This window comes from Nonomuraea sp. NPDC050556 (genome assembly GCF_044457355.1).
Taxonomy (GTDB): Bacteria; Actinomycetota; Actinomycetes; order Streptosporangiales; family Streptosporangiaceae; genus Nonomuraea.
The window spans coordinates 1814040-2263793 of record NZ_JBITGU010000002.1; the positions used below are offsets into that span (position 1 = coordinate 1814040).

Annotated in this window: 442 protein-coding genes, 7 tRNA genes and 4 pseudogenes (2 of these 453 running past the window's edge); 187 read left to right on the plus strand and 266 right to left on the minus strand. The window is 68.6% G+C overall.

What is annotated here, in order from left to right; translation table 11 throughout:
- The 4 genes from ACIBG8_RS26640 to ACIBG8_RS26655 all read right to left on the minus strand — a co-directional run.
- On the minus strand, positions 1-696 hold the 5' portion of the coding sequence (locus tag ACIBG8_RS26640; protein ID WP_397345657.1) for a hypothetical protein. It extends 396 nt beyond the left edge of the window; only the first 696 of its 1092 coding nucleotides appear in the window; it begins with the start codon at positions 694-696; the stop codon falls past the left edge of the window.
- On the minus strand, positions 693-4085 hold the full coding sequence (locus tag ACIBG8_RS26645; RefSeq protein ID WP_397346191.1) for a PQQ-binding-like beta-propeller repeat protein: 3393 nt from the start codon (positions 4083-4085) through the stop codon (positions 693-695). The genes ACIBG8_RS26640 and ACIBG8_RS26645 overlap by 4 nt, the downstream gene beginning before the upstream one ends.
- Before the next feature lie 202 nt (positions 4086-4287).
- The gene (locus ACIBG8_RS26650) at positions 4288-5463 is read right to left on the minus strand and encodes an RNA polymerase sigma factor (protein ID WP_397345658.1); all 1176 of its coding nucleotides are present in this window, start codon (positions 5461-5463) and stop codon (positions 4288-4290) included.
- Between the two features lie 45 nt (positions 5464-5508).
- On the minus strand, positions 5509-5856 hold the full coding sequence (locus tag ACIBG8_RS26655) for a YciI family protein (RefSeq protein WP_397345659.1): 348 nt from the start codon (positions 5854-5856) through the stop codon (positions 5509-5511).
- A 102-nt stretch (positions 5857-5958) separates the two neighbouring features.
- On the opposite strand from ACIBG8_RS26655, the gene ACIBG8_RS26660 reads away from it, so the two are divergent.
- Positions 5959-6561, plus strand: a complete 603-nt coding sequence (locus tag ACIBG8_RS26660; RefSeq protein WP_397345660.1) for a Pr6Pr family membrane protein — start codon at positions 5959-5961, stop codon at positions 6559-6561.
- Between the two features lie 55 nt (positions 6562-6616).
- On the opposite strand, the gene ACIBG8_RS26665 is transcribed toward ACIBG8_RS26660, so the two are convergent.
- Positions 6617-7747 carry an acyl-CoA dehydrogenase family protein gene (locus tag ACIBG8_RS26665; RefSeq protein ID WP_397345661.1) on the minus strand — a complete coding sequence of 377 codons (1131 nt, stop codon included), beginning with the start codon at positions 7745-7747 and terminating at the stop codon, positions 6617-6619.
- Between the two features lie 209 nt (positions 7748-7956).
- Positions 7957-11319, minus strand: coding sequence for an indolepyruvate ferredoxin oxidoreductase family protein (locus ACIBG8_RS26670; protein ID WP_397345663.1), 3363 nt, complete (start codon positions 11317-11319; stop codon positions 7957-7959).
- Between the two features lie 122 nt (positions 11320-11441).
- Between ACIBG8_RS26670 and ACIBG8_RS26675 the strand changes: the two genes are divergently transcribed.
- Complete coding sequence (locus ACIBG8_RS26675) at positions 11442-11909, plus strand: Lrp/AsnC family transcriptional regulator (RefSeq protein WP_397345665.1); 468 nt, start codon at positions 11442-11444, stop codon at positions 11907-11909.
- On the opposite strand, the gene ACIBG8_RS26680 is transcribed toward ACIBG8_RS26675, so the two are convergent.
- Genes ACIBG8_RS26680 through ACIBG8_RS26690 form a run of 3 tightly spaced genes read right to left on the minus strand, consistent with a single transcriptional unit; the run spans position 11896 to position 13596 of the window.
- Positions 11896-12183, minus strand: a complete 288-nt coding sequence (locus tag ACIBG8_RS26680) for a hypothetical protein (RefSeq protein WP_397345666.1) — start codon at positions 12181-12183, stop codon at positions 11896-11898. The two genes, ACIBG8_RS26675 and ACIBG8_RS26680, sit on opposite strands and share 14 nt — an antisense overlap.
- On the minus strand, positions 12184-12996 hold the full coding sequence (locus ACIBG8_RS26685; protein ID WP_397345667.1) for a PIG-L family deacetylase: 813 nt from the start codon (positions 12994-12996) through the stop codon (positions 12184-12186).
- Positions 12997-13005: 9 nt separating this feature from the next.
- On the minus strand, positions 13006-13596 hold the full coding sequence (locus ACIBG8_RS26690) for an MBL fold metallo-hydrolase (protein ID WP_397345668.1): 591 nt from the start codon (positions 13594-13596) through the stop codon (positions 13006-13008).
- A gap of 65 nt (positions 13597-13661) precedes the next feature.
- Between ACIBG8_RS26690 and ACIBG8_RS26695 the strand changes: the two genes are divergently transcribed.
- From ACIBG8_RS26695 to ACIBG8_RS26710, 4 genes are all read left to right on the plus strand, one after another.
- Positions 13662-14606, plus strand: a complete 945-nt coding sequence (locus tag ACIBG8_RS26695; RefSeq protein WP_397345669.1) for a GlxA family transcriptional regulator — start codon at positions 13662-13664, stop codon at positions 14604-14606.
- A 177-nt stretch (positions 14607-14783) separates the two neighbouring features.
- Entirely contained in the window at positions 14784-15518 is a 735-nt protein-coding gene (locus ACIBG8_RS26700; protein WP_397345670.1) for a nucleotidyltransferase domain-containing protein, read from the plus strand.
- A complete protein-coding gene (locus ACIBG8_RS26705; protein WP_397345671.1) occupies positions 15515-16156 on the plus strand; it encodes a phosphotransferase in 642 nt (213 codons plus the stop codon). Before ACIBG8_RS26700 ends, ACIBG8_RS26705 begins: the two co-directional genes overlap by 4 nt.
- A gap of 20 nt (positions 16157-16176) precedes the next feature.
- Positions 16177-17112, plus strand: a complete 936-nt coding sequence (locus ACIBG8_RS26710) for a ribose-phosphate diphosphokinase (protein ID WP_397345672.1) — start codon at positions 16177-16179, stop codon at positions 17110-17112.
- Here the strand turns inward: ACIBG8_RS26710 and ACIBG8_RS26715 are convergent.
- A complete protein-coding gene (locus ACIBG8_RS26715; protein ID WP_397345673.1) occupies positions 17102-17644 on the minus strand; it encodes a TetR/AcrR family transcriptional regulator in 543 nt (180 codons plus the stop codon). The two genes, ACIBG8_RS26710 and ACIBG8_RS26715, sit on opposite strands and share 11 nt — an antisense overlap.
- An 87-nt stretch (positions 17645-17731) precedes the next feature.
- Here ACIBG8_RS26715 and ACIBG8_RS26720 point away from each other — a divergent pair, with 87 nt between their 5' ends.
- From ACIBG8_RS26720 to ACIBG8_RS26730, 3 genes are read left to right on the plus strand one after another with little or no spacing between them, the layout of a single operon-like run.
- Positions 17732-18361 carry an FMN-dependent NADH-azoreductase gene (locus tag ACIBG8_RS26720; protein WP_397345674.1) on the plus strand — a complete coding sequence of 210 codons (630 nt, stop codon included), beginning with the start codon at positions 17732-17734 and terminating at the stop codon, positions 18359-18361.
- Positions 18358-18672 carry a DMT family transporter gene (locus ACIBG8_RS26725; protein WP_397345675.1) on the plus strand — a complete coding sequence of 105 codons (315 nt, stop codon included), beginning with the start codon at positions 18358-18360 and terminating at the stop codon, positions 18670-18672. Before ACIBG8_RS26720 ends, ACIBG8_RS26725 begins: the two co-directional genes overlap by 4 nt.
- A gap of 20 nt (positions 18673-18692) precedes the next feature.
- Complete coding sequence (locus tag ACIBG8_RS26730; RefSeq protein WP_397345676.1) at positions 18693-19334, plus strand: maleylpyruvate isomerase N-terminal domain-containing protein; 642 nt, start codon at positions 18693-18695, stop codon at positions 19332-19334.
- A 4-nt stretch (positions 19335-19338) separates the two neighbouring features.
- On the opposite strand, the gene ACIBG8_RS26735 is transcribed toward ACIBG8_RS26730, so the two are convergent.
- Positions 19339-19899, minus strand: coding sequence for a TetR/AcrR family transcriptional regulator (locus ACIBG8_RS26735; protein ID WP_397345677.1), 561 nt, complete (start codon positions 19897-19899; stop codon positions 19339-19341).
- Positions 19900-19972: 73 nt separating this feature from the next.
- Here ACIBG8_RS26735 and ACIBG8_RS26740 point away from each other — a divergent pair, with 73 nt between their 5' ends.
- From ACIBG8_RS26740 to ACIBG8_RS26760, 5 genes are all read left to right on the plus strand, one after another.
- Complete coding sequence (locus ACIBG8_RS26740) at positions 19973-21172, plus strand: FAD-dependent monooxygenase (RefSeq protein ID WP_397345678.1); 1200 nt, start codon at positions 19973-19975, stop codon at positions 21170-21172.
- Positions 21173-21234: 62 nt separating this feature from the next.
- Positions 21235-22050, plus strand: coding sequence for an NmrA family NAD(P)-binding protein (locus ACIBG8_RS26745; RefSeq protein WP_397345679.1), 816 nt, complete (start codon positions 21235-21237; stop codon positions 22048-22050).
- An 80-nt stretch (positions 22051-22130) separates the two neighbouring features.
- Positions 22131-22946, plus strand: coding sequence for an ABC transporter substrate-binding protein (locus tag ACIBG8_RS26750; RefSeq protein ID WP_397345680.1), 816 nt, complete (start codon positions 22131-22133; stop codon positions 22944-22946).
- Positions 22943-23629 carry an amino acid ABC transporter permease gene (locus ACIBG8_RS26755; protein ID WP_397345681.1) on the plus strand — a complete coding sequence of 229 codons (687 nt, stop codon included), beginning with the start codon at positions 22943-22945 and terminating at the stop codon, positions 23627-23629. Before ACIBG8_RS26750 ends, ACIBG8_RS26755 begins: the two co-directional genes overlap by 4 nt.
- Positions 23626-24348, plus strand: a complete 723-nt coding sequence (locus tag ACIBG8_RS26760) for an amino acid ABC transporter ATP-binding protein (protein ID WP_397345682.1) — start codon at positions 23626-23628, stop codon at positions 24346-24348. Before ACIBG8_RS26755 ends, ACIBG8_RS26760 begins: the two co-directional genes overlap by 4 nt.
- Before the next feature lie 82 nt (positions 24349-24430).
- Here ACIBG8_RS26760 and ACIBG8_RS26765 read toward each other — a convergent pair whose 3' ends face one another.
- The 6 genes from ACIBG8_RS26765 to ACIBG8_RS26790 form a co-directional block, all read right to left on the minus strand.
- Positions 24431-25417, minus strand: a complete 987-nt coding sequence (locus ACIBG8_RS26765; RefSeq protein ID WP_397345683.1) for an ABC transporter ATP-binding protein — start codon at positions 25415-25417, stop codon at positions 24431-24433.
- Positions 25414-26394, minus strand: coding sequence for an ABC transporter ATP-binding protein (locus ACIBG8_RS26770; protein WP_397345684.1), 981 nt, complete (start codon positions 26392-26394; stop codon positions 25414-25416). Before ACIBG8_RS26770 ends, ACIBG8_RS26765 begins: the two co-directional genes overlap by 4 nt.
- Positions 26391-27278, minus strand: a complete 888-nt coding sequence (locus tag ACIBG8_RS26775) for an ABC transporter permease (protein ID WP_397345685.1) — start codon at positions 27276-27278, stop codon at positions 26391-26393. Before ACIBG8_RS26775 ends, ACIBG8_RS26770 begins: the two co-directional genes overlap by 4 nt.
- Positions 27275-28306, minus strand: a complete 1032-nt coding sequence (locus ACIBG8_RS26780) for an ABC transporter permease (protein ID WP_397345686.1) — start codon at positions 28304-28306, stop codon at positions 27275-27277. The genes ACIBG8_RS26775 and ACIBG8_RS26780 overlap by 4 nt, the downstream gene beginning before the upstream one ends.
- On the minus strand, positions 28306-30069 hold the full coding sequence (locus tag ACIBG8_RS26785) for an ABC transporter substrate-binding protein (protein WP_397345687.1): 1764 nt from the start codon (positions 30067-30069) through the stop codon (positions 28306-28308). The genes ACIBG8_RS26780 and ACIBG8_RS26785 overlap by 1 nt, the downstream gene beginning before the upstream one ends.
- A 182-nt stretch (positions 30070-30251) precedes the next feature.
- Positions 30252-31889 carry an ABC-F family ATP-binding cassette domain-containing protein gene (locus ACIBG8_RS26790; RefSeq protein ID WP_397345688.1) on the minus strand — a complete coding sequence of 546 codons (1638 nt, stop codon included), beginning with the start codon at positions 31887-31889 and terminating at the stop codon, positions 30252-30254.
- 14 nt (positions 31890-31903) lie between these two features.
- Between ACIBG8_RS26790 and ACIBG8_RS26795 the strand changes: the two genes are divergently transcribed.
- The 4 genes from ACIBG8_RS26795 to ACIBG8_RS26810 are packed head-to-tail and all read left to right on the plus strand — an operon-like array spanning position 31904 to position 34599.
- On the plus strand, positions 31904-32290 hold the full coding sequence (locus ACIBG8_RS26795; protein WP_397345689.1) for a DUF2809 domain-containing protein: 387 nt from the start codon (positions 31904-31906) through the stop codon (positions 32288-32290).
- On the plus strand, positions 32256-33395 hold the full coding sequence (locus ACIBG8_RS26800; protein ID WP_397345690.1) for a mandelate racemase/muconate lactonizing enzyme family protein: 1140 nt from the start codon (positions 32256-32258) through the stop codon (positions 33393-33395). Before ACIBG8_RS26795 ends, ACIBG8_RS26800 begins: the two co-directional genes overlap by 35 nt.
- Positions 33382-34017: an RraA family protein gene (locus tag ACIBG8_RS26805; protein ID WP_397345691.1), complete on the plus strand. Its 636-nt coding sequence runs from the start codon at positions 33382-33384 to the stop codon at positions 34015-34017. The genes ACIBG8_RS26800 and ACIBG8_RS26805 overlap by 14 nt, the downstream gene beginning before the upstream one ends.
- 12 nt (positions 34018-34029) lie before the next feature.
- Positions 34030-34599: a Pr6Pr family membrane protein gene (locus ACIBG8_RS26810; protein WP_397345692.1), complete on the plus strand. Its 570-nt coding sequence runs from the start codon at positions 34030-34032 to the stop codon at positions 34597-34599.
- Here ACIBG8_RS26810 and ACIBG8_RS26815 read toward each other — a convergent pair.
- Complete coding sequence (locus ACIBG8_RS26815) at positions 34596-34874, minus strand: heavy-metal-associated domain-containing protein (protein ID WP_397345693.1); 279 nt, start codon at positions 34872-34874, stop codon at positions 34596-34598. The genes ACIBG8_RS26810 and ACIBG8_RS26815 overlap by 4 nt on opposite strands.
- A gap of 199 nt (positions 34875-35073) precedes the next feature.
- Positions 35074-35631, minus strand: a complete 558-nt coding sequence (locus tag ACIBG8_RS26820) for a TetR/AcrR family transcriptional regulator (protein WP_397345694.1) — start codon at positions 35629-35631, stop codon at positions 35074-35076.
- Positions 35632-35701: 70 nt separating this feature from the next.
- Between ACIBG8_RS26820 and ACIBG8_RS26825 the strand changes: the two genes are divergently transcribed.
- The 3 genes from ACIBG8_RS26825 to ACIBG8_RS26835 all read left to right on the plus strand — a co-directional run bounded on the left by ACIBG8_RS26825 (position 35702) and on the right by ACIBG8_RS26835 (position 39073).
- A complete protein-coding gene (locus tag ACIBG8_RS26825; RefSeq protein ID WP_397345695.1) occupies positions 35702-36568 on the plus strand; it encodes a zinc-binding dehydrogenase in 867 nt (288 codons plus the stop codon).
- Between the two features lie 80 nt (positions 36569-36648).
- Entirely contained in the window at positions 36649-37527 is an 879-nt protein-coding gene (locus ACIBG8_RS26830) for a hypothetical protein (RefSeq protein ID WP_397345696.1), read from the plus strand.
- Positions 37528-37549: 22 nt separating this feature from the next.
- The gene (locus tag ACIBG8_RS26835; protein ID WP_397345697.1) at positions 37550-39073 is read left to right on the plus strand and encodes an amino acid permease; all 1524 of its coding nucleotides are present in this window, start codon (positions 37550-37552) and stop codon (positions 39071-39073) included.
- Here ACIBG8_RS26835 and lipB read toward each other — a convergent pair.
- From lipB to ACIBG8_RS26860, 5 genes are all read right to left on the minus strand, one after another.
- Positions 39070-39705, minus strand: a complete 636-nt coding sequence (lipB, locus tag ACIBG8_RS26840; RefSeq protein ID WP_397345698.1) for a lipoyl(octanoyl) transferase LipB — start codon at positions 39703-39705, stop codon at positions 39070-39072. The genes ACIBG8_RS26835 and lipB overlap by 4 nt on opposite strands.
- A 1-nt stretch (position 39706) precedes the next feature.
- Positions 39707-39895, minus strand: a complete 189-nt coding sequence (locus ACIBG8_RS26845; protein ID WP_397345699.1) for a PspC domain-containing protein — start codon at positions 39893-39895, stop codon at positions 39707-39709.
- A gap of 63 nt (positions 39896-39958) precedes the next feature.
- Positions 39959-40471: an HAD domain-containing protein gene (locus ACIBG8_RS26850; protein ID WP_397345700.1), complete on the minus strand. Its 513-nt coding sequence runs from the start codon at positions 40469-40471 to the stop codon at positions 39959-39961.
- Positions 40472-40495: 24 nt separating this feature from the next.
- Positions 40496-41203 carry a hypothetical protein gene (locus ACIBG8_RS26855; RefSeq protein WP_397345701.1) on the minus strand — a complete coding sequence of 236 codons (708 nt, stop codon included), beginning with the start codon at positions 41201-41203 and terminating at the stop codon, positions 40496-40498.
- Complete coding sequence (locus ACIBG8_RS26860) at positions 41200-41688, minus strand: SigE family RNA polymerase sigma factor (protein WP_397345702.1); 489 nt, start codon at positions 41686-41688, stop codon at positions 41200-41202. Before ACIBG8_RS26860 ends, ACIBG8_RS26855 begins: the two co-directional genes overlap by 4 nt.
- 104 nt (positions 41689-41792) lie before the next feature.
- Here ACIBG8_RS26860 and ACIBG8_RS26865 point away from each other — a divergent pair, with 104 nt between their 5' ends.
- Both ACIBG8_RS26865 and ACIBG8_RS26870 read left to right on the plus strand, forming a co-directional pair.
- The gene (locus ACIBG8_RS26865; RefSeq protein ID WP_397345703.1) at positions 41793-42626 is read left to right on the plus strand and encodes an undecaprenyl-diphosphate phosphatase; all 834 of its coding nucleotides are present in this window, start codon (positions 41793-41795) and stop codon (positions 42624-42626) included.
- The gene (locus ACIBG8_RS26870) at positions 42623-44305 is read left to right on the plus strand and encodes a serine/threonine-protein kinase (RefSeq protein ID WP_397345704.1); all 1683 of its coding nucleotides are present in this window, start codon (positions 42623-42625) and stop codon (positions 44303-44305) included. Before ACIBG8_RS26865 ends, ACIBG8_RS26870 begins: the two co-directional genes overlap by 4 nt.
- Here ACIBG8_RS26870 and ACIBG8_RS26875 read toward each other — a convergent pair.
- Positions 44302-44661 carry a hypothetical protein gene (locus tag ACIBG8_RS26875; protein ID WP_397345705.1) on the minus strand — a complete coding sequence of 120 codons (360 nt, stop codon included), beginning with the start codon at positions 44659-44661 and terminating at the stop codon, positions 44302-44304. The genes ACIBG8_RS26870 and ACIBG8_RS26875 overlap by 4 nt on opposite strands.
- 50 nt (positions 44662-44711) lie before the next feature.
- A complete protein-coding gene (locus ACIBG8_RS26880; protein ID WP_397345706.1) occupies positions 44712-45638 on the minus strand; it encodes a hypothetical protein in 927 nt (308 codons plus the stop codon).
- A gap of 72 nt (positions 45639-45710) precedes the next feature.
- On the opposite strand from ACIBG8_RS26880, the gene ACIBG8_RS26885 reads away from it, so the two are divergent.
- Positions 45711-46319, plus strand: a complete 609-nt coding sequence (locus tag ACIBG8_RS26885) for a TetR family transcriptional regulator (RefSeq protein WP_397345707.1) — start codon at positions 45711-45713, stop codon at positions 46317-46319.
- Here ACIBG8_RS26885 and ACIBG8_RS26890 read toward each other — a convergent pair.
- On the minus strand, positions 46277-47494 hold the full coding sequence (locus ACIBG8_RS26890; RefSeq protein ID WP_397345708.1) for an MFS transporter: 1218 nt from the start codon (positions 47492-47494) through the stop codon (positions 46277-46279). The two genes, ACIBG8_RS26885 and ACIBG8_RS26890, sit on opposite strands and share 43 nt — an antisense overlap.
- Between ACIBG8_RS26890 and ACIBG8_RS26895 the strand changes: the two genes are divergently transcribed.
- Genes ACIBG8_RS26895 through ACIBG8_RS26905 form a run of 3 tightly spaced genes read left to right on the plus strand, consistent with a single transcriptional unit; the run spans position 47479 to position 50707 of the window.
- Positions 47479-47796 carry an ArsR/SmtB family transcription factor gene (locus ACIBG8_RS26895; protein WP_397345709.1) on the plus strand — a complete coding sequence of 106 codons (318 nt, stop codon included), beginning with the start codon at positions 47479-47481 and terminating at the stop codon, positions 47794-47796. The two genes, ACIBG8_RS26890 and ACIBG8_RS26895, sit on opposite strands and share 16 nt — an antisense overlap.
- On the plus strand, positions 47793-50156 hold the full coding sequence (gene hrpB, locus ACIBG8_RS26900; RefSeq protein ID WP_397345710.1) for an ATP-dependent helicase HrpB: 2364 nt from the start codon (positions 47793-47795) through the stop codon (positions 50154-50156). Before ACIBG8_RS26895 ends, hrpB begins: the two co-directional genes overlap by 4 nt.
- Before the next feature lie 2 nt (positions 50157-50158).
- Complete coding sequence (locus ACIBG8_RS26905) at positions 50159-50707, plus strand: hypothetical protein (protein ID WP_397345711.1); 549 nt, start codon at positions 50159-50161, stop codon at positions 50705-50707.
- Here ACIBG8_RS26905 and ACIBG8_RS26910 read toward each other — a convergent pair.
- The gene (locus ACIBG8_RS26910) at positions 50641-51849 is read right to left on the minus strand and encodes a pyridoxal-phosphate dependent enzyme (protein ID WP_397345712.1); all 1209 of its coding nucleotides are present in this window, start codon (positions 51847-51849) and stop codon (positions 50641-50643) included. The two genes, ACIBG8_RS26905 and ACIBG8_RS26910, sit on opposite strands and share 67 nt — an antisense overlap.
- A gap of 43 nt (positions 51850-51892) precedes the next feature.
- On the opposite strand from ACIBG8_RS26910, the gene ACIBG8_RS26915 reads away from it, so the two are divergent.
- Genes ACIBG8_RS26915 through ACIBG8_RS26925 form a run of 3 tightly spaced genes read left to right on the plus strand, consistent with a single transcriptional unit; the run spans position 51893 to position 54426 of the window.
- A complete protein-coding gene (locus tag ACIBG8_RS26915; protein WP_397345713.1) occupies positions 51893-52744 on the plus strand; it encodes an SPFH domain-containing protein in 852 nt (283 codons plus the stop codon).
- Complete coding sequence (locus ACIBG8_RS26920; RefSeq protein WP_397346210.1) at positions 52737-52994, plus strand: hypothetical protein; 258 nt, start codon at positions 52737-52739, stop codon at positions 52992-52994. The genes ACIBG8_RS26915 and ACIBG8_RS26920 overlap by 8 nt, the downstream gene beginning before the upstream one ends.
- Before the next feature lies 1 nt (position 52995).
- A complete protein-coding gene (locus tag ACIBG8_RS26925) occupies positions 52996-54426 on the plus strand; it encodes an amidase (RefSeq protein WP_397345714.1) in 1431 nt (476 codons plus the stop codon).
- Here ACIBG8_RS26925 and ACIBG8_RS26930 read toward each other — a convergent pair.
- The 5 genes from ACIBG8_RS26930 to ACIBG8_RS26950 form a co-directional block, all read right to left on the minus strand.
- Positions 54423-55253 (minus strand): aldehyde dehydrogenase family protein, encoded by an 831-nt coding sequence (locus tag ACIBG8_RS26930; RefSeq protein ID WP_397345715.1) that lies wholly within the window; start codon positions 55251-55253, stop codon positions 54423-54425. The two genes, ACIBG8_RS26925 and ACIBG8_RS26930, sit on opposite strands and share 4 nt — an antisense overlap.
- Positions 55246-55410, minus strand: a complete 165-nt coding sequence (locus tag ACIBG8_RS26935; protein ID WP_397345716.1) for a hypothetical protein — start codon at positions 55408-55410, stop codon at positions 55246-55248. The genes ACIBG8_RS26930 and ACIBG8_RS26935 overlap by 8 nt, the downstream gene beginning before the upstream one ends.
- On the minus strand, positions 55400-56821 hold the full coding sequence (locus ACIBG8_RS26940) for an aldehyde dehydrogenase family protein (protein WP_397345717.1): 1422 nt from the start codon (positions 56819-56821) through the stop codon (positions 55400-55402). Before ACIBG8_RS26940 ends, ACIBG8_RS26935 begins: the two co-directional genes overlap by 11 nt.
- A complete protein-coding gene (gene deoC / locus ACIBG8_RS26945) occupies positions 56818-57750 on the minus strand; it encodes a deoxyribose-phosphate aldolase (RefSeq protein ID WP_397345718.1) in 933 nt (310 codons plus the stop codon). Before deoC ends, ACIBG8_RS26940 begins: the two co-directional genes overlap by 4 nt.
- Positions 57751-57845: 95 nt before the next feature.
- A complete protein-coding gene (locus ACIBG8_RS26950) occupies positions 57846-58898 on the minus strand; it encodes a hypothetical protein (protein ID WP_397345719.1) in 1053 nt (350 codons plus the stop codon).
- Positions 58899-59063: 165 nt separating this feature from the next.
- Here ACIBG8_RS26950 and ACIBG8_RS26955 point away from each other — a divergent pair, with 165 nt between their 5' ends.
- On the plus strand, positions 59064-59210 hold the full coding sequence (locus tag ACIBG8_RS26955; protein WP_397345720.1) for a hypothetical protein: 147 nt from the start codon (positions 59064-59066) through the stop codon (positions 59208-59210).
- 89 nt (positions 59211-59299) lie between these two features.
- Positions 59300-62167 carry an ATP-binding protein gene (locus tag ACIBG8_RS26960; protein WP_397345721.1) on the plus strand — a complete coding sequence of 956 codons (2868 nt, stop codon included), beginning with the start codon at positions 59300-59302 and terminating at the stop codon, positions 62165-62167.
- A 234-nt stretch (positions 62168-62401) separates the two neighbouring features.
- On the opposite strand, the gene ACIBG8_RS26965 is transcribed toward ACIBG8_RS26960, so the two are convergent.
- The 15 genes from ACIBG8_RS26965 to ACIBG8_RS27035 all read right to left on the minus strand — a co-directional run bounded on the left by ACIBG8_RS26965 (position 62402) and on the right by ACIBG8_RS27035 (position 73307).
- Entirely contained in the window at positions 62402-62968 is a 567-nt protein-coding gene (locus ACIBG8_RS26965; protein ID WP_397345722.1) for a TMEM165/GDT1 family protein, read from the minus strand.
- Positions 62969-63680: 712 nt separating this feature from the next.
- Positions 63681-64724 (minus strand): UDP-N-acetylmuramate dehydrogenase, encoded by a 1044-nt coding sequence (locus tag ACIBG8_RS26970; RefSeq protein ID WP_397345723.1) that lies wholly within the window; start codon positions 64722-64724, stop codon positions 63681-63683.
- Between the two features lie 500 nt (positions 64725-65224).
- Positions 65225-65653 carry a MaoC family dehydratase gene (locus ACIBG8_RS26975; RefSeq protein WP_397345724.1) on the minus strand — a complete coding sequence of 143 codons (429 nt, stop codon included), beginning with the start codon at positions 65651-65653 and terminating at the stop codon, positions 65225-65227.
- The gene (locus ACIBG8_RS26980) at positions 65650-66102 is read right to left on the minus strand and encodes a MaoC family dehydratase N-terminal domain-containing protein (RefSeq protein ID WP_397345725.1); all 453 of its coding nucleotides are present in this window, start codon (positions 66100-66102) and stop codon (positions 65650-65652) included. Before ACIBG8_RS26980 ends, ACIBG8_RS26975 begins: the two co-directional genes overlap by 4 nt.
- 737 nt (positions 66103-66839) lie before the next feature.
- Complete coding sequence (rpmG, locus tag ACIBG8_RS26985) at positions 66840-67004, minus strand: 50S ribosomal protein L33 (RefSeq protein ID WP_181616146.1); 165 nt, start codon at positions 67002-67004, stop codon at positions 66840-66842.
- Between the two features lie 70 nt (positions 67005-67074).
- Positions 67075-67148: transfer RNA gene (locus tag ACIBG8_RS26990), tRNA-Met, on the minus strand.
- Positions 67149-67369: 221 nt separating this feature from the next.
- A tRNA-Thr gene (locus tag ACIBG8_RS26995) sits at positions 67370-67442 on the minus strand.
- Positions 67443-67513: 71 nt separating this feature from the next.
- Positions 67514-68950, minus strand: a complete 1437-nt coding sequence (locus ACIBG8_RS27000) for a sensor histidine kinase (protein WP_397345726.1) — start codon at positions 68948-68950, stop codon at positions 67514-67516.
- Positions 68950-69609 (minus strand): two-component system response regulator CseB, encoded by a 660-nt coding sequence (cseB, locus tag ACIBG8_RS27005; protein WP_397345728.1) that lies wholly within the window; start codon positions 69607-69609, stop codon positions 68950-68952. Before cseB ends, ACIBG8_RS27000 begins: the two co-directional genes overlap by 1 nt.
- Complete coding sequence (locus ACIBG8_RS27010; protein ID WP_397345729.1) at positions 69606-70016, minus strand: hypothetical protein; 411 nt, start codon at positions 70014-70016, stop codon at positions 69606-69608. The genes cseB and ACIBG8_RS27010 overlap by 4 nt, the downstream gene beginning before the upstream one ends.
- An 18-nt stretch (positions 70017-70034) precedes the next feature.
- Positions 70035-70238, minus strand: coding sequence for a transposase (locus ACIBG8_RS27015; RefSeq protein WP_397345730.1), 204 nt, complete (start codon positions 70236-70238; stop codon positions 70035-70037).
- A gap of 67 nt (positions 70239-70305) precedes the next feature.
- A complete protein-coding gene (locus ACIBG8_RS27020) occupies positions 70306-70815 on the minus strand; it encodes a C40 family peptidase (protein WP_397345731.1) in 510 nt (169 codons plus the stop codon).
- A gap of 69 nt (positions 70816-70884) precedes the next feature.
- On the minus strand, positions 70885-71850 hold the full coding sequence (locus tag ACIBG8_RS27025) for a GH25 family lysozyme (protein WP_397345732.1): 966 nt from the start codon (positions 71848-71850) through the stop codon (positions 70885-70887).
- A gap of 112 nt (positions 71851-71962) precedes the next feature.
- Complete coding sequence (locus tag ACIBG8_RS27030) at positions 71963-72541, minus strand: AAA family ATPase (RefSeq protein ID WP_397345733.1); 579 nt, start codon at positions 72539-72541, stop codon at positions 71963-71965.
- Positions 72525-73307 carry a M23 family metallopeptidase gene (locus tag ACIBG8_RS27035; protein WP_397345734.1) on the minus strand — a complete coding sequence of 261 codons (783 nt, stop codon included), beginning with the start codon at positions 73305-73307 and terminating at the stop codon, positions 72525-72527. The genes ACIBG8_RS27030 and ACIBG8_RS27035 overlap by 17 nt, the downstream gene beginning before the upstream one ends.
- A 313-nt stretch (positions 73308-73620) precedes the next feature.
- On the opposite strand from ACIBG8_RS27035, the gene ACIBG8_RS27040 reads away from it, so the two are divergent.
- Positions 73621-74115: a hypothetical protein gene (locus ACIBG8_RS27040; protein WP_397345735.1), complete on the plus strand. Its 495-nt coding sequence runs from the start codon at positions 73621-73623 to the stop codon at positions 74113-74115.
- A 230-nt stretch (positions 74116-74345) separates the two neighbouring features.
- Here ACIBG8_RS27040 and ACIBG8_RS27045 read toward each other — a convergent pair whose 3' ends face one another.
- Both ACIBG8_RS27045 and ACIBG8_RS27050 read right to left on the minus strand, forming a co-directional pair.
- Complete coding sequence (locus ACIBG8_RS27045; RefSeq protein WP_397345736.1) at positions 74346-74483, minus strand: hypothetical protein; 138 nt, start codon at positions 74481-74483, stop codon at positions 74346-74348.
- Between the two features lie 157 nt (positions 74484-74640).
- Positions 74641-74725, minus strand: a tRNA-Tyr gene (locus ACIBG8_RS27050).
- Between the two features lie 209 nt (positions 74726-74934).
- Here ACIBG8_RS27050 and ACIBG8_RS27055 point away from each other — a divergent pair.
- A complete protein-coding gene (locus ACIBG8_RS27055; protein WP_397345737.1) occupies positions 74935-75426 on the plus strand; it encodes a YajQ family cyclic di-GMP-binding protein in 492 nt (163 codons plus the stop codon).
- A 54-nt stretch (positions 75427-75480) separates the two neighbouring features.
- Here the strand turns inward: ACIBG8_RS27055 and ACIBG8_RS27060 are convergent, their stop codons facing one another.
- Positions 75481-76854 carry a hypothetical protein gene (locus tag ACIBG8_RS27060; RefSeq protein WP_397345738.1) on the minus strand — a complete coding sequence of 458 codons (1374 nt, stop codon included), beginning with the start codon at positions 76852-76854 and terminating at the stop codon, positions 75481-75483.
- Between the two features lie 168 nt (positions 76855-77022).
- Between ACIBG8_RS27060 and ACIBG8_RS27065 the strand changes: the two genes are divergently transcribed.
- From ACIBG8_RS27065 to ACIBG8_RS27080, 4 genes are all read left to right on the plus strand, one after another.
- The gene (locus ACIBG8_RS27065) at positions 77023-78015 is read left to right on the plus strand and encodes a hypothetical protein (RefSeq protein WP_397345739.1); all 993 of its coding nucleotides are present in this window, start codon (positions 77023-77025) and stop codon (positions 78013-78015) included.
- A gap of 20 nt (positions 78016-78035) precedes the next feature.
- Entirely contained in the window at positions 78036-78611 is a 576-nt protein-coding gene (locus ACIBG8_RS27070; protein ID WP_397345740.1) for a pyridoxamine 5'-phosphate oxidase family protein, read from the plus strand.
- A 23-nt stretch (positions 78612-78634) separates the two neighbouring features.
- Complete coding sequence (locus tag ACIBG8_RS27075) at positions 78635-79528, plus strand: hypothetical protein (RefSeq protein ID WP_397345741.1); 894 nt, start codon at positions 78635-78637, stop codon at positions 79526-79528.
- 74 nt (positions 79529-79602) lie between these two features.
- A complete protein-coding gene (locus tag ACIBG8_RS27080; RefSeq protein ID WP_397345742.1) occupies positions 79603-80751 on the plus strand; it encodes a serine hydrolase domain-containing protein in 1149 nt (382 codons plus the stop codon).
- Positions 80752-81114: 363 nt separating this feature from the next.
- Here ACIBG8_RS27080 and htpX read toward each other — a convergent pair whose 3' ends face one another.
- The 7 genes and pseudogenes from htpX to ACIBG8_RS27115 all read right to left on the minus strand — a co-directional run bounded on the left by htpX (position 81115) and on the right by ACIBG8_RS27115 (position 90441).
- Complete coding sequence (gene htpX / locus ACIBG8_RS27085) at positions 81115-81966, minus strand: zinc metalloprotease HtpX (protein WP_397345743.1); 852 nt, start codon at positions 81964-81966, stop codon at positions 81115-81117.
- Between the two features lie 674 nt (positions 81967-82640).
- Positions 82641-84236 (minus strand): NADH-quinone oxidoreductase subunit N, encoded by a 1596-nt coding sequence (locus ACIBG8_RS27090; RefSeq protein WP_397345744.1) that lies wholly within the window; start codon positions 84234-84236, stop codon positions 82641-82643.
- Positions 84233-85966, minus strand: a complete 1734-nt coding sequence (locus ACIBG8_RS27095; RefSeq protein WP_397345745.1) for a NuoM family protein — start codon at positions 85964-85966, stop codon at positions 84233-84235. Before ACIBG8_RS27095 ends, ACIBG8_RS27090 begins: the two co-directional genes overlap by 4 nt.
- Entirely contained in the window at positions 85963-87918 is a 1956-nt protein-coding gene (locus tag ACIBG8_RS27100) for an NADH-quinone oxidoreductase subunit L (protein ID WP_397345746.1), read from the minus strand. Before ACIBG8_RS27100 ends, ACIBG8_RS27095 begins: the two co-directional genes overlap by 4 nt.
- Before the next feature lie 254 nt (positions 87919-88172).
- A pseudogene (gene nuoK / locus ACIBG8_RS27105) lies at positions 88173-88469 on the minus strand (NADH-quinone oxidoreductase subunit NuoK); the annotation flags it as partial.
- Positions 88469-89365, minus strand: coding sequence for an NADH-quinone oxidoreductase subunit J (locus tag ACIBG8_RS27110; RefSeq protein WP_397345747.1), 897 nt, complete (start codon positions 89363-89365; stop codon positions 88469-88471). The pseudogene nuoK (ACIBG8_RS27105) and the gene ACIBG8_RS27110, both read right to left, overlap by 1 nt.
- Positions 89362-90441, minus strand: coding sequence for a 4Fe-4S binding protein (locus tag ACIBG8_RS27115; RefSeq protein ID WP_397345748.1), 1080 nt, complete (start codon positions 90439-90441; stop codon positions 89362-89364). The genes ACIBG8_RS27110 and ACIBG8_RS27115 overlap by 4 nt, the downstream gene beginning before the upstream one ends.
- A 210-nt stretch (positions 90442-90651) precedes the next feature.
- Here ACIBG8_RS27115 and ACIBG8_RS27120 point away from each other — a divergent pair, with 210 nt between their 5' ends.
- The gene (locus ACIBG8_RS27120) at positions 90652-91827 is read left to right on the plus strand and encodes a serine/threonine-protein kinase (RefSeq protein ID WP_397345749.1); all 1176 of its coding nucleotides are present in this window, start codon (positions 90652-90654) and stop codon (positions 91825-91827) included.
- A gap of 269 nt (positions 91828-92096) precedes the next feature.
- Here ACIBG8_RS27120 and ACIBG8_RS27125 read toward each other — a convergent pair whose 3' ends face one another.
- The 6 genes from ACIBG8_RS27125 to ACIBG8_RS27150 all read right to left on the minus strand — a co-directional run bounded on the left by ACIBG8_RS27125 (position 92097) and on the right by ACIBG8_RS27150 (position 96904).
- Positions 92097-93077 carry a hypothetical protein gene (locus ACIBG8_RS27125; RefSeq protein WP_397345750.1) on the minus strand — a complete coding sequence of 327 codons (981 nt, stop codon included), beginning with the start codon at positions 93075-93077 and terminating at the stop codon, positions 92097-92099.
- Positions 93078-93157: 80 nt separating this feature from the next.
- The gene (nuoH, locus tag ACIBG8_RS27130) at positions 93158-94108 is read right to left on the minus strand and encodes an NADH-quinone oxidoreductase subunit NuoH (protein ID WP_397345751.1); all 951 of its coding nucleotides are present in this window, start codon (positions 94106-94108) and stop codon (positions 93158-93160) included.
- Positions 94101-94718 (minus strand): NADH-quinone oxidoreductase subunit C, encoded by a 618-nt coding sequence (locus ACIBG8_RS27135; RefSeq protein ID WP_397345752.1) that lies wholly within the window; start codon positions 94716-94718, stop codon positions 94101-94103. Before ACIBG8_RS27135 ends, nuoH (ACIBG8_RS27130) begins: the two co-directional genes overlap by 8 nt.
- On the minus strand, positions 94715-95224 hold the full coding sequence (locus ACIBG8_RS27140; RefSeq protein WP_397346192.1) for an NADH-quinone oxidoreductase subunit B: 510 nt from the start codon (positions 95222-95224) through the stop codon (positions 94715-94717). The genes ACIBG8_RS27135 and ACIBG8_RS27140 overlap by 4 nt, the downstream gene beginning before the upstream one ends.
- Positions 95225-95386: 162 nt before the next feature.
- Positions 95387-96514 carry a M48 family metallopeptidase gene (locus tag ACIBG8_RS27145; RefSeq protein WP_397345753.1) on the minus strand — a complete coding sequence of 376 codons (1128 nt, stop codon included), beginning with the start codon at positions 96512-96514 and terminating at the stop codon, positions 95387-95389.
- Positions 96515-96532: 18 nt separating this feature from the next.
- Positions 96533-96904 (minus strand): NADH-quinone oxidoreductase subunit A, encoded by a 372-nt coding sequence (locus ACIBG8_RS27150; protein WP_397345754.1) that lies wholly within the window; start codon positions 96902-96904, stop codon positions 96533-96535.
- A 95-nt stretch (positions 96905-96999) separates the two neighbouring features.
- Here ACIBG8_RS27150 and ACIBG8_RS27155 point away from each other — a divergent pair, with 95 nt between their 5' ends.
- From ACIBG8_RS27155 to ACIBG8_RS27180, 6 genes are all read left to right on the plus strand, one after another.
- A complete protein-coding gene (locus tag ACIBG8_RS27155; RefSeq protein WP_397345755.1) occupies positions 97000-98433 on the plus strand; it encodes a polysaccharide deacetylase family protein in 1434 nt (477 codons plus the stop codon).
- 71 nt (positions 98434-98504) lie between these two features.
- The gene (locus tag ACIBG8_RS27160) at positions 98505-98600 is read left to right on the plus strand and encodes a putative leader peptide (RefSeq protein WP_397345756.1); all 96 of its coding nucleotides are present in this window, start codon (positions 98505-98507) and stop codon (positions 98598-98600) included.
- Between the two features lie 105 nt (positions 98601-98705).
- Complete coding sequence (locus ACIBG8_RS27165) at positions 98706-100544, plus strand: 2-oxoacid:acceptor oxidoreductase subunit alpha (RefSeq protein WP_397345757.1); 1839 nt, start codon at positions 98706-98708, stop codon at positions 100542-100544.
- Positions 100537-101583: a 2-oxoacid:ferredoxin oxidoreductase subunit beta gene (locus tag ACIBG8_RS27170; RefSeq protein ID WP_397345758.1), complete on the plus strand. Its 1047-nt coding sequence runs from the start codon at positions 100537-100539 to the stop codon at positions 101581-101583. Before ACIBG8_RS27165 ends, ACIBG8_RS27170 begins: the two co-directional genes overlap by 8 nt.
- A 71-nt stretch (positions 101584-101654) precedes the next feature.
- Complete coding sequence (locus ACIBG8_RS27175) at positions 101655-102578, plus strand: NAD-dependent epimerase/dehydratase family protein (protein ID WP_397345759.1); 924 nt, start codon at positions 101655-101657, stop codon at positions 102576-102578.
- A 32-nt stretch (positions 102579-102610) separates the two neighbouring features.
- Positions 102611-103267 (plus strand): hypothetical protein, encoded by a 657-nt coding sequence (locus tag ACIBG8_RS27180; RefSeq protein ID WP_397345760.1) that lies wholly within the window; start codon positions 102611-102613, stop codon positions 103265-103267.
- A gap of 253 nt (positions 103268-103520) precedes the next feature.
- Here ACIBG8_RS27180 and ACIBG8_RS27185 read toward each other — a convergent pair whose 3' ends face one another.
- The 3 genes from ACIBG8_RS27185 to ACIBG8_RS27195 all read right to left on the minus strand — a co-directional run bounded on the left by ACIBG8_RS27185 (position 103521) and on the right by ACIBG8_RS27195 (position 106833).
- Complete coding sequence (locus ACIBG8_RS27185; RefSeq protein WP_397345761.1) at positions 103521-104891, minus strand: hypothetical protein; 1371 nt, start codon at positions 104889-104891, stop codon at positions 103521-103523.
- 236 nt (positions 104892-105127) lie between these two features.
- Positions 105128-105952, minus strand: a complete 825-nt coding sequence (locus ACIBG8_RS27190) for a hypothetical protein (protein WP_397345762.1) — start codon at positions 105950-105952, stop codon at positions 105128-105130.
- 77 nt (positions 105953-106029) lie between these two features.
- On the minus strand, positions 106030-106833 hold the full coding sequence (locus ACIBG8_RS27195; protein WP_397345763.1) for a 2OG-Fe(II) oxygenase: 804 nt from the start codon (positions 106831-106833) through the stop codon (positions 106030-106032).
- 108 nt (positions 106834-106941) lie between these two features.
- On the opposite strand from ACIBG8_RS27195, the gene ACIBG8_RS27200 reads away from it, so the two are divergent.
- Together ACIBG8_RS27200 and ACIBG8_RS27205 are read left to right on the plus strand one after the other, a co-directional pair.
- Positions 106942-107856, plus strand: a complete 915-nt coding sequence (locus ACIBG8_RS27200) for a glycosyltransferase family 2 protein (protein WP_397345764.1) — start codon at positions 106942-106944, stop codon at positions 107854-107856.
- Positions 107853-108401: a dTDP-4-dehydrorhamnose 3,5-epimerase family protein gene (locus ACIBG8_RS27205; RefSeq protein WP_397345765.1), complete on the plus strand. Its 549-nt coding sequence runs from the start codon at positions 107853-107855 to the stop codon at positions 108399-108401. The genes ACIBG8_RS27200 and ACIBG8_RS27205 overlap by 4 nt, the downstream gene beginning before the upstream one ends.
- Here ACIBG8_RS27205 and ACIBG8_RS27210 read toward each other — a convergent pair.
- From ACIBG8_RS27210 to ACIBG8_RS27220, 3 genes are read right to left on the minus strand one after another with little or no spacing between them, the layout of a single operon-like run.
- Positions 108290-109690 carry an O-antigen ligase family protein gene (locus ACIBG8_RS27210; RefSeq protein WP_397345766.1) on the minus strand — a complete coding sequence of 467 codons (1401 nt, stop codon included), beginning with the start codon at positions 109688-109690 and terminating at the stop codon, positions 108290-108292. The genes ACIBG8_RS27205 and ACIBG8_RS27210 overlap by 112 nt on opposite strands.
- Positions 109687-110409 carry a hypothetical protein gene (locus tag ACIBG8_RS27215; RefSeq protein WP_397345767.1) on the minus strand — a complete coding sequence of 241 codons (723 nt, stop codon included), beginning with the start codon at positions 110407-110409 and terminating at the stop codon, positions 109687-109689. Before ACIBG8_RS27215 ends, ACIBG8_RS27210 begins: the two co-directional genes overlap by 4 nt.
- An 8-nt stretch (positions 110410-110417) precedes the next feature.
- Positions 110418-111368 carry a hypothetical protein gene (locus ACIBG8_RS27220; protein ID WP_397345768.1) on the minus strand — a complete coding sequence of 317 codons (951 nt, stop codon included), beginning with the start codon at positions 111366-111368 and terminating at the stop codon, positions 110418-110420.
- A 292-nt stretch (positions 111369-111660) separates the two neighbouring features.
- On the opposite strand from ACIBG8_RS27220, the gene ACIBG8_RS27225 reads away from it, so the two are divergent.
- Entirely contained in the window at positions 111661-112755 is a 1095-nt protein-coding gene (locus ACIBG8_RS27225) for an acyltransferase family protein (RefSeq protein WP_397345769.1), read from the plus strand.
- On the opposite strand, the gene ACIBG8_RS27230 is transcribed toward ACIBG8_RS27225, so the two are convergent.
- The 10 genes from ACIBG8_RS27230 to ACIBG8_RS27275 form a co-directional block, all read right to left on the minus strand.
- Complete coding sequence (locus tag ACIBG8_RS27230; protein ID WP_397345770.1) at positions 112748-113647, minus strand: hypothetical protein; 900 nt, start codon at positions 113645-113647, stop codon at positions 112748-112750. The genes ACIBG8_RS27225 and ACIBG8_RS27230 overlap by 8 nt on opposite strands.
- A gap of 61 nt (positions 113648-113708) precedes the next feature.
- Positions 113709-114530 (minus strand): hypothetical protein, encoded by an 822-nt coding sequence (locus ACIBG8_RS27235; RefSeq protein ID WP_397345771.1) that lies wholly within the window; start codon positions 114528-114530, stop codon positions 113709-113711.
- Positions 114531-114537: 7 nt separating this feature from the next.
- Positions 114538-115404 (minus strand): glycosyltransferase family 2 protein, encoded by an 867-nt coding sequence (locus ACIBG8_RS27240; RefSeq protein WP_397345772.1) that lies wholly within the window; start codon positions 115402-115404, stop codon positions 114538-114540.
- A 15-nt stretch (positions 115405-115419) separates the two neighbouring features.
- Positions 115420-116895 carry an oligosaccharide flippase family protein gene (locus tag ACIBG8_RS27245; RefSeq protein ID WP_397345773.1) on the minus strand — a complete coding sequence of 492 codons (1476 nt, stop codon included), beginning with the start codon at positions 116893-116895 and terminating at the stop codon, positions 115420-115422.
- A 12-nt stretch (positions 116896-116907) separates the two neighbouring features.
- Positions 116908-117885: a hypothetical protein gene (locus ACIBG8_RS27250; RefSeq protein WP_397345774.1), complete on the minus strand. Its 978-nt coding sequence runs from the start codon at positions 117883-117885 to the stop codon at positions 116908-116910.
- Positions 117882-119114, minus strand: a complete 1233-nt coding sequence (locus ACIBG8_RS27255; protein WP_397345775.1) for a DUF4910 domain-containing protein — start codon at positions 119112-119114, stop codon at positions 117882-117884. The genes ACIBG8_RS27250 and ACIBG8_RS27255 overlap by 4 nt, the downstream gene beginning before the upstream one ends.
- Complete coding sequence (locus ACIBG8_RS27260; protein ID WP_397345776.1) at positions 119111-120130, minus strand: NAD-dependent epimerase/dehydratase family protein; 1020 nt, start codon at positions 120128-120130, stop codon at positions 119111-119113. Before ACIBG8_RS27260 ends, ACIBG8_RS27255 begins: the two co-directional genes overlap by 4 nt.
- Entirely contained in the window at positions 120130-120777 is a 648-nt protein-coding gene (locus ACIBG8_RS27265) for a PIG-L deacetylase family protein (RefSeq protein WP_397345777.1), read from the minus strand. Before ACIBG8_RS27265 ends, ACIBG8_RS27260 begins: the two co-directional genes overlap by 1 nt.
- Entirely contained in the window at positions 120774-121553 is a 780-nt protein-coding gene (locus ACIBG8_RS27270; protein WP_397345778.1) for a glucose-1-phosphate cytidylyltransferase, read from the minus strand. The genes ACIBG8_RS27265 and ACIBG8_RS27270 overlap by 4 nt, the downstream gene beginning before the upstream one ends.
- Complete coding sequence (locus tag ACIBG8_RS27275) at positions 121550-122758, minus strand: class I SAM-dependent methyltransferase (RefSeq protein WP_397345779.1); 1209 nt, start codon at positions 122756-122758, stop codon at positions 121550-121552. Before ACIBG8_RS27275 ends, ACIBG8_RS27270 begins: the two co-directional genes overlap by 4 nt.
- A gap of 82 nt (positions 122759-122840) precedes the next feature.
- Here ACIBG8_RS27275 and rfbC point away from each other — a divergent pair, with 82 nt between their 5' ends.
- Together rfbC and ACIBG8_RS27285 are read left to right on the plus strand one after the other, a co-directional pair.
- Positions 122841-123386: a dTDP-4-dehydrorhamnose 3,5-epimerase gene (gene rfbC, locus ACIBG8_RS27280; RefSeq protein ID WP_397345780.1), complete on the plus strand. Its 546-nt coding sequence runs from the start codon at positions 122841-122843 to the stop codon at positions 123384-123386.
- Complete coding sequence (locus ACIBG8_RS27285) at positions 123380-124198, plus strand: glycosyltransferase (protein ID WP_397345781.1); 819 nt, start codon at positions 123380-123382, stop codon at positions 124196-124198. Before rfbC ends, ACIBG8_RS27285 begins: the two co-directional genes overlap by 7 nt.
- Here ACIBG8_RS27285 and ACIBG8_RS27290 read toward each other — a convergent pair.
- The 11 genes from ACIBG8_RS27290 to ACIBG8_RS27340 all read right to left on the minus strand — a co-directional run bounded on the left by ACIBG8_RS27290 (position 124195) and on the right by ACIBG8_RS27340 (position 137245).
- Positions 124195-127998: a LamG-like jellyroll fold domain-containing protein gene (locus ACIBG8_RS27290; RefSeq protein WP_397345782.1), complete on the minus strand. Its 3804-nt coding sequence runs from the start codon at positions 127996-127998 to the stop codon at positions 124195-124197. The genes ACIBG8_RS27285 and ACIBG8_RS27290 overlap by 4 nt on opposite strands.
- 67 nt (positions 127999-128065) lie before the next feature.
- Positions 128066-129172 (minus strand): hypothetical protein, encoded by a 1107-nt coding sequence (locus ACIBG8_RS27295; protein ID WP_397345783.1) that lies wholly within the window; start codon positions 129170-129172, stop codon positions 128066-128068.
- A complete protein-coding gene (locus ACIBG8_RS27300) occupies positions 129169-129927 on the minus strand; it encodes a WecB/TagA/CpsF family glycosyltransferase (protein WP_397345784.1) in 759 nt (252 codons plus the stop codon). The genes ACIBG8_RS27295 and ACIBG8_RS27300 overlap by 4 nt, the downstream gene beginning before the upstream one ends.
- 35 nt (positions 129928-129962) lie before the next feature.
- Positions 129963-130898: an endonuclease/exonuclease/phosphatase family protein gene (locus ACIBG8_RS27305; protein WP_397345785.1), complete on the minus strand. Its 936-nt coding sequence runs from the start codon at positions 130896-130898 to the stop codon at positions 129963-129965.
- An 8-nt stretch (positions 130899-130906) separates the two neighbouring features.
- Positions 130907-131758 (minus strand): dTDP-4-dehydrorhamnose reductase, encoded by an 852-nt coding sequence (gene rfbD, locus ACIBG8_RS27310; protein ID WP_397345786.1) that lies wholly within the window; start codon positions 131756-131758, stop codon positions 130907-130909.
- A complete protein-coding gene (rfbB, locus tag ACIBG8_RS27315) occupies positions 131746-132681 on the minus strand; it encodes a dTDP-glucose 4,6-dehydratase (protein WP_397345787.1) in 936 nt (311 codons plus the stop codon). Before rfbB ends, rfbD begins: the two co-directional genes overlap by 13 nt.
- Positions 132678-133724 (minus strand): glucose-1-phosphate thymidylyltransferase, encoded by a 1047-nt coding sequence (locus tag ACIBG8_RS27320; protein ID WP_397345788.1) that lies wholly within the window; start codon positions 133722-133724, stop codon positions 132678-132680. Before ACIBG8_RS27320 ends, rfbB begins: the two co-directional genes overlap by 4 nt.
- 2 nt (positions 133725-133726) lie before the next feature.
- Positions 133727-135181: a sugar transferase gene (locus ACIBG8_RS27325; protein WP_397345789.1), complete on the minus strand. Its 1455-nt coding sequence runs from the start codon at positions 135179-135181 to the stop codon at positions 133727-133729.
- A gap of 232 nt (positions 135182-135413) precedes the next feature.
- Positions 135414-135764, minus strand: a complete 351-nt coding sequence (locus tag ACIBG8_RS27330) for a hypothetical protein (protein WP_397345790.1) — start codon at positions 135762-135764, stop codon at positions 135414-135416.
- A gap of 19 nt (positions 135765-135783) precedes the next feature.
- Entirely contained in the window at positions 135784-136422 is a 639-nt protein-coding gene (locus ACIBG8_RS27335) for a GntR family transcriptional regulator (protein WP_397345791.1), read from the minus strand.
- Positions 136391-137245, minus strand: coding sequence for a DMT family transporter (locus ACIBG8_RS27340; RefSeq protein ID WP_397345792.1), 855 nt, complete (start codon positions 137243-137245; stop codon positions 136391-136393). The genes ACIBG8_RS27335 and ACIBG8_RS27340 overlap by 32 nt, the downstream gene beginning before the upstream one ends.
- A gap of 61 nt (positions 137246-137306) precedes the next feature.
- Here ACIBG8_RS27340 and ACIBG8_RS27345 point away from each other — a divergent pair, with 61 nt between their 5' ends.
- The 4 genes from ACIBG8_RS27345 to ACIBG8_RS27360 all read left to right on the plus strand — a co-directional run bounded on the left by ACIBG8_RS27345 (position 137307) and on the right by ACIBG8_RS27360 (position 140212).
- Positions 137307-137654, plus strand: a complete 348-nt coding sequence (locus ACIBG8_RS27345) for a ribonuclease domain-containing protein (protein WP_397345793.1) — start codon at positions 137307-137309, stop codon at positions 137652-137654.
- Entirely contained in the window at positions 137651-137920 is a 270-nt protein-coding gene (locus tag ACIBG8_RS27350; protein WP_397345794.1) for a barstar family protein, read from the plus strand. Before ACIBG8_RS27345 ends, ACIBG8_RS27350 begins: the two co-directional genes overlap by 4 nt.
- 73 nt (positions 137921-137993) lie before the next feature.
- Positions 137994-139868 carry a nitrate- and nitrite sensing domain-containing protein gene (locus tag ACIBG8_RS27355; protein WP_397345795.1) on the plus strand — a complete coding sequence of 625 codons (1875 nt, stop codon included), beginning with the start codon at positions 137994-137996 and terminating at the stop codon, positions 139866-139868.
- Positions 139865-140212: a DUF742 domain-containing protein gene (locus ACIBG8_RS27360; protein ID WP_397345796.1), complete on the plus strand. Its 348-nt coding sequence runs from the start codon at positions 139865-139867 to the stop codon at positions 140210-140212. Before ACIBG8_RS27355 ends, ACIBG8_RS27360 begins: the two co-directional genes overlap by 4 nt.
- Here the strand turns inward: ACIBG8_RS27360 and ACIBG8_RS27365 are convergent.
- The 7 genes from ACIBG8_RS27365 to ACIBG8_RS27395 are packed head-to-tail and all read right to left on the minus strand — an operon-like array spanning position 140199 to position 144873.
- A complete protein-coding gene (locus ACIBG8_RS27365) occupies positions 140199-140582 on the minus strand; it encodes a hypothetical protein (protein WP_397345797.1) in 384 nt (127 codons plus the stop codon). The genes ACIBG8_RS27360 and ACIBG8_RS27365 overlap by 14 nt on opposite strands.
- A gap of 28 nt (positions 140583-140610) precedes the next feature.
- Positions 140611-141093 carry a GNAT family N-acetyltransferase gene (locus ACIBG8_RS27370; RefSeq protein ID WP_397345798.1) on the minus strand — a complete coding sequence of 161 codons (483 nt, stop codon included), beginning with the start codon at positions 141091-141093 and terminating at the stop codon, positions 140611-140613.
- A complete protein-coding gene (locus tag ACIBG8_RS27375) occupies positions 141090-141926 on the minus strand; it encodes a hypothetical protein (protein ID WP_397345799.1) in 837 nt (278 codons plus the stop codon). Before ACIBG8_RS27375 ends, ACIBG8_RS27370 begins: the two co-directional genes overlap by 4 nt.
- 9 nt (positions 141927-141935) lie before the next feature.
- Positions 141936-142991 carry an NAD(P)/FAD-dependent oxidoreductase gene (locus tag ACIBG8_RS27380; RefSeq protein WP_397345800.1) on the minus strand — a complete coding sequence of 352 codons (1056 nt, stop codon included), beginning with the start codon at positions 142989-142991 and terminating at the stop codon, positions 141936-141938.
- A 40-nt stretch (positions 142992-143031) separates the two neighbouring features.
- The gene (sigJ, locus tag ACIBG8_RS27385; protein WP_397345801.1) at positions 143032-143868 is read right to left on the minus strand and encodes an RNA polymerase sigma factor SigJ; all 837 of its coding nucleotides are present in this window, start codon (positions 143866-143868) and stop codon (positions 143032-143034) included.
- Positions 143865-144224 (minus strand): MmcQ/YjbR family DNA-binding protein, encoded by a 360-nt coding sequence (locus ACIBG8_RS27390; protein WP_397345802.1) that lies wholly within the window; start codon positions 144222-144224, stop codon positions 143865-143867. Before ACIBG8_RS27390 ends, sigJ begins: the two co-directional genes overlap by 4 nt.
- A gap of 10 nt (positions 144225-144234) precedes the next feature.
- Positions 144235-144873: a TetR/AcrR family transcriptional regulator gene (locus ACIBG8_RS27395; protein ID WP_397345803.1), complete on the minus strand. Its 639-nt coding sequence runs from the start codon at positions 144871-144873 to the stop codon at positions 144235-144237.
- 47 nt (positions 144874-144920) lie between these two features.
- On the opposite strand from ACIBG8_RS27395, the gene ACIBG8_RS27400 reads away from it, so the two are divergent.
- From ACIBG8_RS27400 to ACIBG8_RS27420, 5 genes are all read left to right on the plus strand, one after another.
- The gene (locus ACIBG8_RS27400; RefSeq protein ID WP_397345804.1) at positions 144921-145388 is read left to right on the plus strand and encodes a cupin domain-containing protein; all 468 of its coding nucleotides are present in this window, start codon (positions 144921-144923) and stop codon (positions 145386-145388) included.
- A 63-nt stretch (positions 145389-145451) separates the two neighbouring features.
- Entirely contained in the window at positions 145452-146075 is a 624-nt protein-coding gene (locus tag ACIBG8_RS27405) for a TetR/AcrR family transcriptional regulator (RefSeq protein ID WP_397345805.1), read from the plus strand.
- 18 nt (positions 146076-146093) lie between these two features.
- A complete protein-coding gene (locus ACIBG8_RS27410; protein ID WP_397345806.1) occupies positions 146094-146456 on the plus strand; it encodes a hypothetical protein in 363 nt (120 codons plus the stop codon).
- Positions 146446-147543, plus strand: a complete 1098-nt coding sequence (locus tag ACIBG8_RS27415; protein WP_397345807.1) for a histidine kinase — start codon at positions 146446-146448, stop codon at positions 147541-147543. The genes ACIBG8_RS27410 and ACIBG8_RS27415 overlap by 11 nt, the downstream gene beginning before the upstream one ends.
- Positions 147540-148190: a response regulator gene (locus ACIBG8_RS27420; RefSeq protein WP_397345808.1), complete on the plus strand. Its 651-nt coding sequence runs from the start codon at positions 147540-147542 to the stop codon at positions 148188-148190. Before ACIBG8_RS27415 ends, ACIBG8_RS27420 begins: the two co-directional genes overlap by 4 nt.
- On the opposite strand, the gene ACIBG8_RS27425 is transcribed toward ACIBG8_RS27420, so the two are convergent.
- The gene (locus ACIBG8_RS27425) at positions 148131-148778 is read right to left on the minus strand and encodes a DUF2306 domain-containing protein (protein ID WP_397345809.1); all 648 of its coding nucleotides are present in this window, start codon (positions 148776-148778) and stop codon (positions 148131-148133) included. The genes ACIBG8_RS27420 and ACIBG8_RS27425 overlap by 60 nt on opposite strands.
- A gap of 108 nt (positions 148779-148886) precedes the next feature.
- On the opposite strand from ACIBG8_RS27425, the gene ACIBG8_RS27430 reads away from it, so the two are divergent.
- The 5 genes from ACIBG8_RS27430 (at position 148887) to ACIBG8_RS27450 (ending at position 154265) form a co-directional block, all read left to right on the plus strand.
- Complete coding sequence (locus ACIBG8_RS27430) at positions 148887-149864, plus strand: NAD(P)-dependent alcohol dehydrogenase (protein ID WP_397345810.1); 978 nt, start codon at positions 148887-148889, stop codon at positions 149862-149864.
- Between the two features lie 79 nt (positions 149865-149943).
- Positions 149944-151035: a hypothetical protein gene (locus ACIBG8_RS27435; RefSeq protein ID WP_397345811.1), complete on the plus strand. Its 1092-nt coding sequence runs from the start codon at positions 149944-149946 to the stop codon at positions 151033-151035.
- Entirely contained in the window at positions 151032-152165 is a 1134-nt protein-coding gene (locus tag ACIBG8_RS27440; protein WP_397345812.1) for a toxic anion resistance protein, read from the plus strand. The genes ACIBG8_RS27435 and ACIBG8_RS27440 overlap by 4 nt, the downstream gene beginning before the upstream one ends.
- Positions 152162-153658 carry an extracellular solute-binding protein gene (locus ACIBG8_RS27445; protein WP_397345813.1) on the plus strand — a complete coding sequence of 499 codons (1497 nt, stop codon included), beginning with the start codon at positions 152162-152164 and terminating at the stop codon, positions 153656-153658. The genes ACIBG8_RS27440 and ACIBG8_RS27445 overlap by 4 nt, the downstream gene beginning before the upstream one ends.
- Complete coding sequence (locus ACIBG8_RS27450) at positions 153645-154265, plus strand: hypothetical protein (protein WP_397345814.1); 621 nt, start codon at positions 153645-153647, stop codon at positions 154263-154265. Before ACIBG8_RS27445 ends, ACIBG8_RS27450 begins: the two co-directional genes overlap by 14 nt.
- A gap of 142 nt (positions 154266-154407) precedes the next feature.
- On the opposite strand, the gene ACIBG8_RS27455 is transcribed toward ACIBG8_RS27450, so the two are convergent.
- Positions 154408-154869, minus strand: a complete 462-nt coding sequence (locus tag ACIBG8_RS27455; RefSeq protein WP_397345815.1) for a hypothetical protein — start codon at positions 154867-154869, stop codon at positions 154408-154410.
- 30 nt (positions 154870-154899) lie between these two features.
- On the opposite strand from ACIBG8_RS27455, the gene ACIBG8_RS27460 reads away from it, so the two are divergent.
- Complete coding sequence (locus ACIBG8_RS27460) at positions 154900-155394, plus strand: recombinase family protein (protein WP_397345816.1); 495 nt, start codon at positions 154900-154902, stop codon at positions 155392-155394.
- Here ACIBG8_RS27460 and ACIBG8_RS27465 read toward each other — a convergent pair.
- From ACIBG8_RS27465 to msrA, 5 genes are all read right to left on the minus strand, one after another.
- The gene (locus ACIBG8_RS27465; RefSeq protein ID WP_397345817.1) at positions 155378-156022 is read right to left on the minus strand and encodes a hypothetical protein; all 645 of its coding nucleotides are present in this window, start codon (positions 156020-156022) and stop codon (positions 155378-155380) included. The genes ACIBG8_RS27460 and ACIBG8_RS27465 overlap by 17 nt on opposite strands.
- Positions 156019-157446 carry an AAA family ATPase gene (locus tag ACIBG8_RS27470; protein WP_397345818.1) on the minus strand — a complete coding sequence of 476 codons (1428 nt, stop codon included), beginning with the start codon at positions 157444-157446 and terminating at the stop codon, positions 156019-156021. Before ACIBG8_RS27470 ends, ACIBG8_RS27465 begins: the two co-directional genes overlap by 4 nt.
- Before the next feature lie 250 nt (positions 157447-157696).
- The gene (locus ACIBG8_RS27475) at positions 157697-158026 is read right to left on the minus strand and encodes a DNA-binding protein (protein ID WP_397345819.1); all 330 of its coding nucleotides are present in this window, start codon (positions 158024-158026) and stop codon (positions 157697-157699) included.
- Between the two features lie 62 nt (positions 158027-158088).
- Positions 158089-158400, minus strand: a complete 312-nt coding sequence (locus ACIBG8_RS27480) for a hypothetical protein (protein WP_397345820.1) — start codon at positions 158398-158400, stop codon at positions 158089-158091.
- Between the two features lie 46 nt (positions 158401-158446).
- Positions 158447-159133, minus strand: a complete 687-nt coding sequence (msrA, locus tag ACIBG8_RS27485; protein WP_397345821.1) for a peptide-methionine (S)-S-oxide reductase MsrA — start codon at positions 159131-159133, stop codon at positions 158447-158449.
- Positions 159134-159266: 133 nt separating this feature from the next.
- Here msrA and rarD point away from each other — a divergent pair, with 133 nt between their 5' ends.
- The gene (gene rarD / locus ACIBG8_RS27490; RefSeq protein WP_397345822.1) at positions 159267-160181 is read left to right on the plus strand and encodes an EamA family transporter RarD; all 915 of its coding nucleotides are present in this window, start codon (positions 159267-159269) and stop codon (positions 160179-160181) included.
- Here rarD and ACIBG8_RS27495 read toward each other — a convergent pair.
- The 19 genes from ACIBG8_RS27495 to ACIBG8_RS27585 all read right to left on the minus strand — a co-directional run bounded on the left by ACIBG8_RS27495 (position 160157) and on the right by ACIBG8_RS27585 (position 179303).
- Positions 160157-161146 (minus strand): polyprenyl synthetase family protein, encoded by a 990-nt coding sequence (locus ACIBG8_RS27495; RefSeq protein ID WP_397345823.1) that lies wholly within the window; start codon positions 161144-161146, stop codon positions 160157-160159. The genes rarD and ACIBG8_RS27495 overlap by 25 nt on opposite strands.
- Before the next feature lie 11 nt (positions 161147-161157).
- Complete coding sequence (gene nuoN / locus ACIBG8_RS27500) at positions 161158-162744, minus strand: NADH-quinone oxidoreductase subunit NuoN (protein ID WP_397345824.1); 1587 nt, start codon at positions 162742-162744, stop codon at positions 161158-161160.
- Positions 162741-164297, minus strand: coding sequence for an NADH-quinone oxidoreductase subunit M (locus ACIBG8_RS27505; protein WP_397345825.1), 1557 nt, complete (start codon positions 164295-164297; stop codon positions 162741-162743). The genes nuoN and ACIBG8_RS27505 overlap by 4 nt, the downstream gene beginning before the upstream one ends.
- On the minus strand, positions 164297-166198 hold the full coding sequence (gene nuoL / locus ACIBG8_RS27510; protein ID WP_397346193.1) for an NADH-quinone oxidoreductase subunit L: 1902 nt from the start codon (positions 166196-166198) through the stop codon (positions 164297-164299). The genes ACIBG8_RS27505 and nuoL overlap by 1 nt, the downstream gene beginning before the upstream one ends.
- A 7-nt stretch (positions 166199-166205) precedes the next feature.
- Positions 166206-166502 carry an NADH-quinone oxidoreductase subunit NuoK gene (gene nuoK / locus ACIBG8_RS27515; protein ID WP_397345826.1) on the minus strand — a complete coding sequence of 99 codons (297 nt, stop codon included), beginning with the start codon at positions 166500-166502 and terminating at the stop codon, positions 166206-166208.
- A complete protein-coding gene (locus ACIBG8_RS27520; protein WP_397345827.1) occupies positions 166499-167260 on the minus strand; it encodes an NADH-quinone oxidoreductase subunit J in 762 nt (253 codons plus the stop codon). Before ACIBG8_RS27520 ends, nuoK (ACIBG8_RS27515) begins: the two co-directional genes overlap by 4 nt.
- Positions 167253-167768 (minus strand): NADH-quinone oxidoreductase subunit NuoI, encoded by a 516-nt coding sequence (nuoI, locus tag ACIBG8_RS27525; protein ID WP_397345828.1) that lies wholly within the window; start codon positions 167766-167768, stop codon positions 167253-167255. The genes ACIBG8_RS27520 and nuoI overlap by 8 nt, the downstream gene beginning before the upstream one ends.
- On the minus strand, positions 167755-169098 hold the full coding sequence (nuoH, locus tag ACIBG8_RS27530; protein ID WP_397345829.1) for an NADH-quinone oxidoreductase subunit NuoH: 1344 nt from the start codon (positions 169096-169098) through the stop codon (positions 167755-167757). Before nuoH (ACIBG8_RS27530) ends, nuoI begins: the two co-directional genes overlap by 14 nt.
- Positions 169095-171452, minus strand: coding sequence for an NADH-quinone oxidoreductase subunit G (locus ACIBG8_RS27535; protein ID WP_397345830.1), 2358 nt, complete (start codon positions 171450-171452; stop codon positions 169095-169097). Before ACIBG8_RS27535 ends, nuoH (ACIBG8_RS27530) begins: the two co-directional genes overlap by 4 nt.
- Entirely contained in the window at positions 171449-172735 is a 1287-nt protein-coding gene (gene nuoF, locus ACIBG8_RS27540) for an NADH-quinone oxidoreductase subunit NuoF (protein ID WP_397345831.1), read from the minus strand. Before nuoF ends, ACIBG8_RS27535 begins: the two co-directional genes overlap by 4 nt.
- Positions 172732-173388: an NADH-quinone oxidoreductase subunit NuoE gene (gene nuoE, locus ACIBG8_RS27545; protein ID WP_397345832.1), complete on the minus strand. Its 657-nt coding sequence runs from the start codon at positions 173386-173388 to the stop codon at positions 172732-172734. Before nuoE ends, nuoF begins: the two co-directional genes overlap by 4 nt.
- Entirely contained in the window at positions 173385-174695 is a 1311-nt protein-coding gene (locus ACIBG8_RS27550; RefSeq protein WP_397345833.1) for an NADH-quinone oxidoreductase subunit D, read from the minus strand. The genes nuoE and ACIBG8_RS27550 overlap by 4 nt, the downstream gene beginning before the upstream one ends.
- Positions 174692-175297, minus strand: a complete 606-nt coding sequence (locus ACIBG8_RS27555) for an NADH-quinone oxidoreductase subunit C (protein WP_397346194.1) — start codon at positions 175295-175297, stop codon at positions 174692-174694. Before ACIBG8_RS27555 ends, ACIBG8_RS27550 begins: the two co-directional genes overlap by 4 nt.
- A gap of 47 nt (positions 175298-175344) precedes the next feature.
- The gene (locus ACIBG8_RS27560; RefSeq protein WP_397345834.1) at positions 175345-175896 is read right to left on the minus strand and encodes a NuoB/complex I 20 kDa subunit family protein; all 552 of its coding nucleotides are present in this window, start codon (positions 175894-175896) and stop codon (positions 175345-175347) included.
- Positions 175897-175898: 2 nt separating this feature from the next.
- Complete coding sequence (locus ACIBG8_RS27565; protein ID WP_397345835.1) at positions 175899-176294, minus strand: NADH-quinone oxidoreductase subunit A; 396 nt, start codon at positions 176292-176294, stop codon at positions 175899-175901.
- A 58-nt stretch (positions 176295-176352) separates the two neighbouring features.
- Entirely contained in the window at positions 176353-177606 is a 1254-nt protein-coding gene (locus ACIBG8_RS27570; RefSeq protein WP_397345836.1) for a geranylgeranyl reductase family protein, read from the minus strand.
- Between the two features lie 181 nt (positions 177607-177787).
- A complete protein-coding gene (locus ACIBG8_RS27575; RefSeq protein WP_397345837.1) occupies positions 177788-178177 on the minus strand; it encodes a DUF397 domain-containing protein in 390 nt (129 codons plus the stop codon).
- On the minus strand, positions 178161-178364 hold the full coding sequence (locus ACIBG8_RS27580) for a DUF397 domain-containing protein (RefSeq protein ID WP_397345838.1): 204 nt from the start codon (positions 178362-178364) through the stop codon (positions 178161-178163). Before ACIBG8_RS27580 ends, ACIBG8_RS27575 begins: the two co-directional genes overlap by 17 nt.
- 72 nt (positions 178365-178436) lie before the next feature.
- On the minus strand, positions 178437-179303 hold the full coding sequence (locus ACIBG8_RS27585) for a helix-turn-helix domain-containing protein (protein WP_397345839.1): 867 nt from the start codon (positions 179301-179303) through the stop codon (positions 178437-178439).
- Between the two features lie 316 nt (positions 179304-179619).
- Between ACIBG8_RS27585 and ACIBG8_RS27590 the strand changes: the two genes are divergently transcribed.
- Complete coding sequence (locus ACIBG8_RS27590) at positions 179620-180288, plus strand: hypothetical protein (protein WP_397345840.1); 669 nt, start codon at positions 179620-179622, stop codon at positions 180286-180288.
- Here the strand turns inward: ACIBG8_RS27590 and ACIBG8_RS27595 are convergent.
- Positions 180275-180991 carry a demethylmenaquinone methyltransferase gene (locus ACIBG8_RS27595; protein WP_397345841.1) on the minus strand — a complete coding sequence of 239 codons (717 nt, stop codon included), beginning with the start codon at positions 180989-180991 and terminating at the stop codon, positions 180275-180277. The two genes, ACIBG8_RS27590 and ACIBG8_RS27595, sit on opposite strands and share 14 nt — an antisense overlap.
- A 78-nt stretch (positions 180992-181069) precedes the next feature.
- Here ACIBG8_RS27595 and ACIBG8_RS27600 point away from each other — a divergent pair, with 78 nt between their 5' ends.
- Entirely contained in the window at positions 181070-182290 is a 1221-nt protein-coding gene (locus ACIBG8_RS27600) for a hypothetical protein (RefSeq protein WP_397345842.1), read from the plus strand.
- On the opposite strand, the gene ACIBG8_RS27605 is transcribed toward ACIBG8_RS27600, so the two are convergent.
- Positions 182287-182502, minus strand: a complete 216-nt coding sequence (locus ACIBG8_RS27605; RefSeq protein WP_397345843.1) for a DUF4229 domain-containing protein — start codon at positions 182500-182502, stop codon at positions 182287-182289. The genes ACIBG8_RS27600 and ACIBG8_RS27605 overlap by 4 nt on opposite strands.
- Before the next feature lie 256 nt (positions 182503-182758).
- Between ACIBG8_RS27605 and ACIBG8_RS27610 the strand changes: the two genes are divergently transcribed.
- Positions 182759-182980 (plus strand): BldC family transcriptional regulator, encoded by a 222-nt coding sequence (locus ACIBG8_RS27610; protein ID WP_026214226.1) that lies wholly within the window; start codon positions 182759-182761, stop codon positions 182978-182980.
- Positions 182981-183041: 61 nt separating this feature from the next.
- Here ACIBG8_RS27610 and ACIBG8_RS27615 read toward each other — a convergent pair whose 3' ends face one another.
- Together ACIBG8_RS27615 and ACIBG8_RS27620 are read right to left on the minus strand one after the other, a co-directional pair.
- Positions 183042-183284: a hypothetical protein gene (locus ACIBG8_RS27615; RefSeq protein WP_397345844.1), complete on the minus strand. Its 243-nt coding sequence runs from the start codon at positions 183282-183284 to the stop codon at positions 183042-183044.
- 10 nt (positions 183285-183294) lie between these two features.
- Positions 183295-184200, minus strand: a complete 906-nt coding sequence (locus ACIBG8_RS27620; protein WP_397345845.1) for a hypothetical protein — start codon at positions 184198-184200, stop codon at positions 183295-183297.
- Positions 184201-184278: 78 nt separating this feature from the next.
- Here ACIBG8_RS27620 and ACIBG8_RS27625 point away from each other — a divergent pair, with 78 nt between their 5' ends.
- Positions 184279-184572, plus strand: a complete 294-nt coding sequence (locus tag ACIBG8_RS27625; protein ID WP_397345846.1) for a PLDc N-terminal domain-containing protein — start codon at positions 184279-184281, stop codon at positions 184570-184572.
- A 6-nt stretch (positions 184573-184578) separates the two neighbouring features.
- Here ACIBG8_RS27625 and ccsB read toward each other — a convergent pair whose 3' ends face one another.
- Genes ccsB through ACIBG8_RS27650 form a run of 5 tightly spaced genes read right to left on the minus strand, consistent with a single transcriptional unit; the run spans position 184579 to position 188952 of the window.
- Positions 184579-185490 carry a c-type cytochrome biogenesis protein CcsB gene (gene ccsB / locus ACIBG8_RS27630; protein ID WP_397345847.1) on the minus strand — a complete coding sequence of 304 codons (912 nt, stop codon included), beginning with the start codon at positions 185488-185490 and terminating at the stop codon, positions 184579-184581.
- Complete coding sequence (locus ACIBG8_RS27635) at positions 185480-186976, minus strand: cytochrome c biogenesis protein ResB (RefSeq protein WP_397345848.1); 1497 nt, start codon at positions 186974-186976, stop codon at positions 185480-185482. The genes ccsB and ACIBG8_RS27635 overlap by 11 nt, the downstream gene beginning before the upstream one ends.
- On the minus strand, positions 186976-187698 hold the full coding sequence (locus tag ACIBG8_RS27640; protein WP_397345849.1) for a cytochrome c biogenesis CcdA family protein: 723 nt from the start codon (positions 187696-187698) through the stop codon (positions 186976-186978). Before ACIBG8_RS27640 ends, ACIBG8_RS27635 begins: the two co-directional genes overlap by 1 nt.
- Positions 187691-188257 (minus strand): TlpA family protein disulfide reductase, encoded by a 567-nt coding sequence (locus ACIBG8_RS27645; RefSeq protein ID WP_397345850.1) that lies wholly within the window; start codon positions 188255-188257, stop codon positions 187691-187693. Before ACIBG8_RS27645 ends, ACIBG8_RS27640 begins: the two co-directional genes overlap by 8 nt.
- A gap of 56 nt (positions 188258-188313) precedes the next feature.
- Entirely contained in the window at positions 188314-188952 is a 639-nt protein-coding gene (locus tag ACIBG8_RS27650; protein WP_397345851.1) for a histidine phosphatase family protein, read from the minus strand.
- A 241-nt stretch (positions 188953-189193) separates the two neighbouring features.
- Here ACIBG8_RS27650 and ACIBG8_RS27655 point away from each other — a divergent pair, with 241 nt between their 5' ends.
- Positions 189194-190045 (plus strand): EamA family transporter, encoded by an 852-nt coding sequence (locus ACIBG8_RS27655; protein ID WP_397345852.1) that lies wholly within the window; start codon positions 189194-189196, stop codon positions 190043-190045.
- Here ACIBG8_RS27655 and ACIBG8_RS27660 read toward each other — a convergent pair.
- The gene (locus tag ACIBG8_RS27660; protein WP_397345853.1) at positions 190038-190961 is read right to left on the minus strand and encodes a LysR family transcriptional regulator; all 924 of its coding nucleotides are present in this window, start codon (positions 190959-190961) and stop codon (positions 190038-190040) included. The genes ACIBG8_RS27655 and ACIBG8_RS27660 overlap by 8 nt on opposite strands.
- 168 nt (positions 190962-191129) lie before the next feature.
- Here ACIBG8_RS27660 and ACIBG8_RS27665 point away from each other — a divergent pair, with 168 nt between their 5' ends.
- Positions 191130-192002 (plus strand): EamA family transporter, encoded by an 873-nt coding sequence (locus ACIBG8_RS27665; protein WP_397345854.1) that lies wholly within the window; start codon positions 191130-191132, stop codon positions 192000-192002.
- 22 nt (positions 192003-192024) lie between these two features.
- Positions 192025-192708 (plus strand): hypothetical protein, encoded by a 684-nt coding sequence (locus ACIBG8_RS27670; protein ID WP_397345855.1) that lies wholly within the window; start codon positions 192025-192027, stop codon positions 192706-192708.
- On the opposite strand, the gene hemL is transcribed toward ACIBG8_RS27670, so the two are convergent.
- The 7 genes from hemL to ACIBG8_RS27705 all read right to left on the minus strand — a co-directional run bounded on the left by hemL (position 192705) and on the right by ACIBG8_RS27705 (position 200167).
- Positions 192705-193988: a glutamate-1-semialdehyde 2,1-aminomutase gene (hemL, locus tag ACIBG8_RS27675; protein WP_397345856.1), complete on the minus strand. Its 1284-nt coding sequence runs from the start codon at positions 193986-193988 to the stop codon at positions 192705-192707. The genes ACIBG8_RS27670 and hemL overlap by 4 nt on opposite strands.
- A 33-nt stretch (positions 193989-194021) precedes the next feature.
- Positions 194022-194651 (minus strand): bifunctional DNA primase/polymerase, encoded by a 630-nt coding sequence (locus tag ACIBG8_RS27680; RefSeq protein WP_397345857.1) that lies wholly within the window; start codon positions 194649-194651, stop codon positions 194022-194024.
- Positions 194652-194790: 139 nt separating this feature from the next.
- The gene (gene hemB / locus ACIBG8_RS27685) at positions 194791-195774 is read right to left on the minus strand and encodes a porphobilinogen synthase (protein WP_397345858.1); all 984 of its coding nucleotides are present in this window, start codon (positions 195772-195774) and stop codon (positions 194791-194793) included.
- Between the two features lie 13 nt (positions 195775-195787).
- Positions 195788-197290 (minus strand): uroporphyrinogen-III synthase, encoded by a 1503-nt coding sequence (locus ACIBG8_RS27690; protein ID WP_397346195.1) that lies wholly within the window; start codon positions 197288-197290, stop codon positions 195788-195790.
- Positions 197291-197325: 35 nt separating this feature from the next.
- Positions 197326-198225 carry a hydroxymethylbilane synthase gene (gene hemC, locus ACIBG8_RS27695; protein ID WP_397345859.1) on the minus strand — a complete coding sequence of 300 codons (900 nt, stop codon included), beginning with the start codon at positions 198223-198225 and terminating at the stop codon, positions 197326-197328.
- Positions 198222-199478: a glutamyl-tRNA reductase gene (locus ACIBG8_RS27700; RefSeq protein WP_397345860.1), complete on the minus strand. Its 1257-nt coding sequence runs from the start codon at positions 199476-199478 to the stop codon at positions 198222-198224. The genes hemC and ACIBG8_RS27700 overlap by 4 nt, the downstream gene beginning before the upstream one ends.
- Positions 199475-200167, minus strand: a complete 693-nt coding sequence (locus ACIBG8_RS27705) for a redox-sensing transcriptional repressor Rex (protein WP_397345861.1) — start codon at positions 200165-200167, stop codon at positions 199475-199477. Before ACIBG8_RS27705 ends, ACIBG8_RS27700 begins: the two co-directional genes overlap by 4 nt.
- 93 nt (positions 200168-200260) lie before the next feature.
- Between ACIBG8_RS27705 and ACIBG8_RS27710 the strand changes: the two genes are divergently transcribed.
- Complete coding sequence (locus tag ACIBG8_RS27710; protein ID WP_397345862.1) at positions 200261-200524, plus strand: glutaredoxin family protein; 264 nt, start codon at positions 200261-200263, stop codon at positions 200522-200524.
- On the opposite strand, the gene ACIBG8_RS27715 is transcribed toward ACIBG8_RS27710, so the two are convergent.
- Positions 200475-201899, minus strand: a complete 1425-nt coding sequence (locus tag ACIBG8_RS27715) for an antibiotic biosynthesis monooxygenase (protein WP_397345863.1) — start codon at positions 201897-201899, stop codon at positions 200475-200477. The genes ACIBG8_RS27710 and ACIBG8_RS27715 overlap by 50 nt on opposite strands.
- A gap of 179 nt (positions 201900-202078) precedes the next feature.
- Between ACIBG8_RS27715 and ACIBG8_RS27720 the strand changes: the two genes are divergently transcribed.
- The 3 genes from ACIBG8_RS27720 to ACIBG8_RS27730 all read left to right on the plus strand — a co-directional run bounded on the left by ACIBG8_RS27720 (position 202079) and on the right by ACIBG8_RS27730 (position 204458).
- Positions 202079-202738 carry a sigma-70 family RNA polymerase sigma factor gene (locus ACIBG8_RS27720; protein WP_397345864.1) on the plus strand — a complete coding sequence of 220 codons (660 nt, stop codon included), beginning with the start codon at positions 202079-202081 and terminating at the stop codon, positions 202736-202738.
- Positions 202739-202797: 59 nt separating this feature from the next.
- Positions 202798-203463, plus strand: coding sequence for a DUF5667 domain-containing protein (locus tag ACIBG8_RS27725; RefSeq protein ID WP_397345865.1), 666 nt, complete (start codon positions 202798-202800; stop codon positions 203461-203463).
- A 113-nt stretch (positions 203464-203576) separates the two neighbouring features.
- Entirely contained in the window at positions 203577-204458 is an 882-nt protein-coding gene (locus ACIBG8_RS27730; RefSeq protein WP_397345866.1) for an HAD family hydrolase, read from the plus strand.
- Here ACIBG8_RS27730 and ACIBG8_RS27735 read toward each other — a convergent pair.
- The 9 genes from ACIBG8_RS27735 to ACIBG8_RS27775 all read right to left on the minus strand — a co-directional run bounded on the left by ACIBG8_RS27735 (position 204423) and on the right by ACIBG8_RS27775 (position 211792).
- Entirely contained in the window at positions 204423-205412 is a 990-nt protein-coding gene (locus ACIBG8_RS27735) for an alpha/beta fold hydrolase (protein ID WP_397345867.1), read from the minus strand. The two genes, ACIBG8_RS27730 and ACIBG8_RS27735, sit on opposite strands and share 36 nt — an antisense overlap.
- Before the next feature lie 43 nt (positions 205413-205455).
- Positions 205456-206436 carry an LCP family protein gene (locus ACIBG8_RS27740; RefSeq protein WP_397345868.1) on the minus strand — a complete coding sequence of 327 codons (981 nt, stop codon included), beginning with the start codon at positions 206434-206436 and terminating at the stop codon, positions 205456-205458.
- Between the two features lie 2 nt (positions 206437-206438).
- Positions 206439-207020 (minus strand): RNA polymerase sigma factor, encoded by a 582-nt coding sequence (locus tag ACIBG8_RS27745; protein ID WP_397345869.1) that lies wholly within the window; start codon positions 207018-207020, stop codon positions 206439-206441.
- A 158-nt stretch (positions 207021-207178) separates the two neighbouring features.
- Positions 207179-208072: a lysophospholipid acyltransferase family protein gene (locus ACIBG8_RS27750; RefSeq protein ID WP_397345870.1), complete on the minus strand. Its 894-nt coding sequence runs from the start codon at positions 208070-208072 to the stop codon at positions 207179-207181.
- A complete protein-coding gene (locus tag ACIBG8_RS27755) occupies positions 208069-209049 on the minus strand; it encodes an NAD-dependent epimerase/dehydratase family protein (protein ID WP_397345871.1) in 981 nt (326 codons plus the stop codon). Before ACIBG8_RS27755 ends, ACIBG8_RS27750 begins: the two co-directional genes overlap by 4 nt.
- 22 nt (positions 209050-209071) lie before the next feature.
- Positions 209072-209170, minus strand: coding sequence for a 30S ribosomal protein bS22 (locus ACIBG8_RS27760; RefSeq protein ID WP_018654693.1), 99 nt, complete (start codon positions 209168-209170; stop codon positions 209072-209074).
- 153 nt (positions 209171-209323) lie between these two features.
- The gene (locus tag ACIBG8_RS27765) at positions 209324-209527 is read right to left on the minus strand and encodes a helix-turn-helix domain-containing protein (RefSeq protein WP_026214222.1); all 204 of its coding nucleotides are present in this window, start codon (positions 209525-209527) and stop codon (positions 209324-209326) included.
- A gap of 312 nt (positions 209528-209839) precedes the next feature.
- Positions 209840-210619, minus strand: a complete 780-nt coding sequence (locus ACIBG8_RS27770) for a phosphatase (RefSeq protein ID WP_397345872.1) — start codon at positions 210617-210619, stop codon at positions 209840-209842.
- A gap of 9 nt (positions 210620-210628) precedes the next feature.
- On the minus strand, positions 210629-211792 hold the full coding sequence (locus ACIBG8_RS27775; RefSeq protein ID WP_397345873.1) for an acetoin utilization protein AcuC: 1164 nt from the start codon (positions 211790-211792) through the stop codon (positions 210629-210631).
- Between the two features lie 35 nt (positions 211793-211827).
- Here ACIBG8_RS27775 and ACIBG8_RS27780 point away from each other — a divergent pair, with 35 nt between their 5' ends.
- From ACIBG8_RS27780 to ACIBG8_RS27795, 4 genes are all read left to right on the plus strand, one after another.
- The gene (locus ACIBG8_RS27780) at positions 211828-212955 is read left to right on the plus strand and encodes a sensor histidine kinase (RefSeq protein WP_397345874.1); all 1128 of its coding nucleotides are present in this window, start codon (positions 211828-211830) and stop codon (positions 212953-212955) included.
- Positions 212952-213605 (plus strand): response regulator, encoded by a 654-nt coding sequence (locus ACIBG8_RS27785; protein WP_397345875.1) that lies wholly within the window; start codon positions 212952-212954, stop codon positions 213603-213605. The genes ACIBG8_RS27780 and ACIBG8_RS27785 overlap by 4 nt, the downstream gene beginning before the upstream one ends.
- A 72-nt stretch (positions 213606-213677) precedes the next feature.
- Positions 213678-214568, plus strand: a complete 891-nt coding sequence (locus ACIBG8_RS27790; protein WP_397345876.1) for an ABC transporter ATP-binding protein — start codon at positions 213678-213680, stop codon at positions 214566-214568.
- A complete protein-coding gene (locus ACIBG8_RS27795) occupies positions 214565-215320 on the plus strand; it encodes an ABC transporter permease subunit (protein WP_397345877.1) in 756 nt (251 codons plus the stop codon). The genes ACIBG8_RS27790 and ACIBG8_RS27795 overlap by 4 nt, the downstream gene beginning before the upstream one ends.
- Positions 215321-215405: 85 nt before the next feature.
- Here ACIBG8_RS27795 and ACIBG8_RS27800 read toward each other — a convergent pair whose 3' ends face one another.
- The 6 genes from ACIBG8_RS27800 to ACIBG8_RS27825 form a co-directional block, all read right to left on the minus strand.
- Positions 215406-216590, minus strand: a complete 1185-nt coding sequence (locus tag ACIBG8_RS27800) for an ABC transporter permease (protein WP_397345878.1) — start codon at positions 216588-216590, stop codon at positions 215406-215408.
- Positions 216587-217306 (minus strand): ABC transporter ATP-binding protein, encoded by a 720-nt coding sequence (locus tag ACIBG8_RS27805; protein WP_397345879.1) that lies wholly within the window; start codon positions 217304-217306, stop codon positions 216587-216589. The genes ACIBG8_RS27800 and ACIBG8_RS27805 overlap by 4 nt, the downstream gene beginning before the upstream one ends.
- Positions 217303-218655 (minus strand): efflux RND transporter periplasmic adaptor subunit, encoded by a 1353-nt coding sequence (locus ACIBG8_RS27810; RefSeq protein ID WP_397345880.1) that lies wholly within the window; start codon positions 218653-218655, stop codon positions 217303-217305. The genes ACIBG8_RS27805 and ACIBG8_RS27810 overlap by 4 nt, the downstream gene beginning before the upstream one ends.
- A 22-nt stretch (positions 218656-218677) precedes the next feature.
- Positions 218678-219856 (minus strand): MFS transporter, encoded by a 1179-nt coding sequence (locus tag ACIBG8_RS27815; RefSeq protein ID WP_397345881.1) that lies wholly within the window; start codon positions 219854-219856, stop codon positions 218678-218680.
- 204 nt (positions 219857-220060) lie between these two features.
- Positions 220061-220855 carry a pyrroline-5-carboxylate reductase gene (proC, locus tag ACIBG8_RS27820; RefSeq protein WP_397346196.1) on the minus strand — a complete coding sequence of 265 codons (795 nt, stop codon included), beginning with the start codon at positions 220853-220855 and terminating at the stop codon, positions 220061-220063.
- A gap of 554 nt (positions 220856-221409) precedes the next feature.
- Positions 221410-222297 (minus strand): proline dehydrogenase family protein, encoded by an 888-nt coding sequence (locus tag ACIBG8_RS27825; protein WP_397345882.1) that lies wholly within the window; start codon positions 222295-222297, stop codon positions 221410-221412.
- A 100-nt stretch (positions 222298-222397) separates the two neighbouring features.
- Between ACIBG8_RS27825 and ACIBG8_RS27830 the strand changes: the two genes are divergently transcribed.
- From ACIBG8_RS27830 to ACIBG8_RS27860, 7 genes are all read left to right on the plus strand, one after another.
- The gene (locus ACIBG8_RS27830) at positions 222398-222802 is read left to right on the plus strand and encodes a hypothetical protein (protein ID WP_397345883.1); all 405 of its coding nucleotides are present in this window, start codon (positions 222398-222400) and stop codon (positions 222800-222802) included.
- A gap of 945 nt (positions 222803-223747) precedes the next feature.
- A complete protein-coding gene (dnaK, locus tag ACIBG8_RS27835; protein WP_397345884.1) occupies positions 223748-225619 on the plus strand; it encodes a molecular chaperone DnaK in 1872 nt (623 codons plus the stop codon).
- A 1-nt stretch (position 225620) separates the two neighbouring features.
- Positions 225621-226175: a nucleotide exchange factor GrpE gene (grpE, locus tag ACIBG8_RS27840; RefSeq protein WP_397345885.1), complete on the plus strand. Its 555-nt coding sequence runs from the start codon at positions 225621-225623 to the stop codon at positions 226173-226175.
- A gap of 17 nt (positions 226176-226192) precedes the next feature.
- Positions 226193-227359: a molecular chaperone DnaJ gene (gene dnaJ / locus ACIBG8_RS27845; protein ID WP_397345886.1), complete on the plus strand. Its 1167-nt coding sequence runs from the start codon at positions 226193-226195 to the stop codon at positions 227357-227359.
- Positions 227360-227363: 4 nt separating this feature from the next.
- Entirely contained in the window at positions 227364-227714 is a 351-nt protein-coding gene (locus ACIBG8_RS27850) for a heat shock protein transcriptional repressor HspR (RefSeq protein WP_397345887.1), read from the plus strand.
- Between the two features lie 113 nt (positions 227715-227827).
- Complete coding sequence (clpB, locus tag ACIBG8_RS27855; protein ID WP_397345888.1) at positions 227828-230398, plus strand: ATP-dependent chaperone ClpB; 2571 nt, start codon at positions 227828-227830, stop codon at positions 230396-230398.
- Positions 230399-230479: 81 nt separating this feature from the next.
- Entirely contained in the window at positions 230480-231076 is a 597-nt protein-coding gene (locus ACIBG8_RS27860; protein WP_397345889.1) for a hypothetical protein, read from the plus strand.
- 84 nt (positions 231077-231160) lie between these two features.
- Here the strand turns inward: ACIBG8_RS27860 and ACIBG8_RS27865 are convergent, their stop codons facing one another.
- Positions 231161-231691 carry a hypothetical protein gene (locus ACIBG8_RS27865; protein WP_397345890.1) on the minus strand — a complete coding sequence of 177 codons (531 nt, stop codon included), beginning with the start codon at positions 231689-231691 and terminating at the stop codon, positions 231161-231163.
- Between the two features lie 168 nt (positions 231692-231859).
- On the opposite strand from ACIBG8_RS27865, the gene ACIBG8_RS27870 reads away from it, so the two are divergent.
- Positions 231860-232147 carry a hypothetical protein gene (locus ACIBG8_RS27870; RefSeq protein ID WP_397345891.1) on the plus strand — a complete coding sequence of 96 codons (288 nt, stop codon included), beginning with the start codon at positions 231860-231862 and terminating at the stop codon, positions 232145-232147.
- Here ACIBG8_RS27870 and ACIBG8_RS27875 read toward each other — a convergent pair.
- The 4 genes from ACIBG8_RS27875 to ACIBG8_RS27890 are packed head-to-tail and all read right to left on the minus strand — an operon-like array spanning position 232116 to position 236401.
- A complete protein-coding gene (locus ACIBG8_RS27875) occupies positions 232116-232790 on the minus strand; it encodes a TetR family transcriptional regulator (protein ID WP_397346197.1) in 675 nt (224 codons plus the stop codon). The two genes, ACIBG8_RS27870 and ACIBG8_RS27875, sit on opposite strands and share 32 nt — an antisense overlap.
- Positions 232791-232815: 25 nt before the next feature.
- On the minus strand, positions 232816-234426 hold the full coding sequence (locus ACIBG8_RS27880; protein ID WP_397345892.1) for an SDR family oxidoreductase: 1611 nt from the start codon (positions 234424-234426) through the stop codon (positions 232816-232818).
- A gap of 20 nt (positions 234427-234446) precedes the next feature.
- Positions 234447-235517, minus strand: a complete 1071-nt coding sequence (locus ACIBG8_RS27885; protein ID WP_397345893.1) for a CapA family protein — start codon at positions 235515-235517, stop codon at positions 234447-234449.
- Positions 235518-235546: 29 nt separating this feature from the next.
- Positions 235547-236401, minus strand: a complete 855-nt coding sequence (locus ACIBG8_RS27890; protein ID WP_397345894.1) for a helix-turn-helix transcriptional regulator — start codon at positions 236399-236401, stop codon at positions 235547-235549.
- Between the two features lie 70 nt (positions 236402-236471).
- On the opposite strand from ACIBG8_RS27890, the gene ACIBG8_RS27895 reads away from it, so the two are divergent.
- Complete coding sequence (locus tag ACIBG8_RS27895; protein ID WP_397345895.1) at positions 236472-237857, plus strand: MFS transporter; 1386 nt, start codon at positions 236472-236474, stop codon at positions 237855-237857.
- 30 nt (positions 237858-237887) lie between these two features.
- Positions 237888-239315, plus strand: coding sequence for a catalase (locus ACIBG8_RS27900; protein ID WP_397345896.1), 1428 nt, complete (start codon positions 237888-237890; stop codon positions 239313-239315).
- A 625-nt stretch (positions 239316-239940) separates the two neighbouring features.
- Here the strand turns inward: ACIBG8_RS27900 and ACIBG8_RS27905 are convergent.
- Both ACIBG8_RS27905 and ACIBG8_RS27910 read right to left on the minus strand, forming a co-directional pair.
- Positions 239941-240165 carry a DUF397 domain-containing protein gene (locus tag ACIBG8_RS27905; protein ID WP_397346198.1) on the minus strand — a complete coding sequence of 75 codons (225 nt, stop codon included), beginning with the start codon at positions 240163-240165 and terminating at the stop codon, positions 239941-239943.
- Positions 240166-240223: 58 nt separating this feature from the next.
- Positions 240224-241084, minus strand: coding sequence for a helix-turn-helix domain-containing protein (locus ACIBG8_RS27910; RefSeq protein WP_397345897.1), 861 nt, complete (start codon positions 241082-241084; stop codon positions 240224-240226).
- 746 nt (positions 241085-241830) lie between these two features.
- Here ACIBG8_RS27910 and ACIBG8_RS27915 point away from each other — a divergent pair.
- The 5 genes from ACIBG8_RS27915 to ACIBG8_RS27935 all read left to right on the plus strand — a co-directional run bounded on the left by ACIBG8_RS27915 (position 241831) and on the right by ACIBG8_RS27935 (position 247339).
- Entirely contained in the window at positions 241831-242472 is a 642-nt protein-coding gene (locus ACIBG8_RS27915; RefSeq protein WP_397345898.1) for a hypothetical protein, read from the plus strand.
- A 350-nt stretch (positions 242473-242822) separates the two neighbouring features.
- Positions 242823-244952 carry a molybdopterin-dependent oxidoreductase gene (locus ACIBG8_RS27920; protein WP_397346200.1) on the plus strand — a complete coding sequence of 710 codons (2130 nt, stop codon included), beginning with the start codon at positions 242823-242825 and terminating at the stop codon, positions 244950-244952.
- A gap of 1 nt (position 244953) precedes the next feature.
- Positions 244954-245565 (plus strand): HD family hydrolase, encoded by a 612-nt coding sequence (locus ACIBG8_RS27925; protein ID WP_397345899.1) that lies wholly within the window; start codon positions 244954-244956, stop codon positions 245563-245565.
- Positions 245566-245595: 30 nt separating this feature from the next.
- Positions 245596-246495, plus strand: coding sequence for a Rieske 2Fe-2S domain-containing protein (locus ACIBG8_RS27930; protein ID WP_397345900.1), 900 nt, complete (start codon positions 245596-245598; stop codon positions 246493-246495).
- A gap of 34 nt (positions 246496-246529) precedes the next feature.
- Positions 246530-247339 carry an NAD(P)H-binding protein gene (locus ACIBG8_RS27935; protein ID WP_397345901.1) on the plus strand — a complete coding sequence of 270 codons (810 nt, stop codon included), beginning with the start codon at positions 246530-246532 and terminating at the stop codon, positions 247337-247339.
- 15 nt (positions 247340-247354) lie between these two features.
- Here the strand turns inward: ACIBG8_RS27935 and ACIBG8_RS27940 are convergent, their stop codons facing one another.
- The 4 genes from ACIBG8_RS27940 to ACIBG8_RS27955 form a co-directional block, all read right to left on the minus strand.
- Positions 247355-247573: a hypothetical protein gene (locus ACIBG8_RS27940; protein WP_397345902.1), complete on the minus strand. Its 219-nt coding sequence runs from the start codon at positions 247571-247573 to the stop codon at positions 247355-247357.
- Positions 247574-247583: 10 nt separating this feature from the next.
- Positions 247584-248339 carry a sulfite exporter TauE/SafE family protein gene (locus ACIBG8_RS27945; RefSeq protein WP_397345903.1) on the minus strand — a complete coding sequence of 252 codons (756 nt, stop codon included), beginning with the start codon at positions 248337-248339 and terminating at the stop codon, positions 247584-247586.
- 73 nt (positions 248340-248412) lie between these two features.
- Positions 248413-249327 carry an SPFH domain-containing protein gene (locus ACIBG8_RS27950; protein ID WP_397345904.1) on the minus strand — a complete coding sequence of 305 codons (915 nt, stop codon included), beginning with the start codon at positions 249325-249327 and terminating at the stop codon, positions 248413-248415.
- An 82-nt stretch (positions 249328-249409) separates the two neighbouring features.
- Positions 249410-250198 carry an ABC transporter ATP-binding protein gene (locus tag ACIBG8_RS27955; protein WP_397345905.1) on the minus strand — a complete coding sequence of 263 codons (789 nt, stop codon included), beginning with the start codon at positions 250196-250198 and terminating at the stop codon, positions 249410-249412.
- A 68-nt stretch (positions 250199-250266) separates the two neighbouring features.
- Between ACIBG8_RS27955 and ACIBG8_RS27960 the strand changes: the two genes are divergently transcribed.
- Positions 250267-250983, plus strand: coding sequence for a hypothetical protein (locus ACIBG8_RS27960; RefSeq protein WP_397345906.1), 717 nt, complete (start codon positions 250267-250269; stop codon positions 250981-250983).
- Here ACIBG8_RS27960 and ACIBG8_RS27965 read toward each other — a convergent pair.
- Entirely contained in the window at positions 250970-253249 is a 2280-nt protein-coding gene (locus tag ACIBG8_RS27965) for a protein kinase (RefSeq protein ID WP_397345907.1), read from the minus strand. The genes ACIBG8_RS27960 and ACIBG8_RS27965 overlap by 14 nt on opposite strands.
- Before the next feature lie 170 nt (positions 253250-253419).
- Here ACIBG8_RS27965 and ACIBG8_RS27970 point away from each other — a divergent pair, with 170 nt between their 5' ends.
- Entirely contained in the window at positions 253420-254070 is a 651-nt protein-coding gene (locus ACIBG8_RS27970; protein WP_397345908.1) for a hypothetical protein, read from the plus strand.
- Positions 254071-254238: 168 nt separating this feature from the next.
- Here ACIBG8_RS27970 and ACIBG8_RS27975 read toward each other — a convergent pair whose 3' ends face one another.
- Positions 254239-254886 carry a response regulator gene (locus tag ACIBG8_RS27975; RefSeq protein WP_397345909.1) on the minus strand — a complete coding sequence of 216 codons (648 nt, stop codon included), beginning with the start codon at positions 254884-254886 and terminating at the stop codon, positions 254239-254241.
- On the minus strand, positions 254883-256073 hold the full coding sequence (locus ACIBG8_RS27980) for a GAF domain-containing protein (protein WP_397345910.1): 1191 nt from the start codon (positions 256071-256073) through the stop codon (positions 254883-254885). Before ACIBG8_RS27980 ends, ACIBG8_RS27975 begins: the two co-directional genes overlap by 4 nt.
- 79 nt (positions 256074-256152) lie before the next feature.
- Here ACIBG8_RS27980 and ACIBG8_RS27985 point away from each other — a divergent pair, with 79 nt between their 5' ends.
- From ACIBG8_RS27985 to ACIBG8_RS28000, 4 genes are all read left to right on the plus strand, one after another.
- On the plus strand, positions 256153-256809 hold the full coding sequence (locus ACIBG8_RS27985; protein ID WP_397345911.1) for an SDR family NAD(P)-dependent oxidoreductase: 657 nt from the start codon (positions 256153-256155) through the stop codon (positions 256807-256809).
- Positions 256806-257807, plus strand: a complete 1002-nt coding sequence (locus ACIBG8_RS27990; protein ID WP_397345912.1) for an S-adenosylmethionine:tRNA ribosyltransferase-isomerase — start codon at positions 256806-256808, stop codon at positions 257805-257807. The genes ACIBG8_RS27985 and ACIBG8_RS27990 overlap by 4 nt, the downstream gene beginning before the upstream one ends.
- Positions 257808-257958: 151 nt before the next feature.
- Positions 257959-258468 carry a hypothetical protein gene (locus ACIBG8_RS27995; RefSeq protein WP_397345913.1) on the plus strand — a complete coding sequence of 170 codons (510 nt, stop codon included), beginning with the start codon at positions 257959-257961 and terminating at the stop codon, positions 258466-258468.
- 10 nt (positions 258469-258478) lie between these two features.
- Positions 258479-259045 (plus strand): hypothetical protein, encoded by a 567-nt coding sequence (locus tag ACIBG8_RS28000; protein WP_397345914.1) that lies wholly within the window; start codon positions 258479-258481, stop codon positions 259043-259045.
- Here ACIBG8_RS28000 and ACIBG8_RS28005 read toward each other — a convergent pair whose 3' ends face one another.
- On the minus strand, positions 259046-259906 hold the full coding sequence (locus ACIBG8_RS28005; protein ID WP_397345915.1) for a lysophospholipid acyltransferase family protein: 861 nt from the start codon (positions 259904-259906) through the stop codon (positions 259046-259048).
- Complete coding sequence (locus ACIBG8_RS28010; RefSeq protein ID WP_397345916.1) at positions 259903-260589, minus strand: GNAT family N-acetyltransferase; 687 nt, start codon at positions 260587-260589, stop codon at positions 259903-259905. Before ACIBG8_RS28010 ends, ACIBG8_RS28005 begins: the two co-directional genes overlap by 4 nt.
- 103 nt (positions 260590-260692) lie before the next feature.
- On the opposite strand from ACIBG8_RS28010, the gene serB reads away from it, so the two are divergent.
- Positions 260693-261916 carry a phosphoserine phosphatase SerB gene (serB, locus tag ACIBG8_RS28015; protein WP_397345917.1) on the plus strand — a complete coding sequence of 408 codons (1224 nt, stop codon included), beginning with the start codon at positions 260693-260695 and terminating at the stop codon, positions 261914-261916.
- Here the strand turns inward: serB and ACIBG8_RS28020 are convergent.
- The 5 genes from ACIBG8_RS28020 to ACIBG8_RS28040 all read right to left on the minus strand — a co-directional run bounded on the left by ACIBG8_RS28020 (position 261841) and on the right by ACIBG8_RS28040 (position 268213).
- A complete protein-coding gene (locus ACIBG8_RS28020; RefSeq protein WP_397345918.1) occupies positions 261841-263835 on the minus strand; it encodes an FUSC family protein in 1995 nt (664 codons plus the stop codon). The two genes, serB and ACIBG8_RS28020, sit on opposite strands and share 76 nt — an antisense overlap.
- Before the next feature lie 17 nt (positions 263836-263852).
- Complete coding sequence (locus ACIBG8_RS28025) at positions 263853-264314, minus strand: SixA phosphatase family protein (RefSeq protein WP_397345919.1); 462 nt, start codon at positions 264312-264314, stop codon at positions 263853-263855.
- Positions 264315-264541: 227 nt separating this feature from the next.
- Positions 264542-266863, minus strand: coding sequence for a sodium-translocating pyrophosphatase (locus ACIBG8_RS28030; protein WP_397345920.1), 2322 nt, complete (start codon positions 266861-266863; stop codon positions 264542-264544).
- Positions 266864-267434: 571 nt separating this feature from the next.
- The gene (locus tag ACIBG8_RS28035) at positions 267435-267860 is read right to left on the minus strand and encodes an ATP-binding protein (protein WP_397345921.1); all 426 of its coding nucleotides are present in this window, start codon (positions 267858-267860) and stop codon (positions 267435-267437) included.
- Between the two features lie 2 nt (positions 267861-267862).
- On the minus strand, positions 267863-268213 hold the full coding sequence (locus ACIBG8_RS28040) for an STAS domain-containing protein (protein WP_084955907.1): 351 nt from the start codon (positions 268211-268213) through the stop codon (positions 267863-267865).
- 412 nt (positions 268214-268625) lie between these two features.
- Here ACIBG8_RS28040 and ACIBG8_RS28045 point away from each other — a divergent pair, with 412 nt between their 5' ends.
- On the plus strand, positions 268626-270875 hold the full coding sequence (locus tag ACIBG8_RS28045) for a DEAD/DEAH box helicase (protein ID WP_397345922.1): 2250 nt from the start codon (positions 268626-268628) through the stop codon (positions 270873-270875).
- Between the two features lie 272 nt (positions 270876-271147).
- On the opposite strand, the gene ACIBG8_RS28050 is transcribed toward ACIBG8_RS28045, so the two are convergent.
- Positions 271148-272920 carry a hypothetical protein gene (locus ACIBG8_RS28050; RefSeq protein WP_397345923.1) on the minus strand — a complete coding sequence of 591 codons (1773 nt, stop codon included), beginning with the start codon at positions 272918-272920 and terminating at the stop codon, positions 271148-271150.
- 709 nt (positions 272921-273629) lie between these two features.
- Here ACIBG8_RS28050 and ACIBG8_RS28055 point away from each other — a divergent pair.
- Positions 273630-274556 (plus strand): SAM-dependent methyltransferase, encoded by a 927-nt coding sequence (locus ACIBG8_RS28055; RefSeq protein WP_397345924.1) that lies wholly within the window; start codon positions 273630-273632, stop codon positions 274554-274556.
- A 327-nt stretch (positions 274557-274883) separates the two neighbouring features.
- On the opposite strand, the gene ACIBG8_RS28060 is transcribed toward ACIBG8_RS28055, so the two are convergent.
- The 10 genes and pseudogenes from ACIBG8_RS28060 to ACIBG8_RS28105 all read right to left on the minus strand — a co-directional run bounded on the left by ACIBG8_RS28060 (position 274884) and on the right by ACIBG8_RS28105 (position 285578).
- A complete protein-coding gene (locus ACIBG8_RS28060) occupies positions 274884-276455 on the minus strand; it encodes a LuxR C-terminal-related transcriptional regulator (RefSeq protein ID WP_397346201.1) in 1572 nt (523 codons plus the stop codon).
- A gap of 1065 nt (positions 276456-277520) precedes the next feature.
- A pseudogene (locus ACIBG8_RS28065) lies at positions 277521-278102 on the minus strand (ATP-binding protein); the annotation flags it as partial.
- Positions 278103-278257: 155 nt separating this feature from the next.
- Positions 278258-278596, minus strand: a complete 339-nt coding sequence (locus ACIBG8_RS28070) for an Rv3654c family TadE-like protein (protein WP_397345925.1) — start codon at positions 278594-278596, stop codon at positions 278258-278260.
- Positions 278597-278939: 343 nt separating this feature from the next.
- Complete coding sequence (locus tag ACIBG8_RS28075; RefSeq protein ID WP_397345926.1) at positions 278940-279323, minus strand: TadE family type IV pilus minor pilin; 384 nt, start codon at positions 279321-279323, stop codon at positions 278940-278942.
- A 28-nt stretch (positions 279324-279351) separates the two neighbouring features.
- Complete coding sequence (locus ACIBG8_RS28080) at positions 279352-279612, minus strand: DUF4244 domain-containing protein (RefSeq protein ID WP_397345927.1); 261 nt, start codon at positions 279610-279612, stop codon at positions 279352-279354.
- A 276-nt stretch (positions 279613-279888) separates the two neighbouring features.
- On the minus strand, positions 279889-280671 hold the full coding sequence (locus ACIBG8_RS28085; protein ID WP_397345928.1) for a type II secretion system F family protein: 783 nt from the start codon (positions 280669-280671) through the stop codon (positions 279889-279891).
- Positions 280672-280688: 17 nt separating this feature from the next.
- Positions 280689-281393, minus strand: coding sequence for a type II secretion system F family protein (locus tag ACIBG8_RS28090; RefSeq protein ID WP_397345929.1), 705 nt, complete (start codon positions 281391-281393; stop codon positions 280689-280691).
- Positions 281390-282544, minus strand: a complete 1155-nt coding sequence (locus ACIBG8_RS28095; RefSeq protein ID WP_397345930.1) for a TadA family conjugal transfer-associated ATPase — start codon at positions 282542-282544, stop codon at positions 281390-281392. The genes ACIBG8_RS28090 and ACIBG8_RS28095 overlap by 4 nt, the downstream gene beginning before the upstream one ends.
- Positions 282541-283581 carry a septum site-determining protein Ssd gene (gene ssd / locus ACIBG8_RS28100; RefSeq protein ID WP_397345931.1) on the minus strand — a complete coding sequence of 347 codons (1041 nt, stop codon included), beginning with the start codon at positions 283579-283581 and terminating at the stop codon, positions 282541-282543. The genes ACIBG8_RS28095 and ssd overlap by 4 nt, the downstream gene beginning before the upstream one ends.
- Before the next feature lie 1265 nt (positions 283582-284846).
- Positions 284847-285578: an oxidoreductase gene (locus ACIBG8_RS28105; protein WP_397345932.1), complete on the minus strand. Its 732-nt coding sequence runs from the start codon at positions 285576-285578 to the stop codon at positions 284847-284849.
- Between the two features lie 799 nt (positions 285579-286377).
- On the opposite strand from ACIBG8_RS28105, the gene acs reads away from it, so the two are divergent.
- The 5 genes from acs to ACIBG8_RS28130 all read left to right on the plus strand — a co-directional run bounded on the left by acs (position 286378) and on the right by ACIBG8_RS28130 (position 291677).
- The gene (gene acs / locus ACIBG8_RS28110; RefSeq protein WP_397345933.1) at positions 286378-288366 is read left to right on the plus strand and encodes an acetate--CoA ligase; all 1989 of its coding nucleotides are present in this window, start codon (positions 286378-286380) and stop codon (positions 288364-288366) included.
- A 360-nt stretch (positions 288367-288726) separates the two neighbouring features.
- Positions 288727-289941 (plus strand): Na+/H+ antiporter NhaA, encoded by a 1215-nt coding sequence (nhaA, locus tag ACIBG8_RS28115; RefSeq protein WP_397345934.1) that lies wholly within the window; start codon positions 288727-288729, stop codon positions 289939-289941.
- A gap of 12 nt (positions 289942-289953) precedes the next feature.
- On the plus strand, positions 289954-290349 hold the full coding sequence (locus ACIBG8_RS28120; protein WP_397345935.1) for a phage holin family protein: 396 nt from the start codon (positions 289954-289956) through the stop codon (positions 290347-290349).
- Positions 290333-291226 carry an alpha/beta fold hydrolase gene (locus ACIBG8_RS28125; RefSeq protein WP_397345936.1) on the plus strand — a complete coding sequence of 298 codons (894 nt, stop codon included), beginning with the start codon at positions 290333-290335 and terminating at the stop codon, positions 291224-291226. The genes ACIBG8_RS28120 and ACIBG8_RS28125 overlap by 17 nt, the downstream gene beginning before the upstream one ends.
- A complete protein-coding gene (locus ACIBG8_RS28130) occupies positions 291216-291677 on the plus strand; it encodes a DUF309 domain-containing protein (RefSeq protein ID WP_397345937.1) in 462 nt (153 codons plus the stop codon). Before ACIBG8_RS28125 ends, ACIBG8_RS28130 begins: the two co-directional genes overlap by 11 nt.
- Here ACIBG8_RS28130 and ACIBG8_RS28135 read toward each other — a convergent pair.
- Complete coding sequence (locus ACIBG8_RS28135; protein WP_397345938.1) at positions 291648-292838, minus strand: MarP family serine protease; 1191 nt, start codon at positions 292836-292838, stop codon at positions 291648-291650. The genes ACIBG8_RS28130 and ACIBG8_RS28135 overlap by 30 nt on opposite strands.
- An 82-nt stretch (positions 292839-292920) precedes the next feature.
- Between ACIBG8_RS28135 and ACIBG8_RS28140 the strand changes: the two genes are divergently transcribed.
- Positions 292921-293439, plus strand: a complete 519-nt coding sequence (locus tag ACIBG8_RS28140) for a HEAT repeat domain-containing protein (protein WP_397345939.1) — start codon at positions 292921-292923, stop codon at positions 293437-293439.
- Here the strand turns inward: ACIBG8_RS28140 and ACIBG8_RS28145 are convergent.
- The 3 genes from ACIBG8_RS28145 to ACIBG8_RS28155 are packed head-to-tail and all read right to left on the minus strand — an operon-like array spanning position 293401 to position 296082.
- Positions 293401-294048 carry an NUDIX hydrolase gene (locus ACIBG8_RS28145; protein WP_397345940.1) on the minus strand — a complete coding sequence of 216 codons (648 nt, stop codon included), beginning with the start codon at positions 294046-294048 and terminating at the stop codon, positions 293401-293403. The genes ACIBG8_RS28140 and ACIBG8_RS28145 overlap by 39 nt on opposite strands.
- A gap of 38 nt (positions 294049-294086) precedes the next feature.
- Positions 294087-294782 (minus strand): endonuclease III, encoded by a 696-nt coding sequence (gene nth, locus ACIBG8_RS28150; RefSeq protein ID WP_397345941.1) that lies wholly within the window; start codon positions 294780-294782, stop codon positions 294087-294089.
- Positions 294783-294792: 10 nt separating this feature from the next.
- Positions 294793-296082 carry an MFS transporter gene (locus ACIBG8_RS28155; protein WP_397345942.1) on the minus strand — a complete coding sequence of 430 codons (1290 nt, stop codon included), beginning with the start codon at positions 296080-296082 and terminating at the stop codon, positions 294793-294795.
- Between the two features lie 52 nt (positions 296083-296134).
- On the opposite strand from ACIBG8_RS28155, the gene ACIBG8_RS28160 reads away from it, so the two are divergent.
- Both ACIBG8_RS28160 and ACIBG8_RS28165 read left to right on the plus strand, forming a co-directional pair.
- Positions 296135-297013: an RNA polymerase subunit sigma-70 gene (locus ACIBG8_RS28160; RefSeq protein WP_397345943.1), complete on the plus strand. Its 879-nt coding sequence runs from the start codon at positions 296135-296137 to the stop codon at positions 297011-297013.
- Positions 297014-297080: 67 nt separating this feature from the next.
- Positions 297081-297761 (plus strand): Crp/Fnr family transcriptional regulator, encoded by a 681-nt coding sequence (locus ACIBG8_RS28165; protein WP_397345944.1) that lies wholly within the window; start codon positions 297081-297083, stop codon positions 297759-297761.
- Here the strand turns inward: ACIBG8_RS28165 and ACIBG8_RS28170 are convergent.
- The 4 genes from ACIBG8_RS28170 to ACIBG8_RS28185 are packed head-to-tail and all read right to left on the minus strand — an operon-like array spanning position 297743 to position 299962.
- Complete coding sequence (locus ACIBG8_RS28170; protein WP_397345945.1) at positions 297743-298531, minus strand: MBL fold metallo-hydrolase; 789 nt, start codon at positions 298529-298531, stop codon at positions 297743-297745. The genes ACIBG8_RS28165 and ACIBG8_RS28170 overlap by 19 nt on opposite strands.
- A complete protein-coding gene (locus tag ACIBG8_RS28175) occupies positions 298528-299319 on the minus strand; it encodes an NUDIX hydrolase (RefSeq protein ID WP_397346202.1) in 792 nt (263 codons plus the stop codon). Before ACIBG8_RS28175 ends, ACIBG8_RS28170 begins: the two co-directional genes overlap by 4 nt.
- A gap of 29 nt (positions 299320-299348) precedes the next feature.
- Complete coding sequence (locus ACIBG8_RS28180) at positions 299349-299810, minus strand: RidA family protein (RefSeq protein ID WP_397345946.1); 462 nt, start codon at positions 299808-299810, stop codon at positions 299349-299351.
- The gene (locus ACIBG8_RS28185) at positions 299807-299962 is read right to left on the minus strand and encodes a hypothetical protein (protein ID WP_397345947.1); all 156 of its coding nucleotides are present in this window, start codon (positions 299960-299962) and stop codon (positions 299807-299809) included. The genes ACIBG8_RS28180 and ACIBG8_RS28185 overlap by 4 nt, the downstream gene beginning before the upstream one ends.
- 64 nt (positions 299963-300026) lie before the next feature.
- On the opposite strand from ACIBG8_RS28185, the gene ACIBG8_RS28190 reads away from it, so the two are divergent.
- Complete coding sequence (locus tag ACIBG8_RS28190; protein ID WP_397345948.1) at positions 300027-301019, plus strand: ArsA-related P-loop ATPase; 993 nt, start codon at positions 300027-300029, stop codon at positions 301017-301019.
- Positions 301016-302128: an ArsA family ATPase gene (locus ACIBG8_RS28195; protein WP_397345949.1), complete on the plus strand. Its 1113-nt coding sequence runs from the start codon at positions 301016-301018 to the stop codon at positions 302126-302128. Before ACIBG8_RS28190 ends, ACIBG8_RS28195 begins: the two co-directional genes overlap by 4 nt.
- Positions 302129-302179: 51 nt before the next feature.
- Here the strand turns inward: ACIBG8_RS28195 and ACIBG8_RS28200 are convergent, their stop codons facing one another.
- A complete protein-coding gene (locus ACIBG8_RS28200) occupies positions 302180-302476 on the minus strand; it encodes a WhiB family transcriptional regulator (protein ID WP_148036282.1) in 297 nt (98 codons plus the stop codon).
- A 278-nt stretch (positions 302477-302754) separates the two neighbouring features.
- Here ACIBG8_RS28200 and ACIBG8_RS28205 point away from each other — a divergent pair, with 278 nt between their 5' ends.
- Positions 302755-304956: a transglycosylase domain-containing protein gene (locus tag ACIBG8_RS28205; protein ID WP_397345950.1), complete on the plus strand. Its 2202-nt coding sequence runs from the start codon at positions 302755-302757 to the stop codon at positions 304954-304956.
- A gap of 215 nt (positions 304957-305171) precedes the next feature.
- Here ACIBG8_RS28205 and ACIBG8_RS28210 read toward each other — a convergent pair whose 3' ends face one another.
- Positions 305172-305627 (minus strand): GatB/YqeY domain-containing protein, encoded by a 456-nt coding sequence (locus ACIBG8_RS28210; RefSeq protein WP_397345951.1) that lies wholly within the window; start codon positions 305625-305627, stop codon positions 305172-305174.
- 39 nt (positions 305628-305666) lie between these two features.
- Here ACIBG8_RS28210 and ACIBG8_RS28215 point away from each other — a divergent pair, with 39 nt between their 5' ends.
- Entirely contained in the window at positions 305667-306560 is an 894-nt protein-coding gene (locus tag ACIBG8_RS28215; protein ID WP_397345952.1) for a metallophosphoesterase, read from the plus strand.
- Between the two features lie 65 nt (positions 306561-306625).
- A tRNA-Pro gene (locus tag ACIBG8_RS28220) sits at positions 306626-306699 on the plus strand.
- 461 nt (positions 306700-307160) lie between these two features.
- Here ACIBG8_RS28220 and ACIBG8_RS28225 read toward each other — a convergent pair.
- From ACIBG8_RS28225 to ACIBG8_RS28245, 5 genes are all read right to left on the minus strand, one after another.
- A complete protein-coding gene (locus tag ACIBG8_RS28225; RefSeq protein ID WP_397345953.1) occupies positions 307161-307523 on the minus strand; it encodes a hypothetical protein in 363 nt (120 codons plus the stop codon).
- A 456-nt stretch (positions 307524-307979) separates the two neighbouring features.
- Entirely contained in the window at positions 307980-308438 is a 459-nt protein-coding gene (locus ACIBG8_RS28230; RefSeq protein WP_397345954.1) for a hypothetical protein, read from the minus strand.
- A gap of 99 nt (positions 308439-308537) precedes the next feature.
- The gene (locus ACIBG8_RS28235; RefSeq protein WP_397345955.1) at positions 308538-308834 is read right to left on the minus strand and encodes a hypothetical protein; all 297 of its coding nucleotides are present in this window, start codon (positions 308832-308834) and stop codon (positions 308538-308540) included.
- A gap of 123 nt (positions 308835-308957) precedes the next feature.
- Positions 308958-309179 carry a hypothetical protein gene (locus ACIBG8_RS28240; RefSeq protein WP_397345956.1) on the minus strand — a complete coding sequence of 74 codons (222 nt, stop codon included), beginning with the start codon at positions 309177-309179 and terminating at the stop codon, positions 308958-308960.
- A 777-nt stretch (positions 309180-309956) separates the two neighbouring features.
- A complete protein-coding gene (locus tag ACIBG8_RS28245) occupies positions 309957-310202 on the minus strand; it encodes a hypothetical protein (protein ID WP_397345957.1) in 246 nt (81 codons plus the stop codon).
- A 54-nt stretch (positions 310203-310256) separates the two neighbouring features.
- Here ACIBG8_RS28245 and ACIBG8_RS28250 point away from each other — a divergent pair, with 54 nt between their 5' ends.
- Positions 310257-310988, plus strand: a complete 732-nt coding sequence (locus ACIBG8_RS28250; protein ID WP_397345958.1) for a MerR family transcriptional regulator — start codon at positions 310257-310259, stop codon at positions 310986-310988.
- Here the strand turns inward: ACIBG8_RS28250 and ACIBG8_RS28255 are convergent.
- Complete coding sequence (locus ACIBG8_RS28255) at positions 310985-312286, minus strand: carboxylesterase/lipase family protein (RefSeq protein WP_397345959.1); 1302 nt, start codon at positions 312284-312286, stop codon at positions 310985-310987. The genes ACIBG8_RS28250 and ACIBG8_RS28255 overlap by 4 nt on opposite strands.
- A gap of 81 nt (positions 312287-312367) precedes the next feature.
- Between ACIBG8_RS28255 and ACIBG8_RS28260 the strand changes: the two genes are divergently transcribed.
- Positions 312368-313309 (plus strand): Lrp/AsnC family transcriptional regulator, encoded by a 942-nt coding sequence (locus tag ACIBG8_RS28260; RefSeq protein ID WP_397345960.1) that lies wholly within the window; start codon positions 312368-312370, stop codon positions 313307-313309.
- Here the strand turns inward: ACIBG8_RS28260 and ACIBG8_RS28265 are convergent.
- Complete coding sequence (locus tag ACIBG8_RS28265) at positions 313281-314438, minus strand: ROK family protein (RefSeq protein WP_397345961.1); 1158 nt, start codon at positions 314436-314438, stop codon at positions 313281-313283. The genes ACIBG8_RS28260 and ACIBG8_RS28265 overlap by 29 nt on opposite strands.
- Before the next feature lie 81 nt (positions 314439-314519).
- Between ACIBG8_RS28265 and ACIBG8_RS28270 the strand changes: the two genes are divergently transcribed.
- Positions 314520-315200: an alpha/beta fold hydrolase gene (locus ACIBG8_RS28270; protein ID WP_397345962.1), complete on the plus strand. Its 681-nt coding sequence runs from the start codon at positions 314520-314522 to the stop codon at positions 315198-315200.
- Entirely contained in the window at positions 315191-316423 is a 1233-nt protein-coding gene (locus ACIBG8_RS28275; protein ID WP_397345963.1) for an MFS transporter, read from the plus strand. The genes ACIBG8_RS28270 and ACIBG8_RS28275 overlap by 10 nt, the downstream gene beginning before the upstream one ends.
- Here ACIBG8_RS28275 and ACIBG8_RS28280 read toward each other — a convergent pair.
- The gene (locus tag ACIBG8_RS28280) at positions 316407-317267 is read right to left on the minus strand and encodes an alpha/beta hydrolase fold domain-containing protein (RefSeq protein ID WP_397345964.1); all 861 of its coding nucleotides are present in this window, start codon (positions 317265-317267) and stop codon (positions 316407-316409) included. The genes ACIBG8_RS28275 and ACIBG8_RS28280 overlap by 17 nt on opposite strands.
- 60 nt (positions 317268-317327) lie before the next feature.
- On the opposite strand from ACIBG8_RS28280, the gene ACIBG8_RS28285 reads away from it, so the two are divergent.
- From ACIBG8_RS28285 to ACIBG8_RS28325, 9 genes are read left to right on the plus strand one after another with little or no spacing between them, the layout of a single operon-like run.
- Entirely contained in the window at positions 317328-318860 is a 1533-nt protein-coding gene (locus tag ACIBG8_RS28285; RefSeq protein WP_397345965.1) for an AMP-binding protein, read from the plus strand.
- The gene (locus tag ACIBG8_RS28290; RefSeq protein ID WP_397345966.1) at positions 318848-319234 is read left to right on the plus strand and encodes an acyl-CoA thioesterase; all 387 of its coding nucleotides are present in this window, start codon (positions 318848-318850) and stop codon (positions 319232-319234) included. The genes ACIBG8_RS28285 and ACIBG8_RS28290 overlap by 13 nt, the downstream gene beginning before the upstream one ends.
- Complete coding sequence (locus ACIBG8_RS28295; RefSeq protein ID WP_397345967.1) at positions 319225-321348, plus strand: FAD-dependent monooxygenase; 2124 nt, start codon at positions 319225-319227, stop codon at positions 321346-321348. The genes ACIBG8_RS28290 and ACIBG8_RS28295 overlap by 10 nt, the downstream gene beginning before the upstream one ends.
- Positions 321345-322322, plus strand: a complete 978-nt coding sequence (locus ACIBG8_RS28300) for a carbon-nitrogen hydrolase family protein (protein ID WP_397345968.1) — start codon at positions 321345-321347, stop codon at positions 322320-322322. The genes ACIBG8_RS28295 and ACIBG8_RS28300 overlap by 4 nt, the downstream gene beginning before the upstream one ends.
- A complete protein-coding gene (locus ACIBG8_RS28305; RefSeq protein WP_397345969.1) occupies positions 322271-323320 on the plus strand; it encodes a cupin domain-containing protein in 1050 nt (349 codons plus the stop codon). The genes ACIBG8_RS28300 and ACIBG8_RS28305 overlap by 52 nt, the downstream gene beginning before the upstream one ends.
- A complete protein-coding gene (locus ACIBG8_RS28310) occupies positions 323311-324075 on the plus strand; it encodes a fumarylacetoacetate hydrolase family protein (RefSeq protein ID WP_397345970.1) in 765 nt (254 codons plus the stop codon). The genes ACIBG8_RS28305 and ACIBG8_RS28310 overlap by 10 nt, the downstream gene beginning before the upstream one ends.
- Positions 324072-324812 carry an Asp/Glu racemase gene (locus ACIBG8_RS28315; protein WP_397345971.1) on the plus strand — a complete coding sequence of 247 codons (741 nt, stop codon included), beginning with the start codon at positions 324072-324074 and terminating at the stop codon, positions 324810-324812. Before ACIBG8_RS28310 ends, ACIBG8_RS28315 begins: the two co-directional genes overlap by 4 nt.
- A gap of 11 nt (positions 324813-324823) precedes the next feature.
- The gene (locus tag ACIBG8_RS28320; RefSeq protein WP_397345972.1) at positions 324824-325618 is read left to right on the plus strand and encodes a PaaX family transcriptional regulator C-terminal domain-containing protein; all 795 of its coding nucleotides are present in this window, start codon (positions 324824-324826) and stop codon (positions 325616-325618) included.
- A 41-nt stretch (positions 325619-325659) separates the two neighbouring features.
- Positions 325660-326079: a DUF1579 family protein gene (locus ACIBG8_RS28325; RefSeq protein WP_397345973.1), complete on the plus strand. Its 420-nt coding sequence runs from the start codon at positions 325660-325662 to the stop codon at positions 326077-326079.
- On the opposite strand, the gene ACIBG8_RS28330 is transcribed toward ACIBG8_RS28325, so the two are convergent.
- From ACIBG8_RS28330 to trpD, 5 genes are all read right to left on the minus strand, one after another.
- Entirely contained in the window at positions 326080-326346 is a 267-nt protein-coding gene (locus ACIBG8_RS28330) for a hypothetical protein (protein WP_397345974.1), read from the minus strand.
- A gap of 212 nt (positions 326347-326558) precedes the next feature.
- Entirely contained in the window at positions 326559-327344 is a 786-nt protein-coding gene (locus tag ACIBG8_RS28335) for an ABC transporter permease (protein WP_397345975.1), read from the minus strand.
- Positions 327337-328098, minus strand: coding sequence for an ABC transporter permease (locus ACIBG8_RS28340; RefSeq protein ID WP_397345976.1), 762 nt, complete (start codon positions 328096-328098; stop codon positions 327337-327339). Before ACIBG8_RS28340 ends, ACIBG8_RS28335 begins: the two co-directional genes overlap by 8 nt.
- Entirely contained in the window at positions 328098-329003 is a 906-nt protein-coding gene (locus ACIBG8_RS28345) for an ATP-binding cassette domain-containing protein (protein ID WP_397345977.1), read from the minus strand. The genes ACIBG8_RS28340 and ACIBG8_RS28345 overlap by 1 nt, the downstream gene beginning before the upstream one ends.
- Before the next feature lie 36 nt (positions 329004-329039).
- Positions 329040-330041 (minus strand): anthranilate phosphoribosyltransferase, encoded by a 1002-nt coding sequence (trpD, locus tag ACIBG8_RS28350; protein WP_397345978.1) that lies wholly within the window; start codon positions 330039-330041, stop codon positions 329040-329042.
- Between the two features lie 152 nt (positions 330042-330193).
- On the opposite strand from trpD, the gene lysS reads away from it, so the two are divergent.
- From lysS to ACIBG8_RS28370, 4 genes are all read left to right on the plus strand, one after another.
- Positions 330194-331882, plus strand: coding sequence for a lysine--tRNA ligase (gene lysS / locus ACIBG8_RS28355; protein ID WP_397345979.1), 1689 nt, complete (start codon positions 330194-330196; stop codon positions 331880-331882).
- A 314-nt stretch (positions 331883-332196) separates the two neighbouring features.
- Positions 332197-332718: an AAA family ATPase gene (locus tag ACIBG8_RS28360; RefSeq protein ID WP_397345980.1), complete on the plus strand. Its 522-nt coding sequence runs from the start codon at positions 332197-332199 to the stop codon at positions 332716-332718.
- Positions 332697-333233 (plus strand): AAA family ATPase, encoded by a 537-nt coding sequence (locus ACIBG8_RS28365; protein WP_397345981.1) that lies wholly within the window; start codon positions 332697-332699, stop codon positions 333231-333233. The genes ACIBG8_RS28360 and ACIBG8_RS28365 overlap by 22 nt, the downstream gene beginning before the upstream one ends.
- The gene (locus ACIBG8_RS28370) at positions 333230-334075 is read left to right on the plus strand and encodes an alpha/beta fold hydrolase (protein ID WP_397345982.1); all 846 of its coding nucleotides are present in this window, start codon (positions 333230-333232) and stop codon (positions 334073-334075) included. Before ACIBG8_RS28365 ends, ACIBG8_RS28370 begins: the two co-directional genes overlap by 4 nt.
- On the opposite strand, the gene ACIBG8_RS28375 is transcribed toward ACIBG8_RS28370, so the two are convergent.
- Positions 334052-334411, minus strand: coding sequence for a YybH family protein (locus ACIBG8_RS28375; RefSeq protein WP_397345983.1), 360 nt, complete (start codon positions 334409-334411; stop codon positions 334052-334054). The two genes, ACIBG8_RS28370 and ACIBG8_RS28375, sit on opposite strands and share 24 nt — an antisense overlap.
- 65 nt (positions 334412-334476) lie before the next feature.
- Here ACIBG8_RS28375 and ACIBG8_RS28380 point away from each other — a divergent pair, with 65 nt between their 5' ends.
- Both ACIBG8_RS28380 and ACIBG8_RS28385 read left to right on the plus strand, forming a co-directional pair.
- Positions 334477-335196 carry a glycosyltransferase family 2 protein gene (locus ACIBG8_RS28380; protein ID WP_397345984.1) on the plus strand — a complete coding sequence of 240 codons (720 nt, stop codon included), beginning with the start codon at positions 334477-334479 and terminating at the stop codon, positions 335194-335196.
- A 9-nt stretch (positions 335197-335205) separates the two neighbouring features.
- Positions 335206-336159, plus strand: coding sequence for a ketopantoate reductase family protein (locus ACIBG8_RS28385; RefSeq protein ID WP_397345985.1), 954 nt, complete (start codon positions 335206-335208; stop codon positions 336157-336159).
- On the opposite strand, the gene ACIBG8_RS28390 is transcribed toward ACIBG8_RS28385, so the two are convergent.
- A complete protein-coding gene (locus tag ACIBG8_RS28390; protein WP_397345986.1) occupies positions 336125-336652 on the minus strand; it encodes a DUF6886 family protein in 528 nt (175 codons plus the stop codon). The genes ACIBG8_RS28385 and ACIBG8_RS28390 overlap by 35 nt on opposite strands.
- A gap of 129 nt (positions 336653-336781) precedes the next feature.
- Between ACIBG8_RS28390 and ACIBG8_RS28395 the strand changes: the two genes are divergently transcribed.
- Complete coding sequence (locus tag ACIBG8_RS28395) at positions 336782-339079, plus strand: ATP-binding protein (RefSeq protein ID WP_397345987.1); 2298 nt, start codon at positions 336782-336784, stop codon at positions 339077-339079.
- Between the two features lie 19 nt (positions 339080-339098).
- Positions 339099-339500 carry a hypothetical protein gene (locus ACIBG8_RS28400; protein ID WP_397345988.1) on the plus strand — a complete coding sequence of 134 codons (402 nt, stop codon included), beginning with the start codon at positions 339099-339101 and terminating at the stop codon, positions 339498-339500.
- Positions 339501-339509: 9 nt separating this feature from the next.
- Here the strand turns inward: ACIBG8_RS28400 and ACIBG8_RS28405 are convergent, their stop codons facing one another.
- Positions 339510-339944 (minus strand): hypothetical protein, encoded by a 435-nt coding sequence (locus tag ACIBG8_RS28405; protein WP_397345989.1) that lies wholly within the window; start codon positions 339942-339944, stop codon positions 339510-339512.
- A gap of 72 nt (positions 339945-340016) precedes the next feature.
- On the opposite strand from ACIBG8_RS28405, the gene ACIBG8_RS28410 reads away from it, so the two are divergent.
- Positions 340017-341915, plus strand: coding sequence for a nitrate- and nitrite sensing domain-containing protein (locus ACIBG8_RS28410; RefSeq protein WP_397345990.1), 1899 nt, complete (start codon positions 340017-340019; stop codon positions 341913-341915).
- On the opposite strand, the gene ACIBG8_RS28415 is transcribed toward ACIBG8_RS28410, so the two are convergent.
- From ACIBG8_RS28415 to ACIBG8_RS28425, 3 genes are read right to left on the minus strand one after another with little or no spacing between them, the layout of a single operon-like run.
- The gene (locus ACIBG8_RS28415) at positions 341885-342349 is read right to left on the minus strand and encodes an NUDIX domain-containing protein (protein ID WP_397345991.1); all 465 of its coding nucleotides are present in this window, start codon (positions 342347-342349) and stop codon (positions 341885-341887) included. The two genes, ACIBG8_RS28410 and ACIBG8_RS28415, sit on opposite strands and share 31 nt — an antisense overlap.
- Positions 342346-343068 carry an MBL fold metallo-hydrolase gene (locus ACIBG8_RS28420; RefSeq protein ID WP_397345992.1) on the minus strand — a complete coding sequence of 241 codons (723 nt, stop codon included), beginning with the start codon at positions 343066-343068 and terminating at the stop codon, positions 342346-342348. Before ACIBG8_RS28420 ends, ACIBG8_RS28415 begins: the two co-directional genes overlap by 4 nt.
- Positions 343069-343077: 9 nt before the next feature.
- Positions 343078-343221, minus strand: a complete 144-nt coding sequence (locus ACIBG8_RS28425) for a hypothetical protein (RefSeq protein WP_397345993.1) — start codon at positions 343219-343221, stop codon at positions 343078-343080.
- A 357-nt stretch (positions 343222-343578) separates the two neighbouring features.
- Here ACIBG8_RS28425 and rho point away from each other — a divergent pair, with 357 nt between their 5' ends.
- The 4 genes from rho (at position 343579) to ACIBG8_RS28445 (ending at position 349047) form a co-directional block, all read left to right on the plus strand.
- A complete protein-coding gene (gene rho, locus ACIBG8_RS28430) occupies positions 343579-344682 on the plus strand; it encodes a transcription termination factor Rho (protein WP_397345994.1) in 1104 nt (367 codons plus the stop codon).
- 20 nt (positions 344683-344702) lie between these two features.
- Entirely contained in the window at positions 344703-345530 is an 828-nt protein-coding gene (locus ACIBG8_RS28435) for a putative RNA methyltransferase (RefSeq protein ID WP_397345995.1), read from the plus strand.
- A 168-nt stretch (positions 345531-345698) separates the two neighbouring features.
- Positions 345699-347447: a prolyl oligopeptidase family serine peptidase gene (locus ACIBG8_RS28440; RefSeq protein WP_397345996.1), complete on the plus strand. Its 1749-nt coding sequence runs from the start codon at positions 345699-345701 to the stop codon at positions 347445-347447.
- Positions 347448-347535: 88 nt separating this feature from the next.
- Entirely contained in the window at positions 347536-349047 is a 1512-nt protein-coding gene (locus tag ACIBG8_RS28445) for an APC family permease (protein WP_397345997.1), read from the plus strand.
- 130 nt (positions 349048-349177) lie between these two features.
- On the opposite strand, the gene ACIBG8_RS28450 is transcribed toward ACIBG8_RS28445, so the two are convergent.
- On the minus strand, positions 349178-350707 hold the full coding sequence (locus ACIBG8_RS28450) for a PP2C family protein-serine/threonine phosphatase (protein WP_397345998.1): 1530 nt from the start codon (positions 350705-350707) through the stop codon (positions 349178-349180).
- Positions 350708-350827: 120 nt separating this feature from the next.
- On the opposite strand from ACIBG8_RS28450, the gene ACIBG8_RS28455 reads away from it, so the two are divergent.
- Both ACIBG8_RS28455 and ACIBG8_RS28460 read left to right on the plus strand, forming a co-directional pair.
- The gene (locus ACIBG8_RS28455; protein WP_397345999.1) at positions 350828-354985 is read left to right on the plus strand and encodes a HAMP domain-containing protein; all 4158 of its coding nucleotides are present in this window, start codon (positions 350828-350830) and stop codon (positions 354983-354985) included.
- A 2-nt stretch (positions 354986-354987) separates the two neighbouring features.
- Positions 354988-355617: a two-component system response regulator gene (locus ACIBG8_RS28460; RefSeq protein ID WP_397346000.1), complete on the plus strand. Its 630-nt coding sequence runs from the start codon at positions 354988-354990 to the stop codon at positions 355615-355617.
- Here the strand turns inward: ACIBG8_RS28460 and ACIBG8_RS28465 are convergent.
- Positions 355614-356873: an NYN domain-containing protein gene (locus ACIBG8_RS28465; protein WP_397346001.1), complete on the minus strand. Its 1260-nt coding sequence runs from the start codon at positions 356871-356873 to the stop codon at positions 355614-355616. The genes ACIBG8_RS28460 and ACIBG8_RS28465 overlap by 4 nt on opposite strands.
- A 184-nt stretch (positions 356874-357057) precedes the next feature.
- On the minus strand, positions 357058-359415 hold the full coding sequence (locus ACIBG8_RS28470) for a sigma-70 family RNA polymerase sigma factor (RefSeq protein ID WP_397346002.1): 2358 nt from the start codon (positions 359413-359415) through the stop codon (positions 357058-357060).
- Positions 359416-359559: 144 nt separating this feature from the next.
- Here ACIBG8_RS28470 and ACIBG8_RS28475 point away from each other — a divergent pair, with 144 nt between their 5' ends.
- On the plus strand, positions 359560-360282 hold the full coding sequence (locus ACIBG8_RS28475) for a hypothetical protein (protein ID WP_397346003.1): 723 nt from the start codon (positions 359560-359562) through the stop codon (positions 360280-360282).
- Entirely contained in the window at positions 360279-360812 is a 534-nt protein-coding gene (gene pyrE / locus ACIBG8_RS28480) for an orotate phosphoribosyltransferase (protein ID WP_397346004.1), read from the plus strand. Before ACIBG8_RS28475 ends, pyrE begins: the two co-directional genes overlap by 4 nt.
- Here the strand turns inward: pyrE and ACIBG8_RS28485 are convergent.
- Positions 360787-361200 carry a hypothetical protein gene (locus ACIBG8_RS28485; RefSeq protein WP_397346005.1) on the minus strand — a complete coding sequence of 138 codons (414 nt, stop codon included), beginning with the start codon at positions 361198-361200 and terminating at the stop codon, positions 360787-360789. The two genes, pyrE and ACIBG8_RS28485, sit on opposite strands and share 26 nt — an antisense overlap.
- Before the next feature lie 37 nt (positions 361201-361237).
- Complete coding sequence (locus ACIBG8_RS28490; protein WP_397346006.1) at positions 361238-361960, minus strand: DedA family protein; 723 nt, start codon at positions 361958-361960, stop codon at positions 361238-361240.
- A 94-nt stretch (positions 361961-362054) separates the two neighbouring features.
- Here ACIBG8_RS28490 and fbaA point away from each other — a divergent pair, with 94 nt between their 5' ends.
- The 4 genes from fbaA (at position 362055) to ACIBG8_RS28510 (ending at position 366009) form a co-directional block, all read left to right on the plus strand.
- Entirely contained in the window at positions 362055-363059 is a 1005-nt protein-coding gene (gene fbaA, locus ACIBG8_RS28495) for a class II fructose-bisphosphate aldolase (protein WP_397346007.1), read from the plus strand.
- 34 nt (positions 363060-363093) lie between these two features.
- A complete protein-coding gene (locus ACIBG8_RS28500; protein ID WP_397346008.1) occupies positions 363094-363504 on the plus strand; it encodes a DUF3151 domain-containing protein in 411 nt (136 codons plus the stop codon).
- 78 nt (positions 363505-363582) lie between these two features.
- The gene (locus ACIBG8_RS28505; protein ID WP_397346009.1) at positions 363583-364866 is read left to right on the plus strand and encodes an adenylosuccinate synthase; all 1284 of its coding nucleotides are present in this window, start codon (positions 363583-363585) and stop codon (positions 364864-364866) included.
- Between the two features lie 237 nt (positions 364867-365103).
- Positions 365104-366009 (plus strand): glycerophosphodiester phosphodiesterase family protein, encoded by a 906-nt coding sequence (locus tag ACIBG8_RS28510; protein ID WP_397346010.1) that lies wholly within the window; start codon positions 365104-365106, stop codon positions 366007-366009.
- Here the strand turns inward: ACIBG8_RS28510 and ACIBG8_RS28515 are convergent.
- Entirely contained in the window at positions 365981-366319 is a 339-nt protein-coding gene (locus ACIBG8_RS28515) for a winged helix-turn-helix transcriptional regulator (RefSeq protein WP_397346011.1), read from the minus strand. The genes ACIBG8_RS28510 and ACIBG8_RS28515 overlap by 29 nt on opposite strands.
- A 60-nt stretch (positions 366320-366379) precedes the next feature.
- Here ACIBG8_RS28515 and ACIBG8_RS28520 point away from each other — a divergent pair, with 60 nt between their 5' ends.
- Positions 366380-366919 carry an NADPH-dependent F420 reductase gene (locus ACIBG8_RS28520; RefSeq protein WP_397346012.1) on the plus strand — a complete coding sequence of 180 codons (540 nt, stop codon included), beginning with the start codon at positions 366380-366382 and terminating at the stop codon, positions 366917-366919.
- Here the strand turns inward: ACIBG8_RS28520 and ACIBG8_RS28525 are convergent.
- Positions 366916-368025, minus strand: coding sequence for a magnesium and cobalt transport protein CorA (locus ACIBG8_RS28525; protein WP_397346013.1), 1110 nt, complete (start codon positions 368023-368025; stop codon positions 366916-366918). The genes ACIBG8_RS28520 and ACIBG8_RS28525 overlap by 4 nt on opposite strands.
- Before the next feature lie 633 nt (positions 368026-368658).
- On the opposite strand from ACIBG8_RS28525, the gene purD reads away from it, so the two are divergent.
- The 5 genes from purD (at position 368659) to ACIBG8_RS28550 (ending at position 374749) form a co-directional block, all read left to right on the plus strand.
- On the plus strand, positions 368659-369876 hold the full coding sequence (gene purD, locus ACIBG8_RS28530; protein WP_397346014.1) for a phosphoribosylamine--glycine ligase: 1218 nt from the start codon (positions 368659-368661) through the stop codon (positions 369874-369876).
- Positions 369873-370700 carry a phosphoribosylaminoimidazolesuccinocarboxamide synthase gene (locus tag ACIBG8_RS28535; protein ID WP_397346015.1) on the plus strand — a complete coding sequence of 276 codons (828 nt, stop codon included), beginning with the start codon at positions 369873-369875 and terminating at the stop codon, positions 370698-370700. Before purD ends, ACIBG8_RS28535 begins: the two co-directional genes overlap by 4 nt.
- A 91-nt stretch (positions 370701-370791) precedes the next feature.
- Positions 370792-372069, plus strand: coding sequence for a UDP-N-acetylglucosamine 1-carboxyvinyltransferase (murA, locus tag ACIBG8_RS28540; protein ID WP_397346016.1), 1278 nt, complete (start codon positions 370792-370794; stop codon positions 372067-372069).
- Positions 372070-372247: 178 nt separating this feature from the next.
- Positions 372248-373537: a transcriptional regulator gene (locus tag ACIBG8_RS28545; protein ID WP_397346017.1), complete on the plus strand. Its 1290-nt coding sequence runs from the start codon at positions 372248-372250 to the stop codon at positions 373535-373537.
- Positions 373538-373798: 261 nt separating this feature from the next.
- Entirely contained in the window at positions 373799-374749 is a 951-nt protein-coding gene (locus ACIBG8_RS28550; protein ID WP_397346018.1) for an EamA family transporter, read from the plus strand.
- 108 nt (positions 374750-374857) lie between these two features.
- Here the strand turns inward: ACIBG8_RS28550 and ACIBG8_RS28555 are convergent, their stop codons facing one another.
- From ACIBG8_RS28555 to ACIBG8_RS28565, 3 genes and pseudogenes are all read right to left on the minus strand, one after another.
- Positions 374858-376606, minus strand: coding sequence for a dipeptide ABC transporter ATP-binding protein (locus ACIBG8_RS28555; RefSeq protein ID WP_397346203.1), 1749 nt, complete (start codon positions 376604-376606; stop codon positions 374858-374860).
- A gap of 54 nt (positions 376607-376660) precedes the next feature.
- Positions 376661-377428: pseudogene (locus tag ACIBG8_RS28560) on the minus strand (ABC transporter permease); the annotation flags it as partial.
- Positions 377425-378405, minus strand: coding sequence for an ABC transporter permease (locus ACIBG8_RS28565; protein ID WP_397346019.1), 981 nt, complete (start codon positions 378403-378405; stop codon positions 377425-377427). The gene ACIBG8_RS28565 and the pseudogene ACIBG8_RS28560, both read right to left, overlap by 4 nt.
- 79 nt (positions 378406-378484) lie before the next feature.
- On the opposite strand from ACIBG8_RS28565, the gene ACIBG8_RS28570 reads away from it, so the two are divergent.
- A complete protein-coding gene (locus ACIBG8_RS28570) occupies positions 378485-380122 on the plus strand; it encodes an ABC transporter family substrate-binding protein (RefSeq protein ID WP_397346020.1) in 1638 nt (545 codons plus the stop codon).
- Here ACIBG8_RS28570 and hisC read toward each other — a convergent pair.
- From hisC to ACIBG8_RS28615, 9 genes are all read right to left on the minus strand, one after another.
- A complete protein-coding gene (gene hisC, locus ACIBG8_RS28575; RefSeq protein WP_397346021.1) occupies positions 380095-381168 on the minus strand; it encodes a histidinol-phosphate transaminase in 1074 nt (357 codons plus the stop codon). The two genes, ACIBG8_RS28570 and hisC, sit on opposite strands and share 28 nt — an antisense overlap.
- Before the next feature lie 9 nt (positions 381169-381177).
- On the minus strand, positions 381178-382038 hold the full coding sequence (locus ACIBG8_RS28580; RefSeq protein WP_397346022.1) for a hypothetical protein: 861 nt from the start codon (positions 382036-382038) through the stop codon (positions 381178-381180).
- Positions 382035-383012 carry a hypothetical protein gene (locus ACIBG8_RS28585; protein ID WP_397346023.1) on the minus strand — a complete coding sequence of 326 codons (978 nt, stop codon included), beginning with the start codon at positions 383010-383012 and terminating at the stop codon, positions 382035-382037. Before ACIBG8_RS28585 ends, ACIBG8_RS28580 begins: the two co-directional genes overlap by 4 nt.
- A complete protein-coding gene (locus tag ACIBG8_RS28590) occupies positions 383005-383529 on the minus strand; it encodes an RNA polymerase sigma factor (RefSeq protein WP_397346024.1) in 525 nt (174 codons plus the stop codon). Before ACIBG8_RS28590 ends, ACIBG8_RS28585 begins: the two co-directional genes overlap by 8 nt.
- A gap of 31 nt (positions 383530-383560) precedes the next feature.
- A complete protein-coding gene (locus ACIBG8_RS28595; protein ID WP_397346025.1) occupies positions 383561-384226 on the minus strand; it encodes an NrtR DNA-binding winged helix domain-containing protein in 666 nt (221 codons plus the stop codon).
- Positions 384227-384236: 10 nt separating this feature from the next.
- A complete protein-coding gene (locus ACIBG8_RS28600) occupies positions 384237-386018 on the minus strand; it encodes a DUF4434 domain-containing protein (protein ID WP_397346026.1) in 1782 nt (593 codons plus the stop codon).
- A complete protein-coding gene (locus tag ACIBG8_RS28605) occupies positions 386019-387107 on the minus strand; it encodes a glycosyltransferase (protein ID WP_397346027.1) in 1089 nt (362 codons plus the stop codon).
- 19 nt (positions 387108-387126) lie between these two features.
- Positions 387127-388389, minus strand: coding sequence for a nucleotide sugar dehydrogenase (locus tag ACIBG8_RS28610; protein WP_397346028.1), 1263 nt, complete (start codon positions 388387-388389; stop codon positions 387127-387129).
- A 115-nt stretch (positions 388390-388504) separates the two neighbouring features.
- The gene (locus tag ACIBG8_RS28615) at positions 388505-390172 is read right to left on the minus strand and encodes a glycosyltransferase family 4 protein (RefSeq protein ID WP_397346029.1); all 1668 of its coding nucleotides are present in this window, start codon (positions 390170-390172) and stop codon (positions 388505-388507) included.
- Between the two features lie 55 nt (positions 390173-390227).
- Here ACIBG8_RS28615 and wecB point away from each other — a divergent pair, with 55 nt between their 5' ends.
- From wecB to ACIBG8_RS28635, 4 genes are read left to right on the plus strand one after another with little or no spacing between them, the layout of a single operon-like run.
- Positions 390228-391355, plus strand: coding sequence for a non-hydrolyzing UDP-N-acetylglucosamine 2-epimerase (gene wecB, locus ACIBG8_RS28620; RefSeq protein WP_397346030.1), 1128 nt, complete (start codon positions 390228-390230; stop codon positions 391353-391355).
- Positions 391356-391379: 24 nt separating this feature from the next.
- Positions 391380-393410 (plus strand): glycosyltransferase, encoded by a 2031-nt coding sequence (locus ACIBG8_RS28625; RefSeq protein WP_397346031.1) that lies wholly within the window; start codon positions 391380-391382, stop codon positions 393408-393410.
- A gap of 28 nt (positions 393411-393438) precedes the next feature.
- Positions 393439-393870, plus strand: coding sequence for a MarR family winged helix-turn-helix transcriptional regulator (locus ACIBG8_RS28630; protein ID WP_397346032.1), 432 nt, complete (start codon positions 393439-393441; stop codon positions 393868-393870).
- A 15-nt stretch (positions 393871-393885) separates the two neighbouring features.
- On the plus strand, positions 393886-394824 hold the full coding sequence (locus ACIBG8_RS28635) for a zinc-binding alcohol dehydrogenase family protein (RefSeq protein WP_397346033.1): 939 nt from the start codon (positions 393886-393888) through the stop codon (positions 394822-394824).
- Positions 394825-395038: 214 nt separating this feature from the next.
- Here ACIBG8_RS28635 and ACIBG8_RS28640 read toward each other — a convergent pair whose 3' ends face one another.
- On the minus strand, positions 395039-395536 hold the full coding sequence (locus ACIBG8_RS28640; RefSeq protein WP_397346034.1) for a hypothetical protein: 498 nt from the start codon (positions 395534-395536) through the stop codon (positions 395039-395041).
- Positions 395537-395648: 112 nt separating this feature from the next.
- Here ACIBG8_RS28640 and ACIBG8_RS28645 point away from each other — a divergent pair, with 112 nt between their 5' ends.
- Genes ACIBG8_RS28645 through ACIBG8_RS28655 form a run of 3 tightly spaced genes read left to right on the plus strand, consistent with a single transcriptional unit; the run spans position 395649 to position 398166 of the window.
- Entirely contained in the window at positions 395649-396326 is a 678-nt protein-coding gene (locus tag ACIBG8_RS28645; RefSeq protein ID WP_397346035.1) for a response regulator, read from the plus strand.
- On the plus strand, positions 396323-397687 hold the full coding sequence (locus ACIBG8_RS28650) for an ATP-binding protein (RefSeq protein WP_397346036.1): 1365 nt from the start codon (positions 396323-396325) through the stop codon (positions 397685-397687). Before ACIBG8_RS28645 ends, ACIBG8_RS28650 begins: the two co-directional genes overlap by 4 nt.
- A gap of 11 nt (positions 397688-397698) precedes the next feature.
- Positions 397699-398166, plus strand: coding sequence for a hypothetical protein (locus ACIBG8_RS28655; protein WP_397346037.1), 468 nt, complete (start codon positions 397699-397701; stop codon positions 398164-398166).
- Here the strand turns inward: ACIBG8_RS28655 and ACIBG8_RS28660 are convergent.
- Entirely contained in the window at positions 398157-398516 is a 360-nt protein-coding gene (locus ACIBG8_RS28660) for a hypothetical protein (RefSeq protein ID WP_397346038.1), read from the minus strand. The two genes, ACIBG8_RS28655 and ACIBG8_RS28660, sit on opposite strands and share 10 nt — an antisense overlap.
- A 74-nt stretch (positions 398517-398590) precedes the next feature.
- Between ACIBG8_RS28660 and ACIBG8_RS28665 the strand changes: the two genes are divergently transcribed.
- Complete coding sequence (locus ACIBG8_RS28665) at positions 398591-399568, plus strand: RNA polymerase subunit sigma-70 (protein WP_397346039.1); 978 nt, start codon at positions 398591-398593, stop codon at positions 399566-399568.
- 4 nt (positions 399569-399572) lie between these two features.
- Here ACIBG8_RS28665 and ACIBG8_RS28670 read toward each other — a convergent pair whose 3' ends face one another.
- From ACIBG8_RS28670 to ACIBG8_RS28705, 8 genes are all read right to left on the minus strand, one after another.
- On the minus strand, positions 399573-400157 hold the full coding sequence (locus ACIBG8_RS28670) for a dihydrofolate reductase family protein (RefSeq protein WP_397346040.1): 585 nt from the start codon (positions 400155-400157) through the stop codon (positions 399573-399575).
- A gap of 142 nt (positions 400158-400299) precedes the next feature.
- Positions 400300-400371: transfer RNA gene (locus ACIBG8_RS28675), tRNA-Ser, on the minus strand.
- A 528-nt stretch (positions 400372-400899) separates the two neighbouring features.
- Entirely contained in the window at positions 400900-401919 is a 1020-nt protein-coding gene (locus tag ACIBG8_RS28680; protein WP_397346041.1) for a glycosyltransferase, read from the minus strand.
- 30 nt (positions 401920-401949) lie between these two features.
- Positions 401950-403152, minus strand: coding sequence for an MFS transporter (locus ACIBG8_RS28685; RefSeq protein ID WP_397346042.1), 1203 nt, complete (start codon positions 403150-403152; stop codon positions 401950-401952).
- Entirely contained in the window at positions 403149-403970 is an 822-nt protein-coding gene (locus ACIBG8_RS28690) for a DUF6065 family protein (RefSeq protein WP_397346204.1), read from the minus strand. Before ACIBG8_RS28690 ends, ACIBG8_RS28685 begins: the two co-directional genes overlap by 4 nt.
- A 47-nt stretch (positions 403971-404017) precedes the next feature.
- Positions 404018-405283 carry a YcaO-like family protein gene (locus ACIBG8_RS28695; RefSeq protein WP_397346043.1) on the minus strand — a complete coding sequence of 422 codons (1266 nt, stop codon included), beginning with the start codon at positions 405281-405283 and terminating at the stop codon, positions 404018-404020.
- A 148-nt stretch (positions 405284-405431) separates the two neighbouring features.
- On the minus strand, positions 405432-405563 hold the full coding sequence (locus ACIBG8_RS28700) for a hypothetical protein (RefSeq protein ID WP_397346044.1): 132 nt from the start codon (positions 405561-405563) through the stop codon (positions 405432-405434).
- 591 nt (positions 405564-406154) lie between these two features.
- Positions 406155-406883 (minus strand): XRE family transcriptional regulator, encoded by a 729-nt coding sequence (locus tag ACIBG8_RS28705; RefSeq protein ID WP_397346045.1) that lies wholly within the window; start codon positions 406881-406883, stop codon positions 406155-406157.
- 138 nt (positions 406884-407021) lie between these two features.
- Here ACIBG8_RS28705 and ACIBG8_RS28710 point away from each other — a divergent pair, with 138 nt between their 5' ends.
- From ACIBG8_RS28710 to ACIBG8_RS28720, 3 genes are all read left to right on the plus strand, one after another.
- Entirely contained in the window at positions 407022-407366 is a 345-nt protein-coding gene (locus ACIBG8_RS28710) for a hypothetical protein (RefSeq protein WP_397346046.1), read from the plus strand.
- Positions 407350-407805, plus strand: coding sequence for a GntR family transcriptional regulator (locus ACIBG8_RS28715; RefSeq protein WP_397346047.1), 456 nt, complete (start codon positions 407350-407352; stop codon positions 407803-407805). The genes ACIBG8_RS28710 and ACIBG8_RS28715 overlap by 17 nt, the downstream gene beginning before the upstream one ends.
- Before the next feature lie 74 nt (positions 407806-407879).
- Complete coding sequence (locus ACIBG8_RS28720; protein WP_397346048.1) at positions 407880-408434, plus strand: HD domain-containing protein; 555 nt, start codon at positions 407880-407882, stop codon at positions 408432-408434.
- 29 nt (positions 408435-408463) lie between these two features.
- On the opposite strand, the gene ACIBG8_RS28725 is transcribed toward ACIBG8_RS28720, so the two are convergent.
- The 4 genes from ACIBG8_RS28725 to ACIBG8_RS28740 all read right to left on the minus strand — a co-directional run bounded on the left by ACIBG8_RS28725 (position 408464) and on the right by ACIBG8_RS28740 (position 410984).
- On the minus strand, positions 408464-408895 hold the full coding sequence (locus tag ACIBG8_RS28725) for a hypothetical protein (protein ID WP_397346049.1): 432 nt from the start codon (positions 408893-408895) through the stop codon (positions 408464-408466).
- A 227-nt stretch (positions 408896-409122) separates the two neighbouring features.
- Positions 409123-409674 carry a hypothetical protein gene (locus ACIBG8_RS28730; protein WP_397346050.1) on the minus strand — a complete coding sequence of 184 codons (552 nt, stop codon included), beginning with the start codon at positions 409672-409674 and terminating at the stop codon, positions 409123-409125.
- Between the two features lie 98 nt (positions 409675-409772).
- The gene (locus ACIBG8_RS28735) at positions 409773-410249 is read right to left on the minus strand and encodes an NUDIX hydrolase (RefSeq protein ID WP_397346051.1); all 477 of its coding nucleotides are present in this window, start codon (positions 410247-410249) and stop codon (positions 409773-409775) included.
- A 3-nt stretch (positions 410250-410252) separates the two neighbouring features.
- Entirely contained in the window at positions 410253-410984 is a 732-nt protein-coding gene (locus ACIBG8_RS28740; RefSeq protein WP_397346052.1) for an XRE family transcriptional regulator, read from the minus strand.
- A 151-nt stretch (positions 410985-411135) separates the two neighbouring features.
- Here ACIBG8_RS28740 and ACIBG8_RS28745 point away from each other — a divergent pair, with 151 nt between their 5' ends.
- Positions 411136-411357 carry a hypothetical protein gene (locus ACIBG8_RS28745; protein WP_397346053.1) on the plus strand — a complete coding sequence of 74 codons (222 nt, stop codon included), beginning with the start codon at positions 411136-411138 and terminating at the stop codon, positions 411355-411357.
- Positions 411358-411480: 123 nt separating this feature from the next.
- On the opposite strand, the gene ACIBG8_RS28750 is transcribed toward ACIBG8_RS28745, so the two are convergent.
- Positions 411481-411813: a winged helix-turn-helix domain-containing protein gene (locus tag ACIBG8_RS28750; RefSeq protein WP_397346054.1), complete on the minus strand. Its 333-nt coding sequence runs from the start codon at positions 411811-411813 to the stop codon at positions 411481-411483.
- Between the two features lie 100 nt (positions 411814-411913).
- On the opposite strand from ACIBG8_RS28750, the gene ACIBG8_RS28755 reads away from it, so the two are divergent.
- The 7 genes from ACIBG8_RS28755 to xerC all read left to right on the plus strand — a co-directional run bounded on the left by ACIBG8_RS28755 (position 411914) and on the right by xerC (position 417560).
- Complete coding sequence (locus ACIBG8_RS28755) at positions 411914-412255, plus strand: hypothetical protein (protein ID WP_397346055.1); 342 nt, start codon at positions 411914-411916, stop codon at positions 412253-412255.
- Entirely contained in the window at positions 412248-413570 is a 1323-nt protein-coding gene (locus tag ACIBG8_RS28760) for an FtsK/SpoIIIE domain-containing protein (protein WP_397346056.1), read from the plus strand. The genes ACIBG8_RS28755 and ACIBG8_RS28760 overlap by 8 nt, the downstream gene beginning before the upstream one ends.
- Before the next feature lie 15 nt (positions 413571-413585).
- Positions 413586-414236 carry a DUF2637 domain-containing protein gene (locus tag ACIBG8_RS28765; protein WP_397346057.1) on the plus strand — a complete coding sequence of 217 codons (651 nt, stop codon included), beginning with the start codon at positions 413586-413588 and terminating at the stop codon, positions 414234-414236.
- 16 nt (positions 414237-414252) lie between these two features.
- Complete coding sequence (locus ACIBG8_RS28770) at positions 414253-414582, plus strand: hypothetical protein (RefSeq protein ID WP_397346058.1); 330 nt, start codon at positions 414253-414255, stop codon at positions 414580-414582.
- 199 nt (positions 414583-414781) lie between these two features.
- Positions 414782-416089: a replication initiator gene (locus ACIBG8_RS28775; RefSeq protein ID WP_397346059.1), complete on the plus strand. Its 1308-nt coding sequence runs from the start codon at positions 414782-414784 to the stop codon at positions 416087-416089.
- Positions 416086-416271: a helix-turn-helix domain-containing protein gene (locus ACIBG8_RS28780; RefSeq protein WP_397346060.1), complete on the plus strand. Its 186-nt coding sequence runs from the start codon at positions 416086-416088 to the stop codon at positions 416269-416271. The genes ACIBG8_RS28775 and ACIBG8_RS28780 overlap by 4 nt, the downstream gene beginning before the upstream one ends.
- Positions 416271-417560: a tyrosine recombinase XerC gene (gene xerC / locus ACIBG8_RS28785; RefSeq protein WP_397346061.1), complete on the plus strand. Its 1290-nt coding sequence runs from the start codon at positions 416271-416273 to the stop codon at positions 417558-417560. The genes ACIBG8_RS28780 and xerC overlap by 1 nt, the downstream gene beginning before the upstream one ends.
- A 70-nt stretch (positions 417561-417630) precedes the next feature.
- On the opposite strand, the gene ACIBG8_RS28790 is transcribed toward xerC, so the two are convergent.
- The 7 genes from ACIBG8_RS28790 to topA form a co-directional block, all read right to left on the minus strand.
- Positions 417631-417704 (minus strand) — tRNA-Thr (locus ACIBG8_RS28790).
- Between the two features lie 56 nt (positions 417705-417760).
- The gene (locus ACIBG8_RS28795) at positions 417761-419110 is read right to left on the minus strand and encodes an alpha/beta hydrolase (RefSeq protein ID WP_397346062.1); all 1350 of its coding nucleotides are present in this window, start codon (positions 419108-419110) and stop codon (positions 417761-417763) included.
- On the minus strand, positions 419094-419912 hold the full coding sequence (locus ACIBG8_RS28800) for a stage 0 sporulation family protein (protein WP_397346063.1): 819 nt from the start codon (positions 419910-419912) through the stop codon (positions 419094-419096). Before ACIBG8_RS28800 ends, ACIBG8_RS28795 begins: the two co-directional genes overlap by 17 nt.
- Before the next feature lie 40 nt (positions 419913-419952).
- Positions 419953-421131, minus strand: coding sequence for a DNA polymerase III subunit delta' (locus tag ACIBG8_RS28805; protein WP_397346064.1), 1179 nt, complete (start codon positions 421129-421131; stop codon positions 419953-419955).
- 9 nt (positions 421132-421140) lie between these two features.
- A complete protein-coding gene (gene tmk, locus ACIBG8_RS28810) occupies positions 421141-423162 on the minus strand; it encodes a dTMP kinase (protein ID WP_397346065.1) in 2022 nt (673 codons plus the stop codon).
- Between the two features lie 76 nt (positions 423163-423238).
- Complete coding sequence (locus ACIBG8_RS28815) at positions 423239-424666, minus strand: metallophosphoesterase (protein ID WP_397346066.1); 1428 nt, start codon at positions 424664-424666, stop codon at positions 423239-423241.
- Between the two features lie 37 nt (positions 424667-424703).
- Entirely contained in the window at positions 424704-427397 is a 2694-nt protein-coding gene (topA, locus tag ACIBG8_RS28820) for a type I DNA topoisomerase (protein ID WP_397346067.1), read from the minus strand.
- 199 nt (positions 427398-427596) lie between these two features.
- Between topA and ACIBG8_RS28825 the strand changes: the two genes are divergently transcribed.
- A complete protein-coding gene (locus tag ACIBG8_RS28825) occupies positions 427597-427764 on the plus strand; it encodes a DUF5703 family protein (RefSeq protein WP_397346205.1) in 168 nt (55 codons plus the stop codon).
- A 169-nt stretch (positions 427765-427933) separates the two neighbouring features.
- Here ACIBG8_RS28825 and ACIBG8_RS28830 read toward each other — a convergent pair whose 3' ends face one another.
- From ACIBG8_RS28830 to ACIBG8_RS28840, 3 genes are all read right to left on the minus strand, one after another.
- Positions 427934-429841 carry a chaplin family protein gene (locus ACIBG8_RS28830; RefSeq protein WP_397346068.1) on the minus strand — a complete coding sequence of 636 codons (1908 nt, stop codon included), beginning with the start codon at positions 429839-429841 and terminating at the stop codon, positions 427934-427936.
- Positions 429842-430148: 307 nt separating this feature from the next.
- On the minus strand, positions 430149-430628 hold the full coding sequence (locus tag ACIBG8_RS28835; RefSeq protein WP_397346069.1) for a hypothetical protein: 480 nt from the start codon (positions 430626-430628) through the stop codon (positions 430149-430151).
- 203 nt (positions 430629-430831) lie between these two features.
- Complete coding sequence (locus ACIBG8_RS28840) at positions 430832-432106, minus strand: M20/M25/M40 family metallo-hydrolase (RefSeq protein ID WP_397346070.1); 1275 nt, start codon at positions 432104-432106, stop codon at positions 430832-430834.
- A gap of 110 nt (positions 432107-432216) precedes the next feature.
- Between ACIBG8_RS28840 and ACIBG8_RS28845 the strand changes: the two genes are divergently transcribed.
- A tRNA-Leu gene (locus tag ACIBG8_RS28845) sits at positions 432217-432302 on the plus strand.
- A 526-nt stretch (positions 432303-432828) separates the two neighbouring features.
- Here ACIBG8_RS28845 and ACIBG8_RS28850 read toward each other — a convergent pair.
- Positions 432829-433938 (minus strand): annotated as a pseudogene (locus tag ACIBG8_RS28850) (recombinase family protein); the annotation flags it as partial.
- Between the two features lie 467 nt (positions 433939-434405).
- Here ACIBG8_RS28850 and ACIBG8_RS28855 point away from each other — a divergent pair.
- A complete protein-coding gene (locus ACIBG8_RS28855) occupies positions 434406-438395 on the plus strand; it encodes a hypothetical protein (protein WP_397346071.1) in 3990 nt (1329 codons plus the stop codon).
- Between the two features lie 364 nt (positions 438396-438759).
- On the opposite strand, the gene dcm is transcribed toward ACIBG8_RS28855, so the two are convergent.
- From dcm to ACIBG8_RS28870, 3 genes are read right to left on the minus strand one after another with little or no spacing between them, the layout of a single operon-like run.
- The gene (gene dcm / locus ACIBG8_RS28860) at positions 438760-439977 is read right to left on the minus strand and encodes a DNA (cytosine-5-)-methyltransferase (RefSeq protein WP_397346072.1); all 1218 of its coding nucleotides are present in this window, start codon (positions 439975-439977) and stop codon (positions 438760-438762) included.
- Positions 439977-440789, minus strand: coding sequence for a hypothetical protein (locus ACIBG8_RS28865; protein ID WP_397346073.1), 813 nt, complete (start codon positions 440787-440789; stop codon positions 439977-439979). The genes dcm and ACIBG8_RS28865 overlap by 1 nt, the downstream gene beginning before the upstream one ends.
- The gene (locus ACIBG8_RS28870; protein ID WP_397346074.1) at positions 440786-441184 is read right to left on the minus strand and encodes an XF1762 family protein; all 399 of its coding nucleotides are present in this window, start codon (positions 441182-441184) and stop codon (positions 440786-440788) included. The genes ACIBG8_RS28865 and ACIBG8_RS28870 overlap by 4 nt, the downstream gene beginning before the upstream one ends.
- A 186-nt stretch (positions 441185-441370) precedes the next feature.
- Between ACIBG8_RS28870 and ACIBG8_RS28875 the strand changes: the two genes are divergently transcribed.
- The 6 genes in view from ACIBG8_RS28875 to ACIBG8_RS28900 are tightly spaced (at most 17 nt apart) and all read left to right on the plus strand, a layout consistent with a single transcriptional unit that may run on beyond the window.
- Positions 441371-442594 carry an RNA polymerase sigma factor gene (locus ACIBG8_RS28875; RefSeq protein ID WP_397346075.1) on the plus strand — a complete coding sequence of 408 codons (1224 nt, stop codon included), beginning with the start codon at positions 441371-441373 and terminating at the stop codon, positions 442592-442594.
- A gap of 5 nt (positions 442595-442599) precedes the next feature.
- A complete protein-coding gene (locus tag ACIBG8_RS28880; protein WP_397346076.1) occupies positions 442600-444108 on the plus strand; it encodes a conjugal transfer protein TrbL family protein in 1509 nt (502 codons plus the stop codon).
- On the plus strand, positions 444105-445043 hold the full coding sequence (locus ACIBG8_RS28885; protein WP_397346077.1) for a PrgI family protein: 939 nt from the start codon (positions 444105-444107) through the stop codon (positions 445041-445043). Before ACIBG8_RS28880 ends, ACIBG8_RS28885 begins: the two co-directional genes overlap by 4 nt.
- Positions 445040-446803, plus strand: a complete 1764-nt coding sequence (locus tag ACIBG8_RS28890) for a VirB4 family type IV secretion system protein (protein ID WP_397346078.1) — start codon at positions 445040-445042, stop codon at positions 446801-446803. The genes ACIBG8_RS28885 and ACIBG8_RS28890 overlap by 4 nt, the downstream gene beginning before the upstream one ends.
- The gene (locus ACIBG8_RS28895; RefSeq protein WP_397346079.1) at positions 446803-449109 is read left to right on the plus strand and encodes a type IV secretory system conjugative DNA transfer family protein; all 2307 of its coding nucleotides are present in this window, start codon (positions 446803-446805) and stop codon (positions 449107-449109) included. Before ACIBG8_RS28890 ends, ACIBG8_RS28895 begins: the two co-directional genes overlap by 1 nt.
- Before the next feature lie 17 nt (positions 449110-449126).
- On the plus strand, positions 449127-449754 hold the 5' portion of the coding sequence (locus tag ACIBG8_RS28900; protein WP_397346080.1) for a replication-relaxation family protein. The gene runs 224 nt beyond the window's last position; the window shows 628 of its 852 coding nt (coding positions 1-628); it begins with the start codon at positions 449127-449129; its stop codon lies off the right edge, out of view.

The window sequence follows — 449754 nt, forward strand, 5'->3', positions numbered from 1 at the left end:
GGCCAGCACGGTCAAGGCGGCGGCCAGTTGCAACCACCGCGTCACCACCCCCAGGTCGGGCGCGTTGTCGACGAGCAACCACCACCCGACGGCCAGCACGCCCACGGACACCGTGTGCATTACGGCGACGACCACCCCGAGCCACAGGGCGTCACGAGCCCGCCCTTCGCCCCCGACCAGGTACCCGGCCGTCAGCGTCTTGCCGTGCCCGGGGGCGCACGCGTGGAACGCCCCGGCGACCAGCGCCACCAGCAACGCGAGCGGAAACACCGTGTCCGACCCCACCAGGGCGGCGAGCTGCCCGTCGAAGCGCAGCTCGTGGGTCGGCTCCTGGTTCGTGTGCAACGCCCCGGAACCACCGGGCGTCGTGGAGACCGTCCGGTAGTTCGGGTTCACGTCGGTCAGCACGGTGACCGTCAACGCGATCACGCTGACGGGGGCCGGGCAGCGGAACCGTACCCGCTGATCGACCACCGAGACCAGCGCGCACGCGCGCCCGTCCTGCGCGACCCCCATGTGCTCGCCGAGGTAGGCGTCGACCGGCCCGGGGACGGCAGCGAGGTCGTCCTTGGCCGCGGACCACGTGACATCCACGAAGGAGCCCGACACCGAGACCTTCGCCACGGGCGGCGGCCCGAAAGGGTGAGCCGCCGCCCCCAGCAAATACACCAGCAGTGCGATGAGCCGCACGGTCACCGGCCCGCCAGCGCGTGGATGCTGCCGTCGTCGGTCAGCGCGTACAGCACGTTGCCGCTCACCGACAGCGCGGAGGCCACGCCGCCGCCCAGGTTGTAGGAGGCCAGCAGCCGCCCGGTGGCCCGGTCGAGGGCGACCACGCGCCCGTCCCAGGTCGTGGCGTAGACCGTAGTCTCGGTGGCCAGCGTGTGCATCGCGGGCGAACCGGCACCGGCGGCCGCGCACCCGGCGGCGACCCGCCACGGGTCGTCCATCGGGCTCTCCCCCGGCAGGTAGCCGAGCGGCGTCTCCCACACCGGCGTCGCGGAACCGGCCGTGTACGCCCTGACCACGCCGTCCACGCTGCCCACGTAGACCGCGTCGCCGCGGGTCGCCGGGCTGGTGACCGGCGGCGGGCCGGGCTCGCAGCTGCTCGCCGTACCGAGCTTGGCCTGCCAGAGCACCTTGCCGGTCAGGTCGTGGGCGCGTACGCCGGAGGAGGTCGCGGTGACCAGCCCGGAGTCGGTGAACGCCGGCGACGACTGGGTGAAGAGGTCGCCACCGGTGTCCACGGACGACTTCTGCGTACACGTGGTCAGGTCCATCGCGATCAGCGACTGGCTGGACCCCGAGTGCAGGTAGGCCGTCGTGGCGCCCGGCCTGCGTACGGCGGCGCTGTGGAACTCGCCCCAGCCGACCGGCGCGCCGAACCCGCCGGGCAGCTTCGCGCCCGTCTTCGCGTCGCGGCAGCGCACGCCGTCGTACTCCTGGTAGACGGCCACACCGCGGCCGTCGGGCAGGTCGAACACGCTGACCGGCCCACCCGCGCGGCCGTAGCGGCGCACGGTCTTGCCGACGACCTGCTCGCCGTCGATCGTCTCCCAGGCGACCTTGCCCGTCGCGGCGTCGAGCGCGTAGACGCGGCCGACGCCGGTGGTCAGGTAGACCTTGCCGCCGTGCACGGTCGGGTACGACTCGGCGTCGCCGTCCAGGTAGGTGCGCCAGAGCTCGGCGCCACTGCGCGCGTCGTAGGCCAGCATCATGCTGTACGGCGAGTCGAACGCCTGCGAGGCGACGATCACCCTGCCCTGGGACACGGCGGCGCCGTTGAGGTGGAACTGCTCGCCGGTGTTGGCGGCCCAGCGCAGGTCGAGCGCGGATCCCGGGTCGTCCTTCGACGACGAGCGGCCCTCCTCGTCACCGCCCTGCCTGGTCCAGTCCTGGCCGGTGCGCGGCTGCGCGGCCTGCGCCTTCACGGTGAAGGTGGAGGTCACGGTCGGCCAGGCCCTGCCCGCGGTGTCCACGGCCGTGTACGACGCGGTGTAGGTGCCCGGGTGCAGCCCGGTGATCCTGGTGCTGACCCTGGTCCACGACACGTGCGCCTGGGGGCACGGCTCCGCCGTACCGCCAGGGGGCGTGTAGCAGTTGACCTGGCCGGACGGGGTGGTCGTGGCGCCGAACTCCAGCGCCCGCTCGCGCCAGACGACCTTGCCGTTCTTGAAGCGCACGGTCAGGTCGGCCGTGGCCGGGGTGCGGCCGTCGTCCTCGGCGTACAGCTCGACGGGGATCGCCGACTTGTGCCCGTGGACGCTGCCCTGGGCCGGGCTGACCAGCGCGACGTCGTCGTCGACCTCGAACTGGCGGTGCGTGCCCTTCACGTAGCCGGTGTCGAGGTCGCTGAAGTCGAGGATCTTGTAGTCGGGCCTGGCCGAGTCGATGCCGTAGGTGCCCATGTTGTTGATCTCGACGGACCTGGCGAACGCGCCGCGCCGGTACTCGGCCTGCTGGTTGTGCCCGGCGGCGAACATGCGCACGTCGTACTTGGCCAGCTCGTCCACGATCGGCTGCATCCCCGCGCCTGGCCCCCAGCGGGTGAACAGCGAGCGGTGCGCGAACACCATCACCTGCTTGCCCACGGCGTGCCGCTTCAGGTCCTCGCGCAGCCACGCGAGCTGCGGTGCGAGCCCGGCGGCGTCGTAGTTGTCCTCCAGGACCACCACGTGGCGGCCGTTGCGGTCGAAGCTGTACCACTCGGGGCCGAGGTTCCTGCGCCAGTACTCCAGGCTGCCGCCGTACCCCTGCGAGGTGGCGGTGCCGCCGACGTCGTGGTTGCCCATGACCGGGTAGTACGGCATGCCGAGCCGTCCCTTGCGCAGCCCTTCGCGCAGGATGTCGTATCCGCCCTGCCTGCGCGGCTCCGCCGCGTAGTCGGTGACCGTCAGGTCGCCCGTGGTGATCGTCATCGTGGCGCCGTGCACCTCGGACATCGCCTCGACGTGGCCCTGCCACTGCGGCAGCGAGCTCTTGGCCTCGGCGTCGGTGCGGTTGCCCACCTCGACGTCGGAGACCATCAGCCACTTCTCCGTCGGGTTGGCGGCGTTGGTGTCGGGCACGAGCGCGAAGTCGGCGCGCTGGCCCTGCTTGACCTCGCGGAAGTACGTCGGGACGTAGTCGTCGCGGAGCACCGGGGTGTAGCCGTTGGGCGAGACGACGGTGATGAGGTCGGTCTCGCGCCTGGCCCGGTCGACGGCGATGGTGTAGCCGCCGTCCGCGTTGGTGGTGGCCCAGGCGACGCCGTCGGTGAGGTCGACGCCTGGCATGCCCTTCTCGCCCGCGTCCCTGGTGCCGTTGCCGTTCGCGTCGGCGAACACGGTGCCCTCGACGGTCACCAGGTCGGCGCCGGGGCCGGTCAGGGTGAAGGTGACGGGTGCGCTGAGCGGCTCGTAGCCGTCATTGGCCATGAAGTGGGCGGTCCAGGTGCCCGCGCCCAGCGCGTTGGTGCTCAGCGTGGCGGTGCCCTCCGCCTGTGGTGCTCGGACCCAGGTCCTGGAGGCCACGTCGCCGGGCTTGTCGGCTTCGCCGTACAGGCCGATCCAGTTGAGCGCGCCGGGTTTGTCGGTGCGGTAGCTGAAGGTGATCGGCTGTCCTGCCTTGGGGTTCTGGGTGACGACCGCGAGCGTGCCGGTCTCGGCTGCGGCCATGGCCGTCCCAGGCGCGAGTACGGCCAGCGCCAGCGCTCCTGCCACGAGCCCGGCCAGGCCCTTACGGCGGCGCAGCCAGACGAGAGCCGTCACGGCGAGCACGAGTGTCAGCAGCACCGCGGCCACGACCGGCCACACGGGTGCGGTGGGCGCGTGCGCGCCGGTCGCGTCGATCACGGGCGTCGCCGCGGTCACGTTCGCCGTGAGGCCGTCGAACTCGGCGATGACCTCCGTCAGCCCACCGGCCGCGAGCAGGCCGCCGAGGTCGAGGCCCGTGACGTCACACGACCATCCCAGCTCGATCACGACGCCGCCGGGAATGCCGCCCGTGTCCCCTGCCACCCCGTGCGCGCTGACGGGACAGCCGCCGCCCAGCAGCCCGGTCGCCCAGGCCCCGGCCTTCTCGGCGCTGACCACGTCGCGGTGCACAACCAAGCGACCGCTTGTTATCCCGCCGCTCGTCTTGACGACGAGCTCAGCGTGCTGCCTGGTCAGGTGAGCCGAAGCTGGACCAGCGGTTATACCTAGACAAACAAGAACCAACGTAACAAGACTCAGTAAGCGCTGCATGGCCACAAAACTAGACAAGTTGGGTGTGGGCCCACGAGAGCGTCGCGGCGATGTTCACCCATCAACCCCGAGAGTTCATCCTCTGACGGAGATGCTGCTTCTGGAGGTCTCTGGGCTCGCGCGCTATGGCCTGCTCGAAGGCCACCCTGGCGTCCTCCGCCCGGTCCATGCGGTGCAGCAGCTCGCCGCGCGTCGCGTGCCACCAGGGGTAGCAGTCCAGGCCGTCGATCGCGTCCACCAGGGCGAGCGCCGCGGCCGGGCCGTCCAGCTCGGCGACGGCCGCCGCCCGGTTGAGCCTGACCACCGGGGTGTCCTGGACCGTCAGCAGGACGTCGTACCACGCCACGATCGCCGCCCAGTCGGTGTCGTCGTAGTGGCTCGCCAGGGCGTGGCACCCGGCGATCGCCGCCTGCACCACGTACGGGTCCGGCCTGCTCCCGCTGCGCGGCAACGCCGTCGCCACCAGCCTGACGCCCTCAGCCGCCTTCGCCGCGTCCCATCGGGTACGGTCCTGGTCCTTCAGCAGGACCTGGCGGCCGTCCACCGTCCGCGCCGCGCGCCTGGAGTCGTGCAGCAGCATCAGCGCCAGCAGGCCGAGCGCGGTCGGATCGTCGGGCATCAGCTCGGCCAGCATCCTGGCGAGCCGGATCGCCTCCTCGCTCAGCCGTTCCCTGCCCAGGTCGGTGTAGCCCTCGTTGAAGATCAGGTAGAGGGTGGCCGCGACCGCTCTCAGCCGCTCGGGCAGCTCCTCGGGCGGCGGGACCCGGTACGGGATGCCCGCCACCGCGATCTTCCGCTTGGCCCTGGTGAGGCGCTTGGCCATGCTCGCCTCCGTGACCAGCATGGCCGTGGCCACCTCGGCGGTCGACAGGCCGCCGAGCGTCCTGAGCGCCAGGGCCACCTGGGCGTCCATCGCCAGGGTGGGGTGGCAGCAGGTGAAGATCAGGCTGAGCAGGTCGTCCCTGGCCTGCTCCGGGGTGGGCTGCGCGTACATGGATTCCTTCCCTGTACGGCTGGCCTCGCGGCGCATGATGTCGATCGCACGCCGTTTGGCGGCGACGATCAGCCAGGCGCGCGGGTTGTCGGGGATGCCGTCGCGCGGCCAGGTCTCCAGGGCGCGCACGACGGCGTCCTGGGTGGCGTCCTCGGCCAGGTCCACGCTGCCGGTCACGCGGATGAGGGTCGCCAGCACCCTGGCGCCCTCCTCCCGCACCACCTGCCCGACAACCTCGAGCAACCCGCGCCCCCTTCTGCCCTTGCTGTGCGTGCTGTGCGTCCTCCGTCAGACGAACGTGATCACCGGGCGGACCTCGACCGCGCCCGACCACGCGGCCGGGATCGTGGCCGCCACCTTCACGGCCTCGTCGAGATCGGCGCACTCCAGCAGGTAGAACCCGGTGAGGGCCTCCTTGGTCTCGGCGTAGGGCCCGTCGCTGGTCAGGACGTCCCCGCCCTTGCCGCCTGAGACCTTGACGGTGGTCGCGGTGGAGGTCGGGTACAGGGCGTGCCCGCCCTTGATGATCTCCGCGGCCGCCTCGCCGAAGGCGAGGTACTCCTTCATGTCGCCGGCCTGCTCGGGCTGCGTCCAGTCCACGTCGGCGGTGTAGGTGAGGGCAACGTACAAAGGCATGAGTTCACTCCCGCGCTCTGGCCCGACGCTTCTCGTCGGCCTCCACTGTAAGGACGAACGGCGACGGCTCCCAAGGACACTTTCCCCCGGTAAAGTGCAGCGGTGACTCTGCGCAACGTTGTTCGCCTGCTTCTCATCCTCGCCGGAGCCGTCGGACTCGTCTGCACCTGGATCCCCGCGACCTCACCGCTGAACCCGCTGGTCTACTTCACCGTGCAGAGCAACATCCTGCTCCTGACCTACAACCTGTGGGCCTTCAACGGCAGATCCTCGACCCTGAAAGGCGCCGTAACCCTCTACATCTCCATCACCGGCTTGGTCGCGCACTTCATCCTCATGGACGGCGCCAACCCCTTCCCCCTGCTCACCTCGGGGGACGTCGGCGACGTAGGAGAGTTCTTCCTGCATTACGTGACACCGGTGCTGGCGCTGGTGGACTGGCTGGCCTTCGACCACGACCTGCGGCCGAGGTGGATCGAACCGCTGAAGTGGCTGGCGTTCCCCGCGGCGTATTTCGTCTTCGCCCTGGTCAGAGGCCTGTTCGTCCACCGCTACCCGTACCCGTTCCTGGACGTCAACCGCCTGGGTTATGGCGGCGTAGCCGTACAGGCCGTGTTCCTGGCCCTTTTCTTCGCCGCCCTCGGCTACACCCTCGTCGCCCTCCACCGCCTCGCCTCCCGCAAGCCCGCCCTTGCCATGAGATAAGGCAGGCACCTCACCCACGAAGGGCCGTCCACGCGGAGCTCCTGCTCGGCGTTTCTCAGCGGGAGAGGCTTCTGGCGATGACCAGGCGCTGGATCTGGTTGGTGCCCTCGAAGATCTGCATGATCTTGGCTTCGCGCATGTAGCGCTCTACCGGGAATTCTCGGGTGTAGCCGTAACCACCGAAGACCTGCACGGCGTCCGTTGTCACCTTCATGGCTGCGTCCGTTGCGATGAGCTTCGCCACGCTTGCCTGCCGCGAGTACGAGATCCCCGCGTCCCTGCGTCTGGCGGCGTCCAGGTAGGTGGCGCGGGCGGAGTCCACGGCGGCGGCCATGTCAGCCAGCAGGAAGCCCAAGCCCTGGTGGTCGATGATCTTGCGGCCGAAGGTGGTGCGCTCCTTCGCGTACGCCACTGCTGCGTCCAACGCCGCCTGGGCCAAGCCTGTGGCGCACGCGGCTATACCCAGCCTGCCGGAGTCCAGGGCGCTGAAGGCTATCTGCAAACCCTGGCCCTCCTCGCCGATCAGGCGGTCGGCGGGGAGGAAGGCGTTGTCCCAGTGGGCGCTGGTGGTGGGGATGGCGTGCAGGCCCATCTTCTCCTCCGGCTTGCCGAAGGTCAGGCCGTCTGCCGTGCCTGGGGCCAGGAAGCAGGAGACGCCTGCCGGGGTGCGGGCGAAGAGGGCGTAGAAGTCGGCTATGCCGCCGTGGGTGATCCAGGCCTTGTTGCCGGAGATCTGGTAGCCGCCCTCCACGGGGGTGGCCTTGCAGGTCAGGGCGGCCGCGTCGGATCCTGCCTGGGGTTCCGACAAGCTGTAGCCGCCCACTATGCGGCCGGAGAGCATGTCGGGGAGCCACCGGTCGATCTGCTCCTGCGTGCCGTACGCCAGCAACGGGTGGCAGGCGAGGGTGTGCACGCTGGTCGCCACGGCCACCGCTGCCCACCTGGCGGCCAGCTCCTCCAGGACCTGGAGGTAGATCTCGTACGGCTGGGCGCCGCCGCCGTATTCCTCGGGGTACGGCAGGCCGAGCAGCCCCGCTTCGCCGAGCACCTTGAACAGGCCCGCGGGGTAGGTCTCGGCGCGCTCGTGCTCCTCGACGCGGGGGGCTAGCTCCTTGTCCGCCAGGTCGCGGGTGAGGGCGAGGAGGTCGCGGGCCTCCTCGGTGGGCAGCAGGCGATCGACGGCCACGATGTCTCCCTGGCGACTCAAACGGACGAAGGAACTGGCGGTGCGGGCGGGGTTCAGGACAGCGTAGGCGCGAACCCCTCAGAGCTGGTGTACCCCACGGACGAGGCCCCCAGGAGCGAGGGCCCCCTCGGGGGACCGATGGACGCCCCGGAGTGGCCGGGTACTCGGGGTGGGCGGGTGCCTGGGGTGGTCGGGGTGGGGGGCTTGGGTCAGGGGGTTTGGAGGGTCAGCTTTTCGAGGGCGGTCCGAGCTTCCTCGCGGAACTCGGCGACCCTGGCGAGCTTGATGTCCTCGTACCCACGGATCAGGTCCGGCAGCGCGGCGATGTCCACGATGTCGGAAACGGTGGTCACCGACAGGTGCTTCAGAGCGTCGCGTACCAGCGCACGGTACTCGTGTACCAGCGCACGCTCGACCTTGCGCACTTCCGCGTAGCCGAACACGTCGAGCGAGGTCCCGCGCAAGGCTCGGGCAGCTCGGAGCGTGCGGAAGACCGCGCCCGCTGAGCGGCGGAGCCGGATTTTGCGCTTCATGCCCATCGCCCGCAGGATCGGCGGGTGCAGCAGCACGGAGACGGTGGCGTCTGCCCCGTATTCCTCCTCCCTGCGCGCCTGCTCGGCCGGGTCGAGGTGGAGCCTGGCCACCTCGTACTCGTCCTTGTAGGCCATCAGCTTGTGCAGCCCCTTGGCGTAGGCCACAGCGATGTCATCACCATATTCGCTCGTGAGTTCAAGAACTCGCCTTACGTCGTTGGCGTAACGGGTCGCATAGGACGAGTTCTGGAACCCCGTCAGGTCGGCCACCCGGACGGCGAGCACCTCGTCGAAGGAGGTGGCCGTCACCGAGACCGGCGCGGCGGCCACCGTGGGGTCGATCGCCAGCGCCCTGCCCCAGCGGAACGCCGCCAGGTTCTTCTCCACCGAGGCCCCGTTGAGCCTGATCGCCTGCTCGAAGGCGTCGGCGCTGATCGGCAGGCACCCGTGCTGGAAAGCCGCCCCGACCAGCAGCATGTTGGCCGGCATGTGATCGTCGAACAGCTCCTCGGAGAGCGCCTGCGCGTCGAGGTACAGGTTCTCCGAGGACCGCGTCACCGACTCGATGCGCACGATCGCGTCGGCAGGAGTCCCCGGTACGGTCACCCGCCCGGTCACCATCGCGGCGGTCGGCACGATCGCGGTGTTCACCACGGCGATCGTCCGCGTGGGCGAGGCGACGGCCAGGTTCCCGTCGGCCCCGGCGCCGAGCACGTCGAACCCGATCAGCACGTCGGCCGTGCCCCGCGACGCCTTCGGCGCACCGACGACGGGTGTGCGCGAGATGCGCACGTCACTGACGACGGGGCCGCCCTTCTGCGCGAGCCCGGTCTGCTCCAGACCGGCCGCGTAGAGGCCGTCGAGGTGCGCCGCCATCTGGATGATCGCCGAGACGGTGACCACGCCGGTGCCGCCGATCCCCGGCATACGCACCAAAACCGAATCAAATCGAGAAACCGGTTCAGGCAGGTCGAAGGGCACCTCCCGCGACGAGCGGACCCGCCGAGTTCCCGGCGTGACCAGCAGGAACGACGGGCAGTCGCCCTTGAGGCAGGTGAAGTCGGAGTTGCACGAAGGCTGGTGAATGCGGGTCTTGCGCCCGAACTCGGTATCCACCGGCAGCACCGACAGGCAGGTGGACTTGTCCCCGCAGTCGCCGCATCCCTCGCAGACCCGCTCGTTGACGACGACCTTCTCCGCAGGCGTGGGCAGCTTGCCGCGCTTGCGCAGCCGCCGCTCCTCGGCGGCACACCGGTCGTCGTGGATGAGAACGGTCACCCCGTCGAGCGCCGCGAGCTCAGCCTCAACCTCGGTGAAGTCATCCCGATGCCGGACAGAAGCGATCGGGTCCAGAGAAATCCCGCGGTAGTCGGAGGGGGTCGGCGTCGTGATCACGACCCTGCGCACCCCCTCCAGCGCCAGCCACCTGGTCAGCGTCGGGATGTCCATCCTGCCCTCGGCGCGCTGCCCGCCGGTCATGGCGACCGCGTCGTTGTAGAGCAGCTTGTACGTCATCGTCACCCCGGCCGCGACAGCGGCACGGACCGCCAGCGACCCGGAGTGATGGAAGGTGCCATCGCCCAGGTTCTGCACGAAATGCCGGTCATCGGTGAACGGCGCCAGCCCGATCCACTGCGCGCCCTCGCCACCCATCTGGGTGAGCCCGAGCTGCTTGCCGCGCCCCTCGCCGTCCAGCGCGATCATCGCGTGGCAGCCGATCCCCACGCCGACCAGCGTGTCGTCGGAGGCGCGCGTGGAGGTGTTGTGCGGACAGCCGGAGCAGAAGTACGGGGTGCGCGTCGCGAGCATGGGCAGCCCACGACTCTTGCGAACCGGAGCCTCAGCCGACGGAGAAAGACCGAGCAGCTTGGCCAGCACGCCCGAAACGTCCTCAGCGCCCAACGTGCCCCGCGCGGTCAGCAGGTCCCGCCCGTGCACCACGGGCACCCGGGCGCCGCCGTACAACGCCTGCTTGAGATGCCCCTCCAGGAACGCGACCTTGTCCTCGACGACCAGCACGGTCTCCAGGTCGCCCGTCATCTCGGCCAGCTCGGCATAGTCGAGGGGGTACGGCATGGCCAGCCTGATCAGCCGCACGCCGTACGCGTCCAGGTCGTCGAGCCCCAGGTCGGCCAGCGCCCGCAGCACCACCGCATAGGACGTGCCCGACGCCAGGATGCCGAGCTTGGTGTTGGCAGCGCCGGACATGATCCGGTTGAGGCCGTTCGCCCTGGCGTAGGCGCGGGCGGCGTCGAGCCGCTGGGTGAGCATGTCGTGCTCGGCGTCCAGCGAGGCAGGGCCGACGAGCGCGGGAGCGGGCGGCCGCTCGGCGCGCGAGGGCACCGGGATCCCCTGCGAGAACAGCGCGGGCTCGACGGTCGCCGAGGCGTCCGCGATGTCGGCGACGATCTTCAGGCCGGTCCAGAGGCCGGTCGCGCGGGACATCGCCACCGCGTGCAGCCCGAGCTCGATCATCTCGGCCACCGAGCCCGGCGCCAGCAGCGGCATCGACAGGCTCTGGCACATCGGCTCGCACGAGCTGGGCACGGTCGAGGACTTGCTGCCCGGGTCGTCGCCGATCCAGGCGACTGCTCCGCCCAGCGCGGCCGTACCCGCCAGGTTGGCGTGCCTGATCGCGTCGGCGGCCCGGTCGAGACCGGGGTTCTTGCCGTACCAGAAGCCGGTCACGCCGTCGTGGCGGCGGCGGGGCGCCTGTCCGAGGAGCTGGGTTCCGGCGACGGCGGTCGCGGCGAGCTCCTCGTTGAGCCCGGCCTGGAACACCACCCCGGCCGGTTCGAGGAACTTCCTGGCACGAGCCATCTCCAGGTCGACGCCGCCGAGCGGCGAACCCTGGTAGCCGGTGACGAACACGCGCGTGTTGAGTCCGCGCTCCTCGTCGAGGCGACGCTGTTCGAGCGTCAGCCGTACCAGCGCCTGGATGCCCGAGATGAGCACGCGGCCTTCGTGGGCCGTGTACTTGTCGTCGAGATGGACGCTCACGCGAGCCTCCTGGGCCTTCGTTCGTGGGGTGTGGTGCACAGCACAGCAATTCGCCCAGCACCTGCGCAAGCATCGCGCGATAATTCTCGACAAAGACGCAAATTGTTTGCGAGGTATCCTGGGTTTTGTCGCTTTGCTTTGCGTGGGTGAAGGGTTGTCTCATGGCTGAGATCGACGACATCGATCACCACATCCTGCGGATGTTGCGCGAGGACGGCCGGAGGTCGTTCTCCGACATGGCGCCCGAGGTCGGGCTGTCGGTGGCGGCGGTGAAGCGGCGGGTGGACCGGCTGCGCGAGGTCGGGGTGATCACCGGGTTCACGGCGGAGATCGACTACTCGAAGCTGGGGTGGGGGATCGAGGCGTTCACGGAGCTGCGGTACGCGGGGGCCACGCCGGTGAGCGAGATCATCCGGACGTCCACCGGGGTGCCCGAGGTGCAGGCGGTGTTCACGATCGCCGGGGATCCCGATGCGTTGATCCAGTTGCGGGTGCGCGACCTGGATCACCTACAGCAGGTCATCGACGGGCTGCGGCGGGCGGGCAACGTGACCGGCACCAAGACGCTGATGGTCCTCGGCTCCTGGACCCGCAGCGCCCCGGGCACCTCCACGTTCACCCACCGCTGAACGGCGAAGCCGGACGGACGGCCCAGAGCTCCACCAGCGCCCCCGCGAGGACCCCCAGGCCACCGGACGCCATCAGCAGAGACGAGTCGCTGCTCTGAGCCGCCGCCATGAGCAGCGCGGACAGGCCGATGATCACCCGGGACCAGCCGTGGAGCGCCACGTTGACCTCGTGCGACCCAACGCGCCCGAACACCAGGACCGCCTTACCGGTCGTCAACGAGTAACCGCCGAGGGCGAGGCTGAAGCAGCCCAGCAGAGCGAGGACCACGCCCATCTAGCGCAGGCCCGCGAAGAGGTCGTCCTCGTGCTCGGGCGCGTCGATGCGGCACTCCTTGCGTACGAAGGCCTCCGTCGCGAACGCCCGGTGCTGCGCGTCCTCCGGCATCTGGAGCAGGAAGATGTTCTCCCCCTGACTCTCGTGCGCCTCCAAAGCCTTGATCTTCTTCTCCACGTACGCCGACACGTCCACGTAAGCGGTGATCAACTCGTCAGGCGTCCCGAAGTCCTCAGGCAGCTCGAAGTCCCCCATGTCCACCCCGGTGGACTTCATGAACTCGAACATCTCCTTGATCCGCCCCCGCGGCATGGCCGTGTGGTAGAACTTCGACGCCGAAGACCCGGGAAACGCCGCCGTGGTGATCCGGTGCGCCTGGATGTGGTCCGGGTGACCGTACCCGCCGATCTCGTCATAGGTCACGACCACCTGCGGCTGGTACTTCTCCATCAACGCGGCCAGCCGAGCCGTCGACTCCTCGATCGGCACGTTGCAGAACGAGTGCGCGTCGCTGTTGGCCGCCCACCCGTCCATCCCCGAGTCGCGGTAGCCCAGCAGCTCCATGTGCTGGATCCCCAGCAACGAGACCGACTCGCGCAGCTCGGCGAGCCGCCGCTCGGCCACCTCGTCGTCGGAATGCCCCTCCTCGCCGGGTTTCACCCCGCCGGGCCCGTCGCCCTGCTCGCCGTTGGTACACGTCACGAGGACCGTCCTGATGCCCTCTTCCGCATAGCGCGCCAGGATGCCGCCGGTGCTGATCACCTCGTCGTCGGGGTGGGCGTGCACGGCCATGATCGTCAACTCTCGGTCCATACAGCCAAACTAGCGCGGGGTACCGACAGTCGGAGCGAATGGTGCCCCATGTCCGGGAACGATCACATCTGCGATGGAAAGCACCCGCTCCCGGCTGGCCCGCAGCAACGACCGGGACACGGTCACCGGGTCGTCCGCCGGCCCGTCCGCGCGCCACCACAGATCCCCCGCGATCGCGACGATCCCGTCGGCCGTACCCACCAGCAGCGTGATGTCCTCAGCGCTGTGCCCAGGCGTGGCCATCAGCCGCAACGAGTCGGAGAAGGCATAACCCTCGGCCTCCCTATCCGTCCAGGAATGCCCGAAGTAGATGGCCTTGTGGTCGTGAATGCGCGCCGAGGTGAAGAGCCCCACGTTGAGGATGTTGTCCGGGTGGTGATGGCTGAGCACCACATCGGTGATGTCACCGGCAACCAGGCCATGCGAGGCAAGCGCGGCGTGAATCACTGAAATGTCGGACACCATCCCGGGGTCCACAACGATCCGCAGGTCCCCGTCGATGACCAGCGAGATCGTGGCGGCCACACCGGGCCCGGTGGAGCTGGTGTAACCGGTGGCAAGGACGTGAAAGGCGGCCGAGCGGCCAAGAGTGAAGGTCATAGGGCAACCCTGGCCCTGACCGACAAAGACCAACAGTGGCAGGATTGCCAACTATCGTGGGTTTCATGCCAATGCGCGTGGTCGCCTACGCTCCCCCGAACGTCACCGCCCTCTCCCTGGGCATCGTCAACGAGATCTTCAACCGCCCCGACCGACATTTCGCGATCTGTACGGATCACCCGGGCGCCCTACGCACCGACCTCGGCATGAACCTCCCCATCGACCACGGCCTGGACACCTTCAAAGCCGCCGACCTGATCCTCTGCCTGCCAGGCACCACGAACCCCACAGAAGAAGCACAAAACGCCCTGAAGGAGGCCCACCACCGCGGCACGCTGATCGCCGCCCACTGCATAGGCGTCTTCCTCCCCGCGGCCGCGGGCCTCCTCGACGGCCTCGAAGCCACCACCCACTGGCGCTTCGCCGACCAACTCGCCCAACGCCACCCCGAGGTCCGCGTAAAACCCGAATCCCTCTACATCGACCAGGGCCAGATCGTCACCGGCGCCGGCGCCGCAGCGGGCATCGACCTCTGCCTCCACCTGCTCAGACGCGAGTACGGCTCAGCCGCGGCCAACGCCATAGCCCGCGACCTCGTCACCCCGCCGCACCGTGAGGGCGGCCAGCGCCAGTTCGTCACCGCCCCCGTCCCGGGAGACGGCGACGACGCGAGGCTGACCGGCGTGATCGCCTGGGCCAGGGACAACCTGGCAGAACGGATCTCCGTCGAGGAACTGGCCGCGATCGCGCTGATGAGCCCGAGGTCGTTCGCCCGCCGCTTCAAGGCAGCGACCGGCGCCACCCCGCACGCGTGGCTGCTCGCCCAGCGGCTCAACCTGGCCGAGGAGCTTCTGGAGACCACGGAGCTGCCGGTCGAGGAGGTGGCCAGGCGGGTGGGGTACGGCAGCGCAGCCGTACTGCGGGAACAGTTCGTCCTGCGCCGTGGCGTGCCGCCGCGCGACTACCGCCGCGCCTTCCACAGGAACGGCGAAGCGCCCGCCCCCTCGTGAGGGGCGGGCGCTTCGTCGTGTCCGGTGTGCGTGTCGCCTCTCGGCGAAAGGCGCAACGCGGCTCCAGCCGAACGGTAATCCGCGAAGGCAATAGGTGAGGCCCGGGGACACTGGGCACACCGGCCACGAAGTATCTAACTACGCACCCCTGGACGATATTCCGTACCCTCGAAGGTCATGGAGAAGCAGCTGATCGAGGTTCCCGGTGTCGTTGCTGTGGCCCTGGGCGGCAGCAGGGCGCGCGGCACCCACCGGCCGGACTCCGACGTGGACCTGGGCATCTACTACCGCGGCACGCTGGACACCGACGCCCTGCGCGAGCTGGCCGGCGACGGCGTCGAGGTGACCGAGCCCGGCGGGTGGGGCCCGTGGGTGAACGGCGGCGCCTGGCTGACCGTCGACGGCACCCGCGTCGACTGGATCTTCCGCGACCTCGACCGGGTGGAGCGGGTCTGGGCCGACTGCCAGGAGGGGCGCTACGAGGTCGCCGTGCAGGCGGGCCACCCGCTGGGCTTCTACTCCCACGCCTACGCGGGCGAGGTGGCGTTCTGCAAGATCCTGGAGGACCCGTCGGGCGAGCTGACGGCGCTGCGCGAGGAGACCCGCGCGTATCCGCCCGCCCTCGGCGAGGCGCTGGTGCGGGGGTTGTGGGAGGCGGACTTCTGCCTGCGGATCGCCGCCAAGGGCGACGACCCCGCGTACCGGGCCGGGTGCCTCTTCAAGGCGGTGGGCGTGATGTGCCACGCCCTGCACGGGCGCGACGGGGCCTGGCTGATCAACGAGAAGGGCATGGTGGCCTCCGCAGGGCGCCTGCCGAGCGCTCCCGACGGCTTCGCCGTACGCGCCCAGGCCCTGTTCAGCGGTACGGCAAGCCTCGAAGACGCCGCGGACCTCCTGGAAGACTGCCGGTGAAGGTCGTCAGGGTCGGCGACACCGTCCACAGGACGTGGGACAGCCCCTACGGCGACATGGCCTTCGTCCACGAGCTGCTGGACCACCTCGAAGGCTGGCCCGGCGCGCCGCGGTTCCTCGGTTTCGACGAGGAGGGCCGCGAGGTGCTCACGTACCTTCCCGGCACGCACGGGCCGGTGACGGACGCGAGCCTGGTCAGGGCGACGACGCTGGTACGCGAGCTGCACGACCTGACGGCGGGCACGCCACTGGCGGGCGATCAGGAGGTGGTCTGCCACAACGACCTGTCCCCGGCCAACACGGTGTTCGACGGCGCGCTGCCGTACGGGTTCATCGACTGGGACCTGGCGGCCCCTGGACGGCGCGTGCACGATGTGGCGCATCTGTGCTGGCAGTGGCTCGATCTGGGGCCGAACATCAAAGATCTGGCCAAGACTGCCGAGCGGGTCAGACTCATCGCGGACACCTATGGGATCACCAGCAGGACGGAACTGCTGGAAACCGTCCTTTGGTGGCAGGAACGCTGTGCGGACGGGATAGAGCGGGCCGGGATCGACAAGCTCATCGAAGCGGGCGTCCCCGCCCAGGTAAGAGCGGCGCGCGAATGGACGGGGGCGCACCTACGGCAGCTCACCTGAGCCCGGTATCCTGCGGATTCGTGCGCGATATCACGGTTTTCAGCGGAAGTGCCCACCCTGAGCTGGCTGAGGAGATCTGTGCTCACCTCGGCACGCCGCTCCACCCCGTGCGAGTGAGCCGCTTCGCCAACGACTGCCTCGAAGTGCAGCTGCAGGCCAACTGCCGCGAGCGCGACGTCTTCCTCATCCAGCCGCTCGTCCCGCCCGTGCAGGAGCACCTGGTCGAGCTGCTGCTCATGCTCGACGCAGCGCGCGGCGCCTCGGCGGCCAGGACCACCGTCGTGATGCCCCACTACGCCTACGCGCGCAGCGACAAGAAGGACGCGCCGCGCATCTCCATCGGCGGGCGGCTCGTGGCCGACCTGCTGGTGTCTGCGGGCGCCAACCGCGTGCTGACCATGACCCTGCACTCACCGCAGGTGCACGGCTTCTTCAGCGTGCCCGTCGACAACCTGCACGCGCTGCGCGAGCTGGCCGCGCACTTCCGCCAGTACGACCTGTCGAACTCCGTCGTCGTCTCCCCCGACCTGGGCAACGCCAAGGAGGCCGCGGCGTTCGCCCGGCTGCTCGGCTCCGAGGTCGCGGTGGGCGCCAAGCAGCGCTTCAGCGACGACCGCGTGGTGATCAGCACGATCATCGGTGAGGTGGCGGGCAAGGACGTCATCATCCTGGACGACGAGATCGCCAAGGGCTCGACCGTGGTGCAGTTGCTGGAGCGGCTCAGGGAGCGCGGCGCCAGGTCGGTGCGGATCGCGTGCACGCACGGCCTGTTCGCCGACGGCGCGGTCGACCGCCTCGCCGACCACCCCGAGGTGGTCGAGATCGTCTGCACGAACACCGTGCCCGTGCCGAAGCCGAGCGACAAGCTGACCATCCTGTCCGTCGCCCCCGCGCTGGCCGAGGCCATGCGCCGCATCCACGACGGCGAGTCGGTGAGCTCCCTGTTCACCACCTGACCAGCCTGGCCAGCCCATTGGTGATCTGCGCGGGCGTCAGCCCCCTGTCCTGCCGCATGTAGACGTAGAGGTCGGGGGCCAGGGGCGCCAGCAGGAGGTCGACGAGCACGTCAGGGTCCTCGACGGCGGCCTCGATGAGCAGCGACCGCACGTGCAGGCGCCAGAAGCCGTACGCCCCCGTCTCGTACCGCGACCGCCCCACCTCCGTGCCCAGCACCAGGTGCGCGTGGTTCTCCAGCAACTCCACCATCGCCGCGTAGAACGCGGCCAGCCGCTCAGCGGGCGGCGCGCCCGGCCCCAGCGGGGGCTCGCCGCGCATCAGCTTCTCCTGCAGCGCCCGCTCGTGCTCGTCCAGCAGCGCGACCGCGATCGACGCCCGGTCCGGATAGCGGCGATACAGCGTGCCCCTCCCCACCCCCGCCGCCTTGGCGATGTCGTCCATCGTCACGTCCTGTGGCGGCCTCGATGCGAACAGCGAGGCGGCGGCCTCCAGAATCCTGGCCCGGTTGCGTGCTGCGTCGGCTCGTTCCATGACCCCAAGCATATATGGACATCGTGTCCGCTTATAGGCTAGCCTCCAACAAGTGGACACGACGTCCGCTTATGTCAGGAGGAAAGAATGAACCTGCTGCACCTCGACGCCAGCGCCAGGACCAAGTCGTTCTCCCGCGAGCTGTCCGCCCGCTACGCCCATACCTGGCGCACGGCCAACCCGGACGGCGGATACACCTACCGCGACCTGGCGGCCGACCCGATCCCGCACATCAGGGAGGCCTGGACCGAGCTGTGCGACTACGTGCTGGCCCACGAGATCACCGACATCTCCCGGTACGGCGAAGCCGTACGGACGCCCGAGCAGCGCGAGGCGTGGCAGATCCTCGAACCGCTGCTGGACGAGGTGGTCGCCGCCGACGTGATCCTCATCGGCACCCCGATGTACAACTTCTCGATCCCCTCCTCGCTCAAGGCGTGGATCGACCAGATCACCTTCCCGAAGATGTCGCTGGAGGGCCGCTCCTTCGTCGTGACCGGCGCCCGCGGCGGCGCCTACGGCCCCGGCACCCCTCGCGAGCCCGTCGACCACGAGGAGCGCTACCTGCGCGACTTCTTCAAGGGCCACTTCGCCGTCGAGGACGTCACCTTCATCCACACCGAGCTGGTCAACGCGCTGATCGACCCCAGGCTCGCCGAGTTCCGCGACAAGCACGAGGCCTCCCGCGAGGCCGCACTCAAGGAGGTCTCCCGATGAACTGGCTCATTCTCGGCCTTGCCGGACTGGTCGAGGTCGCGTGGTCGCAGAGCATCAAGCCCACGCAGAACTTCACCAAGCCGATCCCGACCGCGATCTCCCTGGTCCTGATGGCCGCCGCCGTGTGGTTGCTCTCCTACGCGATGAACACCCTCCCGGTCGGTACGGCTTACGCCGTCTTCACCGGCATCGGCGCGGTGGGCGCGATCGCCCTCGGCATCTGGCTCAACGACGACCCGATCAGCGTTGGCCGGATGGCGGCGCTGGCGCTCATTGTCGGGGGGATAGTCTTGGCCCGGGTTACCACCTGAACCAGGAGAAAGGCTCGCATATGGGTGAGGTCAGGGACTCCTATCTGGTCGCCGCTTCCTCTGCTGTGGCATTGCTGCAGGACCCAGCGGTCGCCGCCGCCTGGTCGAAGCCGAGCGCGCTGACCGAGTTCAGCGTCGGCGGCCTGGCGATCCACCTCTCCCACCAGCTGGTCAGGGTCCACGGCGTCCTCGCGGACGGCGTGGCCGACGGCGAGCCGATCCAGCTCCTGGACCACTACACCAGGTCGACCTGGGTGACCGCCGGGCTCGACCACGAGAGCAACATCAGCGTCAGGCGCGCGGGCGACGCGGCCGCGGCCACGGAAGGCCCGGCCGCCCTCGCCACCCACATCCGGTCCGTGTACGGCGGGCTCGCGTCAGCGCTCCCCGCCGAGCCGGCCGACCGCATCGTGCACCTGCCCTGGGCCGGCTGGTCGCTGACCCTGGACGACTTCCTGCTCACCAGGATGATGGAGATCGTCGTCCACTCCGACGACCTGGCCGCCAGCGTGGGCGTGCCGACCCCCGAGCTCCCCGCCGACGTCGTCGACCCGGTCGTGGACCTGCTGGCCCGCCTGGCCGTCTACCGCCACGGGCCGACCGCCGTGATCAGGGCCCTGAGCAGGGCCGAGCGCGCTCCGGCGACCATAAGTGCCTTCTGAGTTATCACGCCGTCGCCAGCCGTACGGCTTCGACGATCTCCGCCCCGGAGAGCGCGCTCTCCGGGTCGATGAGCAACTGGCTCAGGAACCCCGTCAACATCGCCTGGTAGAAGCCGCCCACCAACCGGGCGCGCACCGGGTCCTCCGCGGTGCCCTCCAGCAGGTCGGCAAGGCCCGTACGCGCGTTGCGCACCCCCATGACCAGCATCTCGTGCAGCTCGGGCAGGTGGTCGATCTGCCCAATGAGCTCGAACTGCGTGGTCCACAGATGCCTGACCTTGCCCAGCTCGGCCGCGAGCCGGTCCCACGCGGCCGCGAAGCGCTCGATCGGTGACGCGTCAGGCTTCGTCTCCGCGGTCAGGATGGCCGCCATCTCGTCGCCCCACTCCCTCATGGAGTCGAACAGCGCCTCGTTCATCAGCGCTTCCTTCGACTTGAAGTGGTAGCCGATGCCCGCGAGGCTCACGCCCGACGACTGGGCGATGTCGCGCGCCGTCGTCCGCGAGTAGCCCTTCTCCACCAGGCACCGCTTCGCTCCCGCGAGCAGATCTTCCCGATTTCCCATGCTCAGAGGCTAGCACGATCGTCTCACAAATTAGTCCTAGACAACTGTCTCAGACGTCTGTACAGTTCTGGGCATGACGAAGAACGCGAACATCCTGATCAGCGGCGCGAGCATCGCCGGCACCTCGATGGCCTACTGGCTGCGCCGCTACGGCTTCACCCCGACCGTGGTCGAGCGCGCCCCGGCGATCCGCGAGGGCGGCTACAAGGTCGACATCCGCGGCGCGGCCCTGGAGGTCGTCGAGCGCATGGGCGTCATGGACGCCGTCCTCGCCGGAAGCACCGAGATGACCGTCGCGACCCACTACGACGCCAAGGGCAGGAAGGTCGCCACGATGGACGCGGCCCTGTTCGGCGGGCGCGAGGGCGCGGACGCCGAGATCATGCGCGGCGACCTCAACGAGATCTTCTACGACCTGACCAAGGACAGCGTCGAGTACCTCTTCGACGACTCGATCGCGACGATCTCCGACGACGGCGTGGTGACGTTCGAAAGCGGGCTCACCAGGAAGTTCGACCTGGTCATCGGCGCGGACGGCGCGCACTCCAACACCCGCAGGATCGTCTTCGGCGACGAGAGGCAGTTCGCCCACGACCTCGGCTACTACGTCTCGATCTGCTCGGTCCCCAACCACCTGGGCCTGGACCGCGAGGAGGCCGTGCACGTGGCCCCCGGCAGGACCGCCAACGTCTACAGCACCAAGCAGACGAGCGGCGCCAAGGCGCTGTTCCTGTGGGCGTCCGAGCCGCTCGACTACAACTACAGCGACGTCGAGCAGCAGAAGAAGCTGCTGGCCGACGCGATGGCCGGGGTCCGGTGGGAGGTGCCGAAGCTGCTGGAGTCCGTGCGCGACTCGCGTGACTTCTACTTCGACTCGCTGACCCAGATCAAGATGGACCGCTGGTCGAAGGGCCGGGTGGCGCTGGTCGGCGACGCCGCCTACTGCGCCTCCCCCGCCTCGGGCCAGGGCACCAGCCTGGCGATCGTCGGCGCCTACGTGCTGGCCGGCGAGCTGGCAGCGGCCGCCGGTGACCACGAGATCGCCTTCGACGCCTACCAGCGCGAGATGGCGGAGTTCGTCGAGGCCAACCAGAAGCTCGGCCCGGCCAACGTCAAGGGCATGGTCATCCCGTCGAAGTTCATGGTCTGGTTCACCATCAGGATGCTCAAGCTCATGCCGCACATGCCCGGCAAGGACGGGATGATCGAGCGCATCACCGGCCCGATCCGCGTCGCGGCCAACTCCATCACGCTCAAGAATTATGTGGAATAAATGATTCCGTTCTGCTAGAGTGGAACCAATCGTTCCGTTCCGAAGCATGAAGGAGTCCTGACATGACGATCCTCGTCACCGGCGCCACAGGTACCGTCGGCCGCCAGATCGTGAACGAGCTCATCCGGGCGGGCGCCTCCGTCAGCGCGCTGACCCGCGACCCCGCCAAGGCCGCGCTCCCCGAGGGCGTGAACGTGGTCGCCGGCGACCTCTCCCAGATCGGCACCCTCGACTTCACCGGGGTCGAGGCGCTGCACCTCATCAACTTCGCGGGTGACGACTACTCCCCGCTGAAGAACGGCCAGGCGATCGTGGACCTGGCCGTCGAGGCGGGCGTGAAGCGGGTCACCGTACTCGGTGGGCGGGCCGACGGCGAGCTGGAGCAGGCCCTGGCCGCGAGCACGCTGGAGTGGACGCTGGTGAACCCGGTGGAGTTCATGTCCAACACGCTGATGTGGTGGGCGCAGTCGATCAAGACCGAGGGCGTGATCAGGGAGCCGTTCGGCGGCAGGCTGAGCGCCATGGTCCACGAGGGGGACATCGGCGCGGTGATCGCGACGGTCCTCACCCAGAGCGGGCACGGCGGCAAGGACTACACGGTGACCGGGCCCGAGGCGCTGACCACGGCGGAGAAGGTCGCCGTCCTCGCCGGGGCGATCGGCAGGGAGATCGAGTTCGTGGAGCTCACCCCCGAGCAGGCCGTGGAGAAGTGGAAGAACGACGGAATGGGCGAGGAGACGATCGGGTTCCTCCTCCAGGCGCTCGGCAACACCCCGGAGATCGGTTACACGGTCACCTCGACCGTCGAGGACATCACCGGACGCCCGGCGCGCAGCTTCGCGCAGTGGGCCGCCGAGAACGCCTCCTCATTCCACTAAACCCTATCGGAATTGCATAAAAGCGGCATGACGTGTAGGAATGTGTCCCACACACATCCTTTTTGCGCAGGAGTTCCGTCATGCCCCGCTTCCGTACACTCGCCAGCCTCGCCGTCGCCGCGACCGCCACGGTCGCCCTGGCGGCGTGCGGGGGCGGCGAGACGGCCAAGACAGCCGACAACCCGTACAAGCTGCTCCAGGCGGGTGTGCTGCGCACCGGCACGCTGACCGACGCGCCGCCGAACGTCTTCCTCAAGGACGGCAAGTTCACCGGCTTCGACAACGACCTGCTGACGGCAGTCGCCGCCAAGGCCGGGCTCAAGGTCGAGTTCGTCGGCACCGACTTCTCCGCGCTGCTCTCCCAGGTGGCGACCAAGAAGTTCGACGTCGGCAGCTCCTCGATCACCGTCACCGAGGCGCGCAAGCAGACCGTGCAGTTCACCAACGGCTACGACTTCGGCTACTTCGGCCTCGACGTCCCCGCCGGATCCACGGTGAAGGGCTTCAACGACCTGAGCGGCAAGCGGGTCGTCGTCGTCCAGGGCACCGTCCAGGACGACTACGCCACCAAGCAGGGGCTCAACCCGGTGCGCGTGCCCGACTACAACGGCGCGGTCAACCAGCTCAAGGCCAAGACCGCCGACGCGTGGATCGCCCCGGCCGAGATCGGTGAGAAGAGCGCCGCCGACAGCGGCGGCAAGATCACCGTGGTGGAGAAGCAGCTCAGCTCCTCGCCGACCGCCTTCGCCGTGGCCAAGGACAACCCCGCGCTGCTCGCCGTACTCAACAAGGGCCTGGACGAGGTCATCAAGGACGGCACCTGGAAGAAGCTGCAGGACCAGTACTACCCGGGCCGCCCGATCCCCGACGGTTTCACGCCGGGCAGCGGCCGGTGAACAACCTCTGGGACACCTTCTTCGACGGCGAGTCGATGCTGGCGGCCCTGCCTGACCTGTTCCTCGTCGGGTTGCCGAACACGCTGCTGCTCTCGCTGGTCTCCGGCCTGATCGGCACCGTGCTCGGCATGCTGCTGGCGGTGGCGGGGATCTCCAGGCACCGGTGGCTGCGGTGGCCGGCCCGCGTCTACACCGACGTGTTCCGCGGGCTGCCCGCCGTGGTGACGATCCTGCTCATCGGGGTCGGGCTGGCGCCGCTGGGCATGCAGGTCTGGGGTCCCAACCCGTACCCGCTGGGGATCCTCGCGCTGTCGCTCATCGCGGCCGCCTACATCGGGGAGATCTTCAGGTCGGGGATCCAGAGCGTGGAGGCGGGCCAGTTCGAGGCCTCGCGCGCGCTCGGTTTCCGGTACGGCGCGGCCATGCGGCTGGTGATCATCCCGCAGGGGGTGCGGCGGGTGCTGCCCGCCCTGGTCAACCAGTTCATCTCGCTGATCAAGGAGTCGTCGCTGGTGTACTTCCTCGGCCTCCTGGCCAGCCAGCGCGAGCTGTTCAGGATCGGCCAGGACGCGGCGGCCAACACCGGCAACGAGTCGGCGCTGGTGCTGGCGGGGCTGTTCTACCTGGCGCTGACCGTGCCGCTGACCCACCTGGTGAACCACATCGACCGGCGGTTGCGATGAGCACTCTGATCACCAAGGACGTACGGCTGTCGCTGGGCGGGAACCCGGTGTTGAACGGGGTGGACCTGGAGCTGCCCAGCGGCCGGACGGCATGCGTCATCGGGCCTTCCGGGTCGGGCAAGTCGTCGTTCCTCCGCACGATCAACCGGCTGCTGGAGCCGTCGGGCGGTTCCATCCAGCTGGACGGTGTCGACCTCCTCGCCCGGGATCCCGATCTGGTGCGGCGGGAGATCGGGATGGTGTTCCAGCAGTTCAACCTGTTCCCGCACATGACCGTGCTGCGCAACCTCGTGCTGCCGCTACGCAAGATCAGGAAGCTCTCGGCGGAAGAGGCGGAGCAGGTCGCGCTGCGCCAGCTCGACCTCGTGGGTCTGTCGGGCAAGGCGTCCGTACGGCCGGGCAGGCTGTCCGGTGGGCAGCAGCAGCGGGTCGCGATCGCCAGGGCGCTGGCGATGGAGCCCAAGCTGATGCTCTTCGACGAGGCCACGTCGGCGTTGGACCCTGAGCTGGTGAAGGGCGTCCTCGGCTTGATGGCCGACCTGTCCGGCGAGGGCATGACGATGGTCGTGGTGACCCACGAGATGGGCTTCGCCCGCTCGGCAGCTGACCAGGTGGTCTTCCTCGACCAGGGCGTTTCCGTGGAGGCGGGCCCTCCCGAGCGGCTCTTCGAGGCGCCGGAAAGCCCGCGGCTCCGCCAGTTCCTCTCCGACGTCCTTTGAAGAACGGTCGGCCCGCCCCCACGGGCGGGCCTGTTCTCAAAAAGGAGGGCAACCACTGAGGAGGGTCAGCCTGAGCGACGGATCACCCCGGCAGAGGGGTGGCGTAGTGGCAGGCGACCTGGGGGTCGGCCGTGGACGGCAGGACCGGCAGGAGCTCTCCTCTGCACTTGCCGTCCACCCCGGCCTCGGCCGCCAGCCCCGAGGCCAGCACCTGGCAGCGGGCGTGGAACCGGCAACCCCCAGGGATGCGCGTCGGGTCCGGGGGCTCGCCGGACAGCACCACGCGCTCCGGCGACTCGGGCAACACGGACAGCAATGCCTGGGTGTACGGGTGCTGCGGCGCCGTGAGGATCTGCTCCACAGGGCCGGACTCCACGATGCGGCCCAAGTACATCACCGCCACCCGGTCGGCGATGTTCCACGCCAACCCCAGGTCATGCGTCACCACCAGCGCCGACAACCCCAGCTCGTCCCGCAGCCGCAACATCAGTGCCAGGATCTCCCCCCGCACCGACGCGTCCAGCGAAGCCACAGGCTCGTCCGCCACCAGCAGCCGCGGCTCCAGCGCCAGAGCCCCCGCGATCACCACCCGCTGCCGCTGCCCCCCGGACAGCTCGTGCGGATACCGCATGAAGAACCGCTCCGGCGGCCGCAACCCCGCCTGGGCCAGCGCCTGGGCGACGATCTTCTCCTCGTCCGCCAGCCCGTGGATGCGCGGCCCCTCGGCCACCGCCTCGTACACGGTGTGCCTGGGGTTGAGCGACCCCGTCGGGTCCTGCAGCACGAGCTGCACCTCCCGCCGGTACGCCTTCAGCGCCTTCCCGGCGTAGCTGAGCGGGGCTCCGCCGTACAGGACCTGGCCGGACGTGGGCCGCTCCAGGCCGAGCAGCGTGCGCGCCAGCGTGGTCTTCCCGCACCCCGACTCGCCCACCAGCGCGACGATCTCGCCCTGCCCGATCGCCAGGTTCACCCCGTCGACCGCGCGGGCCTTCCTGCCCCGCGAGGTGAACTCCACGTGCAGGTCACGCGCCTCCAGCAGCGTCTCGCGCGCGGTCTCCACGACGGTCACTGGGTCGCCTCCTTCACCGAAACACGGACGTGCACGCAGGCAGCGGTATGCCCCTCACCAGCGGGCCAGAGCGAGACCTCGGTGGTGGAACAGCCGTCGATCGCCACCGGGCAGCGCGGGTGGAACGAGCATCCGCCCGGCAGGTCCATCGGGTCGGGCGGGTCGCCGCCGAGCCCCTTGGGCGCCAGGCGCGAGACCGGGTCACCCACGGTCGGGAACGCGGCCGCCAGCGCCCGGCTGTAGGGGTGCTTGGCGTCGTGGAACACCTCGTGCGAGGGCCCCACCTCGACCAGCCGCCCCGCGTACATGACCGCGAGCCTGTCGCACATGTCGGCCAGCACGGACAGGTCGTGCGAGATCATCAGCAGGCTGATCCCGTGCTCGGCGATCAGCTGCTTGATCAGCGTGAGCACCTGCGCCTGGACCATCACGTCGAGCGCGGTAGTGGGCTCGTCGGCGATGATCAGCTGGGGCTCGCAGGCGAGCGCCATCGCGATCATCACCCGCTGCCGCTGCCCGCCGGACAGCTCGTGCGGGTAGCTGCGCGCCCGCCAGGCGGGCAGCCCGACCTGGCCGAGCAGCTCGGCGACGCGCGCGGAGGCCTGCGCTGGTTTCGCCAGGTTGTGCACGAGCAGGGGCTCGGCGATCTGCTCGCCGATCCTGCGCACGGGGTTGAGTCCGTGCTGCGCGCCCTGGAAGACGATCGAGGCCTCGGCCCAGCGCACCGCGCGCAGCCGTCCCCACTTCATGGCGAGGACGTCCTCGCCGCCGAGCAGGATCCGGCCGTCGACGCGGGCGTCGCGCGGCAGGAGCCGCAGCAGCGCCATGGCCAGCGTCGACTTGCCGGACCCCGACTCGCCGGCGACCCCGAGCGCCTGCCCGGCCGCGAGCGTCAGCGACACCCCGCGTACGGCGGGCACGTCGCCTGCGGCGATCTTGTAGGTCACCGAGAGACCGTCGAGCTCGAGAATGTTCATCGGGTGACCCCCCGCAGACGTGGGTTGAGCACGACCTCGAGCGCCCTGCCGCACAGCGTGAAGGCGAGCACGACGGCGACGATGCACAGGCCGGGGGTCAGGATGTACCACCAGGCGCCCTGGTTGACCGCCCCCCAGTCGTACGAGCCGCGCAGCAGGCTGCCCCACGAGACGGAGCCTGAGGACGCGCCGAGGAAGGCCAGCGTCGACTCGGTGACGATGGCGCTGGCCACCGCGAGGGTGGTGTTGGCCAGCACCAGCGGCGCGACGTTCGGCAGGATGTGCTTGGTCATCACGTGCCAGTGGCCCGCGCCGAGCGCCTTGGACCGCTCGATGTACGGCCGGGCCTCCACGGCCAGCGTCTGCGACCTGATCAGCCGGGCCGTCGACGCCCACGAGGTGACCCCGATCGCCACGACGATCGTCATCGTGCTGCCGCCCAGGATGGAGGAGAGCACCAGGGCCAGCACGAGCGAGGGCAGCACGAGGAACCAGTCGGTGATCCGCATGAGCACCGCGGACGCCCAGCCGCGGAAGTGCCCTGCCGCGATGCCGACCACGGTGCCGATCACCATGCTGAGCAGCGCCGACAGGAACCCGACGAGCAGCGAGATGCGCGATCCCCACATGACCATCGACAGGATCGACCGGCCGGACTCGTCGGTGCCGAGCGGGTACGTGGCGCTCGGCGGGTGGAACTGGTCGGAGGTGACCGCCTTGGTGACGTCCATGATCGACGCGTCGACCACGAACGGGGTGACCAGCGCGATCACCACGGCCACCAGGAGGATCAGCGCGCCGACGACCCCGGCGCGGTGCCTGCGGTACTCCTGCCAGAAACGTGCGAACGCCGTCCGCCGCCTGGTCCAGGCGATCGACGTCATGCCGACCTCACCCTCGGGTCAAGGAAGTGGTAGGCCACGTCGGCCAGGGCGTTCATGATGATGACCGCGACGCAGACCACCATGAAGGCGCCCTGCAGCACGGCGAAGTCAGGCCCCTTGATCGCCTCGTAGAACAGCAGGCCCAAGCCCGGCCACGAGTACACGGTCTCGACCGAGACCGCGCCGCCGACCACGAAGCCGATGTGGATGAAGACCAGCGTGACCGTGGGGAGAAGCGCGTTGGGCACCGCGTGGCGCCGCCGTACCTGGTCGTCCTTGAGGCCCTTGGCCCGCGCGGTCGTCACGTAGTCCTGGCCGATCTCGTCGAGCAGGGACGACCGCATGACCAGCAGATACTGCGCGTAGACCACGGCCACCAGCGTCAGGCACGGCAACACCATGTGGTGCGCCACGTCGAGGATGTAGGCGAACCCGTCGGGCGCGTCCACGCTGTCCATGCCGCGCGTCGGGAACATGCCGGGGATCGGGCCGATGCCCGCGGCGAACACCATGAGCAGCAGCAGGCCGAGCCAGAACGTCGGCACCGACCACAACACCAGCGAGATGCCGGTGGAGTAGCGGTCGAACCGGCCGCCGTGCTTCCAGGCCGCGCGGGTGCCCTGCCACAGGCCCAGGCCGACCGCGAGGATCAGGCCGACGCCGGTCAGCAGGATGGTCGGCCCCGCCCGCTCGGCGATGAGGTCGATCACCGGGCGCTTGTACTCGTAGGAGGTGCCCAGGTCGAACCTGAGCGTCCTGCCGACGAAGTCGAGGAACTGCTGGAAGACCGGCTGGTCGAGCCCCATCTTGTGGCGCAGCAGGGCGATCTGGTCGGGGCTGAGCGGGACATCGCGGTAGTAGGCGATGACCGGGTCGCCGGGGATGAGGCGGAACACCCAGAACGTCGCCACGATCACCATGACGATGCTGAGCACCGCCCCGCCCAGCTTGTTCAGCGCGTAACGAAGGGTCCCGCCGGAGCCCGCCGCCTCGAAGGCGGCGGGCTCGGTGTCGAGCTGAATCGCCATTACTCGCGCTCGTCTGCGACCGTCTTGCGTCGCCTGGCCAGGAAGAACCCGCCGCCGCCGACCACGACCACCGCGGCAACGATGCCGATGATCAGGCCGGTGTTGGAGGAGCCGCCGCCGGAGGCGCTGCCGCCACCGGTGACCACGGCGTCCATGGTGTAGACGGGCCAGTAGCCGCTGCCGCCGTACAGCAGGCCCTTGTCCTCGGGCATCGAGGTGACGCTGGTGATGCGGTCCTTGCGGTACGCCTCGAGGTTGTTCGGGTAGTACATCGCGATGACCGGCGCGTCGGTGTAGAGGCGCTGCTGCATCTGCTTGATGAAGTCGATCCGCTTGGCGCGGTCGAGCTCCTTCTGCTGGTCGGTGTAGAGCTTCTCGTAGGCCGGGTCGCAGTAGAACGACTCGGTGCCGCCGCCCTCACCGCTGGCCGTGGGCCTGCGGCTGCACAGGTGCGTGGCGAGAACCTCTTCGGGGTCTGGGTTGACCGACCAGCCGCTGATCGCGATGTCGAACAGCGCCGTGGACCCGGTCTCCTCGGTGAACTTGCTGGAGTCGAGCTTCTTGGTCGTCAGCGTGATGCCGATTTCCTTGAACCACCCGGTCAGGTACTGGGCGATCTTGTCCTCGACGGGCTCGTCGGTGTGGATGCTGAAGCGCATCTCGAGCTTCTGCTTGCCGTCGGGCATCGTGCGGACGCCGTCGGCGCCCTTCTTGTACCCGGCGTCGTCGAGGATCTTGTTGGCCTTGGCGAGGTCGAAGCTGACCTTCTCGTCGCCGGTGGCCTCCCAGAAGAAGTCCTTGTACATCGGCGGGATGATCGACCCGTTGGCGGGTACGGCCAGGCCGCCCTGGACGTCGTCGACGAGCTTCTGCTTGTCGATGGCGTAGTGGATCGCGGTGCGGACCTTCGGGTCCTTCAGCGCCGGGTGCCCGTCGCCGACCGGCTTGTCGTCGCCGGTCGTGGCGCCGTGGTTGATCTGCAGGTAGGCGGCGCGACGGCCCTGGGTGTTCCACTGGACGATGTTCGGGTCACCCTTGGTGGCGTTGAACTGCGGCGCCTGGAGGCGGCCGATCCAGTCGATCTCACCCTTCTTGAGCGCGGCGATCGCGGCTTCCGGGTTCTCGTAGGAGATGACCTGGATCTCGTCGATCTTCGGCTTGCCCTGCCAGTAGTTCGGGTTCGCCTTCAGCTTGAGGTAGGCGTCCTTCTTGTACTCCGACGGGATGAACGGGCCGTCGGTCGCGGGCAGGTCGGTGGCCTCGTACTTGCCGACGTCCTGCTTCTCCCAGATGTGCTTGGGCACGATCGGCACCGGGTTGTCGAGCATCGACGCCTGCGGCGCCTTCAGCTTGATGACCAGCGTGCGCGGGTCGGACGCGGTGACCGATTCGAAGTTCTCCACCGCCGGGCCGTTGCCCTCCTTGGCGGCGTCGTTCGTCATGATCGTGTTGAACGTCCACGCGGCGTCGTCCGCCGTGACGGGCTGGCCGTCGGACCACTTGGCGTCACGGATCTTGAAGGTCCAGGTGAGGCCGTCGGGCGAGGTCGTCCACGACTCGGCCAGGTCGGGGCTGGGCGCGAGGGTCTTGTGGTCGGGGACGGTGAGGAACATGTACGTCCACCGCTGGATCTGACCGGCGATGAGCCGCACGGCCAGGAACGGGTTGAGCGAGTCGACAGCCTGGATCGCGCCCATGCGGACGATCTTCTTCCCCGCCGCAGGTTCCTGGGCGAGGGCGGCCTGCGCTGGGGCGGTCAACATAAGAGCTACGCTCAGCGCCGCCAAGCGCCCGAGCCATTTTTTCATGAGTGCCTCACCTTCAGGCGGGGGGTCCTGTTGTTCGGCCTTTGGCCGAGCTCTGGCTAAGAGAAAGGCACACCATACGGACACCGTGTGTCAACGAGTGGCGGAAAATTGTTTCACTCTCGTTTCCTTGAGCGGTGTTAATTTTCACCCACTTGGCCGTCCGACACCACCAATCGGCGATCTACCTGCACGGCTTCCAGCATCCGCCGATCGTGGGTCACGAGCAGCAGCGTGCCCGGATAATTGGCCAGCGCCGACTCAAGCTGCTCGATGGCCGCCAGGTCGAGGTGGTTGGTCGGCTCGTCGAGCACGAGCAGGTTCACGCCTCTGGCCTGCAGCAACGCCAGGGCCGCCCGGGTGCGCTCGCCGGGCGAGAGGGTCGCAGCCCCGCGTGTCACGTGGTCGGCCTTGAGCCCGAACTTCGCCAGCAGCGTCCTGACGTCAGCGGGCGACAGGTCGGGTGTCTCCGCCCTGAAGGCGTCGAACAGCGTCTCCTCGCCGAGGAAGAGCCCGCGCGCCTGGTCGACCTCGCCCACCACGACGCCCGGACCCAGCGCGGCGTTGCCCTCGTCGAGCGGCACCCGGCCGAGCATCGCGCCGAGCAGGGTGGTCTTGCCCGACCCGTTGGCCCCGGTGATGGCCACCCGCTCCGCCCAGCCGATCTCCAGGTCGACCGGGCCGAGGGTGAAGCCGCCCCGCCTGACCACCGCGTTCCTGACCGTCGCCACCACCGCTCCGGCGCGCGGAGCAGCGGCGATCTCCATGCGCAGCTCCCACTCCTTGCGCGGCTCCTCGACGGCGTCGAGCCGGTCGATCATCTTCTCGGTCTGCTTGGCCTTGGCGGCCTGCTTCTCCGTGGTCTCGATGCGGGCGTTGCGCCCGATCTTGTCGTTGTCGGGCATCTTGCGCCGGGCGTTCTTGACGCCCTTCTCCATCCAGGCGCGCTGCGTGCGGGCCCGCGCCTCCAGCCCGGCGCGGGTCTCGGCGTACTCCTCGTACTGCTCGCGGGCGTGCCTGCGGGCCACCTCGCGCTCGTCGAGGTAGGCCTGGTAGCCGCCGCCGAACAGGCTGACCTGCTGCTGGGCGAGGTCGAGCTCCAGGACCTTGGTCACCGTACGGGCCAGGAACTCGCGGTCGTGGCTGACCAGGACCGTGCCCGCCTTGAGCCCGACGACGAACCGCTCCAGGCGGTCGAGCCCGTCCAGGTCGAGGTCGTTGGTCGGCTCGTCCAGCAGGAACAGGTCGTAGCGGCTGAGCAGCAGCGACGCAAGACCGGCCCGCGCCGCCTGCCCGCCGGACAGCGAGGTCATCGGCTGGTCGAGGTCGACGGCCAGCCCCAGCTCGGCGGCCGTCTCGGCGGCCCGCTCGGTCAGGTCGGCAGCGCCGAGCGCCAGCCAGCGCTCCAGCGCCAGGCTGTAGGCGTCGTCAGCGCCCTTGACCTCCTCGACCAGCGCCTGCGTCGAGGCGTCGAGGTCGGCCTGGGCCTGGGCCACGCCGGTGCGCCTGGCCAGGAAGTCGCGCACGCTCTCGCCCTGGCGCCGCTCCGGCTCCTGGGGCAGGTGGCCGACGACCGCCGACGACGGGTTCAGCGTGATCGCGCCCTCCTCTGGCGCGTCGAGCCCGGCGAGCATGCGCAGCAGCGTCGACTTGCCCGCGCCGTTGACGCCGACGAGGCCGATGACGTCGCCAGGTGCCACGACGAGGTCGAGCCCGGAGAACAGCACCTTGTCCCCGTGACCGGCGGCCAACCCTTTTGCGATCATCGTTGCGCTCATACGACCATCATCCCGTGCCCCGCCTGATCACCGCCCTCGCAGCCCTCCTGACCGTGGGGGCGGGCCTCGGCGTCCGCGCCCTCCTCGACGGGCCGTTCGCCAAATACGCGGGCGACGCCCTCTACACGGTGCTCATCTACCTGATCATCGTGTTCGTCGGACCAAAGCTCAGGCCGCTGACCGCGGCCCTGCTCGCGACCGCGGTCAGCTGGGCGGTCGAGTTCGCCCAGCTCGCCGACCTCCCCGAGGTCGTGCGGCCGGTGCTGGGCAGCACGTTCAACCCTCCCGACCTCTTCTGGTACGCCGTGGGCGCTGCGTGCATCGCCGTATTGCACACATTGGTCGGACCAATTAGGTTGGGCTCTCATGAAAATCACCGGGATCCGTCCGGTCCTGCTTAGCCACTCCTCCGGAGGGCTCGAATGGGTGGGCGGTCGGATCGACACGTGGGACGGCGCGCTCGTCGAGCTCACCACCGACGCTGGCGTGACCGGGCTGGGCGAGGTGGCGCAGGGCATCATGGCGGCGCAGGCCGTGCCCGGACTCGTCGAGACGCTCCGCCCTTACCTGATTGGCCGGACCATTGACCCGCCTGGCGAGGTGGGTGACGCCTTACGCGACAGGACCGCCTTCTGGGCGCGCGGCGGAGTCGCCTCCGGCGTCATCGCGGCCGTCGAGGTGGCGGCCTTCGACGCGGTCGGCAAGGCGTACGGCGTCCCCGCGCACGAGTTGCTCGGCGGCCTGCGGCACGAGCGCGTCGAGGCGTACGCGAGCGGCGGCCTCGGCACCGACGAGGAGCAGGTGATCGCCTGGGTCAAGGCGATGGAGGCGCAGGGCTTCCAAACAGTGAAATTTCGTGCCATGACCGGGCCTTCCCGGACGATCGGGCTCGTCGACCGCGTCGCCGCCGCACTCCAGCCGGGCACCCGGTTCGTGCTCGACGCCGTCCAGGGGTGCGCGGCCTCGCCGTGGGCGCTCGACGACGTCATCAGGGTCGGCAGGCACCTGGAGCAGTACGAGCCGCGCTGGTTCGAGGAGCCGTGCAGGGCCGAGGACGTCGCGGGCTACGCGGCCGTGCGCGCCGCCGTCGGCGTCCCGATCTCCGGAGTGGAGAGCTACTCCACCCGCCAGGAGTTCGAGCGGCTCCTGGAGCGCGGCGGCGTGGACGTCGCCCAGCCTGACGTCGGCATGGTCGGCGGGCCGGTCGAGTTCCAGCGGGTCGCGGCCGCCGCGTTCGCCGCCGGGCTCGACTGCGTGCCGCACGTCTGGTCGACCGGGGTGAACCTCATGGCGAGCGTGCACACCGCCTTCGCCACGCCGTCCATGGACCTCGTCGAGCTCTGCACGCTGCCCAACCCGCTGCGCGCCTCGTTGCTCGTGGAGCCGCTGCGGATCGTGGGCTCGCACGTCCTGCCACCCACCGCCCCAGGCCTCGGCGTACGGCTGACGCCCGCCGTCGAGCAGCGGTTCGCCTTCCAGCCGGGGAGAGGCCATGTCATTCGATGAGACCGTGACAGCGGCCCAGGTCTCCGACTCGCTGGACGCCCTGGGGCGGCGGCACCAGGTGCTCGACGCCGCGATCCGGCCGCTGCGCGCCGGGATGCGGGCCGTGGGGCTGGCCAGGACCGTGCAGTTCGCGCCCGCGGAGGAGGCCGGTGGTGATCCGTACGACGACATGATCGCCTTCATCGACTCGATCAGGGCGGGTGACGTCGTCGTCATCGCCACGGGCGGGTCGGGGCGGAGCGCCTACTGGGGCGAGCTGTTCTCGGCCGCGGCCAAGGGGCGAGGGGCGGTCGGCGTGCTGGTCGACTCGTTCGCCCGCGACCGGGGCAAGGTGCTCGACCTGGACTTCCCGGTGTTCTGCACGGGGACGCTGCCGGTCGACTACCGGGCCAGGATGCGGGTGGTGGCCACGCAGCGGCCGGTGAGCTGCGGCGGCGTGGTGATCCACCCTGGCGACCTGGTCATCGCCGAGGACGACGGCGTCGTGGCGGTGCCGCAGGACGTGGAGGCGAAGGTGGTGTCGCTGGCGAACGCGCGGGCGGCCACGGAGAACGACGTCCTGGCCGACCTGCTGGCGGGGGCGAGCCTGCGCGAGGTGTGGACGCGGTATCGGGTGCTTTGAGATCTTTGCGCTATGCGACTGGTGTGGCGGCTTCTCCTGGTTGGCGCTGCCATAACCGGCATCGTGTTCGCGATCCTGCGACTGAAGAACCCCTGGGTGGCCTTCACCGTGCAGAGCAACGCCGTGCTGTCGCTCTACTACGGGTGGCGGCTGCTCGGCGGGCGGGGGTCCGCCGCGCTCAAGGGTGCCGTGACGCTCTACCTGGTGATCACGGGGGTGGTGGCGTTCTTCGCGCTCCCGCTGGCCAGCTGGGAGCGGCCGGACAACATCCTGCTGCACGGCGTGACGCCGATGATGGCGCTGGCCGACTGGCTGGCGTTCGACCGGGACCTGCGGCCCGGCTGGGCGGACCCGGTCAAGTGGCTGGGGTTTCCGCTGGCCTATGCGGCGGTCGTGCTGGTCTTCGCGCCTGGCCTGCCGATCAGGATGGCTCATCTGTATCTGCGCGTGAACAGGCTGGGCTGGACGGACTACCTGGTGGCCGGGCTGGCGTTCAGCGTGGTTTTCCTGGTGGCCGGGTACGTGCTGGTCGGCCTCCACCGGATGTCCTCGGGCCGGGTGGAGGCCGACGCACGGGTCTAGTTGCAGCCGCCCGAGCCGCAGCACGAGCCGCCGGCCTCGGTCAGGGTGATCAGCTGCTTGTCCACGCGGCCGGCGAACTGGTAGCCCGCCTCCACCACCGCCGCGTCGATCAGCGTGTCGTCCAGCGGGGTGGCGCTGGTGACGGTCACCGCCTGGGCGGACAGGTCCACCTTGACGGCGCTCACACCGGGAACCCGCTCGACCTCGGCGGTCACCGAGCTCACGCAGTGGCCGCAGGTCATGCCTTCAACTTGGTACGTCATCGTGGTCGTCATGAGACGAGCATATACCCCCCAGGGGTAAAACGCTGATAAATGCCGACATGGCCCCCAACGAAACACCCCTCGCAGATCTCCCCTCACGAAGAGAGACCAGAGAGTGGGAGGGTCTCCTCTCTGGGAGTTCGAGCGCTCGGGAGCGTCCAAAATCCCCAACGGGAGGGGCCTTCCCCCGGGAGCTCTAAATGACGTTGGGTCAGGGCCGAAATGTCAGGGCGGCCGCCAGGCTCCGCACCGACGCCCTGAGCCGCTCCACCCCACCGACGGCGATCACGTGCCGCACCAGGTCGCCGTCGAAGGAGGCGAGCAGCGTGTGCCCCAGGAACTCGGCGTCCAGGTCCGGCCGGGCCTCGGCGATCAACGCGCGCACGTGCCCGTGCCAGCGCAGATAGGTGGGATCGGCGTACTTGTCCTCGGCACAGGCCCGCTCGTGCGCCGAGAACAGCGCCACGTTGCGCCCCGCCAGGTCGGCGAGCGCGTCCAGGAACAAGGCCAGCCGTTCGGACGGGGGCGAGCCGGGACCGAGCGGCGACTCGGCCGAGTCGATGGCCTGCGACAACGCCGCCGCCCTGTCGGCCAGCAGCTCCTGGAACAACCCCGTCCTGCTGCCGAACCGGCGGAACACCGTCCCCTTGCCCACCCCGGCGGCGGCGGCCACCCGGTCCAGCGAGACGTGCTCGGCGCCGTGCGACTCCAGCAGGTCCTCGGCCGCACGCAGGATCGCCCGGTGGTTCCTGGCCGCGTCTGAACGCATCTCCACCCCCTTGCAAGCGGACCGACAGTCCGATTAGCTTAACGGACTAACAGTCCGATTGGAGTATGCCATGCACGCCCTCGTCGTCTCCCCCCATGCCACCATCGAGCTCTCCGAGGTGCCCGAGCCCGTTCCCGGCCCAGGTCAGGTGCTGGTGGAGGTGCATCACGCCGGTGCGAACTTCGGCGAGCTCCGGCACACGGGACACTTCCCCGCAGGCACGATCATGGGGTTCGACGGCGCGGGCGTGCTGGCCGACGGGACGCGGGTGGTCGGGCTCGGCCTCGGGTCATGGGCCGAGCTGGCCGTCTACCCGGCGGACGCGGTCGCGGAGGTGCCTGAACGGGTCTCGCTGGCCGACGCGGCCGCGCTGCCGACCGCCGGGCTCACCGCGCTGCGCACCCTACGCGCCGCCGGGCCGCTCGACGGGCGCCGCGTGCTCGTCACCGGCGCGTCAGGGGGCGTGGGACGGCTGGCCGTACAGCTCGCCCGGCGGGAGGGCGCACAGGTGGTCGCGGCCGCCAAGCGCGGCGAGGGGTTGCGCGAGCTGGGTGCCGCCGAGGTCGTCTCAGAGATCCACGGCGCGGAACCCGTCGACGTCGTCCTCGAACTGATCGGCGGCTCGACGCTGGTCACCGCGTGGGGCCTGCTCAAGCCGGGCGGCACGCTGATCAGCATCGGCAACGCCTCGGGCGAGCCGGCCGTCTTCCCCGCCTACTCCACGATCCTCATGGGGCCGCCCAGGACGCTGCGGACGTTCGGCGACGTCGACGACCCCGCCCCCGACCTGGCCTTCCTGCTCGACCTGGTGGCGCGCGGCGAGCTGTCGCCGCAGGTTGGCTGGCGCGGATCCTGGGAAAGGATCAGGGAGGCTTCTGACGCACTTCTGGGCCGGGCTGTAGCCGGAAAAGTCGTGCTCGACGTCAGACATCGCTGATTTCGCCTGATCGAAATAGCGATGTAACACCTTGCTTGCAGGATCGGAATGGTCTAAATGTAGGCCAAAAGGAGTCCTGCATGATCGAACTCGTCACGGCGTGGGCCGGTCGCCCGGTCAACCTGGTGCCGATCAAGGGTGGGCTGAGCCACCACGTCGCCCGCGTCGAGGCGGCCGACGGCGAACGCTGGCTGCTGCGAGTCCTCGATCCCCAGGTCTCGGCCGCAGGGCTGGGCATCCCGCTGGAGCTGGAGCTCGCCAACACCGCGCTGGCCGCCGACAGCGGCGTCGGACCGCGCGTGGTGCACCTGTGGCCCGAGCACCACGCGCTCCTGCTGGAGTACATCGACGGCGTCACGCTCGACGCGGGCGCCGTCCCCGGCCACCTCGACGGGATCGCCGACGCCTGCCGCCGCCTGCACGGCGGGCCCAGGTTCGCCAACGACTTCTCCATCTTCGACAAGCTGCGCGAGTTCCTCGGCCTCTGCGGCACGCACGGGCTGCCGATGCCCGCCGGGTTCACCGACGTGCTGCCCGCCGTCGCCCGGATCGAGCGGTCGCTGCCGCGGGTGAAGACCGTCCCCTGCCACAACGACCTGCTCGCCGAGAACTTCATCGCGACCGGAGACGGCGTGCGGATCGTCGACTACCAGCTCTCCGGCAACAACGACCCGGCCTTCGAGCTGGGCGACATCGCCGCTGAGGCGGACCTCGACGCCGACCAGATCGCCCAGCTGGCCAGGGCGTACTTCGGCGACGACGCGCACACCGCCCGCGTGCGGCTCTTCCTGATCATGTCCAACGTCACCTGGACGTTGTGGTTCGCCGTCCACCACGGCCTTATGACGAAACAAGCGGACTTCGATTACGAGGCAGAAGCCGCTGACAAGTTCGCGCAAGCCGTACGAGATCTGGATGACCCAGGGTTCGGCCGGTTGCTCGACGACGCTCGGTCGTAAAACCCCCCACCGAGGAGACCCCATGTCCGTCGACGAGGATTCGCAACGCCTAGCCGAGCTCGGCTACAAGCAGGAGCTGAACCGCACCTGGAGCGGCTTCTCCAACTTCGCCATCTCCTTCTCCATCATCTCGATCCTGGCCGGCTGCTTCACCACCTTCTACCAGGCCTGGAACAACGGCGGGCCGATCGCCATCGCCTGGGGCTGGCCGCTGATCTCGATCTTCATTCTGATCATCGGGTTCTGCATGTCGGAGCTGGTGTCCGCCTACCCGACGGCGGGCGGCATCTACTGGTGGGCCGCCAAGCTCGGCAAGCCCATCCACGGCTGGTTCACCGGCTGGCTCAACCTGGTCGGGCTGATCGCGGTCACCGCGTCGGTCGACTACGGCTGCGCCACGTTCCTCGACCTCACGCTGACCCAGTTCTTCCCCACATGGACGCCCGACCTGACCAGGGTGTTCCTGTTCTTCGCGGTGATCCTGGTCCTGCACGCGCTGATCAACATCTTCAGCCACCGGCTCATCTCGCTGCTGCAGAACGTCTCGGTCTGGTGGCACGTGGCGGGCGCAGCCGTCGTGGTCGCGATCCTGGTGTTCCTTCCCGAGAAGCACCAGTCGTTCTCGTTCGTCTTCACCGAGCGCATCAACAACTCGGGGTTCGGCGACGCCACCAGCGGGCTGCCGTTCTGGTTCTACGTGCTGCCGCTCGGCTTCCTGTTGACGCAGTACACGATCACCGGGTTCGACGCGTGCGCGCACGTGTCCGAGGAGACGCACGGCGCCTCGACCTCGGCGGCCAAGGGGCTGTGGCGGTCGATCTTCTACTCGGCGATCGGCGGCTGGGTCCTGCTGCTCGCGTTCCTGTTCGCCGCCACCGACGTGGCCGCGGTCAACAAGGGCGGCGGCCAGGTGTCGGCCATCTTCCTCAGCGCGCTGGACTGGGCGCCCGCGACGCTGATCCTGGCCATCTCCACCATCGGGCAGTTCTTCTGCGGGATGAGCTGCGTGACCTCGATGTCCCGCATGACCTACGCGTTCTCGCGTGACGGCGCCGTGCCCGGCTGGCGGCTCTGGTCGCGCGTGGACAAGAACCGCACGCCGGTCAACGCCATCCTGGCCGGTTGCGGCATGGCCCTGCTGATCACGCTGCCCGCGCTCTACGCCCCTCCGGGAAGCGTGGTGCCCGTCGCGTTCCTGGCCGTCGTCTCGATCGCGGTGATCGGTCTCTACCTGGCGTTCCTCATCCCGATCTGGCTACGGCTGCGCATGGGCGCCGCCTTCCAGCCCGGTCCGTGGACGCTGGGCTCGAAGTACAAGGTGCTCTGCTGGATCGCGGTGATCGAGATCGTGGTCATCTCGCTGTACTTCATCATGCCGGTCTCACCCAAGGGCGTGCCGTTCGCCAGCGACTTCGACTGGACGGCGGTCAACTACTCGCCGATCGCGGTCGGCGTCGTGCTCGGCGGCATCGCCCTCTGGTGGACGCTGTCGGCCAAGAAGTGGTTCACCGGGCCTCGCCGTACGGTGGACAACATCGACGCCTAGACGACCTCAAAGGCAACGCGTACGGCGGCGCGGACCTCGTCCATGGAGCCCGCGCCGCTCTCGCGCAGCAGGGAGGTCATGTCGACGTCGGGCATGCCGCACGGCGTGGCCCAGTGCCACGGCTCGAGGTCGCCGTCGACGTTGAGTGCGAACCCGTGGCTGGTCACGCCGCGGCTCTGCCGCATGCCGATCGAGACGATCTTGCGATCGGTCTCGGTCGTCCACACCCCCGTGAGCAGCTCCGACCCCGGCGGGGTGTCGCGCCGCTCGGCCTTCAGGCCGAGCGCGCCGAGCGCCTCCACCAGGCGCAGCTCCACCTCGCGCACGTAGTCGACGATGTGCTCGTCGGCCGCCAGCTTGACGATGAGGTAACCGACCAGCTGCCCCGGCCCGTGATAGGTGAGCTGGCCACCCCTGCCCGTCTCGATCACGGGGATGCCGTGCGCCGGGTCGGGCAGGTGGGTCATCGGCGTGCGCCGGCCGATCGTGTAGACGGGCGGGTGGCTGAGCAGCCAGAGCGTGTCCGGCCGCTCCTCCCGCTGGCGCTCACCGACCAGGTCGGTCATGCGCTCCATCGCCTTCTCGTAGTCGACGAGCTCGTCCTGGATGAGGGTCAGCGGGCGGCGCTTCATGCTATTCAGCGTACCGCCGCGGCCCCTCCGGGATGAAAAGCCACAGGACGATGTAGAGCACCCACATCGGGCCAGGCAGCAGCGACAGCAGCAGCCAGATCGCCCGGACGAGGGTCGGTGACCATCCCAGGCGGTCGGCGATGCCTCCGCAGACGCCGGCCAGCATTCTGTGCTCTCTTGAGCGGTACATCGGTCTCCTCCGTGTGGTTGTGACTCACCTAGGAAAACGGACTCCGAGGCGATTCACGTTCCACTACGGACCCTGGGAAAACCCTGACAGGGTGAGCCACTGGCGGGCGGCCTCCAGGTGTTCCCAGGCCAGGCCACGTTTCGGCGGCACCTGGATGAGGAGGAATTCTCCGACACCCTGATGGCCCCTGAGGTAGTCCTCGTCCTCCTGGAAGACATAGTCGTCGAACCAGACGAACGGCCGGCCCTGCACGTAGTCGGCGACGGCCGGGGTCTTGAACATCTCGCCGACCTCGCTGGGCCGGTCGGGGCCCAGGTGGATCACCGGCAGCCTGGGCAGGCCGAGCCTGGGGGCGATCCAGTCGTTGGCGTTGTCCTCCCAGGTGGTGGCCCAGACCAGCTCGGAGCGGGTTTGGAGGGCGAGGTCGAGCAGCCTGGCGCCGTGCCACGGGTTGAGGTGGACGGTGTAGGTGCGGCCGTCGACCGGGCAGGAGTAGCGGCGGAAGGCGGGGGACGGGCGGCCGAACGGGTTCAGCACACCGTCCACGTCGACGAGGAGGAGGGGCCGCACGGACATGGGCACCCCTCCTCGTATGACGGTTTATGGGGAATCGTAGACCCCCACGCTCCAAGGTCCCGGTCGTGCGCTGAGAGTCGCTGCCAGGTCCAGTGCCACCTCGTACCTGAGGAGCTCCTGCGCCGCGTACCGCCCGTCGCACATCCCCTTCTCCTCATCGGGTACGGCACAGCCGTCCAGGGAGCCCTCCTCGATGGGAGACTCGCTGGGGAAGACCCAGATGTGCAGCTTCTGCTCCTTCCGCGTCCAGGTGGCGGGCAGATCGGCCGCCTTGAGAGTGATGGTGGCCTTGCCGTCCGCGCAGCGGGTCACCTCGCCGCCCCTGTCCCCGACGTCGGCCACCACCCACGCCGTCAGGTCCCTGCAGAGGATCATCAGCCGGGTCAACGTGCTCCTCGGGCGGAACACCAGGTCCTCGCCCACACCCATGGCGCTGACGGTCATGCGGGTCACCTGCGGCAGGCCGTCCAGTGTCCTCGGCACCTCGAGCGAGGGGAAACCGCTCGCCGTGACGGTGGGTCTGGCGACGTTCGCCGCCGGAGACTCGCTCGGGATCCCCAGGTAGACCGCGACCGCCGCCGCCCCCGCGAGGGCGGCGGTCGCCGTCCACCTGGTCGCCTTGATCCGCCTGCCCCGCCGTACGATGCCCGCCATGTCAGGTCCCCGCCCTGACGGTCCCGCCTCCGTGCGCTCGGTGAGCAGCACGCGCAGGTCGTCCTCGGTGTACGTCATAGCCCCGCCTCCGTCAGCCGCATCTCCGGATGGACACGCAGCCGCCTGAGCGCCCTGGTCAGCTGCGTCTTCACCGTGCCCAGCGAGCACCCCAGCACCCCCGCGCACTGCGCGAGCGTGAGCTCCTCGAAGTAATGAAGGACGACCACCGCGCGCTGCCGCTCGGACAGCGCCCCGATCGCCGCCCACAACGCGTCCCGCTCCCCGACCTCCCCCGCGAAGTCGCCCTGCGCCGTCTCCGGCAACTCCCCCGTCGGTACCTCGCCCCGCCACCGCCTGCGCCACCAGGACGCGTGCGTGTTGGTGAGGATGCGGTAGACGTACGGGTCCGGGTCGCCCTCGATGCGCCGCCAGGCGGCCCACGCCTTGGCCAGCGCGGTCTGCACGAGGTCCTCAGCCGTCCCCCAGTCCCCCGTCAGCAGGTATCCGACGCGGCGTAACCGCCCGTGCCGCTCCCTGACGTACTCGGCGAATCCGTCGTCCACGTTCGACCTCCTTCACCGATCACTACTGGCTGGACATAGCGATCGGATGACACCTTTCTCCGCTAGCCTCATCTCGGCTGTTGTCCTCGTGGAAGGTGTGACTCGTGATCGGCTGGTTCGAAGCGGTGGTCCTGGGTCTGATCCAGGGGCTGACAGAGTTCCTGCCGATCTCGTCGAGCGCGCACATCCGGGTGGTGTCCGCCTTCTTCGGCTGGGACGATCCGGGCGCCGCGTTCACCGCGGTCATCCAGCTCGGCACCGAGGCCGCCGTGGTCATCTACTTCCGCAAGGAGATCTGGGAGATCATCTCCACCTGGACCCGTTCCCTGTGGACACCCGCCCTGCGCGCCCACCACGCGGCCCGCATGGGCTGGTACGTCATCGTCGGCACGCTGCCGATCGTGATCCTCGGGCTGGCGTTCAAGGACCAGATCGAGACCGTCTTCCGCGACCTCCGGCTGATCGGCACCACGCTGATCGTGTTCGGCGTCATCCTGTGGTTCGCCGACCGTACGGCGCGCAACAAGCTCACGCTCGACAAGCACCTCAGCTTCACCCACGCCATCGTGTACGGCCTGGCCCAGTCGCTCGCGCTGATCCCCGGCGTCTCCCGCTCCGGCGGCACGATCACCGCGGGTCTGCTGCTCGACTACCGGCGCGAGGAGGCGGCACGCTACTCGTTCCTGCTGGCCATCCCGGCGGTGCTCGGGTCGGGCTTCTTCGAGCTGCGCAAGATCGGTGACGGCGCCTCCCCCGACTGGGGTCCGACCATCCTGGCCACGGTGATCTCGTTCGTCGTCGGCTACGCGGCGGTGGCCTGGTTCCTGAAGTACATCAGCACGCACAGGTTCACCGGATTCGTGATCTACCGGATCCTGCTCGGCCTCTTCGTGATCGGGGCCGTGAGCCTGGGCTGGATCCCCGCGACCAGCCCGTGATCGTCGCCGGCCGCTACCACCTGCTCGACGAGCTCGGGCGGGGCGGCATGGGCGTGGTCTGGAGGGCGCACGACACCCTCCTCGACCGTACGGTGGCCATCAAGCAGCTGCTCACCCGCGAGGAGCAGATGGTCGAGCGCATGCTCGCCGAGGCCCGCGCGGCGGCCAAGATCCGGCACCCCAACGTGGTCACGATCTACGACGTGGTCGAGGCGGACGGCGGGCCGTGGATCGTCATGGACCTCCTGCCCGCGCGTTCCCTGGAGGACGTGCTGCGCCAGTACGGCCCGATGGGCGAGGAGCAGGCCGCCAGGATCGGCCGCGACGTGCTCGCCGCGCTCGGGGCGGCGCACGCGCTCGGCATCACGCACCGGGACGTCAAACCGGCCAACATCCTGCTCCTGGCGGACGGCACCGCCGTGCTCACCGACTTCGGCATCGCCCAGATCTCCGGCGACCCGACGATGACCGCGACCGGCATGCTGGTGGGGTCGCCGTCGTACATGGCGCCGGAGCGGGCCAACGGACACCGCGCCGGGCCCGCCTCCGACCTGTGGTCGCTCGGGGTGGTGCTGTACGCGTGCGTCGAGGGGCGCTCGCCGTTCGCGGGCGACACGCTGGCCGCGCTGTTCGCGGCGGTGCTCACCCGCGCTCCCGACCCGATGACCAGGGCGAACGGCCTGCGCCCGCTGATCACCGGGCTCCTGGAGAAGGACCCCGACCGGCGACTGACCGGCCATCAGGCCCACGCGCTGCTCAACGGCGGCGGCCCGGCCACGCGTTCCTTACCCGCGCCGATCGTCTCCCCGCCGGTCCAGCAGGCGCTCTCCGTGGTGAGCGCGCTGGCGGCGCTGGTCGCGATCGGGCTGGGGCTGTGGCGCGCCAGGGTGCACCAGTCGGCCGGATTACTGCTGATCGAGCACGACACCACGCAACGGGTCGACTGGATCTGGCCCAACCTGACCTTCCCCGTTCTGGGCGTGGCCGTTCTCACCGCCGCCCTCCCCGGCCTGTACGGCAGAGCCGCCCGCATCGTGGCCGCCGCCGGGATCGTGGTGTCGGTGGCGGTCGTGCCTCCGGTGGCATTTCTCATGCGCGAGTCGATCCTGGGCAGCGTGCAGGCGCTCACCGGCGGGTTGATCAGCCTCGCCGTACTGCTGGGCGCGCTGGCGACCCGGCGACTGACCCTGTCCTCCTACGCCGGGCTGCTGTCCGCCCTCCTGGGGCTGGCGGCGTTCCTGCTGTGGCCGCTGGACGACGCCGCGCTGGCCGCCGAGGCGTTGCGGCTGGTGAGCTGGGCGGTCCTGCCGGTGTGGTTGTTGTGGCTCGTCAGGCCGCGGTCCTCGATGGTGAGCCGGATCGCGATGGGCGCCGTGGGCGGGGTGGCGGTGGCGGCGCTGGTGGCGGCGGGATTGCAGGCGTCGGCGACCCTGAGGGTTGTGGAGAGCGACGCCATGCTGGTGACCCTGGGGTCGTCGGCCACCCAGTCGCAGAAGCAGACCATCCTGATGAACCTGCAGGCGTATCCGGGGGTGAAGAACGTGACCTACGACGAGGGGCCGCCGGCGCGCCTCCTCGTGGCCTTCCTCGAACCCGCGGGCCCGGCCGACAAGGCCTTCATCCGCGCCAAGGCCCAACAACTCCCCGGCGTCACCACTGTCGAACCCGTCTACCGCTAAGGCTTGGGGAAGACGTAGCGGCTGCAGAGGGTGAAGATCCCCGCGAAGAGCGCCCAGGCAGCAACGTAGGCGACGGGTTCCGCCCACCGGTCCCCGAGAAGGCCCTCCAGCGCGTCCCGCCCTTCGAAGTACGCGGTCGGGCCCACGATCGCGCCCGGCACCGCGCCCCACCAGCGGCGCCACCACAGCTCGTGGACCACCACCTCGTAGGCGACCAGCGCGATCGGCCCCACCAGCAGCAGCTTCACCCCGATCGGGTTCGACAGCAGCTGCGCGAGCACGGCAAGGGCCAGCGCCGACAGCACTGTCAACGCCACGAAGGCCATGGGTGCGGGTTCCTCACGTGGATCAGACACGAAAGGCATTGTCCCCGAAGCACCCATGACCCTGACATCGGACTTAAGTATCAGACCGCCACCGGAATCCTCGCCGGCGTCGGCGCGGGAGCGCGACCGGGCAGCGCCAGGAGCACCAGCCCGAACAGCGCCCAGGCCCCCAGCACCCCCAAAGGCCACCCGAGCGCCGCCCCCTCGAAGGACACGATGTTCCGCACCGCGTCCGCCCCGGCCCCCACCGGCAGGAACCGGCCGAGAGCCGCGTACCACTCGGGGATGAACCGCGCCCCCAGCGGCCCGCCGCTCGCGGGCAACCCGACCGCGATGAACAGCAGCGCCGCGACCCCCACCCCAGGCGTGCCGACGAGCCTCACCAGCCCGGCGCCGACCAGCGCGATGACGAGCACGATGCCCGACGAGATCGCCAGGAGCCAGCCGTACGAGCCGGGAAGGGCGCCGAAGACGACGTCGGCCAGCCACGCGTTCGCCGCCCCCGCCACCAGGGAGCCCGCCACGAGCGCGCCCACCCGCGCCAGGAACCCGAGCGTGAGCTGCGCGAGCAGGACGGCGAGCGCGATGCCGGGCAGCACGAGGCTGAGCGTGTAGAACATGCCGGAGATGCCGCCCGCGTCACCGGGCGGCAGCGGCACCGCGTCCTCGACGGCCAGCTTGCCCTGGGCGAACGCCGCGGTGATCACGGTCGCGGCCGTGCGCCCGCCCGCGCTGGCCACGATGAGCTTGCCCTCCTGGGGCACGAGGACCCCGTCCACCTCCCGGTCGAGGAGCGCCTGCCTGCCGGACTCGGCAGAAGCGTAGGAGCTGAGCGTGAAGGCGCCCGGCTTCCTCTGGTCGATCGCCGCCTGCATCTGCTCGACGGGCCCGACGACGGCCACGGGGACGCCGTGCGGCTCCGGCTGGTGCAGCGCGCCGAGGAACGACCCGGCGAAGAGCATGCCCAGCAGCGAGACACCGATCACGATGCCGATGATCTTGCGCATCTTTTCACCACCTGTTGACTTCATCACTGTTGAATTGAACGGTAGACGAATTCAACGTGGTTGAATAGCCCCGTGAGCGAGGAACGTGGAAGGCGACCGGGAAACCCGCAGACCAAGGACGAGATCCTGGAGGCGGCGATCGCCGCCTTCACCACCCAGGGCTACGCGAAGACCACGATCAGGGGCGTCGCCCGCGCGGCAGCCGTCGATCCTGCCCTGGTGATGCACTTCTACGGCAACAAGGACGGGCTCTTCGACGCCGCGATGCGCGGCGGCGGCATGCCGGTCAACCTGCTGCTCGACGTCATCCAGGGCGACCCGGCCACCTTGGGCGAGCGGCTGAGCTCCCGCTACCTGTCGCTCTGGGAGCACCCGCTGATCGGACGGCGGATGTCGGTCGTCATGCAGGCGGCCACGTCGAGCCCGGCTGCCGCCGACATGCTGCGCGAGTTCATGACCGAGGTGGTGCTCAAGCCGGTCACCGAACAGATCCAGGCCGACCATCCGGAGACCAGGGCGTTGCTGGCGGCCTCGCAGATGATCGGCCTGGCGATGATCCGTTACATCCTGCGGATCGAACCTCTGGCCTCGCTGCCGATGGAGCAGGTCGCCGCCGCCGTGGCGCCGAACCTGCAGCGCTACCTGACCGGCACGCTCACGCTGGACGAGCTGCCCCGGTAGGTGGCGAGGGTGAACAGGACGGTCACCAGCCCGAGCCCGGCGGAGAGCACGACGACCCCGGCCCTGCCGTACCACTCCAGGGCAAGGCCGCCGGTGATGCCCGCCACGAACAGGCCCACGTACTGCGCCGAGGACAGCAGGCCGAGACCCACGGGCACGTTGTCAGGCACGGCCGCGACGGTCCTGTACTGCTGTGCGGGGGCGATCATCCAGCCGATCGAGCCCCACACGAAGGCCCAGACCAGCGCGATGGGCAGGGACAGGTTCGCCACGGGGATCAGCGCCATGAGGACGGTCGCGCCGACGAGTCCGGTGAAGACCATCACGCGCGGGCCGTACTTGTCGGTGAACCGGCCGCCCACCTGGTTGCCGACGATCCCGCCGATCCCCCACGCCCACAACACGGCGGGCAGCGGCAGGTCGAGCAGGGAGCCGAGGTAGGTGTAGGCGGTGAAAGCCGCGGCGAACATGAGCAACTGCGTCGCCAGGACGGAGAGCACGCGCGGGTCGCCAAGCGGGGCGAACCGGTCGCGCAGCCCGCCCGCCGACGGCAGCCGCAGGTCGGGGACGGCGGCGAGCACGCCGATGAAACCGATCACGCCGAGCCCGACGACCAGCCAGATCGTCGCACGCCAGCTCGACGCGCCGAGCCAGGTCCCGAGCGGGACGCCGATGGCGGAGGAAACGGTGAGGCCGCCCATCACCAGCGCGAGCGCCCGCCCGCGCCGCGCCGGTTCCGCCAGCGCGTTGGCTACGGCCGAGGCGGTCGGGGTGAACATGGCGGCTCCGGCCGCGGCGAGCACCCGGGTGGCCAGGACAAGGGGGTAGGTGGGGGCAAGTGCGGTCAAGGTGTTGCCCACGACGAACACGCCGAGCGCGAGCATCAACAGCCATCTGCGCGACATGCGCGCGGTCAGCGCGGCGAGCAAGGGCGACAACACCGCGTACGCCAGGGCGAACACCGTCATCAGCTGACCGGCGGCAGCGGGAGAGATCGCCAGGTCGCGGGAGATCGGTATGACAAGTCCTGCGGTGACGAACATGCCGGTGCCTACGGCAAAGTTTCCGAGAGCAAGGGGATACAACCGACTAATCACACCTCTCAACCTGGCTGATAGTTGGATGGTTGTCAAACGATAAAACGGAGTAAGCTGGGGACATGCGTGCACTCCCACATCCGGCAACGGAGGACCTGCAGCTCACCGAGGTGCTCCGAGCGCTGTCCGACCCGGTCAGGCTCGACCTCGTGACGCGCCTCGCCGGTGGGGAGGAGATGCCGTGCATGGCGATGGCCAGCGACATCGACGTGCACAAGTCGACGCTGTCGCACCACTACAAGACGCTGCGCGAGGCCGGGGTCACCCACACCACCGTGGACGGCAGGCAGCGCTTCATCCGCCTGCGCAGGGCCGACCTCGACGCGCGCTTTCCCGGGCTGCTCGACTCGGTGCTGCTCGCCGCCGCGGCGGTGACGTGAACGAGCTGCCGATCCACTCGGCGCTCCCCGCGCTGCTGGCGGCGCTCGGCACCGGCTCCGCCGTACTGACCGCTCCTCCCGGGACGGGCAAGACGACCGTGGTGCCGCTGGCGCTGGCCGACCAGGGGCTGCGGGTGCTCGTGGCGGAGCCGCGACGGCTGGCGGTGCGGGCCGCGTGGCGGCGAATGTCGTCGTTCGCGGGTGAGCGCGTGGGTTACACGATCAGGGGCGAGCGGCGGGTGGGGCCACGCACCGAGGTCGAGGTCGTCACCACCGGCGTCCTGCTGCAGCGTCTCCAGCGGGACCAGGAACTGCCGGGCGCGGACGTCGTGTTGCTCGACGAGTGCCACGAACGCCACCTCGACGCGGACACCGCGCTCGCCTTCCTCCTCGACGTCAGGGACAACCTCCGCCCCGACCTGCGCATCCTCGCCACCTCGGCGACCGCGGACGCGACCCCGTGGGCGCGACTGCTCGGCGACGCTCCGATCGTGCACGCGTCCGGGACCATGCATCCCGTGGAGACCGTGTGGGCTCCGCCGTCCCGGCCGGTCGCTCCACCGCACGGGTTGCGCGTGGATCCCGCGCTGCTGTCGCACGTGGCCGACGTCGTACGGCGAGCGCTCGCGGAACGCACCGGGGACGTGTTGTGCTTCCTCCCCGGGGTCGGCGAGATCGGGCGGGTCGCCGGGATGCTCGGGGGCGACGTCGAGGTGCTCCAGGTACACGGCCAGGCCCCCGCGCACGTGCAGGACGCCGTGCTCAACCCCGGGTCAGCGCGCCGGGTGGTGCTGGCGACGTCGGTGGCGGAGTCGAGCCTGACCGTGCCCGGGGTGCGGGTGGTGGTGGACTCCGGGCTGGCCCGCGAGCCGCGCACCGACCACGCGCGCGGGCTCGGGTCATTGACGACCGTGCGGGTCTCCAAGGCGGCGGCCGACCAGCGGGCCGGTCGTGCGGGCCGTGAGGCGCCCGGGGCGGTTTACCGGTGTTGGTCCTCGGTCGAGCATGAGCGGCTGGCGGAGTATCCGCGGCCGGAGATCCTGCTGGCGGACCTGACCGGGTTCGCGCTGCAGACGGCGGCTTGGGGGGCGTCGGAGCTGGGGTTGCTGGACCAGCCACCAGCCGCCGCACTGGCCGCGGCACACAAGACCCTCACCGCCCTGGGTGCGCTCGATGGTCAGGTGACTCCGCTGGGCCGGCGTATGTCGGAGATCGGGCTGCATCCTCGTCTGGCACGGGCGCTGCTCGACGTCGGGCCGCAGTCCGCGGGCGTGGTGGCGCTGCTGTCGGAGCAACTGCCCAGAGACGTGAGTGACGACCTGTCCGAGGTCTGGCGTCAGGCGAACCGCGGCAACGACGGCTTCTCCGCACGATGGCGGCAGGAAGTGAAACGCCTGGGCAAGACGGGTGCACCCGATGAGGCGCTCGCCGGGCTCACCGTCGCCCTGGCGTTCCCCGAGCGGGTGGCGCGCAGGCGGGGTGGCGGGTACCTCATGGCCTCAGGCACCCAGGCGCAGCTCGCAGAAGGCTCCCGCCTCGCCACCGCCGAGTGGCTCGCCGTGGCCGTCGCCGACCGCCAGACGGGCAACGCCTCGGCCCGCATCCGCCAGGCCGTCGTGATCGACGAGGCCGTCGCCAGGCGCGCGTTCCCGGTGACCGTCGAGGAGGAGGTCACCTGGCGGGTCCCGCCCGGCGAGCGGCGCGGCGACGTCTCCGCCAGGCGGGTCGAACGGCTCGGCGCGATCGAGCTCGGCGAGAAACCGCTCAGGGACGCCGACGTCAGACCCGCCCTCCTGGACGGCCTGCGCACGGAGGACGTGCTGACCTGGACCCCTGAGGCGATCGCCCTGCGCGAAAGGCTGGCCTTCTGCCACCGCGTGCTCGGCGACCCCTGGCTCCCCATGGACGACCTCGTCGCGCTCGCCGACCAGTGGCTGGAGCCCGAGCTGTCCAGGGCGCGCCGCCGTAAAGACCTGGAGCGCATCGACGTGGCGCAGGCGCTGAAACGCCTCGTCCCCTGGAGCAGGCGCCTGGACGACGTGGCCCCCGAACGCATCGAGGTGCCCAGCGGCTCGCGCATCAGGGTCGACTACTCCGGCGAGCAGCCGGTGCTCTCGGTGAAGCTGCAGGAGCTGTTCGGCTGGGACGAGACGCCGCGCATCGCGGGCGTCCCCGTGCTGGTCCACCTGCTGTCACCGGCGGGACGCGCGGCGGCGGTGACCGCCGACCTGCGATCCTTCTGGCGGGACGGCTACCGCGCGGTCCGCGCCGAGCTGCGCGGCCGCTACCCCAAGCACCCCTGGCCCGAAGACCCCACCCAGGCCGTCGCCACCCGCAGGACCAACCAGCGCAGGAGCTGACCATGCACCCACGACTCCTCGAAGCGGTACGCAACAACGCGGCCTGGTGCGAGCTGGTGTGCGCCGAGCACGGCGTGCCCGGCCGGTACGGCGAGCGCGCCTGGACCAACCCACGCAGGACCCCGGAGTTCTACCCGGACGCCATCTCGCTGACCCCGGACGCCACGGCCGGCGACGTGCTCGACGGCATCGACGAAAGCCCAGGGGCGTCGGTGAAGGACAGCTTCGCCTCGCTCGACCTGCCGGGCTTCCGCGTGCTGTTCGAGGCCACCTGGATCCACCGCCCGCCGGGCACCCCGGGCGGGGACTGGAAGGTCGACCGGCGGAGCGAGACGGTCTGGCACGTGCACGACGGCCACAGCAACGAAGCGACGCTCAACACCAGCGACGCCGTGCTCGGCGTCTCCAACGTGGACGGCGACGACCCCTGGCCGGGGATCGTCGCCACGGCTGCACGGCTGCACCCAGGCCGCGACCTCGTGGGTTACGAGGGCGAGGCGCCCGAGGGCTTCGCGGCGATCGGCCCGCTGAGGATCTGGCTCAAGGACTGACCCTCAGGGATCGGCTCGCCGACCCCGATGTCCTTGAACCCGCTCGACGTCGTCACGCACACCACGGGACCGTCGAAGGCGCGGGCCAGCTTGCGGTACCCGGCCAGCCCCGCCGCGCTGGACAGCTCCACCCACAGCCCCTGGCGGGACAGCGCGGTCTGCGCGGCGCGCAGCTCCTCGTCGGTGAGGAGGAGCGCTTCGCCTCCGCTGTCCCGCACCGCCCTCAGGCCGCGGTACCCGCCCGCGGCGCAGTCGATGCCGTAGGCGTCGGTGGGGCCCAGCTCCACGACGGTGGCGGGCACGCCGGTGGCCAGAGCGCGCGCGTGCGGCCCCGCCGCCGCCGTCTCGCAGGAGAACACGCGGGGCGTGCTCGCCGTGATCCCCAGCGCGTGCAGCTCGGTGAAGCCCTTCCACACGCCGAAGAGCAGCTCCGCGTAGCCCGTCGGGCAGAACACGGCGGCGGGAGCCGTACCGAGCTGGGTGAACAGCTCGTAGGCGATCGTCTTGTAGCCCTCGGCGCCGAACGGGTGGCCGGTGTGGGTGACGGTCGTGTTGCTGACCGGGTGGTAACCGAGCCGCTCGACGATCTGCCGCAGTGCGGGCCACCTGTCCTCGACCGGCAGCGTCAGGACCTGCGCGCCGTACGAGCGCACGAAGCTCTGGACGGCGGGCGGCGCCTCGTCGGAGGTCAGCACGATCGCGCCCAGACCCGCCCTGGCCGCGTAGGCGGCCGCCGAGGCGCCGTGGTTGCCCGAGGACGCCACGACCACCCCAGGGGCCCCCACGTGTACGGCCGCGCTGACCGCGACCCGGTTGAGCCGGTCCTTGTGCGACCAGGTCGGGTTGCGCGACTCGTCCTTGACGAAGACGCCGTCGAACTCCAGCAGCGGCGTGCCGCCCTCGCCCAGCGTCGGCGCGTCCAGGGGCGGCAGCAGCGGGGCCCAGCGCGCGAGGTCGGGCCCGGCCTGCTGGTCGAAGAGGGACTTGTCCACCCGCGCGTAGTCGTAGGTGACCTCGAGCGGATAGGCGAGCTCCGGCGTGCTCGTCCGCGGGCACCCCGAGGTCAGCGGCGGCCAGAGCGGATAGGTGATCGAGGGGTCGCCGAGCGATCGCTGGCCGGTGGCTAGGGATTCTCCGTTCACATGAAGTATCATAGTGATATCACTTCGATAGCAGGGGGTCGGGATGGAACGAGAGGCTTACCGGATCAACGGCTTCGTCATGCTGTTCGTCCTCGTCGGGCTGGCCGTGGCCGCGTTCATCGCCGCCGGCGGCGCCAATGGCGACATGGCCGCGGTCTTCCTCGCGGTCTACGTCGTGATATTTGCGATCATCGTCACCGGATTCACCGTGATCAACCCCAACGAGGCCAAGGTGGTGCAGTTCTTCGGCCGCTATGTCGGCTCCTCGACCGCTCCCGGCCTGCAGTGGGTGCTGCCGTTCACCAGCAAGCGCAAGGTGTCGCTGCGCGTGCGCAACTTCGAGACCGCCAAGCTCAAGGTCAACGACGCCGACGGCAACCCGGTCGAGATCGCCGCCGTGGTCGTCTACAAGATCGTCGACACCGCCAAGGCGACGTTCTCCGTCGACGACTACGAGGAGTACGTGGCCATCCAGTCCGAGGCGGCCGTGCGCCACCTGGCCACCACACACCCCTACGACTCGCACGAGGCCGACCGCACCAGCCTGCGCGACGGCGCCGAGGTGGCCTCCGAGCTCACCACCGAGCTGCGCGAGCGCACCGACCTGGCCGGGGTCGAGGTGATCGAGGCGCGCATCACGCACCTGGCCTACGCGCCGGAGATCGCCCAGGCGATGCTGGTGCGGCAGCAGGCCGCCCAGGTCGTCGCAGCGCGCACGCGCATCGTCGAGGGCGCGGTGGGCATGGTCCAGCTCGCGCTCGACCGGCTGACCGCCGAGGGCGTCGTGGAGCTCGACGAGGAGCGGAAGGCGCAGATGGTGTCCAACCTGCTGGTCGTGCTCTGCGGCGACCGCGCGACCCAGCCGGTGATCAACACCGGCAGCCTGTATGGCTGACCGGAGCGGCGAGCAGGACCCGCGAGCGGCAGCTTCCGGCGTAACCAGCGCGGGACCGTCGGGAGCGCGACCATCAGCACGCAAGAAGCTCCTGCTGCGGCTCGATCCTGCCGTCCACGACGCCATCGCCAAGTGGGCGGCGGACGATCTGCGCAGCGTGAACGCGCAGATCGAGTACGCCCTGCGGATGGCGCTCAAGCAGGCGGGCAGGAATCCTGGCGCTGCCACCGACAAGGGGCCAAAATCATGACATGTCATGGGCTGGTAGGTCCGCGGGTGAGATAGCAGCAGCCGTACGCCAGGGCACCATCTCCGCCGCCGCCGTCGTCGAGGAGCACCTCGACCGCATAGCGGAGCGCGACGGGGCGGTCGGCGCCTTCCGCGTCGTCAGGCGGCAGGCGGTGGACGAGGCGCGTGCCGTACAGGAGCGTCATGACCTGTCCACGCTGCCGCTGGCCGGGGTGCCCGTCGCGGTGAAGGACAACCTCGAGGTCGCCGGCGAGGCCACCAGGAACGGCTCGGCCGCCACGTCCAAGGACCCGGCGGCCGAGGACCACCCGGCCGTGGCCAGGCTGCGCGCGGCGGGCGCCGTGGTCGTCGGCATCACCAACGTGCCCGAGCTCTGCCTGGTCGGCTTCAGCGACAGCGTGTACGGCACAGCCAGGAACCCCTGGGACCTCACCCGCACGGCAGGCGGCTCGTCCGGCGGCAGCGCGGCGGCCGTTTCCGCGGGGATGGTCCCGATTGCGCTGGGCAACGACGGGATGGGCTCGCTGCGCATCCCCGGCGCCTGCTGCGGCGTCCTGACCCTCAAGCCGGGCCCCGACGTGATCCCGCCGCCCGCCCACGACTGGCACGGCCTGTCGGAGAACGGCCCGCTGGCCACCACCGCTGCCGACCTGGCGCTGATGCTCTCCGTGCTCTCGGCCGACCCGTCGCTGGAGCAATCCTGGGAGACCGGCAGGCGCGTCGACCCCCCGCCGCCGATGTTGCGCTCGGTCTGGGACGACGCCGACATCGTCGAGCCGGTCGCGATCAGGTCCAGCGCCGACCCCTTCGACCTGCGCATCGCCTACGCGCCCCAGCCCCTGCCGCCTGGCCTGCGCGTGGACGCGGAGTTCAAGGCGGCGGTGTCCGCGGCCGCCGAGCGGCTGCGGGTGGCCGGGCACACGATCGTCGAGCACGGGCGGCTGCCGAACTGGCTCGGCTGGTCCACGATCTCCGCGTGGCTGGCCTGCGCGGCCGAGGACGCGGCCGGGCTGGACCCCAAGCTGCTGGAGCGCCGGACCCGCTCGCTGGCGAGGGCGGGGCGGGCGCTCAGGCGGCTGGGCCTGGACGGGGTGAAGGGGCGGGAGCGGTGGCAGGGCTACGGCGCCGACCAGTGGTTCGGCGACGCCGACGTGCTCATCACGCCCACCCTCGCCGCGCTGCCGCCCAAGGCTGACCGGTGGGGCTCACGAGGCTTCCTCCGCAACACCCTGGTCAACGTGGGCTACGCGCCCGCGACCGGCCCGTGGAACATGGCGGGGTGGCCGGCGCTCAGCGTGCCGTTCGCCACCCACACCACGGGGTTGCCGATCAGCGTGCAGCTGATCGGCCCACCGGGCGCCGAGCCCCAGCTGCTGCGCCTCGCCGCCCAACTGGAGCCCTACCGCCCGCCGTACCACCCACCGGGCTTCTAGATCCCGACCGGGTGCCAGACCGTTTTGGTCTCCATGAACCTGGTCATCCTGGTGATGCCCGGGTCGGCGGACCAGTCCTCGCGCGCGGGCCTGAGCACGCGCTTGAGGTTCTCCGCCGCGTCCTGCTCGCAGCGCAGCGCCAGGTCCTGGTCGTCGACGCCGGTCAGGTCGAGCCCGTTGACGTCCATGTGCGCGGCCAGCCACGGCGCCAGCTCCGCCCGCCGCCCGGTCAGGATGTTGACCACCCCACCAGGCAGGTCCGACGTCGCCAGCACCTCCGCCAGCGTGATCGACGGCAGCGGCGTGCGCTCCGAAGCCACGACCACGCACGTGTTGCCGGTGACGATCACCGGCGCGACCACCGAGACCAGCCCGAGCAGCGGGTCGTCCGGCGCGACGACCGCGACGACCCCCGACGGCTCGGGCGAGGACAGGTTGAAGTACGGCCCAGCCACCGGGTTGGACGACCCGTGCACCGAGGCGATCTTGTCCGACCACCCCGCGTACCAGACCAGCCGGTCGATGGCCGCGTCGATGGACGGCTTCTTGCACCCCTCGTCGGCGAACTGCGCCCGCCGCCCCTCCAGCATCTCGGCGATGCGGTAGAGGATCTGCCCGCGGTTGTAGGCCGTGGCCCCCGACCAGCCGGGGAACGCCTTGCGCGCGGCAGAAACCGCGTCGCGGGCGTCCTTGCGCGAGGCCTGCGAGGCGTTGGCCAGGAAGTCACCCTTGGGGGAGGTCACGGCGTAGGACCTTCCACTCTCGGAACGCGGGAACGCACCGCCGATGAACAGCTTGTAGGTCTTGCGGACGGACAACCTACTCATCACGGGTCTCCTGCGTCAGCCGTACCGGAACGAAGATGTGGCCGCAGCGGCTGACTCCGCAGCGGTGCGCGAAGGACCCGCTCCTGACCGGGCGTCCCGCCCTGGTGAGGTGGTGGGCCGGGGTCTTCCTGCGCCTGCGCCGATGCTCACACGTCAAGGTAGGCCTCCAGCCCGAGCAGCCCGCCTTCTCGGCCGTACCCCGACTCCTTGTAACCGCCGAACGGCGAGGCGGGGTCGAACCTGTTGAAGGTGTTGGACCAGACGACCCCGGCGCGCAGCCGGTCGGCCATCCACAGGATGCGCGACCCCTTCTCGGTCCAGACGCCGGCCGACAGGCCGTAGGGCGAGTGGTTGGCCTTCTCCACGGCCTCCTCCGGTGTACGGAAGGTCAGCACGGAGAGCACCGGGCCGAAGATCTCCTCGCGGGCGATCCGGTGCGACGGCGCGACCTCGGTGAAGATCGTCGGTGGGAACCAGAAGCCCTTCTCGGGGAGCTCGCAGGCGGGCGACCAGCGCTCGGCGCCTTCCTGGGTGCCCACTTCCGAGAGCTCCCTGATCTTCGCGAGCTGCTCAGCCGAGTTGATCGCGCCGATGTCGGTGTTCTTGTCGAGCGGGTCGCCGAGCCTGAGCGTGCCCAGCCTGCGCTTGAGCGCGTCGAGCACCTCGTCCTGGACGGACTCCTGGACGAGCAGCCTGGACCCGGCGCAGCAGACGTGGCCCTGGTTGAAGAAGATGCCGTTGACGATGCCCTCGACGGCCTGGTCGAGCGCGGCGTCCTCGAACACGATGTTCGCGGCCTTGCCGCCGAGCTCCAGCGTCAGCTTCTTGTCGGTGCCCGCGACCGTGCGGGCGATGATGCGGCCGACCTCGGTGGAGCCGGTGAAGGCCACCTTGTTGACGTCCGGGTGCGCCACGACGGCCGCGCCGGTCTCGCCGGCGCCGGTCACGATGTTGACCACGCCGGGCGGGAGGTCGGCCTGCTGGCAGATCTCCGCGAACAGCAGGGCGGTCAGCGGGGTGGTCTCGGCGGGCTTGAGCACGACGGTGTTGCCGCAGGCCAGCGCCGGGGCGATCTTCCAGGCCAGCATGAGCAGCGGGAAGTTCCACGGGATGACCTGACCGGCCACACCCAGAGGCTTGCTGCCGAACCCGGCGTACTCCAGCTTGTCCGCCCAGCCCGCGTAGTAGAAGAAGTGCGCGGCGACCAGCGGCACGTCCACGTCGCGCGACTCGCGGATGGGCTTGCCGTTGTCGAGCGACTCCAGGACGGCCAGCTCGCGGGCGCGCTCCTGGATGATGCGGGCGATGCGGAACAGGTACTTGGCCCGCTCGGCGCCCGGGAGCCCCGACCACACCCCGAAGGCCTTGCGTGCGGCCTGGACCGCCCGGTCGACGTCATCCGAGGTCGCCGTCGCGATTTCCGCGAGTTTTTCCTCGGATGCCGGATTGATCGTCTTGAAGGGCTTGCCGCCGCCCTCGGTGAACTCGCCGTTGATGAACAGGCCGTAGGACGACTTGATGTCGACGACGTCGCGCGACTCGGGCGCTGGTGCGTATTCGAACATCATTTGTCCAAGGTGAAGTAGTCGGGGCCCGCGTAGCGGCCGGTGGTGAGCTTCTGCCGCTGCATGAGCAGGTCGTTGAGCAGGGAGGACGCGCCGAGCCTGAACCAGTCGGGCGACAGCCAGTCGTCACCCGCTGTCTCGTTGACGAGCACCAGGTTCTTGATCGCGTCCTTGGTCGTGCGGATGCCACCGGCGGGCTTCACGCCGACCTGGCGACCGGTCCTGTCCCTGAAGTCGCGGACCGCCTCAAGCATGATCATCGTCACTGGGAGCGTCGCGGCCGGGGCGACCTTGCCGGTGGAGGTCTTGATGAAGTCTCCCCCGGCGATCATCGCCAGCCAGGAGGCCCGTCGTACGTTGTCGTAGGTAGACAGCTCGCCGGTCTCCAGGATCACCTTCAGGTGCGCGTCGCCGCACGCCGCCTTGATCGCGACGATCTCCTCGAACACCTTGAGGTAGTCGCCGGACAGGAAGGCGCCGCGGTCGATCACCATGTCGATCTCGTCCGCGCCCGCCGCCACGGCCAGCGCGGTGTCGGTCACCTTCACCTCGAGCGAGGAACGGCCGCTCGGGAACGCGGTGGCGACGCTCGCCACCTTCACCCCCGACCCGTGCAGGGCCTGTACGGCTGTCGCCACCAGGTCGGGGTAGACGCAGACGGCCGCCACCCTGGGCGCGCCCTCACCGGGATACATGGCCTTGGTGCACATCGCCCTGACCTTGCCAGGGGTGTCCGCACCCTCCAGGGTGGTGAGGTCGACCATGGAAATAGCCAGGTCGATGGCCTGGGCCTTGGCCGTGGTCTTGATGGATCGGGTGCCGAGCATCGCAGCCCGCTGGTCGGCGCCGACCCGGTCGACACCGGGCAGGCCGTGCAGGAAGGCTCGCAGCGTGGTGTTCGAGGACGCCACGTCCGCGAGCGAGGTAGTCACAGTTGACACCCTCACAGCATCGCCGACCGGGATGCCTAGTTCCAAACCGGACGTGGCCGAGGCTCAGCCCGGCATTTCATCAATTTTCGCTCGTGTCACTGGTGTGACAGGACAAGTTGCCGCGCAGCGCCTGGACCTCGGGCTTCGGCCGTCGCCCACATCTGCGTGGTTCCCGGCACATTCGTCAGCCCGGTGATCTCCAGGCGCGCGGTCCCGACCGTCACCTGGGCCCACTTCCCGGGCCCCGTGTAGTGCGTGAGGACGTCCGATCGGCCCTGACGCTCCGTGACCAGCCAGAGCCCGCCGGCCCCGTCGCTCGCGACCCGCTTGTACCCCGTCTCCAGCGGCCGGTGCGGCAGCCTGCGCCAGGTCTGGCCGTCCCAGTGCATGACGATGGCCTCCCTGACGGAGCGGTTCTCACCCTCGATCGTGGTGATCGCCCCTACGGCGAACACGTCGTCCCTGCTGAGCGCCACGATGTCGGAGAGCTCCGCATAGGCGTCGCCGAGCCGCGAGCGCTGCGCCAGGACGGGCGTCGCCTCCTTACGCCAGGCTCCGCCGTTCCATCGCATGATCGAGGCGACCCGCTCGCCGCCGTACCCCATGCTGCTCAGCGCCCACACGTCCTTGCGTGAGGCGGCGGCGAAGTCGCTGATCGGCAGTGGCGTGGGAACGGTGTGCCAGCCGTTGCCCTGCCAGTGCCAGAGCACGTCCGTCATGCCGCGCTCGCCGAACTGGATCCCCGCCGCCCAGCACTCCCCGCGCCCGGGGACGACCGCGGCCGTGGCATGCGCCCCCTCGGCCGCGATGGGGAGGCGGCTCCACTCCTTGCCGTTCCAGCGCACCACGTCGACCTTCTCGGTGCTCTCGTGGAACCGCCACAGCTCACCGGGGCTGTAGGAGCTCACGAGGTACGGCACGGCCGTCCCCTTGACCGGTCGCCACGCGGAGCCGTTCCAGCGCAGCAGCGGGAGCCCCGTACGCACCACCCAGGCATCCCTAGGGCCGCTCGCACCCACGTCCTGGAAGCCACCTAGGGAGTCGGCCCCACCCGCGACCGAGACCCGCCAATCTACCTCCTGAGCTGCGGCGGGAGCGCTCTGCACGAGCACCAGAGCGGCCACAGCCGTGATCATGAATCGCCTCACGGAGGACCATCGTGGCCTGCCTAAGGCCCCTCTACGCCGTGTCCTAGGTAGTCCTAAGCCGATGGTTCGGCAAGAGATAAGGCATCCGCCCGATGTAGGGGGGTGGGCCTTAGGAGGAGTGTTAAGGGTGTCAGAAAGAACGAAGAACAAAACACAGGAGTCACCATGAACGCCGAGCTCGACTTCCAGCTGATGAAGAGCCACGTTTCCGAGCTTCACCAGGCCGCCGCTGAGCACCGCCGCGTACGCGAGGCCAGGAAGGCCAACAAGTCCGAGCGCCGCTCGGTCTTCGCCCGCCTTCGCTCCGCATGACCACGCCAAAAGAGCCCGGCCGCATCCTCCCTCGCGGCCGGGCCTCACAGCCCCCCTAAACCCGTCGAAAGCTCACCAAAGGGCATGACATGCTGGACACCATGCTGGGTCGGTCGGTGAGCCCCGTTTTCGTGGGGCGTGGGGTGGAGCTCTCCACCCTTGCCGAGGCTTTCGAGGAAGCCCGCGCGGGGACGGCGACAGCCGTGCTCCTCGGCGGCGAGGCCGGCGTGGGCAAGACCCGTCTGCTCCAGGCCTTCGCCGAGCAGGCCGCGCTCTCGGGGGCGCACACGCTGTTCGGCGGGTGCGTGGAGCTGTCCAGCGAAGGTTTGGCCTACGCGCCGTTCACGGCGGCGCTGAGGCAGCTCGTCAGGGAACGAGGAACCGGCCAGGTCGCCGCGTTGCTGCCGGAAGGCGCCGCACGTGATCTGGCCAGACTGCTGCCCGAGTTCGGCGAGCCGAGCGTCGACGGCGACACCGACACCGGGCGGGCGCGGCTCTTCGAGCAGTTCCTGACCCTCCTCGAACGGCTGGCCGAGACGAAGCCGACGATCCTCTTCATCGAGGACATCCACTGGGCCGACAGGTCCAGCCGCGACCTGATCGCCTTCCTCAGCCGCAACCTGCGCACCTCCCAGGTCCTGATCGTGATGACCTACCGATCGGACGACCTGCACAGGCAACACCCGCTCCGCCCGGTGCTCGCCGAGCTCGGCAGGGTCGCCGGCGTGCTCAGGCTCGACCTGCCCAGGCTCTCCAAGGACGAGGTCGCCGGGCAGATGGCCGGCATCCTCGGCAGGACCCCCGACTACCCCAAGATCCAGACCGTCTACGAGCGCAGCCAGGGCATCCCGCTGTTCGTCGAGGCGCTGCTGGAGAACGACGTCTGCGACGGCTTCCCCGAGTCGATGCAGGACCTCATCCTGCACTCCGTCGAGCGGCTGCCCGAGGAGACGCAGCGCGTCCTGCGCATCGCGGCGGCGGGCGGCATCCGGGTGGGCCACGCGCTGCTGTCGGCCGTCAGCGGGCTGTCCGACGTCGAGCTCGAAACAGCGCTGCGCCCCGCCATCGCCGGCAACGTGCTGCTCATCGCCGACAACCGGGCCTACGTGTTCCGCCACGCGCTGATCCGCGAAGCCGTACACGACGAGCTGCTGCCGGGCGAGCACCAGCGCCTGCACGCCCGCTACGCGGAGGCCATCTCGGCCAACAAGCACCTCGTGCCGCCGGGCAGGGCCGCCGTCGAGCTCGCCCACCACTGGCACAGCGCGCGCGACGACCTGTGGGCGCTGATCTCGGCGTGGGAAGCGGCCGTCAAGTCGTTCGGGGCCTTCGCCTACACCGAGGCCATCCCGCTGCTCGAACGTGTGCTGATGTTGTGGGACAAGGTCCCCGACGCCGCCGAGCGCATCGGCAGCGACCACACCCACGTCCTGGAGAAGGCGGCCGCCGCCGCCCACGCCGGTGGCGAGGTCGACCGCGGGATGAAGTTCGTCAAGGCCGCGCTCTCCGAACTCGACGAGGAGAAGGAGCCCGAGCGCGTCGCGCACCTCATGGTACGGCGAGCCATCCTGCAGATCGCCAAGGCCAAGATGGGCGTCATCGACGACTTCCGCCACGCGCTGAAACTCGTCCCCTCGCCCAGCCTCGCCCGCGCTGAAGTGCTCCAGCCCATGGCGCAGCACCTCATGCTCCAGGGCGAGATCGCCGAGGGCACCGCGGCGGCCCAGGAAGGGCTGCTGCTGGCCAGGGAGCTCGGCGACAAGTGCCTCGAAGGCGACTGTCTGCTCGACCTGGCGCTCGGCCAGTCCATCACCGGCGACCTCGAAGCCACCATCATCGGCAACGAGCGGGCCAGGCAGCTCGGCGAGGAGATGGGCTCTGGCCGCCTCATGCTGCGCGCCATCGGCAACACCGTCGACGCGCTCAGCGACCTCGGGCGCACCCACGAGGCGCTCGAACTGTCCTACGAGGGCGAACGGCTGGCCAAGAAGTACGGCAGGATCCGCACCAGCGGCACGTTCATCCTCAACAACCGCGCAGAGGCCCTCGAAGCGCTCGGCCGCTGGGACGAGGCGATCGAGACCGTCGAGCGGGCGCTCAGCTTCAGCCCCAGCCTGCGCAGCCGCTACCACCTGCTCCGGGTGCGCGCCGAGATCGCGCTGGCCCGAGGGGAGCTGACGCTGGTCGAGGGCATCCTGGGCGAGCTGGGCGTGCTCAAGGAACGGCCTGAGGACTTCGTCCAGGACATCACCAACAGCGCGCGGCTGCACATCGGGTGGCACCTGCTGCGCGGCGAGCCCGACGAGGCGCTCGCGGTCACCGAGCGGGTGCTGTCGCGGCCGGCGCAGTCGAGCAAGGCGATGCTGGGGTGGCGGCTGCTCGCCCTGATCCGCCTCGTCTGCGACGCCGCGCACGCCGCCGAGCCCGCTCGGGCGGACGCGGTGCGCGTCCACGCCGCCAACATCGCGCAGACGCTCCGGGCCACGGGGGCGGTCGCCGAGGCTTACCGGGTCACGTACTCGGGCGACTTCGACGCGGCTGCGGCGGCTTGGGAGCAGTTGAAGCGGCCGCATCCGCAGTCCAAGGCGCTCCTGCGGGCGGCGAACGCCGCTGCGCTGGCTGGGGACCGGGAGGGGGCGTCGGCGCGGTTGCGGTTGGCGCTGCCGCTGGCTGCGGGGCTGCGTGCGGTGCCGTTGGTGGAGGAGATCGAGGTGCTGTCGCGGCGGGTGGGCGGGGTGCCTGCGGACGGGGAGTCCACGGACCTGCTCACGCCTCGGGAGCTTGAGGTGTTGCGGTTGGTGGCGTTGGGGCGTACCAACCGGGACATTGCTGGGGAGCTGTTCATCTCGGCGAAGACGGTGAGCGTGCACGTGTCCAACATCCTGGGCAAACTCGCCGTCTCCAGCCGCGGCGAGGCAGCGGCGGCAGCCCACCGGCTGTCTCTGCTCACCCTCTAACGCGCCCTCCGCGCCCTCCGCGCCCTCCGCGCCCTCCGCGCCCTCCGCGCCCTCCGCGCCCTCCGCGCCCACGATGTTCGGGCCTTTTGTCCTTAACGACCCTCTGGCCACTGAGGGTCTTCACTTTTACGGCGTAGCGGCGGGGTGTTGTGCGCTCGTCGTCGCGTGTCCCTGGACGGAGCCCAGCCACCTACGGCGACTGGGTGTCCCACGGCCCCGCCGTACCCCTCGCTCTTAAAGCAGCACCCCAAGCAGCAGAACCACCCCAAAGACGGCAAAAGCAGCCGCAGCCCCATAACGGATGACCTTCTCGGGAAGATGCTTCCCCAAAAGCCGCCCCACCACGATCGCCAGCGCATCCGCAGCGACCATCCCGACTGTGGACCCGATCCACGTCCCCAGCCACCCGTGCTGCGTGGCCAGCGTGATCGTCGCCAGCATCGTCTTGTCACCCAGCTCGCTCAGAAAGAACGCCACCGTCACAGCGATGATGGCGTTCCTGGTCGTCCGCTGGGCCTTCCGAGACTCTTCCTCAGTCAGCTCATCCCCACGCAACGTCCAGACCGCGAACCCCAGAAACGCGATACCCGCCACGATGGAGATCGCCGTAGTAGGCAGCGCATCCCCGATCAACCCACCGACAGCGACGCTGACGAGATGCACGGCAGTGGTGGCGATGGTGATCCCGGCAAGCACAGGCCAGGTTTTGAACCGAGTGGCGAACGTCATCGCCATCAACTGGCTCTTGTCACCCAGCTCCGCCACGAAGATGACAACGAGACTGATCCAGAACGCTTCCACCGGTCCTCTTCCGCGCGACCGAACCGGAAGCAGGCACCCGGGGAGATTTCTACGGGCACGACACTTCGGCCCGGCAGCGACTTGTATCCATGTCTGCCAGGCCGAAGGTCTCGTCCGCCCGCGATGGGCCGTGTGACCGGGCTCACGCCAGTATGTCGATCACACAGTTGAGGACTACTCCCCTTCGGTATTACCACCCAACCATAACAGCCCAACCCCCACCCCCATTCCCCCCAGCCCCACCCCAACGCTTGGGTGGGCTTGGGTGGCTTGGCTTGGGTGGCTTGGCTTGGATGGGCTTGGCTTGGATGGCAGGTGCGTTCCCGGGGGTGCGTTCCCGGGGGGCGGGTGCGTTGCCCGGGGGGCGTTGCCCGGGGGGCGTTGCCCGGGGGGCGTTGCCCGGGGGGCGTTGCCCGGGGGGCGTTGCCCGGGGGGGCGTTGCCCGGGGGGGCGTTGCCCGGGGGGGCGACGTCATGGGCGGGTGTGGGGGCGGCTGAGGTGGCTGACTGTGTGGGGTTTGCCACACGCGAACCGATCCACTACCCGGACCTGCCCACGGCCCTCCGCCCAGGAGCCCGCCGCCTCACGCGCAGATGCCCACCACCCGGGCCCGCCACTGGGCACCTCCGCGTCCCCGCCATACCCCACAGGCCTCCGCCTTTCGCGGGACCGCCACAGCCACCCCAGCGCCCCGATGAGCAGCAGGTCAGCGTCAGCCGTCGAGAGTCACACCAAGAAGCACAGGTTCGTTGACAAGCGTGACGCCGAACTTCTCCCGCACCCCGTCCCGAACCTCACGAGCCAACGCCAGCAGATCAGCCGTAGTCCCACCCCCAGGATGCGTGAGCGCCAACGTGTGCTTGGTCGAGATCCGCACAGCCCCCCGCGCATACCCCTTGGGAAACCCAGCCTGCTCGATCAACCAGGCAGCAGGCACCTTGACCATCCCCCCCGGCATGTCCCACCGAGGATGCCCAGCCGCACGCAACTCGAGCTCCCCCGCCTCCCCAGCCGAAAGCACCGGATTGGTGAAGAACGACCCAGCACTACGAGTGTCAGGATCGTCCGGATCAAGAACCATCCCCTTGCCCCGCCGCAGCTCGATCACCGCAGCCCGAGCCTCAGCCAGCGGCACCCGCTCATCCAGCGCCACCCCCAGCCGCCCAGCAAGCTCCTTGTAAGCGATAGCTCCAGACAGATCCACCCTGTCCAACGCATAGGTAACCCCGAGCACCACATACCGCCCAAGGTCACGCTTGAAAACGCTGTCCCGGTAAGCGAACGCACACTGCCGAGCCTCAAGATCAAGCACCTGCCGCGTACGACGGTCAAAGACCCGCACACACCTGATCGTGTCCGCCACGACCTGCCCGTAGGCCCCGACATTCTGGATAGGCGTAGACCCCACCACACCAGGAATCCCCGACAAACACTCGATCCCCGACCAGCCCTCAGCGACAGCCATGGCGACCAGCGGGTCCCAGTCCTGCCCGGCCTCCACGGTGACCAGCACCTGGTCCCCATCGCTGGACACCGCCACGCCCTGGCTGGTCACCCTGATGACCAGCCCGTCGAACCCGTCGTCCGACACGACCAGGTTGCTCCCGCCGCCGAGCACCAGCAGCGGCTCCTTGCGCCGGTCAGCGTCGGCGACCAGCTCGACCAGTTCCTCGGCCGTGGCCGCCTCCGTGAAGGCACGGGCAGGCCCGCCCAACCCCAGCGTGGTGTACGGCGCGAGCCGGATGTGATCTGCCATAGGCGTCCTAGCCTACGAGCCCCACACCCCCAACAGCACCCACCAACCGCCCACCCAACCCCCACACCCCAACATTTCCACCCCACCACGCGGCAGCCCGGCCGACATGCCCACCCACAAACGCCGCCATCCGACGACCACCACGCATCACAAGGTGCGCCCCTCGACGACACCCTCCCCACAGGAGGCACCACCCGCGACGTCCGCCTTACCCCGCAGGAGCGAGACGCCGCGGCAACCTCTTCTCGCCAAGGGCCCGCACCGCCCAACGACCGCCTTGCCCCACGAGAGAGACCGCCCGACGACCGCCCTGCCCCACGAGGGACCGCCCCACGCCCGCCTTGCCCCACGAGAGGCCACACCACCGACGACAACCTTCCATCACGAGTGGCAAACCCCGACACCCCGAGGGGGGCCGGTGACCCCCTGCCGCACGGGGGAGGGCCCATCACGACCGCGCGGCGCCGCAAGAAGCCCTGGCGCCGCCCCGCCGTACAACGTCAGGTGAGCTGCACCACCGCGCGCGCCTTCGACAGCACCTTGGCGTCCCCCGACCGCGCCGTGAGCCCCAGCACCACGCGCTTGTCCTCGAGCTTCTCCTCCACAACCCCGCTCACCGAGATCACCGCCCCCTGATCGTCGTCAGGCACGACCACCATCGACGAGAACCGCACCCCGTAGTCCACGACCGCCCCAGGATCCCCCGCCCAATCCGTGACGAACCGCCCAGCCTGCGCCATCGTGAACATCCCATGCGCGATCACATCAGGCAGCCCGACCGTCTTCGCGAACCGCTCGTTCCAGTGGATCTGGTTGAAATCCCCCGAAGCCCCGGCGTACATCACCAGGTTCAACCGCCGCACCGGATAGTCGACCGCCGGAATCTCCTGCCCGACCTCGACCTCGTCGTACTTCACCGTCGCAGTCATGATCCGGCCCCTCCACGCTCGACGATCGTGTTGTAACTCGTGCAGACGTGCTCACCGGCGAGCGTCCTGACCTCGCTGCGGAAGGTGAGCAGCTCGTTGCGCCCCGCACTGCGGATGTCGGTGATCGTCGAGGAGGTGACGAGCTCGTCCCCGGCATAGATCGGACGGACGTACTCGAACCGCTGCTCGCCGTGGACCACCATGGCGAAGTTCAGCCCCAGCCCGGGGTCGGCGAGCGCCTCGCCACCGCCCGACAGGGTGAACACGATGGGAAAGGTCGGGGGTGCGACCACATCGGGATGCCCGGCGGCCCTGGCCGCCTCCTTGTCGCGGTAGATCGGGTTGTTGTCGCCGATCGCCGCGGCGAACTCCCTGATCTTCACCCGACTGACCTCGTACGAGGTGGACGACGCGTAGGTACGTCCCACGAAATCACGGTTCAACGCCATGCCCCAGACGCTAACAGAACAAGGTTCGGGAACCCAGATCCCTGTTCGGACCCTTTTTACGACCATGCTGTACGGCTGGCGCCAGGAGACAGCCACCCACCGACGTCCCTTGCGGCCCGTCCATCATGGAACTCCAGCGGCTCCCCTACTCGCCGCAACCACTCATATCCCGCACTTCCCAGGTATCGCAGGGAGTTGCAGAGCCTTTGGCCAGCACTTTCACGCCCCAGGCGTATCCGGGTCGGTCGCTGTAACGACGAGCGGCTGCGTAGCGTGAAGCCCAACGCCCACCCACCTCGGCAGCAGCGCATCCCTCGGCTCCGCCGTACAGGATGGGGCCTTCCACCACGAACCCCTGCCACCCAGGCGCGAGAGCCCCTCAAGCGCCCAGCCAGGTGGGCGGGCGGGCAGACAACCGGGCCCACAAACCAGACCTCCAGCAAACACGCACGACCGGATCCCAACATCGCCTAGACCCGCCAAATCCGGACCTACGGAACCCGTCGCGTCAGGGCGAGCACGCCCCGTTCCCCCTCATCCGGGGCTCAGGAAACGATCCTCCCAGGATCGCCCTCGACGCGTCCCGCCACGCCCTGGCAGACGCGTTCCTCAGGCCTTGCGTTAAGGCCCTACAAAGGGTCTGGAAACGCGACAAACCGGCGCTCCTGGGTGAGGAGGCCGGTTGTGCGGTATGTAAGTCAGGAGTGCTGAAGAACTGCGCTCAGGACGCGGAGAGCCTAGCGGGTCTCGCGGTGCGCCTGGTGGGTGCGGCAGTTGGGGCAGTACTTCTTCAGCTCAAGCCGATCCGGGTCATTGCGCCGGTTCTTCCGCGTGATGTAGTTGCGGTGCTTGCACTCCTGGCAGGCCAGCGTGATCTTCGGCCTAACGTCGGTGGCAGCCACGTGGGAGTGCCTTTCTACGTTCGGGACTGGGACACACCCATGCCCGAGCTAGGGGCTCGGGACTGGGTTGTAGCGGAGGCCGGACTTGAACCGGCGACACAACGATTATGAGCCGTTTGCTCTGCCTGACTGAGCTACTCCGCCTTGGCGGACGATTCCGACCGCCACATGAGGATACCCGACACTGGGAGCACCTTTGTACTTCCCCTGATCGGGTGGGGTGCTACCAGTATGCCTTATCCCGCAAACACTCCGCTCCTGCGAACTCTGCGCTCCCCAACCACGGTCCACAACGAGAAACGCCCGTCCTCGCAACCTTGCGAGCCGGGCGTTCACCTGCTTATAGATCGAGCCTTCGGAATGCGAGCCCCCAAACGGAATCGAACCGTTGACCTTCTCCTTACCATGGAGACGCTCTGCCGACTGAGCTATAGGGGCTTGCCCGTCATCGCTACTGCGCTGCGGACAGGTGTAACCATACACGGCACTCAACGATGATGCGAACTCGTTCATGGCAGTCGGAGGGTCGCGATCGCGCCGTCCTCGGAGTTGGCGAACTCCAGGTCGGCACCGAGCACCCGGGCCTGCCCAGCCGCGATCGTGAGCCCCAGCCCGACGCCCACACCACGGGCCGCGGCGCCGCTGGCGAACCGGCGCGGACCCCACGCGAGCAGCCCCTCGGGAAACCCCGAACCATGATCGGCCACGGTCACCACAGCCCCGTCGACAGTGACCGTGACAGGCTCGGCACCGTGCAGGAGCGCGTTGGCGACAAGGTTCACGAGGACGCGTTCCAGCCGTCGCGGATCGGTCCGCACGACGACGTCCCGCTCGACGACCAGCAGCGCGCCGGTGTCACGGATCGCCCGCCTGGCCAGCGCGCTCAGCTCCCGCTCCTCGAACGCCGCCTCCTCGCCCTGGGTGTCGAGGCGGGCCACTTCGAGGACGTCCTCGACCAGCTTGCGGAGTACGGCGGCGCGGTCCCTGACCAGCTCGGCAGGCCTGCCGGGCGGCAGCAGCGAGGCCGCCGTGACCAGCCCGGCGACCGGCGTGCGCAGCTCGTGGGCGATGTCCGCGGTGACCCGCTGCTCGGCCTCCAGCCGCGCCTGCAGCACGTCTGCCATCCGGTCCAGCGCGATCCCGACGGCCATGACCTCATCGCCCCGCTTTGACCTGGGAGGCGCGTTGCCGGGGTGGTTACGGCGGGGAGGGGAGCCGCTGGAGTTCCATGATGGACGGTCGCCGGCCGACGTCGGCGGGTGGCTGTCCCCCGGCTCCGCCGTACCCCCAAGCCTTTTCCGGGGAAACCCCCGCACACCGGGATCCCCCACGACTCCCTCCGCATCGGAGTCCCTCGCACGCCGCGACGGCTGCGCACCCTGAGTGCTCGGACTTCGCGAGAGGGGGCCGGAACTGCCCCCATCGCCCTTCGCGGGCGTTTCCCGCGGGAAGACGCGGGCCGTGAGGTCGCCCCCCGCGATGGCGCTCGCCGTGGACGCCAGCGTGCGGATGCGGCGGGTCAGCCGCACCGCCACCGCCACCCCCGCCACCGACGCCACCAATGCCGCCACAACCCCCGAGCCCACGAGCACCCGGTCCAGCGACGCCAGCGCCTCCCGCTCGGCCGCGTACGGCCGCGAGAGCCCCACCACCTCGTCCCCCACCGAGGACGCCGCCCACAACGTCCCCCCATCCAGGTACGTCGCGCGCACCCGCGCCGACGAGACCGCCTTGACCAGCGGCCCTGGCACCCCCTCGGTCACCAGCCCCGCGTCCTGCCCCTCCACGTGCTGCGCCAGCAACGACACGAACCGCTCGTCCAGCGCCGTCCGCGCCGCGTCGAGCTGCACGGCCGACGTCCTGACGTGCACGAGCACCCCGACAACCGCCGCCACGAGCACAGCGGTGCCGGCCAGCGCCAACGCGATCTTCCCTCGCAGCCCCATCAGCGCCTCAGCTTGTAGCCGAACCCGCGAACGGTCTCGAGCCGCTCGGTGCCGATCTTCAACCGCAACCGCTGCACGTGCACGTCGACGACGCGCGTGTCGCCGTCCCACGCGTAGTCCCAGACGTTGTTCAGCAGCGTGTCGCGCGACAGCACGATCCCCGGCTGCGCCGCGAACTCCAGCAGCAGCTTGAGCTCCGTAGGCGTCAGCGCCACGAGCGAACCGCCCAGCCGTACCTCCATCGACTGCGTGTCGACCGTCAGATCCCCGAAGGTCAGCTCCTGCGCCTGGTCAGCCGCCTCCGCGCGGCGCAACACCGCCCGGATCCGCGCATGCAGCACCCCCAGATCGAACGGTTTCGTCACGTAGTCGTCCGCCCCGGCCTCCAGCGCGTTGATCACGTCGATCGCGTCCGACCTGGCCGAGATCATGATCACCGGTACGGTCCCCGCCTGCCTGATCCTGCGCGCCAGGCTCACCCCGTCGAGGTGCGGCAGCATGACGTCGAGCAGCGCCACCTCGGGCGCCTCCCGTTCGAAAGCCGCGAGCCCGGCCAGCCCGTCGGAGGCCGTCCGCACCCGCATGCCGTGCATCTCCAGCGCGAGCTGGGTCGCCTCGCGGATCACCGCGTCGTCTTCGACCAGTAGTACGTCGGTCATCGAGGGGGCACCTCCAGAGGCTGATCCGTCAGGTCTTCGCCGAGTTTGTGCGTCGACGACACGCTGATGCGGCTGTAGTAGCCGCTGCGTTCGAGCCAATGAATCTTGCTGAGCGTGATCGTCGCTGGATAGCCCTTGGATTCGCACCCTGGAATGCACCACATGCCAGACACCTCGCCGGTGCCCGTCGCTGTCTCGCCACCCCATGATGTCCAGCGCACCTTCGAGGCGCTGCTGAATTCGCTCAGCGCGAAGGCGGCCGGACGCTGCAACGCGTCACCCATGTAGACCACCGCGTAGACCGGGTGTTTCGGCGACGCGGGAGCCGTACCCTCGACGCGGACACCGCCGTCGGTGCCGCACCCTGCCACGGTGGCCAGCGCCAACAGCGCAACTGCCCATCTCATGGCGTCACGTTATGCGGCCTACCCTGCGGCTTTGTAACAACGGTCCATCGGTAGTGTGATCACTTCGCATAAATCCGCCAGGTCGACGAGCCTGGCGACCTCCGCGACCGAGGTGCAGTCGGCGACGAGCCAGCCGTTCCTGCGCACCCTCAGCACCTGCCGCCCCGCACGCAGAGCGGGCAGCACCTCATAGCCCCCCGGGCCAACCCACCGCCTGTCCATAGCGGCACACAGTAGCCCTCGGGTCTCTCATTTTTTCGGGGGCCACACCCGACGCACCCATACCAACTCAGTAGCGATAGAAACCGGCAAAGTCCTTGACTCGGTCGATCGAGTCAATCCTCACCACAGCCCCCGTCTCCGGAGCATTCATCATCTTCCCCCCGCCGAGATAGATCCCGACGTGGTGGGTTTTGATCTTCTTCTTGGTGATGCTCCCGAAGAAGACCAGATCGCCGGGCGTGGGGTCCTTGACCCTGAACATCTTGCGCACGTGATCGTCCGTGGTCCCCGGACCGAGCACGTCATGCCTGTGCGCGAGCGCGTACACCCAGCGTACGAAGCCTGAGCAGTCGAGCCCGCGCGTCTTCGTCGCCGGACATGGCCTGATCCGTCCCTTGTAACCGGCACAGGTGCCCTTGGACGGTCCCGGGCGATCTGCGTGGCCGCCGCCCCACGAGTAGGCGATGTTCTTGCCCTCGATGTCGTACGCCAGGGCGACGATTTTGGGCAGCGTGTAATACCTGAACGGCACGGACGCCGTAGCCACCAGCAGGAGCGCGACCACGGCGAACGCCAAGCGCGCCTTCCTCGGCACAGCGGTCCCCTTCCGTAGGTGCCGAGTTATATCCTGCTTTATCGCGCCAAACTATGCGGCGGTCAGCTTGAGCTTGACGGTGCCGACCGTGAAGTCGATCCCGACCTTCCCCGTGGCGCGCGGCTTCGTGTAGAAGGTCAGCCGGACCTTCTGACCCCGGTCGAGCTGGGCTATCGAGCACCGTACTGCGGTGCCGCTGAAGCTGCACCCGGGCCCCGCCTTGATCACCTTCTGGCCGCCGAACGTGCGCCCGGACACCTTGATGTTGTTCACCGGGTGCGGCCCCGTGTTGGCGATGGTCACCGTGTAGAGCTTCCTGCTGCGCGACTGGCCCGTCACCGTCACCTCGGCCGGAGGGTTGGCCAGCGCTTTGAGCTGGCTCTCCGACCCGTTGAACGAGTCCTGGCTGCCCGCCAGCGGCCCCTTGTCGGCCGACTGCCAGAAGGTGTGCTTGGTCCAGCTCTTGGGCAGCTCGCCCGGATCGCTCCCCCAGCGCGCCAGCCAGAGCGGATTCCCCTTGAACTGGCTGGAATCGCCGGTGCACGTCCGCCACCAGCTCGTCGTGGTGTAGATGATCGCCGGGCGCCCGGTGCTCGCCTTGTACTTCTTCGTGAAGTCCTTGATCCAGGTGACCATGTCCTCGGGGGAAAGGTCGTAACAGCTGTTCTTGCCGTTCTTGTCCTTGTACGGATTGTCCTCGACGTCCAGAACGCCGGGCAGCGTGATGCCGTCAGTGGACCAGCGCCCGCCGTTGTCGAGGAAGAACTGCGCCTGGGTCGCGCCGTCCGACTCGTGCGGCTGGGCGAAATGGTAGGAACCCCGCAGCAGCCCCGCCCCCGCGGCTCCGCCGTACTGCGCCTCGAAGCGAGGATTGCGGTAGTCCACGCCCTCTGTCGCCTGGACAAAGGCGAACTTCCCGCCGCCGTCGGCCACCTCGACCCAGTCGACGTCCCCGGTCCAGTTGCTCACGTCAACCCCGGGAACCCCGTCCACCGCCTCAGCGGTCGTAGGCGCCATACCGATTGCACCGATTACAGCAAGTAGTAACAAACGTCGCACGGGATCCCCTTCGCCCAGCCCCTTTGGCGTGGAAGATCCTGACGGAATACCTCATATCACCGCAAGCCACTCAGTTAAATGCATCCAACAATGCAATCAAGTCGACAGCTTTCGAGGTGTCCACCCGATGCAACGTGCCGATCCCGAGCGGCTCAGCACGAGCCACCCATTTCTGCCAGATTTCATCATCGACCCGCTCATCCAGGTGGATGGCATGCCGTACCCGGCCCTCATAGCGTTCCCGCGCGAGCCGTACAGGCACGTCACACCAGACCTCGTGCACATGATCGACCCCGGCCCGCTCCAGCCCAGCCGCGACGACCGGCCGCAGATCGGACAGCCAAGGACTTTCGAGTACGGCTCCGCGCCCGGCGTGCGCGAGCAGCGTCCACAGGCTCTCACCTGCGGCTGCGCCGAGCATCGCGCTCCATTGCCTCGGTGCGATGCCGTACGGCGGCGCCGTACCGAGAACATCGGCCAGGGTCTCCTTGAGATGGTCCTTGCTGAAGAGCGGCAGCTCCAGAGCACCCGCCAGGGCGGCGGCCAACGTGCTCTTCCCCGCCCCCGGTAGCCCGTTGACCAGCACGACCACCCGCCTGCGAACGGTGTCCCCGTCCACAGGCGGGCGGTGCTCAGCCGCAGTGCTCAAACGGACTGGTGTACGAGCTGCTCCCGACCGAGCCGCCCCACTTGACGCACTGATCAGGCGCCGAGCGCTTGACCGGGCCCGCGTAGTAGTCGAAGTTGCCCGAATCGGTGGTTCTGGTGCTTCCCTGCGGCTCCAGGAAGGCCGAGACCGCGGACGGCGAGCCGAGGTTGGTCGACTTGAGCGTCACCACGCAGTTGGACCCGTTGCTGGCGTTGTAAAGCAGGTAGGTAGTGCCGCCCGTGAGCGCCGCCGAGTCGACGACACCGTAACCACTGCCGCAGACCTCGCCCGGAGTGTACGGATTGCTGCTACCACAACCGTTGCTGCTACTGATGGCCTTCTTCTCCCCGAGCGACACGGTAATGCCCTCGACCGTCGGGCTGGTGTCCATAGCCCCGGTAGAGGTCCGCTGCTCGTAGTGAAGGTGCGGCGCGGTGGCCCCGCCCGTCGACCCGACCGTCCCGATCGTCGTCCCCTGACCGACACTCAGCGACCCGCCGGCTCCCCGCACCATGCTCGAGAGGTGGGCGTAGCGAGTCTTGGTCCCATCGCTGTGCCGGACTTCCACCCATTTGCCGTAGCTCGTGCTGCCCGCGTCGTAGAAGTACGCCGTACCCGCAGCGGTGGCCCGAACCGTTTCACCGTCGATGGCGTCACCGCCGTAGTTCTGCCAGTCGATGGACCCGGAGGGGTTGTGGGTGGGAGTCCAGTTGTTGGCGTAGAAGGTCTTGCCACAGTTGAACGGACTCTTGTGCGAGACGGCCATGACTCTCGCGTTCGCGGGCTGAGAAAGCGTAGCCGCGAGCAGAGCCCCTAAGACAGCGAGAACAACAACCCTGAGGGTCCTCGACCAGGACATGCGCACCTCTCTGAGGGGGGTGAAGGAGCGACACCCAGCCCCATGAGGCCCACAAGCCCCAAAGGGACAGGTCGATCATGAAGATAGCCCCGAAAGTTCTCTTCATCAATCGCCATCACATGAAAGTTTGCTGCTCCCCCAACTCCCCGTCAGACACCTCCTCCCCACCCCTTGGACCCCTCCGCACCTTGACCTGCGAGACGGCCTCGACAATGGCCCCATGGAACTCCCGGCAGAGCTACGCGACAACCTGGCCAACATTCGAGGCGACCTGCTCCGGGGCCAGCTCGTTGGCGTTGTCGCAGATGCGGGATGGCTCGCCTGCGACCTGATCGGCGTCGGAGTTGACACGCCGACCACGCTTGAGCTCGCTGGACACGCTCTTTCCATCGGATCCATGGCGGAGATCGAGCCACTGATCCGCCAAGTATTGACCGAGTGCGACATGCCCCCCATCGACACCCAGCAAGAGCCGTGGATAGTCGCCCGGGATATCTCGCTGGCCATGCAGGACGGCATAATCCCCATCTCCCACGGCGCCGACTTCCTGATCACTCAGCTCATGACCAAATGCGACTACCCGCCAGAGATCACCGAGCTCATGCTCCTCATCGACGACTGGGAAGCCATACGCGACACACCCCCAACCAATGAGGAGCTCCACACTCTCGCCGGAAGGATCGCAAAGGCTGCGAAGATGCACACATCCACCTGAGTACGGCAGGGCCACGGTCACATGGCGGCCGATCTGCGCATCTATCCCCTACTCTGCCTCGACCCCTGGTGAGCCCGCGGTCACAGGACAGTCAGCATGAAGCCAGCCACCGCAGGGACCCCTGTGAAGAGGCAGAACGAGAGCTTCTCGTCGGACACCCAGAAGTCATAATCCGGCTGGATGAACGCGACCACCAGCATGACGGGGGGTGCCGCCATCCCGACGACCGGCTAGAGAGGCAGGCGGGCCAGTAGAGCGGCCACCGCACTGAGCGGGAAGGGCGCCAGCACGAACGCCGTCAGCAGCTTCAACTCGGAGTCCGAGTCACGGGTCGGCCACCGGAGCAGGAGCAGCAGTAAGAACGCCACCGCAGATCCCACCGACGCACAGCGTGATTGTCACGGATCGAGAGCGGACGCGTCGATGCCCAGGAGCCGTGGACCGCTGACATACGGCTGCTCCAGACGGTATCTGGCTGCGTACCCCGGAAATGCAAAAGAGGCCCCGAAGGGCCTCTGGAACTGCTGGTGGCAGGTGCAGGACTTGAACCTGCGTAGGCTGAGCCGACGGTTTTACAGACCGCTCCCTTTGACCACTCGGGCAACCTGCCGCATCCACCGCTCTCGCGGCGACAGACAGAAGAATAGCGGACTTCAGAAGTACACGTGACACCGGTTTGTCCCGCCGCACCTCCCGAGGAACCCCAACCCCCTTCGAGCCGGGCACCGGCGCGGCATGATGCTGGTTAGGCTTGTCAAACCACAGCAAGCATCTAGGAGTCGGCGCAGGCTGAGTCCGCCGTCAGAGAGGATTTGCGCTTTGGCAGACTCGTCATTCGACATCGTCAGCAAGATCGACCACCAGGAGGTCGACAACGCGCTGAACCAGACGGTCAAGGAGATCGGACACCGCTTCGACTTCAAGGGCACCGGTGCCTCGATCAGCTGGTCGGGGCAGACCGCCATCGAGATCAAGGCGAACAGCGAGGAGCGCGCCAACGCGGCCCTCGACGTGCTCAAGGAGAAGGTGATCAAGCGAGGCCTCTCGCTGAAGATCCTCGACGCCGACGAGCCGCGGCTGTCCGGCAAGGAATACCGCCTGCTGGTCAGCCTCAAGGAAGGCATCGACCAGGAGCACGCGAAGAAGATCTCGAAGATCATCCGCGACGAGGGTCCCAAGGGCATCAAGGCCCAGATCCAGGGCGAGGAGCTTCGAGTCAGCTCCAAGAAGAAGGACGACCTGCAGGAGGTCATGGCCCTGCTCAAGGGCAAGGACCTCGACGTCGCCCTCCAGTTCGTCAACTACCGCTGAGCCACCCGCGCGGTCCTGCGCCTCCACCAGAGGCGCAGGACGCGGCTAAAGGTCTCAGGATGGGCGCAATACGCGGGTCGCGCCGGCGATCAAGGCGGTCGCGAGTAGCCAGCCGGACACGATGAGCGCGTAGGCGAGCCACTGCGTCCACCCTCCCGGGTCGAAAAGGTCCCTCTGCCCGAAGGCCGGGATCGGCAGCAGCAGGTCGAACGAGTAGGCGAAGGCGTCGAAACCAGGGCTTTCCGCCGGTTTCAGGGCCCGCGGCGGCACCGCGGTGAACGCCGCCGTCCCCGCCGCCAGCAGCAGCGCGAACCAGATCGACGCGAGCCACGGCCGGTAACCGTACCCGACGGTCACGTCCAGGAAACCGCCGAGCGCGCGCCCGCCGACGCTCTGCGAGCGCCGCCTAGCGCGGAGTTTGGCGAGCTGGGTACGGCGGGCCAGGGCGTCGTTGCCGTCGCGCATGTACCAAGCGGCCAGTTGCTCGTACGGCTGGGGCAGGAAGCCGAACGGGTCGCGCGCCACCCATTCGATCCTGCGCGCGAAGCCGCTCCCGCGGAGTCTGTCGTAGGTCAGGCCGTTCAGGTGGAGTTTGTCCGGCCAGGTCGAAGGGTCGTCGTGCAGCGTGTTCACGTGGGCGTGGGCGAAGCTGACGGCGCCGGCGATGGGTTCTGCCGGCTTGAGGTAGACCTCGCGCGCCTCCATATGGCTGCAATGCAGTGCGTATTTGGTGTCTTCGCTGCGGATGACGCCTTCCATGGAGAAGGTGCCGTTGATCCTGGCGCCGCGCAGCCGTACGCAGCCCTGGGACGTGAAGCCTTCGGTGCAGGACAGGACGTCCTCGACGACCATGCTCTCGCCGTTAAGGGCGACCTTGCCTGGATTGCGTAGGGTCGCGCCGTCAAGGAAGAGACCGCCGTTAAGGCGGGCGCCGACCAGGCGTACGCCGCCGGTGAAATCCGCGTTGCGCAGAAAGGTGCCCGAGTCGACGACGAGCGAGGCGGTGTAGAGCGCCCATTCGTCGTCCGCGACGACCTTCGTGCCGCCCATCCACAGGCCGCTGTCGAACTGCGCCCGCGCCAGCCGTACCGTGCCATGGATTGACGAACCGGACAGGCTGAGGTGGCCGCTGACCCGCATGCCGCCGCCGTTGAATCCGGGCATGCTGCAGTCCGTCAGCCGGATCGTCCTGGTGACGCCGCTGTTGAAATCGACGGGTTCGTCCAGGTGGCAGCCGCTCAGCACGAGCTCGAAACCCACGTTTCCCGCACGTAAGACCAGCGGCCCGGTGATCCTGGCCCCCCGCAGCCGTACGGCAGGCACGGTGCCCGCCTCGGTCTCGCGCGCGCCGAGCAGCAGCTTCGCGATCACCTCTGCCCTGACCGTCCGCTCCGACCCCCACGACGCGCCGTCGGTCGGCGCGTTCACCCCTGCGACGCTGCTCGTATCCCCTGAAACCGGGCCGAAATCCACCCAGGATCCTGACGGAAAGGCGCGCCAGACCCGGCGTTCTGCCTGGCTCATTCTCGTGGCCAATCTGTGACGCAACCTTTCCGCTGGGTGGTGCATCTATCCAGGTGACGAAAGGACCCTGCCATGATCCGGGCCTTGGCGGCAGTTGCCGCAGCCTCGACGATGATGCTCATGCCGGCACCGGCTACCGCGCAAGCCGCAAAGGACGTCAGATACGCCTGGGTCGGCAGTTGTCCGAAGAAGGACTACACCGTCCCGTGCGGTTCGTGGACGCTCGCCCTGCGCGGCGGCGGCAGCCTCGCGCTGAAGGACGCCGTGGTCCATCCCACGACATCGGCCGGAACGACGGACAAAGAGGCGAGTGCACCGATCGCGATCAGCGGCGACGGCAGGCTCGTCAGCTATTTCCGGAAAAATGATGGCAAGTTGGTCGTGCGCGACGTCGCCAAGGGCACCGTGAAGGCGCTCCCCGGCAAGACCGCGACCCTGCCGCGCGGCCTGGGCATGGGCGACCTCGACACCGCCTTCTCCAACGACGGCAGCAGGTTCTTCATCGACTACTTCGATCCGGACGCCAAGCTCAAGTCGGTGATCGTCAACCTCAGGACCGGTACGGTCACCCGCATCCCCGGCGCTGAGATCGTCCAGGGCTTCAGCCCCAACGGCGAATACGTGCTGACCGCCAGGACGACCAACGACAACACCACCGAATTCGCCGTCTACGACGGATCGGGCGACGAGGTGCAGAGCCGGGTCGTCCCGCAGATCGTCTCGAACAACGCGCCCATCGCGCTGTCGGACGACGGCACGACGGTCGGCATCGTGATCACCGGACCGCAGGTGACCAGCAAGGCGCGGCTGCGCACGTACGACCTGTCGACGGACGCCGTCTCCGAGGCCGTCACGCTCAGCTACCCGCCGTCCAAGGAGTTCCCGAGCCGCCTGGTCTGGGACTCCTCGGACGGCCTCACCTTGTGGACCTACCGCGCCACACCCGACGGATCCCCCAATGCCGCGGTCAAGCGCCACATCAACCCCGACACCGGCACGGCCACCAAGCTCGACTCGTTCGCCATCAAGTCCGGCATCTGGACCTGGTGGTTGCCAGGCGACTAATCACGTCTATCGTCCTTTTCATGGCGAAAATTCATGAAAAGCTGACAGACCGGCTGCGCGCGTTCATCTCCGCTCAGCCGGTCTATTTCATCGCCACCGCCCCAGAGCACGGCGGCCATGTGAACGTCTCGCCGAAGGGCTACGCGGACACCTTCTCCATCCTCGACGACCTGACCGTCGCCTACCTCGACCTCGACGGCAGCGGCGTCGAGACGATCTCCCACCTGCGCGACAACGGCCGCATCACGGTGATGTTCTGCGCATTTCAGGGGCCGCCCAACATCGTCAGGCTGTACGGCACGGGCCGGGTCGTCGTGCCTGGCGACGCCGATTTCGACGGGTTGAAGCAGCGTTTCGGCCCGCATCCCGGGGTGCGCTCGGTCATCGTCGTCAGCATCGACCGGATCCAGGACTCGTGCGGCTACGCCGTACCCTTCATGGCTTTTGAGAATGATCGCGGGCTTCTCGACCAGTGGGCGGGGCGCAAGGATGTGCAGCAGAAGCGGGCATATCGCGCCAAGAACAACCGGGAAAGCATCGACGGCCTGCCCGGACTGAGCGCCGAGGAGACCGATCCGGTCGCCCAGCATTCCTGATCGCTCTTGGTACGGTGGCCTCCATGTTCGCGGCACTCGCACTGGTCGGAGCGCTCCTCGTCAACGGTGTGCACGCGGAGGCGACGGCGCCGGTGCGTTACGCGGGCCTGACCTCGTGCCCCGGCAAGGACGGCAAACGCCACATCTGCGGGCCGTGGAGGTTGTGGCTGCGCGACGGCAGGACGATCACTCTGCCCGACGCGCAGCTGCGCTCGCTCGGCACCGACGGCCGCGAGGAGCGCCTGCGCGCGCCCATCTCCGTGGACGCTTATGGCCGCTTCGCCACCTACTTCAGCAAATCCACCCACAAGCTGGTCGTCCGCGACATATCCACCGGGAAGACGACGAACGTCGCCGAACGGCCCTCGGTCGCGATGTCGAGTCTCGAGCTCCTGGTGTCGCCTGGTGGTCGCTATGTCGTCATAGATCCCGACACTGGCAGCAGCCCCACCACGGTCGTCGAGTCGGCGACCGGCAAGCGGTGGTCGTTGCCCGACTATGCCAGGGTTCAGGGCTTCAGTCCGGACGGCAAGCTGCTGCGGGTGATCCTCGACTACGAGGAAACCGCTGTATATCGGCCGGGCGGCGCTGAACCGTCGGGTGGCGTCACGCTGGTGGGGTGGGGTGCGCTCACCAACGACGGCAGGACCCTGGCGGGAGCCTCGCGTACACATATCCGCTTCTATTCCACCGCGAACGCCATGGAGTCGCGGCGCGCCCTCCGCATCGCCCTCCCGGCCAAGCAGTCGCCGCGCCGCCTCGACTGGACCTCCGCGACCGGCCTGACCATGCTCACCCTGCAGGAACCTCGCCGTTTCGTCGCTCGGTCGATCAACACCAGAACCGGCGCGGTACGGATCACGGACGCGTTCACGATCAGCGATCACACGTGGGATGTCCATCTCGCGGGGGAATAGGTAGGGACAGCCCCCCTGTGAGAGCAGTGCGGGCGTGACTGATTCGCGGCGACAAAGCCGACAGAGTCGGACACATGACTTCCACTACCTCCCGCCGCCTGCTTGCCGCCGCTGCCATAGGCGTGCTGGTCCTCGCCCCCGTCGCTCCTGCCGTGGCCTCGACGTCGACCTCGGCTTCGGCCTCGCCTTCGCGGGACCTGGATCGTTCGCTGCAGGCGCAGCTGGACCGGCTCACCAAGGAGGACAAAGCGCCCGGAGCCTTGGCGTACGTCACCGAAGCTGACGGCACGAGCACGACCGTCGTCTCCGGTACGGCGGAGCGCGGAACCGGGCGGCCCATGGTCGGCGCGGACGCCAAGTTCAGGATCGGGAGCATCACCAAGCCGGTCCTGGCGGTGACCGTGTTGCGTCTGGTCGAGCAGGGCAAGATCGCGCTGGACGCGCCGGTTGAACGGTATCTGCCCGGTGTGCTGCGCGGCACGGGTGCGGGTGCGGCGATCGACGGGCGGAAGATCACGGTGCGCGGCTTGCTGCAGCAGACGAGCGGGTTGCCGGACTTCATGGGGGCGGTCGACTGGTCCAAGCCGTCGCAGGACTATCTGAAGATCGCACTCGGGATGAAGCCGACGCCCGCCGGGCGGTTCGCGTACGCCAACACGAACTACCTGGTGGCGGGGATGGTGGTGAAGGCGGTCACCGGGCGTGACTTCCGAGCGGTCAGCCGCGACCTGGTGCTGGAGCCGTTGGGGATGCTGGGCACGTACTGGCCGGCGAGGGGGGACACGGGGTTGCGCAAGCCGTACGCGCACACTTATGGGGTGAATCCCGTGGATCCTCAGGGTGGGGTGGTGGATGTGACGCGGCTGCCTGGGTACGAGCTGGGGGCCAGTGGGGGGTTGGTGTCCACGCCGGAGGACCTGAACCGGTTCTGGGACGGGGTGTTCACGGGGAAGGTGCTGTCTGACCGTGCGTTTCTGAAGCGGACGGTGGCCATGAAGGGTGGGGAGTGGCCGGTTGGGTCGCGGTACGGGTTTGGGATGGCTCGGGTGCAGATGTCCTGTGGGACTGTCTGGTTCCATGGCGGGGATGTGCCTGGGGTCTTCGCGTTGAGCGGACGGGCCTCGTCGGGACGGCAGGCGACGGTGTACACGACGGGTTCGATGAACGGCGACAAGCAGTTTCCCCACATGATCGCCACCTTGACCACCGCCCTCTGCCCCTAACCCACCCTCATCGGGAGGTTCGACCCCGCCCCCGTGTGTCTCTATCCCACCAAGAGGTCTCGCCCGCCGCGCGGCTCCGACCCACCGAGAGATTTGGTCCCCCGCACGACCCGACCCACCCGACGGCCCCGACCCACCGGGCGGGCCGACCCACCGGGCGGGCCGACCCACAGTCCCGCTGCACCAAGAGGTTTTCACTCTGCTGAGGCGGCTGCCCTGCCGGAAAAGCGTCGATCCGCGTGCCGTGCGGTCACCCTAGGGGGCAGCGCCAGAGAGTCGCTGCTGGAGGACGGCCAGCGTTGCATGGCGGTTGGCAGCTGGACGGCCAAAAGGGGACGGCATGGTTATCGACAGGCCTGGCCGTCAGCGGCGGTAGCCCGCCATGCGTTCCAGGCGGGCGACGCGTTCCGAGGTTGGCGGGTGGGTGGAGAACATGCGCCCCAACGCCGCCCCGCTGAACGGGTTGGCGATCATCAGGTGCGACGCCGAGGTGAGGCGGCTGTTCTCGGGAAGCGGCAGCTTGCGCGCCCCCATCTCGATCTTCCGCAACGCCGAAGCCAGCGCCAGCGGATCCCCCGTCAACCTCGCCCCGGCCTCGTCCGCCTGGAACTCGCGTGACCTGGAGATCGCCAGCTGCACCATCGTCGCCGCCACCGGCCCGAGCACCATCATCAGCAACGCCCCGAGGAACCCCGGCCCCTCGTCGTCGTCCGATCCGCCGAAGAACACCGCCACATAGCTCAGCCACGTGATCATGGTCGCCAAGGCTCCGGCGACCGAGGAGATGAGGATGTCCCGGTTGTACACGTGGGACAGCTCGTGCCCGATCACTCCCCTGAGCTCACGCTCGTTGAGCATCTGGGTCAGCCCGTACGTCACGCAGACCGCAGCCTGCCGGGGGCTCCTGCCGGTGGCGAACGCGTTCGGCTGGGCGGTGGGTGAGATGTACAGGCGTGGCATCGGCTGGCGGGCCTGGGTGGAGAGCTCGCGGACGATGCGGAAGAGCGTGGGCTGCTCCACCTCGCTCACCGGGCGGGCGCGCATGGCGGACAGGGCGATGCGGTCGGAGAAGAAGTAGGCGACGCCGTTGGTCACGAGGGCGATCACGAACGCGATCTGCAGGCCCGTACCGCCACCCAACCACGCACCGATTGCCAGAATCAGCGCGGACAGGGCACCGAGCAGGACCGCGGTACGCAGACCGTTGTGGTGCAAGGTTCCCCCTTTCGTGGCGTGGGTTCACCCCATCCAACGTCAATCCCCCACCCCATCGTTCCCCGCAAGCCCACACCCGGAAGCCCCGAGCCCGCTTTCCCCCGATATGACCCAAAAGCCATCACCACGCCCCACCCCTGGGCTCTACGGCCCACACCCCTTCCCCTGCCCCACACCCATCGCCACACAACTGACGAGCGACGAGCGACCAGCGACCAGCGACCAGCGACGTCGCACGCTCGCCTCACCACGCCCCTAGGCGCGGCACGATCTCCCTCCTGTCCTCCCCTCACCCGACGCCGCGGCCCTGGAGCTGCCCGCCCCTGCCCGCCCCTGCCCGCCCCTGGCCGACACCGCCCCCAGAAGCTGCCCGGCACCGCGCCCAGGGAGTTGCCCGCCCCGCCCTGCACCGCCCCAGAAGCTGCCCGCCACGCGCCCGGGGAGTCGCCCAACGTGGGGTGAGGCCGCGAGACCTCGTGGTTGTTAGGCCCAGAAGCTGCCCGACACGCGCCCGGGGAGTCGCCCCCCGGCCGGGAACCACCCGCTGGTCGTAACACCGCGCCCGCCAAGCGGTCGTGCACAACGGGCGCTATGGATGAGGACATGTGGCCGGACACCATGAGCGCCTCGTTGCGGCGGCCGCGCCTCCAACCCGCGCGCAGGCGGGTGGGGGTTCAGCCGAGGGCGGAGAGGGTTGTCGCGTCGAACACCACCTGGGGTGCGACCGAGAACACCACCGCCACCACCACGGCGAGGCCGACGGCGACCCACGTTGCGGGGAAGCGCATCCGTACGCCCACTCCGGGCTCCGGGGTGAACAGGCGGGCGGTCCAGACGATGTAGTAGTAAAGCCCGATCACGGTGTTGACCGCCATGACGACCGCCAGCCACCCCATCCCCCCACCGACGATCTCCCGGAACACCACGACCTTCGCGAAAAGCCCTGCCAACCCGGGCGGCAACCCGGCCAGGCAGATCAGGCAGAACCCCAGCGCCACCGCCGCCACCGGGCTGCGGAACGCCAGCCCGCGATAGTCATCCAGCTCGTTGCGTTCATTGACCCGCGAAACCAGCATCACGACCGCGAACGCGCCCAGGTTCATCGCCGCGTAGATGATGAGATACGCCACGGACGCGCTCGCCCCGCTCATCGCACTCACACCGCCGGGTGCCGCCACCCCTCCCGCTGTGATCACCGCGAGCGGCGCGAGGATGTAGCCGGACTGCGCGACCGACGACCAGGCCAGCAGGCGTACGGCGGAGCGTTGGCGCATGGCCAGCAGGTTGCCAACGCTCATGGTGAGCGCCGAGAGCACCGCCACGATCGGCGCCCACGTGTCCGCCCTGCCGCTCAGCGCCCCGACCAGGACCAGGATGAGCCCGGCGAAACCGGACGCCTTGGAGATCACCGACAGCAGCGCCGCGACCGGCACAGGAGCGCCCTGGTACACATCCGCCGCCCAGGCGTGGAACGGCACAGCCGCGATCTTGAAGCCGAACCCCGCCACGACCAGCACCACCCCGACCGCCACCACACCCGACAGCCCGGACGCCCCGTCGAGCGCGACCATCCCGGTGGCGCCGTCACTCAGCGCCCTGACACCGGGACCAGCCACACCAGTCGCGCTCGGTTCCGGGCCGAGGACTGCGGCGATCCTGGTCAGGTGCACGCTGCCGGTCGCGCCGTACAGCAGCGAGATGCCGAAGAGCATCACCGCCGTCGACACGACGGACACCAGGAAGAGCTTGACCGCCGCCTCTGAGGACCTGCCGTCGTAACGTCTCAGCGCGGTGAGCGCGAACACCGGCAACGACACCAGCTCCAGCGCCACCACCAGCATGATCAGATCGCGCGACGCCGGCAGCGTGACCGCGCCGACGAGCGTGCAGAGCAGCAGGAAGTACCACTCGCCGACCGGGATGCCGCCCCCGGCCAGCTCTGTCATCGACAGCAACACGACCACGACGCCCGCGACCAGCGCGAGCCCGGCGAAGATCAGCGTGAAGTGGTCGACCACGAACGAGCAGGGCGCCTTGGACGGCGAGGCGAGCTGGTCGGGTACGCAGAAGGTCGAGAGGGTACGGCCACGCAGCGCCTGAGCCGCGACGAGCCCCAGCGCGACCACCAAACCGGCGATCGTCACCAGCCCGAGCGTCGTCCTGACCCGTGCGGAGGCAGGCAGGAAGGCGTCCAGCAGGAGTACCAGCCCGGCAACCAGCGCGAGCGTCAGCGGAGCCGCGATCGCGAAGTAGTCGATCGACTGGATCATGAGGCGGCTCCCAGCAGCACCTGTACGGCAGGCGTCGTCAGCGACAGCAGCAGCTTGGGCCACAGGCCGAAGAGCAGGATGAGCACGATCAGCGGCACCCAGGCGACCCACTCGTAGCGCTGCACGTCTGGCAGGGCTTCGCGCTCCTCGACGAGGGTGCCTGCGCGCGAGGGCGTCTCCTCATGGGCGGCTGCCCACTCGGCGTCCTCGGGATACCCCCCTGCCCACGGATCGACCGAACCGGACAAACCGGAGGCGCTGGAAGCTGCCAACGAAGCAGGACTCCCGGGCGAAGTGGCGGCGGCGGGAGCGTGGGGCGGGGGTGTGGCTGCGAGCGGGAGCGGTGTTCCGTCCGCTGCTCGCGTCGGGCGGCCGTGGGTGACGCGCGAGAGCATCACCAGGAAGTACGCGGCGGTCAGCACCGCGCCGAGCCCGCCCACCGCCATGAACGTCAGGAACAGCCCGCGCGGCAGCCCGTCCGCGGGTTGGTAGGCGCCGAACAGCGCCAGCATCTCCCCCCAGAACCCGGCGAGCCCCGGGATCCCCAGCGACGCGATGCAGGCGAAGGTGAGCACGGAGCCCAGATGCGGCAGCCGCGCCAGCATCCCGCCGCCGAGCTTGGGCATGTCGGCCGTGCCGTACCGCGTCTTGATCGCACCGGCCAGGAAGAACAGCAGGCCGGTGATGAGGCCGTGGGCGATGTTGCCGAACAGGGCCGCGTTGATGCCCACCGTCGTCAGGGTGGCCATGCCGAGCAGGACGAACCCCATGTGGCCGACGGAGGAGTAGGCGATCATGCGCTTGAGGTCGTTCTGGGCGAGGCAGGCGAGCGCGCCGTACACGATGCCGACCACAGCGAAGGCGCCCAGCCACGGCGCGATCGCGGCGGCTCCCTCGGGGAGGATGGGGATCGCGATCCTGGCGAAGCCGTACGTGCCCATCTTGAGCAGCACCCCCGCCAGCAGCACCGAGCCGACCGTCGGCGCCTCGGTGTGCGCGGCGGGCAGCCAGGTGTGCAGCGGCCACATCGGCGTCTTCACCGCGAGGCCGAGACCGACCGCCAGGAAGGCGATGATCTGCACCGTTCTGGGGATCGCGGCGCCGTGCGCGTGTGCCAGCGCGACGATGTCGAGCGTGCCGGTGTGCGCCCAGATGACCAGCAGGCCGAGCAGCAGGACGACCGAGCCGAGCAGCGTGTAGAGGATGAACTTGATCGCCGCGCTCCGGCGGCCTGGACCGCCCCAGATCGCGATGACGAAGTACATGGGGATGAGCACGATTTCGAAGAACACGAAAAACAGCAGCAGGTCGAGCGCCAGGAAAGTGCCGATCATGCCGACTTCGAGGATGAGCAGCGTGAACACCAGCGCCCGCGGCCTGCCGCCCTGGAGCAGTTGTCCTGGAGCGCGGCCGCCGCCCCAGGACAGGTAGGCGAAGCAGAGGAAGGTGAGCAGTGCGGTGAGCACGACCAGGGGCAGCGAGATGCCGTCGACGCCCAGGTGGAAGCGCAGATTCCAGGCGGGGATCCAGCTCCAGTCGACGCTGAACTGGATGCTCGCGGCCCTGCCGTAGTCGAACGTCGCCGCGATCGCCACTGCCAGGGCGAGCGCGAGCCCCGAGACGGCCATGCCGTACAGGGCAAGTCTCTGGCGCGGCATCGAGTCGGCGGCCAGCAGTAGCGCGGCGCCCAGCAGGGGGACGCCGAGTAGCGCGACGGGCAACCAGGTCATCCGAGCATCACCGCCCCGACCGCGATCAGCAGGACACCGGCGAGCAGGCCGCTCACGTAGAGCTGGACGTTGCCGTTCTGCGCCAGGCGCAGCAGCCCGGAGACGCCGCGCACCGACCGCCCCGAGCCGCGCACCGCGCCGTCGACCAGGCCGTCGTCGGCCCTGCCCACCAACCTGGCGAGCGCGCCGATCGGCCGGACGAACAGCGCCGCGTAGACGGCGTCCACGTAGAACGCCTGCTCGCACGGGGCTCGGAACGGGCCGAGCATGCGGGCGGGGTCGCTCAGAGGGTCGCTTCGCCAGACCGCGTAGACGATGCCCGCGCCGAGCAGGGCCAGCGCCACGCTGGTGAGCGCGGCCCCGAGTTCGAGGTGGCCGAGGCCGACGAAGCCCAGGAGCAGCGCGGGGACCGCGAGGAGGATCAGCGGCACCAGCATCGACAGCGGCGCCTCGCGCGTGTCGATCACGTGCGCGGTGCCGGGCTCCGGCTCGGGGAGCGCGACGGTGCCCGTCTGGCCGAAGAAGGTGCGCAGCCAGGCGCGCATCGCGTACGCCCCGGTGACCGCGACCGTCGCCAGCGCGCAGCCGTACAGCAGGAGGGCGGCCGCGTCCGTCAGGCCACTCCCGCGCACCGCTTCGTCGACGGCGGCCAGGACGCCGTCCTTGCTGAAGAAACCGCTGGTCGGCGGCAGGCCCATGAGGGCTGCGAACCCGATGGTCATGGTGGCGAAGGTGACCGGCAGCGTACGTCTGAGCCCGCCCATCTGGCTCATCAGGTTGGAGCCCACGTGGTGGATCACCGCGCCTGCGCAAAGGAAGAGCAGCGCCTTGAACGCGCCGTGGGTAACCAGGTGGAAGATCGCCGCGGTGTCCGAGCCTGCGGCCAGGGCCCCGGCCATGTAGGCGAGCTGACTGATCGTCGAATAGGCGAGGACCCGTTTGAGGTCGTCCTGGGCGAGCGCGGCCAGCGCGGCGCCGAGCATGCCCAGGGCGGCCAGTACGGCGAGCAGGTCGAGAGTCGGCTTGGCGGCCAGGAAGACGGGGAAGAGCCTGGCGACGATGAAGATGCCCGCCGCGACCATCGTGGCCGCGTGGATCAACGCGCTGATCGGTGTGGGACCGGCCATCGCGTCGGGCAGCCAGGTGTGCAGCGGGACCTGGGCGCTCTTCCCCGCGACGCCTGCGAGCAGCAACATCGTGGCGGTCACCAGCGCGCCTCGGGACATCTGGGGCACATGGGCGATCACTGCGTCTATGCGGAAGCTGCCCGCGTTGATGCCGAGGACGAAGATGCCGAACAGGAAGCCGACGTCACCCAGGCGGGTGACCAGGAACGCCTTGACCGCGGCTCTGGAGTTGGCGCGGTCTTCCCACCAGTGGCCGATGAGCAGGTAGGAGCACAGACCCATGACCTCCCAGCCGACGTAGAGGACGAGAAGGTCACCGGCGTAGACGACCAGGAGCATGGCGCTGGTGAAGAGGCTGATGAAGGCGCTGTAGGACGGGTAGCGGGGGTCGTCGTGGAGGTAGCCGGTCGAATAGACCTGTACGGCCAGCGCGACGATCGTGACGAGGACGCCGAGGATCGCTGAGAGATCGCCTGCCTGGAGGGTCAGGGAGATGGGGATCGCGCCGGTCTCGATGGTGCCGTAGGTGTGGGTGACGAGGGTTGAGGGTGTTTCTGGGGTGAAGAAGGCGAAGCCCTGGTCGGCGGCCAGCCAGAGGGCCAGGGCTGCTGAGGCTCCGGTGGGGATGATCGCCAGCCACGCGGCACGCTTGTTGGCCCCTGGTCCGGTTGCTCCGGGGCGTGGTGATGCTGCGGCGTGGGTTTTCGTGCCCGGGGCGGCTGTTGTGGCGGGCGCGAGGGTGCGGTGCGGCCAGCGGGACAGCAGGAGACCGGCGAAGGCCGCGACGAACGGCAGCAGTATGGCGATCAGGGGGATCGAGGTCACGAGCCACCACCTCGCTTGGCGGGCAGATCGTCCGAGCGTGGGGTCACTGGGCCGTTGTGCGTGGCCGGGCGGGCGGTCTTCGTGCCTCCGCGCGGGTCCGTGCTTTGGGTGTCGCCGTTCGCGTCGGACGTGGAGGTGGTGCTTTCAGGCGTCTGGGCTGGGTGCGCACCGGCTGAAGCCGTACCGGCATGGGTCAGGTCCGCGGGTGGACCTTCTGCCAGTGACGCTACTGCCAGGTCTTCTGTCGGTTCTGCGAGCGCTCTGAGGCGGTCGATGTCGACGGTGCTGCGGTTGCGGTACAGGGCGAGGACGATGGCCAGGCCGAGCCCGAGCTCGGCGGCTGCGATCACGATGACGAACAGGGTCAGGACCTGGCCGCCGTGCAACCGGTCGGCGAGCCATACGTCGAAGGCGACGAGGTTGAGGTTGACGGCGTTGAGCATGAGCTCGACGGACATGAGGACGAGGATCGTGTTGCGGCGCGCCAGCACGCCGTAGACGCCGATGGAGAAGAGCACCGCGGAGACGACCGCAGGGTAGACGATGTGCACTAATTCCCCCCGCCTTGGCCTGATGCAGACTCCCCGTCGGTGGGCTCACGCTTGTCCCCCGTCGCAGGTCCGGTCCCACCACTGCCGTCGTGACCTCGCGATGCGCGCCTGTCTCCACTCGCCGCTCCGGACTGGCGGGTGTCGGCTCTCTGAACGCCGGGTTCCTGGACGCGGTCTGTGGGCTCAGGTTGCTGAGCCTCTTCGTCGAGGGTGCCCGGCGCGTTGTCGTTCGTGGGCTCAGCACGGTCGGGCGTCGAGCTCGAGACCTTTACGCTCGGGGATGCCGGGCTCGCGACCGTTGGGCTCACGACCGCCGAGTTGGGGGTCTTTGGGCTTGGGGTGCGGTTGCTGGGGGGTCGGGAGGTGGGAGCGATGTCGGTTCTGGAGAGGACGATGGCGCCGATCAGGGCGGCCAGGAGGAGGACCGACAGCGCTTCGAACGGCAGGACCCACGTGCGGAACACGCTGGCGCCCAGCGCGCCCGCTGCGCCATGGCCCGCGTTGAGCGGCGTGTACGCGGTGCGGAAGCCGTCCACCACGACCGTGATCAGGACGGCGGCCGTGGCCAGCGACACCAGGGCGGCGATCGCGCGGTTGCCGCTGTTGAGGTCGGCCGAGCGGCCGATGGGCGCGCGGGTGAGCATGATGCCGAACAGCAGCAGCACCACCACGGCGCCCACGTAGATGAGCACCTGGACCCAGGCCACGAACTCCGCGGTGAGCACGAGATAACCACCGGCCAGGGCGCCGAAGCAGACGACGAGCCACAGGGCCGCGTGCACGAGCTGCCTGGTGAGGACGACGAGCAGCGCCGATCCGACCATCACCACGCTCAGCAGCAAGAAGACGACTTCCTGGCCGCTGGGTGACAGATAGGAGGGCACTGCCTGTGTCACGTCTCCTCCTCGGACTCCCGTGTCTCGTCAGGCTGCAACCGGCCTGGCGGACGGATGGACCTGGGGTCGGCCATCCTTCGCCTGCGCGGCTCCGCGGCAGAAGTCTGCTCCTCCGGGTCGGATTCCGGGGACGGCGCGCCCGAGCCTGTGGACAACTCTTCGCCAGATTGGCGGCCTGTGGACAACGTCTCCCCAGACGCGTCCGGCGGTGGAGAGACCTCCGTGCTGGGCGATGCCGGTTCGGGTGACTCCGGCTGACTGCTCGGTGGCGCGGGAGGCGGCGTCCCCGGCGTGGGTGGCAGGGCGCCTGGGGGGCGGATGCCACGCACGTTCGCGAGTCGCCGCACAGGACGCTCCCGTCCAGTGCCACTGTCAGCGGAAGGCGAAGTGGCGGCGTTGCCGGTGGAAGGGGACGTCGCGGCGTTGTCGGCGGGACGCGATGTCGCGGTGTCGTCCACAGCAGAAGAAGGCCCCGTGGTGCTGTCCGCGGGGGATTCCGCACCGGCGGTGGCTGGGGTGCTGGCAGGGCCTTCCGGCGTACGGCGCGGCCGGGCCTCGGGCGCCGGGGAGCCGGGCGATCCGGGCGGCCCAGCCGTACGAGCGCCTGCCGCACGTCCCCCAGGTGTGCGCGGACCAAGGCCGGTAGGTGCGGCCAGTTCCTTGGGAGGCTCGGCGCCGACCTCGTGCGCCGGAGGCGGGGGCACTGTCTCCGCCCACCCCGCCAGTTGCTCCTTCTCGTGCAGAAGGTTGCGGATGTCCCCGTCCGCGTACTCGAACTCAGGAGACCAGAACAGCGCGTCGAACGGGCACACCTCGATGCAGATCCCGCAATACATGCACAGCGAGAAGTCGATGGCGAACCGGTCCAGGACGTTGCGCTGCCTGGCGCGGCCGCCCTCAGGAGCGGGCAGCGTCTCCTTGTGCGAGTCGATGTAGATGCACCAGTCGGGGCATTCGCGCGCGCAGAGCATGCAGGAGGTGCAGTTCTCCGCCACGAGCGCGATCACGCCGCGACTCCTGGGCGGGAGGTCGGGATGGACCTCCGGGTACTGCTGGGTCACGGATCTGCGCAGCATGTGGCGAAGGGTGACGGACAGCCCCTTTGCCAGCCCTACTCCCGGTATCCGCGCCATGATTCAACATCATGACGCACTAAGCCTCGCAGGTGAATGAGCCAGACTGTTGTCCCGACTTTTTCCACAGCCATCCACAGGACATCCCAGGGTTATCCACAAGTCTCTCCACCGAGCCGATATGCGGCGTTTGCGAGCGATAGTGTTCCCGCCATGCCGTACACCCAGCCCAGCCGACCGAGCGGCGGAGCGTGGGCGGCCGCCGTCGCGTGGGCCGTTCTCCCCCTGCTCACCTGCGGCCTGGCGACCCCGTTCTCGATCGGGTTCGCCGCGTTCTGGATGCGCAGCGTGCTGCAAGGGGTCCTGGCGGGCATCTACCTCGTGCTCATCGGCACGTTCGTGGTGGTGGCGGGGAGCTATGAGGAGTTCGAGGCGATTCCCGATCCCCAGGCCACGCTGATCTCCTTCGGCCTGGTGATCAGCTGGATCGGCGGACTGATCCATTCCGGCATCCTCGTCCCGTTCATGGTCAAGGCGCGGCTTCCCCAGGTGACGCACGCACCGCCGCCCCACGAGGTCCACCAGCGCACGACCACGCCGTCCGCGCATCGCATGCCGGGCGAACCCGAATGGATCGGGCACTACCGAATCCTGCATTCCCTGGGCAAAGGCGGGCAGGGCGCGGTCTACCTGGCCCTCGCTCCGAACGGCGTGCGCGTCGCCGTCAAGGTCCTCCACGACCTGGGCGACGAGACGGCGCGGCAGCGTTTCATGCGCGAGGTCGACGCGGCGCGCAGGGTGGCGACGTTTTCCACAGCCAGGCTTCTCGACGTCAACATCAGCGGGGCGAACGCCTACACGGTGAGCGAGTACGTCGAGGGGCCGTCGCTCGAACAGCTCGTTCGTCAGTACGGCCCGCGCGACGCGGACAGCCTCATGCGGCTCGCGTTATCCACAGCCGGTGCGCTGGCGGCTATCCACAAGGCGGGGATCGTGCACCGCGACTTCAAGCCGAGCAACGTGCTGATCGGTCCTGACGGGCCGCGGGTGATCGACTTCGGTATCGCCCGGGCGCTCGACCAGGTGACGATGACGGCGGGCAAGATGGTCGGCACGCCGCCTTACATGTCGCCTGAGCAGCTGTCCGGCGAGCAGGTCGGGCCGCCGTCGGACGTGTTCAGCTGGGCTGTGACGATGCTGTTCGCAGCCACCGGACGGCCGGCGTTCGGTGAGGACACCGTTCCGGCGGTCTTCAACCGCGTGCTCACCTTTCATCCTGACTTATCGCCGTTACCACCCTCGATGCGCCCGATCGTGGGGTCGTGTCTGAGCAAGTCCGCCCAGAACCGCCCCACCGCCTCCGACGTCATGCTCGCGATCGTCCACTAGTCGCTGACACAACCCCGCGAACCTTGCGGGCGACGCGCTGCTGGGGTGGCCCTCTCGGGCTCGCGCATTGGCGTGCGTCGCTTTGGTGGAGTGTGGGTCGCTTGGGGTGTGGTTGTGCGTCGTGAGGGGCGTGGACGTGCATCGTGGGGGACATGCGTCATAGGGGGTGTGGACGTGCGTCGCGGGTGGTGTGGAAGTCCGACGCGGGTGGTGGACATGCGTCGCGAGGGGGTGGACGCGCGTCGCGAGAGGTGTGGATGCGGGGAGGGCTAGGGAGTGGCTTCCGGGGTGTGGTGGAGGAGGGTCAGGTACTCCTCTTGGGTCAGGCGGAGCACCTGGAGGCTCAGGCCGTGGCGGGTGGCGAAGGTGTTGATCTCCTCTGGGGACCATCGGCCCGGGGCGTGGTGCAGGATCTGGCCTGCTGCGTCCAGGAAGAAGAGGCCTCCGCCACCCTCGGCGAGCTGGTACGTCAACAGGCTGGCCACAGCTCCCGGGGCGTCGCCGATGAAGAGTGTGCGCATCGCGTCCCTACCCCGCATCACGCGGAGGGTGCGCACGCCCTTGGTGTCCAGGTGGAGGGGGCCGGACTGGGTGGCTACCGCGCCGGAGCGTACGCGGCGGCGGGTTCGCCACCTCGACAGCGGCGCGGCCAACGGGCGCAGCACCAGGAGCAACGGGCTGAACAGGACGGCCAACCAATGGGACTCGCCGCTCAGCAATCGGCCCAGCCCTGCGAACGCCCGCCACATCCCCCACGCACCCGAATATGCGCAGAACGCCATCAGGGCCAGGCCCGCCGTTCCCGCGCCAATAACCAAAGGCTTCTGCCATCTCGGGCGCGGGATTCCGTGGAGGCGGCGCCAGCCTGGGGCGCGACCGGCGAGGATCGCGCGGACTCGCCCATGGGCGTCGTTCCTGCCGTCGACGATGGGGAGCCCGGCGCGGACCATCAGGTCGTGGACCACGGGTGGGTGCCAGTGGCCCGGCAGGTCGAGCATGATCAGGCCGTCCGGGTCCAGGGCGGCCAGGCCGGTGACTGTGCGGGTTTGCCACCGTTCTCTGGCGTCGAGGAAGTGGATCTCGTGGCGGTAGTGGTACAGGGCGGACGGCGTGAGCCGTACCACCTGGCCGGACACGGGATCGGTGGCGATCAGGGCCTGGCCGTCGCAGGTCAGGGTGGTCGTCGGGTCGGGGCCGCCCAGGGAGGCGCTGGCGTACGGGCTGATGACCGGGGACATCGCGGCGGTCATGGCCCTGTGTCCGTCCTCGAGGGGTGGCGGGATTGGGACATTCTTCCCAATAGTGGGCGCACGAGCAAGGCGGGGAGGGGTCAGAGCAGGACCTTCAGGACGCCGGTCAGGGCCAGTTGGACCAGCGCCAGAGGGACCAGGCCTGCCCAGGCGAGCTTCTGGAGTTGGTCCTCGCGGAGCCTGGGGAAGCTGACGCGTAGCCAGATCACGACGAAGGCCAGGAGGAAGACCTTCACCAGGGTCCACAGCCAGCCCGGGAGTAGGGGGCCGTGCCAGCCGCCCAGGAACAGCACGGTGGTCAGCAGGGAGAGGACCACGATGCCCACGTACTCGGCCAGCATGAACAGGGCGAAGCGCATGCCGGTGTATTCGGTCATCGGGCCCATGATGATCTCGGACTCGGCTATCGGCATGTCGAACGGCGGACGGCGGAGCTCGGCGAGTCCGGCGATGAAGAAGACCACGCCGCCGATCGCCTGCCAGGGAAGCCACCACCACTCCCAGCGTTCGACGATCGCGGGGATGGAGAGGGTGCCTGCGGCCATCGCCACCGAGGAGGCGGCCAGGACCAGGGGGAGCTCGTAGGACATCAGCTGCGCGGCCGAGCGCATGCCGCCCAGGACCGAGTACTTGTTGGCCGATGCCCACCCGGCCATGATCGAGCCGAGCACCCCGATGCCCATGACGGCCAGGGCGAAGAACAGGCCGAGGTCGAGGTCGACGCCTACGAAGCCTGGGGCGATGGGCAGGACGATCAGGACGACGAGGTACGGCACCAGCGCCACGCCGGGGGCGATCATGAAGATCCGGCGGTCGGCGGCGGCCGGGATGACGTCTTCCTTCTGGGCGAACTTCACGCCGTCGGCGATCAGCTGGGCCCAGCCGTGGAAGCCTCCGGCGTACATGGGGCCCAGCCGGGACTGCATGTGGGCCATGGCTTTGTGCTCGGTCTGGCCGACGATGAGCGGGAGCAGCAGGAAGATCACCAGGATGACGGCGAAGCGCAGGACGATGTCGAGGAACTCAGCCATCGGACGGCTCCCCGGGTGATGAGGACGATGCGGGTGGCTCGCCCGTGCCGCTGGGGGTGGACGAGTCTTCGGAAGCAGCAGTGGGCGATCCACCCGAGGCGGGTTGGGTGGTTGAGGTGGGGGGGTCCCAGTCGGCTGGGACGCCGGGGGGCAGGACCTTGCGGCGGGCCGGGGCCGCTTCGCCCGGCTCCTTCGCCCCCGGCCACGGCTTCGCCACCCGAGCCGCCAGGATGAAGTCCTTGCGCAGCGGATGCCCCTCGAACCCGTCAGGCAACAACAGAGGCACCAGATAGGGGTGGTCCTCGAAGATCACCCCGAACATCTCGAACGTCTCCCGCTCGTGCCAGTTGGCCCCCCGATACACCCCCACCGCCGACGCCAGCCGAGGCGCGGACCGGGGTACCCACGTGCGCACCAGCAGCCGCGCCCGCTCTACCGGGTTGTACAGATGCGCCACGATCGAGAACCCGTCGGGCGGATCGTCCACCCCGGTCAGCCAGTCGAAGAACTCGTACCCGTCGGCCCGGCACGAAGCCAGCAGAGAAACCCAGTCCCCGGCGTCGACGTCCAGGGTCCTGTCGCCGAACGAGTCGGACTCCTCGACGTTCACGCGTCCTCCCCGTGCGACCGGGACCACACGTAACGATCACTGAGCTTCTCGCCCGCGATCTGCTCCTGCAGCGTCATGATCCCGTGCAGCAGCGCCTCAGGCCGGGGCGGGCATCCAGGCACGTAGACATCGACGGGAATGATCTGATCGACCCCGTTGGTGACGCAGTAGGAGTCCCAGTACGGCCCGCCCGAGTTGGAGCACGCCCCGAACGAGATCACGTACTTCGGGTCCGGCATCTGCTCATAGAGCCGTTTGACGGCCGGGGCCATCTTGTCGGTGACCGTACCCGAGACGATCATCAGGTCGGCCTGGCGCGGCCCGTTGGCGAACGGGATCACCCCGAACCTGATGAAGTCGTGCCGCGACATCGACGTCGCGATGAACTCGATCGCGCAGCACGCGAGCCCGAAGTTGAACACCCACAGGGAGTAGCGCCGCCCCCAGTTGAGCACGAAACGCATGGGTTTGGGGGCCAGCCGCGAGATCGGCCCCACGGTCGGCATCGGTAGGTCCGTCGCTGCCATACCCGTCATTGTTGCGCGGATCACCGATCAGACAAAGGACGAGAAGGTACGGCAGGCCAACAACCCCCAGTCGCCGTAAGTGGCTGATGACATTCCAGGGACACAGCCGACGACCGGACAACGTCCCGCCGCTACGCCGGATCAGTGGCGCAGGGCGCTCTTGCCCCACTCCCGCAACCACAGGATCATCCGCGCCCCGCTGGGAGCCAGCTCGGCGTCGACCGCGTCCATCCCCGAGGCGGAGACAACCCCTTCCTCGTACGGCAACGCCGCGACGTGCGAGTGCCGCAGATGCGTTGGCGGATGCGACTGGTCGATCCGCTTCCCTCCAGCCCGGTCCTCGGCCCGCAGCCTCTCGAGCTCCTCTTCCGGCGCTTCCGCGATCCGCTGCTCCAGGCGCTCCCAGAAGTCGTCTCCCGAGTGCAGCGCCCTCAGATAGACGTAGGACTCGGTGATACTGCCCCGGGTGACGAGCGCGTCCAGGAGCCCGCTCGCCGCCGAGGTCCCCGCGACTCGCGCCGCTGTCACGTCCGCGTAGTACTCGGCCCGCTGCGACGCGCGATACGTCGCCAGCCCGAGAAGGAACGTGAGCGCTTCGACCAGCCGCCTGATCACCCACCAGAACGTGTTGACCACGATCACCGCGAGGAAGGCGATGCCGTCGAAGGCTCTCGACTGTGCCGGTGAGGCCGTGCGGTGGAGGGAGGTCAGCGCGTCGAGCGCGGTGCCCACCACGAGGCTCCTGCGGGTGTCACCGTTGCTGAAGTGGCCGAACTCGTGGCCGAGCAGCGCCACCCGCTCCTGCGGCGTGAGCACCTGCCACAACGGATACCCGATCTCCAGGTAGCGCCGCCTGCGCCAGCCGTACGTGCGGACGGACGCGTTGACCCGGCCCGAGATCATCACCATGTGCACGCGCGGCGACGAGGCCCGGTCTGCCACCTCGTCGAGCAGGTCGAACAGCCGGGGCGCGCGAGCCCGGTCGAGGGTCTCCAAGTCCTCCGGCAGCTTGTCGGGCCTGGGGAACAGCAGCCAGGCGAACCCCAGCAGGATCGCCCCGAACACCATGGGGAACAGGCTGAAGGTGAGGATCAGGAGAACGCCGCAGACGATCAACGCGAGCGTGAACACGTGGACAAGACCGGCGACGGCGTAGGCCGCCACCAGAGCGATGCTCAGGCGCGGGCGCCCGGCGTCGGCTCTGACCTCCTCGTAGAGGCCGTCGACGAGGCGTTCCTGCCAACGTGCGACAAAGGCTGGGGTATGCACCCCAGGAAGATATGGGCCTTATGTCCAGCTAAGGACACGTTTGCGCCACGCATAGATAATGCCCAGCGCGATGAACCCCAGGAAGATGAACATCTCCACCAGCGTCGTCATCCCGTACCCCGGCGCCGCGAAGATCGTCGCCCACGGGAACAGGAACACCGCGTCCACCGCGAACACCACATACAGGTACGTGAACACGTAATAGCGGATCTGCGACTGCGCCCACCCCTCACCCACCGGGTCTACGCCGCACTCGTAGGTCGTCAGCTTCTCAACGGTCGGCCGCGTGGGCCGCAGGAGCCGGTTGGCGAACAGCGCCCCGGCCACGATGGCGACGCCGATCGCCAGCAACGCGGCGACCAGGAGATACGAGCCGTAATACCCGTCCACGCCTGCGATCGTAACCCCAGACCCCCGTCAAAGGCTCCCCCCGCATAGTCCCACGAGAGGGTAAAACGCCAAAGGACCCCCATAGCCTGTCATCCATGCCCAAAAAGCGATTCTTCGGAGGAATCGCGCTAATCGCCGCCTGCGCAGCGGGTTGCGGCATGGCCAACGCCTCCCCCGAGCACGTCTCCGTCCCCGCGGAACCCACGATGATCGATTTCATCGATCCCTCGACCGTCCCAGGACTGACGACCAGCACGATCACCGAAGGCGAAGAGGGCGAACGATATGTGCACGTGGTCTACCCCGACTTCGCCGACGCCCCGAAGCTGACCGCCCGGCTCAGGACCGAGGCCGTCAAGCAGCTCGACGACTTCAAGAAGGCCACCACCCCCACCGGCCGGCCGCCCCGCCCCGAGATCAACGTCGACTGGCAGCTCGCCGCCGTGGGCGACCGGGTGATCGGCGTACGGCTGCGCACCGGTGAGTTCTACGGCGCCAACTGGGGCAACTCCACCAAGACGCTCTGGTACGACCGCCAGTCCCAGCAGCCCTTCGACTCCACCGGCCTCCTCGAAAAGTCGGAAATGGGCGCCCTGGTGACGCTGGTCGGCAAGCAGCTGGACAAGCGCGGCTCGGAGATCGACCGCGCGGAGGTGCGCGCCGGCGACGAGCTGTTCGACTCCATGGCCTTCAACCCGGCCGGCGACCTCGTCGTGGAGTTCGACGACTGCGAGGTCGGCCCGTGCTCGCTCGGCCGGGTCGCGGTAGCCGTACCGGAAGAGCAGGCGCGCCCGCTGCTGTCGGCGGCGGGACGGCACGCGCAGGACACCGCGCGGGCGGCCGCGACGGAGGCGCCCGACCCCACGATGACCGCGAGCAAGAGCCCCGCGGCGGTGAGCAAGCAGGCGGGCAGCGTCGACTGCCGCCAGGCCAAGTGCGTCGCGCTCACCTTCGACGACGGACCCGGCCCGCACACCGCCCGGCTGCTCGACGAACTCAACAAGGAGAACGCGCGCGCCACGTTCTTCACCGTCGGCACCAACGCGTCGGTCGACCCGCAGCTCATCAGGCGCATGAGCGACGAGGGGCATCTCGTCGCCAACCACAGCTGGGCGCACAGGGACCTGTCGAAGCTACCGTCCAGCAAGATCACCGATTCGCTGGGCCGTACCCAGGACACGCTCACGGCCGCGATCGGGCAGACGCCCACGCTGGTCCGCCCGCCGTACGGTGCCGTCAGCAAGGACGTCAGGGCGGTCGCGGGCAAGCTCGGTCTCGCGCTGGTCAACTGGAACGTCGACACCATGGACTGGCGCGACAGGAACCCGAAGGTCGTGGAGAGGCGCGCGGTGGACGGCGCGCGGCCGGGGGCGATCATCCTCATGCACGACATCCACCGGACGACCGTTGACGCCGTTCCGGCCATCCTTAAGCGGCTCCGAGGGAAGGGTTACACCTTCGTCACCGTTCCAGAGTTGTACGGGGCAGAAGGCATGCAGGCCGGGCGACTTTACACAGCGGGTCCTTAGAAGGACCCTCGAGCGCGCCTAGAGCGCCCCTAGAGAGGGTCACGACTTGGAGGGACGTATAGTTGGCGCTCGTGACCCGAACCGTCCTCTTCGCCCGCCTGCACGTCGACCTGTGCAGACTCGCGTCCGGGCTGTGTCACCCCTTGAGTCCTCCCGTCGCCCCCTGACTCCGACCGCGTTTACCCGCATCTTGCGGCGCGCAAACGCGTGACCTCCCGAGGATCTAGCATGGAAAAGAGAACGCGCTTCCCGGCGCGTCGAGGAGGACCGCTGTGACTAAGCAGGTTCAGCAACTCGACCGCGTGATCATCCGGTTCGCCGGCGACTCCGGCGACGGTATGCAGCTCACCGGCGACCGCTTCACAGCAGGGACGGCTGAGTTCGGCAACGACCTGTCGACACTGCCCAACTTCCCTGCCGAGATCCGCGCCCCCGCAGGAACCCTGCCGGGCGTGTCGAGCTTCCAGTTGCATTTTGCCGACCACGACATCCTGACCCCGGGTGATGCGCCGAACGTGCTGGTGGCGATGAACCCGGCTGCGCTCAAGGCCAACTTGGGCGATCTGCCGCGCGGCGCCGACATCATCGCGAACGTCGACGAGTTCACCAAGCGCAACCTCCAGAAGGTCGGCTACGCGGTGAGCCCGCTGGAGGACGACTCGCTGGCCGAGTGGCGGGTGCACTCCGTGCCGCTGACCTCGCTGACGGTCAAGGCGCTCGAGGACTTCGACATCTCGAAGAAGGATGCGGAGCGCGCGAAGAACATGTTCGCGCTCGGCATGCTGAGCTGGCTCTACCACCGGCCGACCGAGGCGACGATCAAGTTCCTCGAGACCAAGTTCGCCAAGAAGCCCGACATCGCCAAGGCGAACATCGCGGCCTTCCAGGCGGGCTGGAACTTCGGCGAGACCACCGAGTCCTTCTCGGTGTCGTACGAGGTCAAGCCGGCCAAGCTGGCGCCTGGTGTTTATCGCAACATCTCGGGAAACCAGGCCCTGGCCTACGGTCTGATCGCGGCGTCCGTGCAGTCGAAGCTGCCGCTGTTCCTCGGCTCGTACCCGATCACGCCCGCCTCCGACATCCTGCACGAGCTGTCCAAGCACAAGCGGTTCGGCATCCGCACCTTCCAGGCGGAGGACGAGATCGCCGGTGTCGGCGCGGCGCTGGGCGCGGCCTTCGGCGGTTCGCTCGGCGTGACCACCACGAGCGGTCCCGGCGTGGTGCTCAAGGGCGAGACGATCGGCCTGGCGGTGATGACGGAGCTGCCGCTGATCCTGGTCGACGTGCAGCGAGCCGGTCCTTCGACGGGTATGCCGACGAAGACCGAGCAGACCGACCTGTTGATGGCCATGTTCGGACGCAACGGCGAGTCGCCGGTGCCGATCGTGGCGCCGAGCACCCCGAGTGACTGCTTCGCGGCGGCCATCGAGGCGGCGCGCATCGCGATCAAGTACCGCACCCCGGTCTACCTGCTGTCGGACGGTTACCTCGCCAACGGCTCCGAGCCGTGGAAGCTCCCAGAGGTCGCCGACCTGCCCGACATCTCCACCGTGTTCGCCGCGCCGGTCGAGGGCGAGGAATACCTCCCCTACAAGCGCGACCCGGAGACCCTGGCCCGCCCGTGGGCCATCCCCGGTACGGCCGGCCTCGAGCACCGCATCGGCGGCATCGAGAAGGCCGACGGCACCGGCAACATCTCCTACGACTCCAACAACCACGATCTGATGGTCAGGCTGCGCCAGGCCAAGATCGACGGCATCGACGTGCCCGACGTCGAGGTCGACGACCCGGACGGCCAGGCCAAGGTGCTGGTGCTCGGCTGGGGCTCGACCTACGGGCCGATCGCGGCAGCCGTACGCCGGATCAGGAAGGCCGGCGGCCACGTCGCCCAGGCCCACCTGCGCCACCTCAACCCGCTGCCGTCGAACCTCGGTGACGTGCTCAAGAGCTACGACAGGGTCCTGCTGCCCGAGATCAACCTCGGCCAGCTCGCCCTGCTGCTCCGGGCCAAGTTCCTGGTCGACATCATCAGCTACAACCGTGTGCGCGGGCTTCCGTTCAAGGCCGAGGAGCTGGCCGGAGTCATCCAGGACGTGATCGACAATGACTGAACTCATCAACGGCAAGGGCCTGGACCTCATCCCCAAGACCGACGCCAAGCAGACCCTGAAGGACTTCAAGTCCGACCAGGAGGTCCGCTGGTGCCCCGGTTGCGGTGACTACGCCATCCTGGCCGCGGTGCAGAGCTTCCTGCCGGAGCTCGGGCTCAAGCGCGAGAACATCGTGTTCGTGTCCGGCATCGGCTGCTCCAGCCGCTTCCCGTACTACCTGAACACCTACGGCTTCCACTCGATCCACGGCCGCGCGCCGGCGATCGCGACCGGCCTGGCCTCGTCGCGGCCCGACCTCAGCGTCTGGGTGATCACGGGGGACGGCGACGCGCTGTCGATCGGCGGCAACCACCTGATCCACGCGCTGCGCCGCAACGTCAACCTGAACATCCTGCTGTTCAACAACAGGATCTACGGCCTGACCAAGGGGCAGTACTCCCCCACCTCCGAGGTCGGCAAGATCACCAAGTCGACTCCGATGGGCTCGCTGGACAAGCCGTTCAACCCGATCTCGCTCGCGATCGGCGCCGAGGCGTCGTTCGTGGCCAGGACGATCGACTCCGACCGCAAGCACCTGCAGTCGGTGCTGCGCGAGGCCACCGCGCACCGCGGCACCTCGCTGGTGGAGATCTACCAGAACTGCAACATCTTCAACGACAACGCCTTCGAGCAGCTCAAGGACCCGGAGATCCGCGACGACATCACGTTGCGGCTCGAGCACGACCAGCCGATCGTGTCCGCGTCCAAGGCCGTCGTGCGGGCGCCCAACGGCGGCATCCAGGTCGTCGACCGGTCCACCGTGGCTGAGGGCGAGATCCTCGTGCACGACGCCCACCACCCGGACCCGTCGCTGGCGTTCGCGCTCAGCAGGCTCGACGAACCGGCATTCGAGCATGTCCCGATCGGCATTTTCCGGCAGGTCGACAGGCCCGCCTACGACGTGTTGATGGCCGAACAATTGGAAGAAGCCACCGCAAAGCAGGGCAGCGGTGACCTTGCCAGCCTGCTCCAAGGCGGAGACACCTGGCGCATCGGCTAGCGGGTGTATTAGATGGAGCCGTTCGCCAGAACGGCTCCATCTTCCTTCTTCCCGCGGAGGTCCAACCCACGATGTCCTACTGGCCGGAGACCGTGGTACTGGTGACTGGAGCGGCGGGCTTCATCGGCTCGCACCTGGTCAGACGCTTACGACTGCTGGGCGCGCAGGTTCACGCGGTGAGCCGCCGCGCCCGGCCCGCCCGCCACGGCGAGACGTGGCACCTGACCGATCTGAGCGACGCGGGCGCCACCGCGCGACTCTTCGGTTCCGTACGGCCCAGCCTCCTGTTCCACCTCGCCAGCGAGGTCACCGGGTCGCGCGGCGACGAGGTCGTCAGAGCCACCCTGGAGAGCACCGTCGTCGCCTCGGTCAACGTGCTGGCAGCAGCGCACGCCAACGAGGTCAGGACCGTCTTCACCGGCTCCATCGAGGAGCCTCGGCCGGGCAACAACCTGGCTCCGCCGTCCTCGGCGTACGCCATGGCCAAGTGGGCGGCAACCGGCTACGCGGAGCTCTACCACCGCCTGTGGGACCTTCCGGTCACCGTCCTGCGGCCTTCCATGGTCTACGGCCCCGACCAGCCCGACGTCAGCAAGCTCGTCCCCTACGTGACGCTGAGCCTGCTGCGCGGCGAGCGCCCCAAGCTCACCAGGGGCACGAAGCTGGCCGACTGGATCTACGTCGACGACGTCGTGGACGCGTTCGTCTCGGCGGGCGTGTCGGACAAGGCGATCGGCCACACCCTCGACATCGGCACCGGCGTGACGACACCCGCCTACGGCGTCGTGGAGAAGCTCTACGGGATCCTCGCGACTGACTCGATCCCGGATTTTGGCACGGTCCCAGATCGTTCCCACGATATTCCGCAGGTCGGCGACATCGAGCCGGCGGCCGACAAACTGGGCTGGCGTCCTGTCACGACATTGGACGCCGGGTTGCGAAAGACCGTCAATTGGTACGCGTCCCAAGAATGTCACGAAGAATCGCACTCTTAGCCGCGTAGCCAAAATTCTGCGACCATAGGGCAATGAGCCGTCTGAATGCCCTGCGTAGCCGATTCGTGGACGCTCCCGATTCACTCGGGGCAAAGGCGCGGGCGCGGCGGTGGCAATGGTTCGCCGACCAGTTCCCCGATCTCGACCAGATGTCCGTCATCGACCTCGGTGGTACGGCCGGCGCCTGGATGCGTGCGCCGGTCAGGCCGGCGCACGTCCACATCGTCAACCTGGAGCAGCCGCCTGCCGAGCTGCCGTCGTGGCTGCGGGCCGACGTGGCTGACGCGTGCGACCTGCCTGCGTCGATCCGGGACGCTAGTTACGACCTGGTGTTCTCCAACGCGGTGATCGAGCACGTGGGGGGGCACGTACGGCGGCAGCAGTTCGCGGACACCGTGCACTCGCTGGCTGACCGGCACTGGGTGCAGACGCCGTACCGGTACTTTCCCGTGGAGCCGCACTTCCTGTTCCCGGGGTTCCAGTTCCTGCCGCTGGCGGCACGTACGGCGATCCTGCGGCGGTGGCCGCTGGTGCACACGCCTACGTCGGATCGGGACGCGGCGCGCATGATCGCGATGGAGGTGGAGTTGCTGAGCGTCACGGAGATGCGGCACTACTTCCCCAAGTCCGGCATCCGCTTCGAGCGGCTGGCCGGGCTGGTGAAGTCAGTGATCGCCGTACGCAACTAGCGGCCGCCCGTGATGTCGGCCAACCCTTCGGCCCCGGCCCACATGCAAGCCCGCAAGACATCTCGGCCCTCATCAAGGGGATGGCACGTGGGGCGGTGGGCCCTCAATGGGCGGTTGTAGCCCTGCCATGGGGACTTCGGGTCCTCGTGTGAGGGGCACCTGACGGCGGCTCACGGCCATAGGGGCTTGTCGGGCGTGGGGCGGCTCGCGTGTGGGGGGTGCGGTCCTGTGAAGGACCGCTCCCCACCGGGGGTCAGTCGCTGGCTGAGACGGCGCTGGCGCCGCCTTCCCAGGTGTTGCCCTTCCAGACGTTGCCCGGCCCGTTGGAGTCCCAGTACGACACCGGGCCAGCCGAACCGCCGCGCGGCCACACCTTGCGGCTGAAGACGTTGTCGATGACGCGGATGTTCGACGAGGTGCCCTTGTTACCGGCTCCTGCGTACAACGTCCAACCTCCACCGGCCAGGAAGTTCTTCTCCACCAGCACGTTGCGCGTCACACCGAAGTCCTGGAACAACGCGATCGCGCCGGTCTGGTCGAGCGTGTTGATCACCGTGTTGTGCCTGATGACCAGCTCGGTGCCGGAGGCGGCGGTGTCCGTCGACATGATCATGTCGGTGTGGTCGCCCGAGTAGTACTTCGGGTCGTGCACGTAGGAGTCCTCGATCAGGCCCTGGTCGGTGCAGATGCCGTTGGAGATCGTGTGGATGTCCACGCGGCGGACGGTGAGCATCTTGCCCTGGTTCAGGATGCCGAACTGGGTGCGGACCTTGCCGTTGCCGTAGATCTCGCTGTCCTCGACCTTGAGGCCGGAGAAGCCCTCGCGCTGCAGGATGCCCCAGTAGTCCGACTGGCCGCGCACCCGGGTGTTGCGGATGGTCACGTTGTTGGCCTCGACGGTGATGTCACCGGCGATGTCCCAGCCGTCGATGACCTTGCCGTCCTCCCTGATGACGATCGAGCCGGTCTTCTGGACGAGATCCGTGCCCGACGGCACCCCGGTATTGCCCGCACCCGGCCAGTCGCCGCTGGGCGGCGGGGTGGTCGTCCTGGTGGCGGTAGGGGTGGGCGAAGACGTGGGCGTCCTCGTAGCAGTGGGGGTCGGCGAAGACGTCGGCGTGACCGAGCGCGTAGGCGTGGCCGAATGAGTTGGCGTGGCCGAATGAGTTGGCGTGGCCGAATGAGTCGGCGTGGGCGAGTGCGTAGGCGTGGGCGTCTCGGACGGCGTCCTGGTAGGAGTCGGCGTCTCTGACGGCGTCTTCGTAGCAGTCGGCGTCGGTGTCGGTGTCTCGGACGGCTTCCGCGTGGGAGTGATCGTCCTCGTCGGGATGGCCGTCTCCGACGGCGTGGGCGTGGACGAGTCCGTCGGCTGCTCCGGCGACGGCGTCACCTCAGGCGTCGGCGTCGGCTTCCTGGTGGGCCGGGGTGTCGGCCGCTTGTGCCAGTACCACCACCACGGGTCCGTGTGCCACCACGGGTCATTGCGCGCCGTGCTCCCCCGCACCAGGTGTTCCCTGGTCGGTCGCAACGGCCCCCGCCCCGCCGCTGCGGGCTGGAGCGTGGTGGTGGCCCGTACCCCGGAGACGGCGGCCTGCGGCTCGATCTCGTCACCGGGAGTGACCAAGCTATATCCGCCGGCCAGCACCGCGACCGCCGATACCCCGGCGAGCGATAACCATCCGGCGCGTCTGTTACGCCTTCGATGCCTCGACACAGGCGACCTCTTCCTCAGTGACTGCGGTGGAGTCCCCTTGAGGGAGGGTAGTCAATGCCAAAGCCGCTTAGCGCTCCTTTTTAACAAAAAGGACTCGATTTCCTCGAAAACCCCAGGAAAACCACCGATCCCAGTAGTAACAAAGATCACCCGGGACTTACGGTCCCACCGTCTTCCCAGATATTGCCGCGCCACAAATTGCCCTTGCCGTCATGATCCCAATAGGACACCGGCCCTGCCGACCCGCCTTTGGGCCACACTTTGCGGCTGAAGACATTGTCGATCACTTTGATATTCGACGACTTGCCCTTCACCCCGGCCCCGCCGTACAGGCTCCAGCCCCCTCCGGCCAGGAAGTTGCCCTCGACCGTCACGTTCTTGACCACGCCGAAGTCCTGGAACAACGCGATCGCCCCGGTCTGGTCGAGCGTGTTGACGACCGTGTTGTGCCGGATGACCAGCTCGGTGCCCTCGGCGGGCGGCCCGGTCGACATGATCATGTCGGTGTGGTCGCCCGAGTAGTACTTGGGATCGTGCACGTAGGAGTCCTCGACCACGCCCTGCTGGGTCAGGATCCCGTTGGAGATCGTGTGCACGTCGACCCGGCGTATCTGGATGTCCTTGCCCTGGTTGAGGATGCCGAACTGGGTGCGCTGCTTGCCGTTGCCGAAGATCTCGGTGTCCTCGACCACCATCCCGGTGCGGCCCTCGCGCTGCAGGATGCCCCACCAGCCCTCGGTGCCGCGCACCCGGGTGTTGCGGATGGTCACGTTGTCGGCCTCGACCGTGATGTAGCCGGTCACCTCCAGGCCGTCGATGACGGTCCCGTTCTTGGTGATCCGCAGCGAGCCCGACTTGCGCAGCCGCGTCCCTGCGGGCACGCCCGTGTTGTCCGGACCCGGCCACCTCACCACCAGGGACGGCGACTCGTCCGGGCGTGGGGATGCGGTGGTGGCCTGCGGGGTCTGCACCACAGGCTCACGCGCCGCATTGGACCCGGCACAACCGCTCAGGAGCACGACGAGAAGAAGTCCCCCGAAAAACGCTTTCACTCGCTCTTGGTCCCCCGGCCGCCGAGTAGATCGGCCAGCGCGGGAGGGGTCCAGCGCTTGGCCACCTGTCGGAGGTTACTCTTCCACTCCTCACCCGGCCGCTGCTTGAACAGCGTGGTGTGGTCGGCGGTGACTTCGTCCTCCGGCCGGCCGTTGGAGTAGTAGTAGAGCGCCATCGAGCGGCGCGCCCGGTCCTCGGGGCAGGTGAGCGGGTCGGGGTGGCCGTGGTTGGCGTCGTCCGTCGTGGCGAAGAGCACGAACCTGTTGAAGAGCGGCAGGATCTTGCCCTCGCACTCGGTCATGTCCTTGTTCCACAGCTGCAGGTGGCCGCCGTAGCTCTCGTCCCAGTCCTTGTTGAGGTAGAGCAGGCCGTTCAGCCGCCGGTCGAGGTTGAGCTTGCGGCTCTTGTTGAAGTCGGCGTGCACCTTGAGGAAGCCGCCCGGCTTGATCTGGTGCAGCCCGCCGCCCTCGAAGTGCGGGTCGGAGACGAGCTGGGTGATGCCGGTCATCCGCTCGAGGAACTCGATGAACACGCCGCTGTTGAACTCGGCCAGCAGGTTCCTGGTCGCCGGGCCCATCCGCTCGGTGTCGGCGAGGGCCAGCTTCACCTCGCGCGCCGAGTCGAACCGCTGCCAGGTGGCGTCGCGGGGCTCGGGGAACTCCTCGAGGATCGGCTCCAGCACCTCGGGCGGCAGGAAGTCGTCGATCACCACATGGCGGAACGGCGACGCCGTCAGGAAGGCCTCGGAATATTTGTCTGCCACCGGGAACAGCTCGTCCCTGCGAAAGGTAAAAGCCATGAAGTGTGTCTCCGTCTCTGCGACGCCCCAACCCCTAGCTTCGTCATCGCCACAACGGTGCCACTCGTTACATGTAACGATCCATTCCGGGCGAACGATGGCGAACATGTGAGTCCTCGCGTCGCGATCGTGATCGTGACCTACAACAGCGCTCAGGTCCTGGAAGGGTGCCTGGCCTCCCTGTCCGCCGGCGCTGACGGGGTACGGCTGGCAGCCGTCGTCGTGGCGGACAACGCCTCCACTGACGGTTCGCTCGCGCTCGCGGAACGGTCCAAGGGGCTGCCCGTCGTGCCGCTGCCCGTGGGCAGGAACGCCGGATACGCTGCGGCCATCAACGCCGGGGTCGCCCAGCTCGACCTCTGCGGGCTCGACGCGATCCTGGTGCTGAACCCCGACTGCCGCCTGCGCCCCGGTGCGCTGGCCGTCCTCGTGAAGGCGCTCGACCGGCAGGGCACCGGCATCGCCGTACCCCGCCTGGTCAGCACAGACGGGGTGCTGCACCACTCGCTGCGCAGGACGCCGACGGTGCGCGGAGCGCTGGTCGCGGCGATCATCGGCGGCAACAGGGCCGGTCGGGTCGGCGAGATGGTCACCGATCCGCGCCGCTACGACCGTCCTGGCCCGGCCGACTGGGCGACCGGCGCGGCGATGGTGCTGTCCGCGAAGGCGCTGGCCGAGATCGGGCCGTGGGACGAGTCCTTCCTCCTCTACAGCGAGGAGACCGAGTTCGCGCTGCGCGCCGCCGACCGGGGCTGGACGCTCTGGTACGAGCCCGCCGCGGTCGTCGAGCACATCGGCGGCGACGCCAAGGTCAACCCGATGCTGGCCGCGCTGCTCACCGTCAACCGCGTGCGCCTGTTCAGGCGCAGGCGCGGGCGGGTGGCTTCGGCGGCCTTCTACCTCGCCGTGCTGCTCGGCGAGTCGATGCGGGCCGCCGCAGGCAGAAGCACGGCCCGCGCGTCCGTCGTGGCCCTGCTCAGGCCGTCACGGCGGCTGCGCGCCCTACCTGGAGGAACCACATGAAGGTCGAGCGGCTGGAGCTCGAAGGTGTGCTGCTGTTCACGCCCACGCCGTTCCACGACGACCGGGGCTTCTTCACCAGGACCTTCGACGCGGACATCGCGGCCGAGCACGGGCTCGACCCCAACGCGTTCATCCAGGACAGCCAGTCGCGCTCGCGGCTCGGCGTGGTCAGAGGCATGCACGGCCGTTCCGGACGCGGCGAGGCCAAGCTGGTGCGCGCCGCGCACGGCGCCGTGCTCGACTTCCTCGTCGACGCCCGGCTCGGCTCACCGACCTTCGGCGAGCACATCTCGGTCAGGCTGGACGACGTGACGTTCGCGCACCTCTACGTGCCGCCCGGCCTCCTGCACGGCTACCAGGCGCTGACCGGGACGGCCGACGTCTGCTACCGCATCGACAGGGAGCACGACCCGGCAGAGGACCTGGCCGTGCGCTACGACGACCCCGACCTGGCGCTGCCCTGGCCGTTGCCGGTCAGCACGATCAGCGGGCGCGACCTGTCCGCCGGCTCCTGGAAGGAGCTCAGGAGCAGCCTGTCTGCCTGAGCCGCGCGCTCGAACCGCAGCAGCGCACCCGCGGCGCCGACGAGCAGGAACATGATGCTCGTGATGCCGGGAAACGACAGCATGTCGAACGTGGCAGCGCCGAGCAGCGGGATCACCAGCGCGGCCGCGATGGTCAGCCCGAGGTTGCGGACGTTGGGGTCTTTGCTGACGTAACGCACCCGGAGCGCGATGACGATCCCGGTGACGACCACGCCGACGAAGCCCAGCACGCCGACGATGCCGGTCTCGACGAGCGACAGCAGGTACTGGTTGTCGAACACCTGGTGCTTGAAGGGGTACCAGGTGCCGAGGCCGTGCCCGAAGATCGGGCTCCTGCCGAACTCCCGCATCGCGAAGGGCCAGTCGTGGGTGCGGAACATGATGCTGCTGTCCTCGCCCGCCCCGGCGAACAGGTTGTAGAACGTGCCGATCAACCCGGGCGCCAGCACCTTCATGAACCCCAGGAAGACCACGAACGCGGCGATGGTCACCAGCCTGCGCCGTACGGACCACCCGACCAGCAGGATCAGCCCCGCCCCCGCCAGACCCAGAACCGCGGTCCTGGAGACGGAGAACATCAGCCCGGCCGCGATGATCGCGGCGCAGACCCACCAGCGCTTCGCGGGAAGCTTGCGCGAGCGGGCCTGGAACCCCAGATGCGCGGCGAGCGGCAGCAGCATGGCCGACAGCGCGCCGAACTCGATCGGGTGCCCCAGCGTGCCCGCCACCCGGCGCAGGTCCGAGCGGGAGATCACGGTCGGCACCTCCTCCACCGAGGAGTGGCGCAGGCCCGGGATCTTCATGTACTCGGTCAGGTCGAACTCGAACCTGAACTGCAGCAGCGCCACGATCGCGGCGAAGGTGCCGCCGACCACGATCGCCTTGAGGACGAAGTCGAGGCGGTCGCGCCCGCTCACGCCGTCGCAGACCGCCAGGAGCAGGCCGACGTAGCCCAGGTAGAGCACCAGCGTGTGGTCGGCCAGGTTGAGCTCGTCGGAGGGCAGGTACAGGTACGTCGTGTAGCCGTAGATCGCCAGCAGGAGCACGAAGTACACGAAGATCGAGGTGCGGACCGGGTTGCCGCCCTTGGCGACGCCTGCCGTACTGATCATCTGCGCGCACAGCCACACCACGCCGAGCAGCAGCGCCATGATCTCGGCAGGGGTCAGCGACAGCGGGAGCCCGGCCACCGCCAGCCGGGCCGGGAGCACCAGCAGGCACAGGACGAAGATCACGACCAGCGTCGCGCCGTCGGCGCGGCGCGGCTCCAGGGTGGCGATCGCGCTCACCCCTGGTGCCCCGCCATCGCCCTGGTGCCGTTGCTGTTGCTCGGCTCCGGGTCGGCCTTGGCCGCGCGGCGGATCCTGCGGTGCCTGGCGAAGCTCTCCGCGGCGAACGCGGCGAACATGCTCATGAAGAAGCCCAGCGCACCGGTGACCACAGCGCTGCGCATCCTGCTGCCCTTCTTCTCGTCGGGCGCGGTCGGCGGCACCACGATGGTGGCCGTCACGAACGTGGCAGGGGGCGCGTTCACCATCTGCTGGCGTTCCTTGAGCTCGATCTGGGCCAGCTCGGTGACCTTCGCGACGATGCCGTGCGCGAGCTCGGCCGTCGGCGCCTCGCTGGTGATCACGATGAACGGCGTGGCCGGCATCAGCTCGGGGTTGGTGCCGCCGCTGGTGATCGTGAGCTTGGTGGTGCCGCCGATCGGCGCACCCACCTTGGCCGCGGTCTGCGGGGTGCTGAGCGCCTGGATGAGGATCGAGGACGTCATGCTCAGCCCCTGGTCGAAGGAGACCAGGGGGTTGGTGCGCGGGTTGGGGAAGCGCATGTCCGGCGGCACGCTGCCGCCGGTCACCGGGAGCGTCAGGACCATCGCCGAGGTGGAGATGAAGGTCTTGGGCGCCACCGAGAAGACGCCCAGCGCTGCGGCGGCCGTCACGAGGAACGCCGGGATTGTCACGTACCACCGCCGAAACAGGACCGCGGTCGTCGCCCAGAAGTCCATGGCGGGTCTCACTCCCCGCCGTCGTCGTGGCGCGCCTTCCCCGGCACCGTCGAGAGGTCCTCCGCGCGGTAGGCGGGGAACTCCATGGTGGAGGAGCTGTCGTCGTCGGCGGGGAGCGGGGGCATCTTGGTGAAGGGCTCGGAGATGGCCGCGGGGATGGCGGGCTCCGGCGCCTTCACGGGCTCCGGCGCCTTCACAGGCTCCGGCGCCTTCAGAGGCTCGGCCGCCTTCAGGGGCTCGGGCGCCTTCAGGGGCTCGGGCGCCTTCAGGGGCTCGGGCGCCTTGGCAGGCGCTGGGGCCTTCACGGGCGCTGAGGCCTTCGCGCCCACCGTCCCGTTCGCCGTCCCATTCGTTGGAACGGTCCCCGGGGCGGTCGCGGGCGGGGTCTCAGAAACCGGGGCCGTCTCCGCCGCCGGAGGTGCGTCCTCAGGGTCCTTCACCGGCCGGGGGGCCCGGCGCCTGGTCACGCCGTACGCGATGGCCAGCCCGAGCAGCAGCGCCACCACGCCCCCGCCGATCGCCGCCTCCACCCTGGAGCTGTGGTCGGCCTCGGGCCTGGACGGCGGCACGATGTCGGTGGACGTGATGAACGTGTTGGCCGGCGCGCCCAGCGCCTTCTGCCACTTGTACAGTTCGCTGGCCACCCGCTTGCGCGCCGTCATGAGCACCTGCGAGGCCTTCTCCGGCGAGTCGCTGGCGACCTGGATGTAGATGTACGGCCCGCTGATGTCCAGCACGTTCGGGTTGGTGCGCCCGTCGTTGATCGTGATCTCCGTCGGACCGTCCTTCGGCGCCCCCAGCTGCGTCCAGACGTCCTGCGTGTTCATCGAGAGGATGACGATGCTGGCCCCGATCTTCAGGGCGTCGTTGAAGGAGAGGAAGGGGTTGGTGAGCCCCTGCTTGGTCTTGTCGGTGTTGACGGTGCCGCCGTTCACCGGTGTGGCCAGGACGATCGACACGTCGGCCGTGTACTTGGGTTGAACTACGAAGAATGCCCCGACGCCAACTGCCACTGCCAGCAGAACCAGCGGTGGTCCTATCAGAATTCGTCGGAGAAGACCAAAAATCGCCTTCCAGAACTCCATGTTGTTACGTTCCCCCGCGTCAGCGTGCTTGCCCTATAGAGGATCATCGCCAACGGTGGTCCGTTCGTTACAAGTTTCCGAAGAACCGTTACATCCTGGGCGGTCGGACCGATAGACCCTACGACTACGGCGACGGGGGCTTCCTGTGGGACTGACGCAAGAGCGTGTGGCGACTCGGGGAAGGCTCGTAGGGCTCGACGGTATACGCGGACTGGCCGCGCTGTTCGTCGTTCTCCACCACTGCTGGCTGTTACCTTTTCCCGGCTTTCCAGTCAATGGCGCGCCTGCCTGGTCGAGCTGGTTGCTGTACGGCCATTTCGCCGTTGTGATCTTCATCGTGCTGTCGGGTTTCTCGCTGGGCGTCTCCCCCGCGCGCCACGACTGGCAGCTCGGCAGCGCCCGCACGTTCGCGCAGCGGCGCGCCTGGCGCATCCTGCCGCCCTACTGGGCGGCGCTGGCGTTCAGCCTCATCGTCGCCTGGACGGTCATCCCGCAGCCGGGCCAGCCGGTGCCCACGGGCAAGTCGGTGGTGATCTTCGGGCTGCTGCTGCAGGACGTGTTCGGCTCGCCGAGCCCCAACGGCGCGCTCTGGTCGATCGCCGTGGAGGCGCAGCTCTACTTCGCGCTGCCGCTGATGTTGCTGGTCCTGCGCAGGTGGGGCGCGGCGGTCATGCTCGGCTCCGTGACGGCGATCGTGGTCGTCGTGGGGGCGCTGGCGCCGGCCGTGCCCGCTGTGGAGCTGCTGATGAGGTTCACGCCGCAGTTCGCCGCGCTGTTCGCGATGGGGGCGGTGTGCGCGGGGATCGTCCGGGCTTCCGAGCGGGTCGAGCGGCTGCCATGGCACTGGTTCGCGGCGGCTGCCGCCGTCCCTGTGCTGGCGCTGATCGTGTTCGCCGGACCGGTGTGGGTGGTCGGGCAGTTCTTCTGGGTGGACCTGGCCATCGGCCCCGCTGCCGGGCTGCTGCTGGTGGGGGTGGCGACCGGGAAGCCGATCTGGCTGGTGCGGCTGCTCGACACGCGGCCGCTGCGCCGGCTGGGCTCGTTCTCCTACAGCCTCTACCTGATCCACTCGCCGATCGTGGTGATGCTCCACAAGTTCGTCGGCGGCAGCGGGGTGCCGACGTTCCTCGTCATGCTCGCCGTGGCCGTGCCGGTGTGCGTGGCAGCCGCGTGGTTGTTCGCCTCGGTCTTCGAGCTGCCCTTCCAGCGGCACCGCAGCTGGAAGGGCCTGCGCGAAGCCGTACGCGCCAGGTTCACGTGACCTTGGCCAGGGCCTCGGCCTCGTACTCCGCGGCGAGCCTCTCCGGGATGCGCTCCAGGTCGGAGGCGCGGTAGAAGTCACGCAGCGTGGTTCCTCTGCAGGTGGCGTCGACGTTCGGCGCCGATCGGCGCGTCTCGACGTCGTCGATGTGCACCGTACGGAAATCAATGCTGAACCGCGTCCTGCCCGAGGTGTTGGCGACGGTGGAGTGCAGGTGCGCCCCCGAGAACATCATGATCCCGCCGGGCTCGGGAACGAGCCGCAGCTGGTCGGTCTCGAGGTCGACCTCCTCCTCGGGCTTGGGCTGGTCGCGGGTGTCGCTGTGGATGTGCTTGGCGGCCTCCGGGCGGCTGACGGCCGTCCAGTCGGCGTAGTCGTAGCGGCCGCTGCCGTTGCGCACGGGCTTGTCGAAATACTGCGGGTGCAGGGCGAAAACGTTTTCCTGCACTACCTCGTAGACCGGGATCCACCAGTTGACCTGGCAGAACGGCGCCGCGTACCAGCAGTCGCGATGCGGGTGGTAGGCGTAGGAGATGCCCGAGTCGAGGTAGTGGTCGGACGTCGACGTGCGCAGCCTCGGCACGTCGAAGTAGGTCTCGTCCTGCGACATGCCCAGCTCGTCCATGACGGCCGGGAGGAGTTTCTTGCAGGTGGGGTGGTGGATGAAGCGCGGCTTGAGCTCGGCGAGCAGGGCCGCGAACTCCTCGACCGGCATCTCGTGCTGCGCGGTCTGCGGGTCGCGGTTGCCGAACGCCTCCTCGGTCAGCTCACGAGCGAACTCGATCAGCTTGCTCGAGGCCGGGGTGGCCCCATAGAGGAAGACGTCCCCCTGGAAGAGCATCCGACGCCGGGCGTCATCGTTGACACGGCTGTTGGATAAAATAACGGACATAGCGAGATTTTCTCCCCCCAGTTTGCTCTTTTTCACTCTCTCGCATTAGCCCGGTAATTCGTTACAGCGGCAATTGTGTCTGCGTGTCCGGCTTACCGACGTACTGTCCGTAATCCGGGTGGTCGAAGCGGTGCAGCGCCTGAATATTGTCGTTCCAGGGGGCCGGAACGGGGCGCTTGTGCCGCAGACCATGGATCGGCGCGAGCTTCATCTCGTCGTTGTCCTCGTTGAACTCCCGGATCGCGCTGAGCTCGCCGACATAGTCATTGTGGATGATCTGGTCGTCGTCACCGACGGTGTCGTCCAGGTAGCAGAAAACCCTGGGCAGGAAATATTTGTGGTCCCCACCGAACAGCTTGAGCGCGGCGGCCGTCGAGGAGTAGAAGTCCACGTCGATGGAGACGAATCCGATCGGCGCGGGGCGCTCGGTGTCCAGGAACTCGCCCACGGTGTCCTCGATGTTGCCGAGGATCAGCTTGGCCTTGCCCAGCCGCGCGCGCAGGGCGGGCACGTCCATCACGAAGTCGCCCTCGCGCCAGATGTAGGGCAGGTCCCGGTGGTCGGTCGGCTTGGGCAGCCCGGCCCCCGTGTCGAAGCCGTACACGTCGATCTTGACGCCGGAGGCCGCGGTCGTCAGTGCGGCCATCTTGTTGAGCTCCACGATGCCCGCGCCGCCGGCCACGCCGAACTCCACCACGCTGATCCTGGCCACGCCCAGCCGCCTGGCGAGCTCGGCCGCCTGCTGCACGCCGTACGCGTAGTGCGGGCGCGGGTAGAGGTCGAGCGCGCAGCGCGTCTGGTGGGAGCCGAACGGCAGGCGTTTCATGACGGCCAGCAGGATCCGGCCCGGCTGCATGAGCAGCCGCACGATGCGAATCAACAACGGGGATTCACCCTTTCAGAGAGACGACGCGGGCGAGCTTGCGGCTGCGGTGGGCCAGCATCTGCTGCTGCCTGCGCCAGTAGGTGCGCAGGAGCACGCCGCGGGCGCGGCTGCGCTGCTCGGCCGAGAGCTCGGTGATGCGCAGGGCCCGGTACATCGCCCTGAATTGCAAGGTGGTGGCGAAGTGCGCGGTCCAGCGCGGAACGCCCAGCGCCGACGCGATCCCGGTCAGCCGGCGCTCGCGCAGGTTGCGGTGCGCGAGCATCTCGGGCACGTGCCCCCACGGCGCGGTCAGCGCGAGCATGGTGGCGTAGACCTCGTCCTCGCGGATCATCAGCGGCCTGGGCACGGCTGCCACCCGGTCGCGGCGCATCAGCCCGTAGAGCGGGTCGAGCCCGTGGTGCTCGGTGGTGACGACGTCCCACAGCTCGTCGAGGCGGTCGACCGGGTCGTCGGAGAGCATGCCTTTGCCGCGGTACTGCGGCTGGTGGATGCTGCCGTCACCCGCGGTGTAGGTCATGTCGGAGGTGACCAGGATGAGCCGGTCGTCGTCCAGGAACGGTTCCACGCTGCGCGAGACGTAGGTGGGTTCGAGGATGTCGTCGTCGCCCAGCCAGCGGAAGTACTCGCCGCGCGAGCGGTTCAGCACCTCGACAAAGTTCCCGATCACCTGCAGGTTGCGCGACTGCCTGTAGTAGGCGATGCGGCTGTCCTGCCTGGCGAGCTCGCGGCAGACCTCCTCGGTGTCGTCCGTGGAGTCGTTGTCCGAGATCACCACCTCGATGTCGGCATGGTCCTGCGCCAGGACCGACCGCACGGCGGCCTCCAGGCGATCCGCGCCGTTGCGGACCGGGATTCCGATGGACACCAACATCGCTTCTCCTCAACCTCACCTTGCGCGGGCGGGAAGCAGCCGCCCGAGGCGATCGCTCACCAGATGGACCTGGTCGCGGGTCACCACGACCAGGAGGTACGCCAGCATCGCTCCGCCGCCGGCCACGACGAGCTGCACGAACGGGATGTCCACCGTCACGGCGGACAGCCCCAGCGCGACGATCGCGCTGAGCAGGGCGCCGAGCGCGGGACGGACGAGTGCGGGCAGCGCCGGCGCCAGCCGTACCCCGGCCCGCCTGACAGCCAGGACCGCGAGCGGGAGGGCGACGAGCACGGCGGCCGTCGCCTGGCCGATCGCGGCGCCGCGGATGCCGTCCAGGTGGGTGCCGACGATCACGGCCGGGATCATCGCGGCCGCGTGGCCGAGGTTCATCCACACCGTCGAGCGGGTGGCGCCCTGGCCGTTGAGGATGTCGAGGGCGAAGGAGGTGAGCATGCGCACCACCATCAGCACGGCGAGGAAGCGCAGCACGCCCGCCGCCAGCTCCCACTTCTCGCCGTAGATGAGGATGATCAGCGGGTGCGCGAGCACCCCCATGACCACGGCGAGCGGCAGGATCATGGTGATCAGCAGCGGCAGGCTCTTCTGCACGCCCAGCGACAGCGACTCCTCGTCGCGCTCGGCGAGGCGGGAGAACCCGGCGATGGACACCATCCTGATGGCGCTGCCGATGATGCCGGGCACCCAGCTGGAGACGTTGAACGCCATCAGGTAGAAGCCCAGCCAGACGTCGCCCATGATGTTGCCGACGATGATGTAGCCCACGTTGAGCAGCGTGATCTCCAGCGCGATGCCCGCAGCCGACGGGATGCCGAAGCGCAGCAGCTTGCCCGCGATCTCCCTGTCGAACCCGAACCGGTACGGCAGGCGCGCGTAGATCAGCATGAACACCCCGGTGACCACGGCCCCGGCGAGCTGACCCCACGCGAAGCTGTACGGCCCGGCCCCGTTGAGTGCGAGCACGATCGCGACGGGCGCGTTGACCAGGAACCCGGCCAGCACCGCCTTGGCGTTCTTGCCCGTGCGGAACCACCGCAGCAGCGCCGCGCTGCGCACGGCGGTGACCGCCTCGACGAGGATGACCGCGGTGAGGATCCGCACCACGTCGGTCGCGTCCGCGCTGCCCGCCAGCGCCGAGAAGTAGGGGGCGCCGACGAAGAAGACGCCGTAGAGCCCGAGCGCGGAGACCATCGTGAGGGTCGTCGCCGTGGGCGCGATGTCCTCTAATCGGCCGCGCCACTGCACGACGGCCGACATCACGCCGACGTCCTTGACCACCATGACGAACTGCGTGGCGGCCAGAGCCACCGCGTAGGTGCCGAAATCCTCCGGGGCAAGGAGTCTGGCCAGGATCAGGCCCAGGATGAACGAGCCCGCGCGGGTGACCAGCGTGCCGAGGAAGCTCCAGATGGCTCCTCGGCCCGCTTTACGCCCGATGTCGCTGATGTCCGGGCCGGATTGCTCTTCCATGCCCCGCCCTTCCTAGCTCGGCTCGTCGATCCGCTCCAGCCAGTTCTCTCGCCAGAACGGGATGAACGCACGCGGGCAGTTTGATTTGTATACGCCGTCGCAGACGATGTCGTCGAGGGCGATGCAGGGGTTCTTCATCTCCAGCATCGCGCCGGTCTTCTCGTCGATGCAGCGCTCGACCCTGGCGGTGACCCTGGCCGTGCGCCCGCAGGAGCGAGCCATGTCCTCTTCGAAGCCGAGGCCGCGGTTGAAGCCCTTCGTGGTGAGCGTGGCGACGATCTCGTCCCTCGACTTGATCCGCACCAGCTCGCCCGGCTGCAGGTCGGTGATGCCGACCGGCGCAGGACCCGTGTGCGGGCCGGGCTTCACGAAGCCCCAGGCCATGCCGCCCCTGATCCGCAGCCAGGCGGGGAACTTCCTGGACAGCCGCTGGTAGCGGTTGAACAGCCCGAAGAAGATCGTGCGGATGGTCGAGAAGACGCCCGCGTTGCCCACCCTGATGTCGGTGACGTACTGGCTCACGTCGCGGAACGGCAGGCGCTCAGGGGCGGCGCGCAGCAGCTCGGTCGCCTGGCAGCTGAAGCGCTCCTCGCCCTCCGGTCCTGGCTCCTTCCTGGTGTTGACCTCCAGGAGAGGGAGTAAAGGACGTTCGGGGACGATCGTCTGCGTGGTGGGCTGCCCGGAGGACTTCTTCAACCACGCGGTCTTGAAGTACAGCAGGCAGGCGGTTCCGCAGCCTCCGTGCGCCGAGCCGTCGCAACGCGCAGCCGTCAAGTGGACGGCGTCGTCCATGCGGCGCATGCCGGTCCTGGTCATCGTGTCGCAGAGTTTGTTGGCGACCCTGTGCACGGTGAGCTTCTGCCCGCAGTAGCGCAGCATCTCCGGCATGAAAGGGAGGTTGTCGAGCTCTCCCCTCTCGTCGAGCGTGGCGAGGATCTCCTCGGCGCTGAGGACCTCCACGACGTCGCCAACCTTAAGGTCCGGCTTCAACCCACCCACTCCTTCACGAGTCCCGCTTCCTGCAGGGCTTGTGCCGCCTCGGCCAACGCCTCGAACGGCAGGCTGGACCGTTCCGCGATGTCGAGGAGGCTGTTGGTCCCGTCGGACTGGTTCAGCACCCACAACATCGCCATCTGCGCTTGCTTCGTGTCGCTGCGCCCGCCCAGCGAGCCGTAGAGGCCTCGCCTGCCGAGCTGCGGCTCGCCGTACGGGCTGAGGTTCTGGTAGGTGCGGTTGCCCTCCAGGATCCGTACGGCCGACCACAACGTTTCGAGCGTGTCCTCCATGGCCTCGGGGCGCACGAAGTCCGGGTTGTCGCCCGAGGTGTGGTACTCCGGGTAGCTCCCGTAGGGCGTCCTGGTCAGCGAGCCGACCGGGAGGTTGAAGCCGGGCGAGCCGTACTGCCGCTCGTCGTAGCCGTAGGGCGAGAAGTCCAGGAGCGGGCGGTCCAGGAGGTAGGCGAACACCTGGTCGATCTCGGCGTCGCCGTGCCTGCTGCGCTTGTAGGTGACCGGTCCCGGGTCGCCCGCGCAGGCCAGGGTCAGGCCGTGCTTGATGCGGTCGGTCCTGGCGCGGTTGCGCGCCAGCCACGTGATCGCGCCGATGGTGCCCGGCGCGAAGATGAACCGGTAGGTGTACCAGGGGTCCTTCAGCCGCTGCGCGAGCGCGACGGCGACGGCGACCCCGGCCAGGTTGTCGTTGGCCAGCGACGGGTGGCAGACGTGGCAGGAGATCAGGACCTCTTCCGAGCTCCTGCCCCTCACCACGTGCTCGCCGTAGGTCAGGTGCCCGTCGGCCAGCGTGGAGTCGATCATGACCTCGTACGGTCCCGGCCCCATCGCGTCGAGGGTGTTCTGCGACATGCAGAAGCCCCACGTCTCGGCGTAGTAGCTGGTCCGGTACGGGATCAGGTCGGGCTGGTCGGGCAGCGTGTGCAGGTGCGGGCGCAGCTCCTCCAGCGTCATGGTCGCGTTGACCGGGACGCTGTAGCCGACCACGTGCAGGTTGGAGTCCTTGAAGTCCACGACGCCCTTGATGTGGGCGTCGCGGATGTTCCACTCCCGGGGGATCGTCCAGTCGAGCACCTCGGTGCCCGTCGGCACCTCGGTGATCTCCAGCGGGATGTGCTCGCCGATGATCCGCAGCGTCTCGCGCAGGCCGTCGCCCGTGATGCTCCTGCACAGCGGGTAGAGCCTGCGCACCAGATCATGCATGTTCATGGGCGCAACGTTTCGTCGACGGTGCCCGCTTCGCGCCTGGCCGCGATCCTGGCCAGCCGGGTGAACCGGCGGTCGAACGCCTCCTGCGTCAGGCCGTTGGCCCGGTAGGCGTCGATGAGCTCCACGGCGCCCTCCTTGACCGTCCAGCGCGCCTCGTAGCCGGGCATCGCCGTACGGATCCTGGAGAAGTCGACGCGGTAGGAGCGCGGGTCGGCGCCGGTCTCGCCGGTGATGGCCAGCGTCGAGCCGGGCACGGCAGAGACGACCTCGGCGGCGATCTCGGCCACGGTCACGTTGTTGACCTCGGTGCCGACGTTGAAGGCCTTGGCGTGTACGGCTGCGCGCGGCGCGGACAGCGCGGCGATGAACGCGTCGGCGATGTCGCGCGCGTGCACCAGCGGGCGCCACGGCGTGCCGTCCGACAGCACCTTCACCTGTCCGGTCAGGAACGCGTGCCCGACCAGGTTGTTCAGCACGATGTCCGCGCGCAGTCGCGGCGAGAAGCCGAAGGCGGTCGCGTTGCGCAGGAACACCGGGGTGAAGTCGTCGTCGGCCAGCCCGACCAGGTCGTCCTCGACGCGCACCTTCGACTCCGCGTACGGCGTGACCGGGCGCAGCGGCGCGTCCTCGTCCAGCAGGTCGTCGCCGCCGGAAGCGCCGTAGACCGAGCACGTCGAGGCGTAGAGGAACCGCTTGACGCCCGCCTCCCTGGCCAGCGTGGCCAGCCGGGTGGAGGCGTGGTGGTTGATGTCGTAGGTCAGCTCGGGCGCCAGCGCGCCGAGCGGGTCGTTGGACAGCGCGGCCAGGTGGATCACCGCGTCGAACCCGGCCACGTGCTCGGGCCCGGCGTCGCGCAGGTCCACCGCGTGCGTCTCGACGGCGGCCGGCTCAGGTCCGAGGACGCAGTCGGCGAACAGGCCCGAGTCCAGCCCGGTCACCTCGTGTCCCGCCGCGACGAGCATCGGGGCCATCACGCTGCCCAGGTAGCCCTGGTGGCCGGTGAGAAGTACCCGCATCAGTTCTCCAGATCGACGGTCAGCTTGGACACGTGGAAGGCTTCGGCGTACCGCGCGTGGCACTCGATGCCACGGATGCGCGCCAGCCCCAGGAACGCCTCGCGGTCGTACCAGTCGCGGTGGCGCTGCGAGGCGTAGTGGCGCTGCAGCAGGTCCACCTTCTGCTCGGCCACCTCGGGCGCGAGCGGCTGGTAGAGGTTGGGCGCACCGAGGTCGCCGTCCCACTTGACGATCTCGTAGCCGAGCGCCAGGTGGTTCCTGAAGGCGGTGGGCACCAGCTTGGCCAGCCCCCGGTGGTCCTGGTGGGCGTCCCCGCGCCACGGCGCGAAGATCAGGTCGGGTTCCGTACGGCTCCGCAGTTCCTCGACGGCCGCCTTCGCCTCTTCCCAGCGGGCGGGCAGGTAGCCGTCGGGCAACTTCAGCACGGTGACGCTCAGCTCGGCTCCCGGGCAGAACGCGGCGAGCGCGGCGCGCTCCTCGTCCTCACGCTCGGTGCCGCCGCCGGACAGCACCAGCGCGTCCACCCGGATGCCCGGGTGCGCCGCGCAGGCCGTCAGCAGGCTGCCGCCCGCGCCGATCGCGAGGTCGTCGCAGTGGGCGGCGAGCGCGACGATGCTTGTCAGCCCTTCCGGGCGCAGGCCGATCATTGGGACCGTTCCCACAGCGCCCAGGGACGTTGCCCGCGCGAGTACGCCTCGTCCAGCTCCATGCGCTGGTTCACGGTGTCGGTGGGCCGCCAGTAGCCGCGGTGCGGGTAGGCAAGGAGGCGCCCGCGCTTGGCCAGCTCGACGCAGCCGTCGGCGACCAGGTCACCGTTCTCCGGGATGTGCTCGAAGATCTCCTGGGTCAGCACGAAGTAGCCGCCGTTGACCCACACGGGCATCTCGCTGACCGGCGAGATGCCGCCGACCATGCCGTCCTCGCCGACGTCCACGCAGTGGAAGGTCTGCGACGGCGGGACGACCATCATCGAGGCGGCCGCGCCAGAATCGACGACGCGGTCGATGATCTCGGGGAGCGGGGCGTCGCTGAGCACGTCGGCGTAGTTGGCGAGGAACATGTCGTCGCCGTCGAGGTGGTCGCGGACGCGGCGCAGCCGTTCGCCGATCGGGGAGTTGATACCGGTCTGCACGAACGAGATGGACCAGTCGGAGATGTCGGTCGAGAGCAGCTCGACCTTGCCGCCGCGCAGGACGAAGTCGTTGGACGTGGCTTCCTGGTAGGTGAGGAAGAAGTCCTTGATGTGGTGGGCGCCGTAGCCCAGGCAGAGGATGAACTCCTTGTGCCCGAAGTGCGCGTAGTAGCGCATGACGTGCCAGAGGAGGGGGCGGGGGCCGACGAGCGCCATGGGTTTGGGCACTTCGCCAGGGACACCGGTCCGCATACGCGTGCCGTAGCCTCCGCAGAACAGAACGACCTTCACACGACCTCCAGATGGGGGATGGGAAAGACCAGTCGGCCTCCCCACTCGTGGATGTAGGACAGCTGTGCGGCCAGCTCTTCGCGCAGGTTCCATGGCAGGACGAGGACGTAGTCGGGGCGGTCGTGTGCGATCCGCTCCGGCTCCAGGATGGGGATCCTGGTGCCCGGGGTGTACCTGCCGTGCTTGTAGGGGTTGCGGTCGACGGTGTACTGCAGCAGGTCCGAGCGGATGCCGCAGTGGTTGAGCAGGGTGTTGCCCTTGCCGGGCGCGCCGTAGCCGACGACGGTCTTGCCGTCGTCCGCCGCGTCGATGAGGAACCTCAGGAGGTCACGCTTGACTGCGGCGACCCGATCGCCGAAGTCCGTGTACCCGGAGAGGTCGTGCAGTCCTGCGGCCTTCTCCTTCGCGAGGACGTCGGAGACGCGGTCGCTCGGCACCCCCAGGGGACGAGCCCAGAGGCGGATCGAGCCACCGTGTGTGGGGAGAAGCTCCACGTCCACGAGCGTCAGTCCCCCACTGGCCAGAGCGCGCTGCGCCGAGGCGACCGTGTAGTACTGGAAGTGCTCGTGGTAGATCGTGTCGTACTGGTTCAGCTCCATCAGCGTCAGCAGGTGCTGCACCTCGATGGACACCCACCCGTCGTCGGCCACCAGGGCGCGCAGCCCCTTGGTGAAGCCGATCAGGTCGGGAATGTGCGCGTAGACGTTGTTGGCGACCACCAGATCGGCGGGCCCGTGCTCGGCACGCACCGCCGCCCCGGTCTCCGGCGTCAGGAACGCCCCGAGCGTCGGCACGCCCTTGTCCTTGGCCGCCTGCCCCACGTTGGCCGACGGCTCGATGCCCAGGCACCTGACCCCTTCGGCGACGACGTGCTGCAGGAGGTAGCCGTCGTTACTCGCCACCTCGACGACGAAGGAAGGTTTCAACCGTTCCAACGACGTGGAGACGAACTTCCGCGCGTGCTCCACCCACGAGGCGGAGAACGACGCGAAGTACGCGTACTCCGTGAACGTGTCCTCCGGCGTGATCAGCGGCGGGATCTGCGCCAGCCAGCAGCTCTGGCAAACCCGCAGGTGAAGCGGGTAGTTGATCTCCGGCATGTCGAGCTGAGCCGCCGTCAGGAAGAGTTCGCAGGGCGGCGTCGCCCCGAGATCCACCACGCTGGCCAGGTCAGCGGAGCCGCAAAGTCGGCATGATGACGTCATCCCTGGAAATGACAAGATTCCCCCCAAGTCCCACCCACAGCCGTACTTCGGGCGAGGGGCAAAGAGTGTTACAAGTGTCTTCATGCAACCGCTGAGCATCACTGGAGCATTGCTCTACACCCCCCGTATCTACAGCGATCAGCGCGGCGATTTCCTGGAAAGCTTCCGTATGTCCGATCTCGGACAGCCCTTCGACCTGGCGCAGGTGAACTGTTCCGTGTCCAGGCGCGGGGTGCTGCGCGGCGTGCATTTCGCCGACGTGCCGCCGGGCCAGGCCAAGTACGTGATGTGCGTGTCCGGCGAGGTGCTCGACGTCGTGGTGGACGTCCGGGTGGGCTCGCCGACGTTCGGCAGGTGGGAGGCGGTACGGCTGGACGACGTGGCCAGGCAGGGGGTCTTCATCGGCGAGGGGCTGGGCCACGCGTTCCTGGCGCTCAGCGAGTCGGCGACGGTCGTCTACCTGTGTTCGTCCGCATATGACCCGGCTCGGGAGCACGGGATCCACCCGCTGGACCCCGATCTGGCGATCGAGTGGCCGATTGTGGACACGCCCATCCTCTCCGACAAGGATGCCGCGGCTCCCACGCTCAAAGAGGCGCTCGACTCGGGGATACTGCCCTCGTGCTGAGTGTCGTGATACCGGCCCACAACGAGGCCAGGGTGATCGGCCGCCTGCTGGACGGGCTGCTGGACGGGGAGCGGTTCGACGTCGTGGTGGTGGCCAACGGCTGCACGGACGACACGGCGGAGGTGGCGCGCGCGCACGGCGTGCGGGTGGTGGAGACGCCGAAGCCCTCGAAGCGGACGGCGCTGCGGCTGGGCGACGAGGCGGCACGCGGATATCCGCGCCTTTACGTGGACGCCGACATCGAGCTGACCGCCGCGTCGGCGAAGGCCCTCGGGGAGGCGCTCGCGCAGGGGTTCCTGGCAGCCGCCCCGCAGCGGGTCCTCGCACTCGATGGCCGGTCGTGGCTGGTGCGGGCCTATTACGCGATCTGGGTACGGCTCCCGCACGTGCGCGCCGGGCTCTTCGGGCGGGGCGTGATCGCGGTGAGCGAGGCGGGCAACGAACGGATCAGAGCGCTCCCACCTGTGATGGCTGACGACCTCGCGGCATCGCTGGCTTTCAAGGCGGAGGAACGGGTGATCGTGCCCAGCGCTGAGGTGGTGATCCAGACGCCGCGCACGTTCGCCGACCTGATGCGCCGCCGCGTGCGCGCGGTGACCAGCGTGGCTGAGCTGGACGCGGACGCGCAGGCGGGAGCGGGTGACCGGACCGGCGTGCGCGATCTCCTCGCGATCGTCATCAGAAGGCCCTGGCTGGCCCCTGCCGCTGGAGTGTTCGTCGGTGTCGCGGTGCTCGCCAGGCGGCGAGCCGCCCGCGCGATCCGCGCGGGCGACTACACCACCTGGCTGCGTGACGAGAGCAGCAGGACCTAGCTGACCGGCGTGTTCATGTCGGTCGTGATCTGCGCGGCGGTGAGCGCCTTGTTGTAGACGCGGACCTCGTCGATGAGCCCGCTGAAGTACTCACCCGACCCGCTGTTGCCGCCGATGCGCAGCGGGCTCGTGCCTGCCCTGAGGTTGCCTCCCGTCGGGTTGACGGCCACCTGCGCCCCGTTCACGTACATGCGCAGGTTCGACCCGTCGTACGTCGCCGCCACATGGCTCCACGTGTTGAGCGGCAGGTTGCTCGGCGCCGGAGCGTTGGCCCCCGACGTCGTGTAGATGAACGCCGCAGGACCGCTGCTGCCACTGCCCATGATCGCGTAGGCGAGATCGGCGCCGAACTCCTTCATCAGCACCGTGCGCCACCCGGTCACGCTGGTCGGTTTGACCCACGCCTCCAGGGTCATGCCGTTCGTCAGGTGCAGCGTGCTGGAGTCGTTGACGGTGACCCAGCTGGAGGTGCCGTTGAACGACATAGCCTGGCCGTACTTGCCGGTCGTCCACGTCGCCGAGGCGGCCGTGCCGTTGTTGCCCTTGCCCGAGGTGTCGACGATCGACGTCCCGGTGCCGGCGTTCATGGCGTAGGCGGCGACGAGGCCGGTGTCGGTGGGCGGCTGGGTGACCACGGCCGACGCCTCGTTCGACGACGCGCTGGTGTTGCTTGAGCCGTCGAAGGCGAGGACCCGGTAGTAGTACGTGCCCGCCGCCACGCCGGAGTCGACGAAGGAGGTGCTCGACGTCGAGCCCACCTGGTTGGCGCCGGACGGGGTGAACCCGGCCGTCGTCGAGCGGTGGACGGTGTATCCCGCGACGCCCACGTTGTCGGTCGAGGCGGTCCAGGTCAGCTGGGCGCTGCCCGGTCCGCCGGTGGCCGCGAGCGAACCCGGCGCGGTCGGCGGGGTGGTGTCCGGCGGGCCGGGCTGGCCGACCGGGGTGTTCATGTCGGTGGCGAGCTGGGCCGCGGTGAGCGCCTTGTTGTAGACGCGGACCTCGTCGATGAGCCCGCTGAAGTACTCACCGGACCCGCTGTTGCCGCCGATGCGCAGCGGGCTGGTTCCCGCGCGCAGGTTGCCGACCGTGGGGTTGGTCGCCACCTGGGTGCCGTTCACGTACATGCGCAGGGTCGCGCCGTCGTAGGTGGCCGCCACATGGCTCCACGTGTTGAGCGGCAGGTTGCTCGCCGCCGGAGCGTTGGCCCCCGACGTCGTGTAGATGAACGCCGCAGGCCCGCTGCTGCCGCTACCCATGATCGCGTAGGCCAGATCGGCGCCGAACTCCTTCATCAGCACCGTGCGCCACCCCGTCACGCTGGTCGGCCTGACCCACGCCTCCAGGGTCATGCCGTTCGTCAGGCGCAGCGAGGTCGAGTCGGGTACGGTCACCCAGCTCGACGTGCCGTTGAACGACAGGGCCTTGCCGTACTTCCCGGTCAGGTTCCACGACGTGGACGCCGCCGTGCCGTTGTTGGCCTTGCCCGACGCGTCGGCGACCGCCGTGCCCGCGCCCTCGTCCATGCCGTAGGCGGCCACGAGGCCGTCGGGGACGGACGCCTGCTGGTAGGTGGCCGTGTAGGTCGTGGCCGTGGCTGGAGCGGTGACGTTGTGGCTGGCGGCGCCGCTGTCCGACCACGAGGTGAAGGTGTAGCTGGAGCCGTTCGCGCTCTGCGGCGAGGGCGCCGAGATCGAGTTGTGCGACCCCACGATCACCGTCCTGGTGAACGGGGCGACGGTCTGCTCGCTGTTGAAGCCGAGCTGCAGGCCGGTCGGCGCGGTCTGGAAGGTCAGGTTCACCGTCTTGGGCTGCAGCGACACGCTCTTGGTGTCGGTCAGCCCGTGCGCGTCCGTGACGGTCAGCCGGAGGTCCAGGTGCGAGGGGTACTCGTGGTCGGGCGCGACGAACGAGCCGCTCGCGCCGGTGAACGAGGTGATCTCGTGCTCGTGGCAGGTGCTCGGGCAGTGCTGCATGATCAGCTTCCAGATCATGCGGGAGCCGGGTTCCGTGCCGTCCTGGGCGTCCGTGCCCGTGCCGGAGAACGCGATCGTGTCGCCGACCGCCCAGGTGAGCGAGGCGGCGGGCGAGGTGATCGTCGCCGTCGGCGGGGTGTTGTTGACGTTGATCGTGGCGGTGGCGTCGCCCTGGCCGCCGCGCCCGTCGCTGGCGCGCAGCTTCACCACGTAGGAACCGGGTTGGGTGTAGGTGAACGACGGCGTCGCCGAGGTGGAGTCGTCGAGGTCGCCGTCTCCGTCGAGATCCCACTGGAAGGTCAGCGGATCGCCGTCGGCGTCCGACGAGCCCGTCGCGGTGAAGTTCACCGCCAGCGGCGCGTTGCCGGACGTGGCGCTGGCGCCGATGACCGCGACCGGCGGGGTGTTGTTGTAGATGTAGCGGATGATCTGCCCGTTGGCGTAGTCGACGGCGAACAGGTCGCCGCCCGGGCCGGTGGTCACCTCGACGACCGGCACGCCGGAGTCGAAGGTGGTGACGGTCGCCGGGTCGGGCAGGCCGTTGGCGCCCTTGGTCATCACCCAGATGCACTGGCGGCTGTAGTCGGAGAAGAACATCGAGCCGTCGTAGGAGTCCGGGTACGGCCCGCCGTTGTAGAAGGCCACGCCGCTGGAGGAGGAGCCGCCGGACGGGCACGGGTCACCCGGCCAGGGCTTGGAGCTGTGGTTCCAGGAGAAGTACGGCTGCGTGATCGCGCTCGCGCCCGCCGCGTAGAGGTTCTCGCAGAGGGTGAGGTTGAGGTTGTCGTAGCCGCTCTGCTTGTTCGGCCCCTCGTAGCAGGGCCAGCCGAAGTTGTTCACAGGACCGGTCGGTGCGGCGATCCTGTTGATCTCCTCGTAGGTGCTCCAGCCGACCTCGCCCGCCCAGACCTCGCTGGTGCCGGGGCGGATGGTGAAGCGGAAGGGGTTGCGCTGGCCGTACGCGATGATCCTGGCCGCGTTGGCGTCGCTGCTGCCCGCGTTCGGGTTGTCGGGGGCCGCCGCGCCGGTGTCGGGGTTGATCCTGATGATCGTGCCGTTGAGCCCGGCAGGGTCGCCGCTGGTCCGCAGGTCCTGCGAGCGCAGCGCGCCGCCCTCGGCGGCAGGTGGGGTGAGCGCGGTGCCGACCGGGGAGGGCGGGTCGCCGCACGGGTTGTCCGGGGTGATGTCGGAGCTGGTCAGGTTGTCCTGGCCGTAGTCGGCGAAGTTGAAGCTGGCGCCGTCGCCGCCGCTCGCGTAGAGCATGCCGTCAGGGCCGAACTTGAGGTCGCCGATGGAGTGGCTGGGGTGCTGCTGGCACCAGTCCGTGATGAGCGGCGTCTCGGCGCCGGTGGGCGAGATGACCGACAGGCGGCCGGTGATGAGGCAGCCGTCGTTGGTGGCCCCCGGCGGGCTGGGGCAGGGGTCCGCGCTCTGGTCGGCCGTACCCCAGCGGGGCGCGGTTCCGCCCGGTACGGCGTCGTGGGAGTACAGGACGTAGAGGCGCGGGTCGGCCGGGAAGTTCGGGTGCAGGGCCATGCCGAGCAGGCCGCGGTCCCAGAAGTTGTGCACCTGCGTGCGGAGGTCGGCGTAGATCACGGGCGTGGTGTCGGTGATGGAGTCGAAGACCTTGATCAGGCCGCTCTTCTCGGCGACGAACACCCGCCCGTCCGAGGCGAACTCGACGTTGGTCGGGTTGGTCAGGCCGCTGAAGACGACCTGCTTCTGGAAGTTGCCTGGCAGCGCCTGTGCGGCGGGTGGAGGTAACAACACCACGCCGGCGGTGATCAGCAGGACGGATAAGAGCGCATGGCGAAGCCGCCTCAGCACGATAGAACCCCCTAAAGACTGTCCCCCGAGCCCTTAAGGTGATCTATCGCACTAAATCAGGGCAAAGTCACGAGGCTTGTCCACATCTGGTCAGCCACGCGTAGAGGAGCCACCCCAGCTCGTACGGCCGGCATTCCCGGTCCACGGCCGTGGGCGGATACACCCGGTCGAGCACCCCGAGCGCACCTCCCAGGTGCACCCGGCTGGCCGCCGCCCTGGCCCCGCGCACGATCTTGCGCGGATCGGCCCGCGCCTCCTTGCGCCAGGTCAGCGCGAGCTCGTCGAGCACCATCGACGGCCGCTCGATCATCCAGTCGAGCCCGGCGGCGATCTCCTGGACGTACGCGGTGCCCCCGGCGTCCGCCAGGTCGAGCAGCGCCATCGGCGCCATAGCGAGCTGGTGCACGCTGTAGACGGGATAGCCCTCGACGACGGCCCCCGAGCGCGCGTCGTAGTGCCACCACCACTCCCCCTGCGGCCCCTGCGCGTCGCAGATGCCCCGGGCGACCTGCTCTGCCGCGCGCAGCGCCTCGGCGTCGCCGGTCGCCGCGTGCAGCCTGGCCAGCGCCTGCAGCGGGTAGACCTGGTCGGCGAAGCAGCCGACGTGCGCCCGGTACCAGGGCACCAGCGACCCCTCACCGAGAGTGTGGCGGTACAGGCGGTCGTCCCTGAGCCCGCCGAGCACCCGCTCGCGGGCCCGCTCCACGTCGGCTCCAGCGGCCACCAGGGCGGCCAGCGCCCACGACGCCTCGACCGTGAACACCTGTCCACCGGTGTCGAGCTCGGCCAGCCTGCGCAGCGCCGCGTCGAGGTCGGCGTGCCCGGACTCGGCCGCCGCCCACGCGATGAGCGCCGCGTCGCCCAGCCCCTTGACCTCGGGCAGCCGCTTGACCAGGTTGCCGACCAGGTCGTGCAGGCTGTCGCCGCCGAGCGCCTCCCGCTGCACGTCCTCTTCGAGGGTGGCCACGCCGAGGGCGACGATCGCCGAGTATCGGATGCTGCGCCCTTCCGGCACCGCGGTCCACGAGCCGTCCGCCTCCTGGCGGCCGCGCCGGGTGAACACGAACTCCCCGTCGACGTAGCCGGGCGGCAACCCGCGTATGGACAGGTCCGCCATGCTCGTCACGAAGTCCTGGTGGCCGGAGCTCAGCAGAGCGATCCGGTGATGCGTCACGTCGTCTCCTCGATCCTGCGTTTGACACCGACCCGCTCCCGGAGCACCAGGAGCAGGAACCTGCCGTTGGTCTTCATGTAGCGCGGCCCGAGCCGCAGCGGCTCCTGCAGCATGCGGTAGAGCCACTCCAGGCCCATCCGCTGCCAGCGCACCGGCGCCCTGCGGGTGTGCCCGGCCAGCACGTCGAACGAGCCGCCGACGCCGTGGATGATCCGCGCGCGCGTGCCCGCGCCGAAGTCGCGGATGAAGATCTCCTTCTTGGGCGAGGTGATGCCCAGGAAGAGCAGATCGGCGTCCGAGTCCGCGATCTCGGCCGCGACCGCCTCCGACTCCTCCAGGGCGAAGTAGCCGTCGCGCGACCCGGCGACCTCCAGGCCCGGGTAGCGCAGCCGTACCTCGTCGAGCACCCGGGCCAGCACCTCGGGAGTGGCTCCGAGGAAGTAGGCGCGATACCCCTTCTGGGAACCGGTGGCCATCAGCTCGGTGAACAGGTCGATGCCCGCCACCCGCTCGGGCAGCCGGTGCCCGAGCACCCGCGAGGCCCAGACGACGGCCTGGCCGTCGGCCAGCACCAGGTCGCTCTCCAGGACGGACTGCCGCAGCGCGGCGTCGGTGCGCATGTTGACGATCTTGGCGGCGTTGACCACGCCGATGGTGAGCTGCGTGCGCTCCGATATGGCCGAGACACAGCGCTGGACGACCTCACCCATGGTGAGCGCGTCGAGCGTGGTGCCGAACACCGTCCTTCTGGTCACGCTGACATATCGGGTTCCATCCGGGAAACGTGACATCACGGCAGCTCCAGCTCGGTCAGCGTCGCACGGTGGTCGGTTCGCGGGACCCGCAGCGTCTGGAAGCCGCGTACCGCGATGCGCCGGTCGGCCAGCACGTGGTCGATGGCGACCTTGGGGAACAGCCGGGGCTGCTCGTAGTAGGGCCACGTCATGGACAGGCCCTTTCCTGTGACGTCGGCGGCGTCCCGGTAGCCGCTGGAGATCAGCTCGCGCAGGACCGAGTGGTCGAGCGTGGAGTTGAAGTCGCCCGCCAGGACGCGCAGCCGCCCGCCGGCGGCGGGAAGGGCGCGGATGCTCGACGCCCAGCAGGCCGTACGCCAGCCCTCGGAGGGCGCGCAGGCGTGCACGGCCACCACGTCCACCTCCCTGCCGCCCGGCAGGGACAGGACGGCGGGCAGGTGGCGCGGGCTCTTGTCGAAGGCGGGCGCCGCGATGTGGATGTCGGCCGGGCGCAGCGGGTAGCGCGCGTAGATGGCCGCGCCCTCCGAGTCGTCGCCGGGCAGCACGACCTTGTACGGCAGCAGCCGCCCGAGCCCCAGCTCGTCGACGCGCTTGCCCATGAGGTTGGTGAACTCCAGCATGTTCAGGACGTCAGGCCGTTCCCGCTCGACCGTGCGCACCAGCTCCTCGGGCAGCACGGACGAGTGCAGCAGGTTGATCGCCATCACCCGCAGCACGGGACCGCCCGCCTCCGGATTGCCCTCGGGAATCGCCCGCGGCACCACGATCACCGCGAAGCAGCAGGTCACCGCAAGCGCCGCGGTGATCAGCGGCCCGTTGCGCAGGAGGACGGCGAGGCCCAGCGGCACCAAGGAGGCCGCGGCTGCGTAAGGCGTGAAGGAGACCAGCTGCGACCAGGCGAACTTCGGCTCCCATCCGGTAAGCCGCAGAACCACCCATCCGGCGAAGGGCACGAGCACCAGCCACAGCAAAGAACCTCCTAGACGACGCTGCACCGGCGCCCTCGCATCAGCACCGGCCAGGCCGCGTGCAGGGCGGACTGCCAGTCCCTGATCGGCTCCCACCTGGTGTGCGCGAGGACGCTGTTGGCCGGACGCGGAGCGGGGCGCGGGAAGTCCGCCGAGGTCACCGGGCGCACGCGGCCCGGGTCGAGACCGAGCAGGGTGAAGATCTCGACGGCCAGGCCGTACCAGGTCGTCTCGCCGGAGCTGGTGCCGTGGTAGACGCCCGGCGGCAGGTCGGAGTGGGCCAGCCGGACGAGGTAGTCGGCCAGGTCGGCCGACCAGGTGGGCTGCCCCCGCTGGTCGGCGACCACGTCGACGGTATCGCGCTCGGTGGCCAGCCTGATCATGGTCTTGACGAAGTTCTGCCCGCCGGAGCCGTAGAGCCAGGCGGTGCGCACGATGTGGTGCCCGTGCTCCAGGACGGCCAGCTCGCCGGCCAGCTTGCTGCGCCCGTAGGCGTTCACCGGCGCGGTCGGATGGTCCTCGCGGTACGGCTCGCGCCCGGTGCCGTCGAAGACGTAGTCGGTCGACAGGTGCAGCAGCTTCGCCCCCGCCCTGGTGCAGGCGTCCGCCAGGTCGCGCACGGCCCGGCCGTTGACCTCCGTGGCCTCCGCCTCGTGCTGCTCGGCGTCGTCCACGGCGGTCCAGGCGGCGCAGTTGACCACCACGCGCGGCCGGTAGGCGCACACGAAGTCGCGTACGGCACGCGCGTCGCACAGGTCCAGCTCCGAGCGGCCCAGCGCGACGACGGGGTCGCCACTGACCGCGATCCTGTCGAGCAGGTCGGCGGCCAGCATGCCGTCCCCGCCCGTGACTAACCAGCGCACGCCGACCACCAGTCGCGGTTGTCGAGGTACCAGCGCACGGTGTCCTTGAGCCCCTGCTCGAACGGGACCTCGGCGCGGTAGCCCAGGGCGCGCAGCTTGGAGTCGTCGAGGGAGTAGCGGCGGTCGTGGCCCTTGCGGTCGGTGACGTGCTCGACCATGTCCCAGCCCTTGCCGCACACGTCGAGCAGGCGCTGGGTCAGCTCCAGGTTGGACAGCTCCGCCGTACCCGCGATGTGGTAGACCTCGCCGGGCTCGCCCACGTCGGCGACCAGCCTGATGCCCGCGCAGTGGTCCTCGGCGTGGATCCAGTCGCGCACGTTGCCGCCGTCGCCGTAGAGCGGCACCTTCCTGCCGCGCGCCAGGTTGGTGACGAAGAGCGGGATGACCTTCTCCGGATACTGGCGCGGCCCGTAGTTGTTGCCGCAGCGGGTGATCGACACGTTGAGCCCGTGCGTGACGGCGTAGGCGCGGGCGATCAGGTCGCCGCCCGCCTTGGCGGCCGCGTACGGCGAGCGGGGCTGCAGGGGCGCGCTCTCGTTCCAGGACCCGATGTCGATCGAGCCGTAGACCTCGTCGGTGGAGACCTGCACCACTTTGGGGGTCCCTGCGTCGAGGCAGGCCTGCATCAGCGTCTGGGTGCCCAGCACGTTGGTGCGCACGAACTCCGCCGCGCCGTCGATCGACCGGTCGACGTGCGACTCGGCGGCGAAGTTCACCACCAGGTCGTGGCCCGGCACGACCTCTTTGAGCAGGTCGAGGTCGCAGATGTCCCCCCGCACGAACGTGTGCCGCACCCCTTCGAGGTTGGCCAGGTTGCCCGCGTAGGTCAGCTTGTCCAGGACAGTGACATCGTCGGCCTGCACGGATCGGACAAAATGCGAGCCGATGAACCCGGCACCCCCGGTCACCAGGATTTTCTTCATGAGCTGATCTGTACCTTGCTGTGATCGCCCAGCACGAGACGGTGGGCTCTGGGCGTGTTGGGCGCCGGGGTGACCTCGACGTCGTGGCCGATGAGCGAGGCCTCGATCCGCCCCACGCCGTGGATGGAGGCGCGTGGGAGCAGGATGGAGTACTCGATCTCGCTCCTGTCGACCACGCAGTCGGCCCCCACGGAGGTGAAGGGGCCGATGTAGCTGTCGGTGATGCGCGCGCCAGGCCCGATGATCACGGGCCCGACGATGCGCGAGCGTTCGACGACGGCGGAAGGATCGATCACCACCCGGCCGATGATCTCCGCGTCGACGTCGTGCGAGGGCTCCAGCGACTCCAGGACCAGCCGGTTGACCTCCAGCATGTCGTCGACGTTGCCGGTGTCCTTCCAGTAGCCGGTGATGCGGCTCGCCTCCACGTGGCGGCCCCTGTCGATCAGCCACTGGATCGCGTCGGTGATCTCCAGCTCGCCCCGCCACGACGGCTTGAGCTCGGCCACCGCCTCGTGGATCGCCGAGGTGAACAGGTAGACGCCGACCAGCGCCAGGTCGCTCTTGGGCACGACCGGCTTCTCTTCCAGGCCGACGACCCTGCCGTCCGCGTCGAGCTCGGCGACGCCGAACTGGCGCGGGTCGCTGACCTGGGTGAGCATGATCCTGGCCGCGGAGTCGAAGCCGCGCACGATGTCGGTGATGCCGCCGACGATGAAGTTGTCGCCGAGGTACATGACGAAGTCGTCGTCGCCCAGGTAGTCGCGGGCGATCAGCACGGCGTGCGCCAGCCCGAGCGGCGCCTCCTGGCGCAGGTAGGTGACCTGCAGCCCGAACGCCGCCCCGTCGCCCACCGCCGCCTCGATCTCGGCCTGCGTATCGCCGACCACCATGCCCACCTCGGTGATGCCCGCGGCGGCTATCGACTCGAGCCCGTAGAAGAGCACGGGTTTGTTGGCCACGGGCACGAGCTGTTTCGCCGAGGTGTGCGTGATGGGCCGGAGCCGTGTGCCCGACCCTCCGGCGAGCACGAGTGCTTTCACAGCTAGTAGGCCCCTTCTCCACGGGTGACGACCGCCCAGGTCTTCCACAGGATCTGCAGGTCCAGGATGAGCGACCAGTTCTCCACGTAGCGCAGGTCGAGCCGTACCGACTCCTCCCACGTGAGGTCGGACCTGCCGCTGACCTGCCACAGCCCGGTCATGCCCGGCTTGACGACGAGCCTGCGCCGCACGTCGATGCCGTACCTCGCCACCTCGTCAGGAAGCGGCGGGCGCGGGCCGACGAGCGACATGTCGCCGCCGATCACGTTGAGGAGCTGAGGCAGCTCGTCGAGGGAGTAGCGGCGCAGGAACGCGCCAACGCGGGTGACCCTTGGATCGTTCCGCATCTTGAAGAGCACCCCGTCGAAGTCGTTCGCATCGAGCAGCTCACCCTTGCGCTGCTCGGCGTCCACGACCATCGTGCGGAACTTGAAGACGCTGAACTCCCTGCCGCCCCTGCCCACCCTGATCTGGCGGAACAGCGCCGGCCCAGGACTGGTCATGCGGATCAGCGCCGCGATCACCAGCAGCGGTACGGCGAGCAGGATCAGCGCGGAACCCGCCACGATGCGGTCGAAGCCGCTCTTGACGAGCTGCCTGGCGCCGTCGAACTCCGGGTGCTCCACGTGCAGCAGCGGCATCCCGGCCACCGGCCTGATGCTGATGCGCGGTCCTGCCACGTCCATGAGCGCGGGCGCGACGAACAGGTCGGTGCGCGCCGTCTCCAGGCTCCAGGCCAGGCGGCGTAAAGCCGCGCCGTCCAGCTCCGGGCAGGCGAGCACGGCGACCGCGTCGGCGCGCGACTGCGCGACCACCTGGGCCACGTCGCCGAACGAGCCGAGCACCGGCACACCGTCGAGTTCGACGTCCATGCGGTCGGACGGCAGGCACGCGCCCACCACCTGCATGCCGTGGTGCGGCTGGCGGCGGAACTGCACGACAAGATCGAGAATGGATTCGCGATGGCCGACTGCGATCACCTGGCGCGTGTATTCGCCCACAACCCGGCGCCGGTGAAGGTGTTTGCGCATCTTGTAGCGGAAGTAGAGTGTGGACAGCAGTGCGAGTGGCAGCATTGCCATCACGAAACTACGCGCGACGCTGGTTTGAGTGACATAAGCGCCAATTGCGACAGTGGCCATCAAACCGACCCCGCCGTTGAAAACCGCTCGGAATTCCTCCGTCCCCTCACCGTGGGCTCGCTGGCGATACGCGCCGCCCATCGCCAGGGCCAGCGGCCAGGCGACGATCAACGCGAATCCGAGTACGTACTCCACCGCGGGGACGAAGGCCCCCAGCAGCAGTCGACCGGTCAGCACGCTCACGCATGCGATCAGCGCGCACGCCATGTCTCCACCGAACAGCAGGCGCAAATACGCCCGTGTCCAGATGCTCGAGGCATGGCGTGGGACGGCGTTGAGGAGTACGACATCGGACTCCCCCATCCCAACCCTCATGGCACCCCACCCTGCAACTGTGTGCACTGCACCAACAGGACGCCGCATTCGCCACAATGGTTGACACGCTTCCCCCGCGAAAACCAAGCGCGCAGGTCCCCACTAAAGAGTAAAGATCGACTCCATGAAGGGGAATATCGGCTAATGACCACAATCGGCCGCAGGTAGGGGCGGTGCGGGACTTGACGGAACGGTCCAGAGATGCAGCAGGACCGATAGTGAATTGGCGGGTTTAGTCGTATTCGAGATCGGGCAAGGCGGACGGCGGGTCGGGGCTGCGCCACACGACCACCACGTCATCCCTCCCGGACTCCGAGGCCAGGTTCAGCCGGTCCAGGTCAAAGTCGGGCAGGTATCTGAGCCGCGCCAGGAACGTCGCGTCCGTCGCCGAGCGGGGCACCACGCAACCCTCGCCGTCCCGGTCCAGCAGGATGATGAGAACTTCCGCCTCGGGTTCCGTCGCAACCCGGACCTCGACCACGTCTTCCCACGCGAGCGCTTCGACACTGCCGTCGGCATAGTGCCGTGTTACGCCCTCTTCTGTGACGTACACGTAGGAGTCCGGCATTGCGTTGCCGTGCATGGCCGCGATTCTTGCGACTTCAGGTGTCTTCCCGCAAGGGAGCAGCGCCCCAGGAGTGGCTGAGATGTGCGGCGACGGCCGCCCGCGCCGCGTCGGCCGGGCCCCTGGCGATGGCATCGAGCAACTCGCGGTGCTCGGCTACGAGGACGTCGCGGTCCTCGTAGATCTCCCTGAGCCTGACCAGGCCGAGCCGCGTCTCGGCGGCGAGCGCGCCGTAGAGGCGCTCCAGCCTGGGGCTGCCGACGGCCACGATCAGCGCTTCGTGCAGGGCCATGTGCTCGGCGACCGACTCGGCCCACGGCGCGTCTGCGGGCAGCGCGTCCATCCTGGCGAGCGCCTCGTCGGCGGCGTCGACCCGGCGGCCGGCCAGCGCCCTGGCCATCAGGTCCTCCAGCGGCCTGCGGACGTACATCAGATCGTCGAGGTCCGACATCGTCACCTCGGGGACATACGCGCTGCGGTTGCGCTCGCGCCTGAGCAACCCCTCGTGGACGAGTACGGCGAGCGCCTCGCGCACGGTCGGCCGGGCCACGCCGTACGCGGCGGCCAGTTCCTGCTCCGGCAGGGGTGCGCCGGGCTCGATCTCGCCGGACAGCACCCGCTGCCGCAGCGCGCCGGCGAGCGCGTCAACGGTGGAGACCGTTCTGAGCAAGATCACGCTCCCTCTCCGGTAGGGCTACCGCCACAAGGCTAAGGGCCAGCAACGCCAGTCCGGTGATCGAGAGGGGGGTCAGGCTCTCGTGCAACACCACGAGCCCGAGCAGCGCCGCGACCCCCGGCTCGGCCAGGGCGAGCGTGGCCGCGGTGGCGACCGGCGTGGTCCGCAGGCCCCTGCCGTAGAGGACATAGGCGAGCGCCGTCGCGCCCGCGCCGAGGTAGAGGGCGGCGAGCAGCGCGGACGGCTGGGCCAGCCAGCCGACGCCCGTCCACAGCAGGACCGGCAGCATGACGATCGCCGCGCCGCCGAACAGCACACCCATGACGGCGTTGGAGGAAGCGCCGTCGCCGATCGCCTTCGCGGCCATGACCGCGTAGAAGGCGTAGAGCAGCCCGCCGAGCAGCGCGAGCAGGACACCTGAGACGACCGCCTGGGCGCCGCCGCCGAGCAGGAGCGCCGCGCACCCGGCGATGGCCGCCGTAGTGCCGAGGGCCCACCTCCTCGTCGGCGCCCTGCCGTGGATGAGCCAGGAGAGCAGCCCGGTGAAGACGGGCCCGCTGCCGATGGCGACGACGGTGCCGACGGCGACGCCGGTCCTGCCGATCGCGGCGAAGAAGCAGAGCTGGTAGCCGGCGACGGCGAGGGCAGCGAGCAGGAGACCCGGTTTTATCGCGCTTTTTAGCGCTTTTCCACCCAGCAACGCCAGCAGGACGCCGCCGATCACCAGGCGGGCAGCGGCCACGCCGACCGAGTCAGCGGTGATGAGCAGGCCGGCCGTGCCTGCCGTACCCCACAGGACTGCTGCTCCCAGGATGCTCTTCATGGAGAGATTGTCTGACAACCAGACAAGATTCGTCCACTCCTTTGCCGGGAAGGTGATGATCGTGAGATTCGTCGCCGTTCTGCTGGCGCTCGTCACGCTCCTGGGGGGCTGCGCCGCCACCACGGTGAGCTCGGACGTCGCGCTCTCGTCGCTGCCGCCACAGGCCGCCCAGACCTGGCGGCTGATCGAGCGCGGCGGGCCGTTCCCCTACCCGCGCGACGGGGTGACCTTCGAGAACCGGGAGCGGCAACTGCCCCAGCAGCGACGCGGCTACTACCGCGAATACACCGTCCCCACCCCGGGCAGGTCGGACCGCGGGGCGCGGCGGCTGGTGACCGGCCGGTCCAGCGAGGTCTACTACACCGGTGACCACTATCGGACATTCGTGAAAGTCGACGTGAACCGATGAGGACCACGCACAGGGTCACCGGAGACAGCGTCGAGGCCTTCATGGACTCGATCGCCGCCGCGCTCGCGTTTCCCGACTACTTCGGCCGCAACCTGGACGCTCTCTACGACTGCCTCGCCGATCTGACCGGCGAGCACGTGGTCGTGTGGGTCTCGCCGAGCGCCCTGCGCAAGGCGGATCCCGACGGATATACCGCGGTCGCGAGCGTGCTGGCCGACGCCGTGGCCGACGGGACCGGGCTGTCGGTGCTGTTCCGCGGCGATTAGGCCTGTTACTGACGCGGCACTGGTTGCTACTGTTTCGCAAAATCACCGCGCATGCCCCGGAATGCGAGGTTTTATGGTCCGCTCCATCCGGGTGAAGATCGCAGCACTCCTGCTTGTCCCGCTCATCTGCCTCGCGGCCATCTGGGGGTTCGCCGCGACGCTGACGCTGGGAGCCGCACAGGAACTGCTGTCGATCCGCACCGTGTTCGACAACGTCATCGTGCCGACCAGGGCCGTGGGCAACGCCCTGCAGGCCGAGCGGCTCGGCTCGCTCGGCTTCCTCGGCTCGGGCAGGCGCGCCGACCTCTCCGACCGCCGGCTGGAGACCGACCGCGCCAGGGAGTCGCTCGAACGGCTGTCGCAGGAGGCGGCCGACGAGACGCCCGCTCCCATGCGCGAGCGCGTGCAGGCGCTGATCGAGCAGATGGACCGGCTGGCCGAGATCCGTTCCCGGGTCGACACGGGCAACTACACCCGGCTGCAGACCCTCGAGCACTACTGCGAGATGGTCGACGCCGCCTTCCGCGTCTTCGACAAGATGCGCATCACCCCCGACCTGGAGCTGATCGACCAGACCCGCGCCGTCATCATCATGGGCAAGAGCCGCGAGCACCTCAGCGAGGAGAGCGCGCTCATCGCCGGGTTCGTCGGCGCCAAGGAGGTCACCGGCGAGGAGCTCGAGGAGTTCCGCGAGAACATGACCGAGCGCAAGGTCCTGTACGAGCTGGCCATCGGGCAGCTCGACGACGAGCTGCGCGCCCCCTACCTCAAGCTGGACGGCGACAGGTTCGAGGCGATTGAGGAACGCATCGCCGCGTCGATCAAGCCGTCCCAGAAGCTGCCGGACGACGCGGGCACCTGGCTGCCCGCCGCCACGGCCATGACCGACGCCATGACGGCGCTCGGCGGGCGGTCGAGCACGATCATCGCGAGCAGGGCCAGGCCCATGGGCGTCGGAGTCCTCGTACGGCTCGGCGTGGCGGGCGGGCTCGGCCTGGTGGCCGTGGTCATGTCGGTGTTCGTCTCCGTCCGGTTCGGCAGGCGCATGGGCGCCGAGCTGGGCGCGCTGCAGACCGCCGCGCTCGACCTGGCCGACCAGCGGCTGCCCGAGGTGGTGGCCAAGCTCAGCAGGGGCGAGGACGTCTGCTCCGAGCCGCCCTCGCTGCCTGGCGGCACGACGGCGGAGATCGTCAGGGTCGCCGAGGCGTTCGGCTCCGTACAGCGCACCGCGGTCCAGGCCGCCGTCGGGCAGGCGGAGCTGCGCAAGGGCGTGGCCAAGGTGTTCCTCAACCTGGCCAGGCGCAGCCAGTCGCTGCTGCACCGGCAACTGGCCACGCTGGAGACGATGGAGAACAGGACCACCGACGAGGTGATGCTGCACGACCTGTACGCCCTCGACCACCTCACCACCCGCATGCGCCGCCACGCGGAGGGCCTCATCATCCTGTCCGGCTCCGCGCCCGGCCGGGGCTGGCGGCTGCCGGTGTCGATCTTCGACGTGGTGCGCGCGGCGGTCGAGGAGGTGGAGGACTACCTGCGGGTGACCGTCGCCGTGCAGCCCGGCCCGTGCGTGGCGGGCGGCGTCGTGGCCGACGTGGCGCACCTGGTGGCCGAGCTGGTCGAGAACGCCACCATCTACTCGCCGCCGCACACGCAGGTGTTCGTCAGGGGCGAGAGCGTGGCGCGCGGCTACGCGATCGAGGTCGAGGACCGCGGGCTGGGCATGACCGCCGACGAGCTGTCCGCGGCCAACGAGCGGCTGGCGGCGCCGCCGGAGTTCGACCTGGCCGACAGCGACCGGCTGGGGCTGTTCGTGGTGGGACGGCTGGCCGTACGGCACGGCATCAAGGTGTCGCTGCGCGTCTCCCCCTACGGCGGGACCACGGCCATCGTGCTGATCCCTGCCGCGATCGTGGTCGAGCCGACCCTGGTGGGGGTGAGCACGTGAACGAGGAATGGCTGGACCAGCCGGTCATCCGCCCCTACACGATGACCCGCGGCCGCACCCGGCCCTCGGGGGAGAACGTCGACCTGATCGCCATCGTGGCGGCGACCGGCGTGCCCTCGCCGATGGCCGGGCTGGCGCCCGAGCACTACCGGGTGCTGGCTGCGTGCCGTACCCCTGCCTCGGTCGCCGACGTGGCGTCGGGCAGCGACCTGTCGGTGGGCGTGGTCCGTGTGCTCCTCGGCGACCTGCGCGAGCGCCAGCTCGTCACCGTGAAGCCACCGGCGGCCGAGCCGCCGCAGGAGGACATGCTGAGGGACGTGCTGCAGGCGCTCAGAGCCCTGTGATGCCGTCGAGCAGCCCGTCGAGCAGGCGGATCGACGGCGCTGCCACCTCGCCGACGTAGGCGTCGAGCACGGCCAGCCCGGCGCGCACGTCAGGGGTGCTCTTGCGCGGCAGCTCGATCAGCACCTCGTCCTCGACGCTGGCCTCGCCCTCGACGTGCCACGCGTCCGCCGAGGTCGAGATGGACACGGTGAAGGACACCTCGCGCCCGTCCGGCAGGGTGAAGACGGTGCCGATCCGCGCGCCGGAAGGGGGCACGTAGTAGGAGAACGGCCTGCTCCTGGCGAACGGGTGGTGCAGCTCTGCGAAGATCTCGCTCGCCCGGCTCAGCGCCTCCAGCAGGCCGGCGGCTGCGCGGCTCTCGCTGTCCACATCCTGAGCGTAGATCACTTCTGACCCGCTAGTCGATGGCCAGCCTGGCATGCCTTTCCACGTCGTAGCGGACGCCGTCGTAGACGAGCTTGCCGCGTTCGACGCCCTCAGCCCGGAATCCGGCCTTCTCCGCGACGCGGCAGGAGGCCGGATTGTTCATGCGATGTCCCAGCTCCAGCCGGTAGAGGCCGCGCTCGGCGAAGGCCCACTCGGCCAGCTTCCCGGCGCCCTCGGCGGCGACTCCCCTGCCCCTCGCCTCGGGAACCGTCCAGTAGGAGACCCAGCCGTTGTCGTGGGCGTCGATGCCGGTCACGGCCACGTTGCCCATGACCTCGCCGTCGAGGGTGACGGCGAAGGCGTGGCCGACGTCCCGCCACGCCTTGATCCAGCCCACGGCGTCCTGCTCGGTGAGGATCGGCAGGGACGCCTGGGTCCGCATGTCGGGCGCCTGGAAGGCTTTGACGATGACGAGCGCGTCCTCTTCTCGCCACTCGCGCAGTTCGACGGTCACAGCGCGAAGCGGGCCAGGTCGGCGTGGAACAGGTCGGTGTAGAAGGCGGCGTGGCGCGGGATGTGCCACTCGCCGTTGACGATCGACCAGACGCCCCACTCCATGAGCATGTAGTCGAGCGCGACCGGCCACAGCTCGCGCTCGACGGCGGTCAGCTCGACCCTGGCCAGGTAGGCGTCGCGGAACGCCGCCCACTCCTCCGCGGTGAACACCTTGGCGGGCTCGGTCTCCAGGTCGTTGTGGAACAGCAGGACGGCCAGGGCCAGGTCGAGCAGGCGCGGCACGTGCTCGCCGTTGTCCGGGTCGATCAGGACGGGGCCGTCCGGCGTGAAGACCAGGTTCACGGCCTTGAAGTCCATGCTCACGTCGGTGCGCGGCAGGTCCGCGTCGCGGATGACCGGCAGCGTGGTGGTCATGAAATTTCGCAGCATAGGTTCCAGGCGGCCTGCCGTACCGAGAACCTTGACCAGCCCGTCGATGTCCTCCTGGATGGACGCCTCGTCGTGGTCGGGCCACTTGAAGGGCTCGAGGTCCGCGCTGCTCTCCGCGTGCATGCGGCCCAGCAGGTCACCCGCCGCCGCCACGTCCCCCACCTCGTACGGCCGGCCGTCGATCCACGGGTAGGCCACCCAGTCGTTGTCGCCGATCCGCTCCGGCCCGCGCACCGGCGTCACCACCGGGAACCCGGAAGCCGCCAGCCGCCTCGTCCAGCGGCCCATCCCCTCCGCGCCGTGGGTGCGCTTGACCACCACGCCGTCCCCGCGGAAGACGGGCGCGTACGGGTAGATCGAGTCCTGAGCCTGGATGCCGAATCTCTCGAATACCTCTTGCACCCATTGATCCTATTTGCCCTTGAGCCAGATCAATGTCCGGGGACGGCGCAGGGCCATCACGGTGGACCGGACGACCAGCTCCTTGATCCAGGCCCCCGCCCGCCCGGTCACGGCCAGCGGGAGCGGCGAGTCGTCCGCCCTGACGAGCTGGATCACGCCGTCGCGGCGGCCCAGGCTGACGCACTGCAGGGCGTAGCGGAAGCGGAACCTGCCGTCCTTGCCGTTGATGACGTCGGCCGCGTGCGCGCCGAGCGGCATGCCCACCGCGCACGACATGCGCAGCCCGGACGCCGCGTCGCCCACCACGGACACCTCCGGGTGCGAGCGGGCCCGCAGCCTGTCGTCCACCAGCACCCGGCCCCGCTCGTCGACCGGCAGGCCCTCGTCACCGGCCAGCGGCGCTGCCCTGAACGACGCGGCCCAGACGATCACGTCCGCCTCGATCGCACCGCCTCCGGTCAGCAGCCGCCCTTCCTCCACCTTTACTATTTCCGCCCTGCTGACCTCCACCCCGAGACGGGCCATCGCCCTGCCGATGTGCCCGCGCGCCCTCGGCGACAGCCCGGCGCCCGGCTCGCCGTCGGACACCAGCGTCACCCGCCAGGCCGGGTACGCCTCGGCGAGCTCGGCGGCCATCTCGATGCCGGTCAGGCCGCCGCCCACGACGGCCAGGGTCCCGCTCTGGCCGTGCAGGCGGGCGCGCAGCTTCCCGGCCGTCTCCGCGGTGTAGGCGTGGTCGCGGACGCCGGGGGTGCTGACGTCGGTGTGGCTGCCCAGGGCGTACACCAGCCGGTCGTAGGGCAGCTCGTGCCCCTCTGCCGTGCGTACCAGCCGGTTGTCCAGGTCGATCCCGGTCACCAGGGCGGTGACCGTGGTGATGCCGGTGCCCCTGGTCAGCTCGGCCAGCCGCACGCTGACGCTGGGCCGTCCTGCGGCCAGCTCGTGCAGCCTGACCCGCTCGGTGAAGTGGTCGTCCGCGCTGACCAGGGTGATGTCGTTGGTCCTGTCGAGTCTGAGCGCCGCCGTCAGCCCTGCGTACCCGGCGCCGATAACCACGATGTTCATGCAGGGAAGACCGTACGGCGGCGCGGAATGTCTGAGTGAGCTACCTCACATGCCGCAGCTTGTCCGGGTTGCGGACAATGTCGAGCTCGGTGATGACCCCGTCGGCCACGGTGAACGCGATCACCGTGTCGGGCTCGCCCCGGTCGTGAACCACCACGCCGGGAGCGCCGTTGACGTCGCAGAACCGCACGGTCATGCCGTCCTGCAACGCCTTCACCATGCTGAGGACGAGCTTGGCCACCAGGTCGCGGCCGGAGAGCGCCCAGCGCGCCGCGGTGACCTTGCCGCCGCCGTCCGAGCGCCAGACGACGTCGGGATCAAGCACGGCCACCAGGGCCGTCAGGTCGCCCATGACCGCCGCCGTGGAGAACGCCTCGACCGCCCGGTGATGGGCCTCGCGGTCGTTGCTCCTGCGCGGCGCGTAGTCGTGCACCCGCTTGCGCGCCCTGGCCGCGAGCTGCCTGACCGCGCCGGCGCTGCGCCCGACGATGCCCGCGATCTCGTCGTACGGCATGGCGAAGACGTCGTGCAGCACGAACGAGGTGCGCTCGGCCGGGCTGAGCCGTTCCATGACGGCCAGCATCGCCATGCCGATCGACTCGTCCAGCTCCGCCCGCGCCTCAGGCCCCGCGTCGTCGAGCACCGGCTCGGGCAGCCACTCGCCGACGTAGGCCTCCCTGCCCGGCCTGGCCAGGTCGTAGGCGACGCGGCTGACGATCGTGGTCAGGTAGGCGCGTACGTCCTTGACGTGCGCCTCGTCGGCCTTGTTCCAGCGCAGCCAGGTCTCCTGCACGGCGTCGTCGGCGTCGGTGACCGTACCGAGGATGCGGTAGGCCACGCCCCACAGGTGGCGTCGGTGCTCCTCGAAGGCGCTCACGCCTGTCTCAGACCCGCCTGCTTCTCGTACTCCTCGACCATCGGGCCCGGTGCGGTCAGGCACCAGGCCTCGGTGACGAGCTCGAACAGCTCGTCCTCCTCGATGCCGTCGAGATAGACCACCACCCAGCCGAACCGGCCTGCGGTGAACTGCACCTCGAAGACGTCAGGCCGCTCGGCGACCAGGGCGAGCTGCTCCTCGATGGTGGCCTTGAGCCCGACCGTGCGGGTCTTCTCCCACAGGTAGCCGAAGCCCTTGCCGCGCACCTTCAGCGACACCCACTCGCCACCGAAGCCCTGCTTCACCTCCGGGAGGCGTTCGAGCAGGCTCAGGAACTCATCGACGGTCACACCCATGCGTCCAGGTTTACCAAACCTCTCCGACAAACAGTCTTGTCCAGCTGTCCGCCAGCCACCTCTCGAAGCGCTCGGCGCTCCAGCCCCGCTCGGTGACCAGCAGGACGTAGAAGTCGGGCGCGGCGGTGCTCCACACCACGTCGGCCAGCTCTTCGACGGTGACGCCCGCCCTCAGCTCGCCGGTGGCCGCCACGTCCTGGGCGAACAGCAGCATGTTGGCGGCCCGCCGTTCGGAGATCTCGCGCCAGAGCGCATCCAGCTCGGCGTCCTGGCCCGCGGCGTCGCGCAACACGACGAAGAGGGGGGCGAACCGTTCGAGGATCGTGCGTATGGCCGACGCGTAGATCGCCAGCTTCTCCCTCGCGCTGCCCGCCTGCCTGATCCTGACGACGTAGTCGCGCCGCTCGGCCTCGACGACGTCGTCCGTGCCGGAGATCGCGGTCTCGATGAGCAGCCTGAACAGCACCGGCTTCTTGCCGACCGCCGCGTAGACGGTGTCGACGGCGACGCCCGCGCGCCTGGCGATCTCGGGCACGGTCGTGGCCGCGTATCCGCGCTCGGCGAAGACCTCGCGCGCGGCCTGGAGAACGGTGGCCCTGGTGCGTCGCGCCTGCTCCTCGCGCAACGGGGACTTGTACGAGCGACCCATGCGTCCTAGCCTAGCAGTATTCATCCGATCGGCCTTCGGAGCAATTCATGAGCGTCGTTGTCAGAACCGCGGCAGAGGGAGCGGCGACCTGGGCGATGGGGTCGCTGTTCGAGCACCTGGTGTCCGGGGAGGAGTCGGGCGGCGCGCTCGGCGTCTCCGTCGTCACCCAGCCGCCGGGGCTCGCCGCGCCCCTGCACGTCCACACGCACGAGGCCGAGGCGTTCTACCTCCTCGAAGGCACGATGTCCTACCGGGCGGCCGAGGAGACCTACGCGTTGAGTGCGGGGTCGTTCATCTACCTGCCTGCCGGGATCCCCCACTCCTTCCAGATCACCGGGGACGTGCCGGTGAAGTTCCTCGGCCTGTGCGTGCCCGGCGGGCTGATGAAGCTGTACGACGAGGTCGGCATCCCGGCCACCGAGCACCGCCTGCCCGGCACGGACGGGCAGTCGATGGAGGTGGAGATCCCGCGCTGGAACGAGGTGGCGCCGCGCTACGGGCTCAAGGTCCTGTGAGTTGAGCGGCTGCTCAAACCGCCCTATGCTCGCCTTTTGAGCGATCGCCCGAAGGAGAGCCCTGTGGCAGACACGCGCACCAAGCTGCTCGACGCCGCACTGGAGACGTTGCGCACGCAGGGGATCGCGGGTGTGTCGGCCAGGACGATCGCCACCGCGGCCGGGGTGAACCAGGCGCTGGTGTTCTACCACTTCGGCAGCGTGGACGAGCTGCTCGCCGCTGCCTGTCTTTACGGGTCGGAGCAGCGGGTGGCGCTCTACCGGGAACGGTTCGCAGCGGTCACCTCGCTGCGTGAGCTGCTCGACCTGGGGCGGGCCTTGCACGCCGAGGAGCGTGCCGAGGGCAACGTGGCGGCGCTGGCGCAGCTTCTGGCGGGGAGCCAGGCGGACGCGAAGCTCGCTCCGGCGACGGCGGCGGGGTTGACGTTGTGGACGGCTGAGCTGGAGGGGGTCCTCAACCGGGTGCTGTCGGCTGGGCCGTTGGGGGAGTTCGTGGACGTGCCGGGACTGGCCAAGGCGACGTCTGCGGCGTTCGTGGGGTTGGAGTTGTACGAGGGGGTGGATCCTGAGGGGGCGGCGCGGGCATTCGACGCGCTGGAGCAGTTGGGGGCGTTGGTGGGCGTGCTGGAGGACATGGGCCCGCTGGCCACCCGCGCCGTCCGCAGCCACCTACGCAAAGCCCTCTAATGACCCCATAATGACGACATGCCCGCCCCTGTTTCCAACGCGCGTTGGATGCTGTACGCCCAGGCCTTCTTTATGGCGCTCATCGCCGTGGCCTACCTGGTATTCGCACAGGCCGCTTTCGGGGCGTGCGCCCTGGTCATCGCGGCGTCCTACGTGTGGCTGGCATCTCGGCTCGCGCGCGCGGACAGGCGCACCCTGATCCTCACCGTCATCGTCCAGAGCGTGGTGTGGGTGGGCTACACCGCCCTCGTCATCCGGAAAAACGTCATCGGTCCTGACCACGATCTCACTGACTTCCTCACCCCCTTGATCTGGTTCCCCCCGATCGTCATCGGTCTTCTTCTCTACGCGCAGGCCTGGTTCAAGCCCCATGTGGAATGAGCCGCGGCCCCCCGCCGCGCCGAAGCGCGTCTGGCGGGACTGGGCGCTCGTCGGCGTCCTCACCGCCCTGGCCGTCCTCGAAGCGCTCGTCCGGCAAGACCTCCCCTGGCGCGCCATCTCCACAGGCGTCACCCTCGCCCTGATCCCCACCCTCCTGTGGCGCAGGACCCACCCCCTCCTCATGCTCGCCATCGCCTTCGCCACCACCACCCTCGCCCCCCTGCTGACCAACGGCGAGCGCGCGGAAACGTACACCCTGGCGTACCTCCTGGTCCTGGTCTACGCCCTCTTCCGCTGGGGCTCAGGACGTGAGGCGATCGCCGGGCTGGCGGTCATGCTCACCTCCGTCCTCCTCTCCTTCACCTTCGACCGCCTGGCCCCCGCCGACGTGGGCGGCGCGCTCGGCGTCACGTTCGCCGCCCTCGCGCTCGGCACCGCCTTCCGCTACCGAGCCGGCGCGCGAGCCCGCGAGCTCGACCAGGTCAAGCTGCGGGAACGCGAACAGCTCGCCCGCGACCTGCACGACACCGTCGCCCACCACGTCTCCGCCATGGCCATCCGCGCCCAGGCCGGCATCGCCACCGCCGCATCCCGCCCGGAGGCCGCCACGGAAGCGCTGCACGTGATCGAGTCGGAGGCGGCGCGGGCGCTGTCCGAGATGAACGCCATGGTCCGCGTCCTGCGCCAACCGGCGGAACTCGCGCCAGGCCGGACGATCGCCGACCTCAAGGAGCTCGCCGCCGGGTCGGGCACACCGGTCGACGTACGGGTCTCCGGCGCGGTCGACGACCTGCCCCCGCTGGTCGGGGCCGCGATCTACCGCCTGGCCCAGGAGTCGGTCACCAACGCCAGGCGCCACGCCAGGCAGGCCACCCGTATCGAGGTCGACGTCACCGCCGACGCCACGTCCGTGCACCTGCGGGTGAGCGACGACGGCGACCCGCGGCAGGCGGCGTCGCCGGGGTACGGGCTCCTCGGCATGAGGGAGCGGGCCGGCCTGCTCGGCGGCACCTGCGAGGCAGGCCCCAACCCGAACAGGGGTTGGACGGTCACCGCCACCCTGCCCCTCACCGGGACCGCGCGGTGAGCATCACGGTGGTCGTCGCCGACGACCAGGAGATCGTCCGCACCGGGCTCACGATGATCCTCGACGCGCAGCCGGACATCGAGGTCGTCGGCGCGGCGGGCGACGGGCACCGCGCCGTCGAGCTGGCCAGGCGGCTCCGCCCCGACGTGTGCCTGTTCGACATCCGCATGCCCGGCCTGGACGGCATCGCCGCCACCCGCGCCCTCGCGGGGCCGGACGTCGAGGACCCGCTCGCGGTCGTCGTCATCACCACGTTCGACCTCGACGAGTACGTCTACGCCGCCCTGCGCGCGGGGGCGCGCGGATTCCTGCTCAAGAACGCCGGCGCCGCCCTGCTCTCCCAGGCGATCCACGCGGCGGCCGGCGGCGACGCACTCATCGCGCCCAGCGTCACCGCGCGGCTGCTCGACACCTTCTCCCGCACCGGCCCCGCGTCACCGCCCGTGCAACCCATCGAGCCGCTCACGGACCGGGAGGAGCAGATCCTGGTCACCGTGGCCCGCGGCCGGACGAACAACGAGATCGCCGACGAGTTGCGCATCTCGCTCAGCACCGTCAAGACGCACATCGCCAGCCTCATGGCCAAGCTAGGCGCGCGCAACCGCGTCGAGATCGTCATGTGGGCGTACGAGACGCGCCGTGTTTAGCCTGATGATCCACTCGGCCACGACCAGGTTGATCACCCAGCCCGCCGCCATCATCAGGGCCTTGGACAGCTCGTCGAGCTCGCCCATGATCAGGAGCAGCGGCAGCTGGGTCACCGCCTGCGTCCCCGCGCCCAGCCCGATGGCGTAGGCGCGGATCATCCAGGCGCGGTGCGCGGCGAAGTCGCGCCGCCGGATCGCGACCAGCCCGAGGACGATCGAAGCGGCCATCGCCGTACCGAAGACGAGCCTGAAACCACCGAGCAGCGGGCCGTCGACCGCGGGCAGGGTCGAGAACAACGTCATCCACATGCCCGTGAGCGCCGCGAGCAGCCCTGCCGGGATCAGCACCCGCCCGGCCACGCGATGCCAGCGCCCCTTCCTGCGGCGGAACTGGAAGGCACCCAGGAGGCTGTAGAGCGTGACGCTGACGATGTGGACCATCACCGGCACGGGTGCGGCGAGGTGCCGAGCGCCGTCGGCGACGAGCGCGGGACCGCCGGCCAGCTCGGTCATGCGCAGGGCTCCTGCGACGATGGGAATGGCGCTGAGCGCGATCAGCGCGGCGGGTGCGAGCGAGTGTCTGGTCATGGCCCGATGGTGTGCTCAGCGCGGGTGCCGCCACATCAGGCGATCGACGGCCAACCGGGCGTACTTTCGGCTGATGAGCTCCGGGAGCTGGGCTTTTACGTTGACGCCATGAAGGCATTCCTCCTCCCCTCGTACGGCCGCCTCGAACTGGCCGACGTCCCCCAACCCACTCCGGCCGCCGGCGAGGTCCTGGTCCGGGTGCGCGCCACCTCGGTCCAGCCGTACGACTGGCACTTCCTGCGCGGCGAGCCGCGGGTCGCCCGCCTGATGGGCGGCGGCCTCGGGCTGCGCAGGCCCGGCATCGACATCCTGGGCGCCGACGTGGCCGGCGTGGTCGAGGCGGTCGGCGCGGACGTGACCGGCTTCGCGGAGGGCGATGAGGTGTACGCGATGCCCAAGCGGGGCGGTTTCGCCTCGCACGTGTGCGTCGCCGCCTCCGAGGTGGTGCGCAAGCCGCGGAACCTGACCTTCGAGCAGGCGGCAGCCGTACCCATGGCCGCAGGAACGGCCCTGCTGGCGCTGGACGGCACGCGCCCGGGACACCGCGTCCTGGTCACCGGCGCGTCCGGCGGGGTGGGCACGTTCGCCGTGCAGCTCGCCAAGACCCTCGGCGCGACGGTCACCGCCGTGTGCGGCACCCGCAACGTTGCCATGGTCGGCTCGCTGGGCGCCGACGAGGTGATCGACTACTCCGCCGAGGACTTCACCCGGCTGGGACGGCGCTTCGACCTCCTGGTGGACATCGCGGGCAACCGGCCGCTGTCCGCCTGCCGCCGCGTGCTGGTCCGCGACGGCGCCTTCACCATCGTCGGCGGGCCGTCCGGGCGGTGGCTGCGGCCGGTGGGGCGCATGGTCGCCGCGCTCGCGACGGCGCCACTGGTGCCGCAGCGCGTGACGATGGCGGACATCGTCCGATGCACGACGAACCGGCAGAACCTGACGACGCTGGCGTCGTTCATCGAGGACGGCAAGGTCACCCCGGTCATCGACCGGACGTATCCGTTCGACGAGATCCCGGCCGCCCTCGCCTATCAGGAAACCGGTCACCCTTCCGGCAAAGTGGTCATTTCAGTGAACGGTAGCTGAATTATCAGTGCGCACCCCGCCACCCCTTTCCCGATATCTCACATAATCCAAGGAGAAATGCCGATATATAAGGAATCAGATGAAGCGATGGATCGGCGTCGGGCTGGCGCTGCTCCTCGGTGCCGCGGTGGTGGTAGCCGTCGTGGTGGGGAACCGGGGCGGGACGGGGACCGAGCTCGCCCTGGTCCGCGGGGTCATCGGGTCGGAGAAGAAGCCCTTCTTCGACGACCCGCGGGTGCAGGCGGTCTTCGCCAGGCACGGCCTGCGCGTCGAGGTCGACACCGCGGGATCGCGCCAGATCGCGACCGCGGTTGACCTGAAGAAGTACGGCTTCGCCTTCCCGTCGAGCGCACCGGCGGCCGAGAAGATCAAGCGCGATCAGGGGGCTTCCCGGACATTCGCCCCGTTTTCCTCGCCGATGGCGATTGCCACTTTCACCCCGATCGTCGATGTCCTCACCAAAGCGGGAGTGGTCCGCGGCCAGATCCTCGATATCAAGAAATATCTGGACCTGGTGGCAAAGGGGACCCGCTGGGACAAGCTTCCCGGAAACACCGCCTACCCCGCGCGCAAGCGCGTGCTGCTCACCACCACCGACCTCCGTACCTCGAACTCCGCCGCCATGTATCTCGCCATAGCCGGATATGTCGCCAACAGCGATGACGTGGTGAGCACGAGCGACCAGGTCGCCAAGGTGGCGGCGGACGTCGCGCCGCTCTTCCTCGACCAGGGCTACTCCGAGACCTCCACCGAGGCGCCATTCGAGGACTACCTGTCCCTCGGCATGGGCAAGACGCCCATGGTCGTGATCTACGAGGCGCAGTACGCCTCCCGGCTCTTCGCCGCCGACGGCGCGATCCGGTCCGACATGCGGCTGCTCTACCCCTCGCCGACGGTCCTCAGCAAGCACACGCTCGTGCCGTTCAGCGCCCAGGGCACCGAGGTCGGCCGCCTGCTGCAGGAGGACCCTGAGCTCGGCCGCCTCGCCGCCACGTACGGCTTCCGCACCGCCGCCCCCAAGGCGTTCGACGACATGGTGGCGAAGACCAAGGCACCGCTGCCGCCCAGCTTGGTCGACGTGATCGAGCCGCCCGCCTACGAGCGGCTCGAAGGCATGATCACCGAGATCGACAAGCTGTACCGATCAGGCGCCATAGGAGGCACCTCGTGAGCGACCTCGTCCTCAGCCCGCCGGAACCCGTGGCCAAGGTGCCCGTGGAGAAGGCGGCGACCATGCTGCCGATCCCTGAGGGGCGCGGCGACGAGCTGGCCGAGAAGGCCGAGGGCTTCGCCGCCGAGCTCGGCGGGCTCGACCCCCAATCCCCCGAGTTCGCCCGCAAGGTGCAGGACATCACCTCGATGGGCGACTCGGAGATCCGGGCGTCGTCCCAGGTGGCCAACCGCATGCTGCGCCGTCCCGTGACCGCGCTCGCGTCGGCCAGGGGCGAGGGCAAGGACGCTCAGGCGGCGGTGGCCGGGCAGTTGGTGGCGCTCCGCCGTACGATCGTCGACCTCGACCCCAAGCAGGCGACCGGCCCGGCCAAGAAGTTGCTGGGCATGATCCCCTTCGGCGACAAGCTGCGCGACTACTTCGCGAAATACCGGTCGGCCCAGCAGCACATCGACGACATCATCCGCGCGCTGAAGTCCGGGCAGGACGAGCTGCTCAAGGACAACGCGGCCATCGAGGGTGAGAAGACCAACCTCTGGGAGTCGATGGCCAAGCTGCAGGAGTACGCCCTGCTCGCCGCCGCGCTCGACATCGCGGTCGAAGAGCAGATCGCTCGGGCCGAGCCGGACAAGGCGACCGCGCTGCGCTCCGACGCGCTCTTCGGGATCCGGCAGAAGCACCAGGACCTGCTGACGCAGCTCGCCGTCTCCGCTCAGGGCTACCTCGCCCTCGACCTGATCCGCAAGAACAACCAGGAGCTGATCAAGGGCGTCGACCGGGCGACCACGACGACGATCGCCGCCCTGCGCACCGCGGTGACCGTCGCGCAGGCGCTGGCCAACCAGAAGCTGGTGCTCGACCAGATCACCGCGCTCAACACGACCACGTCCGACCTGATCGTGGCGACCAGCGAGATGCTGCGGACCCAGGCCGCCGACATCCAGACGCAGGCGGCCTCCACCACGGTCGGCATGGACGCGCTACGCAAGGCGTTCGACAACATCTACGCGACCATGGACACGATCGACACGTTCAAGGCCCAGGCGGTGGAGAACATGGCGGTCACGGTCAACAACCTGACCGTCGAGCTCGACCACGCCCGCACCTACCTGGAGCGGTCCCAGCGATGAGAATCCTCGCCGTGATCATGCTGCTCCTCGCCTCTGTGGCCTGCGGCGCTCCGACCGAGTCTCTCCGCATCCTCGCCGGAAGCGAGATCAAGGACCTCGAACCGCTGCTCGAACGCTCCGGCGTGCCGTTCACCCTGTCGTACTCCGGAACCATCGACGGCGCCGAGCAGATGGGGAACGGCGACTACGACGCCACCTGGTTCTCCTCCAACCGCTACATCTCGCTCGTCGACGGCGCGACGGCGAAGCTCTCCACCCAGACCAAGACCATGGCCTCGCCGGTGCTGCTCGGTCTCAAGCAGTCGAAGGCCCGCGAGCTCGGCTGGGACGCCAAGCCGGTGACCTGGGCCGACATCGCGGCCGCCGCCCAGGCCCACCGGTTCACCTTCGGCATGACCAGCCCGGCCGCCTCCAACTCCGGCTTCTCCGCGCTCGTCGGCGTGACCGCCGCGCTCTCGGACGCCGATGAGGCCCTGGACAAGGCGCAGATCGATGCGGTGACGCCGAAGCTGAAGGAGTTCTTCTCCGCGCAGACGCTCACCGCCGGTTCCTCCGGCTGGCTCGCCGACGCCTACATCAAGCAGGGCGCGGTGGACGGGCTGGTGAACTACGAGTCGGTGCTGCTCGCGCTCAACGCGTCCGGCAAGCTCAAGGAGCCACTGACGCTGATCTACCCGACCGACGGGGTCGTGACCGCCGACTACCCCCTCACGCTGCTCACTTCCGCTGACGAGGCCAAGAAGGCGTTGTACGGCAAGCTGGCCGCGTGGCTGCGCAGGCCGGAGATCCAACGCGAGATCATGGCCACCACCTTCAGGCGCCCCATCGTCCCCGAGGTACGCCCCGACCAGCGCTTCGGCACAGCGTCGTTGGTGGAGCTCCCCTTCCCCAACCGCCGCAGCGCGGCCGACGAGCTCATCGGCGTCTACCTCAACCAGGTGCGCAAGCCATCCAGAACCCTCTTCGTCCTGGACACCTCAGGATCGATGGAGGGCGACCGCCTGGACGCCCTCAAAACCGCCCTGACCGCACTGACCGGTGCGGACAAGTTCTCACGCTTCCGCAACCGCGAGACCGTCACGATGATCCCCTTCAGCTCAGCCCCGCAGCAGCCACGGACGTTCGCCCTACCCGAACAGAACGCCGACCCCGTGCTCGAACAGATCCGCTCGTACGGCGAGGCGCTGGAGGCCAGGGGTGAGACCGCGATCTTCGACAGCCTGCGGGCGGCCTACGACCAGGCGTCGCCGTCCGAGGGCTTCACCTCGATCGTGCTGATGACGGACGGCGAGAACACCAACGGCAGCTCCTACGAAGACTTCGCCGCGTATTACAAGATGCGCCCGTCGAAGTTCCCCACGTTCGTCATCCTCTTCGGCGACAGCGACGTGGCGGAGATGAACCAGGTCGCACAGCTGACGGGTGGCGCGACCTTCGACGCCCGCACAGGTTCCTTGACCGCGGCCTTCAAGGAGATCCGTGGCTACCAGTAGCCGGATCCTCGCGTATGCCGGATCCACCAAGAACATCACCGGCTGCGCCCTGGCACTGGCCGGCGTGGCGCTGACCTTCTTCGGCATAGCCGGCCCGTACTGGCCCGTGGTGGTAGCAGGCTTGTACGGCGTAGGCGCCCTGCTGGCACCCCCGGAGCGCGTGAGACTAACAATCTCCCACGCCGAGATAGAAACCAGACAGCTGTACGCCGACCTGGACACATTGCTAACCAAGGTCACCGAGGCCCAGTTCCCCGTTGACGTGTCGAGCAAGGTCACCGGACTGGCCGAGGTACTACGCGACATCCTCCGCCGAGCCGAAGCCCTGACCTCCTCCCCCGACCACTTGCACATCGTGTCCCAAACGATCAGGGACTACTTGCCGGCAAGCCTGGAGGCGTACGCGAACCTGCCCCGCTCATACGCCCTCACCCGACGGAGCGAACGCGAACGCAGCGCCCACGACGAGTTGCTGGCCCAGCTCGATTTGCTGACCACCGAACTCCACAAGGTGGCCGAGGCCGTATACCAGGGCGACGCCCAGACGTTGAGAGACCAAGGCAGATTCCTCAAGGACCGCTTCGGCCCTTCCTCCCTGGACCTCTGACAGCCTTGGGCCCAATCACCACCCACTCTCCGCCTGCCCATCCAACCCGCCCCCGGTCCTCCTGCGGCAAGCGACCTCTGGCAGTTCCCGTCCGTCGTGAAGGTCGGCCCCCAAGCTCCCAGCTGCCTGAGATGACCACAACTCAACGCCAGTCGTCGGTGTCCCGATGGCGCTCCAGCCCCACAGTTTCGAACAGATCGTGCGACCCCCCATCGGAGCGCACACCCAGTCTCCCCAGGACCGCATTGACCGGCCATGCCCCCGCAGGCCCGACAAGCTCCTCATCCATGGACGGAGCGATCACAACCTCGCCCGACTCCCACAGAGCAGCGGCCTGACTACCTTCGCCGCCGAACATCTCCACCTCGACATAGGCGACAGCACCACCTTGCGACCAGCTTCTGAAGAGACCCTCCCCCGGAAACTTCCAGAAGATGTCCCCCGAAGGCGAAGTGCCATCGCTGAGGGTGTCGAAAAGCTCGTCCGTCAGCGGAATCATGCCGATACCGTGCCTGAGAACCACAACCCTCGCCGCGCCGAAAGGCTCCGCCAGACGGCGCAGCAAAGCAACATCCCCAAGAACCGCCTCAAGCCGATAGCCCACAGGCCCCGACCCTAGTCACCCGCAGGCCCGATGCCCACCGGGCAAGAAACGCCGGTGCCTACGAGCGTGTATCTATGTGACCCATGCGAAGGCAGCGATTTACTGCCGCATCAGCCAGGACTGCGAGGCACCGGACTGGGCGTCGCCCGCCAGGAAGCCAACTGCCGCACGCTGGTCAAGCGCCGAGGATGGCAGGTCGTAGGTGTCTACCCCGATAACGACGTCAGCGCGTACTCCGGCAACCCGCGTCTGGCCTGGCACCGACTGCTGGACGACATCGAAGCGCGCATCATCGACACGATCGCGTGCTGGCATGTGGACGGACTCACACGCTCCCCCGCGAGCTGGAAGACGTCATGGATTTGGCCACCGGCGCGGTGTCGAACTCGCCACAGTCACCAGAGAGATCGACCTCGCCACCCCGACCAGCCGTCTCATCGCCCGCATGCTCGGAGCAACAACCCGCCACAAGCCCTGCGAGCTCTCTGGGAGAGGATCGCATGTGCCATCAATTGGCAAGCATGACCGACGCTTCATCGACATGCCTTAGAAGCAGCTGCCAGCTCCCAAGCTTGGCAACTTCCCCGTCGCAATCCAGCCGGTCGAGAAGCTGTCGCCTATGCTGCGTGAAGCGCTTTGAGAAGCCTTCACGGCGCCTACCCTTCACATCCGCCGCTTTAAGCAAGCACTCACGAAGATAGGACTTCGGATCCGCTAGCATCTCTGCCTCGCGGGTTTTCGGCAAGCAGAGATCCATGCGCCCACGAGGATTTCCAGCGACCTGCCTGATTGCCTGCGCATCGAGAAGGAGCCACGATTCCGTCATCCTTACAGGGATCACTGGAATCAATGGATTCGAATACCCAATGGCTTGAATAGCCGCCTGAATCTCTCGACGCCTTTCCTCAGCACCTATATTATCTGCATCTCTATGAACAACGACTACATCGGGCTGAGCGTCCCCCATCAATCTGATTCCTGCTTCAACCCGCGATCTTACATCCTTTCGGACCTTACCCAGACGATCAAAGTCTGGAGTACTCAGGCGCAGCGCTACCCCCCTTTTCGCGAGCAGCGTCTCCACAATGGAAGCCAATGGCGCATCCGAGCTGCCCTCGGCAATAAATATGCCCGAAAAGACCTTTTCTGTCATATTGCCAGGTCCAGTGGTAGCTGAATGTGTCGTCCGGGTGGGGGAGTAAGAAATTCAATGAGATCGACTTCCGAGAAAGTTGGCGTATTAGCCGTAGCCCGCCAAGACCCTCTGAAGGGGAGCAGCGACAGGGACGAAACTACCGAACCGTCGCTTACCTTTTTATGGACAACTTCAGCAAGCAATAGATCTTCAGGTTCACATAGCTGCACAACCCCTGGAGAATGGGTATTCACGATCACTTGACGAAACGGATTCTCGATACCCGGGCCCTCAGAGGGGTCCACTGCCAGATCACGCACCAGCTCAACAATTGCAGGAAGGTTAGCCGGATGAATCCCATTCTCAGGCTCCTCCATGCATATAAGCCCAGAAACCGTCGGATCCTCCAGGAGCACACAAAGTGCTAGGAAACGCAGGGTACCCTCAGACAACGCCCGAGCCGGAAGACGCAACCCCCCCTGCTCACGGAGGAAGAGGGTGAACACCTCGCGCACTGGATCTGGTTCCACAGAGACTCCCTCGACCCCGAGCCCTGCCAGATCAGACAGCCTGCTGGATACTCTTGCATAAACAGCTTCCGGGTCCCCTTCGATACCATCCCGGTCGCTTTCTGTGGCGATCCGGAAAAGTGTCGAAGCGAGATGAAGACCGTTGGCCGACATTGTCCTTGCGGCAGAAAAGTCATCGGGCGCCCTTAGAGCCGATGGTTCAAGCGCCAGTCGCCTCCAGCTCTGCATTTCTCGTCGAGCCGCTAGAATCGTCGGATAGTCATTTGTGGTTACAGTACTAAGCACCGTACGACCAGCTCTGGCAGCGGCACGCGGTTGGGGTTTACCGAAGCTCCCTCCATCTCCGTGAACGTTAATAACCGTTCCATTTTCTCGTTCTTCCGTAGAGAGAAACGCACCGCCGCGTCGCTGCCCAGCGACAACGGAACTTCGGAAGTGCTTAGCACTATGCGGGAACTTCAGATGCTTGGGCGCATCTCCGCGGGTGATATGGCGGAGCTCCTCGCGAGTCAAAACAAGTCGACCGATACTACTTTCACCACTCGGAGGGGCGTAGCGAATACTGACTTCATATCTAAGGAACGTTGTTGTTGCCTTAGCAACGGCTCCGAGATCGTCCTCGACGAGATCTGGCACAATCATTTCCGCTGCAAGATGCATTTCGCGGGGATGCTCGCGATATCCATCCCAGAACAGATCTCGTGGATCTCCCCCTCGGACGCCAGAGGCACCTCTAACCTTCTGCGCCGCCTCCATCAAGGGCTCGCTCGCCATAGTTGCAAGAAACTCAATAGCGTCAAATACGTTCGATTTGCCGATGCCATTGGCGCCAGCGATGCACGTGAAGGGGCCAAAATCTATGTTTACGTTCAATAGATTCTTGAAGCCTTGCACTTCCAGCCGCGTGAGCATAGCGCCAGACTACCGGCCCCTAGCCAAGATGCGAAGCATAGCGTAGGGCTCGTCGGGCGCACCGTCTCCGCCACAGGCATATCTACCTGGTACTGAGCTCGTACCATGACGTCTCACTCAGGCCCGCTAGCCCAACGATGACCGGTATGCGACACCCGACGAGGGCTGGCCTATACCTCGCCAGACGTAAGACCGATCGAACAAGCCACGCCGGTGCCGCCCAGTGTGCATTGCCAGGTGACCCTGTCCCTCACACTCCGACGATCTTTACGGCCTTCCCGCAGAGCTTGCCCATGTCATCTACATCGGAAGTGAGAATGAGGACGGGTTTCACAGCAAGGAGCGCCGTGACGGCCACAACAGCGTCGATGGCGTACTTGTGCCCATGGAGCCGACTGACGTGCAGCAATGCGATCGCCCGTGAACAGATCTCCTCGCTCACCGGCTCGATCCTCAGCCGCGACAGGTACCACCGGAGGCGGTCGCTTTTCACGCGCACGTCTTGAGCCTCGATCGGCGTCATAGCGCTGACCACAACGCGGAAGTCGTTGTCCTGCGCCCCCCGCACGATCGCGGTCACCCGCTGATCCGCCTCACACCATTTAACGAGCCCCTCGCAGTCCAGAACGACGGTGCCCGCACTCAGCCTGCTTCGGGCGCGGGCCACCCATCCTCCTCCAAGAGTTCGGGGGTGGACTTCAGGCTACGAAACAGCTCGGCGGCTTCGTCACGCAACTCCTGCGGAATCGGCTCGGAGGCAGCCTCGTTCGCCTCCAGAGCCTCCTCCAGCAGATCGCGCTCGATCTGACGTTCCACTGCCGCGTCCACGTACGCGGAGAATCCGCGCGCGCCAACCCGCTCCCTGACCGCGCGGATGTTCCCAGAGCGCAGAGAAACGCTCACCTTGACCGCCGGGCCGCCCCCTGGCCCGAAATCCCGCTCAGGCATACTCATGCGACCAGTTTACTACTTGAAGTAGCAATTGACCCAGAGGATGGATTCAGTCGTCCGAGGTCGTCAGACCCGTCGGGCAGGACCACTCGGACGGGTCACCCAGCTTGACGTTGGTACCGCCGATTCCGCAGTAGCCGCCGGGGTTCTTGTACAAATACTGCTGGTGGTAGTCCTCCGCGAAGTAGAACGGCCCGGCCTCGGCGAGCTCGGTGGTGATCTCGTCGTAGCCCGAGGACTTCAGCACCGCCTGATACGCGTCCCGAGACGCCAGCGCCGACTTCTCCTGCTCCGCCGAGTGCCAGTAAATCGCCGACCGGTACTGGGTGCCGACGTCGTTCCCCTGCCGCATCCCCTGCGTAGGATCGTGCGCCTCCCAGAACACGCGCAGCAACTCCTTGTACGACACCAACGAAGGGTCGTACACCACGCGCACCGCCTCGGTGTGCCCGGTCATCCCGCTGCACACCTCCTCGTACGTCGGGTTCGGCGTGTAGCCCCCCTGGTACCCGACGGCGGTCGTCACGACCCCCGGCGTCTGCCAGAACTTCCGCTCAGCCCCCCAGAAACACCCGAGGCCGAAGTCCGCCACCTGAGTCCCCGAGGGGTACGGCGGAGCCAGCGGCGCGTCGAGCACCGCGTGCCGGGCGGGTACGGGCACAGCAGCGGGACGACCGGGCAACGCCTCGTCGCGAGACACCATCGAGGTCTTGTTCCTTCCGAACAGCCAACCCATGGCTTACACCTCCACAACAGCCGAACAATCCAGGGTAGGCCGATGTTCCACAAAAAAGACTTAAGCACAGCTGAAGTGTCCAGATAGCAACACGCATTTGTCCTAATCCCTGTAAGGCATGAAAATAGGGGACATGCCTGACCAACGCCGCGGAGTGCTCTTCGGAGTGGCCGCCTACGCCATGTGGGGGCTCTTCCCCCTCTACTGGCCACTCCTCAAGCCCTCCGGCCCCATCGAGATCCTGGCCCACCGCATGGCCTGGTCGCTCGTCGCCGTCGTGGTGATCCTCGCGGTACGCAGGCACTGGTCATGGTTCCGCCAGCTCACGAGGAGGCAGTTCGCCCTCCTCGCCCTCGCCGCGGTGGTCATCACCGTCAACTGGGGCACCTACATCTACGCGGTCAACACCAACCACGTGGTCGAGAGCGCGCTCGGATACTTCATCAACCCGCTCATCAGCGTGCTCTTCGGCACGGTCCTGCTGAAGGAACGGCTGCGCCCGATGCAGTGGGCAGCGGTCGGCTTCGGCGCGCTCGCCGTCGTCGTGCTCACCATCGACTACGGCAGGCCGCCGTGGATCGCGCTCACCCTGGGCTTCAGCTTCGGCCTCTACGGCCTCATCAAGAAGCAGGCCAACGTGGGAGCCGCCGAGAGCATGACCGTCGAGACGCTCATCCTCCTGGCCCCCGCGCTGGCCTACCTCATCTACCTGGAGAACGCGGGCACGGCGACGTTCGGCCACACGAGCCCCGGCCACGCGCTGTTGCTGGCCGGAGCCGGGGTGATCACCGCGATCCCGCTGCTGTGCTTCACGGCCGCGGCGATCAGGGTGCCGCTGAGCACGATCGGCCTGCTGCAGTACATCGCGCCGGTCCTGCAGTTCCTCTGCGGTGTGCTGATCGCCCACGAGACCATGCCGCCCAGCCGCTGGATCGGCTTCTCCATCGTCTGGCTGGCCCTCGCCGTCTTCACCTACGACAGCATCCGTACGGCACGCAGGAACCAGATCAGGCTCCGCGAAAGTCAGCCAGAGCGCGCGACCACGTAATCACAAAGCGCCAAGAACGCCTCCTTTGCCGAAATATCCGGCAAGAGGGAGAGGTCGCGACGGGCCCGGTCCACCCAGCGGTGCAACTCGGCCCGCGCCCGCTCCATCGCCGCGTCCGCACGCAGCAGCGTGAGGGCCTCGTCGAGATCGGCGGGAGCCACCGGCCCCGACACCAGGTCCTTGAGCCGCGAGGAGCCAGGCGTTTCGAGCACGTAGAGAACCGGCAGCGTACGGATGCCTTCGAGCAGGTCGGTGCCCGGCGTCTTGCCAGACTCCACCGACGAGGACGCCACGTCCAGCAGGTCGTCGCCGAGCTGCCACGCCACGCCGATCGCCTCGCACGCCCTGCTGATCCGCTCCTCCACGTCGGAAGGAGCACCGGCCAGCACCGCGCCGAACCGCCCTGAGGCCGCGATCAGCGACCCCGTCTTGTCGGCCAGCACGTCGATGTAGTGCGCGACCGGGTCGTCGCCCGCGCGCGGGCCGATCGTCTCGCGGATCTGTCCCTGCACGAGGCGGGAGAACGTCTGCGCCTGGATCCGGATCAGTGCCGGCCCGAGGTCGGCCAGGATCTCCGACGCCTGGGCGAACAGGTAGTCGCCGGTGAGGATCGCCACGGTGTTGTCCCACCGGGCGTTCGCCGAGGGCGAGCCCCGCCGTACGGGGGCCTCGTCCATGACGTCGTCGTGGTAGAGCGACCCCAGGTGGGTCAGCTCGATCACCACGGCGCCCGGCACCACGCCGGGCGCTGAAGCGTCGCCGAACTGCGCGGCGAGCAGCACCATCAGGGTGCGGAAGCGCTTGCCGCCCGCCTCGATGAGGTGCTTGGACGCCTCCGTGACGAAGGCGTCCTCGGTCTCGACGGACGAGCGGAGCAGCTTCTCGACAGCGGCCAGGCCACTGGCCACGTCCTGCGCCAACCGCTCGTCGCCGATGGGCAGGTCAACAACCGGTGGCGCAGCCATACACAATCCCCTTACCGAATGAACAGGCCGGACGCGGCGCTGGAGGCGAGGTCGAGCACGGGCTGCGGGTACAGCCCGACGAAGACCGTCACCAGCAACGATACGGCGATCACTGCGACAGTACCCACGCTGGGTGCCGCGATCGTCGGTCCGTCGGCCGCCGGCTCGCTGAAGAACATCAGCACGATGACGCGGACGTAGAAGAACGCGGCGATCGCCGAGGCGATGACACCCACGACCACCAGCCCGGTCATCCAGGCGCCCATCGAGTCGCCCCGCTCGGCCCCGCTCGACAGCGCCGCGGTGAACACCGCGTACTTGCCGAAGAAGCCGCTGGTGAGCGGGATACCGGCGAACGCCAGCAGGAAGAAGGCGAAGACGCCGGCCAGGATCGGCGAGCGCTTGCCCAGGCCGGCCCAGCGCGACAGGTGCCCCGCCTCGCCGCCCGCGTCACGCACCAGCGTGACGACGGCGAACGCGCCGACCGTGGTGATGCCGTAGACGACCAGGTAGAACAGGATCGCGGAGAGCGACTTGGCGTTCTGCGCGGCAGCGTCGAACGTCGCCATCACGCCGATGAGCAGGAAGCCCGCGTGCGCGATGGACGAGTAGGCCAGCATGCGCTTGATGTCGGTCTGCGTGATCGCCAGGATCGCACCGACCACCATGGTGAGCGCGGCCACGCCCCACATGACCGGACGCCAGTCCCAGTCGAGGTTGCCCAGCGCCACCCAGAACACCCGCAGCACGGCGCCCATGGCGGCCACGAGGACGCCTGAGGCCATGAGCGCGGTGATCGGGGTCGGCGCGCCCTGGTACACGTCGGGCTTCCACGCCTGGAAGGGCGCGGCGCCGATCTTGAACATCAGGCCGACGCCCAGCAGGGCCAGGCCCACCAGGAGCAGCGGGTCGAGCACGCTGCCCGTGGACAGCGCCTCGCTGATGCCGGACAGGTCGACGGTGCCGGCGAAGCCGTACACCATGGCCATGCCGTACAGGAAGAAGGCCGAGGAGAACGCGCCGAGCAGGAAGTACTTCATCGACGCCTCCTGCGAGAGCAGGCGGCGACGGCGGGCGAGCCCGCACAGGAGGTACAGCGGCAGCGACATGACCTCGAGGGCCACGAACATGATCAGCAGGTCGTTCGACGCCGGGAACAGCAGCATGCCGCCCACCGCGAACAGGATCAGCGGGTAGACCTCGGTGTGCGCGCCACCGGTGGTCTCCGCCTCCTCCTCTTCCGCCGAGCCGGGTACGGCTGCCGCCGAGGCGACGAAGTGGCCCTCGTCGTTGACCAGCAGCACGGACACGAACGCCAGGACGAGGATGACGCCCCAGATGAACAGCGCCGGGCCGTCGACGGCGACAGCGCCCATGGCCACGGCCGCCTTGGCGGGGCCGTTGGCGGCCGCCTGCACGATGACCAGCAGGAAACCGCCGGCCAGGCTGAGCAGCGTCAGCGGCACGTGGATGGACTTGCGAAGGTAGCGCGGCGCGAACGCTTCGACGAGCACGCCGAGGACGGCTGCGCCGAAGATCAGCAGCATCGGCGCCAGCGTGCCGTACTCGATCGTCGGCGCCGTGATGGTGTTGTTCACTGGCCAGTACCCTTCTCGGCGACACCTGAGGTGTTCACGTCGAGGTTTCCAATCGTGTGCTGCACGGCGGGGTTGATGATGTCGAGCAGCGGCTTGGGGTAGAAACCGAACCCGATGATCAGCGCGATCAGCGGGGCGATCACCCAGAGCTCGCGGACGTTGAGGTCCTTGAACGCCTTCACCGGCTCAGCGGTCGGCCCGTTCATCGTCCGCTGGTACATCCACAGGATGTAGACGGCCGCCAGGATCACCGCGGTGGCCGCGATGACCGTGGGCACGATGTAGTTGACGTTGCCGAGCGCCTTGCTGGAGAACGTCCCGATCATGACCATGAACTCGCTGACGAAGGACGACAGCCCCGGCAGCGAGAGCCCGGCCAGACCGGCGATCAGGAAGGTGCCCGCGAGCAGCGGAGCGACCTTCTGCGTGCCTCCGTAGTCGGCGATGAACGGCGAGCCGCGGCGCGAGATGAGGAACCCGGCGGCCAGGAACAGCGCGCCGGTCGCGAAGCCGTGGTTGACCATGTAGAGCGTCGCGCCGGACTGCGCGACCTGCGACATCGCGAAGACGCCCAGGACGATGAAGCCGAAGTGCGAGATCGAGGTGTAGGCGATCAGGCGCTTCATGTCGGTCTGCCCGATGGCCACGATCGCGCCGTAGATGATGCTGATGACCGCCAGCACGATGATCGGCGTGGTGAACGCCTTGGCCGCGTCGGGGAAGAGCTCCAGGCAGAAGCGGAGCATCCCGAAGGTGCCCACCTTGTCCAGCACACCCACCAGCAGTACGGCTGCGCCGGCCGGAGCCTGCGCTGCCGCGTCGGGCAGCCACGTGTGCACCGGCCACAGCGGCGCCTTGATCGCGAAGGCGATGAAGAACCCGGCGAACAGCCACTTCTGCGTGTTCGGGTCCTGGATCGCACCGATCAGCTCGGGGAACATGAAGGAGTTCTTGCCGGCGACCGCGTAGAGCCCGATGACCGCGACCAGCATGAGCAGGCCGCCGAAGAGCGAGTACAGCAGGAACTTCACGGCCGCGTAGGACCGCTGGGCACCGCCGTACGAGCCGATCATGAAGTACATCGGGATCAGCATGGCTTCGAAGAAGACGTAGAACAGGAAGATGTCGGTCGCCGCGAAGACGCCGATCATCATCGCCTCGAGGACGAGCAGCAGCGCGAAGTAGGTCTTGACCGACCGCTTCGGCGTGACGATCGTGCCGTCGGCCGTCTTGACGCCGTCCGCGTCGTGCCACGAGGCCAGCACCACGATCGGCACCAGCACCGCGGACAGGACGATCAGCACCAGCGCGATGCCGTCGACCCCGAGGCCGAACTTCACCCCGAAGGACGGGATCCAGTCGGGGTCCATCGTGAACTGGAACCGGTCGCCGCCGGGCTTGAACTGGAACGCCATGACCACGGTCAGGACGAGCACGATCAGCGAGACCAGCATGGTGAGCTGCTTGGCCAGCGCGTCGCTGCCCTTGGGAAGCAGGGCCACCACGATGGCGCCCACCACGGGCACCGCCATGAGTATCGGGAGCCAGGGCATCAGATGTTCCCAACGAGGAGCAGGGCGCCGGTCAGCAGGGCGGCACCGATCAGGATGGACAGCGCGTACGTTCTGGCGAAGCCCGTCTGCAGGCGCCTCAGCCTGCCGGAGGTGCCGCCGATCGTCGCGGCCAGGCCGTTGACCAGGCCGTCGATGCCGCGGTTGTCGAAGAACACCGCGATGCGGGTCAGCCACTGGCCGGGGCGCATGAACAGCGACTCGTTGAGCGCGTCGCCGTACAGGTCACGCCTGGCGAAGGTGGTGAGGAACGAACCACGCGGCTGGACGACCGGCACTTCGGACTTGCCGTACTTGTACCAGGCGAAGACCGCGCCGATGGCGACCAGCGCCAGCGTCGCCAGCGCGATGGGCGTGACGGCGAAGACGTGGAAGGCGGGCTTCTCCTCCGGCAGGCCCACGGCCGGACCGAGGAAGTCCATGAAGCGGTTGCCCTGGATGAGGAAGAAGCCGAGCACGATCGAGCCGATGGACAGCAGGATCAGCGGCCAGGTCATCACCGCGGGCGACTCGTGCGGGTGGGCTTCCTTGTCCCAGCGCTTCTCACCGAAGAACGTCATGAAGATCATGCGCGACATGTAGAAGCCGGTGATGCCCGCACCGATGGCGGCCAGCCAGCCCATCCAGGCGCCGTGTTCCATGGCCGTCTCGATGATCCCGTCCTTGGTGTAGAACCCGGACAGGAACGGGAAGCCGATGATCGCCAGGTAACCCACGATGAACGTGAGGAAGGTGATCGGCATGACCTTGCGGAGCCCGCCGTACTTGCGCATGTCGACTTCGTCGTTCATGGCGTGCATGACGGATCCGGCGCCGAGGAACATGTCGGCCTTGAAGAAGCCGTGCGCGATGAGGTGCGCGATCGCGAAGGCGTAACCGGCCGGGCCGAGGCCCGCGCCGAGCATCATGTAGCCGATCTGCGACATCGTCGAGCCGGCGAGGCCCTTCTTGATGTCGTCCTTGGCGCAACCGATGATCGCACCGGCGAGCAGCGTGGCCACACCGACGATCGTCACGACCAGCGAGGCGGTCTCCGAGGCCTGGAAGAACACCCCGGAGCGGACCACGAGGTACACACCGGCGGTGACCATGGTCGCGGCGTGGATGAGAGCCGAGACCGGGGTCGGGCCCTCCATCGCGTCCAGGAGCCAGGACTGCAGGGGCAGCTGCGCGGACTTGCCGCAGGCGCCGAGCAGAAGCAGCAGGCCGATGGCGGTGACCGTGGGGCTGCCCTCGACGGAGCCGAGGTCCTTGAAGGCCAGGGTGCCGAAGGTCGACCAGATGAGGAACATGCCGACCAGCAGGCCGAAGTCGCCGACGCGGTTGACGATGAACGCCTTCTTGGCGGCCACGGCCGCAGACGGCTTGAACTGCCAGAAGCCGATCAGCAGGTACGACGCCAGACCGACGCCTTCCCAGCCGATGAACAGCCCGACGTAGTTGTCGGACAGCACCAGCAGGAGCATCGCGGCCACGAACAGGTTCAGGTAGGCGAAGAACCTGCGCCGGTCGCTGTCATGCGACATGTAGCCGATCGAGTAGATGTGGATAAGAGATCCGACACCCGTGATCAGCAGCGCGAAGCTGATCGACAGCGGGTCGATGAGCAACCCCATGTCGACCATGCCGGGGATGAACTCGTAAAGGTGCACACCCTGGCGACGGAGCGCGTCGTCAAGGCCGAGTATCTGGATGAAGGCCAGCACCGCGACGACGAACGCACCCAACGACATGAGCACGCCGAGCAGGTGTCCCCACTTGTCGCTCTTCCTGCCCGCGAGGAGCAGGATGGCCGCGCCCAGCAGGGGCAGGGCGATCATCAGCCATGAGACGCTGATCGCACCGCCTGCGGTGTCCTGGGCGATCTTAACGGGATCCACCAGTCACCTCTTAGTACTTCAGCAGGTTGGCGTCGTCCACGGACGCTGACCTGCGGGTTCGGAAGATCGTCACAATGATGGCCAAGCCGATCACGACCTCGGCCGCGGCGACCACCATCACGAAGAACGCGATGATCTGGCCGTCGAGGTTCTGCCACTGCCTGGCGAACGTGACGAACGCGAGGTTGCAGGCGTTGAGCATGAGCTCCACGCACATGAACACCACGATCGCGTTCCGCCGGACCAGCACGCCGATCGCGCCGATGGCGAAGAGCAGCCCGGAAAGGACCAGGTACTGCGTGGTCACTTGGATTCCTCCTCAACCGCGTGCCTGATGGCCTCGGCGAGCTTGGGGTCTTCGGGCAGGTGACCCTGCTCGACGTCGTAGCGCGCGATGTGCCGGTTGACGGACAGCTCGGAGACCGTCCCGTCGGGCAGCAGGGCGGGCATGTCGATCGCGTTGTTCCTGGCGTAGGTGCCGGGGCCGGGCAGCGGCGACGGGTGGTCGCCGAGGAAGCGGGCGCGAGCCAGCTCCTTCTGCGTCGGCCTGGCGACCAGCTTCTCGCGGTGCGCCAGCACCATCGCGCCGAGCGCCGCGGTGATCAGCAGCGCCGAGGTGACCTCGAAGGCGAACACGTGGCGCGTGAAGATCAGCTTCGCCAGGGCGGGGACGTTGCCGCCCGCCTCCTGCGTCACCGCGCCGAGCCCCTTGGAGGTGGTGAAGAACGCGTTGCCGATGGCCAGCGTGATCAGCGTCGCGAAGCCGAGCCCCGCGACGATCGCCCAGAACCGCTGGCCCTTGAGCGTTTCCACGAAGGAGTCCGAGGAGTCGACGCCGACCAGCATGAGCACGAAGAGGAAGAGCATCATGACGGCGCCGGTGTAGACGATGATCTGCACGGCTGCCAGGAAGGGCGCTTCCTGCACGGCGTAGAGGACGGCGAGGCAGAGCATGACCGCGCCGAGCATCAGCGCGGAGTAGACCGCCTTGCGGCTGAACACCATGCCGAGGGCCGCGCCGACGGAGACGACGGCGAGCACCCAGAACGTGATGGTCTCACCCATTGTTCCGTCCCAGCCGGTAGTAGTCCTCTTCGGTCTCGCCGAGCCGCATCGCGTGCGGAGGCTGCTCCATGCCCGCGGTGAGCGGGGCCAGGAGCATCTCCTTGGTGTAGATGAGGCTCTCACGCGAGGTGTCGGCCAGCTCGTACTCGTTGGTCATGGTCAACGCGCGAGTCGGGCAAGCCTCGATGCAGAGCCCGCAGAGGATGCATCGCAGGTAGTTGATCTGATAGGTGCGCCCGTACCGCTCGCCGGGGGAGAAACGCTCTTCCTCGGTGTTGTCCGCGCCCTCGACGAAGATGGCGTCGGCCGGACAGGCCCATGCGCACAGCTCGCAGCCGACGCACTTCTCCAGCCCGTCAGGCCAGCGGTTCAGCTGGTGGCGACCGTGGAAGCGAGGCGCCGTGGGGAGCTTCACCTCCGGGTAGTTCACCGTGACGGGCTTCTTGAACATCGTGTGGAAGGTGACGCCGAAGCCCTTGACGGGGTTCAGCCAGTCAGTTAGTCCCACTGGAGACCTCCTTGTGCTGCACCCCGTGGTAGTGCGGCAGATCGAGCGGCGGAACCGGGAAGCCGCCTGCGGTCGGTTCGCTGCGCAGCTCCTCGTACTCGGCTTCGACCTGCGCCTTGGCAGCTTCCTTGCGGCGCTGGTTGACCGTGTCGAACCTGGCCCAGATGCCGAGCGCGCCCAGGAGCACGATGGCCGCGATGACCATGACGAGCGGGAGCGACCCGCCCTCGAACGTGCCGTCCCTGACGTACATGACGGTCCTGACGACCGCGACCAGCATGATCCAGGCCAGGTTCAGCGGGATGAGAACCTTCCAGCCCAGCGCCATCAGCTGGTCGTAGCGGACGCGCGGCAGCGAGGCGCGCACCCAGACCACGAAGCAGAAGACCAGGACGAACTTGATGAAGAACCACAGCAGCGGCCACCAGCCCTCGTTCGCGCCACTCCACCAGGAGATCGGGAACGGTGCGCGCCATCCGCCCAGGAAGAGCGTGATGGCCATCGCGGAGGCGGTGAACGTGTGCAGGTACTCGCCCATCATGATCAGGGCGAACTTCAGCGAGGAGGAGTACTCGGTCTGGAAACCACCGACCAGCTCGCCCTCGCCCTCGGGCAGGTCGAACGGGATACGCGCTGCCTCGCCGAACCCGCAGATCACGAAGATCAGGAAGGACGGCAGCAGCAGCACCACGTACCAGGACGGCATCGGGATGCCGAAGACCTCGCCGCCGGACGCCTGCGCGTGCACGATCTCGGAGGTCGACAGCGTCCCGGCGAAGAGGAAGACGCCCACGAAGGACAGCCCCATCGCGATCTCGTACGAGACCACCTGCGCCGCGCTGCGGAGACCACCCAGCAGGGCGTACGGCGAGCGCGACGACCAACCGGCCAGCACCACGCCGTAGACCGAGATGGCGCCCATGGCCAGCATGAACAGCACCGCGACCGGCAGGTCCACGAGCTGCAGCGGCGTCTGCACGCCGAACAGGTTCACCATCGGGCCGAACGGCACGATCGAGAAGGCCAGGAAGGCCGGGACCACCATGATGACCGGAGCCAGCAGGTAGACCACCTTGTCGACGGTCCGCGGGAAGAGGTCTTCCTTCAGGCCCATCTTCAGACCGTCGGCCACCGACTGCAGGAGGCCGAACTTGCCCGCCCGGTTGGGGCCGATGCGGTTCTGCATCCTGGAGATGAGCTTGCGCTCGAACCAGACGCCGAACAGCACGCACAGCATCAGGAAGACGAACAGCAGCACGGCCTTGATGATGGTGATCCACAGCGGATCCTTGCCGAAATCGGCAAGGGTCGGATCAGCCAGGTAGATCATGAGGCGCTCCCGATCTTGACGATGTCGCCGGCGACCGCGCGCAGGTCACGCGTCACCGAGCAGCCGCCGGAGTTCGTCGGCACCCAGACCACCCGGTCGGGCAGGTCGGCGACGCGAACCGGCAGGGTGACCGAGTCACCGATGACGAGCTTGTCGCCGTCGGCGACGCCGATCTCGGCCGCGGTGCTCTCGGAGACCAGGGCCTCGGGCGTGCGTGCCGTACCTGCGAGGTACGGCTCGCCGTCCTGCAGTCGGCCGTCGTCGAGCAGCAGGTGCCAGGTCGCCAGGAGCGCCTGGCCGGCCTTCGGCGCCTGCTGGGAGCGGCCGTTGTCGTTCGGCGCCGCGACGCGGGTGCCGCGCCAGGCGCCGAGCCCGGTGAGCTCGCGCCTGGCGGCCGCCGCGTCGGGCAGGCCGAGGTGCACGTCCATGTGGTCGGCGATCGCGCTGACGGCCTTCAGGTCGGACATGAGCCCGGGAACCCTGAGCGCCGCCTCGAAGGAGCGGCCGCGGCCCTCCCAGTCGACGAACGTGCCATCCTTCTCCACGGTCGCGGCGACCGGCAGGACCACGTCGGCCCGGTCGGTGACCGCGCTGGCGCGGATCTCGAGGCTGACGATGAACGGGGTGTTCTCCAGGGCGGCCAGCGCCGCCTCGGGGTCGGCCAGGTCGTACGGGTCGACACCGGCGATGACGAGCGCGTCGAGCTGCTCGTTCAGCGCGGCAGCCAGGATGGCGTCGCCGTCGCGGCCCGGGGTGTCCGGGAGCGAGGAGACGTTCCACACCCGGGCGACCTCAGCCCTGGCGCTCTCGTCGTCGACCGGGCGGCCGATCGGGAGCAGGTTCGGCAGGGCGCCGGCCTCGACCGCGCCCCTGTCGCCTGCCCGGCGCGGCACCCAGGCGACCTTGGCGCCCGACGAGACGCTGAGCCGTACAAGGGCGGAAAGGGCGCCGGGTACGGTGGCCAGCCGCTCGCCGGCGAGCACGATCGTGCCCTCGGCCAGCGAGCCGACCAGGTCGCCGATGGCCTGGGCCTCGGCGCCAGGCTCGGTGCGGACGAGCGTGCCGCCCATCTTGGCCAGGCCAGGGGTGACGAACGGGGCGATGGCGGAGACCTTGAGACCGCTCTTCATCCACGCCTTGCGCAGGCGCAGGAAGACGATCGGGGCCTCCTCCTCCGGCTCGAACCCGACCAGGAGCACGGCCGGGGCCTTCTCCAGGTCCGCGTAGGAGATCTCGATGCCCGTGCCCGCGATCTGGTGGGCGAGGAACTGCGTCTCCTCGGCCGAGTGCGGGCGCGACCTGAAGTCGATGTCGTTGGTGCCGAGCGCGACCCTGGCGAACTTGGAGTAGGCGTAGGCGTCCTCGACGGTCAGCCTGCCGCCGATCAGCACGCCGGCCTTGCCGCGCGCCTTGGCCAGCCCCGCTGCGGCGACGGCGAGCGCCTCCGGCCACGAGGTGGGCTCCAGAACGCCTTCGGCGTTGCGCACCAGCGGGAGCTTCAGGCGGTCGGGCTGCGTCGCGTAGGTGAACGCGAAGCGGCCCTTGTCGCAGTTCCACTCCTCGTTGACCAGCGGGTCGTTGCCGGCCAGGCGGCGGGTGACCTTGCCGCGGCGGTGGTCCGTACGGAGAGAACAGCCTGAGGCGCACTGCTCGCACGCGCTCGGCGTCGACACGAGGTCGAACGGCCGGGCGCGGAAGCGGTAGGCGGCGCTGGTCAGCGCGCCGACCGGGCAGATCTGGATGGTGTTGCCGGAGAAGTAGGAGTCGAACGGCTTGCCGTCCGCGACCCGCACCTGCTCCTTGGCCCCGCGCTCGAAGAACTCGATGAGCGGGTCGCCCGCGATCTGGTCGGAGAAGCGGATGCAGCGCGCGCACTGCACGCACCGCTCGCGGTCGAGCAGGACCTGCGTCGACAGCGGCAGCGGCTTGGGGAAGGTGCGCTTGTGCTCGTGGAACCGGGACTCGCCCTGCCCGTTGGACATCGCCTGGTTCTGCAGGGGGCACTCGCCGCCCTTGTCGCAGACCGGGCAGTCGAGCGGGTGGTTCATGAGCAGCAACTCCATCGCACCCCGCTGCGCCTTCTCCGCGACCGGAGAGGTGAGCTGGGTGGCGACGACCATGCCCTCGGCGACCTCGATCGCGCAGGACGGCTGCGGCTTGGGGAAGCCGCGGCCGTTTCCCGCGTCGGGGATGTCGACCAGGCACTGGCGGCAGTTGGCCGCCGGGTCGAGCAGCGGGTGGTCGCAGAACCTGGGGATCTGGATGCCGAGCAGCTCGGCGGCCCTGATGATCAGCGTGCCCTTGGGCACGGTGATCTGGAAACCGTCGATCGTCAGCGTGACTACTTCACTCACTTGTCACCCCAGACAGTGGACTTCTTCGGGTCGAACGGGCAGCCGCCGATCTCGAAGTGCTTGAGGTACTCGTCGCGGAAGTACTTCACCGACGAGTGGATCGGGCTCACCGCGCCGTCGCCGAGCGCGCAGAAGGAGCGACCGAGGATGTTGTCACCGATGTCGGTGATCGTCTCGATGTCCTCTTCCGTGCCCTGGCCCGCCTCCATGCGCCTGAGGACCTGCTTGAGCCAGTAGGTGCCCTCGCGGCACGGCGTGCACTTCCCGCACGACTCGTGCGCGTAGAACTCCGTCCAGCGCAGCACCGTACGGACCACGCAGGTGGTCTCGTCGAAGATCTGCAGCGCGCGGGTGCCGAGCATCGAGCCCTTGGCGCCGACCGCCTCGAAGTCGAGCGGCACGTCCAGGTGCTCGTCGGTGAAGATCGGCGTGGACGAGCCGCCCGGGGTCCAGAACTTGATCTGGTGCCCCTCGCGGATGCCGCCGGCCATGTCGAGCAGCTCGTTCAGCGTGATGCCGAGCGGCGCCTCGTACTGGCCCGGCCTGGTGACGTGGCCGCTGAGGGAGAAGATGCCGAAACCCTTCGACTTCTCCGTGCCCATCCCGGCGAACCAGTCGGCGCCGTTGGAGATGATCGAGGGAACACTGGCGATCGACTCCACGTTGTTCACGACAGTAGGCGAGGCATAGAGCCCCGCTACGGCCGGGAAGGGGGGCTTGAGTCGCGGTTGACCACGGAAGCCCTCCAGCGAGTCGAGCAGCGCCGTCTCCTCGCCGCAGATGTACGCGCCCGCGCCGCTGTGCACGACCAGTTCGAGGTCGTAGCCCGAGCCGAAGAGGTCGGTGCCGAGGTAGCCCTTCTCGTACGCCTCGCGGACGGCCGCGTGCAGGCGCCTGATGACGTGCAGCACCTCGCCGCGCACGTAGATGAAGGCGTGGCTGGCGCGGATCGCGTAGGACGTGATGATGATGCCCTCGACCAGCGAGTGCGGGTTGGCCATCATCAGCGGGATGTCTTTGCAGGTGCCAGGCTCGGACTCGTCGGCGTTGACGACGAGGTAGTGCGGCTTGCCGTCACCCTGCGGGATGAAGCCCCACTTCATGCCGGTGGGGAAGCCGGCGCCGCCGCGCCCGCGCAGACCGGAGTCCTTGACGGCCTGGATGACCGCGTCGGGGTCCATGGCCAGGGCCTTCTTCGCGGCTTCGTACTCGCCGTAGCCCTCGAGGGTGAAGGAGTTGGCCTGGTCCCAGTTGGCGGTGAGGACCGGTGTCAGAGTGGTCACGCTTCCGGTGCCTTCCATCCGTTGGCCTTGGCGACCTTGAGGCCCTCGAGCGAGGGTCCGGCAGCGGAAGGCCCGTCACCGGCGAGGTCGTCGGGCAGACCGGCCAGCACCCGCGAGGCCTCCTTGAAGGAGCAGAGCTTCTTCGGGCCGCGGGTCGGCGAGACGCTCTTGCCGTCACGCAGGTCGTCGACGAGCTGCTTGGCCGACTCCGGCGTCTGGTTGTCGAAGAACTCCCAGTTGACCATCATCACGGGCGCGAAGTCGCAGGCCGCGTTGCACTCGATGCGCTCCAGGGAGACCTTGCCGTCGCCGGTGGTCTCCTCGTGGCCGACGCCGACGTGCTCCGACAGCTCTTCCCAGATCTGGTCGCCGCCCATGACCGCGCACAGCGAGTTGATGCAGACGCCCACGTGGTAGTCGCCGGCCGGCTTGCGCTTGTACATGGTGTAGAACGTCGCCACGCCCGTGACCTCGGCCTTGGTCAGGCCCAGCATCTCGGCGCAGAACTCCTGGCCGTCGTCGGAGACGTAGCCGTCCTCCGACTGCACCAGGTGCAGCAGCGGCAGCAGCGCCGACCGCGTCTTCGGGTAGCGCCCGATGATCTCCTTGGCGTCTCGCTCGAGACGCTCCCGGACTTCCGGTGAATATGTCACCGGTCCACACCTCCCATGACGGGGTCGATCGAGGCTACGGCCGCGATGACGTCGGCGATCTGCCCACCCTCCGCCATGGCGGGGAAGGCCTGCAGGTTCGTGAAGGACGGCTCGCGGAAGTGCACGCGGTAGGGGCGGGTGCCGCCGTCGCTGACCACGTGCGCGCCGAGCTCGCCCTTGGGCGACTCGATGGCGGCGTACGCCTGGCCTGCGGGCACCCTGAAGCCCTCGGTCACCAGCTTGAAGTGGTGGATGAGCGCTTCCATGGACGTGCCCATGATGTGCGCGATGTGGTCGGGAGAGTTGCCGAAGCCGTCAGGGCCGAGCGCGAGCTGCGCGGGCCAGCCGATCTTCTTGTCCTCGATCATCACGGGCTGGCCCTTGAGCGGACCGGCGATCCGGTCCAGCGCCTGCTCGACGATCTTGAGGGACTCTTCCATCTCCTTCATGCGCACGAGGTAGCGCGAGTAGACGTCCGCGCCGTGCTCGACCGCGACGTCGAAGTCGTAGGTCTCGTAGCCGCAGTAGGGCTGCGACTTGCGCAGGTCCCACGGCAGGCCGGCGCTGCGCAGGATCGGGCCCGTGACGCCCAGGGCCATGCAGCCCGTGAGGTCGAGGTAGCCGACGTCCTTGGTGCGGCGCACGTAGACCGGGTTCTCGTCGAGCAGCTTGCGGATGTCCCTGATGCGCTTGGGGAACTCCTTGAGGAACTCCCCGACCTTGTCCACGGCACCGGCGGGCAGGTCGACGCTCACGCCGCCCGGCCTGATGTAGGCCATGTTCATCCGCAGGCCGGTGATGTACTCGAACAGGTCCATGATCAGCTCGCGGTCGCGGTAGCCGAACAGGAACGGCGTCGTCGCGCCGAGCTCCATGCCGAACGTGCCCATCGCGACCAGGTGCGAGGAGATGCGGTTGAGCTCCATCATCATCACGCGGATGGCCTGGGCCCGGTCCGGGATGCGGTCCTCGATGCCGAGCAGCTTCTCGACGCCCATGCAGTAGGCGGTCTCGTTGAAGATCGGCGCCAGGTAGTCCATGCGGGTCACGAACGTCGTGCCCTGGGTCCAGGTCCTGAACTCCATGTTCTTCTCGATGCCGGTGTGCAGGTAGCCGATGACGCCGCGCGCCTCGGTGACCGTCTCACCGTCGAGGGTCAGGACCAGGCGGAGCACGCCGTGCGTGGACGGGTGCTGCGGGCCCATGTTGATGACGAGGCGCTCCTCCTCGCTGTCACGGACCTCACCGACGACCTGGTCCCAGTCGCCGCCGTCGACGGAGTAGATCTTTCCCTCGGTCGTGGTCATGAGTAAGACCTCCTCTCATCGGGCGCGGGGATGGTGGCGCCGCGGTACTCGACCGGGATGCCGCCGAGCGGGTAGTCCTTGCGCTGCGGGTGACCGTCCCAGTCGTCCGGCATCATGATCCGCGTCAGCGCCGGGTGGCCGTCGTAGATGATGCCGAAGAAGTCGTAGGTCTCGCGCTCGTGCCAGTCGTGCGTGGGGTAGATGCCCACGCTCGACGGGATGTGCCGGTCGTCGTCGGGAGCGCTCGTCTCGACGCGCACCCGCTTGTTGTGGGTGATCGAGCACAGGTGGATGACCGAGTGCAGCTCCTCGCCCACGAGGTGCGGGTAGTGCACGCCGGTGACGCCGAGCGAGAGCTCGAAGCGCAGGGCGGCGTCGTCGCGCAGCTTCTGCAGCACCTCCAGGAGGCGCTCGCGCTTGACGTGGAGGGTCAGCTCGCCGCGGTCGACGACGACGCGCTCGATGGCGTCGTCGAGGTCGAGGGTGTCGACGAGCTCGTCGAAGTAGCCGCCGTACGGGCGCGGGGTGGCGAGCTGGGGGGCCCGCCGTACGACGAGTCCTCCATAGCCGGAGGTGTCACCCGAGTCGTGCGCGCCGAACATGCCGTGCCGCGCGATCGGCCCTTCCGGTACCTCGGGAAGGTTGTCGCTCACTTCCCAGCCCCCTGGTCGATCAGTGGCAGCGTGCGCAGCGCCTGCAGTTCGAGATCCTCGATCTGCTTCGCCCGGTGCGCACCGAACTTCATGTTTTGAATCTTGTCGTGCAGCTTCACGATCGCATCGATCAGCATCTCGGGCCTCGGCGGGCAGCCAGGCAGGTAGATGTCGACGGGGACGACGTGGTCCACGCCCTGCACGATGGCGTAGTTGTTGAACATGCCGCCGCTGGAGGCGCACACGCCCATCGAGATGACCCACTTGGGCTCGGCCATCTGGTCGTAGATCTGGCGCAGCACCGGCGCCATCTTCTGCGAGACGCGACCGGCGACGATCATCAGGTCGGCCTGGCGGGGAGACGCCGAAGCGCGCTCCATGCCGAAGCGCGCCAGGTCGAAGTGGGGGCCACCGGTGGCCATCAGCTCGATGGCGCAACACGCCAGACCGAACGTGGCCGGCCAGACCGAGTTCTTACGCGCCCAGCCGGCGGCCGCTTCGACCGTGCTGAGGATGAACCCGCTTGGCAGTTTTTCTTCAAGTCCCATTTCTAGTCCCAGTCCAGACCCTTGCGGCGCCACACGTACGCGTAGGCCACGAGCACGGTCACGATGAACAGCAGCATCTCGACCAGCGCGAACACCCCGAGGCCCGAGGCGAGCACCTGCCCGTTGTCTGCGTGCTTGGGCGCGAACGAGACCGCCCACGGATAAAGGAAGATGATCTCGATGTCGAACACGATGAACAACATCGCGGTGATCATGTATTTCAGCGGGAACCGTCCGCCACCGACCGGCTGGGGCGTCGGCTCGATGCCGCATTCGTAGGCGTCAAGCTTGGCGCGGTTCCAGCGCTTGGGACCGGTGAAGGGAGCGATGGCGACCGAGAAGATCGCGAACCCTCCCGCGAGAACGGCGAGCACCAGGATGGGCACGTAAAGGTCCACCGCTACGCCTCCTCAGGAAAACTGTCAGATCTACAAGTGTGCCGGGTGTGTTTGAGCTTCATGCTGGTGGGGCGACCTTTGAGAGTGCGTTGATGATCCGGTCTGACGCATCGCCTCGCCGGTCGGTGAGATTACCAAGGAGTTTCAGCGCGAAGCGCATCAGCCTCGGGTGCGGCAGCCCGTGCCGTGTACCGAAGCTCATCACACCTGGCTTCCCGATCGCCTCGACGAACAACCTACCCAAGGTGAAATATCCGCCATAGGCGTCTTTCAGCAGTTGGGGATAGGTGCGCAGGATGCGCTCCTGCTGAGCCGGCGTGGTGCCCTTGAGCGCCTTGACGATGACCTCGGCCGCGATCTCCCCGGTCTCCATGGCGTAGGCGATGCCCTCACCGTTGAACGGGTTGATCGAACCTCCGGAGTCACCGACGAGCACCAGGCCGCGCGTGTAGTGGGGTTGCCTGTTGAAGGCCATCGGGAGCGCGGCGCCGCGGATGGGCGACGTCATGTTCTCCTCGGTGAAGCCCCATTCCGCAGGCATGTTCCTGCACCAGCGCTTCAGCAGCTCGCGATAGTCGATCTTGCCGAAGGCGTCACTGGTGTTGAGCAGGCCGAGGCCCACGTTGGAGGTGCCGTCGCCGACGCCGAACACCCAGCCGTAGCCGGGCAGCAGCGTCTCCTCGTCCCAGAGCTCCAGCCAGGTCTCGAGGTAGTCGTCGTCGTGGCGCGGACTCTCGAAGTAGGTCCGTACGGCCACGCCCATCGGACGGTCCTCGCGCTTGTGCAGCCCCATGTTGAGCGCCAGCCGAGTCGAGTTCCCGTCGGCGGCCACGACGACGCGGCTGCGATAGGTGGCCCCGTCCTTGGTGGTGACCCCGACGACGTGCCCGCTGCGGTCGTCGAGCACCGGCCCGGTGACGTTGACGCCCTCCATCAGGCGGACCCCGTGCTTGACCGCGTTGGCCGCGACGATCTGGTCGAAGTCCTGGCGGGTACGCACCAGCCCGAAGTCGGGGAAGCGCTCCAGCTGGGGCCAGTCGAGCTCGAACCTGAGCCCGCCGCCGACGACCCTGAGCCCCTTGTTCCTGATCCAGCCCGGGGCGTCGATGTCGACGTTCATGTTCTGCAGCTGCTTGACCGCCCGCGGGGTCAGCCCGTCGCCGCAGACCTTCTCGCGGGGGAACCTGGTCTTCTCCAGGAGCAACACGTCCAGCCCGGCTTGGGCGAGGTAAAAGGCGGTTGCGGAACCGGCGGGACCGGCGCCGACGACGATGACGTCGGCGTCAGCCTGGATGGCGGCTGGCACGGTCACGGGACCTGTCCTGTCCTACACGCTTGACGGCCTCGGGTGGGGCCTTCCTGTTCCCTTTGTGAAGGTCTTCACAAACTTGTCGCCCGGAAGTCTAACCCTTTTCCGACGCAAGGTGTCAGCCGGGTGCACGTGAAAGCCCTCCGTCGGAAACGGAGGGCTTACTGTGATCACTTGCTGACGGTCAGACGTCGAACTCAGCGTTACGGGCTCCCGCCAGGAACGCCCGCCACTCACCGTGCGTGAACGTCAGCACAGCCCCGGAGGGATCCTTGGAGTCTCGGACGCGGATGGAGTCGGCGGAGCGCAGTATCTCCACACACTCACCTGAGGGCTGACTGAAGCTGCTCTTGAACCACGCGTCAACCTCAGCTGCCATCTCAGCTTCACCGCTCCTGTTAGTCCCCGAGACATGGTTGCCCAGAACCCACGCGGACGCGGGCCCGTGCGAGTCAATCACAGGAGCATCGTGCGCCGAAGATCTAACGTCACAAGGTGTTACAGTTCTGTAACTCGCGCATTGGAGAACCGGTACCGGCGGCCGACTGGGCATTGCCCTAGCCGAACTCTCCATTACGTACTCCTGCCACGAAGGCCCGCCATTCTGCGGCCGTGAAGACGAGGATCCCGCCCTCGGCGTCCTTGGAGTCGCGGATTCCGATCGCGCCGCCGGGCAGATCCGCCACCTCGATGCATTCACCAGTGTTCGAGCTGAAGCTGCTCTTGCGCCAGACGGCGCTGGGATGAGCATGTGGACGCACGCGCATCTCCTCGTCTCGGGGGCACCCTCCATGTTCCCTGAATGGGGCTATTCCATGCCATAACGAGACATGTCATACCGCTGCGAGCGCGCTGATCAGGTCTCTTGAATCGTCCACATCCAGTGCGGCGTCGGAGAGGTGGTCGAAGACGACCGAGAAGTTGTAGGTGATCTGCTCGTCCTCTTCGATGGCCTGGGTGTTGAACGACTGGCTGTAAAGCACGTCGCCCGACAGCTGGCCCAGCCCCTCGACTTCGGGAAAACGGAGGAGGAGCGAGTCGGTCCAGGCTGCCGGATGCCGATCGGCGAGCCGGAGCACCCGAAGGGTGACATTGGGCAGTTCCGCGGCCTTCAGCAGATGGAGGAGCTGGCCGCGCATCACATCCTCATCTCCATACCGCCGCAGGAGGACCGCCTCGTCGATGATCATGGACAGAACGAGCGGCGTGGGCGCGCTCAGCCTCGCCTGCCGGCGCAATCTGATCTCCACAGTGCGCTCGACACGGGCGGGCGAGGTCGAGCCCAGGATCAGATCCAGCCCGTTGACGGCCAAGGCGTATTCGCGGGTCTGCAACAGACCGGGGACCACTGACGTCTGCCAGCCCAGGATCTCAGCCGCCTCGGACTCCAGTCCGATATAGGTGCTCAGGACGTCGTGGAGGTCACTGGCGTACGCCTCCCACCAGCCCTTTCGCTCGGCGTCCGCAGCCAGACCCATGAGCAGCGCCGCGCGCACCTTCGGAGTTCCGTAGCACTTGAGCAGGTCCTGAACGTCCTTACGCTGCGGGACCACCTGGCCGGTTTCGATGCGGGAGATCTTGGAGGTCGACCAGCCGAGCTTCTTGGCCACCTGCGCCCCGTTGAGATCCGCAGCCTCGCGGAGCCGTCGTAGCTCCGCTGCGAGCCGGCGACGACGGAGTGTCGGGCTGACCTCGGCCATCAACCCGGTCTCCTTTCAGAGAAAACCCTATGGATATGCCCGCTTCGTCCCCAGCGCAATCGTCTCCGGGACGCGCGTGTTCCGTCCCAAAGGGAAGCCCGAGCATCGTCCCGGCGGGAATTGCACGGGGCGTCCCTTCGCCACATTCTGAGACTAGCCCGCACTTCCCCTCAACGGGCGGAAAGCAGCCGAGATGAAACATCGGCCCTGAGCGATCGCAGGCTCCACGTGAACGGGCGGATGGTTGCAGCCCATCCGCCCGGGATTCCCACAGCACCCCGAACCTCATCACCTACGGGACATCGGAGCCGTGGACATGAACGACGCTACTCCCTTACGCGCGCGCTTAGAAGAACGATTCTGGCGCGCCCCCGACGCGGTCGCCCAGGCGCACGGATGGCAGATCGGCAAGACGCCCTGGGGCGGGCGTCAGTACCGGGATCCCAGGTTCGACCAGCTCGTCGTGCTTCGGGCGGAGGTGCCCAAGGAGCCGGGCAACGGCGGAGCCAGGCCGCCGGGTGGGTTCGCGGGTGGGCATCCGCGGCACCATCCGGAGATCCCGCGCAACACCGGGCTCCTGGCGGTCCTGGGGATGGTCTGGCGCTGGCGGGTCGAGCTGGGGCTGGCCGGGGCGGTCGGGCTGGGGGTTCACCAGTTCGGCGCCGTCGCGCTCGCTGTGCTCATGGGGCTCGCTCTACCCCCTATACGGCGGGCCGGGGCCAGGCTCGTGGTCAGGCATCGGTTCCAGGGGTTATGCCTCAAGACCGCGATGCGGACGCGGGAAGGGTGGCTGCCGCTCGTGATGAGTACGGCGAGCACCCCCGACAGCACCCTGCTGCTCCTCTGGTGCAGGTCGGGGATGAGCGCCGGGCTCTTCGAGGACTACGTCCCCGAGATCAAGGTCGCCTGCTTCGCCGCCGACGTAGCGATCTTCCCGCACTACCGCTGGCCGCACCTGCTCACGGTCGAGCTCAGGCGGGCTTGAACCCCCGGTGGATGGCGACGATGCCCATGGTCAGGTTGCGCCACGCCACCCGCTCCCAGCCGGCCTGCTGGATGGTGCGGGCCAGGGTCGGCTGGTCGGGCCAGTCGCGGATCGACTCGGCAAGGTACTCGTAGGAGTCGTCGTTGGAGCCGAACACCTTGGCCACCTGCGGCAACATCTTCATCAGGTACTCGCGGTAGACCAGGTCGAACGACTTGACCGTCACGTGCGAGAACTCGAGGATCACCAGCCGCCCGCCGGGCTTGGTCACGCGGAGCATCTCGCGCAGCGCCTGCGCGGTGTCGTGCACGTTGCGCAGCGCCACCGAGATCGTCACCGCGTCGACGGAGTCGTCGGCGAAGGGCAGCTTCATGGCGTCGCCCGCGATGAACGGCACTCCCCCGCCGGTCAGGGCGTTGCCGCCGTGGCGTTGCACGCCGGTCTGCAGCATGCCGAGCGAGAAGTCAGAAGCGATGGCACGCGCGCCGAGCGTGGTGAAGCTGTCGGTGGAGGTGCCGGTGCCCGCCCCGAGGTCGAGCACGATCTCACCCGGGCCCGCGTCGACGGCGGCGGCGACAGCCTTGCGCCACAGCCGCACCTGGCCCATCGAGATGATGTCGTTCACCAGGTCGTAGCGCCGGGCCGTGCGATCGAACATCGCGGCGACCTCATGCGGCTGCTTGTCCAACTGAGCGCGCGTCATGCCCCTAAGCCTAGAGCTATCCCGACAATAAACAGAAAGTAGCACGGGTATTACTCAGAGTATGCTAGGACTTGGCGAATGCTTGCCCGTGCCGCCCTCGCCGCCCTGCTGGCCGCTTCTCCCGTCGCGCACGCGCGGGTGGTCTCGGCCGACCCGGTCGACTACACCCCGCACGTTCTCGACGGCATCGTCAACGCCTTCGCGCTCGTCGGCGACACCGTGATCGTCGGTGGGTCGTTCACCGAGGTCGCCGACGCCCGCCGTACGGTGACGCTGGAACGTGACAACATCTTCGCCTACTCCCTGAGCACCGGCGAGATCCTACCGTTCGCCCCCGAGCTGGACGGCCCCGTGTACGCCCTGGCCGCCGGCGCGGGCGGCAGCGTCTACGTCGGCGGCGACTTCGTCACCGTCAACAGGACCCGCGGCAGGTCGCTGGTCAGGCTCAACACAACGGACGGCGCGCGGCTGAGCTCGTTCAACGCGCAGGTCTACGGCGGGATGGTCACCGCGCTGGCTAGGCGCGGCTCCGCGCTCTACGTCGGCGGTGACTTCACCCGGCTGGGCCGTACGGCAAAGGACGGCCTGGGCAGGGTGAACGCCTCGACCGGCGTCGACGACCCGCACTTCGCCGTCGCGCCGGGCGCGCCGCGCACCCCCAAGGTGAAGGTCTACGCGCTGTCCGCGACCAAGGACCGCCTCGCCGTCGACGGCAGCTTCACCACGCTGGACGGCCTGCCGAGGCCGCAGCTCGGGCTGATCGACATCGGCGGGACCACGGCCAAGGTGGCCGACTGGCACACCGACGCCTACGAGCCTGAGTGCATGGACAGCTTCCCCTCATATGTGCGCGGCCTCGACTTCGCCCCGGACGGAAGCTACTTCGCCGTCGTCACCACGGGCGGCCCGAACGGCAACCACAAACTCTGCGACACGGCGGCCAGGTTCGAGACCTACAGCCGCGGTGATCGAATCAAGCCGACGTGGGTGAACTTCACCGGCGGCGATTCCCTCTATTCCGTCGCGGTCACCGGTGCGGCCGTCTACGTGGGCGGGCACCAGCGGTGGATGAACAACCCGTACGGCAGCGACGACGCGGGGCCCGGCGCGGTGCCCAGGGAGGGCATCGCGGCCATTCATCCCACGACGGGAAAGGCGCTGAGTTGGAACCCCGGGCGGGAGCGCGGGATCGGCGTGAAGGCTTTTCTCGCACACAAAGGCGGACTACTCACCGGTAGTGACACAACCCGCCTTGGACGGGAGTACCATGCCCGGATCGGCATGTTCCCCCTGCCCTAGTCGCCTTCCGGCTTGGGCTGGTCGATCTTGTTGCTGATGCGGGAGCTGACGGCGTCACGCTGCTTGGTCAGCAGGACATAGCTGGCTACGCCACTGGCCACGAAGGCAGCGGCGAAGAGCAGGAACCCGCGCAGGGTAAGTAGATAGAACACGCCGAGGGCCACAAGAAACAGGCCGATCCTGGATGCGGTGTAAACGAGAGCTGGACGCACACGTCGAGGTTACTCGCCCGACGAACCGCCCGCTCTTCGCATCCGACGCGAGCGCTGCTACTGTTCCCAGTCAGGCCCTTTCGTAAAGAAACACCCACGACAGGGCCAAAGAGGCTCTATCATATAACAATCGGGCAGTCAGCTGATAACAACCCGTGATCTTTGTCGAAAACCGCGGATAAATCAGGCTTCGCTCGACACACTTGGTTACCTGTCCGCCCGCTGGCAGGAAGCGGGATGCGAGGGGGAGAGATTGGTGGAGAGTAGCAGCGAGCGTCTGCTGACCCCGGGTGAGGTTGCCGCCCTTTTCCGGGTAGACCCAAAGACGGTAACGCGCTGGGCCGCGGCAGGCCGCATCAGTAGCATCCGTACCCCCGGAGGGCACCGTCGCTTCCGCGAATCGGAAGTGCACGCCCTTCTCCGTGGCGAGGACGTCCTTACGGCCGATCGGCCGGCAGGTGAGTCCCCGCGCGTCTGACGTCACTCGTCAACGGTGATCCTGTACGCCAACAAGCGCCAGGATCACCGGAGCGACCCGGTCACGCGTCTTCCTGTTGCGCTCTGAACGCCAGGAACTCCCGCTCCAGGTCGTCGTTCTCCGCCGCCCACCGCTCCTTGCGCTCGGCGAACTCCGCCTCGGTCAGCGACTCGGGCAGCCACTTCTCGTAGTCGGGATCGCCCGGCCCCACCTCGACGTACGCGTTGCCGATGAGCCGCCCGTCAGCACTGGCCAGACTCTGGGGGACGCGCAGTGTCCCGTCAGCGAGCCGGATGACGTACATGGTTCACCACCTAGATTCCGTAGCGGCGGTTGAAGAACAACATCACATCGAGCGCCATACGCGTGTCGCCGCCGAGCATGTCGAGCAGCGCCGGGCGCTGCCGGGACGCGATCGCGGCGAAGGCGTCGGCGAAGAACTCCTTGCGGCCCAGGCCGTTGCCCTGCCGGTGGAAGGACGACACGAAAGTCGCCCGCTCATACAGTGCCACGAACTCCGCCGAGTCCGACACCCAATCGCCATAGGGCGCCCCGACGTCGTCGATCGCGTGCCCGACCTCGTGCATCATCACGTCGGGCGTGGGCGAGGGCCGGTCCCCCACGACGATCTTGCGCTCGCCGTAGGCGCCCGCGCAGATGTCCCAGGTGGCGCGGCCCGAGGGCAGCGGCGCGCCGCGCAGGTAGCCCATGTCGTCGAGGTCGGGCACGCCGCCCTGGCCGACGTAGATGCCCTCGATGGTCTCGGCGAGCAGGTCCTTGAGCCGGTCGGGCAGCCTGGCCAGGCTCTCCACGGCGCGCACGGCGTCGGCGGACGGCGGGCCCTGGCGGGCGTCCCACTGCCGGTGCAGGATCTTCTCCAGCCTGCCGCAGTGGCGCAGGCCGTCACCGCGCTCCGGTGCGTCGGGGCGGTTGGGCTGGGCGCGCGGCCGGTCGTCCTGGAGCTCGAAGTCGTGCCAGGTGTACTGCGGCCGGTCGGCCACAGCAGCGCCGGGTAAGCGTTCCGCAGGACGGATCTCCGGCTTGCGCAGCGCGGCCAGCTCCCTGGCGCGGAACGAGTCCTCCGAGCGCTTGCCCAGCGACCAGAACGACCGGTCGGCGTCCTTGGGAGCTTCCTTGCGCCGCGAGAAGAGGTAGGACCCGCGACGCCACCAGCGCCCTCTCCGATGACGCCCCGATCCCTCGTCACGAGAATGCGCCATGTACCCCACCGTACGACGCTGATCTTGGATAAGTAACCAGAAAACACGATCACGCGTCGAATGGCTTACAGTTCGGACATGGCAGGTGTGCTGATCGGCCTTGCGATCGTGGCCTTCTGGCTCTACACGTTGTTCGACGTCATCACCACGCCGGAGGAGGAGGCCAGGAACGTTCCCAAGGCCCTCTGGGTGGTCGTCGTCCTCCTCGTCCCGGTCGTCGGCGGCGCTTTCTGGCTGCTGTACGGCAGGCAGAACGAGGAGCGCGAGCTCCGCTCCCCCGCGCGAGCCGCCAGACCGGGACCGCCGAAGGGCCCGGACGACGACCCCGAGTTCCTCAGAGACCTCGAACGCCGCCTGCGCGACGACGAGTGACCCCTCCTACAGGCCCGAGTAGCTGTGCAGGCCGCCCAGGAAGATGTTGACGCCGACCAGGTTGAACAGCAGGCAGCCGTACGCCACGAGCTGCACGATCGCCGCTGACTTCCCGCGCCACCCGGCCGTGACCCGGGCGTGCAGGTAGGCCGCGTAGGCCACCCACGTGATGAACGCCCAGACCTCCTTGGGGTCCCAGCCCCAGTAACGCCCCCACGCCTTGTCCGCCCACATGGCGCCGGCGATGACCGCGAACGTCCACACGGGGAAGGCGAGCACGATCGCCCGGTGCGCGGCGCGCTCCAGGTCGGCGCGCGCGGGCAGCCGCGACAGCCCGTCGCCCCTGACGAGGTAGAGGATCCCCGCCACGGCGGCCAGCGTGAACAGCCCGCTGGCCAGGATCGCGGCGGTGACGTGGATGGCGATCCAGTAGGAGTTCAGCGCGGGCACCACCGGACCGGCCGCGGTGTAGAGGAACTTGACGGCGAAGCCGAGCCCGAGGGTGGCGGCGATCGTGACGAAGGCGCCCAGGAAGCGCACGTTGTAGCGCGTCTGGGTGAGCAGGAACGCCGTGATCGCCGCGAAGCAGATCCCGATCACGAACTCGTACATGTTGCCCCACGGCCACCGGCCGACCGACAGGCCGCGCAGCACGATGGCGGCCAGGTTGCTCGCCCAGCCGATCCAGGTCAGCACGATGGCGACCGTGCCCGCCCTGACCGCCCAGGCAGGCGGCGCCTTGGTGGCGACGGCCGTCATCGTGGCGCCGCCGCTCTCGGAGGCCGCCTGCGAGGCGGTGTCCACGGTGGCTTTGCCGTACGCCAGGTCGAGCGCGAACCCGATCATGGCGGCGAGGTAGAGCAGGACGGAGCCCAGGACGAGCTGGTCGCTCAACTGGGCCAGTTGCTCAGCGGACATCCTTGTCTCCTGCTGATAGGGCCTTCACGATGTCGGCGAACTCCTCGGCGAAGCCCGCTGCGGAACCCTCGGTGCGCGTGAGCGCACCCACTTCGATGCGTCCCTCGGAAGAAACGCGCACGAACACGCGGCGTCGGCGGATCATCAGGGAGAGCGCGATGGCGATGGTCGCCACGGCCGCGGCCACGAGCACGGGCACCCGGCCCGGGTCGTAGGCGACCTGCAGCGTCATCCACTCCTTCACCGCGGTGAACTCGATCTTGCCGACCCCGCCGGGGAGCTCGACCGACTGGCCAGGCGAGAGCGGCGGGCCCGCCTTGGCCCCCATGAGCAGGGGCTTGAGCGTCTTCATGATCTCCGGCGGCGCCAGCTCGTACACCGACCTGGGAATCCCCGTGCGGTCGCCGAAGTCGCCGGAGAACGCGCCGAGCAGCTGCACCTGCGGCCTGAGCGCGCCGGGGAAGAGCGAGCCGCCCTGCCCGTCGCTCATCGGCAGGAAGCGCAGCAGGAACCCGAGCTGCTCCGGCTGGGCGTCGACCGCCTTGACCACGCAGCCGGAGACCAGCGTCGGCTTGTACTCGATGAGGCAGGGCACCGGGCCGTCGAAGACCACGTTCCCCTTGCCGTCGGTCACCTTGAACGCGGGCGCGTAGCCGTGCCCGATGAGGTAGGTCTGCGTGCCGTTGATCTCCAGCGGCTCGTTGACCTTGAGGTCGTACGGCCTGGCCTTGGCGCCCGGCGCGTCCTCCACCTGCAGCTTCGCGGTGTAGTCGAGCTCCTGCCCGTTCTTCTCGCCGCCCACCTGGTAGCTGGCCTGGAAGTCGTCGAGGTGGAAGGAGAACGGCTCCAGCGACTCGGCGTTGACCTGGCTGCCCGGGATGTAGCGGTCGTAGTTGGCCACGGTGTTGGCGAACCCGTCGCCCTCCATCACCAGCACGTTGCCGCGGTAGCCGTACAGCGAGCCGATGCCGACGGCCACGAGCATGCCGAGCAGCGCCACGTGGAAGAACAGGTTGCCGGTCTCGCGCAGGTAGCCCTTCTCTGCCGACACCCAGCCGTCGCCGGTGCTCACCCGGAAGCGCATCTTCCTGAGCCGGGCGGCCGCGTCGTCGAGCGAGCCGTCCACGGTCGAGTGGTGCGGCAGGCGGGACAGGTTGCGTGGCGCGTCGGGCGGCCTGCGGCGCAGCTCGCGCAGGTAGACCGCGGTGCGCGGCAGCACGCAACCGACCAGCGAGGTGAACAGCAACAGGTAGATCGCGGCGAACCACGGCGAGGTGAAGACGTCGAAGAGGTTGAAGCGTTCGTACCACTCGGCGAGCGCCGGGTCGTTCTGGTAGATCCGCGCGACCTTCTCCGGCTCCACCCCGCGCTGCGGCACGAGCGAGCCGGGAATCGAGGCCAGCGCGAACAGGAACAGCAGGATCAGCGCCGTCTTCATCGACGTGAGCGTGCGCCAGAACCATCTGGCCCAACCGGCTACACCCATCAGATGCTCGTCTCGAATCCGCCGATGAGGACCTGCATGCTCGCGATCAACTCTCCCCACAGACCGGTGACGAGCAGGATCCCGACCACGACCAGCAGGCCGCCGCCGATCCTGGTGATGAGCTGCGAGTGGCGCCTGATCGCCTTGAACGTGCGCAGCGCCCAGCTGTAGGCGAACGCGGCCAGGACGAACGGCAGCCCGAGCCCGAGCGCGTAGGCGACGGCCAGCAGCGCGCCGCGAGAGGCGCTGCCCTCGGTCGCGCCCAGCGTCAGCACCACGGCCAGCGTCGGCCCGATGCACGGCGTCCAGCCCAGCCCGAACACCACCCCGAGCAGCGGCGCCCCGGCGAGGCCCGCCGCGGGCAGCTTGTGGATGCGCACGTCGCGCATCAGCCCGGGGATCACCCCGAGGAAGGCCAGGCCGAGCACGATCGTGAGGACGCCCAGCACGCGGGTGATGATCTCGGAGTTCTGCAGCAGCACGCCGCCGATGCCGCCGACCAGCGCGCCCGCCGCCACGAAGACGAGGGCGAACCCGGCCACGAACAGCGCCGCGCCCATGACCAGCCGGTTGCGCTTGGGGTCGGCGCTCATCCCCGTCACGTACGACAGGTAGCCGGGGACCAGCGGGAGCACGCACGGGGACAGGAAGGACACCAGCCCGGCGAGGATCGCGATCGGTACGGCGAGCAGCAGCGACCCCGAGGCGACGACGTCACTCATCGCGCACCTTGGTGACCGCGTTCATCAGGTCGGTGTACTTGACCGCGCCGAGCGCCCGCCCGGCCACCCTGCCCTGCTCGTCGATGATGAGCGTGGACGGGATCGCGGCCGGCGGCACGGTGCCCTGGAAGGCGAGCGCCACCTTGCCCGGCTGGTCGAAGATGCTCGGGTAGCCGGTCTGCTCGGTGCGTTCGAAGGCCTGGGCGCGCGCCTTGTCGTCCTTGAAGTCGACGCCGATGAACTCCACGCCGCTGTTCTTGGTCTTGGCCGCGATGTCCTTGAGCACGGGCGCCTCGGCCCTGCACGGGTTGCACCAGGACGCCCAGAAGTTGATGACGACGACCTTGCCCTTGTGCGCGGCGAGCGAGGCGGTGCCGCCGTCGAGGGTGGGGCCCTCGATCGCGGGCGCGGCCTTGCGGTCGGCCGCGGGGAACAGCGTGACCTTGCCGTCGCCTGCGACGAACCTGGTGTCACCCGCCTGCGGCTGGCCGCCCTGACTGCCGGCACAACCGGCGAGGGCGAGCGCCAGCACGACGAGGGAGATGCTCTGAGCGCGCACGGGAGAAAGATCTCCTTGTACTACAACCGGTAGAGCTTGTAACTGTACCGGCGGGATCACGCGCCCGGCACACTAGGGCCCTTCACCAGAGATCCGGCGGGTTCGCTGTAGCCGATGCTCATCAGCCGGTCGCCGTCGAAGGTCAGGCTGGTGAGGCTCGCCAGCGAGCACTGCCTGCGCCGCGGGTCGTGCCAGAGCCTGCGCCCCTCGGCGGCCAGCCTGATGATCCAGATCGGCAACTGGTGGCTGACCAGCACCGCCTCGTGACCGCGCGCGGCCGCTCGGGCGTCGTCGATCATCGTGCGCATCCGGTCGACGACGTCGACGTAGCGCTCGCCCCACGACGGGCGCATCGGGTTCCAGAAGTAGCGGTAGTGCCTGGGGTTCTTGAAGACGCCCAGGCCCATGCCGACCGCCGAGCCTTCGAGCAGGTTGGCCGCCTCCAGGAGGCGGTCGTCGAGCACCGGGGTCAGGCCGAGGGTGGCGGCCAGCGGGGCGGCCGTCTCCTGGGCACGTTCCAGCGGCGAGCTGAAGAGCGCGGTGATGTCGCGGTCGGCCACGGCTTTGGCGACCGTTTCCGCCATCAGCCGCCCGGTCGCCGACAGGTGGAAATCGGGCAGCCTGCCGTACAGGACGCCTTGGGGATTGTGCACCTCGCCGTGCCGCAGCAGGTGAACGACGGTGGTCTCAGCCATGGTGTGGCTCAGCCTAGCCGCTCCGATGGCCGCGATAGGCGACCCGGGGGTCGGCCCGAAAGTGAACCGAAGGTAAAGTCCAGGTTGATTGCGCCTAGGGTTCCGCCATCCGGTCCGCCCATGACCACACAACAAGGGCCGGGGGTCAGGTCCGAGCGGCGCCCCGGTCCGTGAGGGCCGCACAGCTGACGGGACAAAAGCCTGGAGGCTCCTATCCGCCACATCCGGAAGGAGTCTCCTCGTGAGTCCCCTGGCTTTACTTCTCATCCTCGTCGCCGCCGTGGCGCACGCCTCGTGGAACCTGCTGAGCAAGCAGGCGTCCAAGGCCGACGGCGTGGTCTTCCTCTGGCTGGGCGCCACCGCCTCGACGGTCATCTGGGGGCCGGTGGCGATCGGCTACCTGGTGGCCACCGGCACCCCGGTGACGCTGCGGGACGTCGGGGTGATCTGCGGCAGTACGGCGTTGCACGTCGGATATTTCTTGCTGCTCCAGCGCGGCTACCGGTACGGCGACCTGTCGATGGTCTACCCGGTCGCCAGGGGCACCGGCCCGATGCTGGCCAGCGCGGTGGCCGTGCTGTTCCTCGGCGAGCACCCGGCTCCAGCGGGCATCGCCGGGATCGTCCTGGTGGGCGTGGGCGTCCTGATCATCAGCGGCGCCCGGTTCAAGGCCGACAAGGGCCTCCTGTACGGCCTGGCCACCGGCGTGTTCATCGCCGCTTACACGGTGTGGGACGCGCAGGTCGTCGGGGTGTTCATGGTCGCGCCGATCCTGCTCAACTACGGCGGCGAGGTCGGCAGGATGCTCGCCCTGAGCCCGCTGGTCTGGCCCAAGCGGCACCTGATCGGTCAGGTCTGGCGCGAGCACCGGCCGCGCGTCCTGGGCGCCGCCGTCCTCGTCACGCTGTCCTACCTGCTGGTGCTGATCGCCTTCACGATGGCGCCGGTCAGCGTGGTCGCCCCAGCCAGGGAGGTGAGCGTGCTCGTCGCCGTGCTGCTCGGCGGCAGGCTCCTGGCCGAGGGCGGGCTGCGGCGCAGGCTGCTGGCCGCCGGGATCATCCTCGGCGGCGTGGCGGCCATCGCCTTCAGCTGACGGCCACCCAGCCGTTCTCCAGCGTCGCGCTGGCCTGGACGAGCGCGTCGACCGCCGCCCTGATCGCGGGGCGGCGGGCGGCGTCGGTGCGCCACAACGCGTAGATGCGCCTGGTCTGCCTGGGCAGGAGGGGCACCACGCGCACGCCGTCCGGCACGCAGTCGCGGCCGAGCCTGGGGATGATCGCGCAGCCGAGCCCGGCGGCGACCAGCGCGAGCTGGGTCGGGTACTCGTCGGCCGAGCAGAAGATCTCCGGCTCGATCTCGGCGCTGCGCAACGTGAAGACCAGCCAGTCGTGGCAGATCGTGCCAGGCGAGGAGCTGATCCACCGCTCCCCCTGGAGCTGTGCCAGCTCCAGCTCGCGCCGGCCGGCCAGCGGGTGGTCGGCGGGAAGGACGACGTCGGCGATGTCGTCGATGAGCGTCTTCCTGGACAGCCCCTCGGGCATGGCCATCGGCCGGTTCAGCCAGTCCTGCACCACGACCAGGTCGAGCTCGCCCCTGACCACCTCGCGCAGCTGCCGCTCCGGCTCGCGCTCGTGCAGGTGCACCGCGAGGTCGGGGTGGCGCTCGCGCAGCGTGCTGAGCGCCTGCGGCATGAGGCCGCGCGCGGACGTGGGGAACGCGCCGACGTTCAGCCTGCCGACGACCTCGCCGCGCAGCGCCTCGAAGTCGGCTTCCGCGGTCTCGACCAGGGCAAGGATGCGTTCCGCGTGCTCGGCGAGCAGGCCGGCCGCGTCGGTGAGCTTGATGCCGCGGCCGTTGCGCTCGATGAGCGTGGCGCCCGTCTCGCGTTCGAGCTTGGCGATCTGCTGGGACACCGCGGACGGCGTGACCATGAGCGCGTCGGCCGCCGCGCCCACCGATCCGTAGACGTGGACGGCGTGCAGGGCCTTGAGCCGGTTCAGATCCAACACGTAAGCCAGTCTAAAGGGTTTAGCGTAGAAAGTCTCGATTGTGCTCGACCGTGTAGCAACGGAAAATAGATGCATGAGAAAGAACCAGAAGAACACCGCCGAAGTCTCCTACCTCAAGCAGCTCGCCGAGCAGGCCCGGATCCGTCACGGCAAGTCCCCCCGCACTCGGTGAAACCCCGCCACCTGGCCCTCGCCATCGGCCTCGCGGCCGTATGGGGATTCAACTTCGTCGTGATGGAAGTGGGCCTACGCCACTTCCCGCCGCTGCTCTACGCAGGCCTCAGGTTCACCCTGGCCGCCTTCCCCGCTCTGTTGATCGTGCGGCGGCCGGGTGTTCCCTGGCGATGGGTCTTCGGAGTCGCGGCCGCGATGGGAGTCGGCCAGTTCGGCCTCCTGCTCATCGGTATGCGAGCGGGAATGCCGGCGGGGCTGTCCTCGCTGGTCCTGCAGTCACAGACCCTCTTCACCGTCCTGCTGGCCGTGACGCTGCTCGGTGAGCGGCTCACCAGCCGGCGGGTGACCGGCCTGATCGTGGCGTTCACCGGTCTGGTCGTCGTCGCCGTCGACTTCGGAGCCTCGGGCCCGGTCGGCGCCTTCGCCCTCTGCGTCGCCGCCGCGTTCGCCTGGAGCATCGGCACGATCCTCCAGCGCAGGGCAGCGCCGCCCGACTCGCTGCGGTTCATGGTGTGGGTGAGCGCGCTGTCCGCGCCGCCGCTCCTCGCCCTGTCCGTGCTCGTCGACGGCGTCCCCACGCTGAACGCGCCGGTCGAGGGCTGGTTGTCGCTGGCGTACGTGGCCTTCATCTCCACGCTCGCCGGGTTCGGCGTGTGGGGCTACCTGCTGCGCCGCTACGACGCCTCGGTGGTCGCGCCGTACACGCTGCTCGTCCCGGTGTTCGGGATGTCGTCGGCGTTCCTGGCGACCGGCGAGCCCGTCTCGCCGCTCAAGCTGACCGCCGCCGCGCTGATCGTCTGCGGCGTCCTCTACGCGGGCACCCGCCCCGCTCCTCAGCCCGTGGCCGACCCCCTCCCGGTGCGCTGACCAGCCCGATACCCTGCGGCCCATGAAGAAAATCGTGGTCTTCGCGCTCTCCGCCCTGTTACTCCTGAGCGCGAGCCCCGCGGCCGCCGAGGGGCCGAAGCCGCTCACCAAGGCCCAGCTCAAGGCCGCCCTGTTGACGCCCAAGGACCTCGGCGGCGGCTTCCGCGTCGTCAGGCCCAAGCGCGCCGACGAGAAGGGCCTGCCGATCGGCGTCAACAAGACCAGCCAGGCCTGTCTCAAGGCGTACCGCGCGCTCAAGCCCCTGTGGTCGGGCGTCCAGGGCACCGTGTCCCTGCAGAGGAACCACGACAAGGTCGTCGACAAGCAGGTGGACGAGGCGATTCTCACCGGCACCGCGGCCCAGCTCAAGCGGTGGGAGAGCGCGGCGGCGACGCTCGAGGCCGAGTGCCCCGAGTCGTCCAGGACGGAGGGCTCCTACTACGGCAGCCTCGATGCCGGCACGTACGGCGACGCCACCTACGCGCTCCACCTGTGCTGGCACTACGACCAGAACGGCGACAACACCGACTGCGACGCCGTCGGCGTGGGCATCTTCCAGAACCTCGTCATCATCCGGGTGAAGTCCGCCATCATCGGCGTGGTCCACACCGGTTACAACAACTACGACGAGCACGCCTACGACCCCGAGTACATCAAGGAAGTCGCCGAGAAGGCCGCCGCCAAGCTGACGGCCGTGGCGGGCTAGGCCCGCACCCGCTTGGCCGCCAGGGGCAGGGCGTCGGCGATGCGCTCCAGCGCCTCCTCGTCGTGCGCCGCCGACAGGAACCAGGCCTCGTACGCCGAGGGCGGCAGGTAGACGCCGTGGTCGAGCATGGCGTGGAAGAACGACTTGAACGCCTCGGTGTCCTGGGCCTGAGCCTGGGTGAAGTTGGTCACCTGCGCGTCGGTGAAGAAGATCGAGAACAGGTTGCCCGCCCGCTGCAGCCGGTGCGGGACGCCTGCCTGCGTCAGCGCCTCCGACGCCAGCCGCCCCACTTCCATGGCGGCGGCGTCCACGCGCTCGTAGGCCTCGTCGTCCAGCGCGCGCAGCGTGGCCAGGCCGGCGGCGCAGGCCAGCGGGTTACCCGACAGCGTGCCCGCCTGGTAGACCGGGCCTTCGGGGGCGAGCTGCGCCATGACGTCGGCGCGGCCGCCGAAGGCGGCGGCGGGCAGGCCGCCACCCATGACCTTGCCGAACGTCATGAGGTCGGCGTTCACCGGGTCGAGGCCGTACCAGCCCGACTTCGAGACGCGGAAACCGGTGAGCACCTCGTCGACGATGAGCAGGGCGCCGTTGCGCGCGCAGATGTCCTTGAGGAAGGCGTTGAAGCCCGGCTGGGGCGGGACGACGCCCATGTTGGCCGGGCACGCCTCGGTGATCACGCAGGCGATCTCGGCGGTGCGGAACGCCTCCTCGACGGCCTCGACGGAGTTGTAGGGCAGCACGATCGTGTCCGCGGCCGAGGCGCCGGTGACGCCGGGGGTGTCGGGCAGCCCGAACGTCACGACCCCGGAACCGGCGGCGGCCAGGAGCGCGTCGACGTGCCCGTGGTAGCAGCCGGCGAACTTGACCACCTTGGACCGCCCGGTGAACCCCCTGGCCAGCCGTACGGCGCTCATGGTGGCCTCGGTGCCCGAGCTGACCAGGCGGACCTTCTCCAGCGGCGCCACCCTGGCGACCAGCTCCTCCGCGAGCGCCACCTCGCCGGGCGTCGCCGTACCGTAGGAGAACCCGTGCGCCATGGCGTCGGAGACGGCCTCGACGACGGCGGGGTGCCGGTGCCCCAGGATCATCGGGCCCCAGGAGCAGACGAGGTCGACGTACCGGTTCCCGTCGACGTCGGTGATGTACGGCCCCTGACCCGCGGCCATGAACCGGGGAGTGCCACCCACGGCCCCGAAAGCCCGCACGGGGGAGTTCACACCACCAGGCACGACGGCTCGGGCGCGGGCGAAAAGGTCTTCTGAGTTCTGTGTACGGCTCACGCCGCCAAGCCTAGGCGTATTGGGCGTCGGCCCTCAGGTCAGCCAGTCGAGGACGCGGAGCGGGTCGGGGAGCGGGCGGCCGTCCGGGGGGCGGAGCCACGAGATCGACTGGCCGTTCGGGAGCAAGGAAGGGGGCGCGAGGACGTAGCTGTCGCGGCAGTGCCAGCGCAGCCCCGGGGTCTCGTCGATCGTGGCCGGGTCGCAGTCGAGGTTGCACGACCACCACTCATCCTCGTCGTCCGGATTTCCCCGGGTGGCCACATAAAACAGGACCCGGTCGCCGTTAGCGGCTACCGGGCCCGGGTCGAATCCTGCTGCGTCAATGCGGGAGAGGGCGGAGAGCCCCACGGCGAGCGGTACGTCGAACACGTCGAACACCTTGCCCGTGGGGAGGATCACGTTCGCCTCGGGCTCGCGCTGCCACCAGGCGGTGAGCAGCGCCGTGTCCGTCGTCGCCTGCAGGTGCCAGGCGGGCGAGAGCGGATGCGCCCCCGGGTCGGGACAGCCGACCCGGTCGCACGAACACGCTCGGGCCCCCGTACGCATGGGATGCGCCCCAGGCACGACCGGCCAGCCGAGCGCAGCGAACCCCAGGACAGTGTCGATCCGCGTCGGATGCGACGCCCGTTTCCGCGTACGCCGAGCCAGTGGTACCCCGACCATGGTGTCTCCCGTCCAAGTCCCGTGCACCAAGCCGTCCCGACTCCGGGCCTACGCACACAGGAAGTCTTCACATGGGACACACCAGCACTTGCCATTGCACTCTAACGCATAGGTCCCATGACCGGACGGGAAACCCCCGTTAGAGGCGGCGCGCCACCTCGGTCGCCCAGTACGAGAGGATCAGGTCCGCGCCCGCGCGGCGGATCGCGACCAGCGATTCCATGATCGCCCGGTCCCTGTCGATCCACCCGTTGGCCGCCGCCGCCTCGATCATCGCGTACTCGCCGCTCACCTGATAAGCGGCCACGGGAACGTCCACGGCATCGCGCACCTGGCGGAGGATGTCCAGGTAGGCGAGGGCGGGCTTGACCATCACGAGGTCCGCGCCCTCGGCCAGGTCGAGCTCCACCTCGCGCATCGCCTCGTTCAGCGGCCCGGCCGGATCCTGCTGGTAGGCGTTGCGGTCGCTGAAGTTCTTCGGCATCTCCACGGCCTCGCGGAACGGGCCGAAGAAGGCCGACGCGTACTTCACCGAGTAGGCCAGGATCGGTACGTTTTCGAAACCTTCGGCGTCGAGCGCGCCCCTGATCGCGCCGACCTGGCCGTCCATCATGCCGCTCGGCGAGATGAGCTGGCAGCCCGCGCGCGCCTGGGCGACGGCCATGGAGGCGTAGCGCTCCAGGGTGGCGTCGTTGTCGACCTCGCCGTCGGGGGTGAGCACCCCGCAGTGGCCGTGGTCGGTCACCTCGTCGAGGCAGGTGTCCGCGCCCACGACGAGCGCGTCGCCCACCTCGGAGACCACGTCGCGCAGCGCCCGCTGCATGATCCCGTCGGGGTCGTCGGCGGCCGAGCCGATCGCGTCCTTGACGGCCGGGATCCCGAACAGCATCACGCCGCCGACCCCCGCGTCCGCCGCGTCGTGCGCGGCCTTGCGCAGGGAGTCGAGGCTGTGCTGGTACACACCCGGCATCGCGCCCACCGGCTGCGGCTCGTCGATGCCCTCCTTGACGAACAGCGGCAGGATGAACTGGGAGGGGTGCAGGCGAGTGCCCGTCACCATCCTCCTGAGCGCTGCCGTACGGCGCAGCCTGCGAAGTCGAGCAACGGGAAACTCAGCACTCACCTGGAACAACCCCCTATTTGCGTCTGCGCGCTCCCCGGCGGTTCTGCGAGGGCCGCCGAGGGACGTCTCCGGCCGAGATCGCGGCCTGCCTCAACTTCTGACCGTACTCGGCGAGAGCGGCGGCGAGCGCCGAAGCCGAAGGTTTGTCCGCCATGACATCGACGCGCAGCCCGAACTCCTCGGCCGTCGCGGCGGTCTGCGGCCCGATGACCGCGATCGCCGTGACGTTGTGCGGCTTGCCCGCGATGCCGACCAGGTTGCGCACGGTCGAGGACGAGGTGAACAGCACCGCGTCGAACCCGCCGCCCTTGATGGCCTCGCGGATCGGCTGCGGCGGCGGAGCGGCGCGCACGGTCCTGTACGCCGTCACGTCGTCGCACTCCCAGCCCAGCTCGGTCAGCCCGGCGACCAGCGTGTCCGTGGAGATGTCCGCGCGCGGCAACAGCACCCGGTTGATCGGGTCGAGCATCGAGTCGTACGGCGGCCACTCGGCGACGAGCCCCTCGGACGACTGCTCGCCGGAGGGCAGCAGGTCGGGCTTCACGCCGAACTCCACCAGGGCCGAGGCCGTGGCGTCACCGACGGCGGCCACCTTGAGCCCGGCGAACGCGCGCGCGTCGAGCCCGTACTCCTCGAACTTCTCCCGCACCGCCTTCACCGCGTTGGCGCTGGTGAACGCGACCCACTCGTAGCGCCCGGTGACCAGGCCCTTGATGGCGCGGTCCATCTGCTGCGGCGTGCGCGGCGGCTCGACCGAGATGGTCGGCACCTCCTCGGGCACCGCGCCGTAGGACCTGAGCTGCTCCGACAGCGAGGCCGACTGCTCCTTGGTACGCGGCACGAGGACCCGCCAGCCGAACAGCGGCTTGGTCTCGAACCACGACATGCGCTCGCGCATGCCGACGGCGTCGCCGACGACGATCAGCGCGGGCTCCTCGAAGCCGGCGTGCTTGAGGTCGGCCTGCAGCCTGCCCAGCGAGGACACGACCGTGTACTGCTCGGTCGTGGTGCCGGAACTGCTGACCGCGACCGGCGTGGTGTCCGGCTTGCCGCCGGAGATCAGCGCCTTGCCGATGGCGACCGCCTCGGCGATGCCGTTGTAGATCACCAGCGTTCCCGGGCAGGCGGCGTGCGAGGACCAGTCCTGGTCCTGCGCCGCGTCGACGACCCTGAACTCGGGTACGGCTGTCGCGGGCGGGATGCCCGCGTAGGTGAGGACGGCCGTGGCGGGCGGGACTCCCGGCACGATCTCGAAGTCCACCTCCGCCGCGGCGCAGGCCGCCACCTCCTCGGTGATCGAGGAGAACAACATCGGGTCGCCTTCGCACAGCCTGACGACCAGCTGGCCGTCCTTGGCCAGCTTCACGAAATCGCCCTTGACGACCTCGACGTCAGGGCGGCAGTGACGCAGCAAAGGGCCGAACGCGTCCTCATCGAGGACCACGGCATCGGCCTTGGCCAGCAGCTCGGCGCCACGCAGCGTCAGCAGGTTCGGGTCTCCTGGACCCGCGCCCACGAAGGCCACGAAAGCGGTGGTTGGACTATCGGAGCTCAATGGGACTGCTCCCCCATCAATCTGTCGGCCCCTTCGGCCAGCATCTCGGCCGCGAGAAGGCGGCCCAGATTCACGGCGTCCGAAGGAGAACCGGCGGCGGACTTGCGGACCGTCTCCGTGCCGTCGATGGCGACGACGGAGGCGGTCAGGGTAAGAGTGTGCCCGTCATCGACGGCGTACGCACCGACCGGCGCGGAGCATCCCGCTTCGAGGGCGGCCAGCACGGCCCGCTCAGCCGCCACGGCGGAGCGGGTGCGCGGGTCGTCGAGCACGGAGAGGAAGGCGACCAGGTCAGCCCGGTCGGAGAGGCACTCGACGGCGAGCGCGCCCTGGCCTGGAGCGGGAAGCATCTCGTCGACCTCGAAGATCTGGGCGATCTGCGCCTCCCTGCCGATCCTCGTCAGACCGGCGGCGGCCAGCACCACGGCGTCGAGCTCGCCCGAGGTGACCTTGCCGATCCTGGTGTCGGCGTTGCCGCGGATCGGGACGTACTCGAGGTCGTGGCGCAGCGAACGCAGCATGGCTATGCGGCGCGGCGAGCCGGTGCCCACGCGGGAGCCCGCCGGCAGGTCGGCGAACTTGTGCGTACCCACCAGGGCGTCGCGGTGGTCGTGGCGCGTCGGGATGGCGGCCAGGACGACCTGCGGGTCCTGCTTGGTGGGCAGGTCCTTGAGCGAGTGCACGGCGAAGTCGATCTCGCCCTCGACCAGCTTGTCGCGCAGCGCGCTGACGAAGACGCCGGTGCCGCCCAGCTGCGCGAGCTGCGCCTTGGTCACGTCGCCGAACGTCGTGACGCCGACCAGCTCGATGGCCTGGCCGGTGCGCTCGGTGTAGAGGTCGGCGACCATCTGCGACTGCGTGGTCGCCATGAGGCTCCTGCGGGTGCCCAGCTTCACCTCTCCACCTCCCTTACGGCTTCAGGCATCTTCGGGTCGAGATCGAACAGTTCGCGGAGTGCTTCCGCATAATGATCGCCCGCCGGGGAGGTGGCGAGCTGTTTGACACGCACAGTGGGCTCGTGCAGCAATTTGTCGACCACCCGCTGGACCGTCTGGGTGACCTCGGCGCGGACCTTGCCGTCGAGGTCGGGAACGCGCATGAGCAGCCTGCCCAGCTCGGCCTCGACGACCCCCGCCGCCTTGCTGCGCAGGGCCACGACGGTCGGGGTGACCCGCGCCGCGCGCTCGGCGCTGAGGAAGGCGTCGAGCTCCTCGGCGACCAGCGTCCTGACCGCCTCGACCGCGTCGCCGCCGCGCGCGCCGATGCCCGAGCGCTGGATCGTGTCCAGGTCGACGAGCGTGACGCCGGGCAACTCCCTGACGGCCGGGTCGATGTCGTGCGGCAGCGCCAGGTCGAGCAGGAAGACGCTCCTGGTGACCATCTCGGGGGTGATCACGTGGTGGCCGGCGCCGGTGCAGGTGATGACCAGGTCGGCCTCGGCCAGCTCCTGGGCGACGGCCGACAGCTCGACGGCCCGGCCGCCCACCGACTCAGCCAGCCGTACGGCCCGCTCGAACGTGCGGTTGGCCACGACGATGTCGCTCACGCCGGCGCGGGCCAGGGTCGCGGCGGCCAGCGCGCTCATCGAACCCGCGCCGACGATCAGGGCGCGCGTGCCGACGACGCGGCCGGCCAGGGCGAGGCCCGCGCTCACCAGCGAGGAGCCCGCGTGGTCGATGCCGGTCTCGGAGTGCGCCCGCTTGCCCACCCGCAGCGCGCGCTGGACCAGCTCGTTGAGTGTGGCGCCGACGGTGCCGCGCTCCTGGGCCAGCTTGAGCGACTGGCGCACCTGGCCGAGGATCTGCGCCTCGCCGACGACCATCGAGTCGAGGCCGCACACGACGGAGAACAGGTGCTCCACCGCGCGGTCCTCGTAGTGCACGTAGAGGTGCGGCGTCAGCTCGTCGACCGGCACGCCCGTGTGCACGCCGAGCAACGCCGTGACGGCCGAGACCGCGGCGTGGAACCGGTCCACTGCCGCGTAGACCTCGACCCTGTTGCAGGTGGAGACGACCATGACCTCGGCGACGCAGAGGTCCTGCTGGACGTCGTAGAGCAGCTTGTCCAGGGCGTCGCCGGACAGCGAGACCCGTTCGAGCAGCGCCACAGGCGCCGTCCGATGGCTCAGCCCGATGGCCAGAACGCTCATTGGCTATCCACGGCCATAAGTGGCCCCCCACTTTCGCGATCCGTTTTGCGCTGCTCGTGGAACGCAAGGATCTGCAGCTCGATCGATAGGTCGACCTTACGGACATCGACGCTGTCAGGCACGGAAAGCACGACGGGGGCGAAGTTCAAGATGCTCGTGACCCCGACCGCGATCACCCGGTCGCACAATTCTTGCGCCGCGGCGGCCGGTGTCGCCAGCACCACTATCGAGACTCCGCGCCGCTTGATGACGGCTTCCAGTTCGTCGATGTGCTCAACATTCAACCCCGCGATGGCGTCGCCCACGATTTCGGGGTCCGCGTCGAGGAGGGCTGCGACCCTGAAGCCACGGGAGACGAATCCGCCGTAGTTGGCCAGGGCGCGGCCGAGATTTCCGACTCCGACGATGGCCACGGCCCAGTCCTGGGTGAGGCCCAGCTCGCGGGAGATCTGGTAGACGAGGTACTCGACGTCGTAGCCGACGCCGCGAGTGCCGTAGGAGCCCAGGTGGGACAGGTCCTTGCGCAGCTTGGCCGAGTTGACGCCGGCCGCCACGGCCAGGTCCTCCGAGCTGACCGTCGCGACGCCGCGCTCTGCCATCCCGTTGAGCGCCCGCAGGTAGAGCGGGAGCCGGGCGACCGTCGCCTCGGGGATGCCTCGGTCGCGCGATGAGGACGGATCTTTGGACACGTGCCGGAGCTCCAGGGATCAGTGGGATAGAACCATCCTTCAGGTTAATCCCTTTGTGAACCGATGCACAAAGTCGCGGCTAGGGTGGACGGTATGCATCGCGTCACCCTGCTCGGAAAACCAGGCTGCCACCTCTGCGAGGACGCGCGTGCGGTCATCGCCAGAGTCGCGGGCGAGCTGGGCGTGCCGTGGGAGGAAGTGGACATCAACTCCTCCCCCGAGCTGCTGGAGAAGTATTGGGAGATGATCCCCGTCACGCTGGTCGACGGGGTGCAGCACGACTTCTGGCGCGTGTCGGAGGACCGGCTCAGAACAGCGCTGTCGGCAGCGGGACCACCTTCGCCGCCTGCACGTTGAGCTCGATGACGTTGGTGGCCAGGACCATCATCTGACGCTCGTTCACGAACCGCTCGACGTGCGGCTGGCGCTGGTGGTCGGTGTAGGCCACCTCGTCGCGGTAGAGCTCGTAGACGATGCGCTGCAGCGGGGCCGACTTGACCGCGTGGCAGGCGTAGATCAGCGTGTCCGGCTCGCCCCGCCGTACCGCCTCGACGGTCTCGTCGGCCAGGCGGTCGAACACGTCGCCGGAACCGTCCATGATCGTGAAGACGGTCAGCAGGCCGTAGATGCTGGGCGACGGGCGCGAGGAGGCCGCCTGCGCCTGCTGGTGCGGCTGCGGGGTGTACGACAGGTCTGCGCCGGGGTAGACGACGCCCGTCGCGGGCATCGCCCCGGTGACCGGCATGGGCGGGGGCGCAGGGGTGGGCATCGGGGTGGGCATCGGGTAGTCGGGCCTGGAGTGCGACCCGGTCTGGTGCTGCGGACCGGTCTGTGGCGCGCCGTACAGCGGGTCGGCGCCGTTGGCCATGATGTAGCCGGTCGCCGGGCCAGCCTCGAAGGGGTTGGGCTGCGGCGCCTCCCCGCGGTACTCGGCCACGAGGTCGCCGAGCCCCGACCGCCTGGGCTGCGCGGGAGCCACCGGCTCGGGCGCCGCTCTGCGGCCGGTCGACGGCCGGTCCCACTGCTCGTCCTTGATGGCGGATTCCTCTTCCTCGTCGTCGTACGGCGCCAGCGGGCGCAGCACGCAGTACCAGACGGCGGCGGCGGCCACCAGGAGCAGCGCGGTGGTGAAGACGCCGGGCACGGTGAACCTGAGCGCGCCGACCAGCGCGATGCCCGAGGGCGCGATGACCAGCGTGGCGTGCAGGTTGTCGGTGTCGAGGTCGTCGCCGCTGCGCCAGCGCAGCCCGGCGACGAGCATCGCGCCCAGCATGATGAGCACGGCGATCGCGTGCACGCCGACCAGCAGGTACGGCACGGCGAACGACCAGTGCGCCGAGGCGGCGGGCAGCGCCTTGCCCATGCTCTCCGGCGCGAGCACCGGGTCGAGCAGGAAGATGACCGTGCCGACCACGGTGAAGGCGATGCAGAACAGCCAGGCGGCGAACTTGGCGGGCACCTTGGTGGCCAGGAGCTGGATGAGCCCGATGGCCAGCCACAGCGGCGCGATGAACGACCCGGTCAGCTGGTAGATCTTGAAGGTCCAGGTGCCGAAGCCGACCAGATAGCCGACGCCGACGGTGCCGAGCGCGACGCAGAGCGCGGCGGCCGCGACGACCCAGGCGACGAGCCAGCCTTCCGTCTCTTCCGCGATCCGGCGGACCAAGGCAACCGTGGCGATCGCGGCGAGTAGCGCGCCGGCGAAGGCAAGGACAGCAACGAGGATCTCCATGGTGACTCCAATGCTGCCGGACTATGCCTCCCAGCCGGTAGCCGAAGAGGGAACGGGTCGGTCCACACCGTATCCGGGGATGTAGGCTGCCCTGCCCCTCCCTGCGGTGCATTGTGGAATTTCCAGATGATTTCTAGAGTGTTCGAGCACGCCGCACCCCTTACCCCCAGGGATACCGGATGCCTGATACCTGGCCGTTCGCCGGGCTGTTACCTCCAGCTACTGCTGGGGGTACCCGGACGAGCGAGCTTGCCGTGCGCGAAGACGTCCGCGAGGACGTCTCCGACGACCTGCGCACGCTGGTGCTTCGTGCCAAAACCGGCGACAGCGACGCTTTCGGAACGCTCTACGACCGGTATGTGGATCTTGTCTATCGCTATATCTACTTCCGGGTCGGATCCACCCCGCTCGCCGAGGATCTCACCAGCGAGACGTTCCTCCGCGCACTTCGCAGAATCACTGACTTCACCTGGCAGGGCCGTGACTTCGGGGCCTGGCTCGTGACCATCGCCCGCAATCTGGTCGCCGATCACTTCAAGTCGGGCCGCTACCGGCTGGAGATCGCGACGGGCGAGGTCATCGACGTCCCCCTTGACGGGACCCACATTCCGGAGAACGCGGTCGTGACCGCGCTCATCAACGACCGGATGCTGCGCGCCGTCCGAGACCTCAACCCCGAACAGCAGGAATGCGTGGTTCTGCGCTTCCTGCACGGACTGTCTCTCGCGGAGACCGCACTGATCATGGGGAAGAAGAGTGGAGCGATCAAGGCGCTGCAGTTCCGTGCGATCAGAGCTCTGGCCAGGGCTCTCAAATCGGAGCTGCGCGACCTCGCGTAACCTCAGCCAGCGGCGCCTCGTTAGGCAAGTGTCAGTCACCAGTGATCGTGGGAGCCTTCATGGGTAGGTCGCGGCGCGCCCAGGCGCGCCTGTTGAACCACCTGGCCGAGCTGCGCAGGACGCCGCTCGGTGGGGGGCCCGATCCCGCGTTCCGTTCACGGCTGCGCGACCGGCTGATGACCGCGCCCCTGGAGCAGGAGGAGCCGGTATCGTCGCAGGCTCCTCAGCTTCGCATACGGCCGGCGGCGCGCTCGCACCGGGCGCCGCGGATCTCGTGGTTCTCGCAGCTGGCCACGTTCGGGCTGGCGGTGGGGATGATGGCGTCGGCGTTCATCACCTACCAGTCGGTGCCTGGGGACACGTTGTATCCGCTCAAGAGGGCGGCTGAGAGCACGCTGGTGGGGTTGAGCGCGGACAACGAGGAGCGGGCGGCCCGGGAGCTGGTGTCGGCCAAGGAGCGGGCGTCCGAGGTGGCGGCGTTGCTGGGGTCCTCCGACAGCGGACCACTGGTGACGGCGACGCTGAAGGACATGGAGGAGTCGACCCGGTCGGCGATGAGCATGCTGCAGCGCTCGAAGCACCGCAGCTCGCCGGACATCAGCGACTTCGCGGAGGACCAGCGCAAGACGGTCGAGCCGATGCTGGAGGAGCTCGACCAACCCCAGCAGGACCAGGCCAACAGCTACCTCAACTACATCCAGGGCCTGGTAGTCCCCTCCCACTGACCCCCTCAAGAGAGACCTTTCTGTTGGGTGTTCTGAAAGGACCCCAGCCCGTCAGAGGGGAGGTCTCCATGGGTTTGGGTCGCATGCACCCGTGGCGGTTAAGCTGAGTGGCTATGAGGCGGCTACTGCGACGACGGCACGATGCGGAAGCTGAGCACGCCGGCGAGGTGGCAGCAGCGGCGGCGATCACCACCCTGCCCGCGGAACCCGACATCCAGGCCGCCGCCTTCTTCGACGTCGACAACACCATGATGCGCGGCGCCTCCATCTACCACTTCGCCCGCGGCCTGGCCACGAGAGGCATGTTCAGCGGCTCGGACCTGGTGAAGTTCGCCCTGGGCCAGGCGGTCTTCCGCCTGCGCGGCAACGAGAACCCCGAGCACATCGCCGTCGCCAGAGAGACCGCCCTGGCGTTCGTGGCAGGCAGCAAGGTCGAGGACGTCGTACGCCTCGGCGAGGAGATCTACGACGAGGTCATGGCCGACCGCATCTGGTCAGGCACCAGGGCCCTCGCCCAGGCCCACCTGGACGCGGGCCAGCGCGTCTGGCTGGTCACCGCGACCCCGGTGGAGCTCGCCAGGGTCATCGCCCAGCGGCTCGGCCTGACCGGCGCCCTGGGCACCGTCGCCGAGTCCGACAACGGCATTTACACCGGCCGCCTGGTCGGCGACCTGCTGCACGGCCCGGCCAAGGCGGAAGCCGTACGAGCCCTGGCCAGGCGCGAGGGCCTCGACCTGACCAGGTGCACCGCTTACAGCGACTCCGCCAACGACCTGCCGATGCTCTCGCTGGTGGGCAGCGCCGTGGCCATCAACCCGGACGCCGAGCTGCGCGAGCACGCCAGGAAGCACGACTGGCCGATCAAGGACTTCCGCACCGGGCGCAAGGCCACCATGACCGCGCTGCCGATCGCGGCGGGAGTGGGCGCCGTGGCCGGAGCGGTCGCCGCGGGCATCGCGCTACGCAGGCACTACCGCGCGCGCGGCGAGTTCTGACAGCGCCCGGTTGACCACCTCGGGGCGTTCCATCCCGACCATGTGACCGGCCTCCGGCACGACGACCAGCCTGGCCCCCGGCACCGCTGCCGCGATCCTGCGCGCGTGCGACGGCGTGGTGAGCCGGTCGCGCTCCCCCACGATGACGACCGTCTCCACCGCGCTCAGAGCGCCGAGTACGGCCAGCTTGTCGTGGGCCAGGATGCCGTGGAAGAAGCCGACCATCACCTCGGTGGGCGTGGCGGCGATCATGTCGTTGACGAAGCGGACGTGCGAGCTGTCCGGCTTCCTGCCGAAGGCGACGTAGCGGGTGACCGGCAGGTTGGTCCGCGCCTTCAGCGCCACCCGCCGGTCGAGCTGGGCCGCCCTGGCCAGCATGCCGTCGAGCACGACCGGGGTGAGCCGCGACACCACCCCCTTGGGCAGGCCGAAGGTGTTGCTCGCCAGGTCGCCAGCCGAAGTGCTGAGCAGCGCGACGCCGACCACCCGGTCGCCGAACAGCTCGGGGTGCCCGGCGGCGAGGCCCATGATGGTCATCCCGCCCATGGAGTGGCCGACGAGGATCACCGGCAGCCCGGGCGGCACGACGGCCTCGATGACGGCGTACAGGTCGTCGCCGAGCTGCTCGATCGTGCAGGACTCGTACGGCCCGGCCGAGGAGGAGCCGTGCCCGCGCTGGTCGTAGAGCACCAGCATGGCCTCGCCGTCCAGCGCCTCCCGCTGGAAGTGCCAGGAGTGCCTGTTCAGCACCCAGCCGTGCGCGAAGACGACGGCGTACTCGGGCGCCTCCGGCGCGGACACGTCCACGGCCAGCCGTACCCCGTCTGAGGTGGTGACGGTGACCGGGAGCCCGCCTCCCACCTGGGGGAAGCGGGCTTTGGGGCGGGCCGCTCTGACCAGCCCGATCACGGCTCCCGCCAGGAGCCCGGCCATGACCACATGACGCGCGCGCATGCTCAGAAGATAACCTTTGCTGGACATTCCGTCCAATAGGGAGTTATCTCAGTTCGGCGAACAGCTTCTCGGCCTGCGGCTGGGCGAGCTGCAGGCGGTTCGGATCGGCGGTGTAGGCCTCGACGGGCACGCTCCGGAAGACCGGCGTGCTGCCGTCCACCTCGGTGGCCACCGCGTACATGGTCTCCATGCCGAAGCCCTCGGTCGTGGTCACCCACTTCTGCGTGGCCTGGACGAAGTCGCGCAGCCTGCCCGGGTCGGCCAGGCTCTTCTTCGCCTTCACGACCAGCGCCTTCATGAGGACCTGCTGGCGCTTGATCCGCGCCAGGTCGGAGCCGTCACCGAACCGGCGCAGCCGCATCCAGCCCAGCGCCTGGTCCCCGTCGAGCACCTGCTTGCCCGGGGCGAGCGTGAGCTTGCTCTTCGGGTCGTCGATCGCCTTGGGCACCGTGATCTCGACCCCGCCGAGCGCGTCGACGATCTCCTTGAACCCGCCGAACTCCATCGACATCGCATGGTCGATGCGCAGGTTCGTCACCGACTCGACCGTCTGCACGGCGCAGCCGAGGCCACCGGCGTTGAAGGCCGCGTTGATCATATTGAGCTTCCCGCCGCCGCACTCCGGGGTCTTGACCATCAGGTCCCTCGGCAGGTTGACCGCCGTCACCTTCTGCCGGTCCTCGGGGATGTGCACGATGATCAACGTGTCACTGCGCTGGCCCGCGAGGGCCTGGTTCATGCCGCTCCGGTTGTCCGAGCCGACCAGCAGGATGTTGAGCGCTCCGGTGATCTTCATGGGCCGGGCGCCCACGGGCAGGGGAACCGTCTTGTGGCTCATCAGGAACAGGTTCGGCACGGCCACCGCGAGCGCGGTCGCCAGCGCGGCCAGGCTGATCATCATCCAGCCGCGCAGCCGCCTGCGCGGGCGCGCCGCACCCAGGCGGTTGCGCTGGGCGATCAGCGTCGCCGGTGGTTCGTGCTCCAGGTCGCGCCCGAGGTCGCGGAGCATCTTCAGGTCATCCATGGTCACGCCTCCTCGTGCATCGGGTTGGTGTCGCCGAGCGCCGCGCGAACCTTGCGCCTGGCCCTGTTGAGCCTGGAGCGCACGGTCCCGACGGGGATGCCGAGCGCGTGGGCGACCTCCTCGTAGGAGAGGTCGGCCCAGGCGATGAGCAGCAGGACGTCGCGGTCCTTGGCGGGCAGCGCGGCCAGCGCCTTCACCAGGTCGCCGCGCGAGGCCTGCGCCGTGACGCCGGCCAGCACCCGCTCGACCGGCGACTCCACGTCCCTGGCCCCTGGGGTACGCAGCAGCAGGCGGTAGCGGGCGGCCTCGGTGCGGTGGTGGCGGGAGACGAGCTTGGTGGCGATGCCGAACAACCAGGGGCGGGCGTCGGTGTAGGTCAGGTCATAGCTTTTGCGCCGCGCGAACGCGACGAGAAACGTCTCGCCGACGAGGTCCTCTGCGGGCTCGGGGCCCAGGCGTTTGGACACGTAGCGGTAGATCATCCCGGAGTAGCGGTCGAACAGCGCCGCGAACGCCTCAGGATCGGCCAGGGACTCGGCAATGAGGTCGGAGTCCTGGCCCCGCAATGTGGTCGGTGCGCTCATCGCGGCCTTCCATCGGGAACATGGTCAGCCATATCTCGCCACCACACGGGAAACGAGTTCACGCCACCCACCGGAAAACCCCCCAAACCCCCAAAAGAAGGGATCTCGGGTCGGTGGGTGAGTTGTCCACAGGCGGGAGCCGTACGACGGGAAGGTCCTTAAAGGAACGCATGCCCTCTGCGGAGGCGCAGCTCGTTGAGCATCTGCTGGATGACCTCGCGCACGTGGTCGGTGAGGTTGAAGACCAGCATCGGGTCGTCCGCCTCCGCCGGGTCGTACTCGTCCGTCCTGATCGGCTCACCGAACTCGATCATCCACTTGGACGGCAGCGGCACCAGCCCCAAAGGCCCCAACCACGGAAAGAGCGGAGTGATCGGCAGGTACGGCAAGCCGAGCAGCCGAGCCAGGAACTTCAGGTCCCCGATCTTGGGATAGATCTCCTCGGCCCCCACGATCGCCGTCGGCACGATCGGCACCCCCGCGCGGATCGCCGAGGCCACGAACCCGCCTCGCCCGAACCGCTGCAGCTTGTACCGCTCCGCGAACGGCTTCCCCACACCCTTGAACCCCTCGGGAAACACCCCGACGAGCTCCCCCTTGCGCATCAGCCGGTCCGCGTCCTCGCGGCAGGCAAGCGTGTGCCCCGTCTTGCGCGACAGGTGCCCCAGCACCGGCAGCTGGTAGACCAGGTCGGCCCCGAGCAGCCGCACCGCCCGCCCCGCCTCGTCGTGCAGCGCGACCTGCATCATCAGCGCGTCGACCGGCAGCGTGCCCGAGTGGTTGGCGACGACCAGCGCCCCGCTGTCGGCCGGAACGTTCTTCAGCCCGACCGTCTCGACCCTGAACCAGTGCCGGTAGAGCGGACGCAGCGCCTCCAGGACCACCTTGTCGGTCAGCTCGGCGTCGAAGCCGAACTCGTCGACCTCGTAGTCGCCGGTGATCCGCCGGCGCACGAAGGCGAGCAGCTCGGCCAGCTTGTCGGGGGCGGGCTCGAAGGAGGGGGCGGACGTGATGGGAATCACCTGGCCGCCCTCGGGAGCAGGTGAGGTCACGCGGCACCTCTGAGTCGAGAGTGGAGGAAGTCCTCGAACGCGGCAGCCGTGGTGAACTTGGGGCGCCAGCCGAGCTCCGCCTCCAGCGCGCTGGAGTCGACGGCCCTGCCGTGGCTCATCAGGCGCAGTTGTTCCGGCGAGAAGTCGACGAGGCCGACGCTTCTGGCCGCCTCGCCGAGCCACCGGAAGGCGGGGGCGAACAGGGGCAGCGGGATCCGGCCCGCCCGCCGTACGCACTGGGACAGCAGAAGCACGCCTGCCCCGGCCACGTTGAACGTGCCGGGGTGGTCGTCTGTGGCCATCCGCCGCAGCACCTCGACCGCGTCGTCCTCGTGGACGAACTGCAGCCGGGGGTCGAAGCCGAACACGGTCGGCATGACGGGCTGGGCGAAGTAGCGGGTCAGCGGCGAGTCGACGCCCGGACCCATGAAGTTGGCGAAACGCAGAAGTGACACCGCGATGTCGGGGCGCCTGCGCGCGAAGCCCCGGACATATCCCTCGACCTCGACAGCGTCCTTGCCATAGCCATGGCTCGGAAGGTCGTGAGGCTCCACGCCCTCGGTGAACACCGCCGGATCCCCGGGCGACGAGCCGTAGACCGCGGTGGTCGAACGGACCACCACGCGTCGCACGGTCGCCGACCGCTGACAGGCACCGAGCAACTGCATGGTGCCGATGACGTTGTGCTCCTTCATGTAAGCGCGGCCCGCATTGCGGGAGGGTGCGCTCACCAGGCTCATGTGCACAACGGTGTCGATGTCGGCAGCCGCGATCACCTGGGCGATGTCGGGGCTGCGCAGGTCCACACGGACGAACTCCGTGCGGCCTAGGGATTTGCCGCCGTCTCGGGTCAACGAGGGTGGCGGCACGGTGTCCACGCCAATGACGCGACTGATGTCCGGGTCCGCCGCGAGAACGCTCGCCACCCGGGCGCCGATGTGGCGCGAGACCCCGGTGACAAGCACGGTGTGGGTCATCGGCGCCTCACAGATGCGTCTGCTACTTCTTGTTACGCCGCTGGATGCGGGTCTTCTTCAGAAGTTTACGGTGCTTCTTCTTGGCCATCCGCTTGCGGCGCTTTTTGATGACAGAGCCCACGGGACCCCCAGGTACTGATAGCAAGGCTGAATCGATGTGCGAGCGCACACCGGCTCACAGACTACCGGCGATCCACGGTAGATCGCCCCCTGGGGGTCATCCGCGTCGGATTCACGACGAGCCGGAGCCCGGCGCTACCTCAACTACGGGACGTCATCCCGCCTCGATGTAGGCCTCCCGCAGATAGTCGTGCACCGCCTGCTCGGGCACTCGGAACGACCGGCCGACTCTGATAGCCGGCAGCTCGCCAGAGTGCACGAGACGGTACACCGTCATCTTGGACACCCTCATGACCGTGGCCACTTCTGCCACCGTCAGGAACTTCACCTCGCTGAGAGGTCTTTCGCCTGCACCCATCGGACGCCTCTTCCGCACGTGTTTCCGGGTTATCCCCACTGGTGCCATTGCTCACGCACGTGTACTGCCGTCAGCGTAAGTCGGGACTCCGAGTGCGCAAACCCCCTATTTTCTCAGTTATCGGAGCCACCTGTCAGCCAAACCAGCGAAGTCGCTGATCAGGAGCCGGGCAGCATCCCTCGCCTGGACGTTGGAACCGTCCAACTTCGTACACATAAGAGTCGCCCAGGCCCCCTCAAAAGTTGGCAAAGGGACGGCGAGCCTCTTGGAATGCAGGCGCGAAAAGACGGTATGGGGAGGACCGAATTCAACTCAAAGGGCTCGTGAGACTCGTGTGACGAGCCTCTCCGTCAACGGCGCGTAATAGCGCGGAAGCACGTTGTCATCGAGCGGGACCACAACGTCGATCTTCCCCTCCGCCTCCCCGACGAACAGCGCCGGGTCGTTGCAGTCGGCGAAGCCCACGGTCGGAATGCCCGCCTCAGCAGCGGCTCCGGCCCATCCGTGATCGGCGATGACGAGATCGGGGCGCTCGTCCAGCGCGGCGAGCATCGCCTCCATGGGCGCCGGGTCGTGGGTGTGCACGAAGCCGCCCTTGTCGTCGAGCATCGCGACGTCCTCGAGGTAGCGGATGATCCGCGTACGGCCGAAGCCGTGCCCCCGGTGGACCCAGCCCTCGGCCGGGGTCAGCAGCGTCGCCCCGCGTGCCGAGGCGAGCCGCGCCAGCGCCAGGTGGATGACCAGCAGCCCGGTCGGGTGGCCGGTGGCGAAGAGAATCCGTGGACTGTCGGCGGAGAGCGCCGCGGCGATCCGGTCGGCCATGGCGTCCGTGGCGTCGATCGTCAGGTCGGGGTCGATCGTGTCCTGGCCGTAGCGGTGGCCGGGATCGGCGATCACGCCGCACTTCTTGGCCATCAGGTCGAGCACGTCGCGGAAGGACCAGTTCTGCGAGGTGGTCAGGCCGAACATCATCCACGGGTCGCGGTTGGCCAGCGAGCTGAAGTGGTCGAGGTTGTTCTCACGCGGCGTCGCGACGTCTCCCGCTATGCGGGTGCGTATCAGGTGCTCGCGCAGGTCGTCGCGGGTCAGCAACGGTCCTCCCTAGGGCATCGGGTCGAGGCCGTGCAGAGGGAATACCGCGTTTCGCGTCGCCATGACCGCACGGTCAATGGGGTCCGCTGGGTCATAACCTCCGGAAAGGTCGCGAAATTCCGGGACCCGTCCGTCGGTCATGGTCAGCGGGGCCGTCTCACCGGTCCGCTCGCGCACGAATTCCTGCCAGGCCTGGGGGGTTCTGGTGCCCGGGTCGAGCGGGTGGCCCGACGCCTCGGCGATCAGGTGCGTCCAGGCCCTGGGCACCACCTGGACGAGCTCGTAGCCGCCGCCCCCCGTCACGACCCACCGGCCGCCCGCCGTCTCGTGAGCGAGCCCGTGGAGGGCCGCGTAGGCGGTGCGCTGACCGTCGACGCTCAGCATCAGGTGGGCGAGCGGGTCGAGCGCGTGGCTGTCGCAGCCGTGCTGGGTGACGAGGAACTCCGGCTGGAACTCGCGCAGCAGCGGCGGAACCACCGCGTGGAAGGCGCGCAGCCACCCCTCGTCCCCGCAACCGGCGGGCAGCGCCACGTTGACCGCGGTGCCCTCAGCGCCGGTCTCCTCCGGCCAGCCCGTGCCCGGGAAAAGCGTGCGCGGGCTCTCGTGCAGGCTGATCGTCAGCACCCGCGGGTCGTCGTAGAACAGCGCCTGCACGCCGTCGCCGTGATGCACGTCCACGTCCACGTAGGCGACCTTGGAGACGCCCTGCGACAGCAGCCAGGCGATCGCGATCGCCGGATCGTTGTAGACGCAGAACCCGCTGGCCATCCCGGCCATCGCGTGGTGCAGCCCGCCGGCGACGTTGACCGCGTGCTCCGCCGTACCCTCGAACACCGCTCGCGCGGCGGCCAGCGAGGCGCCGGCGATGAGGGCCGAGGCCTCGTGGACCCCGGGGAACGCGGGGTTGTCCGTGGTGCCGAGCCCGGCGGACGGATCGGGCCTGCCGTCGGCGGAGACGCGCTTGACCGCCTCGATGTAGTCGCGCTTGTGCACCAGGGCCAGCTCGTCGTCCGTCGCAGGGGCGCATCCGGCGAGGTCGACCCGGTCGAGCACGCCCAGCTCGCGGGAGAGCGCCATCGTCAGCTCGACCCTGACCGGCGCGAGCGGATGCCCGGGACCGAAGTCGTAGGAGACCAGCGCGTCATCCCAGATAACTCGTGCGAGTCCAGCCATGCGCCGACGTTACCGCAGACGCCTAGCCTGGGATCATGCGGCCGTTCGTCAGGGCTTGGAGGTTCTTCTCCAAGCCACAGGTGTTCGACGCCACGATCGTCATCCTGATGATGGCCGCGGCGGTCATCGGCCTGGTCGGCAACGTCCTCATGGGCAACCCCGGCGACCTCATGCTGGGCGCGTGGGTGTTCCTCGTCACGGCAGTCCCGCTGCTGTGGCGCAGGCGGTATCCGCTGCTCGTGGCGGCCTTCGCGGGCGTCGTCGACGGCGTGTCCCAGCTCACCGGCGCCACAGAGGCCGGCAACATCCCCTCCTGGATCGCCTTCTACAGCGTCGGCCGCTACACCTCGGGCAGGCGCACCGCGATCGCCACCTTGGTCGCCGTCGTCGCCTCGTCGGCCGTCGCCCAGCTCGCCGACGGCCGTCCCGGCAGCGCGGTGGCCGGCGGCTTCTCGCCACTGCTGCTCATCGGCATGGGCCAGTTCGTACGGCTGCGCGGCGAGCTGAAGGCGCGCAGCGAGCGGGAGGCCACGGACGCCGCCGTGCGCGCCGAGCGCAGGCGCATCGCCCGCGAGCTCCACGACGTCGTGGCCCACCACCTGACTGTCATCAACGCCCTGGTCGGCGGCGCCCGCGCCACCATGGCCACCAGCCAGGACGACGCGCGCGACGCCCTGCGCAGCGCCGAGCAGACCTCGCGCGCCGCGCTCGCCGAGATGCGCCAGCTCCTCGACGTCCTGCGCGCCGACGACGGCGACCCGGCGGCCGACGTCTCCACCGGCGTCGGGGCCGCCGGGCTCCCAGCACTGGTCGAGCAGGCCACGATGGCAGGACTGCCGTCGAGCCTCAGGGTGACCGGCGCGGCGGTGCCGCTGCCCGCCGCCGTCGACCACGCGGTCTACCGGGTGGCGCAGGAGGCGCTCACCAACTCGCGCAAGCACGCGGGAGGGGCGCGGGCCAGCGTACGGCTGGCGTACTGGCCGGCCGCGGTGGAGATCGAGGTGCTCGACGACGGGATCGCCGTGGGCGCGTCGTCCACCTCCGGGTTCGGGCTCGGCGGGATGGCCGAGCGCGTGGCGCTGTGCGGCGGGCAGTTGCAGACTGGTCCGCGTCAGGAGGGCGGGTTCCGCGTCCACGCCCGATTCCCGTTGGAGCAATCATGATCTCCGTGCTGCTGGTCGACGATCAGGCTCTGGTGCGTACCGGCTTCAAGCTCATGCTCAACGCCGAGCAGGACATCACCGTGGTTGGTGAGGCGGCTGAGGGCGGCGCGGCCGTCGAGCTGTGCCGGGCGCTGTCGCCGGACGTCGTGCTCATGGACCTGCACATGCCCGGCATGGACGGCGTGACGGCCACCGCGAAGATCGTCGCGGAGTTCCCGGGGACGCGGGTGCTGGCACTGAGCACGTTCGACCTCGACGAGAACGTCGTCGCGTCCCTCCGCGCCGGCGCGTCCGGCTTCCTGCCCAAGGACATCTCGCCCGAGGAACTCGTCGAGGGCGTGCGCGTCGTCCACAGGGGTGACTCGGCCGTGGCGCCGCGGCTGCTGACGCGGCTGATCGGCACCTTCGTCCGCGCCGCAAGGATGCCCGAGGCGCCCAAGACGCTCGACGGGCTGACCGAGCGGGAGTGCGAGGTGCTGACGCTGATCGCCCGCGGCCGCTCCAACCCCGAGATCGCCCAGGAGCTGCAGGTCTCGCCGTCCACCGTGAAGAACCACGTGACCAGCCTGTTCGGCAAGCTCGACGTGCGTGACCGGGCGCAGGCGGTCATCGTGGCCTACGAGGCAGGTCTGGTACGGCCGAGCGGTTAGGACCTGGCTCCTACGCGCGGAACCGTCCCGCAGCAGGACGTTTTCCCCGGTCGCCCGCGCGAGCCTGGACGTATGACTGCCATCCAGGCTGTGAACCTGACCAAACGTTACGGGGAGACCGTCGCGGTGGCGGGGCTCTCCTTCACCGTCGAACCCGGCCAGGTGACCGGATTCCTCGGCCCCAACGGCGCGGGCAAATCCACCACCATGCGGATGATCCTCGGCCTCGACCGCCCCTCGGAGGGCAAGGTCCTCGTCGACGGGCAGCGCTACGCCGACATGAAGCACCCGCTGCGCAAGATCGGCGCGCTGCTCGACGCCAAGGCCGTCCACGGCGGCAGGAGCGCTCGCAACCACCTGCTGTGCATCGCCCAGAGCAACGGCCTGCCCGCCTCGCGCGTGGAGGAGGTCCTGGCCGTCGTGGGGCTCACCGAGGTCGCCAAGCGGCGCATCGGCGGCTTCTCCCTCGGCATGTCCCAGCGGCTCGGCATCGCGGCGGCGCTGCTCGGCGACCCCGAGATCCTGCTGTTCGACGAGCCGGTCAACGGGCTCGACCCCGACGGCATCCTGTGGATCCGTACGCTGATGCGCAAGCTGGCCGCCGAGGGGCGGACCATCTTCGTCTCCAGCCACCTGATGAGCGAGATGGCGCAGACCGCCGACCACCTCGTGGTGATCGGCAGGGGCGCGCTGATCGCCGACACCAGCGTGTCGGAGTTCATCGGGCGCAGCTCCCAGGGGTACGTGCGGGTGCGCTCCCCCAGGCTCGCCGAGCTCACCGACCTGCTGGGGACCGGCGACCTCTACCCGGACCACCTGCGGGTCACCTCGCGGTCGGCGCTGGAGGTCGGCGCCGTGGCGGCGCAGCACGGGGTGGCGCTGGAGGAGCTCGTGTTCGTGCAGCCGACGCTCGAGGCGGCCTACATGGAACTCACCAAGGACAGTCTGGAGTACAGGTCATGACCGACATCCTCAGGTCTGAGTGGACCAAGATGCGCTCGGTGCGGTCCACGATGTGGACGCTCGTCTCTGCTGGCGGGATGCTCTTTCTGCTGGGCGGGCTGACCACGTTCTTCATGGGGCGCGATCCGCGCAACGCGGTGCCGGGCTTCGACGGGACGGGGGCGGCGCTGGTCGGGTTCTCGTTCGCGGCGATCGCGATGGCGACGCTGGGGGTGCTGGTGATCTCCAGCGAGTACCGGACGGGCATGATCAGGACGTCTCTGCAGGCCGTACCGCAGCGGTTGTCGTTGCTGGCGGGCAAGGTCGTGGTGTTCACGACCGTCTCGCTGGTGTTCACCACGGTCGCGTGCTTCGCCACGTTCTTCGTGGGGCAGGCGTTTCTCGGCAGGCAGGGGATGGACGCCTCGCTGGGCGACCCGGGCGTCCTGCGGGCGGTCGTGGGGACGGCGCTCTACCTGACGGCGAGCGGGTTGTTCGGGCTGGGGCTGGGGGCGCTGATCCGGCACACGCCCGGGGCGATCGTGACGGTGATCTCCTTGATCATGATCCTTCCGCAGCTGACCGGCATCCTGCCCGACGCGTGGGGCCACACGATCAACCGCTATTTCACCTCGAACGCGGGCGCCCAGATCACCCGGCTGACCACCTCCCCCGACGCCCTGGGCCCGTGGCAGGGCTTCACGGTCTACCTGGCCTGGATCACCGTAACCCTCCTCACCGCCGCCACCCTCCTCCACCGCCGCGACGCCTGACGCGGGGTGGTCGTCCTCCCAGCGCCGGTGCGGCGAGACGGTGTACGGCGGAGCCCGGCGCAACGCGAACGAAGAGCAACGTGAGTTACTCGGCGCGGAGAGCGATGACCGGGTCCAGGCGCCCCGCACGCCGAGCAGGAGCGACGCCGAAGAACACCCCTACCGCCGCCGACACCCCAAAGGCCAAAGCAATCGACCACCACGTGATCGAAGCAGGCACCGGCGTGAGCGCCTCGATCGCCAGCGCCCCACCAACCCCCAGCAGGATCCCCACACTCCCCCCGATCGTCGTCAACAACACCGCCTCGATGAGGAACTGCGTCAGAACGTCCCGCTGCCGAGCCCCCAACGCCTTGCGCAGCCCGATCTCCTTGGTCCGCTCCCGCACGCTGACCAGCATGATGTTCGACACCCCCACCCCGCCCACCAGCAGCGAGATCCCCGCGATAGCCGCCAGCACCCCGGTCAACATCCCGAGGATGCTCCCGATCGTCCCCAGCAACTGCGTCTGCGTGACCGCCGAGAACTGGTCCCCGGGGTGCCGGTCCTTGAGCGCCGCCAGCACCCGCTCCTGCAGCGGCTCGATCTCGTCCGGCCCGGAGGCCCCGACCGCCATCCCGTTGATCCGCGACAGCCCGAGCAGCCGCTGCGCCGTGGTCACCGGCATGTGCACCTCCTGGTCACGCGCCACCCCGAAGGTGGCGCCGACCGTGGCGTACACACCGACGACGCGGAACCGCGCCCCCGAGATGGTGAGCTGCCGGCCGATGGGGTCGAGGTCGCCGAAGAGCTTGTCAGCCACCTCAGAGCCGAGCACCGCCACCCGACGCCGCGTGTCGACGTCCGTGCCGCTGAGGTGCCTGCCGCGCTCCAGCGGCCGGTCGAAGATGTTCTGCAGGTTCTCGTCCGTGCCGACGATGGTGGCGAACTGCTCCTGCCTGCCCACCCGTACGGTCTCCCCCGACTGGAGCGACACCGTCACCTTGGCAGGATTCCCGACGACCCTGCGCACATAGGCGACGTCGGCCATGTCGAGCCGGCTCTGCGTCGGCGCCGCCCCCGAGGTCAGCCGTCCGGGAACGACCAGGATGATGTTGCTCCCCAGCCCCGAGATCTCGTGCTCGATGGCGTCCTTGGCCCCGGTCCCGATCGCGACGAGGATGACGACGGACAACACCCCGATGATCACGCCGAGCATGGTCAGCACGCTGCGCAGCCGGTTGACGCGCAACGCCTCGAGGGCCATGAAGAACGCCTCGCGGCCCCTCACGCCCCCTCACCTCCACGGCCGGTTTTCGGGGTTGTCCCGGTGTCGCTTTCGATCAGGCCGTCGCGTACGTGGATCTGCCTGCGTGCGTGCGCGGCGACCTCGGGCTCGTGGGTCACCAGCACCACGGCCACCCCGCTCTCCGAGTTGAGCCGGTCGAGGATGCGCATGACCTCCTCGCCATTACGCGTGTCCAGGTTGCCCGTGGGCTCGTCGGCCAGCAGCACCTTGGGCTCCCCGACCAGTGCCCTGGCGATCGCCACCCGCTGCTGCTCCCCGCCCGACATCTGCGACGGCCGGTGGTCGAGCCGGTGCCCCAGCCCGACCGCGTCGAGCGCCGCCCGCGCCTTCGCCAGCCGTTCCGTACGGCCCAGCCCCCGGTACACCAGCGGCAACGCCACGTTCTCCAGCGCCGAGGTACGCGCCAGCAGGTGGAAGGACTGGAACACGAACCCGATCGTCCTGTTGCGCAGCTCAGCCAGGTCGTTGTCGGCCAGCCCAGCCATCTCCACCCCGTTGATGCGCAGGACGCCGGAGGTGGGCCGGTCCAGGCAGCCGAGCAGGTGCATCAGCGTCGACTTCCCGGAACCCGACGGCCCGATGATCGCCGCGAACTCGCCCTGGTCGATGGCCAGGCTGACCCCTTTGAGCGCGTCGACCGAGAGGCCTTCGAGCTGGTAGGACCTGGTGAGGTCGATCGCCTCCAGCGCGGGCGTCATGACAGCTGCTGGCCCTGCCGTACGGAGTCAGCCCCCTTGACCACGATCCGGTCGCCCACGTTGAGCCCGGACAGCACTTCGACCAGGTCGTCGCCCTGCGCGCCCAGCTTGACCACGCGGCGCTCCGCCTTGCCGTCCTTGACGACCCAGACGACGCTCTCGCGCCCGCTGGTGACGATGGCCGCTGCGGGGGCGGCGACCGCCGACGGCGACTCGCGGACGGTCAGCCTGGTCACGGCGCTCATGCCGGGTTTGGGGGTGGGCGCCTCGGCGCCGTCGTCGAAGGTGCCGGACCCTAGCGTCAGCCGTACCGGATAGCTCACTCCGCCGGTCGAGGACTCCATGGGCGTCACGCCGACGCCGGTGACCTCGGCCTTGTACGTGGCGCCGGGCACCGCGTCGAGTTCGACGTCCGCCTGGGTGCCCTCCTTGACCAGCAGCACGTCGGTCTCGTCGACGTCGGCGGCCAGTGTGAGCGTGGAGACGTCGGTGACGGTCACGATGGAGTCGCCGGCCGACACCGGCACCCCGACGGCGACGGGCGTGCCGCCCGACGAGCTCGAGGAGGGTACGGCGGGCAGTTGCTGGGCGGCGCCGGGGATCTGGCTCAGCAGGCCGCTCAGCCCGCTCGTGCCGCCGCCGGTGCCGCCGGAGGCGCGGCCGAGGGAGACGATACCGGAGAACGGCGCCTTCACGGTGAGCGAGTCGACCGTGCTCTTCGCGACCTTGACCGCCGCCTTGGCCTGCGTCAGCGACGCCGCCTGCAGCGAGGACATCGACGAGGTCAGCCCGCCGAGCCCGCTGGTGAGCCTGGACAGGACGCCGTTGATCGTCCTGTTGAGGTCGTCGGCGATCTTCGACAGCGCCCTGGTCTGCGCCTTGTGCTGGGTTTCCGCGAGGCTGATGGCGTTCAGCACCTGTTTGCGTGCCGTACGGTCGTCGATCTTCCTGGCCTCGGCCCTGGCCTGGTCGAAGAGCTTGGTCCGGGTGTTGAACGAGACCAGCTTGACGTTCTGCGCCCCGAGCGACAGGCGCGGCGCCTTCACCGGCTTGGCCGCCTTCTTCGCCTGGCTGAGCTGGTCCTGCGCCTGCGGCGAGCTGATCCTGGCCAGCAGCTGGCCCTTCTTGACCCGGTCTCCGTCGCTGACGTACAGCTTGGCGATCGTGCCCTGGGCGGGTGAGCGGAGCGTGGCCGTGGCGCGCGCGCCGATGGTGGCTGGGGCCTCGACGACCTCGGTCACCGGCGCCCGTCCGACGGCGGCGATCTGGACGTTGGGCAGCTCATCGGCGCTGCAGCCGGTAAGCGCGAGCAGGATCAGGAGCGGAGGGATACCGCGACGTAACGTCACCCGACCCAGGGTAAAGGGACGGTCATGCGGTCGCTCGGGCGAGCCTCCTGATCGGTGGTACGGCCAGCAGCACCAGGCAGCCGACCAGCGCCACGACCGTGGAAACGGCCAGCACCTCCCTGGCTCCCGCGAGCGCCGCGACCGGCCCGGCCAGCGCCTGCCCGATGGGGATCGCGATGGTCGAGCCGCCGATCTCGTAGGCGCTGACCCGGTTGAGGACGTCGTGCGGCACCGAGGTCTGCACGCTGGTCGCCCACATGACCGACCAGAACGCGAACCCGGCGCCGCCGAGCACGTGCCCGGCCACCAGGAGCGGGAGCGGCACCTGCAGGGCCAGCGTCAGCGGTTCGAGCGCGAACAGGAACAACGCCGTCGACCCTGCCGCCAGCGGACGCGACGGGCGCAGCCGCAGCGCCACCAGCCCGCCGACGATCGTCCCCGCGCCGCCCGCCGACATGACCAGGCCGTACGCCGTCGCGTCGTAGGACTCGCTGACCAGCAGCGAACCGAGCGGGATGAGCGGACCGAACAGGGTGATACCGAAGATCGCCCAGACCAGGATGACGCTCCACATCCAGGTGCGCGAACGGAACTCGTGCCAGCCCTCGCGCAGCCTGCGCAACATCGGCTCCTCGGCGGTGACGGTCACCCTGGCCTTCATCAGGAGCAGGCAGAGGGCGCTGACCGCGAAGCCGACCGCGTCGACGGCGAACACCACACCGACCCCGGCCAGCCCGACGACGACGCCCGCGAGGCCTGGACCGCTGAGCTGCATGATCGCCTCAGAGACGCGGAGCATGGCGTTGGCCCGCTGGACGTCCTTGGCGATCCTGGGAATGGTCCCGGCGACTCCCGGTGCGTACATGGCCGCCGAGGCCCCGGCGACCGCGGTGAGCACGAGAATCTGCCAGAGCTCCGGCCGTCCCGTCATGAACAGGACCGCGAGGCCACCCTGGGTGCCGGTTCTGGCGACGTCGGCGCCGATCATCATCTTGCGTGGGGTGAAGCGGTCGGTGAAGACACCGCCGAACAGGATGAGCCCGGCCATGGGGGCCATCCAGGCGGCGAGCGCGAGACCCACGCCGGTGGGACCGTACCCGGCGCCGTGCATGCCCAGCGCCACGGCTATGGGGAGCATGGAGCCGCCGAGCATCGACACGGTGCGCGCGGTGAAGAAGAGGGTGAAGTCACGGGTCCACACGAGGGCACATCCTGCCCTGCTTAGGAAAGTTTCCTAAAAGAGCCCCCTCCGCCACCCTTCTTGTCGACCCCCTCGCGCCTCAGCCCCCTTGGGGACCTCAGCCCCCTCGGGCCTCGGCCACCCTCTACGCGGGCTGTTCAAAAGGAGCCCAGCCCGCACGGACGGGATCCTCCTCAAGAAAGCTGCAGGAGGTCAGGGGAGAGATCACCCTCCAGCAAGCTCACGCCCCCGGTCCCTCGCCGCCTCGATCGCCGCGAGGAAAGCCGCCCGAACACTGTGCCGCTCCAGCTCAGCAATCGCCGCGATCGTGGTGCCTCCCGGCGACGTGACCGCCTCCCGCAGGATCACCGGATGCTCCCCCGAGTCCCGCAACATGATCGCGGCACCGACGATCGACTGCGTGACCATGTCCAGCGCCGCCGCCCGAGGCATCCCCAGCAGGATGCCCGCATCAACCATGGCCTCGACCAGGTAGAAGAAGTAAGCCGGCCCACTCCCGGACAACGCCGTAGCCGCATCCTGCTGCGACTCCGGGATCCGCAACACCTTCCCCACAGGCTTGAGCAGAGCCTCGGTGAGCTTGAGATGCTCCTCACCAGCGTGCGCACCCGCAGAGATGACACTCATCGCCTCATCGAACCGAATCGGCGTGTTGGACATCACCCGCACCACCGGGACATCCACCCCCAGCCGCTGCTCCACAAACCCCGTAGTGATCCCCGCAGCAGCCGAGATCACCAGCCGATCAGCAGGAACAAAGGCGGCGATCTCACTGAGCAGAGCAGCCATGTCCTGCGGCTTGACAGCAAGAATCAGCGTGTCAGCGGACTTGGCAGCCTCAGCGTTGGTGACGGTCCGCACGCCGTACGTCTCACGCAGCGCCTGGGCCCGCTCGGGGCGTCGCGAGGTGGCCATGATGTCGCCCGGCTTGAACCCGGCACGCAGCAGCCCCGACAGCAGAGCCTCACCCATCTTGCCGGTTCCCAGAATTGCGATCATGCTTCCCACCTCACCCATCGACCCTGGCCGCAGCCTACCGGCCCCTCCATCCCCACAACCTGAACATCCACCCCCTGGAACACCCCTCACAGCCGTCGAGCTACCCACCTCTTGGGACATCCCTCACGGATGGCCGTTCCGGGATGACTGCGCACGGTTGTGGGACGGGCACCCCAGACATGTCCTCTCCCAGCACGCTCCAGCCAGTCTTCATGGGCGAGCCGTCGCCCCTCACACACATCACCCTCACGAGCGGTCGGGTCTCACGAGCGGGCCTCGCCCCGACGCGCTCCCAGCGGGCCCCTAAGGAGGGGCCCCTGGACGGGCCGTCACCCCCTCACGGACCGTCACCCCCTCACGGGCCGTCACCCCCTCACGGGCCGTGACTCCCTCACGGGCGGCGGCCTCTCGACCACGGGGGACCAGTCGGGGCAGCCCTGCGTGGTCGTCTCTCGCGGGGTAGGCGGTTCTCGGGGTGGGCAGTTCTCGGGGGCGTCGCTTGCGGGTGAGCGTCGTTCGGGGGGCGGGTGCTCTGGGCGTGGTTTTCCTGGGGGTCAGGTGCGGGTGAGGAGGGAGCGGGCGAAGAAGGCGAGGTTGGCTGGGCGTTCGGCCAGTCTGCGCATCAGGTACGGGTACCAGTCGGAACCGTACGGAACGTAGACGCGGACCTGGGCGCCGAGGCTCGCCAGGCGCTCCTGTTCCTCTGGGCGGACGCCGTACAGCATCTGGTATTCGAAGCCCGTCGCGTCGCGCCCGGCGAGGACGGCCAGGGCTGAGGCGATCTCCACCAAGCGGGGGTCGTGGGTGGCGATCATCGGGTAGCCGGTGCCGTTCATGAGGATCTTCATGCACTTGGCGAACGAACGATCGATTTCTTTGGGCGACGTGAAGGCCAGGGCTTCGGGGGCTGAGTATGCGCCTTTGCAGAGGCGTACTCTCGCGGACTCCAGCTTCCTGCAGCGCTCCGCCGCGTCGCGCAGGTAGGCCTGGATCACTACGCCCACGTCCGGGTGCTCCTTGCGCAGGGTCGAGTGGATCGACAGCAGGGCGTCGACCGTGTCGTGTTCCTCGGCGTCCAGGGTCAGGGTGATGCCGCGGTCGGCCACCGCTTCGCAGATCGAGGCCGCGTTGTCGAGCGCCAGCTGCTCGTTCAGGCGCAGGCCCAGTGCGGTCAGCTTCACCGACACGTCTGCGCCGGACGGCAGGCGGTCGAGCAGCGCCAGGTACGCCTGGACGGCGCCCTCGGCCTGGGCCCGGTCGGTGACGTCCTCGCCGAGGTGGTCGACGGTGACCAGCAGGCCGCGGTCCGACAGCTCGGTCACCACGGCGCCGATGTCGTCGGCGACGTAACGCTTGACCACCCCCCTGGTGAGGGGCGAGGAGGAGACGACGCGCTCGGCGCGTTCGCTTCTGGAAACGGCGAGAAGAGCCTGACGCAGCACGTACCAACGATAACCGGCTGTTCTCGGGGCTGAACCGCTCGGCGAGCCCATCCGTCCAAGAGATATGCGTAAAACGATGCTCGCCGCCGGATGCCTTGTCTTGACCATCGGTGGATGCGCCGGATCCCCCGGGCCTCAGGCGGCCGTTCCCGCTCCGGTCAAGGCGGTGTCCGCGTCGGTGCCGAGCGGGGCCACGCCTACGCCCGAGCCGGTCAAGCCTACGGGTAACGCCGTCAACGTGCACAAGATCAAGTGGGGCAAGGCCAAGGTCGTCGGGCGGAACAAGGTGAAGCTCACCTGGTGGTCGGGGGTGGCGCCGTGCACGGTGCTGCACCGGGTGAAGGTGAAGGAGACTTCCCGGCGGGTCACGATCACGTTGTACGAGGGGACGGCGCCTAAGGCGCAGGACGTGTCGTGCATCATGATCGCGGTGGAGAAGACGACGACGGTGAAGCTCAAGCACCCGGTCGGCCACCGGAAGATCGTCGACGGCGGCAAGCTCTGACGGGGCGCTTCGCCTGACGGCTCGGCCTCCTTTGCGGGGTGGCCCACTGCTGACGGCTCGCCTCCCTTCGCGAGAGGTGACCCCCTGCTGAGCGCTCGCCTCCTTCTCGGCGAGCGACCCACTGCGTGGGTGACCCACGTGCCAAGGTGCTCGCGCGCGTCCCAGAGGAGGGCCTTCCCGCGGCACCCGAAGGGTCCTTCTGGCGATGGCAGGGCGCAGGACGGGAAAGCGCCTTGGGGCTCTCGGGTGCGGGGGCGAGCGACGTAGCGCAGGGGTGCTGGGCGGGTGAGTGGCGCTGGATGGGGTGTTGCGCGCTGGCCGTGAGGGGCGCGGGCCATGTGCGGCGGGAGCGCATGGCGGGCGCGGTGGGCGGCGTGGGGCTCGCGGGCGTGTGACGCGGGGCGTGGCGCACGGGAATGGGCGGCTGGGCGCGGGGAGCGTGCGACGCGGTGGGCGGCGTGGGGCCTCGCGGGCTCGTGGGGGCGCGGGCTCACGGGGGCGCGTGTGCGTGTGACGCCAGGGCGCGGGACCTCGGGGCTCCGAGGCGTGCGACGCGGGGAGCGTGGGGGCGCGGGAGTGGGTGGCGGAGGCCCGAGGTGGCGGAGGCCCGAGGTGGCGGAGGCCCGAGGTGGCGGAGGCCCGAGGTGGCGGAGGCCCGAGGTGGCGGAGGCCCGAGGTGGCTTGTGTGGGGTGGTTGGGTGCGTCGGGTGGCGTGGGACCTCCCCTAGGGGATGGGGCTTCGGGTCAGGGGTTTCTCAGGGGTGGGTTCTGGAACGGGTGGGGGGTCTGCGCCGTTACGGGAGTATCGGTCCACTTTGCCAGGCGTGCCGGAATGCTTTCACGGCATTTGGGGTTGAGTCGGGTAGGCTCAACTCGTTTGACAAACACCACTGGCATTCGTAAGTTGAGTCACACCAACTCAACTTTGACTACAAGGACGTACTCATGGCACGTGCGGTAGGTATCGACCTGGGGACGACCAACTCCGTCGTCGCAATCCTTGAGGGCGGTGAGCCCACCGTCATCGCCAACGCGCAAGGCTCGCGGACCACGCCGTCCGTGGTCGCGTTCGCCAAGAACGGCGAGGTTCTCGTCGGTGAGGTCGCCAAGCGGCAGGCCGTCACCAACGTGGACCGGACCATCCGTTCCGTCAAGCGCGAGATGGGCACCGACTGGTCCCAGGAGATCGACGGCAAGAAGTTCTCCCCCCAGCAGATCAGCGCCTTCGTCCTGCAGAAGCTCAAGCAGGACGCCGAGGCCTACCTGGGCGAGAAGATCACCGACGCCGTGATCACCGTCCCCGCCTACTTCAACGACTCGCAGCGCCAGGCGACCAAGGAAGCCGGCACGATCGCGGGTCTCAACGTTCTGCGCATCATCAACGAGCCCACGGCCGCCGCCCTGGCGTACGGGCTCGACAAGGACAAGGACCAGACCATCCTGGTCTTCGACCTCGGCGGCGGCACGTTCGACGTGTCCCTGCTGGACGTCGGCCAGGAGGACGGCCACGGCTTCGTCGAGGTCAAGGCGACGAGCGGTGACAACCACCTCGGCGGCGACGACTGGGACCAGCGCGTCGTGGACGAGCTCGTCACCCGCTTCAAGAACGCGCACGGCGTCGACCTGTCCAAGGACAAGATGGCCCTGCAGCGTCTGCGCGAGGCGGCGGAGAAGGCCAAGATCGAGCTCTCCAGCCAGTCCGAGACGAACATCAACCTGCCCTACATCACGGCTTCCGCCGAGGGCCCGCTCCACCTGGACGAGAAGCTCACCCGCGCCGAGTTCCAGCGGCTCACCGCCGACCTGCTCGAGCGCTGCAAGGGCCCGTTCCACCAGGTCATCAAGGACGCCGGCATCAAGGTCTCCGACATCGCGCACGTCGTGATGGTCGGCGGCTCGACCCGCATGCCCGCCGTCTCCGACCTGGTCAAGGAGCTGACCGGCGGCAAGGAGCCCAACAAGGGCGTCAACCCGGACGAGGTCGTCGCCATCGGCGCCGCTCTCCAGGCCGGCGTGCTCAAGGGCGAGGTCAAGGACGTCCTGCTGCTCGACGTGACCCCGCTGTCCCTCGGCATCGAGACCAAGGGCGGCATCTTCACGAAGATCATCGAGCGCAACACGACGATCCCGACCAAGCGCTCCGAGGTCTTCACCACGGCCGAGGACAACCAGCCGTCGGTGCAGATCCAGGTCTACCAGGGCGAGCGCGAGATCGCTTCTTACAACAAGAAGCTGGCCACGTTCGAGCTGACCGGCATCGCGCCGGCGCCGCGCGGCATCCCGCAGATCGAGGTCACCTTCGACATCGACGCCAACGGCATCGTCAACGTCTCCGCCAAGGACCTGGGCACCGGCAAGGAGCAGACGATGACCATCACCGGCGGCTCCGCGCTGCCGAAGGACGACATCGAGCGCATGATGCGCGAGGCGGAGTCGTACGCCGAGGACGACAAGAAGCGCCGCGAGGAGGCCGAGGTCCGCAACAACGCGGACGGCCTGGCCTACCAGACGGAGAAGTTCCTCCGCGAGAACGACGACAAGGTCCCCGGCGAGATCAAGACCGAGGTGAACGACGCGCTCACCGAGCTGAAGAAGGCTCTCGAGGGCACCGACACCGACGTGATCCGCACGAGCGCCGAGAAGCTCGCGACCGTCAGCCAGAAGATGGGTTCGGCGATCTACGCGCAGTCCCAGGGCGCCCAGGGCGGCCCCGAGGGCGCGCCGACCACCGACAGCACCACGAATGAGGCCAAGGCCGATGACGACGTGGTGGAGGCGGAGATCGTCGACGACGAGCAGCCCAAGAAGGACCAGTGACGTGAGCAACGGGTTCGATGAAGAGCCGGTGATTCGCGACAACCGCAAGATCGACCCGGAGACGGGCGAGGCACGCAAGTCAGCCCCGGAGCCTGAGCAGCAGGAGGCTCCGGAGGCTGGCCTGCTGGCCGAGCGCACCGCCGATCTGCAGCGGTTGCAGGCCGAATACACCAACTACCGCAGGCGCGTCGAGCGCGACCGGATCGCGGTCCGCGAGCAGTCGGTGGCGAGCGCGCTGGTCGAGCTGCTGCCGGTCCTCGACGACATCGGCAGGGCACGCGACCATGGTGAGGTCACCGGCGGTTTCGCCAAGGTGGCCGAGTCGCTCGAGGCGGCGGTGACCAAGCTGGGTCTCACCTCGTACGGGCAGAAGGGCGACCCCTTCGACCCGACGATCCACGAGGCGCTGATGCACAGCTACTCACCGGACGTCACCGAGCCGACCTGCATCGACGTGCTCCAGCCCGGCTACCGCATCGGCGAGCGGGTGCTCCGCCCGGCGCGGGTCGCGGTGGCGGAACCAGAGGACGCTCCCAGCTCAGACGACAACGACTGAAAGAAGAAGGACGATAGATGAGCACCAAGGACTACTTGGAGAAGGACTACTACGCCGTCCTTGGTGTGCCCAAGACCGCCACCGCCGAAGAGATCAAAAAGGCCTATCGCAAGCTGGCCAGGCAGTATCACCCGGACTCCAACCAGGGTGACACCGTCAAGGAGGCCAAGTTCAAAGAGGTCTCCGAGGCCTACGACATCCTGTCGGACGTCAAGCGGCGCAAGGAGTACGACGAGGCGCGCACGCTGTTCGGCTCGGGACTCGGCGGCCAGAGGCCCGGTGGTGGCGGTTCAGGTTTCGACTTCGGCGACCTGTTCGGCGGGTCAGGCGGCGGTGGCGCGGGCGAGCGGATCGGCGACCTGTTCGGCGGGCTGTTCAACCGCGGGGGCGGCGCGAGCCGTACCAACGCGACGACCAGGCCGCGGCGCGGGCAGGACATCGAGTCCGAGGTCACGCTGTCGTTCACAGAAGCCGTCCAGGGCACCACGGTGTCCCTGCGGCTGACCAGCTCGGCCTCCTGTACCGCCTGCGCGGGCACGGGGGCCAAGGCGGGCACGACCCCGAGGGTCTGCCCGACCTGCGAGGGCACCGGCGCGGCCAGCCGCAACCTGGGCAACTTCGCCTTCTCCGAGCCGTGCCGCGACTGCAAGGGCCGCGGTCTGATCGTCGACGACCCGTGCCCGATCTGCGACGGCAGCGGCAGGGCCAAGAGCACCCGCACGATCCAGGCGCGCATCCCCGCTGGGGTCGACGACGGCAAGCGGGTCAAGCTCAAGGCCAAGGGCGCGCCGGGCGAGAACGGCGGGCCGGCCGGCGATCTCTACATCCTCACCCACGTCAAGCCGCACCCGGTCTTCGGCCGGTCGGGCGACAACCTGACGATCACCGTGCCCGTCACCTTCACCGAGGCGGCGCTGGGCGCGGAGATCAAGGTGCCGACGCTCAAGGGCATGCCGGTGACCGTACGCATCGCTCCTGGCACGCGCAACGGCCAGGTCCAGCGGGTGCGCGGCCGCGGCGTGACCCGCAAGGACGGCACCAAGGGCGACCTGCTGGTCACCTTCGAGGTGGTCGTTCCCAAGGAGCTGGACGACAAGGCTCGCGAGCTGCTGACCGAGTTCCGCGACGCCACTGCGGGCGAGGACCCGCGCGCCGCACTCATCGAAAAGGCCAGAAGCGAGTAGCCCGATGGACGCCAACTACTTCGACCTGTCCGACGAAACTCCTGTCTACGTCATCTCCGTCGCCGCGCAGCTGTCCGGGTTGCACCCCCAGACGCTGCGCCAGTACGACCGGCTCGGGCTGGTCAGGCCTGGCCGTACGGCAGGCCGCGGCCGCCTCTACTCCACCCGCGACATCGTCATGCTCCGCGAGGTCCAGCGGCTCTCCCAGGAGGAGGGCATCAACCTCGCGGGCATCAAGCGAATCCTCGAGCTGGAGACCGAGGCGCTGCGGCTGCGTGAAGAGGTGCATCGCCTACGCGCCGAGATGTCGATGGTCAAGGCGCTGATCAGATACGAGCTGCCACCGGGGGTCTGACCGCGAGGAGCGCCGGTCTCTGGACTGAGGAACGCAGGGAGCGAAGCGACCGAAGTGACGAGGGAAGAGACCGGGTCTGAGCGACGAGCCGCCGAACGGAGTGAGGCATAAGCATGGACTACAAACTTACGCAGAAGAGCCAGGAAGCTCTTTCTTCCGCGATGCGGCGGGCGGCGGCCGAGGGGAACCCGGAGATCGCCCCTGCGCACCTGCTGTCGGCCCTGCTGAGCCAGACGGGCGGCACTGCCGTACCCCTGCTTGAGGCGGTGGGGGCCGACTGGAAGACGCTCAGGGCCAAGGCGGAGGAGCAGCTGGCCGGGCTGCCGAAGGCGCAGGGCTCCACGGTGAGCGCGCCGTCCAGCTCCCGCCAGCTCCTGACCGTGATCAACACGGCGGCCCAGCGGGCCAAGCAGCTGGAGGACCTGTTCGTCTCCACCGAGCACCTGCTCGTGGGCCTGGCGACGGACGGCGGGCAGATCGCCGAGCTGATGAAGGCGCAGGGGGCGAGCCCGCAGGCGCTGCTCGACGCGTTCGAGAAGGTGCGCGGCCACGCCCGCGTCACCAGCGAGACGCCAGAGGACACCTACCAGGCGCTGGAGAAGTACGGCGTCGACCTGACCGAGCACGCCAGGCTGGGCAAGCTCGACCCGGTCATCGGCCGTGACTCCGAGATCCGCCGCGTGGTGCAGGTGCTGTCGCGGCGCACCAAGAACAACCCGGTGCTCATCGGCGAGCCGGGCGTCGGCAAGACGGCCGTCGTCGAGGGCCTGGCCCAGCGCATCGTGGCCGGCGACGTGCCGGAGTCGCTGCGCAACAAGAAGCTGATCTCGCTCGACCTGAGCGCCATGGTCGCGGGGGCGAAATACCGCGGCGAGTTCGAGGAGCGGCTCAAGGCCGTGCTCTCCGAGATCAAGGAGAGCAACGGGCAGGTCGTGACGTTCATCGACGAGCTGCACACCATGGTCGGCGCGGGCGCTGCCGAGGGCGCCATGGACGCGGGCAACATGCTCAAGCCCATGCTGGCCCGCGGCGAGCTGCGCATGATCGGCGCGACGACGCTCGACGAGTACCGCGAGCGCATCGAGAAGGACCCTGCGCTGGAGCGGCGTTTCCAGCAGGTCTACGTGGGCGAGCCGACCGTCGAGGACACGATCGCGATCCTGCGCGGGCTCAAGGGCCGCTACGAGGCGCACCACCAGGTGCAGATCTCCGACGCCGCGCTGGTCGCGGCCGCCGTGCTCTCCGACCGCTACATCACCAACCGGTTCCTGCCCGACAAGGCGATCGACCTGATCGACGAGTCGGCGAGCAGGTTGCGCATGGAGATCGACTCCCGTCCCGTGGAGATCGACCAGCTCCAGCGCAACGTCGACCGGATGAAGATGGAGGAGCTCGCGCTCGACAGGGAGACCGACGACGCCTCCAAGGCGAGGCTCGAACGGCTGCGCGCCGAGCTGGCCGACCGCCAGGAGGAGCTCAACGCCCTGGTGGGCCGCTGGGAGCACGAGAAGGCCGGACTCAACCGGGTCGGCGATCTCAAGAAGCAGCTCGACGAGGCGCGCAGTACGGCGGAGCGGTTCCAGCGCGACGGCAACTACGCCGAGGCCTCGAAGCTGCTCTACGACGAGGTGCCGAGGCTGGAGCGCGAGATCGAGGCGGCCAGCAAGGAGACCCCCGACCAGCAGATGGTCAAGGAGGAGGTCGGCGCGGACGACATCGCCGAGGTCATCTCCTCCTGGACCGGCATCCCGGCAGGGCGCCTGCTGGAGGCTGAGACGGCCAAGCTGCTGCGCATGGAGCAGGAGCTCGGCGCGCGGCTCATCGGCCAGGAGCGTGCCGTACAGGCCGTGTCCGACGCCGTACGGCGCAGCCGGGCCGGCATCGCCGACCCGGACAGGCCCACGGGTTCGTTCCTGTTCCTCGGCCCGACGGGTGTGGGCAAGACCGAGCTGGCCAAGGCGCTGGCCGAGTTCCTGTTCGACGACGAGCGGGCGATGACCCGCATCGACATGAGCGAGTACTCGGAGAAGCACAGCGTCGCCCGCCTGGTCGGCGCGCCTCCCGGCTACGTCGGCTACGAGGAGGGCGGCCAGCTCACCGAGGCGGTGCGCAGGCGTCCGTACACGGTCGTGCTGCTGGACGAGGTGGAGAAGGCGCACCCCGAGGTCTTCGACATCCTGCTGCAGGTGCTCGACGACGGCCGCCTGACCGACGGGCAGGGCCGTACGGTCGACTTCCGCAACACGATCCTGATCCTGACCTCCAACATCGGCTCGCAGTACCTCGTCGACCCCAAGCTGGAGAACGGCGCCAAGCGCGACGCGGTCATGAACGCCGTCCGCACCGCGTTCAAGCCCGAGTTCCTCAACCGGCTCGACGACGTGATCCTCTTCGACGCGCTCGGCACCTCCGAGCTGGAGAAGATCGTCGACCTGCAGGTCCGCCGGCTCGCCGACCGGCTGGCCGACCGCCGCCTGACCCTCGAGGTCACCCCGGCGGCGCGCGACTGGCTGGCGATGACGGGCTACGACCCGATGTACGGCGCGCGCCCGCTGCGCCGGCTCGTGCAGTCGGCCATCGGCGACAAGCTGGCCAAGGCGATCCTGTCCGGCGAGATCGTCGACGGCGACCGGGTCGTGGTGGACCTCGGTGATGACGCGTTGACCATAACTGGTGCTGGGTAAGGTCAAGCGGCTCTCCTCGTGCGGTGGTCCTGACTAGCTTCATGGCTCGTCGGACCACCGAACACGATCAGGGGGACGTGCATGTCATCACGGAAGATCCTCGCGTTGGCCGTACTCACGGCCGGGGCGAGCTGGCTGGCCGTCGTACCCGCGCAGGCGGCCACCGAGTGCAAGAAGTCCGTCGCCGTGCTCGAGGCGCCCGCCACGGCCGCCTCGCTCTGCGACGAGGTCACCGACGTCCGGGCGACCGGCACCTACGGCGGCAAGATGTCGGCGCCGGCCGACAGCGAGCTGCTGTCGAACGTCGACATGCTGGCCGCGGCGGTCGGCCTGCCTGGCCTCTCCCGCGCGGCGGCGGTGCTGAGCATCGCCGACCTGGCCGGGGTCGCCGCCGGGACCGGGCTGCCCACGCTGCCCGCCGGCCTGCCGTACAAGGCGGGGCTGGCCGACGTGTCGAGCCTCGCGCTGCTGCCCGACGTGCCGGGGATGCCCGCCGTACCCACGGTGAAGCTGCCGGTCGCCGAGCTCCCCGAGGCGCAGGATCTCACGCGGGTCCTGCCCAAGCCGGTCGCCGAGATAGAGAAGAAGGCCACCACGGTCCTGCCCGACGTGGTGAAGAAGCCCGAGCTGCCGGCTCCTGGCCTCGACAGCCTGCTGGACGGCCTGAACCTGGGTTAGCGACCCCCAACCACGGACGGCGCGCGCCAGCCGTCCGCGGTCCACATAGAAGCGGGCCACCGGCACAGCCGGTGGCCCGCTGCGTTATGAGACGAGCGCGTCGAGGTCGTCCTCGGGGAGACCCAGGTCGACGCGGATGCGGTAGCGGGTGCGGAGCAGCGCCACGTGCTCGGGATCGCTCTCGTCGCAGGCCAGCACCGCCTGGGTGGCCCACTCGTGGCCCGCCTCCAGGTCACCGTAGGCGACCAGCGTCTCGGCGATGTTGTGCGCGGTCGCCGGGTTGACGGCGCCCTCGCACCGCAGCGTCTCGATGACCTCGCGCGCCTCCTCCGGCCGTTCCAGCTCGAACAGCGTGTCCGCGATGCCCGCGCGCGGGTCGATCGAGGCTTCTCCGCCGTCTTCGACGGCGCGCTGGAAACAGTCCATCGCCCTCGCCGGCTGGCCGGCGGCTCTCCACTCCTCAGCCGCCAGGACGAGGATCGTCGCCCTGGACACGTCGCCTGAGGAGTACCCGACAGCGAGCTCGTCGAGTGCCCTGGCCAGCGAGGTGTGGTCGTCTGCCAGAAGAGCCCGCTCCAGCAGGCGATCAAGGTGCTCACGGGTCACATGCGCCACACCGCGAGACTACCGAGCGTTCCCCGGTTTTGACTGGACAATGCGGTGAGCCGGTCAGGCACAGAACTGGCAACGTTTCGTACAACCCTGATTACAGTCCGCGTGTTTCTGCAGGCCGAGGGGCATATAGCCCAAGCGCGACCTCGAGCGGAAAGGCTGTGACGGGTAATGACCAAACAGTTGACCTTCACGCTCGCCTGTGCCGCCGTGTTGTCAGCAGTCATCCCGGGGGCCGCCGGATACTTCTCCGCGCGCATGGACGCCGTCGAGGCGGCCGAGCACAGCCTGCGCATGCTGGAGTCGCGGGTGGAGGCCCGCCCGGTGTCCTGGCCTCAGCCGTGCGGCGACGTCGCACCCGCGCCGAAGGTGGATCAGCCGCTGCCCGCGGCGCTGCCGCGCAAGAAGCACCGGCCGCTGGTGCCGATCATTCCCGGGGACGTGGGCGACGCGGATTGAGCTGCCGCGACAGGAAGCCGCGGATGAGCTGCTTGGCGGCCGCGATGATCTCGGGCTTGCCCGCTGGATCGTGGCGGAAGGCGAGTTTGAGTACGGCGTCGCCGGCCTCGACGGCGACGAGCACGGCGATGTCGAGCTCGGCGCTGTCGGCCAGGCCGAACTCCTTGAGCAGCAGCCCGCGCAGCCGTCCGGCGATCACGGTGTTGTTGTCGGAGTCGGAGTCGAGCAGGTTGAGGTCGACGACGTCGCCGAAGTGCAGGCTCCTGAACCCCGGAACGGTCCTGTGCATGTCGACGTACTCGTCGATGATCGCGTCGACCGCCTCCCACCAGCCGCGGTAGTCCTCGTCGAGGAACCTGCGGCCGACCCTGGAGACGAACAGCTCGACGTTGCGCCTGGTCAGCTCCTTCGTGATGGCGCGCTTGTCGGGGAAGAACTGGTAGACGGAACCGATCGCCACGCCCGCCTGATCGGCGATGCGGGTGGTCGTGAGGGCTTCGTAGCCGATGTCGTCGAGCAGCTGGGCGCAGGCGTCGAGCATCCGCTCGACCCTGCGTGCGCTGCGGCGCTGCGTGGGCTGACGGCGGAGCGGGGTGAGCTCCACACCGTCTTGATCTTCGAGTTGCGGGGTGGACACGAGCATCATCTTCCCCCCAAGTCCTCGATCGTTACCCTCCATTCGCGGGATTTGTCAGCCGAGCCAGCCCGCGCATGGCCGCCGGGGACAGCCGAGACAGCGCATATCCGAGGTGACCCTCCAGGTTGACCGGCACAACAGCCTGATTCCTGTGTACGGCACGCAGAACGTGCGCGGCGACCCGCTCGGGCGGATATCCCCGGCGCGCGAGGCCCTTCTCCGCCAGGTTCCGCTGCGACTCGTCCAGGTATGTCGCGTTGCGCGCGATCGCCGTGGAGACGAAGCCGGGGCAGATCGCGCTCACCCCGATGCCCTGACCGGCCAGCTCGGCGCGCAGGCAGTCGCTGAGCATCTTCACCGCCGCCTTGGAGGTCGAGTAGGCGGGCAGCAGGCGCGAGGGGGCGAAGGCGGCGAGCGAGGCGATGTTGACGATGTGGCCGCCTTCGCCGCGCTCGACCATCTGCTGGGCGAAGAGGCGGCAGCCGTGCACGACGCCCCAGAGGTTGACGTCGAGGGTCCTGCGCCAGTCGTCGACGCTGTGGTCGAGGAAGTTCCCGGTGACGGCGATGCCGGCGTTGTTGACCACGATGTCCGGCACGCCATACTCTTCGCGGATTTTTCGCGCGAAATCCTCCATCTGCGCCGCGTCCGCGACGTCCAGTCGCACGGGGTGCCCGCCCGTAGCCTTGGCCGCCTCGTAGTCGAGGTCGGCGCAGACGACCTCGGCGCCGTGGGCGGCGAACGCGCGCGCCGTGGCCCTGCCGATGCCGCTGCCCGCGCCGGTGACCACCACGAGCCGGTCCTGGAACGGCCCGCCGTCCACGGCCGCCCTGCGCAGCTCGCGCGAGGGCGTCGCGCCGTCGACGTGCTCGGCGAACTCGCCGATCATCCTGGCGACGACGGCCGGGTGGCTGCGCTGGGCCCAGTGCGCGGCCGCGATCTTCCTGTGCCAGAACCTCGGCGCCCACTGGCGCAGCGAGCCGACCAGTCCCGGCGAGACGAAGATGTCCTTGGTCGTCTCGATGAGCTGCACGGGAACGTGGACCGAGGGGTCTGACGGGGTGCGCAGCCGGTTGAACATGTTGGCCCGGTAGAGGCCGAGCCCGTTGGAGGCGTCCCTGGCCATGGATTCCGGCAGCATCGCGCGCCAGGCCATCTCCGGAACCGCGGGCACCTGGAACGCGCCGATGTACCAGGAGCGCATGAGCTGGCTCGCGACGTCCTTGCGCCTGCCGTACCGCATGAAGTGGGCGGCCTGGTCGAGGCCGGGGCCGCCGAAGCTGGTGAAGGAGGCGAAGCGGTCGCGCAGGCCCGGACGGCTGAGGAACTCCCACGACTGGATGGACCCCCAGTCGTGGCCGACCAGGTGCACGGTCGGCTTGCCGATCGCGTCGAGCACGGCGGCCATGTCGGCGGCCAGGTGGTCGAAGCTGTAGTGGCTCCTGTCGCGCGGCGCGGTCGAGCTCCCCGCCCCGCGCACGTCGTAGCGCACCACGTGGAAGCGGTCGCGCAGGAGCGGTACGACGGCGTCCCAGACCTGGTGCGTGTCGGGGTAGCCGTGGACCAGCAGAAGCGTGGGCCGTACGGCGTCGCCGTCCTCGAACAGCGCCAGCCGTACGTCAGCGGACTGTATTAGACGCACAGTCCAAAGATTAGTCCCGGCTACGGCCGCGCGGCTAGCCCGGAGCAGGACCGCAGCGACTTCCAGCCCATCGTCGCCTGCTGGGCCGCCTGGCCCCTGAGCGGGATCGGGATGCCGCCCTGGATCTCGGCGGGCGTCCACTTGTCCTTGAGCACCTTGCGGCCGTCGATGGTCAGCGTCAGCACGCCGGTGCGGCCGGTGGTGCCGGCCGAGTGGTTGTAGAAGACGAAGTTGCCCAGGCCGTAGCTGATGTAGGAGTTCTCCAGGTATCCGGCGCCGAGCAGGATGTGCGCGTGGCCGCCCACGACGACGTCGGCGCCCGCCTTGACCAGCTTGGGGGCCAGCGAGAGTTGTGCCTGGTTGGGGCACTTCTGCATCTCGGTGCCCCAGTGCAGGTGGACGATCACGGTGTCGGAGGTCTTGCGGGCGTTGCGCACCGCCTGGAGGAGCCGCTCCTCGTTCTTGGCCGAGGCCAGCCCCGCCTTGCCGGGACCCGCCGTCCACGACTGGATGAACTCCGCGTCGAGCACCTGGGTCGCGCCGATGATGGCGACCTTGTTGCCGTTCACGGTCTTACGGAAGGGCTTGTACGCCTCGGCGGCGTCCTTGCCGATGCCGACCACGGGGAACTTCGACCTCTTGATCGCCGCCAGCGTGTCCTGGAGGCCGGTCTCCATGTAGTCCATGCCGTGGTTGTTGGCCATCGACACCACGTCGACGCCCGCCGCCTTCAGCGCGGTGAAGGCCGTCGCGGGGGCGCGGAAGGTGAACTGCTTGCCCGGCGCCGGCGTGCCGCCCGTGGTGATCGCCGTCTCCAGGTTGACCATCGCCAGGTCGGCGGCCGACAGGACGCGCGCGATCGGCCCCAGCGCGGTCCTGGGGTCGTTGAGCCTGTTGCGCAGCCCGCCCTCGAAGTGCACGTCACCTCCGAAGGAGATGGTGAACGGCTTGCGCTCGGCCTTGGGCTCCTCGACCACCGGGGCGGTCGGCGAGGCGGACGCCCCCTCCTTGCCCGCTTCAGGCTTGGCTGCCGAGCAGGCGGTGACGGCGACGACGGCGAGGAACACCGCGAGGGCACGGCTGGGGATCATCTGGGGGCACTTCCGCTCGGAGCCACATATCAGGCACCGAGCATGCCACGCCCGGCCTCTTCTCGCTCGTACGACATCAACCAGATCACCGCGGACCTCGTGTTCTCGTCGCCGGGCGAGTAGACGACGAGCCGCGTTTCCGGCGCACCGGAATAGCCGAAGACCGAGCTTCTGAAGGTCATGTCGCCGACGTCCGCGTGCCTGAACCGCTTCTCCCGCCCGCCAGGCTCCGCCACGTCCTGCCGCTCCCACATGGCGGCGAACTCCGCGCTCATCGCGCACAACCTGCGGACGAACTCCTGCCACGTCGGGTCGTCGGCGTGCCTGCTGTAGGAGCCCCTGAAGATCGCGACGGCGCCCGACAGCTCCTCTGCCCTGTCGGTGAATTCGGTCGCCCAGTTCCCCAGGACGAACGCCTGCCAGAGCGAGTTGCGCTCCTCCTCCGGCGCGCCGACGAGCTCGGGGAAGAGCGCGGCATAAGCGGCGTTCCAGGCGAGCACGTCGTGCCTGCTGGTGACGATGGCCGCGGGCATGGGGGTGAGCTGGTCGAGGATCTGCTGCATCTCGGCGGTCACGGTCGCGCACTCGGCCTTGCTGGGCGCGACGGTCAGCCCGGCGAGCCGGTAGAAGTGGCCGTGCTCGGCCCTTTCCAGGCGCAGCGTGCGCGCGATGGCGTCGAGCACCTGCACGCTGGCGTTGATCGGCCGCCCCTGCTCCAGCCAGGTGTACCAGGTGACCCCCACCCCGGCGAGCTGCGCGACCTCCTCGCGGCGCAACCCCGGGGTACGGCGACGCCGCCCGCTCGGCAGCCCGACCATCTCCGGCGTGATGCGCTCGCGCCTGGTACGCAGGAACGCGGCGAGGTCGCTCCGCCTGTCCTCCATTAGCCGGGTAACCCAATACCATGATAAATGCGCTCTCGTTACCGGTATTAGAGTCCAGCAAACTGGACTCATGCCCCAAAGCGCAACCCTCACTCAGGACGCCTCCACGCAGGCCGGACCCGGCAGGCTGCTTCTGGGGATCATCCTCGTGGGCCAGTTCCTCGCCATCCTCAACGTCAACATCGTCAACGTGGCGACCCCCACGATCGAGGCCGACCTGCACTCCTCCGGGGCCGGACTGCAGATGATCGTCGCCGGATACACCATCACCTACGCGGTCCTGCTGATCACCGGCGCCCGCGTCGGCGACCTGTTCGGCTACCGCAAGAGCTTCCTCACCGGCCTGGCCGTGTTCACCCTCACCACCCTCGGCGCGGGCCTCGCGCCGACGACCGGCGTGCTGATCGCCTTCAGGTTCGCCCAGGGCGCGGGAGCGGCGATCATGCTGCCGCAGGTGATGACGCTGATCCAGCGCAACTACCAGGGTGAGTCGCGGGCCAAGGCGATCGGGCTGTGGTCGGCGGTGGCCAGCGTGGGCATCGTGGTCGGCCAGGCGCTCGGCGGCGTGCTGCTCGGGCTCGGCGTCGGGTGGCGCATCATCTTCCTGCTGCTCGTGCCCATCGGGGCCGGGCTGCTGATCGCCGGGTTCAAGGCGCTCCCCCGCGACGCGGGCGGCGGCAGGGCCGGGCTCGACCCGGCGGGCCTGGTCACGCTGTCTGCCGCCGTGCTGCTGTTCGCCGTGCCGCTCGTCCTCGGCAGGGACCTGCACTGGCCGGTGTGGGGCTGGGTCTCCATGGCAGCGAGTGTGGCCATGTTCTACGCCTTCGTGCGGGTCGAGCGCTGGGTCACCGGGCGCGGCGGGCGGCCGCTCATCGACGCGGCCGTGCTGAACGCTCCGGGCATGCGGCCGGGGCTGGCCGTGCTGCTGATCGGCCCGGCGACGTGGGGGGCGTTCCTGTTCACCTCGGCGCTGCACCTGCAGGGCGATCTGCGGCTGTCGCCGCTGCAGTCGGGGCTGATGATGGTGCCGTGCGCGGTGGCCTTCGCGGCCGTCGGGATGTTGTGGCCGCGGCTGCCCGCCAGGCTCCAGCGGCCGCTCGTGCCCTTCGGGTACGTCGTGGCCGCGCCCGCCTACCTGGGGCTGGGGTTCGTGAACGGGGGCGGCCTGCCGTACGCGATCCTGAGCGCGCTGATCGGGGCCGGGCTCGGGGTGCAGATCGCGGTGACCAACATGGCGACCCAGCAGGTGGACACCGTCTACGCGGCGGACGCGAGCGGGGCGCTGCTCACCGTGATGCAGCTCGGGCAGGTCATCGGGGTCTCTACCGTGGGCACGCTGTTCATGGCGCTGCCCGGCGGGCAGGCCGAGATGGGCGTGGCTGTCGCGCTCGCCGGCATGGCCGTGCTCGCTGGGGTTTGCTCGCTTTTCCTCGTACGGCAACGCGCCTTTGCTTGAACTATTCAAGCTGGGGCATAGCGTGCGTTCATGGGACATATCACTACGACGGATGCCGGGATTTCCGCGCCCAGCGACGAGCACTCGCAGTCAGTAGGCCCCAACGGACCCCTTCTGCTCCAGGACCACTACCTGATTCAGAAGATGGCCCACTTCAACAGGGAACGCGTGCCGGAGCGCGTCGTCCACGCCAAGGGCGGCGGCGCGCACGGCATCCTGCAGATCACCGAGGACGTCAGCCAGTTCACCAAGGCCGGGCTGTTCCAGATGGGCAAGGAGACGCCGCTCTTCCTGCGCTTCTCGACCGTCGCTGGCGAGCACGGCAGCGCCGACACCGCCCGCGACCCGCGCGGCTTCGCGATCAAGTTCTACACCGAGGAGGGCAACTACGACCTCGTCGGAAACAACACGCCGATCTTCTTCATCCGGGACCCGCAGAAGTTCTCCGACTTCATCCACAGCCAGAAGCGGCGGGCGGACACCCACCTGCGCGACCACAACATGCAGTGGGACTTCTGGACGCTGTCGCCCGAGTCTGCGCACCAGGTGACCTTCCTGATGACCGACCGCGGGACGCCCGCCTCGTGGCGGCACATGCACGGGTTCGGGTCGCACACGTTCCTCTGGTACAACGCGGGCGGGGAGAAGTTCTGGGTCAAGTACCACTTCAGGACCGACCAGGGGGTCAGGAACTTCACCGAAGCCGAGGCGGCGGCGGTGAACGACCTCGACTTCCACATCCGCGACCTGCACACGGCGATCGCCTCCGGGGATCATCCTTCGTGGACGGTCAACGTCCAGGTGATGCCGTTCGAGGCGGCGGCTGACTACCGGTTCAACCCGTTCGACCTGACCAAGGTGTGGCCGCACGGCGACTATCCGGAGATCACGATCGGGCGGTTCGTTCTGAACCGGAACCCGGAGAACTACTTCGCAGAGGTCGAGCAGGCGAGCTTCGAGCCTTCCAACCTGGTGCCCGGCATCGGCGCGTCCCCGGACAAGATGTTGCAGGGCCGCCTCTTTTCCTACCCGGACACCCACAGATACCGCATCGGCCCCAACTACCTGCAGTTGCCGATCAACGCGCCGCGTAACGAGGTGCACTCGTACAACTTCGACGGCCCGATGACCTACGCCAACCCGCAGGACCCGGTCTACGCCCCGAACAGCATGGGCGGCCCGGTGGCCGACCCGGCACTCTTCGCCGGGGATTCCTACAAGGTGGCGGGAGAGATCATCCGATCGGCGTACACGCTCCACGCGGAGGACGACGACTACGGGCAGCCGAGGGCGTTGTGGGAGAACGTCCTGTCGGAGACCGACCGCGCCAACCTGGTGAGCAACATCGTGGGTCACGCGGGGGCGCCGGAGGTGACGGCGGAGATGAAGCAGCGCGTCGTGGAGTACTGGACCAACATCCACAAGGACCTCGGCCAACGCGTCTCCGATGGCCTCTAGAACAGGTACCGGGTGATGAGATAAACCAGCAGGCCATGTGGCGGTGGTAGAAGCTGTCGCCGCCAAAGAACTGCTTCGAGAGGCGTCTGAGCGCCTTCTTGGTTTTCCTCATCCCCGGGCCGTGGATCGAGAAGCGGACGCTGGAGCCTTTGCGCCCGCAGTCGGACACCGAGGCGACGACGGAGCACGTCGACCCCTCGTGGTTCGCCCTGCGGGCGCGCAGGGCCTGCTCCGTGACGTCCACGCGGAACCCCCGCCACTCCAGGGCGGATGCGATGACCTGGAGGTATTCTCCGGTCTCGTCAGAATGAGGTAGCTCGAAGGTGAACGTGCAGTCCTGTTCCTTTGCAGCTCGCACGTGGCCGCCTTTCATGCCGACTCCTGCAGGCATGCGTGAGCTCGGGCGGGCTCCCCGCGTGGAATCAGCTGGTGAAGCTGGAAATAGTGCCGTCAAAACGGGCTTGGAGTGGAGATCCTCCGGGCCTGGCCGGGCAAAGAGTTCAGGGTGTTGACGTGGCCATGACGCGGGGATTCCGTGTGGCAAGATGATCTCTGCTCAGCGGAAGATGCTGGCTCGCAGAACGGTCCCGAAGGGGTGCGGTAACAGTCCACGGGACCGTTCTGTTTACTGGCCTACTGGCGTGGCGCGCAAGTCGAACTCGCCGGCGCGAACCCCGGCGGTGAACGCGTCCCACTCCTCGGGTGTGAAAACGAGCACGGGCCCGTCGTCCACCTTGCTATCCCTCAAAGCCACGTTGCCGTCCGCCATCTCGGCGAACTCGACGCAGCCGGAGGAGCCGTTGCAGAAGCGGCTGATCCGCCAAGCCAACGGCGATGTATTGATGTGCATCGTCACCCCAGGTGGGTACAGGGACATCTTTGGCCCCGGTGCATGTGTGATGTGCTGCTCAGCGACGCCAGAACGTCGCCTTGCGTTGGATGACGACCCTTGAGTCGTCCTCATCAAGCGCCTTCACCTGGACCTCGTCGAAAGCCAACTCATATCCGGTGACCAGCTCTTGATCTTCCACAAATCGTGCGCTGTAGAGATGCTCCAGATACACGACATTGTCGAAGGAAGAGAACGTCAGGTGAACGAAGGCACCCGTGTGAACCGTGTGGTCGCCGTCCAACGGCAGGATACGGACACTGACGTGCGGAAGCACCGACAACTCGAGAAGGTGCTCCATCTGTGTCCGCATCACCGACGCTTCCCCGAAACGGCGAAGCAGCGCCGACTCGTCGATGACCGTGTGGATCATCGGCGGATCGGCTCGGTCGAGCACGTGTTTCTGCCTTTCGAGCCTGGCGTCCATCCGGGCACGCACGCCGCTGTGCGCGATGCGTGAGATGCCGCGGCCGGCCAGGATGATCGCCCTGGCGTAGTCTTCCGTCTGCAGAAGGCCGGGCACGAGCTGGGGTTCCCAGTGTCGATGGACCGTTGCCTCGTCCTCCATCCCCAGGAGTCTGATGTACTCCTCGGGAAGTTCGCCCTCGTAGGTCTCCCACCAGCCGCGCTTGTCCGCGTCGCGGAGCAGTTCGAGCAACTCGGTCAGCTTCTCGTCATCGAGGTCGTACAACCGCCCCAGCGCTTCGATGTCCTCGGCGCTCGGCATGGTCTTCGACGACTCGATGCGGCTGACCTTGCTCGGGGACCACCCCAGAGCCTCGGCCACGTCGCGTCCGGTCAGCCTCCTGCGTTCGCGCAGGAGTTTGAGCTCCTGGCCGAGCCGCAGACGGCGGACAACGGGACTACTACGCTCCGTCACCCATCCACTCCCCTCATATGGGCAGGAAGGTGTACCGGAAAAGACGGTTTGGCGACTCAGATTCTGGGCCGCTGCAGCCATAGTAGCACTGCAAGTTGCACGGGTCCTTGCCTAACCGTCACATGCGGGGGCGGTCCAGAGCAACCTTTCCGATTTCCGCATGTGGTGCACCCCAGGTGTCACACCCATCACCGATAGTTCTCGTGCAAGTTGCACCACAAAATGTCGGCGAACATGCGAAGAAATGCAAATCTTCTCTTGCTCGGACTATTGCCGACACCTTCTCGCGGGGAGACCATCAAGGCCACAGCGCCAAAGAGCTCTCCGCCCGGCCCCCAGGGCCGCTTCTCGGCAGCGTCGCCGTCCCGGATATGAATCTCCGCCACCAGGGAGGCCCGATGCCGAAATGACCGCAGATCGAGCCACGAAAAAAACCGGACCGAAGGCTGATCACCGCATATGGGCTGCCACCCTGCGGTCGCCAGCGAACGGTCCGGCGAAGAAGTCCACCTCTGAGTAAAGCCGCGAAAGGGGTCTTCTCATGTACTCACAAGGTACCAAGGGACTCAGCCGAATCAAGTCCCGGATCCGGGAACTCATCGCATGGGCCGACCGGGAAATCTGCATGGAGCCAGACGAGTTCGCCCACCGGCGAGGCTGGACCGTGGAGCGGACCGGCTTCGGTAGCAGGCGCTACCGGGACCCACGGTTCGACCAGGCCCGAGTTCCGACGGAGGTGGCGTGACATGTCGCCTCGCAACCCACGCAACCAGATCTACCCCGCCTACGAGGACCTGCCGGGGGCGGGCCGCAGCGGGCTGGTCACCAGGCTCTGGCGGATCCGCAGCGAGCTGCTGATCCTCGGCGCGCTGACCTTGCTCGTGCTCGCGCTGCTGGGCGCGACGCAGGAGGGGCGCTGGCTGCCGTTCATCATGATGAGCGGCGCGATCTCGGTCCCGGCGGCGACCAGGTACGGGCGCAACTGGGCGGTCGCCCACTTCTGGTGCGTGGTCTCGCGCCACCGCCTGCACCGGGTCTGCCTGGAGACCACGATGCACACCCGCGCCGGGCGGATCCCGCTGGTGTTGTGGATCACTCCCTCGACTCGGGGGGAGAAGGCTCTGGTCCTGTCCAGGGCGGGCATCTGTGCCGAGGAGTTCGAGGCGTACGCCGAGGAGATCGCGGCCGCCTGCTTCGCCAGGAGCGTCAACGTCTACCGGCATCGTAAGTGGGCGCACCTGCTGATCGTCGAGGTCGTGCGGCGCGACACGACCCCCGGGACGCTCTCCCCCGGCCTCGACCGGCTTTACGGGCGGCATGCCTGGCAGCCTGTCCGGTCGGACATCGAGGAGCCTCCTGATCTGCTCCTCCTCCCCCAGGTCGGCTGAGGCCGTCCCTGTCAAGCCCCGGAGACCGCGGGGGCTCCGGGGCTTCCCCACGCCCTCCCATCGAAGATCACGATCTCGTGGGCCTGCCCTCGATGACACCAAGCAGCCCACCAACCTCACACACCGCCCAGGCCGGGGCCCATGGGGTCGGGGCCCATGGGGTCGGGGCCCATGGGGTCGCGGGTGCCCGAGGGCGGGGGTTGCCGGGGGCGGGGGTTGCCGGGGGCGGGGGTTGCCGGGGGCGGGGTGCCCGAGGGTGGGGGAATGTCTGGCTTTTGGAGCGGAGTGGGGGTTCCCGAGGCTGGCCGTACGGGACAAGATGAGTTCAGGTGACGAACTCAGGAGTGGCGATGACCTCGACGGTGCACAGAACCTGTCCCCTCTGCGAAGCCGTGTGCGGCTTGACGCTCACCCTCGACGACGGCGGCCACGTCACCAAGGTCACCGGCGACAAGGACGACCCGTTCAGCAAAGGGTTCATCTGCCCGAAGGGCGCCAGCCTGGGCAAGCTCGACGACGACCCCGACCGCCTCACCAAACCGCTGATCCGCGAGGGCGACCAGTGGCGCGAGGTGGGCTGGGAGGAGGCGTTCGACGCCGTCCAAGCCGGGCTCGACAGAAGCACCACCGCCGTCTACCTGGGCAACCCCAACGCGCACACGATGGCAGGCGCGCTCTACGCCACCGCGCTCATCCGCTCGATCGGCACCCGCAACGTCTACTCGGCGAGCACCGCCGACCAGATGCCCAAACACGTCTCCAGCGGCCTCATGTTCGGCCACCCGCTCACCATCCCCGTCCCCGACCTCGACCGCACCGATTTCCTGCTGATGCTCGGCGCGAACCCGCTGGAGTCCAACGGCTCCCTGTGCACTGCCCCCGACTTCCCCGGCAGGCTCAAGGCGCTCAGGCGGCGTGGCGGCCGCCTCGTCGTGGTCGACCCCCGGCGTACCAGGACGGCCGCGCTGGCCGACGAGCACGTCTTCGTCCGCCCAGGCACCGACGCCTACCTGCTGTTCGGCCTGGTGCACACGCTGCTGGCCGAGGAGCTCACCGACGTGAACCTCCCGGTCAACGGCCTGGAGGAGCTGCGCGAGGCGGCCAAGCACTTCCCGCCCGAGGTGGTCGCCGCCCGCACGGGCGTTCCTGCCGAGGTGGTCGTACGGCTGGCGCGCGAGCTCGCCGCCGCGCCGACCGCGGCCGTCTACGCCAGGATCGGCACCTGCACCGCCGAGTTCGGCACGCTGGCGCAGTGGCTCGTGGACGTGCTCAACGTGCTGACCGGCAACCTGGACAGGCCGGGCGGCGCGATGTTCCCGCGCTCGGCCACCGAGGGCCCGCCGCGGCGCAAGCCGTACACGACGGGCAGGTGGGCCAGCCGCGTCAGAGGCCTGCCGGAGGCGAACGGCGAGCTGCCCGTCGCCACGCTCGCCGACGAGATCGAGACGCCGGGCGAGGGGCAGATCAGGTGCTTGGTCACGGTGGCCGGCAATCCGGTGCTGTCCGCGCCGAACGGGGCACGGCTGGACAAGGCGTTCGCGCAGCTCGACTTCATGGTCAGCGTCGACCCCTACCTGAACGAGACGACCAGGCACGCCCACGTGATCCTGCCGCCGCCGCGCGTGCTGCAGTCGGGGCATTACGACTTCGCTCTGCTCGGCCTGGCCGTACGCAACTACACCAGGTACTCGCCGCCCGCGCTGCCGCTGGGCGACCGGCCGTCGGAGGCGCAGATCCTCGCCAGGCTGGCCGGGATCGAGAACCTGGACGAGCTGATCATCGAGCAGACGCTGAGCAAGGCGTTCGACGAGAGTGATGTCGCCGAGCGGCGCGCCCAGCTCGACGGCGAGAACGGCGCTGAGCAGCGCCTCGACATGATGCTCCGCCTCGGCCCCTACGGCGAGTGGAACGGCGGCGAGCTGTCGCTGCAGATGCTGCTCGACAACCCGCACGGCCTCGACCTCGGCGCGCTGGAGCCGCGCCTGCCCGAGGCCCTGACGACCGCCTCCGGACGGGTCGAGCTCGCTCCGCCGCAGCTCATCGAGGACGTCGAACGGCTGCGCCTCGGCCTGGAGACCGCTCTCCCTGAGATGACGCTGATCGGCAGGCGGCACCTGCGCTCCAACAACAGCTGGATGCACAACGTCTCCACGCTGGTCGGCGGCAGCAACACCTGCACGCTGCAGATCCACCCCGAGGACGTCTCCAGGCTCGGTCTGGACGGCTTCGCCCTCGTTCGTTCCGCCACCGGCGAGGTCGTCGTGCCGATCGAGCCGACGGACACGATCATGCCGGGCGTGGTGAGCCTGCCGCACGGCTGGGGGCACGCGGGCAGCACCCAGGGCGTCGCCGCCGCGCACGCGGGGGTGAGCGCGAATCTGCTCACCGACTCCTCGACCGTGGACGTGCCCTCCGGAAATGCCGTGTTCAACGGCGTTCCCGTCACCATTTTGGCAACCGGGGTGATCACTGCGCATTAGGGTGTCGCGCGTGACTACCGCGCCAGAAGAGGACCGCCTGAACGCCCAGATCGCCTTCGCCGTCGAGATCGACAAGTTGAAGCGGGTGATCCGCCGCAACAGTCTCATGGACGGGTCGAGACGGGAGAACGACGCAGAGCACTCCTGGTTCGTCGGTTTGCTGGCCATGGTCCTGGGCGAGCACGCCCCGCCCGGGACCGACATCCAGCGGGTGGTCGCCATGTTGCTCGTGCACGACCTCGTGGAGATCGACGCGGGTGACACCTTCATCTACGACGCGGCAGCCGTCGCCGCCCAGCCCGAGCTGGAGCGCGCGGCCGCCGACCGGATCTTCGCCATGTTGCCCGGCGCCCAGGGCGCGGAGTTGCGCGCGTTGTGGGAGGAGTTCGAGGAGCGGGCCACGCCTGAGGCGCGGTTCGCCAAGGCGCTCGACCGGTTCGCCCCCATCCTGGCCAACCACCACACCGAGGGTGGCACCTGGCCGCTGTTCAAGGTGACCGCCACGCAGGTCCGGGAAAAGGTGCGGATCATCGAGGAGGGGTCCCCCTCGCTGGGCGCCTACGCCCTCGAACTGGTCGCACTCTCAGTGACCAGGGGCCATCTGGCCGAGTGATGCTCCGGTGGCCGGGGTAGGGGACTTGTCGTGAAGGAGACAGTCAAGGCGGGACGGCGGCAGTTGCGGCGTTTCGTCGGCCCGGTCGACCTGGCCGACCGGCTCGAGAAGTCCAGAAGGTTCGACAAGCCGATCAGGGTGCTGGCGAAAGCCATACGCGACAGGATCGGCCCAGGCAAGCTGCGCGACCTGCTGCACGGGGTGCCCACGGGCAAACCCCTGCACCCGCCGCTGGCCACGGTGAGCCTGGGCTGTCTGGTGTCGTCCACGGTGCTCGACTTCACCTCCGTCGATCCGCGCGCGGCGCGCATGCTGCTGGCTGCGGGGATCGGCGGCGCCGTCCCCACGGCTGCCGCGGGGATCACCGACTGGTCGTCGCTGCACCGGGAGCAGCAGCGCGTCGGGTTCGTCCACATGGTGGCGAACCTGTCGGCGCTGGGGCTCTTCTCCGCGTCCCTGGTGATGCGGATGAACGGGCGGTCGGGGAAGGCACTGTCGCTGGCGGGGCTGGGGTTCGCCTCTGTGGGCGGGTACCTGGGCGGCCACATGTCCTACCGGCAGGCGGCGGGGGCCAACCACGCCGAACAGGTGGCGCACCTGGTGCCGCTCGGGTGGCACGATCTGTGCCTCATCAAGGACCTGCCCGACGGGCGGCCGGTGGCTCGGCGGCTCGGGTACATCCAGCTGTTCGTGCTGCGCCACGGCGAGTCGGTGACCGTACTCGCCGACCGCTGCTCGCACCTGGCGGGGCCGCTGCACCAGGGGCGGCTGGTCATGGCGGACGGCGAGGCCTGCGTGGTCTGTCCCTGGCATGGGAGCACGTTCAAGCTGTCGGACGGGAAGGTCGCGCACGGTCCTGCTACGGCTCCGCAGCCGATCTTTCAGTCCCGGGTGCGGAGTGACGGGACGATCCAGGTTCGTCCTGCTTGACCTCAACCTTTGTTTAACTTCTACGGTTGCTCCTATGATCCTCGTCACCGGAGCAACCGGAAATGTCGGCAGGCACACCGTCGCGCAGCTCGCCGAGCTGGGCGTTCCCGCAAGGGCCCTCGTCCGCAACCCAGCCGCCCAGCTACCCGTCCCCACGGTCGTCGGCGACCTGACCGACCCGTCCACACTTCCGGCCGCGTTGGACGGCGTCTCCACCGTTTTCCTGATCTGGCCGGGTTTCGCCGCCTCGACCGCCGCTGAGGTCATCTCGGTCATCGAGCGGCACGCGAGCCGCATCGTCTACCTGTCAGCCAACGTGACCCCGGAAACCAAGATCTTCCACAACGACGTGGAGCGTCTGATCCGCGCCTCGGGCCTGAGCTGGACGTTCCTCCGCCCGGGGGGCTTCGCGTCTAACACGTTGGGGTGGGCCGAGCAGATCCGCGAGGGCGTGGTCCGCTGGCCGTACGGCAAGGCGGCCCGCTCCCTGATCCACGAGGCCGACATAGCCAGCGTGGCCACCCACGTCCTCACGACGGAGGGGCACGAAGGCCAGTCGTACGTGCTGTCCGGCCCCGAGGTGCTGAGCCAGGCCGACCAGGTCCGTATCATCGGCGAGGCCGTGGGGCGCACGGTCACCTGGGACGACCTCCCTCCCGCGGTGGCGAGGGAGGAACTGGTGGCGGCGTGGGGGGACGAGGGCTTCGTGGACGGAGCGTTGGCGGCCTGGGCCGCGATGGTCGACGTACCGGAACCGGTGGTGGACACCGTGGAACGCCTGACGGGAAAGCCCGCCCGCACCTTCCACCAGTGGGCAGAGGACCACGCAGAGGACTTCCGCTGATGGCACGACCCTTGGTTATTTCTCGTCGGCGGGGTGTTCCACGAGGGCGAGGATGCGGCTGGACATGAAGCGGGCGGTCCTCACCATCGTGCCCGAGCGGGTTACTTCGCTTACCTCCACCAGGCCTCGCCTGGTGTTCACCTCGACGCGCCGCCCTGCGCGGGTGGCGGTGATCTCGTAGGTGCGGGGTGTCCCTCCGGCGTCGATGACGATCTCTACCCAATCACCCTTCATGGGTATATATCTACCCAAACACTAGTTTGATAATCGCCAACACGCCCACGCAGACGATGACTCCGCGGAGTACAGGAGAGGGGATTCTGCGGCCCACCTTGGCGCCCAGCCAGCCGCCGAGGGTGGCTCCCACGGCCACCAGCAACACCGCCCACCAGTCCACATCGGTGATCAGGGTGAAGAGGACGGCGGCCGTTCCGTTGACGATCAAGGACAGCACGTTCTTGGCGGCGTTGATGCGCTGCAGGTCGTCGGCCAGGACGGCGCCCAGCAGGCCGATCAGCAAGACGCCCTGGGCCGCGCCGAAATAACCGCCATACACACCGGCGCCGAAGACGCCTATCCACAGCCCGATGCCGCCGTCCGGGTGGGCGTGCTCCCTACGCGCCGCCAGCCACCCGTTGAGGCGAGGCTGGATCACCACCAGCACGCAGGCCACCGCGATCAACACAGGCACGACGACCTTGAACACCCCAGGCGGCAGGACGATCAACAGGAGCCCGCCGCACAACGACCCGAGCAGCGACCCCATGCCGAGCCGTACCAACCGATCCCGCTGCCCCTTCAGCTCGGCGCGATAGCCGTACGCACCAGTGAAAGACCCGGGGACCAGGCCGATGTTGTTCGAGACGTTCGCCACGATCGGGTCGATCCCCACCGCCACCAGCGTCGGAAAGGTGATCAGCGAGCCCGAGCCCACGACCGCGTTGATCGCGCCCGCGCCGACTCCAGCGGCGCAGATGGCGAGCGCCTCCAACAAGGTCATGGTTCCTCCAAGCACGAAACCCGAGCTTAGGGGGTGTCCGTAATGTGAGGCATGGGAGGTCCACAGTGTGGAACTACTTCTCCGGATCCTTGGTGAAGAGCCCGCCCAGGTTCTCCAGCGCCCTACCCATTTCCGACGGCACGATCCAGAGCTTGTTGGAGTCGCCCTTGGCGATCTCGGGCAGCATCTGCAAGTACTGGTAGGCCAGCAACCGCTGGTCGGGGTTGCCCTCGTGGATGGCCTTGAAGACCATGCCGATCGCGTCCGCCTGCCCCTTGGCGCGCATCGCCGCCGCCTCGGCCTCCGCCTGCGCCCGCAGCACCACGGCCTCAGCGTCGCCGCGCGCCCGCAGCACCGCCGCCTGCTTCTCCCCCTCCGCCGCCAGGATCGCCGCCTGCCGCTGCCCCTCGGCGGTCAGGATCGCGGCGCGCTTGTCGCGGTCGGCGCGCATCTGCTTCTCCATCGAGTCCTGGATGGAGTGCGGCGGGTCGATGGCCTTGAGCTCGACCCGATTGACCCTGATGCCCCACTTGCCGGTGGCCTCGTCGAGCGATCCGCGCAGCTCGGTGTTGATCTCCTCGCGCGAGGTGAGGGTACGTTCCAAGTCCATGCCGCCGACGACGTTGCGCAGCGTGGTGACGGTCAGCTGCTCGACGCCGACGAGGAAGTTGGCGATCTCGTAGGTGGCCGCCTTGGGGTTGGTGACCTGGAAGTAGATGACGGTGTCGATGGAGACGACCAGGTTGTCGGAGGTGATCACCGGCTGGGGCGGGAACGACACGACCTGCTCGCGCAGGTCGATCATGTCCTTGATCCGGTCGATGAACGGCACGACCAGGTTGAGCCCCGGGTCGAGGGTGCGGTGGTAGCGGCCCAGCCGTTCGATGATCGCCGCGGTCGCCTGCGGGATGATGCGCACGGTCCTGGCCAGGGCGAACCCCACGGCAGCGACCACGACGACGGCGACGATCAGCTGCGCGGTGCCCATGGCAACACACTCCGGGGTCGAAAGGGTCCGACCCGGAAGATCCTATTTGGTTTCCGGTTGATACAACCGTGAACCGGCCGATCTAGTGCGCTCTGGCATACCAGCGGCCCTCGACGCTCCGGTCGAGCGACAGGGCCACACCGAAGGTGCGCGAGAGGTTGTCCGCGGTCATCACGTGCTCCAGCGGCCCCTGGGCCACGACGGAGCCGTGGCGCAGCAGCAGGCCGTGGGTGAAGCCGCTGGGCACCTCCTCCACGTGGTGCGTCACCAGCACCAGCGTGGGCGACCTGCGGTCGTGCGCCAGCAGCGCGAGCCTGCGCACGAGGTCTTCGCGCCCGCCCAGGTCGAGCCCGGCGGCCGGCTCGTCGAGCAGCAGCACCTCCGGGTCGGGCATCAGCGCGCGGGCGATCTGCACCCGCTTGCGCTCGCCCTCCGACAGGGTGCCGAAGCGCCGCCTGATCAGGTGCGCCGCGCCCATCATGTCGATCAGCTCGACCGCCCTGGTGACGTCGTTGGAGTCGTACTCCTCCGTCCAGCGGCCCAGGATCGCGTACGACGCGGTCAGCACCAGGTCGATGACCTTCTCCTCGGGCGGGATGCGCTCGGCCAGCGCCGAGCTCGCCAGCCCGATCCGCGGCCTGAGGTCGAAGACGTCCGTCTGCCCGATCCGCTCGCCCAGCACCTCGACGATGCCCTCGCTCGGAAAGAGCAGGGTCGCGGCGACCTGGAGCAACGTCGTCTTCCCCGCGCCGTTGGGCCCGATGACCACCCAGCGCTCGTCCTCGTTGACCGTCCAGTCGATGCCGCGCAGCAGGGCCGCCCCGTCGCGCCTCACGGCGACGTCCTGGAGCCGCAGCACCTGACCACCCATCCCCAGATCCCTCCTCAGAAGAACGCTCGGGACAAACCTATTGCAGGGCGACCACATATCGTGGACCGGTGCGTGCTGAATCACCTGTATCCGCGGCGCTCGTCGCCTGGGGGAACGCCTGGCTCACCGGGCACATCGGCCTCGACGAGGCCGCCGACCACGTGGAGGAGGTCGGCGGTCCATCCGTCGTGGACGCCACCCCACTCCGCAACTACCTCGCCGACCTGCGGCTTCGCGGGGCCAAGGAGTTCCGCCTGGCCCTTCCGGCACCCGGCGACCCGCTCGGGCTGTCGGGGCCGCCCGCCTTCAACGCGGCCGCGATCGACGCGGGACAGGCGGCGATAGCCGTACTCACCGACGGGTGTGTCGGTTTGGTGCCCGAGGCCGACATACGTGGGTCGTCCTACTCCGGCACCTTGTGGACGGTTCACGAGGCGGGCCCGGCCAGGCAGGACCTGCCGTCCGTCGCCGAGGCCGAGCAGGCGCTCGCGGGCACGATCAGGCTCGCCACCGAGGCGCTGGCGTCCGTCGACGGGCCGCAGCAGAGCCATCCCCAGCTCAACCCGGCGGGCGGCGAGCTCGCGCCCGGCTACCCGCCACGGGCGCACCGAGTGTCCGCCCTGGCGGCCAGGCTGGCGAGCGCGCTGCAGGCGGCCGAGGAGCGCGGGCTCACCTCCGGGCAGATCGCCGCCCGCGAGGCCGCCCTCCGCGAGCTGGACGGCGCGGTACGGCGGGCCGTCGTGGCCGCGCACCACGCCATCTTCGAGCCGTCTAACCGCTCGTAGCCTCCACCGACCACACCTTGATCAGCTTGTCCTTGCCCGCGGAGACGACGACCGGCCTGCCGTCCAGGGTGATCATCGCGACGGCGTAGACGCCGCTCCTGTGCGCCTTGATCGGCTTGCCGTACGGCTTGCGCGTCTCCGGGTCCCACATGCGGACCGTGCCGTTCGTGTCGCCGGAGACCAGGACCGCCTTGCCCTCGTACGAGCCGAAGGACAGGGTGTAGACGATCTTCTTGTGGCCGGTCAGCGGCCCGCCGATGGACGCGCCCGTCTTGGGGTCCCAGAGGCGGATCTTGCTGTCCTTGCCGCCGGAGGCGACGACCGTCTTGCCGTCCACCTGGCCGAAGGCGACCGAGTAGACACCCTTCTTGTGCCCCTTGTAGGCCTTGCCGTACGGCTTGCGCGTGGACAGGTCCCACATGCGCAGCGTCTTGTCCTCGCTCGCGGTGACCACCACGCTCCTGCTGCCGACGTGGCCCGCGCCGAGCCAGTTGATGGCCTTGTGGTGCGCCCTGATCGACCTGCCGCTCTGCCTGCGCTTCTTCAGGTCCCAGACCTTGATCCAGCCGTTGGCGTCGCCGGTGATCGCGTACGGCTTGCCCTTGACCGTGCCGATGGCCACCGAGTACGCCGACTGCACGTGGTAGCCGAGGACCTTGCCCTTGCGCTTCTTCAGGTCCCACAGGCGCACGCTGTTGTCGCGCCCGACGGAGACGGCCATCGCCTTGCCGCCGACCGTGACGCACGCGACGCCGTACACCTCCTGGTCGTGCCCCTTGAGCTTGGCCACCAGCTTGTGCCTGGCCGCGTCCCAGATCCGCACCAGGCCGTCCTGGCCGCCGGAGACGAGCATCAGCTTGCCGCCGACCTTCACCGCGGACAGCGTCTGCACGGCCCGGCTGTGGCCCTTGAACGACTTGCCGTCCTGCTTGCCCAGCACGGGCAGGATGACGACCTCTTCCGGCGGCGTCGTCGTCGTGCCGATGCTCGGCGTCGTCGACACCACGGGCGTCGGGGTGATCGAGGTGGTGACCCCGGCGGGCTTCAGCGCGGTGGGGTCCTTGGGCTGCTCGAACATCCGCGGCGCCACGAACAGCACGGTCGCCGCCAGCGCCACCGCCACGACCAGCGCCGCGCCGACGATCGCCGCGCGCTTGCGCCGCGACCTGTCCTCGGCCCGCTTCTCCTCCGGCGGGGTCTCGCGGAAGAAGGCGTCGTTGTCGTTCCGCTTCGGCATTTGCGGCGGAGGCGGCGGTAGTGGTGGTGGCTGTTGCGGTACGGCGAAGCCGCCGGACGGGTTGGCCCAGCCGTACTGCACCTGCTGCCGGATCGGGGCAGGTGGGTGCGGTAGCCCGTCCGGCCTGGCGAAAGGCACGGACGTCTCGGCGGGCGTCTCCTCTGCCGCCATCTGCGACCCGGTGGTCATCGCCACGTCCGCGTCGCGCAGGGGCGCCGCGCCCTGGTTCTCCAGCAGCGCGAACAGCGTGTCCGCTGCCGTGGGACGCTCGTCGGCCCGCTTGCTCAGGCACGAGCGCACGATCGTGCGCAGGTTGTCGGGGAGCGCCGACAGGTCGGCCTCCTCGTGCATCACCCGGTAGATGACGGCGGGCAGGCTGTCCTGGCCGAACGCGGGCCGTCCGCTGGCCGCGAACGTCATCGTGAGCGCCCAGCTGAACATGTCGCTCGCCGGGCCGACCCGCTCCCCCGAGATCTGCTCGGGCGACATGTAGGCGGGGGTGCCGACGACCCCGCTGCTGATCGTCATCGCCGAGTCGAGCGCCCTGGCGATGCCGAAGTCGATGACGCGCGGGCCGTCAGGGCCCATGAGCACATTGCTCGGCTTGAAGTCGCGGTGCACGATGCCGGCCCGGTGGATCGCGGCCAGCGCGGTGATCGTGCCGACGGCCAGCCGGTAGAGCGCGCCCCCGCTGCGCGGGCCCTCCGTCTGCACGATGCGCTGGAGCGAGACGCCCTCGACGAGCTCGCTCACGATGTACGGCGAGTCGCCGTCCATGTTGGCGCCGATGACCTGAGCGGTGCAGAACTGCGCCACGCGGCGGGCGGCGTCCACCTCGCGCAGGAAACGTTCCGCGTCGGCGCCCGGCTTGTCCAGCCGGGTGTTGAGCAGCTTGATCGCGACCAGGCCCCCGTCAGGGCTCTGGCCTTTGAAAACAACCCCCTGTGCCCCCTTGCCCAGGCGACCGAGCAGCCGGTAATTACCCAGCGCCACCGGGTCGCCCGGCTGTAAGGGGTGCGTGTCAGGCACCTTGATCCTCCCCGTACTGCTAGACCCCCGTCGCAAGCGTGACCCTCGTGACCAAACGTGCGCAAGCAACAACGCATTACGAAAGATCATCACTCTTTGCGAAATATTTGCCCTACGCAATAATCGTCTAGAGAATCGGGGATTTCCAGTTCCGTACGGGGAGCCATCACATGCGCAGACCTCTGGCCACGCTGTTAGGCGTGACCCTCACCGCCGCGCTGGCGCCAGCCGCCGTCGCCACTGCTGCCACGCCGGTCGCCGCCACTTCGGTCGTCACCAAAGCGGCCGGTAAGCCGTATGCCAACTTCAAGATCACCATCAGCTACGACAAGCGCACCAAGCGCAGCGGGAAGATCCTCTACAAGATCCGGGCGAAGAACCTCGGGCCTTACTCGGCTGACTACTTCTGGATCGGCGGGCAGGTGCCGAAGGGGGTCAAGCCGCGACTGCGCTGGGGGGCCGACAAGGGCACCGAGTGCACGTGGGAGGGGCGCTGGTTCTGGTGCTGGACTCCCAACGTCCTGGAGAAGGGGGAGTCGGAGTGGCTCAACTTCCAGGTGACGCTGAAGCCGGGCACCAAGGGGACGGCGGTCGCCAAGCTGGGGATCATCGCCTATGACGTGCCTCAGGGCGCGGAAAACATCGACAAGGAAGAGCTCCAGCGGATCGGGATCGACGGGTGGGAGTGGTTGAAGACCGCCAAGACGAAGATCGTCTGGCCGCCGAAGAAGCGCGTGACCGGGTGGACGCCGCCGCCCACCCAGACGTGGAACCCGCCGACGTCCACACATGAGGAAGACAACAAGAAGAAGGACACCTGACCCACCCAACCCCCGAGGCCTCCCACCTCGGGGGTTTCCCACCGCACGGGGCTCTCCCACCTGGGGGTTATCCACCCCTTGGGGGTGCCACTCTCAGGGCCCCGGAGGCTCACGCCCCTTTCGGGGTCTCACCCGAGGGCCTCAGCCGCCACCCACAATGCCGTTGCCTCAGCCGCGGAAACCACCACCACGCCCTCCTCGGCCGGGGTCAACAGCCAGGCCGTGGCGTACTGCGTAGAGGGCGGCTTGGGTGCGGTCCTGGACGCCGAGCTTCATCAGCACGTTCGACACGTGCGTCTTCACCGTCTTCTCCGCCACGCTGAGGTCCTTCGCGATCTCGCGGTTGGAACGGCCACCGGCGATGAGACACAACACCTCCCGCTCCCGCTCGGTGAGCGCCACCACCTCCTGAGCCGGTGACAGCATCGCCTCAGCAGCCTCGGGCGCCAGGACCACCTGCCCCCCGTACACAGCCCGTACGGCCTGCACCAGCGCCATGGGATCCACGTCCTTGTACAGGAACCCGGAAGCCCCAGCCCGCATCGCAGGCCCCACCGACGCCGGATCCCCCACCGAGGTCAGCACCAGCACCCGCGTCGACGACCCACCGAGCAGCCCCAAAGCCCCAAGCCCGTCCAGCACGGGCATCTGCAGGTCCAGCAGCAACACGTCCGGCTTGAGCGACTCCACCAGAGCCACCGCCTGGGACCCGTCCCCCGCCTCCCCCACGACCGTGATGTCGTCCTGCAGGTCGAGGAAGGTGCGCAACCCCTGCCGCACCACCGGATGATCGTCAGCAATCAGCACGTTGATCACGTGCCCACCTCCAAGAGAACCGTCGTACCCGCAGCAGAAGACGTGACCGTCAAGGCCCCACCCACGGACTCCGCCCGGTCGCGCATCGACACCAGCCCGAGCCCCCGCGTGTCCACCTCGTCGAACCCGGTCCCGTCGTCACGCACCTCCAGCCGCAACCGCCCCCCGCTGACGCCCAGCCGTACGAGAACCCGCGTAGCGGCGGAGTGCCGCAGCGCGTTGTGCAGCGCCTCCTGCGCCACCCGCAACACCGCCACCTCCACAGCGGAGTCGAGCTCGGGCACCGGCCCGCCGTCGAAGGCGACGTCGAGCGGGTGCAGCCGGTCGAGCAGCCGTACGTGCTTGCGCAGCGTCTCGGAAAGCCCGTGCCGGTCCAGCTCGGCGGGTCGCAGCTCGACGATCACCGCGCGCAGCTCGGCCATCGCCTCCCCGGCCAGCTGCTGCACCCGGTCGAGTTCGACGGCCGCCTTGGCCGGGTCGACGGTCAGGAGCGCCTGGGCTGCCTGGGCGGTCAGGCGGAGCGAGAACAGCTTCTGGGTGACGGCGTCGTGCAGGTCCCTGGCCATCCTGTTGCGCTCTTCGAGCATGGCCAGCTCGCGCCCGCTCTCGTAGAGCCTGGCGTTGGTCAGCGCGATGGCGGCGTGGGCGGCGAAGAGGGTGAGGAGGTCCTCGTCCTCCTGGGTGAAGCCGCCGGGCGTGCGCTTGTTGGCGAGGAAGATGATGCCGATGACCTGGTCGGCGTCCTTGATCGGCACACCGAGGAAGTCCTTCATCACCGGGTGCGCCTTGGGCCACCACTCGAAGCGCGGGTCCTTGCGCAGGTCGGGCAGGCGGGCGGGGGTGCCTTCGAGGAGCATCGCGCCGAGCATGCCGTGCTGGCGCGGCAGCGGGCCGATCGCCTCCCACTGCTTGTCGGTGAGCCCTTCAGCGACGAACTCGGCGAACGAGCCGTCCTCGTCCGGCACGCCGAGCGCGGCGTAGCGGGCGTCGAGCAGCCGCTGCGCCGACCTGACGATCACCTGCAGCACCTCGCGCACGGACAGGTGCCTGGTCACGGCCAGCACGGCGGAACTCACCGCCTGCAGGATCGCGTCCCGGTCCTCGAAATCGTGCTCATGGTCGCGCCCGCTTCGCTCCTCGTTGGCTCGTTCCTCGCTCTCTCGTCGCGAGCTCCTGCGCTTAGTCACGGTCCTCAGCCTATGGTCCCTGTCCGGCCGGACCTTTCGCCCGATGTAGGAAACCTCCGCGGTTCCTAGCGTCATGGTTATGACGAACACCGCACTCATCACCGGCGCTTCCCGCGGTCTCGGCCTCGCTCTGGCGAGGTCTCTGGCTGGTGCGGGATGGAACCTCGTCCTCACCGCGCGCGGCGAGCGCGACCTGGAGGCCGTCGCCGCCGAGCTCGGCGCGACGGCCGTGCCCGGCGACGTGACCGACCCCGACCACGTCGTACGGCTAGCGCAGGCCGCCCCCGAGCTCGACCTCCTCGTGAACAACGCCAGCGACCTCGGCGTCACCCCGCTCCCGCCGATCGCCGGCTACCCGCTGGAGGCCTTCAGGGTGATCCTGGAGACCAACGTGACCGCGCCCCTGGCGCTGATCCAGGCCACGCTGCCCGCCCTGCGCAAGCGGCACGGCGCGATCGTGAACATCACCTCGGACGCCGCGACCGGCGCCTACGAGGGCTGGGGCGGATACGGCGCGACCAAGGCCGCCCTGGAGCAGCTGTCCAACGTCCTGGCGGCCGAGGAGCCGGACGTCGCGGTCTGGTGGGCCGATCCGGGCGAGATGAACACCGTCATGCTCGCCGCCGCCGTCGGCGCCGAGGAGGCGTCCGGGGCAGCGGACCCGGCGACGGTCGCCGAGACGCTGCACGGCCTGGTCAAGAGCCGCCCCGCCAGCGGACGGGTCAGCCTCCAATGACCGTCGACTTCGCCCTCCCCGACGCGCTGAGCGCGAACGAGCCGCCTGAGGCGCGCGGCCTGGCCCGCGACAGCGTGCGCATGCTCGTCTCCCAGGGCCTCGACGTGACGCACCGCAGGTTCACCGACCTGCCCGGCCTGCTGAACCCCGGCGACCTGGTGGTGGTCAACAACTCGGCGACCCTGCCGGCCGCGGTACGGCTCGACCGGATCGCGGTGCACTTCTCCACCGCCCGCGAGGACGGGACGTGGCTGGTCGAGCTGCGCCGCCGTACGAGCAACTCCACGGAACCCTACGGCGGCGGGGAGCCGCACGAGTGGCTGCCGCTGCCGGGGCACGCGATGTTGCGTCTGGTGGAGCGGGAGACGCCGCGCCTGTGGCGGGCCAGGCTCGACCGGGACGTGGAGCCCTACCTGCGCGAGTACGGCGTGCCGATCCGCTACTCCTACGTGGACCGCGACTGGCCCATCGACGACTACCAGACCGTGTTCTCCACCGTGCCGGGCAGCGCCGAGATGCCCAGCGCCGGCCGGCCGTTCACCACCGAGCTGGTGACGGCGCTGGTCTCGCGCGGCGTCTCGCTCGCGCCGATCACGCTGCACACCGGCGTCGCCTCGCCGGAGAAGGACGAGCCGCCCTACGCCGAGCGGTTCGCGGTCTCCGCGTCGACGGCGCGGCTGGTGAACCTGACCAGGCAGGCGGGCGGCAGGGTGATCGCGGTCGGGACGACGGTCGTGCGCGCGCTGGAGACGGCGGCAGGTCCCGACGGCGTCGTCACCGCCGCGAGCGGGTGGACCAGGCACATCGTGACCCCGGAAAAGGGCGTGCGCGCGGTCACCGGACTGCTCACCGGGCTGCACGAGCCGCGCTCCAGCCACCTGATGATGTTGACCGCGATCGCGGGGGAGGAATCCCTGTCACGTTCCTACGCCGAGGCCCTCGACGGGGGCTACCTGTGGCACGAGTTTGGCGACACGCATCTGATCCTGGACAAATAGAGCTTTACACCGAATTCCCGCACATGGTAGAAACCGCAAGTATTTTACGGGGGCTCTACTTGCGGCGTCCTCGTTTCCACTTCCTCCCCGGAGACGCTGAATGCGTATCACCAAGACGAAGGGCGCATCCTTAGCCCTCGTCGCTCCCCTTGTGGGATCCCTCCTATTCGCGGCCGCCCCGGCCTCCGCCGCTCCGGCGGCTGCCGCGAAGACCACCAAGGCCGACGATCCCTACTCGGTCTTCGACGTCCAGGTCAAAGCTCCGAAGACGGTGAAGCGCGGGGGCAAGATCACCTATCGGATCTCTGCCGTCAACACCGGCCCCTACCAGGCCGACAACTACTACATGGGCGGCCCGCTCCCCAAGGGCATCGTCAGCAAGCTCCGCTGGAACGGCCCTGACGGCACCCAGTGCGACTGGGACTCATCAGGCTTCTGGTGCTGGGGTCCCTGGATCCTGGAAAAGGGCGACAGCGACTGGCTCACCATCACCGTGACCCTCAAGAAGGGCACGAAGGGGACGGCCAAGACCAGGCTCGGCGCCATCGTTTATGACGTCCCCACCGGCATGGAAGACCTGAACAAGGAAGAGCTCGACCGCGTCGGCGGGTTCAACACCTGGTTCTACGCCAAGTCCGTCAAGACCAAGATCCTCAACTAGGAGCCCCTGAATGCGCATCAACAAGGCTGCGTCCATCGCACTCGTCGCTCCTCTGGCGGGATCCCTCCTCTTCGCGGCCGCCCCGGCCTCCGCCGCTCCGGCGGTCGCCACCAAGGCCGTGACGGCTCAGTCCGACCCGTACTCCTCCTTCGACGTGCAGGTCAAGGCGCCGAAGACGGCCAAGGCCGGCGGCAAGGTGCGTTACAGCGTCGTCGCCACCAACGCCGGGCCGTACGAGGCCACGGCGGGCACCTGGTTCGTCGGCGGCACCTTCCCCAAGGGCCTGGACCTGAAGAAGACCAGCTACCGCGCGAGCGTGGCGGGCACCGAGTGCTCGCTCGTCGACCGTGAGCTGTTCTGCCTCTTCCCGGCCACCGTGAAGAAGGGCGAGTACGTCTCGATCGTCTTCGAGGGCCGGTTCAAGAAGAACGCCAAGGGCACCCAGAAGGCCATTCTCGGCGTCGCGTCCTACAACGTCGACACCGGCATGGAGAACCTCTCCAAGGAGGAGCTCGACCGTCTCGGCATCCCCGGCTACGCCTTCGCCAAGCTGGTCAAGACGAGGATCGTGCACTAGTCACAGCTGTACCGGCACCCGCTCCTCGCTCCTGAGGGGCGGGTGTTTCGCCGTCGGCTGCCCGGTCACCGACGCCACGGCCGCCTCGGCGATCCAGGCCAGGCGCTTCCTGTCGGGCGCGGTCACCGGCGGCAGTACGGTCACCTCCGCGATCAGCCCCCTGACCTCGATCACCCGGCGCAGCGAGGCCACCAGCGAGTCGTCGCCCACGTAGGCGGGCGCCGTCGAGGACCGCCCGCTCTCGCGGTAGCGCAACGCGACGGGACGCACGGGCACCCGGGCGTCGAGCGCCGCCTGGAAGACCGCGGGACGGAAGCGCCCACCGCCCTTCCCGCACCACGTGGTGCCCTCGGGGAAGGCCGCCACGGACTCGCCCTCGCGCAGGGCGGCGGCGATCGCGGCGACCGCGTCAGGCAGGCCGTACAACGAGTCCCTGTCGATCAGGAGCGCGCGCGAGCCAGCCGCCAGGCCGCCGACGAGGGGCCAGCCGGCCACCTCGCGCTTGGCGACGATCCGGCACGGCAGCGAGGCGGCCATGACGAGCGGGTCGAGCCACGAGAGGTGGTTGGCGACCAGCAGCCCGGCCGTGGCCTCTGGTACGGCGCGGGCCGTGGCGGCCCCGCCGTACACGGCGAAGCCCTGCCGCACGATCAGCCTGATCCCGAGCGAGCGCAGCAGCAGCCGCGACCAGAACACGGTCATGCGCGTGCCGGGCGCCACCCTCGCCAGCACCACGCCGGCCAGGACGACGGCGACGGCGCCCAGCCAGCGCAGCCACCTGCGCAATGCGGCGGCGCGGAGGACCGGCGCGTCCACGCAGGCGGCGGGCGTGCAGGGAGCGGCGGGCAGCCAGGCGTTCACGACGGCTCGCCCAGGAAGTACTTGAGGTAGCGCCCGTCCACCCGCGACATCGACAGCAGCACCAGGAAGTCGGCCGTGCCGAACGCCGGATCGTGCGCCGGCGCCCCGCAGACCCACGCGCCGAGCCGCAGGTAGCCGCGCAGCAGCGGCGGCATGACGAACGCCTTCCCGCGCTCCTGGCCGACCTCCGACCACGGCTTGAGCGGTTTGACCTGGTACTCCTCAGGACCGAGCGGCACCCGCTCGATCACCTCGGCCGCGTCGGCGACCGGCACGGAGCAGCAGCCCACGAGCCAGGAGTGCCCGCCCTCGACCATGTACTGCGCGATCCCCGCCCACATCAGGCCGATCACCGCGCCCGCGCGGTGGTCGGGGTGCACACACGAGCGGCCGACCTCGACGAGGTGCTTCCTGATGCCGGACAGCGGCGCCAGGTCGAACTCGGTCTCCGAGTAGAGCCGGTCGCGCCGGCCTGGCGGGAGCAGCCGGTAGGTGCCGACGACCTCGTTCCCGTCACGGACGAGCAGGTGGTCGCAGTAGGCGTCGAAGGAGTCGATGTCCAGCCCCGTCACCGGGGAGTCGAGTGTCGCGCCGAGTTCCCCGGCGAAGACCTGGTAGCGGAGTCGCTGTGCGGCCTGGAGGTCGGCGGCGCTCTTGGCCAGGCCGACGGTGTAGCGAGGCATGGTCCTATGAAGGCAGCCCATCATGGCCATTCGCCCAAGGTCAGCCGTCCGAATGGTGAACCTCCATGCCGAGCATGGTGGCCTTGCCAGTAGCGTGACGGTCGTGGACCAGCGCACGCTTCTGATCACCCTGACAGGCCCCGACCGGCCCGGCGTCACCTCCCGGCTGTTCACCCTGCTGTCCGGGTTTCCCGTGACCGTCGCCGACATCGAACAGGTCGTCATACGCGGCCGGCTGACCCTCGGAGTGCTCGTCGCCTACTCGGGCGGACCATCCACGGGCACGGGCAGCACCATCGGCGCCCTGTGGACGGCCGTCGAGCAGATGGCCGAGGACCTGGGGCTGGAGGTGGAGCTGTCCACCGGCTCCCAGGCCAAGGAGAAGCGCCGACGAGGCAGGCTCTCCGTGAGCGTCCTGGGCGCCTCGCTGACCCCGGCGGCCATCGCCGGGATCTCCGGCCAGATCGCCGCTGCGGGCGCGAACATCGACCGTATCGAGCGCCTGGCGCAGTGGCCGGTCACCTGCATCGAGCTGTCGGTCTCCGGCGCCGACCCCGACGGGCTGCGCGTCGCGCTCGCGGCCGAGGCGGCCAGGCAGCAGGTGGACGTGGCCGTGCAGCGCACCGGCCTGTCGCGCCGGGCCAAGCGGCTCATCGTCATGGACGTCGACTCCACGCTGATCCAGGGCGAGGTCATCGAGCTGCTCGCCGCGCACGCGGGCTGCCTGGAGGAGGTCGAGCGGGTCACCACGCAGGCCATGCAGGGCGAGCTCGACTTCGCCGAGTCGCTGCGGCGCCGGGTGGCGCTGCTGGAGGGCCTGTCGGCCGAGGTCTTCGACAAGGTCCGCCGCGAGGTCGTGCTCACCCCTGGCGCTCGTACGCTGGTGCGTACGCTGAAGCGGCTGGACTACCGCTTCGCCATCGTCAGCGGCGGGTTCACCCAGATCACCGACGGCCTGGTCGAGGAGCTCGGCATCGACTACTCGGCGGCCAACGTGCTGGAGGTCGTCGACGGCAAGCTGACCGGCCGCGTGGTCGGCGAGATCGTGGACCGGCCGGGCAAGGCGCGGGCTCTGGAGCGGTTCGCCGAGCAGGCGGGCGTCGAGATCAGCCAGACGGTGGCCATCGGCGACGGCGCCAACGACCTCGACATGATCGCGGCCGCCGGGCTCGGCATCGCCTTCAACGCCAAGCCCGTGCTCAGGCAGGCGGCGGACACCACGGTCAACACCCCCTACCTCGACTCGATCCTCTACCTGCTGGGCATCTCCCGCGACGAGATCGAGGCAGCGGACGCTGAGGACGCCAGCTCCAGCGCGTCCGCGTAGAGGGTCTTCAGCGCGGGCTGCGCCGCGATCGCGTGGCGCAGCTCCTTACGCACCTCTTCGCCGTTGGCCGCCTCCTCCATCAGCGTGTCGACCCGGTCGGCCAGCTTGTCGAAGCCGTCGGGTTCCTTGCCGTCCTGGGCCGCGTTGCCGACCGCGTCGAGGCGGTCGGCTGCTGCGTCCAGCAGCGCCGACGTCACCTCCCAGCCCACGTCGGCGCCGCGCATCACCGCGGACAGCAGCATGGCGTCGTCGCGCAGCTTGCGCGCCAGCGTCACCGCCTCGCGCAGCTCCTCGGGCGCGCTGCCGTTGGGCTCCTTGTCGAGGCGGTCGAGCGCGGCGTTGAGCGCGTCAGCGGACCGCCCCGCCGCGTCCGTGCGTTCCGGCACCGCGTCCAGGTCGTGCTCGGCGAGCGTACGCACCAGCTTGGCGTGCTCCTCCAGCAGGTCGACCACCCGGCCGGGGATCTCCAGCGCCGCCCCCCTCGGCCACAGCAGCCGGGCCGCGACGAGCGCGACCAGCCCGCCGCCGGCCGTCATGAGCAGCCTCATCCCCGCCGCCTGCCAGTCGAGCCGCGTGGAGAAGTCGGTGAGCATCAGCGCGAGCGGCGTGGCGAAGATCGACCAGTAGCCGTAGCTGACCTCGCGCAGCGCGAACCCCAGCGTGCCGAACACCAGGACCAGCACCACGATCGTCAGGTGGCCAGGCACGGCCGCCAGCGTCACCGCTGCCACGAACGCGCCGAACACCGTCCCGGCCACCCGCAGCACCACCCGGTCGACCGTGTCGCCGTAGGTCGAGCGCAGGCCCATGAGCACGGTGAAGACGAACCACTTGCCGTAGTGCTCGTGCACGCTCACCATCAGCGCCATCGCCGCGGACGCGGCCATTCCCACCCGCACGGCGTGCTCCGGCGCCTTGAGCAGGCGCTGGGGCTGCCAGGTGATGCTCGGCAGCCGCGCGGGCACCTCCACGCCCTCGGCGGCCAGCAGCCCGACCGTCCGCACCGACGCCGCGATCCGGTCCAGGCACCGCCGTACCTGGCCGAGGAGGGCGATCGTGCGCAGGGACTCCGGGTCGGTGCGCTGCCGGGCGCGCAGGCCCGCCACGTGTTCGGCGAAGTCGGCGGTGGCGGCCAGCGCGGCGGGCACGCCGACGACGCTGCCGTCCGCAGCCTCGCGCAGCGCTGTGGACAGCGCCTGCGTCGGGACGTCCACACCCTCGCGCAGGGTGTGCAGGGCGACGCTCTCGTGGAAGATCCTGGTGAGCGCCTGCAGGTAGGTGTCGGGGGCGCGGTGCTTGTCCTCCGCGCTGTGGAAGGCGGCCGAGGCCGTGGCCACCGCGTCGAGCGCCTTGGACGCCCGTTGCCTGCGGCGTACCCACTCGTCCTCGTCCTGGACGTCCTCCAGCATGTCGGCCAGCGCCCTGCAGGTCTCGGCGAGCGCCTCGTTGAGCGGGTCGAGCCTGCGCCACGGCCACGGGGCCAGCGCCATGGCGGTGAAGAACACCCCGCCGGCCGCGATGAGCAGGGGTGGCGCGAGGGCGACCGGCATCGCGTCGTAGAAGCCGACGACGGTCGCGAGGATGGGCGGCATCCCGACGAGGCGCCACTGGCTGCCCGCCGCGGACACCAGACCGACGGCGGCGACGGCGAGCCACGGGTGCGGGGCCAGGAGCGAGCCGAGCCAGAACCCGGCCGCGTTCAGGACGACCTTGGCCGCCAGCGTCTTGGCCCTCGCTCCGTACGGCTTGCCGTACGTGTCGCCGAAGGCCGTGAAGTAGGCGCCGAGGGCGATGAGCCCGGCCGTGTGCGCGTGGGGGACGACGAGGAGCGGGATCGAGATCGCGACCCCGCACATGAGCCCGTACGTCCAGGGAGGTTTCGCGGGCAGCGAGAAACCACGGCTCAGTGTCTCTCGCATCGGCGTTTAGTCCCCGGTTAGTGCTCCTTGGGATCCCAGCGGCTCACCAGGCGTCCCTCCCCTGGCCAGAGGTCTACCCAGGAGTCGGTCTCGATCACCGCGAAAGCGCCGGGACGCATGTGGGTGTCGCTGCCCCTGGTCAGGGTGAGGACCAGCTCGGCGACGGCCGGGTTGTGGCCGCACAACACGATCGTCTCGCCGTCCTGCCGCTGGAGGAGGGCCAGGAGTTCCTCGGTGTAGGCCTCGTAGATGTCGCGCTCGTAGGTGATCTCTTCGCCGGGGAAGGCCAGCTCGGCGGTCTGGCGGGTGCGTTTCGCCGGGGAGCAGAGGATCGTGTCGGGGGTCAGGCCCTGGGCTCTGATCTCGTCGCCTGCCCGCTTCGCGTCGTTCTCGCCGCGATCGGTCAGGGGGCGCTCCCGGTCGGCGAGGCCGGGCACCTGCGCGGCCTTGGAGTGCCTGAGCACGATCAGCGTCTTCATCGGGACGCCCAGATGGCCAGCGCGACGATCCCGCCCAGGATGACCACCATGGCCAGCAGGATCAGGCCCAGCGTCTTGGCACCGTTGGGCTGTTGGTCTGTCATGCGTCCAGTTTCCCACCGCGTGTGCCCGGCCCGTGAACAGCCGTACGGCCCGCACCTCGGGAGGCGCGGGCCGTACGTCGGTCATTCCTCACTCTTCACAGAGGGAGGCCCTTTAGTGCCTTTTCAGGAGGCGACGGGCTCGGGCTCCTTGGTGTTGCTGTTGTTGTCGCTCGGCTCGATGCTCACGTGCCTGCGCTTGGAGACGATGATCGCCGCGACCACGATGCCGACCGCGACGACCGTGATGCCGATGCGGATGCCCGGGCTCGCCGCGTAGGTGACGACGGCCGGTGCGACCAGCAGCGCGACCAGGTTCATCACCTTGATCAGCGGGTTGATGGCCGGGCCTGCGGTGTCCTTGAACGGGTCACCGACGGTGTCACCGATGATCGTCGCCTCGTGGGCCGCGGAACCCTTGCCACCGTGGTGACCGTCCTCGACCAGCTTCTTGGCGTTGTCCCACGCGCCACCGGAGTTGGACAGGAACACCGCCATCAGCGTGCCGCAGGCGATCGCGCCGGCCAGGAACGCGCCCAGCGGCGCGTAACCGAGGGCGAAACCGACCGCGATCGGCGTCAGGACGGCGAGCAAGCCAGGCGTGGCCAGCTCGCGCAGCGAGTCACGGGTGCAGATGTCCACGACGCGGCCGTACTCGGGCTTCACGGTGCCTTCCATGATGCCCGGGTTGTTGCGGAACTGCTCGCGCACCTCGAAGACCACCCGCATCGCCGCCCTGCCGACCGCGCTGATCGCCAGCCCGGAGAACAGGAACACGACGGCGGCGCCGATGATCAGACCGACGAGCACGTTCGGCTGGTCGATGCCGAGGCTGAAGTTCTGGAAGCTGCCCAGAGCCTCCTTGACCGCGGCGCTCGCCCCGGTCAGCTCGGTCTCGACGGCCGTCCTGAACGCGCCGAACAACGCGGTCGCCGCGAGCACCGCCGTGGCGATCGCGATGCCCTTGGTGATCGCCTTGGTGGTGTTGCCGACCGCGTCGAGGCTGGTGAGAACGCGGGCGCCCTCGCCGTCCACGTCGCCGGACATCTCCGCGATGCCCTGCGCGTTGTCGGAGACCGGGCCGAAGGTGTCCATGGACACGATGACGCCGACCGTGGTGAGCAGGCCGGTGCCGGCCAGCGCCACGGCGAACAGCGCGATCGTCACGTTGCCGAAGCCCAGCAGGAACGCGCCGTAGACCGCACCGCCGATGATCAGCGCCGAGTAGACCGCAGACTCGAGGCCGACGCTGATGCCGGCCAGGATGACCGTGGCGGGACCGGTGAGCGAGCTCTCGCCGATGTCCTTCACCGGGCGACGGTTCGTCTCGGTGAAGTAGCCGGTGAGCAGCTGGATGGCGCTGGCCAGCACGAGGCCGATCAGCACCGCGCCGATCGCGATGATCCGCGGGTCGGCCGTCGACTGGACGGTCGCGCCGCTCAGCTCGCCGAAGGTGCTCGGCAGGTACCAGAACGTGGCGACGGCCACGAGCACGGCGGAGATCGCGGCCGAGATGAAGAAGCTGCGGTTGATCGCGGCCATCCCGTTGCGGTCGCTGTCGCGCAGCCTGGTGACGAAGATGCCGATGATCGCGGTGATGACACCGATCATGGGCACGATGAGCGGGAAGATCAGACCCTGCTCGCCGAAGGCCACCTTGCCCAGGATGAGGCTGGCGACCAGCATGACCGCGTACGACTCGAACAGGTCGGCCGCCATGCCGGCGCAGTCACCCACGTTGTCGCCGACGTTGTCGGCGATCGTCGCGGCGTTGCGCGGGTCGTCCTCGGGAATGCCCTGCTCGACCTTGCCGACCAGGTCGGCGCCGACGTCGGCGGCCTTGGTGAAGATGCCGCCGCCGACACGCATGAACATCGCCAGCAGAGCGGCGCCGAAGCCGAAGCCCTCGAGCACGCCCGGCGCGTTGCCCTTGTAGATGAGCACGACGACCGCCGCGCCCAGCAGGCCGAGGCCCACGGTGAACATGCCTGCCACGCCGCCCGTACGGAACGCGATGCGCATGGCGACTTTCTCGCCACTCGTACGAGCGGCGGCCGCGACGCGCACATTTCCGCGTACGGCCAGCCACATGCCCATGAATCCGGTCAGCGCCGAGAATCCGGCACCGATCACGAAGAAGATGGAGCGACCGATCTTCACATCGGTTTCGCCCGGCAGCAGGTAAAGGAGGATAGGAATCGCCACGACGAACAGGGCGAGCGTTCTGAACTGCCGCGTGAGATACGCGGCCGCGCCTTCCTGTACGGCACGCGCGATGTCCTGCATGCGTTCTGTGCCCTGGTCTGCCTTGAGCACTTCACGCACAAGGCCGCCAGCGACGGCAAGTGCGATGAGCGCCACTGCGGCGACCACGACGACGATGGTGAGGTTGAAACTGCTTAGTTCCAGCTTCGTAGCTGGCGCTGCGGCCAGATAGAGCTTGGACATCCGTTCTCCTCGGCAAGACGGTGAGGTCCTGCCCGGACGGCGCTGCTAACACTCGGCGGCGGCATCCGGGTTATGGGCTGCCGCTTCCGGTTGAGTCCGTCGTTCCGCCGGATCACCTTGGCCGGTGCGGGGAGTCTACGCACGCGCTCCACGGATATGAAGGCTCTTGAGTCGGCCAATTATGCGCGCGTCCAGTAATCGCCTGTATGGGGGCCGATTCGGTGGCTGACTAGCGACTTTTCGGGCGAGTTACGGTCATGACTGACGCCAGAAAAGTCCCAACCGTAATTCGGCAACGCGTGCGGGTCTATTGCTCGAGAGATCTGTACGGCTTCGCGCCACGACTCCGACGCCCACCACACGACGCTTCCACGGCCGTCCGCACGCCTACGGGCGTTCTGCCGGGCGCTTCCACTGGCCTATTGGCTTTGGGGGGCGTTGGGATGACCAGGGCGGAACGGGCGGGCGTTGCGGCGGGCAGGGTGCACGCTCGTCGGCCGTGTCCCTGGACAGAGCCCAGTCACCTACGGCGACTGGGCGTCCGTTGGCTCCGCCGTACCCCTGAAAACTCTCAGGGGTGGCCGTTCGCGTGGGCGGGCCAGCTCATGCGGATGCGCATGCCCTTCGGGCTGGGGAACACCTCGACGTCGTCGGCCAGGCCGGCGATCACCGCGATGCCGAAGCCCGACATGAACGAGTCGGACAACGTGCCCAGATCGATCGGTTGCGCCTGTTCGATCTCGTCGCTCGGAGCGAGGTCGCTGACCGTGACCTCGAATCTGCCCGAGTCGTCTTTCAGCTCGATGCGGATGGGCTCCCCCGGGCAGTGCACGCGGTGCGCCTCGACTGCCCGGGAACACGCCTCACCCACGGCGAGCCTGACCTCGTCCAGCAACGACTCCTCCACGCCGGTGCGACGGGCGATAGCCGTCGCCACCAGTCGTGCGGTGCGCACGTGCGCGGGAAGGGCGCTGAACGTCAGCTCGACGGTAGCCATGACTACTTGTCTCGGCCGTGCGCTTCCTTGGCCTCGTCCACCGAAGCGTAGATCCCGAAGACCTTGGTCAGTCCGGTGATCCGGAAGATCTTGAGGATGCGCTCCTGGGTGCACACCAGCTCGAGGGAGCCGTCATGCGCACGAACCCGCTTGAGACCCCCGACCAGGACGCCCAGACCTGTGGAGTCGAGGAAGTCGACCTTCTCCATGTTCACGAGCAAGTGGAAGTTGCCCTTGTTGACCAGGTCGATCAGCAGTTCACGCAATCTGGGCGCGGTGTAGACATCGATCTCACCCTCGACCTCAACGATGGTGAGCCGATCGTCCTGGTGGTGATCCAACTTCAGATCCACAGATCCTCCAGCGCCTCGCCTGCGAAAGTACCCTAGCGGGCCTGGCAGTCTTGAGCGTGATGCTTTCGACTACCCGACCCCGACGCGCGGCATTCAACCATGCGTCTGGCTTGTGTCTATACGAAATCACGATTCCCGGCGACTTTGCCCATGGATGCCAGACTGGAAACCAGTGAGTTCCTCCGCTTCCTCCCCACACCGAGCTGGTCCACTCCTCCACCACCTGCTCGGCGTTCCCGCACGTCATGAGCGCGTCACCCATGTGGAGCATGTTCCAGCACGTCAGGCGGGTCAAGTGGGATGGCCCAAATGGGCGCCGGAACTCCTCGTTACGCGCTTGGCGAACCAGGGCATAACCGGCCTTTGGACACATCAGTACGAGGCCGCTGACCTGGTCCACCGTGGCCGAAACGTGATCATTTCCACGGGGACGGCTTCCGGGAAGTCGCTGGCCTACCTCACGCCCGCCGTGGCCACGTGCCTGGAGGGCGGCACGGTCCTCTACCTGACCCCGACCAAGGCGCTGGCGGCCGACCAGTCGCGGGGGTTGCGCGATCTACGGATCACGCAACTGCGTTCGGCGTGCTTCGACGGGGACACCCCTTTCGAGGAGCGTACGTGGATCCGGCAGCACGCCAACTACGTCCTCACGAACCCCGACATGCTCCACCGCAGCCTCCTGCCGAGGCACGCGCAGTGGTCCTCGTTCTTCCGTCGCCTGCGCCTGGTGGTGGTGGACGAGTGCCACGGGTACCGTGGCGTGTTCGGCTCACACGTCGCCCAGATTTTGCGACGGTTGAGGCGCATCTGCGGGCGTTACGGCGCTTCGCCGGTGTTCGTCCTCGCGTCTGCGACGGCAAGCGAGCCCGGGGCTTTTGGCCGGCGCCTGACGGGCCTTGAGATGGACGAGGTGACCACGGACGCGTCGCCGAAGGGTTCAACCACCTTCGCCCTGTGGGAGCCCCCCTTGACCGATCTCCGAGGCGAACGCGGCGCCCCCGTCCGCCGAACCGCGACGGCGGAGACGGCGGACTTGCTGGCCGACTTGGTACTGGCCGACGTGCGGACCCTGGCCTTCGTCCGCTCCCGCCGAGGCGCAGAAACCGTAGCCCTTTCGGCCCGCGCCAAACTAGCCGACCTGACCTCCGGCCACGCCCCCCTGATGGGCCCACCAGTCCACCCGTCAAACCCCTCTCCCCCCGGCCTCTCAAGCGCCGGTACGGCCAGCACCCCCGCGGCCGAGCCCGGCGCAACGCCCACAAACCCCAGCCACCCAGCCCCAGGCGCCGTCCCCTCGCCACGCGACGGTGAGACCGAGGGCCAGCCGTACCAGGACTGGGCGACCCTCCCCGACAAGGTCGCCGCCTACCGCGCCGGATACCTCTCAGAAGACCGCCGAGTCCTGGAAAAAGCCCTACGCGACGGCAGCCTCCTAGGCCTGGCCACCACCAACGCCCTCGAACTAGGCGTAGACGTCTCAGGCCTGGACGCAGTCCTCATCGCCGGATGGCCAGGCACCAGAGCCTCCCTATGGCAACAAGCAGGACGAGCCGGACGAGCAGGCCAAGACGCCCTGGCCGTACTCATCGCCAGAGACGACCCCCTGGACACCTACCTCGTCCACCACCCGGACGCCCTTTTCGGTCAGCCCATCGAGACCATCGTGCTCGACCCGGACAACCCCTATGTCCTGGGCCCCCACCTCTGCGCAGCCGCCGCGGAAATCCCTCTGACCGCGGAAGACCTCCCCATCTTCGGCAAAACCGCCACCACGGTCGCCGACGACCTCGTCACCCAGGGCCTGCTCAGAAAACGCCAGTCAGGCTGGTTCTGGACACGTCGAGAGCGCGCCACAGACCTGGCCGATATTCGCGGCTCCGGCGGCGCGCCCATCCAGGTGGTCGAGTCCTCCACCGGCCGCCTGCTCGGCACCGTCGACGAGCCGTCCGCGCACACCGCCGTCCACACCGGCGCCGTCTACCTGCACCAGGGCGAGACGTTCCTGGTCGAGGTGCTCGACCTCGACGCGGGCGTAGCCCTGGTGTCCAAGGCGGAGCCCGATTACACGACGTTCGCCCGGGACGTCACGGAGATCTCCGTCCTGGGCTCCCTCCGCTCGCAGCAACTCGGCCCAGGCGAGCTCCACTTCGGCGAGGTCGAGGTGACCAGGCAGGTCGTCTCCTACATCAAGCGCCGCCTGTCAGGCGAAATGCTCGGCGACGAGCCCCTGGAGCTCCCCCCACGCACCCTCCGCACCAGAGCCGTCTGGTGGACACTCCCCGCCTCCGCCCTGACCCCGCTGGCCGAGGCGGGCCTGGACCTGGGCGGGTCCGCGCACGCGGCGGAGCACGCGAGCATCGGGTTGCTCCCGCTGTTCGCCACATGCGATCGCTGGGACATCGGCGGCGTCTCCACCGAACTCCACCCGGACACCGGCGCACTCACCGTGTTCGTCTACGACGGACACGAAGGTGGGGCCGGTTTCGCCGAACGCGGATACGCGAGAGCCTTCGACTGGCTGACCGCGACGAGGGAGGCCATCGCCTCATGCGAATGCGACCGCGGCTGCCCTTCCTGCATCCAGTCCCCGAAGTGCGGCAACGGCAACGACCCCCTGGACAAACGCGGCGCCCTCCGCCTCCTCGCCACCCTCCTGACCTGACCCCCTTTGGTACGGGCCGCCGTACCAAACCCACCGTTTCCGGTACGGCACCGCCGTACCGGAAACACCACACGCGCTGATGCCCGCGTTGGAGTCCAGAACCGAGCCCACGCATCCCGAAACCCCGCGTTCCGAGCCCTTCCGGCCCAGACCTCGCCCTGACCCACACTTCGCCACCAACACCGCACACCGGACCTGGGCAGGCGCGTCGCGAGGGCCCGGCGCCCCAGACCCGCCCTCTGACCGCTGGCCAGCGTGCCGTTACGGCGATGTCAGCTCTCGTCGCCCCTGGGGCGCCGAGGTCCGGGATGGGCGTCATCGTCATCGGGCGCCCAGAAGTCACCCGGCTGCGGACGCTCCCAGAACCCGCTGTCCTCCATCGACCGCGGCGCCGGCGGCAGGTAGTCGTCCCAGCGATCCTCAAGGCGCACGGCAGGCGGTACGGCGGCGCTCATCTGCTCGGGCACCACGGTCACCGCCGAGCTGGGCAGCGCCAGCCGTACAGGCTCCTGCCTCGGCTCGGCGGCCTGGAGATCCTGCGCACTCAGGTACAAGGGCAGCGACACCGGCACCTGATGCCGCTGCTCAGGCACCTGCTGAGCACCGATCTCCCCCGCCCGCGGCTCGAGAGCGGGCTCCTCCCCGCGCGGGTCGCCCGGATAGGGGCGGAAATCGGCAGGCTGGCGGAAATCGCCCGGCTGCTGCCCGACCGGCGGCTGCTGCTGGCGCGGCTTGGCGACGGCCAGCACCACGGCCGGACGCCGCGGCGCCGTAGCGGTCGGCGGGATGCTGTCGGCCATCGGATACGCACCAGGGGCGGACGGCCCGGCAGTCGCCGGACCCACCGGCCCACCCGCGGCACCCGAACTCGCCGGGCCACCCGCAGCGGCCCCCGCCAACGCCCGGCGCCGAGCCCAAGCCCCTCCATGTGCCGCCAGAAGCAGCAGGATCAGGCCGCCCGCGACATAAAGCCCGTACTGCCCGATGTTCCCGATCGACGACTCAGACGACTGCGCCTTGACACTCGTGTCGACCGTCTTCGTGTCATCCTTCGGCGGGTTGTCCGTATTGTCGGCCGTCGGAGTCAGCGCACCGTCATCGGCGGACTTATCCGTATCCGCAGGCTGGTCGGCGTCCGCGGGCGGAAGGGTGAAGTTGCCCTTCTTGTCCGTCGCGGGCATCGTCGGCAGCTTGTTCGTGTCCTTCGGGACCGTCCTCGTCGTGGGCGCGATCGTGGGCTTGACCTTGTCCTTGTCCTTGCCGGGTAACTGCGGCAGGTCCTCGGTCTTGCCCGTGGTCTGCTTGCCCGGGTTCGCCGCCTGCTGGGTCGGCTGCGCGGTCTTGGTGGGCTTCGGCGCGGGAGGTGCGGGGATGTTGACGAACGCGGCGTTCGACGCGCCCGACCCGAGCGTCCCGCCCTCGCCGTCGCTCCTGAACGCCCTGACCAGGAAGCCGACCCGCTGCCCCGCGGCCTTGGCCGGTACGGCGAGCACGGCCTGGCAGGTCGAGCCCGAGCAGGCCTTGTCCACGCTGAGCTGCCCGAGCGAGCCGGACTGGCTGGTGAACACCTCGTACGACTGGAGGTCGGGCTCGTTGCCCTTGGCCCAGGTCACCTGGATCTTGTCGGTGCCTTGGAGGTTGGCGTTGACGTTGCCGGGCTCGGCGGCTGGGCGCTTGAGCTTGAACGTGCTCGTCTCGTAGACCGTCTTGGTGATCTCTCCGGCGAGACTGACGGTGAAGGAGCCGTTGGGGGCGCTGCCCGCGTCGAACGTGCCGGAAAGCGTCTGGTTCGCACCGCCGCTGGCGACCTTGGTCTTGGGGGTTGAGGGGCCTTCGACGTAGAGGCCCATGCTGAGCTGCGTCCAGGTGGTGCGTGCGGAGATCTGCACGGACCCGCTGGTGATCACTTGTCCGTTGCTGGGTGATGTGATCTCTCCGGAAGCCCGCACAGCGGCGGCCGCTTGCGCCGAACCTCCGAGCGCGATGGACCCGCCCACACACGGCACGATCACCGCCGCGGACATCAGCCTGCGAACCACCGTCACGACGCTTCCCTTCATCGAGAGCCTCGCGCCGTCCGACCACCCGCCCCCTCGGGCACTCGTACGACGACCGGAAGTGCCACACGCACCGGCCGATGCCACACCGGCCAGCCCCCCGATCCACCGCTGACCGAGCAGCCTAGCGAGGCACGAACGCCCCTCCCAGACCCCAACCAAGACGGCATGAACCGAAGGTAAGCGCGACCTTATGTGAGATATCCAGCTCTTGGACACGGAGTCCAAGAAGTCGTAATTCGATTGCGACCTACCCCACCAAGCTCTTCAGACAAACCCCCACCACCCCACCCACCCGCTCCACTCCCCTCAACCGCATCACGCCACAACCCCACCGCCCGGAACCCCCGAGCTCGCCCCCTTGCCGCGCACCACTCGGAACCCTGGCGCTCGCACACCCTTACCGCCCCACCGCCCGGAGCCCGAGGGGCCGCACCCCTCGCCGCCCCCACCATCACCCCACCGACCGGTCTCGCCCCCGCCCCTCACTCCTCCGCACAGCCCGCAGCACGTCTCCGCACCTTCACGCCACCCGCACCCGAGCACACGCTCGCGCCAGGGTTAGCTGGTCGCATGGATCCAGCAGACGGGGGTTCGGCGGATAGTCGGGGTGTCCTTATGGGTGGTGCGAGGGCGTGTGGGATCTGAGTAATCGCTTACTCAGGCGACCCCTTAGCGGCCCGGCGATGGTGGCTGCATGACCACACAGACCTCGCCCGCCGACGACGCGGCGCGGCACATCCACGAGCTCTTCAAGTCCGCCTGGACCCTGGCCGCCGTGTCCGCCTACATCACCGACGGCCACCTCGACGACCCCCAAGGCCGAGTCCTCGGCGCCGCCGGTCTGGCCGTGCACGAGGAGTCCGGCTGGCATCCCTCGCCGGAGCTGGCCGCCCTGCTCGACCGGCCCGGCGGCGGGGCGAGCCTCCAACTCGCCGCCAACCTGCGGCAGATGGCCGCCGCAGGTTCCGGCGTCAGCCGCTGGGAGACCGAGGAGATCGCCCCCGTCGAGGTCCGGATGGCCGCCGCCTCTCAGGGAGTGGAGTTCCTGGTCGCCAATCTGGTGCCGCTCTTCCCCGACCTGGCCGAACGCTTCGCCGGTCCGGAGTCGGGCATTCTCGACACGCGTACGGGGACCGGCGAGGTCCTGGCCGCGTACTGCGTCCATTTCCCCGGCATGCGCGCCATCGGCTACGACCTCGACGAACGCAACGTGAAGATCGCCAACGCCACCCTCCAGGCCGCCGGGGTGGCCGACCGCGCGACCGTCATCCACGGCGATGTTTCCCAGCTCGATGAGCTCGACTCCTTCGACTCCGTCCGGATGCCTTCGACCTTGACCGCCCCCGAGGTGATGTGCGCCGCTTTGCCGCGCATCCTCCGCGCGTTGCGGCCGGGCGGGTGGCTGACCGTGCAAGCTCCCGCGTACGACGGGGACGAGCTCTCCAACGCGATCGCCAGGTGGCGCGTGATCCGCGACGGCGGCACCCCCGACACGCCGTCAGAGATCGCCGAGGAGCTCCGCACGATCGGTTACACAGACGTCCACCAGGTCACGCCCCCGTTCCCGCTCCCCCTCGCCATGATCGCCGCCCGCCGCCCCCAAGACCCCCACCCCGTGTAGCCCCACCCAGTGGACCCGCTCCAACCACACGGGATCCATCGGCTACAGGCCCGCCCATCCCATCGCCCACGCCCCGACATCTGCCACAAGTCGCCTTCGTGCCTGGATGCACCGCATTCAGATGTCACTCACCCAGGCACGGCGTACTCAATGGTCGCGATCTCAAGGGGCCGCGATGGAGGTGCCCTTGACCGTCGCCATCAGGCACGCCTCAACCGCAATGGGCACGTACATGGCCTGCGAGGTGTCCGGCACCGCGAGCGAGGCTCCTTTACCGCGTTTCGCGCCACCAGCGACGCGCTTCCCCACCGCGCGGATGAACGTCGTCTATAGGAGTAATCCAGGCAGGTCAGCGCGGCTGGAGATGCCGAGTTTCCCGAACGCGGACTGCAGATGGTTGTCCACCGTACGGACCGACAGCACCAGGCGGTCGGCGATCTCCTTGCTGGTCACGCCCGTGGCAGCCAGCGCGGCGATCTCGTGCTCCCGTCGCGTGAGGCCCGGCGCGCGCAACCCCTCCAACGCCGGTACCCGAGCCCCGGGGCACCGTGCGGCAAGTGCCCACGCTCGCGCCCTCGCGGACCTGGCCGACGCGGTCCTGCCGCTGTCGTCGAACGCCCGTGCCGCATGCGCATACGCCTCGGCGGCGAACAGGAGCATGCCCAACCGCTCATATCCGGCCGCAACTTCCACGAGCTCACGCCCGTCGTTCCAATGGCGGGCGTGTGCGGCGCAAAGTGGCGCCAGCGCTCCCTCGTGTTGCTCAGCGACCTCCGCCAGTCGCTCGGCCACCTGGGGCGCACAGCCCAGCCGTACTGCATCTTGCAGAGCGGTCAGCTCGAAACCCATCAAACCCGCCGACTTCATCTGCTCGGCTATGTCGAGCACCAGGTCACGTGCTCGCGACATTTCGCCCGAGGCGGCTGCCGCCCAGGGGCGTACGAGGTCGAGGGCGCTGGCGAATCCGCCCTCGTCATCGGGCAGAGCCGCCTCGGAGAGCGCGATCGCCTCCTGCGCAGCCGTACCGTCGCCGGACATCGCCGTGGTGAGTGCGAGCTCCGTCCAGACCAGCGAGGTGAACATGTTGTGCATCGGCTGCCGTGACGCCTCCTCGAACAGCAGCTTGGCGCGCGCCAGATCGCCGCGCAGCCGGGCTTCCGCGCCGAGGATCAACAGCGAGCCCCACGACTCGCCGACCTCCTCCAGGTGATCTTTGAGTGACGCGGCCGTCGCGGCCAGGCCGTCGAGGTCGCCCGCGAGCCGACAGGCGTCGGCCATGATCCCGTGCAGGCCACGGACGATGATCGGTACGGCTTCGCGCCAGTCTGCGCTGCGAGCCACGGCGGTACGTGCCAGGTCGACGGCGCGGGTGGTCTTGCCCGAGTGCGCTGCGGCCATGGCCAGGAACAGCCGCGCCTGTGCCTCCAGAGGGGGAGATGCCGGATTGGCGAACACCTGCTCGGCCAGCGCCTCCGCCTGCGCCACCTCGCCTCTCCTGGAGTGCGACGAGGCTCGGAGGATCATGATCTCTTGGCGGTTCTCCTCGTTGGACAGGGTGGGGAGCGCTTCGTCGAGCAGTTGCTCGGCGGCGCCGAGGTGGTCGATCATGCCGATCGCGGCGGCTCGGGCGATGATCAGCTCGGTGTGGGTGCGTTCGTCGCAGGGCAGCTCCCAGACGGACGCCAGGGCTCGTTCCGCCTCGACGAAGCGGTTGGAGAGGTTGTGCGTGGCGGCCAGGGCGATGGCGGCTTGGACGCCGCCGCCTGCGTCCAGGGCTGCGGTGGCGAGTTTGGTGGCGAGGTCGAGGTCTCCTGCGGCCCAGACGATGCGCCAGGCGGACAGCAGTTGAAGTGGGTCGGTGGCGGTGCCGCTCTCGACCCGCCATACCGCCACACGCACGACATCCTCCCGCCGGACGACTGGCACCTCGTCAGCGTCCCGCCCGTTGCTGGGCGCTTCTCGATGATCAGCTGGCGTCTGCCTGTGGGTGGTCACTGACCCATGCAGAGTGTCCGATCGCCACCGCAGGTCAGTACTTGACCTAAGCGTTTCGGTGGGCAACCCATGCGTTTCGGTCGCTGACCCATGCGGGCCTTGAGGTGACCCATGCGGGCCCTGAGGTGACCCATGCCGGGCTGCTGTTGGTCCATGCAGGGGTGGTGTTGGCACATGCACGTCGGAGGCTGAGCCTTGCGGGTCGGGCGTTGCGTTCTGGTGGTCTGCGCGCTGGTGGTCTGCGCGCGATTCGGCGACCTCGGGCGGGGCCGTGGCGTGGCGAGTGGGCGGTACGCGGAGGTCGGGCGGGGTCGTGGCGTGGCGGGTGGATGCTGCGCGGAGGTCGGGTGGGGTTGTTGGTGTGCGTCGCGTCGAGGGGGCGGCTTCTACGGCTGTGGCTAGTTCGGCGAGTTTGCGTCGGCGGCGTAGTTCCGGGGAGCGGGCTCGGATCACCTCGCCGTACAGGGGGTGTGCCAGGCGGGCCTGTAGGCGTCTGCCGTCCAGTCCGACGGTGATGAGACCGGCGGCTTCGGCCTCCTCCACGGCCTTGGCGCTGACCAGGGAGGTCAGGAGTTGTACGCCCAGTGGCTCGCCGTACGCGACGTATTCGAGCATTTCTCGTGAGCCTTCCACCCGGCGTTCGACCTGTTCTGCTAGGTCGGGTGCCAGCGGGAGGGGGCCGGTGAGTTGCCAGAGCCCGTCGATGGGGGTTAGGGCTCCGGTGGCGAGGGCTTCGGTCACGAGTTCCCGTAGGTAGAGGGCGTTGCCTTGGGTTACTTGCCAGAAGCGGGTGGCGGTGGTGGTGGTTAGCGGGCCGCCGAGTGTGGCCGTGAGGATGGCTGTCACGTCGGGTTGTTGGAGGGGCTCCAGCTCGATCTTGATGGCTAGGTGTTCGCGCCATAGTGCGGTGATCGCGTCTGGGGTGGGCTCGCCTGTTCGTACGGTGGCTATGACAGTCGCTTGTTGGGTGTGGAGAAGCTGGTGGACGAGGGCGGCCGAGGCGGGGTCGAGTAGGTGGGCGTCGTCGACTGCCAGGATCAGCCCGCTGGTGGAGGGCGTCGCGGAGGGGGCGGGCTGCCTCGTCCGTGACCCTCTGAGGCTCCCCGCACTCCCCGCACTCCCCGCACTCCCCGCACTCCCCGCACTCCCCGCACTCCCCGCACTCCCCGCACTCCCCGCACTCCCCGCACTCCCCGAAGGCATGGTGGGGTGTTGGGGCGCGGGATCGTGGTGTGGGTTCTCGGCGGGGTCGGGGTTGTGGATGTTGTTGAGTAGGGCGTCTGTTGCCCAGCCGAGTGGGTTGTCTATGCCGGGTGGGGCGGTGGTGGGGAGTAGGTGTGCGAAGGCTCCGAAGGGGATGTTTCCGGCGGCCTGGGTGGCCCGGATTCGCACTGTCTTTCTGGCGAGTGTGTCCAGGGCTGCGGCTACCAGGCGGGACTTGCCTACGCCTGCGCGGCCTGCGATGACGACGCTGTTGGTGTTCAGGAGGGTTCGGATCTGGTTGAGCTCTGCGTCCCTGCCACCGAACGGCCATGGCCTCACTGTTCGCATCGTAGAGGTCTTGCATGCGGGCGAACAGGGTTCAGTCTGAGGGCTGGCGTTGAGGTGGTGGTGTTGTCAGGTTGGCGTCTTTGCGATGGTCTGGGGCAGTCTGGCGGGCATGGCGGCGGGTTCGGCTGGGGTGGGGGTTCTCGTGTGCGCGGGTGTTAGGGCGAGGGCGGGCTTGGGGTTGGGCGGCCTGGGTCTATGCGGGAGGGGCCGGCTCGGGCTTGGGCTGTGACTGTTCGCTGGCCTAATCCGGGGAGGGTGATGGTGGTTGATGTCCAGACGTCGACTGTCTCATCGGTGATCGTGCATCGGACCAGCTCTGCGGCGTTTTCGTGGGCTATGGATCTTGCGGCTCCGCATGCGTGGGTGGGGTCGACCATGACCAGGCGTGCGGCGGTCAAGGCGCTCAGGTCGGCGGCGTTGAAGGCTCGGTGGCGGGCGACGTGGGCGGATCCCACGATGGTGAAGGCGGTGGCGATGGTCATCAACAGGGCCATGACCGCTACACCCCACAGCGTCCCTGAGCCGCGGTCGTGACGTCTGGGTGGACGCTCCGGCTCATCGTCTTCCACGGAATTGGCGCTCCCGTCTTTGTAGGGCTGTCAGGTCTGTCGGCTTCTCGCTTCTTCGAGCTTCCGTTGTCGGCCTGATGTCGGGCAGTGGGGGCGGTTGACGTCGACCTGGTGCTGGGGTGGTGGTTGGCGTTCGTTTGTCGCTGGACCGTCGGGTGGGCGGGGCGCTGGGGATTCGCTGTTTGTTGCTAGTTCTCGGCTTCGGTGGGTCGGATGCCTGTGGGCTTTGTCGACGCCTGGGGGCCTTGGGGCTTCGGGGCTTTGTTGGTTAGGGCTCGGTGGTTGAAGTGGCGGAGGCGGTGACTCTTATGGGTGGGATGAAGGGGGTCCAGGTGGACGTGACGTCAACTGTGATCTCCACCTTGGTGAGCTCGGTGGTGCGGTTCAGGGTGACTTGGGCTGTTGGGCGGGTGGCGGTTCTTACGAGGGTGCGGACCTGGTCCAAAGGTTCGCCGCGGGCTGCGGCCCGTGCGGCTGCACGGGCCGCGTCGACGCATTCGAGTTGTGTTTCCACCACCTGGACCGACCAGAGCGCGGCTGCCAGGACGACCATGAGGGCGGGGAGCATTACGGCTGTCTCTGCGGTGACTGAGCCTCGGGAAGTTCTCTTGGAATTGGGGTGACCGGTCGTTCGCTTGGGTGGGGGGTTCATGGTGCTTCTTGGATGGGCCGGGGGTGGGTCAGCCGGTGGTGTTGAGGGCTCGGTTGACGAGGCTGGAGAGCATTTCCTGGACTTCGGGGCTGGAGACGACCTTGAAGAGGAGTGCGGCGAAGGCGCAGGCGGCGATCGTGCCCACGGCGTACTCGGCTGTGGACATGCCTCGCTCGGCCTTGGAGTTTGCGCAGCGGGACAGGTGGGTTGTCCAGGTGGTGCGGCAGCGGCTGGCCAGTGCTGCTGCCTGTTGGGTGGTGGCTGAGAGAGCCCTGATCGGGTTGTGCATGCGTGCCTCCTGAGGCTCGGGCCGGTGTCCGGCGGTGGGTCAAGGGTGTCGGGGGTGGGTGGGGTGGGGGTTGGCCGAGCCGGGTTCTGTGGATGGTGGGTCCATGGCGTGGTGGGGTTGTGGATAACTGGATGGGTGGTTAAGGGCCGAGGAAGGTGGGCGAGGTCTCGCGAAGGTGGGCGAGGTCTCGCGAAGGTGGGCGGGGGGGCTGGGGAAGGTGGGCGACCCGGAACCCACCTGGTCCCTCCTGGGCAGGGAACCCGCGATGGGTCGGGGTTAGGGGAGGGTGATGGTGCTGGCCAGGCCTGCGATTACCGGGAGGATGCCCAGGAGGACGAAGGCGGGGAGGAAGCAGAGGCCCAGGGGGGCCACTGCCTGGACTCCTACGCGTCTGGCTGCGGCAACCGATTCGGCTCGCAGGGAATGGCGGGCGTCGTCGGCGAGTCTGGTGAGGACGTCGGCCACCGGGGCACCGCTCTGGGCTGCTCGGCTCATCGATCTCGACAGGTGACCCATCGCGGGTTCCCTGCCCAGGAGGGACCAGGTGGGTTCCGGGTCGGCGCCCAGGCGGAGTTGGCCGCTCACCCACGACAGGCGTTGTCCTAACGGGCCGCCTACGGCCTCGGCGGCGATGTCTGTTGCCGCGCTCACCGGTTGGCCTGCTTGGAGGCACGCGACCATGAGGTCGGCGGCGAACGGCAGGTCTGCGGCTATGCGTGCCCTGTCGCGTTTTTCGTCTTCTGGTTCTCTTCTGTGGACTATGACGCCGGTGATCGCGGCGACGGCCAGGGCAATAGGCACGGCGCTTACGCCGCCGATCAGCAGGGCGGTCAGGAGACCGGCGCATGCGGCCCAGGTGACCGTACGGCGGTCGACTCCGCGTCGCGTGGACCGTGTGGGGTTCAGCCACGCTGGAGCCGTCTGGTTGGCCTCTGGGGGCTCAGGAGGCCCATCTGTACCGCGGGGCCTCATCCGGCGCAGGCGTTCCTCGGGGGTTTGGGGAGCTATCCACATCCAGGTGGCTGTGCAGGCGGACAGGACGGCGAGCAGTACGAGCATCGCTGGGGGTTCCTGGGTCAGGAGGGGGATTGTTCGGCCTTTGTGGCGAGGTGGTGGGTCCACCAGAGGCCGCAGGCGTCCAGGGCGATGCCTGCGGTCAGGCAGGCCAGGCCGGGGAGGCTGCCGAAGAGGAAGTCCAGGGGGTGCATGCCGAGGCTGCCTGCCATGAGGAGCCCCAGGGCGGGTAGGGCGGCGAGCATTCTGGCGGTGGTTCTTGGGCCTGCGAGCTGGGCGGACACGTCCTGGCGGTGGGCCTGGGCGGCGCGCAGGGTGCTGCCGACGCGGTCGACCAGGCCGGACAGTCCTGCGCCCACGGTGACGCTTACCTCCCAGCACGCGGCGAGCCTGCGCAGACCTTCGCCGCCCTGAGCCGGGGCGACCGCGGTGAGTGCGGCTGGGACGTCGCCGCCGTCTCTGGCTGCGGCTATCAGGGGGCGTAAGGCGTCCGGGTCAGGGAAGTCGACGGTCGAGATCGCTCGGGCCAGGGCTTCTCCCGGGGTGCGGCCTGCGGCGAGTTCGGCCGACAGGCTCTGGCACAGCTCGATCGACGCGGTCTGCCAGGCCTGGGTGCGGCTGGACCTCCTGGCGCGTAGGGGTAGGCGCGGCCATGGGGTTGTGGTGTGGGGCGAAGTCAGCCTGCTCAGGCGGGTGGTTGCCGGGTTCGGGCCGGTCCAGGTCCAGACGGCCAGGGCGGCGCAGAGCGCGGCGATGATCGTGGTCATGACGTGCGCTCCATGAGCTCTTCGAAGGCTGGGCCGGCGGAGCAGCGCCCGCCTCTGCCGAAGGTCAGCGCTGGTCTCGCCTCGACGTAACCGGACGGTGCCCGCGACAGCAGGCAGATCTCCGACACCCTTCTGCGTCCGTCGCCGCGGCCGCGCGTCAGGTGGATGACCACGTCCAAGGCGGCTGCCAGCTGGCTGTGGACCGCTTCCCTGCTCAGGCCCGCCGCGCAGGCCAGCGCCTCCAGGCGCGGTGGCACGTCGGCTGCGGCGTTGGCGTGGAGGGTGCCGCAGCCGCCTTCGTGGCCCGTGTTAAGGGCAGCCAGCAGGTCGATCACCTCGGCGCCTCTGACCTCGCCGACCACTACGCGGTCGGGGCGCATGCGCAGCGCCTGCCGTACGAGCTCGCGCAGCCCCACCCCGCCCGCGCCCTCCAGGTTGGCTGGGCGGGACTCCAGGCGTACGACGTGGGGGTGCAGGGGGCGCAGCTCGGCGGAGTCCTCGACGAGCAGCAGCCGCTCCCCCGGATCGGCCAGGGACAGCAGGCCGGACAGCAGGGTCGTCTTGCCGGTGCCGGTGCCGCCCGTCACCAGGAAGGCCAGGCGCGCTCTGACGATCCTGGTCAGCACCTGAACCGCTTCCGGGGCGAGCGTGCCCGCTTCGACCAGGGCTTCGAGGGTGAACGTACGGCGGGGCGGCAGGCGCAGCGACACGCAGGTGCCGCCGGAGGCGATCGGCGGGAGTACGGCGTGCAGGCGTACGCCGCCGGCCAGCCGTGCGTCGACGTGGGGTGAGGCGTCGTCGAGGCGGCGTCCGGCAGCGGCGGCCAGGCGCTGGGCCAGGCGGCGGACGGCGCCGTCGTCCTGGAAGGTCACCGCGGTCCTGCGCAGGCCGCTGCCGTCGTCGACCCAGACCTCTCGCGGTCCGTTGACCAGTACGTCGGTGACATCGGGTTCGGCGAGTAGCGGCTCCAGCGGGCCTGCGCCGATCAGGTCGGCGCAGAGTGCGCGGGCGACGGCGAGGATCTCGGCGTCGCCGTACACGGACTTCTCGGCACGCAGGGCGACGGCGACCTGTGCAGCGCTGGGCTCGACACCGGCCCTGGCCAGCCGTACACGGACGGCTTCGACCAGGTCGCGTGAGACGTCGGTCACGTGGGGAGCACCTCACGGAGGACAGTGGTGCAGAACTGGCCGAGTGCCGTTCGCTGGGTGACCTTCGGGACTTCGCCGCGGTTGAGTGAGGCGTTCAGTCGCTGCTGGTCGGGCATGCGGCCGACGCAGGGGATGCCTAGTGACTCGGCGACGACGTCGTCGGCCAGTACACCGGAGCGGACCACCGCGCGCACCTCGGTCGTGTGGCGGGTCACCTCGTTGTGGACCTGGGCGGCCGCGAGGACGCCGCGGACGTCGGCGGTGGCCAGTAGCAGCGTGTGGGACGCGCGGCCGAGCGCCTCTACGGCTGCGGCGTCGAGGTGGCGTGGGAGGTCGACGAGCACCAGGTCGAAGCCGCGTCTGCCTGCCTCCAGGACCGAGCGCATGGCTTCTGCGGGGATGGGGTCGACGTGGCCGCGGTGGAAGGAGAGGACGGCCAGGTCGCCGAAGGTGGGGAGGGCGTCGCGTAGGGCGGTGGAGCTGATCCTGCCTTCGCGGGCGACCAGATCGCCCCAGCGGGCGCCTTCTGCCTCTTCATGGCCCAGCAGGGCGTCTATGCCGCCGCCCAGGGGGTCGGCGTCCACGAGCAGGGTGCTCAGGTCTTCGCTGGATGCGCGTAGGGCCAGGCAGGCTGACAGGACGCTCGCGCCTGTGCCGCCGGAGCCGCCGATCACGCAGATGATCTCGCCGTCGCGTGGGTCGGGCTCCATGACGTCTGCGAACTCTTCCACCAGCCAGCGTTCTGAGGCTGGGAGGTCTACTACGCCTTGGGCGCCTACTGCTACGCATCGTCGCCAGGTGTCCGGGTCGTCGGATTCTCGGGTGACCAGGAGGACTCGGTCGCGGTTCGGTGGGGATGTGGCGGCCACTGCGTCTGCGAGGTCGTCGCCTATCACCACGAGGGGGGCGATGGTCCAGAAGGGGCGGGCGTGTGCGGGGGCGTGGGCCACGTCCAGCTGGGCACCGGCTGCGGCGGCGATCCTGACCAGGTCGTCCAGGAGGGCGCGGTCCTCGGTGATGACGAGGGGGCGATTCATGTCCGCAACGATGCGCTTGCGGGCGGGGTGGGCGAACGGGTGAGTGGGGTTCTGGGGATAACTCTTGGCGGTGGGGCGGGGGTTGTGGATAACCGGTTGGTCGGGTGCTCTGTGGGGGGCTTGGCGTCGACTGCTTTGCGCCGGGCTCCGCCGTACCCCCGCTCGCCGCACCGGCGCTGGGAGCGCGGGCGGGAGGCGCATGGGCGGGCCGTAGGGGCGGCCTGGGTGGCGGGGAGCGCAGTGGTCGGGCGGTGGGCGCGGGCCTGGGGTCCCGGCGGGCCGTGGGGGCGGGCCGGGGTCCGGGGCGGTTCAGGCGGGGTGTGGGTTGGGTGGCTTGGCGCCGTGCGTATTGCGCCGGGCTCCGCCGTACCCCCGCTCGCCGCACCGGCGCTCAGAGGGTGGGTCTGTGTAGTGGGGAGCACACGGGCGGGGCTGTGGGGTGAGGGCCTGGGGCGGTGGGAACGCGCGGGGATGCGAAGTCGCGAGTGGCGGGGGCGCGGGGGTCGCGAGTGGCGGGGGCGCGGGGGTCGCGAGTGGCGGGGGCGCGGGGGTCGCGAGTGGCGGGAGCGCGGGGGTCGCGAGTGGCGGGAGCGCGGGGGTCGCGAGTGGCGGGAGCGCGGGGGTCGCGGGTCGTGGAGGGCCGCGTGGGGGTGGGGCCGAAAGGGGGAAGGGTGGGGCCGGAAAGGGGGAGAAAAGGGGCGACCCCCGCCGGGGGGGAGAGCGGGGGTCGCCTGACCGGTCCGGCTCCGGGGGGGTAGAGCCGGTCCCGTTTCAGAAGAAAGCTTTCAACACTTAACCAGAGTATGGCAAGGGACTTGCAAAGCTATCCCGTGCACAGTCGCTCCAGTTTCGGGAGATACCACCGTATGCTGCCCGATCGACGCGAGTTTCGTCGAGGAGCAATCTCGCATTTTCGCTAAGTTTTTTCACCGTAACCAGGTGACTACAGGAGCGAGATCACGCAGGGTGATCATCACGGCTTGGTAACCCTGCCCCCGTACCGAGTCCACATGCCCTGACGACCCGACAACTCCCCACATGGGTAAAGGTCTTGGTCTCAGGGCTTCCCATCAGGGCGAATCCGACGTACAAAGGTTTCACGGACCACTTGTCCGGGTGCTTCCACCGGGCACCCACGCGCGACCAGCCGCGGGAGGCGCGTCGTGACGGGCTTGTCCCGCTCCGACGAATACAGGTGCACGCTTGGTAACCCGGTGTGATGTGCCGGCAGACGGCGTCTCTTAAGAGAGGCGCCGTCAGCTATGTCAGCCTCTTTGCAGCGCTTCGCAGATTGCGGTGGTCTCGCGAACACCGAGGGTGACCGCGGAGGCACACTGCCGTACCCAGGAGGCGACCCCCTCCGATGTTCCGGTGAGATACGCGGCCAGGCCGTCGGCGTAGTCGAGCTCTAGATGCCCTACTTCGACTGGTACGAGGGACTTGGGGTCGAGGCCGTATTCGACCAGCGTCAGCCGTTCCGCCGCCCTTGCGACGATGCCGTCTGCGGTGCCGAAGGGGCGGAGTACGGCTAGCTCTGCGTGGACTATCGCGGCCATCACCAGTGCTGGGGCCTTTGTGGGGGTGGCGAGGAGGGTGAGGAGGCCGTCCATGCGGGCGGTCATTGCCTCGTCGCCGGTGCGGGGTCTGCCCAGGTCTGTGGTGAGTCCGGCGGCTGCGACGGTGTGGAGGCGGGCCAGGACCTGGCGGGGGGCCTTTCTCCAGGTTGGTCCTAGTCTGCCGAGCTCTGCGGATGCGCGCAGGGCGCCCTGGACGATGGGGTCGGTCACCTCGTCGCGGCGCAGGGTCTCCAGGGGGACGTCGGCGCCTTCGATGGCGGCGGACGCGCGGGCGCCGCGCAGGGAGGACTCGGTGGAGACCTCGGGGCTGCGGCGGCGCAGGACTCGGTGCCTGTAGAGCCGGTCTACGGCCTCACGGGCCTCGTCCACGGCCTCGGGGACGCCTGGGAGCTGGGCGATTACAGCCAATGGGTCGCTCACGGAACCCGACCTTACCGGCCGGTAGGGGGGCTGGTCGCATGCCAGGGGTTGTGTTGGGGGGTACGGCTTCCGACGTTTGTACGGCGTTGCGGCCATCGTGGCACCGAGCCCCAGGCACGCTCCCCGGTTGGGTGGCTTGGCGGCGTTCGCGTTGCGCCGGGCTCCGCCGTACCCCCTCTCGCCGCACCGGCGCTTGGAAGGGCGCCGCGGTGGGGGTGCGCGGGCGCAGGTGGGGGCGGGTGTCGCGCGAGGTGCGGGGTGGGTGGCTTGGCGGCGTTCGCGTTGCGCCGGGCTCCGCCGTACCCCGACCCGCCGCACCGGCGCTGGGAGGGTGGGCCGCAGGGTGGGAGGGATTGGCTCGCAGGTGCGGATGGGTGAGCGCGGGCCATCGGTGGGCGCTGAAGGGCTCGCGGGCTGGGTGCGGGCGACCTCGCGGGTGGAGGTGGGGCTCACGGGCGTGGGGGCTCGCGGGGTGTGGGTGGAGCTCGCGGGCGCGGGTGGGTGAAAGCCGGGCCGGACGTGGGTGGGGAGAGGTCGGATCTTGTTGGGGGTTTGGGGGTGGGGATTGGGGGATGCGGATAAATGGGGGCAAAGGGGGGTGCGTAGGGTCTATGGGTGGGGCCCAATTGGCTCGTTCCATCTTTATGGGATTTCGGGATTACAACGGTTTAATAGCGTTTGTTGGATGTATCGGTTTATCGCCCGCCCCGCCCGCCATCAGGTACGGACCTGTCTAGACCTCTTGTGCCTGGCCCCGGTGACCTGGTGAAGTGGGACACGACCTAACCAACCTGGCCATATGAAGGAGCACGAAGTGGCCCCGGAGACCCCTGGCAACGAGCATCAGGCGCTGTCGAACCTCCTGCACGAGAACCGCCGGTTCGCACCGCCAGCCGACCTGGCCGCGGCAGCGAACGTCACCGCTGCCGCCTACGACGAGGCGGCGGCCGACCGGCTGGCCTTCTGGGAGCGTGCGGCCGACCGGCTGACCTGGGCCAGGCGCTGGGACACCACCCTGGAGTGGAACCCGCCCTTCGCGAAGTGGTTCCTCGGCGGCGAGCTGAACGTCGCCTACAACTGCGTCGACCGCCACGTCGAGGCAGGCAACGGCGACAAGATCGCCTACTACTGGGAGGGCGAGCCCGAGGGCGACAGCCGTACCCTGACCTACGCTGAACTGCAGAACGAGGTCAACAAGGCCGCCAACGCGCTCACCGAGCTGGGCGTGGGCAAGGGCGACCGGGTCGCGATCTACATGCCGATGATCCCCGAGCTGCCGATCTCGATGCTCGCCTGCGCGCGCATCGGTGCGATCCACTCGGTGGTGTTCGGCGGGTTCTCCGCGAGCGCCCTGCAGAGCCGCATCGACGACGCCGACGCGAAGCTGGTCATCACGGCCGACGGCGGTTACCGGCGAGGCGCGCCGTCCGCGCTGAAGCCGACCGTGGACGAGGCCGTGGCCAACACGCCGCAGATCGAGCACGTCCTCGTCGTCCGCCGGACGAATCAGGAGATCGAGACGTTCGATCGGGATGTCTTCTGGGACGACATCGTCGAACGGCAGAGCACCGAGCACGAGGCCCAGCCGCACGACGCCGAGCACCCGCTGTTCATCCTGTACACGTCAGGCACCACGGGCAAGCCCAAGGGCATCCTGCACACGACCGGCGGCTACCTCACCCAGACGTCCTGGACGCACAACGCCGTCTTCGACCTCAAGCCGGAAACCGACATCTACTGGTGCACCGCCGACATCGGCTGGGTGACCGGGCACTCCTACATCGTGTACGGCCCGCTCGCCAACGGCGCCACCAGCGTCATCTACGAAGGCACCCCCGACACCCCGCACCGCGGGCGGTTCTGGGAGATCGTGCAGAAGTACAAGGCCACAATCCTCTACACCGCGCCCACCGCGATCAGGACGTTCATGAAGTGGGGTGACGACATCCCCGCGAAGTTCGACATGTCGTCCCTGCGCATCCTGGGCTCCGTCGGCGAGCCGATCAACCCCGAGGCGTACGTCTGGTACCGCGAGCACATCGGCGCCAGCCGTACCCCCGTCGTGGACACCTGGTGGCAGACCGAAACGGGCGCGATCATGATCAGCCCGCTGCCCGGCGTGACGAGCGGCAAGCCGGGCGCGGCCATGCGGCCGCTGCCGGGCATCGTCGCCGACGTGGTCGACGACCAGGGCAACAGCGTTCCGAACGGCGGGGGCGGCTTCCTGGCCATCCGCGAGCCGTGGCCGTCGATGTTGCGGACCATCTGGGGGGACGACAAGCGGTACATCGACACGTACTGGTCGCGGTTCGACGGCATGTACTTCGCCGGAGACGGGGCGAAGCGGGACGAGGACGGCGACATCTGGCTGCTCGGCCGGGTCGACGACGTGATGCTGGTTTCGGGGCACAACATCTCGACCACCGAGGTGGAGTCGGCGCTGGTTTCGCATCCCAAGGTCGCTGAGGCGGCGGTCGTGGGGGCTACGGATCCGGTTACCGGGCAGGCGATCGTGTCGTTCGTGATCCTTCGCGGGACTGCGGAGGAGGGGGCGGACATCGCCAAGGAGCTGCGTGACCACGTGGCCAAGCAGCTCGGGCCGATCGCCAAGCCTCGGCAGATCCTGGTGGTGCCTGAGCTGCCCAAGACGCGGTCGGGGAAGATCATGCGGCGGTTGCTGCGGGATGTGGCGGAGAACCGGAGCGTGGGGGATGTCACCACGCTGGCGGACAGCACGGTGATGAACCTGATCTCGGAGAAGCTGCCCAGCGCGAAGTCTGAGGACTGAGGTACGGCACAGCCTCCTCGTAAGGCCCGTAGGGATCTCCCCTACGGGCCTTTTGGCGTCTCCGAGGCGGGTGGGGTGGCTTGGGTCCGACCGCATTGCGCCGGGCTCCGCCGTACCCCGTCCCGCCGCACCGGCGCCGAAGGTCGGCGGTGGCCGCGCCACGAGGGCGGGTCGAGGTGGGAGGTGGCCGCGCCAGGAGGGCGGGCGTGGGTGGGGGTGGGGTGGTCAGGGGGAGGGTGACCCGTATGGGGGTCGTTGCGGGGTGTATGGGTACGCTAACGATCAGGTGTGCCGGGAAGTCTGGTCGGCGAAATTCGGGGGGACCGACCCCACGAACCCAGCCACCCATGGGAGAAAGCCGTGCGCCGCGCCGCCGAGATCTGGCCGTTCAGGCCCACCGTCCGCTACGCGCGCACGCTCGCAGAAGCCCTGAGGGCGGAAACCATAGGCGGCGTCATCATGCTCGTCGCCACCGTGGCCGCCCTGCTGTGGGCCAACCTCGACCACACCGGCTACCAAGCCCTCCAGAACGCCAAAGTAGGGCCCCCAGGCCACCTCAACATGGAGCTCGTCAAGTGGGCCCAGAACGGTCTCCTGACGATCTTCTTCTTCGTGGCGGGCATCGAGGTCAAGGAGGAGTTCGTCCACGGCGAGCTCAAGAACCTGCGCAAAGCCGCCCTCCCCATCATCGCCGCCCTCGCCGGCATGGTCGTCCCCGCCGTCGTCTACCTGGCCGTCAGCTGGGGCGCGGAGAACGCCGCCAGAGGCTGGGCCATCCCCACGGCCACCGACATCGCCTTCGCCCTGGCCGTCCTCGCCATCACGGCCAGCTCCATGCCCGCGGCCCTGCGCGCCTTCCTCCTGACCAGCGCCGTAGTGGACGACCTCGGCGCCATCACGATCATCGCCGTCTTCTACACCGACCACCTCGACCTGCTGATGCTCCTCATCGGCGCCGCCCTGATCGCCCTCTACGGATGGCTGCAGTACAAGGCGGTAAAGGGCATCTGGATCTACCTCCCGCTCGCCCTGGCCGCCTGGTACTTCGTCGAGGTCAGCGGCGTCCACGCGACGGTCGCCGGTGTCGCCCTCGGCCTGCTGACCCGCGTCAAGACGACGGACGAGGAAGACAGCTCCCCCGCAGAACGCGCCGACCACTACCTGCGCCCGATCTCGGCCGGCTTCGCCGTACCCGTGTTCGCCTTCCTGTCGGCCGGAGTCATGCTGACAGCGGACAGCCTCAGCGAGATCGTGAACGATCGGGTAGTTCTGGGAGTGGTGGCCGGTCTGGTGATCGGCAAGTTCCTCGGCGTGTTCGGCGGCGCCTGGCTGTCCGTACGGCTGGGCCTGGCCAGACTGTCTGAGGAGTTGCACTGGCGGGACATGGCGGCGGTTTCGCTGCTCGCCGGGATCGGGTTCACGGTGTCGCTGCTGATCGGGAACCTGGCCTTCGGCGGCGACGAGGAGCGGACCAACGCCGTAACCACCGGGATTCTCGCCGCCAGCCTCATCGCGTCCATACTGGCTGCGGTACTCCTGCACCTCCGGGTACGCACGCGCCGCAACACACCCTGATAGGAGACGTTCATGCCGCAGACGCCGGAAGAAGAATCGCTGGGCGCGCTCGTCGCCCAGGCGAGCGACCACATCTCCACGCTCGTACGCTCGGAGATCGAGCTGGCCAAGGCCGAGCTCAGGTTCGACGCCAAGCGGGTCGGCACGGCTGCTGGTCTGTTCGCCGCCGCCGCGTTCATGGCGCACCTGTGCCTGATCCTGGCCTCGTTCGCGATCGCCTACGGCCTCAACGCCCTGGGGATGGCGCAGTGGCTGTCCTTCACCATCGTGACCGTCTTCTACCTGCTCGTCGCGGCCCTGCTGGTCTTCATCGGCGTGCGCAGGCTCAAAGGCCTGGCCGGGATGAAGCGCACCACCCGATCGCTCAAAGGCCTCAAGGAGATAGCTGACCATGAGCCAGCTGCCTGACGAGTCCTTCGTCCAGATCGACGGCCCCTGGACGCATCGCGGCGTCCACGCGGGCGGCACCCGCTTCCACGTCGTCGAGGCGGGCGAGGGCCCGCTCGTGCTGCTGCTGCACGGTTTCCCGCAGTTCTGGTGGTCGTGGCGGCACCAGCTCGAAACCCTGCCCGAGGCGGGATACCGGGTGGTCGCCGTCGACCTGCGCGGCTACGGCGGCAGCGACAAGCCGCCGCGCGGCTACGACCTGCCCACGCTGGCCCGCGACGCCACCGGCCTGATCAAGGCGCTCGGCGAGACGGGCGCGATCGTCGTGGGCCACGACTGGGGCGGCCTGCTGGCCTGGACGATGGCGGTCATCGAGCCCAAGTCCGTGCAGCGGCTGGTCGTCGTGGGCGCCCCGCATCCGCGCCGGCTGCGCAGCGCCCTGTTCGGCTTCCCGCACTTCTTCGGCTTCCAGGTCCCGCTGCTCCCCGAGCGCAGGCTGACCACCGACGGCGGTTCGATGGTGGGCAGGATGCTCGACCGCTGGTCGCGCCCCGACTGGCCGGACGCGGAGACGGCGGCGACCTATCGCGAGGCGTTCAGGATCCCGGCCGTGGCGCACTGCGCGCTGGAGTACCACCGCTGGTTCGGCCGCTCCCAGCTCCGCCTGGACGGCCTGCGTTACGCCAAGATGATGCGGACCGAGGTGGAGGCGCCCACGCTGCAGCTGCACGGCGCGCTCGACACCTGCGTGCACCCGCGCACGGCGCAGGGTTCCAGCCGCTACGTCGTCGCGCCCTACCGGTGGCGGCTGTTCGACGGCGCAGGGCACTACCCGCACGAAGAGGTTCCAGCGCAGTTCGACGAGGAGCTGCTCGGATGGCTGGCCAATGAGAGATAGGGACCCCCAGGGCAGGCCGCGCAACGCCCGCCCACGCGACGAGTACGGCAGGCCGCTCCCCTACGGCGCCGAGGGCGTCCCAAGGGTGCCGGACGACTACGCGCCCACGACCGAGCAGGCGCTGGCCGACGGGCTGGAGCACCTGGAGGAGGGCCACCCCTTCCACGCCCACGAGGTCTTCGAGGGCCGCTGGAAGTGCGCCCCGCAGGAGGAGCGCGAGCTCTGGCAGGGCCTGGCCCAGATCTGCGTCGGCCTGACCCACCTGCAGCGCGGCAACGGCAGGGGCGCTGTCACGCTGCTCAGCCGCGGCGCCGCCAAGGTGCAGGGGTACGGCTCGCCGTACGACGAGGTGGGGCGGCGGGCGTCGGCGCTCGGCCAGGACAGCGACGCCGCCGAGGCGGTCGAGTCGGTCAGGGTGGAACTAGTCGCAGTGCTGCGTGCCCTCGGGTGAGGTGTCGTTCTGCCCGTTCACCGCGTCGGGCCTGACCTCGCCCGCGGTGAGCACGTAGCCGGTGTCCTCCTGGGTGGTGGCCGCGGCGAAGATGACGCCGAAGACCCGGCCGTCCGCGGTGAGCAGCGGGCCGCCCGAGTTGCCCGGCAGCACCTTGCCGCGGATGGCGTAGACCTCGCGGGTGACCGTGGAGTCGCGGTAGATGTCGGGGCTCTTCGCCTTCTCCTTGGTGCGGATGCGGGCGGCCTCGGCGGTGAAGCCGTGTCCCTTGGGGAATCCGGCGATGATCGCGCTCTCGCCCCGCTCCGCCGTACCGTCGAACTGGAGGACGGGCAGGCCCAGGTTGGGCACGTAGAGGATGGCGATGTCGCGCTGGGGGTTGTAGGAGACGACCGTGGCCGGGCGCGCCTGCTGGCTGTGGTCGATGATCTGCAGGTCCTTGTTGACGCCCGCGACGACGTGCGCGTTGGTCATGATGTGGTCGCGCGCGTAGACGAACCCGGTGCCCTCGATGCGCTTGCTGCAGCTCTCGGCCGTGCCGGTGACCTTGACGATGCCCTGGCGGGCCCGCTTGAGCTTGGTCCCCTGCAGCACGCTCTGGTCGGGCGCGGCCACGTCGACGAGCTGGCCGCCGCTGATGGCGTCGAAGACGGGCGGGAACTCCGAGCGGTCGATGAACGACTTGAACGGCTGCTGCCAGTCGCGCGCCGCCTCTGGCACGGCGTTGTCGACGGTCTCCAGGAGCAGCGAGTTCTTCACCTGGTCGACGACGGGCGCGAACGAGCTGGAGACCAGCAGGCTGCCGATGAGCCAGGCGATGACCAGCACGGACAGCGCGCTGGCGAACGTGCCGCCCACGGCGTCCGCGACCTTGGCCGGCTCCCAGGTGACGTGGGAACGCACCACGGCACCGATCGTGGAGGAGGCGAACTGCCCGATCGTGGCGGTCAGGAACACGATGACGATCGCCAGGAGGGCCTGCTCGACGTCGCCGTCGACGACGGCCTTGGTGATCGGGGGCGCGATGAAGACGCCGAGCACGGCTCCGCCGATGAAGCCGACGAAGCTCATCGCGCCGATGATGAAGCCCTGCCGGTATCCGGACACGCCGAAGGCGATCACGAGCCCGATCAATATGAGGTCAAGCAGATCACCACTCACGGTTCAACGTTATCCAGCGGAACAGTCAAGCGTGCACGTCTTCCTTGAGGACTACGTCCATCCTCTGCCTAACGTGAGCGGTATGCCGCTGATCGAGCTCATCGAGACGGCCCTGTCCGACCCGGACCCCGACGGCCCCGTGCGATGGCGAATGATCGAACTGCTGCAGCAGCAGGGCGACCTGGAGACGTTCACCGAGGCCAGGCGGCTGTGCGCCGCGGGCTCCGTCTCCGAACGCCTGCTCGGCGTGGACATCATGGGCAGGCTCTGCGCCTTCCGCGACCGCACGCTGCCCGTCCTCCGTTTCCTCGCGGCCAGCGAGTCGGACCCGATGGTCCTGTTCTCCGTACTGATCGCGTTCGGCCACCTCGGCGACCCGCGCTCGCTGCCGTCCGTGATCGAGCTGGCCTCCCACGCCGACCCCAGGGTCCGGTACGGCGCGGCCTACGCGCTGCCCAACGTCGTGGGCAACCCGCCGGACCCGGCGGGCATGTCGGCGCTGAGGATGTTGTCGAGGGACGTGGACGACGACGTCGCCGACTGGGCCACGCTGGGCGTCGCCCTAGCCTCTGGCAGCAAGGTTGACGACGTCGGGAGGTAGGTCCTCGATCCGCTGCCGGTCCCACGGCACCTCGAACCCGCCGGCCCGCAGCACGTTGTCGAGCACCATCGCGGTGAAGCCCCACACCAGCATGCCGCGCACGCGGAACGCCGGGCCGGAGTAGCCGGTGCGCGGATAGCGGAGCTGGATCCGGTTGGCCGGGTCGACGAGCTCGGCGATCGGCACCCGTTCCACGGAGTCGACCTCGTCCGGCGAGGCGGCGTGCACGGCGGACGGCGTGTGCCACCAGCCGACGACGGGCGTGACCCGGTTGTCGCTGCGCCAGACGTAGAGCTCGGGCAGGGTGCGGACGATCTCGACGCCGCGCGCGTCGAGCCCGGTCTCCTCCTCTGCCTCGCGCAGCGCGGCGCCGACCACGCCGTCGTCCTCGGGGTCCACGCCGCCGCCGGGGAAGGCGGGCTGGCCCGCGTGCCTGTTGCCGCGCGAGCTGCGCTGGATGAGCAGCACGTCGGGCCCGTGGGGGCCGTCGCCGAAGAGCAGCAACACGGCGGCAGCGCGCCCGGCGCCGTCGAGAGGGGGGCGCAGCGAGCCGGGGACGGGGTGCTGCACGGCCTGGGCGCACATGTCGACGAGCCACTCGGGAACCATGCGATCTGCAACGCCCCCGGGGCGGAAAACCCTTCCCGTCACGAGAAGGGCCCCGGCCTGACCAGCTTCGTCGCCTTCTTCACGTCCGTCGGGCCCGTGCCGTACGCCGGGCACAACGTGGCGAGCGGGCAGACGCCGCACGCGGGGTTGCGCGCGTGGCAGATGCGCCGCCCGTGCCAGATCAGCCGGTGCGACATGACCGTCCAGTCGCGCTTGGGGATCAGCTCCCCCACCGCGTGCTCGATCTTGACCGGGTCGGTCTCCGTGGTCCAGCCGAACCGCCTGGTCAGCCGCTGGAAGTGGGTGTCGACGGTGATGCCGGGCACGCCGAAGGCGTTGCCCAGCACCACGTTGGCCGTCTTGCGCCCGACGCCGGGGAGCGTGACGAGGTCCTTGAGCTTGTTCGGCACCTCGCCCTTGTAGCGTTCGCACACGGCCTGGGCCATGCCGATGATGCTGTTGGTCTTGGCGCGGAAGAAGCCGGTCGACTTGATGATGCCTTCCATCTCGTCGCGGTCGGCCGCCGCGTAATCCTCCACCGTGGGATATTTCGCGAACAGGGTGGGAGTGACCATGTTGACCCGCTTGTCGGTGCACTGCGCCGACAGGATCGTGGCGACCAGCAGCTCGAGCGGGTTCCCGAAGTCGAGCTCGCAGTGCGCGTCCGGATAGGTGTCCTCGAGGATCCTGTTCATCTTGCGCGCGCGGCGCACCAGCGCCAGCCGAGACTCCATGCGCACAAGACTAAGCTTTCTGCAGCTCCCGCACGGCCGTACCCAGACCCGCCACCGCACCCACCAGCGACAGCACGGCCGCGACCGCGCACACCGGCCCCAGACCCGCGCTGTACGCCTCGGCGGAGCCGTACCCCCCGAAGGACGTGAACACGACGGCCAGGACGGCCACACCGAAGGCGCCGGCGAACTGGCGCACGGTGCTGAAGATCCCGGACGCCTTGCCGATGAACGCCGGAGCCACCGAGCTGAGCACCGCGTTCTGCGTCCCCGGCATCGCCATCGAGGCGCCGATGCCCGCGAGGAGCAGCGGCGCCACCACGTTCGCCGTCGGCGTGACGGTCAGCGCCATCCAGCCCATGCCGACCGCCTGCAGCGCGAGCCCACCGGCCACCAGCGGCCGCTCCCCGATCCTGCTCACCAGCCGCCCGGCCAGCGGCGCGACCACGAACATCGGGACGGTCCACGGGATCATCCGCACCGCAGCCTCCAGCGGGCTGCCGAACTGGCCGACGAAGAAGAGCGAGCCGTAGATCGTGCCGTAGAGGGCGAGCGTGGCCAGCACGCCGGAGGAGAACGCCCGGATGCGGAACAGCTCGCGCTCCCTGCCGACGTAGAGCGCGAGCAGCGGCACCCCCACCACCAGCGAGACCAGGAACTCGCCGCGCACCAGCCCCCAGACGAGCCCGAGCCCGCCCACGGCGACCAGCGCGACGCCCGCGTAGTCGATCGGATGGACCGGACCGCGGCTCTCCCCCACCTTCAGCAATACCAGCGGGATCAGCGCCAGCGCGATCGGCACGTTGATCCAGAAGATCCACTGCCAGGCCAGCCCCTCGGTCACCGCTCCGCCGACCATCGGACCTGCCAGCACCGCCACCCCCGTGATGCCGCTGAACACGCCCAGCGCCCCGGCCCGCTCCTGCGGCGGGTACGCCGTGCTCAGCAACGCGATCGCCAGCGGCATCACCAGCGCGGCCCCGGCGCCCTGCAGAGCCCGCGCGGCGATCAGCAGGCCGATGTCGGGCACCGTCGCGCAGGCCACGGAGGCGAGCAGGAACAGCGCGATCCCCGACACGAACATCCGCCGCCTGCCGAACCGGTCGCCGACGGCAGCGGCGGGCATCAGCAGCACCGCGAAGGTCAGGCTGTAGGCGTTCGCCGTCCATTCCAGCTGTTCGAGGCCGGCTCCCAGGTCCACCTTGATCTTGCTCAGCGCCATCGTCACGACCATCGCGTCGAGCGCGACCATGAACGAGGCCACCGAAGCCAGGCCGAGAACCCATCGTTTGTTATCCATGTTGGTACAGACAGGACCGATGAGTTCTGTCATCGGTACGGTCTTGAATTACATGGACGAAGATTTCGCGACCCTCGCAGAGCCGTTCAGGCGCGAGCTCATGGCGCACTGCTACCGCATGCTCGGCTCGGTGCACGAGGCGGAGGACCTGGTCCAGGAGACCTACCTGCGAGCTTGGCGCGGCTTCGAGCAGTTCGAGGGGCGCGCCTCGATGCGGACCTGGCTGTTCAGGATCGCCACCAACGCCTGTCTCAACGCCCTGCAGCACAGCAGCCGCAGGTCGCTGCCCTCGGGCCTGCCGGGTTCCGAGTGGATCGAGCCGGTGCCGGACGCCCTGGTGGATCCGGCGGCGATCGTGGCCTCGCGCGCCGGGCTGCGGCTGGCGGTCATCGCCGCACTGCAGCACCTGCCGGTCAGGCAGCGCGCCACGCTGGTGCTGCGGGAGGTGGTCGGCTGGCCGTCGGCCGAGGTGGCCGAGCTGCTGGGCACCAGCGTCGCGGCGGTCAACAGCATGCGCCAGCGGGCGGCTGCGCAGCTCGACAAGCTCGACCTGGACGAGTTCTCCGAGCCGGCCGAGCCCAAGAAGCGGGAGCTGCTCGACCGCTGGGCGGCCGCCATCGAGGACGCGGACATCGCGGCGCTCACCGACCTGCTCACCGAGGACGCCGTGTGGGAGATGCCGCCGCACGCCGCCTTCTACGCGGGCAGAGACCATGTGCTGGGGCTGCTGAGAGAGAAGCTCGTGCCCACATCCGGCGTGCGCAGGCTGGTCGACGTCGAGGCCAACGGGCAGCCCGCCTTCGCGCACTACATCAGGGGCAGGGCGCACTCGATCCAGGTGCTCACCCTGGACGGCCTGGCCGTACGCAAAGTCACTTCATTTCACTATCCAGCGCTGTTTGACGTGTTTGCCCTGCCCAGCGCCATATGATGCTCATGGCGGGCCTGGGGATGTCACCCGAAGTGGGGTACGTCACAATGGCAACAGAGGAGGCAGAGTGAACACCGAAGACGTGCTGGGCAAGGCCCCCCTGTTCGCCGCGCTCGACCGCGAGAGCGCAGCTGCGCTGCGCACGAGCATCACCGAGGTCCAGCTGTCCAAGGGGCAGACGCTTTTCAACGAGAACGAGACGGGTGACCGCCTCTACGTCGTGCTCGAGGGCAAGATCAAGCTCTCCCGCACCTCACCCGACGGCCGCGAGAACCTGCTCAGCGTGCTCGGCCCGAGCGAGATGTTCGGCGAGCTGTCGCTGTTCGACCCACGGCCGCGTACGGCTTCCGCCACGGCGCTGACCGACGTACGGCTGGCCGGGCTCGGCCACGACGACCTGCGCCCCTGGCTCACCGGTCGCCCCGAGGTCGCCCTGCACCTGCTCCGCGCCCTGGCGCAGCGGCTGCGCCGTACCAACGACGTCCTGGCCGACCTGGTCTTCACCGACGTCCCGGGCCGCGTGGCCAAGCAGCTCCTCGACCTCGCCGAGCGGTTCGGCACCAAGACCGAGGACGGCACGCGCGTCCACCACGACCTCACGCAGGAGGAGCTGGCCCAGCTCGTCGGCGCCTCGCGCGAGACGGTCAACAAGGCGCTGGCCGACTTCGCCCAGCGCGGATGGCTGCGCATCGAGGCCAAGGCCGTGGTCATCCTCGACATGGACCGGCTCTACAACCGCTCCAGGTAGTCGAGCTGCGCCCGCACCGACATCTCGGCTGCGGGCCAGAGCGACCTGTCCACGTCCGCGTACACGATCTTCACGATCTCGTGCGGCGTCCTGGCGCCCTGCTTCTGGGCCGCCTTGATCTGCTCCAGCCGCTCCCGGCGGTGCGCGATGTAGCCGTCCAGGGCCGCCAGGGGGTCGGCGAGCACCGGGCCGTGCCCGGGGAGCAGCGCCTCGGCGCCGAGGTCGTCAGCGGCCTTCCTGAGCCGGTCGAGGCTGCGCAGGTAGTCGGTGAGCCCGCCGTCCTGGGCGATGATCGTGGTGCCGCGGCCGAGGACCGTGTCGCCGGTGAGGATCGCGCGGTCCCCCGGCAGCCAGAAGCACAGCGAGTCGAACGAGTGGCCCGGCGTGCCGTACACGTGGAGCTCCAGGCCGTCGACCGTCACCACGTCGCCGTCGTCCAGGCCCTCGTCGCCCAGCCGGTGGCGCGGGTCGAGCGCGCGCACCGGGGCCTTGACCATCTCGGCGAAGCGCCTGGCGCCCCCGCTGTGGTCGAAATGGCCGTGGGTGAGCAGGATTTGGGTGACTTTTCGGTCTTTGAGGTGGTTCTTCACGCGCAGCAGGTGGGCCTCGTCCTCGGGGCCCGGGTCGACCACGATGACCTCGGTCGCGCCGATCACCCAGGTGTTGGTGCCGTCGAGCGTCATCAGGCCGGGGTTCGGCGCGAGCAGGTTCTCCGCGTGATCGGTGCGGGTGCCGTCCGGGCTGTCGATGGGGATGTACAGGCCGCTCATACGATCAGCCTGACCTCGCCGTCGATCTCGGCCACGCGGGGCATGATGGTCACGATCTCCCTGCTTTCGGCGAGAACGGCCGCTACCGAGTCGTGTGCGGCCAGTTCCGTCAGTGTGGCGTAGGTGGGCGGCATGAGGAAGATCTCACCCTTGTGCGCCAGCTCCAGCGTCTCAGACGGCCGCTGCCAGAGCACCACGTCCGCCTCGCCGCCGACGTCGCGGGTCCGCTGGCCGTACGGCAGGGCGGCGACGAAGAAGCGGGTGTCGAACCGCTTGGTCTCGATCTCCGGCGTGATCCAGTGCGCCCACGGCCTGAGCAGGTCGGAACGGAGCACCAGGCCGCGCCGGTCCAGGAAGTCGGCGAAGGCCAGGCTCCTGTCGATCAAGGCGATCCTGTCCGCCTCCCAGTCGTCGCCCGTGGTGTCCTCGACGACGGAATCGGGCCCTGGCCCGGCCAGGAGCACCCCGGACTCCTCGAAGGTCTCCCGTACGGCTGCGCAGACCAGACCGCGCGCGGTCTTCTCGTCGGCGTTGAACACCTCGCCCCACTCGGCGGGCGACGGACCGGCCCAGGCGACGGCGTGGTCGGTGTCGCGCGGGTCGACGGAGCCGCCGGGAAACACGTAGGCCCCGGCGGCGAACGCCATCGTCGCCTTGCGTCTGAGCAGGTAGACCTCGGGTCCGTCCCGGAGGATCACGACGGTCGCCGCGTCGCGGGCGTGGACGGGGACGACGCGCCCCGCCGCGATGTCACGTGCTCGCTCGGCGAACTCGTCAGGCAACCTCATCATGACCTCCGGACTAGAACATCACTCGGTCATGCTACTTCCGCGATCAGCTCCACCTCTACGGGAGCGTCCAGCGGAAGCGAGGCCACGCCCACCGCGCTGCGCGCGTGCACGCCCAGGTCGCCCAGGACGTCGCGGAGCAGCTCGCTGGCGCCGTTGCCGACCGCGGGCTGGGAGGTGAAGTCGGGCGTGCTGGCCACGAAGACGACCACCTTGACGATGCGGGTGATCTTCGCAAGGTCGCCGACGTTGGACTTCACCGCGGCCAGGGCGTTGAGCGCGCAGATCCTGGCCAGCTCGGCGCCCTGCTCCAGCGTGATCTCCCCGCCCACCTTGCCGGTGGCGGCGAGCTTGCCGTCCACCATCGGCACCTGGCCGGAGGTGTAGACGAGGTTGCCCGTCCGCACGGCCGGTGTGTAAGCGGCCAGCGGCGGCACGACCTCGGGCAGCGTCAGGCCCAGCTCGGCGAGCCTCTCCTCGGGGGTGCTCATGCCTTCTCCCTCTTGAAGTAAGCGACCAGGCCCTGACCGTCGGGGCCCTGGATGATCTGCACGAGCTCCCAGCCGTCAGCCCCGAAGTTGTCGAGGATCATCTTGGTGTTGTGGATCAGCACCGGAGCCGTCAGGTACTCCCATTTCTTCATGGGGCTCAGCGTAGTGACCAATCTCAAAGCGAACAGCACGTGACCGCCGGGTAGCCTTCGGTTTGTGAAGACGCGGGACACGGATTGGGACGGCGTGCGGCTCCACGTCGTCACAGGCAAGGGCGGGACCGGCAAGACGACGGTCGCCGCCGCCCTGGCTCTTGCCCTGGCGTCGGGCGGCCGCAAGGTGTTGCTGGTCGAGGTCGAGGGGCGGCAGGGCATCGCCCAGATCTTCGACAGGCCGCCGCTCCCCTACGAGGAGCGCAAGATCGCCGTGGCTCCGGGCGGCGGCGACGTCTACGCCCTGGCCATCGACCCTGAAGAGGCGATGCTCGAGTACATGGAGATGTTCTACGGCATGCGCAGGGCGGGACGCGCGCTGACCAAGATGGGCATCGTCGACTTCGCCACGACCGTCGCGCCCGGCTTCCGCGACGTCCTGGTCACGGGCAAGACCACCGAGGCGGTGCGCAGGAAGAGCAAGAACGGCAAGCGGGTGTACGACGCGGTCGTCCTGGACGCGCCGCCCACCGGGCGGATCACCCGCTTCCTCAACGTCACCCAGGAGGTCGCCGGCCTCGCGCGGGTCGGGCCGATCAAGAATCACTCCGATCTCGTGAGCGGGGTGGTGAAGTCGCCGGAGACCGCTGTGCATTTCGTCACGGTTTTGGAAGAGATGCCGGTTCAGGAAACGCTCGACGGCATTACCGAATTGCGTTCAGCGGGGCTTCCGGTCGGTGGCGTCTTCGTGAACATGGTCCGTGAATCACTCCACCTTGACTCCGCTGTCAAGGGCGGATTCGACGTCGGCGAGCTCGCTCTGGGGCTCAAGGCGGCAGGGCTGGCCGATGGGGCCGGTGACGCTTCCGTGATTGCCGAGGCGCTGGCCGAGGAAGTGGCCGAGTACGCCCGCCGTACGGAACTGGAGAAAAGGGAGCGGGGCTCGCTGGAGGCGGCAGGGACGCCGCGCTACGAGCTGCCGCTCCTGGCCGACGGGGTTGACCTGGCCGGACTCTACGAACTCGCCGAGAACATCTGCGCACAGGGAGTGGCATGAGGACGCCTCCGTCCCTCGACATCGACGCGATCCTCGATGACAGGGGCACCCGCATCATCGTCTGCTGCGGCTCCGGCGGCGTGGGCAAGACCACCACGGCCGCGGCGCTCGGGCTGCGCGCGGCCGAGCGGGGCAGGTGCGCCGTGGTGCTCACCGTGGACCCGGCCAGGCGGCTGGCCCAGTCGATGGGCTTGACCGAGCTGGACAACACTCCTCGCCTGGTGCACTCCTCCGGCGAGGGGAAGCTCTTCGCGATGATGCTCGACATGAAGCGGACCTTCGACGAGATCATCGAGGCGCACGCCGATCCCGAGCGGGCCAGGCAGATCATGGCCAACCCGTTCTACCAGTCGCTGTCGTCCAGCTTCGCCGGTACGCAGGAGTACATGGCGATGGAGAAGCTCGGCCAGCTCAGGCGCTCGGACGAGTGGGATCTGATCATCGTCGACACCCCGCCGTCGCGCTCGGCGCTCGACTTCCTGGACGCTCCTGAACGGCTCGGCCGCTTCCTCGACGGGCGGTTCATCAGGCTGCTGCTCGCACCGGCTCGCGCTGGGGCGATGAAGCTGCTCAACGCCGGGTTCAGCATCGTGGCAGGCGCGATGACCAAGCTGCTCGGCGCGCAGGTGCTCAAGGACCTGCAGACGTTCGTCTCGGCGCTGGACGCCGTCTTCGGCGGGTTCAGGCAGCGCGCGGAGATGACCTACAAGCTGCTGCAGGCGCCGGGCACGGCCTTCGTCGTGGTCGCCGCCCCCGAGCGCGACGCGATGCGGGAGGCGTCCTACTTCGTTGAGCGGCTCGCTGAGGAGCGCATGCCGCTCGCTGGTCTCGTGGTGAACCGGGTACATCTTTCGCCCGCCTCCGGGCTTTCTGCGGCCCGCAGCGCGGCTGCTGCAGAGGACCTGGAGGCGCGGGGTGAACATGAGATGACCTCGGCCGTGCTGCGGCTGCACGCCGGTCGCATGCAGCTCGCCGCGCGCGAGCAGCGTGAACAGGAGCATTTCCGCTCCGCCCACCCCACGGTCCCGGTGGTGCAGGTGCCCGCGATGTCGGAGGATGTCCACGATCTGGCGGGTCTGCGCCAGATCGGGGAGTTGCTGGCTTCTTGAGCATGACTACGGCCGGTGGTCTCCACCGGCCGTAGTCATGCGGTGCCTGGCTCAGCCCGCGATCAGCTCGTTAGTCCGTTCGTACTCTTCCTTCGCGGACTCCAGCAGCTCGCGCCATGAGTCCACGTCGGGTCGCCGCCTCAGCAGCGCCCGACGCTCCCGCTCAGTCATACCGCCCCACACCCCGAACTCGATGCGGTTATCAAGCGCATCGGCGAGGCATTCGGTACGGACCGGGCATCCTCGGCAGATCAGCTTCGCCCTGTTCTGGGCGGCTCCCTGGACGAACAGCGCGTCCGGGTCCGCACCCCGACAGGCGGCACGGGAGGTCCAATCCGTGATCCACATGTTTCGACCCCACTCCCCTTAGGTGGTCAGTCGTCATTTGGGGCCGACGGGCGCGGGCGCCGAGCCTCCGTATTCAGTTGCCGCAGAGAGAACGTACGCAACGAGACGTTCGGGCCGACAGACCCCAGAGGACCAATTTCCTGCCTCAGTCTTGACCGGGAATGACTAGTCACCCCTTCCAGTCAAGGCGAAATGGTGTCCCGTTACCGATTACGCCACTCTTTCGACGTACTCTTGGTCCTGTGCAAGCTCAGGGCAAAGATCATTCGTCTCCGTTCGTGAACGTCGCGAAGCTGGTCATCGCGGGCGCGGCCGCCGGCGTGCTGACCGCTGCCATAGCCCTTCCCGCCGTCGGCGGCGCCGGGCTCACCGTCAAGGGGACGACTGAGGAGCTTGAACTCAAGCCGGAGAACCTGGACGAGCCCGCGCTCTCGGAGCTCACCAAGATCCAGGACGTCAACGGCAAGACGATCGCGCAGTTCTATCACGAGAACCGCCAGGCGATCCCGCTCGCCAAGATCGCCGACGTCATGAAGACGGCGATCATCTCGATCGAGGACTTCCGCTTCTACCAGCACGGGCCGATCGACCTCGAGGGCACCGCCCGAGCCATGGTCAAGAACGTGACCGGCGGCGGCGTCGTCCAGGGTGGCTCGTCGATCACCCAGCAGTACGTCAAGCAGGTGCTGCTCAACAAGGCGGAGACCAAGGAAGAGAAGCAGGCGGCCATCGCGCCGACGCTCTCACGCAAGCTCAACGAGCTGCGGTACGCCATGGCGATCGAGCAGAAGTACACCAAGGACGAGATCCTCGAGAAATACCTGAACATCTCCTACTTCGGGGCGAGCGCCTTCGGCGTCCAGGCGGCCTCCAAGCGCTTCTTCGGCAAGCCGGCCTCCGACCTGAACCTGGTCGAGGCGGCCACGCTGGCGGCAGCCGTACAGAACCCGGAGGCCACCGACCCCAACGTCAACAAGGAGCGCAGGGCCAAGCTGCAGGCCAGGCGCAACCTCGTGCTCGACCGCATGGCCCAGCTCGGCAAGATCACGGTCGCCGAGGCCACCGAGGCCAAGAAGCAGAAGCTCGGCTACAAGGACACGCCGATCCCCGGCGGCTGCGAGCAGAGCAAATACCCCTACTTCTGCCTGTACGTGAAGAACGAGATCCTGCTCAACGAGGACTTCGGCAAGGACACCGCCGAGCGCAAGAAGTTCCTGGACGCCGGTGGCCTCACGATCAGGACCACGCTCGACCCGAAGATGCAGGAAGCGGCAGAGAAGGCCATCAAGAAGTACGTCAAGGCCAAGGACAAGCCGGTCGCGTCCCAGGCGATGATCGTCCCGGGCACCGGCGAGATCAAGGCGATGGCCGCCAGCCGCGAGTACGGGACGAACAAGAAGAAGAACGAGATGAGCTACAACCTCGTGGCCGACGTCAAGCACGGCGGCGGCAACGGGTTCCAGCAGGGCTCGACGGCCAAGGCGTTCACGCTCGCCACGGCGCTCGAAGAGGGCATGAAGTACGGCGACGGCAACAACACCGGCAAGACCTTCCACGTGCCCCGCATCGAGGACACCTCGTTCCGCGACTGCAAGGGGCGCAGGGTCGGCTCGGAATGGGACGTCTTCAACTCCAGCGAGGGCGGCGGCGGCTTCAAGACGCTGCAGACCGGCACCTGGGGCTCGGTCAACACGTTCTTCATGAAGCTCGAGGAGAAGGTCGGGCTCTGCAAGGTCGTCAAGATGGCCGAGAAGCTCGGCATCAAGCGGGCCGACGGCGGGCCGCTGGTGCAGGTGCCGACGTTCACCCTCGGGGTCAACGAGATGGACCCGGTGACTGTCTCCAACGCCTATGCGGTGTTCGCGGCGCGCGGTCAGTACTGCAGGCCGATGGCGATCACCGAGATCCAGGACCGCACCGGCAAGGTCATCAAGCGGCCCAAGCCCAAGTGCAAGCAGGTCATGGACGAGGAAGTGGCCGACGCCGTCAACGGGATCCTGTCCGGGGTGTTCACCAAGGGCACGATGAGCCAGGTCGGCGGTATCAACCGGGATGCGGCGGGCAAGACGGGCACAACGGATGGGTACACGGCGGCGTGGTTCGCCGGGTACACGCCGAACCTGGCGTCGGCCGTGTCGATCGGCGACCCGCGCGGGGCCTTCAAGCACGACCTGACGAACGTGACCATTGGCGGGCGGTTCTACGCGTACGTGTATGGGGCGTCGATCTCCGGGCCGATCTGGAAGCAGTCGATGATGCAGGCGTTGAAGGGGATCGAGGCCACGTCGTTCTTCCCGGTGAACACGGAGCGGTTCGGTGGGTGTTCTGACGCTTGCGCGCCGAAGCCCAAGAAGGACAAGGACAAGGACCCGGACGGCGGGCCGCCGAACGACAACCCGTTCGACGACTTCTTCGGCGACCGGGACGGCGACAACAACGGCCACGGCGACGCCGGCCCCATCATCCCGGGCCGCCACTAACCCACCAGCCCCGGCCCATCCTCCCTGGGCCTGACCGCCACGCCTGCGACCCCAGCCTGGCCCGCCCTCCCCGGGCCTGGACCGGCCCCACCCTTTCGGGCCTGGACAGGGCCAGGGGCCTCCGCATCTCGCGGAAGCCCCCTGCTTTTCGACCTTCGAGGCGCTGCGCCGTACAGACCTGGGCCTTTTGGCGCTGCGCCGTACAGGGCCTGCGGTTAGCCCGCGAGGCGGGACTTGACCGCCTGGGCCACGCGGCCGCCCTCGGCGCGCCCGGCGACCTTCGGGTTCACGACCTTCATGACCTGCCCCATCGCCTGCGGCCCCGCAGCGCCCGTCTCCGCGATCGCCTCGTCGACCAGGCGCCCTAGCTCCTCGTCGCTGAGCTGCGCAGGAAGGTACTCCTCCAGCACCGCGTGCTCGTCCAGCTCCGCCTGAGCCTGCTCCTTACGCCCCGCCCCCGCGAACGCCTCGGCCGCCTCGCGCCGCTTCTTCGCCTCCTTGGTGATGACCTTCAGCACCTCGTCGTCCGAGAGCTCCCTGGCCGTCTTCCCCGCGACTTCCTCGACGTTGACCGCCGCAAGCACCATGCGAACCGTCCTGAGACGGACTTCGTCCTTAGCCTTCATCGAGGCCGACAGGTCGGCCTTCAGCTTGTCCTTCAATGCGCTCATGGGTCCATCTTGCCGGTTGGCGTCGGGCATCATGAATGGGTGAGGAAATCCGTAGCCGTACCCCTGTCCCTGCTCGGCCTCGGCGTGGCCGGTATCGGCTACGCCTCGGTGATCGAGCGCAACTGGTTCCGGCTGCGCCGATTCGACGTTCCCGTGCTGGAGCGCGGGCAGCGCCCCGTGCGCATCCTGCACCTCTCCGACCTGCACCTGACGCCCGGCCGTACGATGCTGATCAACTGGGTGCGCTCGCTGGGCGCCCTGGAGCCCGACCTGGTGGTCAACACCGGCGACAGCATCGCGCACCCGGACGCCGTGCCGTCCCTGCTGCACGCCCTGGAGCCCCTGCTGGCCCGTCCTGGCCTGTTCGTGTACGGGTCCAACGACCTTTACGAGCCGCGGTTCAAGAACCCCGCACGCTACCTCTGGCGTACGTCCAAGAAGGACCGGCGGCAGCACGTCCCCAACCTGCCGTGGCGCGAGCTCGGCGCCGGGATGGCGGCGGAGGGGTGGCTCGACATGAACAACACCACCGCCCGCATCAAGATCGGCGACCTGGACGTGGCGGTGGCCGGGATCCACGACTCCCACATCGACCGCGACCGCTACGACCTCGTCGCCGGCCCCGCTCCGGCCGACGCCGACCTGCGGCTGGGCGTCATGCACTCCCCCGAGCCGCGCAACATGACCCGTTTCGCCGCGGACGGCTACCAGCTCCTGCTGGCCGGCCACACCCACGGCGGCCAGCTCTGCGTGCCGTTCTATGGGGCTTTGGTCACCAACTGCGGGATCGACCGAGCCCGGGTGAAGGGCCTGCACCGGCACGACTCGGCATGGCTCCACGTGTCCGCGGGGCTCGGCACGTCGCCGATGGCACCTGCCCGGTTTGCCTGCTTCCCTGAGGCGACGCTGCTGACGCTGATGCCGCGCCGCTGAGCGGTCACAAGCACGGCCGAAGTCCGCTAGACTTTCCCAAGCACGTGCAAGACCGGCGTGCGATCCGGGGTGTGGCGCAGCTTGGTAGCGCGCTTCGTTCGGGACGAAGAGGCCGCAGGTTCAAATCCTGTCACCCCGACGTTTGATAGTCCCGAGGTAGAGGGCCAGTTCTGAGAAATCAGAACTGGCCTTTCGCTTTTCCCCGTACAAGGTCGCTCATACGTCACGACGCACGCAGGCGTCCGGATACGCGTAACGCTCTCCGTGGTCGCGAACGTCTCGTGGCCTAGCACCCCGTCTTGCACGAGCCTGCTCGCCGCCGTGTGCCGCATGATGGGCGGTGCGCATCGCCGACGTGCGAGGCCGATCGACCGTCAGGAGACTCGTCCCCTTCAGCGTCACCCCGGGCACGTTGGACTTCATGCCCTTGGGGTACTCCCGGCGGCCGTCACGTGTAGCGACTTCGACCACCGACAGCAACCCTCAGATCCAGTCGACGCGGTGCCCGTGCAGGCCAACGGGGTCGGCCGTGGCTGAAGATCACCTCATCACCCTGCACGCGCGTCGGCGAGATCCTCGGACGGAAGGTCTGACCGACCGCTACCGGTCGGCGATCGAGCCCCAGCCGTTGTTCCAGATGTTGTTCCACCGCGCCTTCACTTTGACCACGTACGTGTGCGTGAGCCCGCCCACGGTCCAGCTACAGGTGGTGCTCGCACTACAGGAGTGCTCACTGCCGACGTACACCTGGTTGATCGTGTCCCATACCCGGCCGGTGACATTCCCACTGATCTTGGCCACAACGGACCCGTTGTACGGTGCGACCTTCTGCGTGGTGCAGGTGGGGTTGCCGTCGAGCCAGCACGTGTAGGACCCGGCGTGAGCCGGGGTCGCGCTGGCCAGCAGGACCGTTGCGGTGAGCGCGGCGGAAGCCGTCCAAGCAGAGAACTTCTTGAAGTTCACGAGACTCCTGGTGGTGAGTGATCCACATCGATTCATCGGCACGCTAGGGCGAGACCGTTGGCTCCAGGTTGGGAACCGGTTGGGTCGATTTGCCCCACGGGGCAGCCATAGGGCCCACCCCACCGAACTGGCCTGCCAGTGGCAGCTCACCGTCACCGTCTGCCGGACGTGAGAGCGACCGACAGCACCCGGGTGATGCGTGGCCCACATGGCCACTGATGGATGACCTGACCACGTTCCTCAATCGGTGGTTCGACGAGGACTAACCGCGGTCAAGATGCTGCACCCGGACTGGGACGAAGACCAGGTCGACGAAGAGGTCAAGCGCGCCCCGACCACAGCGCATTCAGCCAAGCCCGACACGGCGCCAGGCGAGGAGGACTCGACGGCCGACGAACAGGGCGGTCCGCCCCGCACCACGCCTTAGCTGCACTTATGTCCTCCTCTGGAGAAATGTCATTGTCCAGGCATACCTGCAGCGGGCCAGAACTGTAGCTTCAACAGGGTGAAGCCGACAATGTCCGGTGTGAACTCCTCGTGCCCGAGGGATTTGCGATGGATGGCGATCTTCCAGACAGTGTCCTCTCGGCCGAGGTCGAATTCCTCGCCGTAAGTTGTTCCGCCGGAATAGCCACTGACGGCGACGACCTTTCCAGACGTCAGGCTTACGCTTCCGGCCCAGCTCCTGTCCCAGGAGGAGAGAGGCGGAGGCGGCCCATCCCAGAGTTCGTACTTGATGAGGCATCGCTCGCTGCGGTTCTCGTTGATCGAGATTCCGTTGTCGGCTACGGCGATCCACTCGTCCGCATCGGCTTGGATTTCGGCGAGAGCCCACTCCTCGTCAAGGTCCGCGACGCCTTCCAGATACTTGGGAATCTCGCGGTGGTCGAGCAGCTCAAGGATGATTCTCGGCACAGGCCGTCCTGACGCTTGTCGTTAGGGAGGGCGACTGAAGGACCATGCGGCCCGTCCAACTTCCCACAATCATGTTGTGGCTGGACGGCAGTGGGCAAGTCAGCGGTGATCCCTGGACAGCTCTTCGATCGTTGTGATGCCCGGTGTAGGCAGGGAAAGGTCCTCCCGCTCTTTGCGCAGGCCTCGCTTGTTGGGACGGATATCCAAGCGGTCGACGTCGATCGTGAGCAGGACCCGGAATGACCGCCGACGCCATTCCTTGCCGCCGAGGCGCTTGTAATCGGCGGGGGCGAACGGGGGGAACGCAACGCCGAAGGCGGCACGCATCCGGATAGATGAGAGCTTCCCAACCCCCCACCCCCATTGGATCGTCCCTTTGACCATGACGATGGCCATCGGGATCAACGCGAATCGGAGCCTCTTCTGCCCTACGCGTGCCACCTCACGGGCGCGACCGGCCAAGAAGAGGGAGGGCAGCGAGCGGCATGGGGACCACCAAAATGTAGGCAGTCTCCTTGTCTACGGGTTGCAGTTGTCGCAGTGGACGTCGGGGGGTGGGTCGCCGGTCGTCAGGTCCTTGAGCCAGTCGACCAGCCACACGCCGTTGACCTTGATGTCGTAGAACTTGTCGTGCTCGAAAAGGCCGTGGCCATTGCCCGGTGCGGTGTAACTGTGCAGGGTTGCGCCCGTCGCCTCGGTAGCCGCCTCGTTGGCGTCGATGGCGGGTTTGCTGGCGTCCATCTGGTCGCCTCCACCGCCGCGTGCGGGTCGTGGGCGTAGTCGAAGCGGGACAACACCAATCTCGGGGTGTGTTTCGCGGCCTGGGACCAGAAGCTGGGGATGCTCCATGTCGAGGTCGTCAGACCGTCCACTGCCCAGCTGGGCATGGCGTTGAAAGCGCCCCAGGTCTTGTTGAGGACTGTGGTGTTGAAATCCCGGGTTGTCGGGCCACGCACCGGACTGGGCGCCGAATACGGTGACCTTGGCTTTCGGGAGGCGGTCTGCGGTTAGGGCACCGTACAGAGGGGCGGCTATCGAGCCTGCTGTTTTGCCGATGACCACGACTTCCGTGGCGCTTCCATAAGCCTTGGCCAGGTAATCGAGGGTGGCTGTTCCGTTGGTGCTGGACGGTCAGGGTTGGGGAGTACTTCTGGGCCACGTTGCCCAGGTGTGCGTCGCCGGTGCAGGCGCTCGCGAAGATGATCGATTAGTCGGCGAAGAAGCCCTCCTGCTGGTCGGTTGGTTGTTCGCCGGTCTCGCTGCGCCAGTCGTAGAAGTCGTTCTCGCCGGTCGGGTCTGTGCTGATAAATGCGCACATGGTGGTGTCCCAGCAGACGCCGCCGCCGTTCAGGAACAGGACGACCTTGGTCGGATCGGCGCGCCGTTCCCAGAAGGAGAACGCGCTCCGGCTTCCAGGGCTGGGCTTCGACGTGGGAGCGGGTGAGGAAATAGGTCGCGGCCCCGCTTATCAGGAGCAGCAATATGGCTGCGGATGGCGGTGACAGTGGCGTCAGGAGATCAGTTGAGCAGTTTCTCCAGTTCCAGGCTCGCCGGTTCGTATCCGGCGTCCGCGATGCGTTGCAGCTCACGCAGGTCGCGTGCCGCCACCGCGCGCTGGGTGAGAAGGAATCCGGCACGCATGGATCCCTCGTCGAGCAGTTCGCTCAGTTCCTCGGCGTCGGCGAGGTCGGCCAGCCGGTCCAGGGCGGTTTCGTTGCCCTCGTCGGCCAGGTCACGCAGTGTCTGCCGGTCGAAATTCTCCATGACCCCATGGTGCGACATTGCCCCAGGGGCAAGGTCAAGTGCCACGATGACCAGGTGATAACCATCGGGCAGCTCGCCAGGTACATCGGAGTGTCGACCAAGACGATCCGTGTTTATCACGACAAGGGGTTGATTCCTGAGCCCGACCGGGACGCCTCCGGATACCGGCGTTACGGCGCCGAGCACGCCGTCGAGCTGATCAAGATCAGGACCCTCGCGGCGGCTGGAGTGCCGCTGGCGCGGATCAGGGACCTGCGGTCGGCGAGCGGGCAGGAGTTCCAGCAGGCCCTCGGCGAGATCGACGCCGACCTCACCGGGCGGATCCGCGAGCTGAGGACGACCCAGCGGCGCCTGCGCAAGCTCGCGGCCGGCCGCCTCCAGCCGCTGCCCGACGAGGTGGTCGACCACCTCGACCAGTTGGCCAGGCAGGGGTTCACCGGGCGGTGGGTGGCGCTGCAGCAGGACCTGTGGATCCTCGTGTTCGCCACCCATCCGGACACCGCGGTCACGCTCTTCCGCGACCAGGCGCAGATCCTGGCCGACCCGGCGCTGCGGCAGATGTTCCTCGACTACGACCAGGCGCACGACCTCGACCCCCACGACCCCCGGGTCGACGACCTCGCCCAGCGGATCGTCGCAGCCACCAGAGCGCGGTACGGTTCCCAGGACCTGCCGGGCAGCGAGATCGACTCCGAGGTCCCGGCGCTCATCCAGGGCACCGTCAACGCCTCCTCCTCGGCCTGGCAGCGCCTCGACGTCCTGATCCGTAACGGACTGCGTCGCTAGGCGAACACGTGGAGTTCCGGGTACGGTGCCCAGCCCGGGTCGCCGGTGCGGATGAAGGAGATCCACGCGCGGTGCATCCGGTCGCCCAGGCCTGAGACGTCGAGCCCCGACATCATCGGGGCGTGCGACCACCGGCCGAAGTTCGCGAATGTGAACGGCAGGTCCAGGCAGTGGGTGGCGCCGAGCCGTCCGTCATGGGCAGGTGTGGCCACGTCGAAGCGATACACCCATGCTGGACGGCGCGAGGCCAGGTCCAGCAGTGGGGCTCCGAACATCGCCTCGCACACCGCCTGCTGCAACTGCTCCCCCGGCGTGCCGTCCCCAGAAAGGGAGAATCCGGTAGACGAGGCCCATGAGGACACCTGGGCGGAGGTCGCCGAGCGGATCGTGTCGTCGAGGCCGAAGGCGAAGGTGGCCTCGTCCCGCGTGTACCCGGCGACGATGGGGATCGACGACGCGGCCAGGTTGTCCACAGGGTGCCGGGACAGCACGGGGAGGAACGCCAGGGCCCACTCACCCCACTGCTGGTGCCGTCCCATCACGGCCAGGGTGCCTTCGAGCAGCCGCTGCCACGACTCCTTGCGCAGCGCCTCCACATCGGCCACCCCCAGCGCGTCCATCAGCGTGGCGGTGCGCGCCGAGGCGTCCGAGGCGGTGGGCAGCTCAAGCCCGAGCGGTGCGCTCTGCAGGATCGCGCGGTGGAACAACCCGCCGGGCAACGCCCCGATCGACAGTGCCCCTCCCGACTGCCCGGCCACCGTGACGTTGTCCGGGTCGCCGCCGAAGCGGGCGATGTTGTCCCGTACCCAGGTCAGCGCCGCGACCTGGTCGGACAGCCAGACGTCGTCGTCCCCCACCCCGTGCAGGAACCCGAGCGGCCCGAGCCGGTAGTTGATGCTCACCACCACCAGGTCCCCATTGCGCGCGAAGGTGTCGCCCGCGTACACCGGCAGCGACCCCGACCCGCTGAGGAACCCGCCGCCGTGGATCCAGACCAGGACGGGACGGCGCGCGTCGTCCACCCCGGGCGTCCACACGTTCAGCGTCAGGCAGTCCTCGTCGAACGGCGGCAGCCCGTGGTTCCCGAGGATCGGATGGACGCCGGGAAAGTGGAACTGCGGCGCGCTCGGCCCGTACTCCGCCGCCTCGCGGACCCCGCTCCAGCCCGGATGCGGCTGTGCCGTCCGCCAGCGCAGGTCCCCGACGGGCGGGGCCGCGTACGGCACGCCGCGGAAGACGACCAGCCCGTCCTCCGATGTGCCGCGGAGGGCACCCTGTGTCACCTCGACGATGCTCATGGCTGGAGCATCGCCACGAGCCCACGAAAGCCGTAGAAATGACCGCAAGAATGACGGGATCTCGACAAAGGGCGCTGGCAAATGGATGAGATCGACCAACGGCTGGTCTGCGCGCTCCAGCACAACGGCAGGCTGAGCTGGGGCAGGATCGCGCACGCCCTCGGCGTCTCCGAGCGGACGATCGCCCGCAGGGCAGGCACGTTGCTGGGCTCCGGCACCGTGCGGGTGGTCGCGATACGCAACGCCTTCCGCGTGCCCGGCTGGACCCCGATGGTGTTGCGCGTGCGGTGCCGTCCAGGCCAGGTGCGCGCCGTGGCCGAGGCGCTGGCCAGGCGGAGCGACGTGTTGCTGACCGACATCCTGGGCGGCGGCGACGAGGTCTGCGCCACCGTCTTCAGCCGCAGCCCCCAGCAGCGCAGCGCCCTGCTGCTGCGCGACCTGCCCGCGACCGCGGCCGTCACCTCGTGGACCGCGTACGGCCTGCTGCGCGTCTTCGCCGAGGCCCTGCGCTGGGAGGCGGGCCTGCTGAGCGCGGAGCAGCTGGAGGCGCTCGGCCCGCCGTACCCTGGACCGGTTCCCGGCCCGGCGCGCCCGCCGCACCCGGTGGACGAGCGGCTGGCCGAGCTGCTGAGCACCGACGCCAGGATGAGCCACGCCGAGCTGGCTGCGGGAGCGAACATCTCCGAGTCGACCGCCAGGCGCAGGGTCGAGGACCTGCTCAAGGACGGCAGCGTACGGATCACCGCCGACGTCGACGTCGCGCACCTGGGGTTCGGGGTGGAGGCCGCGCTGTGGCTGACCGTCCGGCCGGAGGCGGTCGAGCGGGTGGGGCAGGCGCTGGCGAGCCATCCGGCGACCTGGTTCGTCGGGGCGACGACGGGGCCGGCCAACCTGCTCGCCTACGTGGTGCTGCCGGCGCTGGACGACCTCTACCTGTTCCTGGGCGCGATGCCCGAGGTTGCGCAGTGCGAGACGACGCTCTTCCTGCACGCGGTCAAGCGCGCGGGGGTGCTTCGGCGTTGAGCTCCAGCGGGTCGTCCAGGAGCTGCTCGACGGCCAGGGCGGCGGCGCCGCGCGCCGGGGCGTCCGGACCGAGCACGCCCGCGCGGACCCGCAGCGCGCGGTAGGCGGGGGCGGCGGCGCGGTGGGCGGCGAGCCGCCTGTCCACCTGCTCGACCAGCCAGGGCGCCAGCGGGGCGTAGGAGCCGCTGAGGATCACCGCCTGCGGGTTGAGCAACGCGGAGATCGCGCCCACGCCCTGGGCGATCCAGTGCGCCCCCTCGTCGAGGGCGCGCAACGTGCGCGGATCGCCCGCCTCGGCGCTGGCGAGCAGGTCGTCCGTGGCAGCGAGCCGGGCCAGCGCAGGCAGTCCGGCCATGACCTCCAGGCACCCCTGCTGCCCGCAGAAGCAGTCGGGCCCGCCGGGCGCGACCACCACGTGTCCCGCCTCGCCCGCTCCCCCGTCCGACCCGCGAAACAACCGCCCGTCGATGACGATGCCCGCGCCCACGCCGACCGAGCCGCTGAGCACCACCACGTCACGCAGCCCCTCCCCGCGCACCGCGTCGTACTCGGCCACCGCCGCCAGGTTCGCGTCGTTGTCGAGCCAGAAACGCACCGCGGGATGCTCCGCGCGCAACGCCTCGACCAGCGGGAACTCCCGCCACCCGAGATGCGGCGCCACCCCGACCAGCTCGGAGTGCGCGCTGACCGACCCGGGCACCGCGACCGCGATCCCGGCCAGGTTCCGTACGGCGGGCAGCGCGTCCCGCAGCTCGGCCAGCAGGACGGGCAGCACCTCGCCGCCGTGCCGTACGTGCGCCTCGTGGAGCGGACGCCCGCCGAGGTCGGTGGCGTGCAGCGTGATGGAGTGCACGTCGACCTGCACCCCGATGACCGCCAGGTGGGACCCGTCGAACTCGACGATGCGCCGCGGCCGCCCTGCCGACTCCAGCGGCCGCACCCCGGCCTCGCGCAGCAGCCCGCGCTCGATCAGCTCGGCCGCCAGGCTCGTCACGGCTCCCGCCGCCAGCCCGGTCTCCGCCGAGATCTCGGTGCGCGAGCGCGGCCCGCGATCGCGCACGTGGCGCAGGACCAGGGCCAGGTTGTGACGGCGAACGGTGAGCACGTCCGCCGGGCTGCCACTGATCACGAACTCAACCCTAGCCTTCGCGGGGTCCACGGGTTACGCTCACCCACAATAAATTCTGGCCCTGAAAAAATAGGAGGGGCTGTGCGCCTGCACGTGACAGAACGCGGCGACGGTGACCGTACCGCGATCCTCATCCACGGATTCAGCGACGACGGCGACACCTGGTGGCGCGTCGCGCCCGAACTGGAACGGCGCGGCTACCGCGTCCTCATGCCCGACCTGCGCGGCTTCGGGCAGAGCCCGCGCGCCGAGTCCTACAGCGCCAAGGAATGGGCGGCCGACCTGGTCGAGAACCTCCCGAAGGGCGCCGAGGTCGTCGCGGGCCACTCGCTCGGCGGCCGCCTGCTGGCCATGACCGTCGACGAGCTGGCCCCGGAGCGGGCCATCTACCTGGACCCGGCCTGGGCCGTCCCGTCGCAGGCCATCGAGCTCGCCGACGTGGCCGCGTTCCTCCAGGGCATGACCAGGGAGCAGATCCACCAGCTCAACCCGCGCTGGAGCGACCGGGACCTCGACGTGGAACTCTCCTCGTTCGCCGCCATGGACCCGCGCACGGCGGGCGCCCTGGCCGAGATCGCCGCCACCCCCATCGAACCGGGCGAACCCGATCGCCCCTCCCTGCTGGTACTGGCCGAGAACTCCCAGCTCGTCGACCCGACCACGCTCAAGGGCTTCGAGGTCCGTACGGTCACCGGAGCAGGTCACGTCATGCACCGCGACGACTTCGACGCCTTCATGGCCGCGCTGGACGGGTGGATCTGACCATGGTCCAGACGGTCAAGAGCGCCGGGCAGGTCCGCTTACTCCCCTTCATCTTCCTCGGCACGGCCGCGGTCATCGCGCTCTACTCGGGCTCGGCCACGCTGATCGCCCTGCAGGTGGAGCAGTTCGACCCGGTCAACAAGGTGGCCAACCTGGGCCTGATCACCGGGATCAGCTCCGTCTTCGCCACCGTGTTCAACCCCATCGGCGGCGCGCTGTCCGACCGCACCCGCTCCCGCTTCGGCCGGCGCAACCCGTGGTTGCTCGGCGGCTCGGTGGCCGGCGTGGCCACGATGGTGTTCCTCGGCATGGCCGACAACCTGCTCATGCTCGGCATCGGCTGGTGCCTGGCGCAGGGCGTCTACAACCTCTACCAGGCGGCGCTGCTGGCGATCATCCCCGACCGGGTGACGAACGAGCGGCGCGGCACCGCCTCGGCGGTCATGGGGATCGGGCTGCCCGTCGGCGGCGTGGTGGGCGCGGTCACCGCGGCCAACTTCGCGACAGACACCTCGTTCGGCTACCTGATCTTCGGCGGAGCCGTGGTGGCGGCAGCCGTCCTGCTGGTGTTCTTCACCAGGGATCCGCGTCCCGGCGAGTACCAGGTCGCCGAGCCCTCGGGCCTGGTGGCGTCGTTCCTGTTCGCGCTGCGGCACCGGGACTTCCTGCTGGTCTTCGTCGGCAGGGCGATGATGATCCTGGGTTACTTCATGGTCCTCGGGTTCATGCTCTACATCCTCAAGGACCACATCGGCCTGCCCGCCGACCTCCATCCGGCCGCCGCCGTCGCGCAGATCACCATGATCTCCACGGTCTGCTCGGTGCTCGCCACGGTCATCGGCGGTCCGCTGTCGGACCGGCTCGACCGGCGCAAGGCCTTCGTGGTGATCTCCGGGGTGGTCGCCGCGCTGGCGCTGGTGATCCCGCTGGTCGCGCCGAGCTGGCCGATGATGCAGGTGTACGCGGCCGTGCACGGCTTCGCCTTCGGCATCTACGGCGCCGTCGACCTGGCGATCGCCACTCTGGTCCTGCCCAGCCAGGGGGACGCGGCGCGCGACATGGGCGTGCTGAACATCGCGGGGGCCGGACCCCAGATCGCGGCCCCCTTCGTCGCCTCGGTGATCATCAACGCGCTCGGCGGCTATCCCGCGCTGTTCGCGGTGGCCACCGTCGTCTGCCTGATCGGCGCCCTGGCCTTGATCCCGGTCAAGGGCGTCCGGTGAGGTGACGGGCCAGGAAGGCGACGCTTTCCGCCACGATCGGCTGGACGTCGGCCACACCCAGGAAGATGTGGTTGGCGTCCTCGATCGTGGACAGCGTGACGTCCACGCCCTGCTCGCGCAGCGCCTTGTCGAAGGCGACGCTCTGGCTGTACGGCACGACCTGGTCGACGGTGCCGTGCACCAGCAGGAACGGCGGCGCGTCCGCGGTGATGTGGTTGATCGGGCTCGCCTGCCCGGCCAGCTCGTCGTCGCCGCGGAACAGCGACTCGTACGGGTCGGGCCAGCCGGGCGGCATCTCCAGCGGGTGCTCCTGGACGGTGATCATGTCGGCCACGCCGTACCAGTCGACGACCGCCTGGACCGAGTGGTCGCCCTCGCCCACGCCCTCGACGCCCGCCAGCTCCGGCCCGGCCAGCGCGGCGAGGGCGGCCAGGTGGCCGCCGGCCGACTCGCCCATGACGCCGAAGCGCGCGGCGTCGAGGCCCAGCTCGCCGGCGAACGTCCGCAGGTAGCGGATGGCGGCGACGACATCGTGGTGCTGGGCCGGGAAGCGCGCCTCCTGGCTGTGCCGGTAGTCGATCGTGGCCACCGCCAGGCCCGCCTCCAGCAGCGAGCCGAACAGCAGCTCGGCGGGGATCGTGGGCGGCGTGTAGCGCCGGTCGCCCTCCAGCCATGCGCCGCCGTGGATCCAGACGACCAGCGGCACGGGCCCGTCCGCCTCGGGAACGGTGAGGTCGAGCAGCCGCGGCCGGTAGCCGGGCCTGAGCGCGTAGGTGAGCCCCTGGTAGCGGCGGGATGCGTCGGCCACGGGCGACAGGAAGGTCGGGGGCGTGAAGTCTGTCATGCACCGATCCTAATATAGCGATCTCTTGACTGTCGACAAAAAAACAACATACTGAGCACCATGACCGCTCATGTCGACACTTTCTGTCGTGACCGGCTCCCTCCCCCCGACCTCTGGCCCCACCTCACCGACCTGGGCTATCCGGAACGCCTCAACTGCGCCGTCGAGCTGCTCGGCGACTGGGCGCCCGAGCGCCGCTGCCTGCTGACCCCCACCGAGGAGTGGAGCTACGGCGACCTGCGCCGCCGCTCCGCCCAGGTGGCGCAGGTGCTGACCGAGGACCTCGGCCTGGTGCCGGGCAACCGGGTGCTGCTGCGCGGGCCCAACACGCCGTGGCTCGTGGCCTGCTGGTTCGGCGTGCTGCAGGCCGGTGGCGTGGCCGTCACGACGATGCCCCTGCTGCGCCGGGCCGAGCTGGACACCATGTGCGAGATCGCGCGCCCGTCGATCCGGCTGTGCGACCCGCGCTTCCTGGACGAGCTCGACGAGGCCGTGTCGTTCGCCGAGCTGGCCGCGCTCTGCGAGCTCAAGAGCGGCGCGTTCACCCCGGTCGACACGGCCGCCGACGACGTGGCGCTGGTCGCCTTCACCTCGGGCACCACCGGCAGGCCCAAGGCCACCCTGCACTTCCACCGCGACGTGCTGGCGATCGCGGACACCTTCGCCAAGCACGTGCTGCGCCCGGTCGCCGACGACCTGTTCACCGGCACGCCGCCGCTGGGGTTCACCTTCGGGCTGGGCGGCCTGGTGGTCTTCCCGCTGCGGGTGGGCGCGGCCACGCTGCTGGTCGAGCAGGCCGGGCCAGAGCAGCTCGCCGACCTCGTGGAGACGTACCGCGCCACGGTGCTGTTCACCGCACCCACCGCCTACCGGGCGCTGCTCGACCGCGGGCTCGCGCCGCGCCTGGCCGGGCTGCGGCGCTGCGTGTCCGCCGGGGAGCCGCTGCCCGCCGACGTCTGGACTGCCTTCCACGCCGCCACCGGGCTGCGGGTGATCGACGGGATCGGCGCCACCGAGCTGCTGCACGTGTTCATCTCGGCTGCGGACGACGACATCCGTCCCGGGGCGACCGGTCTGCCCGTGCCCGGGTTCCAGGCGCGGATCGTCGACCACGACGGCCTGGCCGTACCAGATGGGGTGGCCGGGCTGCTCGCGGTCGTCGGGCCCACCGGGTGCAGGTACCTGGACGACGAGCGGCAGCTCGCCTACGTGCGCGACGGGTGGAACCTCACGGGCGACACCTACATCAGGGACGAGGACGGCTATTTCTGGTTCCAGGCGCGGGCCGACGACATGATCGTCTCGGCGGGCTACAACATCGCGGGGCCCGAGGTCGAGGCGGCCCTGCTCACCCATCCCGACGTCCTGGAGTGCGGGGTCGTCGGGGCTCCCGACGCGTCGCGCGGGACGATCGTCAAGGCGTACGTGGTGCTCAGGCCGGGCGCGGCGGCGACGGGAAGCTCGCTGCAGGCGCACGTCAAGCGGGCCATCGCGCCGTACAAGTACCCGCGCGCCGTCGAGTTCGTCGGGTCGTTACCGCGCACCTCGAACGGCAAGCTGCACCGGGCGGAGCTGCGCCGATGGGCGCAGTGACCGTCGAGCGGCGGGTCGAGTGGTCCGACACCGACGCCGCCGGGCACCACCACTTCTCCGCGATCCAGCGCTGGGCCGAGGCGGCGGAGGCCGAGCTGCTGCGGTCGCTGGACCTGGACTCGCTCTTCGGCCGCATCCCCCGCGTGCACTTCTCCGCCGACTACCTGAGCCGGCTCTGGTTCGGCGAGCAGGTCCGGATCGAGCTGCGCGTCGACAAGGTCGGCACGAGCTCACTGCACTACTCCTTCACGGTGTACGGCCCGGCCGGCGTCGCCGCCGAGGGCCGCATGTCGGTGGTGCACTCCCCCAGCACGCAATCCGCACCCTGGCCCGACCAGGTGCGCCAGAAACTCATGGAGGGCACGTGCGCCTAGCAGTCATCGGCGGCGGCCCAGGCGGCCTCTACTTCGCCGCCCTGGCCAAGCAGCTCTCACCGCACTGGGAGATCACCGTCTGGGAGCGCAACGCGGCCGACGAGACCTTCGGCTTCGGCGTGGTCTTCTCCGACGAGACCCTCGGCAGCATCGCCGACGCCGACCCGCAGGTGTTCGCCGCGATGTCGGCGGAGTTCGCCCGCTGGAGCGACATCGACGTCCGCTACCGCGGCAGGACGCTGACCTCTGGCGGGCACGGCTTCGCCGCCCTGGAACGCAGGCGCCTGCTGGCCATCCTGCAAGAACGCTGCGCCGCGCTCGGCGTCACCATCCTGTACGGCACGCCCGCGCCACCAGGCCTGGAGTCCACCCACGACCTGGTGATCGCCGCCGACGGGGTGCGGTCTGGGCTGCGCGACGCCCACGACTTCGGCACCACGGTCGACACCCGCCACTGCAGGTACATGTGGCTGGCCACGGACAAGGTCTTCAAGGCGTTCACCTTCATCGTCGAGGACGGGTTCCAGGTGCACGCCTACCCCTACTGCGACGACCGCAGCACGGTCATCGTCGAGACCACCGCGTCCGCTTGGCGCCCCGACCTGGACCTCCCCCGCCTGGAGCAGATGCTGGCGCCGCACCTGGACGGCCACCGGCTGATCGCCAACAACTCCAGGTGGCTGCGCTTCGCCACCGTGCGCAACAGGACCTGGTCGCGGGGGAACCTGGTGCTGCTGGGAGACGCCGCGCACACCGCGCACTTCTCCATCGGCTCGGGCACCAAGCTGGCCATGGAGGACGCCCTCTCGCTGGCCGCCTGCCTGCACGAGCACGCGGGCACCGCCGAGGCGCTCGTCGCCTACGAAGCGGAGCGGCGTCCCGTGGTGGAGTCGACGCAGCGGGCCGCGCAGGCGAGCCTCGAATGGTTCGAGAACATCGAGCGGCACCTCGGCCGCGCGCCGGAGCAGTTCGCCTTCGACCTGCTCACCCGCAGCCGCCGGGTCACCTACGACAACCTGCGCCTGCGTGACCCGGAGTTCGTGGCGTCCGTGGACGGGGGCGGGCCGCCGCCGATGTTCGGCCCGTTGACGCTCGGCGGGCTGACCCTGCGCAACCGGGTCGTGGTCCCGCCGCTGGCGACGTTCACCGCCACCGACGGGGTGCCGAGCAGCTTCGACGCCGCCCACCTGAGCACGCTGGCGCTGGGCGGGGCCGGTCTGGTGATCGCGGGGATGACCGCGGTCAGCGCGGAGAGCCGGATGACGAGCCGGTGCACCGGGCTGTACACGGACGAGCAGGAGGCGGCGTGGCGCAGGATCGTCGCGGACGTGCGTGCCCAGTCGGGGACGCCGCTGGGCATCCAGCTCACTCACGCGGGCCGCCGAGCATTTGGCCCGTCGATCGCGGCATCTGGCCAGCCGTGGGATGCGGGCCATCCGACGCCACGCGTGGCCGGTGTTGATGATCTCACTGCTGTTGTGCGGGACTTCGCTGCGGCGGCGGCGCGCGCCGATCGGGCCGGGTTCGACGTGCTGCAGCTCCAGTTCGGTCACGGCCACCTGGTTTCCGGCTATCTGTCCCCGCTGACCAACCCTGGCGACCGCTTGAGCTTCCCGCTGGAGGTGCTGGGTGCCGTGCGGGCGGTATGGGACAAGCCGCTGATCGTACGGATCTCCGCTGCGGACTGGGCGGAGGGCGGGCTGAGCGAGGCGGAGGCGGTGGCGATGTGCTTGGCCTTCGAGGGCGCCGACGCGATCGAGGTCTCCACGGGAGAGGTGGTCGCGCACGAGCAGCCCCCGTACGGCCGCGGGTACCAGGTGCCGTACGCCGACCTGATCAGGGCGGCGACCGGGCTGCCGACCATCGCCGTCGGGGCGATCTCCACCTACGACGACGTGAACTCGGTCATCCTCGCGGGCCGCGCCGACCTGTGCTCGGTCGGCCGGGCACATCTGCACGACCCGCTCTGGACCCTGCACGCCGCCGCCGAACAGGGCTACAGGGGACCTGGCGCGCCCTGGCCCGAGCCGTGGCAGGCGGCCGCCGGCGCACCCGCCTCGCGGCCCGCCCGGTCGAAATCCAGGTTGCGTTCTCTCCGGCGGGTGAGCGCATGAGCACGTTGCCACGGTTCACCGCTGCGGCCGTCCAGGCGGCTCCCGTCTACCTGGACACCGAGGCGACCGTGGCCAAGGCGGTGTCGCTCATCGCCGAGGCCGCGGGCAACGGCGCATCGCTGGTGGTGCTGCCCGAGGTGTTCGTGCCCGGTTATCCGTACTGGAACTGGACCATGACGCCGGTGCAGGGGTCGCCCTGGTTCGAGCGGCTCAGGCAGGCCTCGATCGAGGTGCCCGGCCCGCAGGTGGAGACGCTCTGCGCGGCGGCCAGGCAGCACGGCGCGGTCGTGGTCATCGGGGTCAACGAGCGCGTGCCGTACAGCCTGGGCGTGCTCTTCAACACGATGCTGACCATCGGCGCGGACGGGCGGCTGCTGGGCGTGCACCGCAAGCTGGTGCCGACCTGGGCGGAGAAGCTCACCTGGACCGGCGGCGACGGCAGCTCGCTCAAGGTGCACCAGACCGAGGTGGGGCCGCTCGGCGTGCTGGCCTGCGGGGAGAACACCAACACGCTGGCCCGGTTCGCGCTGCTCGCGCAGGGCGAGCTCGTGCACGCCGCCTCCTACATCGCGCTGCCTGTCGCGCCGGAGGACTACGACATGGCCGACGCCATCGCGATGCGTACGGCGGCGCACTGCTTCGAGGGCAAGGTCTTCACGGTGGTGTCCTGCTCGACGATCTCGCCGGAGATGGGTATCGCCGACCGGCCGCGCAGCGCGCTGTCGGGGATCTTCGGCCCGGACGGGCGGCCGGTGGTCGAGCCGCTCGTCGACGACGAGGGCATCGTCTACGCCGAGATCGACCTCAACCGGTGCGTCCAGCCCAAGCAGATGCACGACATCGTCGGCCACTACAACCGCTTCGACATCTTCCGCCTGCACGTGGACCAGCGTCCGCGCGCCCCCATCACCTTGGAGGAGACATGGACGACACCGCCATCGGACGCGCCCGGGTATCCGACACCCCTGAGCTGAAGGAGTACTACAAGGAGCTGGCCGCGCTGGACGCCGGAGCGCTCTGGACGGTCGCCAACGAGATCGAGCCCTGGTACCCGCAGCCCAGGTCGGTGCCGACGCTCTGGCGCTACGAGGAGCTGAGGCCGCTCGTGCGCAAGGCGCTGCCGCTGGTTCAGGCCGACGACGCGGGGCGCCGCGTGGTCATGCTGGTGAACCCCGGGCGCAGGGAGCTGAGCGCGGCCGTCGGGCTGCTGTACACCGGGCTGCAGATCATGGGGCCCGGCGAGGCCATGACCGCGCACCGGCACCAGGCCAGCGCGCTGCGGTTCGTCATCGAGGGCACGGGCGCGTGGACCGTGGTCGACGGGCAGAAGATCCGGGTCGGGCCGCGCGACTTCGCCATCACGCCGAACAACACGTGGCACGAGCACGGCAACGAGTCGTCGGACGCGCCGGTGATCTGGCAGGACGGGCTGGACATCCCGCTGGTCAACGCGCTGGACGCAGGGTTCTACGAGGTCTTGCCCGGCTTGTACCAGCCGGTCGAGTCCTCGACCTTGCGCTACGGCGGACATCTCCTGCCTTACGGGGATATATGGCGAAAGCCGTACTCGCCGATCTTCGCCTATCCCTGGGACGAGTCGTACGCGGCCCTTCGCTCCTTCCCTGTTCAGTCGCCCTTCGACGGCGTGATCATGGAGTACAGCAACCCGGTGACCGGCGGGTCCGTCATGCCGACCATGAGCGCCCACCTGCAGTTGCTCGCCCCCGGCTTCGTCTCCCAGGAACACCGCCACACCGGCTCCGTCGTCTACACGGCTGCTCTGGGCCGCGGTTACTCCGTCGTCGACGGGCAGCGCTTCGACTGGCAGGAGGGCGACATCTTCTGCGTGCCGTCCTGGGCCTGGCACTCGCACGCCAACGTCTCGTCCGAGGACGCCGTCCTCTTCTCCTTCAACGACTTCCCCGTCATGCGTTCCCTTGGCTTCTATCGGGAGGAAGCTCGATGCGACTGATCACCTACTCACTTTCCGACGGCGTACGGCACGCGGGGGTGCTCGACGGCGACCGCGTCGACGGGTACGCCCTGAGCGAGGTCACCCTGCACGCGCCGATCCGGCCCGGGAAGATCGTCGGGGTGGGGCTCAACTACGTGGAGCACGTGGCCGAGTCCTCGCGGACCCTGGACACCGCCCGCGAGCTGCCCGACCGTCCCGTGCTCTTCAGCAAGCCGGCGACCGCCGTCGTCGGGCCGGGCGAGCCGATCCTGCACGACGCCGCGCTCACCAGCCAGCTCGACTGGGAGTGCGAGCTGGCCGTCGTCATCGGGCGTACGGCCCGCCGGGTGCCGGAGGCGGACGCCATGTCCTACGTGGCCGGATACACGATCATGAACGACATCTCCGCCCGCGACCAGCGGCGGTCAGGGCAGTGGTTCTTCTCCAAGGGGCAGGACTCCTACGCGCCGCTCGGGCCCTGGATCGTCACCGCCGACGAGATCGCCGACCCGCACGACCTGGACCTGTCGCTCCGGGTCAACGGCGAGGTGAAGCAGAAGTCCAACACCCGGCACATGCTCTTCAGGATCCCGCGGCTGATCGCGGACATCACCTCGGGGATGACGCTGGAGGAAGGGGACGTCATCGCCACCGGCTCGCCCTCCGGGGTCGGTGCGGCGCAGGTGCCGCCGCAGTTCCTGCGGCCTGGCGACGTGGTCGAGGCGACCATCTCCGGCATCGGCACCCTCAGGAACCCGGTGGTCGCGGCATGACGTACCGCATCGGGCAGATCGTGCCCAGCTCCAACGTGACCATGGAGACCGAGGTGCCCGAGCTGCTGCGCCGGGTCTCCGGGGCCCGGTTCACCTTCCACTCCAGCCGGATGCGGATGACGCACGTCACGCCGGAGCAGCTCGCCAGGATGGACACCGAGTCCGACCGGTGCGCGGTGGAGCTCTCCGACGCCCGGGTGGACGTGCTCGGCTACGCCTGCCTGGTCGCGATCATGAGCATGGGGCTGGGGTACCACCGGGTCTCCGAGGAACGGCTGCGCCGCCGTACCGAGGAGAACGGGGCTCCGGCGCCGGTGGTGACCAGCGCGGGAGCGCTCGTCGAAGGGTTGCGCACGCTGGGGGCGCGCAGGATCACGCTGGTCGCGCCGTACATGAAACCGCTGACGCGGACCGTGGTCGACTACCTGACGCACGAGGGCGTCGAGGTGCTCGACCACGCCGCCCTGGAGATCCCGGGGAACCTGGACGTGGCCGCGCACGACCCCTGCCTGCTGCCGGCGATCGCGGAGAAGCTGGAGTACACCGACGCGGACGCGGTCGTGCTGTCGGCGTGCGTCCAGATGCCGTCGCTGGCGGCGATCGAGGAGACGGAGCAGCGACTGGGCAAACCAGTCGTGTCCGCAGCGGTCTGTACGGTTCACCAGATGTTGCGCGCGCTCGGGCTGCCCGCGGTCGTGCCCGGTGCTGGGCACCTGCTGTCGGGGGCGTTCGCTTAGGGTTGAGCCCTATGGTGATCCGGCCCAGTTCCCTGATTAACACGATCTACGGTGAGTTCGTGCGCAAGCTCGGCGGGTGGATCTCCATCGCCGACCTGATCGTGCTGATGGAGGAGCTGGGCGTCGACAGCCAGGCCGTGCGGTCGGCCATCTCGCGCCTGAAGAAGAGCGGCACGCTCGTGCAGGAGCGCCGCAAGAGCGTCGGTTACGTCCTCGGTCCGGACATGGGACCGGTGTTCGACGAGGGCGACCGGCGCATCTTCGGCCACCTCCAGCCCGCGCGGCTGGAGGACGGCTGGGTGATGGCCGTCTTCTCGGTCCCCGAGGCGGAGCGAGCCCACAGGCACCAGCTGAGATCACGCCTCACGTGGCTGGGCTTCGGAAACGTGTCGCCGGGGGTGTGGATTGCTCCAGCGCGACTCCTGGACGACGCCCGCCAGATGCTGCGCCGAGTGGACTTGACCGACTACGTCCACCTGTTCACCACGTCGTACGAGGCCTTCGCTCCGCTGGAGGACGCGGTGCGCACGTGGTGGGACTTCCCCGCCATAGAAAAGCAGTACGCGACGTTCACCGACACCTACGCCCCGACCCAGACGGACGTGTCACCGGCGGCGGCCTTCCGCGCCTACGTCCCGATGCTCACCGAATGGCGCCGCCTCCCCTACCTGGACCCAGGACTACCGACGTCACTCCTCCCCCAGGACTGGAACGCCGTGGCCGCCCGCGAAACCTTCCAACGCCTGCACTCGTCACTGGCAGAGCCCAGCAAGGAGTTCGTCACAGACACATTCAGCCACAACTGAATAGTGGCCCCTATGTGCCCCGAAGCCCGATATTCCACCCCATGAACGACTTCGACTTCCTCCTCGGCACCTGGACCGTCCACAACCGCAAACGCGGGGCAGACGGGGTGTGGCAGGAGTTCACCGCCCACGTAACCGCCGAACCGGCATTGGACGGCAGGGTGATCCTGGAACACCTGGAAGGCGTCTTCCCCAACGGGCGGCACGTCAAGGGCCTGGCCGTGATCGCCTTCGACCCCGCGACGCACCTGTGGCACCACACGTGGCTCGACACCCAGGTCTCACCGGACTTCACCCCGGTGGTGGGCCGCTTCGACAACGGCACAGGCACCTTCCACGGCCCAGGCCTCACGTTCCTGTGGGAGAACATCAAGACCGACTCCGTCCGCTGGTCCCAAGCCATCCCAGCGGACAACACCTGGCACACCAACTGGATCATGGACTACAGCCGCATCCAGTGATCACCTGCCCACCAGACGGTCCAGGCGGGAGGTGATGGCGCCTCTGCTGCGGCCGAACTCGGCCATCAGCTCTGCGATCGTCGCCCCTGCGGCCGCGCGTTCCGCGAGGCGGGCGTCGGCCGTCGGGGTCCAGGGCTGGTTGGCGTTCCTGGGCTGGGGGCGTTTCGGCTGCGTCGCCGAGGGCGCGGTGAGGCGCCTGGCGAGGGCCGTCAGGTCCTCCGGTCCGTCCAGGTGGACGATCAGGTGAAGGTGCAGGACGTCTGACATGCGGATCAAGGTAGCTGCGGGGACTGACAAACCTTGGTCAAAGGTGGCGTGGCTGGGAGGACAGGGGTGGTGGGGGGTGTGTGGATGGGGGGATGCTTGCCTCTCTGCTCATGGCCGCCTCGTTGGCGTGTCCGCTGTGTCCTGCGGGTCAGTTGCCCGTCTATGCGCCCAAGCAATGCATCACTACGCCGTGTCCGCAATATGACTGCATGTCAGTGGCCGACGCTCTGGTAATGACGAAGTTGCCTGCTCCATATCAGGTAGCCCAGCGCGAAGAGGGCGATGCCAAGTAATGGGCTGAAATATCCGAGCGTGGTGGTGGACCGGCCGAGGAGGACCTCGGCCGGGATATACGCCACGAATGCCACAGGCAACACGAAGGTCAGGAACCATTCCGTGGCGCTGCCGAAGATCTTCATCGGGTACGAGCCGAAACGGCTGAAAACGTCGTCCACGAAGACGCGCAAGGCGTAAGTGTCGGTCATGCGTAAGGCCGTTGAGGACAGGGCCAGGAAGATGGCGGCCTCTACCATTGCGCCGCCTGTTATTGCGGCTATGCAGAAGAGCAACGAGCCCACGGTCCAGGTGTGGCCCGCCGCCACCAGCAGGGCTATGCCTACCAGGAGGTCGCCGATCTGGCCTACGCCCATTCTCTTGGTCATCAGCTGCACCAGCGGGTTGAGCGGGCGCAGCAGGAACCTGTCGAACTCGCCCTCGCGCACCAGCCACTCGATCCCGATCAGACTCGACATCGGGATCAACCACAGCGCATGCGCGGTCAGGCGCAAGCCGTACAGGAAGGCGACGTCACGCAGAGACCAGCCCGCCAGCGACGGGAACGTGTTCATGATCACCCAGATGAACGCGAACCCGCTGCCCTGGTACACGGCGCCGGTGGCGACGCTGATCAGGGCGTTGGCGCGGTACTGCATCGCCGAGCGCGCCATGGCCCGCTGCAGCAGCCAGTAAAGGCGGATCGACCGCCAAGGCTCACCCACCCTGGATCACCACCCGCCGGTGCGCGCGCGTCCAGGTCAGCCAGAGCACGCCGTACAGCGCCACCACCCACACGACCTCGACGATCACCGCCTTGAGGATCTCGGGCCCGGTCACGCGCCCGACGTAGATGGCCGCGGGCACGTAGCCCAGATACTTGAACGGCAGCGCGTCGGCCAGCCACCCGAGCCACCCGGAGAAGAACGTGAGCGGCACCATGGTCCCCGCGAAGAACTGGCTGACCAGGCGGTAGAGCATGGAGATCGCGCCGGTCTCCATCATCCAGAAGCCGATGAGGCATACCAGGAGCGCCAACATCACGCCGATGACGTAGCCGAGCGCCAGGGTCACGACATATGCCCATAAGGCGGAAGGAGCCACCACGGAGCCGACCAGCAACACGACCGGGATCGCGGGCGCCATGAGCAATACGCCGCCCCAGGAGTTGCCCGCCTGCCACAGGGCCATCTGCCACAGGTAGCCGACCGGCCTGGCGAGGTCGAAGAAGACGGTGCCCGTGCGGATGCGGAAGTGCGCGATGCGCGAAACGCCTGGCGTCATCGCGAAGACCTGCAGGTTGACCAGCGTGAGATAGGCGAGCAGCGCCTCCAGCGTGAGCCCTCCGGCAGCGGGGCGCGTGCCGTACATGGACGTCCAGATCATGCGTAGCAGGAAGACCTGGGCGATCAGCGCGACGACCGACCAGAACACCTGGCTCCGGTAGGCCAGCGACATCCGCAGTCCGATGCGGAACATCAGTAGATCCGCTTGATCACGGATTCGAGGTCGGGCTCCTCGATGGACATGTCCCTGATCCGGTGCTCGGCGGAGACGGAGGCGACCAGCTCGGGCAGCGACCCCTTGATCTCGAAGCTCAGGTCCTCCCCGTCGAAGAGGTGCACGACCAGCCGGCGCGGCGGCGCGTAGGAGCTGACCAGCGCCTCGATCTCCCCGTCATAGACGACCTTCCCGCCGTCGATGAGGATGATCCGCTTGCACAGCGCCTCGACGTCGGCCAGGTCGTGCGTGGTCAGCACGACGGTGGTACGGCCCAGCCGGTTCGTCTCGACGATGAAGTCGCGCACCGCCTCCTTGGCCAGCACGTCCAGCCCGACGGTCGGTTCGTCGAGGTAGAGCAGCGGCGGTTCGTACAACATCGCGGCGGCGAGGTCGCCGCGCATGCGTTGCCCGAGGCTGAGCTGACGCACCGGCGTGTCGAGGAACCCGTCGAGCCCGAGGACGTCGCGCAACCGGTTCAGCGACGCGGTGAAACGCTGAGCGGGAACGTCGTAGAGCGCCCCGACCAGCCGCAGCGACTCGATCAGCGGCAGGTCCCACCAGAGCTGGCTGCGCTGCCCGAACACCACGCCGACCGAGCGCGCGTTCGCCTTGCGCTCGCGCCAGGGCACCCGCCCGGCGACCTCGACGACGCCGCTCGTCGGGGTGAGGATGCCGGTGAGGATCTTGATCGTGGTGGATTTTCCGGCGCCGTTGGGCCCCAGGTAACCCACCACCTCGCCCTCGCCGACGGAGAAGCTGACGTCCTCGACGGCGACCTTCTCCTCGTACTGCCGGGTCAGCAGCGTCCTGACCGCGCCGAAGGGCCCGGTGAAGGTCTTCGGCCTGCGAAAGACCTTGGACAAGCCCTCGACGCGAATCATGAAGGAAACCGTAGTTAGCAGGCCCAGAGGTGGCAATTAGTTTCTCGGCGAAGCCCACCGCTCCAGCAGGGCCGTCGCGGCGCCCGAGTCGATGGCCGCCGCCGTACGCTCGCAGGCCTTCCCGAGGTCCTCAACGGACCCGCCCTCGTAAGCCACCACCGCCGCTGCGGCGTTGAGGACGACGATGTCCCGCACCGGCCCGGCTTCCCCAGCCAGTACGGCACGCGCCACCCCCGCGTTGTGCACCGCGTCCCCGCCGCGCAGGTCGGCCAGGGAGGCGCGCGGGATCCCCAGGTCGGCCGGGTCGAACCTGACGACCTCCACGGCGCCGTCGCGCACCACCCACACCGTGGACGGCCCCGAGGTGGAGAGCTCGTCGAGCCCGTCGTCGCCGCGGAAGACCAGCGACGAGCGCCCCCAGGAGGCGAGCACGCCCGCGATGATCGGCGCCATGTGGGCGTGCGCCACCCCCACGGCCTGCGCCCTGGGACGGGCCGGGTTGATCAGCGGGGCGAGGAAGTTGAACACGGTCGGCACGCCGAGCTCCCTGCGCGGCTTGGAGGCGTGCGCGAGCCCCGCGTGATATTTCGGCGCGAAGCAGAACGCGATGCCCGACTCCCGGAGAGCGACGGCAGGATCCACGTCGAGATCCACCCCCAACGCTTCGAGCACGTCGGCTGCGCCGCTGGTGGAGGACGCCGCCCGGCCGCCGTGCTTGACGACGGGCACCCCGGCGGCCGCCGCCACCATCGCGGCCATGGTCGAGATGTTCACGGTGTGCGCCTGGTCGCCGCCCGTTCCGACCAGATCCACGACGTCGTTCGATACCGCGAGCGGGGTAACCTTGGCAAGCATGCCTTCGGCGAGTCCGGCGACCTCGGCCACCGTCTCGCCCTTGGCTCTCAGCGCGATGGCGAAAGCGGCGATCTGGGCCTCCGTCGCCGCCCCTGCCAGGATCTGGCCGGTCACCCACGCCGTCTCGTCAGCTGAGAGCGATTGGCCTGCGAGCAGGTTGCTGAGCAAGGTAGACCACTTCATGAATCTTCTCCCGCGTCGAAGAGTCCTCGACAAGGAGCAGAAAGGCCGCCTCGTCGAGGCGGCCGATAGTGTGCGTGAACGGGCAGCCGCCTAGGAGACGGGCCACCACTGGTTCGTACGCATGGGGACAGGCTATCTAGAAAGGGACGATCGTGGTGCAGAGCACGGAGACGGACTGGGTCTCCCGGTTCGCGGACGAGGTGATCGCCGAGGCGGAGCGACGCGCGCCGGGCAAAACCATCGTCTGCGCCTCCGGCCTCAGCCCGTCGGGGCCGATTCACCTGGGCAACCTGCGCGAGGTGATGACACCCCACCTGGTCGCCGACGAGATCAGGCGCCGGGGCCACGACGTCGTGCACATCATCTCCTGGGATGACTTCGACCGTTTCCGCAAGGTGCCCGCCGGCATCGACCCCGCCTGGAACGAGCACATCGGCAAGCCGCTCACCTCGGTGCCCGCGCCAGAGGGCAGCCCCTACGCCAACTGGGCCGAGCACTTCAAGGCGCCGATGATCGAGGCGCTGGGCGAGCTGGGCGTGGAGTTCCGCGGCATCAGCCAGACCGACATGTACACCGGCGGCGCCTACCGCGAGCAGATCCTGCTGGCGATGCGCGAGCGCGCGAAGATCGACGAGATCCTCGGCCGCTACCGGACCAAGAAGAAGCCGGCGAAGGCCCCTCTCGACGCGGAGGAGGCCGAGGCGCTCGAAGGGTCCGGCGCGGCCGGCGAGGACGACGGCGGCACCGCGTCCGGCTACTTCCCGTACAAGCCCTACTGCGCGCTCTGCGACCGCGACCTGACCACGGTCACGTCCTACGACGACGAGACGACGGAGCTGGCCTACACCTGCGTGTGCGGGTTCGGCGAGACCGTACGGCTGGCCGAGCACGACCGCGGCAAGCTGGTGTGGAAGGTCGACTGGCCGATGCGCTGGGCGTACGAGGGCGTGGTGTTCGAGCCGTCCGGCGTCGACCACAGCTCGCCCGGGTCGTCCTTCGTGGTCGGCGGGCAGATCATCGCCGAGGTGTTCGGTGCCAAGCAGCCCATCGGGCCCATGTACGCCTTCGTCGGCATCTCCGGCATGGCCAAGATGAGCAGCTCCAAGGGCGGCGTGCCGACGGCGGCGGACGCCCTGGAGATCATGGAGGCGCCGCTGCTGCGCTGGCTCTACGCGCGGCGCAAGCCCAACCAGTCGTTCAAGGTCGCCTTCGACCAGGAGATCCAGCGCCTGTACGACGAGTGGGACGCGCTCAACAGGAAGGTCGCCGAGGGCGCCGCGCTTCCTGCCGACCTGGCGGCGCACAGCAGGGCGGTGGGGACCGCGGCTGGTCCGCTGCCGACCACTCCGCGGCCGGTCGCCTACCGCACGCTGGCCTCGGCCGCGGACATCACCACCGGCGACGAGGAGCAGATGCTCCGCATCCTGCACGACATCGACGGTGTCACCTCGCTCGACGAGACCCGCCCGCGCCTCGACAGGGCCCAGCGGTGGGTCGAGACGCAGGTGCCCGCCGACCAGCGCACCCAGGTGCGCGCCGAGCCGGACACCGAGCTGCTGGCCTCGCTCGACGACACCCAGCGGGAGTCGCTGCGGCTGCTGGCGGACGGGCTCGACGACAACTGGTCGCTCGACGGGCTGACGTCGCTGGTGTACGGCGTGCCGAAGGTGCAGGCGGGCTTCGACCCCGAGGCCAAGCCGACGCCCGAGCTGAAGGCGGCGCAGCGCTCGTTCTTCGTGCTGCTCTACACGCTGCTCGTTGGCCGCGACACCGGCCCGCGGTTGCCGACGCTGCTGCTGGCCGTGGGTGCCGACCGGGTGAGGAAGCTCATCGGAGCATGACCCGCCGGGACCCCGCCCAAGGGTGAGCCACGCGTGAGTGGCACCCCGTCCATGGGAACCGCCAGCGACCGGAGCCCCGCCACGTCCGGGGGAGCCGCCCGTGGCCGGTAGCACCTCCCGAGGGGCTACCGGCGCAGGACCGAAGGGGCCACCCGTGCGGGACCGGAGGGGCGACACAGGCGGGGCCGGAGTGGCGACACAGGCGGGGCCGGAGTGGCGGCCCGTGCGGGCCGGAAGGGTGGCCCGTGCGCCCGGAGGGGCGGCACACGCGGGGCCGGAACCGCGGCCCATGTGGGCGGGAGGGGGGCAGACGGGTGACTGTGGTGCTCGTTACGGGGATCATGGCGGCCGGGAAGTCGACGATCGCGCAGGCGCTGGCTGAGCGTCTGCCGCGGTCGGCGCACGTGCGGGGCGATGTGTTCAGGCGCATGGTCGTCAACGGGCGCGTTGAGATGGCGAAATATCCGGATAAAGAGGCGCTCGACCAGCTCCACCTCCGCTACCGCCTGGCAGCCAGGACAGCCGACGCCTACGCGGAGGCGGGCTTCACCGCGGTCGTGCAGGACGTGATCCTCGGCGAGGATCTGTCGACATTTGTCGGCATGATCCGCACCCGCCCCCTCCACGTGATAGTCCTGATCCCGGACCCGGCGGCCGTAGAGGAGCGTGAGCGCCGACGTCCCAAGACCGGCTACGGCGACCTCACCGTGACCGACCTTGACTCGGCCCTCCGCCAGGAGACGCCGCGGATCGGCCTGTGGCTCGACAGCTCACGCCAGACCCCGCAACAGACGGTCGACGAGATCCTCGACCGATGGACGGAGTCCCGGCTTTGATCTACTGGCTGAACGGCCCCTTCGGCGCGGGCAAGACCACGACCTCACGCGAGCTGGTCAAGCTCCTCCCCGACGCCCACCTCTTCGACCCCGAGACGGTGGGCTTCCTGCTCAAGCACGTCATCAACGAGCCCGTCGACGACTTCCAGCACTGGGCAGCCTGGCGCGCCCTGGTGGTGGAGACAGCCGTGCAACTGCTCGACCACTGGAACGGCCCCCTGGTCGTCCCGATGACGCTGCTGCGCGAGCCGTACGCCAAGGAGATCTTCGACGGCCTGGCGGCGCGCGGCGTCGACGTCCGGCACCTAGTGCTGCACGCGACCGCCGAAGAGCTGACCCGTAGGATCGAGAACGACCAGGTGGAAGCCCAGGCGAAGGGCTGGCGTCTCCAGCACCTCGAGTCCTACGAGGAGGCGAGAGGCTGGCTGGGCCGTACCGCCGAGGTCATCGACACCACCGGCATTCCGGCGACCGAGGTGGCAGCACGGATCGTTTCGACAAGGAGCCAACCATGACCCACACCCTTCAGTCCGACGGCGCAGTGATCACCTATGACGTACGGCAGGCGGAGAGCAGCGAGCCCCCGCTGATGCTCGTCGGCTCGCCCATGGACGCCAGCGGTTTCGTCAGCCTGGCCGACCGCTTCAAGGACCGCACGGTGGTGACCTACGACCCGCGCGGCACCGCCAGGAGCAAGAAGGACGACCCGACCACCGAGTCCACCCCCGACCAGCACGCCGAGGACCTGCGCCTGGTGATCGACGCGGTCGGCGGCCAGGTGGACCTGTTCGCCAGCAGCGGCGGCGCGGTCAACGCGCTCGCGCTGGTGGCCAGGCACCCGGAGAAGGTCCGCACGCTGGTGGCGCACGAGCCGCCGGCCGCGCAGGTGCTGCAAGACCGTGAAGGGGCGCTCGCTGCGACGACCGCCATCCGCGAGATGTACCTGCGCGACGGCCTCGGTCCGGCGATGGCCAGGTTCATCCTGCTCGTGCAGCACAAGGGCGACATCCCCGCCGACTTCGCCGACCAGCAGGTGGATCCGGCCATGTTCGGCCTGCCGACGGAGGACGACGGGTCGCGTGACGACGTGCTGCTCGGACAGAACCTCATCACTTGCACGCACTACCAGCACGACTTCGACGCGCTGCGCGCCGCCTCGACCCGCATCGTGATCGCGGTCGGCGCGGAGTCCGACGGCGAGATGGCCTGCCGCGGCGGCCTCGGAGTGGCCGAGCGCCTGGGCCTCACCCCGGCGACCTACCCGAGCGGCCACGCGGGCTTCCTGGGCGGCGAGTTCGGCCAGACCGGCGACCCGGACGGCTTCGCCGCCGCCCTACGCGCCTCCCTGGACGGCTAGCGGCGTGTTCTGGTCGTGCAGGAGGAGCCAGTCGTCCCCTGCCCTGGTGAAGACGAGGCTGACGAGGTTCCGCTTGTGGACGGGACCGTCGCGGTAGTCGGCCTCGTACACGCCGACGAGCGTGGTCTCGGTCTCCACGACCGAGACCAGGCTCATCTCCTGCGACCAGTCAAGGTCTTTGAACCATTCGCGGTGGAAGTCGAGGACCGCGTCCCGCCCCTGGAGCAGCGAGCCGTTCGGCAGGACGACGATCACGTCGTTGTGCAGGGTCGCGGCGTAACCATCCAGGTCACGCCCGGCAATTGCGGCAAGATGCACATCAAGGGTATTGGTCACCGCGAAAGCCTACGATGCAAGGGAACGTCAAGCGACCTGCAGGCGACCAGGGCAATCTTTTACCCATGAACTATGGCCCGTTCTCCGCCAGCGTCAGCGTCGTGGTCCCCGCGATGAACGAAGCCGCCAACCTGCCTCACGTATTCGCGACCCTGCCCACATGGGTTGACGAGGTGATCCTGGTCGACGGCAACTCGACCGACGACACCGTCGCCGTGGCAAAGCGTCTGCGTCCCGACCTGCGCGTGGTCGTCCAGACCCGCCGCGGCAAGGGCAACGCGTTGACCGAAGGGTTCGCAGCGGCCAATGGCGACATCATCGTCATGATCGACGCCGACGGCTCGACGGACGGGCGTGAGATCGGCCGGTTCGTGCAGGCTCTGGTGGAGGGCGCCGACTTCGCCAAGGGTTCGCGCAACATGGTCGGCGGCGGCTCTGACGACATCAGCGTCATCCGGTCGCTCGGCAACAAGGCCCTCACCACCTTGACCAACCTGATGTACGGCACGCGCTACACCGACCTCTGCTACGGCTACAACGCCTTCTGGGCACGCCACCTGGACGCCATGGCGCTCGACTGCGACGGTTTCGAGATCGAGACGCTGATGAACGTCCGCGCCGCCCAGGCCGGCCTGCTCATCCAGGAGGTGCCCAGCCACGAGCGGCTGCGCATCCACGGCGAGAGCAACCTGCACGCCGTGCGCGACGGCTGGCGGGTGCTGAAGACCATCTTCCGCGAGCGCGCCCGGGTCATGGTCCCGGTCGAGGTGGTGCTCGCCAAGTAGGGTCAGATCATGCGATATGTGGTGATCGGAGCTGGAGCGGTTGGCGGGACCATCGGCGCGCGCCTGCATCAGGCAGGGCACGAGGTGGTCCTCGTCGCACGTGGCGCCCACTACGAGGCCATGCGGCGGAACGGGCTGCGCCTGATCACCCCGAACTCCGACGAGGTGCTCGACGTCCAGGTCGCCGACGGTCCTGTCGACGCGGACGCCCTCATCATCGCCACCAAGTCGCAGGACACGATCGCCGCGCTCGACCCGTGGCCCAGGGACCTGCCGGTGGTCTGCGCGCAGAACGGCGTGGACAACGAGCGGACGGCCCTGCGGAGGTTCGAGAGGGTTTACGGCATGTGCGTCTGGCTGCCCGCCACGCACCTGGAGCCCGGCGTGGTGGTGGCGCACGGCGTCCCCAAGTCCGGCATGCTGCACGTCGGACGTTATCCACAGGGTGTGGACGAATTCAGCGCCCAGCTCACCGGCGACCTGCTCAAGAGCGGTTTCGTCGCCGAGAACACCGGCGACGTGATGCGCTGGAAATACGGCAAGCTGCTCAACAACCTCCCCAACGCCGTCCAGGCGCTCACCGGCAGCGCGCCGGAGCTCGCCCGGCGCGCCCAGGAGGAGGGCATGGCCGTGCTCGAAGAGGCGGGCCTCCCCTACTCCACCAGCGCCGACGAGGCGGAGAAGCGCGGCAAGCAGGTCGAGATCGGCGAGATCGACGGCGTGGCCCGCAGCGGCGGGTCGTCGTGGCAGAGCCTGGCCAGGGCCAGCGGCTCCATCGAGGCCGACTACCTCAACGGTGAGATCGTGCTGATCGCCCGCGAGCTCGGCCGCTACGCACCGGTCAACGAGGTGCTCCAGCGCGAGGCCAACCGGGCGGCGCGCGAGAAGCTGCCGCCCGGCTCGATGCCGGCCGAGCGGCTGGCCGCGCTCATCGACGAGCGTTACGCAGCCGTATCCCGCTGAACTCCAGCGTGCTGGCGGTGACCTGGTTCCAGAACGGCCAGAGGTTGTTCAGCACGCGCAGCTGGATGCCCGCCTCCTCGTGCAGCTCGAACAGGTCGGTGACCGGCTCGGGCGGCCCGAGCGGCTCGACGGTCTCCTGGGAGACGACGGCGTGCGGCGGGTCGCCGATCGGGGCGAAGCGGTCGGCGGGCAGCCGGTAGGCGTAGAGGCGGACATCCATGATCGCCTGGAGCCAGCCGTACTCGATGGCGTGCACGCGGTCGCCGCAGCCCGCGCCGATGATGCGGTCGGCGTCCCAGGGCGTGGTCTTGGCGCTGCGCCAGGCCATCGCGCGCGGGCACTCGCGGGGAAACCAGTAGTCGGGGCAGCGGTCGCCCTCGACGGCCCAGACGTACGGCTTGTCGAGGGAGGACGTCTGGGCGATATGCGGGACAAAGCGGGTAATTGTGGGGTCTTCGGAAAAGTGTAGAACCTGTCCGGCTTCCGGCTTCATGACATTAATGATGCTCAGTGGGACACTCGGTGTGCGTCTTCCGGCGACCCTGAGGGCCCTATGGAAACTGCAATAGTCCGGCATAACCTCCCAGCCGAACCGAACGTCTTCGTCGGCAGAGAGCGCGACGTGCCAGAACTCGTCGAGCTCCTGCGCTCCGCCCGCGTGGTCACCCTCTCCGGCGCCGGTGGCATCGGCAAGACCCGGCTGGCCGGACGCGTCGCCCGCGCGGCACTGGGCGACTTCGAGGACGGGGTGCACCTGATCGGGCTCGCCGGGATCGCCCGCCCGGAACTGGTCGTCTCCCTCATCGCCGACACCGTCGGCATCAGCCCGGAGCCCGGCCTCGACCGGCGCGAGACGCTGATCGAGTCGCTCCGCTACCGGCACGCGCTGCTCGTGCTGGACAACTGCGAGCACCTGATCGAGGAGGTGGCCAGGGTCGGCCACGCCCTGATCGCCGCGGCGCCAGGACTGCGCCTGCTGGCCACGAGCAGGGAGCCGCTGCGCATCCCCGGCGAGTCCATCTGGCGGGTGCCGCCGCTCAACGGCGGCGAGGCCGTCTCGCTGTTCGCCAGGCGGGCGGCCGAGGCGCGGGCCGGGTTCGCGGTGACCGAGGACAACGCCGAGGTCGTCGGGCAGATCTGCGCCGCGCTCGACGGCATGCCGCTGGCCATCGAGCTGGCGGCGGCCAGGACGGGCATGATGTCGGTCAGGCAGATCGCCGACCGCCTCGACGACCGGTTCCGCCTGCTGACCTCGCGCGACCGTACGGCTCCCGCCAGGCAGCGCACGCTGCGCTCGACCGTGGAGTGGAGCTACGACCTGCTCGACGCGGACGAGAAGATGTTGCTGCGCCGCCTGTCGGTGTTCGCCGACGGCTGGGCGCTGGAGTCGGCCGAGCAGGTCTGCGCCGACCGGCGCCTGCCCGAGTACGACGTGCTCGACCTGCTGGCCGCGCTGGTGGACAAGTCGCTCGTCGCGCCGGACCGCGAGGTGGCCGGCGAGCTGCGCTACCGGCTGCTGGAGACCGTACGGGTCTTCGCAGCGGAACGGCTGGCCGCGGCGGGCGAGGACGCCGAGATCCGGCGCAGGCTCCGCGAGCACGCCATCGAGCAGGCGGAGCGCTGGTACGACGAGGCGATCGTGCTGCCCAGGACGTGGCGGCTCAGGATCCAGACGATGCTGCGCTACAACGCCGAGCTCGACAACCTGCGTGCCGTACTCGCCGACTGCGTCGAGAGCGGCGACGTGGTGTCGGGCCTGCGGCTGTGCCGCGCCATGCGGGTGGCCTGGGGCTATCGCGGCCAGTTCGACGAGGGCATGGCCTGGATCGAGCGGCTGCTCGCCCTGGGCACGGACGGCGTCCCTCCCCCGCTGCTCGGCCGGGCCCTCGTGACGTACGGCGACGCCGCGCTCGAACAGGGCCTGGTCACCAAGGCGTACGAGCCGACCCGCGCCGGGCTCGACCTGTGTGAGAAGGCGGCCGACCGGCCGTTCGTCGCGCACGCCCTGCAGAACCTCGGCCTGCTGGCCCTGCACGAGGGCAGGGGCGAGGAGGCGGCCGGGCTGCTCGACCAGGCGGGCCGGGTGGCGCGGGAGATCGGCGACACCTACCGCGAGTCGTACGTGCTCGCCACGCTCGCCGAGCTGGCTTCCGTCAGCGGCGACCTTCGCACCGCCCTCGAAACGGGCAAGGCGGCGCTCGACATCACCGTGGCCGGTGAGCACGTCTACAACGAGACGCTGCTGCACCAGGCGCTCGGCAAGTTCGCCGAGCTGAGCGGCGACCATGAGGCGGCGCGGCGCTCCTACGAGCGGTCCCTGCAGGTGCAGCCGGAGCTGTCGATCAGGATCAGCATCCCGCCGCTCATCGGCCTGGGGCGGCTGGCGACCGCCCAGGGACGCTACGTCGAGGCGCACGCCAGGTTACGCGAGGCGCTCAGGCTGCTCGCGATCACCGGCGAGCGGCTGCAACTGGCCAGGGCGCTGGAGGCGTGCGCGCTGCTCGCCCACCACCGGCACGACCCGGCGCGCGCCGGACGGCTGATGGCCACGGCTGAGGCGCTCAGGGAGATCATCGGCTGCCCGCGCCCGGCACCCACGGTCGACCTGCTGAGTGCGGTCCCGACCGGCCAGGCCGTACCTCTGCGTGAGGCGGTCGCCGGCGCGCTGGCCGACCCGCCAGAGCAGCAGGACCAGCACCAGGAAGGCCCGCTGACCGCCAGGGAGCGGGAGATCGCGCAGCTGATCGCGCGCGGCCTGACCAACAGGGGCATCGCCGAGGAGCTGTTCATCAGCCCGGCCACGGCGGCCAGGCACGTGGCCAACATCCTCGCCAAGCTGGGTTTCACCTCACGCGCACAGGTCGCCGTCTACGTCAGAGACATAACCAGCGAAGAACCGGGCAGTGGGAACTCGCTCTGACGACAGGGAGTGAGTTCTGATGATTGTCCTGGGTGTCATTCTCATCCTGCTCGCGGCAGGAGGCATCGCTCTGGTCTCCCTTGAGCCCACGGCGACGGACTCGACCGCGACTTTCACCGACTTCGGCTATGTCCTCCACCCCACGCATCTCGACATGTTCGTGACCGGCGCGGCCACCGCGGCCGTGCTGCTCATCGGGCTCGCGATGATCAGCTCGGGGTCGCGGCGGGCCGCGCGACGCCGCCGCGCGCTCAGGTCGACCAGACATGAGGCGCGCGACAGGGTCTCGCAGCTAGAAGACGAGAAGCGCATGCTCCAGCAGCGGCTGGACACGGATGACCAGCTGGAGGACCGCCACACCTCCGACCGGCTGGTGGCCGGAGCCCCGGCGCAGCGGCCGCCAGAGGAGGACCACCGCTAGACCCGGCGGCTACACCGTGGCCGAGGGCCGCCTGTCCGACGCGGGCAGCAGGCGGCCCTCTCGCCAGAGGGCGAACCCGGTGATCACCGCGCCCAGCCCCTCCCACAGGCCGACGCCGAAGAACTTGCCCGGCGCCGCGCCCGTGACCACCAACAGGGTGAACACGGTGAACGTCACCAGCCTGAACGGCACGGTCCAACGGAAGAACGGCGTCCAGTTCGACGCCGCGGCGAGCATGTAATAGACGCCCATGTTCACGGCCGCCATGGACGAGGCGGCCATATATACCTTCGTGTAGTCACCGGCCTGCCGTACGGCCAGCACCTCGAAGCCCAGCATGGACAGCAGGACATCGGGCCAGATCAGGCCGACGAGGCCGAGGGCGAAGGCGAGGAAGCCGAAGACGGCGATCGTCCAGGCTGAGGGGGAACGCGGAAGACCCACGGAATTCCTCTCAAAGGGGGTGTAATCTGCGAGGCGATCTCATCACGAACCCCCCACCCAAGACGAGGTCAGATGGCCAAGCGTGGTCGACCGATCGCACTCAAGCTCCTAGTCCTGCTGTTCGTCCCGCTGGTGTCGCTCGTCGGCCTGTGGGCGTTCGCCGCGGGGCTGACCGGCGGCGACGGCCTGCGCCTGCTGGAGATCAACAACCTCGTCTCGAACCTGGCCGACCCGTCCGAGCAGGTCAACATCCAGTTGCAGCGCGAGCGGCTGGCCTCCGTCGAGCTCCTGGCGGGCAAGGAGACCTCGGCGCAACTGGCAAGGCAGCGCGAGACCACCACCAGGGTCGTGGACAGGTTCAAGGCCCTCTCGAAGGCGCAGCGTGACGTCTCACCGGAGATGACGACCCAGCTCGCGGCGGTCTACCGGGACCTCGACCGGCTGGGCGAGCTGCGCGGCAAGATCGACAAGGCGTCCGTGGGGGCGCTCGAGGTGATCAACGGCTACAGCGTGATGGTCGACTCGGTCTTCCGCATGTACGACAAAATGATCCTGGTGCCGGACATGTCGTTGTACCGGCAGGCGCGCGCGGTGACGATGCTCGGCGAGGCCAAGGAGATCCTGTCCAGGGAGCGGGCGATGATCGTCGCCGTGCTCGCGGTCGGCGAGGTGGGCGGCAACGAGCGGACCGCGTTCACCCAGATGGTGGCCACGCGGCGGCTGCTGTTCTCGCAGGCGCTGTCGCATCTCGACACCGGGTTGCGCCGGCCGTACGAGCAGCTGGCCAGCTCGCCCGTCTACACCGAGTTCCTGCACCTGGAGGACGCCGTGCGCGGCCCGGCGACGGCCACCGGCCTGCCCGCCTCGGCCGCGACGTGGCCGATCGACGCGGAGAACCTGTGGGTCGCCGTCGAGCGCAACCAGTTCGAGGCCGTTCAGGGCATGGTCAAGCGGGTCACGCCCGCTGCCGTGAACACGCTGGTGAAGATCGGCGTGGCCGGCGGGATCGGGCTGATCGCCGTCGTCATGTCGATCGCGCTGTCGTTCCGCTTCCGCCGCAGGCTGGCCCGCGAGCTGGCCGCGCTGCGCGCCGCCGCGACAGAGCTCTCCGACGTACGGCTGGCCGGGCTCGTCGAGCGCCTGCGCAAGGGGTCGCGCGAGCCCGAGCGCATCGAGCCGCTGGACGTGCCCGCGATGACCAGCGAGGTGCGCGACATCGTGCAGGCGTTCAACATCGTCCAGTCGACGGCCGTGGAGGCGGCGGTCGGCCAGGCGCGGCTGCGCCACGGCGTCAACCAGGTGTTCGTCAACCTGGCCAGGCGCAACCAGTCACTGCTGCACCGGCAGCTCCTGCAGCTCGACGCCATGGAGCGCGGCTCTGAGGACCCGGAGACGCTCGAGGACCTGTTCAAGCTCGACCACCTCACCACCCGCATGCGCAGGCACGCGGAGAGCCTGATCATCCTGTCCGACCAGACGCCTGGGCGCGGCTGGCGCAGCCCGGTGCCCATGATCGACGTGTTGCGCGCCGCCGTCGCCGAGGTCGAGGAGTACGCCAGGGTCGAGGTACTGCAGCCGCCGCGTATGGCGCTGGCCGGGCACGCGGTGACCGACGTGGTGCACCTGGTGGCCGAGCTGGTGGAGAACGCGACGCTGTTCTCGCCGCCGCCCACCAGGGTCGACCTGCGCTCCACGGTCACGCCGCACGGCCTGACCGTGGAGGTCGAGGACCGCGGGTTCGGGATCGCGCGGGCCGACCTGGACGCGTTCAACGAGCGGCTGGCCTCTATGCCCGAGTTCGACCTGGCCGAGAGCGACCGGCTCGGCCTGTTCGTGGTCGGCCGCCTAGCCGCGCGGCACGACATCCGTGTCATGCTGTCGCCGTCGCCCTTCGGCGGGCTGACGGCCGCGGTGATGCTCCCCGCCGCGCTGCTGACCGATCAGCTCGCGCTGACCACCGGCGGCAGGTAGATCGTCGAGCCAGACCTGCGCGCCGCAGCGGCCGCCGGCACGCGGTCGGCCGCCCACGGGGGCAGGAGCCGCGCGCTCTCCTCGTGGGTGAAGAAGCCGTAGTCGTCGAGCTCGGCCTCCTGGAGCACGATCGGGGTGTCCGAGGCGATGGTGCCGCAGTCGAAGTAGAAGTGCACGAGCGGGTAGGGGCGGTCGCTCATCGCGCCCACCCAGTGCACGGTCAGCAGGGCGCCCACGTCGAGGGTCAGGCCGATCTCCTCGACCACCTCGCGCGCGCACGCCTCTGCCGGGTGCTCACCCGCGTCCACCGTGCCGCCGGCGAACCCCCAGTGCGGGCGGTAGTTGGGCTTGACCAGCAGGACCCGGTCCTGCTCGTCGGTGATGTAGGCGCCGGCGCCGCTCAGCACCCGATGAACGGTCTCCCAGTAGCTCATGCGAGGTCCTGGAAGGGTTCGGGGAAGTGGGCGGTGCCCAGGAGCCTGCCTTCCGCGCGGAGCCGCTGCACCAGGTCGAGGCGGGCCTTGGCGGCCTGGTCCGGGTCGCTGTCGTAGACGTAGCGGATCGTGGGATCGGCCAGTTGCACGGGGTGGTGCAGCACGTCCCCTGCCATGGTGAACGAGCAGACCTCGACGATCTGGTGGCCGGGCGTGTGGCCGGGCGTCAGCCGTACGACGACGCCTGGAGAGACCTCCTCGTCGCCGTCGACCACGTGCAGGAGGGCCGGGTCGAGGCCCAGGTCCCCGAGCTCCGCGAGCTCCGCGAGCTCGGCGCGCTGGACGACGTGGCGGGCGTTGGCGAAGACGGGCTCGCCGTCGATCACGGTGCCGCCGCAGTGGTCGCTGTGCAGGTGGGTGAAGATCACCGTGTTCACGTCCTGCGGCGCGACGCCGACCGCCGCGAGCTCGCTCTGGAGCTTGCCAGGCGCGGGCGCCCACGTCGACGTGGGGCCGATGCCCGTGTCGACGAGCGTCAACCGGCCCTGCGCGTCGCGGAGCAGATAGCTGTGGAAGTGGAGGATCCACTCGCCCTCGTCGACCTGGGCGCCGAGAAAGGTCTCGAGGAACGGCAGGCGGAGCGAGGGGCCCATCGGGCCGACGGCGTCACACAGAGGTGTGATCTCAACATCGGCCACGATTCTGGAGTTGTGCGGCATTCGCCCAGACTAGGCGGCCACGAGGTGGCGCGGAACGTACTCGTTCTCGAGATCGGCCGCGTAGACCGCGCGGTGGCAGTGGTTGCAGCGGTACATGATCGGGCCCTCGTCGAGCTCGGTCCGGCACTGCGGGCACTGGGTCCTGGTGTTCATGGTGTTCTCCCCCTGAGTGAGTTCTACTCCTCCATGAAAGCCTCCGCCGATTGCAGAGGCCCTGCATCTCGCTTGACACGATGCCGCGGCAATGCTGGACGTTCTATGGCGTTGTCCACACCCCGTGGACAAATATTGTCGCCGCCCGCCCCGAAGCCCGTGGGCGATTCCCGGGAATAGGGGCGGCGGGACGGGTGTTGTGCGGATGACGGAAGCTCGTGTATCTTGCGAGCAAGCGTTGAGCGATCAAGCTCCGCTCGTCTTTCACCTCCGCCCCTGAGCAACACCGGGCGATACATCTTTTCTTCTTCGCGCCGCCCCATCGTGTTGCGGCGTGCCCTCGAGGAGGGTCCCACCATGTCTGTTCAAACCATTCCCCAGCAGCGGACCACGCCTGCCAGGCAGGTCTCAGGTCTGCTCGACATCCGCGAGAAGTCGGCGTTCCTGCGCCGCTCCTTCGCCCCCAGCCCAGACGACGTACGGCTGCCACCGGAACGCGTCAAGCAGCTGGGCCTCAGGCCCGGCGACCACGTCGTCGGCACCGTGTCCGGCGGCAAGCTGGTCGAGGTCGAGTCCGTCAACGGCGCGACCACCTGGCGCGACCGCCCGGTCTTCGCCGACCTCGTCCCCATCCACCCCCAGGAGCGCCTGCGCCTGGAGACCGAGTCGCTGACCACCAGGGTCGTCGACCTGTTCGCCCCCATCGGCAAGGGCCAGCGCGGACTCATCTCCGCCCCGCCCAAGGCCGGCAAGACGATGGTGCTGCAGGCGCTCGCCGCGGCCATCGCGCGCAACCACCCCGAGGTCCACCTCATGGTCGTCCTCATCGGCGAGCGACCGGAGGAGGTCACCGAGATGCGCTCGTCGATCATCGGCGAGGTCGCCTACTCGACCTTCGACCAGCCGGACAAGGACCACGCCACGGTCGCCGAGCTCGCCATCGAGCGCGCCAAGCGGCTCGTCGAGTCAGGCAAGGACGTCGTCGTCCTGCTCGACTCGCTGACCAGGCTCAGCAGGGCCTACAACAACCTGGCCCCGCCCGGCGGCAAGACGCTGTCCGGCGGTATCGACACCACGGCCATCTACCCGCCCAAGCGCTTCTTCGGCGCCGCGCGCAACCTGCAGGACGGCGGCTCGCTGACCATCCTCGCCACCGCGCTCGTCGAGACCGGCTCGCGCATGGACGACGGGCTGTTCGAGGAGTTCAAGGGCACAGGCAACATGGAGCTGCGGCTCAGCAGGAGCCTGGCGGACAAGCGCCTGTTCCCCGCCGTCGACCTGGAGGCCTCCAGCACCCGCCGCGAGGAGATCCTGCTCGACCCCGAGGAGCTGCAGCTCGTGTGGCGGCTGCGCCGCATGCTCGGCGCGCTGGACAAGCAGCAGGGCATGGAGCTCCTCATGGACAAGCTCCGCGACACCCCCAGCAACGCCGCCTTCCTCCTCGAGGCCCGCGCGGCCTGACCCTGGGCGACAATGGGCCCATGCTCGCTGACATCGCCGAACACCTCATCTGCCCGGTCTGCTCGGGCGGCCTGGAGATCGGCGAGCGGGTGATGCGATGCGCGCAGGGCCACTCCTACGACATCGCCAAACAGGGTTACGTGAGCCTGCTGATCGGCTCGCAACCTCCGGGTACGGCGGACAGCCCCGCGATGGTGGCCGCCAGATCAGACTTCCTCGCCGCCGGGCACTACGCCCCGCTGGCCCGCGCGCTCGGTGACTGCCTCCCGCGCGACTCCCACGTGATCGTGGACGCCGGCACCGGCACCGGCTACTACCTCGCCGCGGTCCTCGAGACCGCACCCCAGGCCATGGGGCTGGCCTTCGACGTCTCCAAGCACGCCGTGAAGCGGGCGGCCAGGGCGCACGCGCGGATCGGCGCGTTCGTGGCCGACGTCTGGCAGCCGCTGCCCATCGCGGACGGCGCGGCCGACGTGATCCTCGACGTGTTCGCACCGCGTAACGGGCCCGAGTTCGCCAGGGTCCTGCGGCCCGGCGGGGCGCTGGTCGTGGTGACTCCGGCGCGCTCGCACCTGAGCCCGCTGGTGCACCAGCTCGGCCTGCTGAGTGTTGACGGCGACAAGGAAACAAGAGTCAGCCAGAGTCTGCGTGGATTTGTCGAGGTGGACAGGCGTACCGTCGAGTTCGAGATGGAGCTGACCCGTGAAGGCGTAGCCGAGGTGGTGGGGATGGGCCCGAGCGCATGGCACACGGAACCGGCACAACTAGCCGCGCGTATCGCGAAATTTCAGGAAAAGACGTGGACTCAGGCCGCGTTTCACCTGTCTACCTTCCAACACGCTTCGTAAGCAAGTGTCCACACTTGACGGACCTCTGCGACTGATGTTACTGATGGGGCATTTAGTCCGAAATTCCCCCACATTCCTCAAGTATTTCTCCGACACAGGCGCAATACTGGACGCCAACCCGGAGGCCCGAGCGGCCCACGCGGGTTCCAGAGGGAGGGGACGCGCCGGATGAAGGCGGAGGAACGCTGGCAGGCCAGGTTCCGGGCGCCACGCATGACGCTGCCCACCTGGGCACGCCAGGCCCCGAACCGCTCCATCTACAGCTGCAACGCCTCGGGCACCTGGGAGATCTACGCCTGGGACCGCAACAGCGGCACCACCCGCCAGGTCACCAACCGCCCGAAGGGCACGGCGCACGCCGCCATCGACCCCACCGGCCAGTGGATCTACTGGTTCGACGACACCGACGGCGACGAGTTCGGCTCCTGGATGCGCCAGCCGTTCACCGGCGGCCAGGACGAGCCGGTCGCCCCCGACGTCGAGCCTGGAACGGTCGGCGGCATCGCCCTGTCCTCCACCGGCGTGGCCGCCATCAGCCTGGCCAGGGAGGGCTCCTTCACCATCCACCTCGTACGGCCGGGCGACCCGGCCAGGCTGCTGCACGAGGACACCGAGGCCGCCTGGGTCGCCGACATGTCGCTCGACGGCTCGCTCATCGCGATCAACCGCGGCGACTTCCGCCACCCCATGCTCCGCGTCGTCCGTCCCGGCGGCGAGGTCGTCGGCGAGCTCGACGACGGGGCGGGCAAGGGCGTCATCGGCGTCAAGTTCGCACCCGTGCCAGGCGACCGGCGCCTGCTGATCCTGCACGAGCGCCGCCTGCGCCGCGAGCCGCTGGTCTGGGACCCGGCCACCGGCGAGCAGCGCGAGATCTGGCTCAAGGACGCCGGCGAGCTCACCGGCGAGTGGTACGACGACGGCCGCGCGCTGCTCATCGTGCGCCACAACCGGGCACGTTCCTACCTGCACCGCTACGACCTGGCCGGCGGCGGCCTCACCCTGATCGAGACCCCGCACGGCGTCATCGAGGCGGCGGCGCCCAGGCCCGGCGGGCACGTCGAGTACTCCTGGTCGAGCGCCTCCAGGCCGCCGGTCATCCGGTCGAGCAACGGCGTGGTCGTCATGAGCGCGGTCGGTCCCAGCTCGCCGCCCTCGGTGCCGGTCGAGGACATCGACGTCGAAGGGCCCGGCGGGCGCATCCACGCCCTCATCTCGCGGCCCGAGACCGGGGCAGCGCCGTACCCGACGGTCTTCCTCCTGCACGGCGGGCCGACGGCCCACGACGACGACTCCTTCTCGCCCGAGGTGGCCGCGTGGGTGGACCTCGGCTACGCGGTCGTGCGGGTCAACTACCGCGGCTCCACCGGCTACGGCACGGCCTGGCGCGACGCGCTGCAGGGCGACGTCGGGCACATCGAGCTGGCCGACGTGGCCGCGGTCAGGGAGTGGGTGGTCGCCAGGGGCGTGTCCGACCCCGACCGCATCCTGCTCGCCGGCGAGTCGTGGGGCGGGTTCCTGACCCTGCTCGCCCTCGGCGTACAGCCCAAGCTGTGGGCGGGCGGGATCGCCACGGTCCCCATCGCCGACCACGTGACCTGCTACGAGGACGAGCCGGAGAGCCTGCGCGCCCTGCAGCGCTCGCTGCTCGGCGGCTCGCCTGTCGAGGTGCCGGAGCGCTACGTCGGCAGCTCGCCCATCACCTACGTGCACCAGGTCGAGAAGCCGCTGCTGATCCTGGCCGGGGAGAACGACGCGCGCTGCCCGATGCGGCAGATCGAGAAATATGTCGCCAAGCTCGCCGAGTACAGCCACGAGCACGAGGTGTACACCTACGACGCCGGGCACGGCTCCCTGGTCGTCTCCGAGCGGATCGCGCAGATGACCGAACGGCTGGAATTCGCCCGCAAACTGACATGACGTAAGGTGTTACCCTCCCAGCCGACTTGAATGTCAGCCCAGGTCACTGCGACCATCGCGCCCACTCCCCAGCTGGAAGGGCGCCCCATTGAGCGACATCACCACCACTGAACAGGTAAGCGTCAACCGGCTCAAGAAGAACGCCGTCGGCCTCGTCGGCGTCATCTTCATGGCCGTGGCCACCGCCGCACCCATCACCGCCATGACCGGCAACGTGCCGATCGTGGTCGGGTTCGGCAACGGCCTGGGCGTGCCCGCCGCGTACCTGTTCGCGACCGTCGTGCTGACCATCTTCTCGGTGGGTTACACCGCGATGGCCAAGCACATCACCGCGGCCGGCGCCTTCTATGGCTACATCTCGCACGGCCTGGGACAGATCGTCGGCATGGTCTCCGGACTGCTGGCGACCATGGCATACGTGGTCTTCGAGGCCTCGATCATCGGCTTCTTCGCCTACCAGGGCAACGCGACCTTCAAGGACCTCGTCGGGGTCGACATCCACTGGATGTGGTTCGCCCTCGTCGGCCTGGCGCTGAACGCGATCCTGACATATTTCGACATCAACCTCACCGCCAAGGTGCTGGGCATCTTCCTGGTGACCGAGATCTTCATGCTCGGCCTGGTCTCCGTCGTCACGCTGCTCCACGGCGGCGGCCCGGACGGGCTGATGGCGGGCACCCTCAACCCGGCGGGCGCGTTCACCGTCACCGGGCTCAAAGAGGGCGCGGTCGGCCTGGGGCTGTTCATGTGCTTCTGGTCGTGGGTGGGCTTCGAGTCGACCGCGATGTACGGCGAGGAGTCACGCGAACCCAAGAAGATCATCCCGATCGCCACGCTCGTCTCTGTCGTCGGCATCGGCCTGTTCTACACCTTCGTGTCGTGGATGACCGTCGCGGCCAACGGGATGAACGCGCCGGAGATCGCCGCGGCGAAGGGCGCGGAGATCTTCTTCGCTCCGACGCAGGAGATGCTCGGCTCGTGGGCGGTCGGCCTGTTCAAGATCCTCATCCTGACCGGGTCGTTCGCGTGCTCGATGGCGTTCCACAACTGCGCTTCCCGGTACCTGTACGCCATGGGGCGTGAGGATCTCATTCCTGGTACAGCACGCACTCTGGGGCGCACGCACGCCAAGCACGGCTCGCCGCACATCGCCGGGTTCGTGCAGACGGGGGTCTCGCTGCTCATCATCGTGCTGTTCGCGGTCATGGGTCAGGACCCGTACTTCCACATCTACACGCTGCTCGCCGTACTCGGGACGCTGGCGATCCTCATCGTGCAGACGCTCTGTTCGTTCTCGGTGATCAGCTACTTCCACGTGAAGAAGAAGCACCCGGAGACCGCCAACGTCTGGCGGACGTTGATCGCGCCGCTGGCTGGTGGCGTGATGATGGCCTACGTCGTACTGCTGCTCCTGCAGAACCAGAAGGCGGCGGCCGGTGACGTGGCTGCCAGCAGCGCGTTCTACACGGCGATCCCGTGGATCGTGGGCGGGATCATCGTGCTCGGCGTCGCCTTGGCGCTCTTCCTCAAGGTGCGCAACCCGGCGAAGTACGCCCTCATCGGCCGCGTGGTCATGGAGGACACGGTCGAGCGCGACTAGGAACACCCAACCAAGGGAGGTGGGCGGATGAGAGCTGAAGACCCCACACCCGCCCTCACTTCCTTGAGGGGGTTATCCCCGTGAGGGGGTTATCCCCGTGAGGGGGTTATCCCCGTGAGGGTCCTGTGGGTCACATCGCGCGTAGGACCAGGATGGCCAGGTCGTCGGCGCCCGGCTCAGCTGCGAAGTCGGCGGCCCCCCGCCGGATGCGCTCGGCGACCGCCCTCGCCGAGAGCCCCGCGCACTCGGCCAGCATCTTGGACAACCCGCCCTCATCGTCGAGAAGGCGCGAGCCGTTGCGCCGCTCCGTCACCCCGTCGGTGACGGCCAGCAGCACGTCGCCGTGTTCGAGGTGGATCACGTCCGCCTCGAACATCACCTCGGGAAACACCCCGAGCAACGACTGCGGCGTCGTCACCGGCTCGACCACGCCGCTCGGCTTCAGCCGGAGCGCCTCAGGATGCCCCGCCGAGACGATGCGGACCTCGAGCCCCCCGTCCACCGGGGTGAGGTCGCCGTGGATCAGCGTGAGGAACCTGGCCCGCTCCCCCTCTTCGAGGATGGCCTGGTTGAGCCTGCCCAGCACGGCGGCCACGCCGTACCCCTCCCTGGCCAGCAGGCGCAGGGTGTGACGGGCCAGCCCGGTCACGGCGGCCGCCTCGGGACCGGTCCCGCAGACGTCGCCGATCGCGAAGCGCCAGGAGTCGTCGTTGCCCTTGAACAGGTCGTAGAAGTCGCCGCCGACCTCGTTCGTCTCACCGGCCGGCTCGTAGACGACGCCGTAGTCGACGCCGGGCACCACGGGCTCGCTCGGCGGCAGCAGGCTGCGCTGCAACGCGCGGTTGGCCGCCGCCTGCTGCGCGTAGAGGCGGGCGTTGTCCATGGCCAGCGCGGCGCGCCTGCCGATGTCCTCGGCGAACTGGATGACCTCGTCGGTGAAGCGGTCGGGCTTGCCCAGGCACATGAGGCCCAGCGAGCGGCCGCGCGCGGTCAGCGGGACGCAGAGCACCTCGGCGTCCCTGAGGTGCATCGTCGCGGTCCGCCGGTGATCGGCGCTGCTCACGGGCAGGTCGGTCAGCTCCACCCGCAGGTCGTCGATCCTGGCCTCGTCGGCGTGCCAGAGGTAGGAGAGCCCGGCCTCCGGGGTGTAGACGGCGCACCACGCGGCCAGTCTGGGCACGACGATCTGTGCGATGATCGCGGGCACCATGTCCGGATCGAGCGTTCCAGCGAGCAGGTCGCTCGCATCCGCGAGGAAGCCCAGCCACTGCGGCCCTCTGGACGTCTCCTCCAGCCAGTCGGCAGTGCCGCCGTCCGAAGTGCCGGGTAGTGTGAGTCTTGCCCAATGGACACGGGATTCGCCCGCGAAGGTGATCCCCCACTCCTCGACCTCGACCGAGGGCGCCTTGGGATTGCCCTGTGGCGTCGTCCGCTGCCTGAGCTCTACCTGCACCGCATCGCCGAAATGCTTCCATATGATCTCAAAGGGAGCATCTGCCACCTGCAGCACCAGCTCGGCCGCCACCTGCTCGGCGGTAGCAGTGACAGAAGTGGCCGCCCACGCGGTCATGACCTCGCGCGTGAACCTCTTCGCAGCGGTAACGGCGGCCTCTCCCGGCGCGAAGGTCGCCGCAAGCACCGCACGGGAGGAAGAACTCATCGCTCGATGCCTACCACACTTCCATCTGACTTGGGGTAAATCCAAGGACAGGACTATGACCTTCTCATCGTGACAGACTTACATCACTCGCGGCGGCACCCCGTGGGTGAAGGAGGCTCCATGACCACGGCAAGGACGGCGCCAGCAGCAGAGGAGAGGACATATACGGAATCGGACCTCATCCCGATTCTGGAGACCCTCTTCTCCTGGCGCGACGGCGACTTCCGGCGCCGGGTCCCCCACGCTCCGCCAGGGATTCTCAGCGAGGTCAGGCTCCTGCTCAACGAGGTGGCCGACCGGCGCGAGCACCTGGCCAACGAGCTGACAAGGGTGCGCAGGGAGGTTGTCAAGGAGGGCAGGTTCGGCGAGCGGCTGACACCGGGCCCCGGCGTCGGCTCGTGGTCGGAGAGCGTCGAGTCGGTCAACACGCTGATCGACGCGCTCGTCAGCCCCGTCAGCGGTGCCGCTGACGTCATCGACGCCGTCGCCAAGGGCGATCTGACCCGCCGCATCGACCTCGACCGGTCTGCCAGAGGCGAGGTGCGCCGCCTCGGCAAGGCCATCAACGGCATGGTCGACCAGCTCTCGCTGTTCAACTCCGAGGTGACCAGGGTCGCCCGCGAGGTCGGCACCGAGGGCAGGCTCGGCGGCAGCGCCAACCTGCGCGGCATGTCCGGGTCCTGGCGCGACCTCACCGAGGCCGTCAACACCATGTCCTCCCGCGTGTCCGCCCAGGTGCGCGACATCGCGGTGGTGACCACGGCGGTGGCCAAGGGCGACCTGTCGCGCAAGGTGACCGTCGACGCGGTCGGCGAGATGTTCGAGCTGAAGAACACCGTCAACACGATGGTCGACCAGCTCTCCGGCTTCGCCGAAGAGGTGACCCGAGTCGCCCGAGAAGTGGGCACCGAGGGTCAGCTCGGCGGCCAGGCCCAGGTCAGCGGCGTGTCCGGGGTCTGGAAGGACCTCACCGACAACGTCAACTTCATGGCCAACAACCTGACCGTCCAGGTGCGCAACATCGCGACCGTGGCGACGGCGGTCGCGCAGGGCAACCTGACCAAGAAGATCACCGTCGACGCGCAGGGCGAGATCCTTCAGGTGAAGGAAACCCTGAACACGATGGTCGACCAGCTCTCCTCGTTCGCCGACGAGGTGACCAGAGTCGCCCGCGAGGTGGGCACCGAGGGCAAGCTGGGCGGCCGCGCCGAGGTGAAGGGCGTGTCGGGGGTCTGGAAGGACCTCACCGACAACGTCAACTCGATGGCCAACAACCTGACCTACCAGGTGCGCAACATCGCCCAGGTCACCACGGCCGTCGCCAACGGCGACCTCACCCGCAAGATCGACGTGGACGCCCAGGGCGAGATCCTGGAGCTCAAGTCGACCATGAACACGATGGTGGACCAGCTCTCCTCCTTCGCCTCCGAGGTGACCCGAGTCGCCCGCGAGGTCGGCACCGAGGGACAGCTCGGCGGCCAGGCGCAGGTGCGCGGCGTGTCCGGGGTCTGGAAGGACCTCACCGACAACGTCAACTTCATGGCCAACAACCTGACCGTGCAGGTGCGCAACATCGCGGCCGTGTCCACCGCCGTGGCCCAGGGCAACCTGGCCAAGAAGATCACCGTCGACGCGCAGGGTGAGATCCTCCAGCTCAAGGACACCCTGAACACGATGGTCGACCAGCTTTCGTCTTTCGCCGACGAGGTGACCAGAGTCGCCAGAGAGGTCGGCACCGAGGGACAGCTCGGCGGCCAGGCGCGGGTGCAGGGCGTGTCCGGCGTGTGGAAGGACCTCACCGACAACGTCAACTTCATGGCCAACAACCTGACCTCCCAGGTGCGCAACATCGCCGAGGTCACCACGGCCGTCGCCAAGGGCGACCTCACCCGCAAGATCGACGTGGACGCCCAGGGCGAGATGCTCGCCCTGAAGACCACGCTCAACCGGATGGTCGACCAGCTCTCCTCCTTCGCCTCCGAGGTGACCCGAGTCGCCAGAGAGGTGGGTTCCGAGGGACAGCTCGGCGGCCAGGCCCGCGTCGAGGGCGTCGAGGGCACGTGGAAGCGGCTCACCGAGTCGGTGAACGAGCTGGCCGGCAACCTGACCACCCAGGTGCGCGCCATCGCCACCGTCACCAGCGCCGTGGCGCGCGGCGACCTCACCAGGTCCATCGCAGCCGAGGCGCAGGGCGAGCTGGCCGAGCTCAAGGACAACATCAACTCGATGGTGTCCAACCTCCGCGAGACCACCCAGGCCAACCAGGAGCAGGACTGGCTGAAGTCCAACCTGGCCCGCATCTCCCGCCTCATGCAGGGACACCGCGACCAGGTCGAGGTGGCCAAGCTGATCATGACGGAGCTGACGCCGCTGGTCTCGGCGCGCTACGGCGCCTTCTACGGCGTCGACCCCGGCGGCGACCACGACCTCATCCTCATCGGCGGCTACGGCGTACGGCCGGACCGCAGCCCGCGCCAGACCTTCGCCATGGGCGAGGGCATCGTCGGCCAGGCGGCGGCCGAGGGGCGCTCGATCATCCTCGACGACGTGCCCGCCGGGTTCATCACGATCGACAGCGGACTGTCGCAGTCGACGCCCGCGCAGATCGTGGTGCTGCCGATCCTGTTCGAGAGCCGCGTGCTCGGCATCCTCGAACTCGCCTCCTTCACCCCGTTCGGCGAGGTGCACCTCGACTTCCTGACGCAGCTCGTCGAGACCATCGGCGTCACGATGAACACCATCATCGCCAACTCGCGCACGGAAGACCTGCTGACCGAGTCGCAGCGACTCACCCGCGAGCTGCAGGAACGTTCTGACGAGCTGCAGCGCCAGCAGGAGGAGCTGCGCAGGTCCAACGCCGAGCTGGAGGACAAGGCGGCGCTGCTGGCCAAGCAGAACCGCGCGATCGAGATCCAGAACTTCCAGATCGAGCAGGCCCGACGCACCCTGGAGGAGCGCGCCGAGCAGCTCGCCGTCTCCTCGCGGTACAAGTCGGAGTTCCTGGCCAACATGTCGCACGAGCTGCGCACGCCGCTCAACAGCCTGCTGGTGCTGGCCAAGCTGCTCACCGAGAACGCCGAGGGCAACCTGACCTCCCAGCAGGTCGAGTTCGCCCGCACGATCCACGGCGCGGGCACCAACCTGCTCCAGCTGATCAACGACATCCTCGACCTGTCCAAGGTCGAGGCGGGCCGCATGGACATCCACCCGACGCAGCTGTCGCTGCCCAAGCTGGTCGACTACGTCGAGGCCGCCTTCGCCCCGCTGGCCCAGGACAAGGGGCTGGCGTTCGTGGTCGAGGTCGACGCCGACGTGCCGCAGGAGCTGCTGACCGACGAGCAGCGCCTGCAGCAGGTGCTGCGCAACCTGCTGTCCAATGCGGTGAAGTTCACGCCCAAGGGCGAGGTACGGCTACGCGTCATGCAGGCGCCGATCGAGGTCGACTACGACGACGAGACGCTGCGCGACGCGGGCGACGTGATCGCCTTCAAGGTCATCGACACCGGCATCGGCATCGCCCCGGACAAGCGGGAGGTGATCTTCGAGGCTTTCCGCCAGGCGGACGGCACGACCAGCCGCAAGTACGGCGGCACCGGCCTCGGCCTGTCGATCTGCCGCGAGATCGCCCGCCTGCTCGGCGGCGAGATCCACGTCGACAGCGAGCTCGGCAAGGGCAGCACCTTCACGCTCTACGTGCCGCCCAACTACGCCGGCCCGCTCGACCCGCGTCCCGCCGTCGCCAAGCCGCAGCCCGTGATCCCGGTCGAGGAGCCCGCGGTCACGCTGCCCGACCCGCCCATGCCGCTCGACCTGCCGCTGCCGGAGCTCATCTCGCCCGGCGACGGGCAGAAGTGGGTGGGCCACGACCCGCTGTCCGAAGCCAAGATCCTCATCGTCGACGACGACATCCGCAACGTGTTCGCACTGACCAGCGTCCTCGAACGGCACGGCGCCACCGTGGTCTACGCGGAGAACGGGCGTGAGGGCATCGAGCAGCTAGAACGCAACGAGGACGTCGCCCTGGTCCTGATGGACATCATGATGCCCGAGATGGACGGCTGGGCCACCACGTCGGCCATCAGGCGCATGCCGCAGTTCGCCGACCTGCCGATCATCGCGCTGACCGCCAAGGTCATGCGCGGCGACCGCGAGAAGAGCATCGCCTCCGGGGCGTCCGACTACGTGCCCAAGCCGGTCGACGTCGACCGCCTGCTGGAGCGCCTGCGCGGCTGGCTCAGCCGCGGGCGCGCCACGGCAGAAACCCCCGAAGGGTCGTGACGATGTCGGACAGAGCCAAGATCCTCCTCGTGGATGATCGCGAGGAGAACCTGATCGCCCTCGAGGCCATCCTGAGCTCGCTCGACCTGGTGCCCGTGCGGGCCAGGTCGGGTGAGGAGGCGCTGAAGGCGCTGCTCAGCACCGAGTTCGCGCTGATCCTGCTCGATGTGCGGATGCCGGGGATGGACGGGTTCGAGACCGCCGCGCACATCAAGCGCCGGGAGCGGACGCGCAACATCCCGATCATCTTCCTGACCGTGGTGGACAGCGCCCCCGACTACGCCTTCCGCGGCTACGCGGCGGGCGCGGTCGACTACCTCACCAAGCCGTTCGACCCGTGGGTGCTGCGGGCCAAGGTGCAGGTGTTCGTCGAGCTGTACAACATGAACAAGCGGCTGGCCGAGCAGGCATCGATGCTCCGCGAGCGGGTCTCCGGGGAGTTGCCACCGGGCACGACCGACCGCGCCGCCGTACTCCCCGAGCTCGTGCGGCGGCTGGCCGCGGTGGAGGAGGAGCTCGCCAGGGTGCGCGAGCTGGCCGGCAAGTCGCCGGACCAGGCGCTCACGATCCCGCTGGAGAACCTCTCCGAGCGGGTCGGGCACCTGCGCTCCGGGTTCGACGCGCTCAACTAGCGGCGGGCCCGCTCCAGGGCGTCCCAGAAACCGCGGCGCAGCGCGTGGCGCACCTCGTCGTGCAGCAGGAAGTCGATCGGCAGCGACGAGCCCTGCAGCAACCGCGCCTCCAGGTCGGACGGCATGCGCGGCTTGCGCGCCAGCACCGCCTCCAGCCACAGCGCGGGCGCGTCACGGGCGACGGACTCGCCGAAGTCATGGCCCTCGCGGTGCGCCGCCTTCACGGCGTCGGCCAGCGTGGTGGCGCTGGCGTTCTGCGCGGGCGGCGGTGAGACGGGCGCGGCCTGCGGCCCAGTGTAGCCGGACAGCTGCGACGGCTGCTGCTGTGCGGGCGGCGGCTGGTAGGTGCCCGCGGACGGCGAGGCGAACTGGCCCGTCGTCTGCGGGATCGGCCCGGTCACGTTGTGCGGCGGCGGTGGCGCGGGAGCGGGCTGCTCCTGCTGGTAGCTCGGGTAGGCGGGCAGCGCAGGCGGCGGCGGCGCAGCATGGCTGCGCGAGGGCCCGTTGGAGCTGGGCTGCGGGGACTGCGGCAACGGCTGCGGCAGCACGTTGGGCTGCGACAGCGGCTGGCTCTGGGTCGGCGCGTTGGCGATCTGGTTGTTGCTCGGCGGGGACGGCTGCGCGGGCGGCGGCGGCAGCGGCGCGGGCGGCGGGCTCAGCGCGGCGTGCGCCGCGTGGCCGTTGCTGACCGGCTGGTGCCCGTTGGAGGCTTCTGCGGAGCCCGAGACGAGGTTGACGTAGGGGCGAAGGTGCCCGCCGCCGATCTCGATGAGGTCGTCGCTCTCCTGGCGCAGCGAGCGGGACACCGCCCAGCTCCCGTCGGCCGTGATGTGCACGACGGTCACCCGGATGCCGAGGTCCTGCGCGTCGCAGACGACCTGCGCGAGGTCCTCGTCGCCGCTGACCACGACCGCGTCGCAGATCGCGCTGTTGCGCGCCAGCGTCATGAGGTCGCGGTGCACCTGGGCGTCGACGCCCTCGCGGCGGCCCGGCCGGATGCGCGACAGGCGCAGCTTGAGCCCGGGGATGTCGGCCAGCGCGTCGTGCTCCGGCGTGCGGCGGCCCTCTACGGTCGCCTCGTACCAGTAGCACCGCAGCAGCGGCAGCCCCGTGCGCTCGCGCGACAGGTTGGTCATCAGTTGCAGCAGCCCCGGGTAGTCCCAGGAGACTGCTTCGCGATGGCGGGTCCCATGTACGGCCATCGCGCCGTCGGCCAGCAAATAGCCAGCGTCCACGAACAGCGCGCAGCGATCCACGCGACACCGCCCCTTTCTTGGTGGCCCGACCTTCTGGCTCTGCACCGTCAGAGCCGGACTCGGCGGCCCTATATCAGGGTAATGAAGCAGGTGATCGTGCGAGGGTTAATCCCGACGATTCGCCCCTCGCCCGACCCAATGTCAGAGCATTCACGCAGACCGTACCAGTTTGTCCTGTTCGCGGTCACGACCGTGCTGGAACGCTCACCGCGGCGGCGCCGAACAGCACGACGTCGCGTTTCGTCACCAGTCTGAGCACGGGTTTCGCGCCCAGAATCGTCCTTAACGTGTCCACGTCCACACCGAACGTCAGCCGCGACGCCCCGTTGGACGAGCTGTCGAAGACGTTGCCCCGATTGCGGTCACCGCCGTCGGGAGTCAGCGCCCCTGAACCCAGGGAGACCTTGTCGCCGGTGAGGTCGGCGTCGCCCTCCCAGGTCACCAGCTCCAGCCTCGCCGCGCTGGCGGTCGGGAAGATCCCGCCGAGCGGCATCTCCACCGTGCCGGCCGCTCCCCCGACCACCGTAGCCGAATCGAGGACGACAGCTTGGCTGTACGGCTGAGCCGGGTCGGTGACGATCACCACCAGGCTCCAACCCGCGTGCTGCGACACCCCGGCCAGCATGGGCGCGTCAGCCGCCCACCACGTGCCCCTGCCACGCGCGTCGCTCACCAGCCCGGTGACGTCGGCGAACGCCTGGTAGGCAGGCCCTGACGGCAGCTCGCGCACGGTCACCTCGTCCGGTTTGATGGCGAGGTAGCGTTTGCGGCCCGGCGGTTTCAGCTTGATCGGCCCGGCCGCTTTGATCCCGGCCGACCAGTAGAGCCCCGCCCACACGACCTGCCCGCCCTGGGGCGCCTCCAGCCTGGCGGCGCTCGAGGCCTTGGTGGTGTCGTCGTCGTCGAGGTCGAGCGGCTGCATCGGCCACAGGTCGTTGTCGCGCCTGTGCCCGCCGCGCTTCCTCGTTTCGGCGCAGCCGTCCCGCTCCTGCGGGCAGGACAGCAGCGCGTTGCCGACCGCCCTGACCGTCACCTTGCCGTCGGTGGCGAACCTGGCGGGCGCGCCGGCCGAGCTCACCCCTGCCTGGGCCCGCGCCCTCAGCTTCACCCCGCCCGCGTCGATCCGTACGGTGGGACCGCCGCCCTCGGGGGCGTGCGGCGCGACGTACACGCGCAGGAACACCGCCGTCGCCCGCCCGGCGGCCAGCGCGCGCCTGGCGCAGTTGGCGCCGTGCCCGGTGGGGCGGCACGACCAGCCGTCGACCGTGCCGACCGGGTCGACGATCGCGCCGAACCCGTGGCCGCGTGCCCCTCCGGGCACCACGGTCACGCCCGGCGGCAGCTCGACGGCGGCGTGCAGCTCCTTGGTCGCCCCCTTGCCCGAGTTGCGCAGCCGGAGCGCGACGATGCCCGGTTTGGCGCGCACCAGCGAGCCGAGCGGGTCGATGGTCGCGGTCAGGTGCGCGATGCCCGGCGGCTTCTTCACCGGCTTGGGCGTGGGTTTGACCGGGGTGGGGGTCGGCTCGGGCACCTCCTGCTTGACCGGGTCGCTGGGCGGCGGTTGCGCCGAGGCCGACGGCAGGGCCGCGGCGGGTTCCTTCTTCTTGATCGGCTCCTCGCCGGACACCAGCATGAGGACGGCGGCGGCCGCCACGGCGACAGCCGTACCTCCTGCCACGGCCGCTTGCTGCTGCTTGGGGGCGCGGCGGATCCAGCCGAGCGCGTGCAGGAGGCCGGAACCGCCGCCTGCCGCCGCTCCCGCCTTGGCCATGGCGGCCGCGTAGGCGGCGAAGACCGGGCCTGCGTACAGCGGGCCGACGATGACGCGCAGCCCGGCGTTGACGTCGGTCAGCTCCATGAAGACCGACTTGCACTCGACGCAGTCGCTCATGTGCTCGTCGACGACGCGGCTGTCGCGCCTGGCGAGCCCGCCTCTGACGTAGGCGCCCATCTTGCCCAGCACGGGGCGGCACGCCTGCTGGGGCGTGTTGGCCAGGTGCATCTGCAGGTATGCCTGGCGCAGGCCCTCGCGCGCCCGGTAGGCGAGCGCGGCGACGCCGTTGGCCGACAGCCCGAGCATGGGCGCGACGTCGGCGGGTTTGGCGTTCTCGACCTCGGTGTGCCAGAGCACCGCGCGCCACCGGTCGGGCAGCGAGAGGAACGCCTTGGCGATGAGCGACTTCTCCAGCCCGGTCAGCGCCGGGTCGACGAAGGGCACGCCGGGGTCGAACGCCTCGATCTCGCCGGTCGTCACGTTGCGGCTCTCGACCCTGGTGCGGTCGTAGACCGTGCGGCGCACGACCGTCAGGAGGTAGGGGCGGAATCCGGCTTCCGGACCACCTCCCCTGCCGACCAGGTCGAGGATCTTCGTGAACGCCTCGGCGACGACGTCCTCGACCTCGGCCTCGCCTCTGACGAGTCCCCTGGCCAGGGCGCGTGCGGCGGCGATGTGACGTTCGTAGAGCTCGCCGTAAGCAGCCGCATTGCCGCTTCTGACCGATTCAAGTAGCTCCGCATCACTTTGCGGCGATTCTACACTCATAGTGACCTCACGATTACGCGGGGTTGCCCTGGCGAATCATTCCGCATTCCGCGTCATGACTAAACCGAAGTCACGTCTTTGCCTTTGAAACCGGAAAGAGCCCGGGCGAAAACCCTCGCGCCGACGGGCTCTTAAGGAGGACGGATGGATGAGGAGACTCCCGGATCACTGAGCGCCCGCTGGCGCACCAGGAGCCTGGCCGCTGGGTGGGCCATGCCAGAGGACTGGTGGACGCCGGCGGTGGACCAGGCGATCCGGGCAATACACGCGGGTGGTGCCGTGAACAGGGGCCACGACCTCACCCGCGCGTGTTCGGCACTCGGCGGGGCGCGGGCACGCGCCGGCGTCGGGATAGCGGAAGGGATGAACGACCTCGCGGCGCTCTTCAGGGAGCTGGGCAAGGGCGACCCGCCGTTCGCCGCGCTGCGCTCGTTCGCGGCCGGCTGGACGGAGGCGAGCTTCGCGCCGATCACCGAGCTGCGCTGCGAGGACCCGCTGACCGGTCTCATGACGGCCGCGTACCTGCGCACGCGGCTGGGCGAGCTCTACCGCGAGACCGGTCCCGCCGTGCACCGCCTGGTGGTCGCGGAGCCGTACCACCGGCTGGCCGAGCTGTCCGAGCGGCTGGCGACCGTCCTGAGCCTGGCCCAGTGCGTGCGCGAGACCTTCACCGAGGGTCAGACGCTCGCGCTACTCGGGCCGGTGCGGGTGGGCGCGCTCACGCGCGCCTGCTGCGACCTGACGCCGCGCGTGGCGCGCCTGCGCGGCTCCAGGATCGGGTACGGCAGGCAGCCCAGGGTCACCGTGCTACGCCTGCCGGGCAGGTACGACGACGCCCTCGGGCTCCTCACTAGGCTTGGAGCATGAGCGATCGTGAGAGCCTGCTGTCCGAGATCCACAACAAGGCCGTGGTGCACGGCAAGGTGGTGCTTTCCTCTGGCCTGGAGGCCGATTTCTACCTCGACCTGCGCAGGATCACCCTCGACGGGACCGCTGCCCCGCTGATCGGCCGCGTGATGCTCGACCTGACCGCCGATCTCGACTACGACGCGGTCGGCGGGCTCACGCTCGGCGCCGACCCGGTGGCGCTGGCCATGCTGCACGCCGCCGCCGCGCGTGGCCGGGAGCTCGACGCGTTCGTGGTGCGCAAGGCGCAGAAGGCGCACGGCATGCAGCGCAGGATCGAGGGCCCGGAGATCAAGGGCAGGCGGGTCCTGGTGGTCGAGGACACCTCCACGACCGGCGGCTCCCCGCTGACGGCGGTGGAGGCGGTGCGCGAGGCGGGCGCCGAGGTCGTCGCCGTGGCGACGGTCGTCGACAGGGGCGCGGCGGCGAAGATGGCGGCGGAAGGCCTCGAGTACCGCACCGCCTTCACCCTTGGCGACCTGGGGCTCTGACGGTGAAGTCCGCGCGCTCGCCCGGTTTGCCGGGCGGGCGCGCCGTGCCGTTCTCCGTCACCTGGACGGTGCCGGCGTCCTCGATGACGACGTCGATCTCCGGCTCGAAATATCTGATCTCGTCGCCGAGCGCCATGTCACCGTTGTAGAGCACCTGGCCGCCGGGCACGCGGAGCACCACGTGCGGGCAGACGTCGGCCTCGCAGACGACCTTCACCGTGGGCATGGGCATCTGCGAGGAGCTCGGGCTCGCCACCGGCTTCTCCGGCGGGGGCGTCTCCGCCCGGTTGAGAAGGGCGATCGCGCCCACGACCAGCAGCGCGACAACGGCCAGCCCGATCAGCGCCAGGCGGGCGATGCTCTTCGGATCAGATCTGTGGCGTCCCACATGCCGGAGCGTACCCGCTGGTAACCGGGCGTTCCCCTTACCGGTCCACGCGGTGGTGCTTGCCCGTGGGCGCGGGCGGCTCGAGGCCCGCCTTGCGCGCCCGCCTGCTCTTGATCGCCTCGAAGACGATGGGGATCAGCGAGATGGCCACGATGAGGAAGACGCCGGGCAGGATGTACTTGTCGATCTTCGTGGGGTCGACCTTGCTGCCCAGCCAGTGGCCCAGCAGGATCAGGCCCTCGACCCAGACGACGCCGCCGATGACGTTCCAGATGAAGAAGCGCTTGGAGCTCATTTCGAGCACGCCGGCGACGGGGTTCATGAACGTGCGCACGATCGGGACGAAACGCGCGAGGACCACGGCGCGGGCGGGGCCGAACTTGTTGAAGAACTCCTCGGCGCGGTCGACGTGTTCCCGCTTGAAGAGCTTGGAATCGGGCTTGTCGAAGAGCCTGCGGCCGAATCGCTTTCCGAGGAAATGGCCGAGCTGCGCGCCCGCGATCGCGCACAGCGGCGCGCCGATCAGCAGGGCGGGGAAGGACAATGGCTCGATACTCGTGCCTGCCGACGCATTCATTCCTGCGGCGACCGAGGCCGAGCTGAAAATCCCCGCTGCCACCAGGAGTGAGTCCCCCGGCAGGAAGAAGCCGAGCAACAGGCCCGTCTCGGCGAAGATGATCGCCAAAACACCGACCGTCGCGAAGGCCCCGAGAATGGTGAGCCACCACGTCGGGTCGAGGATGTTCCACAGCCAGTCCACAGAGTGAGCTTACCGGGCGTTATCACTACCACGGGGGGTAGCGACCCGAGATACTGGCATGCGCGCAAGCCGTTCTTTCTCAGGGAGATGAATCATGCCTATCGCCACCCCAGAGGCCTACGCCGAGATGCTCAACCGGGCCAAAGCTGGCGGATTCGCCTACCCGGCGATCAACGTGACCTCGTCGCAGACGTTGAACGCCGCGCTTCGCGGTTTCGCCGAGGCCGAGAGCGACGGCATCGTCCAGGTCTCCACCGGCGGCGCCGACTTCCTGTCCGGCACCACGATCAAGGACATGGTGACCGGTTCCGTGGCGCTCGCCGCCTATGCGCGCGAGGTCGCCAAGAACTACCCGGTCACCATTGCGCTGCACACCGACCACTGTCCCAAGGACAAGCTCGACGGCTTCATGCGGCCGCTCATCGAGCTGTCGCTGGCCAGGGGCGGCGACCCCATCTTCCAGTCGCACATGTGGGACGGCTCCGCCGTACCCCTTGAGGAGAACCTCGCCATCGCGCAGGAACTTCTCGAGAAGTGCAAGCGCGCCAACATCGTCATGGAGATGGAGATCGGCGTCGTCGGCGGCGAGGAGGACGGCGTTGTCGGCGAGATCAACGAGAAGCTCTACACCACGCCCGAGGACGCGCTGGCCACCGCCGAGGCCGTGGGCCTGGAGGGCTACATGCTCGCCGCCACCTTCGGCAACGTGCACGGCGTCTACAAGCCTGGCCACGTCAAGCTGCGCCCCAGCGTGCTCAAGGAGATCCAGGACGCCGTCGGCGCCAAGTACGGCGTGGACAAGCCGTTCAACCTCGTCTTCCACGGCGGCTCGGGCTCGGCGCTGGAGGAGATCCACGAGGCGATCTCCTACGGCGTGGTGAAGATGAACATCGACACCGACACGCAGTACGCCTTCACCAGGCCGATCGCCGACCACATGTTCCGCAACTACGACGGCGTGCTCAAGGTCGACGGCGACGTCGGCAACAAGAAGGTCTACGACCCGCGCTCGTACGGCAAGTCGGCCGAGACCGGCATGGCGGACCGGGTCAAGCACGCCTGTGAAAACCTCAAGTCCGCTGGGACAAAGATCTCATAGCCACATTCACGGCCCGGCGGGTATGACTTGTCGTATGGATAACCTTCTCGCCGGGCCGCCCCCGACTCACCTGCCGGACCTGCCCGAGGCCAGAGAGGCCCTCGAATCGGGGGTCAAGGCCGCCGACGTCGCCGCCCGCTTCCCCGCCCACCCGGCGGCGTGGGCGACTCTCGCTGAGGAATACTTCGCGAAGGGCCACGCGGTCACGTCGTACGCGTTCGCCAGGACGGGCTACCACCGCGGGCTCGACCAGCTGCGCCGCGCCGGCTGGAAGGGCCACGGGCCGATCCCCTGGGAGCACGAGCCCAACCGCGGATTCCTGCGCTGCCTCTACTCGCTGGCCAAGGCCGCACAGGCGATCGGCGAAAAGGACGAGGCAGAAAGGTGCATGCAGTTCCTCAAGGACAGCAGCGTCACGGCCTATGACACTTTGTCCGGGAACTGACGTCCGGTAGTCTCTCTACGCAAGAGCCCCTGTCGCACTTGCGCCAGGGGTTTTCGTTTTTGCGCGGGAGAGATAACCATGCCGGCAGTCGTTGTCTTGGGCGCCCAGTGGGGCGATGAAGGCAAGGGGAAGGCCACCGACCTGCTCGGCGGCGCCGTCGAGTACGTGGTGCGCTACCAGGGCGGTAACAACGCGGGGCACACGATCGTCATCGGCGACCAGAAATATGCCCTGCACCTGGTGCCCACCGGCATCCTGTCGCCGGATGTGGTGCCGGTGATCGGCAATGGCGTGGTGATCGACCCGGGCGTGCTGCTCGGGGAGCTGGACGCGCTGGCCGAGCGCGGCATCTCCGCCGAGAAGCTGCTGATCTCGGCGAACGCGCACCTGATCATGCCCCACCACAAGGCACTGGACAAGGTGACCGAGCGGTACCTGGGCAAGGCCAAGATCGGCACGACCGGGCGCGGCATCGGGCCCGCCTACGGCGACAAGATCTACCGGATGGGCATCCGGGTGCAGGACCTGCTCGACCCGGGCATCCTCGCGCAGAAGATCGAGGTCGTGCTGGGCGAGAAGAACCAGATCCTCACCAAGGTCTACAACCGGCGCGGGATCGACGCGGAGAAGGTCGTCGAGGAATACCTCGGCTACGCGGAGCGCCTCAAGCCACACATCGCGGACACGTCGCTGGTGCTCAAGCGGGCGCTCGACGAGGACAAGTTCGTGCTGCTCGAAGGCGGGCAGGGCACGCTGCTGGACATCGACCACGGCACCTACCCGTTCGTGACGTCGTCCTCGCCCACCTCGGGCGGGGCGTGCGCGGGCGCGGGGATCCCGCCGAACCGGCTGACGCGGGTGATCGGCATCCTCAAGGCGTACACGACGCGCGTCGGGTCGGGGCCGTTCCCGACGGAGCTGACCGACGAGATGGGCGACTGGCTGCGGACCACGGGCGGCGAGTACGGCGTGACCACCGGGCGCAACCGGCGCTGCGGGTGGTTCGACGCGGTGATCGCGCGGTACGCGACGCGGATCAACGGCGTCACGGACTTCTTCCTGACGAAGCTGGATGTGCTGTCGGGGTTGGAGCGGATCCCGGTGTGCGTGGCGTACGACGTGGACGGGGTGCGGCACGACGAGATCCCGATGACGCAGACGGACTTCCACCACGCTACGCCGATCTACGAGGAGTTCCCCGGGTGGCAGGAGGACATCACGGGGGCCACGTCGTTCGAGGAGCTGCCCAAGAACGCTCAGGCGTATATCAAGGCGCTTGAGGAGATGTCTGAGGCGCCCATCTCCGCTATCGGGGTGGGGCCGGGTCGCACGCAGACGATCTCCGTACGCTCGCTGGTCTGATCTCCCTTGCGGGGGTCCTCGCCGTAGGGAGCTCCCTTTAGAAACACGGCGGCTCCTTTAGGGGTACGGCGTAGCCGGGGCGGCCATCCACCGACGTGGGTGGCCGTCTTGCTACGTCGGGGTGCCCATACGCTCGCCGCGCTATCGTCGCTATTCGTAGGATTGGGACAAAGGGCGCACAATGCTGCACGGCGTGGCACCGAGGCACGCCCCAGGATGAGAGGTAGGCTCCCCGGCGTGGTAGCTGAGATTCATGGGCATCGTGGCGCCAGGGGCCTGTGGCCTGAGAACACTCTGCCGGGGCTGAGCAAGGCCATGGAGCTGGGCGTGCACGCGCTCGAGTTCGACGTCGCCCTCACCGCCGACCGCAGGCTCGTGCTCACCCACGATCTCACCGTCTCCGCGGTCACCAGCGCCGACACCAAGCCGCTCAGCCACGACGACGAGCTCTACCCCTACGTGGGCAGGCCCATCAACGAGCTCAGCCTGGCCCAGTTGCGTACCCTCGACGTCGGCGTGCGCTTCCCGCGCCACCTCGACGACCCGTTCGCGCTCACCCAGGTCGCCATGCCCGAGACCCGCATGCCCACCCTCGGCGCCGTCCTCGGCCTGGTCAACGCCTACGCGGCCGACGACGTGCGCCTGCACGTCGAGCTGAAGTCCGACCCCACCAGGCCAGGGCTGACCCCCGACCCGCAGGTCTTCACCGAGCTGGTGATCGACGAGCTCGACAGGCACGGCAGGCTGGACGGCTCCGCCATCCTCAGCTTCGACTGGCGCATCGTCACCGCCGCGGCCGAGCTCGCCCCGGCCACCAGGCGGTTCGCGCTGATCGAGGAGGACACGCTGCACTGGCACGGCTGCCTGGGCGACGACATCCCCGCGGCCGCCAAGGCGGCGGGAGCGGACACGATCTCGCCCGAGCACGTGATGGTCGACGCCGGCTTCATGGCCCAGTGCGACGGCGCCGGCCTGGACGTCGCGGTGTGGACGGTCAACGAACCGGAACTCGCCGCCCGCCTGCTCGACCTGGGCGTCTCCGGCATCGTCACCGACTACCCCGACCGCATGCGCGAGCTGTGGCTGGAGCGCGGCCTGGAGCTGCCTTCGCCGGTCAGCCCGCTGCGTCCCGTCGGAGTCTGAGCTCCTGCGCGTCGAGCACCTCGTCGGCGTGCTCGGCCGTCCACTGACCGATCGCCTCGATCGGGCCGAGCAGGCTGCGCCCCAGCTCGGTCAGCTCGTACCCCGCCCGCCCCGGCAGGTGCGCGACCAGGCCGTTGTCCTCCAGCCTGCGCAGCGTCTCGGTGAGCACCTTCTGGCTGATGCCGCCGATCCGCCTGCGCAGCTCGGCGTGGCGGAGGGGGCCATGGCGCAGCGTCCAGATGACGACCGCGTTCCAGGTGTTGGAAAGCAGGTCGAACCCCAACCGGGACTGACAGTCGGCCACGAACACGCACCAAATGGTACCTGTCCACTTCTCTAACGTCGTTGACACACCGACTGAGGAGGACGGATGCGCATCGGCATCTTGGGCACGGGCAACATGGCGGACGCGCTCGGCACGCAGTGGGAGCGGGCCGGGCACGAGGTGGTGAAGGGCGGCAGGTCGGGGCCGGTGAGCCTGGCCGAGGCGATCGAGTTCGGCGAGGTGCTCCTGCTGGCTCTGCCGTACGGCGTCGTGCCGGACGGGCTGCGCCGCAAGGTGGTCATCGACTGCACCAACCCGCTCGGCCCCGAGCTCGTGCCGCTGGGGCGCGCGGCCGAGGAGCTGGCGGCGGTCGGGGCGCGGGTGGTGAAGGCGTTCAACCTGGCCCACGTGGACGTCTGGCGGATGACGCCGCCGGTGTTCGACGGCAGGCCGCTGGCCGTACCCCTGTGCGGGGACGACGAGGAGGCGCTCGCAGCCGTGCGCGCCCTGGTCAGGGACATCGGCTGCGAGCCCGTCGACGCCGGAGGGGTGGACCGGGCGTGGCTGCTGGAGGCCACGGCCGCTTTCGTGATCGGGTTGTGGTTCTCCGGCGCGGACGCGCAGGCGATACTGACGCCGCTCTAGAGCCAGCCGTTGCGGCGGAAGCCGCGATGCAGCAGCACGCAGGCCGTGATCATCACGCCCACCGCCGCAGGGAAGCCCCAGACCTGGCCGGCCACCGGGATGGTGTCGAAGTTCATGCCGTAGATCCCGGCGATCATCGTGGGCACGGTGAGGATCGCCACCCACGAGGAGATCTTGCGCATGTCCTCGTTGGCGAGCGTGTTGGAGCGGGCGAGCGCGGCCTGCAGGGTGGAGTTGGCGAGCTCGTTGGAGGACTCGACCTGCTCGCAGACGCGGGCGAGGTGGTCGCTGACGTCACGGAAGTACTCGCGCATCTCGTTGGGGATGACGCGGCGCTGCGACAGCGCGGCCATCGGCGCCTGGAGCGGCATTATTGCGCGCTTCATCTCCAGCATCTCCCGCTTGAGCTGGTAGATGCGGTTGATGTCGCGGGAGGTGACGTCGGCGAAGACGGTGGCCTCGACCTCTTCCAGCTCCAGCTGCATGAGGTCGGCCACCTGCAGGTAGCGGTCGACGACGTGGTCGGAGATGGCGTGCAGGACCCCGGCCGGGCCGCGGTTCATCAGCTTGGGCTTGTCCTCGAGCTTCTCGCGTACCTCGGTGAGCGGGCAGTGCTCTCCGTGCCGTACGGTCACCACGAAGTCGCCGCCGAGGAACACCATGATCTCGCCGGTCGCGATGATCTCGCTGGTCGCCGTGAGCTCGTCGTGGTCGAGGTAGGCCACGGTCTTCAGCACCATGAACAGCGAGTCGCCGTAACGTTCCACCTTGGGGCGCTGGTGCGCCTTGACCGCGTCCTCCACGGACAGGGGGTGCAGCCCGAACACCTCGGCCAGCCACTCGACCTCGGGCGCGGCAGGCTCGTGCAGACCGACCCAGACGAACGCCTTGGCGCCGTCGGTGTCGGCGTTGTGCTTGCGCACCAGCTCGAGGCAGTCGACGATGCCGTCGGCGCAGATCTTCTTGCCGTTGATGTAGGCGCCGAACTCGACGATGGAGTCGACCGGCGGGATGCAGGCCTCACGCACGGGACGGCTCAGCTGGCGCGAGACGTGCGGCTGTACGGGGTGGCGGTTGGTACGACGGAAGAGAGTGGACGAGCGCATGGCAGTCCCTTTCCGCCCGACATGGCACTTCCCACGCGCGACTAAAGGTCACCTCAATCAAGAAATATGCGTGGAGGCACGATCAGGCTGCCGGATTGGAGTGGTCGGGGGTATGCACGGAGTACGCGTATGAGCGCGTACTGGCCGGATCACCAGGTTTCATCCCGGACCACCTCCAATCGCTAAAGACGCCGCAAAGCCGACCCAACTTACCACAGGCGGCTCAACCAACCTGACGATACTCGCCTGACCGTGTCTTCCTCACGTAGAACTGCACAAAGAATCCGCCAGATTCCCGCACTTCCACCGCACCCGGAGAGCTGACCGCCCTGGGATGGCTGGGCTCCTTTGAAGACCCTTAACGAGGGCCGAACGTGCCTTCCCCAGAAGACTGACCGTCCCGAGGTTGCTGAGCGCTCTTTGAAGACCCACCCGCGAGAGAGACCCCGCGGGTGGGTCCACGGGGAAGGGACCTGCGGAAGGCCCGGGGTTGCCCTCGAAAGGCTCCGGTGGTGCGGCGAGAGGGAAGGAGGTCGTCGGCGCAGGGCGGTGAGGAGCTGTCTCCTGGCTTCGCCGTACCTCTGGAAGGGTCTGGGGGAGAGCATGAGGGCGCGGGCTGCGAGAATGTGGCGCGTGCGCGTTCTTGTGATTGGCTCCGGCGGCCGTGAGCATGCCCTGTGTCGCTCCCTCAGCCTCGACCCCCAGGTTTCCGAACTCCACTGCGCCCCCGGCAACGCGGGCATCGCGGCGGTCGCGACCGTTCACCCGGTCGACGCGACGAACCCGGCGGACGTGGCCGGGCTCGCCCAGCGGCTCCACGCCGACCTGGTCGTCGTCGGCCCGGAAGCGCCGCTGGTGGCGGGCGTCGCCGATGCGGTGCGGGACGTGGGGATCCCCGCGTTCGGGCCCTCGCAGCAGGCGGCGATGATCGAGGGCTCCAAGGCCTTCGCCAAGGAGATCATGAGCGCCGCCGGCGTCCCGACCGCCCGCGCCTACACGTGCACCACCCAGGACGAGGCCCGCGCCGCGCTCACCGAGTTCGGCGCGCCGTACGTGGTCAAGGACGACGGGCTGGCGGCAGGCAAGGGCGTCGTCGTCACCGACGACCTCGACGAGGCGCTCGCCCACGCCGAGGCCTGCGAGCGCGTCGTCATCGAGGAGTTCCTCGACGGCCCCGAGGTGTCGCTGTTCGCGCTCTGCGACGGCACGACGGCCGTCGCCCTGCAGCCGGCCCAGGACTTCAAGCGCGCGCTGGACGGCGACCGCGGGCCCAACACCGGCGGCATGGGCGCCTACACCCCGCTCCCCTGGATCCGCGACAACCTGTCCGACCAGGTGATGAACGAGGTCGTGCACCCCACGATCAACGAGCTCGCCAGGCGCGGCACGCCGTACACCGGGGTGCTCTACGTCGGCCTCGCGCTGACCGCCAAGGGTCCGAAGGTCATCGAGTTCAACGCCCGCTTCGGCGACCCGGAGACCGAGGTGGTGCTCGACCGCCTGGAGACCCCGCTGGCCGGGCTGCTGCTGTCCTGCGCCACGGGCGAGCTGGGCACGCCGAAGCTGACCTACAGGAGCGGCTCGGCCGTCGTCGTCATCGTCGCGGCGGAGAACTACCCGGCCGACCCGGTCAAGGGCGACGCCATCACCGGCCTGGAGCCCACCGAGCACGCCTACGTCCTGCACGCAGGCACGGCGGTGGAGGACGGGCAGATCGTCTCCAACGGCGGCCGCGTGCTCGCGGTCGTCGGCACCGGCCCCGACCAGGCGAGCGCGCGCACGAACGCCTACGAGCTGGTCGGCAAGGTCAAGATGCGCGGCTCCCACCACAGGACGGACATCGCCCGATGAAGCACCTGCACTCCGGCAAGGTACGCGACCTCTACGAGACCGACGAGGGCTACCTGCTGATGGTGGCCTCCGACCGGATCTCGGCCTTCGACTACGTGCTCGAACCCGGCATCCCCGACAAGGGCGCCATCCTCACCCAGATGTCGCTGTGGTGGTTCGACCAGCTCAAGGACGTGGTGCCCAACCACATCGTCCGCACGGGCCCCGACTCGCGCAGCGTGGTGTGCAAGCCGCTGCGCATGGTCCCGGTGGAGTGCGTGGCGCGCGGCTACCTGACCGGCTCCGGCCTGGTCGACTACCGCCGCGACGGCGCCGTCTCCGGCGTCCGGCTGCCCGAGGGCCTGGTGGACGGTTCCCAGCTGCCCGAGCCGATCTTCACGCCCTCCACGAAGGCGGCGGTCGGCGAGCACGACGAGCCGATCTCCTTCGAGCAGGTCGTCGAGCTGGTCGGCGAGGACACGGCCGAGGAGCTGCGCAGGATCACCCTCGCCGTCTACACGCGCGGCGCCGAGCTGGCCCGCGAGCGCGGCATCATCCTGGCCGACACCAAGATCGAGCTCGGCTGGGACCACGACGGCGTCCTCACCCTCGCCGACGAGGTCCTGACGCCGGACTCCTCGCGCTTCTGGCCGGCGGACGGCTGGCAGCCCGGAAAGTCCCAACCCTCCTTCGACAAGCAGTATGTCCGGGACTGGCTGCTGACCGTCTGGGACAAGGACTCCGGCGACGCGCCGCCGCACCTTTCCGACGAAGTGGTGGATAAGACCAGGCAGCGATACCTGGAGGCATACGAGCGGTTGACCGGAGAGCCATTTACCGGGTAGTCACGGGGCGAATCGGCCAGGTAACGCTCCTGTAGCGGCTACTGTGGGGCGCGATCCAGCCTGTCCGAATATCGAGCGAGGAGCCGCACGAATGGTCCGTTACCGCGTGCGCGGCGGCAACGCACTGCGTGGAACCGCCTTCATCCAGGGCGCGAAGAACGCCGTGCTGCCCATGATCGGCGCGGCTCTGCTCGCCTCAAAGGGCCGCACCGTCCTGCGTAACGTCCCGATCATCGAGGACGTGAGGCGCGCCGTCGAGCTCGCCGAGTCCGTCGGCGCCCACGTGGAGCTGCACGAGGCGGAACGCACGCTGGTCATCGACGCCTCCACGCTGAGCAGTCCCGTGCTCCCCGCCGAGATCGCGCGGCGCTTCCGCGGTTCCGTGCTGTTCACGCCGGCGCTGCTGCACAGGCTCGGCGAGGCGATCGTGGAAGGGGTCGGCGGCTGCAATCTCGGCAGCCGCAACCTCGACTTCCACTACCTCGGCTACAAGCGCCTGGGCGCGATCGTCGACGAGGGCGAGACCGTCATCCACGTCAAGGCCTCCGGCCTGACCGGCGCCACGCTCTACCTCGACACGCCGTCCCACACCGGCACCGAGAACCTCATCATGGCCGCCGCCCTGGCCAAGGGCACCACGGTCATCGAGAACGCGGCTCTCGAGCCCGAGGTGCTCGACGTCATCGACATGCTCACCAAGATGGGCGCGAGGATCAGCGGCGGCGGCACCGGCTTCATCACCGTCGAGGGCGTCGACGAGCTGCACGCCGTCGAGCACACCGTCATGCCCGACCGCCTCGACGCCGGCGTCTTCGCCATGGCCGCGGCGATCACCGGCGGCGAGCTGAGCCTCGTCGGCACCGGGCTCGACCTGGGCGTGGTGCGCTACAAGCTGGAGCAGATGGGCGTCGACTTCGCCCGCCAGGGCGCAGTCCTGCACGTGCGGTGCGACCGGCCGCTGCGGCCGATCAACATCATCACCGACACCTACCCCGGCTTCGCCACCGACCTGCAGTCGCCGATGATGACGGTGGCCTGCCTGGCCGACGGCGTCAGCTACATCCACGAGCGCATCTTCGACGGCCGCTTCGCGCTGGCCGGCGAGCTCAACAAGATGGGCGCGGACGTCGACGTCGAGGGCAACAGGGCCGTGGTTCGTGGCGCGACGCCGCTCACCGGCACCGAAGTCACGGCGCACGACCTCCGTTCCGGAATCGCGCTCGTACTCGCGGGTCTGGCGGCTAAGGGCGAGACGGTCATCGAGTCCGGTTACCTCATCGACCGCGGCCATGCTCAGCTCGCCGAGCGAATGCGGGCACTTGGCGCGGACATTACGCGAGAGATTTCTGGCACCCGAAATCACGCGTAAACATGCTCCGAGCTGCTGAAATACCTCTCTGGACGGCCAACTAGAACGGCTTTCCGGAAAAGTCGGGCGTGACATTACGGCCCTCGCGAGCGATCGTTCCAAAAGAGAGCACTAAGCGATGGGACGAACATTGGTCGAGAGGGCCGAAGAAACTCCCCGAGTGTCACGCCCGGGCGCCATGACACCGGACCTCACCATCGGCGTGGTCGGACCCCACGATCTCGTCGAGCGGGTAATGCTGATGGGTCACGCAGCCGCGCCCTTGCCCTGCCGCCTCGTGGCGGCCGCCTACCGCGATGAGCAGGAGGCGGCCGACAAGGTGACAAGGCTCGGTCCCGGTGTGGACGCATGCCTTTTCGCCAGCCCGGTCCCCTATGACCTGGCTAGACGATCTGGCGTGTTGACCATGCCGGCGACGTACGTCCAGCTCGGCGGTGCGGCGCTGGTCGCCGCGCTGGCGAAGGCGGCGCTTGACCCGCGGTTCGACCCGCAGCGGGTGAGCATCGACGTCGTCTCACGGGCCGACGTCGAGGAGGCGTACACCGATCTGGGCATTCCGGCGACGGATGTGCACAGCCGGGACGAGCCTGGAGCCACAGGCACGATCGCCGCCTACCACGAGCGACTCGCTCGCCAGGGCGCCACCACGGGCGCGCTGACCTGCCTGCCGGCGGTTGCCGACCGCCTGCAGACGGCCGGTGTGGCCGTGATCCGGATCAGGCCGACGTCGGCTGCGGTCCGTACGGCGCTGCACACGGCTGCGTTGCTCGGCGCGCATCACCGGCTGGAGGAGTCGCAACTCACCGTCGTGCTGGTGGAGGTGCCGACGCTGCGCGAACCCGTGCGCCGCGCCGCGCCCCGCTACTGGCGCGACGAGCTGCGGCTGTCGCTGCACCGACTGCTGGTGCAGGAGGCCAACCGGATCAACGCGACCGTGTGGCCGATCGACGATCACAGCTACCTGGTCACCGCGACCAGGGGCTCGATCGTCGCGGCCACCGACGGCTTCCGCGTCCTGCCCTTCGCCTCGCGCATCCGCGACGAGCTGGGGCTGGCCGTGGAGGTGGGCGTGGGCATGGGTCGTACGACACACGACGCGGAGTCGCACGCAAGAGCCGCGCTGGCCCGCACGCAGGCGGGCAAGCAGGCACAGGGATTCGCGGTGGACCGCGAGGGGCGGGCGCTGATTCCGGCGCCGAGGATGCCTCCTCAGGGGTCGACTCCGCTCAAGCCGAAGGGGGTGGAAGTTCTCGCCAGACTGGCCGCGAAGCTGGAGGGCGGGGACACGGTGGTGGACGCGGAGGGAGCCGGCAAGATGCTCGGCGTCACACCGCGTACGGCACGGCGATTGCTGCGCACGCTGGTTGACGAGGGACTCGCGTGGCCGCTTCCGCCGAACCGCACGCCCCAGCCGGGTAGGCCGAGGCAGCTCTACAGGTTGATCGTGGAGAAGCTCGGCCCGCGTTAATCCTTTGGACAGGTCCGCCGTCCCCCTTCCCCTTTACAGGGGCGGCGGACCGCCAGACTTCTTATGGCGGTTACGGACCTTCTGGGGGTACGGCGGAGCCGTGGGATCGCCACCCGCCGCACGTGGCCGGGGGGCCTCCTTCATGGCACTCGACCGCACACCGTCCCGCCGCTACATCGGTGTGGGCTGCGCCGAGATGGTGGGTCTCGCCTGGTGATACGTTTCAGGAAATGTCGGTGCTTGTCGCTATTGTCATGAGCTATGGGACAAGTCACCACTGACAAGCGCGTCACCCTGGGCGTCTGGGTGGCCCTCGGGGTCGTCTATGTCGTGTGGGGTTCCACGTATCTCGGCATCGGGATCGCCGTCGAATCCATCCCGCCCATGCTCTCGGGCGCCATCCGGTTCGTCGTCGCCGCCGGGTTGCTCGCCGCCTTCATGGTGGCCCGCGGCGGGTTCAGGTCGCTCAAGATGACCTGGCCCGAGTTCAGAAACGCGGCGCTCGTCGGGATCCTGCTGCTCACGCTGGGCAACGGCATGCTGGCCGTCGCCGAGCAGTCGATCTCCACCGGCCTCGCCGCCCTGCTGGTGGCGTCCGTCCCGCTCTGGCTGGTCGTGTTCAGGTTCGTCGTCAGGGACAGGCCCAAGATGCTCACCCTGGCCGGCGTGCTCGTCGGCCTCGGCGGTGTGGCGGCCCTGTCGCTGACCGGCGGCGAGGGCGCCAGCACCTCCGGCATCGTCGTGGTGCTCCTGGCCTCGCTCTCCTGGGCCATCGGCTCGTTCCTGTCCGGGCGCATCGCGATGCCGTCCAACGCCTTCGCCACCAGCGTCGTCGAGATGCTCGTCGGCGGCGCGGGGCTGGCGATCCTGGGCAGCGGGCTCGGCGAGCGGCTCGACGTGTCCGCCGTCACCGGCCGGTCGTGGATCGCGCTGGTCTACCTGATCCTCGTGGGCTCGCTCATCGGGTTCACCTCGTTCGCCTGGCTGCTGGGCAACGCGCCGATCTCGCTGGTCGCCACCTACGCCTACGTGAACCCGGCCGTCGCCGTCGCGCTCGGCGCGCTGGTGCTGAACGAGTCGATCACCGTCCAGATCGTCGCGGGCGGCCTGGTGATCCTCGTCGGCGTGGCCCTGGTCATCTCCACCGAGCGGCGCAAGAGCCCAGGCGAGGCCGTCGACCTCGCCCAGGAATTCGAGCAGGGCCGCGTCTAGCCATTCTCAGGATGCTCCTGCGCGCCCCCAGGAGCGCGCCTGAAGCCCGTAATGATCTCACGGGAGGTTCGGGGCTACCGTGCGCGTCGCACAGCTCACGGACGGCCATCAGGCCTTCAGCGAGGGAACGGCGGCGTAGTGGCAGGCCACCGTGTGGCCCGGACGCGCCTCCACGCTCTCGGGTCGCTCGGTGTCGCACCTGGCGGGGTCGGCGAGCCCCGCGTAGACCGGGCACCTGGTCCTGAACGGGCACCCGTCGTGCCGCTCGAACGGGCTCGGCGGGTCCCCGGCCAGCAGAACCCGCTCGCGTGAGCGCTCCAGCGCCGGGTCAGGGATCGGCACCGCCGAGATCAGCGCCCGTGTGTAAGGGTGCAGGGGCCTGGACAGCACGTCGTCCGTCGGGCCGCTCTCCACGGTCCTGCCCAGGTACATCACGCTCACCCGGTCGGCGATCTGCCGCACGACGGCCAGGTCGTGCGAGACGAACAGGTAGGCCAGCCCGAGCTCGTCACGCAGCCGGGCGAGCAGGTCGAGGATGCCCGCCTGCACGGTGACGTCGAGCGCGGAGACCGGCTCGTCCAGCACCACGAGCTCGGGGCGCACCGCCAGCGCGCGGGCGATCCCGATGCGCTGGCGCTGCCCGCCGGAGAACTCGTGCGGGAACCGTGAAGCGTGCGCCGCCTCCAGCCCCACCTGCTCCAGCAGCGCCGGAACGCCGTCCACCGGCAGGCCACGCGTGCGCAGCGGCTCGGCGACGATGTCGCCGACGGTCATGCGCGGGTCGAGGCTCGACATCGGGTCCTGGAAGACGATCTGCACGTCGCCCTTGGAGAGGCGGCGCCCGAGGATCTCGAAGAGCGTCGTGGTCTTCCCCGACCCCGACTCCCCGACCAGCCCGACGGTCTCGCCGGGACGCACGGTCAGGTCCACCCCGTCGACCGCGTAGACGGTGCCGACCCTGCGCTTGAACACGTTGCCGCGCAGCAGCGGGAACGTCCTGGTGAGCCCGCGCACGTCGAGCACCGGCTCGGCGTCGGGCACCAGCCTGACCGGCACGGACGCGTCCAGCCTGGGCACCGCCGCCAGCAGGCTTCTCGTGTACGGCTCGCGCGGCGTCGCGAACACCTCTTCGGCCGAGCCCTCCTCGACCACCCGCCCGTCCTTCATCACCAGCACCCGGTCCGCCAGCCCGGCGATGACCCCCAGGTCGTGGCTGACCAGGACCATCGCCGCGCCCGTCTCCCGCTGCGCCGTACGCAGCAGCTCCAGCACCTGTGCCTGGACGGTCACGTCGAGCGCGGTGGTCGGCTCGTCGGCCAGGATCACGTCGGGGTCGTTGGCGATCGCCATCGCGATCATCGCGCGCTGCCGCATGCCGCCGGAGAACTCGTGCGGGTAGGCGTCGGCCCTTCTCGCGGCTTCCGGGATGCCGACCAGCTTGAGCAGCTCGACCGCGCGCTGCCGCGCCTCGGCCCTGGTCACGTCCCGGTGGGCGAGCACCGCCTCGGCGAGCTGGTCGCCGATCCGGTACACGGGGGTGAAGGCGGACAGCGGGTCCTGGAAGATCATGGCGACCTTGGCGCCGCGCAGCCGTACCAGGGTGGCCGTGTCGGCGCCGATCACCTCGACGCCGCCGAGCCGTACCGAGCCGCTGACCGTCGCGGTGGCGGGCAGCAGGCCCATCGCGGCCAGCGCAGTGACCGACTTGCCCGACCCTGACTCGCCGACGACGCCGAGCACCTCGCCCCTGCGCAGGTCCCAGCCGATGTCGCGGGCGGCGACAGCCGTACCGAACGAGACGGTCAGGCTGCGCACGGACAGGACCACGTCGTCCGGGACGGGGTCGACGTCCTTCAGTGCGGTGAGCTTGCCTCTGACCGGGCGGGCGGCTGCCGAGGTGGGGTCGAGATTGTCGCGGAGGCCGTCGCCGACCAGGCTGACCGCCAGGACGAAGACGATCAGCAGTCCTGCGGAGAAGAAGAACATCCACGGGTAGCTGAGCGCCGCCTCGGTGCCCTCGGCGATCAGCGTGCCGAGCGAGACGTCCGGCGGCTGCACGCCGAAGCCGAAGTAGGACAGCGCGGTCTCGGACATGACGGCGCCGCCGACCGCGATCGTCGTGTCGATGATGAGGAACGACGCGACGTTGGGCAGGATGTGCCGCCAGATGATGCGAAATTTCCCGACGCCCATGAACTCGGCCGCCCGGACGAAGTCGCGCTCCTTCAGCGACAACGTCATCGAGCGCACGATCCGCGCGCTGATCATCCAGCCGAGCACGCCGAGGATGAGCGCGAACGCCAGCCACCCGGCGCCCTTCAGCCGAGGCGACACCATCGAGATGATCAGGAACCCCGGGAAGATCAGCAGCAGGTCGATGCAGAAGCGCAGCACCCGGTCCGTCCAGCCGCCGACGTATCCGGCCGTCGCCCCGGCCAGCGAGGCCAGCACGGTCGAGAACAGCGCCACGACCAGGCCGATGATCAGCGACTTGCGCAGGCCGTAGGTGGTCATGGCGAAGACGTCCTGGCCGATGCGGTTGGTGCCCCACCAGTGCGCGGCCGATGGCGCCGCCCTGATCGCGGTGTAGTCGACGGCGAACGGCGCGGCCGGGCTGAGCACCGGGCCGAGGAAGGCCAGCAGGAACAGCAGGCCGATGACGACGAGTCCGGTTCTCATGCCTGGCGCACCCTGGGGTCGAGGGCCGCGAGCATCAGGTCGGCCGCGAAGCCGGACAGCAGGATGACGACGGCGGCGAAGAGGTTGACCGCGACCACCGAGTTGAGGTCCTGCTTGCCGACCGACTCCATGAACCAGTCGCCCATGCCGTGCCAGCCGAAGATCCGCTCGGTGAACGCGGCCCCGGTGAAGATGCCGAGGAAGCCGAAGGCGAAGAAGGTGGTCATCGGCACCAGCGCGGTGCGCAGGCCGTGCTTGAGCATCGCCCTGCGCGGGTGCAGCCCCTTGGCCAGCGCCGTGCGCAGGTAGTCGGAGCCGAGCACGTCGAGCATGGTCGCGCGCTGGTAGCGGCTGTAGGCGGCGATCGTGCCGAGCGCGATGGACAGCGTGGGGAGCAGCAGGTGGGCGGCCCGGTCGCCGAGATGGGCGAGGAACCCGCCCTGCAGGCCGGGCGTCTTCTCACCGGTGAAGTCGATCAGGTGGACCACGTTGGTGTTGAGCCAGGTCGTGCCGACCTTGAGCAGGGTGGCCAGGAGGAAGACCGGGGTCGACAGCAGCACGAAGGACAGCACGGTGATCGTGCGGTCGGACAGGCGGTATTGCCTGATCGCGCCCCACGCCCCGGCCAGCACTCCGGCGACGGTGCCCACGACCGTGCCGACCAGCAGCAGCCTGAGGCTGACGCCGATGCGGCGGCCGAACTCCTCGTTGACCGAGGTGTCGTCGATCGTCTGGCCGAGGTCGCCGCTAGCCGCCCGCAGCGCCCACGAGCCGAACCGCTCGACGAACGGCACACGGTCGTTGACGCCGAGGGAGGTCAGGTGCGCCTCGACCATCTCGGCCGGCGGCCTGGGCTGGCGGCCCTCGAAGTACGCGCGGGGATTCATGCTGGCCGAGGCCAGGCCGTACGAGAAGAAGAGCGCGACGAGCAGCAGCGCGAGGTAGTACCCGGCGCGTTTGCCGAGGAAGGCCAGCACCCGTTTCCTCCTGACTTGAACAGTAAACGACACTTACCCTACTGTTTAAGCAGGTAATAGGGGAAATTAGGAGAAAACCATGAGATTGCCCGTCGCGATAGCCGCCCTGGCGCTGGCTGTTTCCGCCTGCGGGAGCGCGCAGTCACAGCCGCCCGCCGCGGCCCAACCGAGTGCGACGCAGGTGGCTGCAGACGCGACCGGCATCAACCCGCAGCCGCTCGACAAGTTGAAGGACGGCGGCTCGCTGCGGATGAGCATCCAGCAGTGGATCACCCAGTACAACGTGAGCCATGTCGACGGCGGGCAGGGTGACGGCGCCGCGATCGTCGAGCTGGTCGAGCCCAACCTGTTCACCAGTGACAGCAAGGGGGTGGCGCACGCCAACCCCGACTACCTGGTCTCGGCCGAGGTGACCTCGACCAGCCCGCAGGTGATCACCTACAAGCTGAACCCGAAGGCCAAGTGGTCGGACGGCAAGCCGCTGGGCGTCAAGGACTTCGAGACCCAGTGGAAGACGCGCAACGGCAAGGACAAGGCGTACCTGACTGCGGGCTCAGCGGGGTACGAGCTGATCAGCAAGGTCGAGCAGGGCGCCGACCCGAGCGAGGTCAAGGTCACCTACAGCGAGCCGTTCGCCGACTGGCAGTCGCTGTTCGACCCACTGCTCCCCTCCGCGGCGACGGACACCCCGGAGAAGTTCAACAAGGGCTGGATCGAGCAGGTGCCGATCACCTCGGCCGCCTGGAAGATCGGCACCTACGACAAGACCGCGCAGACCATCACCGCCGTGCGTGACGACACGTGGTGGGGCGCGAAGCCGAAGCTCGACACGATCGTCTTCCGCGCCATCGACCCGGCGACCGCGCTCGACGCCTACCTCAACAAGGAGATCGACTACGTCAGCGCCAGCCGTACGGAGGCGTACGTCCGGTTGAAGGACGACCCGACGACCGACATCCGCGTCGGCGCCCGGTGGGACGAGGTGTTCGTCCTGCTCAACGGCGGCCGCGGGCCGCTGGCCGACCAGCGGGTGCGCAACGCCGTCGAGAAGGCCGTCGACCGGCAGGCGCTCGCCACGGTCGCGCTCAAGGACCTGCCCGTCCAGCCCACGACGCTCGGCAGCCACTTCTTCATGCCGAACCAGGAGGGCTACCAGGACAACTCAGGCGAGTACGGCAAGCTCGACGTCGAGGGCGCCAAGAAGCTCCTCGCCGAGTACGGCAAGCCGGTCAAGCTGTCCTTCGTGCTCAACGCCGACTCCCCGCAGCAGTCCGTCGACCAGGCCACGCTGCTCCAGCAGATGCTCGGCGCCGTCGGCATCCAGCTGACCATCGACAAGGTGCCCGGCAACGACTACTTCGAGAAGTACGTCTGGCGCGGCAACTTCGACCTCGTCTCGTTCCGCAACGTCGACCAGCTGTTCCTGTCGCAGGCCTACGAGTCCTACCAGCAGCCCGAGGGCGACAACGTCTACGGCAACTACGGCAAGGTCACCTCGCCCGAGCTGATCGCCCTGCTCAAGAAGGCGCAGGTCACCACCGACCGGGCAGCGGCGATCAAGCTCTACAACGAGGCGGACGCGCTCATCTGGCAGCTCGGCCACTCCATCCCGCTCTACCAGCGGCCGCAGCTGCTGGCCGTGCGCAAGGGACTGGCCAACTTCGGCGCCAGCGGGCTGTCGTCCGACGACTACAACAAGGTCGGCTGGGAGAAGTAGGCGCCCGCCGCCTTGATGAAGGTGTCGTTCGCCTCGGGATCTCCGATGGAGATCCTGGCTCCCTCCCCGGCGAACGGCCGCACGGCCACACCCTCGACCGCGCACGCGGCGGCGAAGTCGAGGGTGCGGTCGCCCAGCCGCAGCCACACGAAGTTGGCCTCGGTGGGCGGCACGTCATAGCCCTGCGCGATGAGCGCCTCGCGGACGCGGGTGCGCTCCTTGACCACGAGGTCGACCCGCTCCAGCAGCTCGTCCTCCGCCGCCAGCGAGGCGACGGCGGCGATCTGCGCGAGCGAGTTGACCGCGAACGGGATGATCGTCTTGCGGACGGCCGAGGCGACGGGCTCGTGCGCGATCAGGTAGCCGACGCGCAGCCCGGCCAGGCCGTACGCCTTGGAGAACGTGCGCAGCACGCAGACGTTGGGGCGGTCGCGGTAGAGCTCCAGCCCGTCGACCACCTCGGCGTCGCGCACGTACTCGCGGTAGGCCTCGTCCAGCACCACCAGGACCGTCTCCGGCACGCGGTCGAGGAACGCCTCCAGGGCCTCGCGCCTGATCGAGGTGCCCGTCGGGTTGTTCGGGTTGCAGACGAAGATCATCCTCGTCTGCTCGGTGATCGCGTCGGCCATGGCGTCCAGGTCGTGGTCCTCGCCCTTGAGCGGGACCCGCACCGAGGTGGCACCGGCCAGGTCGGCCAGCAGCGGGTAGGCCTCGAACGAGCGCCAGGCGTAGATCACCTCGGCGCCCGGCTCGCTGACCGTCTCGAACAGCTGCTGCGCCACGGTCACCGAGCCCGCGCCGAGCGCCACGTGCTCCGCCGGTACCCCGTACCGCTCGGCGATGGCCTCCGTCAGCCTGACGGCGCCGGGGTCGGGGTACCGGTTGATCTGCCTCGCACCCTCCGCGATGGCCTCGACCACCGACGGCAGCGGGTCGTAGGGCGACTCGTTGGAGGAGAGCTTGTACGACCGGCCGTCGGCGCTCGCGACGGCCTTGCCGGCCTTGTAGGCGGGCATGGTGTCCAGGATGGGACGGAAACGAGGCATGTCCATACTTTAGTCGGCTGCCGGAACGGCAGGCTTCTGGTCCGTCCACCCGACCTTGGTGAACGTCGTCAGGTTGGTCTTACCGGGCACTGCCTTGCCGTCGACCTTGGACTCGACGGCCAGCGACCTGAGCGTCATCGACGTGGGGTCCACGGTCACCAGCTTGTCGACCTGGTCGCGCTTGCCCTTGTACGTCGGCAGCGCGAAGGTGTTCCCGCCGAGGTCGCGCACGCCCGGGACGGTCTTCAGCGCCTGGAAGGCCGCCGTCCTCGTCTCCTTGGTGACCGGCCACTGGTAGAGCAGCTGGCTCAGGATGTCGGCCACGTAGTAGTCCTGGCGGCTGGTCCAGTCGTCGAGCTTCGACCCGGGCGCCGTCGTCTTGGCCTCCTCGGCCGCCGCCTCCGCCCACTCCTGGAAGTCGGCGGTGACCTTGCTCTTGAGCGCCGCCGCGTCCTTCGGGAAGCGCTGGAGCTCCTGGAAGGTGATCGAGTGTTCGTTCCAGTGGAATCCAGGCCGCCCGCCGACCGGCTTGACCCAGCCCTCTCCCGGCTTGGTGGACAGCTTCACCTTCATGCCCTCGGTGCGGTACGTCCACGAGGTCGGCGAGCCGTCCGCCTTCCACTTGGCCTCGTCGGCTGGCGAGGCGGGCCTGGTGCCCTGGGGGCGGAAGCCGGTCCAGGACCTGCCGTCCTTGGTCCACCAGTCGGACGAGCTGCGGCGCTCGTTCACCCAGTAGCCGCTGCCCACCTGGCGCGGGTGCGTCATGCTGAAGACGGTCTCGACCTGCCAGTACGTGCCGCCCTCAGCGCTCGCGGGCGCGGTCGAGGTCAGCGACCCGGCCAGCATGGCCGCGGCGATCAGGACGTTCATCGGTTCTCCTTCTTCAGGGGGTTGCTGTCGGCCCAGTGGCTCTCCTGGACCAGGGTGAAGTCGGTGAGCAGGCCCTTGGTCCTGGTCTCTATCGACAGCGCTGCACCGGTGGCCGGGTCGATGATCAGCCGCTCGGTGGTGTCCGTCTGGGCGCCCGGATACTCCACGGCCTCTCCCGTACGGCCCAGCCGATCGGTGGCCTTACCGGCCGCCGACACCCCGGAAAGGCTGGCGAGCAGCCGGTAGGCGGCGGCCCGCACCTCGGCCGAGACCGGATAGTAGGCGACGACCTCGGCGGCCCGCATGGCCGTCTGCTCCTCGCCCAGCAGGCCGCGCAGCTCCTCGGGGGTGATCTGGCCGATCCCGGTCAGCGGCTTGCCCGAGGCCACGACGCGCCAGTCCCAGTCCTCCGTCTGCGAGAGCTCGACCTTGCCGGGAGCCGCGTCGAGGTACCACTCGCCCGGCTTGCCCGCCTTGTAGGTCCACGTCGCCGGGGAGCCGTCCGCCCGCCAGGCCGCCTCGTCCTGCGGCGTGACCGGCTCGACCCCGAGTTCCTGCTGGGCGATCCAGGTGGATCCCTCGGGATCCGCCGGGATCCAGGTCTCCTCCGTGCGTCGCCGCTCCAGCAGGTAGCGGTCGCCAGGGTCGCGGTACTGCGACCCCTTGACCAGCCTGACGCCCCACCAGGAGCCCTGGTCGGGTGCCTTGGCCGCCTCGGTGGCCGCGGCCAGCAGGATGTCCCGGGCGGTGTGCTGGGTGGTGTGCTGGGCGGGCGTCGAGGTCAGCAGCATCACGACGGCGGCGGCGGCGCCGAGCAGCCCGGTGAGCGCCGACGTCCAGACGGCGGTCCTGCGCCTGCCGCGCCCCTCGGCCGCGTTCACCTCCGTCATCAGCTGCTCGCGCCAGGCCGCGATGGCCTCCGGTGAGGGAGGCGGTGCGGCGAGCAGCTCGCGCACGGCGGCGTGCTCATCCATCTGTTCCTCCAAGCATGGGGTTGGTGTCGCCCAGGGCGACGCGTAATTTCTTGCGCACACGGCTGAGCCGGGAGCCGACGGTGCCGAACGGGATGCCGAGCGCCTGGCCGACCTCTTCGTGGCTGAGGTCGGCGAGCGCCACGAGCAGCAGCACGTCGCGCTCACCGTCGGACAGCGTGGCGAGCGCGGTGGCGAGCTGCCCCTGCGCGCTCGCCGCCATCACGCGGGTGAGGACCCGCTCCTCGTGGCTGTGCGGCTGCTCGGCGGGAACCCTGCGCAGGGCGGCCAGCCGCCTGCTCTCACTTCTGCGGTGCAGGGAGACCAGGTTGTTGGCGATGCCGTAGAGCCAGGGGCGCACTTCGCCGCGTGACGGGTCGAACCGATCGCGCTTCCTGAACGCGGTGAGGAAGGTCTCGGCCGCCAGGTCGTCGGCGAGCTCCGAGCCCAGGCGTCCGGCCAGATACCTGTGGATCTCCAGGATGTGGCGGTCGTAGAGCTCGTCAAACTTGAGTGTCACACCAGTACTCAACCGATGGGGCGAATCGCTTTCATTCTTTGAGCGAGCGCAGCATCGGCGGGTGGAGCAGCTCGGCCGGGCCGCGCTGGTAGAGCTTGGCGGGGCGGCCGCCGTCGCGGGTGGTGGTGGCGCCGGTCTCGACCAGGAAACCCTCGGCCTTGGTGACCTTGCGGTGGAAGTTGCGCGGGTCGAGCGGGCGGCCCCACACGATCTCGTAGACCTTGCGCAGGTCGGCCACGGTGAACTCGGGCGGGCAGAACGCCGCGCCCAGCGAGGTGTACTCCAGCTTGGCCCTGGCCCGCTCGATGCCGTCGAGCATGATGCGCCGGTGGTCGAACGCCATCACCGCCAGCTCCTCCACGGGCACCCAGGCCATGTGCGCCTTCTCCGAGGCGGGCAGGTCGGGCGACAGGCCCACGTAGGCCACGCTCACCACGCGCTGGCGCGGGTCGCGGTCGGGGTAGCCGTAGGTCTGCAGCTGCTCCAGGTGCACCGGCGCGCCAGGCAGCCCGGCCCGCTCCCCCAGCAGGCGCTGCGCGGCGGCGGGAAGGTCCTCGTCGAGCTGGATGAACCCGCCGGGCAGCGACCAGCGCCTCAGGTAGGGCGGGTTGTCGCGGCGCCAGACGAGGGCGCTCAGCGCGCTGCAGCGCACGGTGAGCACGACGAGGTCCACGCTGACCGGGATGCTGGGGACCATGCCAGGCACGTTACTTGATGCGGACGCGCAGTGGCTCCGTCGTGTCCTTCCCCGAGGGAAGGCGCGCCGCGATCTTCACCCACTCGCCCGCGGGAACCTGGTTCCAGTCGAAGGGCAGCCAGGTGCTCTCCATGCCGTCGGGGAAGTCCTGGTTGGCCTCCTCCCACCCGGTGATCGGCACGTCCTTGCTGCCTCCCGACCAGGTGACGGTGACGGTGCCTTCCTTGAGGTTGTAGCCGCGCAGCTCGAAGCCGTCCTGGTTGTCGCGGGGGGTCCTGACCGCGTCCACGGTGATCGGGCGCTGCCAGTCGTCGATGAGCTCGTCCTCAAGGGAGGGCTTGCCGCACGTCATGAAGTCGCTCCACATGTAGGAGACGACCTTCTGGACGTACCTTCCCGCCATGGTCACGGCCTGGTCCAAGCGCTTCTTGTCGGTCTGGCCGCGGGTCCCCTGCGGAGCGCACGGGACCTTGCCCGACGGCTCGAACGCCTCGACGTTGGCCCAGAGCGCGACCTCGTACCCCTGCTCGATCATCTGGGTGCGGACCTCGGACATCGCGCGGTAGTAGTCGCGGGTGGAGCCGTGGTAGGCGTCGCCGTACGTCGTCTCGCCGACCACCGGGCGCAGGCGCTCGTCCACCTCGTCGTCGCGCTGGTCTGGCCAGAACAGGCCGACCTTGCCCGTGCCTCGGCTGTCCTGCGGGGCGATGATGCCGACGCCGGTCTCGGCCAGCGCCTTGAACGCCTGAGCCACCTGGGCGGGCGTCTGGCCGAAGCCGACCCGCTTGCGCGCGTCCATGTACGGGCTGATGAGGATCGGCTTGCCCTCCAGCACCTGCTCGACGATGTCGTGCTGGGAGCGGTAGACGTCGAGCGTCGGGTTCTTGGCCAGCGTGGCGCCCATCTGCACCTCGAACGGCTGGTAGACGCCGCCCAGCGAGTCGCGGTCCTTGAAGCGCACGCCGTAGTCCTGAAGGATGCGCCTGGTCAGCGTGGTGAGCGGCTCGAGGTGGCGCGGCTGGGCGCGCGTCGGGTTGTCGGTGTCGCGCGGGGCCAGCGGCAGCGCTGGGAAAACCTCCACCGCGAACTGGTCGCCCAGGTCGAGCAGCTGGCTGAGGCTGTCCTTGGCCGAGCCGGCGATCACGATCAGGTCGTAGGCGTCGGGCTTGGCGAAGTCGCAGGTGGGGTTGTCCGAGCCGTCGACGTTGGAGACGAGCACGTAGTAGACCCGGTCGCCGCTCTTGATGGTGCGTTCCATGTTCGGGCAGCGGAACAGGTCGGGGCCGAACGCCTCGTCGGTGCGGTAGGCGTAGGTGCGCGACAGGTGGTTCTTGGGGTTGGCCTGCTTGAGCGCGTCGGCGATGATCTGGCGGCAGGTGCGGCCGCCCTCCTCGCACTTGTCGTACAGCGGGTCGAGCTTGCCGTCCTTGAGCAGGCGGCCCTGGTCGTCGACCGAGCGGTACTGCATGCCGTACCCGATCCTGATGACCGTGTCGCCGCCGACGTTGTGGATCTCCTCGAGCTGGTGGCGCCAGGTGCACGGGTTGCTCTTGGGCATGATCCAGTAACCGGTGACCGCATAGGGCTTCTTGACCTGCGGGTCGAAGGTGCCGCACTCGTCCTTGATCGTGGTGAGCGTCGGGGTCGGCGTCGCCTTCCTCTTGGTGGCGGACGGCGTGGCCGCGGCGGAGCTGGCCGTCTTCGTGGTCGGTCCCTCGCGGGGAAGGACCACGACGACGGCGGCGATGGCGGCCAGGATCGCCGCTCCGAGGAGCACGAAGAGCCAGCGCACCTACTTCTTGACCCCCGCCCAGGTCTCGAGCTGGGAGACGAAGCGCTTGGCTGAGTTGGGCCAGTGGTGGTTGGCGCGGGCGGCCGCGTAGCCGCGCGCGCCCTGGGCGTGCCGCTCGCGCTCCTCGTCCCGCAGGGTCAGTACGGCCTGCGCCACGGCCTTGGGGTCCTCCCACGGCACGACGACGCCGCTCTCGTACCGTTCCACCAGCTCCACCGCGCGCGGCGACGGGGTCGTGATGACCGGGATGCCGTGCGCCATGTACTCCACGATCTTCGTGGGCATCGAGTGGCGGTAGTTGGGCTCGTCGTGCAGCAGCGACAGCCCGGCCAGGGCGCCGTCGAGCCGCTTGAGCGCCTCGTCGTTGGGCATGAAGTCGCGCCACTCCAGCACGCCGTCGGCCACCGCCTGGTTGAGCACCCCGCGCGACTGCGGGTCGGCGTAGCCGATCAGCTCGACCGCCACCCGGTACGGCTGCAGCAGCTTGGCGACCTCGATCGCCTCCATCACGCCGCGGGCGCGGGAGAGCCAGCCGAGGTAGACCACGCGGTCGTCGCCCGGCGGGGTGACCGAGTCGGGGACCCAGGTCTCGTTGGGCACGATGAGGTGGGCGTGCTTGAACCGGCCCGCGTAGGCGGTCTCGGCGAGCAGCAGGTGCAGGTGGCGCTCCGCCGTACCCTCCAGCATCCTGGCCAGGAAGCGGGCGGGCGGGCGCAGGAACGACGGCAGCCACGGCTTGAGCGACAACGTCGCCGGGGTGTCCTCGTGCACGTCCCAGACCACCGGCGGCCTGTTGCGCACGCCCCACACGGCGAACAGCAGCTCGGGGTCGTGGATCAGGACCAGGTCGACCTTGCCGCGCATGCGCTTGAAGAGCTTGCGCGCGGCCATGACCGCGTGCAGGCGCTTGCGCTGCGAGGCTCTGGGCAGGTCGACCCCGGTCACCCAAGGCCTTGGTACCACTCCGTGAGCGGTGAACGACGCGGCGTACGTGACCTCATGACCGGCATCCACGAGGGCGCGGATCTGCCTATGCAGGATCCGGGCGTCCTCGGGGTTATGCACCACCGTCATGACGAGCACGTGCACTTGGCGCAGCCCTCCGTCGCTACAGCCGCTCGACGCGTTCACCCTCGGCGAGAACGCCTCGGGTGTCGAGCACGAGCCTGGCCTTGTCCTCGACCATCGCGAGGTCGAACAGAGCGTGCTGCTGCATGAGCAGCGTCACGTCCGCGTTCGCCACGGCCTCGGCCAGGTCCTCCTCACGCGGCACCAGCGTGCCGTCGACCGCCCACTCCTTGACGTACGGGTCCACGTAGGTGAGCTCGGCGCCCAGCTCCAGCAGCGCACGCGCCACGGGAAGGGCGGGCGTCTCACGCTCGTCGGCGATGTCCGGCTTGTAGGTGACGCCGAGCATGACCACCTTCGAGCCGTTGACCGGCTTCTTGGCCCTGTTGAGCAGGCGCTGCACGCGGGCGACCACGTACGACGGCATCCGCTCGTTGATCTCCTGGGCCAGCTCGACGAACCTGAACGGGTAGCCGAGCTTGCGAACCGTGTAGCTGAGGTACGACGGGTCGACCGGGATGCAGTGCCCGCCGACGCCAGGGCCGGGCAGGAACTTCTGGAAGCCGAACGGCTTGGTGGCCGCCGCCTCGATCGACTCCCACAGGTTGATCCCGAGCTCGTCGCAGAAGATCGCCATCTCGTTGACGAGGGCGATGTTGACGTGCCGGTAGGTGTTCTCCAGCAGCTTGGCCATCTCGGCCTCGCGGGTGCCGCTCACCGGCACCACCTGCTCGATGAACTGGGCGTAGAACTCGGTGGCCCGGTCGCGGCAGTCGTTGGTGTAGCCGCCGACGACCTTGGGCGTGTTGCGCAGGCCGAACTTGGGGTTGCCCGGGTCGATGCGCTCGGGCGAGAAGGCGAGGTGGAAGTCCTTGCCCGCGATCAGCCCCGAGGTCTCCAGCAGCGGGCGGGCCACGTTGTCCGTGGTGCCCGGGTAGGTGGTCGACTCGAGCACGACCAGCGTGCCCTTGCTCAGGTTGCGCGCGACCGTCCCCGTGGCGCCCTCGACGGCCGACAGGTCGGGCCGGTGGTCCTCGTCCAGGGGCGTCGGCACGCAGATGACGATCGTGTTGCTCCTGGCCAGGACGGCCTCGTCGAGCGTCGCGCTGAAGCCGTTGGCCAGCATGTGCTCGAGGTCGGCGTCGGTCAGGTCGTCGATGTAGGACTGACCGGCGTTGAGCGCGTCGACCTTGCGGGGGTCGACGTCCACGCCGACTACCCGCAGGCCTGCCGCCACGGCCTCTTTGGCCAGCGGCATGCCGACGTAACCCAGGCCGATGACCGCCAGGTCGATTTCTGTCACGACAGCGCCTTGGAGAGCCGGAAACAACACTTCATGGTCGCAAAGGTTATCTCAAGTCCACCTAGCTCACGCCTAATGCGACCGAACCCGTCAGAACAGACAGCGAACTTGTAGGTCATCGTTCGGCTAGCGTTCGATAGAGGTCTCGATAAGTTTCCGCAACACGACTCCACGTTCGCTTCGCGGCGACCTCGGCGCGTCCCGCCTCGCCCATCGCGGCGCGCCTGGCCGGGTCCTCGCGCAGGGCGGAGAGGGCCTTGGCGAGCGCCTCAGGGTCGCCTGGAGGCACCAGGAGCCCGGCGCCGTCGGAGCCGACGAGTTCCGACAGGGCGGGCAGATCGCTCAGCACGACGGGCTTGCCGAGCGCCATCGCCTCGACGGGTTTCAATGGCGTAACGAGTCGGCAAACCCGCAGATCCTCGCGCGGGCAGACGAAGATGTCGATCGCCGCCTGGGCCTGCAGCGCCTCCTCGGGACCCACCCGGCCGGGCAGGATCGCGCTCTTCAGCCCGAGCTCCTCGACGAGCTGCAGGAGGTTGTCGCGCTCGGTGCCGTCGCCCACGATCAGGACGCGGACCTGGTCCCTGAGCAGCGCTCCCGCCTGCAGCAGGGTGGCGAAACCCTCGTAGGCCACGATGCTGGAGACGGAGCCGACCACGATCTCTTGTGGATTTATCCCCATTTGTCGCCTGAAGGCATCGCCGTCGTACGCCGCTGTCAGGAGCGAGTCGTCCACGGCGTTCGGCGCGAGGTAGATGTTCTCGCGCGGCACGCCGCGCTCCGCGATCTCCACGGCCATCGTCTCGGCGAGCGTGACGACCGCGTCGGCGGAGTTCATCAGGAACGCCTCGCGCTCGCGCTGGAGCACGTGGCGCTGGCTGCCGATCCGGTTCTCCGGGTCGCGCGAGGCCCAGGTCTCCTCCAGGAAGCCGCGCACCTCGTAGACGAACGGCGTGCCGGTGCGCTCGCGCACGGCGTGGGCGACGGAGCCGTTGCGGTGGTCGGTGGCCGCGTGCAGCACCTGCGGGCGCAGCTGCTTGACCAGGTCGGTGACCCGGTCGGCGCCCTTGACGATGCGGCCGCGGGTCTCGAACGGCACGGCGGAGTGCCCGTCGGGCAGCAGCCGGTGATACGGGATCCCGTCCAGCTCGTCGTACGGCGTGGCGTCCGCGTGGCCCTGCAGCATCGGCCAGCCCCAGCTCGTCACCACGTGGGGGTCGAGCCCGAGCTCCTTCTGCGCGGTCACGATGCGATGCGTGCGCACGGTGTAGCCGGCCTGCGTGTACGGCAGGGCGTTGGTCACGCAGTGCAGCACCCGCCCGGGGACGCGCTCGCCGACGGCCACCTTGGGCTTGGGCGGGATCGGGTCCGGGCTGATCGCGGCCAGCTCGCCCATGTAGTAGGCGGCCCTGCGCTTCACGAAGGGGTATTTGGCGTGCGGCTTGAGCACCTCCGCAGCCATGGAGACGCGGCCGTCGTCCCAGTGCTGTTTTGCCTCGTTCCAGGGGGCCTGGATCATCCGCATGCCGACCTTGCGCACGGCTCGCCGTACAGATCGGGCCGCGGGCCAGGCGAACTTGCCCACGACGGGACGCAGCCGCGGCGGAAGGGCGTCCGCGGCTGCCTGCGCCACCCTGACCGGGTCCGCGCGCACCTTGGAGTACACGACGCGGGAGACGATGACAGGGTGCTGGATGAAGCCTCTGAGTAGCCCACCGACGCCGGCGCGAGCCGACTTGGCAGAAACCTTGGGGGACTCTGGACGACTGGCGTCAGATACCACGCCGTGACCGTACCATAGGCAACGTTTGTCCCTGTCAGCAATGAAAGGCGAGGTCATGAGCGTTCTGCACGTGCTAGGCGCCCGGCCCAACTTCGTGAAGGCAGCGCCGGTGGTGCGGGCACTCGAGGGGCTCGGCGTCCCTCAGGGCATCGTGCACACGGGACAGCACTACGACGCGCTGATGTCGGACGTCTTCTTCGCCGACCTCGGTCTCCCTTCGCCCGTGGCCAACCTCGGAGTCGGCTCCGGCTCGCACGGCAAGCAGACCGCCGCCCTGCTGATCGGGCTCGAAGAGCTCTTCGAGGAGCTGCGCCCCTCGCTGGTCGTGGTCTACGGCGACGTCAACTCCACGCTCGCCGCGATCCTGGTCTGCGCCAAGCTCGGCATCCCCAGCGCGCACGTCGAGGCGGGCCTGCGCTCGTTCGACCGTTCCATGCCGGAAGAGGTCAACAGGATCGTCACGGACTCGCTGTCCGACCTCCTGTTCACCACCTCGCCCGAGGCCCTGTCCTACCTGGCCCGCGAGGGCGTGGCGGCCGAGAAGTGCCACTTCGTCGGCAACCCGATGATCGACAGCCTCTTCTCCGCGCTGCCCTCGCTCGACCCGGCGCCCGTCGTGTCGCGCCTGGGCCTGCCCGACCGTTACGCGGTCGCCACCCTGCACCGCCCGGCCAACGTGGACACGCCCGAGGCGGCGCGCGAGCTCGTCGACGCCGTTATCGCGGTCTCCGAGCAGATCCCGATCGTGGTGCCGATCCACCCGCGCGGCCGTACCCGCCTGGCCGAGGCCGGTCTCGTCGACAGCGGCGGGCTGCGCATCGTGGACCCGCTGGGCTACGTCGACTTCCTGTCGCTCGTGCGCGGCGCCTCGCTGGTCGTCACCGACTCGGGCGGCGTGCAGGAGGAGACGACCATGCTGGGCGTGCCCTGCCTGACCGTGCGCCCCAACACCGAGCGGCCGATCACCGTCACCCACGGCACCAACCGCCTCGTGACGCCCGCCTCGCTGCCGGCCGCCGCGTCCAAGGCGCTCGCCGACGGCGCTTCGACGCCGTCGGGCGACCTGCCGCCGCTGTGGGACGGCGCCGCCGGGCCGCGCATCGCGCGGGTGATCGCGTCGTGGCTGAAAGGCGACAACCTCTCTCCCGCTTCTCGGGCTGTTTCACCCGAAAAGCCGCTTTAATCGACTAGTGACAGGTCGCGCGCTATGACTCCAGAAGAGCCTTCATTTCAGCGGCTCGGGCCGATCAACTGGCTGCCTGAGGACAGGAAGCTGGTCGAGCGGTACGAGGCGGACATCAAGGAGCTGCGGCGCCGCCTGGAGATCGCCGAGGCCAAGGCCGAGTACGCGACCTGGAAGCTGCAGGCGACGCAGGCCAAGCGGACGTTCAAGCTGGGCGAGGCTCTCGGGTCGAAGTCGCCGGGCAAGGTGCTGGGCGCTCTTCGCGCCAAGGAGAAGGCGCCGAAGGCTCCGCGTCCTGTCGCCGAGGTGGCTCTTGAGGCTTCGAGCAGGCCCCCCTTGGTCGAGGTGCCCACGATCAAGTGGCCTGCCGGGCCGGTGAACCGGCCTTCGCTGAAGGTCGCGGTGATCCTGGACGACTTCTCGCGGATGGCGTTCAAGTACGAGTGGGACCAGATCGAGTTCGGTCTCAAGGACTGGCCCTCCATTTTCGAGGAGAAGCGGCCGGACATCCTGTTCTGCGAGTCCGCCTGGCACGGGAACCAGGGGCGCTGGCGCTACCAGATGACCGGCACCAACGCGCCGAAGGAGCCGCTCCAGGAGCTGGTGGCCTGGTGCAGGTCCGAGGGCATCCCGACGGTCTTCTGGAACAAGGAGGATCCGCCGAACTTCGACTTCTTCATCGACACGGCCAAGCTGTTCGACTACGTCTTCACGTGCGACGGCGACATGGTCCCCAAATATCGCGAAGTTCTGGGACATGACCGGGTGGACGTGTTGCAGTTCGCCGCCCAGCCGCGGGTGCACAACCCCATCCAGGAGAAGCAGGGCCGCCTGCACGACGTGGTCTTCGCCGGGATGTACTTCCGCGACAAGCACCCCGAGCGGCGCGAGCAGATGGAGACCGTCCTCGACCCGGTGCGCGAGCTGGGGCTGCACATCTTCGCCCGCAACGGCTCCGTCGACGACAAGTACGCGTGGCCGGAGAAGTACGTGCCGCACATCGTCGGGGAGCTCCCCTACGACCAGATGCTCGCGGCGTACCGGATGTACAAGGTCTTCCTGAACGTCAACTCGGTGCTCGACTCGCCCACGATGTGCGCGCGGCGCGTCTTCGAGCTCTCCGCCTGCTCGACGCCGGTCGTCACCGGGTGGTCGCGGGCGATCGAGGAGACGTTCGGCGACATGATCCCGATCGCGCGCGAGCCGATCGAGTCGTACAACCAGGTCCTGCACCTGATCAACAGCCCCGAGCTGCGGGCCCGCATGGGCCACCTGGCGATGCGCGAGGTCTTCGACAAGCACCTGTTCTCGCACCGGGTGGACCAGATCCTCGGCTTCCTGGGCAAACCCGTCGCCCCCAGGGACCGCTCGATCTCGGTGGTGCTGCCGACCAACCGCGCCTCGCAGATCGAGCACGCGATCTCCTCGGTGGCCAAGCAGATCCACCGGCCCCTGCAACTGGTGATGGTGCTGCACGGGCTCGACATCGACCCGGTCGTCGTGGCCGACAAGGCTCGCATGGCGGGCATCTCCGACGTCGTGGTCCTGCCCGCCTCCGCCGACCTGTCGCTGGGCGCGTGCATGAACCTGGGCATCTCCGCCGCCGACGGCGAGCTCATCGCCAAGATGGACGACGACAACCTGTACGGCGAGCACTACCTGTCGGACCTGGCCCGCTCCTTCGACTACACCGACGCCTCGCTCACCGGCAAGGGCGCCCACTACGCCTACTTCGAGGGCAGCAACACCACGATGCTCCGCCTCCCCGGCCTGGAGCACCGCTACTCCTGGCTCGTCCAGGGCGGCAGCTTCCTCGGCAAGGCCGACCTGTTCCGCACCTACCCCTTCCCCGACCTCACCCGCGGCGAGGACACCGCGCTGGTGCGCAGGCTGAAGGAGGACAAGGTCAAGATCTACTCCTCCGACCGGTTCAACTTCGTGTACTGGCGAAGCGCGGATGCCTCCATGCACACGTGGCAGGCGGACCACATCAAGCTGACGCGCAACGCCCAGTTCTCCTTCGTCGGGCGACCCGACGACCACGTGCTCATCTAATACTTGCACATACATATAGACTGGTCATGTGACGACCAGAGACGATGAAATGTGGGTGTCGGTCATCCGGCTGCACGCCCGGGTCGAGCACGACCTGGCGGCCGCGCTCCAACGGCACGGGCTCGGCTTGTCCGAGTACCGCGCCCTGTGCCACCTGTCCACGACCGAGAACGGCGAGCTGCGCATGCAGGAGCTCGCCGAGTTGCTCGGGCTGAACCAGAGCTCCGTCACCCGGCTGGTCGCCCGGCTGGAGAAGGCCGGGCTCACCCGCAGGGACCTGTGCGCCGACGACCGGCGCGGCGTCTACACGGTGATCACCGACGAGGGCCGGGCGCGCAAGGCGGGCGCGAGTGACACCTACGAGCAGACGCTGACGGCCACCCTCGACAGGACGGCCGGAGAGCTGGGGCTGGAAGCGGCGCTCGAAGAGCTGCGGCGTAGCGTGGACATGGCCAACTGACCAGGGGGTTCTCAGATGCGCGCGGTTCAGGCAACACGTTTCGGCGGTCCCGAGGTGCTGGAGGAGGTGGAACTCCCCGATCCGGTGCCGGGCGACGGGCAGGTGGTCGTCGACGTCGAGGCGGCGGGCATCAACTTCGCCGACATCAAGCAGCTCGAGGGCGTCTACCAGCCGCCGCAGCTCCCGTTCACGCCGGGCTCCGAGGTCGTCGGGCGGCTGGCGGACGGGCGCAGGGTCATGGCGTTCGCGGGCAGCGGGTACGCCAGCAAGGCGCTCGCGCCTGCTCAGGCGGTCATCGAGATCCCCGAGGAGCTGGGCGCCGGAGAGGCGCTGGCGCTGCTCGTGCAGGGGCTCAGCGCCTGGCACCTGCTGCGGTCCTCCGCGCGGCTCGCGCCCGGTGAGAGTGTCGTGGTGAACTCGGCGGCGGGCGGGGTGGGGACGCTTGCCGTACAGCTCGCCAAGAAGTTCGGCGCCGGGCGGGTGATCGGCACGGCCTCGTCCGACTCCAAGCGGGCGGTGGCGGCTTCGATGGGTGCCGACGCGGTGATCGACGGGGAGGCCGCGGGGTACGCGGAGCGGGTCATCGCCGCTAATGGCGGCAAGGTGGACATCATTCTCGACGCTGTGGGTGGTCCCGTGTTTGACGCGGCGATCGGGGCGCTGGCGCCGTTCGGGCGGGTGGTCTCGTACGGCACGGCCAGCGGGGTGGCGGCGCAGGCTTTGCCGCCTGGGGTGCTGATGCAGCACAACATCGCGGCGGTGGGGTTCTGGTTGGGGCCGCTCATGGGGCAGCAGCCGGGGATCACGGATCCGCTGGGGGAGCTGATCTCGCTCACGCTTGCCGGGGAGTTGAGGCCGCTCGTGGGCGGTGAGTACCCGCTGTCGGACGCCGGTCGGGCCCTGACCGACATGGCCTCCCGCCAGACAACGGGCAAACTCATCCTCCGCCCCTGAGCGACCTCCCCCGCCAACCCTTCCCTCGCCCCCGCCAACCCCATAGAGGAGATTCACTGGCGCCCCCTCACTGAGGGGTGCCCCACCAAGTGGGTGCCCCTCACTAAGGGGTCATCTCCCCTGAGGGGCCGTCCCCCTTGAGGGGCCGTCCCCACTGAGGGTCGTTCTCTTGAAGGGGTTGTTCTTTTCGAGGGAAGGGGATGGCCTGGCGGGGTTAGTTCTCCTCGTACGGCGCGGGCGGCTCAAGGGACTGGCACCCCGCGAAGACCTTCTTCTCCGCCGCCGACCCCGCCTTGACCTGCTTGAAGTCGGCAGGCTTCGCCTCCTTCCCGACCGGCTGCCACACGCCGCCCGCCTTCAGACACTCAGCCCACGCCGCGAACCTGGCGTCCTCCTCAGGCGTCGACGGCTCGTCGCTGCCGAGGATCACCGAGTCCCACTCCTTACAAGCCTTCATGGCCGCGTCGAGCTTGGCCTGGCTGACCGTGGTGACGGCGCTGGTGTCGAGGTCTTGCCCCTTGACCGGGTCCGGGATGTTGATCCCGTTCTCCCGCATACATCCGGCGAACTTCACCGCCGTCTCGTGCCAGGTGGGTTTGGCTCCCTGTGACGGGCTCGCCGTACTGGCGAAGCTCTGCGCCCCACACGCGGCACTCAGAGCAAGGGCGGGGATCGTGGCCAGGACAGCGAGGCGTCGCTTGGTGATGAACATGCCCACCACCCTGGCCCGCCCCTGTGAGCAGCCCGTCCGTCCCGTGTAATGAACCTGTAATAGCCTCCGAGACCGGACAAACCGCACGTCAGAGCCGCCGATACTGGGACACATGGCTCGCGTACTGCTCATCGAGGACGACCCCCACGTCAGGGACGCCCTGACGCTCGCCCTCAAGGGCAGGGACCACGAGGTCCAGTCGGCCGCGTCCGGTGAAGAGGGGCTGGACCTGCTGGGGCGCTTCGCCGCCGACGTGGTCGTGCTCGACTTCATGCTGCCCGGGATCGACGGTTTCGAGGTCTGCCGCCGCATCCGCGCGGCCACCTCCACCTCGATCGTGATGCTGAGCGCTCGGGGCGACGACTTCGACGTGGTCGGCGGGCTGGAGGCGGGCGCGGACGACTACGTGGTCAAGCCGGTGCGCCCGCAGGTGCTGGAGGCCCGCATCAGGGCGGTGCTCCGCCGTACGGACAGCTCCCCCGTCTCTCTGGCCGAGACGTACGGCGAGCTGTGCATAGACCGGGCCAGCCTGACCGTGACCAGAAGCGGGCTGCAGGTGGCGCTGCCGCCGATGGAGCTGCGGCTGCTGCTGTACCTGTCGGCCTCCCCCGGGCAGGTCTTCAGCAGGCAGCAACTGCTGGAGTCGGTGTGGGACCACGACTACCTGGGCGACTCGCGGCTGGTGGACGCGTGCGTGCAACGGCTGCGCGCCAAGATCGAGGACGTTCCCGCCGAACCCCGCTACGTGCAGACCGCCCGCGGCTTCGGCTACCGCTTCGGGCCCCTATGACGTGGTTGCGCGGGCTGCGGGCTCGGCTGGTGATCACGTTCGTGCTCGTGGGCGGGCTCAGCGCGGTGGGCGCTGCCGGGCTGACCTACTACAAGGCACGGGAGAACCTGCTGACCGGGGTGCAGGACCGGCTGCTGAAGGACTTCAGGAACCGGGTGCTGCTGCTCTCGCGCGACGTCTCCGTGCCCGCCACCGACGACGAGCTCGCCCTGCTCGCCGAGGACCTCGAGGTCGGCGACCGCGAGGTGTACGTGGTCAGGGACGCCGCGATCCCCAGCGACGCCCGCATCACCGCCGACCTGCGCGGCTTCGTGCAGCGGCGTCCAGAACTGGCCTGGCAGCGCGTGAGCCGCGACGGCGTGCCGTACCTCGTGGGCGGCAGCAGGGTCATGCTGCGCGCCGGCGGCGAGCCGTCGGGGATCACCGTCTACCTCGTCGAGTCGCTCGCGCAGGCAGCCGCCGACGAGGCGGCTGTATTGCGTGCTGCCCAGGCGGCGACCCTGCCGCTCGTGCTGCTGGCCGTACTGGCCGGGTTGCTGGCCGCGCGCGGCGTCCTGCGCCCGGTCGCCGACCTGGACCGCGCGGCCCGCCGCCTGGGCGAGGGTTTCCTGGAGACCCGGCTGCCGGTGCGCGGGGGCGACGAGCTGGCGCGGCTGGCGGGGCAGTTCAACGCGACCGCAGCCGCCCTCGAACGCTCGGTCGGCGAGCTGCGCGAGATGGAGGCCAGATCGCGGCGTTTCGTCGCGGATGTCTCCCACGAACTCCGCACCCCTTTGGCGGCCGCGACCGCCGTCACCGACGTCCTGGAGACCGGCGCGCTGGACGCCTCGGCGGAGACGGCCGCCCGCATGGTCACCGCCGAGATCGCGAGACTCACCAAGCTGGTGGACGACCTGATGGAGATCAGCCGCTTCGACGCCGGGGCGGCGGTGCTCAACCTCAACGAGGTGGACGTCGGGTTGGCGATCGCCGCCTGCCTGCGCACCCGCGGCTGGACCTCCAGCGTCACCGTCGATCTGCCCCCCGGCATCCGCATCCCCTTGGACCCACGCCGCCTGGACGTCATCATCGCCAACCTCGTGGGCAACGCCCTGCACCACGGCAAACCCCCGGTAGCTGTCCGCCTGCGTTCTTCTGACGGCTTCGTCACCATCGAGGTAGCCGACCACGGCCCAGGCCTCCCTGCCGACGTGTTGCCCCACGTCTTCGAACGCTTCTACAAAGCCGACACCGCCAGGGCCCGCTCGGAGGGCAGCGGGCTGGGTCTGGCGATCGCCCGCGAGAACGCGCTGCTCCACGGCGGCGACCTGACCGCCGGCCCGGGCCCCGTCTTCACCCTGACCCTCCCGGACCACGCATGAGAACCTGGCCATTGATCCTTCTGGTTGCCGCTTGTACGGCCTGCGGAATCACCACCACGCCCGTGATCGGCGCGGGGGAACCGGCTCGCGGCTTCATCCAGGGCACGCGGCTGTATTTCGTCCAGGACGACCGCCTGGTCTCGGTAGGCCGCCCGGAGGGCCCGCTGTCCGCCGGCGAAGCCGTAGCCCTCCTGAGGGACGGCCCCACCTCGAAGGAACGCGACCGCTCCTTCGACACCCGGATTCCCAAGAACATGGCGGTCCGGGTGACGGACGACGGGTTCACCATGGACAAGGGCGTCTCGATGCTGGACGGCGGCAAGTGGCTCCCGGCCGTGGTCAGCCTGTCGCGCGTGGCGACCGGCCAGGTCGTCTGCACCATCGCCGCCGCGACCGCGGCGAAGCGCGGCGTGGAGGTGAACGACGTGCGGGTCACCATCCCCGACAAGCGCCAGGTCCATTGCAGGGACTACGAATGATGTTCGGCCCATTCGGGCTGACGCTCGGTGCCGGTGTCGAAGAACGTGTCCAGGTAGGCCTTCGGCTCCAGGTCGCTGTCCCGCAGCAGGGAGAACACCTCCGCACCGGGCTGGATCGCTTCTTCCGCCAGATGGTAGGCCTGCGCCAGCTCCAGGTACTCGAAGGGGCCTGTCTCGCAGTATTCGGCAGCCTCCTGCTCGGCCAGCTCAACGGCCTCCTCCAGGGAGGTGGCCCGCCAGATGGTGATGCGTTCCTCATAGGTGTCGTACGGTTCCCGCCAGTGGAAGAGGCACCGCACGGCGTACCAGTCGGCCTTGCTCTTCCTCGGCTTCTTGCCCCGTTTACGCATGTCGCGAGCCTATCGGCGCAACCTCACCGCTCAGTTCTGTCAGGCCCTCCCCGCCTGCGGAAGGATTGACGACCATGACCGACGACAGGGCCGCGTTCATCGCGGCGGCCCGCTCGAACGACGCGGCACGGTTCGCGCTCGTCACGGAGCCCTACCGGCGTGAGCTGCAGGTGCACTGCTACCGGATGCTCGCGAACTACGAGGACGCCCAGGACATGACGCAGGAGACGTTCCTGCGGGTCTGGAACAAGCGGGCGTCGTTCAAGGGCGACGCCGCGCTGCGGACCTGGCTGTACCGGATCGCGACGAACGCCTGCCTCGACTTCCTGGAGAAGCGCAACGACCGCACCCCCGTGCCCGCCGACCTGCCGGACGTGCACTACCTGCAGCCCTACCCGGACCGGATGCTCCCGGAGGATCCACAGGAATCGGTGGTGGCCAGGGAGACGATCGAGCTGGCGTTCATCGTCACCGTCCAGCACCTGCCGCCGCGTCAGCGGGCGGTGTTCATCCTGCGCGACGTCCTCGGGTGGCCGGCGCCGAAGGTCGCCGACGCCCTCGACCTGACCGTCCCATCGGTGACCAGCGCGCTGCAGCGGGCGCGCGTGACCATGCGCGAGCAGCTGCCCGACCGCCGCCTCGACTGGCGGCGCCCTGCCACGCACGAGCTGTCGGACGAGGAGCGCGACGTGGTGAGGTCGTACATCGACGCCCATGAGCGCAACGACGTCGAGGGGCTGATGGCCCTGCTGCGCCACGACCTGCGCTTCACGATGCTGCCCGATCCGGGCACCCTGGTCGTCACGGCCAAGGACGCGGTGGACGGCTGGGTCTCCGGTGGGCTCTTCCAGCGCGGCAAGGACGACTGGCGCGGCGTCGCCACGACGGTCAACCGCATGCCCGCCGCCGCGCTGTACCTCCGCATCTCCGACGACCCGGAGTACCGCTTGTTCGCCATCGCGGTCCTGCACATCGTGGACGGGAGGATCGCCGAGCTCACCGGATTCGACGCCGGCGACAAACCATGGCTGGACCTGCCCCCGACGCTGTGATTCTTCATCGCCTCGTCTCGTATCGGGCCAGCACCAGACCGCCGGGAAACGTCCGCGTCTCGACCAGCCTCAGGTTCACCCAACTGTCCAGCGCGGTGAAGAACGGCGTGCCGCCGCCCACCAGGACCGGATGGGTGACGATCGCGTACTCGTCGATCAGCCCGGCCCGCATGGCCGCCCCGGCGAGCGTCGCACCGCCGATGTCCATCGGACCGCCGTCCTCAGCCTTGAGCCGGGCGATCTCGGCGACCGCGTCGCCGGTGACCAGACGGGTGTTCCAGTCGACCTTGTCGATCGTCGACGAGAACACCACCTTCGCCATGTCCCGCCAGAGCCGCGCGAACTCGATCTCCGCCTGGGTGGCGTCGGGCAGCCGGTCGGCGGTCGGCCAGTGGACGCTCATCGTCTCCCACAACTTGCGCCCGTACAGCGACAGCTCACTCGCCCGCATCTGGTCGTACCACCACCGGAACAGCTCGGCGCTGGGCGAGGAGTCCGGTCCGTCTCCCCCGCTCCAGCCGATGTCGTCCCCGACCGCGGCGATGTAGCCGTCCAGGGTCACATTCATGCCGAAGATCAGTTTCCGCATCGCGCCAGCCTCCTGTGAGTCGATCCCACAAGTACAGACGGGCGCGACGCGAAAACCTCATCGGCGCCCGATCCCGGAAGGCAACCGCGCAAGATCGGAAAAAGGCCCCCCACGATGATCGCGAGGGGCCTTTCACCTGCAGAGCCGCCTTCGGGATTCGAACCCGAGACCCCTTCATTACGAGTGAACGGCGAAGTGATCGTCAGAAGGCTGCCGCGCTGGTCAGGCGTGTGATGGGGTGCGGAGTGATGAGCTGCTGTGTGGGTGCGTTGCTGTACTTTCGCGCTGTACAGCAGCGGAGAGAACTCCGCCGGATCGATGGCAAGCGGACCCGTACCGCAGGGCCGTCAAGGCACGAGGAGCGGAAGCCGCGCGGCAGCCCTTCCCGACTTTGACCTGTGGCGTCGCTGGGCCCTCTTTGAACCATTCGCCTGCCGTGTTCACCAGACCGAACGCTGGCTCGACCCAACAGATCTCGGGTAGGCCGACCCGGACGACTCCCTGTGGGATCCAGTGCACGTCCACAACTATTGCCATGGTCCCTCTCGAGCGCCCGACAGTGTCGCTACAGCTTCGCAGGGAGACGAGGCGCGATGGTGCGCTATGTGAGGGGATCTGTAGGGGGGGCATGGCTGATTTTCCGCCTAGGCCCAGCACCTAGCCAGAGCTGCAGGCCAGCTGGCCGGCGCACCTCCGTGTAAAGCGTCACGTGGTCAAAGCCTAGGCGTTGGGACCACGGTGGCTACTGAAGCAAGGCCGAACCTCTCTTGGGGAGGGAGCTTGACTGCCGCCATTGTGCTTGCTGGAGAGATAGCTCGGACGAGATTTCTGCAGGCGAAGAATCCTTCTTCGCGAACGCGTTGGAGAGTCCGAACCTCTTCCAGAACCACTCGGCTTCCCGTACACGCTCCCGGGAAACCAGCCGCCCGCGGTCGAAGGAGTCGCTTGACATGAAGAGCGACAGCGCTTTCGGAAAAGCAGCAAAATCTCTAAGAAAGTCAAACACGCGCATGGCGTACCAGGTCGGTAGATATATGTGAGCAAGACGAAGTTTGTTGAATACCAACATTGCGAGCTCATCATCCCCCTGCTGTGAGGGGTCCTTGAAAAAGTGCTCTACAACGACCTCTGGAGCCACGACGCATCGAAGACCGATACTCCAAAGCCTGAGCGAGAACTCGGCGTCTTCGTCTCCGAACCAGCCCAGACCCTCATCGAAGCCGCCCGTCCGCTCAAACACCTCTCGCGGGGTCGCGATGAACCCTCCAGGAAGAAGAGGAACGTCAACGCTACTATCAACGCTCGGCCGTGGAAGCCACTTCCTGACCATTGCAGGATCGCCGGCTTCCCAGGTCCATCCAAAGCCCGTCCGACCATTGCCGTCGTCCGGTGCGATCCCAGGAGAGACCGCGCCAACATCCATTCCAGAATTGAGGGCATTGACTAACCCTGATCCCCAGCCCTGATGGACTTTGGTGTGGGCGTCGCACCATACGATGACGTTGCCTGTCGAAATCCTGGCGCCGCGGTTACGTGATCGGGAAATACCCTCGCGCGCCGAGTTGCGCACAACCTGAACTCTACCGTCAGAAATGGAGAGATCCGAGCTCTCATCCGCAGAGCTGTCATCTACTACGATGATCTCATCGACGGATACGTTTGAGCCTGGATCCACGGCAAGCAGGCACTTAATAGTATCTACCAGTCGATGCCCTTCGTTGCGAGAGGGGATGACGACGGAAATCGAAGAGATATTCACCATGGGATGCTCCTGATCACAACTTTCATCTCACTAAGTCCTAGAGGCAAGGTCGCGCCGTCCTGACGCCCCAAAGGTCATCAGTACCGAAAGGACGAGAAGAGCAATCATCCCTGCAAGGATAAACTGATACGGGTAAAGGGTGATCAACCATGCACTCGCACCCACCGAGATCACTTGCGGAAACGAGGTGGCGAAAGAAAAACCTCCTGCAATCCTTCCTCGAAGATGTGGAGGGGTTTCTCTTTGGAGCCAAGTATTAATTGCTGTCACAAACCATGGAAGGCCAACACCGACGGTAAGGTACCCTGCGGCCACCAATAGCTCCGACCGAGCCATAAGGAAAGCACAAGAGCACGCAATAAGAGCTAAGGCGATTCGTGCGACGCGTAGTTCACCGTAGGAAACAATAAGGCGGCCAGCAAATGGTGATGCACATAGGGTAGCGACGGCCTGAATGGTGAGCATAAAACCTACGAATGAGCTCTTTTGAGTTAGGCCGTCAGATACTATTGCGAAAATCAGCGGCTCACCGAGGCCGAAAGCGAAGATCGTTATCAGGCAGGATACGAGGGGACGAGATATTTCCTTGGTCCGCGCAAGGTATGCAACTCCGCTAATCAGCTCACGCAGGAGGCTGCCACCACCATCTCCAGGATCTCGCAGGCTGGCTCTTGGCGTTTTGACGAGAGCAAGCAGCGCCAGGGCCAGCACAAAGCTCATCGAGTCGATGAGAACCACGGAGCTGATACCAAAGGCACTTACCAAGCCTGCGCCCGCAATGGGTGTTATCAGTCGCGTCATGCTGGAGATCGCCTGAATCAGCGAGTTTACGTGAGGAAGATCTTCGGAGGTTGTGATCTCTGGAATGAGTGCAAACCCAGCTGCGGACGTGGCGCTACCAATTATTCCATATGCCACCATGCAAAGCTGTGCAACCCATAGCGATCCTGCGCCAGAGAGAAAGAATAGAGGAGTAACGACGACCACACCCACGCCATTCGCAAGAATGGCTGATCGTCGTGCACCAAACCGGTCGACCAATAGCCCTGAGAGCGGCCCAAAGAGCGCTCCAATTGTGTAGGCAAAGATGATGCTGGCAGCATCAGAACCACCTGCCCTGAGGCTCGATGCCCAGACGGCAAGCGCCAGCCACATCATTCCGCTACCAAGGCCAGACAACAAACTCTGGATCACGTAGATCAAAATGTTCCGGTCGCGCAGAGCTTTTGTCATGACTGATCTATGTTCGTTTTGCTCTTTCTCTGCTGTACGGCTTTCTGGTATGTACCGGAAGCAGTAGCCCAACCACGCCGCGTGCGGGTTTCCATGAACTCACCCCAAGTCTCCTGACTGAGTTCATCGAGGCCCGATTTATAGCTTAGGGAGGTTGATGAGAAGCCCACCCTTGTAAGCACGGAAGGGATAGGCTGTGCCATGGCAATAGGGGCATGTCGAAAGAACTGAACGACGCGATCTTGCTGAGTTAACTTAACCACTATCGGAAGACAGAAACGGTACCACTCCGTTTCGATGATACCTTCAAGTACTTCATAATCCTTGCTAGAAGGAAGGTTTGCGGGACTACGGATCAGAAGCGATAGTCCTGATGCAGTCTTGGCGAAGATGCCGAGCGAAATCTCAACGATCTGATTGTGATAGGGGTTGGCATTAATGAAGGCAAATGCCGCCTCATCCAAGCGCTCCTCATCGCCAGGAAAGGCCGTCTTAATTCGCGATTTCACTTCTTGCACAAATGGCAGCTCAACATGTCGGCCAGCAGCTAGTGATACCCATTGGATAGGCGCGCCATCGCCATCGAGTATAGAAAATTCAGTACTCACGCCACCATCCCAGCGGAGGGCGAAGTCTACTGGGGGGTAGAGGTGCCATCCATACGAAGAGGCGGTCTTGATTGGCATGCAGTGCTGCGCAGCATTGACCGGCAATGCGCCGTCGAGAGTCGGCGAAGCGGGCCGCGGGCGCGGCGCATTCTCGTAGATCGAGAAGAAATCTACAAGTCTGCCCACGTCGCCTTTGGGGCTCTTGGTCATTTCCACCTATCCCAACCCACGTGGAGATCCATCACGACGAAGGACTCCTAGACTCCTTGAAGATCGAATGCGCTCGTCCACTGACTCCATCCACGACTACTAGTAGGCGTGATGATGGACCCCATCGCTGCCGTGCAGAACGAGTCGAGTCCGGGTATAGCCACGCTTACCACTGATACATGCGCTTCAGGGGGGCTGATGCGGCGCCAGTAGACCTTCATGTTGTTCCGACTTAACCGAGAAATGAGCTCGCGCATTGTGCTATTAGCGGAGTCGGGCGTGCGGACCAGATCCAAGTCTTTGGTGATATGCATACCTCGGGACAGTGAAGCCTCCAGATTCATCTTCACGATATCGTGATAGAAGGCCCACTGGCTGGACTTCTTCAGGCGGGTAGACCAGGTCCGTTCGAAATCCGGATCCATTGTGGCCGCGTGACACCCTTGAATCAGCTCTGTGAGCGCCCTTTCAACGGCATGAATCGATGAGATCGAACAGCCCAGTCCGTATAGCCTAATGAGCTCTTCTTGTTCAGCCTGAATGGCCAGGAACGCGGGAACACCGATCTCAGTGGTCATCTCCAGGAGAAGAACGTCTCCAGCAGCTGCACGGGCGTGCTCAACGAGCTGATGGAGTTCCGATGGAAGGCTCGCCAAGTTGATTAGACGAAACTCAGGCTGGCGAGAAGCGAACCAGTCGATCAGGGAGAGCGAGAAGGCGTCGCGCTCGATTATTTCACATACGGCATGAATAACTGCATCGATGTCATTTATGCCCGCCGCTGATCCTGATGACCCCTGATACCCAAGGTAGTCCCGATATTCCAACTTGTCCCCTGGAAGGGGATTAGAGGCATACATGGCATCGAAAAGGAATAGAGGGTAGTCGATATCATCAATATCTTCATCCCACCGCTTAAGATGGACGGCACCCATAGATGCTTTAGGGTAATCGCTGGCGAGGCTTTTGATCATTCGCACTTCTCGTAGGGCAGACTGATCGGCAATCTCTTGCGGAGTTGACAGGACTGAAGATCGAGTCGAGTCTGCCGCTACGGTATAGCCAGCGGAATAATAGTGCTCAATGGCCTCAAATGTGCCGCTGAGGATTCCTTGCTCACCTCTGCCTTTGCCGGAGGCGCGCGAAACGACTGTTTCGGATGAGTCTATTAGGGTTACATAGTGTGTCCTGTATGGATCAAATCCGTGGCTACTGATCTCAAGCGTACATTCCAAGCGCGCGATTTCCTGTCGAGCTGTTTCATGGGCATCTTCTGGCGATACTGAGCGCTCAAAGAACGGAAGCGCAGACATTGACAGGATCCTCTGCAGTCTTGGGTTGATCATTGAGATGAGTCGATAGGCACATGGCAATGATGGCGGGGGGTTGTCATTCATGCCCTCGACGCACCCCCGCGCATCATCGGCCACTCAGATCTCCATGGTCGGAGATCTCAGGTGACTACTGGGCAGAAGCGGTCTTGCCGAACGACATATCGATGTGAGCGAGGTCGGCCGGTGCAACGCCGTGCTCAACGTCCGACTCGGCGAAGTCGCGGTCCCAGCTCTTGGTCTCGTTCCAGTACGTGCCCATATAAGCCTCCGTTGGGTTGTGTTCCACATGTCTCGCGCGATGACTCATCCGTTATATCTAGGAAACTTTCATTAACACCAGAGGCCACAGGTGTGACTCAAATCACATTGCCGAACATCGTTTGTGCTTGTATATGTTCTTACCTGCTATTTCTGCGCATGATTGAGCAATGAAGGCTACGGAAAGCGCTTGCCCAAGCGCTAAGAGTGATCAACCAAAAAGCCGCAGACTTCCCCCATTTGATCACCGTGCGTCAAGTTAGATAGACAGGTTGGATTAATAGGTCTAGTGAAGGCTTGCTTGAGCAGCGGCACCACCACGGCGGAAGGAGGGGTTCACGCAGGGACTCGGCTGCGGTGGCATGACTGCGTCGGAGAGCCTGACGCGAGCGGGTTCCATCGATCGCTGTTCTGCGCTGCCCTGCATGATCTCTTTCAGGCGGCACGGCACCTGAGTCTCGCTCTGATCTCTGTTGGGATTCGACGCGTGGGCGGTGCTGGCCGCGACCGGCCGAAGAGCCGCAGCGCGGCCAGCGACCGCCCCGACGCGCCGGCCGCCACAGGCGGGCGGCCTTGATACCAGTGAAGATAATTAGCTTTCGATCATGGTTGCGGTAGTCCAGACGCGTTCGATGCTGGTCAGATAGACGGCTGCTGCGCCCTCGGTGTCGGCCTGGCGGAGGTGCATCACGGGTGCCTGGGGTGCTGTTGTCCCGTAGGCATGTGTGTTGATGAGTAGGTCGTCGTCTGCGCGATAGATCGAGTTGTAGAGCACCGTGCGGTGTAGCCGGATCTCGGTGCCTGGGAGCTCCTGGAGTGGGCGGAACAGTGTCAGGGCGTTCCTGATGCGTGCGGTCATGACGTCGGCGCCGATGCCTTCGTCGTCTCCGCGGGCTGCTACCTCGGCGGCGTCTGGGTCGCCCATGAGCACTCGTAGCCGGACACCTGCTCGTACTCGCTTCGCGATCACGTGTAAGAGACCGTTGTTCTCAGCCAGGAACAGTCCACTGTAGGTCAGGATGTCGATCTCACGACTAGCGCGTCCGAATAGGTCACGCCACACGCTCTGCGGGACGGCCCACCGATGCGGGTAGAGGGCTTGAACTTCGGGGGAGATTAGCCGGCGGGCTCCGGCGACTTCCGGCCATAGGTCTGCTTCGTCGACGCGGAGGTAGTCAGCGACGGCCCAGCGGTGGCGTGGGTAGGGGAGCCGGCCCTTGAGCCATCGGTCCACGGTCTTCGGGTCGACGCCCAGGTGTGCGGCGATGTCGACGGGTTGAAGTCGGGCGTTGGCTAGAGCCGCGTACAGGTAGTCGTTCACTCCGGGGTTCTCCTCCCGTGTCACCGACGCCTCGACGCTAACACAAGACGTCCCTAGACGTCCCAGAGATGCGGTGTTCCCGCCCTGGCAGGCGGCCGATGCTCGACGCAGTGCATCCGCCGCCGAAAGGACATGCGCATGACGGTTACTCAAGCGGATCGAATCGCCCATCAGCAGCGCCTACTCACCGCTCTGCGCGAGGAGTTGGAGGCAAGGGGCATCACGACCGTACTCGTGGTTGCTGAGGGAGACCGCCCGGCGCTGGAGGTCGTCGACAGAAGGTTCCGGACCCGCCGCGTCTTCGTTCAGATCTCGTTCTGCTGGTTCTACTGGGGCGATCGTGAAGACGAACGGGTCAGTTTCCTCAAGCTCCCGCACGCGGTCAGCCGCATTGAGCAGGCAGCGAGGACCGGCTGGCATGACGGACCACAGGCCGAGCTTCTCATCGACTTCAGCAAGATCGTCGATGCCTACCGGCCATAGCACCGTGATCCTCACGGGCGGACGCGTCTTCACCCAGATCGCCGAGCACCTGCGCACCCGCATCAGCGATGGCGAGTACCCGACGGGCAGCATCTTGCCGTCAGAGAAGACGCTGTGTGCAGAGTTCTGCGTCGCGAGGACCACGGTACGGCGGGGTCTGGCCGTACTGGAGCGCGAGGGATTGATCACCACGATCCCTTCCAAGGGTCGCGTTGTGAACGGCGCCGAGACCAACGTGTCCTACCGGTACCAGCTCATCGCCGACGAACTCCGGGACGCGATCATCGAGGGCCGTCTCGCCGACGTGCCAAGCGAGATGACCCTCCGTCGCCGTTTCGACGCCTCGCGCAACACGGTCCGTCAGGCGCTAGCCGTACTGGAGCGAGAGGGCCTTATCCAGGCGGAACACGGCAAGGGCAGGTTCATTCGCCACCAGTGAGAGGTGAGACGTCCCAGGACGTCTCACCTTTCGGTCTAGCCTGGTCCCAGGGTCGGTTGCCTATCGTGGACCGCGTGGGACAAGTTGAATGGGCCTATGACCTGGCCCAACGCCTCCTGGAAGAGCCCCTGCCGCGCAGATGGGCGCACACACAAGGTGTGGGCAAGCGCGCCGAAACGCTTGGCCCGATCCTCGGTGCTGAAGCCGACACATTGACCGCGGCCGCCTACCTCCATGACATCGGGTACGCGCCCGACCTCGTCGATACGGGCTTTCATCCCCTCGACGGCGCCCGCTACCTCCGCGACGTCCACCAGGCCGACGAAACACTCTGCCGCCTGGTTGCCCACCACTCCTGTGCGGTGAACGAGGCTCTAGAGCGCTCCCTGTATGACGCGCTCGTCGCCGAGTTCGACCAAGAGCGCCCCGAACTGGTCGATGCCCTCACCTACTGCGACATGACCACCGGCCCAGATGGGCAACAACTTGACGTCGCCGACCGGCTGGCGGAGATCCATTCCCGTTACGGCCCTGGACACCTGGTGACCCGCTCGATCACAGCGTCTACACCCTGCATTTTGGCCTCAGTAGGAGCAGTGCAATCGGCCTTGGCTGCCCGCCAGGAGTAGGCGTACGCGACCCACCTCGACCCATGAAGTCACTTCTCAGGGCCGAGCAGCTCGGCCACGACATGCAGGTCGTCCGACGCCGCCGACAGCTCGAAGTCTTCGCGCTCGGGATGGGTGCAGAGGATCGCGATGTACATCGGGTACTCGCGGACTTCTTTCCGCTCCGACTTGTCGAGCTCCCGCCAGGATCGGACGGATGCCCCAGTCAGGTCGATCTCCTCATACGGCCCCCGCCAGGTCATAAGGCCCTCCCTGTAGCGAAGTGTGCCCGTCTGAAACACGGCTCCTTCCACCACCGCCATGGCGACGATGAGCCTGAGCGGGCCGACATCGGCACCGATGGTGAGCGCGGCCTCGACCTTCACTCGGGTGCGCGCGGCACGTCGGCGTATGAGTGCCGGGACTGCGAACGCTGTGAACAGGGTCACCGACACCTCAATAGCGCGTAACGCCACGTCCATCCAGTCATGGTCGCACCCACCCCTTTTTCTGGACAGACCGATAGGCGCGGAACCTACGGCATCTGTCCGATCGAGTGATTTCGTCGGCGACAAGAAGCAGGGGTCTTCGGTCAGTCTGGACAGCGCTTGCGGCGCCTGTGGACCGGAAATGTCGCCAAAAAATAGCAGTGCTCCGACACCGACTGCCCGGGACAGGGCCTGCCTAGGACGTTGATCCGTCGAGACGGTCAGTCTGCGGACACTCGGTCGGGCTGAGCCGCCCGGCGCACCCATGCGCCCACTGCGAACAAGAGGGCTGCGATACCCAAGGGGATCATGGACAGCGCGGTGTAGGAGTACATGCACTGACCTGAGAAGCCAACTCGCTCAAGGAGCACGGAGGAGGCGTAGAACGGGGCAAGCGGGCCGACAACCGCAACGGCAACGCAGGTCCACCCGAGCCCCACCAGATACCGCCGTGCGGATAGGGCGTCACGCAGCGATCGAGACAACCGATAGAGCAGGATTCCTGCACACACGGCGCATAACGCGATCAGGAGGTCCTCTCCGTGGGCCATCACCTGCTCAGTGACGGAGGAGCCAGCCACGAGCAGTGTGTCCCGCGGGATGTACCTTGCTCCGGTCGACAGATCCAGGACTCCCGAGACCCGCAGGTCGAAAGTGTGGGGAACCGGGATGCACCGTACGTTCACCACGCCCTGAAGGCTGCCACTGATCACGGGCGCCAGCCCCCAGATCGCGGCAACGCCTCCCGACATCAACGCCAGGCCGCCAGCCACTCTAACGAGCCGAGATGAAGACCCCCGAGACATAGCCACATCACCGTTTATAGCCTTTCGGGCCGATTCGCGAGGGGGTGAATTCCCGGTACGGGATCTCAGCCGATGTACGGCGCGGCCGTACCGCTAAGGAAGTGCTCGATTCGGAGACGCATCGATCGATCCATCGGCAACTGCAGCACTTGTTCACGCGGCACCCATCGGACCTCGCGTGACTCGTCGCTAGGCGTTGGTGCACCGTTCACCGCGCGGCCCGTCAGTACGAGTGAGAACTCTTGGCGGGCCTCGCCGTCCGAGGTGTAGAGGATCACGTGCCGCGGGTCGGAGTACGTGCCCACGAGACCGGTGATCGCGCACGTGATGCCGGTCTCTTCCAGCGTCTCGCGTACGGCTGCCGCAGGGATCGACTCTCCGAGGTCGATCGCTCCGCCTGGGACGGCCCAGTTGTCGTTGTCGCTGCGCCGGATCATCAGGAGCTCATCGGCGTCGTTGGTCACCATGACGTTCACGGACGGGACAAGGCTGTTGGGCGCTGGGGCGTCCGGGTCGTCGTAGAAGTCGATCCGCTTGCCCATACGTCAGGACTCTAGTGGGACGGCACCGTCCCACGTCTTCTCGAAACTCGCCAGGTACACCCCGACCATGTCCCCTCCGGGGACGTGCCGTAGATGTAGGACTGGCGCGTCCCCGGCGGGCTGGCCGTACGCATGGGTGTTGACGAGAAGCTGATCGTCGGCGCGATAGATCGAGTTGTAGAGCACCGTCCGATGCAACCGGAGCTCGGCCCCCTCAACGCGCCTATACCAACTGATCGCCGCACGGCACCGCTCGGCCATGCTGTCGCCAACACCCTCATCTATCCCGCGTTGTGCTACCTCGTCGCTGGACGGGTCGCCGAGCAGGATGCGGACGCGCGCACCGGCCCGTGCCCTGTCGGCCAAGAGCCGCAAAAGCCCGGCGTCATCGTGAATGAACGTTCCGCTGTAAACCAAGATCCCTATCTCGGACGTCGCGGACGAGAAGAGACGTCCCCACGCGTCCCGTGGTACGGCCCAGCGGTGCGGATAGACGGTGAGGATCTCGCTCTTGGACGCGGCGGCCACCTGATCGCGCTTGATCGCGTCCGGCCACAGGTACGTCTCGTCGACTCCAAGCGCAGAAGCCGCAGCGTAGCGATGCTTTCGGTACGGCTCGCGGTCCGTGGTGATCCACCGCTCGACGGTCTTGGGGTCAACCTGGATCTTCTCCGCCAGACCCGCCACCGTCACACCGCTGGACAGTAGCGCGGCCCGCAATCGCTCGTTCGCCATCTCACCAGCCCAAGGGGGACGTCCGGGGACGTGGCCATGCTACGGCGGACGTCCTGTACATGTCCCGTCGTGTAGTGATCTCGTCCCACGCCTCCGGCGCATCCTCGGTTGCACAAGCCCCACCGGCCCCCAACCGAAGGAGGAATGCGAGATGAACGAGACCCCCATCACGATCCTGGACGAGACCCCCGCCTGCCCGTGCGGCGCCGCGCTCCTGGAGGGACAGACCGCCTGCTCCAAGTGCCTGGCCCGTGAGCGCTACCAGCGCAAGCAGTCCGCCCGCCAGCGGCGCAACCGCCGCCGCACCGAGACCCGCCGCCCGCCCCGCAACCCGCGCAACTCCCGCAACCACGACGCGAACGGAGCCAACTAGCCATGATGATCCTGATCATCGCCGGAACGCTCGGCTTCGCCCTCGTCGCCGGTTTCGTCGCCACCGTCCTCAGCATCCACCGCCGCGACAGGGCGATGACCAAGGGACGGACCCGTAGGAACCCTAGTCGCCCAACTTCCGCTCGATCCGAGCGAGGCGCTCAGACAGGTCTCGTACGGCAGTGCGTAGCTCAGTGACCTCGCTCGCCAGATCGGCCGCCGGCGCCTGGTCGAGATTGCGGACGTATACCCCCCGCCCCTGTTGGCCGATGACCAGCCCTTCGTTCCGCAGCAAGCCGACCGCCATCTTCACCACGCTCAACGAGGCGTCGTACTGCTCCGAGAGTCGCGCGGTCGACGGCAACGGGTCGCCGGGCGCGAGAGATCCGCCGCGTATCTGCTCACGCAGATCGTCAGCGATCTGGAGGTAGCCGGGCCGCCCGGTGTTCTCGACCATCACCACCCATCAGACCACGAACAAGCCGACCAAGCCAACGTTGACAACCGAGCCAACTAGGTTAACTATGTTGGCTATGACGGATAGGAGGTAGCCCTCAGTGAGAACCATCCCGATCCCCGTCGACACCGCCCGCCTGACCTTCACCTGCGCCAAGGCTCCCCGCCCACGCCTGGTCAGCCAGGAAAGCGGCGTCATCAAGACCGACAAGGACGGCAACACGATCTACGAAACCGTGCTCATGGCAGAAGACACCTTCGGCCGCATCGAACTGGTCAAGGTCAACACCCTCACCGACCCCGCGATCAGCCAGGGCCAGGACGTCATCCCACGCGGCCTGCTCGGCTACGTCTGGGAGATCGCCCAGAACGGCGCAACCCGCTGGGGAATCAGCTACAAGGCCGCCGAGATCGTCCCCCTCAACGGGAGCGACCGTGTCTAGCGACCTGATGCCCACGCTCGCAGCCCTGTTCGCCCTCGCCATGGGGCTGCTGGCGTGGCACCTCCTCTTCCCCCGTACCTTCTGGCTCGTGATCGGCTACCCGATCACCGCCGTGAGCATCCGCTGCTCTTGGCGCCGCATCGCCCTCGGCTGCGGACTTACCAAGAAGCGCCAAAGCTGGTGGTTCACCACCGTTCCCGGCGCGATCGCCTCGACCGGCATCGTCAAGGTCAAGCGCCGTTTCCAGCGGGTGTCCGTCGACACCAAGCCGTTCATCTGGCTCCCGTTACCCACCCAGTACGGCTGGCGCGTCACCCTCCACACCTTGGAAGGACAGACCCCTACCGACTACTCCGAAGCCGCGGACGCCCTTGCCCACTCCTGGGGCGTCCACGCGGTCCGCGTCTCCTCACCCCGCCCCGGCCGCGTCGTCCTGAACGTCACCCTCAAAGATCCCCTCGTCCACCTCGACCACGTCCCCGCCGCCACCGAACTCCTCAAAGTCACGGTCGGGCGCCTGGAGACCGGCCAGCCGTGGGTGATCGACTTCCGCACGATCCCGCACTGGGTCAACGCAGGAGCCACCCAATCCGGCAAATCCAACCTCGCGAACGCTCTGATCGTCGGCCTCGCCCCGCAACCGGTCGCCCTGGTCGGCTTCGACCTCAAGGGCGGAGTGGAGTTCACCCCTTACGCCCCGCGTCTGTCGGCGCTGGCCACCTCCCGCTCAGAGTCCACCGAGCTCCTCACCGACCTGATCGGCGTCATGATCGATCGCATGGGGCTGTGCCGTACGGCTGGCGCCCGCAACATCTGGCAGCTATCCCCAGCCGTCCGCCCCGTCCCCATCGTCGTCCTGGTCGACGAACTCGCCGAGCTCTACCTGATGGCCGACAAATCCGAGAAGGAAGCCATCGCCACCACCTCAACGGCCCTCCTCCGAGTCGCCCAGCTCGGCAGAGCCTTCGGCATCTACCTGTTCTGCTGCGGCCAACGCATCGGCGCCGACCTCGGCCCTGGCGTAACCGCTCTCAGGTCGCAGTGCTCCGGCCGCATCTGCCACCGCGTCAACGATCCCGAGACCGCCACCATGACCCTCGGCGACCTCGACCCCGCCGCCCTGGACGCAGCCCGCGCCATCCCCGCCGAGACCCCCGGCGTCGCGATCGTCGCCTCCCAGGACGGCCAGTGGTACCGAGCCCGCTCCTACCTCGTCGCTGAGCGCATCGCGGAGCACGCGGCCCACCGCCACGCCCACCTCGCCCCGTCCTGGGACGAACTCACCGCCCCCATCCCGACCCCGATCAACGCCTGAAAGGAGGGTGCAACGATGCGACGCCTAACCACCTGGCTCCTGGACACCGGCCCCATCGTCGTCCTGGCCGCGATCGCGGGCGCTGGATCGTTCACCCATATCCGCGACACCGCCACCGACCATGGCCAAACCGGCTGGATGTCCTGGGCCGTCGCCGTCTGCATCGACCTCACCTGCGTCATGGCCGCCCGCGAACGCCACCGCGACAAGCACACCCAGCGAGTACGGCGAGGCCTGGCCTCCTGGCCGACGCTCGTCCTCACCGGCGGAATCGTCCTGTCGCTGGCTGCCAACCTCCAACAAGCCACCCCAACCCCCTGGGGCTGGATCACCGCCGCAACCCCCGCCGGCGCCTTCCTCACCGCCGTCTCCATGCTCGAACGCCGAGCAACCGCCCCTCGCCCCAGCCCCGAGGAATCCCCGGCACACACGCCCGTCCTCCCCGCAGAGCCCGCGGTGCCGCTCGTCCCAGAACCTCAGGACGACCAGGACAGCCAGGACGAGACCCCAGGACCGTCCCCGGAGCTCGTCGACTACGCCCGCCGAGTCGCTGACGAACACCACACCCGACACGGCAAACCCATCACCCGAGACGCCCTACGCGCCCGCATGGGTGTCTCCAACCAACTCGCCTCCGACCTGCTCCGCACCCTCCGGACCGCCTGACAGAAAGGAGCCCACCATGACCCACACCGACCACCGAAACGAGATGATCAACGGCCTGCTCGACCTCGCCGCCTTCCTGGAAGCCAACCCCGACGTGCCCATCGGCACCAGCGGCATCGTCCTCAACTACTTCCCATGGCAGAGCACCGATGCCGAGTCCTTCGCCGAGATCGACCGCATCGCCGCGCTGCTCGGCACCCAGGTCGAGCCCAACAAAGCCCCGCGCGAGCACTACCGGACCACTGTCAACTTCGGCCTCGTCGAATACGCGGCCGTCGCCATTCCCACCGATGCAGTCGCCCGGCACCACGCCGAAATGACCTACCACGGCTGCATCCAACCGTGACCCCACACCACCGCTGCTGCACCTGCAACGGCACCGGAATCGACGCAGACAACAACACCTGCAAAGACTGCACTGGCACCGGAATCGACAACCACGGCGCCTAGCAGTAGCGCCCCCGGCCTGGCCGTACATCCGCCAAGACACACGCCAGGTCGGAGGCCATCCCCTCACCCGCAACGAGTGAAAGGAGACCTTCATCATGCCCGCCAACCCCATCAACGCGCACGCAATCCAGGAGGCAATCACCCGACTCAACACCCCCGACTACGACCGCTGGGCCACCCAGATCCGCCATACGAACGCCTGCCGCAACCCCATCCACCTACGCGGCCACCTCACCCACCACGACACCACAACCGGCGCCATCCTGAGCCGCTACACCACCCGCACCGAACCGAACGGCATCCTCCGCATCCCCTGCAAGACCCGCCGCGCCTCCCGCTGCCCATCGTGCGCCGAGACCTACCGCACCGACACCTTCCACCTCATCCGCGCGGGCCTAATCGGCGGCAAAGGCGTCCCGACATCCGTCAGCACACACCCGTGCCTGTTCGTCACCCTCACCGCGCCCAGCTTCGGCCTCGTCCACACTCGCCGCGAACCGCACCGATGCCATCCCCGCCGTAACCCAACGGTCTGTACGCACGGCTCCACGATGGCTTGCACAGCCAGGCACCAACGCGACGACACCCGTCTCGGTGAGCCGCTCTGCCCTGGCTGCTATGACTTCGCGGGCACCGTCCTGTTCAATGCCGTCTGCCCCCTGCTGTGGAAGCGCCTCACCGACGCGACCCGCCGCCAGCTCGCCAAATGCGGCGGACTCACCCTCACGGAACTGCGTCACCACGCGACCCTGTCCTTCGCCAAGGTCGCCGAATACCAGAAGCGCGGCGTCGTGCACTTCCACGCCGTCACCCGCCTCGACGGCCCAGACGGTCCCTCGACGTCTCCGCCGCCCTGGGCAACGGCTGAGGCCCTGGCCCACGCCGTACGGCACGCCGCAAAGGTCGTCTCGGCCACCATCCCCGGATACGAGGAGCAGCCCGCAAGAACCCTGCGCTGGGGCACCCAACTCGACATCCGCCCCATCACCCTGCACGGCGACCTCACCGAACAAGCCGTCGCCGCCTACGTCGCCAAGTACGCCACCAAAGCCACCGAATGCGTCGGCATCCTCGACCAGCGCCTGAGCCCTCTCACGGACCTGACCACGCTGCCCATCCACGACCACGCCCGCCGCCTGATCGCCGCCTGTTTCAGCCTCGGCGCCCTCGACGACCTGGCGCACCTCAACCTCATCCACTGGGCGCACATGCTCGGCTTCGGCGGCCACTTCTCCACCCGATCGCGCCACTTCTCCACCGACCTCGGGACGCTCCGCCGGGAGCGCCAGGACCACGTCAGCAACGCCCCAGAAGGCAGCTACGCGACCGGCCATTGGCACTACGTCGGCCAGGGCCTCACCGCCGGAGAGAAGCTCCTCGCCGCCTCGGTAGGCGCCAGATGAGCGACGACGACATGCTCACCGTCCCGGAGGCGATGGCCAAGCTCAAGATCAGCCGCTGGACCCTCTACAACCTCCTGCGCTCCGGCGAACTCGGCTCCGTCCTGGTCTCCCGCCGCTGCCGCCGCATCCCCGTCTCCGCCATGCACACCTACGTGACCCGACTCTGCGAAGGGGCCGCCTGATGCCCGCCAAGACCGCCCTCGCAACGCCAGAAGAGCCCGAGAAGCGCCCCCGCAAGCCACGCACCCGTGCCAACAAGGAAGGCTCCGTCTTCCCGTACAAGAACGGCTGGGCGGGCTACGTGTGGGTCACCACCCCCGACGGCGACCAGAAGCGTAAGTGGGCCTACGGCAAGACCCGCGAGGAGACCCACGAGAAGTGGCTCAAGCTCCACGACCAAGCCTCCAAGGGACCCGTGCCGACCAAGCACGAAGCCGTGGCGGCGTTCCTCAAGCGCTGGCTCAGGGAGATGATCGAGCCCAACCTCGAACCCACCACCTACGCCACGTACGAGACGTTGTCACGGCTCTACCTGATCCCCGGCATCGGCAAGAAGCGGCTCGACAAGCTCACCGTCCGCGACGTCCAGACCTGGCTCAACACCCTCACCAAGCTCTGCACCTGCTGCGACCAGAAGAAGGACCACAACCGGCCAGCCAACAAGCAGAAGTGCTGCGCAAAGGACGCCTGCTGCCAGGACACGCCATCACGCGGCACCATCGCCAGCATCCGGCGCATCCTTCGCTCCGCCCTCAGCAACGCCATCCGCGAAGAGCTCATCACGAAGAACGTCGCCAGCCTCACTGTCCTGCCCAACCCGAGCAAGGTGACGAAGAAGCCTCGCCAGCACACCACGTGGAGCGTCGACGAAGCTCGCCGCTTCCTCGAATACCTCCGCAGTGTGGACGACCCCCTGTTCGCCGCCTACGTCCTGGTGCTCCTCCTCGGCCTGCGCCGTGGCGAGGTGCTCGGGCTCGTGTGGAGCAGCATCGACTTCGACGGCGAGGAGCTGACCATCGACCACCAGCTCACCCGCGTCGGTGGTCGCCTGCTCCACCGCGACAACACCAAGACCGAAGGCTCAACGGCTGTGCTCCCCCTCCTCGGGCTCTGCATAGCGGCGCTGCAGGACCGCCAGGAGATTCAGGCCGCTGCCTGCAAAGAGGCCGGGAAGCAGTGGCAGGAGAGCGACCTCGCCTTCACCACCAAGCACGGCACCCCGATCGAACCGCGCAACTTCAACCGCTCGTTCGCCATGCACTGCCGCAAGGCGGGCGTCCCGCTCATCCGCGTCCACGACACCCGCCACACCTGCGCCTCGCTCCTGGCTGCCCTCGACGTGCACCCGCGGGTCGCGATGCGCATCCTCCGCCACTCACAGATCTCCGTGACCATGAACGTCTACACCCAGGTTCCATCACCGGAAACCCGCAAGGCGTTGAAGCGTCTGAACAGCCGGTTGACGCGGTAGCTGTATTTCGTAGCTGTACAAGATCAGAAAAGGCCCCCCGCGATCATCGCGAGGGGCCTTCTACCTGCTGAGCCGCCTTCGGGATTCGAACCCGAGACCCCTTCATTACGAGTGAAGTGCTCTGGCCGACTGAGCTAAGGCGGCGTGCCGTACAGCATGAGAAAGTCTACAGGAGTCCGACGGGTTCTCGCTCCTCCTGATCAGTTGATGTCGGGACAGACCGTTCCCGGCGTCGGTGGGCGGGTGGTGATGAGGTACGTGTCCACCGCATCGTCCACGCAGGTGGATCCGTTGAAATAGGCCGTATGTCCGTCGCCCTCGTACGTCAGCAACACGCCTGAGTCCAGTTCAGAGGCCAGTGCGCGGGACCACGCGTAGGGGGTGGCCGGGTCGCGGGTGGTGCCCACGACGAGGATCGGCGGAGCGCCGTGGGCCTGCACCCGGCGGGGGGTCAATGCGGGTTTGGCTGGCCAGTAGGTGCAGGGGAGGGCGCTCCACAGGAAGAACGACGCGAATGGGCCTGGGGCTGCTGGGATGGTGTTGGGGTATGGGCCGTCTATGCAGTTCACGGCCATGTTGGCTTCGGTCTGGTTCGTGTAGGTGCCGTCCTCCTGGCGGCCTACGAGGTTGTCGGCGTTGCGCAGCAGCAACGAGCCGTCTCCGTGGGCTGCCTGGTCCAGGGCCTGGGTCAGTTGGGGCCAGGTGGTTCTGTCGTAAAGGGGGGTCAGGGTGCCCAGAGTGGCCAGGGATTCTGTCACGGGGCGGGCGCCGCCGCCCTCCAGAGGGCTCCTGTCAGTACGGCGGAGCAGGTCGGACACCCCCGAGGGGCAACAAGCCGCGAGGGCGGCTGCGAAGCCCTGAGCCTGCTCCAGGTTCAGACGCTCGCGGTCCAACGCCGGGTCCAGGGCGCCGTCCAGGACCAGCGCTCGCACCCTTCCCGGAAACAGGTCCGCGTACAGGGCGCCGAGCAGCGTGCCGTACGACTTGCCGAGGAAGGTCAGGCGCGGCTCCCCCAGCGCCTCCCGCAGCAGGTCCAGGTCGCGAGCGCCGTCGAGGGTGCTCAGGTGCGGCAGCAGCCGTCCGGACAGCTTCTGGCAGCCCGCGGCGAAGCCCGAGGCGGCGCGGCGCAGGGAGGAGACCTCGGCGGGGGTGTCCGGCGTCGCGTCCATGGCCAGGAAGGCGTCGAGGGAGGAGGGAGGGAGGCATCTCACGGGCGACGACGCCCCCACCCCGCGGGGGTCATATCCGACTATGTCGAAGCGATCCCTGAGATTTCCGGAAAAGGAGCTCAGGGCGGCTCGCGCGTAATCGATGCCGGACACTCCAGGACCGCCGGGGTTCACGATGAGTGTCCCGATGCGTTCCCCCGAGGCGGGCAGCCGGATGACGCTGAGCGAGATCTGCGGGCCGTACGGTTGCGTATGGTCGAGCGGAACAACCAGTCGCGCGCACTCGAAGCCGTCACCACACGAACGCCACGCGAAGTCCGGCGCGGCGCACCCAGAAACCAGCAGCACCGCGACCAGCGCAACCCTAAACAGGCTCCCCATACGTAGAGTCATATGCCTTACGCGGCCCGCACACGCTGGCTTTGGAGCACGCGCACCGCCGCCCACCGTCGTTGAGCCGCACCACCACCGAGTCGGACGGCACGTTGTGCCCCACGACCGTGCCGTCCCCCTGCGGCGTCTCGACCGCCGCCCCCACCCGAGGAGCGGACGCCCGGAACTCCTGGTAAAGCGGGTGCTCGTACTTGAGGCAGCACATCAGCCGCCCGCACGCCCCCGCGATACGCAACGGGTTGACCGGAAGGTCCTGGTCCTTGGCCATCCGCACCGAGACGGGCTCGAAGTCCTTCAGGAACGTCGCGCAACACAGGTCGCGCCCGCACGGCCCGATGCCGCCCTGCAGCCGCGCCTCGTCGCGCGGCCCGATCTGCCGCAACTCCACCCTGGCCCGCAGGTTACGCGCCAGATCGCGCACCAGCGCCCGGAAGTCGACGCGGTGCGGCGCCGAGAAGTAGACGGTGTAGACGTTGTCCGCGTCCAGGTAGTCGACCCCGACCACCTTCATCGGCAGCGTGTGCCGCTTGATGAGCCGCTTCGACACGCTGCGCGCCTCGGCCCTGCGCTTCTTGTTGGTCTCGTCGCGGCCCAGCTCCTCCTCGCCGGCGATCCCGGCGCAGACGGGCAGGCCGTCGATGTCCTCGCTGGTGTACTGCGGCGCCCACACGCACTCCGCCACCTCGGGCCCCGCGTCGGTGGGCACGAGCACCTTGTCACCCACCTTCGGGGTGTGCCCGCCGGGATCCAGGTAGTAGAGCCGCCCATATCGGGTGAAGCTCACAGCCATGATCATTCCCATGGGCTCGTGCTCGCCTCCAGCCGGGGTCCTATCCACCCACCCTAAGCGACAGTGTCATGGCCTCCACAGCGATCTGGGGGTTGACATTGGCGTCGAGCCGTTCCCGGCACAACATGATCGCGTCGATCCGCCGCAGCGTGTCCTCAGGCGAGGACCCGCGAGCCAGCTGATCAAGCTCGAAACGATGGTCGTCGTTGGCCAGCTCCACCGAGGCGCCGAACTGCATCGCCAGCACGTCCCGGTAGAACACGACGAGCTCCAGCAGCGCCGCGTCCAGCGAGTCGCGCTTGATGCGCGTCGCCCGCGACTTCTGCCGGTCCTCCAGCTCCTTCAGCGCCCCCGCGCCGCCACGCACCAGGCCCCTGTTCAGCCCCTTGCCCGTCGACCCCTCGCCGTAGAGCTTGCGCAGCTCGGTGGTCTCGTTCTCGTTGAGCGCGGCGGTGGCCGAAGCGGCCTCCTCCTCGGCGGTCTTCACCAGGCGCTCGGCGGCCGTGATGCACTCGCCGACCCCGCTCAGCGCCTTGGGGATCGCCAGCACGGCCTCGCGGCGCTGCCGTACATCCGGGTCGAGAGCCAGCGCGCGCGCCCGGCTCATGTGCCCCTGGGCCGCGCGCGCGGCGAACTGGGCCATCTCCCACGGCACGTTGTCCCTGGTCGCGAGCGTGTGCGCGACGGCGGACGTCGGCGGCGTCACCAGCGTGACCACCCGGCAGCGCGACTTGATCGTGATGATCATGTCGTCGGCGGCCGGTGCGCAGAGCAGCCACACGGTGCGCGGCGACGGCTCCTCGATCGCCTTGAGCAGGGCGTTCGCGGCCGATTCCGTGGCCCGGTCGGCGTCCTCGAACAGGATCACCCGCCAGCGCCCCTGCGTCGGCGCGCCCGCAGCGCGCAGGATCAGCTCGCGGGTCTGCTTGACGCTGTAGGAAAGACCTTGGGGGCGTACGGTCTCCAGATCGGGATGCGAGCCGATCATCACCTGGTGGCACTGGTCGCAGTGACCGCACCCCGCGTCAGGGCACAGGATCGCTGCGGCGAACGCCCGCGCCGCCTCCTCACGCCCGGAACCGGGCGGCCCGGTGAACAGCCACGCGTGCGTCATGCCCGCGCCGCGACCGCCCCTGACGACCTCGCCGGCCGCCACAGCGGCACGTGACAGTACGGCTGTCGCCTGGTCCTGGCCCACGAGGTCATCGAAAACGGTCACAGGGCAAGGCTAGTCGCGGATCGCGGGCATCGTCCCCGTGATGTCCTCCGACTCCTGCGGCACCGGGTCGGGCAGGATCTCGCGCGCCCGGTCCTGGATCAGCCGGGTGATCTCCTCCGAGGCCAGCGTGCCGTCCACGACCAGGTAGCGGTCGGGGTCAGCAGCCGCCAGCCTGCGGAACTCCTTGCGCACCGCCTCGTGGAACTCCAGCGGCTCCGACTCGATCCGGTCGGCAGCGCCGCCCAGCCGCGTCAGCCCGATCGACGGCGGCGTGTCGATGAGCACGGTCAGGTGCGGCACCAGCCCGCCGGTCGCCCAGGCGTTGACCTTGGACACGTCGGCGGGGTCGAGCGACCGGCCCGCGCCCTGGTAGGCGAGCGAGGAGTCGACGTAGCGGTCGGAGACCACGATCGCGCCCCGGTAGAGGGCAGGCCTGATGACCTTCTCGACGTGTTCCGCCCGGTCTGCTGCGTACAGCAGGGCCTCCGAGCGGGCCGACAGGCCGCGCTCCGCGGCGTCGAGCAGGATCGCGCGCAGCCGCATGCCGACCTTGGTCGACCCGGGCTCGCGCGTCTGGACGACGTCGAAGCCCTGGTCGCGCAGCCAGATGGCGAGCAACCGCGACTGGGTGGTCTTGCCGGAGCCCTCGCCGCCCTCGAACGCGATGAACACGCCGGGCGTCTCCTCGACGGCCTCGCTCGCCGGGCGCTCGCCGCGCAGCGCGGCGATCAGGTCCTCGGAGAGCGAGACGCCCTTCCTGTCGTCCATGTGGCGCAGCGCGAGCACGCCGACGACCGTGGCGAGCACGCCGCCCACCAGGAGCACCAGGTTGGCGCCGTCGAAGGTGTAGGAGATCGTGCCGAGCTGGAACAGGTGCGAGCCGAACAGCGCGGCCAGCGGGTTGGCCACCGCGACCACCAGCAGCAGCGTGACGCGCGCCGTCGACTGCAGGAAGGAGAAGGTACGGCCGCGCAGCGAGTCTTCCACCTCGAGGCCGATGAGCGTGTAGCCGATGATCCACGCGATGCCGGCGCACGCGCCGAGCAGCACGGTCAGCATCACCACGATCACGAGGTTGTGGATGAGCGCGATCGCGGCCAGCACCAGGCCCGCCACGACGATCGCCAGGCCGAACAGCCGCCGGCGCGACAGCTCGCGCAGCAGCCGCAGGCCGAAGAACATGCCGAGCGCCATGCCGACGAAGACCGCGCCGAACACGATGCCGTACGCCGCGTCGCCGCCGCCGAGCGCGACCACGTAGACCTTCGCGACGCCCACCACAGCTCCGCCCGCGGCGAACGCGCCGAGCATGCCGATGATCAGGCCGCGGATCAGGCGGTTGCCGCCCACGAACCGCCAGCCCTCGCCGATCTGCTTGATCACCGAGGGCGCCGAGACGGCGCCGCTGCGCCGCGGGATGTCGCGCAGGGTGAAGATGAGCCCGGCCGAGACCAGGTAGGCGCACGCGTTGATGATCAGCGCGAGCCCGGTGCCGGACAGCAGCCGCGAGTCGCCCGGCGCCAGATCGCCGATCACCGACAGTGCGGCGAAGAGCGCGGCGGCCACGGGGGCCGTGCCGTACGTCACCAGGAGGTTGAGCTGGTTGGCCTGCTCCAGCCGCTCCTTGGGCACCAGGTTGGGCACCGTCGCGTCCTTGGCCGGCACCCAGAACAGGTTCACGCACTCCACGAGCAGCGTCGCGACGATCACCCACTGGTAGCTGTCCACCAGCGGGATCGACAGCACCACGGCGAAGCGGGCGAGGTCGGCGAAGACCATTGTCAGCCGCCGGTCGAACCGGTCGGCGAACGCCCCCGCCAGCGGTCCGAGGAGTACGGCAGGCAGCATCTTGGCGACGAAGACGCCGCCGATCGCCAGCGACTGCGTGCGGAAGTCGCTCTGCACCAGGTTGCCCGCCAGGGCGGTCAGAGCCACGATGTTCAGCCAGTCGCCCAGGCTGCACACCGACATGGCCGTCCACAACCGGCGGAAGGGCGCGTACGCCAGCACATGTGCGGGTCTGCGGCTCATAGTTTCAGGGTATCCAGGTGCTCGCTCGGACGATCCGGACAGGCTGACAGTATTACGTCAGGCTGCGGTGCGCGGGCTACACACTCTTGAATTCCAGCATGGTGATCTCGGGAGGCGCGCCGACTCTCACCGGCGGACCCCAGAACCCTGCCCCGCGCGTGACATAGACCTGGACGTCGTCGACGGTCGCCAGGCCTGAGACGACAGGTTGCTGGAGGGGTACGACGAGGTTGAAGGGGACCATCTGGCCGCCGTGGGTGTGGCCGGAGAGCTGCAGGTCCACGCCGAACTCTGCGGCGCGTTTCACCTGGACGGGCTGGTGGGCCATCAGCACCACGGGTCTGGAGGTGTCTCGGCCGCCGAGGGCCTTGTCGAAGTCGGGGTCGCCGTTGACGTCGTTCACCCCGGCCAGGTCGAGGACGGCGCCCTTGTGGGTGATCTCGGTGCGTTCGTTGCGCAGGGATCTGACGCCCAGCTGGTCGAGCTCCTGGACCCATTCGTCCGGGCCGTTGGCGGTGTAGTACTCGTGGTTGCCGGTCACGAAGTAGGAGCCGTAGCTGGATTCGAGGCTTTTCAGGGGTTTTGCGAGGTGACCGAGCTCTCTCACGGTGCCGTCGACCAGGTCGCCGACGATGGTCACCACGTCGGCTTCGAGTTCGTTGATCATGCGGACTATGCGCTGGGTGTGGGTGATGCCGGTGATGGGGCCCAGGTGGATGTCGCTGACCACGGCGAAGCGCAGGCCGTTCAGTCTGGGGTCGAGGGCTGGCATGGGTACGGTTACCCGCTCGATGACGGGGTCGCCCAGGGCGGTGCGCACGCCGTACCCCACGGTGCTGATCGCGGCGACGCCTGCGGCCAGGGCTGTGGCTCGCCCGAGAAAGAGCCGCCTGCTCACGTCGGGGTGCTGCCTGTCCTGGTCGGCCGCCGTTGTCGTCGCGCCGAGCTCCACCGACCCACGCCCCGCCGACCCGGCGCTGGAAACGCCCGCAGGACTACCGGCCGACACAGCCGCCCCCACCGACCCGGCACTCGAAACCCCCGTCGGAGCGGTGCCCGGAGAAGCGCTCGTCGTGCCGATGCCCGGAGAAAGGTCCGCCCCAGCGGCGCTGGAAACCCCGGAGAGGCTACCGGTCGGCGCCGCCGCTGCCGCGACGTCCGCTGCCGTCGTGCCCAGCGCCGTCGCGTCCGCCGACTGCGCGCGTTCCGACCGCCTGATCGCCAGGAGTGCGAGCGCGCGCGGGATCTCCAGCACCACCAGGAAGACGACCAGGTAGAACATGATCGCCAGCCACATGAACCCCGGCCAAGCCAGCCAGTGCCCCTCGCCCAGCCGCGACCCCACCAGCGTGGCCGGGACCAGCAGCCCCAGCCCCACCAGCACCCACGTCAGCACCCGCCGCGCCCGCCCGGGCAGCGTCGTGCCGCGCACGAGCCGCCGCCACAGGTAGTAGTGCACCACGGCGACCACGACGAAGACGGTGGCGGCGAATCCCAGGATCACGCCGCCATGCTACGAGGTCAGACCGACAACTCCGCGCTCAGGACTTGGCCGCCGGCTTCTTCGCCGGAGCCTTCTTCGCAGCGGGCGCCTTCTTGGCCGGAGCCTTCCGCTTGGGCGCAGGAGCCCGCTCACGACGCTCGGCCAGCAGCTCAGCCGCCCGCTCCGTCGTGATCTCCTCCACCGAGTCGTCCTTGCGCAGCGACGCGTTCGTCTCGCCGTCCGTCACGTAAGGGCCGAAACGCCCCTCCTTGACGACGATCGGCTTCTTGGACGCCGGGTCCTCACCGAGCTCGCGCAGCGGCGGAGCGGCAGCGCCGCGACCGCGCCCACGCGCCTTGGGCTGCGCGAACAGCTCCTTGGCCTGCTCGATCGAGACCGTCAGCAGGTCCTCTTCCGAGGTCAGCGACCGCGAGTCGGTGCCCTTCTTGATGTACGGACCGAACTTGCCGTTCTGCGCCGTCACCTGCTCGCCCTCGAGCTCGCCCACCACGCGCGGCAGCGACAGCAGCTTCAGCGCGTCCTCGAGCGTCACCGTGTCCAGCGACATCGTCTTGAACAGCGACGACGTGCGCGGCTTGACGGCCTCGGCCTTCTTGGTGCGCTTCTTCGGCGTCTCCTCTGCAGGAGGCTCGGGCAGGATCTCGGTCACATACGGGCCGAACCGCCCGTCCTTGGCGACGATCACGTTGCCGGAGACCGGGTCGTTGCCCAGCGGCCGGTCGCCGGTCGGCCGCGAGAACAGCTCCTCGGCCTTCTCGGCGGTCAGCTCGTCCGGCGTCATGTCCTCGGGGATGTTGACCCTGGCGCCCTCACGGTCGAGGTACGGGCCGTAGCGCCCCACCCTGATCATGATGTCGCTGTCCCTGATCGGGAAGGAGCTGATCTCCTTGGCGTCGATCTCGCCGAGGTCGGTGACCATCTCCTTCAGACCCTCGTCGCCGGACTCGCCGTAGTAGAAGCGCTGCAGCTCGGGCACGCGCTCGGCACGGTCGTTGGCGATGTCGTCGAGGACCTTCTCCATGTCGGCCGTGAAGTCGTAGTCGACCAGGTTGCCGAAGTGCTGCTCCAGCAGGTTCACCACGGCGAACGCCAGGAACGACGGCACCAGCGCGGTGCCCTTCTTGAACACGTAGCCGCGGTCGAGGATCGTGCCGATGATCGAGGCGTACGTCGAAGGACGCCCGATCTCCCGGTCTTCCAGCTCCTTGACCAGCGAGGCTTCGGTATATCTGGCCGGCGGCTTGGTCGAGTGCGCGGCCACGTCGAGCCTGCTCAGCCCGAGCGGGTCGCCCTCGGCCAGGTTCGGCAGCCGCTTCTCCGAGTCGTCGCGGTCGGTCGACGGGTCGTCGGCGCCCTCGACGTAGGCCTTGAGGAAGCCGTGGAAGGTGATCGTCCGGCCGGAGGCGGTGAACTCGACGTTCTCCCCGGCCGTGGACGCACCGGCGACCTTCACCGTGACGGACTCGCCCACGGCGTCCTTCATCTGCGAGGACACCGTGCGCTGCCAGATCAGCTCGTACAGGCGGAACATGTCGCCCAACAGTCCGGTCTCCCCCGGCGTACGGAACTCCTCGCCGGACGGGCGGATCGCCTCGTGCGCCTCCTGCGCGTTCTTCACCTTGCTGGCGTAGACGCGGGGCTTGTCGGGCACGTAGGCCGCGCCGTACAACTTGATCGCCTGCGACCTGGCGGCCGCGACGGCGGTCTCCGACAGCGTGATGCTGTCGGTACGCATGTAGGTGATGAAGCCGTTCTCGTAGAGCCGCTGGGCCACCTGCATGGTGTATTTCGCCGAGAAGCCCAGCTTGCGGCTGGCCTCCTGCTGCAGGGTGGTCGTCCTGAACGGCGCGTAGGGCTTCCTGGTGTACGGCTTGCGCTCGACGGACTTCACCGCGAACGTCGAGCTCTGCAGCCTGCCGGCCAGCTCGCCCGCGGCCGCCTCGTTGAGGTGCAGCACGTCGGCGTTCTTCAGGTTGCCCGTGCTGGCGAAGTCGCGGCCCTGGGCCACGCGCTTGCCGTCGACCGTGGTGAGCGTCGCGGCGAACTCGCGCGGCGTCTCCTCGGGCTTGTTGGAGTCGAACAGCGCGGAAAGGTCCCAGTAGTGGGCGGCGGTGAACGCCAGGCGCTCCCGCTCGCGCTCGACCACCAGCCGCGTCGCGACCGACTGCACGCGCCCGGCGGACAGGCGAGGCTTGACCTTCTTCCACAGGACCGGGCTGACCTCGTAGCCGTAGAGGCGGTCGAGGATGCGCCTGGTCTCCTGCGCGTCGACGAGGCGCAGGTTCAGGTCGCGCGGGTTGGAGACCGCGTCCTGGATCGCCTGCGGCGTGATCTCGTGGAAGACCATGCGGTGGACGGGCACCTTCGGCTTGAGCACCTCGCGCAGGTGCCACGCGATGGCCTCGCCCTCGCGGTCCTCGTCAGTGGCGAGGTAGAGCTCGTCGGCGTCCTTCAGCAGCTGCTTGAGCTTGTTGACCTGAGCCTTCTTGTCGTGGTTGACGACGTACAGCGGCTCGAACTCGTGCTCAACGTTGACACCGAGGCGCGCCCAGGACTCCCCCTTGTACTTCTCGGGGATGTCGTCGGCCTTCTCCGGAAGGTCACGGATGTGGCCGATGCTGGACTCGACGACGTAGCCACGACCGAGGTACCCCGCGATCGTCTTCGCCTTGGCCGGCGACTCGACGATCACCAGGCGGGTTCCGCCGGCGCTGCCGTTGTTAGCTGGCACGCTGCTTCCTACCTCGCTGTTCGCTTGCTGAATCCCCCTGCCGGGAGCGGGCACAGACCTGAAAGGTAACCCGGATCGCCGGTTTTTCCTTCCCCCGGGGCTACCCACTCGCTTTCGGGTCCACCCACAAACACGCAGAATAGGCCCCACCGAGCCTGACTCACTCTGGAGACTAATCGTTGTGCTGGACTACTCCTACATGGATGTCTACATCCCGCGTGGCATCTCGCGCGAAGCCGCACGTCAACTGCTGACTGAACACGCAGAGTACGGCCAGTGGGAACTTGCCCGCGTACGGAAGTACTCCGATGGAAGCCGTCATGTACGACTACGTCGCAAGATCATACGTGTACGGCGAACTTTGTGACCGCATGCCAGTGGCCGCGCCCACATTTTCGTGGACACGGCCCGGTGTACGGTGACCGGCTCCGCTCGCACCTGGCGCCGATCATGGCTTTGCCCGCCCCGGGCCGCGCCCCCGAGACGGGCAAAGCTTCTTTAACTACTCACTGGCTGTGAGCAGAAGCTGAGGGGTTTTACTTCTTGCCGAGCCGCACCCGGCGGGTGGTCGCGAAGAGCGTCGCGGAAGCGGCGAACATCGCGCCCAGCACCAGGGCCAGCAGCGAGCTGGAGTTCATCCCGGTGACACCGGCAGGCTGAGCGGCGCTCATCAGGCCGAGGCCGCCGACGGGCAGGCCACCGGCCGCGGAGCCGACAGCGCCGCCGACCGGGGTGGAGGCGACCAGCGAGGTGGCCGGGCCGAGGGCGGACAGCGGGCTGCCACCGCTCTTGGGCTGGGCCTTACCGGCCGTGGGCACCGTGGGGGCGCCGGGCAGACCGGGCAGGGCGGGGAGCGCGGGCAGGCCGAGCGAGCTGGGCAGGTCGCCCACGACGGGCAGGGCGGGCAGCCCGGCGCCGCGCATCTGCTGGGTGATGTTGCCGGCGTCCTTGACGGCGCTCAGGGCCGGGACGACGGGCAGGGCGGGCAGCAGGCCGCTGCTCTTGTAGGACTTGCCGGGACGGCTCCAGTGGTCGTAGCCGTCACCCTCTTCCTCGACCGGCTTGCCGACGCGCGAACCGCCGAGGCACCCGGCGGCAGCGTCACCCAGGACGGCCACCGCGTTGCCGCAGACGTTGATCGGAGCGGTGATCGGAGCGACCACCTGGTTGCCTGCCAGCACGCCCGACTTGCCGGACGTGGTGTTGCCGCCGCCGCCGACGCCGTCCTGCGGGTTGACGGTCGCGCCGCCCTTGCAGTGGGCCTCGGACAGCCCCAGCGCCGCCACGGCGTTGCCGCAGGCGTTGATCGGAGCGGTGATCGGGGCGACGACCTGGTTGCCCGAGGCGACGCCCGACTTGCCGGAGGTGGTGTTGCCGCCGGCGCCCTTGCCGCCGTTCTTGACCGAGACGCCGCCCTTGCAGCCGGCGAAGGCCTCACCGGCGAGTGCCACGGCGTTGCCGCAGACGTTGACGGGAGCGGTGATCGGCGCGACCACCTGGTTGCCGGACAGGACGCCCGACTGGCCGGACGTGGTGTTGCCACCGGCGCCCGTGCCGGACTTGGTGTTCTCGACGCTGCTTCCGCCCTTGCACCCGGCGGGGGCGTTGCCGACGGCGTTGCCGCAGGCGGTGATCGGCAGGCTGATCGGCGCGATCACCTGGTTGCCGCTGCCGGCGCCGAAGCGGCCGTCAGTGTCGTTGCCGCTGGAGCCGCCCTGCGAGCCGTGCCCGCTCTGGTAGCCGTGCCCCGGAGGGGTCTTGCCGCCGCCACCGCCGTTGGTCACGGACGAGCCGCCCTTGCAGCCGGCGAAGGCCTCGCCGAAGACCGCGATCGCGTTGCCGCAGATGTTGATCGGGCCGCTGATGGGCGCGATGACCTGGTTGCCGCCGAGCGCGGAGTTCTTGCCTGAGGTGGTGTTGCCGCCGGCGCCGACGCCGGTGTTCTTGACGGACGAGCCGCCCTTGCAGCCGGCGGTCGCGTCACCGAAGATGGCGAGCGCGTTGCCGCAGGCGTTGATCGGAGCGCTGATCGGCGCGGTGACCTGGTTGCCGCCGAGGAGGCTGTGGTCGCCGTTGGTCTTGTTGCCGCCCGCTCCGCCCTTGCCGGAGTTCTTGACGGTGGCGCCGCCCTTGCAGCCCGCGTCCGAGCTGCCGAACAGCGAGATCGCGTTGCCACAGGCGTTGACCGGCGCGCTGATCGGCGCGTTGACCTGGTTGCCGCCGAGCACGCTTCCGTTGCCCGATGTCTTGCCTGGGATGCCGCCCTTGGCGGTGTTCTCGACCGAAGCGCCGCCCTGCGACGTCGCCGAGGACTCGCCGGCAACCCCGACGGCGTTGCCGCTGATGTCGATGGGCAGAGAGACCGGGAGATTGACCTGGTTGCCGCCACCAACGGAGGAGTTACCGGAGGTGTCGGCGACAGCGGTGCCGCTGCCGAAAGACATGACCGCTGCCGCGAGTAGAGCCGCGGGGGCCGATGCCTTCGCCCACGTACGCATGATGAATGCTCCTAGTGGTTCTTGGGGGGATACCTGACGGTTCGCGGGCATGCCGAGGGCAAGCGGGGTCGACGGACTCACCGCACAGCGGAGCCCTCAGGGATTTCGCGAACCAGATGGACTGACTGGGAAAGGTCGTCGCAGGAGGGCTTCCAGCCCCGCGCTGCCGTTGCCTTCATCCACCGGAGGGGCTCAAGCCCACGCTCCGGCGTACAACCTGCTCTTGCTGAGCCTCGCTCAGCGAGCGTCGTGATCAGTCAGGTGAGAAGGAAGGGTCGTCCGCCGCTGTGCGGACGACGGGGGGAAGCAGGCACGCCAGGGGGGCGCACTGAGCTTCGAGCCGCGGGTCGAAGACGGACCTCGCGGCATCCCCGTTGCCAGGCCCTGACGGGCCGCTGCCACCGCCGGTGGGCACCAAACCGTTGGTGCCCGCCATCTTTCCGTCGGTGGAAGGTGCGGGAAGGCCAGGCTTCGACTGGCTGGTCAGCCCGTCGACATTGAGCCCGGCCATCGCCTCGGCGTTGTCCATCGCCGAAGCGGGTGTGCCGACCGGGGGGAAATCGTCCGTGACGGACCCGGTCTGTGCCGCTGTTGTTGCTGGCGCCGCGGTGGTGTCCGCGGCCGCCGGAGCGGCGCTGAAGAGCATGGCGAGCAGCCAACCGGCGGCCATCAGGCCGCCTACCGTGAGTGCTCGTGCGATGACCCGACGGGCGCCGGCCGCGAACCGCGCCATCCGGCCAGCCCGATCGGAAATCGCTGCCTGGGACACGGGCACGCAGGGCGCGACCAGGGGCGATGCCCCTTGGTGCTGCACCGGCGTGCGTGCCACGTGACCTCCCGAGCTCCAGAACCGACCTCACATGTGAGGCCGGTCCGTGGACTCACCCCTCAACGGTCCGTAACCATAACAGCACCCAGCGTTGCTGCAAGAGGTTTTCAGCAGAGACCTAGGAAGCGGTCAAGGACCCGTACCCCAAACTGCAGCGAATCGACCGGCACCCGCTCGTCCACCCCATGAAACATCCCGGAAAAGTCCAGGTCCGCCGGGAGGCGCAGCGGCGCGAAGCCGTACCCCGTGATACCGAGCCTGCTGAACGCCTTGAGATCCGTCCCTCCGGACAGGGTGTACGGCACGACCTTGCCCTCGGGGTCCTCGTCGAGGAGCGCGTCGGTCATGGCGCGCACCAGGGGGCCGTCGAAGCCGGTCTCCAGCGCCACCTGGTGCTGGACGAACTCCCTGCGCACGTTCGGGCCGAGGAGCTCGTCGATGGTGGCGAAGAACTCCTCCTCGTAGCCAGGCAGGAACCGCCCGTCGACGACCGCCTCGGCGCTCGTCGGGATGACGTTCGCCTTGTATCCGGCGTCGAACATGGTCGGGTTGGCCGTGTTACGGAGAACCGCCCCGATCATCCGCGCCAGGGGCCCCAGTTTCTTGACGGCCTCTTCCGGGTCCTCCTCGTGGAGGTTCAGCTCCTGGAGAAGCCTGCGCACGGTCGGCGTCAGCCGTACAGGCCACTCGTGACGACCGATCCTGGCGACGGCCTCCGCCAGGTCCGTGACGGCGTTCTCCAGATTGATCATGGACCCGTGTCCCGCGCGGCCCTGCGCGGTGAGCTTCATCCAGGCCATGCCCTTCTCGGCGGCCTCGATGAGGTAGTAGCGCTGGTCGTTCAGCGACACGCTGAACCCGCCCACCTCGCCGATCGCCTCGGTGACGCCCTCGAACAGCTCGGGATGCTTGTCGACCAGGAAGTTCGCCCCATAGGCGCCGCCCGCCTCCTCGTCGGCGGTGAACATGAGGACGACGTCCCGCTGCGGTTTGCGGTTCTCCCTGAGGCGCTGGCGCGCGACGGCGAGGATCATCGCGTCCATGTCCTTCATGTCCACCGCGCCGCGCCCCCAGACGCACCCGTCGGCGACCTCGCCCTCGAGGGGGTGGTGCTTCCAGTCACTGGCGTCGAACGGGACCACGTCGAGATGCCCGTGAAGCAGCAGCGCGGGCCTGCTCGGGTCCTCCCCTTCGATCCGGGCAATGACATTCGCGCGTTTGTCATCGCTTTCCAGGATGGTGGCTTGGAGGCCTACCTCTTCGAGCTTGCCCGCCACGTACTCGGCGACTTCGCGCTCACCGGGGCCGGCGTTGTCACCGGCGTTGGTGGAGTCAATGCGGATCAGGTCACGGCACAGGTCTACGACCTCTTGTTCGGCCATGGATGCTCCTTCAGATGTGGTGGCGTGGAATCACGGTATGACGCAGTGCTCAGAGTTTGCTAACCTTGGCATCGCCGACGCGGGATGACGGTCTCGCGTGCAGGCACCAAGTCCGGGTGGCGGAATAGGCAGACGCGCTAGCTTGAGGTGCTAGTGCCCTTTGCGGGGCATGGGGGTTCAAGTCCCCCCTCGGACACGCACTCTTTCACTATGTGAGGGTTGAGGATCACCTCGGCCCTCACTTTTGCTTTGCGGGGCAGGTAGGTCAGGCTGAGGCCGAGGCGCTGGTAGATCGGTGCCTTGAGGTCGGTCGGCGCGCTGCCGACGGCTCTGGCCATGTCGCCGATCTCGGTGATCGCGGCGGTGATCTCTTCTCTGGTCATCTTCGTTCTCCTTGTGGTGGTGCGGAGCTCGGCTTGGAGCCTGAGTCGTTCGGTCTTGGTCTCGGTGATCCACTTGCTGATCTCTTCGAGGTCGCCACCCGCTTCGATGGCGGCTCGGTAGCGGGTCATCTTGGATTCGACCTGGGCGAGCTTGGTGCGGGCGATCTCGGTCGCGGCGTCATGGGTGGCGTCGACTTGGTCGGCGTAGATCTCGTCGATGGTCTGGGCGAGTCGGTGCGGCGCGAACACCTTGCACAGCCAGCGGTCGACCCTGGGGAGGATGGCGTCTTCGCGCAGGTAGACGTTGCGGGGGTGGTCGAGCTTGTTGCCGATCGCGTACTCGCGGGGGAAAGTGCAGCGGTAGTAGGGGGCGTTGTTGACCCATTGGCTCTGCATCTTCCGCTCGCAGATACCGCAGATCATCCGGCCCTTGAAGGCGTAGGGGTGTTGGGTGCGGTGTTCCTTGTGCTCGGTGGTGGAGCCACGGCCTGCCAGGATGTCTTGCACGTCGCGGAAGGTCTGGTCGTCCACAACCTGTGGATGAACGATGTGCTCAGAGAAGATCCACTTGTCGTTGTCATTCCAGCGCATCTTCGTCGTGTGGCCGAGCGTGACGTCCTCGACGTTGATCAGCACCTCGTCCTTGCGCTGGCGGTTCCATACCTGGCGGCCGGTGTAGCGGGGGTTGGTCAGAATGGCCCGGATGGCGCTCTTGGACCAGGCGATGCCTGAGCGGTGCCGGTTGCGCTTGGGATCGTGAGCTGAGGGGCACGGGATGCCGTCGCGGGTCAGTCCCTCAGAAATGGCGAACAGACCCTTGCCCTCTAGGAACTCCTGGAAGATCCGCTGAACCACGAGGGCGGCGTAGGGATCCACGTCCAGCCCTCGGAGTCGCTTGCCGTCAGCCGCCTTGGCCGGGTTGGGGTGCGGGCCGAGGTCGATCAGCGCGTACCCGTACGGCGGACGTCCACCGAGGTAGCGGCCTTCGATCTCGGCCATGGCCGCCATCGCTGTCCGGACTCGGACCTTGATCCGGTTGCGCTCGCCTTTACTGACGCCGCCGAACATGAGCATGATCAGCTCGTGGGCCTCGTTGGTGGGGTCGATCGGACCCCCAACCTCCGGCACCCACAGGGGCACGCCGTAGTGATTGAACAGTTCGAAGGTGTTGCCGAACTGGTTGCCGTAGAAAGCTCGTTGGGGTTCACCCACCACCACGGCTTCAAAGCCCCGGTCTGGGCGCCTTAACTGGGCCAACAGCGCACTGGCCTCTGGGCGACGCTGAGGCGGAATGGAGCGCGACTTATCCACGTCGAAGAACTCGGACACGATCTCGCCGTCACGCGGCTCAATGAGCATCCTGGCGCGCCGCACCTGCCACGCGCGCGACGCCGCCGGATCCTGCCGGTCCTCAGTAGAGACCCGCCCCCAAAAGGCAAACGGCGTCACGCCCGACCTCCCACCTCACGGAATGTGAACCCCTATGTCCGCGAAGATACGGAGGTCACAGCGTTTTGGGAGGTCAGGGGAGGCGGAGTGTGTCCGCCAAGGAGGTAATGAGGGTGATCACATCTAGATCTGTCGGGCGAACGGCGTAGCCTGCTGCCCACCACAGGGCGGAAGAGTCGCGTGGCCAGGGCGAGATTCTTCGAATCTGTGCGTGCCCCTCGTGCAGTGGGTCTACATGCACACGAGGCCTCGCGCACTTCCACACCAGGGGCTTCACTGTTGATCGGGTTGGTGGCTGCTCCGCTGCCCTCGTGGGAGACTGGCCACCCGTTGGAGCATCGATCCTTGGACATCGCGGCGGCTCGGGATGACTGCAGCTCTCAGTGAGACGGTGATGACCTCTGACTTCTACAGGTAGCGCCAAGGGTCACGCGAGCGCCTACTCCACAGGCGGTGGCGGTACGGTCTTGGAGCACGCCTACGGCGGCGCTCTCTTGGCCTGGCTGCTCCTCCAGATGCCCGTTCCGGGGCTCGGCAGCGACGTAACCCCCATCGAGGTGCACTTTCAGCAAGCGGCTGCCTCGACCGTCGACGACCTTGTCGTCACGGGGCAGTGCGCGATCGGTGTGCGGAAGATGTTCATGGGAGTGCGGCGCAACCCGGTCATTGGGCCGAGTAGCGCATCATTTGTCACTCTCATGGTGGACTACCTGCGGATGCTCGAGGAGCACCGGACAGAGTTCGATGCTGATCTGTGGAGGCTGGCTCTCGCCGTCGCTGGTCCTCACCCCGCATGCCAAGAGGTCAAGGAGCTTGCGGAGTTCGCCCGGCGCCAGCCCGATGATCTGGCTTTCCGCGATGCGGTAAAGGTGCCGAAGGCTGTTACGGGCAAGGTTCGAAGGCGGCTCGCCCTCGTGGATGACGTCGTGGCGGCTGCTGCCGCTCAAGGCGGGTTGCCTACGACAGACGAGCTCACGTGGCGCCTGCTGAAGGCGCTTCGCATCATCGAGTTGCGCCTTGAGGGCGACGATCCGATCGATCGCATGCACATCGTCGGAAATCTGATGATGCGCGTCGCTAGCGCCCCTGAAGCGAATGACCTGTGGCACCACTTGGTCGGTCTCTCGGCTGGGTATGCGACGAAGTCTGCCCGGGTCACCATCCCCATGCTCCGACGGGATCTCAGTTCCAGCTTCCTCTTGGTGGAGACGGGCACACAACAGGTGCCAGACCAACAAGAATTCGACGATCGACTGGCGAATCTCCCCCCGGTCTCGGCTCCGCGCCTTCGGCAAGCCTGGCGGGATGAGCCAAGGCTTACCTGGCGCCTTGTGACGGCCTTGACGAGCATTGATACTCCTCCAGCGGAGGTAGTGCGCGCGTGGGAGAGCACGATGCCTGCCTGGTTGCTCGATGCTCCCTGGCAGGTGCAGGTCGCGGCTGCGGACTTAGCCGTTGGCTATGGAGGACGGATTCTTGCCGCAGATCTCTTCCGTAACGCAGCAGCCGGGGAGGCCGATAGAAGGGGCTACTGGCTCGCGCGGGCGGCCGTTCTCTATGACGAGGCAGAACGCCCTGCCGACGCTGCCACCACACTGGCCGAGCTACGGACTTCCGACGCAGCCATAGACGGCTACTCGCGCGCCGTCGACGCGTTCTTCAAGGGCGACACCTATTCCGCGTCACGCCAGTTGGGTTCATGGCGTCCTCAAGATCCAGTCGATCGAGGACAGAAGGTAGGGCTACAGCTGCGCATTTTGTCCGCGCCGAATGGCACCGCCATCATCAACCGCGCGGTACTCGACGAAGGCATTCAGCTGCTTCGCTCCGTTCTTCGAGAGGAGTGGTTCACGGGCTTGGCCGTCGCATGCGCACGTTGGCTGCTTCTCCGAGTGCGGCGCAGCGAGTCGACGAACTCCGACGCGGATCTACGGGAAGCCAAGGATCTCGCGCTACGCGCGCGTAACAACCGCCGAACATACCGAGGCGACAGCGTCGAGCCAGCCGAGCTTGCCTGTCAGGCGGCCACTTTCAACGCCGACCTCAACTCAGCCATTGCGATAGGTACGGTGGGCATCGACGGTGCGACCGATGATGAAGCCGCTTCACCGAGGATCCGCGAATACATAGCCATTTCGGCGACACAACTTGGCAACCTGGAGCTCGCGGAAGACTGCATCAGCCACGTCGCTCATGCTCCGACCCGAGCCCGCCTCGACGCCCTCCTAGCCCAGGCGAGAGGGGATGGCGCGCAGCCCCACTGGAGGCAGGCGGTCATCTTGGCCGATGATGACGAACAGCTATCGCAGGCCCTGGTCGGGTTGGCCCGCTCAGGATCAACCGATCTCCCGAGGATTGACGAATTCGCCACTCGCCAGCCGGAAGCCGCGATCGAAATCCGTGCTCTACACGAACTGACAACCGGCGACACCGCCGCCGCGATCAGTCGTCTTCGAACACGACGGCGCGTCTCAGCAGGGGCCGCGTTCGCCTTAGCCAAGGCATACGAGGCCACTGGCGATATAGATCAACAGGTCCGCACATTGATGGACGCCGCGGAAGACTTTCGCGAGCCTTCGTTCAAGCTCAATGCCGCCGAGATCTTGGCGCGCGCTGGACGTACAGATGAGGCGACACAGCATCTGAACACCCTGCTGGCCACCGCTCCCGGCGACTGGAGCGACCGGCGAGATGCGCTACGTCTAGCAGCTGAACTTGCCTACAACGATCAAAGTCTCGAACGCGCTTCCGAACTGCTCCAGGCAACCCTGAACATCGAGCCCGATCACGTAGAAACACGCTGGGCCCTAGTTCGTCTGCTCGTTCAGCGGGGCTACCTACATGACGCGTGGAACGCCTTCCGCGATGCGCCTCAGCCCCTCGATCCATCCAGCACCTCCGAGGGCGAGTTGTGGGTGCATCTCAATCGCCGTTTCGGTGACCCCGAGGAGACGACAGCAGGTTGCCTGCGACTGCTTCGCAGGTTCGGCGACTCCGAGCGGTTCAGTGCGTTCGTGCTGACCAATCTCATCATGCCGAGCCCCCGAGCAGAGGAACGCTCGGAAGTCCAGATCGCACAAACTCAGGCCCAGATGTCGCTCTTCTTCGACCGATGGCCAGAAAGTCGCTTCATCGCGCGCAAGCAGACCGCTGACCTCGAGGCACTCGCGGAAGAGCTGACCGATATGGTCCGGCCCAGCGATGAGGCGCTGCTCGAACGCCGTCGAATGGTCTATGGCCTGCTCTTGGGAGCGGTGCCGCTGCCCTTCTTCGCGGGGGCATCGCGACGCAGCCTCGCGGAGGTCATCCTCAGAAGGGGTGTGGGCGTTCTTCCTGCCCGGCATCCAGACCCGCAGGAAATAGCCGCGTGCGCTAGAGCAGCTTCAGCAGCAGCCGACCGTGATCTGGTCGTTGACAGCAGCGCTCTCGCATCATTCGTTGTCCTACCACAAGTGGTGCGCGAAGCCATTACTCAGCGCTTCGCGAGAGTGTTGACCACGGACGAAGTGAAACGCGATGCGTTGGTCGCTTGCGAGACTCTTGCTCTTCGGAGCACAGATACGATGTTCTACAACGAAAGGGCCAGAGCCAGACAATTCGCATCCATCTCGGATGATGAGGCAGGCCGCTTGGCACGTGACGCACAAACACTTCTTGAAGCAGTCGATACGCTCGCAAGGTATCCCCGCCCTGTGGTCCATATGGTTGATACGGGTGAATCCGCGGCGTTGGGAGCATGGGTCTCCACTGTTGACCTCGCCAAGGCAAGAAACACGACTCTTTGGAGCGATGACCCGTCGCTGCGCGCGATTGCGCGACAGTTCGATGTGGATTCCACATCAACTCCTGCGATACTGAATTATCTCGCCGATCAGCGAGTCATTACCTCTGAGCAATACGAGGAAATTGTTCGGGCTCTGATTCGACGTGGAATCGGCATGTTCCCAATGGTGGAGCAGCGCCTGATTGAGCTGGCAGAAGACGACCGATGGGCACCTCGCTGCGTGGCTGCAGTATTTAGCCACCCCGCTGCCTGGACCAGCATGGCGCACACAGCCACCATCTTCGGCAAGATTCTTACTCAGGCTCGCACAGGGAACCCAGAAGTAATCCCCTCATGGCTCTACTGCGCGACACAGGGTACGGTGCTCGCCAGCCAGGACGACGCTGTGGCCTCAGACGCTGCTGCTCGGCTCCTCACCCTCACTCTCCACATAGCTGCTGCCCAGGGGGAACGCGCACAGTTGATCGTGGAAGCAAGTCGTTCAGCAATAGAATATGTTGCCGACCCCGATAGGGCTCCAATTCCCGACCCGCTGTCAACCTGCGCGATTTTGCTCAGAGACAGTTACAGCAAGGTACTCCCATTCGGACTCGCCACTCGGTACGTGATCGGCATCTTCTCCTCACATTCCGAAACCGACCGCGGGTCGGTGGTGCGAGCTCTGCTTCGCTGAGGGGGTGAACCGCCCAGCGATGACCTCGTGCTCTGGGCCACGAATGCTGTTCTCGCTGGCTTGCTATTCGTGGCAGGAGGGTCCGACCGCGCCCTTCGCCTTCACCTTGTCTGACTGGGCCGCTATGGAACTCGTAGATGGTGCCGGTAGTCAGCAGTGAGCTGACTACCGGCACTAGTCCTCGCTCTTCTGTGTTTGGAGGTCCATGATCAATTGGAGGAGGGCGCGGCCCACGCCCGGCGGCAGCGACGATGGCAGCTCTGGAAGTTCGAGGGCCACTCGCTGATCCTGCTCGCCTTCGGCTGAGCGATCTTCCACCCGCGGAGGTCGGAAGATCACGTCGGGTACCGTTTGACTTGCTGCTTCAGCCCTCATGCGCGCCCCAGGTAGTTTCTGTGCCGTCGAAGCGGCTGGCGAGTATGTCCAGAGCGCTGACTGCCTGAAGAGGCACGACTCCGTTGCCCAGGACTCGCATCTGCGCGGTCCGTGGGATCTCGATGTCGGTGACCCAGCCGTTGGGCAGGCCCATCATCCATTCGACGAATCGGGCAGAGAGGCGTGGTTGACCTCGAGTGCCGAGTTCGGTGGGGTTGGGGACGGATCGATCGAAGACGCGCTCCCATCGGGATATGGCCGGTTCATACGGCCCCCAATCCGGGAGGCGATCCCTGGCAGCGTCGGGTGGCCGTGGGAGTCGGTCTGCCGGGCGTACCCCTTGGTTCCGTCGCTGGCCTTCGGGGTCGGTAGGAGCACTGCCGACAGCGGCGGGCGGAATCCCTGCCCCGGCCTGCGCCCGACCGTGCCGGTGTCGCTGGCTCGTGGTGTTGGAAGCAGCTTGACCGCGATCGCCAGGGGGAGGGCACGGGTCGGGCGCTGGCGGTCTCTGCGCCGCAGCCAGGAGTCCGGCGTCTCCCCATCGTTGGGGTTGCACGCTGCTGGGGTTGGGAGTAGGTGGGTGCAGGCCACGTCGGTGAGGTTCACCATGTGGCCCCTCTCCTTGCGGATCACCGGGTTCGCTGCGCCGTGATGGTCGCGGGCTGTCGGGGTGGGCAGCAAGGATGAAGAGGCGCTCGCGGCGGTGCGGGGCGCCGATGTCGCTGGCGCGTAGGCACGCCCAGACCGTGTCGTACCCGAGGGCGGCCAGGTCGCCGAGTACGCGGTCGAGACCCCGGCTGCGCAGGGCGGGGACGTTCTCCACGAAGACGAGGCTGGGTCGAAGAATGCGAAGGGCGTGAGCGATCGTGAACCACAGTCCACTGCGGGTGTCCTCCTTGAGCCCGGCGCCGCGGCCGGCGTAGCTGATGTCGGTGCAGGGGAAGCCCGCGGTGACGATGTCGACGCGCGGGACGGTGGTCCAGTCGACCTGGGTGAGGTCGCCGAGGTTCGGGACGACGGGGAAGCGTTCGGCGAGGAGTTTGGCGGCGTGCGGGTCGTTGTCGGCGCACCAGGCCAGCCGGGCTCCGTAGACCTCCATGACCGCCAGGTCCAGCCCGCCGTACCCGGTGCACATGGAGCCGATCCACGGGCCCAGGTAGGCGGGCGGGAACAGGGACAGCTTGTCCGGGGAGGCGAGGATCGGCATCACACTTCACCCGCCTCAGAGCGGCAGGACCACGGCGAGCAGCCAAGGCGCGGCTGCTGACGGTCGTCGCCGGTGAAGACGACTTCGGCCAGCGGTTTGCGCGATCGGTGCAGGTAGTAGGTGGCGTCGATCTTCCGGGCGCCGGGATAGCCGTGCCGGATGGCTTCGTCGAATGCGATCGCCTCGGCCCAGCCGTCCGGGTCGGTGTCTCGGAGATGGGCCCATTCGCGGTCTTGGTGGTAGGGGCATGCCAGGCAGGCGGAACGGGGGGTGTCTGCGAACCCCTGCGAGGTCAGGTAGGTGCGGCAGTCAGCGCGCGTCCATCCGAGTTCCAGGAGTGGGAAGACGTTGCGGAGGTATCGGACGGGGGCGTCTTTGGCGCGGTGGAACTCGTCCACGCTGATGCCGATGGCCTGCTCGGCGTAGACACTGCGGGGCACGCGTGCCGGGTGTGGGTATCCGAGGAGGCGACGCGCCTCGGCCTTGATCGGGGCGATCTTGTACTCTGACGTGCACTGCCTGCGCAGCATTCCGCGAGCGCCGTTGCGTCCGAGGACGAACAGCGGCATCGACACGAAGCGGCGCTCGATGTCGAGAGAGTCTCGGCGAAGGTCTCCCGAGGAAACGCGGCGCACTGGGATACCGGCGTCGGAGGCGAGCTTCTCCAGCCGATCGAGGTGGCCGTATACGGCCGCTGGCTCGAACTGGGTGTCTGCGAAGATCGCACAGTCGAAACGAGGGATGCGACCCTCGATGGCGAGCAGAAGGAGGGCGCTGCTCTGGACTCCCGCCCCCAGGGACAGGAACCTCATCGCTGCCCTCCGAGCGGGAGGGTGAGCTGCCACAGGACGGGGTCGACGTCTGGGACGGGCTCGAAGCCGGCGGACCGAGCGGTGGGGGCGTAGGTGATCAACCGCTGGTAGCCCATGGCCTGAGCGGCTCGCGCGGCGGCACCGAGCAAGACCCGTTCCGCCGAGGGGAGGTCACCGGCCAGGTGGGTGACCTCGACGGTGCGGCAGTCCGCCATGAACCTGTCGATCGGGTCGCTGACGATCGCGACCGCGACGAGCGTGCCGTCCTGGGTCTGCGCCCCGATCGCGAACCGCTCGGGAGTGGCGGCCGAGATCTGGTGCCGGGTCCAGGTGACAAACGCTTTGGCAGTTTGAATCGGAACCGGTACGACAGTTACTTCATTCTGATTCTCCATCGCATTGGCTGGGACACGCGTCTTCCGGATGCGTACGCCAGGAGAGGCGCTTGACCAGCACAGCAGCACACTCAGACTCAGCTCAGATTTGATTCAGAGCAGGAAATCAAAGGCAGAATTCTGAGCCAGTTCTGAGCGCTTGGTTAAACCGGATTCGAGAAACCGAACTCGACCCGGAGAAACAACATGAGCGCCGACCTCACGACCGGCTCACCCCTGGACACAGCTGAGACCGCCTTCCGGCTCCTGGTGGCCGACCCCGGCGGCATGACCCTGAACTGCGCCGGTCTCGCCCCCGACCTTCCCCAAGAACCGCTCCCGCTACTGGACCTGCGCATGCTGCTCACCAGCCGGGATGTCACCAACGACACCCGCGACGCCGTCTGGCGTGAGCTGGTCGCACGATCCCGCAGGCACGGAGCCGCCTGGACGGTCGCCGCCGTCGGCATGGCCCTCCCGGCCCTGCGGCAGATCTCCGGCGCGCTCACTCGCGACCTTCCCGCCTGCGAGGCCGAGGACGTTGACATCGAGGTCCTGACCGGCTTTCTGGACGCCCTGCAGCGGATCAAGCTCGAACTGCCCGGCATCCGACCCAGGCTCTGCGAGATCGCCCGCTGGGCCGGCGAGCGTGCCGTACGCAAGCTCGCCACCGAGACCGGCCGCCGCCTGCCGCTGAAGGAGTCAGCCGCGCCGCACCGGCCCTGGGGCCACCCGGACCTCGTCCTCCTGGACGCGGTTGCCCAGGGGGTGCTGACCGAGCTGGACGCTGAGCTGGTCGGGCTGACCCGGCTGGAGAGCCTCACCCTGAGCCAGGCCGCCGAGCGGCTGGGAATGAGCGAGGCGGCAGCGCGGAAACGGCGGCAGCGGTGCGAGCCGGTCCTGGTGGCAGCGCTGCGGCAGGGGGAAATCGAGCCGAGCCTGTCCCTGACGATCACTTCCGCACCCCCTGGAGGAGTAGAGGAGACTTCCGCGCGGAGCCAGCCCATTCCGGATGCGGCAACGGCAACCGACCCGAAGGGAGCAAGGGACAACGCCACCGGCTCCGCGCGGAACCACAACGGCAGGCATCGTCACCAGAAGCGGCATCTGATCCACATCGCCGTAGTGGCAGCACTCGTGATCATCTACGTGGCAGCGGAGGCGATCGGGGTCTTCGCTGCCACTGCGGCAGGCGGTCCTGCGGACCTCAACGCCGTCTTCGACAACCTCCGGAACTGGCTGATCGGCCTGCTTGCAGCTCTGGCCACCCTGATGCTCACCATCGGCGGCCTGCGCTACCTGGTGGCCGGAGGCGACCCAGGCGAGGTCCAGAAGGCCAAGACAGCGCTCAAGGCCGCAGCCTTCGGCTACGCCCTGGCCATCCTCGCCCCGCTGTTCGTGACGGCCCTCAAGAGCGTCGTGGGCGGGTGAATCTCATGCTTCAGCACGTACCCGTCGTGCCCACGCCGAGCCCCTCACCTTCTGACAGGCCGTTGCCGTTCCTGCCGCCGGGCGGCAGTAGCGGAGGCATCGGCGGCTGGATCGTCGGACAGATCAACGCCTGGTTCGCCGATCTGGTCAGCGCGGCAATCAAGCCGCTCCTGGACCTCCTAGACTCCACGCTCCTTGCCACCCCGGACATCTCCGAGGGCAGCCGCGTCTTCGACATCTGGAAGGCCACTGCCGTCATTGCCAACAGCGGCTTCGTCCTGCTTGCCACCGTCGGCGCCATTGCCGCGATGGGCTACGAGACCGTCCAGACCCGGTATGCCGTCAAGGAGGTCCTGCCGCGCCTGGCAGCCGCGATCCTTGCCACCAACATCAGCTTCCTCCTCTGTGGCAAGGCCATCGAGATCGCCAACGCCCTGTCCCACACCCTCCTCGGACAGGGCTTCGATCCCTCGCGAGCGTCGACCACGTTGCGCTACATGATCCTTCCCACCCAGAGCTCGCAGATCTTCTACATCCTGCTGGCCCTGGTCGCCGTGATCCTGCTCCTCCTGCTGCTGCTCACCTTCATCATGCGCGCCGCCCTCGTCCTCCTCCTGGTGGTGGCAGCGCCCCTCGCGCTGGCCTGCCACGCGCTTCCGCACACCGACGGGATCGCGCGGTTCTGGTGGAGGGCGTTCACCGGGCTGCTCGTCATCCAGGTCGCGCAATCGCTCACCCTGGTGCTCGCCGTACGCATCTTCTTCAACCAGGACGGCCGTCTCCTCACCGGAGTCGCCCCCACCGGTCAGCTCGTCAACCTGCTGCTCGCGATCTGCCTGCTGGTCATCCTGGTCCGCATCCCCACGTGGATCTCCCGGCGCATCTTCGCCGCGACCACCGGCGGCGGGACCATCACGCGGATCTTCAAGTACGCCCTGGCGTACAAGCTCACCAACCCCGTCCTCAACGCGCTCCACCTCGGGAGAGGCAAGGGCGGCGGCAGAGGGTCCACGCCCAGCAGCCTCGCCACCTCCACGCTGGTCGGCAGAGTTGTGCCCGCGGCAGCAGGACCAGCTGGAACGGTTGCCACTGCGGCCAGCGCTGCCCGCGGTGGCCCTGGTCCCGTGAAGCACGCTCCGGTGGGAGCCGTTCGCCCTGTACGTGCGGAGGATTGGCTGCCCGCGCCGGTCAAGCATGCTCCGACCGCGCCTGCCATCCAGGGCAAGTACCGGCCCGCACCCGTGCCGCCTGCTCCTGTCCCGAGAACCGCGCCCGTCTACGGCTTCCCCCGCGAGACCTACTACGCCAACGGACCTGCCGGGCTGGGCCAGATGCAAAACCTGCGCACTCAATCCCAGATCAACCCGCCACCGACTCCGCCGAGAACGGTTCGACCCATCGTGCCGCCCAATGCGCCGATCCCTGGATCTGTCGACTGGCCGGAGAACCCGGGGCGCCGACGAAATCCACCGCCACCACCACGACGCCGTCCCAAAGGAGGTAATGGCCGATGAGCTGGGTCCAGCCCGTCCGCATCCCGGCCGATGTGGATCAAGAAGACAAGATCGTCTCCGGATTCACCCTGCGACAGCTGATCATCCTGGCCGTCACGGGAGCAGGACTCTACGCCGCCTACCTCGCTGTCGGCGACCGCGTACCGCTCGCTGCCAGCGGCGCAGTCGCCTTCCCCGTCGCCGTTGCCGGGATCCTGCTCGCGATCGGCAAGCGCGATGGAGTCTCCCTCGACCGCTACCTGCTCGCCGCGCTCAACCATCAGCGCTCTCCCAAGCACCTCGTATCGGGGCACAACGACATCCCGGCCACGCCCACGTGGATGATCGCCAAACCCGGACCCAACCCCGCGCCGCTTCGCCTTCCCGCCCACGGAGTCGGCCGTGACGGGCTGATCGAGCTTGGCAACGACGGTGTGGCAGCGGTCGCCGAAGTCTCCACAGTCAGCTTCGCCCTGCGCACTCCCGACGAGCAAGACGCGCTGGTTGCGGTCTTCGGCCGCTGGCTCAACTCCCTGTCCGGCCCCGCTCAAATCCTGGTCCGAGCCGAACGAGTCGACCTGTCCGAGACCATCGCCAACCTTCAAGACGGCGCCAGCCAGCTCCCCCACCCGGCACTCACCGCAGCCGCCCACGAGCACGCCGCCTTCCTCGCCGGCATCTCGGCACGCCACGACCTTCTTCGCCGCCAGGTCCTGCTCGTCATCCGCGAACCCGTCACCGGAACCCACGGTCGCGAGGCAGCGGCGGCACGAGCCCTGCGACGCCTCGACGAGGCCGCCCGGCTCCTCAACGCCTGCGGGCTGACCGTCCGGCTGCTCGACGCATCAGCAGCTCACGCGCTGCTGACCGCCTGTTTCGATCCCACCGCGCCGCCACTGGCCTCCACCGACTTCGCCATGCCAGGCGAAGTCATCACCCGAGGGGAGAACTGGTGAACCTTCCGTCGCTCAGACGTGCGGCTGCCGCCGCCTCGGACTTCGGCCCTGACGCGGTGGAGGTCCAGCCACGGCGGCTACGCGTTGGCGACAGCCTGTGCGCCACGCTCGCCATCACCGGCTACCCCCGCGAGGTCGCGCCGGGCTGGCTGGAGCCACTTCTCACCTATCCCGGACGGCTCGACGTATCCCTCCACATCGACCCCGTCCCCTCCCTGGTGGCCTCCGACCGGTTGCGCAAGCAGCTCGCCCGTCTGGAGTCCGGCCTACGTTCCGACCAGCAGCACGGACGCCTGCTGGACCCTGGCACGGAAGCCGCCGCTGAGGACGCCCAGGACCTCGCATCCCGGCTCGCCCGCGGCCAGGCCAAGCTGTTCCGCGCCTCCATCTACCTCACCGTCCATGCCACGACGGAGGAGGAACTCGACGACGCCGTCGCCCAGGTGCGCGCCCTGGCTGCCTCGCTCCTGCTCGATGCCCGACAGGTGGCCTTCCGCCAGCTCCAGGGGTGGATCAGCAGCCTCCCGCTGGCGTACGACAACCTGGCCCAGCGCCGTACGTTCGACACTCCCGCCCTGGCGGCGGCCTTCCCCTTCACCTCGCCGGACCTGACCGCTGACCTCGGTCCCACCACCGTGCTGTACGGCGCGAACGCCGCCAGCGCCTCCCTGGTCGCCTGGGACAGATTCGCCCAGCCCAACCACAACTCGACGATCATCGCCAGCAGCGGCGCGGGCAAGTCCTACCTGGCCAAGCTCGAAGCCCTCCGGTCCCTGTACGCGGGGATAGAGGTCGCGGTCATCGATCCCGAGGACGAGTACGCCCGCCTGTGCGCGGCGGTCGGTGGCGCCTATCTTCACCTGGGAGCGCCCCAGGTCCGCCTCAATCCCTTCGACCTTCCGCCGAAGAGCCAACGAGACGGTGACCCGCTGACCCGCCGCTCGCTCTTCCTCCACACGCTGATCGCCGTGATGCTCGGCGAGCCGCTCAGCAACGCCGCCAAAGCCGCGCTCGACCGGGGCATCCTCGCCGCCTACAAAAGGGCCGGGATCACCTTCGACGCCCGTACGTGGAACAAGCGCCCGCCCCTGATGAGCGACCTGTCGGAAGCCCTCGAATCCGACCCTGATCCAAAGGCCAAGGAGCTGGCCGCCGGACTCGCGCCGTACGTCACCGGGAGCCACCGGACCCTGTTCGACGGCCACACCACCACCCGGCCGGACTCGCACCTGATCGTCTTCTCGTTGCGCGATCTTCCTGACGAGCTCAAGGCCGTCGGCACGCTCCTGACTCTGGATGCGATCTGGCGGCGGGTGTCCAGCCCCAACAACCGGCGGCCTCGCCTGGTCGTGGTGGACGAGGCCTGGCTGCTCATGAAGGACCCCGAGGGCGCCAAGTTCCTCCTGCGTATGGCCAAGGCCGCCCGCAAGCACTGGGCCGGTCTGAGCGTGATCACCCAGGACGCGGCCGACCTGCTCAGCTCCGACATCGGCCAGGCGATCATCGCCAACTCCACCACGCAGATCCTGCTCAAGCAGGCACCCCAAGCGATCGACAAGATCACCGAGGCGTTCCGGCTCTCCGACGGTGAACGGCAGCTCCTGCTGTCCGCCGAGCGAGGATTCGGACTTCTGGCAGCGAACGCCGGAGCCGCCCGGGTGGCCTTCCAGGTGCTGGCCAGCGAGCAGGAGCACCGCTTGGTCACGTCCACGCCCCAAGAGCTTCTCGCCTACGAGGACGAAGAGGAGTTCGACTACTGATGCTGTACGACTTCCTCAACGACCCGGATGCGGTTCTGTCCTGGCTACGCCTTCACGCTTGGCAACTCGGTGTGATCGCCCTCTCCGGCTACGTCATCCTGCTCGTCTGCCGATCTCTGATGACACACGCGCGCCACCACTTCCTGCTGAAGGGCGCGCGGTTCGTGGAGATCCTTGCTCCGCCCGTCGCAGATATGCCTGGAGCCGAGGCCCTGTGGGGCAACTTGATGGGGCTGCTCCGCCCGGCGTGGAAGCGCCTCCTGTTCGGCCAGCCGCATCTGGTCTTCGAGTACCTCTTCGGCTCAGACGGCGTTCACATCAGGCTCTGGGTTCCGGGCGCTGTTCCTCAGCGCCTGGTCGAGCACGCCATCGAGGCAGCGTGGCCATCGGCTCGCACAGCCATGCAATCGGCAGGTCCTCCCGTCCCTCTCGTCGGCCAGGTCACGGGTGGTCAGTTCACCCTGGCTCGCGGAGACCGCCTCCCGATCCGACACGATCAGGGCAGCGACCCTCTACGGGCGCTGATCGGCGCCGGAGTGGGCATGCCGACGTGGCAGCACGCAGCCGTACAGATCCTCGCCCGCCCGGCCACTGGCAAGCGGCTCGCCCAGCGTCCTGCGCTCATGCTGCGGGCCGTACTCGACCTCGCGGCCCCAGGCTCGGCGCCTTCTCGGCGCCGGACCGGCGACTGGGCCGAGTGGCTGGAAGAGTCCACAGAGGCCCGTGCCATCCGCGACAAGGCTGTGCGGGCGCGGTACGAGGTCGCGATCCGCTACGCCGTACAGGCCGATCCGGAGTACACCGAGGTCAAGGCACACACCAATCGTGGGCGAGCGCACGCGTTCGCGTCCGCCTTCTCCCTGTACGCCGGACACAATCGGTTGGAACGGCACCGCCTTCTTCTGCCAGCTCAACGGCTTGAATATCGACGGCTCGGCCGTGGTTTCCTGCTGTCCGTCCCGGAGCTGGCAGCTCTCGCCCATCTCCCCCTGGATGTAGCCGTCCCAGGGCTACGGCGGGCAGGCGCGAACACCGTCGCTCCATCGCCGCGGATCGCCAGCTCCGGCAAGGTGCTCGGCTTCTCCGACGCCGGTCACGCCCGCCCGGTCGCTCTACGCGTGGTGGACTCCTGCCACCACGTGCACGTCCTCGGCCCCAACGGCACGGGCAAGTCAACGTTGCTGGCGCAAATGATCCTCTCTGACATCCAGCAGGGGCGTGGGGTCGCGGTCATCGAGGCCAAGGGCGACTTGATCACCGACCTGCTCGGACTCATACCTGAGGACGCGGCCTCCAGGGTCGTCCTGATCGATCCCGACGACCAGCATCCCCGCCCCGCACTGAACGTGCTCGGCGACCGTGACCGAGAGACCGGTGTGGACAACCTCGTCGGCATCTTCCACAAGATCTACGCCGACTACTGGGGCCCGCGTACGGATGACATCCTGCGCGGCTGCGCCCTCACCCTCGCCCAGTCTCACGGCACCCTGGCCGACATCCCCGCGCTGCTGACCGATCCGGTCTTCCGGCGCGAACACATCGAACGGCTCAGCGACGGCTTTCTGCTCGGGTTCTGGCACTGGTACGAACACCTCTCCGAGCAGGCGCAGGCGCACGTCACGGCTCCAATCATGAACAAGCTGCGAGCCTTCATGCTCCGGCCGTTCGTGCGCGACGTCCTCGGTTCGGAACGTTCCACATTCGACGTCGGTGACGTGCTCGACGGCGGCATCCTGCTCGCTCGCCTTCCCAAGGGGGTTCTCGGCGACGATACCGCGCGCCTCCTGGGCTCCCTGCTCGTCGCCCAAGTCTGGCAGGCGGCCTCGCGAAGAGCACGGCTCGGGAAGGGCCGCCACCCTGCGGCGCTCTACATCGACGAGACGCAGAACTTCCTGAATCTTCCGCACGCGCTGAGCGACATGCTCGCGGAGGCTCGCGCCTACCGGCTGTCGATGGTGCTCGCCCACCAGCACCTCGCCCAGCTCCCGCGTGATCTGCGCCAGGCGATCAGCTCCGATGCGCGCAACAAGATCTACTTCTTACTCTCTCCCGAAGACGCCCGCGAGGTCGAGCGCCACTTCACCCCGTGGCTGAACACCCACGACCTGGCGAACCTCGACGCGTTCCAAGCCGCCGCACGACTGGTCGTCAGCAGTGCCGAAGCTCCGCCCTTCACCCTGCGCACCCGCCCACTTCCCGAACCTGACGTAGCTCTCGCGCAGCGCGTACGTGCCGCCGCCGCAGCGGCCTTCGGCCGTGCAGGCCCCGCCCCCGATGCCCCGCCGGAAGACGACCCCCGGCGGTAACCCCCTGGAGGAACCGCGTGAACCAGCACTACACCCCCCGCGTGCTCGCGTCGCTGGCCACCCAGCTCACCGAGCGCGATCGGCGGCTGCTGCGCCTGGTCTGGACCTACAAGGCCCTCACCAGCCAGCACCTGACGCAGCTCCTGTTCGACAACCCGATCACCGCCCGCCACCGGCTCGCCAAGCTTCACAAACTCGGCGTCGTCGACCGCTTCAGACCCAAGCCACCCGTCGGCTCAGCCCCTTGGCATTACGTCCTCGGCGAGGCAGGCGCAGCCGTACTGGCTCAGGAGAGCGGAGCTGACCCTGCCGAGTTCGGATACCGCCGCGACCGAGCCTTGGCGATCGCATACAGCCAACGGCTCGCCCACACGATCGGCGTCAACGGTGCCTTCGCGTCGCTTTCCAGCCTGGCCCGCAGGCAACCAGACTGCTCTCTGATCACGTGGTGGACCGAGGACCGATGCAAGGCCACCTGGGGCAAGTACGTCCGCCCGGACGCCTACGGCCGATGGGCCTGCGATGGCGTCACGCTGGACTTCTTCCTCGAATACGACAACGGCACCGAGACCTTCGACCGCGTGGTCAACAAGCTCGGAGGATATGCCTCACTCGCCAGATCCTCCGAGATCAACACTCCGGTCC

Coding starts and splice junctions, on each gene's coding strand:
- ACIBG8_RS26655 (WP_397345659.1), bottom strand. CDS start 5,856: ATGCCTTTGTACGTTGCCCTCACCTACACCGCCGACGTGGACTGGACG.
- ACIBG8_RS26675 (WP_397345665.1), top strand. CDS start 11,442: ATGGCTGAGATCGACGACATCGATCACCACATCCTGCGGATGTTGCGC.
- ACIBG8_RS26680 (WP_397345666.1), bottom strand. CDS start 12,183: ATGGGCGTGGTCCTCGCTCTGCTGGGCTGCTTCAGCCTCGCCCTCGGC.
- ACIBG8_RS26685 (WP_397345667.1), bottom strand. CDS start 12,996: ATGGACCGAGAGTTGACGATCATGGCCGTGCACGCCCACCCCGACGAC.
- ACIBG8_RS26690 (WP_397345668.1), bottom strand. CDS start 13,596: ATGACCTTCACTCTTGGCCGCTCGGCCGCCTTTCACGTCCTTGCCACC.
- ACIBG8_RS26695 (WP_397345669.1), top strand. CDS start 13,662: ATGCCAATGCGCGTGGTCGCCTACGCTCCCCCGAACGTCACCGCCCTC.
- ACIBG8_RS26700 (WP_397345670.1), top strand. CDS start 14,784: ATGGAGAAGCAGCTGATCGAGGTTCCCGGTGTCGTTGCTGTGGCCCTG.
- ACIBG8_RS26715 (WP_397345673.1), bottom strand. CDS start 17,644: ATGGAACGAGCCGACGCAGCACGCAACCGGGCCAGGATTCTGGAGGCC.
- ACIBG8_RS26720 (WP_397345674.1), top strand. CDS start 17,732: ATGAACCTGCTGCACCTCGACGCCAGCGCCAGGACCAAGTCGTTCTCC.
- ACIBG8_RS26725 (WP_397345675.1), top strand. CDS start 18,358: ATGAACTGGCTCATTCTCGGCCTTGCCGGACTGGTCGAGGTCGCGTGG.
- ACIBG8_RS26730 (WP_397345676.1), top strand. CDS start 18,693: ATGGGTGAGGTCAGGGACTCCTATCTGGTCGCCGCTTCCTCTGCTGTG.
- ACIBG8_RS26735 (WP_397345677.1), bottom strand. CDS start 19,899: ATGGGAAATCGGGAAGATCTGCTCGCGGGAGCGAAGCGGTGCCTGGTG.
- ACIBG8_RS26740 (WP_397345678.1), top strand. CDS start 19,973: ATGACGAAGAACGCGAACATCCTGATCAGCGGCGCGAGCATCGCCGGC.
- ACIBG8_RS26745 (WP_397345679.1), top strand. CDS start 21,235: ATGACGATCCTCGTCACCGGCGCCACAGGTACCGTCGGCCGCCAGATC.
- ACIBG8_RS26750 (WP_397345680.1), top strand. CDS start 22,131: ATGCCCCGCTTCCGTACACTCGCCAGCCTCGCCGTCGCCGCGACCGCC.
- ACIBG8_RS26760 (WP_397345682.1), top strand. CDS start 23,626: ATGAGCACTCTGATCACCAAGGACGTACGGCTGTCGCTGGGCGGGAAC.
- ACIBG8_RS26770 (WP_397345684.1), bottom strand. CDS start 26,394: ATGAACATTCTCGAGCTCGACGGTCTCTCGGTGACCTACAAGATCGCC.
- ACIBG8_RS26775 (WP_397345685.1), bottom strand. CDS start 27,278: ATGACGTCGATCGCCTGGACCAGGCGGCGGACGGCGTTCGCACGTTTC.
- ACIBG8_RS26780 (WP_397345686.1), bottom strand. CDS start 28,306: ATGGCGATTCAGCTCGACACCGAGCCCGCCGCCTTCGAGGCGGCGGGC.
- ACIBG8_RS26785 (WP_397345687.1), bottom strand. CDS start 30,069: ATGTTGACCGCCCCAGCGCAGGCCGCCCTCGCCCAGGAACCTGCGGCG.
- ACIBG8_RS26790 (WP_397345688.1), bottom strand. CDS start 31,889: ATGAGCGCAACGATGATCGCAAAAGGGTTGGCCGCCGGTCACGGGGAC.
- ACIBG8_RS26800 (WP_397345690.1), top strand. CDS start 32,256: ATGAAAATCACCGGGATCCGTCCGGTCCTGCTTAGCCACTCCTCCGGA.
- ACIBG8_RS26805 (WP_397345691.1), top strand. CDS start 33,382: ATGTCATTCGATGAGACCGTGACAGCGGCCCAGGTCTCCGACTCGCTG.
- ACIBG8_RS26810 (WP_397345692.1), top strand. CDS start 34,030: ATGCGACTGGTGTGGCGGCTTCTCCTGGTTGGCGCTGCCATAACCGGC.
- ACIBG8_RS26815 (WP_397345693.1), bottom strand. CDS start 34,874: ATGACGACCACGATGACGTACCAAGTTGAAGGCATGACCTGCGGCCAC.
- ACIBG8_RS26820 (WP_397345694.1), bottom strand. CDS start 35,631: ATGCGTTCAGACGCGGCCAGGAACCACCGGGCGATCCTGCGTGCGGCC.
- ACIBG8_RS26825 (WP_397345695.1), top strand. CDS start 35,702: ATGCACGCCCTCGTCGTCTCCCCCCATGCCACCATCGAGCTCTCCGAG.
- ACIBG8_RS26830 (WP_397345696.1), top strand. CDS start 36,649: ATGATCGAACTCGTCACGGCGTGGGCCGGTCGCCCGGTCAACCTGGTG.
- ACIBG8_RS26835 (WP_397345697.1), top strand. CDS start 37,550: ATGTCCGTCGACGAGGATTCGCAACGCCTAGCCGAGCTCGGCTACAAG.
- lipB (WP_397345698.1), bottom strand. CDS start 39,705: ATGAAGCGCCGCCCGCTGACCCTCATCCAGGACGAGCTCGTCGACTAC.
- ACIBG8_RS26845 (WP_397345699.1), bottom strand. CDS start 39,895: ATGTACCGCTCAAGAGAGCACAGAATGCTGGCCGGCGTCTGCGGAGGC.
- ACIBG8_RS26850 (WP_397345700.1), bottom strand. CDS start 40,471: ATGTCCGTGCGGCCCCTCCTCCTCGTCGACGTGGACGGTGTGCTGAAC.
- ACIBG8_RS26855 (WP_397345701.1), bottom strand. CDS start 41,203: ATGACGTACACCGAGGACGACCTGCGCGTGCTGCTCACCGAGCGCACG.
- ACIBG8_RS26880 (WP_397345706.1), bottom strand. CDS start 45,638: ATGCGCAAGATCATCGGCATCGTGATCGGTGTCTCGCTGCTGGGCATG.
- ACIBG8_RS26895 (WP_397345709.1), top strand. CDS start 47,479: ATGCGTGCACTCCCACATCCGGCAACGGAGGACCTGCAGCTCACCGAG.
- ACIBG8_RS26905 (WP_397345711.1), top strand. CDS start 50,159: ATGCACCCACGACTCCTCGAAGCGGTACGCAACAACGCGGCCTGGTGC.
- ACIBG8_RS26915 (WP_397345713.1), top strand. CDS start 51,893: ATGGAACGAGAGGCTTACCGGATCAACGGCTTCGTCATGCTGTTCGTC.
- ACIBG8_RS26920 (WP_397346210.1), top strand. CDS start 52,737: ATGGCTGACCGGAGCGGCGAGCAGGACCCGCGAGCGGCAGCTTCCGGC.
- ACIBG8_RS26925 (WP_397345714.1), top strand. CDS start 52,996: ATGTCATGGGCTGGTAGGTCCGCGGGTGAGATAGCAGCAGCCGTACGC.
- ACIBG8_RS26930 (WP_397345715.1), bottom strand. CDS start 55,253: ATGAGTAGGTTGTCCGTCCGCAAGACCTACAAGCTGTTCATCGGCGGT.
- ACIBG8_RS26940 (WP_397345717.1), bottom strand. CDS start 56,821: ATGATGTTCGAATACGCACCAGCGCCCGAGTCGCGCGACGTCGTCGAC.
- ACIBG8_RS26955 (WP_397345720.1), top strand. CDS start 59,064: ATGAACGCCGAGCTCGACTTCCAGCTGATGAAGAGCCACGTTTCCGAG.
- ACIBG8_RS26960 (WP_397345721.1), top strand. CDS start 59,300: ATGCTGGACACCATGCTGGGTCGGTCGGTGAGCCCCGTTTTCGTGGGG.
- ACIBG8_RS26970 (WP_397345723.1), bottom strand. CDS start 64,724: ATGGCAGATCACATCCGGCTCGCGCCGTACACCACGCTGGGGTTGGGC.
- ACIBG8_RS26975 (WP_397345724.1), bottom strand. CDS start 65,653: ATGACTGCGACGGTGAAGTACGACGAGGTCGAGGTCGGGCAGGAGATT.
- ACIBG8_RS26980 (WP_397345725.1), bottom strand. CDS start 66,102: ATGGCGTTGAACCGTGATTTCGTGGGACGTACCTACGCGTCGTCCACC.
- ACIBG8_RS27000 (WP_397345726.1), bottom strand. CDS start 68,950: ATGGGGCTGCGAGGGAAGATCGCGTTGGCGCTGGCCGGCACCGCTGTG.
- cseB (WP_397345728.1), bottom strand. CDS start 69,609: ATGACCGACGTACTACTGGTCGAAGACGACGCGGTGATCCGCGAGGCG.
- ACIBG8_RS27010 (WP_397345729.1), bottom strand. CDS start 70,016: ATGAGATGGGCAGTTGCGCTGTTGGCGCTGGCCACCGTGGCAGGGTGC.
- ACIBG8_RS27015 (WP_397345730.1), bottom strand. CDS start 70,238: ATGGACAGGCGGTGGGTTGGCCCGGGGGGCTATGAGGTGCTGCCCGCT.
- ACIBG8_RS27025 (WP_397345732.1), bottom strand. CDS start 71,850: ATGGCGCCTACGACCGCTGAGGCGGTGGACGGGGTTCCCGGGGTTGAC.
- ACIBG8_RS27035 (WP_397345734.1), bottom strand. CDS start 73,307: ATGGCCGTCTCGCACAAGAGTCCGTTCAACTGTGGCAAGACCTTCTAC.
- ACIBG8_RS27040 (WP_397345735.1), top strand. CDS start 73,621: ATGGAACTCCCGGCAGAGCTACGCGACAACCTGGCCAACATTCGAGGC.
- ACIBG8_RS27065 (WP_397345739.1), top strand. CDS start 77,023: ATGATCCGGGCCTTGGCGGCAGTTGCCGCAGCCTCGACGATGATGCTC.
- ACIBG8_RS27070 (WP_397345740.1), top strand. CDS start 78,036: ATGGCGAAAATTCATGAAAAGCTGACAGACCGGCTGCGCGCGTTCATC.
- ACIBG8_RS27075 (WP_397345741.1), top strand. CDS start 78,635: ATGTTCGCGGCACTCGCACTGGTCGGAGCGCTCCTCGTCAACGGTGTG.
- ACIBG8_RS27080 (WP_397345742.1), top strand. CDS start 79,603: ATGACTTCCACTACCTCCCGCCGCCTGCTTGCCGCCGCTGCCATAGGC.
- ACIBG8_RS27090 (WP_397345744.1), bottom strand. CDS start 84,236: ATGATCCAGTCGATCGACTACTTCGCGATCGCGGCTCCGCTGACGCTC.
- ACIBG8_RS27095 (WP_397345745.1), bottom strand. CDS start 85,966: ATGACCTGGTTGCCCGTCGCGCTACTCGGCGTCCCCCTGCTGGGCGCC.
- ACIBG8_RS27115 (WP_397345748.1), bottom strand. CDS start 90,441: ATGCTGCGCAGATCCGTGACCCAGCAGTACCCGGAGGTCCATCCCGAC.
- ACIBG8_RS27120 (WP_397345749.1), top strand. CDS start 90,652: ATGCCGTACACCCAGCCCAGCCGACCGAGCGGCGGAGCGTGGGCGGCC.
- ACIBG8_RS27125 (WP_397345750.1), bottom strand. CDS start 93,077: ATGACCGCCGCGATGTCCCCGGTCATCAGCCCGTACGCCAGCGCCTCC.
- nuoH (WP_397345751.1), bottom strand. CDS start 94,108: ATGGCTGAGTTCCTCGACATCGTCCTGCGCTTCGCCGTCATCCTGGTG.
- ACIBG8_RS27140 (WP_397346192.1), bottom strand. CDS start 95,224: ATGCCGACCGTGGGGCCGATCTCGCGGCTGGCCCCCAAACCCATGCGT.
- ACIBG8_RS27155 (WP_397345755.1), top strand. CDS start 97,000: ATGCCCAAAAAGCGATTCTTCGGAGGAATCGCGCTAATCGCCGCCTGC.
- ACIBG8_RS27170 (WP_397345758.1), top strand. CDS start 100,537: ATGACTGAACTCATCAACGGCAAGGGCCTGGACCTCATCCCCAAGACC.
- ACIBG8_RS27175 (WP_397345759.1), top strand. CDS start 101,655: ATGTCCTACTGGCCGGAGACCGTGGTACTGGTGACTGGAGCGGCGGGC.
- ACIBG8_RS27180 (WP_397345760.1), top strand. CDS start 102,611: ATGAGCCGTCTGAATGCCCTGCGTAGCCGATTCGTGGACGCTCCCGAT.
- ACIBG8_RS27195 (WP_397345763.1), bottom strand. CDS start 106,833: ATGGCTTTTACCTTTCGCAGGGACGAGCTGTTCCCGGTGGCAGACAAA.
- ACIBG8_RS27205 (WP_397345765.1), top strand. CDS start 107,853: ATGAAGGTCGAGCGGCTGGAGCTCGAAGGTGTGCTGCTGTTCACGCCC.
- ACIBG8_RS27215 (WP_397345767.1), bottom strand. CDS start 110,409: ATGGACTTCTGGGCGACGACCGCGGTCCTGTTTCGGCGGTGGTACGTG.
- ACIBG8_RS27230 (WP_397345770.1), bottom strand. CDS start 113,647: ATGTCCGTTATTTTATCCAACAGCCGTGTCAACGATGACGCCCGGCGT.
- ACIBG8_RS27240 (WP_397345772.1), bottom strand. CDS start 115,404: ATGTTGGTGTCCATCGGAATCCCGGTCCGCAACGGCGCGGATCGCCTG.
- ACIBG8_RS27245 (WP_397345773.1), bottom strand. CDS start 116,895: ATGGAAGAGCAATCCGGCCCGGACATCAGCGACATCGGGCGTAAAGCG.
- ACIBG8_RS27255 (WP_397345775.1), bottom strand. CDS start 119,114: ATGAACATGCATGATCTGGTGCGCAGGCTCTACCCGCTGTGCAGGAGC.
- ACIBG8_RS27260 (WP_397345776.1), bottom strand. CDS start 120,130: ATGCGGGTACTTCTCACCGGCCACCAGGGCTACCTGGGCAGCGTGATG.
- ACIBG8_RS27265 (WP_397345777.1), bottom strand. CDS start 120,777: ATGATCGGCCTGCGCCCGGAAGGGCTGACAAGCATCGTCGCGCTCGCC.
- ACIBG8_RS27275 (WP_397345779.1), bottom strand. CDS start 122,758: ATGACGTCATCATGCCGACTTTGCGGCTCCGCTGACCTGGCCAGCGTG.
- rfbC (WP_397345780.1), top strand. CDS start 122,841: ATGCAACCGCTGAGCATCACTGGAGCATTGCTCTACACCCCCCGTATC.
- rfbB (WP_397345787.1), bottom strand. CDS start 132,681: ATGAAGAAAATCCTGGTGACCGGGGGTGCCGGGTTCATCGGCTCGCAT.
- ACIBG8_RS27325 (WP_397345789.1), bottom strand. CDS start 135,181: ATGAGGGTTGGGATGGGGGAGTCCGATGTCGTACTCCTCAACGCCGTC.
- ACIBG8_RS27330 (WP_397345790.1), bottom strand. CDS start 135,764: ATGCACGGCAACGCAATGCCGGACTCCTACGTGTACGTCACAGAAGAG.
- ACIBG8_RS27340 (WP_397345792.1), bottom strand. CDS start 137,245: ATGAAGAGCATCCTGGGAGCAGCAGTCCTGTGGGGTACGGCAGGCACG.
- ACIBG8_RS27350 (WP_397345794.1), top strand. CDS start 137,651: ATGAGGACCACGCACAGGGTCACCGGAGACAGCGTCGAGGCCTTCATG.
- ACIBG8_RS27355 (WP_397345795.1), top strand. CDS start 137,994: ATGGTCCGCTCCATCCGGGTGAAGATCGCAGCACTCCTGCTTGTCCCG.
- ACIBG8_RS27380 (WP_397345800.1), bottom strand. CDS start 142,991: ATGAACATCGTGGTTATCGGCGCCGGGTACGCAGGGCTGACGGCGGCG.
- ACIBG8_RS27390 (WP_397345802.1), bottom strand. CDS start 144,224: ATGGGTGTGACCGTCGATGAGTTCCTGAGCCTGCTCGAACGCCTCCCG.
- ACIBG8_RS27395 (WP_397345803.1), bottom strand. CDS start 144,873: ATGGGTCGCTCGTACAAGTCCCCGTTGCGCGAGGAGCAGGCGCGACGC.
- ACIBG8_RS27400 (WP_397345804.1), top strand. CDS start 144,921: ATGAGCGTCGTTGTCAGAACCGCGGCAGAGGGAGCGGCGACCTGGGCG.
- ACIBG8_RS27410 (WP_397345806.1), top strand. CDS start 146,094: ATGCCCGCCCCTGTTTCCAACGCGCGTTGGATGCTGTACGCCCAGGCC.
- ACIBG8_RS27415 (WP_397345807.1), top strand. CDS start 146,446: ATGTGGAATGAGCCGCGGCCCCCCGCCGCGCCGAAGCGCGTCTGGCGG.
- ACIBG8_RS27425 (WP_397345809.1), bottom strand. CDS start 148,778: ATGACCAGACACTCGCTCGCACCCGCCGCGCTGATCGCGCTCAGCGCC.
- ACIBG8_RS27430 (WP_397345810.1), top strand. CDS start 148,887: ATGAAGGCATTCCTCCTCCCCTCGTACGGCCGCCTCGAACTGGCCGAC.
- ACIBG8_RS27435 (WP_397345811.1), top strand. CDS start 149,944: ATGAAGCGATGGATCGGCGTCGGGCTGGCGCTGCTCCTCGGTGCCGCG.
- ACIBG8_RS27445 (WP_397345813.1), top strand. CDS start 152,162: ATGAGAATCCTCGCCGTGATCATGCTGCTCCTCGCCTCTGTGGCCTGC.
- ACIBG8_RS27460 (WP_397345816.1), top strand. CDS start 154,900: ATGCCCACCGGGCAAGAAACGCCGGTGCCTACGAGCGTGTATCTATGT.
- ACIBG8_RS27465 (WP_397345817.1), bottom strand. CDS start 156,022: ATGACAGAAAAGGTCTTTTCGGGCATATTTATTGCCGAGGGCAGCTCG.
- ACIBG8_RS27470 (WP_397345818.1), bottom strand. CDS start 157,446: ATGCTCACGCGGCTGGAAGTGCAAGGCTTCAAGAATCTATTGAACGTA.
- ACIBG8_RS27480 (WP_397345820.1), bottom strand. CDS start 158,400: ATGAGTATGCCTGAGCGGGATTTCGGGCCAGGGGGCGGCCCGGCGGTC.
- msrA (WP_397345821.1), bottom strand. CDS start 159,133: ATGGGTTGGCTGTTCGGAAGGAACAAGACCTCGATGGTGTCTCGCGAC.
- rarD (WP_397345822.1), top strand. CDS start 159,267: ATGCCTGACCAACGCCGCGGAGTGCTCTTCGGAGTGGCCGCCTACGCC.
- ACIBG8_RS27495 (WP_397345823.1), bottom strand. CDS start 161,146: ATGGCTGCGCCACCGGTTGTTGACCTGCCCATCGGCGACGAGCGGTTG.
- ACIBG8_RS27505 (WP_397345825.1), bottom strand. CDS start 164,297: ATGCCCTGGCTCCCGATACTCATGGCGGTGCCCGTGGTGGGCGCCATC.
- ACIBG8_RS27520 (WP_397345827.1), bottom strand. CDS start 167,260: ATGGGTGAGACCATCACGTTCTGGGTGCTCGCCGTCGTCTCCGTCGGC.
- nuoH (WP_397345829.1), bottom strand. CDS start 169,098: ATGATCTACCTGGCTGATCCGACCCTTGCCGATTTCGGCAAGGATCCG.
- ACIBG8_RS27550 (WP_397345833.1), bottom strand. CDS start 174,695: ATGACCACGACCGAGGGAAAGATCTACTCCGTCGACGGCGGCGACTGG.
- ACIBG8_RS27555 (WP_397346194.1), bottom strand. CDS start 175,297: ATGTTCGGCGCGCACGACTCGGGTGACACCTCCGGCTATGGAGGACTC.
- ACIBG8_RS27560 (WP_397345834.1), bottom strand. CDS start 175,896: ATGGGACTTGAAGAAAAACTGCCAAGCGGGTTCATCCTCAGCACGGTC.
- ACIBG8_RS27575 (WP_397345837.1), bottom strand. CDS start 178,177: ATGGAGAGTTCGGCTAGGGCAATGCCCAGTCGGCCGCCGGTACCGGTT.
- ACIBG8_RS27585 (WP_397345839.1), bottom strand. CDS start 179,303: ATGGCCGAGGTCAGCCCGACACTCCGTCGTCGCCGGCTCGCAGCGGAG.
- ACIBG8_RS27590 (WP_397345840.1), top strand. CDS start 179,620: ATGAACGACGCTACTCCCTTACGCGCGCGCTTAGAAGAACGATTCTGG.
- ACIBG8_RS27595 (WP_397345841.1), bottom strand. CDS start 180,991: ATGACGCGCGCTCAGTTGGACAAGCAGCCGCATGAGGTCGCCGCGATG.
- ACIBG8_RS27600 (WP_397345842.1), top strand. CDS start 181,070: ATGCTTGCCCGTGCCGCCCTCGCCGCCCTGCTGGCCGCTTCTCCCGTC.
- ACIBG8_RS27615 (WP_397345844.1), bottom strand. CDS start 183,284: ATGTACGTCATCCGGCTCGCTGACGGGACACTGCGCGTCCCCCAGAGT.
- ACIBG8_RS27620 (WP_397345845.1), bottom strand. CDS start 184,200: ATGGCGCATTCTCGTGACGAGGGATCGGGGCGTCATCGGAGAGGGCGC.
- ACIBG8_RS27625 (WP_397345846.1), top strand. CDS start 184,279: ATGGCAGGTGTGCTGATCGGCCTTGCGATCGTGGCCTTCTGGCTCTAC.
- ccsB (WP_397345847.1), bottom strand. CDS start 185,490: ATGTCCGCTGAGCAACTGGCCCAGTTGAGCGACCAGCTCGTCCTGGGC.
- ACIBG8_RS27635 (WP_397345848.1), bottom strand. CDS start 186,976: ATGGGTGTAGCCGGTTGGGCCAGATGGTTCTGGCGCACGCTCACGTCG.
- ACIBG8_RS27640 (WP_397345849.1), bottom strand. CDS start 187,698: ATGAGTGACGTCGTCGCCTCGGGGTCGCTGCTGCTCGCCGTACCGATC.
- ACIBG8_RS27650 (WP_397345851.1), bottom strand. CDS start 188,952: ATGGCTGAGACCACCGTCGTTCACCTGCTGCGGCACGGCGAGGTGCAC.
- ACIBG8_RS27670 (WP_397345855.1), top strand. CDS start 192,025: ATGAAGAAAATCGTGGTCTTCGCGCTCTCCGCCCTGTTACTCCTGAGC.
- ACIBG8_RS27680 (WP_397345857.1), bottom strand. CDS start 194,651: ATGGTCGGGGTACCACTGGCTCGGCGTACGCGGAAACGGGCGTCGCAT.
- ACIBG8_RS27700 (WP_397345860.1), bottom strand. CDS start 199,478: ATGAGCGTTCTGGCCATCGGGCTGAGCCATCGGACGGCGCCTGTGGCG.
- ACIBG8_RS27710 (WP_397345862.1), top strand. CDS start 200,261: ATGCATCGCGTCACCCTGCTCGGAAAACCAGGCTGCCACCTCTGCGAG.
- ACIBG8_RS27715 (WP_397345863.1), bottom strand. CDS start 201,899: ATGGAGATCCTCGTTGCTGTCCTTGCCTTCGCCGGCGCGCTACTCGCC.
- ACIBG8_RS27720 (WP_397345864.1), top strand. CDS start 202,079: ATGCCTGATACCTGGCCGTTCGCCGGGCTGTTACCTCCAGCTACTGCT.
- ACIBG8_RS27725 (WP_397345865.1), top strand. CDS start 202,798: ATGGGTAGGTCGCGGCGCGCCCAGGCGCGCCTGTTGAACCACCTGGCC.
- ACIBG8_RS27730 (WP_397345866.1), top strand. CDS start 203,577: ATGAGGCGGCTACTGCGACGACGGCACGATGCGGAAGCTGAGCACGCC.
- ACIBG8_RS27735 (WP_397345867.1), bottom strand. CDS start 205,412: ATGCGCGCGCGTCATGTGGTCATGGCCGGGCTCCTGGCGGGAGCCGTG.
- ACIBG8_RS27740 (WP_397345868.1), bottom strand. CDS start 206,436: ATGGATGACCTGAAGATGCTCCGCGACCTCGGGCGCGACCTGGAGCAC.
- ACIBG8_RS27745 (WP_397345869.1), bottom strand. CDS start 207,020: ATGAGCGCACCGACCACATTGCGGGGCCAGGACTCCGACCTCATTGCC.
- ACIBG8_RS27755 (WP_397345871.1), bottom strand. CDS start 209,049: ATGACCCACACCGTGCTTGTCACCGGGGTCTCGCGCCACATCGGCGCC.
- ACIBG8_RS27765 (WP_026214222.1), bottom strand. CDS start 209,527: ATGGGTGCAGGCGAAAGACCTCTCAGCGAGGTGAAGTTCCTGACGGTG.
- ACIBG8_RS27775 (WP_397345873.1), bottom strand. CDS start 211,792: ATGGCTGGACTCGCACGAGTTATCTGGGATGACGCGCTGGTCTCCTAC.
- ACIBG8_RS27780 (WP_397345874.1), top strand. CDS start 211,828: ATGCGGCCGTTCGTCAGGGCTTGGAGGTTCTTCTCCAAGCCACAGGTG.
- ACIBG8_RS27785 (WP_397345875.1), top strand. CDS start 212,952: ATGATCTCCGTGCTGCTGGTCGACGATCAGGCTCTGGTGCGTACCGGC.
- ACIBG8_RS27790 (WP_397345876.1), top strand. CDS start 213,678: ATGACTGCCATCCAGGCTGTGAACCTGACCAAACGTTACGGGGAGACC.
- ACIBG8_RS27795 (WP_397345877.1), top strand. CDS start 214,565: ATGACCGACATCCTCAGGTCTGAGTGGACCAAGATGCGCTCGGTGCGG.
- ACIBG8_RS27805 (WP_397345879.1), bottom strand. CDS start 217,306: ATGACGCCCGCGCTGGAGGCGATCGACCTCACCAGGTCCTACCAGCTC.
- proC (WP_397346196.1), bottom strand. CDS start 220,855: ATGATCGCAATTCTGGGAACCGGCAAGATGGGTGAGGCTCTGCTGTCG.
- dnaK (WP_397345884.1), top strand. CDS start 223,748: ATGGCACGTGCGGTAGGTATCGACCTGGGGACGACCAACTCCGTCGTC.
- dnaJ (WP_397345886.1), top strand. CDS start 226,193: ATGAGCACCAAGGACTACTTGGAGAAGGACTACTACGCCGTCCTTGGT.
- ACIBG8_RS27850 (WP_397345887.1), top strand. CDS start 227,364: ATGGACGCCAACTACTTCGACCTGTCCGACGAAACTCCTGTCTACGTC.
- clpB (WP_397345888.1), top strand. CDS start 227,828: ATGGACTACAAACTTACGCAGAAGAGCCAGGAAGCTCTTTCTTCCGCG.
- ACIBG8_RS27860 (WP_397345889.1), top strand. CDS start 230,480: ATGTCATCACGGAAGATCCTCGCGTTGGCCGTACTCACGGCCGGGGCG.
- ACIBG8_RS27870 (WP_397345891.1), top strand. CDS start 231,860: ATGACCAAACAGTTGACCTTCACGCTCGCCTGTGCCGCCGTGTTGTCA.
- ACIBG8_RS27875 (WP_397346197.1), bottom strand. CDS start 232,790: ATGCTCGTGTCCACCCCGCAACTCGAAGATCAAGACGGTGTGGAGCTC.
- ACIBG8_RS27885 (WP_397345893.1), bottom strand. CDS start 235,517: ATGATCCCCAGCCGTGCCCTCGCGGTGTTCCTCGCCGTCGTCGCCGTC.
- ACIBG8_RS27890 (WP_397345894.1), bottom strand. CDS start 236,401: ATGGAGGACAGGCGGAGCGACCTCGCCGCGTTCCTGCGTACCAGGCGC.
- ACIBG8_RS27895 (WP_397345895.1), top strand. CDS start 236,472: ATGCCCCAAAGCGCAACCCTCACTCAGGACGCCTCCACGCAGGCCGGA.
- ACIBG8_RS27900 (WP_397345896.1), top strand. CDS start 237,888: ATGGGACATATCACTACGACGGATGCCGGGATTTCCGCGCCCAGCGAC.
- ACIBG8_RS27905 (WP_397346198.1), bottom strand. CDS start 240,165: ATGCACATCAATACATCGCCGTTGGCTTGGCGGATCAGCCGCTTCTGC.
- ACIBG8_RS27915 (WP_397345898.1), top strand. CDS start 241,831: ATGTCGCCTCGCAACCCACGCAACCAGATCTACCCCGCCTACGAGGAC.
- ACIBG8_RS27920 (WP_397346200.1), top strand. CDS start 242,823: ATGACCTCGACGGTGCACAGAACCTGTCCCCTCTGCGAAGCCGTGTGC.
- ACIBG8_RS27935 (WP_397345901.1), top strand. CDS start 246,530: ATGATCCTCGTCACCGGAGCAACCGGAAATGTCGGCAGGCACACCGTC.
- ACIBG8_RS27940 (WP_397345902.1), bottom strand. CDS start 247,573: ATGAAGGGTGATTGGGTAGAGATCGTCATCGACGCCGGAGGGACACCC.
- ACIBG8_RS27945 (WP_397345903.1), bottom strand. CDS start 248,339: ATGACCTTGTTGGAGGCGCTCGCCATCTGCGCCGCTGGAGTCGGCGCG.
- ACIBG8_RS27950 (WP_397345904.1), bottom strand. CDS start 249,327: ATGGGCACCGCGCAGCTGATCGTCGCCGTCGTCGTGGTCGCTGCCGTG.
- ACIBG8_RS27955 (WP_397345905.1), bottom strand. CDS start 250,198: ATGGGTGGTCAGGTGCTGCGGCTCCAGGACGTCGCCGTGAGGCGCGAC.
- ACIBG8_RS27970 (WP_397345908.1), top strand. CDS start 253,420: ATGCGCAGACCTCTGGCCACGCTGTTAGGCGTGACCCTCACCGCCGCG.
- ACIBG8_RS27985 (WP_397345911.1), top strand. CDS start 256,153: ATGACGAACACCGCACTCATCACCGGCGCTTCCCGCGGTCTCGGCCTC.
- ACIBG8_RS27990 (WP_397345912.1), top strand. CDS start 256,806: ATGACCGTCGACTTCGCCCTCCCCGACGCGCTGAGCGCGAACGAGCCG.
- ACIBG8_RS28000 (WP_397345914.1), top strand. CDS start 258,479: ATGCGCATCAACAAGGCTGCGTCCATCGCACTCGTCGCTCCTCTGGCG.
- ACIBG8_RS28010 (WP_397345916.1), bottom strand. CDS start 260,589: ATGCCTCGCTACACCGTCGGCCTGGCCAAGAGCGCCGCCGACCTCCAG.
- ACIBG8_RS28020 (WP_397345918.1), bottom strand. CDS start 263,835: ATGCGAGAGACACTGAGCCGTGGTTTCTCGCTGCCCGCGAAACCTCCC.
- ACIBG8_RS28025 (WP_397345919.1), bottom strand. CDS start 264,314: ATGAAGACGCTGATCGTGCTCAGGCACTCCAAGGCCGCGCAGGTGCCC.
- ACIBG8_RS28030 (WP_397345920.1), bottom strand. CDS start 266,863: ATGTCCAAGCTCTATCTGGCCGCAGCGCCAGCTACGAAGCTGGAACTA.
- ACIBG8_RS28035 (WP_397345921.1), bottom strand. CDS start 267,860: ATGGCTACCGTCGAGCTGACGTTCAGCGCCCTTCCCGCGCACGTGCGC.
- ACIBG8_RS28055 (WP_397345924.1), top strand. CDS start 273,630: ATGACCACACAGACCTCGCCCGCCGACGACGCGGCGCGGCACATCCAC.
- ACIBG8_RS28070 (WP_397345925.1), bottom strand. CDS start 278,596: ATGGCCCTGTTGATGACCATCGCCACCGCCTTCACCATCGTGGGATCC.
- ACIBG8_RS28075 (WP_397345926.1), bottom strand. CDS start 279,323: ATGAACCCCCCACCCAAGCGAACGACCGGTCACCCCAATTCCAAGAGA.
- ACIBG8_RS28080 (WP_397345927.1), bottom strand. CDS start 279,612: ATGCACAACCCGATCAGGGCTCTCTCAGCCACCACCCAACAGGCAGCA.
- ACIBG8_RS28085 (WP_397345928.1), bottom strand. CDS start 280,671: ATGCTCGTACTGCTCGCCGTCCTGTCCGCCTGCACAGCCACCTGGATG.
- ACIBG8_RS28090 (WP_397345929.1), bottom strand. CDS start 281,393: ATGACCACGATCATCGCCGCGCTCTGCGCCGCCCTGGCCGTCTGGACC.
- ssd (WP_397345931.1), bottom strand. CDS start 283,581: ATGAATCGCCCCCTCGTCATCACCGAGGACCGCGCCCTCCTGGACGAC.
- acs (WP_397345933.1), top strand. CDS start 286,378: ATGAAGGAGCACGAAGTGGCCCCGGAGACCCCTGGCAACGAGCATCAG.
- ACIBG8_RS28120 (WP_397345935.1), top strand. CDS start 289,954: ATGCCGCAGACGCCGGAAGAAGAATCGCTGGGCGCGCTCGTCGCCCAG.
- ACIBG8_RS28125 (WP_397345936.1), top strand. CDS start 290,333: ATGAGCCAGCTGCCTGACGAGTCCTTCGTCCAGATCGACGGCCCCTGG.
- ACIBG8_RS28130 (WP_397345937.1), top strand. CDS start 291,216: ATGAGAGATAGGGACCCCCAGGGCAGGCCGCGCAACGCCCGCCCACGC.
- ACIBG8_RS28140 (WP_397345939.1), top strand. CDS start 292,921: ATGCCGCTGATCGAGCTCATCGAGACGGCCCTGTCCGACCCGGACCCC.
- ACIBG8_RS28145 (WP_397345940.1), bottom strand. CDS start 294,048: ATGGTTCCCGAGTGGCTCGTCGACATGTGCGCCCAGGCCGTGCAGCAC.
- nth (WP_397345941.1), bottom strand. CDS start 294,782: ATGGAGTCTCGGCTGGCGCTGGTGCGCCGCGCGCGCAAGATGAACAGG.
- ACIBG8_RS28155 (WP_397345942.1), bottom strand. CDS start 296,082: ATGGATAACAAACGATGGGTTCTCGGCCTGGCTTCGGTGGCCTCGTTC.
- ACIBG8_RS28160 (WP_397345943.1), top strand. CDS start 296,135: ATGGACGAAGATTTCGCGACCCTCGCAGAGCCGTTCAGGCGCGAGCTC.
- ACIBG8_RS28170 (WP_397345945.1), bottom strand. CDS start 298,531: ATGAGCGGCCTGTACATCCCCATCGACAGCCCGGACGGCACCCGCACC.
- ACIBG8_RS28175 (WP_397346202.1), bottom strand. CDS start 299,319: ATGAGGTTGCCTGACGAGTTCGCCGAGCGAGCACGTGACATCGCGGCG.
- ACIBG8_RS28180 (WP_397345946.1), bottom strand. CDS start 299,810: ATGAGCACCCCCGAGGAGAGGCTCGCCGAGCTGGGCCTGACGCTGCCC.
- ACIBG8_RS28185 (WP_397345947.1), bottom strand. CDS start 299,962: ATGAAGAAATGGGAGTACCTGACGGCTCCGGTGCTGATCCACAACACC.
- ACIBG8_RS28195 (WP_397345949.1), top strand. CDS start 301,016: ATGAGGACGCCTCCGTCCCTCGACATCGACGCGATCCTCGATGACAGG.
- ACIBG8_RS28200 (WP_148036282.1), bottom strand. CDS start 302,476: ATGTGGATCACGGATTGGACCTCCCGTGCCGCCTGTCGGGGTGCGGAC.
- ACIBG8_RS28210 (WP_397345951.1), bottom strand. CDS start 305,627: ATGAGCGCATTGAAGGACAAGCTGAAGGCCGACCTGTCGGCCTCGATG.
- ACIBG8_RS28235 (WP_397345955.1), bottom strand. CDS start 308,834: ATGGCCATCGTCATGGTCAAAGGGACGATCCAATGGGGGTGGGGGGTT.
- ACIBG8_RS28240 (WP_397345956.1), bottom strand. CDS start 309,179: ATGGACGCCAGCAAACCCGCCATCGACGCCAACGAGGCGGCTACCGAG.
- ACIBG8_RS28245 (WP_397345957.1), bottom strand. CDS start 310,202: ATGGAGAATTTCGACCGGCAGACACTGCGTGACCTGGCCGACGAGGGC.
- ACIBG8_RS28255 (WP_397345959.1), bottom strand. CDS start 312,286: ATGAGCATCGTCGAGGTGACACAGGGTGCCCTCCGCGGCACATCGGAG.
- ACIBG8_RS28260 (WP_397345960.1), top strand. CDS start 312,368: ATGGATGAGATCGACCAACGGCTGGTCTGCGCGCTCCAGCACAACGGC.
- ACIBG8_RS28280 (WP_397345964.1), bottom strand. CDS start 317,267: ATGACAGACTTCACGCCCCCGACCTTCCTGTCGCCCGTGGCCGACGCA.
- ACIBG8_RS28285 (WP_397345965.1), top strand. CDS start 317,328: ATGACCGCTCATGTCGACACTTTCTGTCGTGACCGGCTCCCTCCCCCC.
- ACIBG8_RS28290 (WP_397345966.1), top strand. CDS start 318,848: ATGGGCGCAGTGACCGTCGAGCGGCGGGTCGAGTGGTCCGACACCGAC.
- ACIBG8_RS28300 (WP_397345968.1), top strand. CDS start 321,345: ATGAGCACGTTGCCACGGTTCACCGCTGCGGCCGTCCAGGCGGCTCCC.
- ACIBG8_RS28305 (WP_397345969.1), top strand. CDS start 322,271: ATGGACGACACCGCCATCGGACGCGCCCGGGTATCCGACACCCCTGAG.
- ACIBG8_RS28310 (WP_397345970.1), top strand. CDS start 323,311: ATGCGACTGATCACCTACTCACTTTCCGACGGCGTACGGCACGCGGGG.
- ACIBG8_RS28315 (WP_397345971.1), top strand. CDS start 324,072: ATGACGTACCGCATCGGGCAGATCGTGCCCAGCTCCAACGTGACCATG.
- ACIBG8_RS28320 (WP_397345972.1), top strand. CDS start 324,824: ATGGTGATCCGGCCCAGTTCCCTGATTAACACGATCTACGGTGAGTTC.
- ACIBG8_RS28325 (WP_397345973.1), top strand. CDS start 325,660: ATGAACGACTTCGACTTCCTCCTCGGCACCTGGACCGTCCACAACCGC.
- ACIBG8_RS28330 (WP_397345974.1), bottom strand. CDS start 326,346: ATGTCAGACGTCCTGCACCTTCACCTGATCGTCCACCTGGACGGACCG.
- ACIBG8_RS28340 (WP_397345976.1), bottom strand. CDS start 328,098: ATGTTCCGCATCGGACTGCGGATGTCGCTGGCCTACCGGAGCCAGGTG.
- ACIBG8_RS28345 (WP_397345977.1), bottom strand. CDS start 329,003: ATGATTCGCGTCGAGGGCTTGTCCAAGGTCTTTCGCAGGCCGAAGACC.
- trpD (WP_397345978.1), bottom strand. CDS start 330,041: ATGAAGTGGTCTACCTTGCTCAGCAACCTGCTCGCAGGCCAATCGCTC.
- ACIBG8_RS28365 (WP_397345981.1), top strand. CDS start 332,697: ATGGACGGAGTCCCGGCTTTGATCTACTGGCTGAACGGCCCCTTCGGC.
- ACIBG8_RS28370 (WP_397345982.1), top strand. CDS start 333,230: ATGACCCACACCCTTCAGTCCGACGGCGCAGTGATCACCTATGACGTA.
- ACIBG8_RS28380 (WP_397345984.1), top strand. CDS start 334,477: ATGAACTATGGCCCGTTCTCCGCCAGCGTCAGCGTCGTGGTCCCCGCG.
- ACIBG8_RS28385 (WP_397345985.1), top strand. CDS start 335,206: ATGCGATATGTGGTGATCGGAGCTGGAGCGGTTGGCGGGACCATCGGC.
- ACIBG8_RS28390 (WP_397345986.1), bottom strand. CDS start 336,652: ATGAAGCCGGAAGCCGGACAGGTTCTACACTTTTCCGAAGACCCCACA.
- ACIBG8_RS28400 (WP_397345988.1), top strand. CDS start 339,099: ATGATTGTCCTGGGTGTCATTCTCATCCTGCTCGCGGCAGGAGGCATC.
- ACIBG8_RS28410 (WP_397345990.1), top strand. CDS start 340,017: ATGGCCAAGCGTGGTCGACCGATCGCACTCAAGCTCCTAGTCCTGCTG.
- ACIBG8_RS28415 (WP_397345991.1), bottom strand. CDS start 342,349: ATGAGCTACTGGGAGACCGTTCATCGGGTGCTGAGCGGCGCCGGCGCC.
- ACIBG8_RS28420 (WP_397345992.1), bottom strand. CDS start 343,068: ATGCCGCACAACTCCAGAATCGTGGCCGATGTTGAGATCACACCTCTG.
- ACIBG8_RS28425 (WP_397345993.1), bottom strand. CDS start 343,221: ATGAACACCAGGACCCAGTGCCCGCAGTGCCGGACCGAGCTCGACGAG.
- rho (WP_397345994.1), top strand. CDS start 343,579: ATGTCTGTTCAAACCATTCCCCAGCAGCGGACCACGCCTGCCAGGCAG.
- ACIBG8_RS28435 (WP_397345995.1), top strand. CDS start 344,703: ATGCTCGCTGACATCGCCGAACACCTCATCTGCCCGGTCTGCTCGGGC.
- ACIBG8_RS28440 (WP_397345996.1), top strand. CDS start 345,699: ATGAAGGCGGAGGAACGCTGGCAGGCCAGGTTCCGGGCGCCACGCATG.
- ACIBG8_RS28450 (WP_397345998.1), bottom strand. CDS start 350,707: ATGAGTTCTTCCTCCCGTGCGGTGCTTGCGGCGACCTTCGCGCCGGGA.
- ACIBG8_RS28455 (WP_397345999.1), top strand. CDS start 350,828: ATGACCACGGCAAGGACGGCGCCAGCAGCAGAGGAGAGGACATATACG.
- ACIBG8_RS28460 (WP_397346000.1), top strand. CDS start 354,988: ATGTCGGACAGAGCCAAGATCCTCCTCGTGGATGATCGCGAGGAGAAC.
- ACIBG8_RS28470 (WP_397346002.1), bottom strand. CDS start 359,415: ATGAGTGTAGAATCGCCGCAAAGTGATGCGGAGCTACTTGAATCGGTC.
- ACIBG8_RS28475 (WP_397346003.1), top strand. CDS start 359,560: ATGGATGAGGAGACTCCCGGATCACTGAGCGCCCGCTGGCGCACCAGG.
- pyrE (WP_397346004.1), top strand. CDS start 360,279: ATGAGCGATCGTGAGAGCCTGCTGTCCGAGATCCACAACAAGGCCGTG.
- fbaA (WP_397346007.1), top strand. CDS start 362,055: ATGCCTATCGCCACCCCAGAGGCCTACGCCGAGATGCTCAACCGGGCC.
- ACIBG8_RS28500 (WP_397346008.1), top strand. CDS start 363,094: ATGGATAACCTTCTCGCCGGGCCGCCCCCGACTCACCTGCCGGACCTG.
- ACIBG8_RS28505 (WP_397346009.1), top strand. CDS start 363,583: ATGCCGGCAGTCGTTGTCTTGGGCGCCCAGTGGGGCGATGAAGGCAAG.
- ACIBG8_RS28520 (WP_397346012.1), top strand. CDS start 366,380: ATGCGCATCGGCATCTTGGGCACGGGCAACATGGCGGACGCGCTCGGC.
- ACIBG8_RS28525 (WP_397346013.1), bottom strand. CDS start 368,025: ATGCGCTCGTCCACTCTCTTCCGTCGTACCAACCGCCACCCCGTACAG.
- ACIBG8_RS28535 (WP_397346015.1), top strand. CDS start 369,873: ATGAAGCACCTGCACTCCGGCAAGGTACGCGACCTCTACGAGACCGAC.
- murA (WP_397346016.1), top strand. CDS start 370,792: ATGGTCCGTTACCGCGTGCGCGGCGGCAACGCACTGCGTGGAACCGCC.
- ACIBG8_RS28545 (WP_397346017.1), top strand. CDS start 372,248: ATGACACCGGACCTCACCATCGGCGTGGTCGGACCCCACGATCTCGTC.
- ACIBG8_RS28550 (WP_397346018.1), top strand. CDS start 373,799: ATGGGACAAGTCACCACTGACAAGCGCGTCACCCTGGGCGTCTGGGTG.
- ACIBG8_RS28570 (WP_397346020.1), top strand. CDS start 378,485: ATGAGATTGCCCGTCGCGATAGCCGCCCTGGCGCTGGCTGTTTCCGCC.
- hisC (WP_397346021.1), bottom strand. CDS start 381,168: ATGCCTCGTTTCCGTCCCATCCTGGACACCATGCCCGCCTACAAGGCC.
- ACIBG8_RS28580 (WP_397346022.1), bottom strand. CDS start 382,038: ATGAACGTCCTGATCGCCGCGGCCATGCTGGCCGGGTCGCTGACCTCG.
- ACIBG8_RS28585 (WP_397346023.1), bottom strand. CDS start 383,012: ATGGATGAGCACGCCGCCGTGCGCGAGCTGCTCGCCGCACCGCCTCCC.
- ACIBG8_RS28595 (WP_397346025.1), bottom strand. CDS start 384,226: ATGGTCCCCAGCATCCCGGTCAGCGTGGACCTCGTCGTGCTCACCGTG.
- wecB (WP_397346030.1), top strand. CDS start 390,228: ATGAGCGTTCTGCACGTGCTAGGCGCCCGGCCCAACTTCGTGAAGGCA.
- ACIBG8_RS28625 (WP_397346031.1), top strand. CDS start 391,380: ATGACTCCAGAAGAGCCTTCATTTCAGCGGCTCGGGCCGATCAACTGG.
- ACIBG8_RS28635 (WP_397346033.1), top strand. CDS start 393,886: ATGCGCGCGGTTCAGGCAACACGTTTCGGCGGTCCCGAGGTGCTGGAG.
- ACIBG8_RS28640 (WP_397346034.1), bottom strand. CDS start 395,536: ATGTTCATCACCAAGCGACGCCTCGCTGTCCTGGCCACGATCCCCGCC.
- ACIBG8_RS28645 (WP_397346035.1), top strand. CDS start 395,649: ATGGCTCGCGTACTGCTCATCGAGGACGACCCCCACGTCAGGGACGCC.
- ACIBG8_RS28650 (WP_397346036.1), top strand. CDS start 396,323: ATGACGTGGTTGCGCGGGCTGCGGGCTCGGCTGGTGATCACGTTCGTG.
- ACIBG8_RS28660 (WP_397346038.1), bottom strand. CDS start 398,516: ATGCGTAAACGGGGCAAGAAGCCGAGGAAGAGCAAGGCCGACTGGTAC.
- ACIBG8_RS28665 (WP_397346039.1), top strand. CDS start 398,591: ATGACCGACGACAGGGCCGCGTTCATCGCGGCGGCCCGCTCGAACGAC.
- ACIBG8_RS28670 (WP_397346040.1), bottom strand. CDS start 400,157: ATGCGGAAACTGATCTTCGGCATGAATGTGACCCTGGACGGCTACATC.
- ACIBG8_RS28680 (WP_397346041.1), bottom strand. CDS start 401,919: ATGGTGAATATCTCTTCGATTTCCGTCGTCATCCCCTCTCGCAACGAA.
- ACIBG8_RS28685 (WP_397346042.1), bottom strand. CDS start 403,152: ATGACAAAAGCTCTGCGCGACCGGAACATTTTGATCTACGTGATCCAG.
- ACIBG8_RS28690 (WP_397346204.1), bottom strand. CDS start 403,970: ATGACCAAGAGCCCCAAAGGCGACGTGGGCAGACTTGTAGATTTCTTC.
- ACIBG8_RS28695 (WP_397346043.1), bottom strand. CDS start 405,283: ATGTCTGCGCTTCCGTTCTTTGAGCGCTCAGTATCGCCAGAAGATGCC.
- ACIBG8_RS28700 (WP_397346044.1), bottom strand. CDS start 405,563: ATGGGCACGTACTGGAACGAGACCAAGAGCTGGGACCGCGACTTCGCC.
- ACIBG8_RS28710 (WP_397346046.1), top strand. CDS start 407,022: ATGACGGTTACTCAAGCGGATCGAATCGCCCATCAGCAGCGCCTACTC.
- ACIBG8_RS28715 (WP_397346047.1), top strand. CDS start 407,350: ATGCCTACCGGCCATAGCACCGTGATCCTCACGGGCGGACGCGTCTTC.
- ACIBG8_RS28725 (WP_397346049.1), bottom strand. CDS start 408,895: ATGGACGTGGCGTTACGCGCTATTGAGGTGTCGGTGACCCTGTTCACA.
- ACIBG8_RS28735 (WP_397346051.1), bottom strand. CDS start 410,249: ATGGGCAAGCGGATCGACTTCTACGACGACCCGGACGCCCCAGCGCCC.
- ACIBG8_RS28740 (WP_397346052.1), bottom strand. CDS start 410,984: ATGGCGAACGAGCGATTGCGGGCCGCGCTACTGTCCAGCGGTGTGACG.
- ACIBG8_RS28745 (WP_397346053.1), top strand. CDS start 411,136: ATGAACGAGACCCCCATCACGATCCTGGACGAGACCCCCGCCTGCCCG.
- ACIBG8_RS28750 (WP_397346054.1), bottom strand. CDS start 411,813: ATGGTCGAGAACACCGGGCGGCCCGGCTACCTCCAGATCGCTGACGAT.
- ACIBG8_RS28765 (WP_397346057.1), top strand. CDS start 413,586: ATGCGACGCCTAACCACCTGGCTCCTGGACACCGGCCCCATCGTCGTC.
- ACIBG8_RS28770 (WP_397346058.1), top strand. CDS start 414,253: ATGACCCACACCGACCACCGAAACGAGATGATCAACGGCCTGCTCGAC.
- ACIBG8_RS28775 (WP_397346059.1), top strand. CDS start 414,782: ATGCCCGCCAACCCCATCAACGCGCACGCAATCCAGGAGGCAATCACC.
- ACIBG8_RS28780 (WP_397346060.1), top strand. CDS start 416,086: ATGAGCGACGACGACATGCTCACCGTCCCGGAGGCGATGGCCAAGCTC.
- xerC (WP_397346061.1), top strand. CDS start 416,271: ATGCCCGCCAAGACCGCCCTCGCAACGCCAGAAGAGCCCGAGAAGCGC.
- ACIBG8_RS28795 (WP_397346062.1), bottom strand. CDS start 419,110: ATGGGGAGCCTGTTTAGGGTTGCGCTGGTCGCGGTGCTGCTGGTTTCT.
- ACIBG8_RS28800 (WP_397346063.1), bottom strand. CDS start 419,912: ATGGCTGTGAGCTTCACCCGATATGGGCGGCTCTACTACCTGGATCCC.
- tmk (WP_397346065.1), bottom strand. CDS start 423,162: ATGAGCCGCAGACCCGCACATGTGCTGGCGTACGCGCCCTTCCGCCGG.
- ACIBG8_RS28825 (WP_397346205.1), top strand. CDS start 427,597: ATGGATGTCTACATCCCGCGTGGCATCTCGCGCGAAGCCGCACGTCAA.
- ACIBG8_RS28830 (WP_397346068.1), bottom strand. CDS start 429,841: ATGTCTTTCGGCAGCGGCACCGCTGTCGCCGACACCTCCGGTAACTCC.
- ACIBG8_RS28835 (WP_397346069.1), bottom strand. CDS start 430,628: ATGGCGCGGTTCGCGGCCGGCGCCCGTCGGGTCATCGCACGAGCACTC.
- ACIBG8_RS28840 (WP_397346070.1), bottom strand. CDS start 432,106: ATGGCCGAACAAGAGGTCGTAGACCTGTGCCGTGACCTGATCCGCATT.
- dcm (WP_397346072.1), bottom strand. CDS start 439,977: ATGCCGATCCTCGCCTCCCCGGACAAGCTGTCCCTGTTCCCGCCCGCC.
- ACIBG8_RS28865 (WP_397346073.1), bottom strand. CDS start 440,789: ATGAGGTTCCTGTCCCTGGGGGCGGGAGTCCAGAGCAGCGCCCTCCTT.
- ACIBG8_RS28870 (WP_397346074.1), bottom strand. CDS start 441,184: ATGGAGAATCAGAATGAAGTAACTGTCGTACCGGTTCCGATTCAAACT.
- ACIBG8_RS28875 (WP_397346075.1), top strand. CDS start 441,371: ATGAGCGCCGACCTCACGACCGGCTCACCCCTGGACACAGCTGAGACC.
- ACIBG8_RS28880 (WP_397346076.1), top strand. CDS start 442,600: ATGCTTCAGCACGTACCCGTCGTGCCCACGCCGAGCCCCTCACCTTCT.
- ACIBG8_RS28885 (WP_397346077.1), top strand. CDS start 444,105: ATGAGCTGGGTCCAGCCCGTCCGCATCCCGGCCGATGTGGATCAAGAA.
- ACIBG8_RS28895 (WP_397346079.1), top strand. CDS start 446,803: ATGCTGTACGACTTCCTCAACGACCCGGATGCGGTTCTGTCCTGGCTA.